Consider the following 430000-nt stretch of genomic DNA (forward strand, 5'->3'; position numbering starts at 1 on the left):
TTAAATCCAGTGACAGAACTTGCAAGCTGTTCCACTTCATCAAGTCCAGGATAATGAAAATCAACTATCTTCCCGCAGCTTTCACAAATGACATGATAATGCTGTGTTGTAACAAAGTCAAAACGACTAGATGAATCACCGTAGGTCAATTCCTTCACGAGACCAACCTCACGAAATACTCTCAGATTATTATAAACTGTTGCTACACTCATATTAGGGAATTTTCCTTCTAAGGCTTTGTAAATATCATCTGCTGTTGGGTGTGACATTGAGTTTATTAAATATTCGAGTATCGCATGACGTTGTGGTGTTATACGAACTCGCGTTTCCTTTAAGGTATCAAGCGCTTCCTTTAATTGATTGTGTTCCACCGTCATACACCTCTTTTCAAAAATATTATTAGTTTATAATTGTTATAATTAGTGTACAAATTTTTAGTACTTTTGTCAATATAACTACCCTATTAACATAGTTTAATAACATTTTCTTATTATTTTTTATGAATATAAGTACTTTATCACTAAAGCTCTTATATATTACTTCTTTATTACTCACTTGTCAGTATCGTTCTCTATAATAAAATGAAATTGTCACATTTACTTTTGGTATGTATATATATAATATGTTCAAAATTTGAAAATGATATCAGTCATTCTTTCCTAAATCCATTCATCCAGTTTAACTATATCTACCTGCTACTGTTCTTAAAGAGAGGTCTTTCAGACAAAAAAACAGGCTGAATGCTTCAGCCTGTTAACACTATATGAGGAGGTATGCCCTAATATAAAGATATTCAATTGAAGAATAAATGAATGGACAATCGCCTTATCCAAGAAAAATAGGCTATAAATATTTTCCTTATACTAGGTTTTGTTGAATAAATTGGTAGACCTCGTTTGTATGCTCTTTCACTTTTACTTTACGCCATTCCTTAACTATTTTCCCTTCTGAGTCAATAATAAAGGTGCTGCGCTCAATTCCCATATATTCCTTACCGAAATTTTTCTTCAGCTTCCAAACATCAAATGCCTTGGCTAACTCCTGATTTTCATCTGATAGCAAGACAAAAGGCAATCCATGCTTCTCAATGAATTTTTCATGCCTTGACATCGGATCAGGGCTGACACCTAGGATCACCGTATTTATTTTTGAAAACTCCTCATGACGATCACGAAAATCACATGCCTCTGTTGTACAGCCTGGTGTCATATCTTTTGGATAGAAATATAGTACAACATTCTTTCCTTGGAAATCAGACAACTGAATGGTTTGTCCGCTGCTTGCAGGTAAAGCAATATCTGGTGCAACTTGTCCTGTCAGTGTTGACATTCAACATTCCTCCTATCTGTACAAATTAAGTACATATTTTATCACAGTAATACGTGCGAATTTTTGCACTACTAACAGATTATCTTATTCCTAACTTCAAGACAACTAATAACTCATTTTTGCTCACGTCCATATACGGCTTTTGCAACAAAGGCTGCTGGAATCGTATAGCCAATCAGAGCTTCAACCATTGCAATGAGACGCCCAATCCCAATAGGGGCAATATCCCCGTAGCCAACTGAAAATAGCGTTACAGCGCTAAAATAAAGATACGTACCAAACCGTTCCACAAAATTCTCAGTCGGCATTGGATACTGTTCAATCATAATTTGATAGCCCTTAGTCTCAAGCAAAATATAAACCAGCCCAAAGCCAATCAAAATCGTAATATACACAAAGGTTAGATAAATGAAATTTTCAACTGAAACAATTTTCCCTTTAATAGTATTTGGAATAAATATTGTACGCAAACTCATCACGATACAATAAATCGTGAAGGCAAGTGTAACGAAATAGATCATGCTTACCCTCTTTTCCTGCCCGCTCCGAAAATGAATGTAAAGGCTTGTATCTAAATATATGCAGGTGTTTACCTCTAAACAACCGAATTAGTTATCATAACAATGAATAAAAAAAGGATTGAAGTTATTGTCAAAATATTTAGTTAAACGAATATACTTTTCAATAGTGTTAAAATGTAGAAGTAGACAAATTAGGAGGTTTTAAGCCATGCATTTTACAAATTCAGAACGATTACATACTGAAGCACTTGAACATATTGTTGGCGGAGTCAATAGCCCCTCTCGTTCCTATAAAGCGGTTGGAGGCGGTTCTCCTGTCGTTATGGAAAGAGGACAAGGAGCCTATTTCTTCGATGTTGACGGTAACCAATACATCGACTATTTAGCCGCATATGGACCAATTATTACCGGCCATGCTCACCCACATATTACAGAAGCGATAAAAAAAGCAGCCGAAACTGGGGTCTTATTTGGTACTCCTACACCACATGAAGTCACTTTTGCTAAAATGCTGAAGGAAGCTATGCCGGCATTAGAAAAGGTACGTTTCGTCAATTCAGGTACAGAAGCAGTTATGACCACCATTCGTGTAGCTCGAGCCTATACTGGAAGAGATAAAATCATTAAATTCGCCGGGTGTTACCACGGACATTCAGATCTTGTCCTTGTTGCAGCGGGTTCTGGACCTTCCACTCTCGGCACCCCTGATTCAGCAGGAGTTCCAAAGAGCATTGCTCAAGAAGTCATTACTGTTCCTTTTAATGAGATTGAACCGCTTAGACAAGCATTGGAAAAATGGGGCGATGAAATTGCAGCCGTATTAGTGGAACCAATTGTCGGTAACTTTGGTATCGTCGAACCAAACCCAGGCTTTCTCGAAAAAGTGAATGAGTTAACTCACGAAGCAGGGGCTCTTGTCATCTATGATGAAGTCATTACAGCTTTTCGCTTTACATATGGTGGAGCGCAGGATTTGCTTGGAGTGACTCCTGATTTAACAGCAATGGGCAAAATTATCGGTGGTGGTCTTCCAATAGGCGCTTACGGTGGCAAAGAAGAAATAATGGAGCATGTAGCACCATTGGGTCCAGCCTATCAAGCCGGGACAATGGCCGGTAATCCCGCGTCTATTTTAGCGGGAATTGCCTGTCTTGAAGTATTGAAACAGCCTGGTGTCTATGACTACTTAGATCAATTAGGCGAGAAGCTTGAAGCAGGAATTTTACAGGCCGCAAAAGAGCACAATATTCCCATAAGCATTAACCGTTTAAAAGGTGCACTGACTGTTTACTTTACTGACGAAAAAGTAGAAAATTATGAGCAGGCCGAGAACACTGATGGAGAAATGTTCGCTAAGTTTTTCAAACTAATGTTAAAGCAAGGTATTCATCTTGCTCCTTCAAAATACGAAGCATGGTTTTTAACCATCGCCCATACTGAAGAAGATATCGACGCAACCATTTTTGCAGTTGAAAATGCATTCTCTGAACTCGCTACAGAAGGAACACGCTAATCCGTCTGTAGCGCAAAAACCGTTCGTACATGTACGAACGGTTTTTAAATTGAAGGAACTTTTTTACCCATAAGTCTATGGCGCAGTGAAATTAAGTTTCCATGCAAGTCACAAGCGTTTTAGTACACGATAATGTTAAGGAAAAATCTCAAAAACTCCACATTTACCGATTGTTTCAAGGTCAGCAACATGATTTAATAAGTAAGTATCCCATCATCACCTTTAGAAAGGAAATTATCATCTATGAAGTTAGGCGCCCGCATATTAAAAACGGGAATCGCAATAATCCTATCATTACTTGTCGCTCGGCTGATTGAGCTACCGTCACCAGTCTTTGCCGGTATTGCCGCTATCTTTGCCGTACAGCCGACCATTTACCGTTCCTATTTATCCATTCTGGAACAAATACAAGGCAATACAATCGGTGCGTTAATGGCGGTCATTTTTGTTTTATTATTTGGCAACCACATCTTTATCATTGGGCTTGCTGCCGTCATTGTCATTATCATCTCCTTAAAGCTAAAGCTTGAAAATGCTATCGGACTTTCCTTAGTAACCTTAGTGGCTATTATGGAGACACCGGGAGATACCTTTATCGAATTTGCCTTGATCCGCTTCTTAACTATTATGCTCGGCGTTTTATCCGCTTTTTTAGTAAATCTGATATTCTTACCTCCTAAATATGAAACAAAGCTATATACCCAAATATCAAATTCAACGACGGAAATCACAAAGTGGATTCGACTTAATATCAGAGGTGCCTCAGACCATAAATTACTCAAAAATGACATTGATAAATTGAAAGAATCTATGATTAAAACCGAACAGTTATACCTAATGTATAAAGAAGAACGTAGTTTCAAGAAAAATAATGTACTCAAAACAAGAAAACTAGTTATTTATCGTCAAATGATTAATACGCTGAAACGTGCATTAGATACGTTAAAGAGACTACACCGCTTTGAAAATGAAATCTCCAGTCTGCCTGATGATTTGCAAAATATGATTCAACAGCAACTAGACTGTCTCATTCACCAGCACGAACATGTAATGCTGAAGTTTATCAGCAAGGTACGGCCTCATGTTGTTTTTGATGAAGGGGACATCTGCTTAAACCGGAAGGAACTGTTTCATATTTTTCTAACCTACCAGCTGCAGGCATCACAGGAAAGTGAAGATACAAACTACCATCTCATGCAAATTATCACTGCAATAGTTGACTATGATGAATATATCGAGCATCTTGATTTATTAATTACAAGCTTTCAATCCTATCACAAAGAAGAAAATGGATTATCCTTATCGGATGATAAAATATAAAAAAGCAGCTGGTTATGTTCAGCTGCTTTTTTACACTCTAAGTACTAGCATCTTACTGCTCCAGCTGCTGTACTTGAAAGAGCTTATAATAATGACCCTGCAATGTCATTAGTTCTTCATGACTGCCAATCTCAACAATTTCCCCATGTTCAATTAGAACAATCCGATCTGCATGAGTAATCGTTGAAAGACGGTGAGCAACAACGAAGGTCGTACGGTCTTTAGCTAACTTATCAAGCGTTTCCTGAATTTGATGCTCGCTTTCTAAATCAAGCGCAGATGTTGCTTCATCAAGTACTAGAATAGGAGGGTTCTTCAAAAATACCCTTGCAATGGCCACTCGCTGCTTCTGTCCTCCAGATAATTTAACGCCCCGTTCGCCAACCTTTGTATCATAGCCTTCCGGCAAATTCATAATAAATTCATGTGCATTGGCCGCTTTCGCCGCAGCTATTACCTCTTCATCCGACGCCAAAGGATTCCCAAGCAGAATATTATCCTTTACCGATTCACTAAACAAAATGTTATCCTGATGTACCATCCCTATTTTATCCCGTAACGAGCGAACTTTGAAGGAACGAATATCAACTCCATCAAGGAGAATTCTCCCACCTGTCACATCATAAAAACGGGGAATCAGACTGACAAGCGACGACTTTCCGCCACCACTCATACCAACAAAGGCGATTGTCTCACCCTTTTGAACATCTAAGCTAATATCCTTTAATACAGCTTCATCCTCCTGATTATCACTATATGAAAAATGAACATGATCAAACACAATATGACCTTTTACATTTTTACATTCAATTGAATCTGACTGGTCCTCAATATCATATTTTTCATCCATGAATTCAAAGACTCGGTCCATCGAAGCGAATGATTGTGTCAGGGTAGTAGAGGAATTAACAAGACGTCGCAGTGGGTTATACAGCCTGTCTATGTAAGCAATAAAAGCAACCATCGAACCAACAGACAGACTCCCATTAATAACCTGGTAGCCTGAAACACCAATGACAAGAAGCGGAGCAATATCTGTAATTGTATTGACAACTGCAAAAGCTTTAGCATTCCATTTTGTATGGTCAATTGCTTTCTCTAAAAAGTTGCTATTCTGTTCATTAAACTTTGTTTGCTCAAAATCTTCAATGGCAAAGCTTTTAATAACAGGCATCCCTGAAACTCGTTCATGCAAATAGCTTTGCACCTCTGCCAATGCTTGCGAACGCTTCCTAGTTAGGGCACGCAAATTCCCAAAGAAATACTTAACTGAAAAAGCATAGAATGGGAATAAAACAATCGATACAAGCGTCAGAGTGACATCCATCGTAAACATAATTGCCATGGCAATGATAATAGTGGCTAAATCCAGCCATAAATTCATAAGCCCTGTCACAACAAAGGTTTTCGTTTGTTCTACGTCATTAATGACCCTTGAGATGATTTCACCCGTTCTAGTATTTGAGTAATACTTAAAACTAAGCTTTTGAATATGAGTATAAAGACGATCACGAATATCATAGAGAATTTTACTCGATGTCCATTGAGCAAAATATTGTCGATAATATTCTATTGGCGGACGAAGGATGACAAAAATGACAATCATAATCGCCATGATAATTATTAAGTGATCAAGCTTGTCGCCCTTAGACATTGCTTCGTTAGCAACAATATCGTCCAATACATACTTTATAAGCAATGGAATCATTAATGGAATGGCAAATTTTAAAATCCCAATAAGGATCGTTGCTATAATTTGGAGGCTATAAGGTTTTACAAAGTGTAGATAACGTCGTATACTGTCCAAGTCTCCCCCACCTTATTTGTTCTCAAATGTTAATTATACTATCTCTCTATTACACAGTATCAGAACTCTGGTTATCTTCATAGTTAGCACAGACTTTCACATAAAAACCTGCTGATTTAATCAACAGGTGATTTTCGCCTATATTTTCCGTACATATTTGCGTCTGTGCCATATGTTTAACCTCGATATGTTAAATAACGCTCATACCATGTATCTATAAAATCTGCAGAAAATGGGCCCTTTCGCTGACGAATCCACTGAATCAATGTCTCAACATTGGCTTTTAAGATTTGATCGATTACATCTGGGTAATTCATTTCTTTCCGATGCCGCTCATATTCATCTTCATCAAGTAAATGAAAGGTCATATCAGGAAATACTTTAATATCTAAGTCATAATCGATGTATTTAATTGCCTCCCCATCATAGATAAACGGAGAGCTCAAATTACAATAGTAGTAAATTCCATCTTCCCGCAGCATTCCAATGATATTAAACCAATGCTGTGAATGAAAGTATGTAATGGCAGGTTCCCTTGTTACCCAGGTTCTTCCATCTGATTCTGTCACTATTGTACGATCGTTTCCACCAATAACCAAGTTATGCGATCCCTTTAACACAGTCGTTTCGTCCCATATGCGATGGATGTGCCCATTATGCTTAAAGCTATGAATTTGTACTGGTTCTCCTTCTATGGGTACGCCCATTATTTCCCCTACTTTCGTTACCGAACGCTTTGCAACCTTTCAATTGTTTTTTACATATATAACTTTTTTAAACGGTACTGTAGTTATACTTTTTTATAATTAAATGTACAGGTAACAAAGAACAATTCCTATTTTCTACTATTATAACGGTTTACTAAAGAATTTAAAACAAAACAGCCATTGAATTTCATCAATGACTGCTTATTTTTTCATAAAATACTGTTTTTATTCTTTATTTATTACATATCTATCCTGCCGTTACATTTATTTCCTGATAGGATCGTATGACTTCTTCTGTCTGTTTTTCAAAGATATGTTGAATTTCCTTTAATTCTTCCTTCTTTTTTTTAATTTCAATTTGCACACTCTCAAGCTTTGTACCCTGCTGGATTTCTTTTAATTGATCTTCAATTTCTTGGCATCGTTCCAGCTCACTTTGTAAAAATAATAGCCGGTCCATAGTTTTCATTTGCTCTGTTACTAAACGGTTGAATTCTTTCACGCTTACCACCCGCCTATTTAATTTCCACTAGAACGAAGGATTCTGTGGGTCTTTTTCTTCTTTCTTATGTATTCGTTCTCTTTTGCTTCATTCCTTTGACTAGTTGTGCTGAATGGAAAGTATTTTTGTCGAAACAAATATGCTGTAAAACGATAAGAAAAATGAAAACAAATGGAAATACTTTTATTTTTATTATATACAATAATGACAACATATGCTTATATGATATCTGTTAATTATTTGAACATGAAAAGACACTCCTTCCGATGTAAGAGTGTCTTTTCATCTTAAATTGCGTGATTAGCTGTTCTGACCGCCAAATTGGCTTGAGTTTTTAGCTTTATTTGCTTCAGCTTGAGCATTTTGCTGTCTTACTTCTTGAACATTCGTTTCACTTGCAAATTCAGTACCGAATTGGCCTTGACTTTGTCCTTGAGCGGACTGTGCATTTTGTTGTCTCACTTGCTGAATATTAGTTCCAGCTTGAGATTGATTTGGTCTGTTTGCCATCTTAATCACCTCCACGCTCTTTAATGTAACCAAGCATGGAGAAAACTATCCACTAAAAATAATTAATCTACACTAGCAGTGATATACCGCCATCAACAATAATGGTTTGTCCGCGAATCATACTAGATTGGTCAGATAATAAAAACATAATGGCATTGACCATATCATCAATCTCAACCATTCTTCCTGCAGGTGTTTTTTCCTTCGCTTCATTAAGAAGCTCTTCACGGTTTGGAAAGGATTTTAATGCTTCTGTATCAACCGCTCCGCCGGAAACAGCATTAACGATAATATTTTTATCTGCCAGTTCAACAGCCAAATAACGAGTCAATGCCTCAAGTGCTGCTTTAGAAACTCCTACTACAGTATAATTTTTCAAATATCGAATCGAACCAAGCGAGCTGATACTGACTATTTTTCCACCCTCATCCATAAGCTTAGCTGCTTCCTGAGCACAAAATAATAATGCTTTACTGTTGATGTTCATCGTCCAATCCCAATGTGATTCCTCAAGCTCCATTAAAGGCCGTTGCACACCTGAAGCTGCATTATTGACAAATACGTCTAAGCGTCCAAATTCATTTTTAATCGTTTCAAACAATAATTTAATTTTTGCTACATCTCCTACATTAGCTTTTACTACTAATGCTTTTCTTCCTAATGCCTCAATTTCTGCGGCGGTTTCAAGGGCACCTGATTTGCTGCGGGCATAATTGATTACAAGATCATACCCTTCCTTTGCCAGCCTGATGGCTGTGGCCTTTCCTATTCCTCGGCTGCTACCTGTTACTAGTGCTACTTTTTGTGTCATTTTCTTGTCCTTTCTTTCCTGAGATTCTATGTATGTATCCTTGGCTGCTCAATTCGAGAAATATGCTTTAAGCTCTTCTGATTTACAAATATATGTATACAATTGTTTATTAATCTTAATTTCCTTTATTTTAGCCTTTTCATGTATAGTTGGCAATCAGGTTAAGGACAATAGGGTTAGAAATAAAATAAAAAGAGGAAGAAAGGAAGAAACTGAATGTATGTTGGCAGGGATATGACAGAGCTTTCTATGATGGCAAAATCTGAATGGAAAGACAGTGAACTAGCCTTTTTCCACCAATCGTTCCAGCAAATCCTACCTTATTTAAACGTAGAAGGCCAGGCCATTTACCGTGAAATCATTGAAGAAATGTATGACCGAAACAGCTTCAAACGCAATGAAGCAGACTATACACATGGTACAAGTATCACTTTTGATTAAAAAGTGCCAGGCACCGCTAAAGGACAATGATGGTTATCCTGTCCATTTGCGGTGCCTGGCACCTTTTTTGAGACTTATGAATAGAATTGTTTGATGATTTTTTGATGCGAGACAGGGAAAGGATAGCTTTCGATCTGCTCGGGAGTAACCAATTTTAAATCGGGCTTCTCCTCTGTTAATGCTGTTAAACTGCCTTCATAGACGTGGATCGTCCATGTTAAGTGGGAAAACACATGTTCAATCTTTCCAACCATCTCCCCGAGCACAGCGTCTGCTCCGTACTCTGATTGCAAAGCTTGTTTTACCTGATCTTTTTCTGTTTTAAATGGTAGATGAATTTCAATGTTTGGAAACTCCCATAGGTTTGCCAGCAAACCCTTTTCAGCTCTTTTATGAATGAGCGTCCGTCCGCTGTCATCCTTTAAGACAGCAGCAGCTAAGTGAACTTCACGCTGCTTTTTATTTTTTGTTTTTACTGGTAATTCTCCCTGCACACCTTCATGAAATGCTACACAATGCTCACGAACCGGACATAATAAACAGGAAGGTGAGGTTGGTGTACATACAATCGCACCAAGCTCCATTAAAGCTTGATTAAAATAGGATGGATTTTCATGGGAAATTAATTCACGTACAGCCTTTTCAAATATTTTCCGTGACGATGGTTTCGCAATATCATCTTCAATGAATAATATACGGGATAGTACGCGCATTACATTTCCATCGACTGCAGGCTCAGGAATTCCATAGGCAATGCTTAAAATAGCACCTGCTGTATAGGGACCTACTCCTTTTAAAGAGGATATTTCCTTTGGATTATCAGGAACCTTCCCTTCATATTTTACTTGAACCTCTTTAACTGCAGAATGCAAATTTCTCGCTCTTGAATAGTAACCAAGACCTTCCCATGCTTTTAAAACCCTCTCCTCTTCTGCCTCCGATAAGGCTTCAATCGTAGGGAATTGCTCCATAAAGCGGTTAAAATAGGGTATGACTGTATCCACTCTTGTCTGCTGAAGCATGATTTCCGAAACCCATACCTTATAAGGATCCTGATCCTTCCGCCAAGGGAGGTCCCTCATTTCCTCTGTAAACCAGCCTATTAAGTCCTGGCAAAATGCTGTCTTATCCACAGCTTCTAAGTTTTTCAAACTATTTTTTTTCACTTTTGTTCCTCCAGGATGTTAAAGCCATTAAATTGGGCAATATTATTAGTGCAGATTATTTTTTTATTAAGATAATCCCAAAAACTTAAATTAATCAATTATTATCGGAAAAAATACATATTTTAAACTGTCATGGTAAAAATATTCTGATACACTAAGTATATGGAAAGTAATATTTCCCGAAAAAAATCATACAAGCGAGCAGGAGGTTTTTTTCGGAAAATTGCTGTTTTGACATATGCTGTTGAGTCCCAACGGATTACCGATTAAGGAGGTTTCTTCCTTGGATACAGGTACACATGTTGTAATGGGGTTAGCCCTAGGCGGCCTGGCAACACTTGATCCCGTTGTTGCTAGCAGTTCAGCGACAGCAACAAGTGTGTTCATTTCAGTGATGGTCGGCTCACAGGCACCTGATATAGATACCGTATTAAAGCTTCGAAACAACGCAATTTATATTAGAAATCATCGTGGAATTACACACTCGATACCAGCGATTCTTCTATGGCCAATTGGAATTATGGCAGTCGTTTACCCTTTTTTCCCTACTGCTGATTTACTGCATCTTTGGCTCTGGACATTTTTAGCCGTTTTCCTCCATGTTTTCGTTGATATTTTTAACGCATACGGCACACAAGCATTGCGACCTTTTTCATCAAAATGGGTAGCACTTGGGGTTATCAATACTTTTGATCCTTTTATTTTCGGTATCCATGTACTGGGTATTATTTTGTGGCTGTTCGGTGCAAATCCTGGGTATATCTTTGCTGCAATTTATGCCATTTTAGTTATTTATTACATTGTCCGCTGCTTCGTAAGACAAAATGTATATCGAAAGGTTTTACTAAGAATTCCTGATGCAACTGAAATTATCATAGCTCCTACCATGAGATTTCACCAATGGAAAATTGCGGTCATGAATAAACATCAATTTTTTGTTGGACGATCCGTTAATCGACAGGTTCAGATTCTTGATCAGTTCAATCGTGTTGAGGTTCCTGAAACACCTGTGCTAGAGGCAGCAAAGAAGGATGAAAATCTAGCAGCCTTTCTATCCTTCTCACCTGTTTACCGCTGGGAAGTTGATGAATATGATGACCATTATGAGGTTCGGTTTATTGACTTACGCTATCGAAGCAAGGATTATTACCCCTTCGTAGCAGTTGTCCATTTAGACCTTGATTTGAACATCCTCACATCCTATACCGGCTGGATCTTCAGTGAAGAAAAACTCAGAAAAAAACTGGATATTATACCAAGCTAAAGCGATGTCGTGTTCGAACATCGCTTTTTTGCGTTGATTATTAGCTTAACATGCTCCATTTCATTTCCAATAATTTAACATCACAAAACGTGATAGCTCCTGTAAAAATGCACAAACTAGTTGTAAGTGGTCATTAAGATTTGATGATCACGGTTCTTATCCCGCATTTAGGAGGTCATCACATGCGTAACAAAGAAAAAGGTTTCCCCAATTTAAATAATAATAAATTAGAGGGAGAACCTCGTGCTAAAGCGGAATATGCCTCTAAAAGAGCAGATGGAACCATCAACACACATCCGCAGGAAAGAATGCGTGCATCTTCCCATAGAGACATCGATACATCCAATTTGTTTTAATTTAAGGTAAATCTCATTGAATTCCACCAGCTTGCTTCAGTAAGGAGTCGCATCCTTACTGAAGTTTAACAAGCATTGAGATTGGCAGCGCTTCTTCCTCCTGTCCATTTCGCAGTCGATGCCCCCACGCAAACACGCCATTTAAATAGTCTATTTTAAAATAAGCACCCGGGTCTCCCTCAATCTGGTATATTTCCCCAGGAATAAAATCTTCTGGATTTAATAGATAAGCTTTTGCCATAACTGCCTTTCTTTCCAAAACAGCAAACTCATTTACCATTCCCATTTGCTCGGCTTTTCTCGCCTTTTCATGTAATTTAGCAATTTCCTGATGTAACTCATATTCCGATAGCTGACTGTATCTCTTTTCCTGCTGCTCCATAATACCATCCCCTTTATCCTCTTTCGGACTCTTGTCTATCATTTAGTATAATGAAAAAATATTTAATAGGAAAGAAAAGCGTATTACCTAATCATTCCATTCCTGCTGGTTGAAGTAAGCTTCAATTTGTTCGAGTGAAAAACCTTTTCGATAAAGGGCACTTTTCATTTTTTGCTCGTAAGCATACCCGGTTTCAGCCGCAAATTTTCGCTTCAGCTTCCCCGCCTGGTAACTTAAGGCTTCCATTCCATCATCATTTCTTTGCAGATTTGTCCCTTCAATTGCCTCAGCGATAATATCAAAGCCAAAGCCTTTACGAATTAATTTTTGTTCCAGCTTTGCCCGAAGGACTCTTTCAGAATCCTTTTGATTTTTCTGTGCACTTTTTTCACAAAGGACTTTCGCTTTATCAAGCTGTGCCTCATAGGGATATTCCTTAAGAGCATCGTTGATAAATTTATCGCTGATTCCTTTTTCCTTTAGCTCATTTCGGATTAAGACAGTGCCTTTATCGGTTGTATTCATTTGCGTTCTGACATAAGCAATTGCGTATTGCTCATCATTTAGGAATTGGTATTCATACAGCTTGATAATGACCTCTTGAATGATTGGCTCATCTACCTCTTTTTCTGCTAAATAAGTACGAACCTCTGACTCTGATCTAATTCTGCGTGTTAAATACTGAAGGGCTCGATTATAGGCCTTACGGATATCGTCATCATAATGAATCTCAGTAATCAAAAAGTCATCTAATTCCATGCCTTTTTTCAACTGATACTTTACTAATACCCCTTCATCGACACTAAAAGCATATTTTTCCCCATTTCCGTCATCAAGAAATAGATTATAACGCTCTTTATTTTTTTGCTGTGTTGTAATTTTTGTAATGATCGGCATCAACTTCACCTCACCTTAAATGTAGCATATCCAACCGTCCTATTTGAATAGAACAATTCCATATGGGAAGATAAGCCACAAAGTAATTTCATTATTTTTACTATTTCAACCTGAGTATGAATCATTTTTATTAAGGGGAAAATGTGGAAGATACTTTCATGAAAGGAAGGATTCAAATGGCGAAAAAAACAGACAAGGAAAAAAGTGCTTTATCAAGTATGCAGGCCGTAACTTATCAACGTGAATTCAAAATGGCAGATCGTGCCGGCGGTTTTATGGACCGAAAAGGAAGAAAGTAATAAGTGACTAGCTCCTGTGACTAGTCCTCAAATTAACGTTAAGCTTGTAACAACTTACCTTTCATAGTCAGTTAATACGGGAGCATAATAAAGTATGGAGCTACGCTTCATACTTTATTTATTGAAGGGAGTTTTGTCGATGGGTCGAGCACAAGGGCATAAAACACGTGACAGAAATAAAAGCTCGTTGCCTCAAGTTCCAAAAAATATGAAATACGATCGCATGAGCGAGGAATATGCTCAAGAATTAAATAATCAAATCAGCAGAGAAGAACAAGCATTATCAAATGCTGCAAACCAAAGAAATCAAGGAAATAAAGGCTGATTATAGTAGGTAAGGATCTATTACAAGAAAAAGGGGTTTTGGCATAATGGCTAGAAAAAATCAATTTCAAAATAATTTAAAATCCGATGGCATTGATGAAGAATTCTCCCGAGAATTAGCGGACCAAGAAGATTTAGAGGCTCAAGCACGAGCAGAAGCAGCCAATCAACGAGTAAAGCGAAAGAATAAATGAACCAATCTGTGGATATAGTTATCCACAATATTGTTAACAATGTTAGTAACTTAACCGATCATGATAATATCAATCCCTAAGCAAACCATTAATTGTGTATAAATTTCCTTAAATACAGTAAATTTTCTGTGGATTATGTGGGTAAAGTTGTGGAAACAATGCTGTATAACACTTTACCCTGTTGATAACTTTATCCACATTCCATACCTTAAGTAAAAGCCGGGAATTTTCCCGGCTTTTTATTCTGCCCTCATGCAACGTGTACCACTAGATACAGTCGTCAAACTTACAAGTACATAGGTAACAAGCGAAAGTAAAACAGGTAAAACAACCGTATGCATGCCAAAAGCACTAGGAAAGACACGATCAATTAGAATATAGGAACCCATACCAATAATCATAGAAGAAATCGCTCCGTATTTATTTCCTTTTCCCCAGTAAAGACCCAATACAATTGGCCATAAAAAGACAGATTCAAGTCCGCCGAATGCAAAGAGATTCAGCCACGCCAATAGCTCAGGTGGATTTAAAGCAAATAAAATCACCGTTGCCCCGATAACGGTCGTTACCCAAAGACTTGTTTGCTTAATTTGCTTTTCTGTCGCATCGGGTTTTATAAAATTCAAGAATATATCCTTCACAATAGTTGAGCTGACGAGAATTAATAATGAAGAGATGGTCGACATAATGGCAGCCATTGGAGCTGAAAGAACCAAGCCTGCCAAAAAAGGAGACAATACTTTTAATGTAAGCATCGGCATGACCTTATCGCCAATTTCAATTCCCGGCAAGACTGCCCGGGCTAATACACCTATTAAATGCATGCCAAACATAATCGTCCCAATCACAATGGTGCCAATGATGATGGCTTGGTGCATGGACTTAGAGTCTTTATAGGACATCGCTCGAACTGCCATCTGTGGAAGACCGATTACCCCTACTCCAATCAAAATCCAAAAAGTGGAGACATATAGCGACGTTAACTGCCGGTCGGCCCCATATGGGGAGATAAAATCTGGGTTTTCTGCAGCTAAGCTGGACATGATTGCCGGTAAGCCACCACCTACAACAATGGTCGCTATCAGCAGGATAATCGTTCCGACCAGCATAACAATTCCTTGGACAGTATCAGTCAGTACAACGGCTCTAAAGCCTCCGATAAGCACATACAAAAGCACGGTGAAAGCAAAAATCAAGAGTGAGGCTTGATATGATAATCCTGTTAAAGACTCAATTAACCTCCCACCACCGACCCATTGTGCAATCATAGATGAAAATAAAAAGATAATGATACTTAAGGCAGAGACAAGAACAATGATATTGCTTTTATAGCGGTCTTTTAAAAAATCAATCACCGTTATGTAATTATTTTTTCTTGCCATGATGGCAAACTTTTTTCCCAATACCATTAAGACAAAGTAGCCAGCAGGCAGTTGCGCCATTGACAGCAGCACCCAGCCTAAACCGGTTGTATAGGCAACACCAGGTCCGCCGATAAAGCTACTGGCACTTCCGTATGTAGCAATCAGTGTCATAGCCAGCACAAATCCGCCCAATTCTCTGCCACCAAGAAAATATTCCTGAAGAAAATTCGTGGACGTTTTTACAAACCGATTGGCCCAAACACCAATCAAAAAATAGAGAATCAGAAAAAAGGATAATGGGATAATAACAGCTGTATTCATTTTCTATTCCCCTCTTCCTCTTCAAACGGTACCTCTTTAAAAAAGAATTTTACACATAGAGAAACGATAATGAACATGATAATCGTTCCAACTACGCAGCTATAAAAGAACCATTCAGGTAGCCCCAAAATATAATTGTATTTTCGCGGGTCCCCTGATCCCAATCCATATGCAAAACCATACCAGCAAAGAAAATTAATAATGACTAAGATAACGCCGATAACAGCTTCCTTATGGGCGATTTTAAACCTTTTATCCTCCAATTTTACCCACCTCTCTTTTACGGATTAGCTTGCCCGGAAAATAAATAAGCTATCATTGAATTTTTCTAGTTTTCACAGCAAAAAACTCCAGGCAGCGATTGCCTCTGGAGCTTATTCAACACTATTATCGGTTACATATTCAAAAGCTTTAGTTTTATACAGGTCTTTTTTCAGCTATCAGTCTCTAATTGCTCCTCTGGTCTTGCCCCACTTTGTAGGGCTGCAATTGTAAGACCAAAATCCATTTGAAGATGTGGGTAATCCTTAAACCGAGCCCAATCTCCACCCCATTCAAATCCAAGACCCTTTGCAAGAGCAACCACTTCCGTCCAATCCGGAGTGCTGTTTCCATTCCCATCATACTTCATATCCCAAATAACATCACCAGAGGGAATCTTTAATGCAAAATCGACTGCGAGTCCAAAGTTATGATAGGACTCGCCTCCCTTTGCATAAGTGACAATTGAGCCCTCTGTTGAACGACCTTTTTCATATAATTGATCCTGATCCTCTGCACTTCTGAAATCATCCGTTATAGCAACCTCAATCCCTTTTTCAGCAGCCTGTTGTATCAGCTGATTTGTCTTTTCCTCTACTACCGGATGAAGCCCCTCCGGCATGGTTGTACTATGGTTAATCTCAACATCCCCATCCGGCTGGATTAAATATTGGAAATATAAAATTACAACAATAAACACAAGAATAAATGTAACGAAAGAACTACCCATCCATTTCCTTTTCAACATGCCTAATCCCTTCCTAATTGAACTAACTCTATTATACGAAAAATACAAGATGATAGTTTCATAATACAAAAGAAATCACCTAAGACTTTAGTGCTTATTTTCGCAGTTAATAATGTGTAATTTCACTCAATAAAGACGCAAATACCGGCAATGATTATGGTATTATTTACTCATAACCAATGCTGGGCTGGAGGGATTCTGGTGTTTTTTACAAAACAAAAGCAAGAGAAACAGACATGGGAGCCAATAAGAGGAGCAGGGAAAATTGTTATATCTAATGAAAGCGTTATAAAAAGGCAACTGGAAATGATTAGTCTTACAATCGAAGACCTTGATATCATTCATGCATTACAGCCATTTATAAAAGAAAAATTGGATATGATTGCTAATCAATATTATCGGGACCTTGAACTAGAACCATCATTAGTAAAGGTTATTAAGGATAATAGCTCCATAGACCGTTTAAAAGGGACTCTTAAGCAGCATCTCCTTGAAATGTTTACAGGGATAATTGATGAAAGTTTTATTGATAAACGAATTAGGATTGCACAAATGCATGTGAAGATTGGACTTCCAACTAAATGGTATATGGCTGCCTTTCAAAATCTACTACTTGCTATTATCTCCATTATTATCGACAAGCTCAACCAATCAAATGACCGTCTTGTTGCCATTCAAGCTGTCACAAAAATCTTAAATCTTGAACAGCAATTGGTGCTAGAAGCTTACGAGGCTGAAGTTAACCGAATGAATATCGAAGCTGAAGAGGAGAAAAAATCAATACGTGAAGCAGTTGCGAATGCCTCAGTAAATCTAGCGGCCATTTCTGAAGAAACAGATGCTTCGTTTCAGCATTTATGTACGCAATCCAATGATATTACAGCTATTGCAAATAAGGGGTCTGAGTTATCCACTTTAGCAGAAGAACGAGCGCTTAAAGGAAAGGATCAGCTCCATAAACAGACGGTAAATCTAGCTAATATTCATCGGTCGGTGAATGATATATCGAGTGATGTCCAGGTTCTGTTAAATATCTCTAAACAAACGCAAGAAATTGTTGAAATTGTAACGGGTATTGCAGACCAAACCAATTTACTATCCCTAAATGCCGCCATTGAAGCTGCCAGAGCCGGCGAACATGGACGAGGTTTTTCTATTGTTGCAGATGAAGTAAGAAAGTTATCCGAGGAAACGAAGAAATCTGTTACAAATGTTTCCTCTCTTACCTTAAACACCAACACACAAATTGAAAAGCTAAAGCAATCACTTGAAATGATTAAAGCAGCCGTAAATGAAGAAAACAAAACGATGGAAGAAACGGAACATTACTTTCAACAAATATTAGTCGCCCTAGATGAAACAAAAGTCCAAAATCATAAAATCGAACAGGAGCTCCATGCATTTGTTAACAGAACAAATGAATTAGGTGCTGCCTTTAAAGAAGTGGCAGTGTCTGCTACGGATTTGACAATGATTTCTCAGGACATTCATTAATAAATGTAAGAAAATGGAGAGGGTGGTTGCGCGATATTCTACCCTCTCTTTTATACTTTATAATTCAATGCCAAAGCCACCCAAAATATAGATTTTGTCAATATCCTTACAAATACTTCGTAAACGTTCGAACTATTTGTGAACAATTGAACAAAATATAGACAGACTCTATTAGAATACGGTAAATTTTGATTGTATTATACATTAACAATCCAACAAATAGCTAAACAAAACATTAATCTTTTTTTGAAAGCCGGTGATTACTATGAATTTTAATCAACTCCAGTACTTTTGTGTTTTAGCTGAAACCGAGCATTATACAAAGGCAGCCAAACTACTAGCAATCACCCAACCAAGCTTAACGCATTCTATAAAGGAATTAGAAAAGGATTTGGGCGTTTGCCTGTTCAATAAGCAAGGCCGTAACGTTAAAATAAATCAATATGGCTATTTTCTGTACGAGCATGTCCGTCCTATTCTATCTAATTTGGAAAAAACGAGGAATGAATTACAAATCTTAATTGACCCCAGAAAAGGAACGATTAACCTTTCCTTTGTACACACTCTGTCTCAGCATTTCATCCCTAAATTAATTCATGATTTTCTACAAGTAGAGGAAAATAATCAAATTCAATTTGCATTAAATCAAGGGACTACGGAGGAAATAAAAGAGGGGCTTAGATCGAACAAAATTGATATCGCATTTACTTCCAAAATAGCAGACGAAGGTATTACTTCCGTTCCTATCATGAAGCAGGAGCTTATGTTAATCACTCCAAATGAACATCCTTTAGCAGGAAAGCAGGAAATTGATTTAGTTGATGCCGCTAAATATCCTTTTATTTACTATAATCAAGAATGTGGATTGCGCCCGACTCTTGATGAGTTGTTTAACTGCATCCATGTAAAGCCGCATATTGCTTATGAGGTAGATGATGATAGCACAGTTTGCGGCTTCGTGGCAGCTAACCTAGGAATTGCGGTTGTACCAAATATTTATCGCCTTGACCGTTTCCCTGTCAAAGCACTTAAAATTATCAATCCTCCTTATGAACCATACATCTACTTAAGCTATTGCACATATAAATTTATGTCGCCACCTGTAACCAAATTGAAAGACTATGTTTTATCTACATTTTAGGTGTCAGGCACCGCAAAAAAGACATTTGCTATGCATTTGTCCATTTACGGTGCCGGCGCCTTTATTTTATTTTTTTCACAAAAACTACTTTCAAGTAATTACCTTCGTCAAATTCTTTAATGGTTTTAAAATCTGCGGGAAGTCCGTACTCCTCGAGGATTTTATATTTTCCATTGCTGTCTCGAAAAGCTTTATCAATAAATCCCTTGAACTTTTTCATATCAAAGGAAGCACTATTGGTAGAGGCAACAATGACCCCGTCATCTGCTGTAATAGAAATAGCCTGCTTCAACAGATGAGTATAATCCTTTGCTGCACTAAAAGTTACCTTCTTCGACCTAGCAAAGCTTGGTGGGTCTAGGATGACTAAATCAAATGTCAGCTGTTTTTTTACTGCATATTTAAAATAATGAAAGACATCCTCCACAATGATATCCTGTGCTTCATAGTCAATCCCGTTAACACTGAATTGCTCAATGGTTTTACTGCGACTCCGATTGGCTAAATCGACGCTCGTCGTCTTGACGGCTCCTCCTAAAGCAGCAAAAACGGAAAAGGCACCAGTATAGGAAAAGGTATTCAATACATACTTTCCTGCTGCATAACGATCACGAATCGCTTTTCTTACTTCTCTCTGATCTAGAAATACACCAACCATAGCACCTTCGTTTAAATAAACAGCAAAGCTGGCTCCGTTCTCTTTTACAATAAGAGGGAACTGACCTCGCTCTCCGGCAACAAAGTCATCTTCCTCAACATACTTCCCATCTTCAGCAAAGCGTTTTTTCTGATAAATGCCTCTATAGGAAACAAGCTTTGATAAAGCTTCAACAATCATATCTTTGAATTGAAAAATCCCTAGACTGTACCAGCTGATGACATAATAGCCATCATAGTAATCAATCGTTAAACCGCCAATTCCGTCACCCTCGCCATTAAAAACACGAAAGGCCGTGGTTTCGCTATCTTGAAAAAAAGACTTTCTATACTGAATTGCCTTGAGTAGTTTATTATGAAAAAACTCACTATTGATCTGCTCATTTTCTTTTCTTGTCAGAATCCATCCATAGCCTTTATTCTGCCGTCCGTAATATCCTTTTCCGATAAAACGATTTTGTTCATCGACAAGTCTGATTATCATACCCTCGGTTTCTAAATGGTCATTGTTCACAATGCTATCCTTCAATATAATTGGATTCCCATTTTTCATTTTGTTACTGAATGACGCTTTAATTCTCACAACCGTTTCCGTCACAATTACACCTCTTCTATTTTCACTGCTTCAGTTACACTTATTTTATTCTTCTAATTCACCATCTTACCATCTTTTCCCTACCAATCCAATTGTACTCATTAGAATTGACCCACCACCCGCTTTTTATTAATGGCAAAAAGAAAGAGGCGAACGAAGCCGAACCTAGCTTCCTTCACCTCCTTCTGCTTTGGTCATTTCATTAGAGAGTATCGATTATGATTTGATAAAGAACACTTTGTATAGTTGACTAACGATTAACGGCATAAGGGCCAAACCATAAATCGAAGCAAACTGTGTGCCTGTTAATGGAGCCACTTCAAATATGCCACTAAGCTGCGGCAGCAACAAGACCATTTGTAATAAAATGATACCACCGATAATGGAAAACCAGAGATATTTATTCGTGAACACGCCAATATGAAAAACAGATTGCTTCGCTCTTACATTAAAGCCGTGAAATAATCTTGCTAAACATAAGGTGGCGAATGCCATTGTGCTGGCAACCACTTCATCGCCCGTTTTTAAGCCAATATGGAAGGCGGTTATAGTGGATATAGCAATTAACAGACCACCGATGCCAACTAAGGTGGCAAATCGCTTATTTAGTAATGGTTCATGAATATCTCTTGGCTTTTCCTTCATAATATTTTTATTATGCGGTTCAAGTCCAAGAGCAATGGCAGGCAGACTGTCTGTTAAAAGGTTGATAAATAAAAGATGTACAGGCGCAAATGGTACCGGTAACGCCAATAATGATGCGTACAGCACGGAAAGAATCCCTGCTGTATTGCCTGCAAGTAAAAACCGAATCGAATTATTAATATTGGCGTAAATACTTCTTCCGTTTGAGACGGCTTTTACAATGGTGGAAAAGTTATCATCGGTAAGAATCATAGCCGATGCATCCTTTGCAACCTCGGTACCGGTGATACCCATGGCAATACCGATATCAGCTTGCTTTAAAGCAGGACCGTCATTTACCCCGTCACCAGTCATAGCCACGAGATTCCCCTTCTCCTGCCAGGCTTTAACAATTCGAATTTTATGCTCTGGTGAAACCCGCGCATATACAGAGAGGTCACTGACTTTATGTTTTAATTCCTCATCCGTTAGCTTTTCAATCTCAACGCCTTCAATCGCTTCTTTGTCGTCCTTTAGAATCCCAATTTGTTTAGCAATGGCTGAAGCTGTTATTTTATGGTCCCCAGTGATCATCACCGGTTTAATGCCAGCAGAAATACAATTCTCTACTGCCGTTTTTGATTCAGGTCTTGGCGGGTCCATCATCGCGGTTAAGCCGACAAAAATTAAATCTTTTTCATCATTAAACCCGACCGTCTGTCCCTCTGACACTTCTTTATAGGCAAAGCCAAGAACACGTAGGCCCTGCTTAGAAAAACTACTATTAATTTCTTCAATTTTCTTACGGTGCTGGTCCGTAAAATCAGCTATTCCGGCAGAAGTTTCAATTTTCTTCATCCGTGATAACAGAACGTCCAATGCACCTTTTGTAATCATGAGATATTTATCATCAATTTTATTAACGGTACTCATAAGCTTACGGTCTGAATCAAAGGGGATTTCTTCCACCCTTTTATATTGTTCTCTGACCACAAGTTCATCTAGACCATATTCTTCACCTAAATTCGTTAAAGCGACTTCAGTAGGGTCCCCAATCTCCTTCTTATCCATCGTCACGGAATCATTACATAATAACGCCATTAACAAAAGGTTCTTTTCTATTGGCTTTTCCTGATTTAATTGGTCATGCGGAATGACCTTTTGATCGACATATACCTGCTGGACAGTCATCTTATTTTGCGTTAGCGTCCCAGTTTTATCAGAACAGATAACTGAAATACTACCAAGACTTTCTACAGCATGTAGCTTCCGCATAATGGCATTTTCCTTGGCCATCTTCTGGGTTCCAAAGGCTAAAACAATAGTCACAATAGAGCTTAAAGCTTCAGGTATTGCTGCAACAGCAAGTGACACAGCAAACATGAACGAATCACCTATCTCACGACCCCTAAAAATATCAAGTCCAAAGATCATAAGAGCGATGATAATAATAATGACCGCTAGCCTTTTTCCAAAATGGTCTAAAGTGATCTGTAGAGGTGTCTTCTTCTCTTGAGCTGATTCTAATAAATTGGCGATTTTCCCAATTTCAGTCTTCATCCCAATATCTGTGACAACGACGACACCACGTCCATTTGTGACAAAGCTTCCGGAAAATACCATATTCTTTTTATCACCGATTGGGACATCCTCTTGATCAATCGGGTCCATCTCTTTTACCACCGCTAGTGACTCGCCTGTCAGTGAGCTTTCATTAACCTGCAAACTGTAATTCTCAATGATTCTACCGTCTGCAGGGACGAAATCACCGGCATCTAGGGTGAGAATATCACCGACCATCACTTCTCTTGAAGCTATTTCAAGCTTTTGCCCATTTCTTAATACCTTTGCAGTTGGAGAAGACAAAGCCTTTAAGCTGTTAAGGGACTGCTCTGCCTTCACATGCTGGACAGTTCCAAGAATAGCATTTAAAATGACAACAACCATGATTACAATCGTACTTTCCACTTCACCTAAAAAGGCGGAAATGATGGCAGCGACTAGCAGGATAATAACGAGAAAGTCCTTAAATTGTTCGAGAAATACTTGAAAAGCACTTTTTCTTTTACCTTCCTGCAATTCGTTATATCCATACTCTTCTCTCTTTTTATCAACTTCAGCTGTGGTTAAGCCTTTATCGGTTACCCCTAAAGCCTTCAATACTTCTTCAGCTGTTTTACGATAGTAATTGCTCATTGTTTTCTCCCTTCTTGAAAAAAGATCATATTCGCCCGTCGAATTTGCGTCCGGATTACCTGAGCTCGCTCGATAAACTACCTTTAAAAAAATCCGAGACATCCGCCGGAGGCTAAACTTCATTCAGCCGGGGTTCGAACCCCCACTTGTGGAAGTGGAGGACTTCTGTACCGGTCGCAAGCTTTCGGTACAGAAAGCATTTGCTGAATGAAGTTAAAGTGTACTGGAGGTTTATTTCCTTATTTTCATTGAATAGAGTCATTTTTATCCTAATAAAAAGACTCTTTAGCCAGAAAACTTCCCAGCTATAGAGTCTCACTTAACTATAAATTGTTTTCAAAGCCGGGATGTAATCCGGTTTGACGACTTTGAACCCTGTACAGACAGGCAGTTATTCCCTGTATGTATTATATGAAGTTTGTATATATTTTAACATAAATAGGAAATTTTTTCAATAATCGCTTACGTTTATCCCAAGAAGATATAGATTTATCACAATATTATTTCCGTTTTTATAGAAAGCAAACTGAAATTGTTACCTTTTTCACATATATATCAAAACTTTTTTATTTTAGACACTCTATTATTTGTCTAAGAATGGTAATATTTAGTTATAGTATAGTTGTTTATTTAATTCATATCTTCAATTAATAGCCTTTTAACACTGATTTACCTTGTCTTCATCTTCATCATTCAAACAGTTAATCGTCATAATTTTCTTCTAAATATGAAAGGACGTGGTATGAATGAATTTGAAACAGCTTCATTATTTTCGGGTACTAGCAGGATATGAACATTTTACAAAGGCTGCTGAACAGCTATCCATTACCCAGCCAAGCTTGAGCCATGCAATCTCAGAACTAGAAAAGGAGTTGGGTACGTATTTATTTGAAAAGCACGGAAGAAATATACGCCTAACAAAGTACGGTCGCTTTTTTCTCCAATATGTTGAGCGTGCTTTGGATGAATTAGAAAAAGGAGAAAAGAAATTACATGATATTACTTGTCCTTCAAGAGGGGTCATCGATGTAGCTTTCATGTACCATCTAGGTCCGCATTTTGTTCCAAATATGATACAGGCCTTCTCACAAAAGGATGAGTATAAAAATGTAAGATTTACGTTAAGTCAAGGTTCCAATCATAAAATCTTTTCAGATTTAAAAGCGGGAAAAGTAGATATAGCCTTTACTTTATTGGATGAGAGCGAATCGGAAATTGCGTTTACACCTTTATTTGAACAGGAAATGGTTGCTGTCGTACCTTATAATCATCCGCTTGCACGCTATGACAGGATTGATTTGGAGGATACTGCATCATATCCATTTGTCATGTTTAAACAGAATAGTGATATTAGAACTATTATAGACAGACTATTTGAAAGTGTTGGAGTTATCCCTCAAATCGCTTGTGAGATGGATGAAACAGACGTAATAGCTGGACTGGTATCTGTAAATTTTGGTATGGCTATTATGCCTCGCTCTCTTTCCCTTGCGAACCATAATGTAAAGCTGTTATCAATTAACCATCCTTTAGCCAGTCATGAAATCTATATGGCCTGTATAAAAAATCGTTATCTATGTCCTGCAACAGAGGCTTTCCAACAATTTTCGCTTAATTATATTAAAGAATCTGTATTGCAGCCACATTAAATGCCAAATCAAATTCGCCCGTCGAATTTGCGTCCGGATTTTTATCGAGCTTGCTCGATAAGCTACCTTTAAAAAATCCGAGACATCCGCCGGAGGCATAACTTCATTCAGCCGGGGTTTGAACCCCCACTGAATCGAAGAACTATTTGCATTCATCCCCCACTTGTAGAAGTGGAGGACTTCTACTGAATGAAGTTAAAAAAGGCGCCTTCTACAGGCGTCTTTTTTAGAATTTTTTATTTATTTTGACGAACCTGTACATTCCTCATATGCCCTAGTAAATCTTTAAGATGTATACCAATACCCTTTGTTCTCTCTCTGACCAAAGAAACAGCAATCGAACTTCCCAACCATAATACAAGTCCTAAAAAAATACTGAACAGCCAATTATTGCTGATGGTCAGCGTAATCCAGACAGTTGCGACACATACAACGCCCCCAATCATCCCGTATACCGATCCATTAGCGACCTTTGCAGCATTTTTTGACCCTGATACAATTCCCATCATTAAAACAGCTGTAATCATAACCGCTGGAAAAGCAGCAAAAATGCCGGCTAGTATTTTCCAGGGTGAAATAACCGTAACAAGATAACTTAACATAACTGCTGCTCCGCCTAAAAGAAATCGAATGAATAAATCTTTACTTTTCATATATACACACCTTTTCTTTGATGCTCGAATTTTTTATTGAATTCGTTCTTCATCACCCTTAATAGGATGTTATAACTACGACAACCATCGAGATGATAAACCAGCAGCCGACCGCTTGAGATAAACCTCTCTTCCAGCCTTTTCTTGGTAAAAGATATCCCGCAATAATAGCTATAACAATATTGATTGCCATACCTACAATCGCACCCTTTGATAATAATATAGAATAGGAAACAAGTTCGTTGCCGCTGAAATCCAAGCTGGCAGTCAATAATGCGGCTAAATAAACCGCTGGGAATGCAGCAAAGATTCCTCCAGCCTTTTCCCCCAATTTCCTAGCAACTAGCGTGGATACAACTACAGCCAAGCCTCCCAATATGAATCGTATAAGTAATGCACCGATAGATAGTTCAGCCATTTCTGTCACCTTTCCTATTTCATTCGAATGAAACCTTCCAGCTACACCCTTAAAAATGAAAATTTTGTCTATTTGTATGATATTTCACAATAATAACGAACACCTTCATTGTAGCCTATTTTTGTCCCTTTCCCTGTGAACATTTCTTAAACGTTTATGAAGCGTTTTCACTCAATCAATAGAATGCTTTAATGTACAGGATTACAAGCCGTTAATGAAGAATCATCAATGATTGGAATATGATTAGTGTGTTGTTACATACTAGAAATGAACTTTCTGAGGATGTTCTATGTGCTTAGGAAAATCATGGGAACTAACTGGATACATAGAAAAAAGTAATTCATAGACAGCTCGTCTAGCTAAGATAGGAGTTTACTGAAGATGAAAAAACTAACGTCGGTATTTATTTACTCAGCCGCCATTCTATTGCTACTAGTGATGATTGGGATTGTTGCACCCGATACACTTGAAAATGTAACGGCCAACATGCAAGCCTTCATCTCAACAGCATTTGGCTGGTATTATTTAATTATTGTTACCATATTCCTGTTGGTTTGTTTGTATTTATTTATCACCCCTGTTGGCCGTATAAAATTAGGAAAACAGGATGATAAACCTGAATTCACACGGGCAACGTGGATTGCTATGCTTTTTAGTGCAGGGATGGGAATCGGCCTTGTCTTTTATGGTTCAGCAGAGCCTCTTAGTCACTATGCAGTGAGTTCTCCTACGGGTGAAACCGGGACCGCGCAAGCCATTAAGGATTCTTTACGTTTTACCTTTTTTCATTGGGGTCTGCATGCTTGGGCTATTTATGGAATAGTCGCCTTAATTCTAGCTTATTTCAACTTTCGTAAAGGTGAACCAGGATTAATCAGTGCCACCTTAAAGCCAATTATTGGGGAGCGGGCAAATGGAAAAACAGGTCAGCTTATTGATATCCTCGCCATTCTCTCTACCGTTTTTGGTGTAGCCACTACCCTTGGCTTCGGGGCAGCACAAATTAATGGAGGGCTTACCAATCTATTTGACATCCCAGCAAATTTCTTTACTCAGTTCATCATTATAGTGATTGTAACCGTACTGTTTATTACATCTGCCCTTTCTGGCCTTGGCAAAGGCATTAAAATTCTAAGTAATACAAATATGGCGCTAGCCTTTCTTTTACTGCTGATTATGTTTATTGTTGGACCTTCTCTATTCATCCTAAATATCTTTACAGATACAATTGGAGAGTATTTACAAAACCTTCCTCGGATGAGCTTTAGACTTGCTCCTCTTAACGAAGAAAATAGGGCTTGGATTAATGCCTGGACGATATTTTATTGGGCTTGGTGGATTGCCTGGTCCCCTTTTGTCGGAATTTTTATCGCTAGGGTTTCTAAAGGAAGAAGCATACGAGAGTTTGTATTTTGCGTCCTATTAATTCCCTCTATCATCGGCTTTTTTTGGTTTGCAACATTTGGGGGTTCCGCCATTAGACTCGAAGATACAGGAATCGCATCCATTTCTGGATTAGCATTAGAGGAGTCATTATTTGGAGTTTTTTCCAATTATCCATTAGGTACATTAATGTCAATTGTTGCTATAACGCTAGTGGTAACCTTCTTTATTACATCGGCAGATTCAGGTACTTATGTACTTGCCATGATGTCATCAAATGGGTCGCAGACTCCCTCGAACAGAATAAAAATTATCTGGGGATTACTACTCCCTGCTACTGCCTTAGTTCTATTATATTCCGGGGGTCTACTAGCACTTCAAAATACGATGATTATTGCTGCGCTGCCATTTTCGGTCATTATGATTCTTATGACCATAAGCCTGCTCAAATCATTAAATAATGAAGTAAAGGAGATGGCCCTGCTTCATCCAAAACATAGAAAATAACGCCATTCCATCAGAATGGCGTTTCTTTTTTAGATTTTATAGGCTAAACAATCTCAAAATTGGATTTCTTTGCTTATTTTTATCAACGATTTTCAGTTTATCCATTGATAACTTTTCTTGATTCTCCGATACCCACTGATCCAATTCTTGTTTACTGCTAAAATGAGTGTAGTAGGTTTCTCCGCCTTTTCCTACTGCATTTACAACAAATCTACATGTATTTCCCATCACGTTCTCCTTAACAAGGAATAATATACATGAATTATAACAAGAAAAAATTAAAATTCAATTGTTTTTTTGTTAAGGTTTATTTATTTTCAGAAAAATCTATATTTTATTCGTATCAGTGTTTTCTAAATAAACAACAAGACTATCTGTGGAAGAAAGGTTACAAGCAATAGAATGATGATCATAGAAGCGATATATGGGAGAACGGCCCTTGATAAGGGTCCCATTGATACACCCGATATACTAGACCCTACAAACAGGTTAACTCCTACAGGAGGAGTAAAATATCCGACTGCCAGGTTAATGATCATCAAAACACCAAAATGAACAGGATCGTAGCCAACTTGTACAACGATTGGCAATAGAATAGGTGTTAAAATAATTATAGCTGCAAGAGGGTCCATAAACATTCCTACCACTAATAACAATGCCATAATGAGCAAAATAATAACGGTTGGGTTACTCGAGATACCAATTAACCAACTAGCAATTTTATTAGGAATCTGTTCAATGGTTAACAGCCTTCCGAATGCATTTGCCGTACCAACAATTATCAAAACAGTAGACGTTGTAAGTGCTGATTCATACATCACTTTAGGTAATTCTCTTAACGGCAGCTCACGGTAGATAACGACCGCGACAAAGAGTCCGTAGACAACAGCAACGACAGCTGCTTCTGTTGGTGTGAAGAAACCGCCGTAGATTCCACCTAAAATAATAATGGGAATTAATAAGGCCCATTTCGCATCCCAAATCGATTTACCGATATTTTTGAATGACGTTTTTTCCTCTAGTCCTTTGTAACCCATCTTCTTCGAAAAGTACCAAGCCCATACCATCATCCCAAGTCCAACCAAAATACCCGGAATAATCCCAGAAATAAACAAGTCTCCTACTGAAACACTTGCCGTTATCCCGAACATAACCATTGGAATACTTGGTGGAATAATAATACCAATCGAACCTGCAGCTGCTACAGTCGCTGTTGCAAACCGTCTGTCATAGCCCTGCTGAACCATAGCAGGAATCATCACGCCTCCAATGGCCGCGACCGTTGCAGGACCGGAACCGGAAATCGCGGCAAAGAACATACAAGTAATAATGGTGGCAATGGCAAATCCCCCTGTTTTGTTACCTACCAATGCACCCGCAACCCCAAATAATCTTTGCGAAATACCACCTTTTCCCATAATTTCCCCTGCAAGTATGAAAAAGGGAACGGCCATTAACGGAAATGAATCCGCAGATGTTACTAATTCTTTAGCTAAAAACTCTAGCGGCAGACTGCCAGAATAGATAATGGTAATTAGCGTAGCTAAACCTAAGGCAATACCAATTGGCACGCTTATAAGTAAAAGAATGGCAAAGCTGCCAAACAAGACGGCAGTTGCAGTCATATCCGTAACCCCCTAACCTAATTTAAAATATTATTTTCTTTACCTTTATTGAATAAAGACTTGATTAAATCAATTTGGTTTTGGATCAAACGTATCAGGGTCAATCCCATTCCAATTGGAGTCGCCATATAAACAAGCCCCATTGGAATTTGATTTGCAGGTGACTTTTGTCCAAATTGAAGTAATTGATTGGCCACCTCATAGCCATATAAAATAACAAAGATTGCAAATAACATAAAAAAAAGATTGGAGATAATGGTTAATGAAATTTGCCCTTTATCCTTTAGTAAAAATAAGAGTGCATCTATCTTCACATGTTTTTGCTGTTTGACTCCAAAGCTGATTCCAATGTAAATCAACCAAATAAAACAATAGCGTGCCAATTCCTCTGACCATGAGAGGGATCCGCCAAATTGCCTCATCACCACTTGTAAAAAGATAACAGCTACCATGATGATGGAGAAAAACACTAGTATGACTTTTTCGATATTCTCATCGAGCCAACGAATAGCCTTCATCTTTACCCCTCATTTCTAAAATAAGTTGTGAAATCGTCATTTAGTAAGCTATGAAAAAAAGACCTTGAGGAATGATCCTCTCCTCAAAGTCTTCCATTGCTTTTATAAAAATTTATTTGACAGCTTGAATTCTTTCAACAAAATCTCCATACTTTTCAGCGTGCTTTTCATAGACCGGTTGAACGGCCTTACGGAATGACTCCATATCAATGTCCTTCTCAGGAATAATTTCTACTCCCTTTTCAACTAAGTTCTTTTTGTAGTCCTCCATTAAATCTTGATTAATTTGACGTTCCTTCTCTGCATACTCTTTTCCAAGATCAACCATTACTTTTTGAATGTCCTCAGGTAATGAAGCAAAAAGCTCCTGATTCATTACTAAAGTCGCAGAAGCATAATAAAGTCCTACTTCAGAGAAATACTTAGATTGCTCGTATACATTTGTTGTATAGTAAACACCTGTTGAGAAATCTGATCCATCTATTACTCCCTGTTGCAATCCGCCATACACCTCAGGGAAAGCCATAGGTGTTGCATTCGTTCCCATTTCACTATACGTATCAATTAAAAGTTCACTTTCCATAACACGCATTTTTAACCCTTTTAAATCTGAAACAGCTTTGATAGGCTTCTTACTATTGGCTAAATGGCGCTGACCATTTTCCCAGAATGCCAACCCTTTTAAATTGGATTCAGACATTTTATCTAGTAACTCTTGTCCTACTTCACCATCTAACGTTTTGTAAGCATGGTCCAAATCTCTAAATAAAAATGGGAATTCAATAACTGCGACTTCTGGTACAAAGCCTGTCACAACACTTGTTGTGATCAAACTCATATCTAACGTCCCCAGTTGGACGCCCTCTAGCAGCTCACGTTCACCGCCTAAAGCTCCATTACCGAAAATCTCGAATTTTACCTTTCCATCTGTCGCTTCTTCGACTGCCTTTGCATATTCTGCAAATCCAATTGCATAGGCTTGTCCATCTGGAGAAATATGCCCTACTTTAATCTTAATAACGTCTCCATCCTTACCGCCGTTAGCTTTATCGGTTGCAGTTTCCTTTGCTCCACCGCCGCAAGCCGACAGCACCAATAAACTGATAACTGTTGCAATCATTAAAAATAACTTCATGCTCTTCAAGATAGATTACCCCTTTTTAATATAATCTTATTATCTGTTACTTTAACGCTTAAAAGCATATAAGTAATAAAGTTATAGATTATTATAAGATAAAACTAGTTAAATTGCATTAATATTTTGTTATTTCTATAAAACTTTTTCACTTTTACCAAATCCGTAAACTTACAAAAGGCCTAGTTAAGGACTACGTTTTATTTATAGGATAAAAAAAGCCGAGAAGTTCTCTCGGCGTGTTTCGAAATATCAATTAATCCTTGACTATTTTAAAAGTAATTTCGTGACCGCTTCAACATGGGGCGAGTTGATGGAATTGATGTTATTTGTTATTGCCCGTTCTCGAAAACATATCCACTGCGTTTTTGGCACTATCGGTAGGCGGGAACATATCGACTCTTAACTATCACACCATTAAATACATTTAGTTAATAATTTCGCCTTTATTTTTAGCTGATTTTTCACGCCATTCTCGCCGCTCAGTAGTTGTCAGTTTCGTCCACTCTTTTTCTTCACCAATAATTCTTAAAGGTTCTTTCGATCGATAAGAACGTGTTAAGTTACCAGGGAATTTTTTGTCAGTAACATTTGGGTCGTTTTCAAATTCACCTGTTGGTTCTATTATATAAATGCGTTCCCTTCCTTCTCCTTTTGCTAATGTTGCTGCAAGTCCTGCACCATTGACATTAGCAGTGAAATAAATGTGGTTCATTTTAAGTTCGGGTTTGTAATTTGAAATTCCACCCGCTGTCAGTAAATCACCAACTTTCAAATCTGCCTTTGTCCCATGGTAAAATGGACCTACATCAGTAGGTGCACCCTTAGCTGAATTTGACAATTCATAATTTCTTTTTGCATTCGCAGAATCACCCAACTCCTCATAACATTTGGCAATGTTTAAATATAACGTTGAGTATGCACTTTTAACATTATCATCATTTATCTTTAGGGCACACTGTAGAGATGTCTCCATCCATTTTAATTTGTCTGTAATACTCTTTTGTATACGAGCTAAATGATAAGATGCGATAAATCTTTCATAGTCATCTGTTGCTTCGTGCCATGCTTTATGAAACATCGTGATTGCATCCTCACTGTTTCCACTGTCCTCCAATCCCATCCCACTCATGCAGAGCTTAATAATAGCGTTATTTGGATCAAATTTTATATTCATTTAATCTTACCTCCAAAATTAATTAATTGTTATATACCTCAGGCACGCAAAGCATCATCAAGTTTCTTAAACAATATATCTAGTCGTGTTTTCTTGATGGGCTGCGGTGAGAAATTCCGAATAACTGTATGAACTTCAGTTGGCGCCTCTTTAATTGCACGATCAATCATGTCGTCGCTTGCAACCTTTGAAGTCTTTGATAACTCAAGTGCATAAGCTGCGTAAACAATTGGTCCTAGTACATGACGTGCTTGTCTCCATCCCTGGTCGCCGTTTTGTAAATCCGTATGGGTATATGGAACAGCAGAAATTGCAGATGCTGCTTTTGTAACATATTTTGCAGGTTCATCTACTTCTTTACCAATTTTAAAAACTGCCATTGACACTCTCCGAAGCTCTTGTCCTCGCTTTTCGCCTTGGACGTATTTTGTTGCTACTTCTAAAGATTGCCGAGGTCTTAAATCATCCGGGTAATTCTCTTCAAAAATAGGTAATACTTCCGCCACAAAAGGAATACTCCAAAGTGTAGCCGGTCTTAATAGATACTGATCATCTGTCGAATTCGTAAGTTTATTGCCATTAGATTTAGACATAAATTTTTCTCCTATCAAATTCCTATTTGTCTACATGCTTTATAAAAGAACGATTTATTTCATTAATATCTCTAGCCCTTCCTCGGATGTTAACATCTCAAGATTGTTAAATATCTCCTCTTCGCTCCAATTCCACCATTGAAGCTTTAGCAAGAATTCAATCTTTTCGTCACTAAAGCGTTTTTTGATAAACTTAGCTGGATTCCCACCATATATTGTATATGGATCAACACTTTTCACTACTGTTGAATTAGCGGCAATAATCGCACCATCACCAATTTTAATACCCGGCATAATGGTAACATTTTGACCTATCCATACATCATTGCCAATCACTGTATCTCCCTTAAAAGGAAGTTGTTCAATTGTAGGAGTCACCTTTTCCCATCCTTGGCCAAAGATATTAAAGGGATAGGTTGTAGCTCCATCCATTCTATGATTTGCACCATTCATAATAAACTTAACACCCTCTGCAATTGCACAGAACTTGCCTATTATCAGTTTATCCCCTAGAAATTCGTAGTGGTGCTCTATATTTTCGTAAAATTTCTCTGGAGACTTTTTATTATCGCTATAATAGGTATATTCACCAATCTCAACATTTGGTCTTTTAGGTAGATTACTTATATAGCAAACCGTCTTTATATTTTCATTCGGATAAAGCTTTTTCTTATCTGGCCCCGTCATTGAATATTGGCTCCTTTCAGGTATTCAACCTCATTTACTAGTCTTTGAAGAATCTCTATTCCTTTTTTTGTGCAATCTACATCAGTTGATATTAAGGAAATAACCTTATCGACCCTTTCCTTGTAATCGCTTGGCTTAATCTTAAAATCTTCAATCATCTTAACAGCCTTTTTTTCATTTACACAGTATTCTTTATTTATTGCAAACAAGACTTGATTAAGGGAAGATATGCTTCGAAAGCAATGTCCGCAAACATAAGATACATCGTATTTATCAATATTGTTCTCAGCAAACATTAAAGAGAAACCTGCCTCAAACATAAAAAATTCAGTTAATCCCTTCTGCAAAGCGTTTGGATAACATTCTGCTTGCTTTTTAAACTCATAAAATTTTTCATCATTAGCATATAGTATCTTGCTGATTGCCAATTCTCCACGATACATAGCACTTATATATCCATGGGGATGCCCGGTCTGATAATTGGCAGTAACAATTCCTTGCTCCGTATCTTTGATTATTTGTTCCACCCGTTTTATATCACGTAAAATCAAGTCAACATGATACCCATTTATAACTAACCATCCGCCGCCATTAATCCAATCACCCCACGCTCCGGGAGGTACAACAAGGTTGTTTCTATTCTCATCATCCAGCTCTGTAGCAATTTGGTTAATCGCTGTCAGGTCAAATGATTCTGATTTGTAATAGATTCCGATATCTATATCAGAATCCTCTGTATGGGTACCTCTTGCTCGGGAACCCCCTAATACGATGCCTTTTATATAAGGCAAAGAGGATAATTTTTCTGTCACTGATTGAATAATATTATCTATCATACGAACACACTCCTTTATTTTATTTTGCATCTAATTTTCTAATCTCAGTCATCATGGGGCAAGCTATGGCAATGCCAATAATTAAAATACCTGATAGTAAAAACCAATGATTTACACCGATCCTATCAGCAAAGAACCCAGAAAGAATTAACCCAATTGGCATAGCAAGAGACATGATACTTCCGGTCAAAGAAAATACACGTCCTAAATATTCAGGCTTAATTTTCTCCTGAAAAAGAGCTGTTTGCACACCGCTATAAAATGGCACCGAAAGCCCCATTATTGCACAGCAGACTACAAATATGAAAAATCCACTTTGAGGAAGTAATCCTGAAATGGTTAAGCTTATCCCCATCATAAAAATTGATGCCGTTATTAATAAGATTCGCTTTTGGTAATTCCCAAATAACCCTAATAATAGACCCCCTATCAACATACCAGAGGCATAAGCAATCTCCGTAATAGAAATATGCATCGGTGTACCATTAAAATATTCCATAGTGATTAAAGGATATAATGCATTTATGGGCATATAAACAAACATATATAATGTTCCAACGAGTAATAAAGCAAATAATCCTTTATTTTGCCGTAGTACAGCCATTCCTTCTTTCATTTCTCTTATGAAATTTGGTTTCAAACTTTGCACTTGATCACCCAGCTTAGGTATACGTACAATTGCTACCGTAATAGATGCAATCACAGCACCCAATACATCGATGGCAATAATAGCATTTAGTTCCCAAACGGAGTATAAGAGTGCTGCAACTGCCGGACTAACAATATAGCTTATAGACTGCAAAGACTGACTATAGCCTGCGCATTTCGTTAGGTGTTCTTCTGGTACTAAAAGTGGTGTAACCGCATTGAGTGCTGGGGTATGAAAAGCTGTTCCAATGCTACGGATAAACAATACTACCATAACCATCCAGATAGGTAACTCCATATAGAATGCAACAATAGCAAGCACTGCCCCAGCTGATGCGATAATTAAATCAGAACCAATCATTATCTTCTTCCTATCATGTCGATCCACTAGCACACCAATGGCAGGTCCAAAGATCGCATAGGGTAAAAAACCTACTAGTGAAGCCATAGACAAGACCATCGCAGATCCTGTTTTCTCTGTAAGGTAAAAAATGATCGCCATTTGCAGGATGGCACTAGTGATTAATGATACTGCCTGCCCTGCCCATATTGTATAAAACTTAAGTTTCCAATTGTTGTATTTTCCCATTTATTTTTCTCCTGCATATTATTTTGCTTGAATTTTTATTTTGAATAGCATTCTAGGCAATAAAAAATGCAGGCCTAAATCCACAATGTGGCTTTTGGTCTGCATACATACAATTTGGAAACATTCATATTAAAGACATAGTTAAATAAAGGTATAGTTAAACAACCTATATCCTAACCGTAACTAATGAATGCTCAATATCGTATAAATAAGCACAACAAAAAAGCCTATCATCGGGGATAGATTCTGCTTTTTTTATTGCCAGCTTATCTTAAACGTATTGAGGCTGTCATAGTTTCGGTTCCTCCTAAATTCCTATTTGAATCAACGGATATTTTAACACAATAAGTCGCTTTTAGCAACTTTTAAAAAAACCATCCATTTTTAACAGGATAGTTGGGCACCTAACAATAATGAACTAACAATCAAGAAACTTTTTATACAGTTAGACATTTTAAACGCCTCGTCAATCCAAAAGCCTTACACAATTTTAGATATTTAATATAATCAAGATATTCGATGTATTTTATTACATCTGTCCTATCTCCTCAACCCTACAAAATCATCCATTCTATCTCCTCAAACTTCTGCCGATTTACTCGGTTGATATGTTTCCTCAATAAATAAAAATAAGGATTTTCAAGGTTAAAAGGTACTGCCAGAAATCAGGCAGGAAATCCTCCAACCTTAAAAATCCTTTATTTATCAAAGTAGCCTCGGTTATTCCAATGTACCCGTCGGTAAATATCGCCGCAATGACCGCAGTAAACAATACTCGATAAAGCATACTTATCCGATTGTTTTTCGGAATTTGAGTATGTAAAATAGATTTAAAAGTTGATTCAGTAATTTTCTACTTTAACAAACAGACTAGATTGATAAACAAGAAATGGTAACGTAAACAGTAATAGGCCTATAGAACTGGAGCTAATAGGAAAAGAGAAAAACAGTCATTTTGGTATCATATTTTATCTATGACCTGGATGAGTAAGGTTGGTAGAGCCTGAGGAGAATCAATTAAAATAAAAAATACAGAGCGAGAAATTCTCACTCTGTATTTTTTATTTTTGCATCGTTCACTTATCGCTTTTACTTGATGTTATTTTACGAGTGGCTAAAGCTATGATCCCACCAACTGCAATAAATACAATGTCCAAAACGATTTCCAACCCTTGAAACGCATCAATATAATTTACTAAAAACCAACTTTTTCCTCCATTAGTCAAATGATTGATTAATCCGCCTACTCCCTGAATAATAAAAAGTAGACTGAGTCCACTGATAATTTCTTTCATAATGAACACCTCTTTAATATTTTTTCTAATTTAATATGCCTCTAAGACCGATATTAAAAAAAACTGCACCTATGACTCCTGTCGCTACCAAGAGTGAAGAGATTGGAGCTTCATTTAATTTTGACCTCATTTTAACAAGAAATTGTTGCAATCTTTCTTTAAATATAATATTAACCCCTAACAGTAATATAGAAGGAAGCACCATTACTAGATTGTATCCAATAATCATTAAGATAGCAGGTGTAGTCTCAATTGTTTGATGATTCATTAAAAAGATTGAATAAAAGTAAGGCAATGCCGTTACAAATTCAATTAGGAAAACAATGATTCCTAGTATAATCATCCCTTTAATTGTTGTATTTTTGGGGATAAATGAAATTAAACGTTTTTTTGTAGTCTCTTTTGGTTTACTGAAGCTTATTAGAACAAGAACTGCTCCAAGTAGGATATAAAACCAATTGATAAAGTCAAACTGAGACAATTGTTCTATTCTCTTCAATAATGAATTTCCACCAAAGTAGAGTAATAAGCCCGTGATGAAATAGCCTAACTGCGTGATGAATAAAAACACAAATAAACGAGAAGATAACTGATTCGGTTGTGTCAGTAATAAATAGGCTGTTACAGTCAGTACACCGGGACTTAAAATATCAATTAAAGCACACAAAGAAATAATCATTAATGCTGAAGAAATGTCTAATGATGAAGAAGGCATCAATGCTTCAATAGTTTCGATCAAACAAACTAGTCCTCCTTTAAATATTGTGGTATTATCTATTTAACACATCGTGCTATAAAAAGATAATAACACACTGTGCTAAATAAAGGAAGTGATTTTTATAATGCCAAAAATTGTTGATCATGATGAAAAGCGCAAACAAATTGCTGAGGCTGCATGGAATATTATTAGGAAAGAAGGGGTTGAGAAAGCGTCTATACGAAGAGTTGCAGCTGAGGCAGGGATGTCTTCTGGTGCGTTAAGACATTATTTTTCAACTCAAGATGAAATGTTATTATTTATTATGAATTACTACTTAGAAGAAGGGAAAAAACGTTCTCAAAATAAAGAATGGTCAGAAAACCCAGTGCAGGCAGTAGAAGAAGTTTTATTAGAGCTAGTACCAATAGATGAAGAAAAGAAAATTGAAACGAGCGTTTGGTGGATTCTTGCATTACGTTCACTTACAAGTGATACAATAAAGGACAAAAAAGATGAAATGACGGACGGTACATATGAATTAGCAAATTCAATGATTGAAATCTTAGCTCTAAAAGGCGTATTATCAGATTCAATGAATGCAGAATTAGAAAAGAGTAGGTTAACGGCATTAATAGAGGGATTGTCAATTCATGCTTTATTAAGACCTGATGTATACTCTCCAGAAAAGGTGAAGGAAGTTATTCGTTATCATTTAGAGACACTCTGCAATAAAATCAATTAAGCTAATCGGTCGATGTATCAATTATTGTCCCATGTGTTTTTAATAGATTTAGTCTTACCCCTTGATTTATTATTAACTTTATAGAGAGAGGAGTCAAAATCGGTTCTTTCACTATATTTCTTCAAGATTCGAATTTTAACCCTTTATTCCACAAAAATGGAGCGTTTATTAAACAAACAAGATAGCACGTACCGGTCATAAAATAAGTGCTATCCTGTTTTCATTATTTAAAAATTGAAGGTCTTTTAACCTCCTCCCACACGATTATCCGATTACCAATTAATTTAATCTTTTTGATAAAACTGACACTCATAACCATCAGCACTAAGCAACAGGCCATTTGCCCATGTTGGCATCTTAGCCATCTGTTCACAGATAGCGGAAAGTGACGTCCCCATATCTGCCTCGATGATAATTTCATCGTGTACATGAGCCACAATGGAACAATTCTTTAATGTCTGCATGGCATGACACAAGATGTCACGACTGATTGCTTGAACAATATTCTCTACAAATTTGGGACCGTAGCTTTCGATTCTTTCCCATTTCTTCGTTCCACCGACACCTTCATAAGTAACTGACTCACCGCCAAACATATTCTCTCCCATACGAGGTTTCACATAGGCAAGCCGTCTACCAGAAGGAAGAACGATAAAGAGCATCCCACTTTGATAGAGCTTGTACAAATCCTTGACTAAGTCCACCCGCCCCTGAAAATAAATCAATTACTGTATATCTCTTACTCATCTAAAATCACCTTGTCTTCTATAAATTCAACAATATCTCCTATTTCACAATCCAAAGCTCGACAGATACGTTCTAAAGCCTCGAGTGAAACTCCTTGGTTTTTACTTAATCTAGCTAATGTAGCAGATGTAATCCCTGAACAGTCTCGGAGTTGTGTTTTATTTATTTTTTTGTCTATAATTAACTTCCATAATTTATCATATGATACAGACATGTCACTCTTCCTTTTTTCTCTATAAATAGAAAAAAATTCTATATATATAGAATTAATGCTAGGATAATACTACCACACTCATTTCATTTCGTAAACTAAAACTCTTTACCATTGCTCATTCATTTTTAACAGAATAATTGGGCACCTAACAATAATGAACTAACAATCTATTTATAAAGTTAGACATTTTAAACGCCTCGTAAATCCAAACACCTTACATTATTTTAAATACTTAATATAATCAAGACATTCAATGTATTCCATTACATCTGTCCTGTCTCCTCAACCCTACAAAATCATCCATTCTATCTCCTCAACCTTCCGCTGATTTTTTTAGTTGATATGTTTCCTCAATAAATAAAAATAAGGATTTTCAAGGTTAAAAGGTGCTACCAGACATCGGCAGAAAGTCCTCCAACCTTGAAAACCCTTTATTTATCAGTGTTTTGAATAACCCTATTTCTCCACCCTTGACATCAAGACAACACACTCAACGTGACTTGTCTGTGGAAACATATCAACCGGTTGAATATACTCAACCTTGTACTTAGCTGTCAGGACATGGATATCCTTCGCTAATGTGGACGGATTACAGGAAACGTAAATCAGCTTCTTCGGTTTGATCGTTAGAATCGTCTTTAGAAGCTCGTGGTCAAGTCCTGTTCTTGGCGGGTCCACGATGATGACATCCGGCTTCCAGCCTTCCTTCGCCCATTTTGGCAAAATAACCTCTGCCTTGCCCGTCACATATTTGGCATGCTTGATTCCATGGCGGGCAGCGTTTTTCTTCGCATCTTCGATCGATTCTGGTATCACATCCATCCCGCGGATTTCAGCTGCCTTATCGGCAACCCAGAGTCCAATTGTCCCAACGCCGCAATAGGCGTCCACTACTTTTTCCGTACCAGTAAGCTCTGCAGCCTTCTTCACTTCATTATAGAGATTTACTGTTTGCTCTGGATTCAGCTGAAAGAACGTCCTTGCCGACAATTCGAAGTTTAAATCGCCTAATGTTTCCTGGATAAATTCCTTCCCCTCAAGATTCACGGTCTTTTCACCAAAAATAAGAGAGGTCTTTTGACCATTAATATTCTGCATGATGGATTTTACATTTGGGAGCCTTTTCTTTATTTCTTCAATTAGTTGTTCCTTCTTTGGCAGCTCTGATTTTGCGGTAATCAATACTATTTGCAGCTCGCCTGTTTGAATCCCTACTCGGGCAACAATGGTTCGCACAACACCTTTGCCTGTTCTTTCGTTATAGATTGGAATTTCTAACTTTTGCAGAACCTTTCTTACCGTTCCAATTGCTTTATTTGTTTTGGGATGCTGTACTGTACATTGATCGATATGGATAAGGCTATGAGAATTCATGCCATACAAGCCGGCAAGAACCTTTCCGTCTTTATTGGCAACCTGAAATTGACTTTTATTGCGATAATTCCAGGGATTTTCCATTCCTAATGTCTCTTTAATATCTATTTGCTCCATTTGCAGCTTTGCATGTCTTTCAAATGACTGTATGACAATATCACGTTTTTCCTTTAGCTGTTGATCATATCGAAGATGCTGAAGCTGGCAGCCTCCGCATTCCTCATATACAGGGCATAATGGCTCAACACGAAATTCAGATTTTTTGCGGATGCTTTTGATTTTGGCTTCTGTAAATTTTGGATGCACCTTAATTGCTTCCACCACAACCTCTTCCCCAGGAAGTGCTCCTGGAACAAAGACCACCTTTCGCTTAAAATAGCCTACTCCTTCTCCATTAATACCGATTCGTTTGATTGTCAAAGGAAAGGTTTGATTTAGTTCTATTTTAACATCTTGTGCTTTTTGCATTTTTGCTCACTCCATTATTCGGAAAGATATATCGGTTATATGTAATGTATGGTTGATTAGATTGTCATCCCTTTTGGCGGGAAGACTAATCGGCATATTAATTTTGCTAATTCCATATAATCTGTTTTCTGACCGACCTCTTTTTCTTTTTTCGGTACGTTCTCTAGTATAACCAAAATAGACCAGGCCACCATTTCTAGCTCCAAATCTGGCCATGTCCGCCCCTTTTTCTTTGCTAACTGCAGTCCGGCAAGGATTCGCTTATGCCAATTTTTCCTTGATTGGATTAATACTTCTGCTAGTTCAGGGTCCCTGATGATTAGTTCAGGCAATACCTGATGCAGTCCTATCTGCTCAAGCTGTTTATAATGATTTTCCAGAATAGCTGCTAGAAGCTCCTCTGGGTTCGTCCTGATCCAATTAGGCTCAGGGGGCAGCATTTTATCTAATTGGTCCTGTAATAATGCCATTAGTAATTGTCGTTTATCGGAAAAATAACGGTAAAAGGTGCCAATCGCTACCCCTGCATGCGTAGCAATCTCCTTCGCTGTTGTGGGCTCATATCCATTCTTGATAAATAATTCTCGGCCGCTTTCGAGTAATGAATTCCTTTTTTGCTGGGCCCTTTCCTGCTTCGGTACAAATGGAAAATCTCCCACCAGCTGAAGGTCCTCATGCTCAGACATACAATCACCTCAGTCCTAATAGTACCATACAATAAAAGCTGAACCAAAGTTCATTTTTTCTTTGACAGTGATTAAAAAAATTGTATACTTGAACTACGGTTCATGTTTTTTCAATTACTAATTTCACCCCTTGGAGCTAATTGATTAATACATGAACCGGTCTTTAATGCGGTAAAGTGCTGGGGGACTGTCCCCCAGCACTTTACCGCATTAAAGCTATTTTTTCTTTTTCTTTTTTTTCTGTTGTTTTTTCTCTTGATGATTTTTGTTAGTTAGGTCGTCGAGGCTTTTAAATTTGTAGCCTTGCTTTTTTAAATCCTTTATTACACTTTCTAGTGCATCCGCGTTATCCTTTGAAACCGTGTGGAGCAGAATAATCGCACCCGGGTGAATCTGGTTCATAATATTATCATAGGAATATTGAGCACCTTTTTGCTGATCGGTCAGCCAATCCTTAAACGCTAAGGACCAAAAAACATGTGTGTAGCCCTCTTCATTCGCTAAAGCCATCGTTCTTTCACTGAATATCCCTCGCGGCGGGCGGAGGTAATGCATCTTTTTGACACCTGTTAGTTCTTCAGTTTTTTCTTTTACTTTTTCGAGCTCTTCCTTGAACCGCTCATCACTGACCTGGGATAGATCCGGATGATGCCAGGAATGATTACCAACAATATGACCTTCCTTTACCATTCTTTTCACTAGCCCTGAAGCAGATTCTAAATAATGACCTGTCACAAAAAAGGTTGCCGGTACTTTTTCTTTTTTAAGAATATCTAAAATTTGCGCCGTATAACCGTTTTCATAGCCATTATCAAAGGTTAAATAAATATCCATTTGAGTCGGGTCGCCTTTGTAATACGCCTCATGTTTCTTTAGCAACTCGTCCCATTCCTGCCCTGCTTCAGCCTGCCTTCCCTCTGATGCTTTTTTAAAGCCCCAATGAATTGGACGATTTGGATAACTTTCCGCCGATGCACTTGAAACAAAAACAAAGAATAATACACTTATCATCATTAGCTGTTTGATTAATCTCTTCATGTACACGTCTCCTTATCGGATATTTCTTGTTGTTTTTATTGTTTCTGAGTAAGGCAGAATCATGCGGGATTTACTTTTCCAAAAAAAAGAAAAAGGATAAACCTTAACGGTTTACCCTTTTTCAGAGGAAATATTCTTATTTAAATACCGGTTCTTTAAATTGTGCTAATTTCTCAAGTGAAGACTGGTCAACATCTTTGTGAAGACTGTTTCCATGAGAATCCATTGTTACAACAGCAGTAAAGCCTTCAACCTGCAGATGCCACATTGCTTCTGGAATACCGAATTCTGTTAAATCAACACCGTCTACAGACTTAATACAATCTGCATAATACTGTGCCGCTCCACCGATTGCATTTAAATACACACCTCCATGCTCCTGAAGGGCTGACAAGGTTTTTGGTCCCATTCCACCTTTACCAATGACAGCGCGAATGCCAAAACGTTTCATAATATCTCCCTGGTAAGGCTCCTCGCGAATACTGGTTGTCGGTCCAGCTGCCTTCACATGCCATTTTCCATCCTCATCCTTTAACATAACTGGACCACAGTGATAAATAATTTGTCCATTTAAATCTACCGGTGAATCATTGTCAGATAGATATTTATGAATCGCGTCACGGCCTGTGTACATTCTTCCATTAATACGAACAACATCCCCTACTTTTAATTGGCGAATTTGTTCCTCTGTAATAGGCGCTTGTAGCTCAACAACATTCACAGTGCTTTCTGAAGCTGCAGCCGTTTCTTTTTCAGCCTCTGCCGCCCCAAAGTCAATTTTCTCGCCTTCCTGGTAGCTCCAATCGCTAATTTCTCCACTTTCAGGATTAACGGTCACACCTAGGCGACGGAATGCCCAACAGTTATAAGCAACAGACACAAAGAAGCTAGCTGGAATACGGTTCATAACACCAACCTTACAGCCTAACAGAGTTGTTTCACCGCCAAAGCCCATTGTACCGATTCCTAATTTATTTGCATTATCCATAATATATTCTTCAAGCTGACGCAGCTCTTCAATTGGATTCACATCATCATTTGAACGGAAAAGTTGTTCCTTTGCTAAATCATAGCCACTGGAGCGGTCGCCTCCGATGCCAACTCCGATAAATCCAGCGCTACAGCCCTGTCCTTGCGCCTGGTAGACAGAATGAAGAATACATTTACGAATTCCATCAAGGTCGCGGCCTGCTCTTCCTAGACCCTCTAACTCACATGGAAGGCTGTACTGAATATTTTTATTTTCACAGCCACCCCCCTTTAGGATTAAGCGAACATCAATTGTATCCTTCTCCCATTGTTCAAACTTGATAACCGGTGTACCACCGCCCAGATTATCGCCGCTGTTTTTACCGGTTAAAGAATCAACAGAATTTGGACGTAGCTTTCCATCCTTTGTTGCCTCTGCAATGGCATGGTAGATGGCCTGCTTCATTTCGATTTGATTGGCGCCAACCGGCGTTTTGATTTTAAAGGTTGGCAGACCTGTATCCTGACAAATTGGCGAAACATTATCGTCAGCCATTTTGATATTATTGGAAATCGTTCCAAGAGCCATTGCCGACCTTGTACCGGCATTTTCTTTATCCTTTGCGGCCTTGATGGCACGGCGGACATCCTTTGGAAGCTGAGTTGAAGTTTCAACTATCAGCTTGTACATACTCTCCTGAAATTTTTCAATATTCATGAACGTATTCTCCTTCCCATATATGAAACTCTATTTTTGGATAATTTCGACACCTTCAATTATACTCGTATATAGTCGAATAAAAAAGAAAAAAGAGTCAATTAAATTGACTCTTTTATAAATCACGATGTTTAAATTCACGGCATTTTGATTCTAAATCATCAATCATTTCAATTAAACGATCAATATCGTCGACATCGGTATCCTCAGGATCAATCGCATCTAATACATCAAGAAACATATTAAGACGTTGTTTTAAAAAGGAAACCTGTATATTTTTGTCATGTATCGGACTACCCAAAAAACTCGCTCCTTTCACTATCGTTTCCATCCTATCGAATATTTCTGCTTAAGGCAATACCGGAAAGTAACATAATCAAATTCGCCCGTCGAATTTGCGTCCGGATTACCTGAGCTCGCTCGGGTAAACTACCTTTAAAAAATCGCAAGACTAGCCGGAGGCTTAACTTCATTCAGCCGGAGTTTGACCCTCACTGAATCGAAGAACCATTTGCATTCATCCCCCACTTGTAGAAGAGGAGGACTTCTGTACCTGTCGCAAGCTTTCGGTACAAAAGGCATTTGCTGAATGAAGTTGAAAAATACTATTTTTAGTATCTCCTATCACCATTTGATTACACATTAGGATAATTAACTCATGAAAGCTTAATTTTTTCATATGAATCAGTATTGACACACTTTAGATTAAAATAAATAATGACAATGGTAATAATATCTACTGGAAAATATAGAATGTGGGGAAGGAGAAAAAAATGCTCTCTGAAAAACAAAAATTAACACCCGACTACGATCCTTGGGAAGCTTATATGGATATGACAGAGCATGGGAAGCTGACACTCTCAAATATTGAATTCACGACAACAAACCTATGTAATATGCGCTGTGAGCATTGTGCAGTTGGATATACGCTGCAGACGAAGGATGATGAGGGGCTGCCTATAGAGCTATTATTGAGACGACTTGATGAAATTCCTCATTTACGCTCTCTGAGTATAACAGGAGGAGAGCCGGTTCTTTCACGAAAATCAGTTGAACACTATGTTGTTCCGCTGTTAAAATACGCCTCTGAACGTGGGGTGTACACACAGATTAATTCGAATCTGACTCTTGAGCTTGAACGCTATGCTCCCATTATTCCTTATTTAGATGTCCTGCATATTTCTCATAATTGGGGTACTGAGGAAGACTTTATCGAGGGCGGTTTTGCCAGAATGGACCGCAAGCCAACGAAGGAACAACGAAAAAAGTTGTTTTCTAGAATGATTGAAAACAGCCGGAGTTTAGCAGAAAGCGGTGTAATGGTTTCAGCAGAAACGATGTTGAACAAAAGAACACTACCGCATTTAGAGCATATTCACCAGCAAATTGTTCATGAAATGAAGTGCCAGCGTCATGAGATTCATCCGATGTATCCATCTGATTTTGCTTCTTCGTTGGAAACCTTAAGCCTTGAGGAAATACGGGATAGTATTCACCATCTTCTTGATATTCGTGATAAGGATATTTGGATGCTGTTTGGGACACTTCCCTTCTATAATTGCATGAATAATAAGGTGGATTTACAGCTATTACAAAGACTGTCTTCCGAGAAAAACGTTACGGTTCGAAACGATCCTGATGGCCGCTCCCGCCTGAATATTAATATCTTCACCGGCGATATCATCGTGACAGATTTTGGTGATACCCCGCCACTCGGAAATATTCAAAAAGATCGTCTCAATGATGTATATGACAGCTGGCTACATACCAAACTGGCCGCTTCCCTAAACTGCCATTGTCCTGAAGTTCGCTGTCTCGGGCCGAATGTACTCGTCAAAAACAGCTACTATAAGAATATTGACTTTCAAAGTATGTGAAAAAGTGTCAGGCACCCTATATGGACATTAAACGTCAATTTGTCCTTTTGTGGTGCCTGACACCTTTTCTGCTTAACGTGGCTGCTCGCTCGCGATAAATTGGAAGGATACATGGTCCTGAATTGGAATCCAGGCACTGATTCCCTGCGAAGTTACATTTTTGATTACAATCATTTTCTTTCCACCCTTTAGCATTAAATAGACTTCACCATAGGTGACTTTCCCCTTCTCATTAACAGCGGGTGCATAGCCATGTAAATAGCCAAGCATTTTTGGTGGCACATTGTAGATTTGATCTTTTTTCGTTCCGCCACCTATAACAGTTTCAAAGGATAAGGGCAGGCCAGACTTTTGCATAGCTTTCATCATCATCATATTTTTAACTTCATCAGTATTTGCTACCTTTGCCGTTAAACCTCCGCGGACAATTTTTTGCGCCTCCTGTACATAATGAATCTGATACGGAGAAGTTCCTCCTCGGTTATCATAATAGTTTGTATTGATTTTTTGATATTCCCAATTCGGAGCCGTTTCCACTGAATCATAATTTAACGGCCATTGTCCAAGGTAGACAATCGCACGATAGCCAAGGGCAAATGGCGTACTGTTCACCGTGGTTTCGTTCAACATACGAATGAGATGCGGATTTTCAATTTTTACTTTAGATGATTCAATAAGTTCTTTCGTCAAGTCACTAGGTTCTAATCTCGGCATATCAACTGTAGGGTTTGGATATGTATTATCTTTTGTAATATTCAAAACTGAACTTGGCACCGATATGGACTGTTTTGGTGGCTTTTCTACTTTTTCCTGTTGCTTTTCCGCTTGAGCAAAAGGAAGGAAGGAGAGCATCACAACCAATCCAATAACTGCATAAATCAGTTTTTTCTTCACAATCAAGAACTCCTTTCAATATATCAGGCTGTATTTCACATAGTATATTGTTTTCGGAGTGATAGAAGATTATCCATGTGAAGATGATAATTTTAAATCAAATTTCAAGTTAAATTACATTTTTACAAAAGATAAAATCCAATTCCCATAATTAAATAGGCTGCCAAAAGGGTCGCACCTTCAAACCAGTTCGTTTCACCATCATTTGATATTACCACCGTCAATAGCACAGCGGCTGCCATCGAAATCAGCTCAGGTAATGTAAACACAAGCGGCATCTTAACTGGAAAGAATAAGGATATGAGCACAAGAACCGGTGCCACAAACATAGCCACCTGCAGCGTCGAACCAATGGCAATTTCCACTGCAATATCCATTTTATTCTTAAAGGCCATGACAATAGCTGACGCATGTTCCGCAGCATTTCCAACAATCGCGACAATGATAACCCCAATAAATAATTCGGTCCAACCAAATGATTCCGCAACCGCTTCAAATGTATGGACAAGGTTTTCTGATACATAGGCAACCGCAACCGTTGCAGCAGCAAGAATGGTAATAGCTTTTCCTCTACCCCACTCAGGCTCTTCCGCGTGATCCTCTACCCCATTTTCTTCCTTATGCTGATACACTCCACGGTGTGTGACCAGTTTAAAAAATAGAGCGGCCAAATAAAGGGCAATTAAGATAATGGAAATTCCCACACTCAACGCAATCGTTTTCCCCTCATTCATCGTCATAGAAAATACTTCTGGAATCATAAACGCAACAATCACAGCAAACATCAGGAGACCTGAATTATGCCTTGCATCATAGACATCAAACTGCTGTCGTTTAAACTTAACTCCGCCGATGAAAAAGGATAGACCGGCAACAAGCAGCAGGTTCCCTAAAACCGAACCTGTTAACGAAGCCAGTACCACTCCAACAAGTCCCGCCTTTAAGGAAAAGATGGAAATGATTAACTCTACTGCATTTCCAAAGGTTGCATTTAAAAGCCCTCCAATTCGTGGACCAGCTACTACCGCCAGGCTCTCTGTTGCTCTACCCATATAGCTTGCTAACGCAATAATGGTTAAACAATAAATCACAAATAAAAGAATACTAGGCCAATTCATCAATGAACCGATAATGGACAACGGGACACCAATGAAGGTTAAGAGCATAAAGATTTTATTTACCATGTTCATTTTCAATCCTTTCACTTTTTATTTTGCTCCGAATCTTAATCAAATTCCCCCATCGAATTTGCGTCCGGATTACCTGAGATCGCTCGGGTAAACTACCTTTAAAAAATCGCATGACTCGCCGGAGGCTTAACTTCATTCAGCCGGGGTTTGAACCCCCACTGAATCGAAGGACCATTTGCATTCATCCCCCACTTGTAGAAGTGGGGGACTTCTGTACCTGTCGCAAGCTTTCGGTACAAAAGGCATTTGCTGAATGAAGGTAAAAAAATTCCTCCTTGTTTTGAAAGATTGTTGGAATGATACGACCATACACAACCATATTATGGTATATAAATCCATATTATGGTACTTAAATTTTTCCAGTTTAAATTATAATGCATGTTTCTTTTCTAAAACAGCCGTTATATGATAAAGTTAAAATAATATAAATAAACGTTTTTTTGCTGTCACCAGTCTGGTGGCAGCTTTCGTGTTTTTTAAGGGTATTGATTCTGATTATTTTTCTCAATTAGGAGTTATTAACTATGCTAACAGTAAAAAGGGGGAGCGTAATGGAAACGAAGGCCGAGGTCCTTAATAGGAATGAAACCTTAACACATGAGAGTGTTTGGGAAAAAGTTAAAATCAATGGGGAATTACTAGCAGCCCTCATTTGCGGGTTTTTCATTGTGATTGGCTGGCTTCTTGATCACAATGGATATAATACTCTATCTGTCATCACATATATCACATCATTTATTATCGGAGGTTTTGCAAAGGCAAAGGAAGGAATCGAAGCAACGATTGAGAATAAAGAGCTTAATGTTGAGATGCTTATGATTTTGGCTGCTATTGGCTCAGCTGTTATCGGCTATTGGACAGAAGGCTGTATCTTAATCTTTATTTTCGCTCTAAGCGGTGCATTAGAGACCTATACAATGAACAAAAGCCATAAAGAAATTTCCTCTTTGATGGAGCTGCAGCCCGAAGAAGCCTTGCGTATCACAAATGGACTCGAAGAGCGGGTCAGTGTAGCTGAGTTAAACAAGGGTGACTATATTCTCATTAAGCCAGGAGAAAGGGTACCTTCCGATGGAACAATCACGAGAGGAACAACGACTATTGATGAAGCAGCTATTACAGGTGAATCCATACCAGTAACGAAACAAATTCAGGATACGGTTTTTGCAGGTACTGTGAATTTAAACGGCTCTATTACAGTCGAGATTACGAAACAGGCAAATGAAACACTCTTTCAAAAGATCATTGAATTAGTACAATCAGCTCAAAGTGAAAAGTCTCCTTCACAGTTATTTATTGAACGCTTTGAAGGAAATTATGTAAAAATTGTCCTTGTGACAGTCCTAATCATGATGTTTCTTCCACATTTCTTACTTGGCTGGAGCTGGAACGAGACCTTTTACAGGGCAATGGTTTTGCTTGTTGTCGCTTCACCATGTGCACTTGTCTCCTCTATTATGCCTGCGACTCTATCAGCCATCTCAAACGGAGCTAAACATGGGATTTTATTTAAAGGCGGTGTTCACCTCGAAAATTTAAATCACATCAAGGCAATCGCCTTCGATAAAACAGGGACCTTGACGAAAGGACAGCCAGTAGTAACCGATATTATTGTTCAAAATGGATTAGACGAGAAGGAAGTCCTGCATATTGTCGCTTCAATTGAAAGTCATTCCAATCATCCACTTGCGAATGCCATTGTAAAGCATGCTAAGGAGACTCTTAACATAGAGCTCATTCATCCTGATGGTATCGAGGATGTACCTGGCTTTGGTGTGAAAGCGGTCATTAATCAGGTGGAGTGGAAAATCGGTAAAGCTGGCTATATTGACCTTATAGATGATGCTCAACAAACTAAGGAAATTAAAAAGCTGGAATCAGAAGGAAAAACGGTTGTCTATGTCCAAAGAGGTAAACAGCTAGCTGCCGTGATTGCCTTAAAGGATGTTGTTCGTGAAGAAACGAAAAAGGCTATTGACCAATTAAAGGCGCAGGGAATCTATACGATTATGTTAACCGGTGACAGTTCAAGTACTGCACAGGCTATTTCCGCTGAATGCCATGTGGATGAATATATCGCTGGATGTCTGCCTGAAAATAAGGTGGAGCATGTCAAAAAACTAAAAGAGAAATATGGTAATGTTGCGATGGTCGGTGATGGAATTAATGATGCTCCTGCTTTAGCCACAGCTAGCGTAGGCATCGCGATGGGGGGCGGAACCGATGTTGCTCTTGAGACAGCAGATGTCGTCCTTATGAAAAATGATTTACCTCGAATATCAGAGGCGATTCGTCTTTCCCAGCGAATGAACAAAATCGTTAAACAAAATGTTATCTTTTCCATTACTGTCATTATTCTGTTGATTTCATCTAACTTTTTACAGGCAGTTGACTTGCCATTAGGTGTTATCGGTCATGAAGGAAGTACAATCCTAGTAATTTTAAACGGCTTGCGTTTATTGAGGTCATGATGGTTAAAAGGTCTGGGAAACCCAGACCTTTTACTTTTTAATGGTATCCGTTTGAACCATTAGCAGAGCTAGATGATTTCTTGCTTGATGGATTTTTACTTTTTTGCTGCTTTGTACCGCCGTCTTTCTTTGTATGCTTAGTCACGTGAATGCCCTCCTACAAATAGTTTGGGTTCTTTTCAGCCCTGTCTTATTTTTCACAGTAATAAAAGAAATAACAGAGGTAATTAGAGGTAGCTCAGCAATCCGAATCGGAGCTGAAATAGGCATTAACCTCTCCCCCGATAATAATAATAATTCCCGATATATATAACCATACCATCAAAACAATAATGGCACCTATACTACCGTATGTAGCAGAATAATTCCCGAAATTACTCACGTAAAAGGAAAAGGCAAAGGAAGTCAAAATCCAGCCGATTGTAGCAAATGCAGCTCCTGGTATCGCAGTGCGGCAAGCAACTTTTTTATTAGGAGCAAGCCAATAGAGACCAATAAAAATAACAAAGATGATGACTGAGCTGACAAGCCAGCGTAAAGCATTCCAAACAGCGATAAATTGAGCGGATAGCTCAAACTGAGCAAAAAGAAACATACCAATATGCTTGCCAAATACAGGAAGAATTAAAGCCACTAAAATAACCACAATCATAGCAAATGTTAGGAAAATGGACATAAATCTTGTTCTAAGAAACGAACGTTCCTCTTTTACCCCATAGGCTTTATTTAACGCCTTCACAATCGCATTTAAACCATTTGAAGCAGACCATATTGTACCGATAACTCCAAAGGATAAAAGGGCGCCATTTTTTTTGGACACTTGTTCTAAATGGTTTTCAATCAATTCAATCGTCCCTAGAGGTGCAAAATCACGAACCAAATTGAGCAGGTCTTCCTGATTTATTGGCAAATAGGGAAATAAAGTCATTAAAAAAATAAGTAGAGGGAATAGCGAAAGCAGGAAAAAATAAGATAGCTGTGCTGCAATACCAAAAACATCATCATCTAGGAAGTTCTTCCATAAATGCTTTAATAATTTCATTATATTTCCAGACCTCCTTCCCCTTTTCTCTCAAATCTTTTCCTTCTTAGACTGCTTATGTTATTCAAAAAATATTTATTATAGAATCAATCAACCATGTTTTTTCAATAAAAAAGAAAGGAAAGACAGCAACCGCCTATCTTTCCTTTTCTAATTCAGCCTCATGGTCGAATACTTCTTTAGTGTCCTTTACAATATCGACCACTTGAGGTGTTATTTCTTTTAATTCTTCAATTTTTTCTGCAATAAAGGATACCTCATCCCCTACTCCTTCAATGGTGGTACGTATTCTAGCGGTAGATTCCTTAACAAAATCCACGGCCTCCTGCGGATGCTTCACATAATGTGTTACCTTTCCGGTCGTATTCCGACAGCTCTCCATGACTGAATTTCTTGTGGAACGATCGAATAAACTTATTACCCCTCCAGCAACAGCACCGATTATGACACCTTTCCAAAACTTAGAGCTGCTCATTCTATTTCTCCTTTGGCTTTTAAATTATTTTTTATTTCCTCCAGAAGCTTTTCCGTACCTTCTTTTACAAGCTCATAAACTTCTTCGAAATTCCCACTATAGTATGGATCAGGAACATTCTTTTCCTGCTTGTCTTCTACAAAATCCAGTAAACGTTTGACCTTGACATGTGATGGTATGCTGCCAACCTTTTTTATATTTTTAATATTCTCTACGTCCATACCAATAATATAATCATAGCTCAAATCATCACTAGTTACCTTTCTAGCCTTTAACCCCTTATAAGAAATTTGATTTTTCTTTAGAATTTCCCGCGTTCCTTCATGCGGTGGATGACCAATATGCCAATCACCCGTTCCTGCAGAATCCATTTTTATTACAGCCTCCAGCCCTTCCTTTCTAACGAGATCACGGAACATAGCTTCTGCCATTGGCGAACGACAGATGTTTCCAAGGCATATAAATAATACTCGAACCATTTTTATACCTCCTCCTTTTTTCTTATTTTCTATTATTCAGTACTTTCCTGCAATAGCCATGCTAAAACATTATGATTATTGTATATTTCCATTTTTTTAATATTATTGACATTTTTAATTGAACGTGGAAAGATGAAATGAAAGAATATTATTGTTGCTGCTTCTAACAGTAGCGTCTGTATATCGTCTTTTAATACGACAAGGATAAAACGAGAGGATGAGAACGATTGAACCTAGCTGAAAAATCAGTTGAAAATGTGGAGTATATGATTGAGAAAATAAAAGAAAAATTAAATGTATTAAATTTCGGTGCTATTAAACCATCTCATTTTGATGAAAATATGTATGAAGAGCTAAAAGATATTTATGATTTAGTTATGAAGAAAAGCTCCTTTAGTCCAAATGAAATGCAGGCCATTGTGGAAGAGCTTGGCAACTTAAGAAAGCAATAAAATGATCATGAGGCTGTCACGAATTTTAGGATGCCATACACCTAAAAAGACAGCCTCATTAAAATTATGCTTCCTCTTGGTCCGTTATAATGATTGGACCATTTTTTGTAATGGCAATGGTATGCTCATATTGAGCAGAATTCTTACCATCCTCTGTTCTTGATGTCCATCCATTATTATCCATCTTCATTCGGTAGGTACCGACATTCACCATTGGCTCGATCGTAAAGACCATACCTTCTTTAATACGGGGGCCTTTCCCCGGTAAGCCATAATGAGGAACGTCTGGTTTTTCATGAATCGCATTTCCGATTCCATGGCCAATAAAATCACGAACAACCGAGAAGCCTTCTCCTTCTACATAGGTTTGAATCGCATGACCAATATCACCGATACGATTACCAACCTTTGCCTGTTCAATTCCAACATAAAGTGCTTTTTTCGTAACATCCAGCAGTCTTTGATTTTCCTCAGATACTTCCCCAACTGCATAAGACCAAGCTGAATCGGCAAGTGCACCATTGTAATTAACCACCATATCAATGGTTACAATATCCCCTGTTTTTAATGGTTCCTTTCTCGGAAATCCGTGGCAGATTTCATCATTAATACTGGCACAAGTCGCATATTGATATCCTCGATAACCTTTTTGCTCCGGTGTTGCACCTTGTTTTTTTAGATATTTATCTACGAATTCTTCAATTTCCCATGTCGTCACACCTGGTTTAATCATTTTTGCCAACTGCTTATGGACAGAAGCAAGGATTTCACCAGCCTTTTTCATTTTTTCAATTTCCCTCTCTGATTTCAAAATAATCATCTGTACAGCCTCTCTTCCATTCGGTAAACTACTCATTATTCTACATTCATTGTATGAATTTTCAAGGTGTCTTGCAAAAACTAATCCATTCTTCAACATAGTTAAAAAGCACTAAACCCAACTAAAACAAGTATTTTCAATACATTATTGCATCCAAATAAAAAAACTTCTGAATTTAGACTACTATTTATCGTAAAAATGTGGCAAAATGTGTATGAATAGTGAAAAGTGAAATAATTAAATAATGTAACCCGTTCTATATATGGAACCTATTTTCTATTTTTGTTATTATATTAATATATATAGCAGAAAAGTACGGGGGCTTGCTCATCCTTTTGCATAGATTAGACTCATGAAAAAGGTACTAATAGGGGTGTTTGCAGTCGAGCTGGACAATAATAAAAAGTGAGTGAATTGAATGATTGGTGATCGTGTAAAAAAAATTCGACAAGAAAAAAAGATATCATTATCGGAACTCGCTCTCAAAGCAGGAGTAGCAAAGTCCTACTTGAGTTCTCTGGAAAGAAATTTACAAACAAACCCTTCTATCCAATTTTTAGAAAAAATTTCATCTGTCCTTGGAGTACCAGTAGACAGTTTAATAATGGAACAACCTAATAAAGATGAATTAGATTCGGAATGGATGAAGCTGGTACAGGAAGCCATGGAGTCAGGTGTTTCAAAAGAACAATTCCGTGAGTTTCTCGAATTCAGCAAATGGAGAGAACAGCAGAAGAAATAACTACTGCTAACTAGGAACGCATATGTAAAAGAACTTTAAGATAAGGATAAACTCCTGCATGGATTTTCCTATTTCCCCAAAAGAAAACGAGCATGAAGGAGTTTATTTTACCTTTAAGAGAAAAACAAAAAAGCATTCCTCTTATGAGAAACACTTATTTGATTCTATTCATATGTAAAGTCATATGTAAAGCGGATACCCTAATAATTCCTTAGCGATTTACCTATGTGCTTGATTGTTCAAGAAAGCTCTAATCTCTTCGATTTCAATGCCTAGATTTTTTGCTTCTGTTATTAGCTGGAGCCACTCGATGTCATATTCTATACTCTGTTCCTTCCCCTCACTCACATTAGTATCCTCCCAAACACCTATTCTCAATATTCTAAACCCTAACCATTAATCATCATATATTAATCCTCAAATTCGTCTTTTGTATCTCTTTATTTTAACCTATTAAAGCAATAAAACCTGTCGCTTTTTGTCATTCATCACTCATTCTATTCCTAATTTTACAAAAAATCAATATATTGTACGCAATCTGAACCTTTACTCCTAGGGTCGTGTTTCACATAGAGTAACTTACTAATTTTTTACCCAATAAGTAATGCTACTTTTATAATAGTTCAATGTATTGTTATTTAAATCGCTATTGTTATTTATCATTTCAAGGGATAGTCCCAAGGGATTATTTTGCAATATTCGAAAATTACCTCTAAATACAAGTTTTCTGTCCTTATTGCACCATTTTCCTCTCATATCCTCATTAAATCATATTTTTTAATGAACAGTTTGTTCATTATAATGTATATAACTCTTATATTTATTGGATTAGGAGAAATATACATGATGCAAAATCGAATTAAGAAGTTAAGACAATTAAGAGGGTATTCGATTAATGAGCTTTCAATAAAAGCAGGTATTTCCAAATCCTACTTAAGCTATATTGAAAGAGGCATTCAAAAGAATCCTTCCCTTTATATTCTTTCTAAACTAGCTAGCTCTTTAGGAACTACTGTAGAGGACCTGCTTGAAGAAAATCAAGCTTCTGAAGCAAATGTAAATCATTTGGATGAAGAATGGATGGCTCTTTTTTCAGAAGCTATTAAACACGGGGTTACGAAGAAGGATTTCTCACTTTATATAGATTTCGTTAAATTTACTAAGCTTCGTTGAGGATTTTCAATACACTATTCTGAATAAACATAAAAAGAGGGTACAGGACCCTCTTTAATATTAACGTAACGTTTCATCATCTCTTGGTAGAATTAAGATCTCAACTCTTCTATTTTGCGCCCTGCCTTCTACCGTATCATTTGAAGCAATCGGCTGAAACTCTCCATATCCTTTTGCACTGAAGCGTTCTGGGTTTAAATTGTGATTCTCCAGCAGGAATTTCATAAAATTCACTGCGCGCATTACACTGAGCTCCCAGTTCGAGTCAAAGCGTGCATTTTTAATCGGAACATTATCTGTATGTCCACTGACGATGACACTTCTAGGTATATCCATTTCTAGCAACTTTGATATTTCATAGGCAATATTGATATTCTCCACTCGAACTTCTGCAACTCCTGAGTCAAACAATACATTGTCCCTTATTCTGACAGATAAGCCTTCAATCGTTAAAGAGGTATCTAACTGATCTTCCAGTCCATTTTCTTCAACATAGGAATTGACCCGACCTTGAATTTCCTCTAGACGCTTTTGTTCCGCTTGTTGTTCCTCTGTTAGTTCAGGCGGATTTTCTTCAGTATTATTGCCTTTTTCCTCATCCTGTTTTTGTTCCTTTTCAATCCCATCAGAGGAACCGCTATTTCCTCCTGGGACCGGACCTGGATATTCAAAAAAGCCTGTTCCACCTGTCATTAATTCATTGCTGAACGCATTTGATAAAGAATAAAATTTTTGAATATCAACTGAGCTTCCAGCAAAAAGAACAATAAATAATGCTACAAGCAGGGTTAATAAATCTGAATATGGGAGAAGCCATGATTCATTAATATGCTCTTCACCTTTTTTCTTTTTTTTACGCCTGCTCATTCTTCGTCACACCTTCAAGAAATTTACTTCTTTCGCTCGCTGGAAGATAGGAGGCGAGCTTTTGTTCAATGATTCTTGGTGCTTCCCCTTCCAAAATGGATAAGATTCCTTCAATCATCATATACTTTTGCTGTGACTCAATTTTTGATTTGCGTCTTAGTTTATTGGAGAACGGATGCCATAGCACATAGCCTGTAAATATCCCTAGCATCGTAGCAATAAATGCAGCTGCAATGGCATGACCTAAAGCATCTGTATCATTCATATTCCCAAGCGCAGCAATTAAACCAATTACAGCACCTAAAACGCCAAGTGTTGGGGCATATGTTCCTGCCTGTGAAAATATTAAGGCTCCTGATTCATGTCTTTCTTCCATCGCTTCTATTTCCTCTGTTAGAACATCACGTATATAATCAGCAGATTGCCCATCAACCGCCAGCGTCAAACCGTTTCTAAGGAAAGGGTCTTCAACCTCGTTTATCTTTACTTCAAGGGCAAGCAGACCTTCCTTTCTTGCTAGCTGTGCTAAATCGGAAAATGATTTAATTAACTCGGTGTAGCTCGTTGTTTTTTTCTCAGTAAATAAAATACCAAACAGCTTAGGAACTCTTTTTAACTCTGACATTGGAAATGCAACTGTAACAGATGCAACCGTCCCCATAATAATAATTAGGAAAGCTGCCGGATTCGCCAACGAAGATACAGCTACCCCTTTTAATACCATTCCGACCCCGACCGCAATAACCCCTAGTAGAATCCCAATTATTGTAGCTAAATCCATTTATATCACCCTGTCTTATCCAAATCTCGTTATGTTTAATATCGGCAGAACCTGAAGTTTCTTTAGCTGCTTTGTGGGATAAATCATATAAGTCTTGGGGATTGCTTTATAGACAGATAAAAAAAATAATGCTCCTGGGGTAAGAGCATCATCTTAGGGTTGTCCTATTTTACTATTAATTAGGGGAGGGGCCCAAACATTTGTCATGTGAATGTTTGAACAAGTTTATTATAGTATGATTTTCTTAGAAAAACTATGGATATTTTGTGAAATCATTCACAGAATGTCATTTCCAAATATCTCATAAAGCAAAAAAAATAATGCTCCCTGGGGTAAGAGCATCATCTTAGGGTTGTCCTCTATTAACTATTAATTAGGGGAGGGGCTCAAACATTTGTCATGTGAATGTTTGAACAAGTTTATTATAAGATGATTCAATAAATAAATCTATGGATATTTTGTGAATGATTTCACGTTTATGACGCTGTTATTATCTCTGTTCCTTCATTCAACTACCCTATTTTAACTTCATTCAGCAAATGCTTTTTTGTACCGAAAGCTTGCGACAGGTACAGAAGTCCTCTACTTCTACAAGTGGGATGAATGCAAATGGTACTTCGACTCTGTGGGGTTCAAGCCCCGGCTGAATGAAGTTAAGCCTCCGGCGGATGTCACGGATTTTTTAAAGGTAGTTTACCCGAGCGAGCTCAGGTAACCCGGACACAAATTCGACGGGCGAATTTGATTCCGCTCGCTTCTTTATCACTGGAATAATAATTGTTTTACCAACAGAAACTATCTATGCATCAGAAAGGAGTGAGCAAAAATGGGACGTGGCAAGAGTTTTGATCACAAAAAGAAAAATCACCCTGGAAAATTTCCTGAACACCTGGTTGAAAGACATACAACTGAAGCTCAAGAGGATGAAGAACTCATTGTAACTCAGGAGGCCTTTAAGAACCGGGTGGATCCAGAGGAAATGGATTAGAAAAAAGCTTGGAATCATCAATTGGAAAAAGGGAGAGTCCTGCACCAACATCCATTAGAGCAGGACTTTCCCTTTTATCTATAGTTAATCAAACTTCAGACCCTTTAAGGCCTCTGCTAAAGCATTATTTATAGGTTCCGCTTCTTTATCTTGGTTTTTCAAATACTTCTGAACGGTGCGTTTGTCTACTTTGCCAGCAGATTCCTTTTTACGCCGCTCCTGAAAAACAGATAGCTTTTCACGGTGCCCACATTTACATACAAAAATTTGTCCTTCTCCCTCACCACGAAGCTCCAATTTTTTACGGCATTGTGGGCAACGTGCGTTTGTTACACGCGAGACGTTTTTGCGGTGTCCACATTCACGATCCTGACAGACAAGCATTTTACCTTTTTTTCCGTTTACCTCAAGCATTGGTTTTCCACAGTCAGGACAGCTTTTTGTAGAAATATTATCATGCTTATATTTTTTATTACTATCTTTAATTTCAGCAACTATTTCTTTTGTATAGTTAATCATTTGCCCGATAAATACATCTTTTTTCAGCTTACCGTGAGCGATTTGGTCAAGCTTTTGTTCCCATTCTGCCGTTAAAGCAGGTGATTTTAGCTCCTCAGGTACTAAATCAAGCAGCTGACGCCCCTTAGAGGTCAGATGAATATCTTTACCACGCTTTTCAATTAAGAACGAATTGAAAAGCTTGTCAATGATATCTGCACGTGTTGCAACAGTACCCAGCCCTCCCGTTGATTTTAACGTGTCAACAAGCTGTTTGTTTTTTGTATCCATATATTTCACAGGGTTTTCCATTGCCGATAGTAATGTTGCCTCATTAAAACGTGCTGGCGGCTTTGTCTGCCCTGATGTTTGCATGATTAGTTTGACATTTAATGTATCACCTTTTTCAATCCGTGGCAGCACCTGTTCCTTTAAATCGTCTCCTGCTTCATCCTCTTCAAAGCGATTTCCGTATACTTCCTTCCAGCCCAGCGATAGTATCGTTTTTCCTTTAGCAACAAAGTTTTCATCATCGATCCTTGCACGAAGGGTTAGTTGCTCGTATTCAAAAGCCGGGAACAATACGGCTAGGAAGCGTTTGATTACTAGGTCATAGATTTTACGTTCTTTATCCGTGAAGGCTGAGTAGTTTACGTATTCTTCAGTTGGAATAATGGCATGGTGGTCCGACACCTTGCTATCATCTACAAACGATTTAGAGACCTTAATGGGCTTTCTTAACACCTTAGTTGTTAGTGTACGGAATTCCCCAATCCCACAAGCCTTCAGACGCTCCTGAAGTGTTGGAACGATATCTGAAGAAATAAAGCGTGAGTCCGTCCGCGGATACGTTAAAACTTTATGCTGTTCGTATAGCTTTTGCATAATATTCAGCGTTTCTTTAGCAGAGTAGCCAAATATTTTATTAGCATCACGCTGCAATTCGGTTAAGTCATAAAGCCCCGGTGAGAACGACTTCTTTGGCTTTTTCTCTACTTCCGTTACCTGCGCATTTTTTTTGCCTAGTTTGTTCACGATTCCCTCTATTTTTTCTTTATCAAAGCTGCGGCTATTCCCTTTTGTATCCTGCCAGGTCAGCTTTAATGCTTCCGTTGTCTGGGCTTCAATTCCATAATAGGTTTGAGATTTGAAGTTTTTGATTTCGTCCTCACGTGCTGCAATCATTGCAACCGTTGGTGTTTGGACACGACCGCAGTTTAGCTGAGCATTGAATTTCGTTGTTAATGCACGTGTTGCATTAAGGCCGATATACCAATCAGCTTCAGAGCGTGCGACAGCTGAAGCATATAAATTGTCATAGGCTTTACCAGGCTTTAGGTTTGCAAAGCCGTCTTTGATCGCTTTATCTGTAACAGATGAAATCCAGAGACGTTTAATCGGTTTATTGACTTTTACTTTATCAATAATCCAGCGGGCAACTAGCTCTCCCTCTCTTCCGGCATCTGTCGCCACTATGATTTCATTGACATCCTTTCGAAGCAACTGACTTTTCACTGCATTGAATTGCTTGCCTGTCTGCTTAATGACAGTCAATTTCAAGCGTTCAGGTAGCATCGGCAGATCTTCCAATTTCCATGATTTAAATTTCACATCATAGCTTTCCGGATCCGCAAGTGTGACCAGGTGCCCAAGGGCCCACGTAACAATGTATTTATTGCCTTCAAGATATCCATTTCCTTTTTGATTACAATTTAATACACGAGCGATATCCCGTGCAACAGATGGCTTTTCAGCAATCACAACACTTTTTGCCATAATATTACATCCTTTCGAATTTCCATAGGTAACAGTATAACATACGTCCACGATAGATTCAGTACAGTGAAATAACAGACCATTCAAGGTCTTCCGCCTTTTTTTTAGTTTGGATAGCCTTCTTATTTTATTTTACAAATAAGAAAAGCTACAATGAAGATAATCCATAATTTTATAATAAAGGAGCTGGATTTAGTGAGTGAATTCCAACAGAAATTAGAAAAATATGCAGAGCTGGCCGTTAAGGTTGGGGTCAATATCCAAAAAGGACAGACACTTGTCGTCAATGCCAATTTAGATTCCCGTGAGTTTGTACGTCTAATTGTGAAAAAGGCATACGAAACCGGAGCCAAGGATGTCATTGTCAATTGGAGCGATGATGTAGTATCGAGATTAAAATACGACATGGCACCTGATGAGGTTTTCTTAGAATATCCTGAGTGGCGGGCAAAGGAACAGACGTCTCTGGCGGAGAATGGAGCTGCCTTCATGTCCATCCTTTCTTCCAGCCCTGCCTTATTAAAAGGTGTTAATCCGGAAAGAATCGCTAATTACCAAAAGGCAGCTGGTACTGCATTACAGCAATACCGCAAGTATGTTCAATCCGATAAAATTAGCTGGACCGTTATTGCCGCACCGTCTCAAGGCTGGGCAGATATGGTATTTCCTAATGAACCAGAGGAAACAAGAGTAGAGAAGCTTTGGGATGCCATCTTTACAACAGTGAGAGTCGAGACAGAGGACCCGATTGCTGCGTGGAAGCAGCATGATGAAACCTTACATAAAAAAGTAGACTATTTAAATGCCAAGAAATATAAGAAGCTCCACTATACTGCTCCTGGAACCGATTTAACCATCGAGCTCCCAAACAAGCATATCTGGTGTGGAGCAGGCAGCATTAATGAAAAGGGCTTTGAATTCATGGCCAATATGCCGACAGAAGAGGTATTTACCGTACCCGTCAAAACAGGAGTAAATGGAACGGTTTCAAGTACAAAACCATTAAGCTATGGCGGTAACATCATTGATGAATTTATGTTAACTTTTGAAAATGGAAAAATCATTGATGTTAAGGCGAAGGAAGGCGAGGATATTTTAAAGCAACTTGTTGCTACAGATGAAGGATCTCATTATTTAGGTGAAGTAGCACTTGTGCCTTATCACTCACCTATTTCAGAATCAAATATCCTGTTTTTCAACACATTATTTGATGAAAATGCTTCTAACCACTTGGCTATCGGAAGCGCTTATGCTTTTTGTATTGAAGGCGGCAAAACGATGTCACAGGACGAATTGCAAGAAAACGGCTTAAATCAAAGTATTACACATGTAGACTTTATGATTGGCTCAGACAAAATGGACATTGACGGAATTACAGAGGACGGGAAGGTTGAACCTGTATTTAGAAACGGTAACTGGGCTTTTTAAAGAAGATAACTTTCCTCAAGTAAAAAAGCAGTTTGTATATTGCATCACATGCCGATTTATGGGAGGATAGGAGTAAGAGCGCAAAAGTTAACCGGAGGGGTAAGAATGATCCAGTTGCATATTATTGTATCTGGAAAAGTACAGGGCGTAGGCTATCGTTACTTTTCACAAATGAAAGCTGTCCAATATGGAGTAACAGGTTGGGCAAAAAACTTAGCTGATGATTCAGTAGAAATTATAGCTGTAGGGAGTAAGGACCAGCTTGATCCATTCGTAGAGGAACTTCGTATTGGCAACCCCTTTTCAAAAATTACTGATATGGAAATAACAGAAAGCGAAGTCACTGAGAACTTTCATTCATTTACTATTAAATATTAATCGAAAGAAATGGGATTTAAAATAACCGTATAACTATAAGGAAGTCTGTGATATCTTTTTTCATAAATATCACAGGCTTTTTTAATGAATATTAATACTAGCTAAAAATAAAAGGAGTGGAAATTCGAGATGTGGTCTGAATTCAAAAAATTTGCCTTAAAGGGAAATGTATTAGATTTAGCCGTCGGCGTTATCATTGGTGGTGCCTTTGGAAAAATAGTCTCCTCTCTTGTCGAGGACTTAATCATGCCGCTTGTGGGGATTTTACTTGGAGGTGTAGATTTCTCAAAGCTCGAATATACCTTCATTGACGTCAATATAAAATATGGAGCCTTTCTGCAAACTGTAGTTGATTTTTTCATTATCTCTCTCTCGATTTTTCTCTTTATTCGCTTTCTGAGCCGCTTCAAGAAAAAGGAAGAAGCTACCGAGGCTGCACCTGTCATTGACAAAACAGAGGAATTATTAGCTGAAATTCGAGACTTACTTAAGGAGAACCAAGCGATAATATCCCGAACAGACGAAAAACATGAATCATAATAAAAAGAGCATTAAGGTGACTGTACTACAGTCTCTTTAATGCTCTTTTTATTATTCAGCTCTGTTTGACCACGGATAGGTCGTTCCAAATCGTTTAGCTCGTTCTTCACTATCTTTTCTTCTCTTTTTACGTATTTCCAGTCTTTCCTTTGCGGTTTCGTGTAAATGCTTTTCTTCCTCTGTCTGAGGAATAACCTGAGGGACCTCAGACGGTTTACCAGCTTCATCAAGTGCAACAAAGGTTAGAAAGGAAACGGCACATACATGTCTCTCACCACTCACAATATTTTCAGAAACAACCTTTACGAATACCTCCATAGATGTTCTGCCTGTATAAGTTACGTATGCTTCTAGACAAACTGAATTTCCTTCGTGAATAGGATAGAGAAAATCAACTGAATCACTCGATGCAGTCACAACCGGCTTACGAGCATGACGCATTGCTGCAATAGCAGAAATATCATCAATGTATGCCATCAGCTTTCCACCAAACATCGTTCCGTGTATGTTTGTATCAGGAGGTGAAACAAGACTCGTTTTTACTGCTAATGATTCGCAACAATATTTACCATTTTCCATATTAAGTGCTCCTTTTAGTTCGTATGTATTTCTTTCAATCATACCAAACTCTATCGGAATACAAAATATGGGGAAATACCTAGTCTAAAATTTATTTGCATAATAACATATAATTCCAGTCTTAACTCAATAAAATGACCTTTTTACGCAATTGATCTTTTGCACGTTTCATCCTGGTTTTCACCGTTGATAAGGGAAGCCTTTTCTGGTCACTAATCTCAGCCAGTGACCAGCCGCAAAAGTAATATAAAAACAGCGGCTCCTGATATCTTTCCGGCAGCTCACGAATTGCCTTAACTAGTATCTCCTTAACATATTTATGAAAAAATCTTTCTTCAGGTGCATGTGGCTGATGATGCTCTTGCTGATAATACAAATGAACCTTTTCTTCCCAAAATGCTTTTATTGATATTTCCTTCCGCCAATAATCACGACATTTGTTTATCGCGATTTTACAAAGCCAGCTTTTAACCTTTGCTGTATTTTTTAATGAAGAAAAGCCTACATATGCTGATAGCATCACTTCTTGATAAAGATCCTCTGCTAATTCCCTCTGTCCAACTATTGAGTAAAGATATCTAAAAACGCCTACTCCATAATCTCGAACGATTTCTTCAAACTCCATCTTCCTACCAGCATCGACAACAGGCAGTGTCAGCATTGGATTCAACCTTCCGCCTCCTCGTATAGATTCATTCCTATTTGCGTTTCTCTATCGAATAAAATTAGTTATTCTCATTAATTAGACGTAAATTATCCTGTTCCTTCCTAAAAAGAAAAATATTTCAGGAAGACTTTACTCGACTAAGCGGTAGCATGAAAACAGAGACACCGATTTTTTTACATACCGCAACGTAATGCAGCAAGGTTAATAATATCGCTTCTGTATTAATGCCAATAATCACTCCGTCCATCTGAAAGCTTGCCTTCGAGCCAAGGAAATAGATGATGAGAAAGGCTGTAATGGTTGCCCAAACGGCATGTAAAAAGGCTTCCTTCATTAATCCAAGACCTATTAGGTAAGCCTGAAGGGGCAAGACAAAAAAACGGAAAAGAAAGCATGGCCATAATAGCTGCAAATAACGAGCAGCACCTGTAGAGTGAAAGAAGGTTGTGGTTAATGGTTCAGCAAAGAAATAGCATACGAGGACAGCCGGTATTCCATAAGCAAAGGTTCCCAGCATCACCTGCTTAAGCAGCTTTTGCAGGTAGGCTGTATTCCTTTCTGCATTTGCTTTTGATATCGTCGGTATCAGCATAATCAATAAGGAATGTGAAATAAAAGTTGGAAAGGAACCAATCACCATCGCGATTCCTGCTACCATACCAAACTGCTCTGTCGCGATATCCTTGCTGACACCTGCATAAAACAGCGCCCCTGTAATTAAGAATGGCTCTAATGCAGAAGTAAAGGCATGAAAAACCCTTAGAGCTGTTGTTGGGACAGATACTTCCATTAAATTTTTCATAACCACTTTACTATGAAGCCTTTTGGACGGTTGTTTTTTCATATAGTGGTACTGAACCATGAATACATGGAATAAATAGACAAAAACAACAAGGTCGCTACCAATAAGCGTACAAAAGGCAATTAGCACTGCGGCTTTAATCTCAAAATCAAAAAGATGGAATAAGTAAACCAGTAAGAGAAGCTGCACTAATTTCCGCAGAAAGTTAGAAAGAGCAATTTTTCCCATATCTGATTTCCCCATAAAATAACCTCTGGCAATTGAGGTGAAGGAGACAATCGGTATGAGAATCAGAACCAACCACCTGAAGATAGGGTGGTACTGATCAAATGCAGGGACGAATGGTAGAATGATAGATACTACTACCATTAAGATGGCAGTCATCATTATGGTCCATTTTAGAACATGACTTAACATGCTTTGATGAATTCTTTTGTCCCGTTCCGCAATAAACTTTGAAATGGAGACAGGCATCTCAAAGCTGGCAAGAAGGACAATTAAAAAGACGGTCGGCAGGATGGCCATATACATACCGAGTCCTTTTTCACCCAGCTCCCTGGCCAAAACCATATTAATAATAAATTCCACGACTTCTCCAATACAGGCTGCAGCAATAAGTAAAAGAGTTCCTTTAAAAAATGAATTCATACGCCTCTCCTTTATTCTAATTCCAATATTGGAATATCCCACACCTGTTTTAGGAAACTGATATTCTATACAGCATATGAGACAAGTCCTCAGGATATTAATAAGAAGCGAAGGAGAATAAAATAATTGCTGAAACACAAAAAGACTCGCATACGAGAATCTTTCCTATGCGAGTCCATATGTTTACTGCTTTTTATACTACTCGTTGAAGCTTAAGGAGCTCCATAACTACTTCTTCCTTCGATGTAAGCTCTGTCAGCTGCTCCATGACTTTTCCAGCCTTCATAAAGAGGATACGGTCAGCTGTTTCAGCGGCGACATCCATCATATGGGTTGAAAAAATGACGATTGTTCCACTATTTTTAATGGCTTTGATATGCTGTACAAAGGCATTTACCCAATAGGGATCAAGTCCATTTGTCGGCTCATCGAGGAGAAGTAGTGCTGGCTTACCCAACCAGGCCTGACCAAACAGGAGACGCTGGCGCATCCCTTTTGACAATCCTGTTATTCGGTAATTGCGCTGCTCTTCTAAGCCTACTAACGCAAGTACCTCCTCAACTCTTTTTTTATTGATTTTTCGTAACGATGCATAAAACAAAAGGAACTCTCTTACTGTCATGGTAGGATCTGCGAGAAAATCATCCGGCATGTAGCCGATTTGCTCTACATACGACCTTCGATGGCTCTCTAGGCTGATGCCATTTAACGACACAGTCCCACTCGACGGCGCTAATATCCCAGCAATAATAGAAAGAAGCGTACTTTTCCCAGCTCCGTTTCCACCACTTAACACAATACATTCGCCTTTATTAGCCGTCAGCGATAACGGTTCTAGCACCTGTTTCTTCTTATAGTTCTTAGATATATTCTGCAATTCAAGCTGATTCATAAAGCCTTTCTCCTTTCCAGTCGCCACGCTGAAAGGAAGAGCAATAGTCCCGAAAATAATAATAAATAGAGAATAAGGATCGGAACAGCCATATCCTTTTTCAAAAATGTGACAAGCATATCATAGGCCTGACCGAAAACAGAGCCTCCGTCCATTTGGACAACAAAAACGACACGAAGCAATTCAGCCGGATTCACCCATAATAACCCGTGCATAACCGGTGAAATCATCGTATAGGGAACAAGATTCAGCACGCTGATTAACGCTGTCGGCCAAATCATAATCAAGACAAACCAAATGGCGACTGAACCTGCAAGAGCCTGCCATCTGCTTTTTGAAAAAGAGCCCATTACAACACCTATTACTAAAAAAACTGCAAGTAATAGAAGTGCAAATACATAAACGGCCAGTATCCATTTCAGACCGATACTAATTTGAAAAACTAGTGCTAGTGTAAGACTAATGCCAAAGCTTAATGTAAAGATAATAGTTTGTGCCATTAATTGCCCAAGCGTCTTGCCAACTAGAAAAGAAAACGATGAGATAGGATAAGTGGTTAATAGCTTCCATTGTCCGTTTTCCTTTTCGGAGGCCACCGCGAATGAGCCGATAATCAGCATAAACAACGGCAGCAAATAGAGCAGTAGATTAACAGCTGCACCGGTAATATTTGTATAGCTTGTAACGGCAGGCGAATTTTTAACCAACATAAAGATCAAAAGCAGTACGAAGGTCCATAAAAAAAGAAATACATAAGAGGTTTTTTGACGTAGTGTCATTCTCCATTCAAATCTCCCAATTGTCCACATACCATACCCTCATTTCAACAAAGAGTTCCAGGCATTCTCATCCCCTTAGTGGTGAGAGTGCTCCATTCATTCACTATCATGATGAGATTCTTCAGCTTCCCCATGATCATGAGAATGCTCAGAAGCTCCTGCTCCCATTTCCTCTTTTATCTTCATCATCATGTCATTATTCATGTCCCATTGGTGATTGTCGAGTTCAGCACTTGTCATCACCTGCGCATTAATTTCACTAGCAAAATCCGTAGCTTTTTGTTCATTTGCAAAGGAAATGACGTTATAAGCCATTGGTGTTTTGATGGACTCATCATAAACATAATAAGCGTCTTCTAAAAGAATCCATTCTTTTGTTTCATAATCACGGACAAATTGTGCAGCTACTTTCTGGTCTTTATTTTCCTTCACCCATAAAGCCATACAGCCAATATCATCAAAGGTATGGGTTTTTCCATTTTCTAGCGTTAACTGTGTCGCAAATTGATCATCTACGACAGACATATGACATTGGATACATTTATCATTTTTTTCATCAATTGCTCTCGGCTCTATCTCCTTAGACCCGCACCCTGAAATAATGAATAATAGCACTCCTGACAAACATATGAGCAATAATTTTTTCACAAAGCCTTCCTCCCCCATAAGAAATAAAACAAACTGACTAATAGCATCGTCAGACTCACTAGCCACAACCACCCAACCGACACCGCTTCCGGCTCTAACGCTTTGGTAGCAGTCATTTTTGGTGAATCATCTCGCAATAAAGCTTCCTCCTGACTTTTCAACAGCTTTTGCAGCACAAGCATTCCCGGTGCATGAAAAAACAGTTGAAATTCAGGGGCAGAGTTTGTAATCGATAAAAAGTAAGGATCTGAGGTGTATGGGATCATGCTTACTCCATTTCCCTCTGCATCTAACTTCATCGAGGAGTCCCAATAGTTCTCATAAATATGATTATCCTGACTGTTAACAGCTTGTGAGTCATATACATTTCCAATCATACTGTTATCTCTTATTTCATTTTCATGGAACTCCCTTAATTGCATCCCGATAAAGTTTTGAGCAACTAGATTGTTTTCAAGCAGATTTTGATTAGAGGTATCTAAGAATAATCCGACCCGGTTATAGCTGATATTATTATTTCTAATTACGGCATTGTAAGTATCGTATAACAGCAGTCCCTGAGCGTGAACATTTTCATTATTGGAAACCAATTGATTATCCTCTACCACCGTATCCTTTGTACTCATAATCATGGCTCCAGTCGTGTTTTCACTGGAATGATTCCCCTTCAGGACATTGCCGTTAGAAAACATAAGATGGTACCCATAACGTGCATGTGTAGCCTTATTTTCAATCAATTGATTGCCATGGCTGTTCTCAAGATAGATTCCATCATAGACTTTATCAATGGTAGTATTGGTTATCAGATTATCTGAGGATTTCCAAAGGTCAATCCCATTTTCATTTCCTTGCCCCTTAATCACTACACTGGAAATGGACGTTGCAAACGCTTCATCCAATTTAATTCCAAATTGTACGGTGTTAATTCGAATATTATCTAAAGTATGATCCGCCCCTTTTATAAAAATAGCTGCTGCTCCCCCAGTAGCATTGCAGCTTTCAACCTGTAGATTCTTAAGTGTAACTCCATTCCCGTTCATTGTGATAACCGCTTCATCTGTACAGTTTGAAATGATGGTCCTAGCTGTCCCTTCAATTGTGATTGGCTTCGTTAACAACAGAGACTCTTCATATACGCCATCATCCAACACAAGCTTCCCGCCACTTGGTGTTGCATCAATTTGTTCCTGCAGACCTTCTGCCGACGCCGCAACTGCGGGAACTGATAGAAAAGTCAGCAAAAGCATACCAAAAAACAAGAGGTTCCATCTCGTCACTAGCTCATCCCCTTAAGAAATGTTAACCAGTATAACTGTATCAACTACTTGTGTGAAAATTGTGAAATATGTATGCAAATTTATCTACTAAACGTAAAACAAATAAAAACCCGGTGCCTGACACCCTAAAAAGACAGAAGCGCTTTAGGGTGTCAGGCACCGGGTTTATGATTTCAGATACTTAGATAGCAATTCTTGGAAGTCATTTTCTCGATTGATACTATTTAAGAAATTGTCCTCCGTAATGGCTGTTAATAGCTGCTGCTTTATTTTTGCATCGGTTACTTCTCGAAGAATCCATTTCCGGCTATCATACAGGAAATCAAGATATTCCTTATAATCCGCACCATACTTCTTCGAAAGTTTATGCTTAATCTTTTTCGCCAGAATAGGGCTCGCACCGGATGTTGAAACCGTTATGCTCAGCCTTCCTTGTTTGAATGATGATGGAAGAATAAAGTTCGATTCCTCGGGACGGTCGGCAAGGTTGATTAACTGGTTAGGTCCTGCTGCCTTTTTCACTGCCAAGCTGACCTCAGGATGATTCACCGCCGAAATGATTAGAAAAGCTTCTGTAATGTCATCAGAGGAAAAGCTTTTTTCCTTCCATTTAATTGTACCCAGCTGTTGATAATGGTACAGTCCCTCAGTCAGCTTAGGGCTGATAACGGTAATATCCGCTTTTGCCTCTAAAAGCCCGCGGACCTTTCTTTCCGCTACCTTCCCGCCGCCAATAACAACTGTCTTTTTGCCTTCCAAATTCAAATTAATTGGGTAATATTCCATCCATTATCACCTTCATCCATTAACCATGCTGTTCGATCTTTTTGATTGCCTCGATTAAGGCCTCTCTTGTTGGTGCTTCTGCCGTTGCAGCTGGGTCTACGCCGTAAAATTGCGCTGCCATTGTCGACCGCTCCCCCATACAAATGACCTTGACTCCCTGAAGAAATTCTTCTGGGAAAAGGTCCACAACTAATTCCTCCTCAAAGAACATTTTGACCGATTGTGCACTTGGAAAAATAATACTATCCGGCTTTGCATCGGTAAGAATTCTTTTTAGAATCGGTAAATACGTTTCATCAACAACCTTTTCGCTCGTGATTAATAGGTTACAATTTCTATATTTATGTGCAATACGGCTGTCTCCTACAACCAGGAGGGTTTCATTTTGAAAGAGATGGTCAGTAACATCAGCTAGCAAGCCCCTTTCCTTCAAGGCGTTGACCGTCTTCTTGGATAATCCATATAACTCAGCAGATAGACTGCGTATATCAATCTGTTCTTTCATTAAGAGCTGGAAAAACTCTTCCACACTTTCAACAGAGGTAAACAGGATTTCTTCATAGAAAGAAAGGTGATGTAACACATCGTAATTAACCGGAACCTCAGCATTTTTCCATTTTGGAAATTCAATCACATCTGCCCCTTGCTCTGTCAATGACTGAGATAGCCCACTTGAATGGATACCTGTTCTTGCCAATAGGATTTGACGTCCAACTAATGGTTTTTTCTCAAACCAGCTAATCTTTTCACGCAATGAAACAATATCTCCAACAAGAGTAATGGCGGGATTACTGAATTGCACTGCCGATGCTCGTTCCGCAATCGTTGACAGCGTCCCCTCCAATGTCTTCTGTCGGCTAAAGGTACCCCATTGAATCAAAATCACAGGGGTATCTGGTGATTTGCCATTCTCCATCAAGCTTTGGCAAATATACGGAAGGTTTTTGACCCCCATATAAAAGGCAATCGTATCAATCCCGCTCGCAAGTGCCTTCCAATCAAGGACCGGCTTTCCTTCCTTCGATTGGTCATGTGCCGTCACAACGGCAAATGTCTCGCCAAATTGTCTATGAGTTACCGGTATACCTGCATAAAGTGGAGCGGCAATGCCAGAGGAAATCCCTGGTATCATCTCATATTGGATACCTGCGGCCGCTAACGCTTCAGCTTCTTCACCAACACGGCCAAAAACACCCGGGTCGCCACCCTTCAAGCGAACAACTCGTTTTCCTTCCAATGCTTTATCCACTAATAGACTATTAATCCCATCCTGCCTAAGTGTATGCCGATCAGGCAGCTTCCCGCAATAAATCAGTTCACAGCCGAAAGGTGCAAAATCAAGTAATTTAGGATTTGCCAAACGGTCATATAAAATAACTTCCGCCTGCTTAATCGCCTCGAGCCCCTTGACGGTAATTAAGCCAATATCTCCCGGTCCTGCGCCAACTAAAAACACTTTTCCCTTGTTCATATATGGTCATCCTTCCAAAAATACAAATATACAAAGGAGGGTGTCCATTATGACACCCTCTACATGTTTTTCTCTTTTTACATTATACAATAATATAGACTTTGTCATCGGAAACTTCTAGAGGGAATATCTTTACCTGACCAGTGTCCGGTGCCTGAACCTGTCCATCCGTCAGCGAGATTTTCCAGTCATAAACTGGACAGAATACATATTCACCACTGATAAGACCGTCTGCCAATGTACCTCCCTTTGGATGCGGACTGCGATTTTCAATCGCACGTACATCTCCATTTGTTAACCGAAACAAAACAATTTCCTGCCCTTCAATCGTAAATACTTGACCGGTTCTTTCCGGAAGAGTGGAATAGTTTGCTAGTTCTATTCTACTTGTCATAGTCTTTTATCCACCTATCATTTCTATTTTTTCATTTTCATTAAAAATCTATTTTACTGGAACCCTAACTTCCTGTTTTTGATAATACTTATCTCTAATGTCCTTATTTTGAATGGCTTCCTGCCATGGCTCACGATAGCGATCAAGCGTTTTATCCATACGCTCATTTAACACCTGTCTTGTTTCCCCATCCGCCAGCACTTCTTTGATATGGTCAAGACCTACACGCTCAAGCCACTTGGATGTACGTTCTAAATATTCTGCTGTTTCACGATAATATTGAAGATAAGCACCTGTCAGCTCCATAGCTTCTGCTTCTGTTTCTACCTGACCGAGTAAATCCCCGGCACGAAGGTCTGTACCGCCGTTACCACCGACATAAATTTCCCAGCCTCCGTCTACACCAACAAAGCCGATATCCTTAATGCCTGCCTCTGCACAGTTGCGCGGACAGCCTGATACGCCCATTTTTACTTTATGAGGTGTGTCTAGACGCTCAAACTTCTTTTCTAGTTCAATTCCGAGCCCCATTGAGTCCTGCGTGCCATAACGGCAATATTTCGCCCCTACACATGTTTTGACGGTTCTTAAGGTCTTACCGTATGCGTAGCCTGACGGCATGCCTAGATCTTCCCATACACTTGGTAAATCTTCCTTTTTCAAGCCAAATAATCCGATTCGCTGACCTCCTGTTAATTTAACTAACGGAACATCATACTTTTCCGCTACTTCAGCGATGGTTTTCAAATCCTTTGCGTTTGTTACACCGCCATACATTCTTGGAACAACCGTATAGGTGCCGTCCTTTTGAATATTGGCATGCATCTTTTCATTAACAAGACGTGAATCACGGTCATCTTGGTAGTCTTCAATGTTAATCATGCCTAGATAATAGTTGATGGCTGGGCGACATTTAGAGCAGCCTTCCTCATTTCTCCAGCCCAACACATTCATGACTTCCTTGACACTTGTTAAACCTTTTTCTTTTATTTCTGTCACCACTTCATCTCTGCTTAATTGGGTACAGCTACAAATGCCGGCTTTCTTAGCAGATTGATCATATTCATCACCGAGCGTATAAGCTAAAAGGTCTGAAATAAGCGATTTACAGCGTCCGCAGGAACGTCCTGCATTTGTACAGCTTCCGACTTCATCTACCGTTGTTAGATTATTAGCTTGAATAGCACCGACAATTGTTCCCTTTGTAACCCCGTTACAGCCACAGACAAGGTCATCGTCAGCCATGGCTGCAACATCATTTGAAGCATGGGCATCACAGCCTGATGAAAGAATAGAAACACTTGTTAATCCGCTAATGTCCTCTTTTTTATTCAGCATTCTGAATAATCGCGTACTGTCTTGCGTATCACCGTAGAGAACCACTCCGGTAACATGATGATCACGAATTAATACTTTTTTATAGACACCGTCAAATTCATTATGGACTTTAATGGCTTTTGTTGACGGGTCGTCCATGATTTCACCGGCGGAAAATAAATCAACACCGGATACCTTTAATTGAGTCCCAAAGACAGAACCTTGATAGGGGTCAGGCATTTTACCAGCCAAAAATTCAGCAAGGACCTTTCCCTGCTCATACAATGGAGCCACTAATCCGTAAACTATTTCTCGGTGCTCTGCACATTCACCGACTGCATACACATTAGCGATGCTGGTTTCCATATAATCATTAACTACAATACCACGGTTAACCTCTATGCCACTTTCCATTGCAAGTTTTACATTCGGCTTAATTCCCACCGCCATCACAACAAGATCGGCCGCAATAGTCGACCCATCCTTAAAGCGAAGCCCTGTTACTCTTTCCTCCCCAAGGATTTCTGCGGTTTCTTTTTCCATTAAGAAGTTCATGCCTTGTGCCTCGAGTTCTTTTTCCAGCATTTTAGAAGCAGTTGGGTCAAGCTGTCTTTCCATTAAATACGGCATCAAATGAACAACATCCACCTCCATGCCAAGGTTTAGCAGTCCTCGTGCAGCTTCAAGTCCTAATAAGCCTCCGCCAATGACAACGGCTTTCTTATATGTGCTGGCTGCTTTAATCATGGTTTCACAGTCCTTAATATCACGAAAACCGGTAACTCCCTGTTTGTCTGCACCCGGGATTGGCAATATAAATGAATTGGAGCCAGTAGCCATAATTAATTCATCATATTCCATTACTCGTCCAAGGTTAGATACTACCTGTTTATTTTTTGTATCAATGGTAACAATCTCTTCGTCTGTGTATAGTGTAATACCGTTTTCACTGTACCAGGTCCAATCATTCATAATTATATCGTTAATCGTTGTATCTCCCTGAAGAACCGTAGATAATTGGATTCGGTTATAATTTGGGTGTGGTTCCTTTCCGAAAACTGTTATATCAAACATATTGGGAGCCAGTTTCAATAGTTCCTCTAACGTTCTAATTCCCGCCATCCCGTTACCAATCATCACTAATTTCCTGTTATTCAATGTTACAACCTCCTAATTCGCTTGTGTTTGCTCAATATTTCACAAATACTATTATTTACTGTTCTACACTTATATTAGGTTTCTGTCACGGGTTGGATTGTGATACAAATCACATTTTTGGAAACATGTTCACAACTTCACAATAACGCCAAATACTTTTCATAAAAAAGACAAAATCTATAGATTTGTTCAATAAAAAAGACTGCCAAAATGGCAGCCTTTTATTGAACAAGAGAATGTTTAAATGCATAGATAACAGCTTGTGTTCGGTCCTGTACCTGCAATTTACTAAGAATATTACTCACATGTGTCTTAACCGTTTTGAGAGCGATAAAAAGCTCATCAGCGATTTCCTGATTGCTTTTCCCTTCCGCCATTAGAAGCAGAATTTCCATTTCCCTGCTCGTTAAATCCTCATGCAGCTCATAGTGCTGCTTCTGTCTCATTTTCATCATCATTTTACCGGTTACTTCTGGTTCTAATATCGATTGACCGCTATATGTAGAGCGGACAGCATCAGCAATTTCACTAGCCTTGGATGTTTTCAGCATATAGCTGGTCGCACCAGCCTCAAGAGCAGGATAAACCTTCTCATCATCTAAAAAGCTTGTGACAATGATAATTTTTGCTTCCGGCCATTTGGCAATAATCTGTCTTGTTGCTTCGATTCCGTCCATTTCCTTCATGACTAAATCCATTAAAATGATGTCTGGTCTTAAGCTGAGCGCTAAATCTATCGCTGTTTTCCCGTTATCCGCTTCACCAACCACTTCGATATCCGGCTGAGCAGCTAAATAAGACGAAACACCAATTCTTACCATTTCATGGTCATCAACAAAAATTACTCTAATCATGATTCTCACCTTCAATTACGGGAATTTTTACTTCAAGCCGGGTGCCTTTATTTTTCAATGAAACAATTTTTAAATTGCCACCAATTTCAACGGCTCGGTCATGCATATTCTGCATACCGTAGGACCCGGCTTTGTCTTCATCAACATCAAACCCAATCCCATCATCAGACACTCTTAAAATAATAAAGCCATCTCTTTTAATCAGCAGTACTTCTAAGAGACTTGCTTTCGCATGACGAAGCGTGTTGGATACAGATTCTTGTAGGATACGAAATAAGTGATCCTCGACGCCCTTTTCAACTGGGAACTCCTCTATTTTCCATTTTATGTTCATTGTAACCTTTTGAGTTAGTTCTATTAGTAATTCTTCGATTCCTTCCTGAAGTGATTTTCCTTTTAATGCAACAGGTCTTAAATGAAGCAGCAAAGCCCGCATCTCGAGCTGTGATTGATGAATCATTTCTTCTACAATCTTCAACTGCTTTGTTTCGCGATCATCTGAAGCCTGCTTAGTTTCATTGATTGCTGACATCAGCATCGAAGCACCAAATAGCTGCTGGCTGACCGAATCATGCAGCTCACGAGCAAGACGGTTTCGTTCCTGTGAAATGATTTCCTGGATTCGGTTTTCCTGTTCTTCAGCAGCCTCAGTTGCTAACCGCTGCGACACCTTTGCCTGCTCGGCGATTTGCTTTTGGATCTTGTTCATTCTTTTTGAAATCGATTCAATTTCAGCAAGCGAAGTACCATCACTCTCTAACGGTCTTCCCTCTTCGATTTGGTGCAGCTTATCATCGATCATTTGAAGCTGCTTCCGCCAATAATGCCCTGAAAAAAAACCAAATACAGTTCCAATGACAATACTGAAACTCGGAACAAATAAAATATAAGGGATATCGAGTACTTCCCTTTCCCATAGGTCACTCCAGCTTAGCAATGGAAAAATAAAAAACGTTTCACCCGCCACAAAGATGAAGATTAGAAGGGATAAGGCGACTCCAATGAGAATCTGGCGCATAATTATACTCATACGCGCTTCACCTCAATATCACCTATCATCATTGAAGTGAATATCTTCACCTTTTGATTCGCTTGCTCATATTGAGAAGTTTCTACTTTAATGATTCGATTGACTAAAGAAGTTTCGTAGAAATCCAATATTCTTGCAGAGCCAAAAAGGACTGAATGTTGTACACTCACCTCAACATCATACGGAATCAAAACCGTGACCTTCCCCATTATATTACGTATAAAGATATCGGACTCTCCCTTTGGTAAAACCGTGTTACTTAGATCTATGAGACTGTCCCCTACACCACATTGAATGTTCACATCATTCCATTCATAGACATGGTCTGGTGTTTGTTGATTGCCAAAGAAGCGGTTTTGAAACAGCGGCTGCTCCTTTATCATTGTTTCCCCGCGATAACCAGCTTCATCAGTTTGTTCATTCATGATAGGGAGAATCGTATTGGTCTTTTGTTTCCTGTTCATATATTGAAAAATAAGAAAGCATAGCAGTGCTAGCAGAAAAAATTTAACAGCCATCATATTGATAACATTGATAAAAAGGAGAAACAAGCCAGCCCAAAACAGTAGCTTTCCTGTTTTCCTAGGCATCCGTTTTCTCCCCAGATACACCATTCCTATCGCAACGATAAGGGAGAAAATCAAGCCACGGTTAAAAAAGAACACATCTAACAACACAAAGAATGCACCAATTAAGACAATCCAGCTGAGATAGTCACTTTTTAATTTTTGCAACAAACCGTATTCCTCCCTTCTAGTTATGATAGGAAAATCTTCACTATCTCGAGTTCCAAATGTTTCTAAAAAGGCGTAGTAATCCACGCCTTTTTAGAATAACAGTTTCTTTTATGAAATTGAACTTGTTTCTTCTTTATCCAGCTTCAATGTTGGAGTTTGTTTTTCTAGCTGGGCAATTCTTTCATCAATTGTGTTTTGATAATAAGAGCGGTTCACATCTTGCTCTAAACGGTCAAGATATGTTTCAATCTCTTGAAAACGAGAGTATGAGCCATTTGAGTACGCTTGGTTATCAAGAACCTGATTCATTTTGTGCTTCGCCCGGGTCACATTTTCTCTTCCCATTAATTCCAAGCGGCGGATATTCATATCCTTCAGCTTATGCTTCATTTGCTCATATTTTTGCTCTAAATCTGTAAGCTGTGCATTTGCCTGATTCATCAATTCATTGATATGGGCAGCACGCTCTTCGAAATGTTGCTGTTCATTGGCTGCAAATTGATAAAGCTCCATTTCACCTGCTTGAGAAGCTACTTCGGCTTGATGTTTACGTTTAGCTGCCATTTCAACAGCATTTTGATATTCACGAGTAAATTCATCCTTCAATTGATACTGGCGTTCTACAAGCTTACGGACCTTTTCTGTTTCTAGCTCGCATTGTCGTAAATAATGATTTAGCAATGCGATTGGATTTTTTTTCTCCTTATGATCTATCGCCTGATGTAAATCTGCCATTACAGTATCTTTAATGCGGGTAAATAAATTTGCCATTTGATATTCTCTCCTTTTATTATAGGTATTTTTAATGTAGTAAGAAACCATATTCTCTTTTAGTATTTATTTAGCTGAGACCATTGCTTTTCAAAATTCACGAATGGATCATCAGATTCTTCGATAATGTTTTTTGGTTTATTCCAATTTTTATATACAACATATAGAACGTATGCAGCGGCAATTCCTAATACAGCCGGTATATTCGATGCTGATGCCATTAAAGCAACGAAACCAATGAACCCCCAGCCGATTTTCATTAAAATGGAATCTGTCTTTAAAAATTGTTTGACGACAAAGTAGAAAATCGCTAAACTGATCACCAATCCTACCATCGGTCCAATATTATGCAGTAACACTATTGCTGCGATACCTCCAGCTAAAAGCAACCCAAATTTTTTCATGTTTTGTTGCCTCCTTTCTTGATTACATCTTACCTTTTTCACGGAATTCCTATAACGAACCTAAAATGTATTTTCGAGTAGGTCTTGAGGTGTAGACGGGTTCAGACCTTCTTCTAATAAAAAAAAGCTAAGGAAATTTCCTTAGCCTTTTAAGAAGTATAGGTGGTTTTAAGCATTCTCTAATGCCTGGGTAAATACATTAATGATATCTTCTTCCGCTTCAATGCCTACTGAGATCCGAACAAGACCCATTGTGATACCAAGCTCTTCTTGTGCTTTCTTCGGTAGTGCACGGTGCGAAGTGGTTAAAGGGTGAGTCACAATGGTTTGAACTCCTGCAAGGGTTGGAGCAATTTTCACCCATGAAAGCTGGCGGAAAAATCCATTGATATCCACGGTTTCCTGAAGTTCAATGGTTACGATGGCACCATAGCCATCTTCCCCATGCTCAAATGGATAATACACCTGTTTGATGAATGAATGTTCACGCAATGCCTCGGCAAGCTTTCGGGCATTTGCGGATTGCGCCTTCATTCTTAAGGCCAATGTTTTGATTCCCCTGCAGGTCAGCCAGGCTTCAAATGGGCTGAGATTGGTACCAAGATTCACAATTTTAGCGGTCGCTTTTTCAATCAAGGCTTCGTTACCCACCAATACACCTGCCGTAACATCACTGTGACCGCCGATATATTTGGTTGCACTATGTACGACTAAATCAATCCCTTTCGTATATGGCTTACAATGATATGGGGTTGCAAATGTGTTATCAACTAACGTTGTCAGGCTATATTTCCTCGCTAAATGGACTACTGCCTCTAAATTTTCCACCCGCAATGTCGGGTTCGTAATGGACTCTGTATAAAGCAGCTTTGTATGCTTCTGAATAGCTGCTTCTACTTTTTCCAAATCGGAAAAAGGCACAACCGTGACTTCAACACCCAAATCTGCTAGCTCCCCGGTTATTAAATGAAAGCTGCCGCCGTATAAATCATCAGCAGCCACAATATGATCACCACTTTTTACAACAGCCAAAATCCCGGCAAGAATCGCTGACAAGCCTGAGGATGAGGCAACCCCTGCAGGTGCTTCTTCTAATCTGGCAACTGCTTCACCGAGCTCATCTGTATTCGGATTTCCTACCCGTGAATATAGGTAATTCCCATTTCCCTGGTAATAACCTTCAAGTTCGTCTAAATCATTGAAGGTAAAAGCTGTAGTTTGATAGATAGGGGTAATTTTACTTTTAATTGTACGTGTTTGCTTGTTTGTTTGATGCAAAATTCTGGTTTCAAATTTCATGTCTTTTCATACGACCTTCCATGTAATATTGTCGAATCATCCATCTTTCTTATCATATCACCTTTTTCTAAAAGGTTCTCTATCAGTATGACAACAATGAAAAAAGGGCATCATGCCGATGCCCTTTTCATTTTGTACCCTCTCTTTCTAGGAGACCTTTGGACAATAACCCTGATCTTCTTAATTTCACATCTACCGTGACATCAATTTTACTTTCCTGAAAGACCTCATCCCAATTTTCTTGAAGCTTTTTATATGCCTTCGGATTTTCCCGTTCAATTACCTCACCGAAACCGAAAATATCCACTCCGTATTCCTTTTGAACAAGGTGAATCATTTTTTCGATTCTCTCTTTTAGATATTCCTCTGACAGCTTTTCAAATTTCAAGTATGTGCTAACTTCATTTAATGGATCCTTGCATTGATTACTATTCACGAGGCCTTCTATTCTAATATGCAGTTGAATATGCGGACGTCCATTTTGAACAAACCCTTTTACCATTGTCCGTGAATGTGTTGCCCTGACAGCCATGTACATATCCTCCTCGCACGGAACGCTGAATATGGTTGTTTTCACCTTATCTTGCGTCCAAAGGTAATCCCTTGTTTCCTCAACCGGTAGCGTGCCGACGTATTTTTCGCCGCGGAACATGGCGAGCGAATCGATTTCAACCATTGCGTCAGGATCGGATTTTTGCATATTTTCAACACTTGAGCCTTTTTTAGGGTCTCCATTGATGCGGACAGCAGCCATAACTGGCTGACGTCCGGAGGAGGTAAATGCATTAACAAAATCTGTTAATCGAATATCAGGGTCAGATCCCCAGAGCTTTGCCGATTTTAATTGCCTAGTCAGCTTTAACGAGGAGGATTTTTGAAGCGTATATAAAACCTTTAAAACATTTGCTGCTTTCCCATCTACCAAGATGAAATTAAAGTCATCTCTGATTTCCCTATTTCGATCGAGAAAATCCAAAAATTCCAACATGCCCTTTTCAGCAAGTGTTTTACTTATGACAACCGTTTTCATATGAGAGAAAACTAATATTTTCGAAAAGCCGATATTCATTTTATGTGAAAGCTCAGCCAATGTATTTCCTTCTAAAGAAAACGTCACGGTCGGAGAATTTCCGCTTGCTGTCTGTTCATTTAATTCGGCCGCATTAATCGCTTCGATGGTTAATTTGTATTTTCCGTTATCCCCGATATCTACCGCCATACCTATGGCCAGCGATATCGTTGCCAGATCTCTCTGATCCCAGCAACCTGCTAACAGCAGGATATTCAATATAAGAACAATGGATATGCGTTTCTTTTTCATCCATCATTTCTCCTTTGCATATCTGGAGGCGAATTGGAGCCGGTTCGCTCCTGTTTAGCTGGTTTTTCTGTCCTTAAATAGCTTGGCCTTCTATTCATGCCCCAAAAAGGAAACCGGATAAAGACATCCTTTTGGTCCTTAAGACTGAAGGGTGCTACGGGCGCTAAATAAGGAACACCGAATGAGCGCAAGGAGCTTAAGTGTGCCACCATGACAACTAAACCTAAGAGTACCCCATAAAGTCCTAAAAACCCGGCGATAGGAATTAAGAGGAGCCTTAGAATTCTCGTTGCTGCAGATAAACTGTAAACGGGAGCTACAAAATTAGCTGTGGCGGTAATTGCCACAATGATAACCATAATATTGGAAATAAGTCCTGCTTCCGCGGCAGCCTGACCAATAACAAGTGCCCCAACAATCGAAACCGTCTGCCCAACCGCCCTTGGCATACGTATTCCAGCCTCCCTCAGGATTTCAAATGTTAATTCCATAATCAGAACTTCGACTACAGCAGGAAACGGTACGCCTTCACGTTGAGCCATAATATTAATCAGCAAGGGGGTAGGCACCAGCTCCTGATGGAAGGTCAAAATTCCCACATATGCAGACGGAACAATCAAAACAATCATAAAGGAAATATAACGAATAATTCTGAGGAAGGTTGAAATGGTGTAATGGTGATAATAATCCTCAGAGGAAATAAAGAAATCAGTAAACACAACCGGAATCAACAGGGTAAACGGTGTTCCATCAACAATAATACATATTTTACCTTCCATCAGCTGCCCTGCCACTGTATCTGGACGTTCTGTATTAAAAGCCAAAGGAAAGACCGTAAATGTTTTATCCTCGATGAGCTCTTCAATATTACCCGATTCAAAAATGGCGGCAACCCTTACTTTGTTCAACCTACTACGGACCTCTTCAACGATTTTATCATTAGCAATGCCATGCATATAGCCAATAAACACCTTTGTTTTTGTTTCACTTCCCAGGGTGAACTCTTCAAAGCGCAGATTGGAATTTCGAATTCTGCGCCGCACTAAGGTCATATTAATTGAAGCAATTTCCACAAAGCTGTCTTTTGGTCCTCTAATCACCGTCTGCGAGGTTGGCTCGGCCACTTGGCGAATATTCGAATTGGGCATTGATATCGTTATATAGGAAGGAAAGGTTTTGAGGGCCATGATGATGCTTCCATTTAACATTTCGTCGCTGACTTCCTCAAGGCTTTGAACCAATTTAAATCCGCTGCCTGCAAACAGTTGCTCACAAAATTCTGCTATACCCTCCTCTGTTGTTAAATCAAAGGAGGTTCGCTGATAGGTATGCTTGTTCATGATTGTATTTTGCAATTGGCTATTGTCCACAGCGGTCGAAAGATAAAACAGCATGCCATCGTTTTCTGCTATCTTCATCGGCTCTATCATTAAATCCGCTGTTTGGCCAAAAGAGCTGAGGATATATTCTTTTAGCCTTCCAATATACTTACAATCTTCCTGCTGTCTTATTTCTTTTATTTCCTGGTTCATGGAGGGTTTTTTTGTCTCTTTTTTTCTCCGTCGAATCCTGACAAGCGGTTTATCCTGAGTCAACACCTCACCCCCATCTCAATCTTCTGTTAAGGCTTAGCCGGCCGGCTTATTTACTGCAGATTGTTTTCGTTTATTTTTCCAAACAATGGAGCCAAATAAAAAAAGCGGAATCACAAACTGCATCGGTGGATGCAGATATTTTGTTACAAATATGATTCCTTCTTCCAGATGCTCAGCAAAGTTTTCCGCCACCCAGATGGAAAAGCATGAAACCGTCATGCCAATTGGAAAAGTAAAATTACGATATGGAATGCGAAAAATATACTCAAGTCCTTTCAATCCAGCATAAAAGAAAAGGGAACTTTTTACTAAAATCCCTAACATCATGATAAAAACTACAAAGGCGTCTGTTCGTTCAATAAAATTGGCAACAGAAATCTTTCTTGCCGCAGACAGCAAAGGAAATTGTGAATACTGCATCGTGTCTGCTCCTAAAGCAAGAAGCACAATAAATGAGGCAAAGGCCAGAAAAAGACCGGCCATGATAACCGCCATAAGTGTTGCCTTTTTTGCCTTTTGAAAATGGGTTATACTTGACAAAACTACTGTAAAGACAATCAATTCACCAAACGGAAAGGTTATAAGACCTGGAAATATGCCTTTAATGACCGGTATTATTCCATTACCGAGTATGGGCCGTGCATTTTGAAAGTGGATTCTGCCGCTGGCAAACAGAAAAATAATAATCAAAAACAAAAAGCCGATTAAATAAGGGAAGAAAACTTCCGATACCCTTGCCAGCACCTCAATTCCAAGATAGATAATATAGACAATAACAAGCATGACAGTCAGGACGATGATTTCAATCGGTGTAAGGGGCAAAACCGAGGTACTAATAAGTTCTGCAAAATCCCTGTTTAGTCGTGAAGAAATATAAAGAAAATAAATGATATATAAAATAGTGAAAAATACGGCAACAGGTCTGGAAAATCCGAACTCCATTAGTTCATATAGATTATGGTTTGGAAGCATATGATTCAAGGTGTAATAAAAATACATAAGTCCTGTACCTAACCCAGTCGCGATAACAATTGCTACCCAGGCACTTTGTCTAAGCTCCACTCCAACCCCCATGATCATGGCACTTCCTAGTAAAAAAATAAAGATTAGGGCTACTAATTGGGAGAGTGATAAATTTTCCTTTTGCATGCAAACACATCCTCTATTAAAGAAAGCACTCGAATATATGATGACGAACAGCCAGTTAGGGGTTAAGGATTCTTCGGATGCCCTTTCTTGCGTTTAATTCGAACATCGACTACTATCGCCCATACGAGGCCGCTTAAACAAGTCGAGTAGAGAATGATTCTATCTTGAAGAAGCTGATATCGAAATAACTGATAAAATACCTCTAAAAAGGTATAGTCGAATAAAACTGTATCAATACAAGTAATCAAGCTTCCTAACAAAATAAACACAGCTAAGTATGATATGGTAACCATCTTCCACCTCTCAAATCAAAAAGCCTTCCTTCATCACCCCTTATCATGTCAAACAAAAAGAAATTTTATCCAAAAAAACCAAAACTTAAAAGACTCATAAAAAACCAAGCATCAGCGCTTTAACGTATTACCCGAGCGGGGGTCAGGCCCCCAGTGCTTTAACGCATTACCTGGGCGGGGGACTGTCCCCCAGCGCTTTAACGCATTACCTGGGCGGGGGACTGTCCCCCAGCGCTTTAACGCAATGTATATATCTGCGGTTGGTTGGGGAAATTACCTTTATATGTTATGACAGGAGGGGTTTCCCATGAATGATTCATCCTATTCGCTGCCTCAATTTCCTGAACCGTATTGGCAGGAGGTTTCTCTACCGACATCGGAGCCATTGACAAAGGATATATCCGTTGATGTCGTTATTGTTGGCGGAGGGATTACTGGAATTACAGCGGGATATCTTTTAAAGCAGGAAGGCTTAAACGTTGCCATCCTAGAAGCAGGAAAGATTTTAAACGGCACCACCGGCCATACGACGGCAAAGGTAACGGCTCAGCATGGTCTAATCTACGATGAACTCATTTCACATTTTGGTGAAGAAAAAGCAAAGCTTTATTATCAATCAGCTGAAAGCTCATTGAACTTCATTCAGAATCTTATCAAGGAGAAAAATATCGATTGTGATTTCAGCCAGGAGGATGCTTATCTTTACGCGACAACCGATGAGTACGCCGGTAAACTTAATAAGGAAGCAGAGGCCTACAAAAAACTCGGAATTAACGGCGAACTCCATGATACCATTCCGTTTGACATCCCAATCAAGAAGGCACTTTCCATGAAGGAACAGGCACAATTTCATCCATTGAAATACTTAAAGCAGCTTGCCCTTGAATTTCTTGAAGCTGGAGGACATATCTTCGAACAAACCACCGCGACAGATATAGAAGAGGAAAATGATATACCCAAAGTTATAACGAGGGATGGTTATATGGTATCCTGCAAGCAGGTAATCATCGCCTCCCACTTCCCTTTCTTTGACAAAGAAGGATTATACTTTACAAAAATGTACCCTGAACGATCCTATGTCATCGCTGTAAAGGCTGGCAAGGAATTCCCCGGCGGAATGTATGTAAGTGTTGACAACCCGATCCGCTCCTTACGCTATACACCGGTTAAGGGAGAACCGCTCATTTTAATCGGAGGAGAAAATCATCAGACAGGCCAGGGCCCTGATACACTGCAGCATTATCAGGCTTTGGAAGCCTTTGCTGAAAAAACATTGGGAATCAAAGAATATGCATATCGTTGGAGTACACAGGATCTGATTACACTTGATAAGCTTCCATTTATTGGCCATATTACAGAGCAAAAACCAAATATTCTCGTCGCAACCGGCTACCGAAAATGGGGAATGACAAACGGTACAACTGCAGCCATACTATTAACTGATATGATTCTTAATCGGCAAAACCCATACCAAGACCTATTTTCACCTACACGGCATAAAAAAGCGGATCCATCTATCAAAAAGTTTATCAGCATTAATGCAGATGTTGCCGGTCATTTATTAAAAGGAAAGCTTCAGTATTTACCGACGAATCCAAGTGATTTAGTTCATGATGAAGGTGCACCCATCATGTATAACGGCGAGCGTGCAGGAGCTTATCGTGATATCAATGGCCATCTTCATATCGTTGATACCACCTGCACACATCTCGGCTGTGAATGTGAATGGAACCACGGTGATCGGACATGGGATTGCCCATGCCACGGCTCCCGGTTTTCCTATGACGGCGAAGTAGTTGAAGGCCCCGCCAATAAACCGCTACGACGTATTCAATAAAAGCCTGCTTTTTTTACCCTATAAAGAACATCAAAAAAAACAAGGTCTTCCCAAGTGGAAGCCTTGTTTTTTCATCTTTCCATGTTAATCCAACGTTGGTCTTGCGCCTCTTTCTTTCGTAACTGTTTGAAACTCGACTAATTCTTCACTTGTACGATTTGCCTCTTTTTTATTCTTATTTCGCTGGGCGTTTGCATTACCGCGTTTCGTTCTTCCCATACTAACTACCACTCCTTTAAAGTCAGCTTACAGTGGTAGTATGACTCGTTTTTAGGAGTTTATTCTAGGTAAGCTCTAAATCAAATTCGCCCGTCGGAATAGCGTCCGAATTCTTATAATCTTAACGTTTAATCGGAGAACGAGATTTGCCCTCAACAATATCCTCGCCGTGGAATCTCTTCATTGTCGGTTGGACACCTATTTCTTTTGCGAATTTCTTCAAATCACGCTCTTCCCTTTCTGTCACTAGTGATACAACCGTCCCGGCTGCACCAAACCTTCCTGTCCTTCCAGAACGGTGAACATACTGATTTATATCCTTTGGAAAATCATAATGGACAACATGGGTAATCCCTTCAATATCAAGACCCCTTGCAGCTACATCGGTTGCAATCAGCATCGATGTTTTACCATCGCGAAAAGAACGTAATGCTTTTTGCCGTTCCATTTTATTCAGATCACTGTGAAGAATACTGACATTTATTTTCTTGAATTGCAGCTTTTCAGCGAGAACGTTTAAATTCCCAATATCCTTGACAAATACCAGTGCTTTTAGCGCTTTCAAACGAGATATTTTCTCAAGCAACTTAATCTTTTCCCTCTGTTCACTGATAAAATAAATATGGTTCACCTTTTCTGCATGAATGGTGGCATCCTTTTTCACTGTAATGATTTCTGCCTCATTCGTAAGCTCCTTTGCTAGCCCTACGATTGAATCAGGCAAGGTCGCTGAGAACAGAACAACTTGTCTATCACTTAGAGTCGATTTCACGATCTGTTGGACTGTACCGGTATGTTCCGGTACAAGCAGCTGATCACCTTCATCAAGGACAACCATTTTCACCTCATGCATCTTCAGCTTCTTTTGTTTAATTAATTCAAGTACACGGCCTGGTGTGCCGACCGCGATATGCGGATGCTTTTTTAGCTTTTCTAACTGTCTCTTTACATTCGCCCCACCGATAAAGGAAGCACCTCTAATACCACTGCCTTCCGACCATTTTTGGATTTCGTTAAGAATTTGCATGACGAGCTCCTGTGACGACGCTAGAATGACTGCCTGCACAGCCTTTTTCTCTGGATCAATCATGTTTAGTACTGGCAGCAAATAGGCTAAAGTCTTTCCGGTACCTGTCGGTGATTGAGCTATGACATCCTTTTTTTCCAAGATGTGCGGAATAGCATAAGATTGAATGGACGTTGGCTGCGCAAAGCCTGCATTCTCCCACATCTGCTGAATAGACCCTTTAAAGCTTTTAATTAGTTGTTGATTTTCCCTCATCCTAATCTCCTTTATTAATAAATAGAGTTTCGTCAAGTTACTGTTCGCTTCATTATACTATTACTGCTTTTAAGATAAAAGCACACTCAAATAGTCCTACTTTAATACCAGACACAGTACACTTCTGTCCCAAACGAAATGTCAGCTGCTAATAAAAGCCAACACCGATGCCTTCCCATAAAAAAACAGTGTAATAGGAATGACCTATTACACTGTTCAGACGCTTATCATTTAGCTAATTAATTTATTTTCTTTCATTGTTTCAGTCAGTGCATTAATTACTTCTTGTTCATCTGCACCTGACGCAGTTACTGTTACCTCTGCACCTTTAGAAACACCTAGTGACATTACACCCATAATGGATTTTAAGTTAACGCTCTTCCCATTATATACAAGGCTTACATCTGAACTAAATTTGTTCGCTGTATTTACTAAAATGGTTGCAGGACGAGCATGAATTCCCGCCTCATCTGTAATAATAAATGTTTTTTCTGCCATGATTTCTAACCCCTTTTCCAGTTTATAGGTTAAAATTATTTTATTTTTAACCATAATTGCAATGTGCATTATGCCTATTGCACATTTCTCCTCTATTACAAAGGATAATGGTCAATATCTATTTTCTCCCTCGTAATGTATGGCTATTCCATACTTCTTATAAAAGAAATTTTTTGTACAAAAGGCTGCCGACATATATATTACCATACTCAAAAATATATTTCTTCTTTTTTTATCGTTTTTTAAAAATTATTTCTTTTCGTCATACGATATTCTATTTTCTAATTATTAATTAATTTTATCTGCTAAATTTTTAAAGGTATGAACCACATGTTCTACCGTAAATCCGTATTCCTGCATTAATTTATCCGCAGGAGCTGATGCTCCAAAATGATTAATCGTTATTTTCTCTCCATATTCACCGATATATTCTCTCCAGCCAAATGAAGAGCCTAATTCAATCGCAACTCTTGCAATCAGGTTCTTTGGAATGACGCTTTCTTTGTATTCCTTCGACTGGCTTTCGAATCGATCCCAGCTAGGCATACTAACTACAGAAACATATATCCCTTCTTTTTCAAGTGCTTTTTGAGCCTCTATTGCTAAGGAAACCTCAGAACCGGTTGCTAGTAGCAATCCTTCTGCATCTTCTGCAGCCTCTGAGATGACATAGGCTCCCTTCTTCACTCCTTCGTATGCCTTTTCATTACTAACATCAAGTGTCGGTAAATCCTGGCGAGTCAATACTAATGCCGTCGGCTGATCATTACTTTCAAGAGCTAAGCTCCAAGCAGCCACCGTTTCATTGGCATCAGCTGGTCTAATAACAGAAAGATCTGGCATCGCACGTAATGCTGCAAGGTGTTCGATTGGCTGATGTGTAGGACCGTCTTCGCCAACGGCAATACTGTCATGAGTAAATACATAGGTTACCGGTAGCTTCATTAATGATGCCAGACGAATAGCCGGACGAAGATAATCAGAAAATACAAAGAAGGTAGATCCAAATACCTTCACACCGCCGTGAAGCGCCATACCGTTTAATGCCGCTCCCATGGCAAACTCACGGACACCAAACCAAATATTACGTGCCGCATAACCATCAAGCGCGAAGTTCTTTTCGAAGGTCAGAAGGGTTTTGTTCGATCCCGCTAGGTCAGCAGATCCCCCGATTAGTTGAGGAATAGCCTTGGCAGCGGCATTGAGAATTTTACCAGATGAAGCTCTTGTTGCTAATTTGTCCCCGGCTGTAAACCCTGGTAATTCTGCCTTCCAGTTCTCGGGAAGCTCTCCCTTTATTGCCAGCTCTAATCTTCCGGCCAGTTCTGGATAGGCTGTTTGATACTCATTGAAAAGCTGATTCCAAGCGGCTTCTTTTTGCATGCCATCTTCCGCAATCAGTTTGAAATGGTCAGTCAATCCTTCAGGAACAAAGAACGGTGTCTCTGATTCCCAGTCATAGAATGCTTTTGTCAGCTTTGTTTCATCTGAACCAAGCGGCGCACCATGGGATGCAGCTTTTCCAGATTTATTTGGAGAACCAAAACCAATCGTCGTCTTAATTTCAATAAGCGTTGGACGCTCTAGGTCTAACTTAGCTTCTTGAATCGCCTTTTGAATCGCATCTAAATCATTTCCATCTTCTACACGGATGACCTGCCAACCATATGCTTCAAAGCGGTCTTCAACACTTTCAGAGAAGGAAAGCTTTAAATCACCATCTAATGAAATATCATTTGAATCATACATAACTATCAAGCGTCCAAGCTTTAAATGACCGGCAAGCGAGGCTGCTTCAGCTGATACACCCTCCATTAAATCACCGTCACCGCAAAGGCTATATGTGTAATGATCAATTAATGGATATTCTTCTGTATTATAGGTCTCAGCAAGATGACGTTCAGCCATTGCCATACCGACTGCCATCGCAATTCCCTGACCTAATGGTCCTGTTGTTGCATCAACTCCCGGAGTATGACCAAATTCCGGGTGACCTGGTGTTTTACTGCCCCATTGGCGGAAATTCTTCAAGTCATCCATTGTCACATCATAATTAAATAGATGTAATAGACTGTATAGAAGGGCAGAGCCGTGTCCTGCCGAGAGAATAAAACGATCTCGGTTAAACCAATTAGGATTCTTTGGATTATGGTTCATTTCCTTTGCCCACAATGTATAAGCCATTGGAGCTGCTCCCATTGTTATTCCTGGATGACCTGAGTTTGCTTTTTCAATTGCGTCTATTGATAAAACTCTAATCGTATTGACTGCCAGTTGATCTGTGCTTTGTTTTGTAATCGTTGTCACCATATTTTACACTCCTTAAGTTTGGATGATTGAAGTTATATTTTGTAAGCCTATATAGAAAGACTTTTAGCTAGATTATATACACACATATCGATAGCATGTTTATCTTTAGCAGCTTCTGCAAAGGGTAAATGAATTAATTGATTATTCTTCAATCCAATCATTACGCCTTTTTCGCCTTCTAGTAATAAATCCACCGCTTTTGCTCCCATTTGACTGCCCATCATTCGATCATACGAAGAAGGTGATCCCCCGCGTTGAAGGTATCCAAGAACAATGACTCTGGTCTTAAGTCCTGTTCTTTCTCTAATGGTTTGACTGATTACTTCTCCTTTACAAACACCCTCAGCTACGACAATAATGCTGTGCATTTTCCCGCGATTTTTTCCTTGCTGAATACGTACGATAATATCGTCAACATCATATTCAGCTTCTGGAATAATAATCGACTCTGCACCGGCACACACGCCTGCCCATAAGGCAATGTCGCCTGCATCACGTCCCATAACCTCAATGATGGTGGTACTCTCATGAGAGAAGGCAGTATCACGGATTTTATCTATCGCTTCAACTGCTGTGTTTACAGCCGTATCAAACCCAATCGTATAATCAGTCCCTGCGATATCATTGTCAATAGTTCCGGGAATTCCAATCGTTGGGAATCCACGGTCGGTTACTTTACCCGCCCCTTGGAAAGAGCCATCCCCACCGATCACAATCAAACCATCAATACCGGCTTCTTTTAAACTGGAGACAGCAAGCTGCAGACCTTCTTCTGTCTTGAACCTTTCACTGCGTGCCGTTCGAAGTATGGTTCCTCCGCGGTGGATAATATCACCTACACTACCAAGATTCATTTCTACAAAATCCCCTGCCATTAAACCTTTATATCCATTCCTTACTCCGTATACATTAATACCCTTAAAGATTCCTCTTCTAACAACCGCACGAATGGCAGCATTCATCCCTGGTGCATCTCCACCACTGGTTAAGATGGCTATCTTTTTCACCCTTTACCTCTCCTTATGTCATAATCAAATTCGCCTTTTCTCAAACAGCTCTCTTATTTCGTTGACCTTTTGTTCATATGTACCCTTTTGATGGTTAAAAAGAGCAGATGTACCTAGTACAAATACATTAGCACCCCTATCAATTAAGGCAGGTACCGTTGTTACATTGATATTACCGTCCACTTCAATAAGAGGCTTATTTTCCATTGTTTCAATCAACTTAGAGAGCACTACTAATTTTTCTAGTACGTGATGATTAAACCTTTGACCGGCAAAGCCTGGATTAACCGTCATGATTAGCAGCATTGGAACCATTGATAAATAGGGTTTAATCATTTCAATCGGACTCTCAGGATTTACAGCTAAGACAGGCTCAATCCCATAACCTTTAATTTTCTCAATATCCTTCTCAATTTGCTCACATACCTCAACGTGAAAAGAGATATACTTTGGCTGAAGGGGGGCAAACATATCAATATATTTTGATGGCTGTTCCGTTGCTAAATGAATATCAAGCGGAATACTCGTTCGTTCCTTAATTTGTTCAAGTACATATGGACCCATTGCCAAATTATTTACAAAGCTACCGTCCATAACATCACAATGAAGTAGATCAACTGCTGCTTCTTCTAACTTTCGAAGCTCCTGTCCAAGGTTAAGTTGATCACCGCACATAATAGATGCTGCGATGGAATGCATGCTTTCGCCTCCTTTTAGGAGAATGATAAGATTGATATGTTAATAAGGTGATTTACCCATTAAAGCCCTTTCACAATACAATAGTATCATTCGAAACATCTAAATTGGATGCGGTTTCATCCCATAAAATGTCCCAGGGACTGTATCTGACTGTGATGAAAAATGCAGCGTACGAAGGCCTAGTTCATAAATAATATAAAAAACCCGCTGACATGAAATCAGCGAGCTCCCATTAAGATGATGTCATTCTACTAGATTAAGACTCTACTAATACTTTAATTTCATTCCCTGCCATTACCGCATCAAAACCTTCACGCCAATCTTCAAGTGGAACGACCTTTGTCACCATTTTATCAACAGCAATCTTGTTTTCTTTTAATAGGTCTAAGGCAAGTAACCAAGAGCTTGGTTTCTGCGAACGGCTTCCAATATAAGTAATTTCTCTTTGGATAATTGAATCTTGATTTTGCTGGTTTAATTTTTCGGCAAAAAGACCAACCTGCACAAAGGTTCCTTTTTTCTTCACTAATGGTAAACCTTGATTTAACGCAGGAACGGCTCCAGAGCACTCAAATACTTTATCGACGCCATATCCATTTGTATGCTTTAAAACAACCTCTTCTAGATTTTCCTTAAGGCTGTCGACAATCACATCTATTCCCATTGATTGGGCTAATTCTAAACGAGGCATATCTTTCGTAATACCGGATAGAATAACAAATGCTCCTTGCGCCTTTACCACTTGGGCTAATAATAAACCAATGGGTCCTGGACCAAAGATAAGTACTTTATCATTTTGATTCACGGTCGTTTTTTCTAACGCAGCATGAACACAGCATGCAAGTGGTTCAGTTAATGAAGCGGCCATCAAACTAATTTCCTCTGGTAATACATGGACACTTTCTTCACGTGATATAACATATTCAGCAAAGCTTCCATTAATTTGCGTACCCAGTCCTTTACGGTTTGAGCATAGATTATAGTCTTTTTCTAAACAATATTCACATTCTCCACATGTAGTAAACGTAGTTTGACTTGTTACCCGGTCCCCGACCTTCACATTCTTAACATCTGTACCAACTTCAACTACAACACCAGAAAACTCATGTCCCAGTACAACCGGTAGCGTAGGATTAGCATATTCGCCCTTGAAGGTATGAATATCAGAACCACATATACCTGTATAAGCAACTTTTATTTTTACTTTATCATCCTTTGCTGCTGGTTCTGGAATATCTACTAATGACATATTGTCATATCCAACTTCATTTTTCATAACTGCTTTCATTCCAATTACCCCGCTTTCACTTATTTCTCATTTGGTTTAATCATTACTTTGCCATACGGCTCTTCACGATTGATCATCATATTAAATGCTCTTTGTGTATCTTCAAGCTTAAATCGATGTGAAATCAATTCCTTAAGATTGATTTTTCCTTTATTAATAAAGTCAATACTTGTTATCCATTCTTCACCAGGAAACGGTGCGGAATAAGAATTCCAAAAGCCCTTAAGAGTTAATTCTCTTCTGAAGATATTTTCAAATGCTTTCTCTGAAAGATGAACATCTGAATAGGCAATGCCTAAATACCCTACTTTACCCTTCTTTCTAGTAATCAGAAGACATTGTTCTTGGGTTATTTTTGAGCCGGCACATTCTAAAGCAATATCCACCCCAAGGCCATTTGTATATTCGTTTATTTTTTCAAGTAAGTCTTCCTTAACAGGATTGATTGATTTGTCACAGCCTCGATTCACGGCCTCCTGCAGCTTTTCGTCAGAAATATCAATTGCAATGATTTTTTTGATTCCTGCTATTTTCAACCATTCTATCGCTAGCATGCCGATTGTCCCTGCTCCAAAAACAGCTGCTATATCACCAATCCGCGGTTCAATTCCTAATACACCATGAAGGGCAACTGCAAGCGGTTCTACCATCGCTGCTTCTTCATAATCCATATCACCGATTGGAAGTACATTTGAAGCTTTGACATTGACGTATTCTGCAAATGCACCAAAGGATTTTGAACCAATCATTCCATAATTTTCACAGAGAGAAAATTGTCCTCTTAAGCAATACTCACATTTATGACAAGGCTCAAACGGAACACCTAGAACGCGGTCACCAATTTGGTAATTTGTCACATCAGATCCTTTTTCAACAATATAGCCTGAAAACTCATGACCCATAATGGCCGGTAATGCATACTTCCATTGACTGGTCATTTTATGAGTATCTGAACCACAAATGCCAACAGCCATAACCTTGATTTTCACTTCATCTGCTTTACAAGCATCTATTTCAATATCTTGATATACAATTTTGTTTTCAGAATATAACACTGCTGCTTTCATCCTTTTACCTCCTTACAACCTATCTAGATACTGCCCTAAAACTCATAAGACAAAATGTCTTTTGAACATTTTGTCTTATCGAGTGAAATGAATATATAAACCAATTGAATATTAGTGTTAATGATTAAAAAATTGCATGCCATGCCTGAGATAATTTTAGGATTAACCAGTTTAACAAGTTACCGCCAAGGTCTAAGCTTGAAATTTCAGTAGCACCGCCAGGAGCAGTAAATTGAGCACCTTCCATTAAGAGCGTGTGTACTTCAGCAAAGTTTGTTGCCATCCATAGCGATAAAGCAACCATGACCGAGCCTGCAATGACTGAATGAATAATGTTTCCTCTTAGGAAAGCAACTACGAATGCAATATAGAATGGAATCGTTGCCAAATCACCAAATGGCAATACTTTGTTTCCTGGTAAAATAATCGCGATGAAGATTGTGATAGGTACTAAAATTAATGCTGTTGCGATAACAGACGGATGACCTACTGATAAGGCTGCATCTAAACCGATATATACTTCACGATCTCCATAACGCTTTTGCAGGAAGTTACGTGCTGCTTCAGAGATTGGAATTAAACCCTCCATTAGGATTTTCACCATACGAGGCATTAAAAACATAACAGCTGCCATTGAAATCGCAATTTGTGTTACGCCGCCAACATCATAACCTGCTAATAAACCAATAACTGCACCGAGAATTAATCCCATCATCATTGGTTCACCGAAGATACCGAAGCGCTTTTGAATGGATTCTGGGTCTGCATGTAATTTACCAAGACCAGGGACTTTTGTGATTAACCAACCAACTAGAATACCAATAGGACCAAACGCTGCTGTTGAACCTGTTGGAAGAGAGATTCCTTCAAGCCCAAAATACTTTTGAATTAAAGGAGCAGTCCAGTCAGCAATTTTTAATACTAAAATTTCATAAATAATTGCCATTATGATTGCTACTACCCAGCTATTTGTAACGATATATCCTGTCGCACCTGCTGCAATAAAGTGCCAGTAGTTCCAAATATCAATATCCAATGTTTTTGTCCATTTAAGCATTAGCAATACAATATTTACTATTAAACAAATTGGAATTAAAATAGCTGCTACCGGTGAAGCCCAAGAAGCTGCTGCTGCTGCTGGCCACCCAGCATCAATAACAGTTAGGTTTAAACCAAAGCGTTCAACCATCTGTTGAGCAGCTGGTCCTAAGTTCCCTGTTAATACGCCAATAACTAAGTTAATACCCACGAACCCAATACCAATCGTAATACCTGATTTGAATGATGTTTTGAATCCAGTGCCGAAGAGTAATCCGATAATTAAAATAGCGATAGGCAAGATGACAGTTGGACCCAAATTTAACACGTATTGGACGCCTGCTAATAAACTTTCCATATGTTAACCCCCACATTTCTATAAGAGATATAATTCTATGAAGCAAGGAGGAGAATTGATTTGCATCAATTCTCATGTAAATCTATCTTATTTAAGTTGATCAAGAATCTTTTTATCTAATGCTTCCATGCCAATTCCAGTAATATAAGCTGTCGCAATGATAGCTGGTATATCATATGTTGTTGGTAAAATGGTAGTAGAAACGATCAAATCAGCACCAGCTTGACGGGATTTTACCTCTGCGATTTTACATTGCACAACTTCTGCATTCACATTATTTTCCTTTAATAGATTTTCTACTTTATTACAAACAACTGTTGACGTTGCAATACCTGCTCCACATGCTACAAGAACTGTTTTTTTCATGATTTATTCCTCCAATAATTTGATGTTTTTTATTTTAGTAGCTTATTACTTTTATTTATAAAATCATTCTTATGAATGAAATTACCGTTATGATAGAAAATCATATATCAATTGAAGCTATTTCAAAATAGCTCGAACCTCTTCACTGCTCTTTGCTGCTAACAGAGCTTCGACATTACTTTGCTCTTGAATAATCGCGATTAGCTGCTGTAGGGTTTCAATCTGGCTATGAGGCTGATTTAAACCGAGCATCATCACGACCTTTACATCTGTAACCTGACTAGCATCATCCATTAAATGAAAGCTGATTGGATTTTCTAAGGTAGCTACAGCAATGAATTGTTCCTTTACAAATTCTGGATCGGTGTGTGGGATTGCTACACTATAGTCACCAATCTTTAAACCTGTTGGAAAAATAGCTTCACGTTCTTTAATCTTGGTTAAGAACATATCATCCACATACCCATATTTTTTTGCTTCGTTAAACATAACTTCAAAGAAGTTATCCTGGTTAGAACATGATAACTGAAGCTTTATCAGTTCATCTTTTATAAATTGTTCAAGGGCCAAGGGGATCCTCTCCATTCTTCTATTCAGCTTTATTTCGAATACGTTTTTATCATTTCATATATCTCTTCACCATTCATGGTAACCATGCTGTTAACAGCCTCGTCAGAGCTTGCCAATTTCATTAGTTGCAACAATGCATTTAAATGCTGGTTCTTATCCACAGCAGCAATCACCACAACAAAATGAAATTTCTTTCCATCTTCAAGTGTTAATCCATCCTGAATTTTCAGCAGGCTCATCCCAACTTTATTGACCCCGTCCTCAGGACTTGCATGTGGAATCGCAATATTTCTACCGAGAACAATATGTGGTAAAGCGGTTGGATATAAACCTTTCATGACATCCACATAACCTTCTGTGATTACTCCGCTGTCTAAAAGAGGCTTTGAGCTAATTTCAATAGCCTGCTGCCAGCTCTCAACATGGTCAATAGTAATCATCGTTTCTTGATTAATGAAATCTGACAATGAATAGCTTGTCTTTTGCTCATGCTCTCCAGTACGTTTACAAGTAAAAAACTCTTGCAGGTCTTTTGCTAATGCCTGTTTATCTTTAATTTTGGCATTTTTCTCAATCACTGTGATTAATTGCTCCACATTAATGACATTAGTGTTAAGTCCGAATATTTCCCTCATAACCCTTTGACGCAGCTGTAGTTTTTCAAATTCAGTCATTAATCCACTGACAATATATAGCTTTTTATCCGTCTGAATCGGCACCGGTGAAAACACAATATCTGTTTCTAGCTTTTGCTGCTGATACTCTCGGATTGAAAATGCATCATAAAAGTAGAATTCAGGAAATAAATCTCGCAGTGTATTTTCCATTAGCTTTGAAATAGATACACCATTCGGGCAAACAACCACTGCTTTCTTTTTAATATGAATGGTTTCACCGCTATTAATTAAATGTCCACCAATCATAATAGTAATGAAAGCCATTTCAATTTCCGGTATGTCACATTTAATATAATCTTCTACCGGTTTCATTGAGTCTTTCACGATATAGTGAATGGCTTCAAACTCTTCACTAACCTTTTCAAGCATGGAATAATTTGTTGTCAGATGATATTTAATCCGGTAGTATGCCGGTTTCATATGCAGCATTAATTTATCCAGAAAAGCTTCCTTATCCTTCAATTGCACAATAGCTTTTCTCTCGAATTCCTCGAGACTTTCCTTTAATGCCTGCCTAAACTGCGGTAATTCTCTGTTTGTTAAAAATTGCTTTGACAATACATTTGAAGTAAGCAACTGCAAGGTGATAAAAAGCCGTTCTGCTTTTGGTATTTCACCTAGTTCCTCCACTAATACTTCAACAGCCTCAAATTCCTTCGTATCCGACAATGCTTCATAATCAATATGATAAAAGTCGTCAATCAATTTACCTCTTGTAATCCGTCTAAATAAAATAGCTATCATGTATTTCAACAGCTTAATTCTTTCATCACTGAACTTTAGATTCAGGCGTGATTCTACTTTTTCATTTAGAACTCTAAGTTTTTCAACCTCTTCCGAAGAAATTTCTAATAATTTTTGGAGATACCATTCACTGTTATAGGTACTGAAAGTCTCTTGTAATAAATCGACTAATAGTTTTCTTTTATGCCACTCGCTTCCTGAGATGTCATATCCGTATAATCTAGAATAAATAATTTCCAAGTGATACTCTCGAATGATTGATTGCGCATATTTTAAATCTCTGAGAATGGTATTCTTACTTACATCAAGTGCACTTGTAAAATGAACTAATGATAATTCCTCTGCACTGCCTAGCAACATTAATAAGATGTAGGTTGCACGTTCCTTTTCAGAAGGAATATAGCTTTTTTTTCTTAATGTAGAATCCATACTATCCTGAAATAAATCAAGAATTGTTGGATTAATAATCATTTTCCCTGTATTCGTTCGCTTGATAATTGGATAGTTATTAGCCTCTAGCCAATCATTGATTTTTTGGAAACTATAATTAATTTGTCTTCTTGATAGCTGAAATTTTTCTTCTAATTGCCCATTTGATATTTCAGGGTTACCAAGAACTTCTTTTAGTAGCAGGTTACTCCTTTCATCCAAGTACATCAGTGCATCCCTCCTTACTGACTTTAGTTTATCAAGGTTTCATTGAAATTTGAATGCGGTTTCATAACCAAGTATTGTTTGTGAATTGTATCACATGATGATGTGGACACAAAGTCTAATATCAGTATTTTCTCTAAATTATTAGATAGCTATACAAAACCTTTATATATAGATAAAAAAGAGGCCCGTCTATATAACGAGTCCTCTTAAAGTAAGGATTACAGCGTTTCTTAAAATCCAGTAATCGCAATTACACCTGGTCTTGGCATTGTGTCACCTTTTCGGTGCGGCCACATACTAGTTGGATTATTAGCATCCTTTGTCCCTTCACCCGGATGTTGGATCGCTAGAAATAAGGTCGTTTCATCAGGAGTAAAGCATGGTCCGGTCATTTCCGCATCTACAGGACCTGAAGCAAATTGATAGGCTTCACCCACTTCTTCCTCTTTCACGTTCTTATAAGCTACAGTTGGGATGACAAACAAGCCGTTATTTTTGAAGTGCTTATGGATCCCTTTATTTAAGCTGCTTGAAGAAATATCTGTTACCGTCCAAAGGTTTGCTTGGCTGTCAAAGGTTAGGTTATCTGGTGCACTGAAGCCGCTTTGCTTTCCACCAGCTGCAAAAATTTCAAAATCGAAGGTTAATGAGCCAAGATTATTATTGTCTTCAATAAATCTTGTAATATGTCCATGGAAATTCCCATGTTTATCGTTATTTGTATGAGCAATAAAGATGGTTTGATCAAACGGAGAAATCTCAACGTCCTCTGGACGGTCTGTTGGTGTTCCTCCAATTATTTTAGATGCTTCATCCGCATATACTAAAACATCCGCTTGTGTATGATATTTAGCCTCAAGCTCTGCATTTCCTTTAATTGCTTCCCTTACATTTTCAAGAGTCATGGCTACCCATTGTCCTTTTTTCATATTAGCAACATATAGGGTTCCAACTTCAAGCAGTTTAGAATTCTCTCTTCCAGCTGATTTCTCATACTTACCATGACTAATATACTTATAAACACATGCATCTTTAACATCGTCACCCATGTATACGGCAATGCGGCCATCATTTGTTAGACCCATTGCCGCATTTTCATGGTGGAAGCGTCCTAATGCCGTATGCTTACGGACTTGGAAATCGGGATCGAACGGATCGACTTCAACAATCCAGCCATAATGCCTTTCATCAAGGTTAGCCGCTTCGCATGTATCTTCATAGTTTTCTTCAGCTGAAAGGACTGTATTCCATAGCGTTTTACCGCCAGAACAGTTGGCAAATGTACCTTTTACTTCCTTAGCTAAACTTGATGCTGGTCCTGTTAAAGTAAAAGGAGTCAAACCAGATACTCGACGGGCAATGGTTGAATCTGAAACCATTTTCCAGCCGCCTTTTCTATCACCCTTCACCTCGATGATCGATCCACCTTGAACATAAAGCATCTGTTCAATTTGCTTTGCTGAGTATTTACCATTTGAGTCCGGTTTACCTTGAACAAAGATATCACTTGAATATTCATGATTTACCCAAAGTAAGCCATGGTTATTCGATCCATTGATTGGAAAATATTGAGTGAAATCACTGTTAAAGCCAAATGTATCATCATTTTTATTGATGACGTCTCCGTAAGCAGCCACTACTTCATATTTATATCCCTTTGGGAGAATAACATCATCTGCATCAGACGGTTCAATTGGTTTGAAGGTTAAACCAGATACTTTTTTATTGAATCCAAAGAGATTGTTTGCAGCATCCCTGCCTTTTGCCTCTACTTTTGGTGCTAGCCCACCTAGACCAGTTGATGCTACCGTTAAGGCCGCTGCCCCTGTCCCTACATATGTTAAAAATTTACGACGGTTAATTTCTGTCACGTTAGTACCCTCTTTTCAATGATTTATTACTCTTTCTTTAATAAAATGGTAATAGATAATTGTTAAGAGAATAGTAAGGACAAATTAAGAGATTCTAAATATTTGTATATTTTTTTACAGTACTGTAAATCTAGTTTAATCTGCTAGAACTCCGACCTTTATATAGGTATTTATTGATTGGACGGCCAATCCCGCCATAATAGATATCCAGCTCTACTTTCCCACATTTCTCGAGGAAATCTAAATATCTTCTGACAGTCACTCTTGCCAGCCCTACTCCTTCCGCAACCTCTTCTGCTGATAGCAGTTGGGAGCAGCTGGATAAATATTCCGTAATCTTATCCAATGTCAATTGATTTAATCCCTTTGGCAGTGTTTCATTGTCCTCATGACCACCCGATTTGGCAGTCTCTAGCTTCAAAAAGATCACATCTAATTCCGCTTGTGAAACATTTTCCTTTTCTAAGAGCTGTATTCGAAACGCCCGATAGTTTTCAAGTGATTTTTTGATTCTCTCAAACTTAAATGGCTTTACAATATAATCATATGCTCCATTTTGAATAAAGGAGCGAACGGTTTCCCTATCACTTGCCGCTGTAACCGCAATAATATCAACCTTATGGGCTTCTGTTCTTATTTTAGTCAGGGTCTCCAATCCATCTAAATCAGGCATGTACACATCCACCAAGGCAAGGTCGGGCTTTAATTCTCTTATCATTTCTAGTCCCTGCGCTCCATTATTGGCTGTGCCAATTACCTGAAAGCCGTTCACTTGATCGACAAACTGCCGATTCACTTCCTGTACCATGAGATCATCCTCTATTAAGACGACTTTAATCATTCTCCATCACCCATTTCAAATGTTATCGAAAAAGTCGTTCCTTCATCTAACCTTGATTCGACATGGATTACGCCGTTCCCCTTTTCAACGATTTGTTTTATTAAATAAAGACCAATACCCCGGCCTGTCGTGGAGATTTTTGACGTATATCCTTCTTTAAAAATTAGCGGTAGCTTGTCCTTTTCAATGCCGCAGCCGTTATCCTCTACCAATATATTTAACAGCTTATCATTTTCCTGGATACTGACATAAATTTGTTTACTGTCTTCCGGACTGTTTTTAAAAGAATCAAAGGCATTTTCAATCAAATTACCAAGAATAAGAACAAAATCATGCTGGTCCATCAGCTTCGGAAACCTTGTTAGGATACTATGACGATCAATTTCCACATGAATCCCAAGTTCTCTCCCACGACTGACCTTTCCAATCAACAAGCCTACCAGACTATCATCTCCGATTTTACTGCTGAGAAATCGGGTAAGCTCTCCTTGTTCTTCTGTTGCCTCAAATACATACTCTAACGCTTTATCATTTTTTCCAAGCTGGATTAAACCCGCTATCGTATGAAGCTTATTCATATGCTCATGATTTTGGGCCCGCAGTGCGCCTACGAAAGCCTTTACGCCGGTTAACTCTTCAGCGAGTTTTTTCACCTCGGTGCGGTCTTGAAAAACAGCTATAGCCCCAACTGTGTTCCCATTTACCTTAATCGGTATGCGATTACTGACAATAGCAAGATTTCGGATATGTAAATCCTTATTATAGACAGGCTTATTAATCTCTAAGATTTCTGGAAGATAGGAATCAGGTAAAACAGAAGTCACTTCCCTGCCAATGACCTCACCTTCCACACCCAGCATTTTCTTGGCCTTTTCATTAAAAATGGTGATGACTTGATTATTGTCAATTGCAATTATACCTTCCTGCATCGCATTAAAGGACTCGGTCCTTTCCACGAGAATACGGGCTATCTCCTCAGGCTCAAGCTTAAACATCTGCCTTTTGATATGTCTTGCTAAAATCCAAGCACCCCATGCACTAAATGCTAACGTAATACCTGCTGTTAGAAATAACTGCATCTTTAATGAAGAAAGCATGGCAAGAATTCCAGGCAACTTGTACCCGACGATCACGACACCGATTTGCTGATGAGCGTTGTTCATTATGGGCACAAACGCCCTAATTACAGTGCCGATTTCTCCCTTCGCTTTAGAGGTGTAGCTGTGCTCTGTAAAGGAAGGACCTTCATCTGCACTAGTGGAAGGCGTTCCGATAAGCTCAGCATTCGGGTGTGTTAGGCGGATGCGCTCCATATTCAAAATGACAATATAATCGGCATTATTAATAATCCTGAGTCTCTCAATTATTCTGGAAATATTTGAATCCGCATCAGGCTGCTCTCCCAAATGATCAATCATATTTGGCAGTTCTGCAACGGTTCTTGCTGTCAGTAATGAACGTTCTTTTACCTCATATTCCTGCTCCCGTAGAAACTGTCCTATCAGGATAACCCCTAAAAGAACTAATGAAAACCATACAATATAAATTATTAGACTAGTCATTTTCCATTGAATGGATGAACGAAGCTTCATAAGGTAACCCTTTCAGTTAATAGCATTCTATATTTATAATATCATGCAACCAAGTCACTACAGAAAGAAAAATGATATGATTAGATTACTGATTGTCTCTATTTACAGAGCTTCAATTAAATTGTTTAAAAGAGGGAATAAACGATGAAGCACTTTATCATAGCCAGTTTGCTTACAATCCTTGGATTAATTGTCTTTATACTAGTTGATACAGAAACCATCTTCCCTCAGGAAAAAATGACCGTTGATGAAGAGCAGCATGGATTAAAAGAGCAAATCCACATTGTGTTTAGTCATGTTGTAGCCGAAAATACCCCAAAGGGGCTGGCTGCGCAAAAGTTCGCTGAACTTGTCTACGAAAAAACAGGCGGCCGGGTAAAAGTCGAGGTCTATCCAAATGGAATTCTTTATTCAGATACTGAGGAACTCAAGGCACTAAACGCTGGGGAAATACAGATGATTGCACCAAGCTATAGTAATATGACAGAGGTCGTACCAGAGTGGAGGATACTGGACCTTCCTTTCCTATTTCGTGATTATGACCATGCAAAGGCTGTTTTTACAGGAGAAACAGGCAAAGAGCTGCTTCAGTTTCTTGATAACAATAATATGAAGGGATTAGCTTTCTGGAGTAACGGCTTTAAACAAATGACAAGCAGCGTACACCCCTTACGTGAACCCGTAGATTTCAAAAATCTAACCTTCCGGGTTATGTCTGGCGATATACTAAAAAGACAATTCCAATTACTTGGAGCAAAGCCAGTTACAGCTTCCTTTACAGATGTATACAGTTCACTTGAAAACCATCAATTTGACGGTCAGGAAAATACCATCTCGAATATCTATTCAAAGGGACTTTATCAATTCCAGCCTCATTTAACGTTAAGCAACCATGGTTACCTAGGTTATAGTGTTATTATTAATAGTGAATTTTGGAACAGTATCCCTGCGGTTATCCAAAAACAGATTATAGAGGCGATGCATGAAACCACATTATGGAATATGGAAGAATCGAAAAAAATGAACGAAGCTCAATTAGAGAAAATGAAGGAACAAGCTGATATCTCCATATATGAACTATCAAATGATTCCAAAGCACGGTGGATGACTAAGTTTCAACCTCTTTATCAAGAGGTTGAGAGATATATGTCACAGGAACTACTAAATCAGATTAGAAAATCAACCTATTAGAATTTTATTACTTTAAACGGTTCGCAAGCGAACTGTTTTTTGTTATATAACACAAATAGAATAAACCGCTTTCATTTCCCGTTCCTAAAAATACACCTCGAAAAATAATTGAAAATACGATACTCTCCCCTGTTGCATAACAACTTAAGACCAAAAAGAACAAAAAGAACAATATTACCATAATATTAGGTTGATACAATAGTCTGATAATATAGAAAACAGTTACAAAACGTTCACAAATAAGGATAGTAGAAAACAAAGGGAATAATAAATAAAAGGGGGATATGCATTTGAAAAAGCTGTTGAACAATTTAACAGTTCGGGTAGTGATTGGGATTTTATTAGGGATAGCTATTGGTTTTATTTTCCCTGAGTTTGGAGCCAAGCTGAAAGTGCTTGCTGATATTTTCATTAAATTAATTAAAATGGTGATTGCACCTATTATTTTCTTCACAGTGGTCATTGGAATAGGAAGCATGGGCGATCTTAAAAAAGTAGGAAGAATTGGCGGAAAAGCCCTGCTCTACTTTGAAGTGATTAGTACATTTGCTCTTGCCATTGGGCTTTTAGTTGTTAGTTTGCTTCAACCAGGAAAAGGCTTTAACATCAGTGCAGTAGCGGGCGGCGATGTCTCGCAATACACTTCACAAGCTGCTGAATCTGAACATGGATTTATGTCCTTTATTATGAGCATCATCCCAGAAAATGCAGTTGCAGCCTTAGCCGGTGGCGAACTGCTTCCAATATTATTCTTTGCCATATTATTTGGAATTTCAATGGCTGCGATGGGCGAAAAAGCAGCACCGGTTGTTTCGTTTTTTGAAAAAATCTCTGAAGTCTTCTTCGGTATTGTCAACATCATCATGAAATTTTCTCCAATCGCTGCTTTTGGTGCCATGGCTTACACCATCGGTAACTTTGGTCTTGGGTCACTTGTTTCACTCGGAAAACTGATGGGTTCCGTTTATATTACGATGTTTCTGTTTGTTGTCTTCATTTTAGGTGCAGTAGCTAAGTTTTATAAATTTAATATTTTTAAATTTATTGCCTATATTAAAGAGGAAATTCTACTTGTATTAGGAACCTCATCATCTGAGTCAGCACTTCCAAAGATGATGGAGCGTTTAGAAAAGTACGGTTGTTCAAAATCAGTTGTCGGCCTAGTAGTTCCAACAGGATATTCTTTTAATTTGGACGGGACGGCCATTTATCTGTCAATGGCGGCTATCTTTATCGCACAGGCTTACGGAGTCGACCTTACAATATGGCAGGAAATTACTTTATTAGGAATCCTCATGTTAACCTCAAAGGGTGCTGCAGGGGTAACTGGTTCAGGCTTTATCACACTTGCCGCCACTCTAGCTGCTTTCCCAATGATTCCAGTAGAAGGAATCGCCCTATTGTTAGGTGTTGACCGTTTCATGTCTGAAGCCAGAGCGATCACTAATCTAATTGGTAACGGCGTTGCCACTGTTGTTGTTTCAAAGATGGAAAATGAATTCCAGGTACCTGCAGAGGAAAACGTAACAGAAGCTGAAAGAAGTCTGTCAAGAAGAGAGGAACAGGCAGTTATCTAAAACCAAAGAAAGCACCAGCTTTTTACAAGCCGGTGCTTTCCTTTATACGGAAGCTCCCTTTGATTCATTTTGCTGAGCAATTTCCTCTGCCCTAATCCTTCTGAATTCCTTCGTTTGAGCGACCACCACACCCGATAATGCAACGAGTCCAATTAAGTTTGGAATCGCCATTAAGGCATTAAAGATATCTGCAATTGTCCAGACTAAACCTAAATTCATGCCTGCACCGACTAAAACTGATAATATATACACAACTCGGTAGGCTGTAATAGATTGATCACCAAATAAATACTCAAAGCATTTCTCACCATAATAGGCCCAACCTAAAACAGTAGAATAAGCAAAAAAGATAATACCAATTGTAACAATCCAACCTCCGCCAGGAAGCAAGGCAGCAAAAGACTCTGTTGTTAAGGCAGCTCCGGTTAAATCACCGTTACCAATATATAACCCACCCATAACCAAGGTGATTCCAGTAATGGAACATACAACAATCGTATCTAGAAATGTACCTGTCATCGAGATAAGCGCTTGACGACCCGGATGGTCCGTTTTTGCAGCCGCTGCCGCAATCGGCGCTGAACCCATACCTGCTTCATTGGAGAATACACCACGTGCTACCCCCCAGCGAATAACCGCTCCAATAGCCCCCCCGGCAACCGCCTGTCCTGTAAACGCATCTGTAAAAATAAGTCCCAAAGCAGAAGGCAACAAATTGACATTTAATAAGATGATAACTAGTCCACCAGCAACATATAATACGGCCATGATTGGAACAAAAAATGAGGTTACTTTACCAATACTTTTAATTCCCCCTAGTATAACAAGGGCAGTGAATATCGTTAAAATAATTCCAGTAATCCAAGGATTTAATCCAAAGCTAGACTCTACAGCCGCAGCGACAGAGTTTGATTGTACAGAGCTTCCAATTCCAAAGGCAGCAATGGAACCAAACAGAGCAAATAGTACGGCCAACCACTTCCAACCCAGTCCTTTTTCAATAAAATACATCGGTCCGCCGGCCATTTGACCATTCTTTCCTACGACACGATATTTCACTGCAAGAATGGCCTCAGAGTATTTGGTCGCCATTCCTACAAGTGCTGTCACCCACATCCAGAAAACCGCTCCCGGTCCTCCAAGAACTACAGCGGTCGCAACCCCGGCTATATTTCCGGTACCAATCGTAGCAGCCAATGCAGTCATCAAGGATTGAAAATGAGAAATATCCCCTTCAGAGGTACGATCTTGTTTTTTAGTAAAAGCCAGCTTTAGTGCATAAGGCAAACTACTGAACTGATAAAACCCTAGACGGAAGGTAAGAAACAGCCCTGTTCCAACAATTAGAATAAGCGTCGGAGGACCCCAAACAATATCACTCAACTTGGTTAAAAACTCTGTCATTCTTTCCACCAACCTCTCATTTTTATTCAACTATCTGTGTAGTCAAAGCTGTTATTCTAAGTATGGAAAAACAATCTAACGACTTAATTGATGAATCACCACCCTTTTATTTAATTTTCTGAATTTTAAATCTACTACAATTATATTTAAACTTTCTATTAATAACAATAAATATATGCAATAATTAATATTATTGTTATATAACAGTTTAAATCATTTAAAATAAATATATAACACAAGTTATATTCAGTCAATTAATATATTATAAAATTTTTAAACAATATAAAAAAACGAGTAATAAATCACTCGTTTTTACGTCAAAGACTTGATTTGTTTCCAAGTCTACTAGTTTATAAGATCAACTTCATCACGAATTCTTTTCATTTTTTCATCTAAATCATGTGCCGCCTCTGCTGCCATTTTTAATTCCTGTCGCAGCTCATCAGGTATTTCTTTATCAAATTTATAGTAAATCTTATGTTCTAAACTAGCCCAAAAATCCATGGCAATGGTTCGAATCTGAATTTCTACTTTCACCTTTTTCACATGATTAGATAGAAAGACAGGTATTTCAACGATTAAATGGAGGCTTTTATAACCATTGGCTTTTGGCTGTTTTATATAATCCTTGACTCGTATGACTTCGATATCATCCTGTCTGCTAATCGCCTCGAATAGAGTATAAATATCGGAAATAAAAGAACAGGTAATTCGGACACCCGCAATATCATGAATATGCTCAAGTGCATGACCAATTGTAATGTCCAATCCCTTTCGCTTTAGCTTCTTGACAATACTTGCCGGACTTTTAATTCTAGATTTCATATGCTCAATCGGATTATGGTTATGAATATGCTGATATTCTTCATTTAGTATATTTAGCTTCGTATTGATTTCATCAAGGGCAAACTTGTAAACAAAAAGCTGTTCTTTCCATTCAGTCAGATTGGATTGCAGATTCTCAGCTTCAAATATTTTCTTCTTCAGTAATCCCATTTCTTCTGTTGGTATCATCAAGGTTGATAGGTCTCCTTTGGTTTCCTGTATACTTTTTCAGCATTAACACCAAGCTGTCTTAATACCTCTATAATTTGATCAATCGTTTTCAAATTACTCTCCATCCCTTATGAACGTCTTCCATTTCAGTATATAATAATATGACCAGTCAGTCAAAAGGAAAAAGGAAGACTGATAATAAGGCCTCCTTTTTCCTTAATAATTAACCTTGACCATGCAGTCTATAGTAAAATCCTTTTCTTTCCAGTAGTTCCTCATGTGAGCCACGCTCCAAGATTTCTCCTTCTGATAAAACAAGGATTTGATCAGCCCTTCTGATGGTATTAAGTCGATGAGCCACAACAAAACTTGTCCTTCCCCTCATGAGGCGTCCCATAGCTTCTTGAATCCGCCATTCTGTGACAGTATCAATGCTACTTGTCGCTTCATCTAGAATCAATATAACGGGATCGGCTAGCACTGCTCTAGCAATCGATAAAAGCTGTTTCTGACCTTGACTGATTCCTCCTCCATCCTGCTTCAAAATAGTATCATATTGGTTCGGAAGCTTCATGATAAAGGAGTGGGCATTGGCGGCCTGTGCTGCTTCAATAACCTCTTCGTCAGTTGCATTCAGGCGGCCAAAGCGAATATTTTCCCGTATAGTCCCTTCAAATAGATAGGAGTCCTGAAGTACAAACGCCATTGATCTTCGCAGACTTTCCCTTGTCACACTTTTAATCTCATGACCATCAATCAAAATATTGCCGCTCTCTGCGTCGTAAAAACGCGAGAGTAAATTAATTATCGTTGATTTTCCCGCTCCGGTAGGACCAACTAGAGCAATTGTTTCACCCTTTGAAGCCGTAAAGGTCACATTTCGAATCGTTTGACTTCCCTCTTTATAGGAAAAAGTTACGTTACAAAATTCAATTTCTCCCTGGACATTCGTAAGGGATACTGCCTTCCCTTCATCAACTGACTCCACTTCTTGCTCGAGAATTTCAAACACACGTTCTGCACCCGCTACGGCGGATAATAAGGTATTAAACTGATTGGCCAGGTCATTTAGAGGCCTAGTGAATTGTCTTGCATATTCGGTAAAAATCACTATCGTCCCAATCGTGACATCCCCTCTTATCGCCAGAACTCCCCCGACTGCTGCAACCACTGCAAAGCTAAGATTATTTAAGACGTTCATCAGCTTTGGAATGAATCCTGAATAGGCCTGTGACCAGTAGCCTGTAGACTTTAGCTGTTCACTTTTTTCAGCAAAATCCTCCAGTACACGTTGCTCCTGTGAGAAGGCTTTGACAATTTTCTGTCCGGAAATCGATTCTTCAATAAAACCGTTTAATTCACCAAGATGTCGTTGTTGCTCCTTGAACAGCCTGCCGGTACGGTTCGTAATCCACTTCATTCCGATATACATTAATGGCACTATAATCAATGTCACCATTGTTAACATTGGACTTAGAAAAAGCATGACAAGAATGGTACCTGTCAATGTTAGGATACTTGATAGAATTTGGATAAAAGAGCTGTTCAACGTAGAACTAACATTTTCAAGATCATTGGTAACCCTGCTCATTAATTCTCCATGCTTCTTACTATCGAAAAAAGAAATCGGCAGCTTATGTAAGTGCATAAAAAGCTCTGTTCTCATAGTCAAGACTGTTTTTTGCGCTATCCCAATCATCCAATAATTTTGCAGCCATAGAGAAAGGGAATGCATGGCGTAAATAAACAAGAGAAAGGCTATTACGGTAAGAAGTCCAGCCAGACTGCTTGAAACAATATATTCGTCGATTGCCCTTCCTAATAGAAAAGGACCGAAGAGGCCAAGAGATGAACTAAGTATGACCATAAAGATAACGAGCAGTAATAGACTCTTATGGACGATAAGATAGTCCCATAACTTCTTCAATGTACCCTGCCAGTCATTTATAGAAGCCGTTCTTTTTCTTGTCTTTTTTCTTTTCTCCAAATTCAATTCTATTTTTTTATACTGAAATGGTTTACTGAGCTCCTTGAACATCCTTTAACCTCCCTTCCTCTAATTGTGTTTGATAAATATTTTGATATAGAGGAGATGATGCTAATAAGGATTCATGGCTTCCCTTTGCAAGCAGCCTGCCATCCTCAAGCAGTAATACCATATCAGCATTAAGAGCTGTACTAATTTTTTGCGTAACAATTAAAGTCGTACAATCATATGATTCAATAGCCTCTAACAGCTTCCTTTCCGTTTGAAGGTCTAATGCACTTGTACTATCATCAAGCAATAATATTCTCGGTTTTCTGATAAGAGCTCTGGCAATGGAAAGACGCTGCTTTTGACCTCCGGATAGATTGACACCTTTTTGTCCAAGCATTGTCTCATACTTGTCAGGCAGTTGACTTATGGTCTCATGAATTTGGGCATTTTTCGCAGCTAATACCATTTCTTCCATGCTAGCATCTTTTTTTCCCCATAATAAATTTTCCTTAATCGTTCCCGTAAAAAGCAGAGATTCCTGAGGGACATAGCCAATCTGCATCCGGAGCTGCTTCATGCTATATTCAGATATATTTCTGTCATCAATTAGCACCTCCCCTTCATCAGCATCATATAGCCTCGGAATCAGCTGGAATAATGAGGTTTTTCCAGAGCCTGTCGCTCCCAAAACTGCAACGGTTTGCTTTGGCTTTACCACAAAGGAGAGATTTTCAATGACCGGTACAGCTTTATCGTAACGAAATGAAACAGAGCGAAATTCAATTTTTCCTTTCAGTAGGTCAAGCCCTTCTATCCGGCTTTCATCGTTTTGATCATGTCGTTCATTTAATACCTCTGAAACCCTGTCTGCCGATGCCCTAAAACGAGAAAAAGCAGTTATGATAAAGGATAGAACCGATAACGATGAGGTAATCCTTAAGGCATAATTGATAACAGCTACAACCTCTCCGATTTTGGCTCCGCCTTGGTTTATTTCAGCCCTGCCAAACCATAACAGCCCCAAAATACTAACGTTCATGACAAATAAAAGAACAGGCATAATTGTTTCCATAAATCTTAAAGCCTTGGATGTTTTCTCCATCAATTGTGAGCTTTGCTGATTAAAACGTTTGGATTCATGTTTATGGCGAATAAATGCTTTAATTAATCTCATTGCTGTTAAATTCTCTCGCATTACCCCATTTACTTTATCAAGCTTCTTCTGAACTTCAGCAAACTGTTTTCTTCCTTTATGTAATATAAAGACAAGAAACAAAAACACAAATGGAACAGTTAGAATGAGAATGAGAGCTAGCCTTGCATTGACAACAAACGCCATAATCATCGCTCCCATTATCAGTAATGGTGCCCTCATCATGATTCGTAGCCCCATAAAAACGGTATGCTGAAGCTGTGTCACATCATTTGTTAATCGAGTTATAAGAGAAGAGGTCGCGAATTGATTCAAATTAGAAAATGAAAACCGCTGAATCTTTTCGTACAATTCGCTACGAATATCATATCCATAGCTTTGGCTGACATGAGACGCAAAAAAGGAGTTTGTAACCCCTGCTGTAAAGGAAAGAAGCGAAATCCCAATCATGATACCTCCCCAAACTAATACAACAGAAAGCTCCCCCTTTAATATTCCTTCATCTATAACCTTTGCCATTAAAAAGGGCTGTAGCAGCTCTACAGTCAGTTCAATCAGCATTAAAAATAAAGCGGCAGCTGCCGGAATACGATAGGGCTTTAAAAATGATAAAACACTTGCCATGATAAGCCTCCTAAAAATGATACTACTTTACATTCTTTGAACCGTAGCAATAATATTTATTTTGATGATACACGTTTTCTGAATATTATTAAAACATTTTATCCTACGGGAATGTTAATTCCTTCATTTTTTCTACTAAATGAACTATCATATTAAATATATATTTAGCTTTACGAAATATTCGAGGAAAGAAGTGTTTATAGAATGCTAGAGGAAAAGCAAGCTATCCGTAATCTGAGGATTATGTGGTTTGCAAACTTTTTTGTTGGTGCAAGTATGACGATGGTACTCCCTTTTCTTTCATTATTAATTGAAACCTTTGGAGATCACTCTTCAACCTATGTACAGCATTGGGCAGGATGGACATTTGCTGTTACATTTGTCACGGCATTTATCTTTGCACCCATTTGGGGAAGAATTGGGGATCAATACGGTCGCAAGAAAATCCTTATTTTCTCTGGCTTGGGACTAGCAGCCTCCCTTTTTCTAATGGGTTTCGTTTCATCCGTTTGGGAATTATTTATCCTGAGATTTTTTACCGGTATTTTCACCGGTTTTATCCCCATGTCACAGGCTTATATTTCAACACAAACACCTAAAGAAAAAGCTGGGAAGGTGCTTGGTACCTTACAAACTGGTAACATTACAGGGAGCTTAATGGGACCACTACTGGGGGGAGTGCTTGCAGATTCTATCGGCTTTGCAGCAACCTTTCAAACAACCTCCTTCAGTATTATTATTTCTGTCATTCTGGTATTGACAACAAAGGAATTTAAATTAAAAGCAAAGTCCGATGAAAAGAAGAGTTATTCAAGCAAGGAAGTCTTAAGCCATATTATTCATAATCCAGTTATGATTACCGTTTTGCTTTTATCCACTCTAATTCAGGTCGCAAATTTTAGTATTCAGCCGATTCTCTCCTTATTTGTCAATGAATTACATGGTGCCGCTAACTTAGCCTTTTTCTCTGGTTTGGCTTTTTCCTTAACCGGACTAGGAAATTTATTGATGGCACGAAAATGGGGAAGTATTGGCGACCAATTTGGACATCTCAAACTGTTGGTTATTCTTTTATTTGTGACTGGTCTCATTTATTTGCCTGGAGCCTTTATTACTGAATATTGGCAGCTTCTGATTATTCGTTTTGTGCTTGGAGCTGCAATGGGCGGTCTGATTCCATTAAGGGTTGCCTATATTCGCCGAGAAGCCCCCATTGCTATGCAGGGTGAAGTACTTGGTTATAATACAAGTTTGCAATTCCTTGGGAATATGATTGGACCTGCTATAGGTGGAATTATTTCAGGCTATTTTGGATTTTCGTCCGTCTTTATCACGACAAGTGTACTATTGATAATATGTGGATTCATTTTATTAACCTCTATCCGCAGACAAATGAAGGCCATGAACCCATCGGTTAGAGTAAGCTAAGTTCATAGATAATAACATTGAGGGACTAATGTGGAATGCTCCTAAATTAGTTCCTCTTTTCTATGAATTTCTATCAAACTATTGATACTGTGATATATGTTACTTTTTCCTCTTTATTATTCATTATTTATCCATGAGATTTTGTAAGCGATTTCATTTATAATTAGGACTGTACCAAAGAATAGAAATCTTCAGAAAAGCATCCATTAATTAGGGGGTTTTGTCATGGCTATCAAAGAAAAAGAGTTAACAAAAGAAAAAGCAGTTAACAAAATGATTGACACATTAGTATCAAACGCCCAAGAAGCTTTAAAACAGTTTAAAGGTTTCAACCAAGAGCAAATTGACACCATCGTGCACGAAATGGCACTTGCAGGTATTGATGCCCACATGCCATTAGCTAAGCTTGCAGTTGAGGAAACAAAACGTGGTGTGTATGAAGATAAGATTATTAAAAATATTTTTGGTACTGAGTACATATGGAATACAATTAAGCATTATAAAACAGTGGGAGTAATCAACGAGGACGATCAAGCAGGTGTTGTAGAAATTGCAGAGCCTGTTGGTGTTATTTGTGCCATGACTCCTGTTACAAATCCAACTTCTACAACCATGTTTAAAGCATTAATCTCAATTAAAGCACGTAACCCGATTATTTTCGCGTTCCATCCATCTGCACAAAAGTGCTCTAGTGAGTCTGCTCGAATTTTAAGAGATGCAGCAGTTAAAGCAGGAGCACCTGAAAACTGTATCCAATGGATTGAAAGCCCATCTTTAGATGCAACAACTCAGTTAATGCATCATCCAGGGGTTGCTTTAATTCTTGCAACAGGCGGAGGCGGAATGGTTAAATCCGCTTATAGCTCTGGCAAGCCTGCACTTGGCGTAGGCCCCGGAAACGTTCCTGCTTACATTGAGAAAACAGCTAATATTAAACGTGCTGTCAATGACGTCGTTCTATCGAAAACTTTTGACAACGGAATGATCTGCGCGTCAGAGCAAGGCATCATTGTTGATAAAGAAATATATGATCAGGTAAAACAAGAATTACTTATTCATAACTGTCATTTCTTAACGGCTGACGAAAAAGCAAAGGTTGAGAAATTAGTTATTAATGAAAATACATGTGCTGTAAATCCATTTATTGTAGGACAATCTGCTGTTGATATCGCTAAAATGGCTGGAGTGAAGGTTGCAGACAACACTAGAGCCTTAATTGCAGAATTAACAGGTGTTGGACCAGACCACCCGCTTTCACGTGAAAAATTAAGCCCTGTCTTAGCTTGTATTAAAGCAAACTCAACTGAAGAAGGTTTAACACGTGCAGAGGAAATGCTTAATTTCGGCGGACTTGGACACACAGCCGTTATTCACTCTAATAATCAAGATGTGATTAATGAATTTGGAAAAAGAATGAAGGCCGGACGTCTGGTGGTTAACCAACCATCTTCACAGGGGGCAATCGGTGACCTTTATAATGCATTAGTACCTTCATTAACCCTTGGATGTGGATCCTTTGGAGGTAACTCTGTTTCAGCTAACGTAACGACTACACATTTAATTAACGTCAAGCGCATGGCAAGGAGAAACAAGAATATGCAATGGTTTAAGGTTCCACCAAAGATTTATTTCTATAAAAACTCCATCCAATATTTAGCCGTTATGGAAGGCATTCAAAAGGTTGCCATCATCACTGACCCTGCCATGGTTCAGTTTGGTTATGTAGATAAGGTCATTCATTATTTAGAGCAGCATCCAAATAATGTTCACTATCGAATCTTCTCTGAGGTTGAGCCAGATCCTTCGATTGAGACCGTCATGAAGGGTACAGAAATGATGAGAAACTTTGAGCCGGATGTTATCATCGCATTAGGCGGAGGCTCTGCAATGGACGCTGCTAAAGGCATGTGGCTGTTCTATGAGCACCCTGAAACAGACTTCTTTGGCTTAAAGCAAAAATTCTTGGATATCAGAAAACGTATTGTTAAGTACCCACACCTTGGTAAAAAGGCTAAAATGGTTGCGATTCCAACTACTTCCGGCACTGGTTCAGAAATGACATCTTTTGCGGTTATTTCTGATAAAGCTAATAATATGAAATACCCATTAGCAGACTATGAGTTAACACCAGATGTAGCTATCATTGATCCACAATTCGTTATGACATTGCCAAAAGGCGTGACAGCAGATACTGGAATGGACGTACTAACACATGCGATTGAAGCATATGTATCCGTTATGTCCAATGATTTCACAGATGGTCTTGCTATGAAAGCGATTCAGTTAGTATTTGAATATCTGCCAAAAGCCTATGCAAATCCAAGTGACGAAGAATCACGTGAAAAAATGCATAACGCATCTGCGATTGCAGGTATGGCATTCACGAACGCATTCCTTGGCATTAACCACTCATTAGCGCATAAGCTTGGAGCTGAGTTCCATGTTCCTCACGGACGCGCAAATGCCATTTTAATGCCTCATGTTATCCGTTACAATGCAACAAGACCAACTAAGCTGGCTGCATTCCCTAAATACGAGCACTTTATCGCTGACCAGCGCTATGCTGAAATTGCAAGATTCCTAGGTCTTCCTGCTCGCACAACAGAAGAAGGTGTAGAAAGTCTTGTACAAGCAATCATTAACCTAGCTAAGAGCATGAATGTTCCTATGAGCATTGAATCACAGGGCATTGACAAGAAGGAATTCGAGAGTAAGCTTGATCTATTATCAGACCGCGCCTTCGAAGACCAATGTACAACAGCTAACCCTAAGCTTCCGCTTGTAACTGAGCTGGCTGAAATTTATCGTAAAGCCTATAAGGGCGTGTAATAACCATCAAGGTTTCAATGTAACATAATACAACTACTAAAGCCGGTGGGATGCCTCATTACATCTCATCGGCTTTTTTGGATAAAACAACGGTGTCAGGAACCGCAGATGGACAAAGAACAGTATTTGTCTTTTTGCGATGCCTGACACCATTTTACCTATCACTATTTAGGCTAGTACTGAAGCAAAAAACTCATTGTATAATGCCTGTACCGCTCTTTTCTCGTCGTGAGCCTTCACGCCGAACATCATACTTACCTCAGAAGATCCTTGGTTAATCATATCAATATTAATACCTGCATCAGCAAGTGCCTTTGCAGCTCTGGATGTCGTACCAACGTTATGACGCATGCCTTCTCCAACAACCATAATTAATGCTAAATGGTGCTCAATCTCTACCTCATCTGCATGAAGCTCAATTTGGATTCGCTTGATGACTTCCTTTTCTGTCACTTCGTCCATTTGGTCCTCACGAAGAATGACCGTAATATCATCAATACCTGACGGAACATGCTCATAGCTCAAGTTAAATTCCTCAAGAATTTGAAGAAGCTTGCGACCGAAGCCGATTTCTCTGTTCATTAGATATTTTCCAACGTAGATGGAACAGAAGCCATCATCACTTGCGATTCCAATCACAGGTCCATTTGTATTTGCACGCTTATTCACAATTTTTGTCCCAGGTGCGGAAGGATTATTGGTATTTTTCACCTGTACAGGAATACCTGCACGGAAGGCCGGGATTAAGGCTTCGTCATGGAAGACAGAAAATCCTGCATAGGAGAGCTCTCGCATTTCACGATATGTTAATTCACGAATTTCCTTTGGATTTTGGACAATGGAAGGATTCACCGTATAAACAGCATCCACATCCGTAAAGTTTTCATAAAGGTCTGCTTTCGCACCATTAGCTAAAATCGAACCAGTGATGTCAGAGCCGCTACGTGAAAACGTTAAGACATCTCCTTCTTTACTATAGCCAAAGAATCCAGGCACAATGAGAGTTCCTGACCGCTCACGTAAACGATATAAATTATCATAGGATTCTGGTAGAACTTGAGCATTGCCCGGTTCGTTTGTTACATAAAGTCCTGCTTCTTTTGGACTGACATAATAGGCTTCTACCCCTTTTGATTGAAAATAGGCAGCAATCAACTTGGCATTATTGTCTTCTCCGCTTGCTTTCATGGCTTCTATGAATAGCTCTGGATTCTTTTTATCCTGATTCATGAGCGCTAAAAGGCTTTGTTCAATTTCGTCAATGATGGCGGTAGAGATTTCCAATTCCTCTGCAATGAGTGCATATCTTTTTAAAACGGCCTTTAATTCCTCATCAACCGCTTTACCTGCTAAACAGGCTTCACCTAATGAAATTAATTGATCTGTCACTTTAATATCATCACTATACCGTTTACCGGGTGCTGATACGACAACAATTTTTCGTTCAGGATCAGACAAAACGATATTAAACACTTTTTCAACCTGAGTCCCTGATGCTAATGAGCTTCCACCAAATTTTACTACCTTCATTTCGTCATCTCCCATATTATAATTTTCAGTCAAATTTATTTCCCTATTATCCACCCTTTTTAAAAAAATTGCAATAGTTTTATCTTCCCCACAAATACATTTGTACTCCTATTAGAGACATTCGACATTTTTTCCTTTATTAAAAGAAATTCCTTATAAAAATCCAGTCAGTATTCGTTATAAAACTACAAATCCTGCGGCCTGTGATCAAGAAAATTTTGATAGGCAAATCCTTTTACATCCTCTTCCTTAAAGTATCGTAAAAGCTTCTCAATTAAGTTTGGATGCTTAGATGCGTCTTCTAAATGATGAACGAAAGTAGATATTCCATCGAAATCAGAGCCAAGTCCAATCTGTTTTCTTCCTCCTAAGGAGCAAAAGTGATCAATGTGAGCAATGATATCGTCAATTGTTGCCGGGGCCCCCTCTTCTCTAATAAAATCAGGATAATATACTACATGTATCATACCTCCGCTTTTAAACATCGCTCTTGCCTGCTCATCAGTTAAATTACGGGGATGATTACAAAGCTTGCGGGAATTTGAGTGGCTAGCAATCGGATATTCCGCTAGCTGCATCACATCCCAAAAGGATTGCTCACATAAATGGGAGACATCGGTTAATACACGATGCTCATTATTCCATCTGACAATCTCCTTCCCAAATGCAGTCAAGCCTCCACCTCTAGGCTCTAACGCACCGTCAGCAGCTAGATTGGCATGATTCCACGTTAAACCTACAGAACGAACACCAAGCTGATAGAGGATATGAAGCTTTGAGAGGTCATTTCCAATCGCCTCTACTCCCTCAAGGGTCAACATCGCACCGATTTCATTGTCCAGTAGCCGGTCAAAATCAGACCATTTTGTTATCTGCTTCATATCTGGATTCTTTGCCAATACATCACGATAGAAATAGTCAATTTGTTCAAGCGCAGCTTGAAATTGCTGGTCTGATGGCATTTCCGGCTCAATAAAGATGGCAAAGCATTGCACCTTAACATTTCCTTTTTTTAACTTTTCCTTATTTGTATTTAAATTAGCACCGTCAGCGAAGGATAATGTCCCTCTAGCATCCCTTAGCTTCATTAATGCATCACAATGAAGGTCAATAATATTCATCTTTACTCCTTTAAGTCTGCAACAAGTTGCTGCAGTTTATTATAAAGCTTCCTTGATACTTCTCCCGGACGTCCAGTGCCTATCATATGCCCTTCCACTTCAACGATGGGGACAATTTCTGAGGTTGTATTGGTAATAAATACTTCATCGGCCTTTGTGAGCACCTCTTTTGAAAAAGACTGTTCTATGAATGAAATACTCTCTGCTTCACATATATTCTTAACAGCCACTCGAGTTATACCAGCAAGAATATACCTTGATAGTGGTGCTGTATACACCTTACCTTGTTTCACAATAAAAACATTGGAGCTTGTTCCCTCTGTTACCATTCCGTCCCGAACCAATATCGCTTCAACGCAATTCTGCTCATAGGCGGTTTGTCTTGCTAAAACATTTGGTAGTAAGTTTAATGATTTGATATAACAATTAGCCCAGCGTTCATCGTCATGGAAAATAGCTGATGCTCCGTTCTCACGAATCGATTTTGCCAAAGGAATAATCGGTTTGACAGTCATCGAAATAGAAATAGGTACGTCTGGAAAAAGGTGATTTCTTGCTGATATTCCCCGCGTTATTTGTAAGTAGACACAGCTGTCTGTTAACCCTGATTGAACGATGGCTTCGTTAATTAAGCTTCGAAAGTCCTCGATTTTCTGTTTAATTGGGAGTTTAATGGCATTTCCGCTTTTTATTAGTCTTTCCAAGTGCTCCTGTAACATAAAGGCTTTACCATTGTATACACGAATAACTTCATAAATGCCATCCCCAAATTGTTGTCCTCTCTCCTCAATAGGGACAGCCTTTTCATTCAATCCAATGTAATTACCATTTATATAGCCAATCTCCACGGAAAATCCCCCTAACGAATTTTCGGCATTGTCCTGAACGTTCATAAAAGAATCACTGTGTTAGTAATGTCTATTCGTGTAAAGCAAAAAGAATCTCATATTTTGAGACTCTTTTTTAAATAAACTTTATTAAACAGGTATTTTACTTTCTTTTTGGTCCAGCCACTCATTTTGTCGAAGCTTGAGCTCAAAGAAGGTTAGTGGATCCTGATACCATTCAGGATTTTCCCGCATCTTGCTTAACGCTTCTTTATTAACAGCAATTTCTATTCGAGATTCCTCAACGGTTTGATTTAAGACTGCCAATGGATTCCGGAAGAACATTTTGATATCACGTTCAATAGACCTTTCAAACAGTTCAAACGGCTGTAGAAATTTATTTGCAATTAAAGTGGCTGCTTCATGATAATCCTCAGTTTCCACATATTGTTTATACTTGTTGTATAGCATAGATTTATTTTGCGATAGACTGCCAAGCAATTTCCCCGCACTCTTTAATAAAAACTGAGATGGGGTGAATCGGAGAAGAATATTCATTTTTTCCCAGTGAATCCCGGTTGTTAAACGATCCGCATCACGATTCCAATCATCGAGCACCTTAAAATCACAGTCAAGCTGCAGCTTTTCCTCATCATACAAAGCATTGAAGCTTTCGCACATCTCATTCATCGATAACTGAACTTCATTAAACTCTGCCGTACTGTCCTGAATCCAGCTTTGGATATATTGGTAATAGGTAGGCAGAGCATTTTCGACTAAGTAATGCTCGACACGCTTATTCATCTCTTCGTTTAACTCTAGATGTAATTTCCCGAAATCACTATTTTCCTTAATATACTCTGAGCTGCCTCTTAAAATTTGTGGGATTTTTTCGACTAACTCTGTTTTCATTTTATCCTTAATGGACTGATAGCCCTTTGATATTACCCGTACCTTTTCTAGCTCTTTGTCGCCGATTTGATGGATGGCGCCATTTAATTTTGACACCATTTCTTCATTCCACTTGATTGAGTCAACGAGGGAATTTTCTTTTTCAATTCGTTTATTCAATAAATACATGATGAGTCTTCTGACAAAATAAAGCAGGTTCGTTGTCCGTCCAGCAATTAGACTTTTTTGCTTATAATGGGTAGCAAAGAATTTTCCAAAATCACTTGCTTGGCTGTTGTCATCATAATGTGGAGAAAAGGCAAATACACCGGCATTTGGCATACTGCTTTTCACTCTTGTCTTTGTCTCAACGATTGTCTTATCACGTTCATCATAGACTGCATCCATTTTATTTAAAAGGAAGTGTATGTCTATATTTGGCATTTCCTCTCTTAATTGCTTAAGTGTCTCCTGCTCTCTTTCTGTAAAAGGATTATTTGCATTCAAGACAAACAACACACCATCGGCTGCATGTAAACAGGAGAGGACTTCATCACTATCGTTGATACTAGGTGTGTCCATGAGGGCAATCTCATGCTTCTGCATGAAAGGACTCTTCAGCTTTGCATGATAAGAGCGCTGATAACGAAATGATGGCTGCTCTTCAATTTGTTCTACCTCAATAATTTCAGAGTCAGCAATTTCTTTGATTCCAGGCACCTCATGATAATCTAGCAGCACCAACGCTTTGTTATCTTCAGGAAGAATATCATAACCAACCATTGAATTAATGACAGTAGATTTTCCACTTTCATCTGTCCCAACTACTAGAAGCTTATACGATTCTTGATTCTTGATGGCATTCATAATCCATGTCAACGATTTAGTGACATGCAAATCCTGCTTTGTCGCCCAATGTAATACTTCATTTGACAGCCTGACTGCTTCCTCATAGCCACTCGTTTGCTTTTCCAGCTCCAACAGTTGATTTTCTGCCTCATAGACAATCGGAGGCTCTAGCGTTCTAGGAAACATTTCATTCCAGGAAATCACTGCTGTAGCTGCCTTCAATGCATGACCTGACACACATATCTTCATCCAGTTTGTTAATAGGTTAGGTATTGTGGCTCCGACTTCTCGAATTAAGTGCGTCCCATTAATTAAACGCAAATAAGACTCCTCGTATAAACTTGAAAGTATGCTCCAGGAACCGATGTTTTCCGGAGTTATTCTTGATATGACACGGTCCATGACAACCACCCAGGATAGGTGGGCTTCACTTTTTTTAAAATTATTCCATAGTGCAGACGCCAGTTTTTCAAAACGTTCGCTGTTCACTGTTGCTAAAATATACAGGCCCTCTTCGAAGAAGACCGGCTCCTTCATTTGCGTGACCCCTTTTTGTGCATAGCCAATCATCACATCATACCATTCCAGTGATTCAAGCCTGATTGCTTCATCCCAAGCAAGGTCAATGGCGCTTGCCCAGTCCTGGTGTTCTTCAAAAAAGGAGCGCGCCAGCACTGTGACATTTTCATAATCCGGATTTTGCGCAACCGTTTCCTTGATTACCAGGCTAGCAGAATCGGAATTTTTCTGTTTTATATATAAAGAGAATAATTGTAGAGCGACTTCAGTCTGCAATATTCGATCCTCTGTATCAATCGCTTTGTAGATTTCTTCTGCAGTTGGCAAGAGTCCCAATTCAAAATAGGCATCAGCCATATTTTTCTTCGCCCATGGCTCCCATTCATTTTGGATATTCTCCCATTTAAAAATCGCTGCTTCGTAATCCTTATGATGAAAATATATTTCTCCTTGAGCAAATCGGATGGCTGATAAATCTGGAATATCCTTCTTCTGCTCTTCCATATATGCTTCTCCGAGAACTTGGATTGGAGCCAGGTTCGGATCACCCTTCAGAAAGGTTTCATAATACATTTTTTCTATCAACTGTTTTTCTGTTGTCACTTTTTTCTCGCCCCCCAAGTAAAATTCACTCATTAACTATATGTAAAGATTACTCTGTCAATCACATCATACCCTATCCTTGTATTCTACCAAACATCCAGGTGCAAAGAATGTCATTTACCTTAAATTTTTGTAACATTTTAACACATCACCGTAACGGGGGACAGTCCCCCGGCGCGTTAAAGCGATGGGGGACTGTCCCCCACTGCTTTAACGCATTGCTCGATTGTTGTCGATAAAATATGGTTATAATAAGAAAATATCACAAATTCATTTAAGGGTTGCTTTTTTATTTGCTATAATAGTGTAAATATAAACCTAGGAAAGGCTGATTTAGGTTGGAAAATAACTCATCAAATTTTATTAAGAGTATTATAAAGGAAGATATTGAGTCAGGAAAACATAAAGAGATTATTACTCGTTTTCCTCCTGAGCCAAACGGCTACTTACATATTGGTCATGCCAAGTCTATTGTGATCAATTTTGGGCTTGCGGATGACTTTAACGGAAAAACCAATTTACGGTTTGACGACACAAACCCAACGAAGGAAGACCAAGAATTCGTTGACTCCATAAAAGAAGATGTTTCTTGGCTTGGATTTGAGTGGGATGGTCTTTTCTACGCTTCAAACTATTTCGATGAAATGTATGAGCGTGCCGTTCTTCTCATCAAAAAAGGCAAGGCCTATGTTGATGATTTAACAGCAGAGCAAATACGTGAATACCGCGGTACCTTAACAGAGCCTGGAAAAATGAGCCCATATCGTGACCGTTCCATCGAGGAGAACCTTGACCTGTTTAATCGCATGAAAAAGGGCGAATTTGAAAACGGATCAAAGGTACTGAGAGCAAAAATCGATATGTCCTCGCCAAATTTAAATATGCGTGATCCTGTTCTTTACCGTGTTGCCCATGCAACACACCATAACACAGGCAATAAATGGTGCATTTATCCGATGTATGATTTTGCCCACCCGCTTGAGGATGCGATTGAAGGTGTGACTCATTCCATTTGTACAACTGAATTTGAGGACCACCGTCCGCTTTATGATTGGGTTGTCGCAGAATGTGAAATGGAAAGCAAGCCTCATCAATACGAGTTTGGACGCTTGAATATTACCAATACAGTAATGAGTAAACGTAAGCTGAAACAGCTGGTTGATGAAGGATATGTTGATGGCTGGGACGATCCACGTATGCCAACGATTTCCGGTCTACGCAGAAGAGGCTACACACCGGAAGCCATTCGTGAATTTGTAAAAGAAACTGGTGTATCCAAAAATGCCGGTACAGTTGACTCAGCAATGCTTGAGCACTTTGTCAGAGAGGATTTAAAGCTAAAGGCACCGCGTACAATGGGTATCCTGCGGCCGCTAAAAGTAGTCATAACAAACTATCCTGAGGGACAGGTTGAAATGCTCGATGCTGAAATTAATCCAGAAAATCCAGAAATGGGCTCAAGACAAATTCCATTCTCCCGTGAAATCTACATTGAGCAGGATGACTTCATCGAGAATCCGCCAAAGAAATATTTCCGTCTTTTCCCTGGTAATGAAGTTCGTTTGAAGCATGCTTACTTCATCAAATGTGAAGAAGTCATTAAAGATGAAAATGGGAATGTTATTGAGCTTCGTTGTACGTACGACCCAGAAACAAAAAGTGGAACTGGATTTACTGGCCGCAAGGTGAAAGGAACTCTTCATTGGGTAGAAGCAACGCAGGCTATTCCCGCTGAATTCCGTTTATATGAGCCGTTGATTTTAGACGAAGAATTAAATGAAGCTGCACAATCCGGAGAAGAAACAACCTTCCTTGACCATGTGAACAAGAATTCCCTTCAGACGGTTCAAGGCTTTATTGAACCAAATATGAAGGAAGTCAAGCCGCAGGATAAATTTCAATTTTTCCGTCATGGCTATTTCAATGTCGATCCAAAGCATTCTACAGCGGACAAATCAGTCTTTAATATGATTGTGTCTTTAAAGAGTTCATTTAAATTGTAATATAGAAGGTAGGCCTGTTTCTTTGAAACAGGCCTTTTAATACTGCAGGAATTCCACCGGAGTTACACCAGCCTCACCTATCCAGAAATCAATGTATATTTATACCCTAATCCTCATACATTGAAATGGAGGTGAAACCTGATTGAAGAGACTTTTATTGACTCCGGGGTTATTTTTAACTTCGATTCTTTCCAGTTGCTATCGGGACTCTATGCGCGAGGAGATACACAGTTATTTACAGGAAGAGCTGGCGGAAATTTCCCACTTAGAGAAGGAGGCGATAGCTGCATTTGAACGCGTTACAGGGGACCATTATACAACAGACCAGGAGCTTTACAATACTTTGATTTATGAAGTTATTCCTGTTTATGAAATATTTTTACAACAGCTTGAGCGCGTTGAACTAACATCGTTTAGGTTACAGAAAATCCATGAAGACTGTCTAAACGGAGTCAATCTTCAATACCAAGCTTTTGCAAGCATTGCAGGAGCCTTGGAAGACCTGGATAAAGGCAAAATGGTAAAGGCAAATTCTCTCCTGACTGATGCTTGCAAGCTCATCGTATGCCCCTATGTTTATATTTAAATTGATATGAATGAATGGACACTATATATCATGCAGTATTTGAACGAGCACGCTAGAAAGGCTTAGATGGTAATAAATCTAAGCTTTTTTTTGTTCCTAACCATAAATTTCTATCCTAACTTTGTTGTTCCATCAAACTATTGCTCTTTACTTTTTTAAAAATAGGAATAAAATAGACTGGTATTGTACTATAATTTAAGATAGTAAAGGAGCAAACAAAGAATTTGAATGAACATAAGGACAGCTATAAAGAACAAACTCTTTTTCAAATAACTTGGCCTCTCTTTATTGAAATAGCATTGCATATGAGTATGGGGATTATTGCTACCTTTATGCTTGGTCATTACTCAGACTCTGCTGCAGCAGGAGTTGGGGTTGCAAACCAACTGCTGAATATTTTTATTCTGGTTTTCAACGTAACCTCCGTAGGTGCTACCATACTAATTGGTCAAAAAATAGGGGCAGGACAGCTACCGCAAGCCAGACAGATGGCCCGCTCTGCCTTTGGAATAAATTTTTGGTTTGGAATCATCGTTGCTCTCATCGTCTATATTTTTGGCGAACACTTCCTTACATTATTTGATGTTGAAGGAAAAATATTTGAGTATGGATTAATTTTCATCAAGATTTGCGGGCTTTCACTGTTTCTCGAATCCCTCTCACTTGCACTTAGTGCCGTACTTAGAAGCTATGGCTACACAAAGGAATCCATGTTTGTCACTGTACTGATGAACCTGATAAGTATAGGGGGTAATATTCTTGCCCTCTCTGGAATATTTGGTCTACCAATAACTGGGGTAATCGGTGTTTCATGGGCGATTGTCGTAGCAAGGGCCATATCGGTTATCGTACTCCTTTATGTGATTTATAAAAAGCTATCATTCTCATTGAAATTACAAGACCTATTTAGAATTAAACTGGAGGATTTCCGAGGACTTCTTTCCATTGGCATCCCGTCTGCTGGTGAAAGTCTGTCCTATCAATTCTCACAATTAATCATTACGGGTATTGTCGTTTCTCTTGGTGCTTCATCCCTTGCAGCCCGTGTTTATATTCTCAACATTTCCATGGTCTGTTTTATGTTCACGATGGCCATTGCCATGGGGACACAGCTTTTAGTTGCTCGTTATATTGGTGGCAAACAATATGAACGTGCTTTTCGACGCGGAATGCGTACATTGAAAATTTCCATGGTAGCCTCTCTCGCTGTTTCATTACTGATTGCATTTATTGGTTCACCTGTTCTAAGTATATTTACAGATGATGTAAATATACTAACTGTCGGTATACCTGTGCTATGGGCTATAGTATTCATTGAACCTGGAAGAGCGATGAACATCGTATTAATGAACTCTTTAAAATCAACCGGTGATGCACGTTTTCCACTTATTACAGGTATCATCTTCATGTGGGGAATAGCCGTAGTTTTCAGCTATATATTGGGTGTTCATTTTGGGTTAGGGCTACTCGGTGTTTGGATTGCCCAAGGAATGGATGAATGGATCAGAGGTCTCCTCGCACTGAAACGCTGGAATAGCAGACCATGGGAAAGAAAAATAACAGTAAGTCATTTACGGACAAAAAAAGCTTAGGCAAATCAATCTGTCTAAGCTTTTTTCTAATCCTCATCCTTAATATCTCGATCCTCAGGAATCGGTTCATTATAATATTCTTCGACCAATTCCTTATACTTCTCCAGCTGTTTAAAATGGGTAGTAAATTGATTCTTACTGATGAGATACTGCTCTCCATCATGTATCGCTCGAATCCGTCTTTCCTGAATAAGCCTTTCAATTACAGGCTCCGCCACAGCCAAATATTCAGCTGTTTCTTTAATAGTTAAATACAATTCTCCTGCCCCCCAATAGAATCTCTATTCCTTAATCGTCTTTATTTTAGTCATAAAATAATAGTATTTATAAGCAATCACAAGCAACAAAATAATTTTTACAAAAATTTTGTCAGTAAGGAAAAAGGCAATTAAAATCATGACATCTGCAAACAGTAGAATAGTCCACTTTTGCTTACGCGTCATTGATTTATCCCTAACAAAGTCCTCTAAATATTTCCTATATAAATCAGTTCCTTTAAACCAGCGATCAAATTTCTTAGACCCTTTAACAAAGCAAAAAGCCGCTAGAAGGAATAACGGCGTTGTGGGTATTAACGGCAAAATAATTCCTATCATTCCTAAGCCAAGAGATAAAAATCCTGCTATGATGAAAAGTACGTTGACAATCGTTTTAATGATATTTATCTCCCTTCCATTAGGCATTCTTTATTTCCATATAAAAAAAGTATAGCTTATCTTTATGTAGTTGACAAAAAAATTATGATGCAAATCAAAAAAGGAGATTCAACTATTAATATAGAAGAATCTCCTTTTATGTTAGAATTTATTATTTAGAAGCTACTGTTTTTGCTTTAGCTAGCTCTGCAGCAACATCAATGATCATATCTTCTTGTCCACCGACAACTTGACGTTTACCTAATTCGATTAGGATATCACGAGCGTCGATGCCAAATTTTTCACCTGCACGTTTTGCATGGTAAGCGAATGTAGAGTATACACCTGCATAGCCAAGTGTGATCGCTTCTCTTGTAATCGTTGGTGTTACTGGTAGAAGTGGTGCAACAATTTCTTCTGCAACATCTTCGATTTTATATAAATCAATACCAGTTTTGATTCCCATACGCTCACAAACAGCTACAAGTGCTTCTGTTTGTGTGTTACCTGCACCTGCACCGAAGCAGCGAACACTTCCGTCAATACGAGTTGCACCAGCTTTAATCGCTGCAACCGTGTTTGCCATTGCCATAGATAGGTTGTTATGGCCGTGGAAACCAATTTCACATTGTAGCTCTTGTCTTAGAGCATTAATGCGTTCTGTTACTTGCTCAGGAAGTAAATAACCAGCAGAGTCAGTTACATAAACAATGTCTGCTCCATAGCTTTCCATTAATTTAGCCTGCTCAACTAATTTTTCAATTGGAGCCATATGAGCCATCATAAGGAACCCAACAGCTTCCATTCCTAATTCTTTACCAAGAGCAATATGCTGTGGTGCTACGTCAGCTTCTGTTACGTGTGTTGCAACACGAACCATTTTTGCACCAAGGTTTGCAGCTTCTCTTAATTCAGTAAGTGTTCCGATACCTGGTAATAATAGAACGGCAACCTTAGAATCGCCTGCAACAGATGCTGCTGCTTCAATTAATTCCATTTCATTTACTTTAGATAAGCCGTATTGTAATGAAGATCCTGCTAATCCGTCACCATGTGTTACTTCGATATAAGGTACATTTGCATCAGCTAATCCTTTTGTTACAGCAACTACTTGGTCTACTGTGTATTGGTGTCTAACAGCGTGGCTTCCATCACGTAGGGCTACTTCAGTTATTAATATATCTCTTTCGATTGTCATTATTTTTTATCCCCTTTCTCCAGCTTAAACTGTTTCTTTCTTAACATTTTTTGCAAACTCTTCTGCAACACGTACTGCAGCAGATGTCATAATATCAAGGTTACCAGAATACTTAGGTAAGTAGTCTCCAGCACCTTCTACTTCAATAAGAACAGTCACTTGATTGCCTTCAAAAATTGGTTCTGCACGCAGCTTATAACCAGGAACATAAGATTGAACAACCTTTTCCATTTCTGCAATAGAATCACGGATACCTTGCTCATCCATTTTTCCTTCTTCAACAAGTGCATAAACTGTGTTACGCATCATGATTGGAGGTTCAGCTGGGTTTAGGATGATAATTGCTTTCCCTTTGTCAGCCCCGCCAACGACTTCAATTGCTTTAGAAGTTGTTTCAGTAAACTCATCGATATTGGCACGAGTACCAGGGCCTGCAGATTTACTTGAAATCGTTGCAACGATTTCACCATAGACAACATTAGATACACGGTTAATCGCATGTACCATTGGAATCGTCGCTTGTCCACCACAAGTGATCATATTGATATTGCTTTTATCTAAGTGTTCACTAATGTTAACTGCAGGAGATACATATGGTCCAACTGCAGCCGGTGTTAAGTCAATCATTTTAATTCCGCGCTCTTGACATAATTTATCGTTATAAAGGTGAGCTTTCGCACTAGTAGCATCAAACATAACGTCTGCTTCTAAATTAGGGTCTGCAAAAAAACCATCGATTCCAGTATCAACTGCTGCATAACCAGCTTCTTTTGCACGGCGTAAACCGTCTGAGTTAGGGTCAATTCCGATAACCGCAGTTAATTCTAAATACTCTGATCTTCCTAATTTGACCATAAGGTCTGTTCCAATATTACCTGAACCGATAATAGCTGCTTTTAATTTTGCCAAAATAATTCTCCTCCTATATTTAAAAGTTTATATAATAATCTGTTCTCACTTTTTGAAATGAGAAACATCTTTGTAGCCTAGACATCTTGAAATATCTGCCGCAGCTTTTTTAATCCCCTCAATAACGACAGGAAGTCTGTCTTCTGTTAGCCTCATTTTCGGTGAAGCACAGCTGATGGAAGCGATCGCCTTCCCGTTGTGATCAAATATCGGGGCCGCAACACATTTGAGTCCTAATTCAATTTCTTCATCATCCATCGAATAACCATGGTCTTTTGTAAATTCGAGCTGATTTTTAATTTCATTGATATCGGTTACAGTATATTCCGTAAACGATTTCAATTCGGTAGAAGTTAAAATACGGTCCACTTCTTTTTCATCCAAATTGGCTAGAATGGCTTTCCCCAAGCCAGTACAGTGAATTGGTGCCGTTTTTCCCACATGGGAGGAAATTCTTAACTGATGCGGCCCTTCCACTTTTTCAACATAAATTAATTCATCCTGCTGTCTAACCACAAGGTGAACCGTTTCTTTTAATTTTTCTACTGTTTCCTTGATGATTGGCTGTGCAATTTTGACAATATCCAATTGATTACCAATGAAAGAACCTAGTTCAAATAGCTTTAAACCAAGCCTATACTTTAAATCCTCGGAATTTTGCTGGAGGTATCCTCTATGCTCTAGGGTTTTGATCAGCCCGTGAACAGTGCTTTTCGACAAGCCTAGTTGTTCACTAATTTCTTTGATACTTAATTCAGGCTTTGAAGTCATGAACAATTCAAGGATATCTGCCGCTCTTTCAACTGATTGAATAAAACGTTCTGCCACGACTGTCCTCCTAAGCTTTGTTCGACATTATCGAATGCCGTTCGTAATTATTTGTTGCACTCTTATCATAACGGTCATTATTTGTTTCGTCAATATTTTTTTACTAATCAAATGTTTCTTATTTTTAGAATTATGTACTTAATGTGACCAATTCATTGAGCATCTATCGATATCATCCAAACGAAAAATATACAGAAAAAACAGGACAGCCACTTGCTATCCTGTTTCGTTTAGTTATAGGGATGAAATAATCTTATGAGCCGTTCTTTGTCCATTCTCTATACAATCAGGAATTCCGACACCATAATAGGAGCATCCAGCAATGAAAACACCCGGATAGTCTGATGCCAATTTCCCTTCAATGGCTTGTACCGTTTTCGGATGAGAAATAGAATAATTTGGCATCGTGCCAGACCAGTCAGTGACTATACTTACTGCCGGCTCCGCTTCAATACCAAGACTTTGTTGCAAATCAGACATTGCAAACTTTAGTAGCTCGGACTCAGACATGGTCTGCAGCTTTGCAAAGGCTGGGTTACTGCTTTTATAAAAAAGTCTTACAAGAAGATTCCCGCTCTTTGATGTATGCCTCCATTTTCGGCTTGTCCATGTACAGGCATCACAGGAAATTTCTTGACTATCGGCAGTAATAAATCCAGTTCCTTCTAAAGGAAGCACTTCATCCTTTATTGAAAAGCCCATGTATACACTTATTAGTGAGCTATTCTTTAACTGGCTGAACTGTTTAGCCAGCACTTGATCCGAAATTAACCTTTCTGCCTCTGAGTGCGGAATACAGAGCATGATTTGGTCGACTTCCATTACTTCCTGATGGTTAAAAGAAACCTGATAATGACTACCTGTTTTCTTAATACTGGTTACCTTTGTATTTTTCATCATTTCTACATCTTCAAGCTTCTGTTCATATGTATCAATTAGTGAGCCTAAGCCATTTTTAAAGGATATAAATTTTCGCTCACCACTTTGGAATTGCTCCTTATTAGCCGCAAAGCCCTTGATAACACTTCCATACTTCTCCTTGTATTCCAATAAATAAGGGAGCGTTGAAGAGATTGTTAAATCGCTTAACTTCCCAGAATATACCCCTGACAGAACCGGAGCAATTTGCTTTTCTACCAACTCTCTGCCGAAGCAATATTCTAAAAAATCACCGACAGAATCATCTTTTGTAAAGCTTTGATTCTTTGTATAAAAGTCTTTTAAGGCCTCTACCTTACCCTCAGCAGATACAAGTGTACTTTTCGCTAATGACTCAATACTGACTGGGATTCCAAATACAGATTCCTTCGGTATGGGTTTTAATTCGCCCCCAGTAAAAATATAGGAAATTCCGGTGTCATTATACACAACGTCACCCTCCAAGCCGAGATCCTGAATAAACGACATAGCGTTCGCTTTTCTAGCCACCATCGAGTCCGCACCCGATTCCATAATGAAATCATTCGTTTTCACTGTTCGAATCTTCCCACCAAGCTTGTCCGATGACTCAGCAAGCACAAGCCGCACTTCCTTCTGATGTTCCTTTTTCCACTTTTGTAACTCATACATTGCTGACAGGCCGGTAACCCCGCCTCCAATAACCAATACAGTTTTCATCATCCACACCTCTATTTAGGTTCCTTCCTATAAAGTGTATCATTTTTCTGTGGTGCCTGACACCGGATAGTGAACCCATTATGATTAGTAGTTCGACAAAAAATGTGGTAAATTATATAAAACTATACAGTGAAAGGATGTTACTGAAATGAATCATACTGAAGAAAACAATGCATTACCACCAAAAACCTGTTCCATTGAGCGACTTGTGACAGTGGAGGCTGATGTCCAAAAGGTACTTGATGGTAAAAAAACAGCTACCCGCAGAAATGGACGATATGCAGATGTAGGAGAAGTCATGGAGTTAAAGGGTAAAAAGTTTGTTGTAGAAAAGGTTTATTCGCAGGCACTTGGGGAATTAACAGATGAGCACGCCATTCAAGAAGGCTATCAAAATGTTGAAGAATATAAAGAATCTATACTATCCTTTCATCCGGGAATGCCATGGCTTCCGCAAATGCGGGTATGGGTACATGAGTTCAGACCCGTTAATGAGTAACGTCTAAGAAAAGTGGATTCTCTATATCGAATAATCATTTATTTACACGTGAGCAGTTCTATTGTCTCGATTGGACCGTTCTTTATTCTCATTCCAGTTTTAAGAAAGCTTCGCCAGACAAACGAGCAAAATAAAGAGGAAGCCTATTTACAAATGTTTCTCATGGTCGTCAGGCTGACAAAGCATGCCGGCCACGTCTTGATTATCACAGGCATTCTGCTCATATGGCTTGGTCCATGGACCTGGGGTACGCCTTGGGTTATCATGACGCTTGTGATTTTGTTTTCCTCCATATTTTTTCTGGCGCGAGCCTTTACACCAAAACTGAAAAAATTCCATGAAAATGATGCTGAAAAAGGGAAATTAGTGAACCAACTGACTCGTTCGCTCTGGATGTACATTCTCCTCCTCATGCTAATGCTTTGGTTTATGGTTGTAAAACCGTCCTTTTAATAAGCTATGTCAGGGCACCGCAAAAGACAAATATACCTTATTTGTCTTTTAGCGGTGCCCTGACATCTTATTTTTTAATCAATTATTTTATCTATTTTATCAATAAACATTTGAAATACTTTCTTTCTTTCCTCCAAATCCTTAATTGCCTCTTTCAATTGGTTAAATCGCTGTTCGAAGGGCTTATGATACATTTCACGGATACTCCTAATGATGTCTTCATTAACTGTTGATTGTACAACCTGCTTTGTAATACTAAATTTATAGGAATATAGTTGAAGTTCATTTTTTGTTTTTTCATATTCCTCATCTATTTCCTGCAATCGGTCATTAATTTCCTTTTTCCATTCTACTAGCGACTGCTTCACATGAGTTTCCATTAGAATTCCTCTTCTCCATTAATTTTAATCGTTCAAAATCGTTTCCTATCATTTTAACAAGGCTTCTTTTCAGTTTCTTTGCTCTAATATTACAAGAATTGTAATTATATTAAATTCAAAGGACAAAACAAAAACCAGCCTTTGTGATTAGCTGGTTTTTGAAGGTTAATTATTATTTTTTACATAATCGACTCGATTTTGAAGAAATTGCTGGATTCTTTCAGCCGCCTCCGCTAGCTTCTCAGAGGACTGTACAAGAGCCATTCTCACATATCCCTCGCCTATTTTACCAAACGCATCGCCCGGCACAACTGCTACACCCGCTTTTTCAATTAATTCAAATGCAAACTCACGGGAGCTCCAGCCGGAAGGAATCCTTGCCCAAATAAACATGGTCGCAGGAGATTTGGCTACGTGCCAACCAGCCTTTGCTAAGCCCGCGGCAAGAACATTTCGCCGTTTCTCATACTCTTTTACCTGGTCGCTAAGAGCAGAGTAATCTGATGTAAGAGCTGTGACTGCTGCCATTTGAATCGGATAAAAAATCCCATAATCAATATGGGACTTCAAGGCAGCTAGAATCTTAATGGCCTCCGTATTCCCTACAGCATATCCAATGCGACAGCCTGCCAAATTAAAGGTCTTTGACAACGAATTAAATTCAATCCCTACCTCTTTAGCCCCTGGAACCGACAGGAAGCTTATCTGTGGATGATGGTCGAAAATTAATTCAGAATAGGCAAAGTCATGAACGACAAGAATATTATGTTTCTTCGCAAACCGTACAACCTCTTCAAAAAAGGTTGCGTTCGCCAAGGCTGTTACCGGATTTCCAGGATAACTGATAATCATCATCTTTGTTTTACGTAATATCTCTGACGGAATTTCATCGAGCTTTGGCAGATATTGATTTTCCTCGAGCAATGGCATCGGATAAATATGTCCTCCTGCTAGCGTCACACTTGCTTCATAAATAGGGTAACCTGGGTCAGGCACCAAAACATATTCACCAGGATTAACCATGGCGGTAGCCAAATGGGAAAGTCCATCCTGAGATCCCATCAACTGCAGCACTTCATTCTCAGGATTAAGGTCCACACCATACCTTTTATTGTAAAAAAAAGTAACTGCCTCTTGAAACTCATCAATTCCCTTTAATGTATATCCATACTTTGAAATATCCTTACTATGCTCTATCAGAGCCTCTACCACACTAGCTGCAGGAGTCATGTCAGGACTCCCAACACTTAAATCAATAACATCTATTCCTCTTTTAAGGGCCTCCTGTTTTTTATTAGCCAGCTCTGTAAAAATTCCGGTTGTTAGCTTTTTTAATCTCTCTGAAGCAACAATATTCATTTTTCCATTCCCCTTCTCAATTTTTCCAATCTGCTGAAGATTCTATTTAAATGTTATCATATTTATATAATGATATAAATTCAGAAAAGGTAAAATTATTCAATTGACATCCTAGTAAAATAACCTTTATAATTTATCTTGAATTAAAGATTTTTTATTTAAAAGTATTTTCCTAAAAATATCATAAGCTACGTCAGATAATTGATTAATAATAAAAGGAATTGAAGGAGATAGTCATGTTAAGAAAAATAGATCATCAAAAAATGGGCAGAAGTAACCTAGGCTGGCTGCAAAGTATCTTTCATTTCTCATTTGCAGAGTATTATAACCCAGCTAATATAAATTTCGGGGCACTGCGGGTAATTAATGACGACTTAATTGCACCACAGACAGGCTTCAGTACACATCCACACCGGGATATGGAGATTATTTCGTATGTCGTACAGGGGAACCTAACACATGCTGATAGTATGGGAAATCAGAAAACCATAACAAGAGGCGAGGTACAATATATGAGTGCAGGGACAGGCGTCCTGCACAGCGAGCATAATTATAGAGATCATACATTAAGAATGCTGCAAATCTGGATTTTTCCAGATGAACGAGGTTATAAGCCTAATTATGGTGATTACCGCTTTAAATGGGATGACCGTCATAATAAATGGCTTCATATGGTATCCAGTAAAGAAGGGACCGCACCAATTAAAATTAATCAAGATGTCAACTTATACTCATTAGAGCTTTCACAAGATAATGAAATACATTTTCCTGTCAAAGAGGGACGACAAGCCTATTTAATACAAATAGAAGGAGCCTCCACCATTAACGAAACTACTTTAACGGCTAGAGATGCTCTGGAAATTGTTGAAGAGGATATTACGATTCAAGCTTCTGAAGCCTCTCACTTTTTAGTCATTGAAATGTCCAAGACAGTAGATTAATGAATATAGTAGAAAAGAGCGAACACGCATGTTCGCTCTTTTCTATATCAAGCTTTTGGCTTCTTCAATAAACTTATTTGATGCAACGGATTGTGTACGATTAATATTGTACACAAGATAGAAAAATCTTTCATGATAAAAATCTTCAATATCGTACAAACGAATACGTTCACTACCGCTATATTCTCTTGCCGCAATCTCAGACATAATGGAAATCCCTATTCCTTCTTTTACAAATTGCATGAGGCTTTGACTGCTGTCTGTGTAGGCAATGATATTCAGTTGATCATGTGTAATGCCATTTTCTTTTAAGAACCGTTCAAGAAGTGCATTCGTTCCGGAATCAGAATGACGCATGACAAAAGGATATTTTACCAGCTCATGAATATTAACAGGGCTAGAGAAATCCATCCCAGCAGATGAAATCAATACCAGCTTTTCTTTTAACAGCGGAATGTAACGAAGCCTGTCATGCTCATATTTTTCACCGATTATGCCAAAATCAACAGACCCATTTATGACCTTTTCAGCAGCATTTTTCGAAGTGGATTGATTAATATGAAAGACAATATGCTGATAATCTCTTCTAAATTGCTTGACCATCTTTGGAATTAAGAATTGTCCAGGTACGGAACTGGCGGCTATCCGGATATTTCCCTTTAACTCCGTCATATCCTGACTTAAATCAAGCAAAGCCTGGTCCTTTAATTCCAAGAGTTTTAGTGCCCATTCATACAGCTTTTCCCCATGTGGAGTGAGGACACTCTCCCTTCCAACTCGGTCAAAAAGTGTGACATTAAACATTTTTTCCAATGAATGAATATGAGAGCTGACTGTCGATTGACTTAAAAAAACATGCTCTGCTGCCTTTGAAAAGCTTCTATGCTCGACCACTTTTGTAAAAATATATAATTGATGCAAATCCATGAATACACCTCACTTCAAGCAGAAACAGAAAATCAATCTGAATATTAGGTTGTTGTTATTATTATAACGTTATATTCCATTATAATGAAAATTCCTTCCACCATCATGAAAACTTTTCGACTTTTCACGTATCGCAGTCCTGTTCCGCTACATATTATATATGTGATATTCAAATCAATCGTTAGAGGTGAGGTCATGCACTTTCCCCAAGGATTCCAGTACCATCAACCACGTTCATATAATAGAAGCTACTATCCTTTTACTATGATAATTGAAGGAGAAGGCAAATTAAAAGCTAAACCCGACCAAGCAATCATCACATTAGGGGTAGTAACTGAAAATTCCGATGTGCAAATTGCCCAGGATGAAAATACAAGTATTTCAAATTCAGTAATACAGAAGTTATTACAATTAGGAATTGATGACAATGAAATTAGAACAACCATTTATTCCGTGAATCCTCGTTATGATTATATTGAAGGAAAAACAATTCTTAGAGGCTATGAAGTAGAGCACCAATTTGAAGTAACAGTGAAGGATTTAAAATCCATCGGAATCATTTATGATACAGCCATAAAAAATGGGATCAATCGCAGCGGGATGCTTCAGTTTATTATATCTCAGCAGGATGCCCTTTATCGGAGGGCATTAAAAAAGGCCGTACAAAACGCAAAGGAAAAGGCCGATGAAATAGCTAAAGCAATAGGTGCATCGCTAAGTCCTATGCCTATAAAAATAACAGAGCAGCGGATTCAGGCAATTAGACCGTTTCCCACTTTTTCTGCTGAAGCAGCATCTGTCACCAAAAGCGAAGCTCCGCCGATTCAATCTGGTCAATATACAATCGATGCGATTGTAAAAATAGTCTATGCTTATCAAGGCTAAGCTTTTTTTCTCCTCATTCTTTCCTATAGGTACTATTCATAGGCGGTAATATTCTCCAACATGAATCTTTTCGTATTAATTATACGTAAATACAAATACTACACAACTTCTAAAGGAGGAACCTATGGGTAATATATTTCTTTTTTCGTTAATCATCGGATTAGCAGCTGCACTTGTTCTTATTCCCTTCTCCAAAACAGAAAAAACAACAAAAAAGGAAGGAAAGCAACAAAAGTCTGGTCTTTTAATAGCTGCCCTCATTATCTTAATAGCTGGAGTTTTTACATTCTACTACTTCACTAATCTTGATCGAAATTATTCCTCTTTATGGATATTTGCCATCATTATTACAGCTGCCGGTGCATTGCTGTCAACTGGAAAGGAAAGAGTCATTAAAGCGATTCTCTTCTTAGGCAGTCTTATCGTTGGCGTGTATATACTGACTGCTTTCCTTTTTAATGCAGACGAAAAATATAGATCAGCCAGTATGGAAGAAAAAATTGAAATTGAGACTTTTGATGAGAAAGAAACGCCTGCAAGTGTGCCGCCTCAATTTGCCCGGAATAAAATGAAGAAGGCGTTTGGCCAAGTGCCTAATACCAGTTATTACGAGCTTGGGAACCTCCAAATTCAAAAGGTAAATGGAGAGTATGTATATATCGCCCCTGTAGAGTTTTCCGGCTTCTTCAAATGGTTAAATGGGGATGTAACACCAGGTTATTTTACCGTTAGTGCAACCGATTCTTCTGCTAACCCTAAATTCATCAAGGCAGAAATGGTTTACACACCATCATCATTTTTTAATAAAAATATTGAACGCCATATTCGCATGCAATATCCAGAGCTTATCTTTTACGGAGATGTTCAACTAGAAATAGATGATGAAGGGAACCCTCATTATATCCGTTCTTTTGGAGAGTTTATCACTGCACGTAATGGATTTAGTGTGAAGGGTATTGTTATGGTGGAACCTAAGTCTGGTGTGACTCAAATCTATCATTTAAAGGATGCACCTGAATATATAGATGGTTCCGTATCTCCTGAAGTTGTAAGCTTACAGAATAGCTACTTCGGAAATTACATTCATGGTTTTTGGAACAGCCTATTTGGAAAATCTGATGTAAAGCTCCCATCTGATGAGGGGACAGAAGCCAATGTCAGCCCTATTTTTGATGAAAATGGAGTGATGTATTATTTCACGGATTTCACTAGTCCAAAGGAAGGTGTAGACTCGATGCTTGGGTATTCACTAACCAATTCAAGAACAGGTGAAGCCACCTACTATACCGGCAATCTAGAAGAATCCTATATGGATTCACAGGGAGCACTACAGATAATTGAAAAGAAATTTATCGAAAAAAAATGGAACGGAGAAATGCCGATTCTCTATAACTTTTACGGTGAAGCAAGCTGGCTGACACCGGTATTGGATGCAAATGGATTCCTGCAAAACTACTTTATCGTCTCTGCTGCAAATCCTGAAATATCCGTCTATGGAGACACTCCAAATGAAGCATTAAAGCTATATAAAACTGCCTTGCAGCGTGGAGGCAGCTCTGTCGATGGAAGCTCAGAAGCAGAAGAAAAACAAATTAGCGGCACTGTAGTGAGAGTATATAAGGAAAAATCAGGTGAAAATACGATAGTTACTTTCTTATTAGACAACAGCAAGAACTATACCGTATCATCAGCAAACTCGCCATTGGCTATTTATCTAGAGCCAGGTGACCAAGTATCAGTGATATATATGGAGACAGGCGAAGAATTCTTACCAGCCAAGCAAATCAAAATTGAAGGCCTGCAATAATATCCAAATTCCAAAGGATGAAATCTTACGTCGAGATTTCATCCTTTTTATTAGGATCGACTCTCGTTGCACGGTGAAGACTAATGGAGTTTTTTGGGAACAAATCTTCCATAGTCCGGTATCGCAATCTGATCAAATTCTTTCACTAGTTTTTGTAAGCTGTCAGCTAATAATGAACCGGACATTGGCATTCCATGACCTGTAACCGCAACAGAAGGGTTTAACCCCGCTAATGTTTCAACAGATTCACGAGCAGCCTCCCAGTCGGTCGTTAAATATCTCGGAGGCCCGCTTATTTCCTGCTCCTGCGTTAAAACCTTATAGAGATATTCCTGCTTAACTGTCACAAATGCATCACCTACAATGAGTGCCCGATCTTCTTCTCTAAATAAAGAAATATGCCCTGGCGAATGACCAGGAGTGTGGATCCACCGAAACGATGGCATATGTGGAACACTACCATCGGAGGGAAGGACTTCTACATGTTGTCCTAAGTTTATTGGCTCATTGGGAAACATGGGAGACATTTTCGCTACCATCCCCCCTTCAACAGTAGAATCTGGTTCAGGATATCTCTCTTTTCCTGTCAAATAAGGCATTTCAAGTTCGTGTGCATAAACAGGAATCTTCCAATGTTTTACAAGCTCAATAATGGCCCCGACATGGTCAAAATGACCATGTGTTAAAATGATTGCTTTTGGTCGATTATTTTGACCAAATCTCTCCTCCGATAATGAAATAATTTCATTTGCGGACCCTGGCATACCCGCGTCCACTAAAACAAAATCATTTGAATTTGGCATACCTATAAGACAAATATTGACAATTTGAATGGTATGGCAGTATAAATCGGGCAAAACCGCCAGACCCATTCCACTCCCGATTGACGTTGCTGGAATAAATTTATAATCTTCACCGTAGGACATTTGTTCATTCATCTATAAACCCCCTCCTTAGCATCAATATCAAAGATAGCTTCTCTCTAGAATGGTCGTTTATGCCTGATGGAATTTTATACCAATAGCATAAGATAGACCCCCACTGAATCGAAGTACCATTTGCATTCATCCCCCACTTGTAGAAGTGGAGGACTTCTGCTGAATGAAGTTAAGGCAGCCTTTCCCAAACGGCTGCCTTATCATTCACTTTTTGTTACATTAATATGATTCCTCATATACTCCCAATTTTGTGGGGCAGACAGACCGATATGCCAAAATGTCGTTCCATTTAGCTCATATTGATCTATTAGGTTATATTTCGCTATAAAGCTTCTGATGTCTTCAAACCACACGACATGTTCTTCATTTCCCTTCCAATAACGATACCACGGTGCTTGTGCCACAGCGTCGTACTGAATCGGTGCTCCGACCATAAGCGCTAAATTTTGGGCATCTTTTACTGACATGGCAGTAGTCTTATTACTTGGGACCGCTTTATCATACCCATACAATGGAATGGATATTTGTAGTTTCCGTGGATTGATATGTGTGATAGCATACTGAATGACTTGGTTAATCCAATTTATTGGAGCAACTGGTTCAGGCGGTCCTGTCGGATAACCATAGTCAATTGTCATGACAGCCACTAAATCTGAAACATCCCCAATTGCCTTATAATCATACCCACCGACTATCGGGTTAAGGGGCATATCCTCTGCTTTCGCATGCACATTTACATGTAAAAGCAACTCACCTAATTGTGACTTTAAATCCCTTAAAAAAAGAATAAAGTCATTTCTACGTTCTGGAGGAATAAATTCAAAATCAATACTTACCCCACCATAACCTCTTTGTCTGGATAACAGCACAATGCTCCTAATTAAATTATTCCTGGATAATGGATTTCCAAGTACAGTACCAATTAATTCTGGACTAAAATCATCAGCTAGATTTCGAATCATTAATAAGGGGATCACATTAAGCTGCCTGCTTCTTTCAACCAGACCGCTATCATTTAATCTCATATAAGCATATCCATCATTTGTTACCGCATAGGCTGTTATAGCTAGGTATGTCAGATGATTAGCAACAGACTCCAGGCTTTGTATAGAAGCTTCTAGCGAAAACGGCAAAACAAAACCTAACGTGGTAATACTTAGTTTAAATGGCGAAGGAATACGTAATATTTGCCCAATCGATACTATATTAAGAGCTTGCAAATCAGGATTTTCATTTATGATTGCAGGAATGGACGTATTGTAGCGCTGTGCTATACTCCAAAGCGAATCACCTGCTTTAACCTGATAAGATCGAATGGGTAAACGACCACTTTCGGGAATATAAAGGGCAAATCCAGGTACGATCGTATTTTCAGTTGTTATTCCGTTGATTGTCATAATTGAGGAAACAGTAACACCATAATAGCTGGCAATGGTCCATAAGCTTTCATTGTTTTTTACCACGTGAACAGCCATTCTTTTTCCCTCCTTTCTTACCATTTTATTTTTTCAAAAGTTTTATATTCGGTATTTTCAAAACAACAAGAGCACAAAAAAAGTAACTTTAATCAAAAAGTTACTTTAGCAGTTATATTATGACAAAGGCCTTATCATCCATGGCGGTGTGTTACTTTTTCCTGCCAGATATGCTTTACAGCCAACACCGGATGATAAACTAGCATCCATGGACCGGAAAAAATCATGACATCCTTAATTTTTTGACGATAGTCTGGTTTATAGCAATGGACAGGACAATACGAGCAAAAGCTTTTATCCTCACCAAATTGACAGAAGGATAATCTTTTCATAGCGTATTCCTGTAAGTCCTGGCACTCTTCACAGAGTTCATGGCGATGATGATGATTTTTCCGACAATAGACCTCAATCATTTTGGTGACCGTCTCTTTTTCTTTTTGAATCCTTGGTCCGTTATTGAGTACTTTTTTTTGTCTTACCGCCATCGTTCACACCCTCACTTCTTAATGTATTAACTATAATTAGATTAGAATTCATCCTAACCATAACATATCAATAAACTTAAGGGGTTGATATAAATCACAGTTCAAAAAGGCTGACCCTAAAAATGGAGTCAGCCTTTTAACTATTTGGTTGTTATCACATTTTCTTGTACGTCTTTTTGCCGAGGTTTACTAATAAAAAATAGAAGTACTAACATAGCAAATACGAAGATAAGCCCTATGATTGAGCTGCCCGTGAGACCAAATACAATGTAGCCAAGCACAGCAATACCAGCGCTAGTGAGACTATAAGGTAATTGTGTCATCACATGGTCAAGGTGATTAGATCCTGCTCCTGTTGAAGACAGAATCGTCGTATCAGAAATTGGTGAACAGTGGTCGCCAAATACTGCACCAGCTAGCACGGCAGCCATCGCAGGAAGTAAAATATTGATGTCAACAGAAGCTGCAATATCTCCTGCAATTGGTAAAAGAATACCAAATGATCCCCATGAAGTTCCTGTTGAGAATGCCATAATCCCAGCCACAATAAATAATACTAATGGTAGGTAGGAAATATCGAAATTTGATTTTTCAACAACACTAGCTAGATAGGCTCCTGTTTCTAATCTACCAATTAAATCAACAAGTGCCCAAGCAAACAACAGGATGTAAATAGCCGGGAGCATTGACTTAATACCTTCTACAATACCTCTTGTAAATATCTTTCCAGGCACTCCGCGTAACACCATTGACTGTCTGACAAACATAACCAAAGTAACGATAAGCCCAAATGTGCCGCCTAATAATAACGATTTTGTTACATCCGTATTTTCAAAGATTTTTAGAATCGAGGTAGTTTCTGCAGCCTGATATCCCGTCCAAATCATAGCTCCTACTGTACCAATTACTAACGCAATAATAGGCCAAATGAGATCCCCGACTGTACCTGTACTACTTGTTGGAAGTGGATTCTTTAATTCTCCTGGAATTGTTTTATTAGGATCGTAGAGCTTCCCTTCCTTTTGTGCCCTTTGTTCATGAAGCTTCATCGGTCCGATGTCCATGTTTCGGAAGGCAACTAAAAAAACAATAAAAATCGTCGGCCACACGTAATAATTCATCGGAGCCATTTGCATAAAAGCAGATAGTGCGCTATATTCTGTCATTCCGTGAGCCGCTAAAATCGTACTGATTAAGGCAATAATATAGGCTCCCCAGCTCGAAATAGGAGATACAACACAGATTGGTGCAGAAGTTGAATCGATGATATAGGCAAGCTTTGCTCTAGATACTCTATGTCTATCTGTAATCGGGCGTGTTACTTGACCAACTGCAAGCGCATTGAAGTAGTCATCAATGAAAATGATAATGCCTAAAACTGCCCCAACTACCTGTGCACCAGCACGTGTTTTTACTCGTTTCATTGCCCAATCACCAAACGCCCTGCTTCCTCCAGAAATTGAAATAAAGGCAGTAATGATTCCTAATAGTAGTAAAAAGATAATGATGTATACATTCCATGTATTTAATGCTCCATCAGAAATGAAGATTGCTTTGACTGCATCCCCTATGATAGCAATTGTTTCCCCCATATTGAATTGTGCCAGTAGTAATGCAGAAGCAACAATACCCGTTGCCAGTGATATAAGCACCTTTCTTGTAGCTACTACCATCACAATCGCTAACAAAGGTGGCAGTATTGAGTATATTGTGTTTTCCATTCCTGTTTCCTCCTCCTGATTATTGAGGGGTGAACTTGACATGGGAAGAAAAGCAGTTTATTTTCAGCTTGCATTTGCAAGAAAATAAAAAGAGCAGCAATAGAGAAATGTCTATTGCTGCCCTTTATAAGCAACTGTTTTCTCCACCACGATCTGTAGCTCTTCATTAAAAGGATTTCCTTCATAATGACAGTGTTACTCTTATTCAGAGCAACCCCAGCATACTAAAACTTGACAGATTTAGTAGCTTCGGCGATTTTTCCTTTCAACTGTGGTCATAGTTGTCATCCTCACACAGCCTACTCTTAAATACCGCGCCTCTACCCCAACGGAATGATTAGGTATTATTTATTTTTCTAGAATAGTATAACAAATTATTACTTTTTTGTCACTATCGTACTTCCCGTTAAACTTTTGGTAAAAAACTCCTACTGACCTGCTAATTTTGTTACAAGACTAGTATGCCTCGGTTTTTCTTCTATTGGGTCCTCTGCAGGTACTGCTCGTTTAATAAAGAAAGCTAAAACAAAGGCGAGTGCAATAATTATCGTACTAACAAAGAAGGTAAAATTAATTCCATCTAATGTAGCTGTTAGGAGAATTTGCTGCTGGACTTCTGCTGTCGGCTCACCCCCAACTTGATGGATAGCATCCCTCATCATCCTGGTTACGACGTTTTCTGTCCGAATTGACATAAGAGTAACCAATAGTGCCGTTCCAATCGCTCCAGATACCTGATTTAACGTGTTATTCATCGCAGTGCCATGGGGGTACAATCTTCTAGGTAATTGATTTAACCCATTTGTTGAAACGGGCATCATGACGAGCGACAAGCCAAGCATTCTGATTGCATGAATGATGACTAAGAACATATAGGTGGTTTCAAATGTCAATTGACTGAATAAATACGTTGCTATGCCCGTAATAGCTAATCCAATAATCGCTAAGATTTTGCCACCGAAGCTATCAAATAACCTTCCTGTTATAGGTGACATGGCGGCATTGAGCAGAGCTCCCGGTAATAGCATTAAGCCAGCATCCATTGGTGATATTCCCCGAATGGTTTGAACATAGATAGGTAATAGCAGGAAACCGGAAAACATCGCCATGTTCATAATCATGGTTATGACGGATGATAAAGCAAACATCGGATATTTATATACTCCAAAGTTTAGCATTGGGTCGGCAAGCCTCGCCTGACGGATGATAAAATAAGTTAATGAAATAACACCTATACCAATTGTTACAAAAACCTGCGGGTTATCCCACCCTTTATTCCCTGCAGAACTGAATCCATACAATAATCCGCCAAATCCAATACTTGAAAGAAGCACCGAGAAGGAATCAAGCTTAATATCAACTATTTCCTTCTTATCCTTTAGCATGAAAAAGCCAAGCAAAAGAATGATGACAGCGATTGGAGCAATAAAATAGAACAGGGCGCGCCAATTGTAATGTTCTACAATCCAGCCTGATAACGTGGGACCAATTGCCGGCGCGAACATTAAGATTAAACCAAAGACCCCCATTGCCGTTCCTCGCTTGTGAATCGGAAAGCTTACTAACATCACATTCATTAATAAAGGCATCATGATAGCTGCTCCGGCAGCTTGAACCATCCGCCCTAATAATAAGGTAATAAAGATATGAGAAATCCCGGCAATAAACGTTCCTACAGTAAATAAACTCATTGCTGTTAAAAAGAGGTTTCTTACTGAATACTTGCGTATTAAAAAAGCTGTTGTTGGAATCATGACTCCGCTCACGAGCATAAAACCAGTCGTTAGCCACTGAACCGTAGCAGTCTCAACCTGTAAATCCGTCATGATAGAAGGCAAAGCTATGTTTAATAATGTATTATTTAAAAATGTAATAAATGCACCAATCAGCAAAACGGCTATCAATCCGTAAGGTGGTCGATCAGTGTTGATCGATTGATCCATTTTGATTCCCCCTAGATAAAATATGTACACATCATAAACTATTATTGATGATAAGAATCAATCATCTCATAAGGGTAGTTTGGATTTCGCACGATAAAATATCCATATTACTTATACAAAATTCTTCTGTCTGTGGTCATATAAAAAGCTACTTTCACTGTGAAAGTAGCTTTTTATATTTAGCGCAAATTATTCCTCTCCAAAAACGTCATGCCATTCCTTTCTCTTTGCCAGCATTTCACTTGCGAGCTCCTTGGCTCCCTCAAGACTATGACTTGCCGCCCACCCACATTGAACCTCGTTACATGCAGGCACTTCATCGGCTTCCAGTACATCCTTTAAGGTGCTCTCCAAAATATCCAAAATTTCCTCGTGATTATCGTGGTTAATCATAGTTAGATAAAAACCAGTCTGACAGCCCATAGGACTGACATCGACAACCTGATCTGTATGATTTCGAATATTTTCAGCCATTAAATGCTCAAGAGAATGTAAGGACGGCATTTCCATATGTTCCTTGTTTGGCTGCTTTAGACGAACGTCATACTTATGGATGACATCACCATTCTTCCCTGTCTTAACCCCCGCAAGACGTACATAGGGAGCCCGTACTTTTGTATGATCAAGATTGAAGCTTTCAACATTCATTTTTTTCACCATCATCTTCACTCCTATATAATATAAACTATTTCATATTAGCCAAGCCCAATATATTGTTCACCTGAAGGAACATCTCGATTATATCATACACCAATCCCTCGTACTTATAGCTGAATGAGCGGATAGAGCCAGGGAAGAATCAGAGACGTAAGGATGGCAGCACACCCCATTGCCATGCTTGAAACCGCACCTTGTAAAGGTCCTTCTTTTACGGCCTGACTCGTACCAATAACATGTGAGACTGTCCCAATTCCTAATCCGCGAGAAAAAGGATCAGAAATTTTCAAGATAGTTAAGATGGTTGGAGCAAATATTGCCCCAAACAGACCAGCAATAATAACAAAGGCTGCAGCAAGGGCAGGGTCTCCCCCAACAAGCAAAACAGCTTCAATGGCTACTGGAGTTGTGACCGCTTTAACCGCCGAAGTAGCTTGAATTGTTTCCGATAAACCAAGCACTTTCGATAACCATACAGCAGAAATAATCGTTGAGATTGTACCAACAATTAAGCCAAATAATGCAGGAAATAACTTGTCCATAATCACTTTCCGATTGTTGTACATAGGTACTGCTAAGGCGACTGTTGCTGGCCCCAATAAATATGTCATATATTCCTTTGCAGGTGTGTATTGCTCATAAGAAATACCCATAATATGTAAAACAATAATAATCACAATCGTTGCGGTTAATATCGGTGTTGTCATCGGTGATACCACTCGAAGGGATAACCATTTCGCGCCGAGATAGATGACGATAGTCAAGCCTATACTAATGAGAGTCAGACTGTTCACGTTTAGACACCGCCCTTCTTGCAAGATACTGTGTCAGACCTGATGTCACGAGTAATCCAAAAGCCGAACTTACTATAATCATAATCAGCAATTGAATGCCGCTGGTCTTGACAAGTCCTCCGTAATTCATTAATCCGACTGCAAAAGGAATGAAAAAAAAGGCAAGATGTTTATTTAATAAGGTTGTTGCCTTATCAATATACTGTACTTTTACTATTCCGCTCACTAACAGGACAAATAACAAAACCATGCCAAAAACACTGGCTGGAATTGGCCACCCTAGCAGCGTTACAATAAAATCTGACGCTATGTAAATAAACCAAATAAGAAATAGCTGAAGGATAAATTTCATTTCCTTTTCACTCCTACATAAGACTAGCCACAACTATAATAAGATATTAATATGAAATCTGTTTTTCTTAGAAAAAAGAGCCTAATTTTGCAATAAAATTAGGCTTTTTCTATTATATCATACTGAATCCCTCGTATTCTCAAAATATATTTTTAAGAGTGGAGGATAGAGAATGAGTGAATTATTTTCCAGTGTAAATAGAAGCAGCGTACTGAAAAAAATGGAACAGGATAGGTTTGACGTATTAATTATTGGTGGAGGAATTACTGGAGCAGGGATTGCTTTAGATGCGGCAAGCCGGGGTATGAAAACCGCACTTATAGAAATGCAGGACTTTGCTGCCGGTACCTCTTCCCGCTCAACTAAATTGATACATGGGGGCCTTCGTTATTTAAAAAATTTAGAACTGATGCTCGTAGCTGAGGTTGGGCGAGAAAGGAAAGTGGTCTTTGAGAATGGACCCCACGTTACCACACCCTTAAAGATGCTGATACCGGTGTACAAAAATACAGGTTTCGGAATGTTCACTACTTCAATGGGGTTACGTCTATATGATTTTCTCGCACGAGTAGAAAAAAACGAACGATATCTGATGCTAAGTAAGGAAGAAATTGTTCAGCTTGAGCCTAAGCTGAACAAGGATGGGTTATTAGGCGGAGGTATGTTCGTTGAATACCGCTCAGATGATGCCAGATTAACAATCGAAGTGCTTAAGGAAGCAGTCAATCAAGGTGCCACAATCATTAACTATGCGAAGGTTACCGATTTTATTTACCAAAATGGGATATTGGCAGGTGCTAGTATACAGGACCAATTGGATGGGCACCGATTTGAGATACAGGCCAAAAAGACGGTTAACGCTGCCGGTCCATGGGTGGATTCCTTAAGAGAAAAAGACCATTCTTTGCTTGATAAACAAATGTATTTAACTAAAGGAATTCACCTTGTATTTGATCAATCTGTGTTTCCTCTGCAACCGGCTATCTATTTTGACACACCAGACGGACGTATGGTTTTAATGATTCCAAGAAATGGAAAGACATATGTCGGTACGACTGACACACCGTATAAGGGTGATTTAATTCAGCCGCAAATGACAGTCAAAGACCGAGATTATCTCTTAGATACGATTCACTATATTTTTCCAGACTTAAACCTACAAAAGTGTGATGTTGAATCAAGCTGGGCGGGAGTAAGACCTTTAATTCATGAAGCTAACAAAGGTCCCTCTGATATTTCGCGGAAGGATGAAATATGGACCTCCGCCTCTGGTTTAGTCTCCATAGCAGGCGGCAAGCTTACCGGCTATCGAAAAATGGCAGAAAAGGTTGTCGATATGCTTGCCCATTCCTTTCAAAAGGAAGCGGGAGTGATGTTTCTACCCTGCCAAACAAAGCAGCTGCCCATTTCAGGAGGAGAAGTTGGAGGCTCCCAGCAATTCCCTGCTTTTATAGAGGGAAAAATCGACCTTGGGTTAAAGCTGGGATTAAATAAGAACACTGCTTATTCACTTATTAGACAGTACGGTTCAAACATTGATGATCTTTATGAGATAATAGAAAGGAACCACTCAGCCTCTAACACATTTGGACTTCCGCTTGGACTGTATGCACAGGTAATCTATAGCATAACAAAGGAGTGTACCTGTACACCTGTTGATTTTTTTCTGCGGCGGACAGGTGCCCTTCTTTTTCATATCGAATCGGTAAAGAAATGGCAGGAATCTGTAATTGATTTAATGAGTTACAAGCTTGGCTGGGATTCAGAGATAACAGAATCCTATCGTTTCGAGCTACAAAAACAACTACAGATACAAACAACAGCATTAGAAACTGATTGATCAAATTCGCCCTTCGAATTTGCTTCCGGATTACTGATAACAAATCAGTCAAAATTATGTTTAGGAGTGTCAGTGACACTCTCATTCTTTGCTAAGAATAGGACAAGGAGGGAACTCTTGATGAAAAAAATCGTGGTAGTGGGTGCAGGGATTCTTGGCGCCTCAACTGCCTATCAATTGGCGAAAGAAGGTGCACAGGTTATAATTGTAGACCGAAAAGACAAAGGGCAAGCAACAGATGCAGCAGCAGGAATTGTCTGTCCATGGTTAAGTCAGAGGCGCAATAAAGCCTGGTATGAGCTGGCAAAAGCAGGAGCACGATTTTATCCCGGCTTAATTGATGATTTAGAAAAGGATGGAGAAAAGAGCACTGGTTATTCAAGAGTTGGTGCCATCTGCTTACATACAGATGAAAAAAAGCTGGAGAAAATGGCTGAGCGGGCTTATAACCGAAGACAGGATGCACCTGAAATCGGTGACATTCTTCTGCAAAGCTCACAGGAAACAAAGCGTTTATTTCCTCTGCTTGATGATTATCGTTCCTTGTATGTCAGCGGCGGTGCACGCGTTGACGGTCGGGCACTTAGAGACTCCCTGCTCCGCGCGGCTCAAAGGCACGGTGCCGTTCTCATTTATGATGAAGCAAAGCTTCTGTTTGATGGAACTCGTGTTCATGGTGTTGAAACAAGTCAAGAAAAAATCACGGCTGATACAGTTATAGTATGTACGGGAGCTTGGGCCCCACAATTGCTTGCTCCTCTCGGTGTAAACATGAAGGTTAGATTCCAAAAGGCGCAAATTGCCCATTTAAAAACTCATGAAAATAATGCCGGCACATGGCCGGTTGTCATGCCACCGGGTACTTTATATCTGCTAGCATTTGATGATAATAGAATTGTCGCCGGTTCGACACATGAAGACACAGCGCTTTTCGATACAAGAGTCACAGCAGGCGGTCTGTCAGAGATTTTTACAAAGGCATTGGAAACGGCTCCTGGTTTGTCAGAGACTACGTTACTAGAAGCACGGGTAGGATTTCGCCCCTTTACGCCAGGATTCCTGCCAGTGATTGGGCCGCTGCCAGGCTGGAAGGGTATTTTATTTGCAAATGGATTAGGCTCATCAGGCCTAACCGTTGGTCCTTTTTTAGGCTCAGAATTGGCTAAGCTTGCACTTGGACGCCAACTGGAAATAGATATAGAACAATACTCAGTAGAAGGGGCACTAGCGGAATAACTCCCATTAGCGGAAAATAAAGGTAGATTCATCTGCAGCCGAACCTGTCAATTACATTATTATTGAGTTTTTTCTTACAAGTTTAATATCTGTACAATTGTAAAAAATAACAATAATAGGTTGCTTTCATACTCTTTATAGGTCACACTTAAGAAATTACTTTTACAAATAAACTGAACAGGTGATGAACTATGATTGAAATAAAGACCTCGAAGCTAAGTGATGGAGAATTAAATAGGGGAGTATTTGCCACACAGGATATTGCAAAAGGTACACTAATCCATGAGGCCCCCGTTCTTCCCTATCCAAATGATGAACATGTCCATATCGAAAAAACACTACTAGCCGATTATGCATTTGAATATGGAATAAACCACTCGTGTATTCTTTTGGGCTATGGCATGTTATTCAATCACTCCTATGAGCCAAACGCTACATATGATATTAATTTCCCGAATCATACCTTTGATTTCTTTGCCTATAAGGACATTAAAGCCGGAGAAGAAATACTAATCAATTACAATGGAGAAGTGGATGACATGGACCCGCTCTGGTTTAATAAAGAGGAACCAGAAAAGCAATGATTTAAGAATGGTATGTAGTGAAGCTTAAGTATCCAATCTAGTTTATTGGATACTTTTTTTCTTCTTTCAAACAGATTTTAAGAGCCGAACTATAGATTGACATTGAATATTGGCATTCATTCTTATAATAGGATTGTCTTAACAAAACCTTAACATTTACCTGACAGCTTCTGGATAGTTGTACAGTATGATGAAGGTGAAAGGTTAGGAAGGAGATGAAAAGAGATGAAATGGAAAACTATGATTCTTAGCGGAGCCTTTATTGGAGTCTTTACCCTCGGGGCCATGTTCTCTCCTGTCAGCAAGTCTATTGCTACAAACAACAATAAAGCAGTTCCTGTAGAGGATACTGCTTTATTTAAACAAACAAGCAGCTACAACTGCCCTATTACCAATGCACCAATGGGAAGAAGAAATGGTACAAGTGAATATTTTTCATCTTCCATGTTCGAGTTGATTGCTGAAAAGCTTGGTATGACTGATGAGGAATTTCGAACTGAACATTACGCAGGGAAATCCATTGCAGAAATCGCTGAAGAACAAGGGAAAACAGTGGACGAGCTTGTCAATCAGGTGCTTGAAGCAAGAAAAAAAGCCTTAGATCAGTTTATAGAAAATGATGTAATCACAGAAGAGCAACGGGAAATCATGCTAGCAAATTTCGAAACCAGAGTTCGCACAATGGTTGAGAAAGATAATTTTGAACCAATGCAAAAACGCGGTGGAATGGGTATGGGACATCACCGTGCTATATGAGCAACACAATAAATTAAGCTCTGAAGCTACACTTCAGAGTTTTTTTCTATTCCTATATAATGATAAAAGACCGGTTAGGAGGGAAAGCGTTGGCGAAAGTAATTGCAGTTGTAGATGATGAAATAAAAATAAGAGGAACCATTAAATCCTACTTAAAAAATGAAGGCTTTGATATCATTGAAGCGGAGGATGGCGATAGTGCAGTCCAAATTGCTAACCAACATGCAGCAGACCTTATTCTGCTAGACGTTATGATGCCGAATAAGGACGGTTTGCAGGCCTTACGCGAAATAAGGACCCTTAGCTCTAAAATGCCTATCATTATGTTAACAGCAAAATCCGAGGAAATTGACAAGCTGCTTGGGCTTGAAATGGGTGCAGATGATTATATTACAAAGCCGTTTAGCATGCGAGAGCTTACGGCAAGAATTAAAACAGTATTGCGAAGAGCAGCTCCAGAAGATATCCATGCAGAGCAGGATGTCGTGTTGATTAGAGGGGATATTGAAATCAATGAGAGTACCTATGAAGTAACGGTGCGTAATGAAAGAATCAATCTTACTCCTACTGAATACAAAATCCTTGTCACACTCGCACAAAAACCGGGGCGTGTATACAGCCGGCTTCAGCTGATGGAACACGCTATGGGTGAAGCCTTTAGTCAATATGAACGTTCGATTGATACTCATGTCAGTAATTTACGCAAAAAAATCGAAAAGGATCATACACACCCTGAGTATATTTACACAGTCTATGGTATAGGCTACCGCTTCGGTGATAAACAATGAAGCTGCAAACAAAATTTATTTTAGGGTTCATCTCCATTATTCTATTCATGGGTATCCTTCAGTCCCTTTTCATACAAGCAAGAATTCAAGCTACTTTTCAAACCTACATTGAACATTACAACATTGGTTATTTGGAGAGGATGAAACAAGCTCTCGAGCTTTATTATATTGAAAATGGATCATGGGAGAATGTTCAAGAAAAAATTACCAGTTCTAACCAGTTTTCCCGTGGTAAGGGAATGATGATGCATGGGATGAGAATGAATATGCCCTTATCCAGTACAGACCTGCTCCTCATTGATTTAGAGGGAAAGGTTATTGCCGATTCAACCAATAAAAAAATCGGACAATTCATAGAAGCATCAGGAAAGAAAGAGGATTTGTTTGCTAATAAAGAGAAAATAGGTACATTGATCCTAATACCCAATAAACTTCAAAGCTTAGAGAAGGAATTCATAGACTCTTCCAATCAGGCCATTTTAGTAAGCGGCATTGTCGCTGCTCTCCTAGCTGTTTTATTCAGTATCTGGTTTACAAGAAAAATAACAAATCCTCTAGAGTATTTAGTTTCCGGAACGAAAAAACTTGCTAGCGGTCAAAAATGGGAAAGAATCAGCATTCCTACGAAAGATGAATTACATGATCTTGGTGAAGCATTTAATGACATGTCTTATAAAATATCACAAAATGAAGAAATCAGACAGACATTAGTGGCAGATGTTGCCCATGAGCTTCGAACTCCTTTAACGATTTTGCAAGGCAGACTCGAATCCATACAGGAAGGTGCTATTCAACCAACAGAGAAAGTCATACTAGAGCTGACTGATGAAGTCTACCGTCTAAAAAGACTAGTCAATGATTTACAGCAGCTCAGTCTTGCAGAAGCCGGACAGCTTCCCCTTAATAAGAAGTCAATTCAAATGAAACAGCTGATAGGTCGAATAGGCAGTCAATTTCATTGGCTTGCTGAAGAGAAAAAGATTCAATTACTTTATGATAATATTCCGGAAGAAACCCAGTTATTATTAGATAATGACCGAATGACACAGGTTATTGTTAATTTGCTTGGAAATGCATTAAGGCATACCTCTGATGGAGGTGTCGTAGAAATTTCAGGTAAAGAGACAGTTGATTCACTATTAATTAAAATCTCTGATAATGGTCCTGGAATACCAAAGGAAGCAATTCCCTATATTTTTGAACGTTTCTATAAAAGAGATCCGTCTAGGTCACGCTCAGAGGGTGGCAGCGGTCTTGGTCTTTCGATTGCGAAGGGCTTCGTAGAAGCTCATGGAGGTAAAATAGCCGTTGAGAGCGAAGTGGGTAAAGGAACGAAATTTACGATTATCCTTCCATTAAAGTAAGCAAATTCTCCCATCGAATTTGTTTCCGGAATTGTGAAGCTAACTAAAATGGCCCCTGTACTCAACAGCAGGGACCTTTTTTATAATGCTTCATAAATCATAAGCATAGCTTCAGAAGTTCATGCGTGACTGTCCTCCGTCCACGTTAATACTTGCTCCGACAATCCATGATGCCTTCTCAGACGCAAGGAATACAGCAACATTTGCAACTTCTTCAACCGTTCCAAAACGTCCCGCGGGAATTTCCTGTTTTACAAAGGCCTTGATTCCATCAGGATCCTCCTCAAGCCGTCTTTTCCAATTTCCTGTTTCATGCAGAATACTTCCAGGCGCAATGCTGTTTACACGAATACCGTCAGAAATCACTTCATCAGCAAGAGACTTTGTAAAGCTGATGAGGGCAGATTTAGAATTATTATAGGTCACTTTTCCGCCACTCTCTCTTCCAAATATCGATGTGATATTAATAATAGATCCGCTATTGACCTTTTTCATATAGGGAATAATCAATTTACTGAGATGAACCGCAGAGAAGTAATTCAGTTCCATGGCTTCATAAAACAACTCCATGCTTGTTTCGGCAGTCTTTCCTCCATTGCTTCCTCCAGCGTTATTAATCAAAACATCTATACTACCCTTATCTTCCATATAGGTACGAATAAGTTTTTCTCTATCATCACGATTAGTCAAATCCGCCTGATAAAGAGATACACCACTGCCTAATTCCTCCTTTGCTCTCTCCATATATTCTCTATTGCGAGCCGCAATGGAGACATCCGCTCCCTCTGAGAGAAAGGCAGCTGCTATTGCTTTTCCTATCCCTTTTGAACCACCTGTTACAAGTACGTGTTTTCCCTTTAAATCTAGCTCCATTTTTAACTCTCCTATGTATGTCATATTGGATACTTCATTAATATTTCGCTTTTGTGCCTGAATATCCCTTGTCATACAGTAAAAATCAGATTGCCTCTAGCGTTTTAAATTATACTGTCAGCTTCTGTCTAAAAAGGCTAAAAAATTAGACAGTTTATGCCGTTAAAATTTGTTGATTTTTCAGATAAAATAGTAATGAAAGTGCTTACATTTTTTTCGAGATTGGGGAATTTCGAATTCAAAGTAATTAGGGGGAATGTAAAATGCCAATTATGCGTTTAGGTCATGTTCAATTAAGAGTACCTAATTGGGAAGCTAGTGTTGATTACTACAAAAATGTTCTAGGCTTAATTGAGACTGCAAGAGATGAAAAACATGTATATCTTAAAGCATGGGATGAATATGATCATCACAGTGTCATTTTAGAAAAAGCGGATTCAGCTGGCTTAGAGCATCTTGCCTTTAAAGTTAGATATAAAGAAGATTTAGATATGTATGAGCAAAAATTACAGGACTATGGTGTGGTAACAGAACGAATTGCTGCCGGTACAAGAATTGCAGAGGGAGAAGCTGTTCGATTCCAATTACCTACAAAACAATACGTGGAACTATATCATGAAATTGAACAAATCGGAAATGGACTTCCACGTGAAAATCCAGCTCCATGGCCGGATGGATTAAAAGGAATGGCACCTCCTCGCCTTGACCATCTATTAATTTCTGGTGAAGATGTGGAAGGTACAACTAAATTAATGATGGAAGTATTTGATTTCTGTATGGCGGAACGCGCAATGATGGATGAGGAAAATGTGCTGGCAACATGGCTGTTTGTCACAAACACACCTCATGACCTCGCTATCATCAAAGGACCTGATGCTGGGGTACACCATATTGGTTTCTACCTAGATAACTGGAATGACGTTCTTAAAGCAGCTGATATTATCGGTAAAAACAATGTTCCACTAGATAAAGGACCCGTTCGTCACGGTATCACTCGTGGTACAACGATTTACTTCTTTGACCCTTCAGGTAACAGAAATGAAGTATATGCAAATGGCTACATTACTTATCCTGATTTCCCTACCATCACATGGACAGCCGAAAAAGTCGGCGAAGGAATTTCCTTCTTCGATAAAGATGCCGGCGAAAGATTTACAACTGTATTTTCTTAATTCTGGATAACAGTGGTGATCCTATGAATAATTATCTAATAAAAGTTCAACCTGATGACCGTACCATGACAGGGAAAGCAGACGAATCCATCCTAAACACAGCTATTCGCAGTAAAGTCGATATAAAAGTTGGCTGTAAGGGCGGAGGCTGCGGTGTCTGCAAAATAAAAGTTATTGAAGGTGAAGTTGAAACAGGAGTTTGTTCCCGGTCCGTTCTTCCTCTAAGTGAAGAACAAGAAGGCTACACACTTGCCTGTAGAGCAAAGCCGAAGAGTGACCTTGTCATTGAAAATCATTCAAGCTACAACGTTAAAAGAAATATTCAAAAACCTGTTAACGTATAATTTATTACGTTTTCGACTGATTATATAAAAGAAAACCTCGTTGCGACAACGAGGTTTTCTTATTAGAGAAAGTTATATAATATCCATCCATATTTTTATTGTGGTTGCCAATATCATAAAAGAAAGTATGACCTGAAGAACCTTTGTATTCACCTTTTTACCAGCATTGGCTCCTAACGGTGAAGCAATCAGGCTGGCAATAATCATGATGATAGCAGGGAAATAATCTACCTGTCCGGTAGTAATTTTACCAACCGCAGATCCAATTGAAGAAATAAAGGTAATAGCTAAGGATGATGCAATGGTCATTCTTGTAGGTATTTTTAACACAACCAGCATGATTGGTACTAATAAAAACGCTCCTGCAGCCCCGACAATCCCTGCCCCAACACCAACGATTAGAGACAGAATTGCCGCCAGCCATTTATTGAATTTCACCTGGTCAAGTGGGATGTCATCAAGACCTTTTTTAGGAACAAACATCATGATAGCAGCAATTAGTGCTAAAACACCATATATAATATTAATAGAGCCCTCTGACATAAGCTTTGAACCATATCCACCGACAAAGCTCCCGATTAAGATACTAACACCCATATAACCAATTAATGTTTTGTTTAGGTATCCATCTTTACGATAAGCCCATACACCGCCAATCGTTGCGAATAACACCTGTACTGCACTAATTCCAGATACCTCATGGGCAGTAAAGGCAGTTAAGCCAAATAATGGTGGCAAATACAACAGCATCGGATATTTAATGATTGATCCGCCAATTCCCAGCATTCCTGAAATATATGAGCCAACAAAACCTATTAGGAAAATGGTTATGATAAAGGCATAATCCATTTTTCTCCCTCCTTTATAGAAAAGCGAATGCCCTTCTCAGCAAAAGATCAAATTCCCCCGTCGAATTTGCGTCCGGATTACCTGAGCTCGCTCGGGTAAACTACCTTTAAAAAATCCGTGACATCCGCCGGAGGCTTCACTTCATTCAGCCGGGGTTTGAATCCCCACTAAATCGAAGTACCATTTGCATTCATCCCTCACTTGTGGAAGTGGAGAACTTCTGTACCTGTCGCAAGCTTTCGGTACAAAAAACATTTGCTGAATGAAGTTAAAGACCTATCAAGGAAAGCATCCTTGATAGGCTCTTACCCTTTTTACTTATCAGTATGGTGAACCGCACAGCGATTTGGCCCAATTTCCAGCTCCTGCATATGCTCATTATCAGCTGATTGTACTCCGCGGTTAATAAAGACAATTTCTTCGAAGTTTGGTGGTTTTACTGAGCTAGCCGACTTTTCTACCTGCTCGAGGAAATCTGCTTCGGTGGTATTAAACATTTTTTCATTTCGTTTGCGAATATCACCAAGTGTCGCACCCACATAACCGCCAGCATTTAGTTCTTCATCAAGGCTTGCATAGTGACCTGGAAGAACAATAACATCGTCTGCAATCTCTGATACCTTCGAATAGACAGTGTTATACAAATCCCTTGCCCATTCACTTACTTTATTTCCAAGGTCCGGCCGACCTAAGCCGCTGACAAAAATCGTATCTCCTGAGAATAATAGCTTGTTGTTCACAAAGAAGGATACACTTCCAGGTGTATGCCCTGGTGTTTTAACAGCTAATACTTCAAGATGAACCTTTTTGAAGCTGATTTTGTCATGCTGCTCCAAGGCATGAAAGTTAAACACAGCTCCTTCACTTTTCATTAGGTAATAATCCGCACCTGTTTTTTCGGCAAGCAGCTTGCCACCAGAGATATGGTCGGCATGAAGATGCGAATCAACAATATGCATAATCTTTGCACCAGACACATTTGCCTCTTCTTCATATTTTTCTACGAATCGTGAAGGGTCCACGATTAGTGCCTCTCCATCAGAAACTACCATATATGAAAGGCAGCCTTTACCAACACGAATAAACTGATAAACGGTAACCTCATCATCCTTATATACCTTTGATTTGTGTAGATGTTCACTCCAGGACTTCATGCCACCCTCTAAGTAAGAGACGGTAAGACCCGCATCGGAAATCATCTCGGCCACCATGACAGAAGACCCTTCCTTTGCACAGACAACTAAAATCTCTTTATCTGAAGGAAGCTGGTCAAGAATCTCTTCAACTCCATCTAGTAGTTCAAAGTAAGGAATGTTTAAATACTCGAAATTCTCTCCTTCAATTTTCCAATCATTAAAGTCACTTTGATTACGAACATCTAAAATAAATAATGCTTCTTTATTTAAAACCTTTTCAGTTACTTTTTTTGCTGACCACCCGATTACCGCCATTCCAAATACCCCCAATAGTATATTTTTCCCTAAAAAAATAGTATTAGAAAGTTAACGTAATATCTGCATCCTTCGCATAATCCAAGAATGTAACGGCTCCACCTACTTCAATACCATCGATAAACGCTTCTTTACCTAGCCCCATAAGATCCATTGTCATTTGACAGCCGATAAAGGTAACCCCTAGTTCCTTCGCCATTTCAACCAGCTCCGGTATTGCAGGAACATTCGCATTTGTAAAGGCTTCGGCCATTCCTTCCTTACCTTCTGGAAGCGGAAGCTGTTTGTGTGCCTCTTTATGAATTAAGTTAAGACCTTCAAATGTAAAGAAAATAGCTACCTCAAAGTCAGTTGCCGCAGCGGCTGTTGCAATGTTATATACCTTATATGCATCAAATACTCCACCATTACTCGCAATAATTGCTACTTTTTTACTCATAACTCCATCAATCTCCTTTATTAGTTATTTATTAAAATGGTTTCTCCAGACCACTGGCTCATGCCTGGTACAACATTCATTACATTTGTAAAGCCATGCTCAGTTAACTTCTGAGCTGCCAGGTCACTGCGGTTCCCGGTACGGCAGATTACATAGATGTTACTATCCTTATTTAATTCATTGATTCGTTCTTCTAATTCACCTAACGGAATAGATGCTGCCCCAGGTATGTGATTGAATACATACTCTGCTGCTTCCCTAACATCAAGAACCATTATGCTTTTATCTTCTTTAAGCTTTTGCTCCAATTCTTCATTGCTGACTACATGAGGATGCTTTCTTTCAATAGCTTCATCATTTGAAGACTTTCTTAAATAGTGCTTAAGCACATCCCCATCTTCAACCGTACCTAAATACTGGTGTCCTGTACTATCTGCCCAAGCTTTAATATCCGCCTTAGAACCTTTATCTGTAGCCTGAACCTCTAGTACTTGACCCGCATCTAGATTGGTCATTGCTTTTTTTGTTCTCACAATTGGCATAGGGCAAGCGAGCCCTTTTGCATCTACAATTTCATGCGCTTTAATTGGTTCCATTCTAATCCTCCATTTATTTTATACCCTAATGGGTATTCATGTGATTGGATTTCCCCCCAGAATTTTTATCGAGCTCGATAAGTGAAGCTCAATTACTGCCTTTTACCTTTCCACGCAAGCATTCCTCCAGCCATGTTTTTAACCTTGTAGCCATAGCTTTCAAGAAATAGGGTTGCGTGCCCGCTTCTTGCACCTGAACGACATACCATTATATATTCTTTCGATTTATCTAGTTCATTCATCCGAAACTCAAGTAACCCTAATGGAATGTTCACAACACCTGGAATTTTCGCGGCCTCTACTTCATATACTTCACGTACATCAATCAAATTTAATTTCTCGCCTTCTTCAAGAAGAAGCTCAACTTCCTTAGCTGTAATTTCCTTCATCTTCCTACCACCTTTTACTTTATTGCTACTCAAAATACCTAATGGGGTATTATAAGTTTCAAAAAAATTTGTAGCTATCGTTACTATCGTTACCCCTATGGGTATATTATAAAAAATCAGAACAAAAGTCAATATAAATATAGATTATTTTTTACACTTTTTACCTTAACTAAATTGTTAATCCCTTTTTCTTAGCATTTGCATCCATTGAAGACCCTAAAATGACGCCAAAAAGCAAACCGATTGAGGATCCCATAATATAATCATTAAATATGAAGAAGCCAATCGCATAACCTAGGGCAAGACCAAATATCATATATGTTCCAACATAAAAGCCTTCTGTTATCAATTTGTGTTTTTTTTGCAAATGACTAATCACCTGATTAACCAAGCGTTGATGCTCCCTGATGTCCTGCTTCTCAAGCCGGCCATGCTTGGACTTAAGGTACTCAAGGTTCGTGTTCATTTCAGAAAGATGGTTTTGACATTCCTGACAATCTTCGAAAGATACCAGTCTTTTAATAATCCGATCTAGTCTTGTCATACTTAGACGCTTTGCTTTTTTCTCTCCTAAATCTATTTTTAATTTCTCAAGATTAAGAATGAGCTGATCAATTAATTTTATATTCATTATTTTTCTCCTTCTTTCCTATATGGATTCATCACTAGAAACCAGAGGCAGCTATGAAGGAAAAATAATATATTGTGAATACCTCTTCAATATTATTTTACTACAAATTTTTCCAATCGTTTATGAACAATATCTTAAAAAGAAAAAGCCTAATCGACAAGGATTAGACTTTTTGAAATTTGTATGAAAATTTATTTAATAAGTGTTAAGTGTCTGATTCTTCTTTTTTTCCCAAGTTCCTGGTAGATAGCACCTACCATGGAGACAATGGTTAGAATAAAGAAAACGAATGCAATAACGGGCGAAAGATTGAATAGAGTCAGAAGATAAAAAGATGACAAAAATAGTAGAGACGTTAATAATAAACCGTTCAAGATAGACACCCCTTTGAAATATTTTTTTGAAATTTTTATTTAAATTGTGACAAATTGTTGAATTAATTTTGACATTTATTTGTCTATAATTTTAAGTCTGAATTAACAGAAAGTAAAGGTATTTTCGAACTAGATACATTTAAATTTTTGAATTTTTCTAGACATTATGAAATACTAGAGAATGAAAATTTAGCACATTAAAGTGGTGGGGGACTGTCCCCCACCACTTTAATGTGCTAAACTATTTCAATTTCAAATTTGAATTTCTTCTCTATTTTTAGGTTTAGTTGTTTTTTTGCGCGGATGAGCTGTGTTTTTCTTTAAGTTCTTTTTTATCTATTTTTCCTACATGGGTTTTCGGCAGCTGCTTGAGGAAGAATACTTTTTTGGGAACTTTGTATTTTCCAAGCTTACGAGCACAATGTGCTTTGATTTCTTCTGTTGTTACTTGTACATTATCCTTTAATACAATGAAGGCAGCAACAAGCTCTCCCCATTTGGGGTCAGGTAATCCCAACACGGCAGCCTCGGCTACTTGGGGAAGCTCGGCAATCCAATGCTCTACCTCAAGCGGATAAACATTTTCTCCACCCGTTATTATCATCTCTTTTTTCCGGCCCACGATATAGTAGTATCCGTCATGATCCTTTTTTGCCAGGTCACCTGTATGAAGCCAGCCAGAGGATAATGCCTCCTTGGTCGCTTCCTGGTTATTCCAGTAGTTTAAAAACACATGCTTGCCTTTAATCACTAGCTCTCCTACTTCATTAGGTCCGGCTGCTTGCCCGTCCTCTTTTATAATGTTAATAACATTAAACAGCATCGGTTTCCCCACGGAGCCCAGCTTTTCATCCACTACGTTGGGGTCAATATAGAAGTTGTTAGGACCTGCTTCTGTTAGACCATAGCCTTCTTTAAATAAAAAGCCTCTGCATCGAAAAGCCTTATAAATTTCTAGCGCACATGGCGCTCCTCCGGATAGGAATATTTTTACCGTCGGAAAACAACTCTTTTTAAATTCATCTGTATTTATCAGCATGTGATACATCGTCGGAACTAACAAAACAATCGTACATTGATATCGATTTAAGTAGTCGATCGCTTCAACAGGATGATAATCGCTAGCAAGCACTACCTTGCCCCCGACCATCAGCAATGGAATAGATAAAGCGTTTAACCCTCCAGTATGAAATAAGGGCATGTATGTTAAAGTCGTGTCTTCATTTGATAAATTCCAGCTCAATACAGTATTTAAACCATTCCAAATAATGGATTGATGAGAAAGTACAACGCCTTTAGGCTTCCCAGTTGTCCCACCTGTATATAGAATGGCTAGTGGGTCCTCTGCTGTAACATTTACCTCATAATCCAACGAAGGCACCTTGTCTAAATAACCCTCGTAATCTATTTCAAACGTAATCGGTGCAAGCTTTAGATAATCCAGCTTAGCTATTAGCCCCGAAAAGCTTGAATGAAAGCCCATGAGCTTTGGTGTGCAATCCTGAAGTATATAGTCCATTTCATCTGAGGCTAAGCGCCAATTGATGGGGACAAAGATGGCGCCCAATTTGATACAGGCAAAAAGTAAATCAAAATAGACAATATGGTTCGGAGCCAAGAGTGCTATCCGGTCTCCTTTGCCAATTCCCTGTTTTTTCAGCCAGCTTGCTGCAGCATTAGACCGTTGGTTCACCTCAGAAAAGGTCCAGTTCATTCCATCTTCTGCATGGACAATGGCTACTGAATATGGTGATAATCTTGCTCTATTCGCGATCCAATCAAACTCCCACTCCAACCTTGATCTCACCTTCCCTTCCTTTTTCGCTTCTTTCGCACCCCTTATTCTTCTAAAAATTCCGTTATCACTTGCAGCAGCTGCTCCAAATCGTCCACTAATGGTGAATGACCACAATCCTTTAACTCTACAAACCTAGCATTACTACCAAGGTCCTCTAGTATTTCCTCCACCATCACCTCTGAAATGACGTAATCACGATCACCGCGAAGCACCAATACCGGTAGCTGAATCCTATTAGCCAGACCGTTTCCCGCCACTAAACCATTATGCAGTTCACTAATGTTGAATATGTTTAAGGCCTGATATACTTCTGCAAGATTTCTTTGTGTCAGCATATCATGGATGTATTCTTTATATTTATCTTCATTTGGCTGCTTTTTCGTATAGATAACCGCGTTCCAGACTGCTTTTAGAAATTCATGATCCTTCGTATCATAGGCATTCTGGGTAGGGATTGTTTTCGTGGTGTCATTTTTTACTTGTTCATAGGTTGAGAGACGTACGGGTGTGTCAGTCTGACCATTCTCATTAGCCCCGTAAAAAGGATAGCCTCTTGTTGATGCGGATGCCAGCAGCACCAGCTTTGAACAGTATCCAGGATTATCCGCCACAAACTGCATCCCAACAGCCCCTCCAGTAGACCAGCCAATGATGGAAAAATCCCTTAATCCTACCGCATCTACAAAATGCTTGATATCATCGGAAAAATCCTTAATACTTTCTATCGGGTTATGATAGCTAGATTCGCCAAATCCCCGCATATCAATCGCATAAATTTTATAGGTAGGGTCCATGCTTTCAAGAACAAGATCCCAGTGCTTTGAGGAAATCATATTTCCATGAATCAACAGTACCTTTTTCTGTCCGCCTTCTCTTTCCTGATAGGCAATGGTTTCCCCATTGGCTAATGTGACTCGTTTGTATATAACATTGGCTAAGGTCATTTATCCGCTTCCTTTCCCCACCTTATTGTTGTCGCACCCCAGGCATAACCAATCCCTGCACTGACCAGAACAACTATATCACCATTTTTCAGCTTCCCATTCTGTTCGGCAAGTTCTAATGATAGAATCTGATCCATTTGCCCAATATGTCCATACTCCTCCAAGTAAATAGACTGTTCCGCAGATAAACCTAATTCTTTTAAAACAAATTCATGTGCAGACCTTTTCATATGAAGCAAACCAAGATAAGAAATATCCTTCTCTGAATACCCACTGCTAGTAAGAGAATTGCGAATGACCTGCAAAAAATTCTTCATCGATTTTTCTTCTAATCTGGCCTTCATCCCTTTCAAATCCTGTACATCGAGTATATGCTGTGATAGATTTTCTTCCGTCAGCGGATGCCTAGTGCCACCCGCAACCACTACAACGTCCTCTGAGAAGGACCCATCTGTTATTAGCTTTGATTCTAGAAGAACATTTCTGTTATGCCCTTTCTTTAATAGAATCGCTCCTCCGCCAGCTCCAAGATTAAACATAAATTGCGTTCGCTTGTTTTGATAATCGATGAAATCTCCGTTACGGTAGCCACCCGCTAGCAGAACGGTGTTGATTGAAGCATCAGCCATCATCATATTCTTGGCAACCTTCAAAGCCATAATCGTCGTACCGCATCTTAATGCGACATCAAAAGCCCAGGCGTTAAATGCTCCAATCTCCTCCTGTAGCTTAATCCCGGCGGTCCACAAAGGATATTCCTTATGTTCTTCACCAATATAAATGATTAAGTCAATATCCAGTGGGTCGATACTAGCCTTACTAATGGCTTTCTTTGCCGCAAGAACACCCATCGCACAGGTGTGGTCATCCGGTCCCGGGATTGTTTTTTTCTTTATCCCCATTTTGTTTTCCACGACCTCTTTTGGAATTCCTGCCATTTTGGCAATTTTCTCACCAGTTATGTTCTTTTCTGGAAGGTATATTCCAGTACTGACGATGCCGATATCCATTTCCATCACCTCTTCAAGCTGCTACAACTGATTCCAACTCATTCATTGCCCCATTCTATAACTATAAGGATTTCCGTCTATTTTTTCCTAAATCTTAAATTTTTCAATGTCCCGACAATGCCCTGTGGAAAAAACATGACAGCCAATATATAGATAATGCCAAAGAAAATAATCCACCTTTCAAAAATCCAATGGATTTTTGCCATTTCTGTTAACCAGTGATGAGCGAATTCAATAATCCCTGATCCAATTACTGCACCAATCAATGTTCCAACACCGCCGATGATTGTCATTAAAAGAGCATCCAACGTAATATCGATCGAGAAGACACTAGTATTGACGAATCTTAGTGAAACAGAATACAGCATCCCTGCAACACCCGCAATAACCCCCGAAACCACACTAGCAATGATTTTATAATGAAGGACACTATATCCAAGTGACTCTGTTCTCTGTTCATTTTCTCTAATAGCCTGTATCACACGTCCTAGCGGTGAATGGATAAATCTCCTTAACACAAGAAAGACGAGCAGCATCAGAACGAGACTAATCAGATAAAAATCCGTTCGATCCTTTAACACATCCGGTACTCTAAAGGTAAATCCATCATTCCCATAGGTCAAGCTTCTCCATTTCTCTGCAAGGACAAGAAATAAGCCTGAAAAAGCAAGCGTAAGCATAGCGTAGAAATGGCTCTTTAGCCTTAAGGTAAGCATCCCGATAAAAAAGCTGATGATACCTGTTAGAAGAACCGTAACCAACAGGGCCAAGAGTAAATAAACGATGGACGGTTCAAAGTTCTTCATAAATATTCCAATGGTATAAGCTCCTATTCCAAAAAACATCGCATGACCGAATGAAACAATACCTGTATAACCGAGAATAAGATCATAGCTCATGGCAAACATGGCGAATATAAACACCTGTGTAAGTAGAATAAGCATTGTTCTAGATTCATAAACGAATGGAAAAATAAGGAGGAGAAGGGCTATAAGCAGATAGAGGTAGGTCCGTGATTTTTTAATCGTTAACATATTCTCACCCCTTTAACCCGAACAGACCCTGTGGTCTAAAAATGAGGACAACAGCCATTAACAGCATATTGACGGCCAAACTTAAATCGGGTACATAATAAGCCATAAAGGACCCAGACACCCCAACTAAAATGGCAGCTAATATCGAGCCTGAGAAGCTGCCCATTCCGCCTATGACTACGACAATAAAGGCCAAAATGGCAAATTCCATCCCCATACCAGCATGGATGACACCCGAATAAGGTCCTAATAACACACCACCAAGGGCAGCCATACCAGCTCCAGCCATAAATACAAACATAAACACTCTTTGAATATTAATGCCTAAGGATTGCACCATTTCTTTATTCATAACACCGGCTCGAACCACTAAACCAATTTTGGTCTTTTTCAGGATGTACTGCACGAGGAAGAACATAAGGAGACCAATAGCGATGATAAATACACGATACTTAATAATGACGATTCCAGCTATTTCCCAGCTGCCCTTCAGAGCATCAGGGGGTGAAGCTGAAATCTGATTGGGACCCCAAAATACCTTTAATAGCTCCGATAGTACAAGCATAAGACCCAATGTTATCAAAATTTGCTGTACATGATTGCCATATACTGGCTTGATTATCCATTTTTCTGTGAGCCAGCCTAGAACAAAGCCTGTTGCAACGGCTCCAATCATGCCAATGAAAAAGCTGCCTGATAATGAATAAATCCAAATCCCGCTATAGGCTCCCCAGGCAAATAACCCGCCATGGGCAAAATTCAGTACATCCATTAGACCAAAGATTAAGGTCAATCCGGCAGCTAGGAGAAAGATTAGCATTCCGGTTGCCAAGCCATTCAACGATAAATTGAAAAATACATCCATTCCAGTCCCGCCTCTCTTATGCTATCCCCAAATACTTCCGGCGCAAGTCTTCATCCTCCCGTAATAAATCCATCGCTCCATTGTGTACCGTTTTGCCGTCATCAATAATATAGAAGTAATCTCCAATCGTGCTGGCCATCATAAAGTTTTGCTCCACCAGTACAATCGTTGTCTTCTCCTTCATTTGTATAATGGACTCCATCACCTTCTCCACCACAATCGGCGCCAGCCCCTTACTAGGTTCATCGATCAAAAGGAGCTCGTTATCATTGATAAAAGCACGAGCAATCGATAACATCTGTTTTTGTCCGCCGCTTAGTAAGCCCCCCTGCCGTTTCCAGAACTTTTTTAAATCAGGAAATAAACGAAGGATATATTCGAGTCTTTCCTGTGTTGCTGTATTATCCTGCTTCATCGCAACCTTCATATTTTCTTCTACCGTCAACTGAGCAAAAATCCCTTGGTCCTCCGGCACATAGCCAATTCCTTTTTGCGCAATGGTATAGGTTGGATACTTTTGAATCTCCTCTCCGTTAAATTCGACAAAACCCTTTGAAGCCGGATTTAATCCCATTATTGTTCTCAGTGTCGTCGTTTTCCCAGCTCCATTCCGCCCTAATAAAACGGTAACCTCTCCTTTATTCACCTCAAAAGAAATCCCCTGCAGAATATGATATTGACCAATATAGGTTTCAATCTCATGTAGTCGAAGATGAACGCTCATCGAAATGACCTCCTAAATAAGCAGACTGCACGGTTTCATTTTTCATAATTTCCTCTGGAGTTCCATCTGCTAACAATCTTCCGTTATATAGCACCATCACGGAATCCGATAAATCCAAAATCATATCCATCTTGTGCTCAATCAAGAGGATGGTACGGTTTCCTTTTTCCTTAATCCTTTTGATAACGTCTAAAATAGCTGGCACCTCTTCTAATGACATGCCAGCTGTTGGTTCATCTAACAGTAGTACCTCTGTGTTTAACGCCAACAGCATGGCAATTTCCAACTTACGCTTTTCTCCGTGTGCCAGATTTTTAGCCAATGTAGCTTTTTTACCAGCAAGCATGACCGTCTCCAGCCATTCTTCCGACTTACTTTCAAGCTCCTTATATTTTTGAAAGTGACGTAGCATTTGGTAACGGATTCCTGCCTGCGACTGGACTGCCAGTCTGACATTTTCAAGCACCGTTAGGTTAGGAAATACATTTGTAATTTGAAAGGAGCGACCAATTCCTTTTCTCGTTCTTTTTATAGAAGAAAGATTGGTAATATTTTCACCCTTATAAATTATTTCACCTCTAGTTGGCGTCAGCTGGCCGCTTAATAGATTAAATAGAGTGGTTTTTCCTGCCCCATTCGGACCGATAATCGATTTAAAGTGATTCTTCGGTACAGAAAGATTAACAGAATCAACGGCTAGATGACCGCCAAACGATATCGTAAGATTACGAGTTTCCATGATACTATCGATTCTAAACACCACCTTATGCGAGAATGATAGAGGCCGGTCTATCAGATTCCCGGCCTCCATTAAATAGAGCCTAGCAGTCTTTGAGATTATTTATTTCGAATAGGTGGTGCGGTCTCATCCGGTGCTAATTCACGGATTAAGACTGGAACTGGATACGGAACTCCCGCTTTTTTCTCCAGCTTAATCGCATACAGGGTTTGCAGAGCCTGATGGTCCTCTTCACGGAAGGTCATTTCACCTTTTGGTGTATCGAAGCTCATTCCCTCCATCGTTTCAATCAGAGTTTCTGTATCTGTATTACCATCTGTTTTCTTGAGCGCTTCCACAATTGCTATCGCTGCACTCATACCTCCAGGTGTAAAGAGATCCGGAACATCGCCACCAAAGCGTTTCTTATGCTCCTCAACGAGCCAATCATTGATTTCATTTTGCGGCAGCTCATGGTAATAAACAGTAAAGCCCTCCATCCCCACTAACGGCTCCATTGTAGTAAGCGCAGGTATATCAGGTGCACCTGTAGAGATTTTAATGCCCTTTTCCTGTACCTTCATATCCGCAATCTGCGTCCAAGGGGTATTGGCACCAGCCCAAATGACGAATAAATAATCAGGCTTTGCATCGACTACCTTTTGAACATTCGAGGTAAAGTCGGTTGCAGAAGGGTCGGCAAATTCCTCATGGACAATTTCAGCTCCGAGCTTTTTTGCACTTTCTGTAAAAGCAGCCACACCGTCACGACCGAAGGAGTTATCCGGTGCGAGTGTGGCAATTTTCACCCCTTCACCCGCAATGGCTGCTGCACCGGCAACGGCATCCTGCGAGGAATTACGGGCCGTGCGGAATATATACGGGTTAAACTCTGAACCTGTTATACTATCAGCTACGGCAGGCTCAACGACCATAATTTTTTCATATTCCTCGGCAAGTGGTAAGACGGCTAATGTATCTCCTGAGCTTGAAGACCCCACTAAGAAATCCACCCCATCCTCCTCGAGCAGCTTTGTCGCTTTCTGGACAGCTACCTCAGGCTTTGTTTCAGTATCCTCCACAACAAATTCTATTTTCTGTCCGGCAACTTCTCTTGTACCATCTGTTGCATAATCTAAGCCAAGCTCAAATCCACGTACTGTTTGCTTCCCATAGGACTCTAAGGCCCCGGTCTGTGAGGCAAGCACACCAATTTTAATCGGAGTGTCCTTGTCCTCGTTCGATGTTTCCTCTTTGTCCGAATTACACGCACTGGCGAAAATCATGACAAAGATGAGCAAACACAGTACAGCTATCCTGCCTTTCCAATTCTTCATTTCCCTTCCCCCTTATTCAATACGAAATAGAAAAATCACTGCTACTTCTCATCTTATTAATGGAAGGACAAGAGTATACCGTAATTTTGAAGCTCTAGATTTTTGAAGCTTCCCGCTATAAAAAAGGTGTAAGGCACCACAAAAAGACAAATGTCTACCATTTGTCTTTTTGCGGTGCCTTACACCTTATTCACATGCTGAATGAAGTTAAACAGATACCGTTTGATCCTGCAATACTGTATCAACTGGGATATAGGTATATCCATGTGCCTCAGCAACCGCTTTATATGTCACTTTGCCATCGATGATATTAATACCTTTCGCCAAAGCTTTATTGTCTAATGCAGCTTGTTTATATCCTTTATTTGCTATTTGTACACCATATGGAATCGTCACATTTGTTAATGCGAGTGTTGATGTGCGCGCCACTGCTCCTGGCATATTCGCTACCGCGTAGTGGAGTACACCATGCTTCTCATACGTTGGTTCATTATGTGTGGTAATTCGGTCAATTGTTTCTATTGATCCACCTTGATCGACAGCGACATCCACGATGACTGAGCCTGGACTCATGTTTTTCACCATTTCTTCTGTCACTAATCGAGGAGCACGTGCACCTGGAATAAGGACCGCACCAACTAATAAATCTGCATTTTTTACTGCCTCAGCAATATTAAGGCTGTTAGACATCAAGGTCTTAATGCGTCCTTGGAATTGGTCATCTAATTGACGAAGACGATCCGCATTAATATCCAATAGTGTGACTCTTGCACCTAATCCAAGGGCCATTTTCGCCGCATTTGTTCCAACAATTCCACCGCCTACAATCACCACTTCTCCCGGTGAAACACCCGGTACGCCACCTAATAGAACTCCCTTACCACCTTTAGATTTCTCTAAGAATTGTGCGCCGATTTGAATGGACATTCTGCCCGCTACCTCACTCATAGGAGTTAACAGCGGAAGTGACCCGTTGTCTAATTGGATGGTTTCATAGGCAATGGCATTGACCTTATTTTCAATTAATGCCTTCGTTAACTCAGGCTCTGGAGCAAGGTGTAGATACGTATAAAGAATTAAACCTTCTCGGAAATAACCGTACTCTTCAGGTAGTGGTTCTTTGACTTTAATCACCATCTCAGCAGACCATGCTTCCTTTGCCGAAGAGACAATTTTGGCACCTGCTTCAGTAAAATCATGATCTGTAAAACCGCTCCCTAAACCAGCACCTGTTTCCATCCATACGTCATGTCCATTATTTTTAAATGTCGTTACTCCAGCCGGAGTAATAGCTACACGGTTTTCGTTATTTTTAATCTCTTTCGGTACTCCAATAATCATCTTAAAAACTCCTTTTTCCATTCGATTTTTTGTGACAAGGGACCTGTCCCTCTGTCCCTGCTAGATTACATAATTAGATAGCTTTCCAATCCCCTCTACTTCTACCGTTACAACGTCGCCTGACTTCATTGGACAACTACCGGAAGGCGATCCAGTAGCCAAAATATCACCCGGTTCGAGAGTCATAATTTGTGAAATCCAACTGATCAGGAATGGAATGGAAAGAGACATCTGATTCGTATTGCCTTTCTGAACCACTTTTTCATTTAAAGTTGTCATGATTTGTAAATTGGTTGGATCAATCCCTTTTACAATCCATGGACCCAACGGACCAAACGTGTCAAAGCCTTTACCGCGTGTGAACTGAGGATCCTTTTTTGTCAGATCTCTTGCCGTTACATCATTAAAAATCGTACAGCCAAAAACATAATCCATGGCCTCTTCTTCACTTATATTTTTTCCGCGTTTCCCAATAACAATGGCCACTTCCCCTTCCATTTCTACCTGGTTCGTTAATTCACTGGAAGGAAGGATGACCTCTCCCTCATTTGGAATCAAGGAGGTTGTTGGCTTTAAAAACAGAAAGGGTTCCTTAAGATTCGCCTTTCCCCCAGTCTCCCTTGCATGTTCAGCATAGGTCCAGCCGAAATTAATTACTTTTGAAGGGGATACAGGCACCAAAATTTTCACATCACTATATTTAAGTCTTACACCATCAAACTTTAATTCATTGTTTACAATTTCAGAAAAATCACTATGCAACTGTAAAATTTCATCATCCTCAACAATGCCGTAATATATTTCTCCGGTATGATTCTGATAACGAACAATTGTCTGCATTTTTTGTAGTACCTGTGTTACCATACACACCCACTCCATCTATAGTTTATAACTCTGACCAAAGCTACTTTCAATCTGTATCTAACAGTGCTGCCCCCGAGATTCCAGGCTTTGTCATCTCGTATGGATTCAAAATTAACTCAAGCTCTTCCTCAGTTAATACATCATATTGCAAACACAGCTCTCTTACGGGTTTTCCTTTCAAGATAGCCTCTCTTGCAATACGTGCCGCTACTTCATATCCAATATGCGGATTGACGGCTGTAATAATCCCAACACTCTTTTCGACGTACTCTTTTAAACGATCTACATTCGCTTCAATGCCTTTTAAGCAATGCTCAGTAAACACATCGAAGGCATTATTCATGATGCTAATTGACTGCAGCAAATTAAAGACGAGAACAGGCTCCATCACATTGAGTTCAAGCTGACCTGCTTCTGATGCCATACATATAGTATGGTCGTTACCAATTACTTGAAAAGCCACTTGATTAATCATTTCAGGCATGACTGGGTTGACCTTTCCAGGCATAATCGATGAGCCTGGCTGGCGAGCTGGTAATATCAGCTCAGCTAATCCTGCACGAGGTCCAGAAGCCATTAAGCGAATATCATTAGCAATTTTAGACATATTAATCATACAAACCTTTAAGCTAGCAGAAACCTCCGTATAAGCGTCCGTATTTTGGGTACCATCAACCAAGTGATCCGCACTTTGCAATGGAAGCTGACTGTTCTGTGCTAGGTAACTAACAACCTTTTCAATATAACGAGGGTCTGCATTTAATCCTGTTCCTACTGCTGTTGCTCCCATATTGACTTGATATAAATGCTTCCGTGATTGCTTAATACGGCGAATGTCCCGCTCAATCACACGACGATAGGCTTCAAACTCTTGACCAAGTCTAATAGGGACAGCATCCTGTAGATGGGTTCGTCCCATTTTGATAATATGGTCAAATGCTTGGGCTTTTTCCTGAAACACGTCTTGCATACGGCTCATTGTTTTTAATAGTTTTTCTAATAAATGGAGCGTTGCGATATGAATAGCCGTTGGGAATACATCATTAGTTGATTGGGACATATTGACATGATTGTTTGGACTTAGATGCCTATAGGACCCTTTTTCATGCCCAAGCAGTTCAAGTGCCCGGTTCGCAATGATTTCATTAATATTCATGTTCATGGATGTTCCCGCTCCACCTTGGATAGGGTCAACAAGAAATTCATCCATTCTTTTTCCTTCAATTATTTCATCCGCGGCTTGGACGATGGCCTTTCCTAACCCTTCATATAAATGCTTTACATCCATATTCGCAAGAGCCGCCGCTTTTTTCACAATAGCTAATGCTTTAATCAGTTCTTCATGAACCTTATATCCTGTAATTGGGAAGTTTTCAACGGCACGTAATGTCTGGATTCCGTAATATGCTTCCTTTGGAACTTCCTTTGTTCCTAAAAAGTCTTTTTCCAATCGTACCTCTATTTTTTCAATGGTATTTACCACAACACTACCCACCTTATTTATCAATCACCCCGCCCAAATGCACTTGGACGAACCTCAGAGTACCAATCCTGCCTTTAGTGTTAAAGGCAGGACCCGGTATTTTATTTGATAATTCAGATTATTAAAGATATATCTTCATTCTATTAGAGTCTTTTTTTAACGGCTGTTAAGGAAGTATCAATAATTGAAATGATTTTTTCTACTTCATCCTTTGTGATACAGAATGGCGGTGCAAAAGCAATCGTATCTTGACCCTCATAAACAATCGCACGGCCGATCATATCATGTTTAAGAGCTTCCTCTACTACCTTTAATGATACCGGTTCATCGAAGGTTGTTTTTGTTTCTCTATCTTTAAAGATTTCAATCGCTCCAAGCAAACCAATTTGACGAATGTTTCCAATTTCCTCATGAGTCTGCTCTAAATATTGGAATCCTTTTAGCAGCTCTGCACCCATTAGGTTTACATTTTCATTTAATTTTTCTTGTTCGATTATTTCTAAGTTTTTAAGAGCAACAGCGCAGGCTGTATTATGACCACTGTACGTATATCCGTGGTAGAAGTTACCTTCTGTGAGTTCTGTTAACTCATTCTTCAGTCTATCAGTAAAGACTACCCCTCCAAGCGGAGCGTAACCGCTCGTAATCCCCTTCGCAATCGCCATCATATCTGGTACCACATCAAAGTTATCGATTCCAAAGTTTTTACCTGTTCTGTAGAATCCATTGATTACCTCATCTGCAATGAACAAGATATCGTTCTGATCGCAAATCTCACGAACCTCTTTAAAGAAGTTCTGGGACGGTGGTAGGTTTACGCCACCAGAGCCTTGAACTGGTTCTGAAATGATGGCTGCAATCGTTTCTGCTCCTTCACGCTCGATCATTTCCTTCAGTGCCTCAATCGATGAATCGACATATAGGTGATCCTGAGATAATCCTGGGAAGTCTCTGAATGGGAACAAGCCTGTCGCAGGTGAAGCACCAATGGATACACCATGATAAGATTTACCGCGAGAAATGATTTTTGTTTTATTTTTATAACCCTTCATCTTCCAGTAGTAGCGTGCTGTTTTGAAGGCTGTATCATTTGATTCAGAACCGCCGCATGTGAAGAACGTATAATTCAAATCTCCAGGTGCCATTTCAGCAATCTTAGCTGCTAATCGAATCACTGGTTCATGGCTGTTCGTTGCAAACGTTGAGCTGTAAGCTAGCTTTTTCATCTGCTCCATCGCTGCAACGGCAAGTTCTTCTCTACCGTGGCCGATATTTACATTCCATAGTGAAGATAAACTATCAATGACTTCTCTTCCTCTGATATCCTTTAAATAGATTCCTTTTCCTTCTGTAAAAATAAACCCAGGTCCATCTGCTTTTTGCTGTCTAAATGATGTAGACGGATGAAAGAAATGCTTCTTATCTAGTTCAGCTAATTCCTCATATTTTTTTTGCGCGCTTTCAGTCACTTCTAATAACATCGTAATTTCCCCTTCCAGTTTTAAATTTTATTAGTTTTTCATCTATTAAGTTTCAGTCTAGTAAAAGGCTGTTTAGCCTTACCATTACACCGATTTTTTATAGTTCAGCTTAAAGCTAACGACCTTTGGCTCTGTCATCTCCTGAATCGCGAACTTCACACCTTCTCTTCCAAGTCCAGATCCCTTCACACCGCCAAATGGCATCCCGTCAATCCGATAATCACTGCTGTCATTAATCATAATGCCGCCAACATTCATTTTTTCGATGGCTTCAAATGCCTTTTCAATGTCTCGTGTAAAAATTCCGGCCTGCAATCCATAGTCCACAGCGTTGGATTTTTCAATGGCAGAGGAAAAATCATTCACAGGATACAGTAAAACAACTGGGCCAAATATCTCCTGCTGTGCGATGGTGCAATCTGCCGGTACATCTGTTAGGACGGTCGGAGAGTAAAAGGCACCTTCACGCTTGCCTCCAATGAGAAGAGTTGCCCCTTTTTCAACAGCTTCATTCACCCACTTCTCTACCCTTATCGCTTCCTTTTCATTAATCAGCGGACCCATGTCTGTTGTTTCCAGCATCTTATCGCCCACTCGATATTCGCTAACCCGAGCAACGAACTCTGAGCAGAATTCATCGTAAATATCCTGTTCAATATATACGCGTTGGACTCCAAGACAATTTTGTCCCACTGCATAGAATGCTCCTGAAACGGTTGCTTCAACAGCCTCTTGGAAATCGGCATCCTTCAAAACAATGACAGGTGAATTGGATCCAAGCTCCATGCTAATCTTTTTCAAACCTGCTTTATGGGCAATTTTTTCTCCCGTTTCGAGTCCGCCTGTAAAGGAAACCATTCGAATCGCAGGATGTGTAATTAATAGATCCCCTATTTCACCGCCATGCCCTGTGATAACAGAAAGCACTTTAGGAGGCAGTCCAGCAGCTTCAAAGGCTTCTGCTAAAAGAAGAGCACTCAGAGGCGTAACGGTTGCCGGCTTCACGATAATAGCATTTCCTGATGCTATGGCTGGACCGACTTTATGTGCAACTAGGTTAAGCGGGTCATTAAAAGGTGTAATGGCGGCAATGATTCCAATGGGAAAACGGTAATAATAACCAAGGCGATCCTCACTACCTTCTCTTTGATCGAAAGGAATCGTTTCTCCCTGTATACGTCTTGCTTCTTCAGCTGATATTTGCAGGGTTTGGATACAGCGTTTCACTTCGGCTCTTGCTTGATTAATCGTTTTACTACCTTCTAGGGCAATCGTTTCAGCATATTTTTCACTATTTTTATTTATATAATTGGCCGCTTTGTTTAAGATGCTAATCCTTTGGTGAACAGGCATTGAAGCAGCCTTTTGAGCGCCTTCTTTCGCTTGTTCTATGGCAAATAACATATCTTCTGCTGATGCTGCAGGAACATTTGTAATCAATGTATCGTCTTGAGGGTTTAATACGGCAATCGTTTCCTCTTTACTAATCCATTCACCCGCAAGGAACATTTTCGTGCCAAGTACTTCCGTTTTCATAAACATCACACCTTCCTGAGAAGTTATAAAAAGATTATTGCTTTAATAGTTTAAGAGCAGCTTCTGTAAGAATTGATACGCCCATTGGCAGACAGCCTTCATCAATATCAAAAATATTCGTATGCAAGTCACGTGATATTCCATCCGGCAAGGCACATCCAAGGAAGAACATCGCTCCTGGAATCTCTCTTGTCATATATCCGAAATCTTCTCCACCAAGTCCAAATGGTTTCTGTACGATTTTTATCTCTGGATATAATTCTTTTGCTGCTTCCTTAATCATTTCATTTACTTTAGGATCATTATTTAAGGCAGGCTCCCCTCGTTCTACTTCGAATGAATACGATCCGCCGAATGCTTCAACCACTTTAAAGGCTTGCTCCACCTCTTTCGCCAGCTGATCTCTGACTTCAGGTGAATAGGTCCTTAATGTACCTGTTATCGATACTTCTTCTGGAATGATATTGCTGGCCGTGCCTGTCTCGATTTGACCAATGCTGGCAACGGCTGTATCCAGGGCAGATATCTTCCGCGAGATAATCCCATAAAAGGCTTGCAGGAAGGAGCCTAGTATCCAAATAGGATCCGTACCTAAATGCGGATAGCCCCCGTGCCCGCCTGTTGCTCTAATTTTCCCATGGAAAACATCAACATTTGCCATACTATAGCCATCATTCACTTGTATGGTTCCGACAGTCTCCCATGGACACATATGAAGGGCAATAACGGACTCTACCTGTTCCAATATTCCCTCCTGCATCATGTGCGGTGCCCCTGATAAGCCTTCCTGATCTGTCGCTTCCTCCGCAGGCTGAAAAATGAGCTTTACCGTTCCTTGAAAAGAACCTTCTTTTGCTTTTTTGGCAAGAATTTTGGCGACACCAAGTAAAATGGTTGTATGGGCATCATGACCGCAAGCATGCATAACACCTGGATTATTTGATTGAAAGCCATGTTCGTTTTTTTCCATTATCGGCAAGGCATCCATGTCAGCCCGGACTGCCACCGTTTTTCCTTCCCCAGAGGAAATGGTTGCGACAACTCCTGTGTTAGCAATATTGGTTTGAATGGAGACTCCTTCGATCTCCTTCAAGGTTTCAGCTACAAATCGAGCTGTTTGAAATTCTTGAAAACTTAATTCCGGGTTTTGATGAAGATGTCTCCTCCAGCCTACAAGCTGTTGTTCGATTGCCTTGGCCTCATTAATAAGGTCTTTCGTTACGATCATGAATTATTTACCTCCTTGTCTACAAGCTCTTATATCACTGTCAGTTGTTTCTGATTATCAACCGTCATACCAATGTTTTTAGCGGATTCTAGCATTTGATAAGCATATAAAGCGATGGCTGTATCCTGCACTCCTGTGCCTGTTAAATCACAGACAGTTACTTCATGTTCATTGGTTCTTCCTGAAGCTTTTCCAGCAATGATGTCGCCAAGCTCGGTTATATGGTTCTCCTTATTCATTTTGCCTTCTCTTAACGCATGATGAAGCTCACCCAAACGGATACACTGCGACTTAGAATCACACACATATTTGTCTGCTTTGGCAATAACCGCTCCGTCCAATTCTTGTTTATCCTCAGCATCCGATCCCATTGCCGTAATATGAAGCCCAGGATGAAGCCATTCAGATTGAATGATTGGACTTTTCGCAGGTGTGGTTGTTACAACCATTTCACTGCCTCTTACAACTTGTTCAGGAGAGGATGCTGGAATGACTGTGATATTCAAAGCCGCCTCCATCTCCTCTTTAAATTTCTGGACATTCGCTTCCGATCGGCCGTATACTAGTATTTCTTTATAATCGCGAACAAGTTTAAGCGCCTTCATTTGGTATCTTGCTTGTGCACCCGTCCCAATCACTCCGACAGTCTTAACCTCTTCTTTAGCTAGATATTTCGCTGCGATCGCACCTGCTGCAGCCGTTCGGACTTCTGTTAGATAACCATTATCTAGTAAAAAAGCTTTGGGCTCGCCCGTTTTCGTACTAATGAGCATCATCCATCCATTTGCACTTGGTAGACCAAGTTTATAATTATCAAAGAAACCGGAGGAAACCTTTATCGCGAAAAAGTCCTTATTAGGTATATACGCTGATTTCACGTCTACTTCTCCGTTGTTCTCTTTCACATCAATTCGCATAATCGGTGGCATCACCACTTGGTTTGTCACTAATTGCATAAAGGCATCTTCAATGATAGGAATCACTTCTTTATTTAACTTTATAAAAGAGCGAATATCCTTTTCTGCATATATTTTCAAATGACTCACTCCTTGTAAGACCTATTAAACTTGAAGATTATAATTTTCGTTTACAAACAACTGTCTTGGAAAATTCGTGAGCACCTCACAGCCGGTTTCTGTCACTCTGAATGATTCACTTATCTCAATCCCGTAATCATCAAACCATAATCCTGGTATTAAGTGGAAAGTCATGTTCGGCTGTAATACGGTAAGGTCTCCTCTACGAATACTAGCAGTATGCTCGCCCCAATCAGGTGGATAATTTAATCCCATGGAATAACCAATTCTTGAATCTTTGACAATTCCATGCTTGGAAATAACCTTTGACCAAGCGATTTCAAGATCCTCACACATAGCACCTGGCTTGACTGCATCAAGTGCCGCATTTAATCCCTCCACGACTATTTTAGATACGTCCATTGCTTCTTGACTTGGCTTTCCAAGTGATACGGTACGTGCCATTGGAGCATGGTAGCGCTGGTAGCATCCTGCGATTTCAATAATAACCATTTGATTATTTGTATATTTCTTATCTGTCCACGTTATATGTGGGGTGGATGTATTTTCTCCCGCAGGCAGCATCGGTACGATTGCCGGGTAATCCCCTCCAAATTCACTAGTCCCACGGATTAAATCTCCGTATATATTGGCAACTGCATCACATTCTCTAACGCCTTCTTGGATTGAATTAACAGCCGTTTGCATGCCGATATCTACAATTTTTGCTGCTCTTTTAATGAATTCAATCTCCTGCTCTGATTTAACAATACGGACATAGTTGACTAGCAAACTAGCATCAGAGAAGATTGCATTTGGTAGATTTTTCTTCAAGCATTCGTAGGATTGTGCTGAAAAATAATAACTATCCATTTCAAGTCCAATTCGGCGATTAGATTGGCCAATTTGGGTTAAAATTTGTGCAGCAAACTCACTAGGATGCTTTATTTTTGAATGGACATAGTCTTCTGGATAAGGGATTATATTTTCGTGATATAGCCATGTAGTAGCCTTTGCTGCATTCGCATCCATTTTTCTGCCTATCCATATCGGCTGATCCTCATCGACAATTACAATTAGCATTTGGTCAACATAAAATGACCAGCTATTATATCCAGAAAGATAATTCATATTGGCTGGATTCGTCACAATTAACACTTCAATTCCTTTTTCCAGCATACTTTTCTTTGTTTGAGCCAATCGGTTTTTATACTCTTTTAAACTAAATGGCAACATCATAATCCCTCTCTTTACCTCTTCAATATTGTGTTTTAAAAGTTATGACCTTTTGTTATCTTCATTATAGGGGGAATGTCGTCGTAAAACATTCGCTAATATGTATGAATTTTCAGAAATTATTTTTATACAATTTGAAGCATACGGTAGACAGTTTTTCTTTTTCGCTGCGTTTTTAGTTGAAAAGTACATAAAAAAGGGAGTTTGCCACAGATACTCTGTACCAAACTCCTTTTTTTATAGTCCATTGATATTGGAGAGATTTGTATCGATTTGTTCTCTCTTTATGACCCCTGTTGACCAAACTCGCACACTAAAATCCAATAGGAAAAGATCATCTGGATTAACAAGTGATAGTCCTGTTAATGATTCTATTTTTCTTAACCGGTATAAAAGTGATTGTCGATGAAGATTTAGTTCACGCGCTGTTTGACTTACATTTCCACTATTTCTGTTATAAGCTTTGAACGTATTAATTAAATCCATATCCCGTTTTTCGTCATACTCAACTAATGGCAAGATAGGGGCAGCTATGATTTCTTGGACTTCTTCATTGATTGCCAAATTGAGTAATAACTGGTTCATACGCATTTCATCAAAATTGACCCGTTTGCCAATTCCAATCTGAGTCCTTCCCATATCTAATGCGGCTTTCGCTTTTTTGAAGCTTTTGGAAAAATCTCCTCTCCCTTCCTTATGTTTTCCGATTCCCCATGAAAATGTCAAACTAGGAAATAAGTGATGTACTCTTCGTTCAAACAAGTCTAAAAAGTGATTAACAGAGTCCGTATTTGATTCCTTCGTTACTTCTAAAAAAATAATAACTAAATCACCATCATAGGCAAATAACATTTGATGTTTAACTGCTTCTGCTGCAAATAACAATTCTTCTTTTATGTAAATAATCATTCTTTCAAGCCCGTTATTATTTTTGGTGTGCCTTTTGTGATTTTTTTCAATGAAGGCTTCAAAATTTTCTGGATACCCAATAATACATTCATATGGAATAGTCAAATTGTATTGAAACTGCTCCGCTTTTGCCATTTTATATTCCTCGGACAGATTCTCACCCTTAACCAGCCTTAATAGAAAGTCATTTTGCAAGCGCATCTCTGCTTTTGTCACGACGCTATTTCGCGAAAACCATAGGGCACAAGCCATCATCGCATGTTCCATAATATGAATCTCTTGCTGATTCAATTGATACTGTATATCAGAAATAACACATATTTCCCCTTCGTGTACTCCATTCGTTTGGATGGGGAGATGATAAAGATTTGCTTCATCATCCGATATTTTTCTTATTTTAGAATGTAAAGGATGGTTGGATGCTTCCTGTTTTTTTTGTTTTTTCAATAATTGATTTCTAATACTAAAGACCTTTGATTGCTTAGCGCTGCCTGCTACCGGATTTCCTTTATTATTTAATATTAAGATAGGAAGGTTAAGCTCTTCTTCTACATAATTTGAAATTTGCTCTAAGTTTTTTCCATCTAAAATCATTTGAATTAACGCTTGATGAATTCCTTTTGAACGCTTTAAATCCTGCTGTTGAATAAGATTTAATTCTCTCATCACTTCATGGATGATATCAGCGAAACGAATCTCCCATGGAATTTCTATTAAAATAAAATCTCTTTCCTCTGCAAATTGGATGATTTCCTCAGGAATTTCAAATATGTAGCGACCTGTAGCAATGGCTAAGGCAGATGCCCCCGAATTATATACATCTTTAACAAATTCTAATAAAATATCAGTATCCTCATGACAGCCAATTCCTGTACTAAGGACAAATTCATTTTCTCTGACAAAGTTTTCAACCGGGCTCTCAATCACCGAAACCCATTCAATGAACCGATTACCTAAAACGGCTTTACCTGATTTTATTTTGGAGGTTTTTAATAAGGGAAACTCGAGAATATTACTAACATACAGCATATTCACCATCTCCTTTCATATGTCATCATTTAGTAGCAATTCAACCTTAATAGTTAATTGTTACTATCTATTTTTTTGCAAATAATTTTGAAGGACATGAGTGACAACGGATAAATCAACATTACACCCAGTAACAATCGTACCAACTTTCCTATAAGTTTTTGATAATTTCTTATTTAAAACAGCAGCGATACCAACTGCAGCAGCTCCTTCAACAACCATTCTGTGGCCATCCATCATGAATCCCATACCTTCAGCAATTTCCTCTTCAGAAACGAGAATAAAATCATCAACATTTTCTTTGATAATCTTAAAAGTATATTCATTATCTAATCCTATTCCGCCTAGTAAGCTATCAGCCAATGTAGACTGCTCTCTCAAAACGACAGGTTCCCCTGCTTTAATGCTCTCATACATGACTGGTGACCTGTCCATTGAGACACCAATCACTTGAATCGATGGGTTAATCGATTTTAACGCAAGAGCTGTACCTGCTAATAAACCCCCACCAGATAGCGGCACAAGCATTGCCTCAAGATCAGGAATTTCTTCGAGAATCTCCAACCCGATTGTTCCTTGACCAGCAATAACATCAGGATCATCAAATGGCTTAACAACAGTCATACCGAATTTTTCTTCGAGTTCATAGCAATATTTCTCTGCATCATCCTGACTGTCCCCGATCATTTCAATTTGTGCACCGGATTTTTGTAGTGCCTCCACTTTTGCCTTTGGAACACGGTTAGAAATACAAATGGTAGATTGTATACCTAGTTTTTGTGCAATATAAGCGACCGCCAAACCATGATTCCCTGTTGAAAAGGTTGTGACCCCACATTTTTTTTCTTCCTCTGACAAATGTATAATTTTATTAGCCGCTCCACGAACCTTAAAAGAGCCAATATTCTGAAGATTCTCTAGCTTAAGATAGACATTCGAGTCTAATTTTTCAGAGAGCGATAAAGAGTGAAGCAATGGGGTTGACGAAATGAATGGTTTAATTTGTTTTCTTGCTTCCCATATTTTTTGAATGAGCTGACCATTTTGTAATCTTTCATATACCTTTTTCAATGAATTCACCCCTGTATCCTTCTATCTAATAATATATTAGTTGTCGTTTTATTACAATAATTTAGAATACATAATATTATTACAACGATAATATTTTTTTCGTGATTTCTAATTTTGTTGTTATAAAGTCAATAGTCTCCATTTAGTTCAGCATGCATGTTACTTTTTTACAATAAATTATTCTTTCGAAATGCTTTATGCTTCAACAATGTAAAACACCTCATAAATAAGTCTTTTACAAGGTGTTTTACTTTATTTATTCTCAAGTTATTTTGCCGTTACGCTAGGATTATACTTACCTTCTACCGTTTCTTCCAACGGCATTTCCTCTTCCCACCAGAGAGCTTTATCTGGATCTTTCAATATCTCATCAATTTCACTCGGATCATCTACCGTTGGTGCAGATCCGCGTAACGACTTGCCGGCAGTTTCTTTTACAAAAAAGCCAACGACTACAAGTCCGATGATACAAACGGCCATCAGGTAATAAGCCGGAACCATACTGTTCTTCGTCAAACTCACGAGCCAAGCAATCACTAATGGAGTTGTGCCACCAAATAAAGAGGTAGAAATATTATACGTGATTGCAAGTGATCCGTAGCGTACCTTTGTAAAAAATAGGGACGGCAATGTTGCAGGAAGTGCACCTTGAAAAGCAGCGAGCGTAATGCCAAGGATTAACAATCCAGCAAAAACAACAAGGTTACTGTTTGAACTAATCATGATAAAGGCTGGTACACTAAGTACAATTGTAGCAATGAGAGCTCCTTTAACAATCTTATTGCGGCCAATGCGATCGCTCCAATAACCCATGCATAAAATAATCGGAATCAGCAAAATCATCACAAGAAGATTAAAAACTAACCCTTTTGTTTCACTGTAGCCAAGCTCTTGAGTTAAATAAGATGGCATATACGTGAGAACCATATAGAGCGATGTGTTATAAAAGAACACAATTCCTAGGCAAATGAGGAGTGGCTTCCAATGATTTGTCAAAATATCTTTCAAAGATGCACGATGACGATCTTCTTCCTTTGCTTCCTCCATTGCCATGAATGCAGGTGTTTCCTCTAAGCGAGAACGCAAATAAAATCCAATAATCCCCATAGGTCCAGCAATCAAAAATGGAATTCTCCAGCCCCATTCAACCATTCTGTCAGGACCGATAATGTATGTCAAAAAAGTGACTAATGCGGCACTGGCACAAAACCCTACGGCGGTTCCAACCTCTAAACCACTTGTTAGAAACCCACGCTTTTTATCCGATGTTGATTCAGCTATATAAGTCATGGCGCCAGCATACTCGCCTCCAGTTGAAAATCCTTGGACTAGCCTGGCAATCAATAGCAAGATTGGAGCAGCAACACCGATAGTGGAATAGCTTGGAATAAGGCCGATGAACAACGTAGAAGCGGCCATCATGATGAGTGTAAGAGAGAGGACTTTCTTTCGACCCACTCGATCTCCCAGCATCCCAAAAACTAAGCCACCCAGTGGACGCGCGATAAAGGCGATCGCAAAAGTGGCAAATGCATATATCAATTGATGGGCAGGGTCAATCTCAGGAAAAAACACTTTACCAATCGTAACTGCTAAATATGCATAGAGACCAAAGTCAAACCATTCCATGGCATTACCAAGTGAAGTAACCACAACCGTTTGCTTAGCAACCTTCTTATCTACAACAATAATATCCTCTTTTTTCAAATTACCCATATTATTCCTCCATCTTCATTACAGTCTAAATTGGTTGAAGACTTTTATATTGAATGTTAATCTTTAAAGACAGATATTCTTTTCTTTCATCTTTTGCTATAGCAAGGAAAACGTTTTCAATATTAATAGAATGGATTCAAGCCTGATAGGATTAACAGGATCCGTACTAATTGCACAGCAATTCCTATATCTGCATTTCTATCTTAGTAATCCTCTAAGGAAACTCAGTTTCTATACATAACACTGAACTATCACTACCTTTCCAACCTTCTTATCTCATATTTTTAAAGAAAGTTCTGACTTTTCTGTATATTTGTTAGATTAACAAGAAAAAAAAACCTAAACAATACACAAATTGTATGAAGATTTTTTTCAGCTTTTTAGACAAAATAACTACAAGGTCTAAATCAAATTCGCCCGTCGAATTTGCGTCTAACTCACTCGGATAAATAGACAAAAAAAGTGTCAGCACCGTAAAAAGACAAAATGTGTGAATTTGTCTTTTTATAGTACTGACACCCTGGTCCACTAGGCAGTTTTATTTAAATCAGCTGATTCCACCTTAGGTTTGGAGGAAATAAGCGCCAGTAGCACAAGCCCTAGCATCATACTCATTGTGAAAAAGAGGTTAATTCCTTCAACATATTGCATCATGAATCCACCAACAAATGGACCGCTTATACTTCCGATACTGAACAGAATACTGCACATAATATTTCCGGCTGTTAGAAGGTGTTTGGGAACTAAGTCAACCATGAACGAAACACCAAGTGAGAAGGTCGAGCCGACAAGCATACCAGCAATGAAGAAGCAAACTGCTAATCCCATAACCGATTCCTTCATCAGTCCTGCCGCTGTAAACGATGTCAAGCCAATAATTAAAGCTACCATCAGAATGCTTTTTCTTCCATAATGGTCACTTAGCATCCCTAAAGGCAACTGAAAGACAATGCTTCCAAGAGCAAAGGCTGGTAAGATAAAGGCCACATTTTGAGCATCGATACCAATTCTTAATGCATAAATCGGAAAGCTCCCATTCAATGAAGCCTCTAAAAACCCGTAGCAGAATGGGAATAAAAACGCGATCCAACCATATTTCCATGCCTTACCGAACCGACTGAAGGTATCAAAAAATGAGCTCTTTTCTTCACTTTTTTCCGGAAATTCATTCCTAAGAAGCCATAATGGCAGCCATACTAACAAGCTTAGACCTGCTGAGAGCATAAATGGCAATGCTTCATTTACCTCGAGAAGGCGGGCCATCATTGGTCCCCCCGCAAAGCCTAGACCAAAAAATAAACCATAGAGAGAGATATTTCGCCCTCTTTTATGTTCCGGAGAAAAAGAGGTAATCCAGGTTTGACTCCCAAAGTGCAGCATATTGTCACCAATACCAACTAATAGTCGCAGGATAAACCAAAACCAGATCGATTTCCATACTGGAAATAAGACAAGAGCGGTGATGACGATAATGCCACCCGTCATAATCATTGGCTTATATCCGAATTTTCGAATCGGCGTTTCCATAAACGGTGCGGCAAGAAGCATCCCAATATAAATCGATGTTGCATGAAGTCCATTTACAGACGAAGGGATTCCATCCTGCTCAAAAATAATGGCGATTAAAGGTGTCAGCATTCCCTGAGAAAAACCAGACACGGCTACTGTAACAACCAAGGTCCAAAACCGAAACCGATTAGATACTACACCATACATATTTCATTCTCCCTATCGTTCAGCTCACAAAAAACCGAATTTTTTACCAAAAAAGGCAAAAAAACGGCTTTGTAACTACTTGTTTGTCAACACTCATCCTAATATTATATCAATATAAGACGATTTCCTTCTACCATTTTTATAGTTAGTGATAATCAATCACTTACTTTTCTATTCAGTTGGGAAATTTTCAATAACAAACGACTTAAATCTTTTGGCAACAGGAGAAAGCATTATATCCGATAAAGTCGATAGAGCAATCCTTCTTTGGCAAGGGTAGTCGTTAATTTCTAAAAAACAAAGGTTATCAAACATAATATCGCTAATTTTTGGCAGAATCGCTATTCCCATTCCCTTCATGACAAAGCCAGCGACAGTTGCTGCCTCTTCTCCTTCAAAGGTTATGAGTGGGTTTACATGTAAGCTAGAACACATTTCATCAAAGATATATCGGAGTCCAAATCCTTTTTTAAAGCAAATAAATTCTTCATCCTTTAAGCTACTAAACGAAACAGAAGTATCCCCTGCAAGCCGATGCTCCTTTGGCACTACAACATAAAGCGTCTCTGTACGTAGGATGGTCGATTGTATTCGGTCATTCTTAGTAGGCGGAACCGATAAACACATATCCGCAATTCCCTTTTCCACCTGACCTAGTATGTAATCATTTGCCCCCTGATAGAGCTGAAAGCTGATATTGGGATATAACTTTTTGTAGCTCGCTATTAGGTTGGGAATCTGATGTGGTCCGAGTGTATGGAGAAATGCTACAGAAATTTCCCCTGTATCAACAGAGATTTTCTCCTGTATTTCCTCCATTCCTTCCTCAATAGAAGCCTTAGCCTGCTGTGCTTTCTTTAAAAAAATCTCACCATACCTGGTTAGCGCCACTGATTTTCCATCGCGAAAGAATAAGGGCACCCCTAACTCCTGCTCTAATTTGATGATGGACCGACTTAAAGCTGGCTGTGATATCAATTGATGCTGTGCTGCCCTTGTAAAATGCTTATATTTTGCCACTGCAATAAAATTCTCTAATTGATGCCATTCCAACTCCTTTTCCCCCTTTATCATAACTAAAACGCATGGTACTTATGACTATTATAAATTAGACACATAAGATATCACAGCGTATAGTAAAGAATCATATGAAAAGATTGGAAATGAGGGAAATTAGAATGGATTCAATTCAATCAGGTTCAAAGGAATTTAAAAGGGCAAAGCTTGCCTTTCTTATTGCGGGACTCGTAACATTTGCCGCTATCTATACAGTTCAGCCAACAATGCCGCTATTTGCAAACGATTTTCATATATCAGCGCCGGCTGCCAGTCTCACGTTATCAGTTACAACTGGTTTACTCGCCTTTTCAATGTTAGCAGCAGCCACGCTCTCGGATAAAATCAGTATGAAAAATATCATGGTATTCTCAATGATTCTCACCTCGATGCTTGGCATCCTAACAGCCTTGAGCTCCAGCTATATGATGCTTTTACTCTTTAGAGCCATGCTAGGTATTTTTGTCGCAGGTATACCCTCTATTGCCATGGCCTTTATTGGGAAAGAATTTACACCTAGAGACAGTGTCATGATCATGGGCTTCTATATTTCCGGTTCAAGCATTGGGGGTATGACTGGAAGGCTTTTTACAGGCTTATTGACAGACCTTTTTTCATGGAGGCTTGCCTTTGCAGTAATCGGAGTGATTTCACTATTATTAAGTCTTTTCTTTTGGTACACTCTTCCGACACCCTCCACTCCTGTTAGAAAGAATATTGATTGGAAATCAATCTGGCCGTCTTATAAAATGCATTTGTTCAATAAAAATATCAACTTTCTGTTTGTACTTGGATTTCTATTAATGGGCAGCTTCGTAACGATGTACAATTACATCGGCTTCTTATTAATAAAGCCCCCCTATAATTTAAGTCAAACCGTTATCGGTCTTATTTTTATCGTGTATTTATTTGGTACCTTTAGTTCCATTTATATGGGGAAGAAAGCAAAGCAATATGGAACGAGTATGATATTAAAATGGTCTTTTTTGATTACGATTATTGGTGCAGTAATCACACTGTTTCCAAATTTACTCGCAAAAATCATTGGTATCTCCATTTTTACCTTTGGCTTTTTTGCAGCCCATTCGATTGTCAGTGCCTTAGTAACGGAGCGTGCCAAACAAAATAAAGCCCAGGCGTCTTCCCTTTATTTACTATTTTATTATTTAGGTTCTTCATTTGTTGGATCATTTGGAGGTTTCTTTTGGGATCACTTCTCCTGGGGTGGTGTCATCTCCTTCCTGTTAGGACTTCTTACCACTGGATTAATCCTAATTATCAAGTGCACACAGGCCAAGACTGCCTCAATCATGATTCAGAAGAAAGCTCTATAACAAATAAGAATCCCCTGCTTGCTCCAGATTATAGCCTCGGTGGAGTAAACAGGGGATTTCTATGATTATTTCCTAATAACCTTAATAGTAAGGATATCCAGCATATGGATTATATTGTGTTGGATATGGATATGGGGCCGGATAAGGATATGGCGCAGGGTAAGGATAGCCTCCATAACCCGGTGACGCCAACGCACCAAGCGTTAAGCCACCTAGTAAGCCGCCAATGAACGGTGCCCCGGAGCCATGGTGCTGTCCATGATGGTACCCGCCATGGTGCTGTCCGCCATGATGTCCTCCATGGTGGTGTCCCCCATGATGCCCGCTGTGATGTCCGCCATAATGTCTTGGATCCATCATAATCGTACCCTCTCCCTTTTTCTTTTTATTAGCTTACCTACTTTAGAATATGCGGGAGAGTTGTCCAATGAGTGGGCAAGTCAGCCTGTTCAGTTTGATGAATTCTTGTTATTCAACTCATTCCCTTTATCAAGGTATCCCTTCATTTCATCCTGTGGTACCATACTACCTCCTGTCGCCCAAATAATATGTGTTGAATTTTTCATAATTTGCTGACCAAAGCGGTTATAATAGTCTAGATTTTGCTGGGTTAAAAAAAAGCCTGGGAATCCTGCTGCAGCGGATGGTTCAATTTCAATACTTTCTTCCTTTGCTAATAGCGAAAGAAGTTGAAACAGCCGGTTATCGATAACGGTAAAAAGTCCATCCAGCTGGTTTCCAACCACCTCGCCAACAAAGCCTGATGCTCTGCCAACCGCCAAGCCATCTGCTGCTGTCTGTCCTGATAATCCAATATCCTGTACAGAAATTTTATTTTGCAGCCCAGTCATAACTCCTAACAGCATACATGGTGCTTGAACAGGTTCAGCGAAAAAACAATGGACGTGTTCACCATATATTTGCTTCAGTCCATATGCCACGCCCCCCGGTCCGCCGCCAACACCGCAAGGAAGATAGACAAATAGCGGATGCTCTGCATCTACTGTTATCCCTTGTTTCTTTAGCTGATGCTCAACACGCTTAGCTGCAACCGCATAGCCTAAAAATAGAGTTTGTGAGTTTTCATCATCGATAAAATGGCAGTTTGGATCCTGATTGGCTTGCTTCCTGCCTTCCTCCACTGCCTTTTCATAATCAGCTTCATACTCAATAACCGTGACGCCTTTTTTTCGCAGCAAATCCTTTTTCCATTGCCTAGCATCAGCTGACATATGAACAGTGACCTTAAAGCCTAGCTTTGCACTCATGATGCCAATACTTAAACCAAGGTTTCCAGTAGAGCCTACTGATACAGAGTAATGGGAGAATAGCTGCTTGTATTTTTCACTTGCAAGAACAGAGTAGTCATCTGCCATGGTTAAGCCGCCAGACTCTAGGGCAATTTTTTCGGCGAAATACAATACTTCATAGATGCCGCCTCTTGCCTTAATCGAACCAGAAATCGGTAAATGACTGTCACATTTTAGGAGAAGCCTGCCCTCCAGTTCTTTCTGATAGTAATCTTCCAAAGCTGCCTTCATCCTCGGAATGTGCTTTAAAGGTGATTCAATCATTCCCTGATTCCCTGCCGTTTCAGGAAATACCTTCTCAATGTATGGTGCAAAGCGTTCGAGCCTTTGACGTGCATCCTCAATGTCTGCGGCAGTAAGTGTGGAGGCTTGGGGAGGCTTAATATTTGGATTAAACCAGATCACCTCCAGACCCTCTTGCATGTCTGGAATAATTGGATATTTATCTGCTAACTCTGACATACACTTCCCTACTTTATCGTTTATTTTTTTATCTATTTAAAATGTACCACAACCACTCATTTACAAAAACCTCCCCGATAATGATGCTCAAAAACAGATTCTGACTTTTGCAGAGATAAAAAAACCTAATAAACGAGTTGACATTGACGTTACGTAAAGGTGTATCGTGTAGTTACAGGGAGGTTTGAGATGATGGAATACACCGTGCAAAAACTGGCAAAGCTGGCAGGAGTCAGCACCCGAACACTCCGCTACTATGATGAAATTGGAATTCTAAAGCCGGCAAGAATCAATTCATCAGGCTATCGGATTTACGGTCAGGCTGAGGTAGATACACTACAGCAAATTCTTTTCTTTAGAGAATTAGGTTTAGAGTTAAATAACATAAAAGAAGTCGTGACAGATCCAAACTTTGATGGCACGAAAGCGCTTCGGGATCATCTGCAAAAGCTCCTTGAAAAAAGAAAACAGCTCGATTTGTTAATTGAAAATGTCAATAAAACAATCGCCTCAAAGGAAGGGAGAATAACAATGGCTAACAAAGAAAAGTTTGAAGGCTTTAAGAAAAAAATGATTGAAGAAAACGAAAAGAAATATGGTGAAGAAATCCGCCAAAAGTATGGTGAAAAAACGGTTAATAAATCAAATGAAAAATTTATGAACATGTCACAGGAAGAATACGAAAAAGTAACTACATTAGAGAAGCAGCTACACGAAACATTAGCAGAGGCTTTTGCGACAGATGACCCAGCCGGAGAATTGGCACAAAAGGCAGCTGACCTCCACAAGCAATGGCTTTGCTTCTATTGGCATGAATATAATAAAGAAGCCCATGCAGGCTTGGCACAAATGTATGTTGACGACAAACGCTTCAAAGCCTATTACGATAAGAACCAACCAGGTATCGCTGAATTCCTCAGAGATGCCATCAACATCTACACAAGTAAATAATGGTTATGGGATAGCTAAAACAACACCGTTAGCCATGTCGGAAAACGATAAAGCTTGCCAATAGTAGAAAAACACCTCTTCAAAAGGTTGACATCCTGCACCATGTCAAGCTTTAAAGAGGTCATATTCATGAAAACTATTATTATTTTTTTATATCAAAAGGGTTCTCCATTGTATTCTGCTTCATCTTTTCTAATTCAAGCCTCATTTTCTCTGTTTCTAATAAATAGTTTTCATGCTTAAGCTTTTCTAGCTCTATTTCATCCTTCAGCATACCTCGCTTGATTTTCAATTGCTTTTGAAAATGGGCTGTAATAATCGCTATGATGGGTATCGAAAAAATCATAATAACAGTGATAGTACCTGTCATGACTTCACCTCGTTTTGGTATATTCTTGTACCTTATAACTTAATTATATAATAGTTAATAAAGGACAAAAAGGATGACATCTTATCTAAAGCGAAAAGAAAGGGGATGGTTATTCTCGCTTATGCTGAAGCAAGAGAACCATCCCCTGTTATTTATGAGAATCTCAGATTTATATTGTGGTTTAGTTATTTGTTCCTGTAGGAATTACAAATGGAGCATCCTCCTTTGTTTTAGAAAATAGCTTCTTGTTTAATCTAAGCAATACTTGCATGGTTTTGAGCTGTACAAGGACAAATGGAGCCAGCATGACATAGTGAACAATGGAAAATGGTGTAATCACTCCTGTTTTTACAAAACCCCAATGAACAAAGAACATTCCGAGAACCATGAACGCTACACCTGGACAGATTAAGGAAAAGCTTCCAGGGCTTTTTCCCTTACCTTTAGTCATCTCATTAAAATAACCATTTTTACTAAGGACAGTATAACCGATTAATCCAAACATTACTTGAATAGAAACAAAGATGGTTAAGACAACAAATAATGGAATCGCAGACGGCTCTTGAATGTGAAGAAGATTATGGTTTATGCCACTGTATAGACGGACAAATGTAATACCTAATAGAGTTAAAATAGGAATCGCCATCCAAATGCTCGGACTGCCTGCTTTATCAATCCCCTGCTTGAAAATAGACTTAAAACCTAGAGTCATCTTCAAGAACATTAACAGAAATGCAATACTACCAAAGAAAATGGACATCACCGTTCCAATTACAGATATGGCAAGTGTATGACTCATGGCCGCAGGTGCTGCAAAACCAACTGCAATCATCGCAAAGGCAAACACCGTTAGCATATGACTTAAATTATTATTTTGGACAAAATCTAAATCCCCATTAAGAATGAAGCGAGTAAAATAATTCTTGAAAAGGACCATTGCATAAACACCAATGGCAAAAAATCCAAGCAATGCAAATGGGAACATATACTCCACATAATTCCATAGATTTGGCACAAAAACGCCAGCTAAGATAAATAGGACATTAATCGTCATCCCTAGGGTTAACGGAATCGCCATTAATGTTACTTCTGCATTTGAGCTTTTCAGCTTTTGATAGGCTGCCGTTCTTTTAAAAATCCTATACTCTCTAACATTCCATGCAAGTAGTCGGAAATGCTTATAAGCAAAGATTAGTATTAATAGAAGAGCTGCTCCTGTTAAAATACTGACTAATAGATTGTCTCCAGTTAAAACGGGAAAGATATGTTCAAAATTAGCCATTGGTCTGCCCGGATGTTTAATTAAAAACATGAAATACATGAAAAAAGAAACTCCTAGCCCCCCGCTTCCTAATGCAGCTAGAAAATAAAGCGGATTATAGCTTTCTCCTAAATTTTTCTTCAAACGTAATCATCCTTTCTTTTTATACCCTGCTCGGTATTGGTGAACCCATTTTATACTGGATTTCTTTAAATGTTCAATACTTTTACCACTTAACGAACTCAATTAGGGGTAATCCCCTATTTGCTTATAAATATGGTTTTTATTCTTTTTGTAACGATGTAAAACATGGTATCTTTTAACTACAAAAAGGAATTAACTAAAATTTTTCATCATTTTTATACCCTAGTTAGTATTAAAAACAAGGAGGATTTCATATGTCGCATGTAGTTGTGATAGGAGCCGGATTTTCTGGTCAAACAGCTGCTTTATATTTAAGAAAGAAATTGGGTAAGGAGCACGATGTAACTGTTATTAATCCTTGGCCACGCTTTACGTACATTCCTTCATTAGTATGGGTTGGAATTGGACAAATGGCTCCGGAAAAAACAATGTTTGAATTAGCGCCTGTCTTCAAAAAACACAATATTCATTTTGTTCAGGCTTTTGCAAAAGAGATACACCCTGATGATCAGTTTGTTTTAGTGGAGACAAAGGATGGACAGCAGCAAAAAATAAGATATGACTATCTAATAAATGCAACTGGACCGCATTTGAATTTTGAAGGCACAGAAGGATTAGGACCTGATCATGATACATCACATTCCATTTGTAATATTCATCATGCCAAAATGGCACGTGATGCCTATCTTGAACAGGTAAAAAGAATGGAGAAGGGTGAAAAGGTAAAGCTTCTTATTGGAACCGGGCATGGTCAGGCTACCTGTCAGGGTGCTGCTCTAGAATACATTACAAATATGCATAATGATCTTGTTAAAAGAGGATTAAGAGATAAAGCAACCATTATGTGGATGTCAAACGAACCACACTTAGGAGACCTTGGGGTTGGCGGTGTACACGCTTCCAAGCACGGCTATATTATGAAGTCAGAATCATTTATGAAATCTCTATTCTCTGAGCAAAACATCTACTATCAGGTTCAAACAGCCGTTACAAAGGTAGAAAAGGGAAAGGTCTACTGGGAAAACTATCAAGGCGAATTTGGCGAAACAGAATATGATTTTGCGATGCTGATTCCGCAATTCAAGGGAACGAAAATTAAATATATCGACCAAGATGGAAACGATATTTCAGCAAAACTAACAAACCCTGCCGGTTTCATGCTGGTCGATGGAGGGTACGGAAAGAAATGGGAGGAGCTTAAGGCAACAGATTGGCCTTCCACCTATCAATCTCCGTTCTATCCAAATATATTTGCAGCTGGAATTGCCTTCGCACCACCAGGATCTGTTTCAAAGCCACATATCACGAAGAATGGAACGGTTATCACGGCCACTGTTCCTCGTACGGGGATGGCATCAGGAATAATTGGTAAGATTGCTGCACTCAATATTGTCGATATGATACATGGTAAGCAGCCTTCCCACCATGAATCGATGACAGAAATGCCTGGTGCATGTATTGCTTCCATTGGCAAATCGACATGGAATGGTTCAGCAGCATCCATCGTCATGTATCCAGTGACACCTGATTATGAAAAATATCCTGATTATGGAAGAGATCTAAAAATAACAGATATGGAGATTGGGCTTGCTGGTGCCTGGATGAAACGGTCTTTACACACAATGTTTATGTATAAAATGAAAGGAAATCTTGGCTGGAGTTTGATTCCAGAATAAGAGAGGAGAATGAATATGCAATTAAGTAATGAAATGAAGCCAACAAAGAGAACATTTTTCATTAGACAATGTAAAATTTACCAATTAGTTAGACTTAGTTCCTTAGGAATTAGAATACTAAAGGTCGCCTTATTCCCGCCTGGACATTCAAAGCAATAAAACCGATTTGTCGTGTCACATAAATCAACCATATATTAGGTAAAAGTAAACACTAGACTCCATTATACCCCTTGGGGTATAATGGAGTCATTAAATTTACCATAAGGAAGTGCTGTTGCATGCGAAAGCTTTATGTTTTTCCACAAAAACACCTGCTTTTGAGTGTCCCGTTAACATTAATACTCGGATTCATTATTGGTACTGCTATTGATACCAGCTTTTTGCAGCCTACAATATTAATTGGAACCATTATTATGATATATGCCACAATGGTTGGATTTAAGGTAAAAGAACTAACATCGATTAAAGGATCAAAGGTATTAGGTTATTCTCTACTATTAAACTTTGTCATTATTCCCGTTATCGCGTTTTTATTAGGAAAACTGCTGTTACATAACCATCCTGTTATGTTTGCCGGGTTGGCGCTTTCAGCTCTTTTACCTACCAGTGGGATGACCATTTCATGGACGGCTATTCAAAAAGGAAATGTACCGGCAGCTGTTAAATTAACCGTTTTCGGTTTAACTCTTGGCTCGCTTTTGACACCATGGTATTTACTGGCCATGGTAGGGAAATATGTGGATGTTAATATTCTCGAAACGATGAAAACCATCTTATTAGTGGTATTTGTACCAATGCTATTAGGGCATATTACCTTTAAGCTATTACTGAAAAAATATACATTAGAGCAATTCCAAAAGAAAATCAAACCAAATCTTGCTCCCTTAAGCAACTGGGGGATGCTTTATGTCGTGTTTGTTAGTATTAGTATGAAGGCCCCTATTATTCTCTCTAACCTGCAGCTGATTGCCCTTGCTTTTGTTGTATTAGTGGTCTTTTACGCAATCAACTATTTGATTAGTACCTTTACGGCTAAAAAATTTCTGGATAGGGAAAATGGAATTGCTTTAGTTAACGGGACAGTACTTAGAAACCTGTCGATTGCGATAGGATTAGCTGCAACCTCCTTTGGAGCAGAAGCAGCTCTAATCGTTACCATTGCCTTTATCGTACAGCAGCAAAGTATTGCATATTACGGAAAAGCTGCTAATAAATACTGGTTTAAGCCTCAAAAGACCAAGCCAGCTGCCGCTGTAAACTAATTATGCCAAAGCCTACTCTTCATCCGAACAATGATTGAGTGGGCTTTTTTGTTATGCGAGATTTCATCTAGTTTTCACAATTTCCCCTTACTTTCTGTGTATATTTATAGTGATAAGGTATCTCTTTCTATTGGTGGTGGTGAAATGATGAAGGACAAGGATTTTAAAAAGCTAGTATCAGAGTTGTCTGAAGGAATTGTTATCATGGATTCAAATAGAAGGATTATTTACATTAACGAACAGTCTCTTCGAATTACAGGCTGGCAGGTTGGCGAGTCAGTACCCTATTGCAGCTATTGTCAGCTACGTCAGGTAGATGAAGATGAAGAACGCTGTATTCTAGCAAACGAAAATCCATTAGCAAGCTTTCGTTCGCATATGCCAAATTACGTTAATACTGAAACAGACTTTGAAATGTCTATGAAAAAACACGAATTAGATGGTCAAGTCTATCAGGTTTTGATGATTAAAAATCCGAGTCATAATAATCATGATGAAACCGTGAAAATGCAGGAGCTCCTTATTCAGGAAACCATGCTTGCCCAGGAAAGCGAACGCAAAAGAATTGCTATGGAGCTTCATGACCATATCGGCCAAAGTGTCTACAGCATATATTTAGGATTAGATGGAATTAAACGCCATGTTCAGGATCCGGAATACCACGAAAAGCTTGAAAAAATGAATGTCATGATGGAACAAACTCTCCACTGTTTAAAACGCCTCACAAAAGAATTACGTCCCCGTTTATTTGATAACCTAGGATTTGAGACTGCTTTACGATCCGCTGTTGAGGATTGGCAGCACCTGTATAAAGCCGATTTCTCATTGACAATGAACATTCCTCATGACCTAAAGCTCGAGAAAGAGGAAGGTCTTCATATTTTTAGAATTATTCAGGAGGCCGTCAATAACGCCATCCGACACGGAAAAGCAACAAAGATAAAAATTGAAATCTACACCATTGATCAGGTCCTTTATTTCCAAATAAGTGATAATGGACTGGGATTTGATCTAGATAGTATAAATGGCAATGGTGTCGGCTTAAAGCATATGAAGGAACGAGTAAAAATGTTTAATGGCGATATTAAGTGGATTAGCCAAAATGGACAGTCCACAAGGATAGAAGGCTATATCACCATTGAGAAGGGGGAAGAACATTGAATACCTTAATTGTTGATGACCATGAAATTGTTCGTGATGGACTGGCTATGCTGTTAAAGGATTCTTTTCCCATTACTTCTATCTTATTTGCTTCAGACGGACGTGAAGCACTGCAAAAGGCAACGAATTACAAAATCGATCTAGTCTTAATGGATCTTTCTATGCCCGGAGGATTAGATGGACTCCATGCCTTAAGAGAAATGCGAAAGCTGCTGCCAAAGGGGAAGATAATTATCTTCTCCATGTATGATGAAATAGATTATCAACAGAAAGCCTTCGAATATGGCGCTGATGGCTACCTGGTTAAACAGCTGAAAAGTGATTCGATCATCAGATCAATAGAACAAATCTTAAAGGGGAAGAAAATAGCTAATGAAAAAGTAATCGATGCTAATATCCAGGATGACGTCTGGAAAAGTCCCTTCTCGCCGAGAGAACAAGAAGTTTTTATTTTAACCATCAAGGGTTATACTCAAGTGGACATTGCCAAAACAATGAATATCAGCATTAAAACCGTTGAAAACCATAGAAGAAATATAAGCAAAAAACTTGGAACAACTAACAAACGAAATTGGCTTGAATTTGCTCAGCAGCATAAGATGCTAGAAATGTACTAAAATCGGTGTCAGGCACCACAAAAAGACGAATTACCTAAAACTGTCCATTTGTGGTGCCTGACACCTTTGCTTTATTTTGCTTTATGCACCTTTAATCGCTTGCCTTTGACAGTCTTATCCTTCATAGCTTGTAGGACAGCCTGACCCTTTCCGTTCAAGATTTCAACAAAGGAAGCATTTTCTTCAATGGTGATGATGCCAATATCATCAGCTGTCACGCCATCTAATTTGGCAATAGTTCCAACAAAATCAACGGCTCTCAGCTTCTTTTTCTTGCCGCCGTTAAAATATAGCTTCATAATATCTTGATTTAATTTTGCTCCTTTATCCTCCTTCAAAACCGGGGCAGCATTTATTTTTGCAGCAAACAAAGTCCTTTTGTTTTCTACCTCCTCCTTTGAAGGTGGTTCCACTACCGGAATCGCAAATCCAATATATCGCTCAATTTCCTCTACATACTTTTGTTCATAAGGGGTCACAAAGGTAACCGCCTTCCCTTCTTTTCCTGCTCTCCCTGTTCTTCCCGTACGGTGAACATAGCTTTCCTTTTCCACTGGAATATCGTAATTCACCACCAGATTAATATTCTCCACATCAATACCTCTTGCTGCTACATCGGTAGCCACCAGATAGGGAAATTCTCCTCTTTTAAAATCGTCCATGACAGCGAACCTGTCTTCCTGGTACATCCCTCCATGCAGCTTATCACATGGATAACCTGCACGATCCAACCCCTCCATCACATCATCGACTCGTTCCTGAGTACGGCAGAAAATCATGCAGCTGTCAGGATTCTCAACCATCGTCAAATCCTTTAGAAGGGAGAATTTTTCATCTTCCTTTATATCAATAAGACTGTGAGAAATTCTATCTGTCGTAATTCCAGAAGCTTCTATTGTAATTTCAACAGGTTTCCTCATATAGGTATGAACGAGTTGTTTAATACTCTCCGGCATTGTTGCTGAAAATACAGAGGTCACCCGCTCTGCAGGGAGCTTTTGAATGATACTCTCAACCTGTTCAATAAATCCCATATTCAGCATTTCATCTGCTTCATCAATAACAAGATACTTTAATTTTTCAACCGGCAGGGTTCCTTTCTCTAGATGATCTAATACCCTACCAGGTGTGCCGACAACAACATGAGTTTTTTGCTTGAGCTCAAGCTTTTGCTTCGCAAAGGATTGCTTACCGTAAATAGCCGTAGCTTTTATCCTTTTATACCTGCCAATATTGGTGATATCCTCCTTTATCTGAGCAGCGAGCTCTCGGGTAGGTGTCAAAATCAGACATTGCGGTTTATTCTCAACCCATTCAACCATTTCACATACCGGTATTCCAAAGGCAGCAGTCTTTCCACTTCCTGTTTGTGACATAACCACCAAATCCTTTTTTTCTAATGCCATCGGAATCACCTTAAGCTGAACCTCTGTTGGATTTACGTAATTCATATCCGTAAGTGCCCTAATAATTTCGTCACTTATATGATAATTTTTAAAGAATTCGCCCATTAACTAACCTCATTTTATTTATTTTTTATCTTTCGACAAATATTAACAGATATTGAATCATCCTCATAGATTATTTTTACCAAAACAGCACAAATATACCTGATAACAAGTACATACTCTGCTTCTTAAAAATGAAAGGACGGATTTTCTGCGACCTTTTTTGGAAGCAGAAAATCCGTCCTTATGTTTATTAATAATGAACTGCATTACCTGTACCACCTGTTAGAGACAGCACTTCGCCACTCATGGAGACGGATAATGGTGATGCCAGGAAGGTGATTACATTTGCCACATCCTGAGCATTGACCAGACGACCGATGGAGTTCGAGCTTGCAAGCTTAGCCCGGTCCGCTTCATTTGGAATTCGTTCATGAATGGTTTCTGTTTCTGTAAATCCAGGATAGACAGCATTCACATTTATACCATATTTACCTAATTCTATCGATGAAGTTTTCGTTAAATGCACAACCGATACATTTCTTGCCCCCGCACTAACACTTCCGGCCATTCTAGCTGCCAAGCCACTCACATTAATAATCCTGCCCCAATTATTTTCCTTCATATAAGGCGCAACCGCTCTTGTACAACGGAAATAGCCGAGAAATTTCTCTTCAAAGTCCTTTAGGATCAATTCTTCACTTATTTCATTAAATCCTTCCGGTTCCTTTCCGCTTACGCGGGCTCCGTTATTCACTAAAATATCGATACCGCCTAATAAATCTGCAGCGGATTTCACTAGATTTTGAATAGAATCCTTATTTCCCAAGTCCGCAGTGACTGGGTATACATTACGGCCGGTTTCCTCGCTAATTTCCTTAGCTGCGACTTTTAATGCTTCTTCATTTCTAGAACATATGACACAATCAACCCCTTCTAGTGCCAATTGACGTGCAACTGCCTTCCCAATTCCGCGACTGCCTCCTGTAATTAACGCTTTTTTTCCGGCTAACTGTAAATCCATTATATTACCTCCTAATCATTTGCAGGATGATTTCCTTTTATGTAAAATGACATTAATTCTCTCATTTATTATTTCATTATTTTGAAAAAAGAAGCAACTATTAAACTCTAAGGATGATTTATATGCTGGAAACCATTCAAATACTCGATACAACAAAAGCTGCCTATAAGGCTGGTAAAAAAATTCTTGAAATATATCACACCGATTTCCAAGTAGAAGAAAAAGCGGATGCCTCACCACTCACATTAGCTGACCGTAAATCACATGAGATTATTGTTGAACATTTAAGCAGGGGATATCCCTCCATTCCAATCCTAAGTGAAGAAGGGCTACATTTACCTTACGAGGAACGAAAAAAATGGAATACTCTTTGGATTGTGGATCCATTGGATGGAACGAAGGAGTTTGTGAACCGCAACGGACAGTTTACTGTGAATATTGCACTTGTTCAACAGCAAAAACCAGTCCTAGGTGTTATATATGTTCCTGTAAAAGATGTGATGTATTATTCCAACCACCTCGGTGCCTTTAAGGTAAATCAGTACAGCACCCACCAGTTTACATCAGAGCAGGATTTATTAGCGGTTTCTGTTAAAATCTCGGTTGGACACGAGGGGACATATAAAGTAGTTGCCAGTCGCTCCCATTTATCACCTGAAACAGAAGCCTTTGTCGAGAAACTAAAAAATGAATATGGAGAGATTGAGCTCATTTCGGCTGGAAGTTCATTGAAATTCTGTTTAGTGGCAGAAGGCAAGGCCAATGTCTATCCACGCTTTGCCCCTACAATGGAATGGGATACCGCAGCAGGCCAGGCTATCGTCGAAGCAGCAGGTGGAGCGGTGATAGATTCTGAAACCAAGCAACCGTTGCAATATAATAAAGAACAGTTAACAAACAGCTGGTTCATTGTTCGATAATATACTGAAAAGAGCCGCTACATCAAATCGGCTCTTTTTTGCAAGCTTGACCAACTTTACTCTTCATTCATTTCATTTAGCTCATCGATTAACTGCTTTGTCCGTTTCGCATTCCCCTGCGCAAAATTCTCAAGGCGTTCCTTTAGCTCATCGTCGCCTTCAACTCTCTCAGCACTGATTAGATATGTACGCATTAAATCCTCTTCCATTTCGATTGAGTCTTTCAGTACTTTCTCAAGCCTAGCTTTATCATCACTCACATACATCCCTCCTTTGCATTCTTCTATATCGTTTACAAATACATTTTTGAATATCCATATGTGCTCCAAATGAAAACCTGCCAATTAAAGAAAATTGCTGTCAGCTTTACTGACAGCTCGAATTTCTCAGACTTCCTAATACTAAAGGTTTGGTTCATTCTACATCGGTACTTCCAAAACGATTCTTGTTCCCTTCTCTTTAACCGAATGGATAGATAGAAGGCCACCGACTGCTCTTGCTCTTTCTTCCATACTAAAGAGACCAACACCACGGGAAACCTCTTCAAGATTAAAGCCTTTTCCAAAATCCTCTATTACGACCCTTATTTCGTCATCTATTTCACGAATGATCACGTTGGCTTCATCCGTTTGAGCATATTTTCGAATATTCGTTAATGCTTCTTGAATAATGCGGTAAATCGTAATTTCTTTATTTGAACTTAATCTTGTTTGCAGATAGCAGTCAAAATGAACATTAATTTGACTGTATTCAGAATAGCGAACTAGATAGGAGCGAATGGCTGGAATTAAGCCAAGGTCATCTAATACAGATGGACGCAGTGCCCATGAAAGATCACGAAGCTCTTCTATAATCGCGGTTGCCTCCCCAAGCATCTGATCAATTAGTGGATGACTTATTTCTGATTGGAGTCGGTTAATCGTTATTAAATGACTATATAGATTTTGTCCGATACCGTCGTGAAGTTCGCGGGATATTCGCTTCCGCTCTTCCTCCTGGACATCAATGATTTTCGTCATCATGTTCTGGAGCTCTTCCTCTGCAGTTTTTCGCTTCGTAATTTCATGACGTATGGCGAGATACTGATAGGGTCTCCCCTTTCCATCAAGAAACGGAACAATTGTTGTATCCACCCAATAATAGCTGCCATCCTTAGCCCGATTTTTAACTTCTCCTCTCCACACTCTTCCCTTTGCAATGGTCTGCCACAGTTCTGCAAAAAACTCCTTCGAATGATAGCCTGAATTGATGAGACGATGATCATTCCCAATCAACTCATCCTTTGTATATTGAGAGACCCGACAAAACTGTTTATTCACATACGTAATAATGCCTCTTCGGTCTGTTTTAGCTACAATGGAAGAAGCATCCAGTGCAAATTCCAAATCCATCAGCTCATGGATGGATTTTTTCAGCTCCTCAACCACCCGTTTATAATCCGTAATTTCCTTGCGAATGGCCAAGTACTTATAAGGCCTTCCTGTCTCATCAAGAAAAGGGACAATCGTCGTATCTACCCAATAAAACGAACCATCTTTTGCTTTATTTTTTATTTCCCCTTGCCAAACCCTTCCATCTGAAATCGTGCGCCAAAGCTCCTTCATAAACTCCTTTGAATGGAACCCAGAATTGATGATTCGATGGTCTTTTCCAATCAACTCCTCTTGTGAGAATTTAGAAACCTCACAAAACTTTTTATTCACGTAAGTAATTTTCCCTTTACTGTCTGTGAAGGCAACAATCGTCGATTCATTGAGAGCATAGAATAAATCAACTAACTCATATAAAGGATACGATTGTTGTTTGTTAAGTCTTGACCGATCTTTCACTACCTGAAAAGCTATTAAATAATAATGCTCTTCACTAAGAAAAAAGGAATTTACTCGAGTGAATAAAGAAATCGAACGACCATCCCGATGCTGACCATACTGATGAATGATCATCCCCTCTTTTGTATTCTCAAGATCAGCTTCTGGTATAAGTTGACAAATCTCTATCCCGTTTAGTTCATGGTCTTGATAGCCAAAATAGACACAGGCCTGTGAATTCGCATATGCAATGACACCAGAGTCATTTACAAGAATGGTAGCATCACTTGAACTAGAATCGTTCTTATTTTCCTTATTTAAAGGATTATTCCGGTCCATGTTATTTCCTCCTGTTGCTGTTTAACGTTTCCTCCAACCCCTTTGCGGCCAGTAATACTACTCGGTGTTCCTCCTCCGAAAAGGTTCTCTTTGTTCGATTCCCTACTAACAAAACACCTTTTGGAATTCCCTTTATCTGAATCGGAACAGCATAAGCAGATAGAAGCCTCTCAGCAAGCATAATGGGATATTCAAGTGGCTTACCTATAATATGATTAGGAAAATCCTCTACGGTCATTGACCTTCCAGTAGATATGACTTTGCCGGCTATCCCTTTTCCGTAACGGACCGTAATTCTCATGTATTTATCATTACTGTTTCCAGCAGCGTAATGCCATTTAACATCCGGTCCATCGCTATTTTGGATGGCCACGCCAACAAAGTCACAGTTCAATGCAGCCAATACCTTTTCACAGCATGACTCGATATACCGGCATGTACCGCCCTGATTGCACTCTTTATAATCCATAGCCTAATAACCCCTTTTTTAAAGCGAATGCCACAAGCTCTGGTCTTGTTTTCATTTGGAGCTTTTCCATTAGGTTCCCTTTGTGGGTTTCAACTGTCTTGACGCTGATAAACAACTGTTCAGCAATTTCTTTATTCGAAAATCCCTTAGCGATCAAGGTAAGAACCTCTTTCTCTCGATCGGAAAGAAGATTAAACGTATCATTATTTCCTTGCTTCACACTTCCTAAATACTCCTCCATTAACCGTTTCGTTGCGTTAGGATGTAAATACGCATTACCTACTGATACAGAGCGAATGGCATGCAAAAGCTCCTCCTGTGGTGCACTTTTTAAAATACAGCCCGAAGCTCCAGCCTGAATGGCTCTGAATAAATATTCCTCATCGTCATGCATGGTTAGAATTAAGATAGCCATATCAGGTAGCAATTTTTTGAGCTCGGAAGTAGCCGATAAGCCGTCTTTCCCATGAGGCATGCTTAAGTCCATTACCACTACATCCGGTTTTAGTTCAAGCGCCTGCTGGATTCCCTCATTACCTTCTGATGCTTCCCCGACAACTTCCATATCATCATGATTATTTAACAGCATTTTCAGGCCCATTCTGACAACAGCATGATCATCGCATAATAAAATTTTAATCAAGCCCAATTCCCCCTCATTTAGATTACCAATCTAAATACAACAAGGGGATTGCGTTACGCAAGCCCCTTTTTTCATTATTCTACTATAACGGTAGGGAAAACTCTATAGCAGTCCCGTCCTTGACTTTAGATGATATGGAACAGCTTCCACCTATCAAATCCATTCTCTCAATCATGGATGCAAGGCCTGTGGACTGCTTCATAGCTGTTTCCACTTCAAACCCCTTGCCGAAATCGTGAATGGAAATAAATAATCCTTCTGTTTTCCAAGCAAATGTGATGCTTGCCTGAGTCGTATCAGCATGCATCGCAATATTATTCAATGCCTCCTGACAGACTCGAAAAAGAGTGATTCTTTCTTTTTCCGGGAGATCCACTTCATCTCCTGAGACGTTAAATTCCACTTCAATACCGTAGGTTGACGTATACAGCTTTAAATAGGTTTTCATAGCTGAAAGCAGCCCAAGTGTCGTGAGAGTAGGAGGATGTAATTCAACAGCCAAAAGTCTTACTTCTTGAATGGTCTTTTCCATCAATTGAGTCATATCCTCCATATACCCTTTCATAGACTGGTCAACTGTTGTTTCAATTAGCTGCATACCTGTATAAAGACTATATAGAGTTTGACCCACTCCTTCATGAAGCTCAAGAGCAATTCGTTTAAGCTCCTGTTCCTGTGCTTGAATAATGTAGGAACTTACGGTATTCTTTGCCGGCTGTGGTTTCATTCCATCCCTCCTTTCTCTAGCTACCTTCTATTCCAATAAAGCGGCATCATGTCTAGGCTCTTTTTACTCTATTATTAAGCACGTTTAATCTAGATTCTTTAGCTGAACTGTGCATTCCCTTTTTTGTTATAGCTATTTTTTCCTGGTAATACATCCAGATTACAAGTATTAAGCTAGCAAGCGCAACCTCTGATAAGGCCATAAAGCCAATTGCATAGTGGCCCGTTATATTAAATAATACTGACAATAGGATTGGCGGGAAAAAGCCTCCTAATCCACCCATCATGGAAACAATTCCATTCGCAATACCTGCTTGCTTTTGAAAATACATTGGCATTAATTTAAATATAACACCATTCCCTACTCCAGCACAAAAAGCGATGGTCAAGCAGCCTACAGTATACCATGCAATGGATGGAGCCAATGATAGGATAATAGCTGAAATGGTATAGACCCCAAATGTGAACATGAGCAAAATTAATGAATGGAAACGGTCTGCCAGCCAGCCGCCCACTGGACGCATAACAGTAGCCACTGCAATAAATACAGCTGTTCTAATCCCCGCATCTACCTTTTCTAATTCAAAATTCGTAACAAGGAAGTTTGGTAAATAAACGGTAAAGGCAACGAAGGAACCGAATGTGATAAAGTAAAATAAGCTTAAAAGCCATAGCTTTTCATTTTTATAAATGCCTTTAATTTGTTCAACAAGTGAAGTTTTTACCTTTGGCTCCTTCCTATCCCCTAAGAAGAAGTTAGCTGCAATGAAGATTGCCAGAAGAACTAAGTAGAATTGTACGGTAGTAGTCCAGCCAAATTTCTCAGCAAGCATAGGTGCCGCAAATGTCGAGATAGCCGTTCCTATATTACCAGCACCATAAATACCGTTTACTAACCCTAGACGTTCCTTTGGGTAATATTTCGGTAAAGATGTTACTCCGACAGAGAAAACTGCCCCTGCAATCCCAAGGAATAGTCCACCAATTAGGAGATCTGTCAGGGAGTCGGCAGCACTAATATAATAAACAGGAAATAATAGGAGGATAAAGCTGAGTAAGAACATTACTCTAGCCCCAACCTGGTTCGCATAGAACCCTAAAGGAACCCTCAGTACAGAACCTAATACGACAGGCAAAGCCGTGACAAGGGCAAGCTTACTTTCGGGAATCGCAATATCTTCTTTAATAAACGGCATTAATGAGGATAATAAAACCCAAATCATAAATCCGGCGATTAAGTTCATCGTTTGTAATGGAAGCTGGATTTTCTTAATCATTTTGTTCACGCTCTTTCTTTATTACATAATATAATTCAGATTGTTGATCATAGGCAGTCCAGGCGTTATCAGCTAGTGAAACATTAGCTGTTAATGGAACCGCGAAAAATTGTCGAAGGTCAAAATAAATACGTAAATGAGTTTGATCCGGACATATTTCAAGCCTTTGAATTTCCTTCGGCACAAATGGAGCCTGCTCTTCACCCTCTTTATCCAGGATGGCAACTATAACCTTTTTTGAAATGAACGATTGTAAATCTTCCATCTTAATATGTTCCACAGCTGCCGCATCCTCTCTTCGCAGGATATACATTCATCTGATAGCCCTGCAAATACTGCCAGAATTCTTCATCTGCGTGCTCTTCAATAAACTCAATGGTTTCCTCTTCTGACTGCCATCTGCTCATACCTTTTACTTCAGCGACGACAATTTCAATTCCATCTTCTGTTTTTTCATCTAAGTACCAATTCAGACGAATATCTTTAAAAAGTTCTGTAAGCAATCGATCAATTTCAACTGCGAAATCTCCTGCTTTCTCTCTTACAAAACAAAAATCAAGGTATGTTTCACTGTTCATAGGATTCACGCCTTTGCATTTATCGTTTTTTTGTATACAAATATTGCAGTCGGGAAAAGAAAAATGTTTAATCCCCCAAAGATTAATGTATTAATATAGTTTTCATAATAATATTGATGAACCATGTACTGAGTAAAAATGACATTCAGCATCAAAATGATGCATAGTACGGCTACACCCAAAACCCTAAGCTTCATAACGTTTCACCCTCACCGCATAAACTGCTCCATTTTCAACCTTTAACTGAATCTCAGGAAGAGGACGACGCGGAGGTCCTGCAATCGGAACGCCTGTCTCAACATCAAATTTACCATGGTGACAAGGACACAACATGACATTCTGTTCCTTTTTCCAAAACACTGGACAGCGAAGATGTGTACAGGCATTTTGATAGGCAACATATTTATTCTCTGCCAATCTGACTAATAGGGCATCATCATGTTCACCAGGGAAAGCAAACTCGACTGCTTCACCAACAGGAATGTCACTGATATCTGTAATCTTTTGATGCGGATATTCCTTATCGCCAAGCCCCATCAATTCCTTGGCAGCTACAGCTCCCCATGGAAGGGAGGAAACAGCAAATGCACCCGCTGCCCCCACTAGGGTTTTCATAAATCCGCGTCTATCTAGCTTTCTTTCATTATTCCGCTCAATATTATGTGTATAATTATCCTCATTAAAGGGAATTTTATTATTTTTATCCGATGGCATCTGATTACCTCCTAGAACAGCTTTGTTGTACCCTGTAAAATACCAGGCAAATTGACTTTTACATTCGTTTCGCCTTCAAGATATGGCAGGCTTGTCACCCACATATCATTATCCAGGTTGAATTGTTGTTTCTTATTCTCAATCTCTTCATCTGTCAGCCATTGAAGCGTGTTGGTTGGGCAGACACTCGCACACATTGGCGGGATATTATCCTTTGTCCGGTCAATACATAAATCACATTTATACATTAGGTTTTGCTCGGTATCGAACTTCGGTATGCCGTATGGACAGGCAATCGTACAGTTTTGACAGCCAATACATTTTTCCACTAATGCGGATAGAACGGCACCTGTTTCGTGAATTTGGATTGCCTGGGCCGGACAGCTCCTTGCACATGCCGGGTTTACACAATGAAGGCACATAAGCGGCATCGTCTGTCGGTCCTTAAGAGGATTTACATCATATACATAGTTTCGATTCCGCTCTTCATGTCCACCGCACTGTGTACAGGCGGCTAGACAAGAACGACAGCCGATACAATTTTCTAATTCGATATATAGCCTTTTTTGCACTTATAGCACCTTCTTTACTTCAACTTTTTCCAATTGAGCTGCACAAGCCTTAAACTCCGGCATCCGTGACATCGGGTCAAGCGCTGCAATGGTTAATAGATTAATAGATTGTTCGTGACCAAAATGATACGGAACAAAAACAGTATCTTTTCTAATTGCTTCTGTTATTTTCACTTTATAAATAGCCTCGCCTCTTCTTGTAAACAAGCGGACCCTTTCTTCATGTTCCATATTATATTTTGCTGCTGTTTCAGGATGCACCTCGACATATGGCTCCGGGCACATATCACGTAAGAACTGAATACGTCTTGTCTGATTCCCTGATAAATAATGATAAACAACACGACCTGTCGTTAAGCGAAGCGGATATTCCTCACAAGGCTCCTCTGCCGGCGGACGGTAAGGCAAAGCACAAATTTTCGCTTTTCCATCGGGATGGTAGAATTTTTTATCTAAGAACATATGAGGTGTTCCTTGATCATTTTCATCCTTACATGGCCAAAATACTCCATCTTGTTTATCGATTTTGTCCCAAGTAGCACCATAGTAATCCGCATAGCCGCCTTTACTGGCTAATCTGAATTCATCAGCTACATCCTTTGCTGTTTTCAAGTGAGAGAAGTATTTTCCTCTTCCTAGACGTTCGGCAAGCTCTACCTGCATTTGCCAATCCGGCTTTGATTCGCCGATTGGTTCCTGTGCTTTGTTAATTTTAATGATACGACCTTCTAAGTTTGTCACGGTTCCTTCGTCTTCTGACCAAGTAACAGATGGCAGGATGACATCGGCAAACTCTGCTGATTCCGATAAATAGAAGTCAGCACATACCATGAAATCCAAGCCTTTTAGTGCTTTTCGAACAAAGTTTAGATTTGGCGCAGATACGGCTGGATTTGAACATAACAGATACAAGCCGCGGATGGTTTTTTGTTCCATCAACTCAAACATCTCATAAGCTGATACCCCTGGCTGCGGCATTTCCTCTGGTGTTATGCCCCATACCTCACATACCTCTTCTACATGTTTTGGATTGGTAAGTTTACGATAGCCTGGTAATAGGTCTGACTTTTGACCATGTTCTCGTCCGCCCTGTCCATTTCCTTGACCAGTAAAAGTCGCAACACCCGCTTTTGGACGTCCGATTTTACCAGTTACTAAAGCCATATTCGTATAGGCAGAAACATTATCAACACCCTTATGCTGCTGTTCAATACCGCGGGCAAACATCACGACAGCATTCGGAGCTTTTCCGTAAATCTCTGCTGCACGGATGATTTTTTCCGGAGCAACGCCTGTAAGCTGACTCGTATATTCTGGAGTAAACTCTTTTACAAGCTCTTTTGTTTCTTCAAATCCGTTTGTATGGTTCGCAACAAACGCTTCGTCCGCATAACCATTTTGGATTAATAGATTTAAAATACCGTTCGCAAGTGCAAGATCTGTTCCCGGACGCAAATCAAGGTGTACATCGGCTCTTCTTGCTAGCGCTGTTTCGCGGGGATCTGCAACAATGAGGTAGCCCCCTCTTTCCTGTACATGCCACACACGGAACATGGAAGTTGGATGACATTCTGCTGTGTTACTACCAGCAATGAATAAGCAATCTGTTTCATGAATATCTGTCCATGGTAATGTGGAACCTCTGTCCACACCAAATGAACGAAGGAAGCCGCCGGCCGCACTTGACATACAGAATCGTCCATTATAATCGATATAACGTGTACCAAGTGCCACTCGGGCAAACTTGCCTGTTAAATAACATTTTTCATTTGTCATTGATACACCGCTGAAAACAGACAGTGTATCTTTTCCATAGTTGTTTTGCAGCTCGGTAAACTTCTTCGCAATTAAATCATATGCTTCTTCCCAGCTTGCTTCACGAAAGCCCTCTTTCGTTCCTTTCAGCGAAGCATCATCACGAATAAGCGGTTTTAAAATACGATCATCATGGTTTGTCTGCTGGTAGGCTGTAACCCCTTTAGGACACATCTTTCCATGTGTTACAGGCCAGTCATAACGAGGTTCAACCCCGATAATTTTATTCGTTTTTGTATTTACTCTTAAGTTCATCCCGCATTGCATCCCGCAATAGGAGCAATGCGTTTTGATTAAGGTTTCATTTGGATGTCTGACATTCTCTATTTCTCTAAAAAACTTATCCCTTTGCATTCTGGTTTGCCTCCTTCACTTTTACTTCATGGGTAGGGAAACCGGAGAATTGCGCAATCCGGTACTTTCTTCGACATGGAAGACACAGCTCTGCAAGATGGTGGCCTTCCTTCGTTTTAAACTCGATATCGTTCACTCCTAGAACATCAACAACGTCTTTTGACTGTTCTACAGAAACAAATTCATCACCGCACACCTTACATTCTTTCATGGATTGCTCTCCGTAGTGTTCACGGTAGTTTCTTGCCAAGACACTCATAGGACGGAATGGAATATGCGCTAGCTTTCCAAATGGAAGATAAATTAAGGTAATAATAACCGACCATTGATGGATTAAAGACATCGCAGGCTGTCCTGCACCGTGTAAAAACATATTCATAAAGGTTAGGGCTAAACCTGTATAACTTACTAATAACAGCAAATATAATGGAACAAAGTCGTATAAAAACTTTTGCTCTGCTCGTGCCTGCATATTTTTCAAGCGGCGGTATAGAGCCATCGTTACCCCAGTAATAACCATGACAGCTGAGATGTTTAATGCGTTATAAGATAACGTAGCAAGCAGGCCAGTAGCCTCTACAGTTAAGACTTTTACACCCATAACAATAATGTTGTAGTAGCCATTATCATTCATCGTGAAGTACATCCAACCGAACACAAGCGGGAAGGTGACTAAAATAGCAAGAACACAGCCCCAACCAATCAAAGCATGCTGGGTCCATCGGTAAATTCCCCTATTCCAGATAAATCTGTATGTAGCCAGGTGCTCTACAGATGTTTGTGGTGTTGATTTTCTAAACAGCAGCTTAAGACCCTTTTTGATGATGATTTTTGTCGGCGGTCTTTCACCCCAGGCAATAAATCGATAGAAGAAACCTCCAATAAATACGAGTGTTCCCACCATATAGCCATATAGATTTAAATCAATATGAGTAAACATTCTAGTACCAATAAACGTTAAGATTGCTAGTCCACAAACGGCTAGAAACATAGATTTAGCAAAATGCGAGGCAAAAGCATTGTTAATTGATTTTCCATTTTCCTTTTTTACCTTTGCCTTAGCATTTGCTTCAATATTTGTCTGCATGGTAAATCCTCCTTATTCCCAACAATTCCTTAACCTTATTGTAAGAAACTGAACAAACTTTCTACATCGGGGAATTTCCCCATTAGGTCACAGAAACTCCCCTATTCTTGCAAATTTCGACATACAAGGGGTTATAAACATCAAAAACAGATAAGCAAATTAATAAGTTTTACCCATAATAAAAAGCCCAACCATATGGTTGAGCTTTTTACACAAGGTCTTAGAAGTTTACTACTTTTTCCTCTTTCTCTCTTTCTTCCATTTTCCTCGTTGTTTGCTTTCTTACAGTATTTTTATTTCTCACATTATATTTCCACGCTTGATCCTCGTCCATCATTTTTTTAGCGGCATAAATGGTTAAGAACTGAATCAAGATTATCGGTATCCCCATAAGACCTGAAAGAACCTCCAGTGGGGCGAGACCGCCAATTCTCATTAATATTAAGGCAAAAATGGTCACAATAGCGGCAACTATCACTCTTAATGTTTTAGAAGGATCCTCTTTACTCATATTTTTTGTACTTGTATAAGCTGCAATCGTATACGTTGTCGAGTCTAGTGTCGTAGTTAGGAAAATCGTTGCTACGATGATAAAAACTGTAATAGCAATGGCAGGGAGAGGTAATGTTGCCAACAATTCCGGTATCGCTGCCATTGGGTCCTTCTTGACAATATCTAAGACAGGAACACTTCCTGTTAGATATCGATGAACGCCAAGCCCTCCGAGTACACCGGTTGCTAACCAAGAAATGAGTGTCGGGGCTAATAAATAGGTTAAAATCATTTCTTTAATCGTCCTGCCCTTGGATATTTTAGCGGCAAAAATACTGTGGAGCATTGCCCATGTTGCACTATATGCGAACCAGAACACTGTGTTTCGCTCCATATACGTGGATCCCTCTAAATCTAGTGAATTTGTATAAAGGGAAATATCAATATAATGTGAGAATAAAAAGCCGATGGTATCCGTGAAATAATTTAATATAAAGATACCCGGTCCTGCTATCATAATAAATAAGGCAAATGCACCTGCCATATACATATTAAAGGTACTTAACCTTTTTATTCCTTTATCAATACCTAAATAGGCACTGATCGTAAATAGGATGACCCAAATAATCGTGACAATCATCGTTAGTCCAAACGTGACCTCAATATCGAAAAGCTTACTTAAATTATATGTAATAATTGGTGCTCCCAGTCCTAAGGTAACGGCTGCTCCCGATAAGATACTAATTAAGAAAATAACATCCAGTAATTTTCCGCCAATGCCATCAGTAAATTTATTTCCCAGGATTGCACGACAGGCTTCCGAGATTCTCATTAATGGCTTCTTTCTGACATGTAAAACATATCCGATTGCCGGTGCGGCCATAACAAAAATCGCAAACACCTGAAAGCTCCATAAAAACATGCTGTATGAGCTTCCCCATAACAACGCTTCGGCTGATTGTGCTTCGGCACTATAGGGCGGATCAATCGCAACCTTTGTCCAGCCAATCATCCCTGTTCTCATAATAGTAGAACCCAGACCCATAGCAATGAGAATGGATGCATACTCAAATAAAGTATATTTCGGCTTTTCTGTAGGATTTCCTAAAACGATATTTCCATATTTTGAAAACGATAAAAATAGACCTGCTGCAACTAATATTATCGCATACCAGATATACCCCCACGTAAACGTTTCCACAATTACATCAAAGACCCGATTTAATATAGAAAGAGATTCTGTCTCATACATGGAGAAAAGTACACTGACTGCCATCATGATGAGGATAGATGGTATAAAAATTTTCTTGTCAATTAATCCTTTCCTATTCGCTCCTTCACCTTTAGTATTCAATTTAATGACCTCCCATTATAGTTTCACTTTTTCTGACGGTAGACATCTACTACCGTATAGCTCATTCAATATTGCCTGCACAACAAAAATGGCATTGAACGGCTATCAAAGGGCAGCACCTCCATATAAAATGATTCTGCTCAAAAAAAGCAGGGGCGACTGCTAGAAAAAAAACTAAATAGGGGAAAATATGATTCGTCATGAGTTCAAGGAAGGATATAAACCGAAATGCTGAAGCTAGTGATGAATATCACATAAATAGACAAGCCAGAAATTTATGAGGATATATTAAAAGGTCAAACAAATAAGGAAAACTACCTATAGTCAAAAACCAATTCGACAGTAAAATTGCTACTATTTTTTCATCCATAAACTACAGTACCGCAGAGTATCCTTAGCTTATCCATTTCCAAAGCTTGTCTTACTGCTTCATAACCATATTTATCAGGAATCAATCTATTAGTGCTTTTCTTAACAGTCTTTATTGCTATTGTAACATAAGTATTCAGAAAATATTTATAAAATCACAAAAGTAATAGATTAATCTGTGATTGACTACAAGATAACATTTTTATATAATTTAAATAATTATTAATAATACGAAGCACAAAATGGGGAGCACCACCGAAAGGGTGTTACCCTTTTTGTGCTTTTTTTTATGGAATTCTGGAGAGGAAGTGGAAAAATGAAGGTAAATGGGATATCTATCGCATTAGAGAAGGAGCAATCTTTGTATGATTTTTTAACTTTAAAAGACTATGATTTAACGAAAATTGCCGTTGAATGCAATGGAAATATTGTTCCTAAAGCAGAATACAAGAATGTCATTTTGAAAGAAGAAGATACTTTAGAAATCGTTAAATTTGTAGGCGGAGGTTGATCAGCATGAAAATTATCCTCAATGGAAAAGAACAGGAAACAACTTATCAAACGGCATTCCAAGTAAGAGAAGGGATTGGAAGTCCAGATGATATTGTGATCTTAAATGGATTTCAAATCGATCAAGATTCACCCTTAACTGAAAATGATATTGTTTCTATTATTCGCAAAGGCGTCATGCCTATGGAAGAGGAATTAGAAAGCTTGATGATGGCGAGGCATACGCCATATGTCCATCAAAGAGTTAAAAAAGCAAAGGTTGCCATCGCTGGCTTAGGAGGTCTTGGATCGAATATCGCTATTATGCTGGCGAGAATTGGAGTTGGACATCTGTTTCTAGTTGATTTTGATATTGTTGAGCCTAGTAATCTTAACAGGCAAAGCTATTACATCAGACACCTGGGAATGCCCAAGACAGCCGCCCTTAAAGAGCAAATAGAAGAGATTAATCCATTTATTACCATCGAGACTAAAATCGTTAGAATTTCAGAGAACAATGTGAAAGAGCTCTTTGAGGGCTACGATGTCATCTGTGAGGCCTTTGACAAACCAAATGCCAAAGCGATGCTGGTAAATACGGCATTGGAGCAGCTCCCTGATTGTAAAATTGTCTCCGGATCAGGGATGGCAGGTTATGACAGCTCTAATTTAATCCAAACAAGAAGACCGATAAAACAATTATACCTATGTGGAGATTTAGAAAATGAAGCAAGGGTCGGTAGAGGTCTAATGGCACCAAGAGTGCAAATTTGTGCCGGCCACCAGGCTAATATGATTCTGCGCTTATTATTAGGACAAGAGGAAGTATAAGGAGGATTTTTTCATGAAAGAGACTTTAAAAAAAGATACATTAACAATCGGTGGACATGAGTTTCAATCTCGTTTTATTCTAGGGTCAGGTAAATTTTCCCTCGATATCATGAAGGCCGTTATCGAATTTGGTGAGGCTGAAATCGTCACTTTAGCCTTAAGAAGAGCGAATACAGGTAGTGCGGAGAATATCGTTGACTATATTCCGAAAAACATTACCTTGCTTCCGAATACCTCCGGTGCAAGAAATGCAGAGGAAGCCGTAAGAATCGCCCGTCTTTCAAGAGAACTTGGCTGTGGGGACTTTATTAAATTAGAGGTTATTTCCGATTCAAAATACTTACTGCCTGATAACCAAGAAACAGTGAGAGCTACCGAATTGCTGGCAAAGGAGGGATTTATTGTCATGCCTTATATGTACCCAGATTTATATACAGCCAGAGACCTTGTCAATGCGGGAGCTAGTGCTGTTATGCCTCTAGGTTCACCGATTGGAAGTAATAAAGGTCTGTGTACAAAGGAATTCATTCAAATTTTAGTGGATGAAATCGACTTACCAATTATTGTTGATGCTGGAATCGGCCGCCCATCGCAGGCCTGTGAAGCAATGGAAATGGGTGCAGCTGCCGTCATGTGTAATACAGCCGTTGCAACAGCAAGCGATGTGTCCATGATGGCAAGCGCTTTTAACCGAGCAATAAAGGCAGGACGCGAAGCCTATTTAGCCGGTTTAGGAAGAGTGCTCGATTTTAAAGCAGAAGCCTCAAGTCCATTAACAGGATTTTTGGAGGATGAAGGCAAATGAGTAGAAAAAAAGTTGATCATATGCAGTACCAGGAAGGCATGGAGATTATAGAATCTGATTTAATGGACCAGGTGTTAAAAACAGTAGAAAAGTATGATTATAGCCTTTATACAGGACGTGATGTTGAGAGAGTTCTAGCCAAAGACCAGTTATCATTGGAGGACTTTGGAGTGCTTCTCTCCCCTGCTGCATTAGAGTATTTAGAAGAAATGGCTCAAAAGGGAATGGCGGAAACAAAGAAGCATTTCGGGAATAGCGTAACCCTTTTTACACCTTTATATATAGCAAATTATTGTGAGAACGAATGTGTCTATTGTGGGTTTAAAGCGACAAATAAAATTCAACGGGCCGTCCTTAACCCAAATGAAGCAGAGGATGAATTGAGAGCGATTGCCGCTACAGGTTTAGAAGAAATTTTACTCCTTACTGGTGAATCTCGCTACAAATCAGATGTTGAATATATCGGGAAAATCATTAAGCTAGCAGCAAAATATTTTAAAACAGTCGGCATTGAAATCTATCCTTTAAATGTTGATGAATACGCATATATACGTGAATGCGGTGCGGATTTTGTGTCTGTTTATCAGGAAACCTATAACCCTGATAAATATGAACAGGTTCATTTATGGGGATCGAAGCGAATTTTCCCCTACCGTTTTTATGCTCAGGAACGGGCAATATTAGGCGGCATGCGCGGTGTTTCCTTCGGGGCGCTGCTTGGATTAGATGATTTTCGTAAGGATGCCTTTGCCGCTGGTTTGCATGCAAAATTAATCCAACAAAAGTACCCGCATGCTGAAATTGGCTTCTCCGTCCCACGGATACGTCCATATATTAACAATGCGGATAATAATTCAAAGGATGTACACGAAAAGCAGCTTTTACAGGTGATGATGGCTTACCGCTTGTTTATGCCATTTGCCGGTGTTACGATTTCTACTCGCGAAAGAGAAGGGTTTCGTGATCATGTTGCTGGTATGGTGGCAACGAAAATGTCAGCAGGTGTAAATGTCGGTGTCGGCGGCCATGAGGAAGAACAAAAGGGTGATCAGCAGTTTGAGATTTCTGATGAACGAAGTGTTGAAGAAGTCCACGACATGCTTGTCCAAAAAAGTCTGCAGCCGGTCTATTCCGACTACATCAGAGTCTAGGTGGCAATCTTTTATGCTGATTTATGTGACCAATCGGAACCTCTGTAAACAGGACTTTTTAGTACAAGTCAATCAATTAGCTAAAGGGAAGCCGCATGCCATTATGCTTCGAGAGAAAGACTTGGCACTTGATGAATATGAAGCATTAGCATGTCAGGTGAAAGACATATGTGCACATCACAATGTTCCGCTCATCATTAATCAAAACATTTCTGTCGCTGCTAAGCTGGAATTAGACCATATTCAATTATCTATGGAGAATTTGAGGAAATATCAAAGCAAGTTACATCCATTTAGCGTAATAGGAGCCTCTGTTCATTCAGTACAAGAAGCTAAAGAGGCAGTAGCATTAGGGGCTACTTACTTAATTGCTGGACATATTTATTCAACAGATAGTAAAAAGGGAGTTCCTCCAAGAGGACTCTCCTTTCTCAAAGATGTATGTGATACGGTTAGTATCCCGGTATTTGCCATAGGTGGAATCAAAAAAGATCATGTTAAAGACCTTATCGCAACGGGCGCGAAGGGATTTTGTATCATGTCTGAGTCCATGACCTGTCTACATCCGGTTGAATTAGCGCGACAATTTAGAGGTTGACGTAGGGCTATCAATACACTTTGACAGAAAAGACCAAAGAACGTATGGAGTTCCTTGGTCTTTTTACTAAAAAGCTCTTAGTAATCTAATTGCTTTAAGTATAATAAAATTTCATTTTCATTTACCTTTTTAAATTTATACTTTCGGACTTGGCTTTCAATTTTCTTTAGGTCATCATCTTTATTACTGAAAATATCTACTACTTTCAAAATTAATTCTGCCATAACAGCTAGTATACCAGCAGAGCCTAATTCTATACCTAATGTTTCTGTATCCGTAAGCTGTGACTTTGCGATTTCTACCATTTCTTTTTTATATTCGCCCTTAATTAGAATGTATTCTTCCTTATTTTTTAATGCTAATAGTAAATCTTCAGCATTAAAAACTTCAAAGTATGCATTCTCGTCCTCTAATTGTAATAATTCATCGAGAACCGTTCCTTCACTTTTCTCTACTGTTTTAGCCATTGCTTCGATGAGTTTGATCGAATAACCGCTGACACTTTTATGGTTTGCGCTAGAGAACAAATGATAACTAATTCCAGTTTTTTCAAATACATCGTACCGTGTTTTTCCGTTCTTTTGTAAATAAATATCTAATAAGCTCATTTTCAAACATTCCTTCCTTTGAAAATAGAGTTAATGATCCCGATTCACAATATAGTTTAATAGATGCTTCAAAAAGCTGGTGTTACGCGGTACTTCCTGCAAAGCGTCCGAGGCAAGGCAGTAATGCTCCCACATGTTTTTCTTGGCACAATCGACTCCTAGGACAGTGACAAAGGTTGAACGATGATTTTCAACATCCTTCCCAACAGGTTTTCCAATTATCGCCTGGTCACCTTCTGCATCCAGAAGGTCATCCTTGATTTGAAATGCAATGCCTGCATGATAGGCGAATTCTTTCAAGGCTGCTATTTCTGTTTCACTAGCCTTGGCAAGCAGGGCAGGCATAATCAAGGAAGCTTCAAATGCAATACCGGTTTTATAAAAGGACATAATCGTCAGCTCCTCTAATGTCAGTGGACTGCCGATGGAACTTAAGTCCATTGCCTGTCCCTCACACATCTCTTCAACCTTTTGAGCCGAATAGTGTATCAGTGAAAGGACTATTTTTGCATCAAATTGGTCAAGTGAAGCCTGTTCCTCCACCGCCTTCTGTGTCAGAAAAAGACCTGTTAGCTCAGCTGTTGCCATATTATACACTTGATGTAATGTGGGCCGTCCCCTGCGAATTGGCGCATTGTCCTGTGAAGGGAGGTCGTCAAAGATTAAGGAGGATGTATGCATATACTCCAATGATTTTAGAAGCGGCATGATGTCTGACTCCTTTAATCCATATCCCCTAACACCCATCACCCATGTAATAATCGGTCGCAGTCGCTTCCCATCACCTGAAAGACTATAGTTGGCGGCATCCACAATCCCCTCCTTTATAAATGCTGAAATTTGATTTTTAGGTAAAGGCAGATACTTATTGATTTGATGGCGTACGGCTTCAATTGTATCCCTAAATTCCTGCTGCTCCTTTTGTTCTTCTTTGAGAATGGTAATCATGTGATCACGAAGCAGTTTATCAAAGAAATCAACATCATCTGCTTTATCTACCATTTTTTGAATAACACGATTGAATTTCGGAATCCCCGCTGTGAAAATCGTCATGATTTCATGATATTTTTCACTACCCACCCGCGCCTTAAAGCGTTTCAGGCTGTTAATTGCTCTGTCTAGCATTACTTCACAGGTCTTGGAGTCTGAATGATAAACATGATGGATTAAGTGAAAAATGACGGTCCAATATAATTCAAATGGGTTTATCAAATCTCGACGCTTTTCATGATATTTCAAATAATACGTATAGGGAGTAACCGCTCCTGCCTCCAGATCAGCAAACATATCTGTAAAATCATCGGCAAGCTGATTATAGATTCCATAATAAAAGGTCCGGCTGTCAAAGCCCTCATCCTCCGGTGCACTAATGATCGTACGAATAATCAATCGGGCTGAGGCTGCTTTTAAAATGACCGGCAAAAACAGCTCTTTATTACTGTAATGTTGGTTCGATAAATCCTTATTGCGGTCCTCCTCCTGCGAGCGAAAAAATACATAGGCCTGCTCGAAAAAACGAGTTCTCGTTTCCTTACGCTGGTTGACCTTCATATATTCAAAGGCTTCACGCAGCTCCGCGTGAATGAAGCGAATATATGCCGCATTTTCTCCTTCCCACTCACCTAATTCTGGTACTGTTCCTGTTGTCAGGGTGCTCCGTATCAAATCAGAATATCGCCTCCTCTCAGCAGCAGATAAGATATTTGCATCGAGGAGATCATCGATAAAGGGATAAGTTAGACCGTAGCAATAACCCAGCCGTATGGCCCTATCCAAATTACGGGTTCGTTCCTCAGGAGACTCCTGACCGCTCCTCTCCTCCAGCTCTAGCATGATGACCCCAGCGATGATTTTGATTAGCTTTCGCTGGGCTTGCTCTGCATCAAGCCCTTTCGGGATATTTTCAGATACCGTTTTCAGCTTTTGAACCAGCCAGATCATAGCTAATTCGACGCCTTCCTTCTCAGCCATCCGATAAAGACTTGCCATGCTGTATGTATCAGTAGAAGCTTCCTCATCCTTAGTCTCTGTGAGATGTTCTTTTAGATTTTCCACCACATCCCGAATTCTTCTCTTTGTCTCATCTGACTTAAGATCTTTTCCTAAATCTCTCAGGTAAATATAAGATATACTGCGATCCAGGTAATCATCCAGCTTTCCTGTGTAGTCAAGCCACTGAATATAGTGATAATATCCCTGTGAAGTCTCTTTTTTCTTTCGACGCGATAACAGAGATAGAAAGGAACGTTGAATATGCTTCTGCTTCCAGGCTTGTAAATCTTTAGTCAGGACGGGAACATAAGTCTGCTGCACCACTTGCTCAGTTAATGTATAAAAATAACTAGCAGCCTTCTGCTTAGCCAACTTATAACAAGTATCTGTATCTATTAATAGCTCCTTATTCATATGACACATTCCTTCTATAAATAATATACATTCTCCTCATATATTTTTTTGAGATATATGGAACAATTACTTCAGCTCATATCTACTACATATCTTCTCTAATCTCACCCTAACATCCTTCATATTGAGTTAGAAAGTAATAAATTTTTAACTTCATTCAGCAAATGATTTTTGTACCGAAAGCTTGCGACAGGTACAGAAGTCCTCCACTTATTTGATAGAGGTTAATAAAAAAAAGCTCAACTATTCGCGAGCTTCTTTTCACCTTTTAGTTTTTTTGCTAGTTACCTATTTTTTTATTGCGCAATAGTACCTGTTTCTATGTTATTTTCATTTGAGAGATTAGTCATTTTTCTTTTTCTTAATGAATAAACGATAAATAATAGGATAAACCATACTGGCGTCAATAGTAGCGCTAGTCGTGTTGCTTCAGCGAGTAACATAATGACTAAAATAAATACAAAAAGCAAAAGTACCACATAATTGATAAATGGTGTCAACGGTGCCTTGAAACTAGACTTTTCCCGTAAATCTGGACGTGTTCTTTGATATTTTATATGAGAAATTAATATAATGCTCCATACCCAGATAAAACAAATAGCACTAATCGTTGTGACAATACTAAATGCTTGTTCCGGAACTAGCTTACTCAATAAAGCACCAATCGATAGAACAAACGCCGAGGTAAACAATGCGTTGCTTGGTACATGATTTTTATTTAACATTGAAAATTTTGCAGGTCCCTGTTTATGACTGCTTAAATTATAGAGAATTCGGCTCGTTGAAAATAATCCACTGTTACATGCTGAAGCTGCGGATGTTAAGACAACAAAATTTATGATTCCAGCTGCAACTGGAATACCTACTAAACTAAACACCTGTACAAAAGGGCTGCTCGAAGCATTCAATTGTTCCCATGGATTAATACTTAATATAATAATAAGTGCTCCTATATAGAAAAACAGAATTCTCAATGGAATTTTATTGATGGCAGATGGGATATTTTTCTTCGGATCTGACGTTTCAGCAGCGGATACACCAACTAGTTCAACACCAACGAAAGCAAATACAACCATTTGAAATGATAGAAGGAAACCTGAAATCCCATTTGGAAATAGACCGCCAAATTCCCATAAATTTTTAGCTGAAACAGTTCCTGTTTCCGTTTGAAATCCAACGAATAGCAAGATGACTCCGATAAGAATTAATGCAAGAATCGTAATTACCTTAATAATGGCAAACCAAAATTCTAGCTCTCCAAATAGCTTAACAGTTAATAAATTCAGTCCTAATAATAGGATTAAACAGCCTAATGCCGGCATCCATTGCGGAATATCGAACCAATACTGTACATATAACCCTACTGCGATGATATCTGCCATTGCTGTCATAATCCAACAAAACCAATAGGTCCAACCAGTTACATAGCCTGCCCATGGTCCAATATAATCAGCGGCAAAGTCGGTAAATGATTGATACCCTGCATCTGATAAAAGCAGTTCCCCTAATGCCCTCATAACAAAAAACAAGGCAATTCCTACGATTAAATAAGCCAATATGATAGATGGGCCTGCTAATTGTATGGCCCTACCGGAACCTAAAAATAAACCTGTACCAATCGTACCGCCAATGGCAATAAGCTGTACATGTCGATTTTTCAGTCCCCTTTTTAATTCCTGCTTTTCCACGTTACATTCCTCCAACTATTATTCTTGATTAATGGCAACAGTTTTCTCCATGTGAAGATATGAACAAAAGGAAAGCAAAAAAAGAGATTGGTAGCTTCCCAATCTCTTTACACGTCAGAATAACAAATAAAAGTTTATTTATTACTCTTCTGTCCTTTTGCCTGAGATTGTGAACCCTTCGGCGTCGCATATCATTGCGATCTCTCCAGAAGCCGCTCATGCCATAGTACTACCCATAGCAATCATAGCCTGCTTATATATTACATTCGTTATTGTACAATAATTAGAAATTTTATCAGTATATGTGAATTTGTCAATAACATCTGTAGAATTTTTGATTTATTTCACAAAAAACTCATAATATCCTTAAAAATAACATTCATCCGCCAATCAAATATTATTAATATTTGTTTCATAATATAATCTTTTATTCATAAGCTAATTGTATTAAAGTATTACTTACAGATATAACCATTCTTAGTTTTCTAACGTATAGAGGAGCAGCATGATATGATTAAGTCACATTCAACATGGATAAAAAATATTATTTTAGTCCTTTTGGGAAATACGCTTTATGCGTTGGCAGTCACTACCTTTATTCTTCCAAATGGTTTAATTACAGGAGGTACTGCCGGATTAGCACTCGTTTTCTATCATCAATTTGGGGTTCCCGTATCCGCTTTTGTACTCGCTTTTAACATTGCTATGTTTATTGTGGGAGCCATCATACTCGGCAGATCATTTGCGCTTACGACCTTAATCAGCACCTTTTACTTCCCATTTATTCTCGGTATTTTTGAAAATATTACGATGCTGCAGAATATTACGGATGATCGGCTTCTTTCGGCCATCTATACAGGCATCATCATCGGTGTCAGTATTGGAATCGTCATTAAAGCAGGAGCATCAACCGGAGGTATGGATATTCCCCCGCTTGTATTAAACAAAAAGCTTGGAATCTCAGTTTCAGTATCCTTGTATGTATTTGATTCCCTGATACTACTGTCCCAAATGCTTTTCGCGAACAAAGAACAGGTTCTATACGGGATTCTGCTCGTAATGATTTATACAGTCATCCTGGATAAGGTATTGATATTTGGAAAATCACGAATGCAGGTAAAGATTATCAGTGATAAATACGATGAAATCAACCAAAGTATTTTACAGCATTTGGATAGAGGCTCCACATTGATTCATTCCGAAACGGGTTATCGTCATGATAAAAGACTGGTTGTCCTAACCATTGTGTCAAATCGGGAACTCCCTAAGCTTAATAATCTTGTGCTTTCTATTGATCCTCAGGCTTTCATGATTATTAACCAGGTGAACGAAGTGAAAGGTCGCGGCTTTACAATGGAGAAATCATATGAATAACAAACAGAGGTGCCATAATATGGCACCTTTTTTGTCTGTATGATCATAGAATTATTATAATGCAAAAATATCTTCCATAAATTTTCATTTTTATCATATAACTTCCAATTAGTTTCATTTCACCTTAAATTTTTTACAAATTATATGAATATCATTCACTCAAAAGAAAAATATCCATATTTTGATATAATTAAATGTTTCACAATTAATAATATTCATGTTAAACTAGGTGATACATAGAATTCCACCACAGCGGTACAACTGTACACTGTTGGTAGACTCGGCTAATCAACGGAGGGAAAACAAATGAAAAATCTAATACTCAAGTGGAACCAGGTCAGCCTGGTTAAACGAATTCTTGTAGGTTTAGTTGTCGGTATACTCTTAGCCTTAACCATTCCAGAAAATGTAAAATGGGTTTCCGTTTTTGGCTCTTTATTCGTAGGTGCATTAAAGGCAGTTGCACCCATATTAGTTCTATTCTTAGTAATGAACGCGATCTCCGGACATAAAAAAGGTCAGAAAACCAATATGAGATCGATTGTTGGCTTATATGCTATTGGTACATTCCTAGCTGGCTTTGTAGCGGTAGTTGCTAGCTTCCTATTCCCGGTCACATTAAAACTAACTACTGGTGCTGAGGATTTAACACCTCCTGGCGGTATTGTAGAAGTATTACAAACTCTACTATTTAACATTGTTGACAATCCAGTGCATGCTCTCATGAATGCCAATTACATTGGGATTCTGGCTTGGGCTCTGCTTCTTGGTTTTGTCTTAAGGAACGCGGCTGATTCAACTAAAAATATGCTTTCAAATTTTTCTGATGCGATCTCGCAAATTGTGAAATGGGTCATTAACCTTGCCCCAATCGGAATCATGGGTCTTGTGTTTGATGCCATTTCTACAAATGGACTTTCAGCTCTAGTAGACTACGGACAATTACTACTCGTATTACTAGGATGTATGTTTTTTATTGCTTTAGTTGTCAATCCAATTATCGTATTCGCTTATACTCGTAAAAATCCATATCCACTTGTGATTAAAACAATCAGCGAAAGCGGGATGACAGCGTTCTTTACTCGAAGCTCTGCTGCCAACATCCCCGTTAATATGAACTTATGTAAAAAGCTAGATTTGGATGAGGATACTTATTCCGTTTCCATCCCATTAGGCGCAACGATTAATATGGCTGGTGCTGCAGTGACAATTGCCGTATTAACCCTTGCAGCAGCTCATACACTAGGTATTGAGGTTGATTTTGGAACTGCTCTCATTCTTTCGGTCCTATCAGCAGTTTCTGCTGCAGGTGCATCAGGTGTTGCCGGCGGGTCTCTTTTACTTATTCCACTAGCCTGTAGCTTATTTGGAATATCGAATGATATTGCTATGCAGGTTGTTGGAGTCGGCTTCATCATCGGCGTGCTACAGGATTCATGCGAAACGGCTCTGAACTCCTCTTCTGACGTTCTTTTTACAGCTACAGCTGAATATGCAAAAAAACGTAAGGAAGGTCAGGCTTTTACTATTACAACAAAGCAGGTTGGCTAAGCCTATCGCAATATATGACCTCCCTATTGTCACAAAACTACCAAAGGCAACGCTTAATTGCTCGACAAATATCTTTTCCAATTGGGCGGTTGCAGAGGAAATCAAACGTCTTGTGGAGCTTCAAACCGTCATTGAAATAGAACCAGAATACACTTTTCATAAAGATGATTGTAAGTTTGATGGAACAACTCCTTTCACCAAAAAATCCTATTTTTATAAAAGAGGAAAAAGTAAAAGTAATTCACAAAAATATCAATGCAAGGAATGTAAAAAATACACCAATGTGTTACCGATTAAAAGAGAATCAACTACCTATCATCAAAAACGAAACGATATACTCCCTCTCTTTTCCAAGTTATTGCTAAATAAAACTTCGGTAAGAAGAACCTGTGATATGTTGGAAATCGGCATGAAAACCTATTACACTAAATTGGAATGGCTCTATCGCTGTTGCTTGGAATTTTTAGATAAAAATGAAACAAAAGGTTTTCAGATTAAAGCCTTTAATGAAATATGGTTGAATACAGATAAGATGCAATACAATCTAAACAACATTCGGAGAAAGGGCAAAGGCAGTTTTGATACCTCCCTCTATAAATGTTGATTTATCAACGGTTTGACCCGTTGGTGGAGTGTCAAAAAAAAAATTTTCGACACGCTTCCTAACAATATTTTTATATTATGTGAAACTATTCCATCATATGGGTACGCTACGCGGTCACTACTGGATAATTGTGGTAAGTAGTGTCAGAGAATTATGTGATGCACAATGGATCTCTGCGTAACTTATGATGACGTACCCTCCCATATCTCTGGGCATCTGTGTGCCTACATTCCTTCGTTCGGTCTAGTCATAAGGCAGAGGCTAGCGAAGCTCCTTTAGGGACTCTAGGTCGAATGGTGAATATAATGCCAGCTTCTCCGTGTCATCCTGTTGTCTAGGTCTGTAAAGGGGGATGTAGAAATCTATATAGTCTCTGCGAGACTCGGAATATCCTTCATCATTCGCTGCGCATCAAATGCTTTGTGCTTCGTGCTGATTCCATGTAACACTTTTAATAGTTTTCCGCATAGAACCACGATGGACTGCTTCTTACGTAATGGATTAACCTGACGATTTGTATAATATTCGTGCAGTTTTCTAAAAGCTTCATTATGGCGAATCATCGGCATCATGACTCTAAATAGGAGGGCACGCAGCTTTCTTCTGCCACGTTTGGAGATGCGCTTTTGCCCTTTGTGCTGTCCGGAAGAACTCTCTCGTAATGTCAACCCCGCGAGTTTGATTAGTTGGCGTGGGTCTTCATAGTATGAAAAGCTTCCGATTTCAGCTAATAAATCAACTATCGTTGTATCTCCTAGTCCTGGTACCGTTGATAGCCACTCGTACTCTACAGAAGTTTTTACAAGCTCAACTAAGTGCCCCGTAATCCTCTCGATATCTTGTTCCAGCTGATGGTAACGGCGAACGAGCGTGGCGATTTCAATACGGGCCATCTCACGTCCTTCTGTTACTCCAATGGAATAAGCAGCGACTTCAATGAGGCGCACTGCTTTTGGTCGTTGGGGAGATTTGAGCCCCTCGATCTTTCGATAAAGGGATAAAACCTCATCAGCTTGTTTCTGATGGAGATCACTCGGAAATGGGGTACATTCTAGTACAGCCATTGCCATCTTTCCAAATGACGGAAAGACCTGAGTAAACTCAGGAAAATAGCGATCTAACCAGCGTATAATCATGTTTTTGACAGCACTAAGTTCCTCTGTCAATTTCCCTCTAAACGTTGATCCAACACGAAGTTCAGCCTCCATGTCTTTCAAGATACGTGGATAACTGAAGCGTCCATCTTTAATAAGACGAGCGATTACTAGCGCATCTTTACGGTCATGTTTTGTTGGTAAATTGTCATCCAATTCCTTTGACTTTTTAACGTGCAAAGGGTTGGTCATGACCAGGGGAATACCCCGTTCTTCAAGGAAATAGGCTAAATTTAGCCAGTAATGGCCTGTTGGTTCAATCCCAACAATGACCTCCGTTTTTTCGTATTCTTTCATTGCAGTCAAAATACGTTGATAAAACCACTGGAAGCCATCACTAGACTGTAATACTGGGAAAGATTTTTGGAGCACCCGACCACGGTCATCTACAAAGCAAGCAAAATGTTTTCGCTTGGCAATGTCAATTCCGACTACGAGTGTATTCTCGGTGACTTGATTTATTTTCTGATTTTCGTTAAAATCCACTTTGGAGTCCTCCTTGGTTAACTAAGTTAGGGGTCATTTCGCCACACGATTTGACACCCCGTATCATACCAAGAGGGCTCTTTTTTGTTCAAGTCCCCGAAAATTCTTCTAACAGGAATGCTCCTTTACGGATGATTCTGCTTTACAAACTCATGTCGTCATTACGGCTGACATTCATTCCAGATATGTGTTTCGTAGTGATGTCGCCTATGATTGGGACTTTCCCATAGAACAGTTGGAGGAAGATACCCTTCTATATCGTGAAGACCATCTGGATTCATTTTGTCGGAAAAATGACCGTTTCCGATTATCCTACTATCCACAAGAACCAACGAAAGAGGATGACCAGACCTACCCTGAATATGTAGAGGAACTAACAAAAATTAAGAACCGAAGTAAGCTGATTAAGGGGATGCATATTAATTCCACCTATACGTCATTTGCTCATTTTTGGTTGATAAAACAATTGGTACAGGCAAAAGAATGGCGATTTGTCACAGATGATGATTCTTCCCTTGCAACTGCCATCTATCGTGTGTTCTCGGATGATATACGTCTGTATAATGCCCATCATTTTGTAAGCAAGATGGATAAGACCAAATCAACCAAGCAAAAGTATGAGGACTATTTAGAAGCAAAACGATTATTAACAGATTGGGGAGCTTTTCATGGGTATTCAACGAAATCGCTTTATACGTTAGCGGAACTGTATTTACAAGAAAAGCTACAAACCCATAACTTCTGTAAAGAGGTTGATTTCACCCATAAAAAGGCTACTGTATGGCTGAACAACCCATTAGAACATCCATTGTGTCCGAGGGATAAAGGAAGCCATACAGTAGATTGTCGAACGGATGTAAGTGGTTTGGATACTCATGGATTAGCGTCTGCCATCATGAATGTGAATGACCATGCCACGAACAGCTTCATTCAACAGATACGCAGACGAATTTCCATACTGGAACGACCTTTGGTAACAGCCACAGGACAAGGGAAAAGCTACATTTATGCGAACTTCAATCCTAAGTATGCACAATATGCTTTAACGATTTTAAGAACGTATTACAACTTTTGCCTTCCGTTCGGCAGAGGGGATAAAAAAGAAACTCCTGCACAACGAATTGGTTTAACTGATAAAGTCTTTGATATGAAAGATATTATCTATATGAAATAAAAAGTGCAATGGACTTTATGATGTCCTTTGCACTTTATAAGTAAAAACAATTCACTTTTTAAAATGAATTTTGATAGCCTAAAACTATCATATGTGTCAGTCATTTCAGATACCAATACAAATGATGTTAATCGAAATTATTTTAAATGTTGATTGGTGCTTTCGTTACTACGACTATCAACAAATTCATTACACATTATAGTTATCATATTTATATATAGCAGAAATAGGCTCGTCATCTCTAAAATGGTCTCTTAAATACTCCCTTATATCTTCCGCAAAAAACATAACGCCCAATAATAACAATATTATTAAAAGCAAGATACCACCGAATATAAAAGAGAATGCTTTGCCAACTTTTTTATCATTCATCGTAATTCCTCCAATGCTCTGCCATTGGTTAATTTTACCACAATGAGAGAAATCTAAAACTCTTTAATAAATGCATTCAGTATAATAACTATAATTCCTAATACAACACAAATACTTACAACGATTTTACCGATTTTGTTATCACCCGAATCATCCATACCACTGTAATCATACATATAGTCCGTATTTTCCCTACGCTGTTGTTTTGTCTTTCTATATAATCCTTGAATCTTTTTTTGCTTTTGTTTTTTATCTTGTTCATTTTGGCTCATTGATTTCTCCCCCTTTTTTTATAATCAATGGTTATATGCCTTGAACAGCAAATCTTCTAATTTAAACTATCGTTGTAAAACTGTATCCACCGTTTTCGCTTTGAAAATAAGATAGCAAATAATACAATTTCTCCAACGATTAACAAGCCTACGCCTAATGCTAATCCTCCAAAGAACAAAAATTCATTGACACTCCAAGAGAAGAAGAACCATCCCAATATTCCAATTACACCTAAACCTAAGTTGATTATTCCTGCGACAAGAGATTGTGGAAGGAATAATCCTGTTTTTCTAATCATAATCGAGCCATATTTGAAACTTACAAAAGTTGCTATAATCATAAAAATAACGTAAATTGTCATACCAATATCCATCTCGTTCAAGCAATCAACTCCTTTATATAAATTTTATCATATCAATCCCTGTTTTTGATTAAAGAATAGTGATTGTTTAATAGAATAATCATTTCTTCCTCAATCTCATTGTTAAATGATACTTCAAATTCTATTTGAATATTCTATTGGTATGCGTGTTTCACAAGGAAGATTAAAAAAGCATGGTAATTCATTTAGAATCATCATGCCATCTCGAACAGGGCATTATTTAACTAATCTGAAATCCGTTGGGTGCGAAACCACAAATAATGGTTTGGGTGCGTATTAAAGAAGAAATAAAAAATAGCATGGTTGAATTCGTAGGTGAATTACCATGCTATTTTGTGTATTATTTGCTATTCTCTTTTACATTTTGTGATTCAAAAGGGAACGTCTTACTCATTTGTGCCAGAATCCTAATATGGAGTGGAAATCAATTATTTAACAATCATAACTGGGCATGCAGCCTTTTGTACGACGTAATGGCTTACACTCCCCAGAAAGGCACCCTTCAAACCGCCGAGTCCCCGACAACCCATGACAATGAGATCTGCGTCATTTTTCTTTACAAATTCCAAAATCATCTGACCTGGATTCCCTTCTACTAAAAAGGTTCTCGTTTTATTTCGCAGGTCTGCTAATCTTTCCTTTAATTCAAATATCATCGCCTCACCAATTTCACGTTGGATCTCCTGTAATTGTTCCAAATTATAAATAGGGCTTTCATTGTAAAAAATAATCGGATTGACTACATGAAGCACGTCCAATTCAATTTTCTCATCCTGTTTTGCAAGTAGAATGGCCTTTTCCAAGGCCTTTCTACTTAATTCGGAGTCATCATAAGGCACCACAATTCGTGAACATAATGAAAGCATCCTTTCCACCTCCTTATTTTTTGACTATCCTCCCCCTTCATTATACACCCGCAAAGTTTGACACTGATGGAATATACTTAAGAATCAGTAAACACAAAAGGGACCATACTCTAAAAAAAAGAACCCAATAATGTTGGGCTCTTCATATTAGAAGGGATTTGTAGCCAAGAAACTCGCTGTTTTTACATAGATTCTTGGATGTAGCTTTAATTGAGCTACAACAAATTCAGCAATATCTTCCGGCTGCATATATTTTTTATCATTGTTTTCGTCGATTAAGTTCGTTTTAATTGCAAGCTCTGTTGCAACTGTGCTCGGAGTTAAGGCTGTTACACGGATATTATTTCGGCGGACCTCCTGTGCTAAGGATTCCGTCAATCCAATAACACCAAATTTTGAGGCACTGTATGCACTGGATGTCGCTGCCCCGTTTAACCCGTTTGTGGACGATATATTTATGATATCCCCCTGATTTTTATCCATTAATTGAGGAAGCACTGTACGAGTTACATAGTAAAGGCCCATCAAATTAACATCAATAATCCTCTTCCACTCATCCGGGTCCATTTCTAGGAGCGTAGCAAACTTCCCGATTCCTGCATTATTAATGAGAATATCAATCGTTCCTAACTCGTCAGATATTTGCTGTACTACTCGTTCTACATCCTCCAGAGAAGAAACGTCAACTGCTGCATAAGCAGCTTTTCCTCCTAGAGCTTCTACCTCACTTACAACGGCCTTTAAGTCGTGCTCGGTTCTTGCGAGCAAACCAACTCTTACCCCTTCACTTGCTAAAGCAAGTGCAATGGCCTTTCCAATCCCTTTCCCAGCACCTGTTATAATGGCTACTTTTCCTTTTAATGATTGAACCAACTTCAACATCTCCTTCCATGACCTTCTAATCTTATTGTGGAAGAAAACCGCTTAATTATGCTGGTAGATATCATTTATCGCTTGGAAACAGCGATTACTTTGGGCAACTGTTGCTTTTCCTTCATGGTTAAGACCCCAACCAAACCCAACAGCGAAAAAATCACCGGAATGATAAAACCATAGTGGTACCCTTCAGTTAAACTCCCTGACAGTTGAAAAAAATCCAATACTTTTCCAAAGAGACTTGGTAGGAGTACTGCACTAAGAAAGCCTCCGGTATTCGCAAAACCAGAAGCAATGCCTGCCTCCATAACCGGAAAGGTTTGACGAACGGCGGCAAAGGTTAAGGCATTGGCTCCGTATGCCAGCCCAATAATAAAAAAAAGGAGAGGCAGTAAGGATAACGGAGGATGTCCCTTAGATAGAAATATGCTGGACCAGCTTAACACAATAATGATATGGACAACAATATAAGGTCGTTTAATCATTTCTAACCGACTTGAAATCCAACTGGCTAAAGGAGCACCAATAAGTGCACCAATTAGACCAATTAGAATGAGCTGACTGGCATCTATCCGTGTCATTCCATACATACTCATTCCATAGGGCACTGCCCACGAACCGATAAATCCAACATATGTTCCAACAATCCCAAAATGACAAAGGAATAAAGACCAGGCTTGACGATTCATACATATTCGTCGCAGTAAAACACTAGTTTTCTCACGTTCTATTTTAGGTTCTAAATCGGTTCTTTCATCGATGAAGAGTTGTTTTGGTTTTTTGATAAGTACAACAAAGAGGAGAATTCCGCAGAGACACAGTAGGGTTCCCGTAGATAAAAATGCTGCCCTCCAGCCAAGCAGGTCAATCAATATGGAGAAGGGGACTGTCGCTAGAAGAAAACCAAGACTGCCAGTCATCGCCGTCACACCGATTAAATGGGTGAATTCCTTAGGCTTAAACCACTGGCTTAAAATTAACACCATATTGACCCAAATCGTTGCATCCCCTAACCCCGTTATGATTCGAGCCAATAATAGAACAAATTCATGTGTACTAAGACTATACATAATCGTGCCTAAACCGGTTAGAATCGCTCCGATTATCAGAAAAAAATTAGGGCCAAAACGATCGGCCAAGAGCCCCATTGGAATTTGCAACCCCGTATAGACAAAAAATTGCATGCTTGCCAGCAGTCCAATGGTTGCAGCTGATACATGAAAATCATTCATCAATTGATCCGTAATCAAACCCGGTGCAGTGCGCTGGCTTGACATGAGCAAATAAGTAAACAGGACAGAAGCAAACACGACCCATCGAAAAATGCTATTTTGTTTCTCCACTGGTTTCTACTCCCGTATGTTTTACTTATATATATATGGGTTTTTATTATTATTGTTAATTAGACCAAAAAAAGGTTATTCCCCCATCACATAAATCATGAAGCCAAAAGGGAATGTGAAAAGACCCTTGATTTCGCTAAAAGCTTTTTAACGAAATCAAGGGTAGAATGAGTATATTATTTATTATTTTTCAATTTCATTGCCTTCAGGCTTTTCTTCCATTCCATTTTGCTGAGGAATCGAAACAACATTCTGCTGATTGTTGTTATCTATCGTTTTCCTAGAAGCATAGGACTTAATCAGCTCCGCCACATCAATCCCTGTCATTTCTTTCAGAGGCTCCTGCATATCGACCATTGTTTTTGTAATGCTTTTCCCAAAGGAAGGAACTCCTTGACCATTACCGGAATCAATGATTTTAACAGAGTCAATATTATTAAGCGGCTGTGCAATCTTTTCTGCGAAGACAGGCAGCATTTCGATAAGCTTTTCAGTAATAATCACTTCACCATGTTTTTCCATAGCCTCAGCAAGCAGCTTTCTGGCTTCTGCTTCTGCCTTACCGCGTTCACGGATGACATCTGCTTCCGCCGAACCCTCTTCTCTGCGAATTTTTGCTTTTGCTTCACCGTCAATTTCAGCTTTACGCGCTTCTGCTTCCGCTTTACGGGTAGTTTCGTAATAATCAGCATCCGCCTTCGCCTTACGAACCTTACTTTCCTCTTCTTCCAGCTTAACGGCACGTTCACGTTCTAAAAATTGTAATGTTAACTCTTCTTCTTTTACTTCCTTTGCCAGCTTTGCCTTTTCTAACTCATAAGATTGTTCAGACTTCGCACGTGCCCGTTCAGTCTCTTCTTTAAAGGCTGCATCCTTTAAATCCTTCTCTTTTTTGGATTCAGCAATCGTAATCTGGCGTTTATACTCTTCTTCTTTTGCTTCTTGATCCATCTTCGCTCGGTGAATTCGAGTATCTCTTTCACTATCCGCCTCAGCGATTTCTGCTAACTTCCGAACCTCTGCAATTCGTGGCCGTCCCAGGTTTTCTAAGTACCCATTTTCCTCATCTGCGTCACGTATATCAGTTAACCCTAAAGCAGTAATTTTAAAGCCCATTAAATCTAGCTGCTTTTGAGCAATCTCAGATACATCCTGATTGAATTTTTCCCTGTCATTATTAATTTCTTCCACTGTCATTTTTGAAAGAATCGCACGCAAATTACTTCCCAGGACCTCAATAATTTCCTCTTCAATTTCCTTCTGAGCCTTCCCGAGGAATTGTTCTGCATAATTAGCAATACCATTTAATGTATCGGCAACCTTTACCATTGCAACTGCATCTGCAACAATAGGAACACCACCATTTGTATAAACCCTTGGTGTTGACAATTTCAGCTGAAATGAAGTCAAATTTACTGGCGTTGACGTCTGGAAACGTCTGAGCAGATAGCCGCCACCTCGGATAATTTTCATCGAGCGTCCCTCTGAATCTGTGAAAATATTACTTTCCTTTTCCGGGTCCCCTAATCTCGGCCCCGTTATTATTAATGCTTCATTCGACTTCGCGGTTCGATAACGAACCTTAACCCAAAAGAAATAACCAATACCTACAAGTGCAGCAATAATAATAATCGGAATTAAGAACATTAATACTCCAACGAATTCAATCACAACTTCGCCCTCCTTCTTTGATTGTTATTTTAGCCTACTTTTTTATACGGTTAAGATCAAATAAAGTTCCCGAAAATTCGTTTTTTTAAAACAATAAACTGTTAAAAAATATCCATTGATTATGTTATTAAATTTATGTTTAATTATTCACATAGTCTATATTTGCTGTTAATAAACTCAAATATTTGAATGAATACTGTTTTTATATGTGAAATTCATAACAAAATTAGGAGATGGAAATATGACATTCTCAAAAGATTACTGTGTTAAATTGGGAAAGGATTTATGGATTGCCCTAAGACCCTTTTCTCTCACACTTGCTATTGCATCAATCACCTTGGGTCTCCTCGTTACTCATTTAGAGGGGAAACTATTTTCAGGGGATCTATCCTTGGATATCCTTAAGATGGTATTGATTTATGTAGGATCCATTCTCAGTCAAAGCTGTGCGAACATGATTAATGATTTTTATGAAGGTTCCTTCAAATATCATCGTTCAGGTGAAAAAACCTACAAATTTCTAGGCTATCAAAGGACTGCATTTGATTTATTAGTTTTCACCCTCAGTATGTTATGTTTAGTTGGCTTTTTCATTATTGGTGCCATACTGATTCAATACAGCACAATCAATCTACTTTATATCGGAATTGCCGGAATGATTGGGTCCTACGCCTATACAGGAGAACCATTTGTATATAAGCGCAAAGGATTAGGTGCTATATTATCTTTTATTTTGATGGGTCCCCTGATGATACTTGGAACGTATATGGTTTTTACAGGTGAATTCTCATTAAGGCCTATTATTCTTACCATTCCTGCAGGATTGATGATTCCATTGCTCATGATGTCTAACGAAATAAGAGATTATGAAAGAGATAAAAACCTTGGAATCCGCACTCTTACAGTTATTCTGGGAGAAAAAGCTGGACGGGCCATTTTTATCTCATTATTGGTGATTGCTTACGCTATGACAACTATTTTAGTCATAACTGGAGATTTACCGAAGCTAACTCTCTTAGTTTACTTAACACTGCCTGTCGCCATTAGAGCTTATAACAAAGTTGCTATGCCTAAAACAAGTGGAATTCGAATCACTAATTGGCTTCATATCGCTTTTAATACAGCTACTATCTTAGCTTTAATTTTAGGATCATAATAGATTTAGAAATATAACAAAGGCACTCTGACTTGGTCAAAGTGCCTTTTCATGTAACAGATACCTATCAATATTTTATTTCCCAATTTTTATCCAGCCACACAACCTGGCTTCCATTACATCAATTAGTTTAAAAATAACAAATCCCATAATACTTAACGCTAAGATTCCACTAAACATTTCCACATAATTTACTTTAATCCAGCTGTCCATAATGAAATAGCCAATCCCATAAGTGGTAGCGAAATTCTCTCCATAGAACAAAACAGAAATACTGACTCCAACACTAATTCGAATAGCTGTAATGATCTTGGGTAGGACGGCAGGCACAATTAAATGCCGGTATATTTCCAGCCGACTTAATCCCAGTGACATAACAGAATAGAATAATTCCTTCGGTATTTCCTTTACCCCATCTCTTACGGCAACAATGATTTGGAACACCACGATGGTAATAATGAGAACAATTTTCGGCGTATTGCCAAGACCAAATAAAATCATAAGAATGGGCAGGAAGGCTATTTTCGGTAACGGATAAAGGATATAAACAATCGGTGAAACAAGCTCATCTGCCTTTTTACTCATGCCTATCCAAAGTCCGATGATGCTTCCTGCAACTAACGATATCAAAATGGCAGCTGTTATTCTGAGAAAACTGACAGATAGATGGATACTTAATTCGCCAGGGAAAATCTCGATAAAGTTAATGATGGTCTGAAAGGGGGAAGGAATAGCGGATGAAGCTACAGCTAAGTGTAGTATATACCAAAACAATAATACAACCAGGAAGCCATATAATGTTTTAAATTGATTAATCCATTTCAACTTCATCATCTAACCATTTCCTTACTTCTAGACAGATTTTATAAAATTCAAGCTGATTCCGTAAATCCACGGCACCAAAATGAGGATTTTCGATGATATGTCTAATTTTCCCTTTACTCATAACAATGATATTTTGCCCTAGAAAAACAGCTTCTTCTATATTATGTGTTACCATAACAAGCGTAATTTCCCGCTGTTTATACGTATTTAAAATCAGATTTTGAATATGCTCCTTGGTCATTGCATCTAAAGCAGATGAAGCTTCATCCATGAGAAGCAGATCCGGTTCTAATGCTAGGGTCCTTGCAATGGCAACCCGTTGCTTTTGTCCTCCGCTCAGTTCACCGGGCAGCTTTTTCCCAAACGGCAGCATCCCTAAGCTATCTAGGATGGATGTGACCTTTGCTTGGATTTCACTTTTGTGTAATCCTCGTGTTTTGAGAGGAAAGGCAATATTATCCCAGACCGTCTTCCAGGGAAGTAGACCATAATCCTGCAGGATTAATCCTGTATTTTTTCGAATTCCAGCCAGTTTTTCTTTGTTAACGAAAATGGACCCTGAGGCAGGAGTAATCAATCCTGCCAGGGTATATAATAAGGTTGTCTTTCCGCAGCCTGATGGACCAATGATGGCATAGGTCGTGTTTTTCTTCATTGTTAATGAAATGTTGTCTAGAGCCTTTTCTTCTCCATATCGTACATCAAGTTGCTCTACCTTAATCATTACTTCACGAAGCTCCCGTCCACTAATTGCTCATAGCTCACATTTACCTTTTTTCCAATAACCTTTTCATTCCAGTCCATAACTCCATTTAAATATTCTTCACTTGGAATTCTGGCATGGTGATATTCAGGCATTAAAATATTAGCTTTAATTTCCGGCTTCAGATCTAATCTCTTAATCAGTATATCTCTCGCTTCTTCATCGTCAGCTAATATTTCATCAACGGCTTTATTATAGGCCTGGTGGAAAAGACTTAGAGCTTCTTTCTTATTCTCGATCGTATCTCCTGAGAATACCATCACGTCTGGTGAGAAGCTGTCGTTATTTTCGATTAACTCCTTTTTCAATCCACTTAATTCACCCTGTGAAGCCATTGGTTCTGGAATAACCGCCATATCTAAATTTCCCTGGTTAATCATTTCAAGCCTTGCAGGGATTTCATTAATATACACCTTTTCCACATTATATTTTCCTTCTAAGCTTCTGTCGGCTAAATAATTGGAAACACTAACCTCCATCATGCCTACTTTAATGTCTTTTTTATTTTGTTCAAATTCTTTATTAATTAAAAATGGAAACGAACCATCTGTACTTGTCGTCACTTTAATGTCAAAACCATTTTCTACATTATTGACTAACGCAATGACATCCGTCATCGCTCCATCAAGCTCACCGCTTTGCAGGGCACTTTGACGGTTCATCGCATTTGTGTATACTTGGATTTCCGCATCTAAGCCCAATTCTTCAAAATATCCTTTTTCCTCCGCTAGAAAAATGGGTGCTGAGTCAACGGCAGGCATGACGCCGACCTTTAAGGTTAAATTTTCATCTGCTTTAACTGAAGAGATAGAATCATCTTTTTCTTTACTATCTGCTCCACAGCCAGTTACAATCGCCATCAAACCCACTAATAATATTGCAAAAAAGTATTTCGTTCCTTTCATATGTACATTTCTCCTTCGTGAAAATATTAACATTATACATTATAGGAGTTATTTCCAATAAAATCAAAAGGACTTTTTGTTATTTGAATATAATGAATAGCAGACGACGATAGCTTAGAAAAAAAGATGAGATGGGCTTAGCGGCTGTCATATTTCGATGACTCGATGACAAAGCCTTTGAATTAGCTTGGCTTCATGGCTGACAACAAGAATAGCCATCTTGCGAGACCTAGCGATTTCCAACACCGCATGCCAAATTTGTGCTTGGGTGATGGCATCGAGCATCGCTGTCATTTCATCAGCTATAAGAAAGCGGGTATTGGGTCCCATTGCCCTCGCCACACAAAAACGCTGCAGCTCTCCTCCTGAAAGCTCATTCGGCCAGCGTGATAGCCATTCCTGTTCAATCCCCAGTGATTGCAGCACAGTATTGTCTGGCCGCCATCCTTCATTCAGGACTTTTTCCATTTTCCAGCGGGGATTAACTACTTTTTCCGGATGCTGAAAAACGAGTTGTACTGGATGATATCCTTTATTGGGAATATCTGCTCCTCCAATTGTCACCGCCCCTTCAATTGGAGCTTCATAGCCTGCTAAGATTTTACATAAAGTAGTTTTCCCACGACCGCTCGCACCGATGAGACCTACAATTTCACCTGGCTCAAGAGTAAAATTAACATCCTTTAGAACCCATGGTCCATTCCTGCCATACCGAAATCCAATGTCTCTAGCCTCAAGCCTCCCATTGAATCCCTGCTGAAGGGTAGAATATATAGGAGTATTTACCGTTTCATTTTGCATGGATACACTTCACCATCCCATTCCGAAGCTCACGCATCTCCGGCTCTGCCTTCTCACATTCATAGGTGCCGTTCTCGCATCGCGGTGCAAACAAGCACCCTTTTGGTAACGCACTGGAATGCGGCTGTGAGCCAGGTATCGGAATAAAACCATTTTGCGGCAATGCTTGCCATAATGCTTTACTATATGGATGCCTTAATGCCTCACCAAGACCCACAAAGTCCTTAACCGGAGCAATTTCGACCGTGGTTCCCGCATAAAAAACAGCAATATAGTCTGCAATCTGTAATGCAGCATCGATATCGTGAGTAATCATCATGACAGCACAGCCATTGTCTGCCAGCTCGCGAAAGTTCTGTAAAGCCTCGTTCACGACAACCGAGTCAAGCCCAGGTGTTGGTTCATCCGCAATGATTACCTTAGCGCCGCTGACCATAGCCGTTGCCAATAGCGCTCGTCTCGCCATACCGCCCGATAGCTGAAAGGGATACATATCCTCAACATTCTGGTTCAGTCGGTATCTCTCAAACACATTCCTCTGCACAACAGACGCATCCCCATCCTTCACAGAAGCGCGAACCTGTCTGCCAATACGCATAAGCGGATCAAGATAATTGACTGATTGCGGAACTAGGGCAATTTCCTTTCCCCGCAATGCCTTCAAGGCTTTATCACTCATCTCTTCACCTGCATATTTTATCATTCCACTAACCTTTGCATTGCTTGGTAAAATACCTAGGATTGCATGGGCAAGTAAGCTTTTGCCGGAACCGCTGGCTCCAACAACTGCAAGGATTTCTCCTTCTCTAAGCTGGACATTTAAACCGGAAATCACTTTATTATTTCCCTGTTTCAAGCCACCTGCTGTATATTGTTTAAATGAAATGGATAAATTTTCCACCTCTAGAATAGGCATAAGACACCCCCCTGCATAAAAGATAATTTCAATACACGTCTATGAAACATGAGATATCTACAGTATGTACTCCTTTACTCATGCGCTCGTACCGGGTCAATCAGCAGCCTGAGATTTTCACCTATTACATCAAATAAACGGACAACAACCAATAAGCAAATCCCTGGGAAAAACGCCAGCCACCATAGACCCGAAGACAAATACTTCATCGATTCAGACAATATTATGCCGATTGCCGGCTCGTGCGGTGAAAGTCCCAATCCAAGAAATGTAACGGCTGCTTCATGTAAGATGGCATGCGGAAATAACAGCATAAAACCAACAAGAATTTGCGGTAATAAATGGGGAAGAAAGTGATTGCGGGCAATCCACCACCTGGTTTTCCCCATTCTCTTAGAGACGTGGACATAATCTGCGGAACGGATTTGCAGTACTTCTGCCCGAATGACACGTGCAAGACTAGGCCAGTGCGTTAGGGCAATCCCAATGACAATACCTTTAAACCCCCCGCCTAGAGTAAAGGAAATAAGAATAAGAGTTACTAGGTGCGGAACACTGAGAAATAGGTCAATACACCAGGAGACAATCCGATCTGCCGTTTTCCCCATCGTTGCTGCCATAAGACCCATAATAAGAGCGATAGAAGTACTCCCAATCGCCCCAATCAATCCTACTCCAATACTCAAAGTTAATCCCTTCATCGATCTTGTAAACATATCCCTGCCCAACCAATCCGTTCCGAACAGATTCACTAAATTCGGTGGGATATTTCGCTCATCAAGATGGGTATCGATCCTTGCTTCATCTAGAAGCAGTCCCATAAAAATAACTGCTGCTAAAAGAATAATCGCGAAGGCTATTGTTACAATCGTTCGCTGCCGACGATTAATAAGATACAAGGAAGCTTGTTTTTGCTTATGAACTTTAAAGCTCATGATGTTCAATCCTCCCTCATTCGTGGATCCAAAAGGAAATAGAGTAAATCGGCAATTAAATTTCCAACAAAAACAAAAATTGCACTAAAAATGACTAATCCCAATAATAGTGGAATATCTCCTCTTAAACCTGCCTCAACCGTTGCTTGTCCAAGACCGGGATAGGCAAAAACCTGCTCAGCAAGGATTGCACCACCAAACAATTCACTAAATGCTGCAAACTGTACGGTAATCGCCGGCAATGCAACATTCCGTAAACCATGCCGCCAAAATAAAAGAAAACCATATTCTCCCCGTGCTCTGGCGAACAATACATACTCACTGGCAAGGACATCAATCAGCTTCTGACGTGTATGCAACGCGACATTTGCGACTCCAACAATACTAAGAGTAAGAGCCGGAAGTATTAAATGGTGCACGCGGTCTGCAATGGTTACCTCCTCTGCTAGTACACCAACCGGGACTCCCAATCCCACCGGAAACCAACCTAACCATACAGCAAAAATCATTAACATGAGAAGCCCCATCCAAAAGGGAGGGGTAGAAGCTAACGTATAGCAATACCATTTAATCCCCCTGTCCACCCATGTATCCTTCTTCATCGCGGAAACCACTCCCATAACAAACCCAATCACTCCTGATAAAATCCAGGCAGCTGCCATGAGTGCCAGTGAATGGATAAAGCGCTCCCCGATTACTTCCGAAACAGGGCGCCGATAGATCATGGAGGTTCCCAAATCACCGGTAAGAACTGCCTTTCCCCAATTCAAAAACTGTATCAACAGCGGTTGATTCAAGCCCCAATATTCTGCGATTTTTTCCCGCTGCTCCGGTCCAACCTTGACCATATCTGCACCAATGTAGGCTTGAATGGGATCAATGGGGGAATTTTTTACTAATAGAAAGGAAATAAAGCAAATGGCCGTTAACAATGCTGCCATTCTAATACTTTTCAATAGAAGAAATCTTCCAAGCCTGTTAGGTTTGCTTTTATACACCCTACTCATTCCATTTCCATTCTTCTAAATTATTTGTCACTGGCCAGCCATGACCATGCGGATGGATTCTTTGCACACCAATGTCAAGTCCGTTCTTCACTAAATATAAATGATCAATATTCACTAACCATGCCCAAGGTGCATCACCTTTGGCACTTAGACCTGTCATCCCATCCCACTGCGCAAGCTTCCAATACTTATTGGCTTCCGCCTCATCAAGAGCAGTCATTGCTTTTTCAAAGTATTCATCGACTACCGTATTTTGATAGTAACCAGTGTTGTAGTACTCCACACCGGCATAAGAGCTGCTATAGACGTTGTATAGCTCATGAGGGTCCTGGCTCCCCCAGCCCATGAGAACTGCGTTGGAATACATGTGCTTCTCAATTGTATCCCAGCTTTCTCCTTCTACCTTGATGTTAATACCAAGCGGTTTAATCATGTCTGCAACTGTGATTGAAAGGGATTGGCGAATATTATCACCGGCTGGATAATATAAAGTGAACTCTGCCTTCAAATCCCCTTTATCGAGAATGCCATCATGGTTTGTATCCTTCCAGCCTGCTTCTTTTAGAAGCTTCTGCGCTCCATCCATGTCCCCGTCCTTCAACACAGTTTCAGCATTCCACCATGGTAAACCATCAACAGATGTATAGGCTGGAGTGCCGTAGCCTTCCAACACACCATCTATCAAAGCAGCGCGGGAAACTCCCAGATTAATAGCCTGACGAATGGCTGCATCTGCCGTCACATCATTCCCAATCGGCCGGCCATCCTCTGTTTTCCCACCTGATTTTACATAGGGAAATACAATACCACGATTATCCACTGTTTTCACAGCTTTTAGATTCATGCCTGACACAGGCTGTTTACTAAATGCTGCCGGAATGGCAGCCACATCCACATTGCCAGCCTTAGCAGCTGCAAAAGCTGCATCCTCACTTAGAAAAAGAAACGTCACCTTTTGGAAATTAGGCTTCTTATCATAATATTCCGGATTGGCTTTGACAATCAGCTGCTGTCCCTTGTCCCACTGAACTAAAACATATGGACCAGAACCAATTGGATGTTCTGAATAGTCCTCGCCATAGGCATGCTGTGGGACAATTCCAGTGGAAACTAAATGATTAATAAAGGTTGATTGTGGTTTTGTCAGAAAAAATTTTAATGTATAATCATCGCTAGCTTCTATTTTTTCTAAATTAGTTAAATCAATAGCAGATCCATTATTTAATGCTGTTTCAAAGGTAAACTGAACATCTGCAGAGGTTAATGGTTTACCGTCTGAAAATTTTACATCTTTTCGAAGTGAAACGGTCCAAACCTTTCCATCCTCACTTACCTCGTAGCCCAATGCTGCATCATTTACAATATTCAACTGGTCGTCCCGTTTAAGAAGCGTGCTTTGAAACAACGGAGAGCCGTATCGTCCCCAGCCTGTCGTCGGATCAAAGCCTGCATCCGGCTCTCCCCCTACTGCCAGCACAAGCTCTTCCTGCTTATTCTTTTGTACAGCTTGATTAGAATCCGTTTTCCCGCAGCCTGATAAAATAATGATGATGCTTAAAGCAATAATGAGCAGACGTCCCAAAATTTTCTTCCTTCGCATATGTATCCCCTCTCTCATGAAAGACTGGTACTAAATAAACCTTGACTGCACTATATTTGTTTTACTGGAGCAACCGTGAATTTTCCATATTCAACACCCTTTAAACTAGTTATCTTATGGCTTAGCTGTTGAATATCTTTCACTTTTCCTTTTACCACTATCAATTCTAGACAGCTGTCATGGTTCAGATGAAAATGGGTGGTAGCCAGAATATAATCGTGCATTTCATGCTGAATTTTCATCATTTCATCCTGTAGATTCCGTTGATGGTGGTTATAAAAAAGCAATATACTACCCGCAACTGTTTCCTCACTATTTTCCCAGGATTCTTGAATAAGGGCATCACGAACAAGGTCCCGAACCGCTTCGGAGCGATTTTCATAGCCTCTAAGTTGGATTAATTGGTCGAATTTTTTTAATAGACTCCCTTCCATTGATACACCAAACCGCTTTAATGTCGAATCAGTCATCCCTTAACCTCCCGATAAAAATTTCACTGAAGTCGTGCTACGATTTTAATAATTCGTAGCACCATAATGCAGATATAGTCAAAAAATAGTTTATATTCATATATTTTAGTTTACCACTGTATAAAGCTATTGCGATTCCCAAAATGTGACACCTTTTTGTCTTGGATAAAAGGATTCTGTACTGCGACCCGTTCCATAGAGAGCCTTTTTTTAAAACTTTCAATCCAACATCGATATTTCATTAGTATAATAGGTACCCATTACTATATTATAAAAGTGAACGGTGTTATCATTCGAAAGGAAGAACAGCATGCAAAAACAACAAAACAACAAATTTACCCTTGCAATATTATTAAATATTATTTTCCTTACTTTTTTAGGAATCAGTCTTGTCATTCCCGTTATGCCTACAATTATGAATGAATTATATATTTCCGGTACAGTTGTCGGGTATTTAGTGGCCGCTTTTGCCTTAGCACAGCTACTCGTTTCCCCAATAGCTGGACGTTGGGTAGATCAATTTGGCCGTAAAATCATGATAATCATCGGTCTTCTCTTCTTTAGTCTTTCGGAGTATTTATTTGGGATTGGCAAAGTTGTCGAGGTTTTATTTTTTTCACGTATACTTGGCGGAATTAGCGCTGCCTTTATTATGCCGGCAGTCACTGCCTATATTGCTGATATTACAACCATACAAAAGCGTCCGAAAGCATTAGGTTATATGTCTGCCGCCATATCAACTGGATTCATCGCCGGTCCGGGGATTGGGGGTTTCTTAGGAGAAATAAGTGTTCGCTTACCTTTTTTCTGCGCAGCAGGATTTGCCTTATTTGCAGCTATCCTATCCGTTATTACACTACGCGAGCCTGAAAGAAATCCTGAAAATATCGGGATTGACGAACAAAAAACTGGGGTATTGAGAATTTTTGCTCCAATGTATTTTATTTCTTTTATGATCATCTTAATTTTTTCATTTGGTCTAGCATCGTTTGAGTCCCTTTTTTCTTTATTTGCAGACCATAAATTTGGATTCACCCCCAAAGATATCGCCATTATGATAATGGGTGGCGCCATTGTTGGTGCGATTACACAAATTGCCTTGTTTGACCGTTTAACCATGTGGTTAGGCGACATTCGGTTTATCCGATATTGCTTAATTCTATCCACAGCATTGGTCTTTTTGATGACCCTTGTTACCTCTTACGCCGCCATCCTCCTGGTTACTTTTACGGTGTTTGTTGGCTTCGATATGGTACGCCCGGCAGTTACGAACTATTTATCTAAAATTGCCGGAAATGAACAGGGCTTTGTCGGCGGGATGAATTCGATGTTTACCAGTCTAGGAAATGTTTTCGGTCCTATTGTCGGTGGAATTTTATTTGATATTGATCTAAACTATCCATTTTATTTTTCTACAATTGTGTTAAGCATTGGTATTGGGCTGACACTTGTATGGAAAATGCCTGGGCAAAGGAAAGTCAAGGTTTCCGGTCTATAAAAAATTAACTATAAATGTAAAAACCAACAAATGAACTGTATAATGAAAATAGAGAAGGGTATTGGTTAGAATGATGGATTATTCTATTGCCTTTTATATGACAGGAGCGGGGGAAAATGAGGAAACTGTTATTGATTTTACCAGTAATTGTATTATTGCTCATTACAGCTTGCGGAGATCGTACGGAAAATAAGGTAAGTCAACCGTCTACAACCAAAGAATACACCAAATTAGAGAAGGTTCAGATATTATTAGCAACAAAAAGTACTGCTATGTTCTATGCATTTGTTGCTCGTGAGAAAGGTTTTTTTGAAGACGAAGGTCTTGATGTAGAATTGGTTTCAAATAATGGTGGGGCTTCAGTAGTTGAACAGCTTGGATCCGAAACCGCTGATATCGGCATCGTAGCAGTGGCATCGCTTTTTCAAGCCTGGAATAATGGTATGGATATTCAGGTTGTCTATCAAATAAATTCAACTAATTTGTTTGATTTCCTAGTTCCGAAGCATTCTAATATAACGGATATTAGTCAGTTAAACGGCAAAGCGGTAGGTGTAACTGATCCTGGTGGCGCTGAAGTACCCATGGTGCGGGCAATCCTTTCAGGTGCAGGATTAGAGGCGGATCAAGATGTGATGATTCGTGCAATAGGAAATGATGCAGAGACCATTTCAGCTGCATTTGAAAACGGGGAAATCGATGCCTTTAGCGGTGGTGCACACGACTTAATTGCATTGAAAGCAACCGATTTCAAATCCAAGTCACTGCTACCAAGAGAATATAAAACTCTACCTTCGACGGCCATTATTGCTAATGGGAAAATCATAAAAGAAAGGCCTGAGCTTATTGAAAGAATCTCTCGTGCTGTTGCACGAGGAGTTGACTACTCCATTAATAATCGACATGTAGCCTACGATATTATGAGCACAGCCTTTCCTGAGGAATACACAGTTGAGCATGTCGGTAAAATGACTCTAGATACATTTATCAATTTATCTACTCCTATTGAATCAGAAAAGGGCTATGGCTATATTTATCACGAATCATGGGAGAAGCTGATTGAGCAATTTAGCATCGGGGAAAACCCGGTTGTCACCAATAATATCGACCTAAATAAATACCTGAACAGCAGTTTTCTAGAAAAAGCCAATCAATTTGAATAAGTGCCAGGCACCTTCCAGTAGTCTGGAAGGTGCCTGGCACTTTATATCCTTAAATTTCCTTATACATAAAATAATCAAAGTCAGCTGGTTTGTCCATGCCGCTTACATCTTGACAATGCATTCCTACGAATGCTCCTGTAAAGAATCCGCCACCACGAATGTAATCATCAGATAGTTTGTAGGAATGGAATTTCACAGGAAGATCATTCCACTCCTTTCCATCGAAGGAATATGAGAATTGATAGAAATGCTCACGAACCATCACTTTAAAATGTACATTTTCAACAGCTTCAGGCACTTCAATTTCTGAACCTTGAATCGGATGCGAAAAGGCAAAATTATCGCTACGAACAATGTCAATGATTCGACCCTTCTCTTCATGCCAAGTGACTTGAATAGATGTCCAATTCTCAGTATTGTAATAGCATACTAATCCTGCAGCCTGCTGGAACGTGTCAGGTCTGAACGATACACTTGTACCTGCATCAAAGTTGTAGGCTTGCCAGCGTCTTGCCACTAATGCCTGTGTAAAGGTTGATGTTAAAGACTCTTTTCCATAAAGACGTAAATGTCCTGGACGATCTGTTAATGACATGATATCGTCTGTTAATGGAATTCGTAAGGACTGGAAGTGAATATTTAAACTTGGATTGTCAAAATGATCGAACTCTTCATAATTACGCTCCCACTTCACTTCTTCCATTTGAGGCCCTTCAACCTCTAGCGAACCCTCTCTTCCACCCACTACATACGGCCAGCCATCTCTCCATTCCAATTTTTGAATCGCCGTTTCTCTTCCTAATGGACAATAGCCTCTATTATCACGTACTGGCTGTCCTTCATGCGGCAGTGGTCTGCCTGTTAAGTGAGCGATATACCATTCATCCGTATGCGTTTGAACAATGGAAGCATGGCCGCATTTCTGTAATGGATTTCTTGGATCATGCCATGATGAGAGAATCGGATTTTCCGGATGAAGCTCATATGGACCTTCAATATTCTTTGATCTTGCTAAAGTAGAAGCATGCTCATATCGAGTGCCCCCCTCTGCAGTTAATAAATAATAATAATCTCCGATATGGTACAAGTGCGGTGCTTCAGTTAGCATAATGTCTGTACCTTTAAAAATGACTTGTGGTTTACCAATTAAACGTTTTTCTTCATGAGAATACTCCTGCATAACAATCCCAGCAAATGGATGGTTATAGCTTCTTGGGTCCCACAGCATATTCACTAAATATTTTCTTCCATCAGTGTCATGGAATAAGGAAGCATCAAACCCAGAGCCATTTAATCGTATCGGCTCGCTCCAGTCTCCATCCACTGTGTCACAAGTCACTAAATAGTTATGACAGTCCTTCCAAGCACCATCTGTTACTTTAACATCTGTGTAAATAAGCCAAAACTTTCCGTCTGCATAACTTAAAGCGGGAGCCCAAATTCCGCCCGAATTTGGATTTCCCTTCATATTTAACTGTGATACGCGATTTAATGGGCGTGCCACAAGCTGCCAATTGACCAAGTCCTTAGAGTGATGAATTAATACACCTGGAAACCATTCGAAGGTAGAAACGGCAATATAGTAATCATCCCCTGCACGGCACATACTTGGATCAGGATTAAAACCTCTTAAGACTGGATTTTGAATTTTTGTCATATCTATCATCCTCTCGCTCTTAATTCAGCTACTATTCTGCTGTGTTCTTTTTCATCTAATTTGTAGAGATTAATTTAACTTTCATATCCCATTATCAAATTGCTTACATTTTATTTATTGTGAAGCAGCATTTCCTTATATCATTTATTTGTATGCGTTTTCATATTTCGAATAAAACAGAAATGAAATACTGCATCAATGCACTTCCTCTTAATACTAAACTTATAACTATATTTCTAGTCAGTTAGTTAGTTAGTTTGTTTATTGAACCAACTAATTAAACTTTATCTAATTTCTTATAATAAATCAACTGTATTCTTTCAAATTATTTTTCTAATTGGAATGTCACAAGGACAATCAAGAGACCATGGTGTTAAACCCATGGCCTTGTTTCATTATTTCATGTCTTTCCAAACCCAGTTCTCTACTTCTGGTAAATCAGTGCCTTCCTCACGGATGAATTGATTGTGTTTTTCAACCATATTCTCCATTTCAGTGACAATATGTGAGTACTTATCGGCATTTGGTAAGTTTAGAGCGGCTTCCTTGACAAGATCAAATCGGTCCATTTGATTTAGAACACGCATATCAAACGGTGTAGTAATATCTCCGTTTTCACGATAACCATGTACGTGTAAGTTATGGTTGCGGCGTTCAAAGAATAAATCTTTGATAAGACCTTCATAACCATGGAAAGCAAAGATAACTGGCTTGTCCTTTGTAAAGAATCCATCAAACTCCTCATCTGATAAACCGCGTGGGTCTAGCTTTTGACTTCTCAATCTTAATAGGTCAAGAACGTTAATATAACGTATCTTTAGTTCAGGCAGCTTTTCGTGCAGGATAGAGATGGCCGCTAAGCTTTCGATGGTTGGTTCAGTACCTGCTGAAGCGAAGACAATGTCTGGTTCACCATCATGGTCCGTGCTTGCCCAGTCAATAATCTTCAGGCCTTTATCCACCAATTCCTGTGCTTCATCAGCAGAGAACCATTGTGGACGTGGATGTTTAGATGACACAATCAAATTAATCTTTTGACGGTCATTAAGCACCTTGTCAAACACAGCCAGCAATGAGTTTGCATCAGCTGGTAAATATTCACGGATGAATTCTGGTTTTTTATCAGCTAAGTGACCTAATAAACCTGGATCCTGGTGTGTATAGCCATTATGATCCTGTTGGAAAACAGTTGAAGTGGCTACTACATTTAGTGATGGAATGTCTGTACGCCATGCTTGCTCTGTTGCTTTTCTTAACCACTTAAAGTGCTGTGTCAGCATAGAATCAACTACGCGTAAGAATGCCTCATAGCTGGCAAAGAAACCATGGCGACCCGTTAATACATAACCCTCTAGCATTCCTTCTGCTTGATGCTCAGATAGTTGGGAATCAATGACACGACCATAAGGAGCTAAGAACTCATCATATGGTTCTATCGTCTTCTCTACCCACTGGCGTTTTGTCACTTCAAAAACGGGTCCTAAACGGTTGGACATCGTTTCATCAGGGCCAAAAATTCTAAAGTTACGATTTTCTTCATTTATAAGAATAACATCTCTCATATATTTACCTAATACAGCCATATCCTGGGCGATTACTTTTCCACGCTCAGAATTATCCAGTGCATATTCACGGAAATCCGGTAACCGTAGGTCCTTAATCAGACTTCCAGCGTTTGTTACAGGATTCATAGCCATCCGCTTGTTGCCCTTTGGAGTGATTTCTGCTATTTCAGGCTTTAGACGGCCGTTCTCTTCAAATAATTCCTCTGGCTTGTAACTCATTAACCATTCAACTAACGCGTCGATATGCTCCATATGATTTTGGTCAACTGGTACTGGAACCTGATGAGCACGGAATGAATCTTCAACAGGAACACCAGCCCATTCCTTAGGACCTGTCCAGCCCTTTGGCTGACGGAAGATTAGCATTGGCCATACTGGGCGAGTCGAATCGTTGTTTTCACGAGCATTATTTTTAATAGCGGTAATTCTTTCGATGATTGCATCCATTGCTTTTGCCATTTCTACGTGCATTGCTTCAGGTTGATCACCTTCAACAAAGAATGGCTCCCAGCCCATTCCCTCAAAATATAAGGTTAATTCTGCATTCGTTTGACGAGATAGGATCGTTGGATTACTGATTTTAAATCCATTTAAATCTAAGATTGGCAATACTACACCGTCAGTAATCGGGTTAATAAACCGATTTATAAACCATGATGCTGCTAATGGACCTGTTTCTGCCTCTCCATCTCCAATAACGGTTGCCGCAATTAAATCTGGATTATCAAGAACAGCCCCAGCTGCATGTGATAAAGAATAACCTAATTCTCCACCTTCATGGATAGATCCAGGTGTTTCAGGTGCTGCATGGGAAGCAACTCCTCCAGGGAATGAGAATTGTTTGTATAATTTCTTCATCCCCTCAATATCCTGACTAATATTCGGGTAAATTTCACTATAGCTTCCATCAAGATACGAATTTGAAACCATAACCTGCCCGCCATGTCCAGGACCTTCTATGTAGAACATATTCAAATCATATTTATTAATTACGCGGTTTAAATGAGCATAAATAAAGTTTTGACCAGAGATTGTGCCCCAATGTCCAATTGGTTTTACCTTTACGTCTGATGCCTTAATTGGTTCTCTTAATAATGGATTGTCCTTTAAATATAATTGACCAACCGAGATAAAGTTTGTTGCACGCCAATAAGCATCAAGCTTTTCTAAATATGTTTTAGACGAGTAATCAACCTGCTTTGTCATCACTTTCATTACTTTCAGCTCCCTAAGTCACTTTAGTTTTTATAAGTTATGTTTACAAAACAATCATACCAATTATTTTTTTATAGTCAATTACTTTTATAATTGGTACGTACCAAAATTGCTCAATTATGAACATACTATGAACGAATGAATAGTGTTCTTCTTTCCTTTCATCGTTTCCTTCTCAATACAAACCGTTCGGGATCGAATGATAAATCCAATTCGCCCGTCGAATTTGCGTCCGGATTACCTGAGCTCGCTCGGGTAAATTACCCCTAAAAAATCCGTGACATCCGCCGGAGGCTTAACTTCATTCAGCCGGGGTTTGAACCCCCACTGAATCGAGGTACTATTTGCATTCATCCCCCACTTGTAGAAGTGGAGGACTTCTGCTGAATGAAGGTAAAAAACAGGACTCGGAATCATTCCGGTCCTGTTCGTTTAATCGACAGATACAATTGTATTGAATTTCATATACTTATAGTGGAATCGCATTTGCGAAAATTCAAATGGTGTTCCGTTATCAAGAAAAAAGATACCCTCCATAATTCCAACAGGCTCATGTTCTTTTAAATGCAGTAGCTCCTGGTCATTTTCAGTAGAAGGCTCTGCATAGATTGATAAAAATGATTTCGTTACAGCCATATTATGAGCCTCTTCAAGGTAATGAAATATGGATCCCTCAATAATTTTTTGATTTAAATTTTGGACAATCTTTATAGGAATATAGCCGGTTTCAATCATGAATGGTTCTTCTTCAAACAGTCGTAAACGAACGATTTTATAGACAAAATCATAAGGCTGAAGAAATAAATCACGTTGTAACTCTTCTGTAGGCGGTATCACTTCAAATTTCAAAACTCTAATCTTTGGGCTCTTTCCATTCATATGGAAATTATCAGTGATCCCTAAATTTGTACCTTCATAGCTGAAAATGGATTCATTTTTCAAGTATAAAGGATTAATAAACGTTCCTGACCCTCGTTTTTTGAAAACAATACCGTCATTAGCCATTTTTGTTAAGGCTCGTTTAATGGAACTTCGGCTTACCTGATATAATTCACTTAGGCTGCGTTCATCCGGCAATTTCAAATCTGAAAATTTTCCTGCAAAAATTTTCTCTTTTAGGTCATCAATAACCTGCTTATAAACTAAATCTGCCATTCAATTCCCCTCTATCTTTTCATCTTCGACTCCCACTAGATATTCATATTATTTATCAATGTAACCGTTTTAGCAAATTTTTTTATGTAAGTGCCAGGCACCTTCCAGATATTTGGAAGATGCCTGGCACTTATTTCTATCATAGTAACCTTAATAATGGAACATATTACATTTAAAGTGATGCCGATGACAGGAATTAAAAACAGGGTAAAAAGGAGTTCAAAAATGACTAAAATGGTAATACCGAACGAGCCTTTAGTAGATCATATCTATACAGCAGATCCCTCTGCGCATGTATTTGAAGGTAAAATATATGTTTATCCTTCCCATGATCTTGAACACGATGAACCATCTAATGATAATGGTGACCAATATAAAATGGAGGATTATCATATTTTGTCTCTCGACAATTTCAATTCTCCATGTGTTGACCATGGCGAAGCCCTTCATGTAAAAGATGTTCCTTGGGCAAGTACACAAATGTGGGCACCGGACTGCGCTTACAGTAATAATAAATACTATTTATATTTTCCAGCAAGAGATTATGATGGAATCTTCAGGATTGGTGTCGCAACTAGTAAAAGTCCCTCCGGACCTTTTAAGCCGGAGGAAAATTACATTCCGGGTAGCTATAGCATTGACCCTGCCGTATTCATAGATGACGATGGAAAAGCTTATATGTATTTTGGAGGGCTTTGGGGAGGACAGCTGGAAAAATGGCAAACAGGTACGTTTGTTTCTGATGCAGAAGGTCCTGCTGCAGACGAACCAGCTCTAGGGCCACTGGCAGCTGAATTAAATGACGATATGATGACATTTAAAGATCACCCTAAGGAGATATCCATCCTTGATGAAAATGGCAAGCCCCTTCTTGCCGGCGATGAGGAGAGAAGGTTTTTTGAGGCTGCTTGGGTTCATAAATATAACGGAAAGTATTACTTTTCTTACTCTACTGGATCAACCCATTTTATTGTCTATGCAGTAGGTGATAGTCCAACAGGTCCATTTGTTTACAAAGGTAAAGTTTTAGAACCAGTTATTGGCTGGACAAACCATCATTCCATTGTTCAATTTGAGGACAAATGGTATTTATTTTATCATGATTGCTCCTTATCCGGAGGGATTGATCATAAGCGCAGTGTAAAATTTACAGAACTTAAACATAACGAGGATGGAACCATTCAAACAATTGATCCATATCGAGATTCGAATAACAAATAATATCTGATTATGAATAAAGCGAGGGTACCTAATAGCTCCACACTAGGAACACCCTCTTAAACAAGCAACCAAGGATCATTTAAATTGCTAGATTACTTTATAGTAATCCAACGATTTTGTCTTTATCCACGGTACACATTTACCAAGTATTGATTTAATATCGCTCTCAGATTCTCTTGTCTACCAGATTTATTTTCAATTTTATCGAGCTTTAATGCATGCTCTGAAAGCTTATGGAAGTCTGCTTTTCCTTCTACAATATCAAGACCAATACCCTCTCTGTAGGTGCTGTAACGATCGGCAATAAAGTTATCTAGAACTCCATCATCGAATAAGTTTTGAGCAACCTTTGCTCCTACGGCAAAGCTATCCATACCTGCAATGTGAGCTAAAAATAAATCTTCAGGATCAAATGAACCTCTTCGTACCTTAGCGTCGAAGTTTAAACCACCTGAGCCGAGGCTATCATTCTTTAAAATCTCATACATTCCTAAGATTGTCGAGTATAAATCGGTTGGGAATTCATCTGTATCCCATCCAAGCAGAGGGTCACCTTGGTTCGCATCAACCGAGCCCAGCATTCCATGAATTCGAGCCGCATGTAATTCATGCTCAAACGTATGCCCTGCAAGAATGGCATGGTTTGCCTCAATATTAAATTTAAATTTATCATCTAATCAAATTCCTTACATTACTTCTTCTGTAAAAGAGATATTCTCCTTTTAAGTAATCAAGATTAGTATTCTAATATAGAATTTTCCCTCATTATCTATTCTAATACCGCAACTGTGATTGCGTAAAACCGCCATCGTTTTTGCGGTTAAATTTATGTAATAATACCTCTTGTTAATACTATCAAATAACATAGGGGGTTATTGCCTAGCAATAAGCAAATTATTCCTGGGTGCCTAACACTCTTTTTAGGGGTTTCCCCCTATTTTTGTTGTCAAAATCCTATTTATTTTATTGGCTTCAAAAAACATGTTACCTTTATTATAGGAATATTTGGTATTTTACTATTTTCTAAATTTAATTTATCTGTTATGAATAGAGAGAAAATAAATATGGAGGGAAACCTATTATGGAATTCATTGTGAGTAGCCTGGCTTTAGAAACAATTAAAAAAATATTAGAAAAAGACAATAGCAAAAAGGGAATCTATGTATACTTAGCTGGTGTAGGCTGTGGGGCTGGAGGCTCAGCAAGTTATTCCCTCGCACCTGTAGAACAGGAAGAAGGAGAAAATGTCGTAATTATCGAGGAAATTCCGTTTATTTATGACAATCTGATGTTAAAGCATACCGATAAAATATCGATAGATTATAAGCCTTCCAAATATGACAAAGAAATCTGGTTGCAACAATTTATTGTAAAGGCTGTCTAAGAAATAAAAAGGGAGACCCTCTAAAAACTGAGTTCTTCCTTCTTTATTTTAAGGATAAAAATCGGAATGCACGACTTATAACAGGAGGAACAGTGGATGCATGATTTTCATCCCGACCTTCATTAAAGTCTATGCTGTTGGTGAACGGCTTTAGGGTATGGTATATCTCTTTTGCATCATCCACCATAAGGCCTTCATGTTCACCTGCTGGAAAAAACTCACTAATTAAATTCTCCCGTCGAATTTGCGTCCGGATTTTTATCGAGCTCGCTCGATAAACTACCTTTTAAAAAATCCGTGACATCCGCCGGAGGCTTAACTTCATTCAGCCGGGGTTTGAACCCTCACTGAATCGAAGTACAGTTTGCATTCCTCCCTCTCTTGTAGAAGGGGAGGACTTCTGTACCTGTCGCAAGCTTTCGGTACAAAAAGCATTTGCTGAATGAAGTTAAAATTGGAAATCTTATTTTATCTTTCATCTGGAAGACACCTTGCTGCTTGCTTTATCGATTTGATATAATCAAAACTATTTTCCTATAACTACATTTTCCTTCATTTGATTGTCGATGAGCTGGCGATTCCGTTTATGAAAAATCTCATTATGAGAAGAAACCATTCCTTTTTCTTCTGCATCTGGTTGTATATACCGCTTCGCCTTATTAACGGCATTCACCGCATCCTGGAAAGCGCCTGCAATTAAATGGACTTTTCCCTCGTAGTCAATTACATCACCTGCCGCATACAAGCCTGGTACACTTGTTTCGCAATAAGCATTTCCCTTAATATAGTGATTCTCTACCATTTCAATCTGTAAATCACTTTCTTCAAGGAGTGCCTTTTCTCTGACATAACCATGGTTCACCACCACTTCATCTACAGTCATATAAGTAACTTCACCTGTACGATTATTAGTCAGCTCGACCATATCAATTGATGTACCCTTAGTATCGGGCAGCAGCTTCGTAATTTCTGTATGAAAGAAACACTCAACAGAGCTATTTAATAGCTGAGATACCTGGGCCTCGTGTCCATTTAACGCATCCTTTCGATAGGTAAGATACACTTTTTTAGCAATAGGCTCGAGTTCATTAGCCCAATCAACTGCTGTATGACCACCACCAGAAATTACAACAATCTTATCCTTGAATTTTTTTAATGATTTAATCGTGTAATTTAGATTTGAACTATAAAAGGTTTCAGCTCCATCAACCTCAAGCTTCTGCGGATTAATAATCCCTCCACCAATTGTCACAATCACTGCTTTAGATAGATGTACCTGTCCTGATTCTGTCTCTAATAAAAACAGTCCGTCTTTGTTTTTTACGATTTTATTAACTTTTTCCCCTAAGACGACGGTAGGTTGAAAGGTTAGTGCCTGCCCAATCATCTGCTGGATTAATTTCTCTCCTAAAATAGGTGTCATCGCGCCAACATCCCATATCATTTTTTCAGGATAGACATGTACCTTTCCACCTAACTGGCTTTGATATTCAATAACCTTTGTTTTCATTTCACGCAAACCGCTATAAAAGGTTGAGAATAGCCCTGCTGGCCCCCCACCAATAATTGTCACATCAAAAATTTCTGCCTCTATCATTACATATCCCCCTATAAATATTATGCAAACTCCTCATTAATTGAAAACGATTATCATTATCATAATATGATTTTAGCAAAGTCTGAATACTTTTTGAATGGATAATTTAAAAAAATTAAAAAATCAGGCAACTCCCCACAATGGTTAGTTGCCTGATTTTTATATTCTTTTCTCCACAAACATGTATATTTTATTGATTAACTTCCTTCTTGTCCAAAGTGATCCAGCAATGCACGCACTTCATCTGTTGATTTCGTGTTCATCAATCGATTTCTTAGTTCAGCAGCTCCAGGGAATCCTTTGACATAAATTTTGAAAAAGCGATGAAGCCCAGTCATTGAACGTGGCAGTACTTCCGCATATTGATCCTGAAGATCAAGCTGTAGTCTTAAAAGATCAAGATGTTCTTTACTACTATGCTCTTTTGGCTCTTTTTCAAAAGCGAAAGGATTTTTAAAGATACCTCGCCCAATCATCACACCATCAATACCATATTGTTCAGCAAGCTGAAGCCCCGTTTGACGGTCAGGAATGTCTCCATTGATTGTTAGTAGTGTATCTGGTGCAATCCGGTCACGTAATTTTTTAATTTCTGGGATTAACTCCCAGTGCGCATCTACTTGGCTCATTTCCTCTCTTGTACGTAAATGAATAGAAAGATTGGCAATATCCTGTTTGAGGATATGTGTTAGCCACTCCTCCCATTCCTGAACCTCCTTATAGCCAAGTCTTGTTTTCACGCTGACAGGCAATCCTCCTGCTTTTGCTGCTTGAATTAAATCGGCTGCAACGTCTGGTCGAAGAATAAGACCGCTACCTTTCCCTCTCGATGCTACATTCGGTACAGGACAGCCCATATTAATATCGATGCCTTTAAATCCTAGCTCTGCCATACCTATACTCATTTGACGGAAATAATCGGGATTATCTCCCCAAATATGTGCCACAATCGGCTGCTCATCTTCTGTAAACATCAAACGACCACGCACACTTTTTATTCCATCTGGATGACAATAGCTATCAGAGTTTGTAAACTCTGTGAAAAATACATCCGGTCGTCCGGCTGCACTCACTACATGACGAAAAACAACATCTGTTACGTCTTCCATTGGTGCAAGCACAAAAAATGGTCGTGGTAAATCACGCCAAAAATTATCCTTCATTTATATTCAAATCCTCTCATTATGGACATGTAAGACAAAATATGGTCCTCAAAATAAGTATCAAATTCGCCCGTCGAATTTGGGTCCGGATTTTTATCGAGCTCGCTCGATAAATTACCCCTAAAAAATCCGTGACATCCGCCGGAGGCTTAACTTCATTCAGCCGGGGTTTAAACCCCCACTGGATCGAAGTACTATTTGCATTCATCCCCCACTTGTAGAAGTGGAGAACTTCTGTACCTGTCGCAAGCTTTCGGTACAAAAAGCATTTGCTGAATGAAGTTAAAGATTTCCCGACTACTTTAACAGTTATACCATAATTCAATCCATTTTATTAAACTGTAGAAGTATTCATTTTATATATTTTTCACAAGAAAAAACTTCAAGTAGAAAAGGCAGTCAAAATCTAGTAAGATATCCACATGTGACATTAGATAAGGGGTTAAAAAAATGAGCGTATTAAACGTACAAAATTTAAGTCACGGTTTCGGTGATCGTGCGATTTTTAATGATGTGTCCTTCCGACTTTTAAAAGGAGAGCACGTTGGACTAGTTGGAGCAAACGGTGAGGGTAAGTCTACCTTCATGAATATTGTTACGGGGAAGCTGCAGCCCGACGAGGGGAAAGTTCAGTGGTCAAGAAAGGTTCGTGTTGGTTATTTAGATCAGCATGCTGTCCTTGAAAAAGGTACGACGATGCGCGAAGCTTTGAGTACTGCTTTTCAATACCTTTTCGATGCTGAAGCAGAAATCAATGAACTTTATGCCAAAATGGGTGATGAAGGCGCTGATATCGACGCATTACTTGAAGAAGTTGGAGAGCTACAAGAAACGTTAGATAGTAATGACTTTTATCAAATTAATGCAAAAGTGGAAGAAGTTGCTCGTGGTCTAGGCTTAGACGATGTGGGACTCGATCGAGATGTAGATGACCTTAGCGGTGGGCAGCGTACGAAGGTTCTGCTTGCTAAGCTTTTGCTAGAAAAGCCTGAAATCCTATTACTGGACGAGCCTACGAACTATTTAGATGAACAGCATATCGAATGGCTGAAGCGCTATTTACAGGAATACGAGAATGCATTTATCTTGATTTCACATGATATTCCATTCTTGAACAGTGTGGTTAACTTGATTTATCACATGGAAAATCAAGAGTTAAATCGCTATGCTGGTGACTATGATAGCTTCTTAAAGGTATATGAAATGAAAAAGCAGCAGCTAGAATCTGCTTACAAGCGTCAACAACAGGAAATTGCTGATTTGAAGGATTTCGTTGCTCGTAACAAGGCAAGTGTGGCGACTCGTAATATGGCGATGTCTCGTCAGAAGAAGCTCGACAAAATGGACATTATTGAATTAGGGAAAGAGAAGCCGAAACCAGAGTTTAATTTCAAAGAAGCTCGTTCATCTAGCCGTTGGATCTTCGAGACAGAAGATCTGGTTATTGGTTACAATGAACCACTTTCTCGCCCACTGAATTTGAAAATGGAACGCGGACAAAAAATTGCATTCGTCGGTGCAAATGGTATTGGTAAGTCTACTCTATTAAAAAGTATTCTAGGGTTAATTAATCCCATTTCGGGTAAAGTGGAGCGCGGTGACTATCAATACATCGGTTACTTCGAACAGGAAGTGAAACAGTCTAATTACAATACTTGTATTGAAGAGATTTGGAACGAGTTCCCAAGCATGAATCAAGCCGAAGTCCGTGCTGCACTTGCAAAGTGCGGGTTAACGACGAAGCATATTGAGAGTAAAATCGAAGTCCTTTCTGGTGGCGAAAAGGCTAAGGTTCGATTATGTAAAATTATTAACACTGAAACGAACTTATTAATTCTAGACGAGCCTACCAATCACTTAGATGTGGACGCAAAGGAAGAATTGAAGCGTGCTTTAAAGGCCTATCGCGGAAGTATCCTGATGGTATCCCACGAACCTGATTTCTATCGTGAAATTGCGACCGATATTTGGAATTGTGAGGATTGGACGACGAAGGTGTTTTAATGAAAGATGAAGGGGTACACAGTGAAATCACTTGTGTACCCCATTTTTATATAACATTGAAAGAAGCTCATCCCAAACTTTCATTCTATTGAAAAAATAAAAGCACAAACCATTAGCTTTGGTCTGTGCTTTTACTATTTTATGACTCCCAAAAATATTATGAAGCTTTTCTAACTACCTCTACTTCTTCAACAGGAGGATTGAATTGACCTTCCCATTTCGCTACAACAATCGCTGCTAGCGAGTTTCCTACTACGTTAACTGCGGTACGTCCCATATCAAGAATACGGTCAATACCAGCAATAAATGCTAGCCCCTCCGCAGGTAATCCAATCGTACTAAATGTAGCGAGTAACACGACAAAGGATACACCTGGTACTCCTGCCATTCCTTTAGATGTCACCATCAAAACTAACATTAACGTAATTTGTTGCCCAATGCTTAGTTCGATACCAAACATTTGTGCAATAAAGAGCGATGCGATGGCTTGATATAAAACAGAACCATCTAAGTTGAAGGAGTAACCTGTTGGAATAACGAAAGAAGCAATATGCTTCGGGCTTCCTGCTTGCTCCATTTTATCCATTATTCTCGGTAGCACGGTTTCCGAACTTGAGGTTGAGAATGCTAAAATCAATTCTTCTTTAATCATCTTTAATAATTTAAAGATATTAAATCCAACAATTTTCGCCATTAAACCTAACACAACGATCACAAAGAAAATCATGGTTCCATAAACAGTAATAGCCAGCTTTCCTAAAGGAATGAGTGATGAGAAACCATACTTAGAAATCGTTACACCCAGTAAGGCAAAGACACCTATTGGTGCATACTTCATAAAAAGGTTTGTCACATAGAACATGGCTTTTGCCGTACCTTCAAAGAACCGTAGTACTGGTTTTCCTGTATCTCCAATTGCCGCAATTCCAAGACCAAACACAACCGCAAAGAAGATTATGGCTAACATATCACCTTCTACCATCGCTTGTATTGGGTTTGTTGGTACTATATGCAAAAGGGTATCGGCGATTGTCTTGCTTTCTTGCTCTTCCGATGTTTGGACATAACCCGAGATATCACTTTGCTGTAGGCTGTCCATATTTAGTCCAGCGCCAGGCTGAAAGATATTAGCGGAAACGAGGCCAACCGCAATGGCAACCATCGTCATACCAATAAAATAAGCCAATGATTTACCGCCAAGCTTACCAACCGATTTGATATCACCAACACCAGCAATGGCAACGATAATCGTTGATAAAACAATTGGGACAACAATCATTTTAATTAAACGGATAAATAGATCGCCCATTGGTTGTAAAACACTTTGTGCCGTTTCATTACCGTAGAAAATTCCACCCACAATTATACCTAAAATAAGGCCAATAAAAATTTGATTAGCCAAACTTAATTTAAACTTTTTCATCCATTACCCCACCTTCTTGTTGTTAAATATATACTTAGGCAAGGGAAACAAAGGTGATTTAACTTCCAAGGAATGAAGTTAAGCCTCCGGCGGATGCCTCGAATGTGATATAAATGAAAATTGACCAACAAAAAAAGACACAGGTTGTGTCAATTCGCACGATTATATCCTTTATTCACTTGTTCCCTTTAAACGCTTACGAGGTTAGCTTTCGGGTTGGGACTATGGAAACAGTAAGCCCCTCCAATAGATAGGATTCACCCCACGCAGAGATTCTACGAAAAAATTGGGTCCCCCGCTCTTAAATAAGATTAAGCGAAATAATATAAATTATTTCTATGAATTACAATGTTATTATACTAATAAAACTTTATTTAGTAAATGGTAGGCAATTCCCATCTGAATTAGAAATTCTAAAATAAATCTTCTGATAGTTTTAAAGGCAACCCCCAATGGAATAGTTGCCTGATATAAGGTGAGCTCTACATGATTTTATTGCTATTTCAGAATATCTAACTATGTGATTATTACTTATCTTCAATCGCCATTATCGCTTCTGCACATTTTATGCCGTCAACAGCACTAGACGTGATTCCTCCGGCATATCCTGCACCTTCTCCACAAGGATATAACCCTTTGATGTTTGACTCAAAGGTCCGCGGATTTCGTTTAATGGTCACTGGTGATGAGCTTCGACTTTCTACCGCTGATAAAACGGCATCATGTCTGATAAAGCCTGCAAGTTTTTTATCCATTGCCCTTAAACCCTCTTTTAAACTATCGACGATAAAATCATCAAGACATTCTCTTAAATCTGTTGGTGTAACACCTGGGTTATAGGTTGGGATAATATCACCAAGCTGTTTACTACCTTTGTTTTCCAGGAAATCCCCGACCAATTGTACCGGTGCAAAATAATTGCTGCCACCAAGTTCAAATGCCTTTCTCTCAAGCTTTCTTTGAAACTCGATAGCTGCCAAAACCTCTCCATTAAAATCCTTTGGTGTGATAGAAACAAGCAAGGCACTATTAGCATTTTCACCACTTCTTGCGCTATAGCTCATACCATTTGTTACGACTGAATTTTTTTCTGATGCGGCAGCCACAACATGACCCCCAGGACACATACAAAACGTGTATACACCTCGACCATTGGCAAGATGTGCATTCAATTTGTATTCAGATGCACCAAGTAATGGATGATTGGCAAAGCTGCCGAATTGCTGTAAATCGATATCTTTTTGGTGGTGTTCAATTCGTACTCCTACAGCAAAGGGCTTCGGTATCATCTCTACACCTAAATCCTTTAACATATAAAACGTATCTCGAGCACTATGCCCTATCGCTAATATGACAGCATCGGTCTCTATGGCATCTGACACTCCTTGTCTATCTAACAGCACTCCTTTCACTTTATCATTTTCGATTATCAGTTCCTTCATTTTCGTTTCAAATCGTACTTCCCCACCTAGTGATTCAATTTTCTTACGAATATTTCTCACTACATCGATTAAAATGTCCGTGCCAATATGGGGCTTTGACAAATATGCTATCTCTCCTGGAGCACCGGCTTCTACAAGTTCCTTTAACACTTTCGGAATTCTAATATTTTTTATACCTGTTGTTAATTTACCATCTGAAAATGTTCCTGCTCCACCTTCACCAAATTGGACATTGCTATTCGGTTCAAGCACACCATCTTTCCAAAATTTTTCAACGGCCATTTTTCTTCGGTCGACGTCCATTCCCTGCTCTATCATAATCGGGTTTAATCCATGTTCGGCTAATATCAAGGCACTGAATAGTCCAGCAGGTCCACTGCCGACTACGACTGGACGAGTTGTTTTTTGGGTTTTCTTGATTGTATATTCCATTGGTTCGTAGGAAGAAACATCCTTTATTCCTAAATACACTTTCTCGTTTTCCATTTCCACATCAACAGAATAAACAAGCCGTACATTATGTTTTTCCCTTGCGTCAATTGACTTCTTAGAAATACGAAAAGACAATATTTTGTCGAGTTTAACCCTTAAGATTTTCTGGATTTTCTGAGCTAAAAGTTCATTTTCCTTACTTGGTTCAAAATCAGCACGAAGCTTTATATTACTTATTCTTAACATGTTAATTTCCATCCCATATTATATTTTGCTGCTTTTTTAATATACGTCACCTCGTTAAATACTGCTGTGATAACAGTTACTCTTTTATATATATTTGTTTTATATTGGATAAAAAAGGAAGTGCCGCAGAGGTAGAAACTCTGTAGCACTTCCTTTTTTATCTCATTTGGTTTGTCATTAGCACCAAAATCTTCCTGAATAGTTATACTATATTGATTACAATATTTCGATATACCCTTCTGTTCCATGCACCCGAATTCGTTGCCCATCTTTTATCCGTTTATTGGCATTTTCCACTCCGACAACCGCTGGTAAGCCATATTCACGAGCTATAACGGCTCCATGGGTCATCAGTCCCCCAACCTCTGTCACTAGGCCGTTTATAGATACAAACAGCGGTGTCCAGCTAGGGTCTGTATAAGCGGTCACTAATATATCTCCAGACTCTAAATCTGCATCTTCTATGTCTAAAATGACACGTGCTCTTCCTTCTACAACCCCAGAAGAAACAGGTAGACCAATAATAGCATCGGCTGGGATATTTTCTCGCTTGTACTCACCCATAATGATTTCTCCATCAGACGTCATCACACGTGGCGGAGTTAGTTTTTCATATAATTTATATTCGTTCTTTCGATTGCTAACAATCTGGTAATCCAGTTTTTTTGTACGAACGACTTCGCTAAGTTCTTCTATGGTGAGATAGTATATATCTTTTTTATCATGAATCACTCCCTCTTGTACCAATTTTTCAGCTTCTTTCAGTAAAGCCTGTTTATAGACAAAGTAGCGACTAATCATGCCATATTTGGGATATTCCCTAAACCCACTGAAATTGCGGATTAGATCGATCCTTTGTTTTGTTTCTTTCACTTTTTGTTCACCATCTGGTAATTGCTTCAATCGTTCTAATAACTCTTGTTCTTTTTCCATAGCCTTCATGCGTCCCTGCTCAAATTTCAGCTTGCTAGCAGCAGGCTCAAAGTTTTTGATGTTATTAAGAATGATTGGGACAAGTGTACTTGGTTTTTCGCTCCAGCGTGTTTTAGTCATATCAATTTCCCCAACACATCGCATACCGTATTTGTTAAGATATGTTAAGATGGCTTCCCGAGCTTTATGTCCACCATCAAGCTTTTCGAGGTCGTCCAAAAAGTTATCATCTTTGACATGTTGTAGATACTCAATGACTTCAGGATAAGGACGAATTACATCTGCGACATCCAAAAGCTCTAGACCCATTTCCGAAGTTATATTATTTGGTACCGATTGAGAAAGGATATCTGCTACGTTTTTTTCACCTAACCACTTGCTCATTTTTTGATTTATCCATGTTGAAGCTGCCATAGCATCCATAATCACACCCATACGAGGGTCAAATAAATACTTCTTTAATTGCGGGATATCATCTTTAATAAAATCAATTAAATCTGAGCCCGATTTCGTTTGGATATTTTGTTTTAACTCTTCTATCGACTCTTGACTACTCTTTATTGATTCAAAAACAACTTTGAGGGTGTGTTCAATTTGTACTTGAATATCCGTAGACGACATCCCCTCATTACTTTTATCCGGACTCGGTCCCTCATTATAATTGGGTAACGATTTAATATAATCTCCTCGCTCTACTATGGTCATAAGTGCGTCTTTTATAAGTGGATCGGACTGCCCCAAGGCATCTATTATGTTATCTCTACTCTCAGATGAAGCCAACATAGGTGTTACATCAACAAACAATCTTCCGCCAGCTTTACACATAGGTGCAGGAGTTGTTAACAGAAAAATAGACAATCCTAATGGTTTCATAGGATCTGTCATCATTTGTTGATGACCAACAGATACATAAACATGATTTTCTTCATCGTTAGCTTCCGGAATCGGGTATAAAGTCGTAATAGGACGACTTTGGACAATATAAAAGGTATCATCAACCAAACACCATTCGATATCCTGCGGCTGACCAAAATGGGATTCGATTTTTCTTCCTATACGTGCTAATTGTAAAATCTGCCCGTCTGTAAGAGTTTGGGTCTTTTGCCGATTCGGATCAATCTGTCGTGCCTCTGTCCCACCCTCCTTTAATCCATAGATTGCCAATTTCTTGGTTGCTATCATTTTATCAACGATTTGATCTTCCTGTACTTTATAACAATCGGCAGAAACCAAGCCAGAAACCAGTGCTTCTCCAAGCCCAAAACTAGCATCAATTGATAGGAGCTTTCGGTTTGAGGTAATCGGGTCAGCGGTAAATAGAATCCCGGAAGCCTGTGGGAAAACCATCCTTTGAATGATAACTGATAAATAGACTTGAGCGTGGTCAAATCCATTTTGCATACGGTAGATGACCGCTCGATCCGTAAATAAAGAAGCCCAGCATTTACTAATATGCTGCAAGATAGAATCGACGCCAATAATATTTAAATAGGTGTCTTGTTGACCAGCAAAAGAAGCATAGGGCAAATCCTCAGCAGTTGCACTAGAACGAACGGCATAAGCCTGCTCTTCTCCATACTTGGAAAGGAAATCAGCAACGGCATTCACGACATCGGAAGGAATTTCTACTTCCATAATCATTTGTCGAATCTTTTTGCTGACTTCACCAATTTGATCTCGATTTTCTATTTTGAGCTCGGTTAGTTGCTCCAATAATTCTTGATACATATCGTTTTGTTCAAGGGCTTTTCGAAATCCCACTGTTGTAATACAAAATCCTTCTGGTACTTGTACACCTTGTATTTTTGATAATTCCCCTAAATTAGACCCTTTTCCGCCAACAAGCAAAAATTGTGGTTTCTCTATTTCCTGAAAGTTCAATACCAATGAACTCATTCGACACTCTCCTATCCATTCATGTTTTATTGATTTTATCAGTAGTAAACAGGAATATGCAGTCTATATTTACTATGTTTCAAATGCTATAATTAATGTAGGAAGAGTTCTATTTTGAAAAAAATAATTCAATTTACATGAGGATTTATCTCACTGAGGATGACTATTAAAAAAAAGAAACCATTCAGGTTTGGCTGACCTTTATATTGATTGACTTTATCACTTCACACAAAAAACCGACTGTACTTTTTACAGTCGGTTTTCTAAATAACGTCATAAAGTGCTGCCTTTTAAAACTGTTTTCTAAACTAAAGTTGTATAGTACCTTATTCTGAAAAATCCCAAGCTGGATTCCAGACGACTTCCCATAAATGTCCGTCTGGGTCTTGGAAATATCCAGAATATCCACCCCAAAAGGTATCATGTGCTGGAACGGTAATTACCGCACCAGCTTCCCTTGCTTGATCCAATACCTTATCAACCTCTTCTTTACTCTCAACATTATGACCAATCGTAAATTCAGTTGGACTCATCGGCGTTTGGTTTAGACTTGTGTCATGTGCGATATCTTTCCGCTTCCAAATGGCTAGTTTCAATCCAGAATGTAAATCAAAAAACGCAACAGCGCCATGCTCAAATTCTTGTCCTACGATTCCTTCTGTCGGTAGACCGAGTCCCTCCTGGTAAAATTTCAAAGACCTCTCCAGGTCATCTACACCTATTGTTATTACAGAAATTCTTGGTTTCATTTCAAACCTCCTCACGAATTTATTCTTAACATACCATATAACATAAAGCCATTTGAAGTTTTGCTCACTTAAGAGTGCCTGTCACGACCCGTTTGGTACAAAAAGCATTTGCTGTATGAAGTTAAAAATCATTGGATTAGTGATGAATAATTACCTTTTTTCGATACCCTTTCCACGCTGTTAGTAAAAGATAGCTTATCCCGGAAAGAAGAATTATCGATGCCCCTGAAGGAACGTTTAACTTATAGGAAATCCAAAGTCCTGTTAGTGAGAAGAAAAGACTGATACTCGATGTAAGTATCATCATTGTTTTTAAGTTATTGGTAAAATACTTTGAAATTGCAGTAGGTGCTGATAGTAGAGCAATAACAAGAATAAATCCGACGACACGAATAAGAATAACTACCGTTAAGGCAATTAAGAAGAAAAGTAAATATTCAAGCCACTGTGTTTTTACCCCTTGTACCCTCGCAAACGTATCATCAAATAAATATGCTTTATACAAATTAAATAAGGCTGAAATAAAGAATACGACAATCGCATCTAATGCTAGCATCATCCATAAATCACTTTTGCTTACTGTTAAAATATCACCGAATAAATATGTTGACATATCTGGTGGATACCCAGGCGTAAACGCAATAAATATAATTCCTGCAGCCATTCCGATAGACCAAAAAAGTGCTATAAGTATATCAGCGTTCGTTTGTTGTCTGCGCTGAATGGTTGCAATTCCAAATGAAGCAGCCACAGCAAATAAAAGTGCACCAAGCATTGGAGTAATACCTAAAAAATAGCCAAGTCCAATACCGCCAAATGCAGTGTGTGCGATCCCACCAGACATCATGACCATTTTTTTCTCCATGATGATGGTCCCAATAATTCCACTAACAATGCTTATTAAGATTGCACTCCATACCGCGTGTTGTAGAAATTCATATTCCAATAAATCGTGAATCATTTTTCTCCCTCCAGATGGTGTGCTAACACTCGATGAGGAATACCGTGTGCAATAAGTTCAACAGGACATCCATACATTTTTTCTAGAACTTTAGATGTCATATTTGGTTTTCCATGATAATGAAGCTGCTTATTTAAGCACGCTATTGACTCTGAATATGAGGCAATAACATTCGTGTCATGTGTAACAAGGACTATTGTTTTTTCATTATTTAATTCCTTCAATAATTCATAAATCATCGTTTTTGATTCCGAATCCACACTGGCTGTTGGTTCATCGAGTATTAGAATTTCAGGATTACCAGCCAGCGCCCTTGCCAGCATGACACGTTGAAGCTGTCCACCGGATAACTGACCAATCTGGCGGTTTTTTAAATCAAATAAATCAAGCTTGAGAAGGATATTGTTTGCAACGTTCAAATCTTCTTGACTAAACTTGTGAAAAAAACCACTTTTTTTTGTTAAACGACCCATTAGAACGACTTCTACTACACTGATAGGAAAGCTACGATCAAATTGAGAAAACTGAGGGATATAACCAATCACCCCATCTTCCTTGCTACCTGTAGTTCCTTTAATATTGATTCTCCCGGAAGTGGGCTCTATAATCCCAAGGATAACTTTCAAGAGAGTACTTTTTCCGCCACCATTGGGGCCTATTATGGTTAAAAAATCTCCTTTATTAACCGTTAAAGATATATTATCAAGAGCAAGAACATCATCGTAATAAACGGTTAAATCACTTATTTCGATCACTGTTTCCATTTCCTATCACAGCTCCTGTGCTTCTTTAAATGTCTGTGCCATTAGCTTTAAATTTTCTACATAATCCGGTGCTAGCGGTACTATCTGAACAGTTCTACCATTTATCTCTTCAGCAGTAGCTTTTGACTGAGAGCTATCTATCTCAGCTTGATAAAAAATAACACGGATCCCCTCTTTTTTGGCTATATTAACAATCTCCTTTCTTCTTTGAGGGGTTGCTTCTTTTCCATTCTCTTCAATAGCTATCATCTCTAGGCCATAATCTTCAGCAAAGTATCCAAATGCTGGATGATACACGATGAATTTCTTTGAATCTAACTTCGATAAGATTGTCCTAATTTCTTTATCAGCATTAGAAATTTGTTCGATGTAGTCAGCAGCATTATTTTGGAATTGATCTTTCTGATTCGGGTATTTTTCTGAAAGTTCATCCGCTATTTCCTGAACGATAACCTCTGCCCTTTTTGGTGACAACCATATATGTTGATCTCTCATTCCAGATTCAAACTGCCTTTCTGGATATTTTTCTGCTACACTTTTTTCAAGGTGAACAATGGTCATTTTAGGATTAATGTCTTTTGCCTTTGATAAAACATTTACCTTTTCAGTTGGAACACCTATGCCAAAATAAACATCTGCATCACTAAATTGTTGTAACTCTTTAGGTGACGGTGCATAGTTTGCTGGATTTTTTCCAGGCGGGATCATCACCACTACCTTAGCAAAATCACCTACCACTGCTTCCACCCAAGTTTTTTGCGGTACAATGGAAACTGCAATCATTGGCTTTTTATCTGTTTCCCCTCCTGATGTCTCATTAGAATCACTAAGGCCTTCTGAGCAGGAAGTTAATAGTGTGGTTAAAAAGAAGAATAAAAATGCCCCAAATATTTTTTTCATTTTCATTATCCTCCAAGCTAAATATTTTAAATAGAATTATTTATTCATAACTTTTAGTAAAGTTATTTCATGGAACATTAATCAAATTCGCCCGTCGAATTTGCGTTCGGATTTTTATCGAACTCGCTCGATAAACTATCTTTAATAAAATCCGTGACATCCGCCGGAGGCTTAACTTCATTCAACCGGGTTTTAACCCCCATTGAATCGAAGAACCATTTGCATTCATCCCCCACTTGTAAATGTGGAGGACTTCTGCTGAATGAAGGTAAATTACATTATTTCGTTCTTTACTAGAACCACGTTATTGTTAATCGTAATCATTACGATTAATGAATTATAAATACTCAATCAGTCTGTAGCCTCCTTACTATCTCATCAAAATATACGTACAGTTATTCAGTTTAATAGTGCACATAATAACCTTTGCACAAAAAAAGATAACATTTTTTTCATATAAACAAAATCAATATATCTTACTTAAAATAAAAATGAGGGATTACCCCTAATAGTGCCTGTCACGACCCGTTTTTTGTTGAACTTTGTCGAAGGATTATTAGATTTATCCGATATCGTGTTTCTTGTTTTCAATACAGAAAAGAGCCGTTCCACGTGTATAAAGTGTTGGTCACTGCATTTCTTCCTTAGTAAGAAGAGGTAAATAAAATTTATATATCTTTTAATCCTTCTTTAATAAATCTTTGAATTTCCATCTACACTTATCTTGTGTTTAAAGATCATTTAGGAGGATTTTTTATGGACGAAATTTCAATTATGTTTACGACTGAATCTTGGTATGTTTTATTACCTCTATTTATTGGTGTGCTTATAGGATTCATTTTTTGGATAAATAAACGAATCGTAGAGATGATCAGGAAATTGCTGAATTAATGCAGATTTATTTAGAAAATGAAGGCTATAACATAATAAAAGCAACAGATGGGATAGAAGGCTTTGAAATTCTTGAAGACCAACCCCAACCCGTCGATCTCATCATCTTAGATATTATGATGCCAAGAATGGATGGATTGGAGTTCTGCAAAAAGGCTCGGCAACATAGTCAGGTTCCAATCCTGATGGTGAGTGCTAAGGCTGGAGATATAGACAAGATTAATCGTACCAGCCCTCACAGATATTTTCAGCCATTCTTGGCCAGGTGTTACCGCCAGCATTGTCATAGGCATCAATTAACTTATTCAGTCCCGCTTTCCCAAAAAGTAGTTGGTGCGACAAGAAATCTACAGACACATCACCGATCCCCACCTCTGTCCAATCAATTAAGCCCATGACACGATTGTTTGTATCAATAAGGATATGACCTGGGTGCACATCTCCATACTTTACCCCAACTTGAGAAGGCCAATAGGTTTCATCTGCTAACCATGCTTGCCAGCGGTTCCATAAATTGGGGTTAACCTGATATTTTTCTTTCACACGTTCCATCCGCTGTTTCATAGAGGCTCTTATCTCACTTGAACTAAGAATTTCAACACCGATATTTTTGAATTCCTGTTGAGGAAGTGAGTGTAACTCTGCTTGTAGGCCATATTCACGAGTGCAGGCGGTAACCAATATTCTCCATCTTCTAGATTAGCGTCTTATGGTGAAAAAATTCAAATTATGTCATTAAAGGCTGCTTCTCTTTACTGACTTTTTTTAGGTATAAAATTTCGAACAAATTTGTATTTTTTCTGGTCATGGTATGCGTATAGATAGCCGAGCACACTGAAGACAATAGCACCAAGCAGGTTTACAAATAAATCCTTCATTGTATCAATAATACCAATATCAAGATACCCGTCATCAATAACGGTTTCAATCATATCTCCCGAATCGTTTTCACTTTCAATAACTGTGCGTTGAATATCCTCAATATGATAAACGATATTATTCTCATCACCAATACTTACACTGTTTATTTGCTGAACAATTCGGTCTTTCTGCATATCGAGATTCATCCAGCGGTCTGCGTAGTATTCAAGAAATTCCCACATAACACCAACGGTCATCGAAAAACTGAAAGTGACGATAGCAAGAAATAATGGACTCAAATTTATACCCTCAGCATTCTTATTTAACAGATAGACAAGTGAGAAACCGACACCAGCTGCTAAAAAGCCATTGAGTGTATGAAGTGCTGTATCCCAAATTTTGAAATAACCGTAAAAATCGCTCAGTTCTCCCAGAATAGTCGAACTAAAAATAAACGAGATGATAATCAGTTCCAACATGTTGGGAATTTCAATTTTAAACACTCGTTCCACAATTTGAGGGATAGCAAATAAAGCAAGCGTCAGAACAAGAAGAAAAGCATCCCCCCATCTTTGCATAGGTATCTGATTGATAAGCATAAAAACTGCAATTGCACGAAATATAACATACACGACAACAATCTTCTTGTTGGCTGTTGTCGTACTACTAGTAAAGAATCTTTTTATGATATTCATGAGTAACAACCTCCAATTAATTAGGATATTCAATTCTTGTTATTATAAACGTTAGTTACCCAAAGTACGCCCGTTTCTACAATTCTCCCACTCACAAAACATTGACCTTTTCATAAAGGGACTCTATAACTTTCACTGTACTTTTAAATACTAAGGAGGATTATTAAAAAATGACAGCTTCAATGAGACTTCGTTTCCCAACTTTGAACCAGTAATTGAATATGGTCAAAGACTCTGTTTGGATAAACAGAGTAAACGGGATAAGTCTGTCCTTTTTTAAAACCTTCATTTTAATACATTTATGTATTCTGAAGAAAGGCAGCAACTTTAGCCTTTCTTTAATTTTGTCTAATTTCCGACTCGCAAGTAGATTTATAGGGTGATAAACTACCTTATACTTCCTACTCTAGAAGGCTAGATTCTTATTCCCCTTTACTCTAAACTCACAGGCAGATTGTCTGTGAGTTTTTTTATTTCAATAACGTCGATGGAGGAATTTTATATGTGCATGTTACTTTTCTATTGATACGAGGTTTTGTTTATTTATCTCGTATCGGTGAGAATCGATACGCAAATTCTAGGAGGTATCGATAAAAATGGAAAATCATCATTGGAAACGAAAATTATTAGCAATATATACAGGTCAGTTCTTTTCATTACTGAGTAGTGCTGCCGTTCAATTTAGTATTATTTGGTGGTTAACGGATACAACAGGTGGCTCACCACTGGTGTTATCGCTAGCTGTTTGGCCGGTTTCTTGCCACAAGCATTGGTTGGCCCATTTGCAGGGACATTTACCGATCGTTATTCACGAAAAATGATAATGATTGTGGCAGATATGACAGTTGCTCTTTGAAGTTTATTGCTTTTTACATCCATATATTTTAGTGAACCGAGTATCGTATTTGTCTTAGTCGTTTTAGTCGTTCGTTCACTTACAACTGCCTTTCATATGCCAGCTATGCAAGCTTCTATCCCACAACTTGCACCGGAAGAACATCTTACAAAGGTTGCCGGATGGGAGCAGACGGTAAGCTCTATTTCAAATATTGCTGGACCAGCAGTGGGCCTGTCTTTACTAGCAGTGAGGTCACTTGAATGGGTATTGTTGTTAGATGTTTTCGGGGCTCTTACTGCAAGTGGTATTTTACTATTTATTCACATTCCAAAAGTACCAAGAACAGAAGAAAAGGGTTCTAGCAGCTTCATGACAGAAATGAAAGAAGGCTATGATGCAATTGTTATGCATCTAGTCCTATTGAAACTAACATTTGTCACGACGATTGTAGCCCTACTTTATTTAAAATTATTATTAGGTGAAATTCAGCCAACAAAAGGAAACGCACATCAGTTTGTCGAGTGCGGTTATGTTGAGCAACTTGAAGCTCCCTCTGCCAGTGAGGCGGATCCAGCATTGCTTGGAAAATTAGCTGTACCAAAGGATTCGGATCAGTTAAGCGGCGGGGAAGCAAACAAGGATGAAACTCGCCCAATTATTCACAAATTATTACGAAGCATTACTAATCGATGAACCGACCAATTTTTTAGATATCCATGCAATTGAAGCGTTAGAGCGATTTATCTCTGCCTATAAAGGAACAATCATATTTGTGTAACATGATAAGAATTTCATAAAGAATGTAGCAGATTTACAATTTAAAATTTCAGATAAAAAGTTCATTCAAAAGTGATTTAAAGTTATAATCAGTAAAACTAGTAAGATAATAATGTTCTTCTTCACGGAATACCTTAGTGGAGGAATCAATTGAGGCTTGGAGCTATTTCCAAGCCCTTTTCTTATTTATCTATTTGGCATTCAACTTCTATGCCCTCCAGCAAAATCACAATCAACTATACCATTCAATCTGTATTACTTAGGTTTTTTGTTATATCCATTATCATCGTAGGGTTGAATTTTCTCCAGCCATGCATTTTCTAATTGCTTCGGTGCCCATTTACGATCCGTATCTTCTGTTAACTCCTTTTGTTCGAGTACCTCATAGTGAAAAGCTTCAGCTCCAAGCTCATTCCACTCTTGCTGTAATGCCGCATTCGCAAAGCGATTCATATCAAGCTGTCCCCGCAATGTTAGCCATTTATTTTTTAAATTGGGACAACTGCCAATATAGACTTTTCCATTTACTGTATTCGTAATTTTATAGACACCCATATAGGTTTTAACTTGTTTATATTGTTCGAGTAATTGTTTTCGTTTATTTCGATCCATAAGAATGTTCCTTTCTATCTAATATAGCGTGCAATCATTCGTACTAATTGTACAGGAAAATGTTGTAAATTTGTCATGTCGAGAAAACGTTCAGCTCCATAAATATGTTGAATAATCTCCTTATCTTGTCCAATCGCAGCTGCTAAAAATGTAATGCCTTTTCGTTCATAATAAGTTATCGTATTTTGCATATCAGCTGTTGCTTTGTTTCCGGTGTAATCTGGCATTGCTTTTGGTTGGCCATCGCTAATACTAATAATTAGCTTTGTTTGCTGTGGACATGCGACTAATCGTTCACTAAGTACGCGAAGTGCCATACCGTCACGATTATTACTCCTCGCTTGGATATTCATCAAACGATAAGCATCTTCAGGTGATGATTGTTCAAAATCCGTATAGGCATAAATTGACATTTGCTCTAGCTTAGAAACGTCTGCTGTATCTCCGTAAATTAGTAATGGAATGTCTAGCAACCGACAAAATTCATAGACAGCCAATACTGCAAGTTTCGCAGCCTCTAACCTGCCAAATGCAGCCATAGAAGCCGATTCATCGACACGTAGTGCGACTACGAGTGAAGGAGCTTCAGTAGGTGGATTCTTTCGAGCAAAATATCTAAAATCTCGAAAAGCTACAGTATCTGCTTGGAATTTTGTACCGTAATATTTTCGCTTAGCATTGGTTATGGACTCCTCATGCTTCAATAATGGTGCTGTTTTTCGAGCAATTTCATGTACAATCGGTTTCACTTCTATCCTCAATTGTTCGTACTCTCTAATCTGGTCATTCGTATAATCTGGTCGATGCACAATTTGTTTGATATGCTGATGAATGGAGTCTGACACTGCTTGTCTCGCTTGTTGATTTAATTGCTTACGCAAAGCACGGCGAGCATCCACTGCTTTTTTCTCGCTTTCTGGATGATAGAAAGGCAGAGCGTTCTCTCCCATATCAGTGCTTTCCCTTATTGAGCCTTCTTCCGAAACATCTGTAGACTGTTGTTCACTATCTGCTGACTTTTTTAAAGAAATGGCATTGTCAGAAGGGATGTGTGGTTCGTCAGTCTTCCCATCAATCTCTCCTTCTGTTTTGATTTCAACACCATTTATTGCTGCTTTTTTACGACCGTCTCTACCTCCTCTAACTGCTCAAGCATGCCATGACCACATAATGCCTCTTCTAATAGGCGAATTTCTTCTTCATCAGTTGTCATTTTATAAATCACTTTATGATACATGGCATTCTTTGCAGGTATACCTGCTGCTACTGCATCAATCCAGTAAAGATAAGATCGCATCCCTGCAACCCCTTTAATGGCATTAGCACGTGCCGTTTGATCGAGTATGATAATACAGTCTGCCAACACGCTCAGCACCTCTTGTTTAGAAAAAAGCGTTTTTGCTATTGCTCGTTCAATCATTACCTCTTTAGAAGGTAAATCCATCTTTTCAACATGCTGGACTCGATCACGTAACGCTTCATTAAGAGGTTTTGAGCCATGATAATCGCGATTTGTTGTCAGTACAGCGATAAAATCTGGATGGCGATGAATGACTTTGGTTGGTAAATTAATACTCCCATCTAATTCTAAGGCAGAATTCAGTGCCATCAAAACTGCTGCATCCCGAATAACAGTCGGTTCTTGAATTTCAAGTAGATATCCATGTTCATAGGCACTTACAATTTCTGAAGGATAAAAGCGATACTCCACTGCATCTTCCTTCAAATCGCTCGATACCTTTTTCATCAGATCCTTAAGGTGACTCGTCGCTTGATTTTCTGTCATTTGAAGTGCCTCCATTAAAATAGTTTGGGCACTTTGAAATCCATCGCTTTCATATAAAGCCTTTAATACCTTTTGGTCCCTAGCATCCATTCGATGTAAATGTTCATCTGAAATGACTGGTAAAATAGCACCAATAATATCTGACTTATCCATATCTGAAAAACAGGTCACCTTCGTATACGGTAGCCCAAAATCAGCTGATAAAGCCTTTGCAAGTTGTGTCTTGCCAGATCCTGCATCACCTTCTAACAATATATTGGCGATTTTCATTTCCTCACGCGCCCAATTGCGTTTTACTTCCTTACAAATACGTAATTCTTCTTCGCTTACCTTGTGGGAAATTGGCTTTTTCCAAATTAGTTCTTTTTCCACATCCGTTAGAGGCCTTTTAGGTGATAAATAGTATTCTTTTTGGATGTAGGCATTCCCACCTTCTGCTTTATTCATATCATTTCTCCTTTTCGGACCTTTCTAGTATCCCATTTCTTTTAACAATCGAGATAAAACTCTAAGTCGTTCTCCTATCATTTCCCCATCAGCACTAAGGGCCTGAGAAAATAATTTAATATCATCATCAATCATCGGATTATCCGTGCAAATCGATACATTCATGGCATCTCCTTGAAGTCCAATACGATCAATTTTTGGATTATCAGGATCATATAATTTCGGTAAACGATAAGCATCCTGAAAATATAGACTACTTCTACATAGCAAAATAGCAAGATCTATTACACGATGGAATGGTAATTCCTCGGACTTATTAAACCACTCTTCTCCAGAGTGACTCCATACTTTTGCTGAAATACCCTCCTTTCCTTGTTCATCTTTTTGAGATAACCCTAATGAAAGAATTTTCACATCGGTATGATAGGCATTTCTCCCATCAATCTGTTCATAATTATCAGATACAATAATCGACTTATTTGTTAAAGCAGTTGGATTTTTCATTGTTTAACCTCCAAAAATTTTAGATATTGTTCCAGTCAATTATTTTGAAACTGTACGAATTTATACTCATTCATGTGATACGCAAGAGTCAAAAGTTATTATGTGTCTTATTGACGGAACACAAACATTATATTATTATGTTTGGAGTAACGCAAACTAAATAACATGATGTTTGAAAATGATTAAACTTCGATTGGATGTGTTTAAATGAATCAATTAAATTATGAAAATCATACTTTACAAATAACTAAATCCATGTTTGCTTTTCTCATTCCTGTAATTTTGGCAAATGTATTGCAATCATTAGGTCAAGTATTTGGAATTGTCATCGTTGGGCAAAAACTTGGAGTGGATTCACTGGCAGCCATTTCGGCCTTTTTTCCATTATTCTTTTTCCTTATCTCTTTTTCGATTGGAATTGGTTCTGGAAGTTCAATCCTTGTTGGGCAATCTTATGGGGCAGGGAATATCAAAAAAATGAAGGAAGTAGTCGGAGTCACGCTTGCTTTTACAATGATTATTTCTGTCGCTATCGCCCTAATTGGAAGTTTCTTTTCAGAAAGTATTCTTAGGTTGATGGGAACACCTGAGAATATCCTATTTGAAAGTGCAGCTTATGCTCGTATATTATTTGTTACATTACCTATTACCTTCTTAAACATGGTATATACAACCTTTATGAGAGGGGTGGGAGATTCTAAAACACCATTTTATTTTTTAGTCATTAGTGTTCTATTAAATATCGCTTTGCTTCCGATTCTAATTTTCGGTTGGTTTGGAATACCTGAATTGGGACTAAACGGTGCAGCTTATGCTGCAGTATTATCTAGCTTCATAACATTTGTGCTTCTTTTAGCATACTTGCATAAAAAAAATCATGTACTCAAATTAGACCTCAGTATATTCAAACATTTTCACTTAAAAGGTTCGGTATTGAAAGCCTTACTGAAATTAGCCATTCCTTCAAGTATTAGTATGGTTGCCATTTCCCTGTCAGAGATTGCCGTTATTACTTTTGTCAATGATTATGGTTCAAATGCAACCGCAGCATACGGAATCGTTAATCAAATTGCTAGTTATGTTCAAATACCTGCAATGAGCATTTCAATCGCCATTTCAGTTTTTGTTGCTCAAGCTGTTGGATCGGGGAATATTATTAATATTAAACAAATAGCAAAAATAGGGATTACACTGAATTATCTACTTGGAGGTTTTCTAATACTTCTAGTTTACTTGCTACCAAACCCTATTTTAAGAATCTTTTTAGATAACACGGGTACAATTGATATCGCGAAAAGTCTCATTTTCATCTCATTTTGGAGTTATGTTATTTTGGGTCACACTCAATCCATCTCAGCAACTATGCGAGCAACAGGAACTGTTTTATGGCCAACTTTTTTTACAATCGCAAGTATTTGGATTATCGAAGTACCGGTAGCTTACCTTTTGACACATTTCACTAAACTAGGGATAAATGGTGTGTGGCTAGCCTATCCAATTGCCTTCTTAGTAAATTTCTTAGCTCAAAATATTTATCACCATTTCGTCTGGAAAAAGAAATCCCTAAAAGCACTATTAGATTAATCTGATGAAGCTGTTTGTTTCTCTTTAACAAATAGCTTTATTTACTCCGCTGAGAGATTTAAGTAGACGGTATATGTGCTTTTTTGTTGTGATTCTTGAGGAGGTCAAACACGATCGTAATCCCATCAAACTTTATCAAAAGCATGCATAGAGCGCCTTCCGTAGTGCGATCTCTCTCGGATCACCGATAATGTAATTTTGGAAATAATTAGGAACATAACTCACACCTATCCCAAGCACAGGATCCGCGAACCCATTGGATCCACCCCCGCCAAAGGAGCCAAAGGCTGAGTCGTCCGTACCAAAGCGCACGCCGCCATTAGGTTTGACAAAACCTAGTGAGAACATACTTTCCAAGCCGGTCAGACGATCAAAACGTGATTTGGCTGGCGGACAGGGTGGCTGCTTCAGAAGTTCAAGTGTTTCCGGCGCTATAAAGCCTTCACCACCGGCAGTTGCCATGCAATCGTAAATTTGGGCGACAGCCCTCGCCGTACCAACACCATTGCCCGCGGGCATCTCGACCTGTAGGAACGCTGGATCCATCATATCACTGAAGGAGCGGACTTTGTGCGACCACGCTACACGACCTGCATATGTAAACGGGATGAGATAACTGAATAGCATTTTCCATTCATTACCAGTTATATGTCGGAAATACCGCATCGTATCGTAAAAGCCTGGCTGCGAAATCTGAGCGATGTCGCGCACGGGATCAACATTGTCTGGCAGGCCGATGTAAAACCCACCGCCCAACGGACCAATCATCTCTTCTTCCAGGAAGCGGCCGATTGAACGTCTCCCAGGATCAACGCGGCGCAACAGTTCGTTTGAGTACAGTCCGAACGTGAACGTATGATACCCCTGGTAGTCGCCGGGCTTCCAAAAAGGCTTTTGGCGGGCGAGTCGCACCGCGAGCGTTTCTAAATCCGCAAGATCTGATGTCCTGATACCGCCGTCAAGCGTTATCAAACCAGCCTGATGCGCAAGAAGCTGCCGGACTGTGACGCCACTCTTGCCGTTCTGTGCAAATTCCGGCCAATACGTGGAGACTTTCTCATCGTAGTCAAGCCAACCTCTCGAATTAGCAATCGCCAATGCACATGCCATAATGCCCTTCGTTGTCGAGGATACTAGCGCCGGCGTGTTCTCCTTCCACGGTAGTCGGCGCGACTTGTCGCGAAAGCCCCCCCACAGGTCCACTAGTTTCTCACCACGTCGATAGACCGCGAACGAAGCACCGACTTCTTTACGAAGACGGAAGTTCTCCTCGAATACTTCACGCACACGTTCGAACCCTGGTGCGATGTATCCATTAATCGCAGGTGTTTCCGATTGCAATATTACATTGGCATAAGTTCTACTCATACTGGTCCCTCCTTGAATTTTTTTCAATTCCTCCTGTTTGATTGGCTTCTTCTGCGATTTTTTCTAATGACAATTTTGAATAACCATGCTTAGCAATTGCGGTATATAATCCTAAAAAGATTTTGCCTACTCCCTTAATAAGTAATTATTTATTTACTAACATATATATAAAAATTCGAAAGTCAAACATTTCATATCAAATTCGCCCGTCGAATTTGCGTCAGGATTTTTATCGAGCTCGCTCGATATCTTTGTCCTTCATGGATCTTTTGTATTTTTTGTATCTTGCAATGGCAAGGGGTAAATGTACTACCCCAAGAACAAAACAAGATAAAATGGGTATCCATTGTAGTATGTATTGTCAGATGATTTGGTTTGCCACTCCCTATTGGTCCTGTTTTAGGTTGATGGCTTTCCCACAAACAAACATAAGACCAACAACAGATAAATTTGCCGATTCGATAAGCTCATCACCGAAGCAGTATTGAGGCAACAACACTAATTCACAAATAAACTTTTATTGCATTATCGGAGGCGACGACCGCATCTGCGATTCTGTACTCACCGCAGGGGCCTTTCCTTGCTATTCACTTAGTTTGATGCCAGCCCAGTTTCGAAGGTGGCGAGATATCCCCAATTCTTCTTCAAATCTTCGGAGCTCTGAGTCCAGCAGATTAATTCCGGAGACCATATCCTCCAACTTGAGAGCAAGATCCAATTCACCCATGGCAACAGCTATCTCTGCACGAGCTGCCAGCAATCTGGCACGCCCTATGCCGGTTTCGTCCTTCGTTTTTTCCAAGGCCCGGTCGAGTGTTTGGGCTGCTGCACGGTCATTGGCGTAAATATCGCGCAGGAACCATGCTTGGTTAAGTATTTCTTCCGTACGATCTTGGGCTTCAAGATAAAGGGGCGGCTCGTAGTGTTTGTCCATGTAAACGAGCATGTTGCCGAACGGGTCAAATACACGAAACTGACTTCCATCCCGCGAGCGGCGCGTAAGACGGGGGAAACCGCTAAGCGGTACAGTCCCAAGGTTGTTCATGAGATTTTCCGCAAAACGATCATGGAGTTTTCCCAATTCCGCCACTTTAACGATAAGGGCACCGAACGCTTTTTTGCCCCCGAATTGGGCATAGTTCGATGTCATAATCCAAAGCTCCCCATCCCGAAATTCCGCGAATCGGTATGGAAACGTTTCGTCCCTGATAATTTCAAAGCCAAGCGCCCTATAAAAAGCGACGCTTTCATCAATGTTATCGCTGGGTAGCATAGGTTCTATGCTTATTGAGGATTGTTCCATCCCCCGTATTCCTCCTTTTCGGTCATATTCAATTAAAAATGACTGCACCATTACGAGATTTGCAGCACAAACCGCAATTGAACAAAAAACACTGATCTGGTACAATGCTGGTCAATTGAATAGTCATCCTCGACTTCAATCGTTTGGTTATCCAAATTAATTTTTAATTTGCTTTGCTTAATATTCATCTTCGTCAAGATGGAACGAAGTTCATTAACCGTTTTTTATCCATCTTTTTGGGCAAGGACATGGTTTAAACACTCATTTCGTGTTACCAACATCGGATAAAGGTTTTACTTATCTGGTCCTTTCATTAGATATCCGCTCCTTTGGCGCCCCCATTTGATTTAGTGAATCTTTAGACAGCTCCCTTATAGCTATTGCGGGCATAGCAATCCAATAAGGTTAATCAATGAATCGGTAACGGCTTCTGGGTCTACTAGCATATGAAAGTGCCCAGCATCAAATTCATCATATTCCCAACCATATTTCCGAGCTTTTTCAGCGGGTACTGTATATGCTTGACTAAATTTGATGTATCCACAAGGAATCTCAGGCCAATTAGGATAGTAAGGCATAGTTTCCTCAAAATAGGGAAGACCCATTGGTCGTATATCTGCGAGCACTCCTTGACGAACTCCTTCTGGAACGATTTCAGACAAGTCCTTATCGGTCCATTCCGGGTAAAGTCCCCCTGCTTTTAAGTAACTACTCAGTGAGGATAGTAACACAGGCGAGTTTGCTTCAATCTCTTCAAGCTGACTCCTCCCACCGTGCGGCAGACTGGCATCTACAAAAACATAAGCTGCGACAGGATGAGGACTGGACGCACCAATCGCAGGCAGTAACGGACCAGCTCCACTATGTCCAACTAGTACAATTGGTTGATAGTTTGGAATGGACTCTAACCTCCGTGCAACTGCTTGAGCGTGTTGTGCCCAGATTGGAGTGCTCATATCTATGATGCTAGGCAGGGTTGGCACAATAGTTCTGATTTCTCGCCCTCGTAGTTCGCGTGAGACCGGAGCCCAGGTGCTGGGTCCGACTATAGGGCTGTGTACAAGTACAATATTTAATTCCATTAAATATTACCTCCAATTATCGTGTTTAATAAAACGCATTGCCATAGTCAGATGATGCCTTAAAAGAATCAAGAATAATCTTTCGATAAAAAGCTTTTTATAACCTTGGAAAATTCATCTGGTCTCTCTTTTTGAGGCCAATGTTTGCATCCTTCCATCAAATAAATTTCAGATCCTTGTATACCATCATGTGCTTGTTTCGCATATTTAACTGGGACACTTGAATCATCTGTACCATGTACTATTAATGTAGAATTTTTTATTTCAGAAAATCTGCCCGCTAAATTCGTACGAAGACCTGTCTTTGTAATTTCACTTCTCTGAAATGAAATAAATGCTTTACCCGCATCGGGAGCCTTTAGAACCTCCTGTACTTCATCCACAAGTTCTTCTGATAACTGGTTCGGATCTCCAAACAAGCTATTTAACAATGTCCATTTCACAAACGTCCTGCTTTTACTAGATAATTTATAAGATAGTTCATTGAAGAAGGTTTTGGTATACCAATAGGATAGACGGTGGTATGGCAGTTTGTTAAAAATTCCCCACGCGTCTACTAATATTAATTTTTCTACTCGTGTTGGATATTCCAACGCAAACTTGAGAGATATTCCTCCGCCAAGCGACAAACCAATCAAACTAGCTCAATCAAAATTCAGGGTATGCATGAATTGTTTCAAAAATCCCATATAAAATGAAAGGGAATATTCTATATCAGGTTTGTCACTCTTTCCATACCCAGGTAAGTCCGGGGCAAATACACGATTTGTTTCAGATAAAGGCTCTATTATTTCACCCCAAGAAATACGGGCGGAATCTACGCCTGCCCCATGTAAAAGAATAACAGGCGGGCCTGTATCACCAGCTATATAACATTAAACGTTGAAATTATTTATATTTAAGCGTATCGTATTTATTTTTGAATTACCTTGCATCTTCTTCGGCTCCTTCATCTCTATAATTTATCCCAATAATCTGATCAATACAGAGTTCAGTAAGTTTCTTTAACGATTGATCTTGTTTGTGAAGCCAGAGCATCACTATTCCTAGAACGGAGGCTTGCAATAAATAGGATGTATCTTTCACATTCATTTTCGCAATCTCCCCTTTGGCCATACTAGCTTGAAGTATCCTTTGTACCTCGTTATCAATTAGTAAATTTCTTTCCTGCGAAATAGCATGCAATTCTTGATCCTGTACACCTTCTAAATAAATAGCTAGCATACTTATTAAGGAAGTAGCATCGCCATTTTCAGCAGACCAATATGTCAAAAAATTTCGTAACGTATTTATATTGGGCTCTTTTAACTGATTCTTTTCAACAACTACTCTTGTTTTTTCTAGTGCATACCGAAAAAAACTAAGTATTAAGCCTTTTTTTGAACCAAACCGCTTTGACAAAATTGCTGTTGAGACATTGGCTTCTTTTGCGATTTTTTCTAATGACAATTTTGAATAACCATGCTTAGCAATTGCGGTATATAATCCTAAAAAGATTTGTTCATCACTGTATTTAATTGGGCGCATTTTGCCTCCTCCTTTAGTAAGTAATTACTCATTTACTAACATATATATATATATATTCGAAAGTCAAACATTCCATATCAAATTCGCCCGTCGAATTTGCGTCCGGATTACCTGAGCTCGCTCGATAAGCTACCTTTAAAAAATCGCAAGACTCGCCGGAGGCTTAACTTCACTAATAATAATTTAAATCATATACTTATTCTGAATCCTATATTGTCAGGTGTAAAGAATGTTACATCCATTCTATCTCCTAAACCCTACTAAATTATCTATTCTGTCAACTCAACCCTACCTAATTTAAGACCCTAATTTAACCCAAAAAGCACCCTCGATATGTTCCCATGAACTCATATCAAGGGCTTAGGTTGATTGGACAGATTTACTTTAATTTTATGAAACCCAGTAATTTGAAGGCTTACCGGACTTTATTTTTTAGACATCAAGACAACACACTCGACATGTGTCGTCTGCGGGAACATATCCACCGGCTGAACCTCTAAGGTCTTATAACCACCATCCTCCAGAATCCTCAAATCACGTGCAAGGGTTGCTGGATTACAGGAAACATACACAACTTTTTTCGGCTTCATTTCAATAATGGTTTGCAACAGTGCTTCATCACAGCCTTTGCGCGGTGGGTCGACGACAAGAACATCTGCAACATTTCCTTCTTCATACCATTTCGGTATCACAACTTCTGCTTCTCCAGCTGCAAATTCTGCATTCGAGATACCATTTAGCGTAGCATTCCGCTTTGCGTCTTCAATGGCCTCGGGAACGACCTCCACACCAAAGACTTTTTTAGCCTTTTGAGCTAAAAACAACGAAATGGTACCGATTCCGCAATACGCATCAATGACCGTTTCTTCTCCACTTAACTCCGCATATTCGAGAGCTTTATTATAAAGCACCTTTGTCTGGTCAGGATTCACTTGGTAAAAAGATAAGGCGGAGATGGCAAACTTCACATCACCTATATAGTCATAGATGACCTCCGATCCCCAAAGCACCCTTGTCTTCTCACCCAGAATGACATTCGTACGCTTGGAATTCACATTGTGAACAATTGATTTCACTTTTGGCAGACGGGCAACAATTTCCTCCACCAGCTTATTTTTCTGCGGAATATCCACTGTTTTCGTTACTAAGACAACCATTAGCTCCCCGGTTTGCTTACCGTAGCGTGCCATAATATGACGCAGCACCCCCCGATGTGTCTCTTCATGATATGCAGGAACTTTAAGTTCATTACATATTTCCTTCACCGCCTGCACGGCCTCATTTATTTCCGGCAGCTGAATCAGACTTTTATTTGTGTCAACGATTTCATGACTTCTTGGCTTGAAAAAGCCAGCAATTAGCTTTCCATCCTTTTCACCAACAGGAACCTGTGCTTTGTTTCGGTAATGCCAAGGATGATCCATACCTAGAATTGGATGAACCTTCACACCCTCTAACTTCCCGATACGAGTTAGAACCTGCCGTACCTGATTTTCCTTATACTTCAATTGGCCTTCATAGCTGATATGTTCAAGCTGACAGCCGCCATATTTATGCAGCTCACTTTTCGGAATCTCTACTCGATCCGGACTTTGTTCATAAGTTTCTATGAGCCGTCCAAAGCCGTAACCTTTATTGACTTTAATCACTTTAATCTTCGCCTTTTCACCAGGCAGTCCATTCGGGACAAATATCGGATAGCCTTCTACTTTAGCAACGCCTGCCCCGTCATGGGTTAAATCCTCAAACATGACATCTATGTACTCGTTCTTTTGAACAGGTAATGTTCTACTCATTAGATTCTTCCTTTACATATATACTTAAACCGCCTCGACTAGCAAAATTGTATCACAAATCGGGATGTATAAGGAAATTTCATCGTAAAAGGTGCCTGACACCGAAAGTTTACTGTTTACATACAATTTGCAAACATATGTGATGTTCGTCACAAAGAAATGTTGAGAATCTATTCTTTACAGAGCTGTGAACATGAAACCCCTTACTTGTAGTAAGAGAAATTACCTATTAGACACCAAATTAGATTGCTCACTTTTGAACAATTGATGACATCAACCTATGACCAATTGATATAATCTATATAAATTATATAATTTGTTTGTAAGTATTCATAAATACTTTTTAAAACAAAAGGAGAGGTCATCATGAAGAAATTTATAACATTAGCACTAGCTTTAGGTCTTGTAGGAGTTTTCACTGCCTGTTCAAACGACGAGGCTGCAGAAAAAGAAACAGAAACTGCAGTTGCTGCTGAATCAACTGGAGAACTTACACTTGGACGCGTAAATAATTCTCCACACGGAGACAAATCTTTCGCAACTACTGTTGTTGTAATGGATGGCGATAAAATTGCATTAGCATCTATTGATGAATTCCAATTTTTAGCTGACGATGCTAAAGGAGTACCAAACTCTGATGGTCCTTTCGGTGAAAGCTACCCAGAAGGTAAAGTATTAGGTTCTAAAATGGACAACGCTGAATACTACAGCAAAATGATGGCTGAAAAAGGCGGCTCTACTGTTTCAATTGATGCAAATGTTGAAGCTATCCAAAATTATGTTGTTGGAAAAACGATTGCAGAATTAGAAGCAGAGCTTAAAGCAAACGAAGCAACTCCTGAAAAAATGGTTGACGTTGTAAGTGGAGCTACACTAGCTGATACTTATGGATATGTAAAAGCATTTGTTGAAGCAGCTAAAGCTGCAAAATAATATTATTGAGCACAAGGTAATTCTGATAACTATACTATAACAAAAGGACTAGGAGAATATCTCACTAGTCCTTTTGTTATACAAACTTAATCCCTAAAAAGGCAGCCTTGTACAAAAATAGCTGCCTTTTTACTTTTATTATTTACCTATTGCTGCATTTTGACCGGCAATTCTACCAAATGTGTTTACATCTGCCAATGCATTACCGCCAAGTCGGTTTGTTCCGTGGATACCGCCCGTTACTTCGCCAGCAGCATATAATCCCTTAATGACTTGACCCTCTTTGTTTAATACCTGTGCATCTGTGTTGATTTGAAGACCGCCCATTGTGTGGTGGACTGTCGGCACCCTTGCACCGGCATAGAATGGGGCTGTATCAAGCTTTTGATCAAATAAGGTTCTGCCAAATTCATCTGTACCAGCATCAACAGCATTATTAAATCCTTCAACAGCCTTTACAAAGCTGGCTGAATCAACACCTATTTGCTTCGCAAGGTCCTCTAAAGTATCAGCTTTATAGGCTCTACCAGCGGCTACTAAATCATCGATTGATTCATTAAAGTTATTTTTCGTATCACCTGTAGGATAAGAATGCTTATCAACAATGACCCACATCGTCTGGTCTGATTGCTCCATTAGGGCCTTTGTCATGACATCCCGTCTAGCACCCTCATCTACAAACCGATTACCATCCTTGTTTACAAATATTCTATTCTCTACACCTTGTTCAATATTTCCACTTAAGCTTCCTGTCTCCGGGTCTCCCATTGGCAATAACTGAATGTATTCCATGCCAACAAGGTTTGCCTCCACTTGTTCTCCCATAGCAATACCATCACCAGTAGCTCCTGGATGGTTGGTTGTTTTCAGATTAGTTAAATCTGGCCACAAGCTGTTATATTCATTTCTCATATCAACATTTGCACCAAAACCACCAGCTGCCATGACAACACTTTTGGCATTAACAACAACATTGCCATTTTTCCCTTCAGCTTTGACGCCAACTACGACATCATTTTCAACAATTAATTCTTTAGCTTCTGTGTTAACTAATACCTGGATTTCATCATTTGATTTCTCAATGTAGCTCATATAGGTTTCAATATAGCCTGTTCCTAATGGTTTTACAGGCTTATGAGCTCTTGGCCATAAGCCGCCTAGAACGGTAAATACCTCATCCGTGAATTCCATGCCTAAGCCTTCGAGCCATTGAAGTGTCGGATATGCATTTTCGACCAGTGTTCTAACAAGCTCAGGGTCACCTTTCATATCTCCGCCTTCATACGTTTGAGTATAATGCTTATCAACAGAGTCTTCTATTCCCTGTTTGCTTTGACGTACAGGGTCTACAGCATTATAAGCAGCTCCGGATATAATGGTATTTCCGCCTGGCTGCGGCATTTTTTCTAACACTATGACCTTCGCGCCATTTTCATGGGCGGACACAGCTGCAGCTAGACCTGCGCCACCGGCTCCAATAACAACCACATCTGTTGTATACTCCTTATCTTCCCTAGCTGTCTCATTGGTCGCCTTGTTCTTGCTCAATTCATTAATATCTCCACCAGCGGCCTTTAAGGCCTCTGTAATAGCCTCTATCAAACCATTTGAGGAATTGGTAGCACCTGACACTGTATCAACAGCTAATGTCTGTCCCTCAATCACTGTATTAGGAATTTCGTCAAAAGCAGCATCAGATAGTCCCTTTGTTTCATTATGTTCTAAAACATTAATTGCTAGAATAGAATCATCGTCTACTTCAACCTCTACCTTGATGTCACCGTTATTTCCCTTTCCAACCCCCGTATAGGTTCCAGCTTTAAAAGTCGATTCAGTCTTCGTTGAGGTTCCGGAAGATTCTGAATCATCCTTATCCTTCTGACCACAGCCTATTAAAGAAACTAGTAAAAACATAATTAACATAACACTAAATAGGGCTCTAAGCTTTCTTTTTCTCATCATGATTAGCTAACTCCTTTCAGATAGTAACATCTTAAATGGTAGTTATTACAGGTTCTATGTAGAATTAACATTCATCACCTAATTCCTCCTTGTCGGACCTTAATAATTAACTATAAATTCGATTTATTGTTACACCCTAATATTACCATGTTGTTATATTAGAAAAATTTTATCTTTTTACAATTGGGTGAATATAGTTAGTAATTTTATTGAACTGATGTGCTTAAAATTACAGGTTTAGTTATGAAAAAATAACTCAAAGATACAAAAAAACCCGCTCTATTAGAACGAGTTTTTCTTCTTACTACTGCTTATTAACGTTATATCACTTTACTAAATCAGGTGGACGATCCTCATCTCTAATTTGATCAAGCGGTACAAATACCTCTAAATGTCGATAGAGATTAACGAATTCAGCCGGCAACATGCCACCATATTCACCGTCTAAATTTAATTGCACGGTTTCTTCAGATAGGACCTTGATTCGATTTGCTTGCGTATAAATCACTTTAGGGTCATTGATATGCTCACCGCGAAGGGCAAGAGTGGCGATCCGGATAAAATCTGCGAGATTGGTCTTTTTCAAAATAAGCAGAGAGAACAAGCCATCATTAATTGATGAATTAGGTGCCAGCTTTTCAAAGCCGCCAACAGAGTTCGTTAAGCCAACAAGAAAAAGCATGACCTCTCCCTCAAATAACTTCCCATCATATTCAATGCTGACATGTGTAGCCTTTAGGGATGGCAGCATTTCCATGCCTTTTAGATAATATGCCAATTGTCCAAGCATCGTCTTTAGCTTACTTGGAACATCATAGGTAAGCTCCGTTAAACGGCCGCCACCGCCAATATTTATAAAGTATTTGTCGTCCATCCGGCCAATATCTACAGGGATTGTCTCACCCTTAGCAATAATTTCAGCCGCTCCCACAATATCACGAGGAATTTGTAATGCCCTCGCAAAGTCATTGGTCGTACCCACTGGAATAATACCTAGCTTTGGACGGTACTCCTGCTCCGCCAGACCGTTTACAACTTCATTAATGGTTCCATCTCCTCCAGCAGCCACTACAAGATCATAGCGACGTTCAACAGCAATCCGCGCTGCATTTACAGCATCCCCTGGACCGGTTGTTGCATGGGTTGATGTCTCATATCCAGCCTTTTCGAGCGTTTCTAATACATCAGGCAAATGTTTACGAAATGCCTCACGCCCTGAGGTTGGATTATAAATAATTCTTGCTCTTTTCATACCCCATCATCCTAATATCATACTTAATACAAGTTTTCCAATTATCATCATAACGAAAAGACACAAACTTATCAATATTTACCAACTATACCTACTTGATTTGAGCCTTTATCTACTGAATCCCTTACCTTTATTCACAAAAGAGAGCTCCGAAATTGGAAGCTCCCTTTACTCTTTTACTGTTTCGTTATTACGGTCATATCTCTTGCATCAGACAGTAACAGATCCTCGTCTATAGTAATGATTACCTGTTCGATACGATTCTCCGTTACATCCGTCACTTCAAATCGTAAATTTTGATAGTTAATCACTGGCCGTTCATCAATGGATGGAATATATCCAATTTGACTAATGAGAAATCCATTTAGTGTATCAAAGCTATCCGTTGGTAACTCAGTCTGGAGCAATTTGGCAAGTTTAGTTAGATTTGTAACGCCTTCAACAGAATACTTATTGTCAGCTAGCTGTTGGATCTCATTCTCCTCTGCTCCATCCATTTCACTGGAGATTTCCCCGACAATTTCTTCAATTACATCTTCAATCGAAACTAACCCTTCTGTACCACCATATTCATCAAGCACAATGGCAATATGAACATTATTTTTCTTCATGTCTGCAAATAGAGTATCAATCCTCTGTGTTTCCAAAACAAAATAGGGTTTTCTGATTAACTTTCTTAAGTCAAATTTTTGCTCATTTCCCTGGTTCATAAATTGAAATAGATATTTCACATGAAAAATACCAATAATCTTATCAAAATCTCCTTCATAAACAGGAAATCTTGTATATCTCTCCAAATTGACTAATTCAACGGTTTCTTGCAGGCTTGCATCCACCGGGAGGGCAACCATATCTGTGCGATGCGTAACAATGTCGGATACCATTTTATCGTTAAATTCAAAGATGTTATTAATCATTAATTTTTCAACTTCTTGGATGGTTCCTCGTTCACTTCCAACATCCACCATCATTCTAATTTCTTCTTCCGTTGCTTCGTTGTTTTTGGCATTAGGATCAACACCAAACAAGCGAATGACATTATTGGTAGTAAAGGTTAAGAGTTTTACTATTGGAAGACACAGCTTGAAAAGAAAGGATAATGGTCTAACTACAAAATTCGCAATCGGCTCTGCCTTCTGTAAAGCCAGCTGCTTTGGCACAAGTTCCCCAAATACTAACGTTATAAAGGAAAGAAGGATAGTAATTACTATAACTGAAGCTGTTTCAAGTACGCTTAACTCCACTGGTAGTCCTGCATCATATAATAGATTGGCTAATGGGCCTGCGAAAAAGTCTGCCGCAAAAGCACTTGCTAAAAAACCAGCCAGTGTAATTCCAATTTGAATAGTGCTCAAAAATCTACTTGGTTCAGAGATGAGATTTAGCAGCATCTTTGCCTTTTTATCACCATCTTCAGCCATCCGTTTAATTTTATTATCATTTAACCCAACCAAGGCCATTTCTGATGCAGCAAAAAAGGCATTCATTAAAATCAATATGATAAGTGTGATAATTGCGACCGTCAATAAATAGACCCCCATCTCTAAAACCATACTGTAATCAGCTACTTTGTAATGAATTATACAAACAAATGGGTTCTTAATCAACGAACTTCATTTCTATAAAATGGAGTTCGTTTTTTTTTAACACAGAAAAGAGACCTGTAATCAGATCCCTTTTTTGTCATGAATTATATTTTCCTATTAATTATTGATAAATTTCTCAAACACATACCCAAAATCTTTTATTTTATATTTTTTCCTGCTTTCCATTAGCCAAGTGAAGGCTACATCATTTATTTGCTTAAAATTATCGACAAGATGTTCACCCTCAACAGCTGTTCGCCCTAAAGTATTGGAGGCCAGATTTAAGCTTTGCTCCGCATACTGCATAGACAGTTCATTTTCACGGCAGGTTTCGGCGATAGAAATCAATGCTTTATACAAATCCTTCAGCTCTTCAATGAACTTCTTATGTACATCGATCGAGAAGGATACCGAACCAATGGTGAATTTAATTTCTACATCGAGGTCTTTAGTAAACTATCTGTCTACCATTAATATAATCGTAGACAGCTTCTATTTATATCCTATTTTATTGTGGATTAATAGTATACAAATAATTTTATATGTACACTTTACAAAATATTCATAACATTATATGATATCTGTAAAGTTNGAGGTCTTTAGTAAACTATCTGTCTACCATTAATATAATCGTAGACAGCTTCTATTTATATCCTATTTTATTGTGGATTAATAGTATACAAATAATTTTATATGTACACTTTACAAAATATTCATAACATTATATGATATCTGTAAAGTTTAGAGGCAAAAATAGTATTTCGAGGGCATATTTGTATTTTTATTGGAGGGCAAATTCCCGCAGCGGGTAGCGGAAGCTCTAAATAAAAGTAATAGTAAATATAAGGATTAAAATAAAAAATAAAGAGAAACATTACTAGATAGAATTACTATTAAAGAAAGGGGGAGAATTCAATTAGAATGACTAGTAATAAAAAAAGAGAAACATATGGTTTAGTGGTTGAAAAGGGTCTAAAACATATTCCTAATACTGGTGAAACAAGAATACAATATTACATTACTGAAGATGATCTACCCCTTTATGAAATTAATAGATGGTTAGAAATTGTGAGTTTAGGTAGCTATAAAACCGGTGAAAGCTATGCTAACAAATTAGTTATATTTCTTAGGTATTTAAAAGTTAAATATCAAATGCATTATAGAGATGTTCAATCAAAGGCCATTATAGAAGAGTATATTAAATATCTTTTATATGGCGATGAGGTAATGGTAAAAATGGAGGGAAAACGATCACTAAGTTCGATTGAACAATATATTAGCGTTTTAAAGGGGTTTTACGAATGGTTAGAAGATCAAAAGGAAATAGAACAAAACCCTATAAAATATGGAGTAAAAAGGAATAAGAAAACTGGTAATAGACATCTAAAAAAGAGGTTTCTATACGGACAAATATATAATTTCGAAATAAATGAAAACAACATTACAGGTAAACTCAGATATAAAGAAAGACGTAGCCATTTAAAATGGTATAGCGAATCCCAAACTGAAAGAATAATTGATTCCCTTCCATCCAGACGGGATAAAATAATTTTTAAAATCTTACTAGAAACTGGAATGAGGATTGGAGAATGTCTTGGACTCCACTTAAAACATCATGATTTTCATGAAGGAATTTTGAGTTTAGAAAAAAATTATGATAACCAAAATGAAGCTACTGTTAAGTCAAAAGAACGTGAATTATACATTAGCGATTCGTTAAACGATGAAATTCTTGATTATATCCGGTCAGATAGACATGAGGTGGACAATAAATTATCCGAGTTCCTATTCCTAAACCATAAAGGTCCAACAACAGGAAATCCTGTAGAACGAAGAAACTATTTAAAAATTTTAAAAGAGGCTGCAGAAAGAGCAGGTTTTGATCCAAAAAAGATTATAACACATGCCGGAAGAAGTACTCATGCACAATACCTTTTAGATTTACTTGAAGAAGGTAAAATAACAGAAGGTTTTATCAAAGAACAGATGGGTTGGAATTCCATTGATACTCTTAAAAACTATGTAAAAGTGTTCGATTCAAGAAAAAGAGCTGAGATTGCAAAGGATATTGTCGAAAGGAAAGCTAAAAAGCGTACAAAATCTAGAAAGGAAAATTCAATTGTACACGATTAGTATTTTAGACAAACACATTACTAACGGCCTGATATGTTTCAAAATAAACGAATATGAATTTCAGATAAGAAGAACAGTTAATTTTATAGAAAATGAGCTTTTAAAAATACTGACAAAGCTAAAAAAACGTCTCGCTGATAAAGATACTGCAGGTATCGCCAAGATATTAGACGATAATAAAAACATTAATACAACATTATTTCGTTTTATGGAATTTTTGTGTCCTACTGAATTTGAAAACTATTGTTCATACCTCTGCCATTATTTTTTCGACGATTTAAAGGAACCAAAAATTAGTTATAGAACTATTTTTAGATTTATGAAAACTAATGATGTAAAAGAAGCCTTAAATGGCATATTGACAATGAGAACCGATTTTATCAACGAGATAAAAACACCAAAAAGAGTAATTCAGAGACACTTAGATGAAAGATTTAACAAATTTATTGTTGCCTGTAAAAATGATGATATTGAATCAATCCGAAAACTCTCCCCTCCGCTTGGTGATAAGTCTTTAATTAAAAGGATTTATTCAACTAATGAATACATTAAAGTCTTTGAATCATTTGTCCGAAGAATTGGAGATAGATTAATAAAAGAAGATCAACCATTATCAAAGATTGAAGTCGCAAGGTATATTTTTAAAAATACCACCAAAAAGAGTGAGGTTGGGGATGCACTTACTCAAATTGGAAGATTAAATATTTTTAACGAGGTTGCCTCCCATGTTTATAGTACATTGAGTAGTAAGCCATCATCATATAGGTATGAAGACGATATATGGATTATTAGAGAAAAAAATTTGCAAGGCTTCGGAAATCATACATTAGATTTTTCACCCCTTTCAGATATTGATAAAAAGCATTTAAAAGCCCATATTCATGAATTAATAAAAAAAACTGCTATCAAAGAAAGGGCATTATATACGCGTGTGTATGCCGTAACAACCATTTATAACAGGTTTACTGAACTCCCTTATAAAGACGTTTATTCTATTTTCGATATAAATTACTATCACCTTCTTCACCTATTAGACTATTTACAACAAATCAAAAAGGTTGATGGTCAAGATTACTACAATTTAACAAGTATTTATAATCTATTCCAACAGACTAGATTATTTTTTGACTGGTATATTGAAAATATAGATTCAGAGCAGAACAATTCATTCAGAGAAATTGAAATGCATAATATAAAGTCGTTTAGTGAAAGCACAGATTATATGCCAGAGGAAGTAATTGGAAAACTAGAAGAAGTAATACATGAATTACCGGAAATGTACCAGAATGCTTGGACCATTATGATGAATACTGGATTACGCTTTTCAGACATTCAAGAACTCAGTTCTGAATGCATTACCTACGATGAAGAGAGTCAGTCCTATTTATTTACATATTTAAATGTAAAAATGGAAAACCAAAGAGTTCAAAGCGGGGAGTCAAAATATCATACAATACCTGTTTCCCATGTCGTTGTCGAAGCTGTAGAAAAACAAAAAGAATTAACTGCTGATTTAAGAATCGTAGCGGATACCGATAGAATATTTATCACCCTTAATAAACATTCAAAGGTTGTAGAATTTGTCGGAAGACCCCTAGCGAGAGCTATCAATAGGTTGATTAAAAAACATAATATACGAGACGGAAACAACGAACTCTTCCATTATACTAATCACCAGTGTAGAAAGACTATCATCGTGGACTTATTATCGAAGGGACATTCTTTAAGAAAAGTTGCTGATTACATTAATCACTCGGAGGAAACATCAGCACGTTATTACAGGGATCTTGAATTAAAAAAGATAGCTGAATTAGACAGTAAGCTTTTCCAGCAATTATTTGAAGAAACGATTGATAAGGAAATCAAGAATCAATACACCGAAGAGGAAAAAAAGGCCCTATTTAGAGAAATAAAACTCGGTGCTAGAGAAACACCAGAAGGACACGGAACCTGTGTAAAGCATGTATCTTTTGGTCCCTGTCATAAGAAAAAATGCGTTGGCTGTAAAATGCTTATATCTGGCCCACAAAAGTTACCCAAATGGTATGACTTATATAGAGAGCAACAAGATTTTCTTAAAGAGTTAGAAGTGGAATATAAAAATTCTGGAATTGACAATTATCAAGAACACCGTGTATATCAACAAGAATTACATTTGCTTAAAGTCTATTCTGAAACAATTAAGAAAATGGAGAGTTTTGCTAAAGAGAGAGGAATTTCTATTGAACAATATAAAAAATAAGCTAAGTGAGACGCCTGTAATTAATACCGGTTTAGAAACATTTAAACAACAGCTAAAGTTGAAAGTACACCAATATGGAGACTTTCAATTTGAAGATGATTCATGGTATTACAGTAAAAAACATAGAACTACTGCCGAGAAAGCTGCTTACACAATAAACTTTAGTACAATTCCACAAGAATTTAAAGTTTTGATAAAATACTTCGCTCTCATGCTAGATTATGGTGTACCAGTAATCAAAGGAAAAATTAGTCGTATAAATCTCTTTTTAGAATTTTTTCGAAATGAATTTCCTTCCATGCCTCTTTCAAAAATCAATCGGAAAATTATCGACTACTACGAAAAGTATTTAAGAGAAAAAGATGACCTTTCAGACAATATAAGGAATAGACGCTATGGGGTACTACAAGATTTCTTTTCAAAGATGAGTGCATTTCCAGAATTTCCAAATAAAGTATCAATCAAAAGTAAAAATCCCTTCCAAGTAGAATCAAAGACAGACCCTAACAAATATATTCCTACTGAAGTGGTTAAACAATTTGATGAAATAATGAAGAATGAAAATCATGAAATTCCAGATGCCTTTAGACTTGCTTATTGGTTGCAACGCTCTTTTCCAAATAGAATCACAGAGGTCACTTCTATACCATTTAATTGCCTTAAACCGCTTTACAATATGTATGTAATTAATATTCCAACTCCCAAACAGAGTGGCGGATACATTACAGCAGAAATTAAAACTATACCAGTGTTAAATTCAGGTCACGGTAAATTTATAGTTGAATTAATAAAAAAGGTTCAAAAACAAACAAAAGAGTTATTAAAAAAATATTCAGTTGATGACAAAGATAAAAATTTCCTCTTACTATCATTGAGGTTTAATTTGACTAGTAACAATGGAAAGATCGTTTCTTATTCATCCGGTGAAACATATCATAAGTTACTAGAATTTCGAAAAAAATACCCTAACGATACCAATAAACAATTATCTGCAAAACTAAATTTGGCGGGGTACTCTATTCCCAAATATACAGTTAGAGATAGATTAAGAATGGGAATAAGCGAAGAATATATTACATTAGAGCCTTATACAAGTCCAAGATTTAACAACACATTAAATAGAATAGCAGAATTGTGTAATGTTACAGATAGTAACGGCAAAATTTACAAAATTTCAAGTCATCAATTTAGGCATAATGCAACAACTGACAGACTTTATATTGGCGGGTACACAATGGATCAGGTAATGGCAATCAGGAATGATAAAGGTACAACGATGCCAATGCATTATGTCCACCAACAAAAAGAAATGCATAAACAGATGTGGATGGAGTCAACAGGATTAAAAAGCCCCACAGAAGCTCCCGTTGAGTTTAAAGGGCGAATATTCAACCTAGATGACCCAAAAGTGATAGAACGCCTCTCCAAAGATCTAAGAATGTACCTTACATGGGAAGCCAACAGTAAAAAAGGGGTTGGTTTGTGTAGTATGATTTCAAGTTGCAAACCAGATGGAACTTCAATTCATTTTGAGTGCTATGAATGTAATTGGTTTGTTCCTAAAGCTCAATATTACGAGGATTATAAAATTGAACTATCATATTGGCAGGATATTATGAATAATACTGCCGGTCAACCAAAACGTGCAGCTACTTTTGAGAACGCAACAAGAAATGTGAATTGCTTAGAGAGAATTATTCAAATATGTGAAAATGGTATTGAAAGGCATACAGAAGAAATTAGACAAAAGGTAAATACCGGAGTGATACAGTAAAATGATAAAAATTAATAAAGGTATTGAAAAGCATCAAAATGAACAAAGGCAAAAAACAATCGAAACAATTAATCAAGCCATACAAGATATAAAAGATATGGAAGGTGAAAATTGCTTTATTACTGCAAGGAAACTTCAAGAATATACTAACCTATCTCGTTCTGCACTTTATAAAGAACATGCCCTGAAAATATGGAATAAAAAGTTATGGGAAGAAAGATATGTAGAAAAATCAAGAATTGAAAAGAAATTAGAAGTTAAATTTTCACAGGAATACGAAGTACTTCAAAAACAAATTGAAGGTTTAAACAATCAACTTATTAAATATCAAAAAAGAATTAGCAAATTAGAAGCTGATTTGGACCTTGAAAAGAAGCGAAGAGAAGTAAAAGAAGTAGAGCTTGATGAATCTAAAGAAAAAAATATGAAACTCTTAGCTGAATGCCAAAGATTAGAGAATATAATTCATGTGCGTAGCTAAGTAAGGAAGCTTTATTTCGGAATTGGTAAAAGTATTTGAGAGATTTTGACATTCCTTACCTTCAACATTTGGATATTTTGGTGGCTAACACTTCATAAATACCCATAAAAAAATCACTTTCCTCTATTAAAATAATATGATGTAAAGCGTAAAGTTTCCAATCGAAAATTTTATGCTTTACATCATATTATCTCATGTTTTGTTGAATAAAACTTGTATGGATTATTTTGACTTGTAATTCTTTGTTCTTTCTTCAGTTAATTGACGTTGCAGTTCTTCAATTTTTTTCTCGTATGATTGACGTTGTTTATCCATGTTCTCGTAAAATTCTTTGAGCTTGTTGCTATACTCATTATTAGCGTTCGCAAGAGCCTTCTGGTGGTCTCTTTCAAGAGCTAACAGAACTTTCTCCTGCTCGACATCCTTACGCTCTTCAAAACGCTCTAAGGCCGTTTTATGAGCCTCTATGAGCCTGTCCGTTTGCTGTTCAAGCTCTTTGATAATAGATGCCTTTTCATCGTTCTGATGGCCTAAATCAGCAACCTGCGATTGATGCGAGCTTCGCTCATTTGCCAATATTTCTTTAAGCTGTTCATTTTCTTTGGCATAACCTTCATATTTGGCAACCAACCCTGTGAGTGTGTCGTTTTTTATTTTGTATTCACTGATTAATAGCTTGTTTGTCTCCAAGATTTCACGGAGTTCCTCTAATTGCTTTTCGAGATCAACCTGTACTTTTTGTGATTCTTCAAGTTTTACGCTTGCTTGTTCTTTTTGCTCGGTCATTTCGTGGAGTTTTGACTGAAAGCTTGCAGTGATTTCACGTTGTTGTTCCAACAATTTCTCTAAGTCTCCAACAGCTTTATCCCTTAAATAGATACTTTTTTGAACCATGTTTGACATCAATTCAAAAATTCTCGTTGTATGTACTTCCATTTCACTTAAATCTGATGCGTAATCCGATGCTCCTTCTTTAACCGACTGCAATTCAGCTGTTGCAACAGCTTTCTGGAACCATTCTTTTGCCGTCATTCCTGAAGCCTTGATTAAATTTTGAGCCTTTTCTCTCAATTCATCTTCAACTTTGAACGAAATCGTTGTGTCAGCCACATTTACCATCTCCTAATAGTTTACCTTTTGCTCCTTGATATATAAGGGGTTTACCTAGTTTCTCCAAGTTTACCTATATTTTACCATTTTGCTCGATTTGAAACTATTACTTTATCAAAATTTAAAATACGAAAATTTGATAGTTGAACAATGTTGCGTAGATATGGAATATATCAAAGAGAGCATTAAAGAGACGGAATAAAATTCGGCTCTTTGTTATACTAGCGTATCTGTTAAATAAGGTAAAAGAGGCATGATTTGGCTATGAGAATGGACCACATATTTCGTGTTTTTGACTATCATTTGACACAGAATTTACCACCTATTGCCAAAGCGTTTACCAACAAAGTAATGCCAAGAAAAATAGATGTGTCATAGAATTTTGGGAAATAAAATAAGTCTAATTCCTCTCCATTTTTACCGAGGAATTAGACGAATGATACACAACAATCGCGCCCTTTAATTGAGTATATACAGGTTAGGTTAGTTCTTTGATATAGCTTGTAACATTTGCCAAGCAACAACTACCTTGAGGGTTATTCACATCACAACCACATCGGTTTTCCTTTATGTTCTCTCGAATATGTTCTACTGGATTAGGAGTAAGGCCTTTTTCTACGTATTCCTTTATTTTCTCTTTTGTCCAATCAAAACAATAACAAATTGGTGTAGTTACTGAGGCATCTTTTTGATGAACGACCACCTTTATGTCAGATAAAAGGTACTCTTTATTATTCGTATCAAAATAGACTACATCACAATCTTTGGTTGAACAAAAATAGTGATTTTCTTTAGCATTTAATGTTTCTAATGCAGATGGTTTAAGCATTGATTTTAATGTTATCAACTTTACATTTTTAGATCTATTTTTACAAGATGGACACTTTACAACATTTTCATTTTTAATTTCTTTAGTGTTATTACAACAATCTGACATCATTCTCCCACCTTATTATGATACATATTTTGTGCTATCTTTTCTAATTCATCAAAGTTTCAATAATAGGACATTCATGTAGAGATTTTTCATCAGGACAACAATCTTTTAAATTAATTAGCATGTGTTCGATTCTTTTTAAATCCTTAATTTTCTTTTGAACTTCATCAATTTTATGAACAACAAAATCATACATATCCTTACATCGTTCGTCGTCTTTATCAACAACTCCAAGTAGTTTATCGATCTCGGCTAAAGAAAAACCTAAATCTTGCATTCGTTTAATAAATTGTAGGCGATCCACAGACTCTTCTGGATACATCCTATATCCAGCTTTTGTCCGAGAAGGTTCCGAAAGGAGACCCAATCTTTCGTAATATCTTATAGTTTCTTTATTGACCCCACACCTTTCTGCAAGTTCACTAATGCGATAATTCATTTCATTCACCTCAGATAAATTATAAACCCTGTACCATAGTACAGGGTAAAGAGTAAAAGGTAATTTTGAAATTTTTAATTTGCTCAAACATAATCAACTAACTTTACTAATTATTATTTTTCTGTACATTCCATTCATCATTACATTTTTATCTTCGTTTATCATTAGATTTATACTATTTCTACGGTACAGATCTTCAAAATTCAATCCAATATCTGTTCCTAATACTTTTATTAGTGGTCTAAGAAGCTTTTTTGAAAAAGATAATTTATGTTCTTCAGATACGAATTTGTCAAAAATAATTATTTTGCCTCCTTTTCTTAAAACCCTCGTCATTTCTGTTAAACACTTATCTGCATCAGGCACTACAGAAAGAATTAGACTAGCAACTACATAATCAAATGTTTCATTATCAAACTCCATATTTTGAGCATCCATTTCTATGAATTTAATAGGTGAATTTTTAAATTTCGCACTTGCCTTTTTAAGCATATCAGGTGAAAAATCAATTGCCTTTATATCTAAATCAGATTGAGTTATTAACTCTAAATCAGCACCTGTTCCTACACCAACAAAAAGTACCTTTTGATTACTATGAAAGGGGATATCTAGAAATATTTGTCTGCGTGCATTTAAAAAAACACCCGAATTAAAAATCTTATCATAAATTGGAGACCAAATTTTATAAATCACTCGATTCCAAGAATTATTCATTATCTTCACTTCCGAATGACTGAATTTAAATATCCTTTAAGAGTATCCCTTTTTTAAAAACAAGAAGGGCGAAAAATCACATTGAAGCATCATACCTTTTCATTCAGTAAGAAATCATATAAAGGGATAATAAAACCATTATCCCTTTATATGAAACAGTATTTTATTCTTTAACTTTTAATAATCGTAAGCTGTTTAAAGTTACAAGCAATGTTGCCCCCATATCGGCAAATATAGCTATCCATAACGTTAACCAACCCGGTACAACTAAAAGTAAAGCAATAGCTTTAACTACTAGAGAGAAGGTAATATTTTGCTTAATGGTTCTCAATGCTTTTCGACTTAGTTTCATCGTAAACGGTAATTTACTTAAATCATCTGACATTAAAGCAATATCGGCTGTTTCAAGTGCTGTATCCGTTCCAGCTCCACCCATTGCAACCCCAACTGTTGATGCCGCAAGAGCTGGAGCATCATTTACTCCATCTCCAACCATCGCCACACTATGATACTTTTCGCGAAGTTGTTTAATATAGTTCAATTTATCTTCTGGAAGGAGATCGGCCTTAATATCAGATACACCAACCTCTTTACCAATTGCTTCTGCTGTACGTTGGTTATCACCAGTAAGCATAACAGTTTTTTCAATTCCTAGTTGATGAAGTTTTTGAATAACTTCTTTAGATGTTTTTCTTACTTGATCAGCCACAGCAATTAAACAGAGAATTGCGTTGACGGTTCCAAGAATCATGACCGTTTTTCCTTGTGTTTGTAGGGTTGAAATTTGTTCAGAAATGGTTTTATCTATACCATTTGGAAGAATTTCCTCAAACATACTAGGACTTCCTACATAATACATCTCGTCCTTAACTTTTGCTTTTATACCCTTACCAGTTATAGATTGAAAATCTTCAACAGATACTTCATTATAATTTAATCCGTTTGCTTCTGCTTTTTTCATAATTGCTGAAGCAAGTGGATGTTGTGATCCTTTTTCCAACGCTGCTGTGATGGTCAATAACTCATTTTCATTTCCGCCAAATGTTACGATTTCTGTTACTGCTGGAACCCCTTTTGTTAATGTTCCTGTTTTATCAAAAGCAATAACCTTCAATGCACCGGCTTCTTCTAGGTGGATTCCACCTTTGATTAAAACACCATTTCTTGCTGCGTTTCCTATTGCGGTCACAACAGAAACAGGCGTAGAAACAACTAATGCACAAGGACAACCAACGACTAGTACGGATAACCCTTGATATATCCATTCGCTCCAATCTCCGCCAAATAATGGTGGGACAATAGCGATTAAAAAGGCTAATACAACAATTGCCGGAGTATAATATTTGGCAAATTTATCAACAAATGCTTGAGAAGGAGCGCGTTCTGCCTGAGCTTCTTCTACTAAATGAATTATTTTCGAAAGAGTAGTATCTTCCACTAATTTAGTTACTTTTACTTCTAATAATCCTTCTTCGTTCAAAGTACCAGCGAATACTTCATCATCAATGGTCTTTGTCACCGGGACAGATTCACCTGTAATCGCAGCTTGGTTTAAGGTAGATGTCCCTTTTACAACGATTCCATCCATAGCCAACTTTTGACCCGGTTTCACGATCATAATGTCGCCTACTTGAATGTCATCAACGCTAATCATTAACTCTTGATTTCCACGTCGTATTAAAGCTTCCTTTGGAGCTATATCCATCAAGGACTCAATGGATTGACGAGCTTTGTCCATAGAATAGCGTTCTAAAGCTTCACTAATGGCAAAGAGAATAACAACTGTTGCTCCTTCTCCCCATTCACCAATTAATGCAGCCCCAATAATAGCGATTGTCATAAGAGTATTCATATCAAACTTAAATCTGCTTAGATTTTTAAAGCCTTTAATAAATAAGGAGTAGCCACCAATTAATATAGATGCCGCATATCCGATTGTTGGTACAATATGACCTTCTCCGAGTTGTTCTCCTAATAACCAACTAACGATTAATAATAGGGCTGAAATATACACTTTAACGTTTTCTTTTTGCTTCCAAAAAGGTTCACGTTCTACTTTTTGTGCTTTTTCATCTCGTAATTTTAAGTTATCAAAAGCTCCTGCTTTTTCAAGCGCTTCAACCGTTGTATTTCCTACAACTGTTATTTTAGCAGCACCAAAATTAACTTGTGCATCCAAAACGCCATCCAGACGTTTCACGTTCTCTTCGAACGTTTTTGAACAGTCTGCTCAGGTGAGTCCTTGAACTCTGTAAGTTTTAGCTTCTTGGTTGTTTATTTTAGCTTGTTCAGACATTGACTTTCATCTCCTTTTTATGAGTTAATGCAATAACCATTAACTGTCTAATATGTTCATCATCAAGCGAATAAAAGGCTAGTTTGCCTTCTTTTCGGTATTTTACAATCCCTTGTTTATGAAGGGTCCTTAAATGGTGAGATGTCGTTGCAACAGTAGCCCCAATGATATTAGCTACATCACACACACAAAGTTCATCATCTTGACATAATGCATAGGAAATTTTTGCCCTATTTTCATCTGCAAGTGCTTTAAATAATTGGGAAACACTAGATATATCTTCTTTTTGCATCTCACCTTGTATTCGTTTGACTTTTGCTTCGTCATAACAATAAATATCACAAGTATCTTTCTTACTCATTACTCATTATCCCTCCTTTTATTCAAGTGTATGTTTGAATATATTATATATTATTACCCTAACATTATTCAAATGATTATTTGAATAATGGATAAAAAATTAAATAACTCAATAAATTCCATATCCAAACCTACTTATATTAGCAAATGATCATAACGATCAAAACTGTTACATTATTTGAATAGATTTATCAAAGAAGTAAATAGTTCATTTTCTAGCATGATATATATTCCCAATCCTATAAATACAATTGGAATAATCCATCGCCCGTATTTCTCAAGTGTTTCAGAAACAAATCTGAATCTCGCAAGACGGTAACCCAGTAAACACCAAATTGCAACCATTATAAAGAATGTAACTACAGTAATAATTAATTGATTTGTTTCTAACGTTGAAAAAATCGGAACATAAATTCCAATATTGTCTCCACCATTAGCAAAAGTGATAAAGGCTACACTTAAATAAAACTTATTAAATTTGTTTAACCTAGAAAGAATATTATCATCATCATCATCTTCACCTTTGATGAACAGTCTAACTCCTAAATACATTGGAATTAGGCCAAGTAAACCAACCCATTGATCAGCAAGAAGTGTTATCCCAAAGGTTGCTAAAAGACTGATTAAAACTAGAAGTGCAAAACCTAGATATTGACCAATTACTATATCTCTTGAGTTAATACGTTTCGAAACCTTGTTAACCGTTTGACCATTACTTGTTTTAGATTGTGACCTTGCCATAGAGAATAACATCATCAAGACAAAAATATCATCAATATTGGTTACAATAAAAGCACCAAGAGCAGAGATGATTATTAAAATTAAATCCACCTGATTCAACCCCTTTATTTTTTATTAATAATTTAATACTCATTAACATTCAAATATTTATTTGAATGTTAAATTTCATTTTCTATTTTACGTTTACATAAACAAATAGTCAAATGGATATTTGAATAAAGAATAAATCGACATGAAATTAGCACTTTGAAACTAAAAAAGGATGATTACTTTTCTATTAGGTAATCATCCTTTTTGGTTATCCAACCATTATTTATTATGAACTGTTACTGTAAATACCATGTAACCCTCTGGACTGTCAGGATCATAAGAGTCGATTTTTATTGCTTCTTTCTGAGTATCCGGACCATCTATTCTGGGGATTTTTGGTATTGTTTATATCTAATTGGGAACGTTCCGTTAGGTTTGGTTTGGGTGTACAACAATTATCAGTCATAATTTCTCCTATATTTCACAATAACATTGTTAATTAACTTACTATGTATTATCAATAACTTTCTTTATAGGTGTTACTCAATTATATGGCCCGATTGTAGAACAAGAAAAAACCCTACATATCAATATACAGGATTTATGATCAAAATTTATACAAATTATAAAACCTTATTATAAATGGTCAGACTTTTTATAATTAATTAAGGAATTCCCAAAGAAACAATTATGAAACTAGTTAGCATTTATATATAAAAAACTCTAGGATTTAATTTCGACATACCTTAAAAAAATTTTCTAATTGAAAAGCGAATAAATTGATTATTGAGACTGAACAAGAAACGACTGACTCTTTTCTAAATCATAATTTCTATTTTAACAAAGTTGTGAAAGAATTTACTATTTAATAGTGTACATTAATCGTGTACAGAGTATAGTTAACTAAATAGGTCAACCGTTCCCGCTGTTTCTAGAACAACATTTGCTATACTATGCTCAGCGTAGCTATATCGTCGTAAAGATCTTTTTTTGCTAACAGCACTAGTTCCGTCTAAATGAACAACAGCCTTATTTGTAAAGCAATACTCATCCGTTTTCGATTTAATTAAGAAGAAAATTTTTTCATTTTCTTCATGCATCACATAATCATCCGCATCTACTTTATCGTAATCTACAGGTTTAATGACACTTCCAATATCACTTAAACCAAGTACATCAGATGCAACCTTTTTAAACATGAGCCCCAACTCCTTATCATTTCTTTAATCATGTACAGTTCCATATTCATTATAGTGTATTAAACACACAAGGCATTTACATACTCTTTACTATTTTATGAAAAAAGCGAAAAAAATAACTTCTATTTTTCATATCTTTTTATTACATTTGAATATATAGATTAGCTACCAAAGGATGATCTCATGACATTATTTATTTCTATACTGGCTTATGCGTTAGGTTCCATTCCAACTGCCTTAATCGTGGGTAAAGTGTTCTTTCATATTGATATACGTGAGCACGGAAGTAATAATCCGGGTGCCACTAATACCCTTAGAGTTCTTGGCAAAAAAGCAGCTATACTCGTCTTGCTGATAGATGTTGGAAAAGGAGCGTTAGCAGCCTTAATGCCTGATCTTTTACAGGTTGATATTGCCCCACTTCATTCCGGACTATTAGCGGTCATTGGCCATTGCTTTCCTATCTTTGCTGGCTTTCGAGGTGGAAAAGCCATCGCTACTACAGCAGGGGCGCTGGTTGTCGCAAATATTGGGCTATTTTTTATTACATATATCACTTTTTTTTCTTGTTATCTTTATTACAAAATATGTATTCTTCGGTTCGATTTCAGTAGGAATTGTCTTACTTCTGTATTCACTAATGGAGAATGGCTCTGAAAATGACATCCTTTTTATTGTTTTCCTATTATTGCTCATTTTTCTCCATCGGACAAACATTCGTAACTTTATCACTCATCAGGAACCTAAAATTAACGACAAGAACTTAGCAAAAGACCGGATTAAATAGAGTGTCAGGCACTGCAAAAAGACAAAATAGACCATTTTGTCTTTTTGCAATGAACACCATTTAGTTATTTACGCTTAGTTAATACCGATATAATACTATCTGCAACGGTATGCCAGATTTCTTCCTCTCGCATATATCTTTCTCTTAAGTGCTTATACATTTCCATTTGTTTATCTTGAAAATCCGGGCTCTCTTGGTCAGGAAGCTTATTGCGTTCACTAATGACAAGTTCCTGGAGCTTTTCTGCCCGTGGACCCCAGACCGCCTTCTCCTGACCATTATCATTAATAAAAATAAAAATCGGTATGGATCTGGCTGTTCCATTTGTTAAATATTGATCCATTAATTCAAGATTTTGGTCACGTAATATAAATCGAACTTCCATCCCAGCTTCTTCGGCTAACCTAAGTAGAATAGGGTTATTTAACATGGCATCACCGCACCAATCCTCTGTTAGGACAATCACCTTTAGCCCTTTGTTTTTTATCGTTTGTATTTGTTCCCTTTCTACCTGATTCAATGAATACTCCGAGTAAATCTTATTCATCTCATCCTTATTTACCTTCATCCCAGCTACATACTCTTCGAATGTTAGACCCTTCTGATACCAATTTAATAAATTCATTGCCAACCCACCTTTTTCCCTTTTTAAAAGAATTATTTTATCATTTTACCCATACTTTCACTGTGCTTATCAAATGTTTTGACTCAAGTTACTAAAAATACTCTCATTATATATTTCAAACTAAAATTATAACTTTATCTATTACTCTTAACAAATCCATAAATATTATTAATTATCTCAAGCTTATCTATTGTGAATACTTGTACTATGCGCAAAATATAAACTATTATAGGAATAGATAGAATACAATATCAATATAATAATACTTTAAAGGAGAATTTTTATGTCAAACGAAACCTATCAGCTCATTGCTATTGTGTTATATATGGCAGTTATGTTGTGGATTGGTTGGTATGCCTATAAAAGGACAGCTAATTTAACGGATTATATGCTAGGAGGTCGTTCGTTAGGACCCGCAGTCACTGCATTAAGTGCCGGTGCAGCAGACATGAGTGGATGGCTTTTAATGGGATTACCTGGGGGCATCTATGTTTCAGGTCTAGCAGATGCTTGGATTGCTATCGGATTAACGATAGGAGCCTATTGTAATTGGTTTTTTGTAGCACCTCGTTTGCGCTCCTATACACAAATTGCAAATGACTCGATTACCATTCCTAGTTATTTAGAGAACCGATTTCATGATTCCACAAAACTATTGAGAATTATTTCCGGTTTAGTGATCCTCGTTTTTTTCACCTTCTATGTGTCCTCTGGAATGGTTGCCGGCGGCGTTTTCTTTGAAAACACCTTTAATGTCAGCTATCATACTGGACTCTTAATCGTCAGTGGCGTTGTTGTAGCCTATACATTATTTGGCGGATTTCTAGCAGTTAGCTATACTGATTTCCTTCAAGGACTTATGATGCTATTTGCTTTAATACTTGTTCCTGCTCTTGCGGTCTTTCATACAGGCGGTCCAGCAGAGACGATCAATACCATTCGTACAATCGATCCTACTCTTCTTAACCTTTTTAGAGGTACGACCTTCCTCGGAATTATATCAGCACTAGCTTGGGGGTTAGGCTATTTCGGACAGCCCCATATCATTGTTCGCTTTATGGCCATTACTAGTGTAAAAGAAATTAAGAATGCCCGCCGAATTGGAATTGGCTGGATGATTTTTTCCTTAATTGGCACTATGTTAACCGCATTTATTGGAATTGCCTTTTTTGCCAAACATACAGAATATACATTAAACAATCCTGAGGCAGTGTTCCTTACTTTAGGTCAAATTCTTTTTCACCCGCTTTTTGCCGGATTCCTATTAGCCGCTGTTTTGGCAGCCATTATGAGTACTATTTCTTCACAATTAATCGTTACATCAAGTGCACTTGTTGAGGATTTATACAAGGTACTGCTTCGCCAGGATGCTAGTGATAAAGAATATGTCTTCTTAGGAAGAATGGCTGTACTAGCGGTGGCAATTGTTGCTGCGTTTATGGCATTTGAGCAGGACAATACCATTTTAAATCTGGTCGCATATGCTTGGGCTGGTTTTGGTGGGGCTTTCGGTCCAATAATACTTTTAAGTCTATTCTGGAGGAAAATGACCAGCTGGGGAGCATTTGCCGGAATGGTATCCGGTGCTGTTACTGTTATTCTATGGGCCAATTTTACAAAGGCAGGAATAATCCCATTTCAGCTGTACGAGATTGTTCCAGGGTTTATCATAAATCTCATCTTTTCTATTGTAGTTAGCTTATTCACCTTCAAATCTAACAAAGGAATTGAGAAAGCATTTGATGAAACGATAGCTATGACGAAAAACAACCAATAATAAGCATGAAAAGGTCATAGCTGCAGCCGTTCTTTTTTGTCATATTCCATCCTTTCCCGGGAAATTATCAATATATTTGTCAATTTTCCTTTGGTATTCTTAATCATTTATATGTGCAATCAAAAAAGCTGATGGAATAGCCATCAGCTTTTTCATATTACCGTTTTTGCAATTCTTCCATTAATAGCTTATTAACCATTTGCGGATTGGCTTGTCCTTTTGATGCTTTCATGACTTGACCAACAAGAGAACCAATTGCCTTTCCTTTTCCGTTTTTAAAGTCTTCCACTGACTTCGGATTTGCATCAATTGCTTCTGTTACCCATTTTAAAAGGGCACCTTCATCAGAAACCTGCACAAGCCCTTTCTCTTTTACCACCTTTTCTGCATCGCCGCCGTTTTCAATTAACTCTTTAAAAACCGTTTTGGCAATTTTGGATGAGATGGTTCCATCTTGAATTAATTTAATCATACCTGCAAGAGATTCTGGTGCAAGCGCTACTTCATGTAATTCCTTTTGCTCTGCATTTAAGTAGGCTGATACATCGCCCATCATCCAGTTGGAAGCAAGCTTTGCATCTGCACCGGCTTGAACAGTCGCTTCAAAGAAATCAGACATTTCCTTTGTTACCGTTAAAACTGCTGCATCGTATGCTGGAAGCCCTAGCTCCTCCACATAACGTTTTTTGCGTTCATCCGGTAGCTCAGGAATCTCTGCACGAACACGAGCCTTCCAATCTTCATCGATATAAATATCTAATAGGTCCGGCTCTGGGAAATAACGATAATCGTCAGATCCCTCTTTTACACGCATCAGGCTAGTTGTATTCGTTACATCGTCATAACGGCGTGTTTCCTGTTCAATCACACCGCCTGAACGCAATACCTGTGCTTGCCTTTTCTCTTCATACTCAAGTCCTTTGCGGACAAAGTTAAAGGAGTTTAAGTTCTTTAACTCCGTCTTCGTACCAAACTCCTTTTGTCCGACGGGACGAAGTGAGATATTGGCATCACAACGAAGGGAACCTTCTTCCATTTTACAATCAGATACACCCGTGTATTGGATGATAGACTTTAGCTTTTCCAAATATGCATAGGCTTCATTCGGCGTACGGATATCAGGCTCCGAAACAATTTCAATTAACGGTGTTCCTTGGCGGTTATAATCACAAAGTGAATAACCAGGACCGTGATTCAATTTGCCGGCATCCTCTTCTAAATGGATACGAGTAATGCCAATTTTCTTTTTATAGCCGTCAACCTCAATTTCAATCCAGCCATGCTCGCCAATCGGCTTGTCAAATTGTGATATCTGATATGCCTTTGGATTATCTGGATAAAAGTAGTTCTTACGGTCAAATTTGGTTTCTGTCGCTACTTCACAGTTTAACGCCATACAAGCCTTCATTCCGTAATCGACTACCTTTTTATTTAGTACAGGCAGTACACCAGGGTAACCTAGCTCAATAACGGATGTGTTTGTATTAGGCTCTGCCCCAAATTTATTTGGGCTGGCAGAGAATATTTTTGATTCTGTTTTTAACTCAACATGGACTTCTAGTCCAATAATCGTTTCAAATTCCAATGTTCTCCCCCCTTACAATGCAGGCTTTTGCTTATGATAATCTGTTGCCTGCTCATACGCATGGGCAACACGGTAAACAGTGCTCTCATCAAAGTGCTTTCCAATAATCTGTAATCCCAATGGCATACCATTACAGAAACCGCAAGGAACAGATATTCCCGGCACACCTGCCAGATTTACTGGTATCGTTAAAATATCATTGACATACATAGTTAACGGATCAAGAATCTTTTCACCAATTGTGAAAGCAGGTGTCGGAGTAGTCGGTCCAATAATGACATCATATTTGGCAAATACATCATCGAAATCCTTTTTAATCAGTGTACGTACCTTCTGTGCTTTCTTATAATAAGCATCGTAATAACCAGAGCTTAAGGCAAAGGTACCAAGCATAATACGTCGCTTCACCTCATCGCCAAAACCTTCTGATCTTGAATTCTTGTATAGATCGATTAATGTTTCAGAGTTTGGTGAACGATAGCCGTAACGAACACCATCAAAGCGTGCCAGGTTGGCAGATGCTTCTGAGGATGAAAGTAAATAATACGTCGCTAACGCATATTTAGAATGTGGCAGCGATACTTCTTCCCAAACAGCCCCAAGACTCTCTAACACCTTCAAGGCATCTAAAACAGATTGACGTACCTCTTCATTTACACCCTCGCCTAAATATTCCTTTGGCACAGCAATCTTCAAGCCCTTTACATCTCCTGTTAAAGCTTGGACAAAATTAGGCACTTCAACCGGTGCTGAAGTCGAATCCATTGGGTCAAGCCCTGAAATAGCCTGCAGCAGGTATGCGTTATCTTCAACATTCCTCGTAATCGGACCAATTTGATCTAATGAAGAGGCGAATGCTACGAGACCGAAACGTGAAACACGGCCATAGGTCGGCTTTAAGCCTACTACACCACAGAAAGAAGCCGGCTGTCTAATCGAGCCGCCTGTGTCAGAACCTAATGAGAAAGGTACCTCTCCCGCAGCTACAGCAGCAGCCGAGCCGCCTGAAGAACCACCTGGAACCTTTTCTAAATTCCATGGGTTATAGGTTTTTTGAAACCCTGAGTTCTCATTCGAAGAACCCATTGCGAATTCATCCATATTTAATTTACCAATGGTAATGGTCTCTGCTTTATGTAAGTGATCAACAACCGTTGCATTATAAATAGGATCAAAGTTCTCAAGTATTTTACTTGCGCAAGTTGTACGTAAATCCTTCGTGACAATATTATCCTTTACACCGATTGGCATACCGAACAGAAGACCTTTCGATTCGTCAGTCCCGATTTTCCCATCTAGCTTTTTCGCAGTTTCCCTTGCTCTTTCCTCATCTAACGTTAAAAATGCCTGTACCTTGTCATCTACCTCTTGAATTCGTTTATACGATTCATCGACAAGATCAGACACTGTAATCTCTTTTTTATGTAACAGCTCATGAAGATCTGATACTTTATGATCAAACAAACTCACAGGGTCTCTCCTCCTTACTCAATAATAGCTGGTACTTTTATTTGTCCGTATTCATGCGCTGGTGCATTTTTTAGTACGTCTTCAACCGGAATTCCAGGCTTCGCTACATCATCCCGCATGACGTTCTTCATATCTAAAACGTGTGATGTAGGCTCTACATTCTCTGTATCTAGCTCATCCAACAGCTCAGCAAATGTAATAATGGCACCTAATTGCTGGGCAAACTTTTCAGCCTCCTCCTCCGTAATCGCCAGTCGAGCCAGGTTTGCCACGTGCTTCACTTCATCCATTGTAATTTTTGTCATTATTGGTCACCTCCTAAGGAATTCGAACAATTACACAATAATTTGATAATATCAAACTTTAGTATGCTAAACAAGAGTGTCAGGCTTGCATATTAGACAATACCTGACACTTTTTTCATCATGGAATTAGTTTTTTAAAAAAGGAAAATACCCCTTTTTTCTCCTCCTGGACCTCAGGCACAGCCGGTTTTCTTGTGACAAAAATATTTTCCTTATCTACAGCATTAGAATGGGCAAGAATTAAGCCAATATCAGTCTGATGCTCCTTGTTCGTGACAATGGTGAATTCTATTTTATATTGATTAGCCTTTTGAATATATTTAGATAAAAAACGATAATCAATCTGTCCATTTAAATAAAGGTGTGTTTGCGGGTGCTCCTTCATTTCCTGCTCCACATCGCTGTATATCTCTTCCTCCATTACTTGCCCTTGTGTCAAAGCAACCTCGATTCTTTCCCGTAAAGTCCCTAGATACTTTCTTCTTTCATCGGGGTTCGTCTCTTTTGGACCATGAATACCTTGCTGAAGATACTCTTCAACCTTTGATTTCTCCATGTGCCACACCTCCATGACTATTGAACCTACTACTATGTATGTTTGCCGACCTATACAAGTGAATAATATCAGCTTTTCCATCCTCATACCAAAAAATTCCCTCTTTATAATGAAAGAGGGAATTTTTCGAATGCATATTTGATTTACATTATTTAGAGTTAAACTGCTCTGCTTCTGTTGATCCTTTCAGGGCTGTTGTGGAAGACTGTCCGCCGGTAACTACCATTGACACTTGATCGAAATAGCCTGTTCCAACTTCTCTTTGATGCCTTGTTGCTGTATAGCCATATTGCTCGCTGCCAAACTCTGCCTGCTGCAACTCTGAGTATGCTGCCATACCGCGATCACGGTAGCCTCTTGCCAGTTCAAACATACTGTGATTTAAGGCATGGAAGCCTGCCAGCGTAACAAACTGGAATTTATACCCCATTTTGCCGAGCTCTCTTTGGAACTCTGCAATGGTTTGCTTATCAAGCTTCTGCTCCCAGTTAAAGGAAGGTGAGCAATTATAGGCTAACGGTTTCCCTGGGTATTTCTCGTGAATAGCTGAAGCAAATCTTCTTGCTTCTTCAAGATTTGGCTCTGATGTTTCACACCAAACTAAATCTGCATACGGTGCATAGGCAAGCCCGCGTGCAATAGCCTGATCCAAGCCGGCTCTAGTACGGAAGAAGCCTTCAGATGTCCTCTCACCTGTAATGAATGGCGCATCGTATGGATCTACATCACTTGTAATTAAATCAGCTGCATTCGCATCTGTACGGGCAACTAGGATTGTCGGAACCCCCATAACATCCGCCGCAAGCCTAGCAGCAACTAAATTACGCACAGCCGTTTGAGTTGGAAGTAGAACCTTACCACCGAGGTGTCCGCATTTCTTTTCAGATGAGAGCTGATCCTCAAAGTGAACCCCTGATGCACCTGCTTCAATCATGCTTTTCATGAGCTCAAAACAATTCAACTGCCCGCCAAAGCCTGCTTCGGCATCGGCCATGATTGGGGCAAACCAATCAACTCTTCTATCGCCCTCTATATGATGAATTTGATCTGCACGCTGGAGAGCTTGGTTAATACGTTTCACCACATTTGGTACACTGTTTGCCGGATATAAGCTTTGGTCTGGATACATTTGACCGGCAAGATTAGCATCTGCTGCAACCTGCCAACCGCTTAAATAAATCGCCTTGAGACCTGCCTTTACCTGCTGAACGGCTTGGTTACCAGTCAGGGCGCCGAGTGCGGCAACATAGTCCTCTTCATTTATCATTTTCCAAAGCTTTTCTGAACCTCTTTTAGCCAATGTATATTCAATATCGATTGAACCTCTAAGTTTAATAACTTCCTCAGCCGAATATGGTCTTTTAATGCCTTTCCATCTTGCTTCATTTCTCCAGCTTTCTTTTAATTGTTGGATTCGATTTTGTACCATTTACAAACATCTCCTTTGTTCGTACAGAATGAGTTCAAAATTCACCTCTAAGAGAACGATGAGTATGTTTCCTATCAATCTATCTATCCTTATCCACCATACATACTTTTTTAAAGAACAAATTAACAATAAGTATTGTATTATAACGAACGCTCAGTCTACAGAAAACCTATTCTAATATTCCATAGCCTGGTAAGGTTAGAAAATCTACGAATTCATCGTTTAGAATCAGCCTGTCAAATAACTGAATCGCATCATGAAAGCGCCCATTTTGATAGGCTTCTAAGCCGATTTCCTGCTTGATTATCTCCATCTCTTCCCTTTTAAATCTTTCATACATCTCTCGTGTTACTTTTCTTCCATCATCCAGAACTCCCTTTGGATGACGAATCCATTGCCAAAGCTGAGCTCGGCTGATTTCCGCTGTTGCTGCATCCTCCATTAAATGATAGAGCGGCGCTGCTCCTCTTCCGCATAGCCAGGAAGCCACATATTGAATACCTACTTTAATATTCATACGGACTCCGTCTTCGGTAATCGTCCCCTTTGGTACGGCTAGAAGATGACTGGCATTCACTTTAATCGATTGCTGCTTTGATGAATCGATTTGATTGGCTTCCGGCATTTCACGATTGAACACTTCCATCGCTACCGGTACTAAACCAGGATGCGCTACCCATGTTCCATCATGTCCATCACGAGCTTCCCGTTCTTTATCTGCACGAACCTTGGCAAATGCCTCCTCATTCGCTTTTGGATTCCCGCTTACCGGAATTTGCGCGGCCATACCCCCAATTGCCGGTGCCTTTCTTCGATGACAGGTTTGAATGGTTAATAGGGAATAGGATCTCATGAACGGAACAGTCATTGTCACCTGGGATCGATCAGGTAAAATAACATGATCCTGGTTGCGCAGCTTCTTCAGATAACTGAAAATGTAATCCCAGCGACCGCAATTCAAGCCTGCTGAGTGGTCCCTCAGTTCATAAAGAATCTCGTTCATTTCAAAGGCTGCCATAATGGTTTCAATTAGAACGGTTGCCTTAATCGTACCTTGAGGGATATTAAGATAATCCTGTGAAAAGACAAAGACATCATTCCACAGTCTTGCTTCAAGATGGCTTTCAAGCTTTGGCAGATAAAAGTAAGGCCCTGTCCCTCGCTCAATCAGCTGCTTCGCATTATGGAAGAAATACAAACCAAAATCAAGCAAGCTGCCAGAAATTGTCTGTCCGTCTAAGAGGATATTTTTTTCTTCTAAATGGAATCCTCTTGGGCGTACAAGAAGTACGGCGGTTTCATCCTTTAATTTGTATTCTTTCCCAGCAGGATTATGAAAGGAAATCGTTCTTCTAACGGCATCTCTTAAGTTAATTTGCCCTTCAATCATATTTCTCCAATTCGGTGCCGTTGCATCTTCGCAATCCGCCATGAACACCTTAGCACCGGAATTAAGAGCATTGATAATCATTTTTCGATCAGTCGGTCCGGTAATTTCCACACGTCGGTCTTGAAGATCCTTCGGAAGCGGTCGAATGGTCCAATCAGCTTTTCGAATATGAGCCGTTTCAGGCAGGAAATCCGGCAGCTTTCCTTGGTCAATCTCTTTTTGCCTAATTTGTCTTCTCTTAAGTAACTCTTTGCGCCGTTCGCCAAACCGTTCTTCTAACTGCTCGATAAAACTTAATGCTTCTGGAGTTAAGATTGTCTCATAGCCCGGCAATAATTTTCCGATAATTTGAATGCCAACCTTTTGTGTGGACATATTATTAAATCCCCTCCCTGTTATAAAACATTCATCGTCCTCATGTAAAGTATTATATAACAGAATTTTCAAAAGTGTATAACTTTTTTAAATTTTCACTAATATACTTTTCGACAAACTCTAATACTAGAGGACGGTGATTGCTACCGCTGAACGCTGACTCACTTTTTCCACCAAATAAGTAATGCATGCGCCTGATCAAGCTATAGTCTGCATAAGACGCACCTAAATAGAAGGCGTTCCTGCCTTCCATTAAGATGCGGCTGGGCTGACACTGGGCGCTGGAGCTAAACAAAAAAAAGATAGAGAAACGCATGTCTCTCTATCCTATTACGGATTAATGATAAATATGAACAAATGGTTCTTTTTGATCGACCTCTTTCACAATTAGCGCTTCAGGCCCATTTACAGAGGATATATTCACTTGAACGGAAATATAATTCGGAAAATGCTCCATTACTTTACCGGTTACAAATTGTGTAAAGCCGATTCCCTCTGTTTTCCCATAAAATTGAATTGGAATATCAATATTTAGATCTTGAAGATGACCTCCTGCATAAAAAGCCCGTCCAACGACACCATTAAAGTTAGGAAAATACTTTTCAACATCCTGTTTGAAGTTAGAGAAGGACGTTGCATCATCTCTGTGCTTTTCTGTAGCTTCACCAGACGGAAATAGAACATATTTCTCATCAATTGTCTTCCAGTCTCCTAGTTGAGAGCTTCCTTTACCAATATTGGTATAAGTAAAAAAGCTACCAGGCACGACAGAGGTCCTGCTCTCCTGATGGAACAAGGCTATGGTGATCGGGATATCCTTCAATCCGTCAATATTCCGTAATCGTTTGACGATTTCTTCCGCCATTGCCTTTCCTTCCTTTTCTATTGTTTCAGGTGGAATTTTGGTTTCAAACGTTGCACCGTATTCTTCCTTTTGATAATAATGGATTGAATTCATGGCTAATCCAATGACAACACCACCAAGACTTACCTTGCCATTATCCCCTTTTACTAGGTAATTGTGCTCTAATATATGGGCTAGATAAATCGGACTCTTTTCATTCCTTTCTTCTATTGTCCCCTTCTCATCATCGAGCGGGTTCAAGCCGAGATTTTCTGATTCCTTCATGTCTCTTGCTTCTAGCTGCTCGGGAGTAAACTTACGATTCAACCATGATTTTACCGTTTTTGCCTTTAAGTATTGGCCTTCCTGAAACAAATACTGATCAGCATCAAATGTATTCTGTGCTACTCTCATCAATCCCATCTCAAACTCATTCAGATCATATCTTGAATTCAAATTATTAACGACTAACCCACGCGCCTCTGATGGTTTAAAGGGTAAAATAGTCCGATAATAGTCATCAGAAATATTATATTTAGGAATAATCGCTTTTTCATCTGATTTCTTCTGATCCTGTACAACCTCTTCTTGTTTTTGGAAGTTTGGTGCACAGCCTGACATCAATAAGACTGAACAGAGAGCTATACTTAAGATTTTCCTCACGTACAACACCTCTTATTCCGATAATTCTTCAACCAGTCTCTCCTCATTCCACACCATAATGCCTAAGTCTTCCGCCTTCTTTAGCTTGGAACCGGCATCTTCACCTGCGATAACCAAATCTGTCTTTTTACTCACACTTCCAGCGACATTTCCACCAAGTGCTTCAATTTTTTCTTTCGCTTCATTTCTAGTCATTTCAACTAATTTACCCGTTAAAACAATAGTCTTACCAAAGAAAAAGGAATCCGATTGCTCTATAGCAGCAGGCTTTGCACCCGTATACTTCATATTTATTTCTAATTCCTTTAACTCCTGAAGAAGCTCTTGAACCTCTTCCTGTTCAAAAAATGTAACAATCGAATCGGCCATCTTTTCGCCGATTTCATTAATGGCGGTTAATTCTTCAAGGGTAGCTTGCGAAAGCTTGTCCATCTCTTCAAACTGCTGTGCCAGCGTTTTCGCTGCCTTCGCTCCAACATGGCGAATGCCTAATCCAAATAAAAGCTTCTCAAGTGAGTTGGATTTAGATGCCTCAATGGCCGACAATAAATTGGTTACAGACTTTTCTCCCATCCGCTCTAGACCAAGTAATTGCTCACGCGTAAGCTTATAGAGGTCTGCAACATCTTCAATCAGTTTTTCAGCAAATAGCTGACTGATGACTCTTTCTCCAAGACCGTCAATATTCATCGCATTTCGAGAGACAAAGTGGATTAAACCTTCACGAATTTGTGCCGGGCATTTAGGATTGATACAACGTAGTGCCACTTCGCCCTCGATACGAACAAGCTCACTGTTACACTCTGGGCAATGCGTCGGCATGTAAAATTCCTTTTCCTCGCCTGTTCTTCTTTCCGGCAGCACATTCACCACTTCCGGTATAATATCTCCAGCCTTTTTCACTACGACTTGATCCCCAAGCCTAATATCCTTTTCCCGGATTAGATCCTCGTTATGAAGGGATGCTCTCTGTACTGTTGTACCCGCAACCTTTACAGGACTTAGAATCGCGGTTGGTGTAATCACGCCCGTCCGGCCGACGTTTAGTTCAATATCCAGCAAAGTCGTGACAACTTCCTCAGCTGGAAACTTATAGGCGATTGCCCAACGCGGGCTCTTCGCCGTGGTCCCTAGCTCCTTCTGCTGGGATAGAGAATCCACCTTAATAACTATGCCATCAATTTCGTAAGGGAGATGAGGACGTTTCTCCGCCCAGCCCTCAATATATTTCAATACTTCCTCAATATTGAAGCATGTTTTTCTTTCCTTATTGGTTTTAAATCCAAGCTGTTCAAGCCAATCAAGACCCTCGCTATGGGCGGTGACTCTTGAATCTCCCATATTGGCAATGGAATATAAGAAGATGTCTAGGTTACGGGAAGCGGCAATTTTCGGGTCCAGCTGACGTAATGAACCTGCTGCAGCATTTCTAGGGTTTGCAAATGGTTCTTCACCGTTTTCCTCTTTCAGCTCATTCAGCCTTAAGAAACTGCGCTTTGGCATGAAGGCCTCACCACGCACTTCCAATGTCATCGGCTCTTTAAGACGAAGCGGAATCGAGCGGATCGTTTTTAAATTAGCCGTAATATCTTCTCCTACCGTTCCATCACCACGGGTGGCCCCTTGAACAAAAAGTCCCTCTTCATACTTTAGGGATATTGCTAGGCCGTCAATCTTCAGCTCACAAACATATGAAAATTGATCTCCGACAGCCTGGCGGACTTTACGATCAAATTCCCGTAAATCATCTTCATTAAAGGCATTCCCAAGACTTAACATTGGGCTATCATGGGTTACTTTATGAAACATGTCCAAAACCTGCCCACCAACACGCTGCGTTGGCGAGTCAGGGGTCACAAGCTCTGGAAATTGCTCTTCAAGCTTTCCTAATTCCTGCAATAATTGATCATATTCCGCATCCGGAACAGTTGGTTTATCCAGAACATAATATTCGTAGTTATACTGATTTAACTGCTTTCGCAAATCAATTATTTTCTTTTCAGCTGTTTGAAGATCCATATATACTTTCATTCCTCCAAACGTAAATATTCTTAATCCTTTTTCTTAATAGGCGCAAATTGGGCCAGTAACCGTTTGATACCGGTTGGGCTCGGAAAGGCAATATCAAGCTCTGTCCCATCTCCGCTTCCTTTCACACTAACGACGGTTCCAACTCCCCATTTTCCGTGCTCCGCTCTATCTCCAACCTTCCATTGGACGCCATCACTGCCAGTATTCGTCACGGCAGGTCTCATAACAGCCTTACGCTGCTGAAGTCTTGTGCTTGACTGTGCTGCTCGAAATGAAGTGTTTTTCTTTGCCGGCTCTAATCCTTCTAATAACTCCGCAGGAATTTCCTTAATAAAACGAGAAGGAGCATTTATGTTTGTTCGACCAAATAAGGTTCTCATTTTCGCATTTGTGATAAATAATTGCTCTTCTGCTCTGGTGATCCCGAATAGTGATAGGTAAACCTTTGAAATTATCTCCAGCTTTTCCCCCACTCCACACCGTGCGTGCGACTTTCACCGCACACGGCGTTCCATCTAATATACTAGTTATAATAATGCACTATAATGGCATCGCCTTCTTTTCCTCTAGGGATAGCGATTAACCTGTATACTAGACTAGGGGCCTTCTCTCCACTCTTTATTATCAGAGTTTCACAGATACTACACCCCAACTGCCATCCCTATTCATAACTCTTTCACAGTATTTGGATTACTGTTCCCCAAGTTATTACTCATTCGTTAGGGACTTCTGACGTTCCGAAACTGTTAGGTATATAACTATACTTAGGTCTTGCCTTTATCCCGATTATCCCTCTATAAGAGTGAAACAACCCTTTAGCTTCATCCATCATAGACTCTACGATACCTATTTTGGAGAATAATTAATTCGCCTTCATTTCTAAAGACGGCTATACGAGACGTACATTCGGCAATTCGTCATTGATTTAATCAAATTCTGACCATATATAGCTCCCTGTCCGCATCACTTTCACAGTATGTTTAACCTTTCCTCAGCTTAACCTGTTAGGGCTACTCGATGCGACTTCACCCCGCTTCACACGCATTCGTTACCAAACACGCATGGGGGAGTATTAACAGCCATCTAGTCGTGGGATTTATTTGGGTATCCCACCGTGGTCTCACAGTTTCAGTTGTTACTAACAAATTGTTAGTCCAGACAATCCTTCGAGTAAACTCGATTTCTGTCTAACGTCACGCACCATAGGCCAAGCGCCTCTCCTCTTCCATTTCAACCTCTTCCATTAATGAGCGGCTGTGTGGGAACACGCCTTCTTCCAGTCCGATTAAAAAGACAACTGGAAATTCCAAGCCTTTTGCCGAGTGCAGGGTCATGAGAATAACGGCGTCTGACTGTTCTCCATCATCATCAAGCTTATCAATATCGGCAACTAATGCAAGATCTGTCAAAAAGCCAATTAAGCTTTTATCATCATTATTATCCTCAAAGTTTTTCGTAACAGACAGAAATTCATCAATATTTTCCAGCCTGCTTTGGGCTTCGATCGATTTCTCTGCTTGTAGCATTTCCCGGTAGCCTATTTTGTCTAATACCTCTTCTACCAGTTCTGTAACAGATAAATACTCCTGCATATTAGTAAGGTTGTTAATTAAATCTCTGAATTGTGCTGCTGACTTGGTAATTTTCGGGCTTAACCCCATTAGTTCAACAGAATCAAGGGCTTTGAAAATAGAAATATCATAATTGCCGGCAAAGTTAGCCATTTTGTCAAAGGAACTTGAACCAATGCCCCTTTTGGGAACATTGATAACCCTTTGTAGACTGATATCATCATCAGGGTTGGCAATTAAGCGAAGATATGCAAGAATATCTTTAATTTCCTTCCGATCATAGAACTTTGTTCCGCCTACAATCGAATACTCGATATTTGATTTGAGTAATGCTTCCTCCATGACACGTGATTGCGCATTTGTTCGGTAAAGAATCGCGATGTCAGACCACTTGCGATTTTGCTTTTGGACAATTTCTTTCATTTTACCAACAACAAATTGTGCTTCTCCTTGTTCACTATCTGCACGATAGTAGTGGATTTTATTCCCCTCAGGATTATCCGTCCAAAGATTCTTTTCCTTTCGATTCATATTATTGGCAATTACCTTATTGGCCGCTTCTAAAATACTCTTTGTCGAGCGATAGTTTTGTTCAAGCAGAATAACCGTGGCATTAGGATAATCCTTTTCAAAGGAAAGGATATTCGTGATATCCGCTCCGCGCCATCGATAGATAGATTGATCCGAATCGCCGACTACACATAAATTTTTAAATCGTGAAGCCAATAATTTCACTAACAAATATTGGGATTTATTGGGTGGCGATAGGTAAGGTATTGATGTTATCTCTTCCTTTTCCCCCGCTTAACACCGTGCGCGAGAGTTTCCTACTCACACGGCGTCCCATCAACTCCTAACTCTTCACATTAAATTATACAGTTACCAACTTGTTTACGAAGATTGTTAATTTTTCTCAATTGAATCTCATCCGGTTTAATTTTTATTAAGTATTTGTCTATGATTTCATCTTTCACCGCATGTCTTATTCCCAAATACCACATTTGCTTTAAAAAGCTTACCGTGGTTTACGTTATCGAAGAACCCCTTTATATCCACATCGACGACATAATGAAGCTTATTTTTGTTTGCTAGTGTCACTGCTCTTGAATATGCGTGTATTGTTCCACGATTAGGTCTAAAACCATAGCTGTGTTTGTGGAATTTTGCTTCACATATTGGTTCTAATATTTGCAAAAGACACTGTTGTATAAGTCTGTCTTCAATTGTTGGGATACCTAGAGGTCTTATTCCTCCGTTTTTCTTGATATTTCTAAAAGCCAATTTTATATTTTGAGGACTAATAACTAAATCGTAAAGATTTTACCTTTTTGACTTTGGTCATATAACATATCAAACATTTCTTGTGTGTTGTAATATTCGTTATTTCTCAGCTTTTGCTTCTTTAACTTCTTCGATTGTAAGTTAGAATCAGTCAAGTACTCACTTCTTTCACGAACTATAGTTCATGATTTCAGCTTTCTTTTCTTTTAGTCATACCGGAACCTGATTTTCTGTATTTTAAAGTTAGTTTTCTAAGAGTTGACTAGTGGCTATCCCTCCGCTGCTTGTTATCACAGCTTCATCGGTACTGTGCCACCACCTTCACCAACATAAAAGGAGTTATATAAGAGCCTTTTCAGGTATTCTTACTTTCCTCACTACCGTTTCTCAGGGTGTATGCCCTCCACGTTGTTGGCTTACCACGTTCCGAGAATCTTATCTGTACATATATCCTTAGGTGTTCCCTCTAACCCTGTTAGCTTGATGATGCCTGTAACATCATAGGGTATTTCATAAAGACAAGTCTTACTTTACCCCACTAACCCTTAACTTGTAAGGACTGACCTTTCGACCAGTTATACCTCTAGAGCCGTACATTCGGGAATTCGTCAACAGATGGTTGTTTCATCTGATTTCTCACCATAGATATTTTATAGAACCCATACCTATCAGGTATACCCTCTGCCTCCAGAGAGATTTCCTCGTCTTTCTCGTTAGGATACCTTTCAGCAGTTCTTCACCGAGCTTAGAACCCTCACTATCATACAATAGTGAACGCACTTCGGAGCCTTAGGCGAGCCTTTCAGGGCGTTACCCCGTCATTCGACTCTTCAGATTCTCAGTTCTCCTAGCTGTTTGCCAGTGGCTAATCTTTTCAATTAGCAACGTGTCGCACTATCCTGATACTCATCGACGTGAATATATTGAAATTTCCTTTGGTAATTTTCAAGCACCTCAGGGACTCTGCGGAATAAATTAATTGTCATCATGATGAATGGTGATAGGTAACAATTTGATGTTATCTCCATGTTTTCCCCCACCCCACACCGTACGTGCACCTTTCAGCGCATACGGCGTTCCAACAATGCTAATCTATTTCAATTTCACTTTTTCCTTAATTGAAATTTACTTTAGATATTTGCACTGTCTAAGGGCTATCCCTCCACTACTTGTTATCATAGCTTCTCAGGTACTGTGCCCTCGCTCTCACAGACATTAAACCCACTTCGTTTCCTTATAGGGTTAGATACAACCTGGTAAAAGTTATACGTATCTTGTCTGCTTTCCACGTTCCGAATTTACTAGCTGTACATATAGCCTTAGGTCTCTGCTTTAAGCCTGCAACATATATATCTTTTTGGTGATATCCCGAATTTCTTAACGACCACTCATACTTTTCGGTATGCTGCACTCCATTTTAAGGAGCTAAGAAGTTTCCCTCTTATCTTCGTCTAGACCCGTACATTCGCAGATTCGTCAGTCTACATTTAGACATTCTAACCATAGCTATTTTATAGCGCCCCACGCTATCACAACCATATCCTAAGGACTTAGGTTATTTCACGTGACTTCATCCCGCTTTATACCTTGCAGAAATACCACTCTGCAACGCATAGGGAAGTATTAGGCTGTATGTTTCATAAGACCATAACTTATTTCATTCCATACATCGTAAATTCAGTTGTAACTAAGTTTACTTAGTCCTCACCTTTACCGCATTTAACAAATGCTTAGGGTGAAACGTGTCGCACGGTCGTCGAAATCTAGTGCTTGGTTTTTCTGCAGGCGTTTTTGATATTCGGTGTATACATCACTTACTATCTTTTCAATATAGTCTCCAACATTCTTTGCATATGTTTCCGGATCAATCAATTCATTCTTTGCTGAACTAATTGAACCTAAAATAGCTCGAGGGTCATGCTTTTTCGGGTCGAGGTTTTTATCCTTTAGGATTTGTTTAATAACGGACAACTGATCCCCTGAATCTAGGATGGTAAAATTCCGGTTAAAGCCGATGCGATCAATATCTCTTCTTAATATCCTTACACACATGGAGTGAAAGGTAGAAATCCACACCTCATCTGCTGCCCCGCCCATCAATCGATATATTCTCTCCCTCATTTCGCGAGCCGCCTTGTTCGTGAAAGTGATCGCTAGAATGTTATAAGGGTTCACTTGCTTTTCTACCATTAAATAGGCAATTCGATGGGTCAGTACTCTTGTCTTTCCACTTCCCGCTCCTGCCATAATTAATAATGGACCATCTGTCGTTTTTACCGCTCCCTGCTGCTGCGGATTAAGACCGTTTAACAGTTTATCTGTTAAAAAATTCATTATTATTCTTCACCGCCATTCAAACATATGTTCTGTTATAATTTTACACTTCATACTACAATCATTCAATCATTTTCCCTTTACTGCCTTAACAGTCTTTAAAGCTTCTTCTATATCTTCATAAAGACTGTTTCCTACTACAATTACATCGGCAAGTGCGGCCATTTCTCCTGCTTGTTCACGGTTAGAGATACCTCCACCATAGAATAGCAGTGTGTTTTCTAACGAATTCTTTGCTTCCTTAACCACTTCAGGGTCACCATATGTGCCACTATATTCTAAATAAAAGACTGGTAGATGAAACATCCGTTCAGCCATCGACGCATAGGCAGCTACATCCGCTTTAGATAACTCAGTATTTGCCTCCGTCAGTTGCGCTGCTTTACAGTCCTTATTTAAAATGCAATAACCAAGGAAGGAAAATTCCTCCCAATTCATGATATCCCCATATTCTTTGATTGCCTCTTGGTGAAGACCTGTAATCCATTTAGGATTACGGCTGTTTAACACAGTTGGGATAAAATATAAGTCAAATCCCGGTGTAATTGTTTCAATTGAAGAAATTTCCAATACACAAGGTACTGTGTACCGGCGCACTCTGGCCATCAAGTCTAACACATTTTCGATTGTGACTCCATCGGTCCCGCCAACAATGATGGCATCTGTGCCAGATTCACATATCCTTTCCAGTTGCTCATCTGAAAGTGATTTGTTCGGATCAAGTTTAAAAACATGCCTCCACTCACATACATCATACATGCAAACTTCCTCCATTCCATGTTTACATTAAACCATTATAGCATTAGAGAATTTAAATGAAAAAAGAAATTAGGCTGTTGTATTTGCAGGCTTTCCAAGTTAAAAAACCTCAACTTAGATGACTTTTTTACATAAAAAAACCGATGGGTCATTCCATCGGTTTTTTGTCAATTATTCTTCTACAGCAGCTGGTTGATCTTCTTCTTTGATACGCTCCAGTGCCATTTCGTATGCATCATTCCCATAATTTAAACAGCGCTTTACACGTGAAATAGTGGCTGTACTTGCCCCTGTCTCTGTCTCGATTGTATGATAAGTTTTGCCTTCACGAAGCATTCTCGCAACCTCTAAGCGCTGCGCTAATGACTGAATTTCGTTGACCGTACAAAGATCATCAAAAAATCGATAACATTCTTCTAAATCATTCAATGAAAGAATGGCATTAAATAACTGATCTAGTTCTTTTCCTCTTAATTTTTCAATCTGCATGAAGACTACTCCTTTATATTCACTACAAATGACCATTTACTCGAATGAGATTAGCTGCTCAAGGCCAGGGTCAGACGGAATTACATTAATCCATGTCTTTCCTGGTACAAATCCTACCTCTTTACCATCTGCAAAAGGTAAAATTCTACCGTCAACATTTCTCCATTCCACTTCAATCATCTGACCTTTTTGTAATAGGTAAGCTCTTCCACCACTTGTTAAATCAATGTCACGCAAACCTGCATTGTCATCAATAATCCAATGCTTCATCTCCACAATAAATACATTATCAACTACTACTGGATCCTTTGTTTGCTGATCAACCGTCTGCTCTCCATTTGAAGCACGCTTATATTTTTCTAATTTTTGGTCATACTCAAAGGATGAACTAAAGGTTTTGTCATAGTAGGAGATAGATACTGTTTCGGCTTTTTCACCTGCCAAATCATCTGCTTCAGCCTCTGTTAAGAATACAAGTGATTCAGGTGCTTCCTCCATCTCAAAATGGTTTTGGTCAGCCCCTTTTAAAATATTCTTAAAAGAGATATATGAATTATGCGGTGCTTGACGGAAGTTCACTCGTTCAAATAAGCTTCCATCATAGTATAGACCATTTAAATGGTCTATATATCCGCTATCTAGTAATTCTTTGGCACCCACACTATTTCCGTGAGCAATATAAAGACTATCATAGCCATTTGCGAGCTCGATATAGTATTCACGGGCACTTCTCACAGAACCAATAATTTCAGGTTGTTCACTCTGGAAAATGGCAAGAAATCTTGTCACATTTCCCTCTGCCAGAATTTCGTAAACGATATCCGCTTTATAGAGTCCTGATTGCGGCCTGGCTTTAGGATGATTATTCACCATCACTGCAACTGCTCTGCCATCCACTTCATCAGCACTTCCCAGACCTGTTAGCGGATAATGAAATGGCAGCTCACTTTCCTGCGGATCTGATTTCTCGTTAACCCCTTCTTGATTTGGCTCTGACACTTCTCCATTCTCTGTTACTGCCTCTTCTTTCGAATTACAGCCGGCAAGAAGGAAGAAGGTAACAGTTGTCAAGGTTAGCCATTTCTTCCACATATAGAACACACCTCATTTATTGTCCTATTTTTCCACTTCTCCATTTTAACGCATTATAGTCGGAAAGAGTACCATTTTCTTTTTGACCTCATACATTCCTACTGGTGTAATTCGTATATATGGAAGATGGGTAGCTGAGAAAAATAATAAAGTTTGAAAGGGATCTGTATAGCGATAGCCCTTTTCCTGCATATAAGCAACAAATTCCTTTTGCTCAGCAATTAATTCCTCAACCGGCTTCTTAGATACCAACCCTCTTATTGGCAGTGAAATTTCTTTTACAATGACACCATCTTCAGCAATGACGATGCCACCACCAATTTCTTTCATATGTTCAAAAGCCTTCAGCATATCCTTTTTATTTTTCCCAATTAAAATAATATCGCCGGTATGGGTAAAGCTACTAGCCAATCCCGAAAGATTTTTGGCAAAGCCTTTTAGTATCGTATTGATTCTCCAATTTCCCTGCCGGTCAACAAACATAAAGAAGCATTCATCCATGCTATTCCTTAGTTGATCACGGGATACATCAATGGACAGCGAATACGGCTTTGTTATGACGGCATTTTCCATAGCAATTCCTACAGGCATAGAAAACTGCAGGTCCTCTGGCGACAAATCCCAATCTAATTGCAGTGGGGTCATATCAAATTCATCAGCAGATGACAACCTATACCCATCTTTGATTACCACTCCATCACGCTTAACCCATTGCCCTTTAGCTAATACTGATATTGGTGTTGGATTATTTTCATCTGTTAACAGATTAATATTAGCAATCCGACCTGTGGCGATATTTCCATGTAAATATTCAATGTTATAGTGGCGAGCCACATTGATTGTTGCCATATTATAGGCATCAACAACCGGAACTCCCTTTTCTATTGCAATCCTAATCATGTTGTCAATAATTCCCTGCTCATAAAAATCAGCAGATGAACCATCTGTAGTAAGCATAAATTTATCATATACATCAATGCCCAGTTCATGAATTTCATCTAAAAGCTTTGGCAAATCTGGGCGGGTACTAGAATACCTTAATGAAACGGTATATCCCTGCATGAGTCTGTTATATACTTCTTCCCCATTAATCGCTTCGTGATCACTGTCAGCCCCGAGTAAGGTCATTTTCGCCAACGTTTTTTCAGACGCTCCTGGGAAATGACCCTCAATTTTCTTTCTCATCCGTTTGGCTTCTTGAATCCAATGAAGCATCATATCATCACCATCAAGCAGCTTTGGCCATCCGGTTAATTCTCCTCCCTGCAGGACTGCATCATGCTCTAGCCAGGATTTTACATGACTATGAGAAAATGTAACCTCTTCATCCTTTATTTCAGTTTCAGGATCAAAACGGCTCCACCAATACATCGTAGAAGGAATTTGTCTCATTTCTCTCAGGAAGGTAAACGCTTTCTTTTTATCGAGCTGTAAAAATAACCATAGGTTATCATTGATCATCGTCGTTGTACCAAACTGGGATGCATATGCGGCCAGTGTTAGGGGATTATATAAACGAAATGGATGTGCATGTGGCTCAATATATCCTGGAACGAGTGTTAATTTGGTACAATCAACCACTTCGCAGCCTTTCGTGTTTTGTGGCAAACTATTTCCAACATAAACAATTCGATCATCATAAATCCAAATGTTTGCTGTCATCCATTTTCGAAATGTCTGGTTTAAATAACGAGCATTTTTTAACAGTATGGTCGGGGCAATTTTACCATCCATGACAGCAACATGTTCTCGTAAATGTTTATTTTTCCAACGGTAGCGTTGTTCAAGCATGTTACGCCCCTCCTTTATTTAATAAAATGTAAACCCTTACAAGGTTTTTCACTATCAATACTAACATATTTCACGGTTTAGCGCACTAAAGTTTAGCGTAAATTTATTGTAAATTTCTACTTAGAAAGGATTGGTAACATGATAAAAGTAGAAAAAAATATTGGGAAGACATGAAGCTTAAAGATTAGAGGCTGCTATTTAAATAGCAGCCTCTAATCTTTAAGCTGTTTCTATACACATCGTAAAAATCTCTATTTTTTTGCAATAATAAAAGGATTATATACGTTGATCATTCAAGAAATTCACTTGCAAGTGATTTTCTTCATTATATACGCCGAACTCATATCCCTGTTCCTTATAAAATTGAATAATATCGGGAAGTGCTTGTAGTGTTTGTGATTTTTCATGCATTAAGATCACTTCTACTTTTTCAGTCGTTTGGTTTTTTATATTTGTTATAATCTGATCTGGATGGTCTTTCAGTTTCCAATCATACGAATCGATGGTCCAATCCCAAACTTTAATACCCGCATCTACAATTTGATTACGAATTTCTTCAGGCTCTAACCCTGGTACAGAACCATAGGGTGGACGAACTAATTTTGATTTACTACCTGTAATATGATAAATAAGGGCTAACGTTTCTTTCATCTCAGGTACAAATTGTTTATTTTGATACAGCTCATTACTATTATGTGTCATACTATGCGCGCCAATATAATGCCCCTCTTTAACTGCTCGTTTTACAATCTCCTGATAACATGTATTTAGCAAATTACTTCCCTGCATGAAGAATGTGGCTTTAATATTATGTTCCTTCAATACGTCTAAAAATTGACCTGTTAATGCACTAGGACCATCATCAAATGTTAAATAAACAACCTTTCCATCTGTTTTTTCATCTGGTCTTTTATGACTTTCCGGTGATATTTTATTTTTATGTTGCGGTGTATTAAGTGGTTTCCTACTATCTTCTACTATTTCCTTCGCAGGCGTAGAATGATATTTTCCTAGTAAAAAAAACATGATAAAAGATGTAGTAAGAAGAACTACTATGAATATTACCGCTTTAGTTAGGGCTTTTTTCCTTCTGGTTAATTGTTTCATTATCTCTCTATCCCATTTCTGCTGATTTATTATATTTTTAACAGAGTTGACTTCTCATTGAGTGGATTCATACGATTCAACCGATGCTTACAATAAATAATAGGTAGATTAATAGAGAAAGATAGAAGATTTAATTTCCACTAATCTTAAAATAGTGAATAATCCCATCAACAATCCCCTTCTTTGACTTTTCTTGGAATTCCTCTGAATTCATCCGTTTTTCATCGCTTTCATTAGACGTAAAGCCCAGCTCTATTAAAACTGCAGGCGAAGAATTTTCTCTTAATACATGAAAATCACTCTCTTGTATACCTCTATTTCGAGTATCGATATTTTGATCAAAAATAGCCTTTTGTATGATTCTGGCTAACTGTTTATCTTTTCTTTTATTGGCTCCAAAATGAGTTGTGATTCCTTTCACATTCACATCCTCAAATGCATCATGGTGAATGCTGATATATAAATCAGCCTCATGGTCTTTTGCTACCTTTACACGTGCTTGTAATTCTTCTTTCTGATTCGTCCCAGGCAGTAAGCTACTATCAGATTCACGTGTTAATATAACTTTTGCATCCGTTCTTTCTTCTAACTCTTTTTTTATATTTTTAGCTATCTTTAAATTTAGGTCTTTTTCAATTGTTCCAAGTACCTTTCCCTTTGTCCCTCGATCCTCACCACCATGCCCTGGATCAATTACAATGGTTTTCCTGCTCAAGCCTTCAGCTTCCTTCGATTCATTTTTTTGACCTAAAGCATCAATTAACGGTTTATCCTCTCTTAATATATTTTTTTCTCCTTTGGTATTAATTAAACTAAAGATTGCACCCATAATTAATATAATAAATAATAGTAATATCACTCTTTTTTTCATTATATCTTAATCTCCTTATCAGCTTTTAATAGTTTCTAATCAAATATTAATGAATGCTGATAAAGATAAAATGCAGATAAGGTCAAGTTTGTTTAAAACTTGGTATTATGTTAGAGTACATTTTCACTAATATAGTCTAAAAAAAGAGTAGAAAAAAATTCTACTCGCTTTTTTTTAAATGGCTGTGTTAAAGTCCATTGTTGATTTTTAATAGGTTGATTGTAGCGGAAGGCACGAAGATTCCCGCGGTCGCCCGCAGGAAAGCGAAGTGCCTGGAACGAAAATCAACACTCATGTTTAACATAGCCTTTTAGATAGAAGTAAAATAATACTCCATATTCAGTATTCGATACACCATATGGTACATCATGTAATTCTAAAATATTCTTTGAAATTGCGAGGCCTAAACCAGTTCCGCCTTTGGAGCGTTGACGAGACGTCTCTCCCCGATAAAAGCGATCCCATATTTTCTCTATATGTTCTGGCGCAATATGTGTCCCTTTATTTTCAACACATACTTTCACGTAATCGTTTTCTTCTATAACCGAAACAATGATCCTTTCATGCTCTGGTGTGTAACGAATTGCATTCGTAATAAAGTTTGTCATCACTTGTTCAATTCGAAGTTGATTGGCAACTACCATTAATTTAGAAAGCTGTTTATGAACATGCAGCTTCTTCCTAGTTATTTCTGAAGCAAGTTGGTCACATATATATTCAATCATCTCATCAATATAGAAAACTTCCATTTTCATTTTATATGTGCCCGATTCGAATTTAGCTAACTCCAGCATATCAATGATAAGTCGATCCATTTTATCTACTTCTTTTGCCATAGCTTTAAAATAGTAATCCTTTTTATTTGCAGCAACACCGTCTTCTAAGATGGAAATACAGCTCTTCATAATACTTAAAGGAGTCTTTAATTCATGTGAAACACCTGAGATAAATTCTTTTCGCGTCTCTTCTAATCTTTTTTCTTTCTCTATATCCTGCTGCAATTGATTAATATATGAATGTAGAGTTTTCGAGAGTGTATTTATATTTTGAGATAGATCCCCAATTTCATCCTTTGTCGTAATTGGAATCATCTCTGAGAAGTCTAATTCTGCAATCTTTTTTGTCGTACTATTTATTCGTAGCAGTGGTTTAGCGATTTTTTTAGAGTAATAAAACGATGCCAATATAATAAGAATCAATACAAATATAATTAAGTATACATAATAATCCTGTATCATCCTTACAGCCTCATCAACAGGCTGTAAGGATGTCATAGCAAAAATATAATTTGTTTGACCACTTACATCTTTTATTGGTTTAATTAATATTTTATATTTAATATCATTTTGTTCATAATCCAATATCTCTGTAGAAGCTATATCATTAGGTTCCTGACTTAGGATTAAATTGACTTGAAATTGCTTTACCCTATCAATAAATACCCGATTCGAATAATTTAGCCCTCTAGAGCTGTCTGGCCATTGTACGTTGTTAATGGTTCCTGTTAAATATAACTGTGAACTCGGATTTGGTGATGGTTCAGGAATTGCCCTTTTACTATCTGACGGCAGTTGACTTACCCCATATAACCTTTCTGTTATTTCTTTTTTTTCATATAGGATTCCTGATTGTTCCTTGTTTCCATATAATTTCTCAGATAAAAGTTTATTCTCTAATAGAAGATTCGCATCTACTATCGTTAAAATCGCAGGAATCACCGTTTCGCCCTTTTGTACTCCATCAATGATAATTCGGTTTCCCTGTTCAAAACGAAACTGCATCCTTTGTATATTTTCTAAGTCGACAAGACTATACAAAGGAATTTGAATAACACGGTTAGAAAAAGCAGTGTTTGGATTACGATCTAATTGAATCTCTAAAGAAAAATCATTTGCATTTTTCATATTCCCAAAACTATCTAAAGTAGTAATCCAGGCCGTATTCTCTTGGTAAAACTTTTGCTCCATTGCATGAATCTTTTCAGGGTTTCCTTCGGATTTTCCATATTCTTCTTCAAAGGCTTGAATGTTCATTTGAATATCATTGAGTTTTTGATTAGCATAATATTGCTTAAAAAAGAGGGTTTGTCCAATAAAAATAATCGCTAAAATAAGGGTGCATAACGCAGTTGTTAATAAAAAGAGCTTTAATACAATCCCCCTTTTCATATCTGCTCCTCAAATTTATAACCAGCTCGAACAACGGTTACAATACATGTTGCACATTTTCCTAATTTATGACGTAAATTACGGATATGGCTATTAACGGTTCGATCATCTCCAGCGAATTCGTAGCCCCAAATTTTCGTGATTAGTTGTTCTCTCGAAATGATAATCCCTTGATTTTGCATTAAATATGTTAATATTTCAAATTCTGTATGTGTCAAACTGATTGCTTCTCCACACACAGTTACTGTGCGGGAGGGAATATGTACATGGACGCTTCTACTCAATAATGTATCCTCATATGGATGATTCTCCTGCGTTGAATATCGACTTTCGATTAATCGTTTAGCCCTCGCTAACAAAATAGCCGGACTGTATGGTTTTGTAACATAATCATCTGCACCTAGTTCGAATCCAAGTATTGTATCATCCTCATCTACTCGAGCCGTTAACATAATGATTGGCACATTCGATTTCTTACGTATTCGTCGACAAACTGTCCAGCCATCTAATTCAGGTAACATAATATCGAGAATAATTAATTGTATCTCCTCTTCTTCAAACCTAGCTAATGCCTCTTTGCCATCAGCTGCCTCTAATACCCTATATCCAGCGTTTAAGAGATAATCCTTCATAATTTCACGTAAAATATCCTCATCTTCTACAATTAAAATGGTTCTCTGCATGCTCTATCTTCTCCACAATTATTTCTCAAGTAGTGATTCTATTATAGCTTAACCAATTATAAGGCTTTCACCATTCCATCCTAGGACTTGCTTAATATGAAAAGAATAGCATGCTAATATAAAGATGAAATGCAGAGAAACACCTGACGATAAATATTTTATAGTAGAAATGTATTATTAATCATTACAAAATAAAAAGGATGATCAGCCACACGGCCTCCCATCCTTTTTATTTGAGTAGATCATTTTCACTTTACTTATTCAGTAATGCAATGGCTCTATAGCCTATATCCTTACGGTAAAATACTCCATCACATTGAAGCTGCTCCAAACCTTTATAGACAGCCTCCTGTGCTTCCTTTAGTGAACCCGCTTTTGTTCCTGCTAATAAAACACGACCGCCATTTGTTTCAAAATCACCTGTTTCCCCAAGCTTTGTACCGGCATGAAAAACAAATAAATCCTTACTTACAGTGTCTAATCCGTGCAGAACAGCACCCTTTTCATATTGCTCAGGGTATCCGTTTGATGCCACAACCACGCCCAGCATAGCTTGATCATCCCAGCTGATTTGTACTTCTTCACCGTCAATTACCTTCTCGAGTACTTCAACGAGATCAGAGGTCATGCGCGGAAGGACAACCTGTGTTTCTGGATCGCCAAAGCGGGCATTAAATTCAATGACCTTTGGACCGTTCTCTGTTTTAATCAAACCTGCATAAAGCACACCGCAGAAGCTACGTCCTTCTTTTACCATGGCTTGCGCTGCTGGCTTTAATACTGTTTCTATGGCAATATTGACTGTATCTTGTCCAATATGCTCAACAGGAGAATAAGCTCCCATACCACCAGTATTAGGACCCTGATCCCCATCATAGGCACGTTTATGGTCCTGGGCAATTTCAAGCGGTGTCACCTTCTCACCATTCACTAGCGCCATAAGTGAAAATTCCTCGCCGCTTAAGAACTCCTCAATAACAACCGTTGCAGAAGCATTCCCAAACTTTGCATCCACCATCATTTCTTTGAGGCTTGCTAAAGCCTCATCCAAGGTTAAAGCAACAGTAACGCCTTTACCGGCTGCAAGACCGTCAGCCTTAATCACGATTGGGGCTCCTTTTTCCTTCAGATAAGCGACCGCCTTCTCGTAATCTGTGAATACAGCATACTCTGCTGTCGGGATATTATATTTTTGCATTAATTCCTTGGCAAAGGATTTACTTCCTTCTATTTCAGCCGCTTTTTGTTTTGGACCAAAAACCTTTAGGCCCGCTTCTTCAAAGCGATCTGCCAGACCCTCTAAAAGAGGCACCTCAGGTCCGATAACGGTAAGTCCAACTTCATTTGCCAATGCGAATTCAACCAGCTCCTCCTGGCTGCCTTCATCGATGTGCACCAATTCCGCCACATCGGTCATTCCTGCATTTCCCGGTGCGACAAATACTGTATCCACTTTTGGACTTTCTTTCACTTTACGGCAAATAGCATGCTCACGACCACCACGGCCGATAACTAATATATTCATTCCGTTCAGCTCCCCGTAATTTTAATAGAATGGATTAATGTTTAAAATGGCGAACAGCTGTAAATACCATGGCTATTCCATACTCATTTGCTTTTTTGATAGAATCCTCATCACGGATGGATCCACCTGGTTGAATAATAGCCGTAATTCCGGCCTTTGCTGCTGCTTCTACCGTATCGTCCATAGGGAAGAATGCATCAGATGCCAATGCCGCTCCTTTTGCCTTTTCTCCAGCTTGCTCTAGAGCAATTTTTGCTGAGCCGACTCGATTCATTTGTCCTGCTCCAACTCCAAGTGTCATCTGTGCGTCAGAAACAACAATAGCATTTGACTTAACATGCTTCACAACTTTCCAGCCAAGCTTTAATGCCTCCCACTCTTCGTCAGTAGGCTTACGGTCTGTCGGAATGGTAATAGTCGCATTATCTAGCGAGTAAGAATCTTGATCCTGAGTAAGCAAACCGCCTTCAACAGAGGTTAACGTCATTTCATTTGTTCCCTTCTGGTCAAATGGAATGGTTAATAAACGAAGGTTTTTCTTAGCAGTCAAAACAGCGAGTGCTTCCTCTGTAAAAGAAGGTGCAATGATAATTTCAAGGAAAATCTCATGAAGCTTTTCCGCTAACGGTTTGTCTACTTCTCGATTTAAGGCAATAATTCCGCCAAAAATAGAAACTGGATCTGCTTCAAATGCTTTTTCAAATGCAGTGAAAATATCACTTCCTGTTCCAACGCCGCATGGATTCATATGCTTCACCGCTACAGCTGCCGGGTCAGAGAATTCTTTAACGATTTGTAATGCCGCATCAGCATCATGAATATTATTATAAGATAGCTCTTTTCCATGTAATTGCTCAGCATAGGCAATTGAAAACTTAGAACCTAGTGGCTTACTGTAGAAAGCTGCCTTTTGATGTGGATTTTCACCATAGCGTAGTCCTTGTTTTAATTCATAAGTAAAGGTTAGTTTTTCAGGTGTTTCAAGACCTGTAAGTTCTGTCATATAGTTAGCAATAATCGCATCATATGCTGCTGTATGACGGAATACCTTTGCTGCAAGAGCACGGCGTGTTTCAAATTTAACCTCTCCTGTATCCTTCAAATCATTGATTACTTTTACATAGTCAGATGGGTCAACAACTACCGCAACATATTGATGGTTTTTTGCAGCAGAGCGCAGCATTGTAGGACCGCCAATATCAATGTTCTCAATGGCATCGTCTACGGTTACATCAGGCTTTTCAATTGTCTGCTGGAAAGGATAGAGGTTAACACAGACAATTTGAATCGGATCAATTTGATGTTCATCCATCTGCGCCTTATGACCTTCATCGTCAAATTTCGCCAATAGCCCCCCATGAATAAGTGGATTTAATGTTTTTACACGACCATCTAGAATTTCTGGAAAACCCGTTACATCACTAACACCGATAACTGGAATTCCCGCCTCTTGTATCGCTTTTTTTGTTCCGCCCGTTGAAATTAGCTCGAAGCCTAGCTCTACCAATTGCTTGGCAAACTCGGTTACGCCTGTTTTATCTGAAACACTTAATAATGCTCGTTTTTTCAAAATAAGTCCCCCCTCGGTGATGGTAATATACTCAATAAATGGTTTTGCTGCACTTCTAAAGCTGCTGCTGTGTTTTTCCCTCAATCACAGCTTCAGAGTGAAATAATTTTTGTAAAACAGCAGGGTATAATTGATGTTCAATGGCATGGATTTTCTCTTCCAGCATTTCCTTTGTGTCACCTTTATCAATCACAACTTCAACCTGGTCGATTACCGGTCCTGTATCCATTCCTTCATCAATATAGTGAACGGTTACTCCAGTCTTTACCGCCTTTGCCGCTAAAGCCTGACCAATCGCATCTTTTCCTTGAAAAGCAGGAAGAAGTGAAGGGTGGATATTCACAATTCTTCCTTGAAAGGCACTCAATAAAGAAGGTCCGATTAATCTCATATAACCGGCCAACACAATAAACTCAATCTCTTGTTCCCGCAGCTTCTGAAGGATTACTTCTTCATAAGAGGCTTTATCTCTATACTCCTTCGCTGTAAAAACAAATGCTGGAATGTTTTCCGTTTCCGCTCTCTTGATACACATGGCACCTTTCCGATCACATACCAGCAGGTTAATTTGTGCCTCTAGTTTTCCATCCTTAATCGCATCATTGATTGCTTGAAAATTTGTGCCGCTCCCGGATGCAAACACTGCTATCTTTTTCATGAATTTTCCTCCGTTTTTCCGAATGAACGGCTGTTTCTGCCGTGGAATTACTTTAGCTTAATGTCAATTCCCGGCTCATTTGTGACAATTCCGATAGGGTATGCTTTTTCACCAGCTTGATTGAAAAACTCTAACACATCAGCAGCATCGTCTTCCCCTACGGCTATAACCATTCCGGTCCCCATATTAAAAATATTGTACATTTCCTTCCTGTCCAGCTCACCAATTGCCTCCATTAATGAGAACACAGGTGGAACCTGCCAGTTTTCTTCCTTTAACTCCGCGCCAAGATTCTCAGGAAGCATTCGTGGAATATTCTCGATGAATCCACCGCCTGTAATATGGGCAAGACCTTTTATGTTAAATTTCTTTAAGGCAGATAGGATTGGTTTTACATAGATTTTTGTCGGGCGAAGCAGCTCTTCTCCTAGCGTGCAGCCCAGCTCCTCGACATAATCGGTTAAAGCCATTCCAGCCTTCTGTAAAAACAGCTTACGGACAAGGGAATAGCCATTACTATGGATTCCACTCGAGGCTAAGCCAATTAAAATATCACCTTGCTTGATTTCTTGACCAGTAATAATCTTGCTTTTTTCACATGCACCCACTGCAAATCCAGCAAGGTCATATTCCTCTTCACTGTACATGCCAGGCATTTCTGCTGTTTCTCCGCCAACAAGTGCGCAGCCTGCTTGTTCACAGCCATCAGCAATTCCTTTTACAATGGCTTCGATTTTTTCTGGCTCTGCTTTTCCACAAGCAATATAGTCAAGGAAGTAAATCGGTTCTGCTCCTTGAACCACGATATCGTTCACACACATTGCAACAGCATCAATACCAATAGTGTCATGACGATTCATCATGAAGGCAAGCATTAGCTTTGTCCCGACACCGTCCGTACCTGATACTAATACAGGCTCCTGTAAATTTAATGTGGATAAATCGAACATTCCACCAAATCCACCTAACCCGCCAAGTACGCCGGGTCTCATTGTTTTTTGCACGTGCTTTTTCATTCTGGAAACAGCCTCATATCCCGCTTCGATATTGACACCTGCTTCTTTGTACGCTTTTGCCATATTCATGATCCCCCATTCAATTTAAGCGCTAGCGCCTATAGCCACGAGATTACCGTAAGTCAAGCCTATAGAGAAGGATTCATTCATCTTCCATGAAGTGTTGACTTAGTACTCGGGAGGCTGGACGCTGGAGCTAGATAGTGACAAATGCATAAAGGCACCCTTAACCTCCCTCGAAATGGATTTCTAGAGAGGGCAGGCGCCTTTTGCAGTCATATGCATTCGATTAATGATTATTTTGAACAAGCTCTTCTTCGCTCATATAATTTGATTTAGCAGGATAAATTTCGGTCGGATATTTTCCTGTGAAACAGGCTAGACAATGTCCACGGGTTTCTCCTCCGTCTACCTTCCCCACAGAATCTAACATTCCTTCTAGGCTGAGAAATGTTAATGTATCTGCTTCAATGATTTTTCTAATTTCTTCTATCGATTTATCTGACGCAATCAATTCTTCCTTTGTTGACGTATCAATTCCATAGAAGCAAGGATTTTTTATTGGCGGTGAACTTATCACCACATGTACCTCTGTCGCACCAGCTTCACGAAGCATACGAACAATCCTTTTACTCGTTGTTCCACGTACAATTGAATCATCAACCATGATGACTCTTTTCCCTTCCACAACACCACGAACAGGTGAAAGCTTCATTTTCACACCTTGTTCTCTAAGTGATTGGGAAGGCTGAATAAATGTACGTCCAACATAACGATTTTTGATTAATCCTAACTCATAAGGAATACCAGATGCTTCTGCATATCCAATCGCAGCAGAAATACTGGAGTCTGGTACTCCCGTCACTACATCTGCCTCAATTTTCACTTCCTCCGCAAGCTTCATTCCAAAACGCTTACGAGCTGAGTGTACATTAATTCCGTTTATATTACTGTCAGGTCGGGAAAAATAAACATACTCCATCATACACATGGCTTGATTGGACGCATGGGCAAACATTTCAGAGCGGAAACCATTATCGTCAATAATTAACAGCTCACCTGGTAAAATATCGCGGATAAACTCTGCCCCCACTACATCAAATGCACATGTTTCCGATGCCACAACGTATGCATCACCAAGCTTCGCTAAGGATAACGGACGCATCCCATTTGGATCAAGGGCTACCATTAGCTGAGACTCATTCATGATGAGAAAAGCATAAGCACCCTTCACCATACTCAATGCATTTTTCACACGGTCCTTGTAAGGTGAAAAACCGCCTCGTCTAATTAAATGGGCTAACACTTCTGTATCTGAACTAGTTTGAAAAATACTACCTTGACCCTCGAGCTGACCTTTTAGCTGGTCAGCGTTCACTAAATTCCCATTATGACAAAGGGCAAGACTGCCTGTTTGAAAGTGAAATACAAGCGGCTGCACATTTTCATAGCCACTGCCACCTGCTGTCGAATAGCGGACATGTCCGATTGCCGCTTTACTATTACTTAATTCCTTCATGGCATCAGTGTGATAAATTTCGGTTACAAGACCCTCACCTTTAACCCCTTTTATCGTTTTACCATCTGTTACAGCTATCCCTGTTCCTTCCTGGCCGCGGTGCTGCAGACTATGAAGCCCGTAATACGTAATTTGAGCAGCATCATTATGACCCCAAATACCAAAGACTCCACATTCTTCATTTAACCCCTTTAATTCAGCAAGCATGGAATAGCTCCTCTCCAAGCAGATTCTAATTTTTCAACTGGAGTATTGATGACAGTTTCACCATTGTGGACAAATTGCAACATCGGCTCTGCCGCTACTTCTCCAATTAAAACAGCACCTGTTACTTTTTCAAATTCAGCTTGATTTTCCTTCTTTACTGATAGCAGGAAGCGTGACTGTGATTCACTGAATAACGCTGATACAGCATTGCCTTCTGTCTTAATTTTCGCTCCTAAACCATTAGAGCCAATAACACTCTCGGCCACTGCGACAGAAAGACCACCCTCTGCCAGGTCATGCGCAGACGCAACCAGACCTGCTTCAATTGCCTCAAGGATTACTTTTTGATAATTCTTTTCAACCTCTAAATCAATTGTTGGAGATTGCCCAAATATCTTACCGTTTAATAACTTCTGTAATTCACTACCACCAAACTCATCCTTCGTCTCACCAAGAAGATAAATAAGATCTCCAGCTTCTTTAAAGGATTGCGTCGTAATATGATCAACATCCTTTACAAGCCCCACCATACCAACAACCGGTGTTGGGTAAACAGCTTCCCCGTTTGTTTCATTATAAAGAGAAACGTTTCCACCGATTACAGGTGTATTGAGAGCAGAACATGCTTCACTCATGCCGTCTGTAGATTTTTCGATCTGCCAGAAAATTTCAGGTTTTTCGGGATTCCCAAAATTCAGACAGTCAGTAATCGCAAGTGGCTGAGCTCCAGAGCATACGATATTTCTCGCTGCTTCAGCAACAGCAATTTTACCGCCTGTTTCTGGATCTAAGTATAAGTAACGGGAATTACAATCTGTTGTCATTGCCAATGCTTTTCTTGTTCCACGAACACGAACAACCGCTGCATCAGAACCCGGTGAAACCACTGTATTGGTTCGAACCATATAGTCATACTGATCATAGACCCATTCTTTGCTAGCAATCGTTGGCTGTTGTAACAATCTAATTAGGGTTTCTTCAAGATTTTCTACTTGAGGAACTTCAGCATCCATTGCTTGGAACTCACGATAATAAGCCGGTTCAGTAGATGGTTTATGATATACCGGTGCATCCTCAGCAAGGGCATCAGCAGGTACATTCGCTACTACTTCTCCTTTATGAACTAGGCGGAGCATTTTATCGTCTGTTACCTTACCAATTGCCACAGCCTCAAGATCATATTTATCGAAAATATCCTGAATTTCCTGTTCGCGACCTGTTTTTACTACTAACAGCATCCGCTCTTGTGATTCAGAAAGCATCATTTCATATGCAGTCATACCTGTTTCACGCTGTGGTACTAAATCCAGGTTCATTTCAATACCAGAACCAGCTTTACTCGCCATTTCTGCAGAAGAACTTGTCAAACCAGCAGCGCCCATATCTTGAATTCCAACAAGAGCATCCGATTTTACGACTTCAAGACAAGCTTCCAATAATAGTTTCTCCATAAATGGATCACCAACTTGAACAGCAGGACGCTTTTCCTCTGATTGCTCAGTTAGTTCCTCTGAAGCAAAGGTTGCCCCATGAATACCATCACGGCCTGTTTTAGCCCCTACGTACATGACGGTATTGCCAACACCACGTGCCTGGCCTTTTTGTATATCCTTATGATCAATTAGCCCTACACACATTGCATTAACTAATGGATTTCCGTCATAGGAAGGTTCAAATTGAATCTCTCCTCCAACGGTCGGAATTCCAATACAATTTCCATAACCGGCAATCCCGGCGACAATTTCTTTAAATAAATAACGGACACGGGCAGACGAGTCAAGCTCACCAAAACGCAATGAATTTAGGACAGCAATCGGTCTAGCACCCATAGAGAATACATCACGGATAATACCACCGACTCCTGTTGCTGCGCCTTGATATGGCTCAATCGCAGATGGGTGGTTGTGACTTTCGATTTTAAACGCAACAGCCTGACCATCACCAATATCAACAATACCAGCACCTTCTCCAGGACCCTGCAGTACTTGTTCACCTGTTGTCGGAAACTTTCTTAAGACTGGCTTGGAATTTTTGTAGCTGCAGTGCTCTGACCACATAACGGAAAAGAGTCCCAGTTCAGTATAGTTAGGCAGACGTCCAAGGATATTCTCAACCATCGCAAACTCTTCAGTGGTCAAGCCCATCGTTTTATAGATTTCTTCTTGTTTGATTTGCTGCGGACTTGGTTCAAGCATTAACGACATGTGATTCCCTCCATTGTTTGACGATTGATTGGAATAATTTCAGACCATCAGCACCACCGAGCAATTCATCGACCGCTCTTTCCGGGTGTGGCATCATGCCTAACACATTCCCTTTTTCATTCATAATTCCTGCAATATTTTCAAGGCTTCCGTTCGGATTTGTGCCTTCATACGTGAACACAATTTGATTATTATGCTTTAGCGTTGCAAGGGTTTCCTCATCACAATAATAGTTGCCTTCACCATGTGCAATCGGAATCGTGATGACTTCATCCTGTTCATACACATTTGTAAACATGGTTTCATTGTTTTCTACCTTTAACTTTACCGGACGGCAAATAAATTTAAGGCTTTCATTTCGCTTCATAGCACCCGGAAGCAGACCGGCTTCAAGGAGAATTTGAAATCCGTTACATACGCCGAGAATCGGCTTTCCAGCCTCTGCTGCTTTTTTCACTTCCTTCATCACATTGCTGAAACGGGCAATCGCTCCTGTACGCAGATAATCTCCATACGAGAATCCTCCAGGCAGTAGGATACCGTCATATTGATCAAGACTTTCTTCCGTGTGCCACACGTACTCAACTTCTTCACCTAACTCATCCTTAATCGCATGAAACATATCTATATCACAATTGGACCCTGGAAAAACGATGACTGCAAACTTCACTGAGCAACAGCCTCCTCAATTTCAAATCGATAGTCTTCAATAACAGGATTGGCAAGCAGACGGTCACAGACTTCCTTTACTACTTCCTCTACAGGACGGTCTGACTTCTCTATCATTAGTTCCATATATTTACCAATACGCACATCAGTAATTTCGTTATAGTTCATTGCATGCAAGGAATGCATCACCGCTGTACCTTGTGGATCTAATACACTTTCTCTTAACGTTACATATACTTTTACTTTAAACATGCTGCCCGCCTCCTAGTTTAGTTAAAATAATCTCATATACTTCTATTAAACTTCCAAGATCTCTGCGAAAAACATCCTTATCCAACCGAGCATTTGTAACTGCATCCCAGAGTCGGCAGGTATCAGGGGAGATTTCATCGGCTAATACGATATTGCCTGAAGCATCCTTACCAAATTCAAGCTTAAAATCAATCAGACGGATACCTAAGTCAGCAAATAGCTCTAACAAGGCTTTATTCACTTTTAAGGCTTTTGCTTTAATTTCCTCACGCTCAGCTTCACTTGCTAGTTGAAGCTCTTCAATATGAGCATCTGTAATGAGTGGATCACCAAGTGCATCATCTTTATAATAGAACTCAACGATCGGCTTTCTTAAAGGCGTTCCCTCTTCAATTCCTAGTCTTGATGCAAAGCTGCCTGCTGCAATATTCCGAACAACTGTCTCAAGTGGTATGATGGTAACCCTTTTGACAAGCTGCTCTGTTTCAGAAAGTCGTTTTACAAAATGAGTTTCAATTCCCTTTTCTTTTAATCTTGCAAAAATTAAACTTGTAATCTCATTATTCAAACGGCCTTTGCCGCTGATTTCTGCTTTTTTCTCTCCGTTGAAAGCCGTTGCGGAGTCCTTGTATTCGATCCATACAATTTGCTCATCATTCGTTGCATAGACTCTTTTCGCTTTACCTTCGTAGAGCAGTGCACCCTTCTCCATTCGAGTCTCCCCTTTATAGGCGAGACTGACTACTATGATCCCCGTCAGTCCCGCTATTTTTTAAACTCTTACAGACCTAAACGTTCAAAAATAACATCTACATTTTTAAGATGGTAATTATAATCAAAGCAATCTGCTATTTCTTCAGGAGAGAGCTTTGAAGTGATTTTTTCATCTGCTTCAATTAATGTTCGGAAATGGACTTGAGTTTCCCAGGCTTCCATTGCCTTAGGCTGTACCGTATCGTATGCTTCTTCCCTTACTAGACCTTTATCAATGAGGGCAAGAAGGACACGCTGAGAATAGATTAATCCTAGAGTACGATCCATATTGCGCTTCATATTTTCAGGGAAAACCGTTAAGTTTTTCACGATATTTCCAAAACGGTTCAGCATATAGTTCAGTGCAATCGTTGCATCCGGAATGATAATTCTCTCAGCGGATGAATGGGAAATATCACGCTCATGCCAAAGTGGAACATTCTCATAGGCTGTCATCATATAACCACGGATAACTCGGGCCATCCCAGTCATGTTTTCTGAACCAATTGGATTACGCTTATGTGGCATTGCAGATGAACCTTTTTGACCCTTTGCAAAGGCTTCTTCTACTTCACGTATTTCACTTTTTTGCAGGCCGCGAATTTCAACCGCAAATTTCTCAATGGAGGTCGCAATCAATGCGATGGTTGACATATAATGCGCATGACGGTCACGCTGTAATGTTTGAGTCGAAATCGGTGCTGGCTTCGTACCAAGCTTTTCACATACATATTTTTCAACAAATGGATCGATATTTGCATAAGTTCCAACCGCTCCGGAAATTTTACCATACTCGATACCCTCTGCTGCTTGCTTAAATCTCTCTAGATTACGTTTCATTTCTTCATACCAGAGTGCCAGCTTCAAGCCAAATGTTGTTGGTTCAGCATGGACTCCATGTGTACGCCCCATCATAACTGTATATTTATGTTCCTGGGCTTTATTCTTTATAATTTCAATGAAATTTTCAATGTCTTTTAAAAGAATATCATTAGCCTGTTTAATCAAATATGACCAAGCTGTATCGACAACGTCTGTTGACGTTAATCCATAATGGACCCATTTTCTTTCTTCACCTAATGTCTCAGATACAGCACGGGTAAAGGCAACAACATCATGCCTTGTTTCCTGTTCGATTTCATAAATTCGATTCATATCAAAAGAGGCATTTTCACGAATTTTTGCTACATCCTCCTTAGGAATGACACCCAGCTCAGCCCATGCTTCATCTGCTAAGATTTCAACCTCAAGCCACGCCTTAAATTTGTTCTCTTCTGTCCAAATAGCACCCATTTCTGGTCTTGTATAACGATCAATCATGTTGTTTTATCCTCCGATCTTTTCTGCAGTATTCTGCCAGATTCCACTATCATCAATTTCGGTTAGTGCAGCTTCGATGGAATGACGTAGAATCGTCACGTGACCCATCTTTCTCTTATATTTTACCTCTTTTTTACCATATAAGTGGAGTTTCCAATCTATTACCTCTGGAATTTTTTCAATTACAGCTGTTTGATGCTCACCTAGGATATTGACCATTACGGCCGGTTTTAATAACTCTGTATTTCCAAGCGGCCAATTACAAACAGCAAGTATATGCTGTTCAAATTGGGAGGTTTCACATGCCTCTATTGAGTAATGGCCAGAATTATGTGGTCTTGGTGCTAACTCGTTCACATAAATAGCATCAGCAGTTAAAAACATTTCTACCGCCAGTGTTCCCACAAGCTGAAAGCTTTCAGCAAGCTGGATAGCTTTTTGCAGGGCTGATTCCTTAGCCTGATCATTGATTCGGGCTGGTACGATTGTCTCATGCAGAATATTATCACGGTGAATATTCTCTCCGACCGGGAAAACCGCATGCTGTCCATTTTCATTTCGACAGATAATGACAGATATTTCTCTTTCAAATGGAATCCATTTTTCCAACACACAGGTGCCTGCCTTTAAGAGTGCTGCTGCCTCCTTCACCTGCTCCTCGCTGTTAATAACGAACTGTCCCTTTCCATCATAACCGCCTCTCGCTGTTTTTAATACAGCTGGCAGTCCTAACCCCTTTAGATGTGCAACTAGATCCGCTTCTGTTTCAACCACTCTATAAGGAGCAACCTCAACACCTGCCTGTTGAATGGCTGCTTTTTCTTGCACACGATCTTGAGTAATTTCCAACAGTCGTACACCTTGTGGAACATAGGCATGCTCATTCAACCATTGTAAACATTCCGCATCAATATTCTCAAACTCATAAGTGATGACATCACTCACATCAGCTAATTTTTTAATTGCGGCCAAATCCCCATATTCTCCAATTATGCTGATATCTGCAACCTGAGCACATGGACAATCCTCGGTTGGGTCGAGAACCGCAATTCGGAATCCCTTTGCTTTTGCTGCAAGTGCCATCATTCTTCCTAACTGTCCGCCGCCGATTATACCAATTGTCTGACCAGGTAAAATCATCTTATTAGACAAGCTGATCACTACTTTCTATGGCTGCAGCCTTCATTTCCAATCTGTATGCCTCCAGCTTTTCAGCTAATCTATTATCAAACGCCGAAAGTATTTGCGTTGCGAGCAATCCTGCGTTTTTTGCGCCTGCTGTGCCAATTGCTACCGTCGCGACAGGGATACCTCCAGGCATTTGTACAATCGATAATAGAGAATCAAGACCATTTAATGCCCTAGACTGAACAGGTATACCAATGACGGGTAAAGTGGTTTTTGCTGCTACCATACCGGGTAAGTGTGCAGCTCCACCTGCTCCAGCAATTATTACCTTGATTCCTCGCTCTCTTGCACCTTCTGCATATTCAAACATCAAATCCGGAGTTCGATGTGCCGATACCACTTTCTTTTCATAAGAAACTTCAAATTCTTCAAGTATCTCGCAGGCATGTTTCATTGTTTCCCAATCTGACTTACTTCCCATTATGACCCCTACTTGAGCCTTCATCGTACCCCTCCATTGACTTCATTTTATTTATTTGTATTCATCAACATCCGGTTCTAAATAACACAAACTCTATTATTCTAATACATTATAAAAAAGCCCGGACAGAAGCCTCCCTATGGGAAAGCAATCTGTCCGGGCTACAAAGTTAGTATGCTGACATAAACGAAAGGACCAAAAAAGTCTTTTCCTATTGTTGCCGGGCAATTTACTTTCCCCCATAGTCCAATTATTTCCGGTAATTGGGTAGAGACTCATAGGCCATATTCCTATTATTATACGAGGGCTAGATATTAAATTTTTCGCTACTCCCATTTAACAATGAATTTCGACAATTGTCAACAGAAAACACCGAACAATTTATCTATATTAATTTCCATTGTTCGGATTTATTGCGATTCAACTTTTCTAACCTCAAAAATAATTTTCCTGCCTGTCGGCTCATACGTTACTTCCTTCCCAGCTATTTTTTCTGAAAAGATCGGTACCTCCGTTCTTCTAACAGGTGTATAACCATCCTGTTGAATCCGATTCAGGCAATCAGCAACGGTTTCGTTTTCCTGTACTTCATATGTTACTTTTTTCTGCTTTTTCATTATGTACTGTCCCTTTCTCCAAATAATAACGTTTGGTCATTCACAATTGCGCACACAACTGAAGGATTACCTTCATTATTTGCTATCTTATATATATTACATACATGGCTTTTTTAGCATGTTCCTAGTAATTTATTCCCATATTATTGTTGTTCTTTACACCATCCTATTCCCATTTTAACATGAATAAGCCTAAATTCTGAAATTTAATAAAGTTGCTTCCACTGCATTTAGTCAGATATTTATTCGATAGTTCCAAACGGTCACTTAATAAAAACGAGGACACACTCTTTAGAGTATGTCCTCGTTTCTTCATTAATATATAATGTTATTTTGAAACAGAAATAATATTTTCTTCTTTAAGATCTACATTACCCTGTTTTTTAATAACCACCTGTTCATCCTGCGCAAGGTTTGTAAATACGACTGGAGTAATAATAGAAGGAACCTGTCCTTTGATATACTCTAAATCAACCTTTAGTAAAGGCTGTCCAGCTTCCACCTGGTCATTTTCAGCGATTAACGCTTCAAACCCTTTACCTTTTAAGTTTACAGTATCAATACCAACATGAATTAAAATTTCACGTCCTGCATCGGACACTATTCCGATTGCATGCTTTGTTGGGAATAGATTCACTATTTTTCCTTTTACAGGTGAAACGATTGTACCGTCTGTTGGAAGAATCGCAAAGCCATCTCCCATCATTTTTCCAGAAAATACAGCATCAGGCACTTCTGTAATTGACTTAATTTCACCTTTCATTGGCGAAATAAAAGTTTCATCGATCATTTCATTTCGTAATACATCTGGTGTTACTTCTTCAATTTGTTGTTCTACACCTTTTTCAGGGGCTTTCATGACTGCCGCAGGTCTTTTTCCGCTTATAATGTCCTTCATTTGTCCTTTAATTGTTTCAGAACGCGGACCAAAGATAGCCTGAATATTATTACCAACTTCCAAGACTCCAGCAGCACCTAATCTTTTCAATTCTTCTTTATCTACATTTTTTATATCATTTACAGAAACACGAAGGCGTGTAATACATGCATCTAAGTGAGCAATATTCTCTTTACCGCCCATTGCTTCAAGAATATTGTAAGGTAAATCACTGCCTTTAGATTTAGTGCTTTCCCCTTCATCTGACTCAACTTCACGACCTGGTGTTTTTAAATTGAACTTACGGATGGCAAATCGGAAACCAAAGTAATAGATAACCGCAAAAACTAATCCAACTGGGATGATAAGCCAGGCATTCGTTTGCGGATTGATTAATCCAAATAAGATATAGTCAATTAAACCACCTGAGAATGTCATACCGACTTTAACATTTAACAAATGCATCGTCATGAAAGATAACCCTGCGAAGATCGCATGGATCCCAAATAATACAGGTGCAACAAACAAGAAAGAAAACTCAAGCGGCTCTGTAATACCTGTTAAAAACGATGTTAATGCAGCTGAAACCATAAGTCCGCCAACCAATTTCTTTTTCTCTGGTCGCGCTTCTTGATAAATAGCTAATGCTGCGGCAGGTAAACCGAACATCATGAACGGGAATTTACCAGTCATAAATGTACCAGCTGTTAAGTTTTGTACATTATCTGTAATTTGCGCCATAAAGATACGCTGGTCACCACGAACAACTTCTCCTGCCGCTGTTACATATTGACCGAACTCGTACCAGAATGGAGAGTAGAAAATATGATGTAATCCAAATGGAATTAATGAACGTTCAATAACACCGAAAATGAATGCAGATAAGGTTAAGTTTGCATGTACCATGTTTTGTGAGAATGCGTTAAGCGCATTCTGAATCGGCGGCCAGATTACTATCATAAGAAGACCTAGGATAATCGCAGTAGCAGCCGTAATAATTGGAACAAAACGTTTTCCAGCAAAGAATCCTAAATAAGATGGCAGCTCAATCTCAAAGAACTTGTTATACATAGCTGCAGCCAAAATACCAACAATAATACCGCCAAACACACCGGTTTGTAGCGTAGGAATACCAAGAATACTAGCATAATTTAAACCATTTACATCTTCCGCTGTAATCCCTAAAACCGTTCCCATTGTTACATTCATAATTAAGTAACCAATGATAGCAGCAAGACCTGCAGTTCCTTCTCCGCCCGCTAATCCTATCGCTACACCGACAGCAAATAGCAACGGCAGGTTACCAAAAACGATGTTACCCGCATCCTGCATAACAGCAGCAATAAGGTGTACGGTACTGTTATCTAGAAAGGGTGCAATTTCTAATAAGGTTGGATTTAGAAGCGCAGCACCCAACGCAAGTAAAATACCTGCAGCTGGCAACAAGGCAACTGGGAGCATTAAGGCTTTACCAACTTTTTGTAAAACACCAAAAGCTTTTTTAAACATATCAAAACCTCCAAATTTTTAATATTTTGGCAAACTCATTAGGGTTTTCAGAAGTAAAAAGAACGCAAAAAGGCATGAGTAAAAGGAAAAAATCGAAAGATGAATCGGTATTAGGTATACTATTCCCTAAAATCATCATTTCAATTATCTTCTTTTACTCATGCCTGATCGAATCAGTAACACGTATAAGAATGATAGCAATATTAAATTAAATTTTCTTCTTTTGTAACCGTTGCAGATGCATAGTGAGATAAATAGCCTCAGCATCATAAACAGGCTTCTGAAGATACTTCTGCATAACTTTTATGAGCTTCCATGAGAGATTATAGCATATCGGATACTCCGCTTTCAAGAAGGAATTTATATTTCCATTCTCCTCTACTGTTTCTCCGGCATTGATTCTTTCAATTGTAAATCTTAAATGGCGAACAAGGCGTAAATAATCAATGCTTTCCTTATCTATTTTCAATTCTAATTGTTCTTCTATTAACTCAACCAAAGAGGTTATTAACTGAGAGTGGCGATTCACATCAGAAAGATTTTTATTCATAATCGCACTATGAATATGCAAAGCGATGAAACCGATTTCATCTTCTGGTAGGTAGATTTCGGTCTTTTTCTCAATTAACTTAACGACTTCCTTTGCCGTTTCATACTCTAATGGATACAATGCTTTTGTTTCCATTAGAAATGGATTTCTCATTTCTAATCCATTTGATAATCGTTTAATCGCAAACATTAGGTGGTCAGTAAGCCCCACATGGATATGCTCATTTAGTTCTGCCCCCGTTCTTTCTTTAATATGATGGATGGCAGTAATGATTGTTTCCAGGAGATCAGTTTCAATAAAGGGTAACAACTTGAGATAGTTTTCCTGTTCCCTCTCATTTTTCAATACAAACATTTTCTCTGCAAAATGTTGATCGATAATATCTCCCATTTTACGATTAAACCCGATACCCTTACCAATTAACACAACTTCGCCATAGGAAGTGTGGTCTCCAATTAACACATTATTATTTAATACTTTCTGAACGATAAGATCAGCCATAGTTTCTCCTCAGTATAAAATGACTTTCACTATTCCTATATTATAGAAAGATAGCGTTTTAAGTCAATCCTTTATTAATTCTTTTTATTGAAACATATAAATCATCAACACCTCTATAGTAAAAGGCTGGCCAATTAAATAGCCAGCCTTGCATTTTCGTTATTTAAAAATAAAATATAAAACAAAGATGACAAAGAATAGATACATAATTGGATTAATTTCTTTTGCCCGACCTGATACTATCATTGTAATAGGATAGAATATAAATCCAACTGCAATACCTGTTGCAATACTATAAGAAAGCGGCATTGTCACCATAGTTAAAAAGGCTGGAACTGCCACTTCAAATTTAGTCCACTCAATTTTCCCAAGCGACGAAACCATGAGTACACCTACAATAATTAGTGCCGGGGCCGTGACAGCTGATGTAACAACTGATAACAGTGGGAAAAAGAAAAGTGACAATAAGAAACATGCTGCAGTTACCAGCGATGCAAAGCCTGTTCTTGCGCCTGCTGCAACCCCTGCAGACGATTCCACGTAGGATGTAACCGTTGAGGTTCCAAGAATAGACCCTGTAACAGATGCAATCGAGTCAGCTAGTAAGGCCTGTCCCGCACGAGGCAGTTTGTTATCTTTCACAAAACCAGCCTGGTTTGCTACCGCAACTAATGTACCTGCATTATCAAAGAAATCAACAAATAAGAATGTTAACACAATTCCAAGCATGGACGCTGTATAAAATGACGGGTCACTGAATGATGAAAATAACGCACCAAATGTCGGCTCAAGGCTAGGCACTTTATCAACTACCTTATCAGGTGTTTCAATTAAACCGAAGATCATACCAGCGATAATGGAGATGATCATTCCATAGAAAACTCCACCTTTTACTCCTCTAACCATAAGAATTACAGTCACTAAAATACCAAAAATAGTAAGCAATGTATTCGGTGCTGATAAATCACCAATTCCAACAAGAGTTGCATCGTTATTAACAATAATCCCTGATGTTTGCAAACCAATAAATGTAATAAACAAACCAATACCTGCACCAACTGCATGTTTTAATTCAATCGGAATGGCATTAATTAATTTTTCGCGAAGACCTGTTAATGTCAAAATTAAAAAGAACACACTTGAAATAAAAACTGCACCTAACGCATGCTGCCACGGTATTCCACTTGCAAGTACGACAGTATAAGCAAAGAACGCATTTAAGCCCAATCCTGGTGCAAGTGCCAGCGGGTATCTACCCAAAAGCCCCATTATGATACTTCCTATTGCAGCAGACAAAGCAGTCGCTACAAAGACGGCTCCGTAGTCCATACGCAATGCATCAGGCAAATCTGGAATATCGGCTAAAGTTAGTGTAATAGGATTTACTACGAGTATATACGCCATCGCAAGAAAGGTTGTTAAACCGCCAATGATTTCACGACGATAATTAGTGCCAAGCTCTTCAAACTGAAAATACTTTTTCATGGTGTTCCTCCTCTTATATATAGTCCCTTCAAAAGCGGTTTTTGACCCATCTTCATGCAAGAAATCAGCAGTTAATTATTTTTGCATACTGATAGATTGCACATAATAATTTGAGGCAAATCCAAATAGCACTTCCATTAAGAACAGAAGTGCTTGACTACAAATAATGACAATAAAAGGAGATTATACAATTTATTATCACCTCGTAGTCAAGCTATTTACGGTAGCTTGGTAGAAACTTCTGGGCCATATCCCCAAGATTATACGACGTATTTGATTATCGCTTTACGAAAACATTATATCAACATAGAGTAAACGCGTCAACAAAAAACGAACAATAGCATAATTGTATTTTTTATTATTCGTGTTTGATGTATAACAAACAGTAGTTCTCTACACGTTTGGTCATTTTATTTCTATCAAGACATTCTAAAATAATCATATGGACATTTGATCAAATTTGCCCGTCGAATTTGCGTCCGGATTACCTGAGCTCGCTCGGGTAATCTACCTTAAAAAATCGCAAGACTCGCCGGAGGCTTAACTTCATTCTGCCGGGGTTTGTACCCCACTGAATCGAAGTACCTTCAATCAGTGTACCTGTTACAATTGTACCAAATCCCTTAACGGAACGTTTCTGGTTATTAAACCTTGTAGATAGAATAAGGAAGACAGCATAGCCGCCTTCCCTGATTCTATTAATAAAAACTTATTTATACATGAATACTATTAAGCTCCCTTTTGATAGGATTGCACTTCAGGAGCAACTGCCGGTTTAAAGCCTGATCTTAACATTGAAACGGAAGTATATAAGACTACAGCGATAATTAACCATGTTAATAGAGTTAAATCTAAACTAGTTACAAATGTAACTGCAATAGCTACACCTAAGATACCGCCAATAGTTAAACCGATTGCACCTTTTTTAGAATAACGACTAAATTTAACGAACTCATAGCTTGCTACAGGCATTAACGCTGAACAAGATGTCATCATAATTGGGAAAGCTACAAGCGGGTTTAATCCAAGCATATACACTAAAGCCATACATGGTGCATATAGGCCAATTCCTGCAGTCATTAACGCACCTAAAATAAAGTTTCCTACGATACCAATCATAAGCGGTATACCGCTTAGCCCCATCGCTTCATTACCTTGACCTAGCATATCAAGAACAGACAGCTGTTTAAGAGCCATCAGGATGGCTGTAAGAGCTAATGCAATACCCATAACCTTTTGAATCATTTTCTCCGGTAGCTTTGATACCGTTCTTGCTCCTACCCAAGAGCCTACCATTGCTGCAATAACCATAGAAACAAGAGTTAATGCTTCAACCTTAACAACAGTAGTAAAGATAATTGCTTCTATGATAACTGGAATTGTATGACCGACATTTAATGTTCCAGGCAACAATTCATCATTCTTTAAAAATTTTGTAATTTTAAAACCAAGTGTTGTAGTCGCAAATGAACCGATTCCAAGAGTATCAAGAAAATCTGTAATAAGACCTACAATAAATGCTGTTAACGTTTTTTCCGGACCCAGGTTCGCTTTGTGTTTGATTAAATCTTTGATGAGAAAGAATGAAAACCAAACTCCCAAAGCAACAAGCAGTGTTATTATTGCTGCAACCATATTTATCAACCTTTCTTATTTTGAATAACATTTCGACTTTCCATAAATAATCACACCCAAATGGCCTGTAGAGTACGCATGTCTAACAAGCGATTCATCTTAATCAATGAATATCCACGTACACCACAGACCATTTAACAATCTTTATATCAAATTCGCCCGTCGAATTTGCGTCCGGATTACCTGAGGTCGCTCGATAAATTACCCCTAAAAAATCCGTGTCATCCGCCGGAGGCTTAACTTCATTGTTCTGAGAGCGATTTAGTTATTGCGCTAGCTTATTTCAATGTAAAGCCATATTTAAGCGGATCTTCAGGGTCAATCAAGAAAGTATTATATCCTGTAATGTAAGCAGACCCCGTTACCTCCGGAATGATTGCAGCTTGTCCACCAATCATGGTTTCCTCCACAATACGGCCTTTAAATAAAGTACCCAGGATACTTTCGTATACAAATGGTTCATCAATATCTAATTCTCCACGCGCATGAAGAGTGGCTAGCTTTGCACTAGTTCCAGTACCGCAAGGAGAACGGTCTACCTGTCCTTGTCCAAAAACAACTACATTTTTGTAGGTTGCTTCAGGATGTGTTGGATCATCGAAAATTTCAATTAAATCAGCTTTATTAATATGCGCTAAGGTTGGATGTTGAATTTCGATTGTTTCATTCACCCTATTAAGAACCTTCATACCAATATCAGATAGCTTTGATGCATTTTCCGGCACTACCTTTAAGCCTAATTCCTTTGCAGAGATAATGACAAAAAAGCTGCCGCCAAATGAGATATCAAAGGTTACTTCTCTATCTAATTCAGGGATAAATAGCTTTTGATTCCTTTTATATAGGAAGGAAGGTACGTTTTTAAATGATACTTCTTTTACTTTATTGCCGCCCTTTATGTAAGCGGTTGCTTGGACAAGTCCAGCTGCCGTGTCAAGAACAACCTGTGCCGTTCTTTGATCAGCAAAGGTTTCAACCATTCCTGTTTCAATCGCTGCAGTAACAGCGGCAATGGTATTATGTCCGCACATATTTAAATAACCGCCACCATCCATAAATATGATTCCAAAATCAGCTTCTGGATGTACCGGAGGAGTTAAAAATGCACCAAACATTTCATTATGACCACGCGGCTCATGCATTAACGCTGTACGCAAATGATCCTGATGATCAATTAAATATTGTCTTTTATCAGCCATTGTCATTCCAGGTATATTAGGAAGACCACCGGTAACGATACGCGCAGCTTCACCCGCAGTATGAGAGTCAATCGCCGTGACCATTCTTGTTACGCCTGTTCTTCTTTCACGAGACGTCTCCTCGGTAATTAAGTCTTCTCTATCAATAACTGGAATTAAATCTGATACTGTCATTGCGATAACCTCCAAGTTTGAAAGCTCAATGATCTGGGCTTTAACTCAATTATTATTGTTTATCCCGTCTTATTTTCAACTTCAACAACGCCAGTGCTTTTCTTGCGTCCATCTCAACCACGTTGTTTTCGCCTACAACCTCAGTTTCAATACCTTCTACTGATTTATTAAAGTCGACAACTAAATCAGTGAATTCATTTGTCACCACAAACTTTGCCATAGTTCCGATAAACTTTAACCCGACAATACTTATGTTTCGTTTCCCGATTTCTTCCATTGTATTGGCGAAGTCAACATCACTATTTCCCCAGCCATCTGCTGAAATAATAGCGCCTTCTACACGCATCGCTTCAAGCCATGAGGCTGTTCGCTTTCCAACCAAATGTTTGTTATAATTATCCTGGGGTGTTCCGACAATTACGATACCCGCTAAGTCAACATCCTGATCAGAGCTCACCACAGCAGTCAATGGATCTCTAAAATGGTGTAACGATGTTTCTTTTGTAGAGGGTCCAATTCCCATTCATTATCACCAGCCTTCCAAGATTGTTACAAATATCACATTCTAGCTGAAAAATTTTTAAGTTAGTGATCGAAGTGCTCCATCACGATATTCATTTGGCGTTAGGACAACAGGCATATTTCCAATGTCAATGATGGATACTCCACCTTCAATCCCACTTGGTTCCTTCATGTACAATAGATTATCATACATGGCTCCCTGTCCAGCCACTTGCTTTACAATCGCAATCCTTGTTTTATCCCTTTTCACTCGATCATGATACACATGTTTTTCATCTGCATCTTTTCCATTTTTCATTTTTAGAATGTCTCGAATCGGCTGAATAATTGAATCACAAATCTGAAACATCGAAAATGCCAGACTTCTTGTGAAAGAAAGACCTGGTTTTAAGGTTACATCGACGTGTATAATATAGTCATCCTCATTTGGAGTTCCGGCTTTTCCAAGCTTTAACTTCTCTTGTAAAATCCCTTCAGAAGAACCAAATTCATGCATTTGATTTCCTTCTTCATCCCTACCTGTCAGCATGACATAAACACCCGTTAAGGTATGGGTTATCCCTTCACCCAGCTCTCCAAGGACTTTAGCAGAAATAGGCATGATGTCCATAATGGTATTAATCTCAACATTATGTTGTTTTGGTTCAATAATTGATACTGTAAGCTTTGATACTTTATCGAAGCTGCTTTCCAACTTATCATATTGATTAGGAAGGGTTAGGATCCTATTCGATAGATTTACTTTCTGACCGAATACTACCTTCTCTACATGAAAACATTTAATCGTTAAGCTTCTAAGTACATCCTCCATATCTCTCACCCTATATGTTCAAATTCTATTACTCACAAATAACAAAGTTATTTGTGAGTAATAGTTGCCAGTACATGGCATAAAAACATATTTCTATTAGATATGAGCGATATACTCGTAAGGTAAAGGTACAATAGTACCAGCAGTTTGAATGGTCTCAAGCTGTGCTAATGTATCTCTTAATATACCTATTTGCATTTCAATATTATGTGGCTCACCTGCATTTGCACCCATTGGAATTAGTGGTGCTACCGCACGAGGTGTACCATTTTGACGCACTACTGGCGGTAATGCGGCAATTAGAATAGTAGGAATTCCTGCTTGTTCAATAGCTCTCTGCACGATCACGGCAGTTCTGTGACAAGTACCTCAGCCAGCTGTGAGAACAACGGCGTCTACTTGTTCAGCTAATAATTTTGCAGCGATTTCAGGACCTGTTTTATCAGTAAATACTTCCTGATTTCCGCCGCCGCCCATAAATCCAAAGTGCATCGGAGCAACTTCCTTAAATACTCCTTCAGCCTGCAGTTCACGTAAGCGGTCAATCGGGAACATACAGTTGATATCTTTGTTCACATCGGCATTATCATAGCCTCCGTGAGATACCATTAGCTGATCGCTTGGAGAATCTCCAGGAACCTCTCTATAGGTTGTATCCCCTGCTAAATTAAATCTCTTATCAGACTTTAAGTGAACACCTGCCGCTGTAGCTAGAGCAATGCGCATTTCACTTACTGGTTTTGTTACTGGAGTAAATACTGGTTTTGGTGTTACTGGAACGTAAATCTCTGATTGTAAACCTTTAACTACGGTAACCATTTCTCCGACTCCCTTCTTACACGTTTTGTTTTTTTGCTTCTATTTCTTTTCTACGGCGATTTGATTCATTAATTGCATAGACATATTTTTCATCAGGCTCTTCATCAAGTACTTCTGGATAACTCATCATAAAGCCAACCTCTTGACCCATTTGAACATCATACTGAGAAATTAGCATTCTACGAGGAATTTTCAGTTGACCTAAACGGCCTTTTAAATCAATCGTTACACTAGCATCTGTTACTTCAACGATGATTCCTTCATACATTCTTTCAGTTGAAATGTACTTTAATTCATTTAATCTATCCATAAAATCACCCTTAGTTTAACACTGGTTCTTGTTCAGGCTCGTAAATCTCCATACGTTTCTTACTCTTTGGAAGTACTTGTTCATTGTCGACTAATTCTATTTTTCTACCAGTAGCTGTTTCAATGGCTTCAATATTATTTAATTTAACATTTGAATTCCATTTTCTTTCTGCCGGTTTCACTTTTTCTCCGCCAAGAACAGTTTTTAACATAGCAAGCGCACGAATCGCATCCTCTTCACAAAGTGTGTTGTTACCTAGGATTTCGTTTTCAATACCTTGCATGGACTTATTGTTATCAACCATGTTGTTCATATATTTATTACCAACAACAAGTGCTCCCTGAACAGCTGAGTAAGTCATACCAACTACTTCAATACCACGTTTACCGATTTCCTCGATATGGGAAGCAAAATCAATATGGTTATTACCAAAGCCTTCTGTAGTAACGATAGCTCCATCAATATCCATAGCTTCCACCATCATGCCAAGACGTTTTGAAACATAGAATTTTTCAGAGTTAGCTTGTGGTGAACCAACAAACACAACACCTACTAAATCAATTTCTTCGTCTGCCATTGCAGCTTCAACTAATGGTTCTCTGAAATAATGGCGTGAACATTCTTTTGATGCAGGTCCGATACATGTAAGAGCATGGATTCCCCCATCAAGTACTTCAGTTGGTGCTAACATAACAGGTAAGTTACCTAAGTCTACGTTTGGCTTAGCACCTAAAGTACCAACTGGCTCAACAGGCATGATTAAGTTGTCGTGCATAGCTCCTTGACCCATGATTTCTTTAACAATTAATACCTTCTTATTTCCTGGGCGGCGGTACTGCACAATCTCTTCTGTAAATACTGCCAATGAATCGTCAGCTTCTTTTAGAGCCTTACGGATTTCTTCTGTAATAAAGTCTGCTGCTTTATGAGCTGCTAAAGGACCGCTGCGTTCCATGTTTGTACCAGCTTTAATGGTTACCTGTGCTTTAATAAAGATTTCGCCTTTATCAGGAGCACCCGGACGTCCCCACATGATATTTCTGTTAAGTTCACCTTCAGATGATCCAAATTCACCAATTTGTACTCCGTTTGCGTCTGTACCAGTTAAGACCATAACGGCACCATCGATTACTCGTGTAATACCATGACCAAGTTCGCCTTCCTCTTTCGTGGCAATTGGTTGAACATCCATGATGGTTTCGCTATATGTGTCATACATATCAGGTGTAATAATTTCCAATTTCATGTCTTCGACAAGCTCTTCTAAATTCACTGCATCCTTGCAGATTTCTTCTGCATGACGAAGATATAATGTTTTACCTTCAATTTTTGTTGTCTCAGCAAATACTACCTTCTCAATTGGGAAGTATCTCTTTTGTAGACTGCGCATTTTCTTTGCTTCTGCTTGCTTTTCTTCAACTGCTTTAACAGCAGCTTGCTCAGCAGTAGCGCTAACTGTCTCAACTTGTTGAGTTGGGACTATTCTATTAACTCCCTCAACTGTAAGAGGAATTTCGAGACTAATTCCTTTACCTTCTGCAATCGTTAATTTAAGTGTTTGGCCAAATCCTGTTGCTTGTACAGGACTTACCGGTGTAGCTTCTGCTACAGTTACTGGTTCTTCTTTTACTTCTTCTTCTGCTGCTTCTTTTATTTCTTTCACACCATCTAACACATCTGGTGTTAATGGAATAAGAGCATCCAACGTTTTTGTTAATTTTGCTCCAATTGCTTGTTCAATTGTGATATAATTTTCTGGCATTGTTAATAATCCGCTATCTTCAAGATCCGGAAAAAGGGCTGGATCTTCTAGATTATCGGGTTGAATAATGGTTCCTGCTTCTGTTCTACAGCATAGCACTGCAGGGTCTTTGGCATGGTCTTTAGCTGTTTCTACAGTAATGGACATGTTTGTAAGCCTCCTAATAAATAATTTCTTGCTTCATATAGGTAAAGGGTAAAAGTCGATGCAAATTATTTAACGGTGGCTAATTTCCTGTATAGCTTATGACCTGCCGCACGTAATACGTGATCTGTACTATGATAAACCGGAACTCCTAACCTAGGAGCTACACCCATAACGGTGTTCGTTCAATCCTGGCATGTTCCAGTAAGTACAACCTCTGCCCCTGCTTTTTTCATACTAAGGACTTTCTCAGCTTGTCCCGGACAAACTCCCGGCAAACTACATCTATACCTTCCATTAACCTCTACCATTCGTTTGCATCTTTCGGCTGCCACAACTTCTGCACCCATCCCAGTTGCAATTTCTGTCAATCTTTCTTCACTGCCGCCACACTCACACATCAGAATACCTACTTTACGGTTTTCTTGTGGAAATGGCATAGCAACAAGAATCCCACCTGATGTTTTTGTGATTGCTGTGTTTTCTTCTCCATGTCGACCAGTGAACGGTCCGCCAATCACGATTTCACCATGTGGATGAACGTATCCTCCACACTGTTCAATATAATATTTAACTGGCATACCAATAGGTTGATTTAAAAATACCTTTGAACCTGATTGTACACGGCCGGACACGGTTAAATCCTTTTCAATAAACGGCTTGCGCAATTCAATAGCTTCAACCGCATGCTTAATGGTTTCAACGTTTGAAACAATCGCATTCGCAGCAATTGGCAGCTGTCCCGGCTCCAGCGTAACACCTAATAATTCCCTGATAATAACCCGCTCATCACCTGATGGGTACATATCTGGTAAAAACTTCAGTTCAACATCTGGTTCATTTTTGCATGCCTTGCCTAAGGCTATCATTGCCTTTTGATATTTTGTCTTAATGGCGATATAAGCCTTTTTCGCTTTTGTCATTTCCATTAAGTACTTTAAACCCCGAACAATTAACTCAGGATGTTCTTCCATCAATAAAACGTTATGGCCAAGCAATGGTTCACATTCCGCAGCATTTGCGATAATGTAGCCATTATCAACGGTTGTGTTGTATTTCACATGCATCGGGAAACCTGCTCCTCCTGCACCAACAATTCCCGCTTCTTTAATGGCTTCTAAGTAATTATCAGTTTCAGGAATTGGAACAAACTCCTTTGGCTGATTCGGTGCCATTTCAATGACGATTTCATTGTCAGTTATTTCTAAAACTGCTCCTGAAACGCTGGCATGAATATTTGCACCTAATCCCTGTGGAATGGCTATTTTTTGTCCACGTTTTACGATTTCACCGGCATTAATAATCGGCTGACAAGGAGCACCAACATGTTGTTTTAATAGAATATGCACTACTGTCATTTCTTCACCTCCTGACAGCTTCATAATATCACCCGTATCACAAAAAAAATATATAGATTTCGCTGAATTAGTAAGGTTTCACCAATCATTCAATTTTTGGTAATTATTTTGTCACTAAGAAATTGGGGAAACGTTTATAAATAACGGGTTTGCGATAGGTACCCTTCATTAGACAAAATTCGCCTTTATTTGCACTTGTGATGTTATTCACACACCTACATAATTTAGTCAACCATAGGAGTATTCAATGCTTTTCAGCGGATTAATAAATTAATTTTATCAAATAAATTCGCACCCATAAAAAAGACTCGGGGAAGACGACGTAGCCGTCTTCCCCGAGTCTTTTTTATGAAATCTTATCAACTAGTTGTAACAGAATTGGAAAGTTGACAATCCATTAGCCAGCATAAAACTAAATGATATTATGCTCCTTTGTGATACTCAGTTGGTGATGGTGCAACAGGTGTAGCAGCTGGCTTCGCACTTTGCAAAATCATTGTAACAGAAGTATACAATACGACTGCGATGATCAACCAAGTTAATAAAGTTAAATCTAAGCTAGTTACTAAAGTTACAGCAGCAATAACCCCAAGAATACCTCCGATTGTTAAACCAATTGCACCTTTTTTTGAATAACGACTGTATTTAACGAACTCAAAGCTAGCAACTGGCATTAAAGCAGCACATGAAGTCATCATGATTGGGAACGCTACAAGTGGATTTAGACCAAGCATGTAAACTAATGCCATACATGGAGCATATAAGCCAATTCCCGCAGTCATTAGGGCACCAAGAATAAAGTTTCCGATAATAGCTACAACAAGGAGGATACCGCTAAGTCCCATCGCTTCATTACCACGGCCAAGAATATCAAGTACTTTTAATGACTGTAGAGCCATTAGGATTGCAGTAACTGCAAGTGCAATACCCATAACTCTTTGAACCTTTCGTTCAGAAAGCTTTGATACCCATTTCGCACCCAACCACGAACCTAACATGGCTGCTACTACCATTGATATAAGCGTTAGTGCTTCTACTTCAACAACGGTAATAAAGATAACTGCCTCTAAGATAACCGGGATTGTGTGACCAACATTTAATGTACCAGGAAGTAATTCATCATTCTTTAAAAATTTTGTGATTTTAAATCCTAGTGTTGTTGTTGCAAAAGAACCTATACCAAGCGTATCAAGAAAATCTGTCACAAGACCAATTGGATAGGCAATCCAGCCTTTTTCTGGACCAAGGTTCGCCTTATGAGCGAGGAGGTCACGAATAAAGAAAAACCCATACCATAATGCCAAACCAACAAGCACTGTCAAAATCGCTGCAACCACAATAACCATTCCTTTCTATTATAAGATTAACTAATTACCAATTCATAGCGCTCTTTAAACTTTACGGGCAGATGAGCCCCACCACTTTTATAAACTTTGATTCGTAGGATGGGGTCAAACTGTCCGTAATAGGTAGAATATCTATAACTTTCTATGCCTAAGCCTTATGATTTTCTTACTTCAAAGTAAAACCATATTTTAGTGGGTCATCAGGATCAATTAAGAACGTATTATATCCGGTAATATAAGCAGACCCAGTTACTTCTGGAATAATAGCGGCTTGTTCGCCGATTATGGTCTCTTCTACCACACGACCTTTGAATAAAGTACCTAGGATACTTTCGTAGACGAACGGCTCATCAATAGCTAATTCTCCGCGAGCATGTAGGGTTGCCATCTTTGCACTTGTTCCAGTACCACAAGGAGAACGGTCTACTTGACCTTGTCCAAAAATAACCACATTTTTATAAGTTGCCTCAGGATGTGTTGGATCATCAAAGATTTCAATTAAATCTGCGGTTTTAATATGTTCTAAAGTTGGATGCTGAATTTCGATACTGTCATTTACTCGTTGCAGGATATTCATACCAAGCTCAGTTAGTTTTGATGCATTTTCCGGAACAACCCCTAAGCCAAGCTCCTTGGCAGAAATAATGACGAAGAAGCTGCCGCCGAAAGAGATATCGAAGGTTATTTCTCTATCTAATTCCGGAATCCATAATTTTTGATCTCTCTTATATAAGAAAGAAGGGACATTTTTAAAGGATACTTCTTTTACTTTATTGCCGCCCTTGATATAAGCAGTAGCACGAACAAGACCTGCAGCCGTATCAAGTACAACCTGCGCTGTTCTTTGATCAGCAGAAGTTTCTACCATTCCCGTTTCAATGGCTGCAGTAACAGCCGCAATGGTATTATGTCCGCACATATTTAAATAGCCACCGCCGTCCATGAAAATAATTCCAAAATCAGCTTCTGGATGTACCGGAGGAGTTAGGAAGGCTCCAAACATTTCATTGTGACCACGCGGCTCATGCATTAACGCTGTACGCAAATGATCCTGATAATCTATTAAATATTGTCTTTTATCAGCCATTGTTGCCCCAGGAATGTTAGGAAGACCGCCAGTAACAATACGTGCTGCTTCACCTGCTGTATGTGAGTCAATCGCAGTAACCATTCTTGTAACGCCAGTTCTTCTTTCACGAGCTGTCTCAGTAGTAAGCTGATCTTCTCTGTCTATTACTGGAATTAAATCTGAAATTGTCATGGTTATTCCTCCAATTTTGAGAATCTATGATTTAGACCGTGAGCTTTATAATTGCTTATCCCGTCTGATTTTCAGTTTTAACAATGCTAGTGCTTTTCGCGCATCCATTTCATCCACGTTGTTTTCGCCTACAACCTCGGTTTCAATACCTTCTTCTGATTTATTAAAATCAACCACTAAATCAGTAAATTCATTTGTTACCACAAATTTTGCCTGGGTGCCAATAAACTTTAACCCGACAATGCTGATGTTACGTTTACCGATTTCCTCCATTGTGTTGGCGAAGTCCACATCGCTATTTCCCCAGCCATCTGCTGAAATAATAGCTCCTTCTACACGCATCGCTTCAAGCCATGAGGCTGTTCGCTTCCCAACTAGATGCTTGTTATAATTATCTTGGGGTGTTCCGACTATCACGATGCCTGCTAGGTCAACATCCTGATCGGAGCTTACTACCCGGGTCAAGGGATCTCGGAAATGATGCAACGATGTTTCTTTCGTAGATGGTCCAATTCCCATCAATTTTCACCAACCTTTCAAGATTGTTCAGACTATCACATTTAAAATGAAAAATTTTTATGTTAGTGAACGAAGTGCTCCATCACGATATTCATTTGGTGTCAAGACAACAGGCATATTTCCAATGTCGATAATTGATACTCCACCCTCAATTCCGCTTGGTTCTTTCATGTACAGTAGATTATCGTACATAGCTCCCTGTCCAGCCACTTGCTTTACGATCGCAACTCTGGTTTTATCCTTATTCACTCGGTCATGATACACATGCTTTTCATCTGCATCTTTTCCATTTTTCATTTTTAACATGTCTCGAATCGGTTGGATAATTAAATCACAAATTTGAAACATTGAGAATGCTAGACTTCTAGTGAAAGAAAGACCTGGTTTTAAAGTGACATCTACATGAATAATATAGTCTTCTTCATTTGGAGTTCCCGCTTTTCCAAGCTTTAATTTCTCCTTTAAAATTCCCTCAGAAGAACCAAATTCATGCATTTGATTTCCTTCTTCATCGCCGCCTGTCAGCATGACATAAACACCTGTTAAAGTATGTGTAATGCCTTCACCCAGCTCTCCTAAAACCTTAGCGGAAATAGGCATGATATCCATAATTGTATTAATCTCAATATCGTGTTTTTTCGGTTCAATAATCGAGACTGTTAGCTTAGCTACTTTATCAAACTTATTCGAAAATTCAGCATCCACGTCCGGAATTGTCAGCGTTCCATTCGTTAGATTTACTTTCTTTCCAAAGGCAACATTCGTTACATGGAAACATCTAATAGTTAAACTTCTAAGTACATCTTCCATATCTGTCTATCACCCTATATGTTTAAATTTCTGTTAGACTGTCCCAAAAGGCCTCAGGCATTCACATTCACTAACGCATAGTAATACTAACTACAATATTGTGAAGCCTGACACCTTGTCTTTTGGGGACCATTCTACTAGTTAGCAGTTTCTAGGCCTGCAAACACATTTTGATTAGATATGAGCGATATACTCGTAAGGTAGTGGTACAATCGTACCAGCTGTTTGAATGATTTCAAGCTGTGCTAATGAATCTCTTAAAATACCTGTCTGCATTTCAATATTATGCGGTTCACCAGCATTCGCACCCATTGGGATAAGTGGTGCTACAGCACGAGGTGTACCATTTTGACGCACTACCGGTGGTAATGCGGCAATTAGAATAGTTGGAATACCTGCTTCTTCAATAGCTCTCTGCACGATCACGGCAGTTCTGTGGCAAGTACCTCAGCCAGCTGTAAGAAGAACGGCATCTACTTCTTCTGCTTTTAATTTCGCAGCAATTTCTGGACCTGTTTTTGTCGTGAAAACCTCCTGATTTCCACCACCGCCCATAAAACCATAATGTACAGGTGCAACTTCCTTAAAATAACCCGTTGCCTGCAATTCATTTAAGCGATCGATAGGGAACATACAGTTGATATCTTTGTTCACGTCGGCATTATCATAACCACCATGTGATACCATTAATTCATCACTTGGAGTTTCATTAGGGATTTCCCTAAAAGTTGTATCCCCTGCTAAATTAAAGCGCTTATCTGATTTTAAATGAACGCCTGCTGCTGTAGCTAGAGCAATACGCATTTCACTTAATGGCTTAGTTACTGGAGTAAATACTGGCTTAGGCGTTACTGGAACGTAAATCTCTGATTGTAAACCTTTAACTACGGTTACCATTTTGTCGACTCCCTTCCTATACTGTTGTCTATTAGTACTGGATCTTTTGTATAGCATGATAAGCTTTTGCTTAGTTTAATACTGGTTCTTGTTCTGGCTCATAAATTTCTAGACGCTTTTTGCTCTTAGGCAGTACCTGTTCATTATCAACAAGCTCAATTTTTCTGCCTGTAGCGGCTTCGATGGCTTCAATGTTGTTTAGTTTCACATTTGGATTCCACTTTCTTTCAGCCGGTTTTACTTTTTCCCCGCCAAGAACGGTTTTTAGCATCGCAAGAGCACGGATGGCATCTTCTTCGCAAAGGGTGTTATTGCCAAGAATTTCGTTTTCAATTCCCTGCATTGACTTATTATTGTCAACCATATGGTTCATGTATTTATTTCCAACAACAAGTGCTCCTTGAACAGCAGAATAGGATACGCCAACTACCTCAACACCGCGTTTTCCGACTTCCTCAATATGGGAAGCAAAATCTACGTGATTGTTTCCAAATCCTTCTGTTGTCACGATTGCTCCATCAATATCCATCGCTTCAACCATCATACCTAAGCGCTTGGACACATAGAATTTATCTGAGTTTGCTTGTGGTGAGCCGACAAATACCACACCCACTAGGTCAATTTCTTCATCTGCCATTGCCGCTTCAACTAATGGCTCTCTGAAGTAATGACGTGAACATTCTTTTGATGCAGGTCCAATACATGTAAGTGCATGGATTCCACCATCAAGCACCTCTGTTGGCGCTAACATAACCGGTAAGTTACCTAAGTCAACGTTTGGCTTCGCACCAAGTGTACCTACAGGCTCAACAGGCATGATTAAGTTATCGTGCATCGCCCCTTGTCCCATGATTTCCTTCACAATTAGGACCTTCTTGTTTCCTGGACGGCGGTATTGCACGATTTCCTCAGATAGAATCGCAAGAGAACTATCTGCTTGTTTAAGCGCTTTCCTGATCTCGTCTGTGATGTAATCAGCTGCTTTATGAGCAGAAAGAGGACCGCTACGCTCCATGTTTGTACCCGCTTTAATGGTAACTTGCGTTTTAATGAAGATTTCACCTTTTTCAGGACAGCTTGGACGTCCCCACATAATGTTTTTATTTAATTCACCTTCAGAGGATCCAAATTCACCAATTTGTACCCCGTTTGCATCTGTACCAGTTAATACCATAACAACGCCATCAATTACACGAGTAATTCCGTGGCCAAGTTCGCCCTCTTCCTTCGTTGCAATAGGCTGAACGTCCATAATGGTTTCACTGTATGTGTCATACATATCCGGTGTAATAATTTCCAATTTAATATCTTCCACTAGCTCTTCTAGTTTCACAGCTTCCATACAAATCTCTTCAGGATGACGCAAAACTAATGTAGTACCATCAATTTTTGTTTCATCACCAAAGACTACTTTATTGATTGGGAAGTATGTCTTTTGCAGGCTACGAATTCTTCTTGCTTTAGCTTGCTTATCTTCAGCTTGAACTGCTGGTTGTTCTACAGGTGTTGCAGCACTGACAGCCTCCACTTGTTGAGTCTGAACGACTTGCTTAACACCTTCCACTGTGAGAGGAATTTCCAGACTAATTCCTTTACCTTCTGCAATCGTTAATTTAATTGTTTGGCCAACTCCTGTTGCTTGTACAGGAGCGACTGGAGCAGCTTCTGTTACAGCTACTGCTTCCACTTTTTCTTCTACAACTTCTTCGTTGGCAGCTTCTTTCACACCATCTAACACATCTGGTGTTAGCGGAATAAGTGCATCCAACGTTTTTGTTAATTTCGCTCCAATTGCTTGTTCAATTGTGATATAATTATCGGGCATTGTTAGTAACCCACTATCTTCAAGATCCGGAAAAAGGGCTGGATCTTCTAGATTATCGGGTTGAATAATGGTTCCTGCTTCTGTTCTACAGCATAACACTGCAGGGTCTTTGGCATGGTCTTTAGCTGTTTCTACAGTAATGGACATATAATAAACCTCCTAATAAATAATTGTTTGCTTCATTTAAGTAAAGGGTAAAAGTTGATGCAAATTATTTAACGGTGGCTAATTTCCTGTATAGCTTATGACCTGCCGCACGTAATACGTGATCTGTACTATGATAAACCGGAACTCCTAACCTAGGAGCTACACCCATAACGGTGTTTGTTCAATCCTGGCACGTTCCTGTAAGTACAACTTCTGCCCCTGCTTTTTTCATGCTAAGGACTTTTTCAGCTTGTCCCGGGCATACTCCCGGCAAACTACATCTATACCTTCCGTTAACCTCAACCATTCGTTTGCATCTTTCGGCTGCCACGACTTCTGCACCCATCCCAGTTGCAATTTCAGTCAATCTTTCTTCACTGCCGCCACATTCACACATCAGAATACCAACTTTGCGGCTTTCCTGAGGGAAGGGCATGGCAACAAGAATTCCACCAGATGTTTTGGTAATTGGTGTTTTTTCTTCTCCCTGTCGACCTGTAAACGGTCCACCAATCACGATTTCTCCATGTGGTTCTATGTATCCATCGCACTGTTCAATATAGTATTTAACCGGCATACCAATAGGTTGATTTAAAAATACCTTTGTACCTGATTGTATCCGGCCAGACACGGTTAAATCTTTTTCAATAAACGGCTTGCGTAATTCAATAGCTTCAACCGCATGCTTAATGGTTTCAACGTTCGAAACAATCGCATTCGCAGCAATTGGCAGCTGCCCTGGTTCCAGCGTAACGCCTAATAATTCCCTGATAATAACCCGCTCATCACCTGATGGATACATATCGGGTAAATACTTCAGTTCAACATCTGGCTCGTCTTTACATGCTTTTCCTAACGCAACCATCGCTTTTTGATACTTTGTCTTAATGGCAATATAAGCCTTTTTCGCTTTTGTTATTCCCATTAAATATTTTAAGCCTCGAACAATCAGTTCTGGTTGGTCTTCCATTAATTTGACATTATGGCTTAATAATGGTTCGCATTCCGCTGCATTTGCAATGATGTATCCATCCTCAACAATTGAGTTATATTTCACATGCATTGGGAAGCCTGCCCCTCCTGCACCAACAATTCCTGCTTCTTTGATCGCTTCTAAATGATTATCAGTTTGTGGGATTGGGACGAAGTCTTTAGGCTGATTCGGTGCCATTTCGATTACAATTTCACTATCTGCAATCTCTAGTACAGCTCCTGACACACTGGAATGAATATTCGCTCCCAAGCCATCGGGAATGGCAATCAACTGTCCTCTCTGAACGATTTCACCAGCATTGACAATTGGCTGACAAGGAGCACCAACATGTTGTTTTAATAAAATATGAATGATCGTCATCCTATCACCTCCTTACTACGGATTCATCATATCACCAGAATTAGGAAAAAAGTATAGGGTTTATCACGATTATTATAGATTTCATCAATCATTCAAATTTTGGTAAATGTTTTGTCACTAGGAAGTGGGGAAATGTTGATAAATCAAGGGTTTGAGGGGTTATTTATAAATAACAGGAGGTGTTCTTAATAAAGAATGTGATATTATACACAAACCATCACAATGTATTCAACCATAGTTATCTCATAGGTATTTTCGACGGATTTATACAGATTAATTTATTATTTAGATATTTCTATATAACGCACAACGGATTATTCTAAAGGGCAGTATCCCTTTACTAGCTGACTTCTGCCCTTTAGAGTTTCCGCGGTCATTATTTAATATCATTTTTATTCAAACGCTTAGTACGCTCTTGCCCAATGAACAATTTTAGTAGCTGGCTTTCCACAGTGTGGACAAACCTTATCTTTCACTGGTTCACTATTGTATTCAAAAGACATACATCTTGCGGTAGCTGTTGTATCTTCTTTTACCTTTTCTTCACATGTACCATCTTCACACCATGGTGTTACAGCAAATCCACCTTGTTTAATTCGAGCTTCAAACACTTCTCTGTCTTCTGTGTACTCTGTTTTTGCATCTGCTCGCTTTTTAGCACTTTCAAATAAGTTAGTTTGAATATCTTCTAGTAACGCTGAAATTTTCGCATCTAGATTATCTAGTGATAAGGTGATCTTCTCGCCTGTATCACGTCGAACAGCGATTATTTGATTTTGACTGATATCTCGTGGTCCTACCTCAATTCGAATTGGAATTCCCTTCATCTCAGACTCATTAAACTTCCAGCCAGGCTGTTTATCACTGTCATCCAGTTTGATACGGAAATCCGCTTCCTTTAGCTGATCGTGAAGCTGGTATGCAAAATCCATTACACCTGGTTTATTTTGTGCAATTGGTACAATAATTAATTGAGTAGGTGCTACTCTTGGAGGAAGCACAAGACCTCGGTCATCACTGTGGACCATGATAAGCCCGCCAATCGTACGTGTTGTCATACCCCAGGATGTTTGATATACATGCTGTAGTTCACCGTTTCTATCAGTAAACCTGATATCAAAGGCTTTAGCGAAATTATTTCCTAGGTTATGAGATGTAGCAATCTGCAATGCTTTTCCATCATACATTAATGTTTCTAGCGTATAAGTATTAGCAGCCCCTGCAAAACGTTCATTTGCAGTTTTTACACCGCGAACAACCGGAATCGCCAGCAGCTGTTCACACGCTTCTGCATAGATTTCTAGCATTTGCCTTGTCTCTACCTCTGCATCCTCGATGGTTTCATGGCAAGTATGACCCTCCTGCCACAAGAACTCGGTTGTACGTAGAAACGGACGAGTTGTTTTTTCCCAGCGGACAACGTTAACCCACTGATTATAGAGCTTCGGAAGATCACGATAGGATTGAATAATGTTTTTATAATGTTCTGCAAATAAAACTTCTGAAGTTGGGCGAATGGCCAGCCTTTCTGCTAATTGATTTTGTCCACCCTGTGTTACCCAGGCCACTTCCGGAGCAAAGCCTTCAACGTGCTCAGCTTCTCTCATCAGTAAGCTTTCTGGAATTAGAAGCGGCATACATACATTTTCATGACCTGTTTCTTTAAACCTATTATCAAGAAAGCGTTGGATATTTTCCCAAAGTGCATATCCTGTGGGACGGATAATCATACATCCTTTAACGCTTGAATAATCAGCTAATTCAGCTTTCCTAACGACATCTGTATACCATTGAGCAAAATCCACATCACGCTTAGTAATATCTTTAACAAAATCCTGGCTCACATTTTTCACCTCAAAGATAGTTTTTATTATACAAAAAAAGCATTTACTTTTTAACAGGGACCATTACTGGCGGTACCACCCTGTTTTAAAGCAATGCTTTACACTCATCATGATAATGGTTCTTAACCATGCGCTATTAAACGCAGAACTCCAAGGCAGGTTCAAGGGATCATTCACGTGAAAATCTTTCAGCTAATGATTTTCTCTCTATCTTTGTAAATGATTGAATCTCTACTAGTCCTTTTCATCGTTCGATATTGATATTTGAAAATAGTATATCAATCTAATTTCCTTACTGTCAACGAGCAAATATCCGATTGGGAAATTTTGCACGTATATCTATTGAATTATTATTATCAATAAACTTTCTCTATATTTTTACCAGCAAGCTAAATAAAAAGCATCACTGTTTCCCCAAAATCGGAGACACAGTAATGCCGTTTTACATGTTTTTATTCCCACTCAATGGTTGCAGGTGGCTTACTTGTTATATCATAAACAACCCGGTTGACGTGGGCTACTTCGTTGACAATTCGTGTTGAAATGGTTTCAAGTACATCCCAAGGAATACGGGCCCAATCCGATGTCATTCCGTCAATTGATGTAACGGCACGAATACCAATTGTGTAGTCATACGTACGGGCATCTCCCATAACACCTACACTACGGATATCAGGCAGAACTGTGAAGTATTGCCAAATTTCGCGTTCCAGGCCAGCCTTCCTAATTTCTTCACGTAAAATATAATCTGATTCACGAACAATTTCCAGCTTATCCTCCGAAATAGCACCTAACACTCGAATACCAAGCCCTGGACCAGGGAATGGCTGCCTCCAGACAATCTCATCCGGTATGCCAAGCTCTGTTCCTAAAGCACGAACTTCGTCCTTAAATAATGTATTTAATGGCTCGATTAGCTTAAACTGCATGTCCTCAGGCAGTCCACCAACATTATGATGCGATTTAATCGTTTGCGCAGTTGCTGTACCACTCTCAATAATATCAGTATATAAGGTTCCCTGAGCCAGAAAATCAATTCCCTCAAGCTTTGTGGCTTCATCATCGAACACATATATGAACTCATTTCCGATAATTTTGCGTTTTTTCTCTGGATCGCTCACGCCCTCTAATTTAGACAGAAAACGCTCTTTTGCCTCTACTTTAATAACATTCATATTAAAACCATCCGCAAAGGTCTTCATAACACTATCCGCTTCGCCTTTACGTAAAAGACCATGATCGACAAAAATACACGTTAATTGGTCACCAATTGCCTTATGAATTAAAACGGCTACTACTGAAGAATCCACACCACCGCTAAGCGCACATAACACTTTTTTATTGCCAACTGTCTGGCGAATTTTCTCCAATTCAATTTCGATAAAGTTTTCCATCGACCAATCGCCTTTACAGCCACAGACAGAGAAAACGAAATTCTTTAGAATTTCAGAGCCATAGACAGAATGCTGTACTTCAGGATGGAATTGTACAGCGTATAAATTACGCTGTTCATCACTCATTGAGGTAATCGGACATGAAGGGCTTGTTGCATCAATTCTAAAGCCTTCAGGCGCCTCAACCACTAGGTCACCATGGCTCATCCAGACAACCTGCTCTGTAGGAAGATCCCCGAACAGCTTTGATTGATTTTGCACCAATATATTGGCTTTTCCATATTCACGTTGCTTTGCTGGTTCAACCTTGCCATTAAAATGCTTCGTCATTAACTGCATACCATAGCAAATCCCCAAAATTGGCAGACCAAGCTCAAAAATCGCTTCGTCACAGCCAAAGGCATTCGCATCATACACACTATTAGGACCACCAGAGAAAATAATCCCCTTCGGATTCATTTGTTTAATTTCCTCTGCGGTAATCGTATGCGGATGAAGTTCACTGTACACCCCGAACTCCCTGATTCTTCTTGTAATTAGCTGATTATATTGACTTCCAAAGTCAAGTACGATAACCATTTCCTGATTATCAAGCAATGCTTTCCCCATCAGTCTTTTCACCTCATTATTTATTGTCATACTGTTAGTCTTCTCTATTAACTATATATCCCCACATCAAAAATAAAAATAAATATTATTCTAATATGAAATCTTTCTTTCACATAAGGCTGTGTTAAACTTGGATGTTGATTTTCGTTCCAGGCACTTCGCTTTCTGCAGGAGTCTTCGTGCCTTCCACTACAATCAACCTGCAAAAAACAACACTCTACTTGAACAGAGCTTTACATAAAAAAGGAATTCCCCTCCCATACATAGAAGGCAGAATTCCTAAAAGATCTAGTTCCCTGTCTTCATAGTCAAATCATTTACGGTGATCTGGTAGAAACTCTCGAACCATATTATCGAATTTATATGAAGTATCAAATTATTAGTATGAATGTTATTGTACCAACAGGTTATTTTTTAGGTCAAGACATTGTCCTTTTAATTAAATTTTCCCACAATTCTTTCATTTCACTCCAAGTCCCTTTTGGAAGGTGTTTTCCATAAAGATATTGTTCATACCGCTCCGTTAATGTGCCCATCTCAACGGATTCATATCGTTCATCAATCATCTTTGCATAGTCTCTTAATGTCTGCCCCGTCCTTCTGGCCATACCGCACCGTCGCAGCTGCCTTAATAAGATAGCATAGGCAGTGATAAAGTCAGCATCGTCCTCTTTTGACTTATATTTTCGAATATAATAGATAGGCAACCACCGAGAACGAGTATGATAAACGTAAAATACGATTAACAGGAGCAACAAAGCCAAAAGTATCAGCCACATTATATTAGCCGTCAGGGCTTCCTCCACATTATTCCTGGCAGTAGATATTGAACCAACTTTGTCTTCCTTTTTCTTTTGCACCTTCTCTTCCGGCTCGTTTGCATCCTGCTGAACCTGCTCCTCCTGTTGTTCTGGCTGTATAGTCGTTTCGCTAGGTTCTATTTCTTCCTCTTCTACTGATTGGTCAGTAGAATGAGTAAATCCCGGTGTTGGTTCAAATGGTACCCAGCCTACCTGTGGAAAAAACACTTCAACCCAGGAATGAGCATTATTATTCGTGATTTCATATTTATATAAATCACCCTCCATGCCCTTATATCTGCCTTCTGTGTATCCTTTCACCCATCTTGCTGGAATATCAATTGACCGTAATAACACCACCATTGAAGTAGAGAAATTATCACAGTATCCCTGCATCGTATCAAATAAAAATTGATCGACATAATCCATGTCTTCACCAGGTATTGCTACATCCTGTAAGGAATATGAATAATCACTTGTTTTTAAGTATTTCTCAACTGCTTTAACTTTATCGTAGAAGCCTGTCTCAGCCTTCGTAATTTTCTCAGCCAGTTCCTTCACCCGTTTGGGAAGTTGGTCTGGAAGCTGTGTATAGCGAGCTATTAAGTTAGGACTTATATTTGTGTGATGATACTGTATAGACTGCAGTAGCTTTTCATTGTAATTCCCAGTTACATATGTGACTGTGTAGCTGTCCAATGGAACGGTCTGCGACCCAATAACAGAATATATTTTCTCAATCGTTGGGTCTATTTCATATGAATAATTGCCCATTGTTTGAACGTTTTTGAGACCAAGCGGATACACAACATGATCATACTCTTTTACCTGCATGACTTTGCTTGTCTGAACATCTGCTTCATCCTCGATATTTACAAACGATGTAATCGGGATATCATTGTTCTTCCAAAGCCTAATGCGTCTGTTACCCTCCTCCGATTGAATCCAGCCTTTACCGGTGTACACATCCTTTGTCTCCACCTTCCAATAATGCGGAGCTTCAACGATTGTTTGGTAAACAACTGAAGAGTCACCTGTAATCGAGCCACCTAATTGTGTGTCATCCTCACCATAGCCGACCGTTTTTGCTGTTCCGAGTCCATTGAATACCTTAAGATACGGAATGGGATCAGGCCAAATCGGACCGAACTTTGGAAGAGAAAAACCGAGGAATGCACTGAATAATACCATAATAGATAACCATAATGCCCATTTACGAATAACAGTCCTTTCTATTCTCAGCCTTTCCTTGCTAGAATAACGCTGAAAGGTAAGGATTCCTACCATTAAAAATCCAATTAATATAATACGTACAATGGCACCGCTGGCATCATAGGGTGTAAATGTATCAAGAAAAGTGATATAGACAAGTGTCATAAAGAAAAAGATAAAAATTTGTTTTCTTTTAAAAAGCCAATATTCCAGTAGATAGACCATCATCCACAATAATATAAAAAAGGCTAAGCTTCTATAGAGGTGTGATAATTCCAGCCAATTCCCATTGAATACATCTAGAGTATTTGTTTTGATCTCTTCGATAAAAATGGGAATCCACCTGAATTGCAGGATGCTTTCTTCAAAATAAAGCGAATGAAGCAGGTAGATCATAACCGCTATTTTTAACAAAATACTAGCAAAAAGAGGTGTCTGTAGAATGAACAGCAGTAAACAGACAAGAATAAACAAAATAAAGACTCCGACTGCAGCTGTTTCCGACAAAGCATTAATCGGCCAAATCCATTCCAGCAACATTAAAAAGCCTAAAGAATAAAGTAATATTGAGGTTATGTCCTTCCATTTGCTCACCCTCTGCTCACCTCCAGCGGGCCGGCAGAAAAGCGCTCCTTGTAGACAAATGTGACTTTGATGCCATATTTATGTGCTGTTAATTTAGTAGCCTGTTCGAAGGCCGTAATAGCCTCTCCTGTATCTTTAATGATAAAAATGGATACGGGACACCTTCTTGCGGTTAACCTACTCGCTGCCTCTATAAGCTGGCTAGTTAACTGAGCCGTCACCAGTACATAGCTAACCTTATGCTGCAGTAAAAAGCTGTCAGTACTTAGTACTCTATCAAATGCAACAGGGGCATCATCCTTAACTTTGGCCAGAGAGTAGAACAAAAGCTGTCTGCAGACTGCCCCGCCTTGAATGGGAATAACTCTCCTATCGTTGTCTATAGCTAAAAAACCGATATGAGAGCCTGTCTGGAGTACCGCTTGCCCCAGAGAAGCTGTAAATGACACAATCATTTCAAAGTGAGGATCCTTTATACAGTCCATAACGATAACCATATCGTCAGACTGAAGCTGTTCAAACTCCTTTGTTACCATCCCTTCACGCTTGGCGGATGCCTTCCAGTTTATCCAAGAAAGTCGATCACCCGGTTGATATTCACGGATGCCCCCAACCATTGATACCTCTGTTGGGGTTACATTATTCGAGGATCTAATCCCCTGCTCATAGTTATATCCCGACTCAAAGATTAATTTTTCATAGGCTGGGTGTACTAAAATCATTTCACTTAACTCAAACCGCTTCTCTTTTTCTATTAATCCAAGAAAATCGCTCGTGAAAATCCTTACAGCCTGTAGATGATGCTCTCCTCTTGGGAGCTTTGAAATCTTATACTCATATATCCATTCTTTTTTAAATCCCGGGAAAAGAATTACTTTATATTTATTTTCCTGCACAGCCTTTCCAAGCGCCTCACTCAAGCAATCTTCTATGATGATAAATAAGAGCGGAAAAGCTCGATCTCTTTTTAAGGTTATTTTTACTATAAGCGCTTCATTTGCATAGTATTCCCATCGCGTCAGGCTTCTTTCAATCGAAAAATCCTCTAAGGAGTAAAAGGTAAGAAATATAGCATAGAAGAAAAAAGGGAGAAAGCTGTATAATAAAAACCAACTGACAAACCCGCCTTGAAACATGGCGTAAGAAAATGCGATGATCATTAACATTAGCAAAACGAAGAGCTTCCAGACATATTTTATCCACTGGAAGGTACCACCCATTTCAGACCACCCTCTGAACGGGAACTGGAATTTTCTCGATGATATCCTTTAAAATATCCTCCCTCGAGACTCCCATGAACGTCGCTTCAGACAAGAGAATTATTCTGTGTGTAAATACAGCACTCACTAAGTATTGAATATCATCAGGAATCACATAATCACGTCCATACATAAACGCATAGACCTGAGCAGCTTTCATTAAAGCAATTGAGCCACGCGGGCTAACCCCCATATATACCCGATCGTGGTTTCTAGTTTGATTGGCAATCTCAACAATATAGCGCTTCATTGTTTCATCGACATGGACACGTTTAATTTGGTTCTGCAGCTCCCGTAATTCCTGTAATCCAATGACCGGCTTGATGTCCTCTATCGGCGGCTTCTGCTGAACCCGGTTTAATACCTCAATCTCTTCGTCCTGATCAGGGTAGCCCATTCGCATTTTCAATAGAAAACGGTCCAGCTGGGCTTCTGGAAGCGGATAGGTGCCTTCATAATCGGTGGGATTCTGCGTAGCCATCACAAAGAATGGCTTCTCTAACCGATGCGTTACCCCGTCTATTGTAATGCTCGCCTCCTCCATTGCTTCCAAGAGGGCAGATTGCGTTTTCGGTGAAGTTCGATTAATTTCATCAGCCAAAATGATATTCGCCATGAGAGGGCCTGGAATGAATTGAAACTCCATTTCCTTTGGGTTATAGATGGAAACCCCTGTCACATCCGATGGCAGCAAATCAGGTGTAAATTGTATTCGTTTAAAGTTTGCCCCTACTGACTTTGCCAAGGCCCTTACCATCATTGTTTTACCGACACCAGGTACGTCCTCCAGCAGCACATGACCCTCTGCCAGTAACGCAACTAAACTTAATTCAGCAACATTTCGCTTCCCAATCATTACTTTTTCAATATTATACAAGATCCTCTCTACAATTGGGTTCATGACAACGTTTGTCATGCTCTCCCCTCCCACCCTTGTCTAGATAAAGTAACCCTAATAGGTTAATGCTTTACAATAAATTCGCTCTATTCTGTAAATTGTATCTACTCACAGTTTAATATTTTTGTAAAATAATTGCAAAAGATTGAGATACAGGCTTTTTCGTACTAAAAAAAGGCTTGAATCACAACATTGCTTCGTAATGTGATTCAAGCCTTTTACTCTATTAATCTAAGATGATTACTTTTACTGTTTTTCTTCCCCATACCATGCATTCTGCATTAGTTGGCATCAGTACATCTATTTTATGCCCTTTGATTGCTCCACCGGTATCACCGGCAATCGCCTCACCGTAGCCTTCGACCCATACTCGTGAGCCTAATGGAATAACAGCCGGATCAACTGCGATTAATTTCATATTAGGGTTCTGTCTAATATTAATTCCGGTCGCTGTCAGGCCTGTAGCCGACCCTTCATGACTATAAGCAGTCGCAGTTACATACATCTCTTTACCGTTATTTGTTGCAACATTATTATTTACTGGAGTTGTTTCAGTTTGCTTTGCAATATTATTTGTTCTTGTAAGCGCTTCCTGCTGATCGTTAGCCAAGCTAGTCTGAGCTTTACTTAATTGAGCTTGAATGGCTGCGTTCTCTTCTTCGGCAAGTGTGATAGCATTTACAACCGACTGATACTTTTCCTGTGCAGAGGCTAAAACATCCTGTCTTTTTTGCAGGTTTTCCTCTAAAAGAGTCTGATTTGTAGCAAGTGCTACATACTGTTCCTGCAACAGCTGCTCTTGTTCAGCTATATTTGCCTTCTCATTTTCTATCATTTTTAAGTCACTTTGCTGCTGTTCAAGCAGACTTTTATCTGCACTTAAGATGGTTGAAACGGCCGTCGCCCGCTGAACAAACTCTGACAATGACTGAGAGTTTATTAATATCTCAATGACTAAGCTGGCTTGGTCATTATGCTGCAATGAAACGAGTCGTTCCTGCATAACCCCTTTTCTCGCTAGCACTTTATCCTCTAAAACAACAATTTCTTCTTTCTTCTGTTCAATGATTTGCTTTGTTTCAGAAACTTTTTGTTCTATATTGGTCATTTCTTCCTTATTGCTTGTAATCTCATCCTCTAGTGCTTGTAATTCACCTTGAAGATTATTAACCTCTTGTAAAAGGCTCTCTTTCTCAGCTTGTTTTTGCTTGATTAACTCAGCATTTTGCTGTATTTGAGCCTCGCTATGTACTTGACTTGTTTCTGCATTTGCCATAATCGTTGTCGAAAGTAAAATAATACTTGTTAATGATGCGGCAACGATTTTTTTAAAGAAACGCATAAGACAACCCCTTTCTCACTATTATTTATAACATACGGAAAGGGGTCTTTTGATTACAGGAGTATTACATTATCGAGTCAATTCTTTAAAATATCAGGAAATTAGAGGAAAAAACCTAGTAATTTTACCAAATTTATGTCGTTTTTTGTATTAATTGTATATTTTTTCCAAATATTCCAGTGTTGGTCCGTAACCGATTTGTGGTATATCACTTAATAAAGAGGACATAAAGCTTTCATCTGAAATTGACTCAAATAGGACGGCTGATTTTACCTCAATACGCCAATGCTCTCTGGAAAGACTCAATTCTGTCCTTTCTGCTCTGGCTTGATTATCCGTAATAACTGACATTACAGCCGGCGAGAAAAGGTATACAGTATCAGAGCTCGATAGTCCGAGGCTTTGCTTTAGCTCTTTTTTTAAGAAAGGATGGCCTTCGATTCTTTCAGGAAGAACCTTATTTACGGCCATTATATACGAGTCTCCTTCGTCCAACCCTCGTGCAAGGAATTTTCCCATTTCTTGTTGTATTAATTCCTCTATACTTTTACCAGAATCTGTTATTCTTTGAACCTCTCTATCTGCCAAATATAACGGATCTATCGTCGGCCTTGTATCAAACCTATTCACTGCTTCTTTTGTTTTATCCAGCAGTACAGCAGTACCAGCAAGCGCCGCCTGTTCAACGGCGAGATTCGCCTGTTCCTTAACTACATAGACCTTTACAATATTAACTGTGAGGATAAATATGACCGCCACAATTCCCAAAAGCCAGAGCATAAAAATAGCTGCATTCCCGTTTTCGTTTTTGAGATGCTTCATGGCAAAAGCAGCACCTTGCCATGTGCTTCCTGCTCGATATCTATCGCAGCCTTTTGCTTCCATTTATCCGGAAGAAAGGTTAAATAGTGATCCGTATATAGTACTAATGTGAAATCACCATTGGCAGCATACTGCGGGACTAGATTTCTATATTTAATCACTGAGCTGCTGCCTAATGTCTCTTTCGCCGCTTCAATCGAATCATCTAAATCATTCGTTGCGGCAAACGTTTTGGCAGCATCATTGACAGCTGTTTTGGCCGTAAAAATCGCATATCCTGTCCCGACAACCTGCCAAAGCAGGAGAAAAAACATGAAAAAGAAAGGCAAAATCCCAAGGAATTCAAAGCTGATTGCACCTTTTTCACTATGCAAGTGCTTTCTTAAGCTTAACATCCTGCCCGTCATTCCTGCTCCCCTCCAATCGATTCATTTTAAATTGAAGGTACCAAATATGAAAAAGAACCAATAACCAAGAACTAAACACCGCATCCTCGTACCTGTCTTGTAGGATGTCCTTCATTCTAAACACAGAGTAATACAGCAAGCCAAGAAAATAGAAGGACATAATCATGTCAAACGAAGATAACAAAGCAAGACCATAAGACGTTAACAAGATTGGTCCGATAAAATGATAGATAAAAGAAAGACCAAGAAGAATCGTAAATAGCCACCATAATTTAATCGGAATGTGGCTTCCTTTTTCGATTTTCTTTAAGGTGCTTCGTTCTTTTAAAAACCAATACCCAAGGTAAACCCCTAACGTTACAATAGTTAAAAGGATAACAACTGCTACATGTACTTGTTTAAACCTTCGTTCCATTACCTTACTTTCCATACACTTCACCCAAATCATCTCGATATTTAATCGTTAAATAAAAATAAATAAGTGGAAAAAATAGCGCGTTTAATAATACCCGTACGGTAATATAAACTAAACTATTATTCTCAAAGTTTGCTAATAAATAAAGCGATCCTGACCACACTAAAAGATTTAATGACAGCACAATAAAAATATCTAGCAGAATGGAAATATGCTCCTTTTTCACGACCCGCCAAATTCCTTTAAAGGCTTCGAGAATAGTATGTTTGTCACAAAATAATGGTATGAGAAAAATGACCATGATGGATAATATGGTTGGAATAAATAGAAAGAATGAACCAAGCGCACCAATCATAAAAAAGAGGATGGTAATAAAGGACATATAGCCAAAATTCCGAAAGAACACCTTTACCATATCGATTAAATGACACGGTTGATCCTGCAAATCCCGTGAGGCCAGGTAGAAAAAAGGCGGAAATAATGCTGTAAAATTAATTATGATTAAAAAAAGTGCAATTAGGTTAACCATTTCTACTGTATCAATCACATAAAAATATTGAATGGCTGTAAAAATAAAAAAACTAATAGGAATGACCAATACAAGATTGAATAATAATATTGTCACTATATTTCTATTTAAAATATCACTTATATCCCTAATCATGTTCTTTCCCCTGTTTCCATTTCACAATTTTCACCCATAGGAACGTTACAGAAAGCGACACTAGTGTATTTCGCACGAGTCCCTGGTTAATATCCATCGGGTCAGCAAACACCATAATATCCAGTACAGTCACGGCAAAGAATAAATTCAATACCGTTAATGTCAGGCTGGAAAGATAGCTTGCTATATATGGAGTTTCAGGGTTCCATATTGGTGACAAAACTCCCGTAAGAATATAACAAACTGCATATAAGACCGTTATGGTAAAGGCGACATTATTTATATTGGAAAATCCCAATAAGAAGGAAGCAGCAATAAACGTAAAGATGACTACTCCCATCGTTTTTAATAACCCCATTAATCGAAACATGTTTTCCCCCGCTATCTCTTTATTTTATATCTTCTGGCTTTTTTAGAAGCGCAAACGAAAGAAACGACAAAAATAATCCACCAAGATACATAAGGAACGTAAAAAAGAATACACCTTCTTGATCATCTAACAATTGCATAAGAATTAATTCCTGTCCATTTCGAAAGGAAAAAGCACTGATGATGATTAGGACGATGATAAAAAGATACGAGCCAAAGGCAATTTTAGACTTTCCAGGCCTATGAAAAGCCTGGAAAATCATTTCTCTTTTATACAATGAATAGCCAATGACCAATAAATACATCAATATAAACGGCCAGAATACCATCGTGCCAAAAGACAGTCGAAGGATGGGTTCGGCAACAAAAAATCCCATTGTCATCAGCATGATAAAGCTCGTTAAGGAATTATATCTAACTGTATTTTCCACCGTTTGATACCAGTATCTGGCTAGTCCGACCGAAAAAATCGTAATAAGCATGTTAAATATAAAGATACGAAAGGACCAATTTGGAATTGTGCAGCCGAGAACACCAAATAAAAACGGACCCATTAAAACAGCAAGTCCGTTGCCTTCGAAAAACTTAAACCTTTGTTCACCTTCCAAAAAGCTCTCCTACCTTTCCAAAGCCCTTGCCAATTTTGCTGTAGACAAATTTGAATCCACTCTTTATCCCTTTCTTAATACCTTTTCCAAGACTTGTCCGATTTATAAACACAGCTGTGCCTATACCGGCTAACAATCCAGCCGCAGCACCGGCAACGGTTCCTAATCCAGGTACAACCGAACCGGCTAATGCTCCAGTTGTAACACTTGATGCGATACTTCCTATAGCTGTTGACCCGACGCCAATCGCAACCTCTGTCGATAAATCTGTAAAAAAGTCTGATGAAGCATATCCCTGTTTGCTATTATTCCCTATTGGACTATAATCCCAAAGCGTACCGGCTGCAGCCAGTGCATAATTAAGCGGACCATTCATCTTGATCATATTGCTTTTTGAAACAAATGCCTTGTTAAATGCACTGCCATCCTTCCAGCTACTTAAGGATGTGAAAGCTTTTTTCGTGAGCGGACTCCAGCCATCAATGATACCTGACTTAACAGAGTTAGCCATAAAGGTTGATAGTTTCATATTTTTCGGTATTAGCTCTTTGCTTTGTAAAAATGCATTGAAGGTTTTTTCTTTAATGCGTTTTGTATGGATTCCAAGGGATCGGTCACTGCCATTCACATCATAGCCCTTATATCGTTGATAAAGACTATCAAATATTTTCAAGTTCTTCTGACCAGATACACGATAGCCATCTTTTGTCCCGGCTATTTTTTCTATTTTAAATCCTGCCATCATAGACAATGCGGCACCGGCAACATCTCGATTGAGAAAACCAAGGCCATAGGTTTTAAAGTCATCAAAAAAACCTGTGACATGGCTGAACCAACCTCGTTCTCCGTCCGTCGTTTTGACAAGCGTATTGAGAAGAGATGGTGTATTTCCCCCTCCGTCGTTGCCATCGTCGCCACCATCTGTTGCCTTGCCACCATCTGGTCCTTCGCCAGACTCTGCTGCTTGGCCGCCGTTTAGACCTTTTCCAGCTTCTGCTGCTTGGCCACTATTTGGGCCTTCACCGCTTGGATAACCATTTCCTCCGTTAACCGGACCACCACCTTGCACAGCATTGCCCGATTCCAGACCATCCATGTGCCATAATACGGAACCTGGCGGAGGTACCGTGGCGTTTGGAATGATGAATATTCCACTGCTTAATGGTGAATTCGGAAGAATGGGCTGACCAGAAACAGCAGCCTTTCCCTTATTATAGGCATCACCAGGTTCGTATACCTGACCCGGAGCTATGAACTGCCCACCTTGTATCGCTTGACCTGGTGCATAGCTTTCACCGGGAGTAAGGGCTTTTCCTGGTTTTATAAATGTGCCTGCCGCATACGTAACGACAGGGAACACATTCCACATAAGTAAAATAGCAATCATTGTTAATGCTGCTATTCTATTCCATATACGTTGACACAATGGCTTCGCTCACCTCGCTTACTGAGTATTTTGCTGATACTTTTCCTCTAATGCTTTTATTGCATCAGCATAACTGCTATTATTGAGAGACTTTAATTCCGCTTCAAACTTCTCAACTTCTGAATTAATCCAATCATGATACTCATCATTGACTTCCTCTAAATAACGGTAAGAATCCTTATCGATTTTTCCACTTTCTTTAAAAATAAATAGGATTAAATCAATCTCAGACCCTTCAAATGTGGCATTTGCCCCTTCCTCTGTTGTGTAAACAAATATATCAAGATCATTTTGGATTTTTTTTCCTTCAAGTGCCTGTGTATTCTTATCCTTCCAATCTTTCCAGGTTTCAGCTAGATCTGAAATTTTCGCAAACTCCTTCTTTAATTCACTTTCATCATTAACCTTTTGATAGATCCCATCTACTGCATCTGCAATCTCAATCAGCTCATTTTGTCCCTCTGCATTGACATCAAAGCCAATTACATTCACAATCGGTGAAATATTAGAGCCATATAGCTCCTTTGCAGCCTGAACCGGATCATCGTTACAGGTCGAAACTCCATCACTGACAAGATAGACAATATTTGTATTCATTTGCCCGTCATATAGCTCTAAATCCTTTTTTGCTTCTCGAAGAGCCAGTCCTGTCGGAGTCCAACCAGTTGGCTGCACCGAATCAAGAGCGGTTTGAAATTGTGCCCCCTCCATCGGTAGGATGGAATAGACAAGGTCACTACCGTTACAGGATAATTCCATATCTCTATCTGCGTTGCTTCCCGTATGTCCATAGACACGAAGCCCAACCCTCGCGCCCTCAGGTAACTGACTGACAAATTTGGTTATTGTTTCCTTTGCAATTTCCATTTTGGTCTTACCGTCAATCGATTGAGCCATACTTCCAGATGCATCTAAAATAATTTCAACATTGAGATTTTCCTTGAATTGATATCGAGAATCCCCCATCTCAGGGCTTCCAATTGCTTGGAATCGCATTTGCTTTATCAAGGCCTCAGGTCCCTTGAACTCATCCTGTACAAGCTTTAATAATTCTCGGTAAAAATAATCTAATTCCTTTTGTGAAGGAGTTGATGAAATATCAGGCAGATTCTTGAATGCTTCCAGTGTCGTTTCTGGATTGGCTGTATCTGGGTTGAAATCCACAAGCTTGCCTACTGGAAGAGCAGCTAATTCCTCATAGGTGGTTGGAAGAGGCTCTACTTTAATGCTAACTACCTCAGCCTCCTTTTTTGCTTCCTTTTCGATGTCCTTCTGTTTTGTTTGCTCAGCTGTCTGCTCATTTTCTTTCTCGTTAACAGGCTCTTCATTCATAGAGCATGCCGTAATGAACAGAAACATACATATTAGCAGCAATAGCTTTAAATATTTCATTCGCTCACCCTCCTTATGAAAAAAGGGCATAATGCCCTTTTTATACTTACCCAACCATTCCAGTTATCTTAGCAATGATATTTTTAATAATGTTACCAATTCCTTCACTTTGTCCTTCTACCGCAGTTGAAATGATCCCTAACACTAGAATTAAGAGCGCTGCTAAACCAAGCCATTCCAAAGACTGAGCTCCCTTTTCGTTTTGTACCGGCTGCGTCATTTTCATCCATGCTTTGATAAATATAGATTTCATGATTTTCTCTCCCTTTGTTTTTTATTTAAATAAATCAAATAACCCACTGTTGTCTTTGAACATGTTAATCGCCATTAAGCCTCCGATTAGAAGAAGAGCAGATGGCATCACGATAAAGGTGGTAATTAACGTAACCTTGGGTGAGGCCTTTGCTGCCTGCTCTTTGATTTTTTCCTTTTTGATTTTTCTCATCTCTTCAGCCTGAAGCTTAAAGGTTCGCGAAATCGGCACACCTAAGCGCTCCCCTTGGATAAGTGATTTAATCAGCATTTGAAATTCTTTACTCTCATTACGGTCCAAAAGGGATTGATAGGCATTTCCTCTCGGAACCCCAACATCTGTTTCATGAATAAACCGGCCAAATTCATCCTTAATCGGTCCTTCAAAATATGGGACAATATCCCGTAAAGCTTGATCTAGTCCTACACCCGCCTGTAAAGTCACACTCATCGTGTCCAGAAAATCAGGCAGTTGGAACGACAATGACTCTTGACGCTGCTTTGCCTTTTTATTCAGCCATAAAACGGCTCCCATATAGCCAGCAACCGGATAAAGAATGAGTGCTGCTTCTGCATATGGAAATCTTAATAGGAGTGAAATTCCCCCAATGATTAACCCCATTACTAAAAGGAACATTTTTAAGCCTTGAAATCTTTCCAGCGTTAAATTGTAAGGAAATCCTGCCTGCATTAACTTTTTCTGAATCTCATGATTTTCACTAAAAAAATTAATGCGCTGTCCTATAACTGAAAAATCATCAGCATATTCCAATATCTTCGAGATGGCTTTTTCTCTTCTTGTTTCTTTTTTTTCAAACGCATTATAGATATAGACCTTTTCTTTTACCTCTTCCTTCAATTCCAGCTTTAAAATGAAATATTTATAATAGCTTCTAAGTGATAGGGCTATAAATAGAAGAAATAAGCAAACAACAATTACAACCATTCCATCCATCTCTTCACACCCTTATATTTGTTACCTTTCTAACAAGAATAAAGGTCAATACTGTCCCAGCGAGGAACAGAATGAGAAGAATCATTCCCAATCCTGAAAATAAGGGATCTAAAAAGCCATCTATCACGTTATTCATCATTAAGACAAGAAAAATAGGAATCACCGGTACAATATAAGCTACATACCTTTGCTCAGCAGTCATGGTTTTAATCTCCTGCTGCAATATCTTCCTTTCTTCTAACGTTTGACTCATTTCATCCAGCACGGAATAGAGATTCCCACCTGCCTTTTTTTGAATCACCAGCGTGGCTACAAATAATTGGAATTCCTTACTCGTTATTCTATTTTCCATTGATTTTAAGGCAGCATTAAAGTCAATCCCTAATGCAATCTCCTGCGCAAGCCTTTTGAATTCTCCCCTTGCCGGTTCATTCACTTCCTGTGCGACTAAGTGGATGCCTTGCGTCAACGTCATACCCGATCGGGTTGCATTTGCCAACAACCGGCAGACTACAGGCAGCTGTTCAATCATTCGTTGCTTCATCAAGTTCTTTCGTAAAAGGAAAATCAACCTCCTGCCTCCCTCTAAAACAAGTCCGGCAATCAGTAGATTAATTGGATACTGGATATTAAAAAAGTTTTGCAAAAAAATAATAATCCCCATATAAGAAACAAACAGGGCACCCATATACTCTGACGGTGTAAATGGGATGTTTGCAGACTGTAATTTTTCATAAATAGGAGAAGCATATTCTGTACGATCAAACCGATCCCCAAGCAGCACAATGACGCTTTTTCGTTTTTTTCCATCATGATAAAAATCATAGAGTTCTTTTCGCCATTCCCGCTTTTCTTTACGAAAATCCAATAGATAATAAATTGATAGAATCATAGAGAAGAAGGCTAACGTTGAAACGAATAATATTATCATTGGTAGACCTCCTCTAACACAGGGGTGAATACATAATCGGGGAAGGAAATCCCAAACACCTTTAATTTTTCAAGACATTTCGGAATGTACCCCGTAGGAGTAAAATAGCCAGTAACGATTCCATCCGCATTCATGGACGTTCTCTTATAATGAAAAATCTCCATTACGTCATGCGAGCCGTCATCCCTTTTAACCACCTCTGATATTGAAACAATTTTTCTTGTCCCATCTGTCAATCGGGTGGCCTGAATAATAATATCTAATGCACCGACAATATACTCTCTCACGATATGACTAGGGAGCTCCATTCCAGCCATGACAACCATTGCCTCAACACGACGTAAGGCATCATCCGGTGAATTAGCATGGACGGTTGTTAATGACCCTTCATGCCCAGTATTCATGGCCTGAAGCATATCAAAGGCTTCTCCGCTGCGGACCTCTCCGACAATGATTCGATCCGGTCTCATCCGTAAGGAATTTTTGACAAGCTGCCTAATCGATACTTCCCCGCTACCTTCAACGTTGGCCGGTCTTGCTTCAAGCCCTGCCACATTCGGACGATTGAGCCTCAGCTCTGCCGAGTCTTCTATCGTTACTACTCGTTCACCATGAGGAATGGAGGCAGCCAAAACATTCAGAATCGTCGTTTTTCCGCTCCCCGTTCCGCCCGAAATAAGGGTATTCATTTTCGCTTTTACAATCCCGTCAAGGAATTCACCCATAACCGTGTTTAACGAATCGAACTGAATCAGGTCCTCCATTGTAAACGGATCTTTCCTGAATTTCCGAATGGACAGTAGCGTTCCCTTTAGGCTGATTGGTGGTATAACTGCGTTGACACGACTACCATCAGGTAAGCGTGCATCAACCATTGGAGAGCTTTCATCGATTCTACGGCCAAGCGGCGCCACAATTCGATCGACGATATGTCTAACGTGGTCATCATCCCGGAAAGATATATCAGCTAATTCTAATTTTCCATAACGCTCAACATACACTTCATTAAAACCATTCACCAACACCTCTGTGATTGACGGATCATTGATTAATGGCTCAAGCGGTCCGTAGCCGACTGATTCATCCAAAATACGGGTAATTAATATCTCTTTATCATGACGTGAGATAATCACTTTTTCCTCAGCCATGAATTGGCTGACATACTGTTCAATACTCAGCCTCATTTCACCTTGGGATAGCTTCGTTAACGCCTCTAAATTGGTATCCCTTAAGAGCCTTGCCTTATAATGCTCCACCAAATCATCGACAAGACGGTTTTCATATTGATAGGATTGCAGCTTTGATGTGCTAACTCTTTCTTTTCGTTTATCAAATAAGGATGTCATATGTTAATCCCCCTTATTCAGTACAGAATGGCTCCATTTTTTCACATCCTTTGCGAATGGAATCAGCCTTCTTTCCTTTGCTGTTTTACGTACAGGTTCCCCTTTGTTGATATACGGCTGTAATCCTTTATGGTCCAAGCGTACCGTTGCGGCAATTGGGAATCTCATGACATGCTTTATATCCTTTTCTTGAATTTCATTTTCCTTACCTATTTTGTTCAAGATAATCGATGTCCTAGAAGGTAATTCTATTCCAAGTCTGACGGCAAGCTCTTCCAATTGCTTTAACACCCTTAGAGAAGGTGTATCTGGTGTGAGAACATAGAAAATACGGTCTGATTCCTCTAAAGCAGTCACCACATGGTGATTGATATAAGCTGGTAGGTCGACAATCACAAAGTCAAAGCTTCTTCTGCAGGTTCGTAACAGCTTCGCGATAAATTCTTCTGTGATGGTTTCTGCTACTTCAGCATCACAAGGACTGATAAGCACATCCAGTTTCGATGAATCAAGCTTCTGTGCTACATTTCTGATATGACCTTCATTTAATTCATTAATGACAGGTGCTAAATCCGCAATCGAACGATTGGATTCTATTGATAAAATCGTTTCAATCCCGCCAAATTGAAGATTAAAATCGATTAGGATCACTTCAGCCATAGTTTCTAGTTTTATTGTTTGGGCAAATGCTGCCGCAAGACTTGATTTTCCACTGCCTCCATTTCCGCTGAAAAGTGAGAAAATTTGCCCCCTACCTTTTGTAAAGCTTTGAAATGACTTATCCTTTTTCAATTTATTATTTTCATAGTTTTGAAAGATAGCAGGCACTCTGCTGATAAACAAGGAATGCTCATCTGGATAAACAAAAAACTCAGAGGCCCCTGCTTTTGTTATATTTCTAAGCTGAGTAAAATCGGAGCCCTTTGCGATAAAAATGATTAGTGTTCCAGGACTGACTGATTTAATGTATTGAATACTTTCAACGGCCACATCATGATCAGGCTGAACAAAGATCACAATATCCTGGATATCCCGATTGACTTCACGAACAATATCACCCGTATGAATGAGCTGAACGGAATAGTTTTCTGAAATACTATTTAAAATTTGATTGTGTATGACTTCATCGTCACTGACTAATAAGATTTTTAGATTCGACTCCATAGTATCCCTCTTCATCATGATGTTAGAAGATTATTATCTCTTTGCCTGCCCTATTGAACAGCTGCTTCCCCTGGACTTGCAGGTATATTAGGAGATTCAGCAGGAGCTGATAGTTGTTCAGATACAGCTGGCTGTTGTTGTTCTTCGACTGGATTAACCGGTTCTTCTTTTCCGACATTTGCCTTTAAGATTCTGACCTTATCAGCATAGTTTTGTACATGGATCAATTGAGCTGCGGCTTCAAGACTTACTTCAAGAGCAGCACCTGTGAAATCCTCAGGCTTATCGCCATCAGAAAAGGCAACCGGAACATCTCTCATGAATATTTCAGTCTGCGGCTGTCCGTTCACTTCGGTAGATACAATAATATCCACTCTATCTAGTTCTGTTACAACTTGATCATATTGGACTTTTTCTGATGGATATAAAGCAACTAAACGATTATTTTCATTACGAAGATTTGAAAATGGCTTTACCATATTCTTAGTAATAATCTCTCCCGCTGCTAACGGAACAACAGAAACATTATTAATGAGTTCATTTTTATTTGTAATATGTGCCTTATTGACAAATTTGTTAGGGATTTCTATCGTCATGACTTGATTTTCCTGTATAAGTGCCCTTACGGGAATATCTCCCTTTGCTACGTAAATCTTCGTCATTCCGCCTAATTCGGCATTCAGGTCCTTTACTTTTTGAAAAACTAAAAACCCTGCAGCTAACGCCAAAAGGAAGGCAAGAATGAAAAATATGGCCGCTCTTCTCTTAGACTCCAACATCCTGTATGCTCTCTCCTACGGTAGTAATTTAATGTGTAAAAATGCTCGCTTATATATATTCAACACTATCAATATAGCAAAATATGTTTTTACTATATTGATAGTGTTAACTTATTTATATCTACCACCTGTAAAGAGGGTTCGTCAAATCAGCTTAACAAAAGCCTCAAATCGAAGCATTACTATTGACTCACAAAGTCTTTAAATCAAGATATTTTTCTAGGTAATAAGTATGGTATCGATATAGGAATATACTATTTTATTTAAGAATTATCTTAATATTCTCGGTGGGATTATTTTCCTTATTGAAAATTTATAGTAAATAATCACTGTTTTAGGGGAGAAGTTATTTTAGCGAGGATTTTAATTGATTCTTTTGGATCGTTCGGGAAATCAAATTCGCCCGTCGAATTTGCGTCCGGATTACGTGAGCTCGCTCGATAAATTACCCCTAAAAAATCCGTGACATCCGCCGGAGGCTTAACTTCATTCAGCTGGGATTTGAACCCCCACTGAATCGAAGTACTATTTGCATTCATCCCCCACTTGTAGAAGTGGAGGATGAATGCTGAATGAAGTTAAATCCCAAAATAAAAATACCACCATCCAGGTGATATTTTATAGTTTTAGCTTTTCGGTTATCTCATGTCCGTCAAAGGTTCTTTCAGAAACATATTCGCCAAATACAATCAGTCTTTTCTTATCCGAATTTTTTGGATGGCAGGTAATTAGGGTGACAAGTGATTGACCCTTAACAGGCTTTACGACCTCTACATCAGTTGGCTCAACGATTTCTTTGGAGACAACTTTATACGTATATTCCTTATTTCCTATATAAATAATAACCTTATTATTTTCTTTCAATTCATCTAAACGGTTAAAGTATTTACCGTAAATATAGGAACGATGACCAGCAATAGCAAAATTATGATTTTTCTCTCCCAAATCTTTCATAGATCCGCTCGAAGGAAGGTGCCCAACGGCAAATTTAATATTACTTAAGTCCGCCCCCTCGACAATCGGTGTTTCTAAACCTATCTCAGGTATATGTAGAATTCCAATTGTATCACCTTTTTTAGAGGATTGAAGGGTTAGCTTATCCTCCTCATTAGATTGTTGGGAAAAGGCAAGAGAAGTGTATTCCTCCATTAGCTTTTTTTGCTCCATATAGGTTTGTACCTTTGAATAAACAACAAATATCAATAAGGCCATTCCGATTAGGATAAAAATATTGCCTAGCTTTTTCATGACTATCACACTTCCTTTATTTCAAAAAAAGGAGGGGTTAGAACCCTCCTCCAAAATAACAACTATGCACGATTAAATTTTCTGATAAACAAACCAGCTGCCATCACCATCAGTGAAGCAATAAGTAGAATAGTTGAATCCATTGCAGAACCTGTTTTAGGTAGTGCACCTACAGAAGTATCTGTTTTTGAATTTCCATTTCCATCGTTGTTTCCATTATTTGAGCCTGGTGTTGTTGAATTGTTTTTATCATCGTTATTATTGTCATCATCGTTGTTTTTTCCATCATCGTTGCTATCGTCATCATCATTGTTTTTTCCATCATCGTTGCTATCGTCGTCATCGTTGTTTTTTCCATCGTCGTTGCTATCGTCGTCATCGTTGTTTTTTCCATCATCGTTGTTATCGTCGTCATCGTTGTTTTTTCCATCGTCGTTATTATTGTCATCATCGTTACCAGGGTTGTTCCCTTTGTTACTTGCTACATATTCTTCATCCTCTAAAACACCTGCATGAAGATCGCCAACAATTGGAGTATTATCGGTGTCCACAATCACTACACCGCTATGTGTCCAAGTGTACTCATCTGTTACAACAGATTCCTTTTCAATTACACCTGCATGCGCATCGCCAACGATTGATTTATCGATATCTACATTTACTACACCACTGTAATCATACTCGTAATCTTCAGCAGATATTTGTTTTGTTTCTAGAACACCAGCATGTGTATCTCCAAGAAGCTGAGAATCATCTAAGTCAGCTATAACTAACCCTTTTTGTTTCACTGTTCCATCTTCTGTAACAACGTTTTTATCACCAAGAACATCTACATTCACATCACCAGTAATCGGTTTTAGAAGATCGCTTTTTAGACTTAAATTTATTAGAGAAGATTTTTCTTCGCTAATAATTCCATCGCCCTTAGCTTTAGGAGTTCCTGTTACAACAGGTGGTTCTTCTGGAATAATAGCACTTGCTGCTGTTACTTCAGTAGAAGCTGCGCTAGTTAATAATGGCGCAACTGGTGCAAGCACCTCTCCTGGAACTACAGATGTTACAACAGAAGTAACAGTCCCTACAGGTTCAATGGATGTAACAGTAGAAACAATATCCCCAACCGGCAAGACACTGCCTACAGTTGCCACTACATCACCAACTGGTAATGCTGATGTAACGGTTCCAACTAAAGAAGTAGCTCCTGCTAATGGTGTTGCTGCAGTCGTTTCCTCAGCACCCGCTGCACCTGCTCCAAATGCAAGACCTGCTGCCACAACTCCAGTAACTAAAATAGATTTTAATGATTTAACAATAACTTTTTTATTCATTTTTATAATCTCCTTCTTCTTATTATTCTTTATCTATGCGTATAAGAAGAAGGATACTTTGGGTGGATCGGTTGGTGGAGATTTACTCCATTGATCTGATAATTCAACTAATCGATTTGACACCTGACTGCAGAGCGCAACTTCACTCAAGTATTCAGAGCCTAAAAATGCTGCTATTCCAAGACTACTGTTTACATTCGAAGCACCTGCAGATCCAGAGCTGGATCCGGCCGTGTTCATAGATCCTGTAGGAGAAACCTGCTGTCTGTCGATATCCTTCAATTTATGAATGATAATTTCCATTTGCTCCAGATCTTCAGCAGAATACTGTACTTGTGCAATAGATGGAAAGCTTTCTACTGCATCATTTCCTTCTAAGAAATCAGCCTTAGCAAAGGTTTCATCTAAATCTATAGGCAACTCACGATTAACTGTATCCAGCAAAGGATCGATATCATCATGATTTTCTGTTGTTGATAACGACGGCTTAACAGACTCAGTCATATCCTTTTGTTCAGCTTGATTTTCAATCTGAGCAGGCATTGACGACTGCTCGCTTGGCAGATCAGAATCAACCGGCTGTGAAGTATCACTTTCCAAAACAGGCTCATCCGCTGGAGCTTCATCAGGTGTTTTTTCTACCTTTCCACTGTTACCGATACCAATATGTAGGTCAACTAATGAAGATGTAGCATCAATCGACACCAATCCCCCTGACAAATTTTTATCAGCTTGTGTTTCACTAGTCAGAACCCCTACTTTTACATCCCCTAGCACTTTAGAATCTGAGACTTCCAATTCTAGTAATCCGCTAGAATTAGCTGTTTGTTTAGAATTGGAATCACCTTTCTCACTTGTAAGAAGCCCGAGATTTACTTTGCCAACAATCGGCAAATTCAACTCAACTCCCAGAAGACTCTTTCTTTCTGATTCATTAGCCGGTTGGCTGGCAGACGTTACTAAATTGGAAACGCTTTCCATACTGCTGATTCCTTCTGCAGCCTCCTTAGATTCATTTTTAACTGCAACTGGTTTAACTACTCCTGTTAATTTATCAAGCGTTTCAGTTAATCCCAATGAATCTAATGGACTTTCAATCTCTGAAGCTAAGGAAATCGAAGGTGCCATGATTAAGAGGATAAGAAGCATTAAAGAGGTGAACCCCTTTTTCATTTCTCTCACCTCCTCCCATATATGTAATTGATTACCACTATATATTGACAAAATACACCAAAAAAATCAATGGATTCTAAATATTTAACAATATTGTAATATTTAGAATTAGCTAAAAAGTACTAATGCTTGACCTTACATCCTATATCATTTTTACTAAAATAGTCATTTAATCCCCTTTTTTCAAAACAAAAAAAGACCTCTCAACCTGCTCTTCGAACACTTGAGAAGCCTTTTTTTCACTTTACCTACTTAAACCTATAGAAAGTATCTATACTATTATTCTCTTGGTAATTCAAATGTAACTGTGTAGCCCTTTGCCAGATCCTGGTTATCCATGCTACGAAGCGGTCCAAATTCAAGATCAAATTTCTTATAGATACCAAACTCATCCTTACGAAGTAAAAAGACGATCATTTTTTCGCCTTTTTCACCAGGCTTAATCTCATCTACTCCCTCCGGCTCCAACTGACCTGTAGATAGATAAGTTGCCCTTGTATCATCAACAATTAATTTTCCTGATGTCCAGTAGGCACTTAAAGGCTCCTGTGATGTATTATCGATAATAAAGTTCATCGTAATAGCTACAATACCGCTATCTCCAAAATCAACAAATGCCTCTTTATAGGCTTCGGTCGGAATCACTTCTGTATATTGAATTCCATCGAGCGTGATATTAACATCACCAAGCACCTGTGTTTGACCAATATCCATTTTCTCAAATATCATTTTTTTCTCAGCCATATCACGTAGCAACAATTCATCCTGATAAAAAGCAGGCTGGCTTGCTAATTGATCCTTCTGTTCATCACTATAGATAAAATCAAAGGTTGCATCCCCTCTAAAGGAACCCTTGAATGAATCATTATCTGCAGCTCCACCCTCAATCACTAATTTGGGATTAACGGTTGCTAATGACTGATACTCTTCATTTGTCAGTGCAAACGTAACAAAGCCGGTTACTTTTTCACCTGCTGCATACTTGCCTGGATCACTTTCTTTTTTAGAAAAAAGCGTATTTTCGTCTTCCACAAAAAGTCTTGATTGAGATGGGAAGATTTCAAATTCATTTGCTACTTCAATATTAATCATAGGAGTATAATACATTGGCTTATCTAATGTATTTTCAAGTGTAACCTTAGCCGTTATGATATAGCCCTCCGATTGATCATCAAATACATATGTGTAATCTTTATGGATATCTTTTAAACTTACAATCTGATACTCGTCGACTGCTACTTTAAAGCCGTTCATATCATGGGAATAATTAGGCTCATTATTCGTGTATACGACTTCAATATTTCCTTCTGACTCCTCGGCAATAAATGGATTCAATACTCCACCACTACCCTTAGCCGTTTCATTTTTCTCAGATTTGTCTTTTTCGTTACTCTTTTCTGATTTTTCATTCTTATTATTTTCCTCAGTTTTGGTTGATTCCTCTTCGTTTGTTGAAGCTTTTTCATCATTTCCACCACATGCCGATAAAAGCAGCGATGCTGCTATCATGACAGTCCAAAGCATATTCTTCCTTTTCAACAAATTCTACGCCTCCCCTTTTTTAATGTTTGTCCTCATAGTGTTAAATAAGGAATATGAACCAATTCCCCCTGAAAAAATCCCCCACTACATAATGACAAAACTCGTCAAATAAATCAATCGAGTCAAAATCGTACAAAAACATAAAATCACATAAAATTTAGTTGAAAAGTCACTGGTATTCAGAAATACTCAGGAAATTAAATAGGGCTTGAGTCCTTAACTTTAATAAATAACCCATATTTTACTGGCTCTCTTATAGGTCATTTTCATTATTTATTGATGCTTACTAAAATCACCTAAAAGATATGACATACGGCCTTAGCTCCCAAACTAGGCTCCTTGCTTTTTAAGCATATTAATTTTATAGTATACGGTAAGTTTCACATTATAAAACGAGGGATTTACATGCTAAAAAAACTACAGACCTACTTTCCAACAGCAATCACTACGAGTGTTCCACCTACAATAGAAGGTAAGGAGTTTTATTGGTTTAAGGAAGAAAGAAATGATTCCTTCTGGCTTGGAGTTCCAAAGTTGGATATAAATCAAAGCGAACTTGAGCTATTGAGCACTCTTTATGAAAGGGTCTCTCTTGAGCAATCAGTAAATTTAGCCGGTTCAGCAAAAGAGTGGTTTTCTTTCCTATTCAACAAAGAGAATTTACCTGTTCATGAAAATTCGCAAATCCGTTTTATCCAGTTTCAAATTAATTCCATGGATCAAGGAATCAAAAATACTGAAATGGCTATCAAGGAATTCTTCCATAAATGTTTGGCCTTCATCTGGCTTGATGAATTCAATGGAGTCATTATTGAAGAAAAAAATGAGCTTGCTTACAGCGGAGATGATTTCCAGTCCATCTCTATCACGCTTGAAAGTGACTTTTATATTAAGTCCCGTTTTTATATAGGGAAATTCCGAAACGGAACAAAGAAGTTGAGAGATTCCTTCTTCCTTGAAAGGGAGATTTTTTTTGAGGCGTTAAATCATTCTACTAAAGAACGGATTTTTACCTTTGAAAATATTTTTCCTACACTATTAGCCGTTAATCTACCAAGCGCATCAAGTATACTTCTTCATAACGATGTTATACAAACTTTAAAGGATGATTCTGAACTAAGAGAGACCATGGAGGTCTTTCTCGAAAGTCATTCAAATACATCCCTTGCAGCCAAGAAGCTATACGTCCATCGAAATACCTTGCAATATCGGCTGAATCGTTTTTCTGAAAAAACAACCATCGATTTAAAAAATATTAATAGTATACTAACCGTCTATATTGCCTGTTTGTTAGCCAAAAATTTAGAGTAATGTCCAATCTGCATAAAAAATGTAGCGATGATTTTGTGCAGATTGCCCACGCTTAAAAATCTCCTACCTGTTAAATTGTTATTGTAAACCCTTACATCTAGGAGGTTAAAAAAATGGCAGAATTAAAATTAGAACATATATATAAAATCTATGACAACAAAGTTACAGCTGTAAATGACTTTAATCTTCATATTCAAGATAAAGAATTCATCGTCTTTGTTGGACCATCTGGTTGCGGAAAATCTACTACTCTCCGAATGGTTGCCGGACTTGAGGAAATTTCAAAAGGCGACTTCTACATTGATAATCAAAGAGTGAACGATTTAGCTCCTAAGGATCGCGACATTGCAATGGTATTCCAGAACTATGCCCTTTATCCGCATATGTCAGTTTATGACAACATGGCTTTTGGCCTGAAACTGCGTAATTTTCCAAAGGATGAAATTGACCGTCGTGTAAAAGAAGCAGCAAAAATATTGGGGCTAGAGGAATACCTAAAGCGTAAACCAAAAGCTCTTTCAGGTGGTCAACGTCAGCGTGTAGCATTAGGCCGTGCCATTGTACGTGATGCTAAGGTTTTCTTGATGGACGAGCCATTATCCAACCTTGATGCTAAACTCCGTGTACAAATGCGTACAGAAATTATCAAACTTCACCGCCGTTTAAACACAACCACTATTTACGTTACTCATGACCAAACAGAGGCCATGACAATGGCTACTCGTCTTGTTGTGATGAAGGATGGAATTATCCAGCAAGTAGGTTCTCCGAAAGAAGTCTATGAGAAGCCAGAAAATATTTTTGTTGGTGGCTTTATCGGCTCCCCTGCGATGAACTTCTTTAATGGAAAAATTGCGGATGGCAAGTTTGTGATTGGAGAAACTTCTATCGGGATTCCAGAAGGAAAGATGAAGGTATTACGCGAGGAAGGATATGTAGGAAAAGAGATTGTCCTAGGAATTCGTCCAGAAGATTTCCATGATGAACAAATTTTTATCGATACCTATAAGGATACAACGATTAAGATCAACGTAGAGGTATCTGAGCTAACAGGGGCGGAAACAATGATTTATTCTTCTTTAGAAGGTCAAGCACTTGTGGCACGTATCGATTCGCGCTCGCATATCGCAGCAGGAACTAGTATCGAGCTTGCCCTTGATATGAACAAGCTGCATTTCTTTGATAAAGACACAGAAAAGAGAATTCATACAGAGAGTGAGTAAAATGCTCATGTCATAGCTTCATAAACCCCGAATAACAGGTACGTTCACTCGTGCCTGTTATTCGGGGTTTTTTCATTGTATTTTTGGAAAAATTATTAAATCTTAAAGAAACAATGTATAATGATTAAACAAAGTACTCTTAGACTTGAGAGAGGCGAGCCATGAATGCTGAATCAACTAAAAAAATGGAATACACTGCGTAACCAAATTTTGTTTATCTTTTTAATCGTTATGATCATTGTTCTCTTAATTGTCAGTCTACTTACGCTAAGACAAGTCTCAACATTATTAAAAAATAATGCAGAAAAACAAATACAGCAAGTAGCTCTTGAAGCAAATGGACGAATAGATACCCTTTATGAACAAATTAATATTTCCTCTAGACTTGTGACAACGGACGAGGCAGTCCAGCAAAAATTAACAGATGTTTATGATGGAAATGACATAACCTTTAGTGACCGACAGCAATTAATGGGACATGTGAATAGAATAATGGGAAATACAGAAGGTATTTTTTCTATTCAGCTCTATTCCAATAATCACAAACGTATTCTTCCCTTGGGTGAAGGATCGTTAATGAGTCGTGTAGATGATAAATGGATAGACGAAGCGAATAAAGCAAAAGGACGAATGGTTTGGATTGGCGCTGACCCTAACGATAAAAACAACTTCCTTGCCATTCGCAGCGTTAGTCTACTAGAGAGGCAGTTTAAGAATGGCGGATATCTTCTCATCAGTATTGACAAAAATTACTTTTATATGGGAAAAGAACTTTACGAGAACAATCAATTCGTTCTAATAGACCAGGATCAAAATCCAATCATTCAAAACTATATCGGTAACATTAAGAGTGTCATTAACAACAATGAAAACATCGTCCAACTAAATCAGCAGGATTATTTAATTATTAAAGAAGACTCAAAATTAACCAATTGGACTGCTATTATTTTAACTCCTGTAAGCTCACTAACAGAGGGTATAACAGGTATTCGGACAGGCATTATCTTATCAGGAATTGCAGGAGGATTAATTTTTACGATTTGCTCCATTTTCCTATCAACTATTATAACAAGACCTATTTTGCAACTTACAAAAACGATGCAGCAGGCTTGTGAAGGTTCGTTAACCATGAATCCCATGGTCCCTTCTGTCAATGAAATTAATAAATTAAACAGAACGTATAATCAGCTCGTGCAGGAAACAAACCACTTAATCCAAATGGTTTATCAAAAAGAAATCCTGAGGAGTCAAAGCGAATTGAAGGCTCTGCAGGCACAAATTAACCCTCACTTTCTTTTTAATACATTAGATGCACTGCATTGGTCACTTGAAGAAAAAGACGAGGAAGAATTATCAGAGCTTGTTGTTGCTATGTCAGATTTGTTTCGCTATACCATCACAAAAGAAACGGATGATGACTGGGTTTACTTAAAGGATGAAATTCAGCATATCGACAACTATATGGAAATTATGAAAATGCGTTTTGGTGACAGATTGCATTGGCATGTCTCTGTTCCGCTAGAATATAAGCATGTAAGAATACCTAAACTTATCATTCAACCTTTAGTGGAGAATGCTATCGTCCATGGAGCAGGCAATAAAGCTGGAGACAGTCATATTTCTGTAACAGTTATACCTGTTTCACAGGATAACATAGAGAGGATTAACATTACGGTTCAAGATGATGGTTCCGGCATGAGTCAAGAGCGGCTTGAGTGGGTCATTCAATCTATGAAAACTGGCGGGACCTCCCAATCAAGCGGGAAAGGCATGGCTATTTCGAATGTCTATAAGCGTCTGCAATTGTATTATAAAGGATTCTCAGAGTCAGAGCTAAAGATTGACAGTCAATTGAATATAGGTTCAAGAGTATCTTTTGAAATACCGGTTGATGGAGGGGAAGATAGTGCTTACTAAAAATATCGTAGTCGTTGATGATGAACCAACAACACGGCAAGGCTTACAAAGAACCTTAGAGCGCTGGAATAATGGTGAATTTACAATCCACACTGCGACAAGCGGAAAAGAGGTCCTTCAGCTTGCGAAGGAGAAAAGAATCCATATTTTGCTTTCCGATATTCGAATGCCCGAGATGACCGGCCTACAGCTATTAAAGAATATTAAGGAAATGGGAATCAATCCTGTGGTCATTGTCATTTCAGCCTATTCCGAATTTGAATATGCCCAGGAAGCTATAAGGCTTGGTGTCGTTAATTATCTTCTAAAACCGGTAGGTAAAAAGAAACTGATTGATGCCGTTGAAGACGCTGTGCAAGTCTTGGAAAAGCAGCTGCGTGTTGGAGTCATTGAGAAAGTTGTGGATGAAAAAATTGCCGATGCCAACACGAAAATTGATTCTACGAAAGACACAATTCGCGCGGCTATTGCCTATATTGATCAACACCTAAAGCATGAAATAAATCAAAAGGATGTAGCTGGTCATATTCACTTAAATCCTAGTTATTTCAGCGTACTGTTTAAGGAACAGGTCAAGCTCACCTTCAGTGAATATGTAACAAGACGAAGAATTCAGCGCGCTAAAGAATTAATGATTTCAACCAATCTCCCTATTAATGAAATTGCTGAGGAAGTCGGCTATAAAACCTCAAAATACTTTATAAAACTATTCAAAGAAAATGAAGGAGTGACACCAAGCGCCTACCGAAAAACACACAATGAAAGGGCTTTCTAAAAATAGTAGTATTTTTCCCAATCATCGTTACCTATATCAAAAGTCCTCCTAATGGTAAACTAATTCTTGTAAGAGAGAAGAATAAACACTAGGGGGTTTTGATAGTGAAGAAAAAGAAAGCGTTTACCGCGCTAATGTCTATGGCAATAGCTGGCGGCTTAATATTAGGAGGCTGCTCATCCTCAGATGATTCAAGTAAGGAAAGCAGTAATAGTAGTGATAAAACAGTTGTTAAAATGATGCATTTATGGCCTGAGGGCAGTTCAAATGCTCAGTTTACCATTGTTGATGACATTATCAAATCTTACGAAAAAGAAAACCCTGATGTAGATATCCAAACAGAAATTCTTGGAAATGAGCAATACAAGGAAAAAATCAAAGTATTATCAGCTTCAAACGAACTTCCTGATGTAGGGATTACGTGGGCAGCTGGTTATATGAAACCATTCGTTGACGGAGAAATGTTCGCTCCTTTAGATGATATTGTAGAGCAGGATAAATTCGTCGCAGGTACGCTTGATGCTTTCTCGGTTGACGAAAAGCCATACGCCGTACCACTTGAGTTAAATATCACTCCTGTGTACTACAACAAAGAAATCTTTAAAAAATATAATCTAGAGGCGCCAAAAACATATGACGAGTTCTTAAATGTTGTTAAAACACTCTCTGATAACGGCGTAACTCCAATCACACTAGGAAACAAAGACCGCTGGACAGGCTCTATGTGGTATATGTACCTTGCAGATCGTATCGGTGGTCCTGAAGTATTAAATAATGCTATCGACCGTACTGGAAGCTTTGAAGACCCAGCTTTAGTAAAAGCCGCTGAGGAAGTCAAGAAACTAGTTGATATGGGAGCATTTGTTAAAGGATATAACGGTCTATCAAATGATGAAGCAAAAGGCTACTTCATGAATGAACAAGCTGCTATGTACTTAATGGCAACTTGGGAGCTACCAAACTATACAACAACTCCAGATGTATCACAAGAATTCAAGGACAAAGTAGGTTATTTCAAGTTCCCAGCTTATGAAGGCGGAAAAGGGGATATTGATAGTTATGTAGGTGGCCCTGGTGTTGGTCTATTCGTATCTGATCAATCTAAAGTGAAAGACGAAGCAAAAGCATTTGTTTCTTATCTAGTTGAAGAGTGGGGCAAGCGCTCTGTTGTTGATGCTGGTGTGATCCCTGCAACTTTCGTTGACACATCTAACGGTGACCTTCACCCAATGTACATTGACATTCTTAAAGATTTAGAAAATGCTACTAACCTTACACTTTATGCGGATGTTCAAATGTCAGCTAAAGTAGCAGATGTTCACTTAAATCAGATTCAATCATTATTCGGTGGACAGTCGACTCCAAAAGACTTTACAAAAGCACAGGAAGACGCTCTTGCTGCTGAGAAATAATTATTACTTAGAAAGAGGGCATATTGAATTAAATATGTCCTCTTCTTTATCGAAAGGAAGGGGACAAGACCAACATGAAGAAGGTAATGTCAAATAAATTTGTAATCGCCCTTTATACACTCCCTGCTTTATTTCTCGTTCTAGCCCTTATTTATATTCCAATTGCATTATCAGGCTATTACGGTCTCATGGATTGGGACGGTATTGGCAAAATGACATTTATTGGTCTAGATAACTACGTTACCTTGATTCAGGATAAAGTATTCTGGACGAGTACATGGCACTCATTATTACTAGCGATTTTCTCCACAGCGAGTTTATTACTTTACTTAGCTATTTCTCTAGTATTAGCAAGTAAAATTAAAGGTTCAGACTTATTACGCAAAATTTATTTAATTCCAATGCTATTATCATCTGTTGCCATTGCACAGTTATGGATGAAGATTTTCGACCCTACTAACGGTATGGCCAATAGATTACTTGAAATGTTCGGTGTAGAAAATACACCTGTTTGGCTAGCAGATCCAGCCATTGCTCTTTATGCTATTTTCATCCCCGTTATTTGGCAATACGCAGGTTTTTATATTCTTATTTATTATGCAGCGTTAAAAAATGTTCCAGATGAAGTAATCGAGGCGGCGAAAATTGACGGTGCCAACCCTTTACAAATTGCTTTCAAAATTAAATTACCACTAATTTCTGGCGTTTTTAAAGTAACCGTAATGCTTGCAGTTGTTGGTTCATTAAAATATTTTGACTTAATTTACGTTATGACCGGTGGCGGTCCAAACGGAGCAAGTGAAGTAATGGCCTCCTATATGTATAAGGAAGCTTTTAAATTGAATAACTTCGGTTATGGTAGTGCGATTGGTTTTGGACTATTAGTCATCTGTCTTGTTATGACTTTAATAACTTCGAAATTAACGAAATCTAAAGAGGATGTTCAATAATAAGGGGGAGTGAAATAAAATGAGTAAGGTTAGTTCACAACAATCAGCAGCACTGGATCTTCCCGTTCCCAATAATGCAAAGAAATCTTACTTGAACAAAATCGGCTTTGGATTTCTTTATCTTATATTAGGAATATTTGCTGTTATTCAGATTTACCCATTAGTTTGGCTGCTTTTCTTTTCATTAAAAACAAATCAAGAAGTATTTGGGATGTCTCCTTTTGCGTTACCGCAGGATCCCCAATGGGCAAACTATACAAAAGCTTGGACATCTGGAAATATTGGACTCTATTTCTTCAATAGTGTCTGGATTACAGTATTATCAGTTGCCCTAACAATCATTCTTGCTAGTTTCGTAACGTTTGCAGTTACACGGATGCACTGGAAGTTTAGCGGTCTTGTCCTTGGATTATTCTTAGTCGCTTACATGATTCCACTGCACTCTACGTTAATTCCTTTGTTCAATATGTATAACAGCATGAACTTAATTGACAGCCCAATTTCCATTGTTTTATCTTATACGGCTTTTAACTTACCGTTGACCATTATGATATTACTCGGTTTTTATCAAACATTCCCGCGTGAAATCGAAGAAGCTGCCGTAATGGATGGTTGTTCGATTCACCGTATTTTCTTCCAGATTACCCTGCCGATGACGGTACCGGTACTATCAACAACAGGAATCATTAACATGATATACAACTGGAATGAGTTCGTATTTGTTAACACGTTCATTAGCTCTGATAAGTGGAAGACATTAACAGTTGGGATCAATAACTTCGTAGGTCAATACCTAACAGACTGGGGCGCTATTGGTGCTACTCTTGTCATCAGTATTGTACCTATTCTACTAGCCTTCCTATTCCTAAGTGATAAAATCGTTGAAGGAATGGCAGCAGGCTCTGTAAAAGGTTAAATGGTTAATAGAAAAAGACAGCTGGAAAGATTCTCTTTTACAGGAAGCTTTCCAAGCTGTCTTTTCATTTGTATTTGATCAAATTCGACCGTCGAATTTGCGTCCGGATTACCTGCGCTCACTCGGTAAACTATCTTTAAGAAATCGCAAGACATTCACCGGAGGCTTCACTTCATTCAGCCTAGGTTTGCCCCCCACTGAATCGTAGAACCACTTACATTCATCCCCCACTTGCAGAAGTGGAGGACTTCTGTACCTGTCGCAAACTTTTGGTACAAAAAGCATTTGCTGAATGAAGTTAAGTTATTTGCTTCTTTTTATCCATCTTTTTAAAAACTAAAAAGCAGGTGGCCATCATAAGCGCTGCGGTGAGACTTCCACCAAAGAAAAAGCCTAATCCCGGGAGGAATCGAAACACAAAGTACATCGATACAATTCCAGCAATCATAACGATATTTTCAATGGGGTTAATTAGCATCATTAAAAATGAATTTTTGATGATTTGGGTAAGCTTTAACTCATAATGAACATAAACCGGGAACAAATATAATATAGTCAGAACGACCGCAAACATAAAGATATACAGGGGAATTTGAATGATACTCATAAAACTGCTCCCTGCATTCCTCATGAAAAATAAATCAAGAAAAATAAGTCCACCGACAATCACAAGGATGAGTCCTAATCCATTGCTTCTAAAAAACTCAGCTTTATAATATTCCCAAAAGGTTCGAAAAACAGGAATATCCGTTTCACCCATAAGCCATTTACGAATAACCGCAAACATCGAAATTGTAGCCGGAAAAAATCCAAAGACGACCAGTCCTAGCAGTGTAAAACCTATCCATAATAAATTAATATAAGCAAATCTAGTTATCCATTCTGTGGCAGCATATGCACGATTAGCCGCATTATTCATATAATCCCTCCAAACACAAAGTTCCACATTGCTTCTATAATATTATCACCGAGTTAGCTTTAAACGAAACGAGACTATCCATTGACAGTCTCGTTTTTCTATAGGCAGTGATATATAAAGGATCAACTCTACTATTAATAAGGTCCTCTGATAAAATCCTTTACCTTCTCATTGTAAAAGCGTTGGATATTTTGTTTTTCTTCATCAGAGAATGGCTTTGTATTCAGTGCAACCAGATTATCCTCTACCTGTTTCAAATTTTTAAAACCAGGAATCACGGCAGTAATCTCTTTCTGGTCCAAAATCCAGCGCAGTGCTGCACTTGCCATCGTTGGACGGCCCTCTCCAATCCACTTTAACTGATCTGCTAATTCGACACCCTTTTGGAATCCAAGACCAGCAAAGGTTTCACCGACATTAAAAGCCTCTCCATTTTCATTAAAACGACGGTGGTCGTCTTTTTCAAATTCATGATCTGCAGTAAACTTCCCAGTTAAGAGACCGCTAGCAAGCGGTAATCTAACCAACAGCCCCACCCCTTTTTGAGAAGCTTCCGGGATTAACTTTTCCAAAGGCTTTTGGCGGAACATATTAAAAATAATCTGCAAGCTCTTAACATTTGGATTCTCCAAACAAATTAACCCTTCCTCCACCGTTTCTACACTAACACCATAGTGGCGGATTTTCCCTTCGCTCTGCAAACGGTCAAGCACTTCAAATACACTGCCGTCTTTCAAAATTTCAGTTGCTGGGCAATGAATTTGATATAAGTCTATGGCCTCCCGATTCAAACGGCGGAGACTATCTTCACAATAAGCACTCACTTTTTCATAGCTGTAGTTCTTCGGATCAAAAATATCGCCTTGTCGGCAGAATTTTGTCGCAATGTAAATTTGATTTTCCTTCCCCTTTGTCGCTTTAGCTAATAACCTTTCGCTATGACCGTTCCCATATACATCTGCTGTATCAAAAAAGTTAACACCCTTATCCATTGCAAACTCTAAGGATTTAAGTGCTTCTGTATCATTCGTTTGACCCCATGAGCCACCGATTGCCCAGGTTCCAAAGCTCACTTCACTAATCTTGATTCCTGTATTCCCCAACTCACGGTATTTCATTTTTCCATCTCCCTTTCTTCATATTATATCCTTACCAAGCCTCTACACCAATCAGTCTATTTTATCCTCTATTAATCCAAACTTATACTTTGTATGTGTTGCATACTGCTGACCTTTGTCAAGCACGATGGATGGAAAATGAGGATGGTGAATGGCGTCAGGTAATGCCTGTGTTTCCAGACATATACCTAAGTACTTTCTGGAAGGAACCTCCCGAAAAGCTCCTTCTGGTGCTAAAGAGTTGCCAGAGTATACAATAACAGCTGGTTCATCGGTTTCAACCGTTAGAGCTCTCCCGCTTTCAGGGTCCTGTAAAACTATTTCATTTTCATGATTTGCATTCAACAGGAACGGATGGTCATACCCATTTCCCACTAATATATTTTGCGGATGTTCCGATTCAGCCCCCGTTTTTATAGCCCTTTCACTGGTAAAATCGAATGGTGTGTTTTCAACATCTGCCATATGCCCAGTTGGGATAAAACCTTGATCAAGCTCCAAATATTGATTACTTTTCAGGGTTAACGTATGATTTAATACGTCCCTTTTAAGATTTCCGCTTAAGTTAAAATAAGAGTGGTTCGTAACGGTTAATAAAGTTTTCTGATCAGTTTGCGCACTATAATGGATCAATAGCTCATGATCGTTCGTTAGTCTATAAATAACTTCAACAGAAAGATTTCCTGGATAACCCTCTTCCCCATCCTTGCTTAAATATGTAAAACGAACTCCATCATTCATTAATTCTGCATCCCAAATTACTTTATTAAATCCTTTAATCCCACCATGCAGATGATTGGGATGATTATTCTGCGCTAAGGTATATGTAGTTCCATCCAGTTCAAAGGAACCACCTTTTATTCGTCCTGCCACACGTCCTACAACCGCACCGAGAAAACTGGAGTCCTCGATATATTCCTTTAGCGTGTCATGACCAAGAACAACGTTTTCAACCTGACCGCTTTTATCCGGAACCATTATTTTCGTAATGATGCAACCGTAATTAATCGCTGTTACTTCAAAGCCATCATCATTTTTCAACGTATATGAAAAAACAGACTGGTTATTAATTTGACCTAAGTTCTCTTGTATAACCTTCATTTCATTCTTCCTTCCCTTTAATTGTTCTGTTCAACCTATTTGATGATCCGTTCATAAATGAAAATAGGGTGAATGAAAAGAAAGCCCCACGGAGGTGGGGTTTTTTTGATATTTAGCTCATCAAAACTCTAAGCTTTTCTGGACATCTTTGTGGCTGATCATTTGATCATTACTTTCTAAACTCTCTCAGCTGCTCATTCAAAGTTTGGGTTTGAGTGTACACCTGCTGATAAATGGAGAAAAGCTTCTTATAGTTTTCCACATTTTCCGGAACTGGATGATAGGTTTTTGAAGTTTGAATAAAGACTTCCGCACATTCTTTTAAGGAAGCAAACCAGCCACAGCCATAAGCCGCTAACATAGCTGCTCCCATTCCAGGACCTTGCTCGCTTGTCAGCTTTTCAATTTTTGCGTTAAAAATATCTGCCTGCATCTGCAGCCATGTTTCATTTTTAGCACCGCCACCGATGGAAATAATTGTATCAATTGTTTTTCCACTACTTCTGAAGATCTCTATCGATTCATGTAAGGAGAAGGTAATTCCTTCTAGTACAGCACGGGCAAAATGCTTCCGTTCGTGTGCCGCATCAATTCCGATAAAGCTTCCACGAATAGTTGAATCTGCATGTGGTGTTCTCTCTCCTACAATATAAGGAGTAAACAGCAAGCCGTTGCTGCCAGCTGGCACCTGGTCGACACCTTCTAAAAATTGCTCAAATGCTTCCTGTTTCGCAAATGTATCCTTAAACCAGCTTAAGCTGTAGCCTGCAGCCAAAGTCACACCCATTGTATAAAACGTATTTTCTTCTCCATGGTTAAAATAGTGAACCTTACCTTCAAAGTCAAGGTCACTTCTCTCCTCATAAGAAAGGACAACACCAGATGTTCCAATACTGCATAAGGTCTTTCCTTCTGATAAAATTCCTGAACCAATGGCACCGCAGGCATTATCCGCACCGCCTGCAAACACCTTTGTAGCTTCTGATAATCCCGTAACTTGGGCAAATTCTGCACTCACGGTACCAACAAAGTCATGAGATTCTACTAATGGTGGGCAAAACTCAGGAGAAAGATTAAAATGAGTTAATATTTCTTGACTCCATTCTCGCTTAGCTACATTTAACAATAACGTCCCTGCAGCATCACTGTATTCCATATGAACATTTCCGGTAATGCGATAACGCAAATAATCCTTTGGAAGCATAAATACGCTTGCACGTTCAAAAATTTCAGGCTCATTCTCTTGTACCCATAGAATTTTCGGTAATGTAAACCCTTCCAAAGCAGGGTTCTTTGTGATTTCCAAAAGCTGCTGTTTTCCAACAACCTCATAGATTTTTTCACATTGCTTTGTTGTTCTTGTATCGTTCCATAAAATAGAATTTCTTAAAACCTGGTTTTCTGCATCTAATAAAACAAGCCCATGCATTTGTCCGGAGAAACTAATGCCCTCGATGTCATTTACATCTCCATCAAATTGCTCGATTAATTCAGCCAGCCCTGCAGTGGTTTTTTCAACCCACTCCTCCGGGTTTTGTTCGCTATATCCAGATTTTTCAATAATAAGCGGATAAGATTTTGAGGTTTCTTTATAAACCTCTCCCTTTTGATTGACAAGCAATATCTTTACCGCACTTGTACCGAGATCAACACCAATTACGTATTTCATAAAGTATCATCCCTTTCTATAAAAATGTGCTGGAGCAAAATACTTCCAGCACATTTTCATGATTCTTATTTAGAAATTGTTTCTAGTAGATATTGATTAATTAAGGCCTTTAAGCGCTCTGTTTTACCTGATTTATTCTTAATCTCAGTTAGTCCAAGAGCATATGCTTCTAGTTCACGGAAGTTTGTTCTACCTTCCACAATATCTAACCCGATTCCATTTGTATAACTGCTATAACGATCTTCTACAAAACTATCAAGCACTTTGTCTTCAATTAGTTTGTTTGCCACTTTTAGTCCTACAGCAAATGCATCCATACCAGCAATATGTGCTTCGAAAAGATCTTCTGGCTCAAATGATCCTCTTCTTACTTTTGCATCAAAGTTTAAGCCACCTTTACCTAAACCGCCATTTTTCAAGATTTCATACATTGCTAATGTGTTTGAATATAAGTCTGTTGGGAATTCATCTGTATCCCAGCCAAGAAGTGTGTCACCTTGGTTTGCATCAACAGATCCAAGCATTCCGTTGATACGTGCAACATGTAGCTCATGCTCAAATGTATGACCTGCAAGTGTAGCGTGGTTAGCTTCGATATTAAACTTGAAGTAATCTGTTAAATCATATTTTTGTAAGAAGGCAATTCCAGTAGCCACATCGAAATCATATTGATGCTTTGTAGGTTCTTTTGGTTTTGGCTCGATTAGGAATGGAACGTTTAGACCAATTTCCTTTGCATAGTCAACTGCCATATGGAAGAAACGCGCTAGGTTGTCCTGCTCTAGCTTCATATCTGTATTTAGTAGTGTTTCATAGCCTTCACGGCCGCCCCAGAATACATAGTTTTCTGCGCCTAGTTCTTTTGCTACTTCCAAGCCTTTTTTAACTTTTGCAGCAGAATAAGCGAAAACATCTGCATTCGGTGAAGTCGCTGCACCATGAGTATATCTTGGATTTGAGAACATATTAGCTGTGTTCCAAAGTAATTTTGTTTTACTTGTCTTCATGTAATCCTTGATCATGGATACAATCACGTCTAGATTTTCATTTGTTTCCTTTAGTGTGCTTCCTTCTGGAGCGATATCCACATCATGGAAAGCAAAGAAAGGTGCATTTAATTTTTCAAAAAGTTCAAATGCTGCTTCAACGCGTGCTTTTGCAAGGTCTAAGCCTTGAAGATGATTCCATGGACGGATAGCCGTACCTACACCAAATGGATCAGAACCATCAGCATTAAATGTATGCCAGTATGCTACTGAGAAGCGAAGAAGTTCTTCCATTGATTTTCCATTAATTTTTTCTTCTGGATTATAATATTTAAAAGCTAGAGGATTAGTAGATGAAGCGCCTTCATATTTAATTTTGTTAACTGATTCGAAATAAGCCATGTCGTTACTCCTCCTAGAAGTATTATGATTCATTCATTTTTTTATATGCTTATAAAGGGTTAAAAGATTGTTATCTGACCCTCGATAATCAGATTATAGCACCGGCCACTTAGTTTGTCTACTCAATAAACTAAGAGATTATAAATGTTCTTAAGTCTGTCACAATTCTTAAGCAGTCACTTCACTACTATAATGAAACAACCCGCTTTTCTTCTATTGAACGATAACAAGCATCAATTACGCGCATATTTTGCAGAGTTTTTATTCCTGAATAGGAAGGTTCTGAATCCTCTAAAATGACTTTGGAAAAATGTTCGATTTGCACCTTATATGAATCACCAGCTATCCTCTCAGTCCGGTCCCCTATACGAATAACAGCATCTTGCTCCATCACATCAGGCCGATAGGCGTACGGTACAGTGAGCCTGTCTTTTGTCCCAACAATTTCATATTCATTTCTAAATGCCATGTCAAAACTAGAATCAAACACACATCTGATACCATTTTCCAACTCCATATGAACAATCGCTGCAAGATCAATATTAGTTTGAGGGTCAATTTCCGCAAAGGCCTTAATAGTGACAGGTTCAGATTCTAATAGATACCGAATGGAATGAATACAATAACAGCCGATATCATAAATACTACCTCCACCCATCTCCTTTTTCATGCGGATATTTGATTGTCTATCTTCAAGAAAATAAGAAAAGCCTGCCCGCATAAATTTAATCTCACCAAGTTCACCCGAGGCCAAGATTTCACGAACACGTTCATGTTGAGGATGGAATTGATACATAAAGGCTTCCATAAATTTCACATTTTCCTTACGACAATATTCAATCATTTCTTCTGCTTCCTCAGCTGTTAATGCAGCAGGTTTCTCAACAAGGACATGCTTGCCAGCCTTTGCTGCTTCAATCACCCAATTCTTATGTAAATGATTTGGAAGCGGTATGTAAACGGCATCAATTTCTGGATTTGCTAACAGCTTTTCATAGGAATCATAGGCAAACGGTACCGTGAGGTTCTCTGCAATTTCTTTGGCTTTGCTACCTCTGCTGGCAATACCAACTAGCTCTGCATTCTCTGATCGTAATATGGCAGGAATGACCTGTGTTTGGGCAATCTCTGCTGTACTGATAACACCCCAACGAACTCTCTTCAATTTAGATCGTTCCTTTCTTGTTTAAATACGTATAAGTTAACCTATTCATGGTTCATTATAGCACTATGGAAAAAGTTTGTATATCCAATAAACTAAGTTTGTGGTAAAATAAAAGTACTACGTAATAAGGAGATTTTATAAGTGGAAACGATAACATGGAACCAACAAGTTGTGAAAAAAAATAATAAAGCACTTGTGCTACAAATCATTATGGAAAAGGACTCCATTTCTAGAGCAGATATCGCTCAAGTGTCTGGTTTACACAAGGCCACCGTTTCTTCACTTGTAAATGAATTACTAGAGGAAGAGCTTATTTTTGAATCAGGTCCAGGTGAATCTAGCGGCGGACGTCGTCCTGTTATCCTTCACTTCAATAAAGATGCTGGATACGCAATCGGTGTTGATATTGGGGTCAATTATGTCCTATGTATTTTGACCGATTTATTGGGAAATATCCTGATTGAAAAGAATCAAACAGTCCATCAAACCCCTTATACGACAACCATAAGCATTGTTCAACAAATGATAATGTCTATCATGGAGGAGATGCCGCAGAGTAGATATGGCGTAATAGGGATAGGTGTAGGCGTGCCGGGAATGGTCAACAAAGAAGGTACTATTATCCTTGCTCCAAATTTAGGCTGGAAAAATGTTCAGCTAAAGGAGAAGCTTGAAGCTTTATTTCACGTACCGGTCACAGTTGAAAACGAGGCGAATGCAGGAGCTGTTGGTGAACAAAGGTTTGGCGCAGGTCAGGATTATATGGATATCATTTATATCAGTGCCGGAATTGGGATTGGTGCAGGGATTATAGTTAATAAGGAACTATATCAAGGTAAAAATGGATTTTCCGGAGAAATGGGACATATGATTATTGATATGAACGGAAAACGTTGTAATTGCGGAAGCAGAGGATGTTGGGAAGCGTACGCCTCTGAGCATGCTTTACTTGAGATGGCAGACCCAAACATTGATTCTCTTGAGACATTAATCGAACAAGCTGAAAAGGGAGACCAAATTGCCCAAAACCTGTTTAAAAAAATCGGTAATTACCTTGGATATGGAATTAATAACATTATAAATACCTTTAATCCTGACCAGGTCATCATTGGGAATCGTTTGGCATTAGCGAAGGAATGGATTGAAGGACCTATTCAAACGACCATTGAACACCATACACTTGGATATCATCAAAAGGAAATGGATTTAGAATTCTCTAAATTGAATAAGTATTCAACAGCACTAGGTGTTTCAGCCTTTGTCGTTGATCGCTTTATTAAAGAAGAAGCAAAACCCTCATAGATTTTCTATGAGGGTTTTTGCGGCTCATTATTTGATCAATTGGTTTGACACCTAATTATCCCCAAACCTTTATCTTATTTTTTCCTGCTTTTAATATTTCAATTGGGCCGATTACACTCTTTTCTTTCCGTTGCTCTCCTAAAAGGTCAGTATTTAGAACAACTTCGCTTCCATCTGGACTTTCAAACTCTGCATCTACAATGCGGACTCTTTCTAAGGTATTCGTAGATTGAATCTCCCCAAGGAATGTCTCGAAATCTTCAGGGAGCTCAAGAGAAAGATATACTTCATTTCCATCCTCTATTATTTTCAGATTCGGATTAAAGTGGCTACCTTCCATCTTCTCCTTTTCTCTTTCAAAAGACTCCGCACCCTTGAAGTATGCATTATGGTTAATATAAACTGGCTGTTCTACTTGATTAAACGCTTCATGATCACCTTCCACTTGATGGACGGTTTCAATATATTCTTCGAGAGAACCAGGGTATCCGTTATAATGGGCAGTACCAACCTTTTCTAAATTCTCATCACCGATAAATATATTATTTAAAAAGCGGTCATCTCCACCATAAGTAACAGCGAACCCTGCTACCTCCGTGCTATGTGGCACATGATAGGGTGTTGCGCGATCAAGCATTTTCCGATGAACCATTTTCCCACGGATTAAATTATTTACGTAGGCTCCACCCTGAGCATGATTATCCAAAGCATAGTCTGCTGTTAAAATGTTATGATCCACGAGATAAGGACCACTGCTCACTTCCACAAATAAGTCACGACTGTTTCGGTAATACAGATTTTTGCTGACTCTTGTTCCTTGTGTCTGCCAATCTAACCATGTTCCTAAGGAGCAGTCATGGATCCGATTATGATGTATTTGCACATCAATAGCTGCATGTAGCTTGATACCAGCAATCTCATGTCCGTAAAACTCGCGCTTTATAGCTATATTATAAATATGATTATGATAGATTTCGCTAAATACACAGCCTAAATGCCCTACAATACCATTTTGGCCACAGTCATAGATGATATTGTTTCTAATAATATGTGAACCGATTTTTTCCTTGCTCCACCCAGCTTGTTTGGCGAGAAAAACGGATTCTAACTGATATTGATAGCCGGGCTTATCTTTTCTTTTTGTACGATAATTATCTCCTGTTGATGCTTCTTTTCCTATACTAATCGCACTACACTTGGAGTCATGAATCACATTGTCCTCAATAATCCAGCCTTTACTCCAGTGAGGCCCAATTAACCCAGGCTGATCTGCCGTTGGAGGAGTCCACGGAGTTGCTGCATGGCACATTTCAAAGCCTCTCACCGTAATAAAATTGATGCCATTTTGATCCGGATAAAAGCAAGCTTTTCGTACATTAATTTCTACTAATTCATCATTAGGATTGAATTCATGAAAATTAGCGTAAATGGTTGTATTTTTTTCATCCACTTCGGAAAACCAAAGATATTTCGTTTGCTCTGGGTTAAGAACTGGGACAATCGTTTCTGTCCAGTGATCTAACACTTCCTTTTTCACTACAGGGTTCTGTATTTTCTCCAGGTTTTCAGCTTCATAAAAGGACATACCATTTAGATAGACATCGCCCAGGTGTCTTCCTGGATTATACACAACCCAATCCCCAAAAATTTCTTCCACGTACGGGTTATAGTCGCCAAAAAAGCTATTGGGTAATACTGATTTCCAGACAGTTCCCTCTACTTGTTCCCACTCTTGAATCTGCTCGGAACCTTTAATTACTACCTTCTCGCCATTGGCAGCTTGATAGGTAATTCTTCTATATTCACTTAATCCTGCATTCTTCGGCTTAACCCACTCGCGATAGATTCCCTCATGGACAATAATCGTATCACCTGCTACTGCAACAGAGGCAGCCTTATTTATAGTTAAGAATGGATTTTGTACTGTTCCCTGTGCATCATCTGAACCATTTTTTGCTACATGATATTCAAAAGCCATTATCCTTCCTCCTATATATCTCCAACATACGTACATTATAGTTGGAAAAAACATCATACTTCTATTCAAAAAATAGTATAATTTAAGACAATATTAGTGTTTATACCTATTTTAAGGGGGAGCAGCCTGTGGCTTTTTTTGAACATCATGGAGTTGAAGAGAAAGACGCCTTTCACACTTCTTCACTATGTAATTTTAACTTTCCGCTTCATTTTCACCATGCTTACGAATTGATTATTGTAAATGAAGGAAAATTGTTCGTAACGATTGATCAAAAAGAGTATATGCTGCATAAAAATGACGTCGCCTTTGTTTTTAATAACCAGATGCATGAATTTAAAACCTTGAATCATTCCGATATATCTATCGTCATTTTTTCACCAGAAATAATCGGGCACTTTTTTAATAATTATAAGGGATACGTACCTGAGAATAACATCATTCACCTCAACAAGGCTCCCAACTTAACTGGATTAGATTCTATTTATCAGCAAAAAAGCTTCCTTTATCATATTTGTGCGATCTTGGTTGAGAATACGGAATTTATTCCAGTTGCATACTCATCAAAAACAAAAGTACTACATAAAATTCTGCTTTATGTTGATAAGAATTATAGTGAGGATTGCACCTTAAAAGTAATCGCTAAGCAGCTTCAATATGATTATGCCTATTTATCAAAGCTATTTGTTCACATGACCAATATGACCTTTACCGACTATCTTAATCATTATCGAACTTCCCAGGCCTGTTATCTATTGAAAAACAGTGAACAGTCGATTAGCGAGATAGCCATTCATTGTGGGTATAATAATCTCAGGTCGTTCAACCGTAATTTCAAGAGAATTACGAACTATTCACCTAGAAGATATAGAGAGGATACTCGAGACAAACCTACCACTATTAAAAATTAATTCAAAAGAAAAAGGCCTTCTATCAGTCAAGTAAACTGATGAAAGGCCTTTTTATTATTATCATTAAGAGAATCAAACTTTGATAGAATGATTAGTTTGTTACTTGTAAGCTATCAGATTTTTCTAGTGTAAGTACACCGTCTGCCATGCGATACACCTTGTCACAATAGGAAAGCATCCGCTCATCATGGGTTACCATGACAGCTGCTTTATTACGCTCTTTAACTTCTTTAGAGATAAGCTGTACCACTTCAAAGGCACGATTTGAATCCAAGCTTGCTGTTGGTTCGTCCGCAAGAATAATATCAGGATTGTTAATAAAAGCACGCGCAATCGCAACCCGCTGGCGTTCTCCACCGGATAATTGTTTAGGTAGCTTTTTGAATTTGCCGCCAAGACCCAACTCTTGCAGAAGCTGCTTAGCATTATCCTTTTGCTTTGCAGTTAATCTACCAGCCATCTTACTTACCAATTCTATTTGCTCCAATACATTTAAATAAGGAATTAAGTTTGAGGTTTGCAAAATAAATCCGACTTTATTTAAGCGAAAATCTGATAATGCCTTTTCAGCCATCGAGGATAGGTTCGTTCCATTCACAAGCACTTCACCTGATGTGGCCTGTAATAAAGCACCCGCAATTGTCAGAAGCGTACTTTTACCGGAGCCTGAGGGTCCGATGATAGCGACAAACTCACCAGGTTTTACATCCATCGAGACACTATTTAGGGCAGTCACAGTTGTTTCGCCTTCTTTATATTGCTTTGTCACATTAATAAGCTGTAAGCCTTCCATTATTCAACCCTCCCAAGCGCCGTTAATGGATCCACTTTCGAAATACGACGAACACAGACAAGTGATCCTAGCACACTGACAATAAGCAGTGCGATTGCATAAATCATTACCATTCCAAAGTTTAAGCTAAACGGCATACCTTCTGGGAATATAAGGGCCGTCAAATAGGTTAATATAATTCCAATGATTATACTAGTAAGTGAGATAACAAATACCTGTGCAATTATGGAGCGTGCTACAAAATGATTCGATGCACCAATAGCTTTCATGACACCGAATTGCTGAGTTTTTTGAATCGTTAATACATAGAAGAAGACGCCGATGACAACAGCTGAAATAACAATCAGAAAGGCAAGCATCATATAAATGGTACCCATTTCTGCTTTATAGCCCGGCATACCTAATAGTGCTTGAGACTTTGTTACCGTTTCTATCCCTTCCATTTTACCATCGATTGCTGCCGGATCCATTTCTTCTCCTTGTAAGGCAATGGCATTCACGACATTTGGCAAGCCATTATCAGAGCCCGGTGCAGCATAGCTATAGGATCTCCATTGTTCAACCGTACTGAATATGGACGGTAGGTGGTTAAAGGATTCCCCCTTCACAAAGCCTATGATCTTCAATGTAATGAGAGAGCCGTCGACAACGATCTCATCACCGAGCTTATAGCCTTCATTCTTTAATTTCTCATCTGCTATGACGCCATTCTCTACATCTGGGTCAAGTTGGACTCCTTCGATGACAGCTGGTTCGATAAATGAACCTGGCTCAATTCCTAAGATAACAGCGTCTGTTTTTTCCTCAGAATTATCCGTTTCTCCCTTTGAAATGGCCACTGTAGCTTGACCAAATAAAGCTGCATCGTCTACTCCATCCGCAGCAAGCAAGTCCTCCTTTATGTCACCGGAAATACTTGATTTCATAAAAGAAGCACCTGCTCCTTTTTCATATACCACATAATCTGTATCCATATTTTTCATCGATGCCGCACTAATCGTTCCCAGTCCATTCCCGAGACCGGAAAGAATGAAGACAAGCCATGCAATAAGGACAATAATGGCCCCTATCATCGTAAAACGAAGCTTTGAATTTTTTATTTCCTTTAAGGCTAAGTACATATCTAATCCCTTCCTCTATATAGTCAAAGTGACAGAAATGTCACTTTGCTCTTTAATTTCTTATTCGAAAATTATTATATACCAAGGTGACAGAAATGTCACTTATTCGACATAAAATAAACCTGTGACAAATCATACCAGTTTAATGAAAAAAACCACTTCCTATTTATAGAAAGTGGTTTTTTGATAGTGTTTTTTATAAATTACAGGCTGCTTTAGAGCCGGCAGATTACATCATGCCGCCCATTCCGCCCATTCCGCCCATGTCAGGCATTCCGCCGCCGTGACCTTCTGGCTCTGGCTTGTCAGCAACTACTGCTTCTGTTGTTAAGAACATCGCAGCAACGCTTCCTGCGTTTTGAAGTGCAGAGCGAGTAACTTTAGTTGGGTCAACGATACCAGCGTCAACCATGTTTACCCATTCGCCAGTAGCAGCGTTGAAACCAACACCTACTTGCTCATGCTTTAAGCGCTCAACGATAACAGAGCCTTCAAGTCCTGCGTTGTGAGCGATTTGACGTACTGGCTCTTCAATCGCACGTAATACGATGTTAATACCAGTTTGCTCGTCGCCATCTGCTTGAATAGAAGCTACTTTATTGTAGATATTGACTAATGCAGTACCACCACCGGCTACGATACCTTCTTCAACAGCAGCGCGAGTAGAGTTTAATGCATCTTCAATACGTAATTTACGCTCTTTTAATTCTGTTTCAGTAGCAGCACCAACTTTGATTACCGCTACACCGCCAGCTAATTTAGCTAGACGCTCTTGTAGCTTTTCACGGTCAAAATCAGAAGTCGTTTCTTCTAATTGAGTACGAATTTGGTTCACACGGCCAGCGATTTGTGCGCTGTCCCCTGCGCCTTCAACAATTGTAGTTGTTTCTTTTGTTACGACAACCTTCACCGCACGACCTAATTGATCGATTTGGGCAGATTTAAGATCAAGTCCAAGATCTTCTGTAATTACTTGACCGCCAGTTAGGATAGCGATATCTTCAAGCATAGCTTTACGACGATCACCGAAGCCAGGAGCTTTAACAGCTACTGCATTGAATGTTCCACGAAGCTTGTTAAGAACGATTGTTGCAAGTGCTTCGCCTTCAACATCTTCAGCAATCAATAATAATGGCTTGCCTTGTTGTACAACCTGCTCAAGAACAGGAAGGATTTCTTGAATGCTAGTGATCTTTTTATCTGTGATTAAGATATATGGATTGTCAAGAACAGCTTCCATCTTATCCGAGTTTGTTACCATGTATGGTGAAGCATATCCGCGGTCAAATTGCATACCTTCAACTACATCTAGCTCAGTTGAGAATCCTTTTGACTCTTCAATTGTGATAACACCATCGTTACCAACGCGTTCCATTGCTTCTGCAATTAATTGACCTACTTCTTCGTCAGCAGAAGAAATCGCAGCAACCTGTGCAATAGACTCTTTTCCTTCGATTGGTTTTGAGATCGCTTTTAATTCTTCTAGAGCTGTTTGAATTGCTTTATCCATACCTTTGCGGATTCCCATTGGGTTCGCTCCGGCAGTTACGTTTTTAAGCCCTTCACGAATCATCGCTTGAGCAAGAACTGTTGCAGTCGTAGTACCGTCACCAGCAATATCATTTGTTTTGCTTGCTACTTCTGCTACTAATTTCGCACCCATGTTTTCAAATGCGTCTTCAAGCTCGATTTCTTTTGCAATGGTTACACCATCATTTGTAATTAGAGGTGAACCGAATTTTTTCTCAAGAACCACGTTACGTCCTTTTGGTCCAAGAGTTACTTTAACTGCATTTGCAAGAGCATCAACCCCACGCAGCATTCCACGGCGGGCTTCTTCGCTGAACTTAATTTCTTTTGCCATTATGAATTACCTCCTTAATATTGTCCATACTATGAAAAAAAATCAAATCTATAGGGCGTCAGCCTAGCTGGCGCCTGAAAATCATTATTATCCAATTACAGCAAGGATATCATTTTCACGAACGATTAAATAATCTGTACCTTCATATTTCACTTCAGTACCAGCGTATTTTGAGAAGATAATGCGATCGCCAACAGATACTTCAAGAGCGACACGCTCACCATTTTCAAGAACGCGACCAGTACCTACAGCGACTACCTTACCTTCCTGTGGTTTTTCCTTTGCAGTGTCCGGTAACACGATACCGCTTGCAGTTTTTTCCTCTGATGCAACAGGTTCAATGATAATGCGATCACCTAGTGGCTTTAACAATTGAAACAACCTCCTCAAATAATATGTCAATTTTTGTTTTTATTTATTAGCACTCATCTCTATCGAGTGCTAACACATCTATAATATTAATAAATTTGATTTCCTTTTGCAAGTCACAACATGTAAATTTTTATTAAAAAGTTTAACAGTTCGGTAAATGATAAAATAACTAAACGGCTCACAAATATTATTTATCGCCATGTTTACTTAAGCTTATACCATGTGAAATATTAGGTGTTATAATTTGAGGGTTTTAGAGGATTACTGATAAAATGAAATAGATATGCTTTATACAGGATATATGTTAAAGGAGAACTTCACTTTGAAGAAAGAATATTGGTTTATTTTGATTGCATATACATTCATGCACCTTTCCGGGATTTTAGGGGTACCTCTTGTCACTTATTTTGGTAGTTTATTAGGAAAGAGCCCTCAGGAAATGGCGGAACTATCTGTTTCCTTATGGATAATGATTAGCTTTTCTGTTACTCTCATCATCATTCTTTTTCTCCTACGAAGGGAATGGACAAACCCTGTTCGCAATGAAAGGGCTTTGTCACCTCGAGACTCCATGTATTGGGCCGTTGGAGGAATTTTTTTGGCCTTCTTTGCCCAAATTACAGCAGCAAATATTGAATATTTGCTTGGTATTGAAATAGGATCAGATAACACAGAGCAAATCGTTAATCTCATTAAGACAGCTCCTATGGTCATCCTTGTCACTTCCATTATTGGACCCATTCTAGAAGAAATTGTGTTCCGTAAAATTCTATTCGGGGCTCTTTACACCCGATTGAATTTCTTTCTAGCCGGTCTTATCAGTTCACTTATTTTTGCCTTTGCACATGGGGAGCCAGAACACGTACTCCTATACTCAGCAATGGGCTTTACGTTTGCTTTTTTGTATGTCAAAACAAAACGGATACTGGTCCCGATTTTCGCTCATGTATCAATGAATACCATTGTCGTGATTATGCAGCTATATCCGGATTTGTTCCAACCATTATAAATCTTAATTCATGGAGGATTATGCTTTGAGACAATCACCGCTTTTTTCGGGTATCATTTATATATTTCTTGGTACATTATTTACCTTCTTCGCGATTCAAAATATTAACGAGGATGGCGGCTGGGGATTTTTCACCATCTTGCTTATTATCCTTGCCACCTTTGACTTTGGTTCAGGAATTCGAATGATTCTGTTTCACTTTCAGCTAAAAAAGCAGCAGACAAAAAAATGACCCTATAAGGGCCATTTTTTTATTCATCTGTTGCTTCTTCTTCTATTGAATAGTGCTTTAAGAAGTATACAAGTGATTGAAGCTCTACTGCTAGATCTATATGGTGTACGCGTACATGTGCAGGCACTGTTAAACGAGCAGGTGTAAAGTTTAATATTCCCCTTATATTAGCCTTCAACAGCCGGTCTGTCACAAATTGGGCTACCGGTGCCGGAATGGTTAGTATGGCAACCTCAATTCCCTGTTCCTCTATAACCTTTTCAAGATTATCCATATGATAGACAGGTACATTCCCAATCTTATGGTCGACTTTATCTGCCTGTACGTCAAAAGCGACTGCAATTTTGGTGTTATTATTTTTTAAGAAATTATAATTTAAAAAGGCCGTTCCAAGATTTCCGACTCCAATTAAAGCCACCTTTGTCAGTTCATCCTGGTCCAAAGTTTTACGGAAAAAGGATAGCAAATACTGAACATTATATCCATAACCTTTTTTACCCAATGCACCAAAATAAGAAAAATCTCTCCGGATTGTTGCTGAATCTACCTTCACTGCTTCACTAAGCTCAGCTGAAGATACTCTTTGTTTTCCAGACGCGTGTAAATTTGTTAAAAATCGATAATATAAAGGCAATCTCTTTGCTGTTGCTTGCGGTATCTTGGTCGTTTCATTTGCCATTCGAATCCCCCTTTTCCCTTCCTTATTCCTTTTTCACTTTGTGTACGGGCCATTAATGACTAAACACCTGTCTGTAAACACTTTCATTTTTACATCCTTTTAAAGTCCCCGTTTTTGCCACCTGTTTTCTCTACTAAATATGTCTCTCCTATCACCATTCCTTTATCGATTGCTTTACACATATCATAGACTGTTAAAGCGCACACAGACGCGGCAGTGAGGGCTTCCATTTCTACTCCAGTGCTCCCTTTCGTTTTAACAAAAACTTTAATAAACAATTCATAATCTTCATTCTTTGATTCCCATGAAAATGAGATATCAACACCAGTTAATGAAAGCGGATGACACATGGGAATAATATCCGATGTCTTTTTTGCTGCCATTATTCCTGCAACCTGGGCAACCGCTAAAACGTCTCCCTTTTTCATTTGGTTATTCGTTATTTTATCATATATTTCCTGACTCACAATAATACTTGATATTGCAGCCGCAGTTCGAAAGGACTCAGCTTTCTCACTGACATCTACCATCTTTGCTCTGCCTTGCTCATTAAAATGAGTAAACTCAGCCATATAAAAACCCCTCTTTATAAATGATACACTATTTTATAGGTATTTGTCTTTACTTTGTATTCTCCTTCACAAATAGTGTTTCCTATTTTAATAAAATATACAATTACTATTGAATCTATCTATAACCGCTCAATTCCCTATGTATTGCTGTCAACCTCTTTATCGGTTAATCTAGTAGTATAGAGGTGAACAATCATGATTTTATTACAAATCAATCAATTATGTAAATACTATGGAGCAGATATTATTTTATCAAATATAAAATTAGAGGTACAAACGCGAGACCGCATCGCTTTAGTTGGAAGAAACGGTGCAGGAAAATCTACCTTATTAAAAATAATCGCTGGGCATCTATCCTATGACTCAGGCGATATTATTAAGCCAAAAGAAGTGAAAATTGGCTACCTTGCTCAGGATACAGGTCTTGAATCAAATGTATCTATTTGGGAGGAAATGCTATCCGTTTTTGCTGATCTAAGACAGCAGGAACAAAAGCTGCGAAGCTTGGAAAATCAAATGTCTGACCCAGCCACTCTTCAAAATGAGGCCAGTTACGAAAAGGTACTAAAGGAATATGATGTCCTGCAGGTGGAATTTAAGGAAAAAGGTGGCTATCAGTATGAAGCTGACATTCGCTCTGTACTGCATGGACTGAATTTTCAATCCTTTGATTATCATACTAAAATTTCATCCTTAAGCGGCGGGCAAAAGACACGTCTAGCACTTGGTAAATTACTGCTATCAAAGCCCGAGATACTAATTCTCGATGAGCCGACAAACCACCTTGATATTGATACATTATCCTGGCTTGAACAATATCTACAGGGCTATGAAGGTGCTATCCTGATTGTATCCCATGACCGTTATTTCCTCGATAAGGTTGTGAATCAGGTCTATGAAATATCTCGGCAGCAAATCACTAAATATGTAGGAAACTATAGCTCTTACTTAGATAAAAAAGCTGAGAATTATGAACGGGAAATGAAGCAATATGAAAAACAGCAAGAGGAGGTCAATAAGCTGCAGGATTTTATCCAGCGTAATCTTGCCCGAGCCTCTACAACGAAACGGGCTCAGAGTCGACGTAAAAAGCTGGAAAGAATGGAGTTAATGGATCGTCCATTAGGAAATGAAAAATCAGCTTCCTTCTCCTTTGATATAGAAAAACAATCTGGAAATGAAGTTTTACAGGTTAGATCTCTGTCTATTGGTTATACCGAAGAAGCTGTCTCTCAGGATATAAATATACGTCTGACAAGAGGAGAAAGCATTGCCCTTGTCGGACCAAACGGGATTGGTAAATCAACATTATTAAAAACAATTATGAAAAAGCTCGAACCACAAGAAGGTGATATTCAATATGGTACAAATGTATCGATTGGTTACTATGATCAGGAACAAGCTGAACTCACCTCAAACAAAAAGGTACTCAATGAGCTTTGGGACGATTATCCTTTAAAAAGTGAAAAAGAAATCCGTACGATTCTCGGAAACTTTTTATTCTCAGGTGATGATGTATTAAAAATTGTATCTACCTTGAGCGGCGGTGAAAAGGCCCGTTTGGCACTTGCGAAGCTGATGATGCAGAAAGCAAACCTTTTAATATTAGACGAGCCGACCAACCATCTTGATTTAGATAGTAAAGAAATACTGGAAAATTCCCTAGTCGATTATCCGGGCACCATTCTATTCGTTTCCCACGACCGGTACTTTATCAACCGTATTGCTTCTAAAGTGGTTGAGCTTAGCAAATACGGCTCTACTGAGTATTTGGGTGATTATGATTATTATGTGGAAAAGAAACTTGAGCAGGAAGAGTTAAAGGAGCTGGAGGAACAAAAAAAGGAAGCCGGTCAACCGATAAAGCAGGAAAAGACGAGTTATCAACAGGACAAAGAAGCTAAGAAGCTGGAAAGACAGCGCCTTAGAAGAATTGAAGAGCTAGAAGGGATTATTGAAGAGCTCGAACAAAAAATTGAAGCAAATGAACAGCTTCTCTGTGATCCAGAAATATTTCAAGACCACGAAAAATCACTTCACATTCATGAGGAAGTAGAAAAACAGAAACAAGAGCTAGAACAGTTTGTGGAGGAATGGACCTTATTGGCGGATGAATAGTAATCATCCACAAAATAATAATGAGCTTGTTCATAACCTAGCCTTACAAAAAACGAAGCATCGTCAGCTATGCTTCGTTTTTCCACATTTTTAACCACAGCCCAATAGCCTTTATTACAACTTTCCACACACTTTTCCACATTATCCACAATTCTACCCCTGGTTTATCCACATTGTTAACAGTATCCACAGACTTATCCACATTTTAGGGAATTTTCAGACTTTTATCGTCTCTTTTCCAATCAACGATTGTGAATATCTACTTTTTTTACCAACAGACTACTACCTTATCAACAGAAAAAGACTCCTGACTAATCAGAAGTCTTTTCCTTCATTGTGGATAGTTATATCAAGACCTGGATTTGCATTTAATGCCAAGCCTGCCCGTTGCCCTTTTTCATACATTACACTTCCTGCCGCGGCAATCATAGCCGCATTATCTGTGCATAACTTTAACGGTGGAATAACCAGCTCAACCTCCGCTAATTCGTTAAAGGCTTCCGTCAACACAGCCCGTAAGCCTTTATTGGCTGCTACACCGCCGGCCAGTAATACTTGTTTTACTCCATATTCCTTTACTGCCTTCACTGTCTTAGTTACCAATACATCTATTACACTCGCCTGAAAGCTGGCTGCAAGATCCTCTGGCTTAATAGGTTCCCCACGCTGCTCTGCATTGTGGACAGTGTTAATAACTGCCGATTTCAGGCCACTAAAGCTAAAATCATAGGAGCCATCTTCTAGCCAGGCTCTCGGCAAATCAATGACTGCTTCCCCTTCGTGAGCAAGACGGTCGATTTGCGGTCCACCCGGATATGGTAGATGAAGCGTCCTAGCCACTTTATCATATGCCTCTCCTGCAGCATCATCTCTGGTCTCACCAATGACCTCAAAATGTCCATGCTCCTTCATATAGACTAGTTCCGTATGACCTCCCGAGACAACTAACGCTAACAATGGGAAGGTCATCTCCGTAACCAGACGGTTAGCATAGATATGACCGGCAATATGATGAACCGAAACAAGTGGAATCCCATGTGCAAATGCAACAGCCTTTGCTGCATTGACACCAATCAATAAAGCTCCAACTAGACCTGGTCCTTCAGTTACTGAAATCGCATCGATATCCTCATAGGATACATTTGCTTCCTTTAGAGCCTCCTCGAGTACAAGCGTGATTTGCTCAACATGATGGCGCGAGGCAATCTCCGGTACAACTCCACCAAAACGTTTATGGCTGTCAATTTGCGATGCCACAATATTAGTCACGATTTCTCTGCCATTTTTCACAATAGAAACTGCCGTCTCATCACAGCTAGTTTCAATCCCCATTACCAATAAATCCTTTTTCATAAGTTCACCCACATCACTAACGCATCCTCTTGATTATCTGTATAATAATTCTTACGAATGGCTCCCCCTTGAAAACCAAATTTCCGATAAAGGGATTGAGCAATCGTATTCGACACTCTCACTTCAAGGGTCATCGTTATGGCCCCGTGTTCCTTTGCTGCTTCTATCATCTTTCCCATTAAAGCTTCCCCTAGCTTCATTCCTCGATACTTAGGTAGAATGGCTATATTCGTTACATGTGCCTCGTCTACGACAATCCATACGCCGCAATAACCGACAATTCTATCATCAACTTCTATTACATGGTAATTAGCAAACTGATTTTGTGTTAGCTCATTGTAAAAAGCCTCTCTGCTCCAGGGAAGTGTAAACGATTGATGCTCAATCTCCATGATTTGGTCAATATCCTCAATATTCATCATGCGAAAAGAATATGTACTTTCCATTTTGACAACTTCCTATCCTTCTTCTATCTTCAATTCCTTTTGGGCTTCTAGCCATTTTGCCTCTGCTTCCGCTAATCGTATATAATTAGGAACAAAGGAATGTATGTCCTCTCCCGGTTTCTCATAACCTAATAATGCTAATTCAGACGGACGAGGATTGTGCTCTGTGATTTCTGCGAGGATGGCTTTTCCTCCCAATTCCTGCTCGAACACCTCACGATGGAGCGCTATATCCGATCCAATAAACAAAACCTTTTCATCCTGTTGTCCTAATTCAACTGCCCAATTTTTCGATAATACCAGCTGATCCTGTATTCGTGATACGAGCTTTCCATCTTGATACTGATAAAGACCTGTATAGATTTGTCCTCTTCTTGCATCAAATAGTGGAGAGATACAGCCATTAAAATAACGTCCTGCACCTGCAGCTAATACTTCTAGACTCGATACCCCAACGAGTGGAATCGAAAGGGTCCATGCCAGTGTTTTAGCGATTGTTACCCCGATTCGAACGCCTGTGTAGGAACCAGGTCCCTTTGCTACAACAATTTTATCTAAATCAGCTGGCTTCATTTCACAATCAATTAATAGCTTTTCGATGGCAGGCATCACCCGAATCGAGTGATTTTTTTTCATATTGGTAATGTACTCGCCAATTACCTGTTTTTCATCCATAAGTGCAATGCCTAATGCATAATTTGATGTATCAATTGCTAATACGTTCATGAAAAAATCTCCTTACATAAATGCTCATATCGCTCACCAACTGGTTTGATTACCAATCTTCGGGTATCATTTCCTTGATGATAGATATAAATATCCAAACGTTCATGTGGCAGCTGCTCTTCAATCAAATGAGCCCATTCTACAACCGTTACCCCATCTCCGCTGAAATACTCTTCAAAACCCAAATCCTCATAGGCGTCCTCCAAACGGTATACATCCATATGATATAAGGGCATGGTTCCATGATATTCTTTAATAATGGTAAAAGTAGGACTGTTCACGTTTCTTTTTATTCCTAAGCCAACCGCCAATCCTTTTGTAAACGCGGTCTTCCCAGCTCCTAAATCGCCCTCAAGCGTTATCACATCTCCTGGCTGTAGAAAAGAAGCAAGGCGTTTAGAAAAATCCTGTGTATCCTCTAATTTAGTTGAAATAACTTCATATTCATTCATATAATCACCCTACTGTTTACCTGTGTCCTCTACTCATTCGGGAACACAAGCAAACATTCCATTTATTCCTATTATCATTTAACAGTTTACATGATTTTACCCATAAGAGCAAAAGCATGTAATGGTATTCAGCATTAACAAAGATAAAGAAAAACAAACGAGAGAGTGCCTCGTTTGTTTAGGTTACACTGAAATTATTTTATTTTAATAAAGATAAATAATACGGCATTATTATATATTTCATGATCTTTTTGAATATTAATTTGCTGTACGACAAATGTCATTTTAGCCTTGTCGTTTTCCTCTGTGAAGGTTGCTTCATCAGGTGTTAAGGTATACTTACTTGATTGGTAGCCATAAAACCTTTTAAAAATTTCATTTGCATCTATACTTATTAATTCTTCACTATTTTCATCCAAAAGAATCATATTTACCTTGTCATGATTCTCTTCCGTAACAAGTGAATAGTCCTTCGCTTCCTTTACAAAAGCAGTAACCTTTTCATTATGGTCTTGTTCCATGTTCAGGTGGTAGTGTATAAACGTATCATACTCCGTGATATCTACTGTACCATTTTCTTGTAGAGAAAGGAAAATGTACATATCCTTGTTATCCCCAGGCTCATAATACTCATAAAAACCAAATGTAGGATAAAAATCATCATAATTGTAATCATTAGGCAACCATTCAATGTCCTTGTGATAGTTCATCATAACGAGGTAATTCATTGACTTAGTAATAGCTTCTTTATCCTGATCAGAAATGGATGCATTAGGCTTAACGCTATTGCCTTCAAGCATTTTATTCTTCCATAATACTTCTTCTAATATATTTGTCTGGCTATTGCGGCTAACCGTAAAGGCATCCACCGGCGGCACAATGGATACAAGCGCAAAAATAATTAATATCGGTGCAATAAGCCCATTTTTACGTACAGAAAGGAAGCTAATCAATACTCCAGTCACTGCCGCAAAAATACCGAATAATATCACATAATAGCGGGTATGCACAATTCCTGTGTCAGAAATGCTCATAATCGAAGCAGCAATCTGGAAAAACACAATAGGTACCAGTACTTTTGGAAAAATCCTCCTAAACCAGAATGTAAATTTATTTTCAATTTCACTTACAAGGATATAAACAATAATCACAGTAATGGAATAAGAAACAAGCATTGGCTCTAATAGATTATCTGTCCAAAATTCACCAGTTAGATTTCTGAGGATATAAGTAAGCAGGATAATCGTAAATACAGCAATGAGCGGGATAATAATATAGGATAAAAGCACAACTAAAAATTTCGGACAAGCAGCTGCATTCTCAATGCCTCTCTCCTGTTCATCAATATTCTCGTTTTGGTTTGCTGTAACGGGATAAACAGGAATTAGCGATAGAAAATACATT

Annotated in this window: 387 protein-coding genes, 12 pseudogenes, 6 riboswitches and 1 other annotated feature (2 of these 406 running past the window's edge); of the genes and pseudogenes, 91 read left to right on the forward strand and 308 right to left on the reverse strand. The window is 38.9% G+C overall.

The window, feature by feature from the left end; translation table 11 throughout:
• The 3 genes from perR to BQ5321_RS19680 form a co-directional block, all read right to left on the reverse strand.
• A protein-coding gene (gene perR, locus BQ5321_RS19670; RefSeq protein WP_071396094.1) for a peroxide-responsive transcriptional repressor PerR crosses the window boundary here: on the reverse strand, positions 1-377 show its 5' portion. 67 nt of this gene lie to the left of the window's left edge; 377 of the gene's 444 nt are visible here — the first part of the coding sequence; it begins with the start codon at positions 375-377; its stop codon lies beyond the left edge, outside the window.
• 481 nt (positions 378-858) lie between these two features.
• Positions 859-1329, reverse strand: a complete 471-nt coding sequence (bcp, locus tag BQ5321_RS19675) for a thioredoxin-dependent thiol peroxidase (protein WP_071396095.1) — start codon at positions 1327-1329, stop codon at positions 859-861.
• 113 nt (positions 1330-1442) lie between these two features.
• Positions 1443-1850: a potassium channel family protein gene (locus BQ5321_RS19680; RefSeq protein ID WP_071396096.1), complete on the reverse strand. Its 408-nt coding sequence runs from the start codon at positions 1848-1850 to the stop codon at positions 1443-1445.
• A 208-nt stretch (positions 1851-2058) separates the two neighbouring features.
• Between BQ5321_RS19680 and BQ5321_RS19685 the strand changes: the two genes are divergently transcribed.
• A complete protein-coding gene (locus tag BQ5321_RS19685; RefSeq protein WP_071396097.1) occupies positions 2059-3363 on the forward strand; it encodes a glutamate-1-semialdehyde 2,1-aminomutase in 1305 nt (434 codons plus the stop codon).
• A gap of 243 nt (positions 3364-3606) precedes the next feature.
• Entirely contained in the window at positions 3607-4683 is a 1077-nt protein-coding gene (locus tag BQ5321_RS19690; protein ID WP_071396098.1) for an FUSC family protein, read from the forward strand.
• A gap of 52 nt (positions 4684-4735) precedes the next feature.
• Here the strand turns inward: BQ5321_RS19690 and BQ5321_RS19695 are convergent, their stop codons facing one another.
• The 5 genes and pseudogenes from BQ5321_RS19695 to fabL all read right to left on the reverse strand — a co-directional run bounded on the left by BQ5321_RS19695 (position 4736) and on the right by fabL (position 9020).
• Entirely contained in the window at positions 4736-6490 is a 1755-nt protein-coding gene (locus BQ5321_RS19695) for an ABC transporter ATP-binding protein (RefSeq protein WP_071396099.1), read from the reverse strand.
• A gap of 176 nt (positions 6491-6666) precedes the next feature.
• On the reverse strand, positions 6667-7197 hold the full coding sequence (gene ntdP, locus BQ5321_RS19700) for a nucleoside tri-diphosphate phosphatase (RefSeq protein ID WP_071396100.1): 531 nt from the start codon (positions 7195-7197) through the stop codon (positions 6667-6669).
• Between the two features lie 247 nt (positions 7198-7444).
• The gene (locus BQ5321_RS19705) at positions 7445-7699 is read right to left on the reverse strand and encodes a YgaB family protein (RefSeq protein ID WP_071396101.1); all 255 of its coding nucleotides are present in this window, start codon (positions 7697-7699) and stop codon (positions 7445-7447) included.
• Positions 7700-7999: 300 nt separating this feature from the next.
• Positions 8000-8176 (reverse strand): annotated as a pseudogene (locus tag BQ5321_RS19710) (gamma-type small acid-soluble spore protein); the annotation flags it as partial.
• A gap of 100 nt (positions 8177-8276) precedes the next feature.
• On the reverse strand, positions 8277-9020 hold the full coding sequence (fabL, locus tag BQ5321_RS19715; RefSeq protein ID WP_071396103.1) for an enoyl-[acyl-carrier-protein] reductase FabL: 744 nt from the start codon (positions 9018-9020) through the stop codon (positions 8277-8279).
• A 216-nt stretch (positions 9021-9236) separates the two neighbouring features.
• On the opposite strand from fabL, the gene BQ5321_RS19720 reads away from it, so the two are divergent.
• Positions 9237-9461: a hypothetical protein gene (locus BQ5321_RS19720; protein WP_071396104.1), complete on the forward strand. Its 225-nt coding sequence runs from the start codon at positions 9237-9239 to the stop codon at positions 9459-9461.
• 74 nt (positions 9462-9535) lie between these two features.
• Here BQ5321_RS19720 and mutY read toward each other — a convergent pair whose 3' ends face one another.
• Entirely contained in the window at positions 9536-10627 is a 1092-nt protein-coding gene (mutY, locus tag BQ5321_RS19725) for an A/G-specific adenine glycosylase (protein ID WP_071396105.1), read from the reverse strand.
• 283 nt (positions 10628-10910) lie between these two features.
• On the opposite strand from mutY, the gene BQ5321_RS19730 reads away from it, so the two are divergent.
• Complete coding sequence (locus tag BQ5321_RS19730) at positions 10911-11891, forward strand: metal-dependent hydrolase (RefSeq protein WP_071396106.1); 981 nt, start codon at positions 10911-10913, stop codon at positions 11889-11891.
• A 182-nt stretch (positions 11892-12073) separates the two neighbouring features.
• Entirely contained in the window at positions 12074-12247 is a 174-nt protein-coding gene (locus BQ5321_RS19735) for a small, acid-soluble spore protein K (RefSeq protein ID WP_071396107.1), read from the forward strand.
• A 55-nt stretch (positions 12248-12302) separates the two neighbouring features.
• Here BQ5321_RS19735 and BQ5321_RS19740 read toward each other — a convergent pair whose 3' ends face one another.
• Together BQ5321_RS19740 and recX are read right to left on the reverse strand one after the other, a co-directional pair.
• Complete coding sequence (locus tag BQ5321_RS19740; protein WP_071396108.1) at positions 12303-12629, reverse strand: YfhH family protein; 327 nt, start codon at positions 12627-12629, stop codon at positions 12303-12305.
• Positions 12630-12716: 87 nt separating this feature from the next.
• Entirely contained in the window at positions 12717-13526 is an 810-nt protein-coding gene (recX, locus tag BQ5321_RS19745; RefSeq protein WP_071396109.1) for a recombination regulator RecX, read from the reverse strand.
• A 176-nt stretch (positions 13527-13702) separates the two neighbouring features.
• On the opposite strand from recX, the gene BQ5321_RS23835 reads away from it, so the two are divergent.
• The 3 genes from BQ5321_RS23835 to BQ5321_RS19755 all read left to right on the forward strand — a co-directional run bounded on the left by BQ5321_RS23835 (position 13703) and on the right by BQ5321_RS19755 (position 14343).
• Complete coding sequence (locus tag BQ5321_RS23835) at positions 13703-13825, forward strand: YfhE family protein (RefSeq protein ID WP_084786958.1); 123 nt, start codon at positions 13703-13705, stop codon at positions 13823-13825.
• 139 nt (positions 13826-13964) lie between these two features.
• Entirely contained in the window at positions 13965-14150 is a 186-nt protein-coding gene (locus tag BQ5321_RS19750; protein WP_071396110.1) for a YfhD family protein, read from the forward strand.
• Positions 14151-14196: 46 nt separating this feature from the next.
• Positions 14197-14343, forward strand: coding sequence for a YfhD family protein (locus tag BQ5321_RS19755; RefSeq protein ID WP_071396111.1), 147 nt, complete (start codon positions 14197-14199; stop codon positions 14341-14343).
• Between the two features lie 239 nt (positions 14344-14582).
• On the opposite strand, the gene panF is transcribed toward BQ5321_RS19755, so the two are convergent.
• From panF to BQ5321_RS19770, 3 genes are all read right to left on the reverse strand, one after another.
• On the reverse strand, positions 14583-16028 hold the full coding sequence (panF, locus tag BQ5321_RS19760; RefSeq protein WP_071396112.1) for a sodium/pantothenate symporter: 1446 nt from the start codon (positions 16026-16028) through the stop codon (positions 14583-14585).
• The gene (locus BQ5321_RS19765) at positions 16025-16291 is read right to left on the reverse strand and encodes a YhdT family protein (protein WP_071396113.1); all 267 of its coding nucleotides are present in this window, start codon (positions 16289-16291) and stop codon (positions 16025-16027) included. Before BQ5321_RS19765 ends, panF begins: the two co-directional genes overlap by 4 nt.
• Positions 16292-16461: 170 nt before the next feature.
• Positions 16462-17037 carry a M15 family metallopeptidase gene (locus BQ5321_RS19770; RefSeq protein WP_071396114.1) on the reverse strand — a complete coding sequence of 192 codons (576 nt, stop codon included), beginning with the start codon at positions 17035-17037 and terminating at the stop codon, positions 16462-16464.
• 156 nt (positions 17038-17193) lie between these two features.
• On the opposite strand from BQ5321_RS19770, the pseudogene BQ5321_RS25130 reads away from it, so the two are divergent.
• The 3 genes and pseudogenes from BQ5321_RS25130 to BQ5321_RS19780 all read left to right on the forward strand — a co-directional run.
• Positions 17194-17763, forward strand: a pseudogene (locus tag BQ5321_RS25130) (protoglobin domain-containing protein); the annotation flags it as partial.
• Positions 17764-17997: 234 nt separating this feature from the next.
• Positions 17998-18531 (forward strand): annotated as a pseudogene (locus BQ5321_RS25135) (methyl-accepting chemotaxis protein); the annotation flags it as partial.
• A 265-nt stretch (positions 18532-18796) separates the two neighbouring features.
• A complete protein-coding gene (locus BQ5321_RS19780; RefSeq protein WP_071396116.1) occupies positions 18797-19672 on the forward strand; it encodes a LysR family transcriptional regulator in 876 nt (291 codons plus the stop codon).
• 61 nt (positions 19673-19733) lie between these two features.
• On the opposite strand, the gene BQ5321_RS19785 is transcribed toward BQ5321_RS19780, so the two are convergent.
• Together BQ5321_RS19785 and BQ5321_RS19790 are read right to left on the reverse strand one after the other, a co-directional pair.
• Positions 19734-20930 (reverse strand): class I SAM-dependent rRNA methyltransferase, encoded by a 1197-nt coding sequence (locus tag BQ5321_RS19785; protein WP_071396117.1) that lies wholly within the window; start codon positions 20928-20930, stop codon positions 19734-19736.
• A gap of 210 nt (positions 20931-21140) precedes the next feature.
• The gene (locus tag BQ5321_RS19790) at positions 21141-23744 is read right to left on the reverse strand and encodes a calcium-translocating P-type ATPase, PMCA-type (RefSeq protein ID WP_071396118.1); all 2604 of its coding nucleotides are present in this window, start codon (positions 23742-23744) and stop codon (positions 21141-21143) included.
• Between the two features lie 746 nt (positions 23745-24490).
• On the opposite strand from BQ5321_RS19790, the gene BQ5321_RS19795 reads away from it, so the two are divergent.
• Positions 24491-25393 carry a LysR family transcriptional regulator gene (locus tag BQ5321_RS19795; protein ID WP_071396119.1) on the forward strand — a complete coding sequence of 301 codons (903 nt, stop codon included), beginning with the start codon at positions 24491-24493 and terminating at the stop codon, positions 25391-25393.
• A 236-nt stretch (positions 25394-25629) separates the two neighbouring features.
• Here the strand turns inward: BQ5321_RS19795 and BQ5321_RS19800 are convergent, their stop codons facing one another.
• Complete coding sequence (locus BQ5321_RS19800) at positions 25630-26046, reverse strand: DUF3147 family protein (RefSeq protein ID WP_071396120.1); 417 nt, start codon at positions 26044-26046, stop codon at positions 25630-25632.
• A gap of 58 nt (positions 26047-26104) precedes the next feature.
• Positions 26105-26464, reverse strand: coding sequence for a DUF3147 family protein (locus BQ5321_RS19805; protein ID WP_071396121.1), 360 nt, complete (start codon positions 26462-26464; stop codon positions 26105-26107).
• Between the two features lie 381 nt (positions 26465-26845).
• Here BQ5321_RS19805 and BQ5321_RS19810 point away from each other — a divergent pair, with 381 nt between their 5' ends.
• Positions 26846-28354 carry a glycine betaine uptake BCCT transporter gene (locus BQ5321_RS19810; RefSeq protein ID WP_071396122.1) on the forward strand — a complete coding sequence of 503 codons (1509 nt, stop codon included), beginning with the start codon at positions 26846-26848 and terminating at the stop codon, positions 28352-28354.
• A gap of 36 nt (positions 28355-28390) precedes the next feature.
• Here BQ5321_RS19810 and BQ5321_RS19815 read toward each other — a convergent pair whose 3' ends face one another.
• The 12 genes from BQ5321_RS19815 to BQ5321_RS19865 all read right to left on the reverse strand — a co-directional run bounded on the left by BQ5321_RS19815 (position 28391) and on the right by BQ5321_RS19865 (position 38196).
• Entirely contained in the window at positions 28391-28582 is a 192-nt protein-coding gene (locus BQ5321_RS19815; RefSeq protein ID WP_071396123.1) for a hypothetical protein, read from the reverse strand.
• Positions 28583-28707: 125 nt separating this feature from the next.
• On the reverse strand, positions 28708-29979 hold the full coding sequence (locus tag BQ5321_RS19820; protein WP_071396124.1) for a TRAP transporter large permease: 1272 nt from the start codon (positions 29977-29979) through the stop codon (positions 28708-28710).
• Positions 29980-29996: 17 nt separating this feature from the next.
• Entirely contained in the window at positions 29997-30497 is a 501-nt protein-coding gene (locus BQ5321_RS19825) for a TRAP transporter small permease (RefSeq protein ID WP_071396125.1), read from the reverse strand.
• 112 nt (positions 30498-30609) lie between these two features.
• On the reverse strand, positions 30610-31632 hold the full coding sequence (gene dctP, locus BQ5321_RS19830) for a TRAP transporter substrate-binding protein DctP (protein ID WP_071396990.1): 1023 nt from the start codon (positions 31630-31632) through the stop codon (positions 30610-30612).
• A gap of 427 nt (positions 31633-32059) precedes the next feature.
• Entirely contained in the window at positions 32060-32473 is a 414-nt protein-coding gene (arr, locus tag BQ5321_RS24750; RefSeq protein ID WP_261798761.1) for an NAD(+)--rifampin ADP-ribosyltransferase, read from the reverse strand.
• A gap of 374 nt (positions 32474-32847) precedes the next feature.
• On the reverse strand, positions 32848-33402 hold the full coding sequence (locus BQ5321_RS19840; protein WP_071396127.1) for a putative immunity protein: 555 nt from the start codon (positions 33400-33402) through the stop codon (positions 32848-32850).
• A 54-nt stretch (positions 33403-33456) separates the two neighbouring features.
• Complete coding sequence (locus BQ5321_RS19845; protein ID WP_071396128.1) at positions 33457-34089, reverse strand: Vat family streptogramin A O-acetyltransferase; 633 nt, start codon at positions 34087-34089, stop codon at positions 33457-33459.
• Positions 34086-34925 carry a nucleotidyltransferase domain-containing protein gene (locus tag BQ5321_RS19850; RefSeq protein ID WP_071396129.1) on the reverse strand — a complete coding sequence of 280 codons (840 nt, stop codon included), beginning with the start codon at positions 34923-34925 and terminating at the stop codon, positions 34086-34088. Before BQ5321_RS19850 ends, BQ5321_RS19845 begins: the two co-directional genes overlap by 4 nt.
• A 19-nt stretch (positions 34926-34944) precedes the next feature.
• Positions 34945-36162 carry a macrolide efflux MFS transporter Mef(A) gene (gene mef(A), locus BQ5321_RS19855; RefSeq protein ID WP_071396130.1) on the reverse strand — a complete coding sequence of 406 codons (1218 nt, stop codon included), beginning with the start codon at positions 36160-36162 and terminating at the stop codon, positions 34945-34947.
• 698 nt (positions 36163-36860) lie between these two features.
• A complete protein-coding gene (locus BQ5321_RS25140; RefSeq protein ID WP_390622194.1) occupies positions 36861-36992 on the reverse strand; it encodes a recombinase zinc ribbon domain-containing protein in 132 nt (43 codons plus the stop codon).
• A gap of 246 nt (positions 36993-37238) precedes the next feature.
• A complete protein-coding gene (locus BQ5321_RS19860; protein WP_039236448.1) occupies positions 37239-37457 on the reverse strand; it encodes a hypothetical protein in 219 nt (72 codons plus the stop codon).
• A 25-nt stretch (positions 37458-37482) separates the two neighbouring features.
• A complete protein-coding gene (locus BQ5321_RS19865) occupies positions 37483-38196 on the reverse strand; it encodes a GAP family protein (RefSeq protein ID WP_071396131.1) in 714 nt (237 codons plus the stop codon).
• 103 nt (positions 38197-38299) lie between these two features.
• Here BQ5321_RS19865 and BQ5321_RS19870 point away from each other — a divergent pair, with 103 nt between their 5' ends.
• The gene (locus BQ5321_RS19870; protein ID WP_015926218.1) at positions 38300-38899 is read left to right on the forward strand and encodes a TetR/AcrR family transcriptional regulator; all 600 of its coding nucleotides are present in this window, start codon (positions 38300-38302) and stop codon (positions 38897-38899) included.
• Positions 38900-39183: 284 nt separating this feature from the next.
• Here the strand turns inward: BQ5321_RS19870 and BQ5321_RS19875 are convergent, their stop codons facing one another.
• The 7 genes from BQ5321_RS19875 to BQ5321_RS19905 form a co-directional block, all read right to left on the reverse strand.
• Complete coding sequence (locus BQ5321_RS19875) at positions 39184-39624, reverse strand: DNA polymerase family A protein (protein WP_234978429.1); 441 nt, start codon at positions 39622-39624, stop codon at positions 39184-39186.
• A gap of 14 nt (positions 39625-39638) precedes the next feature.
• The gene (locus BQ5321_RS19880; RefSeq protein ID WP_053995397.1) at positions 39639-39860 is read right to left on the reverse strand and encodes a helix-turn-helix domain-containing protein; all 222 of its coding nucleotides are present in this window, start codon (positions 39858-39860) and stop codon (positions 39639-39641) included.
• 456 nt (positions 39861-40316) lie between these two features.
• Positions 40317-41702: a 23S rRNA (uracil(1939)-C(5))-methyltransferase RlmD gene (gene rlmD / locus BQ5321_RS19885; RefSeq protein WP_071396132.1), complete on the reverse strand. Its 1386-nt coding sequence runs from the start codon at positions 41700-41702 to the stop codon at positions 40317-40319.
• A 56-nt stretch (positions 41703-41758) separates the two neighbouring features.
• Positions 41759-42388 carry a TetR/AcrR family transcriptional regulator gene (locus BQ5321_RS19890; protein ID WP_071396133.1) on the reverse strand — a complete coding sequence of 210 codons (630 nt, stop codon included), beginning with the start codon at positions 42386-42388 and terminating at the stop codon, positions 41759-41761.
• Between the two features lie 216 nt (positions 42389-42604).
• The gene (gene pdaA, locus BQ5321_RS19895; RefSeq protein ID WP_071396134.1) at positions 42605-43426 is read right to left on the reverse strand and encodes a delta-lactam-biosynthetic de-N-acetylase; all 822 of its coding nucleotides are present in this window, start codon (positions 43424-43426) and stop codon (positions 42605-42607) included.
• Positions 43427-43562: 136 nt separating this feature from the next.
• Positions 43563-45113: a fumarate hydratase gene (locus tag BQ5321_RS19900; protein ID WP_071396135.1), complete on the reverse strand. Its 1551-nt coding sequence runs from the start codon at positions 45111-45113 to the stop codon at positions 43563-43565.
• 115 nt (positions 45114-45228) lie between these two features.
• Positions 45229-45414: an SE1561 family protein gene (locus BQ5321_RS19905; protein ID WP_071396136.1), complete on the reverse strand. Its 186-nt coding sequence runs from the start codon at positions 45412-45414 to the stop codon at positions 45229-45231.
• 472 nt (positions 45415-45886) lie between these two features.
• Between BQ5321_RS19905 and yfkAB the strand changes: the two genes are divergently transcribed.
• Positions 45887-46990, forward strand: a complete 1104-nt coding sequence (gene yfkAB, locus BQ5321_RS19910) for a radical SAM/CxCxxxxC motif protein YfkAB (RefSeq protein WP_071396137.1) — start codon at positions 45887-45889, stop codon at positions 46988-46990.
• A 72-nt stretch (positions 46991-47062) separates the two neighbouring features.
• On the opposite strand, the gene BQ5321_RS19915 is transcribed toward yfkAB, so the two are convergent.
• On the reverse strand, positions 47063-47842 hold the full coding sequence (locus BQ5321_RS19915; RefSeq protein WP_139187939.1) for a YfkD famly protein: 780 nt from the start codon (positions 47840-47842) through the stop codon (positions 47063-47065).
• 164 nt (positions 47843-48006) lie between these two features.
• A complete protein-coding gene (gene cax / locus BQ5321_RS19920) occupies positions 48007-49068 on the reverse strand; it encodes a calcium/proton exchanger (protein ID WP_071396991.1) in 1062 nt (353 codons plus the stop codon).
• A gap of 557 nt (positions 49069-49625) precedes the next feature.
• Between cax and BQ5321_RS19925 the strand changes: the two genes are divergently transcribed.
• Positions 49626-51545 carry a heavy metal translocating P-type ATPase gene (locus BQ5321_RS19925; RefSeq protein WP_071396139.1) on the forward strand — a complete coding sequence of 640 codons (1920 nt, stop codon included), beginning with the start codon at positions 49626-49628 and terminating at the stop codon, positions 51543-51545.
• Between the two features lie 238 nt (positions 51546-51783).
• On the opposite strand, the gene BQ5321_RS19930 is transcribed toward BQ5321_RS19925, so the two are convergent.
• From BQ5321_RS19930 to BQ5321_RS19940, 3 genes are all read right to left on the reverse strand, one after another.
• Complete coding sequence (locus BQ5321_RS19930; protein ID WP_071396140.1) at positions 51784-52587, reverse strand: YihY/virulence factor BrkB family protein; 804 nt, start codon at positions 52585-52587, stop codon at positions 51784-51786.
• Between the two features lie 136 nt (positions 52588-52723).
• A complete protein-coding gene (locus BQ5321_RS19935) occupies positions 52724-53062 on the reverse strand; it encodes a hypothetical protein (RefSeq protein ID WP_071396141.1) in 339 nt (112 codons plus the stop codon).
• Positions 53059-53541, reverse strand: coding sequence for a low molecular weight protein-tyrosine-phosphatase (locus BQ5321_RS19940; RefSeq protein WP_071396142.1), 483 nt, complete (start codon positions 53539-53541; stop codon positions 53059-53061). The genes BQ5321_RS19935 and BQ5321_RS19940 overlap by 4 nt, the downstream gene beginning before the upstream one ends.
• A gap of 227 nt (positions 53542-53768) precedes the next feature.
• Between BQ5321_RS19940 and BQ5321_RS19945 the strand changes: the two genes are divergently transcribed.
• Positions 53769-53993 carry a DUF1128 domain-containing protein gene (locus BQ5321_RS19945; protein WP_071396143.1) on the forward strand — a complete coding sequence of 75 codons (225 nt, stop codon included), beginning with the start codon at positions 53769-53771 and terminating at the stop codon, positions 53991-53993.
• 64 nt (positions 53994-54057) lie between these two features.
• On the opposite strand, the gene map is transcribed toward BQ5321_RS19945, so the two are convergent.
• Entirely contained in the window at positions 54058-54813 is a 756-nt protein-coding gene (gene map / locus BQ5321_RS19950) for a type I methionyl aminopeptidase (RefSeq protein WP_071396144.1), read from the reverse strand.
• A gap of 418 nt (positions 54814-55231) precedes the next feature.
• Between map and BQ5321_RS19955 the strand changes: the two genes are divergently transcribed.
• Entirely contained in the window at positions 55232-55555 is a 324-nt protein-coding gene (locus BQ5321_RS19955) for a helix-turn-helix domain-containing protein (protein WP_071396145.1), read from the forward strand.
• A gap of 219 nt (positions 55556-55774) precedes the next feature.
• Here BQ5321_RS19955 and BQ5321_RS24120 read toward each other — a convergent pair whose 3' ends face one another.
• Complete coding sequence (locus BQ5321_RS24120) at positions 55775-55903, reverse strand: anti-repressor SinI family protein (protein WP_234978430.1); 129 nt, start codon at positions 55901-55903, stop codon at positions 55775-55777.
• 495 nt (positions 55904-56398) lie between these two features.
• Between BQ5321_RS24120 and BQ5321_RS19960 the strand changes: the two genes are divergently transcribed.
• The gene (locus tag BQ5321_RS19960) at positions 56399-56728 is read left to right on the forward strand and encodes a helix-turn-helix domain-containing protein (protein WP_071396146.1); all 330 of its coding nucleotides are present in this window, start codon (positions 56399-56401) and stop codon (positions 56726-56728) included.
• Positions 56729-56788: 60 nt separating this feature from the next.
• Here the strand turns inward: BQ5321_RS19960 and motB are convergent, their stop codons facing one another.
• Both motB and motA read right to left on the reverse strand, forming a co-directional pair.
• Entirely contained in the window at positions 56789-57595 is an 807-nt protein-coding gene (gene motB / locus BQ5321_RS19965) for a flagellar motor protein MotB (RefSeq protein ID WP_071396147.1), read from the reverse strand.
• Positions 57582-58376, reverse strand: a complete 795-nt coding sequence (gene motA, locus BQ5321_RS19970) for a flagellar motor stator protein MotA (protein WP_071396148.1) — start codon at positions 58374-58376, stop codon at positions 57582-57584. Before motA ends, motB begins: the two co-directional genes overlap by 14 nt.
• 826 nt (positions 58377-59202) lie before the next feature.
• On the opposite strand from motA, the gene BQ5321_RS24510 reads away from it, so the two are divergent.
• Positions 59203-59364, forward strand: a complete 162-nt coding sequence (locus BQ5321_RS24510) for a hypothetical protein (protein ID WP_187143765.1) — start codon at positions 59203-59205, stop codon at positions 59362-59364.
• Positions 59365-59448: 84 nt separating this feature from the next.
• Here BQ5321_RS24510 and BQ5321_RS19975 read toward each other — a convergent pair whose 3' ends face one another.
• A complete protein-coding gene (locus BQ5321_RS19975; protein ID WP_071396149.1) occupies positions 59449-61638 on the reverse strand; it encodes a DNA topoisomerase III in 2190 nt (729 codons plus the stop codon).
• Positions 61639-61833: 195 nt separating this feature from the next.
• Here BQ5321_RS19975 and BQ5321_RS19980 point away from each other — a divergent pair, with 195 nt between their 5' ends.
• The 3 genes from BQ5321_RS19980 to mscL all read left to right on the forward strand — a co-directional run bounded on the left by BQ5321_RS19980 (position 61834) and on the right by mscL (position 63984).
• Entirely contained in the window at positions 61834-63066 is a 1233-nt protein-coding gene (locus BQ5321_RS19980; RefSeq protein WP_071396150.1) for an aminopeptidase, read from the forward strand.
• A gap of 105 nt (positions 63067-63171) precedes the next feature.
• The gene (locus BQ5321_RS19985; RefSeq protein ID WP_071396151.1) at positions 63172-63444 is read left to right on the forward strand and encodes an acylphosphatase; all 273 of its coding nucleotides are present in this window, start codon (positions 63172-63174) and stop codon (positions 63442-63444) included.
• Positions 63445-63573: 129 nt separating this feature from the next.
• Positions 63574-63984 (forward strand): large conductance mechanosensitive channel protein MscL, encoded by a 411-nt coding sequence (gene mscL, locus BQ5321_RS19990; protein ID WP_071396152.1) that lies wholly within the window; start codon positions 63574-63576, stop codon positions 63982-63984.
• A 51-nt stretch (positions 63985-64035) separates the two neighbouring features.
• Here the strand turns inward: mscL and BQ5321_RS19995 are convergent, their stop codons facing one another.
• The 21 genes from BQ5321_RS19995 to BQ5321_RS24125 all read right to left on the reverse strand — a co-directional run bounded on the left by BQ5321_RS19995 (position 64036) and on the right by BQ5321_RS24125 (position 84855).
• A complete protein-coding gene (locus BQ5321_RS19995; protein ID WP_071396153.1) occupies positions 64036-64563 on the reverse strand; it encodes an acyl-CoA thioesterase in 528 nt (175 codons plus the stop codon).
• A 121-nt stretch (positions 64564-64684) separates the two neighbouring features.
• Positions 64685-65224, reverse strand: coding sequence for an RNA polymerase sigma factor (locus BQ5321_RS20000; protein WP_071396992.1), 540 nt, complete (start codon positions 65222-65224; stop codon positions 64685-64687).
• A gap of 124 nt (positions 65225-65348) precedes the next feature.
• On the reverse strand, positions 65349-66680 hold the full coding sequence (locus BQ5321_RS20005) for an oligosaccharide flippase family protein (protein ID WP_071396154.1): 1332 nt from the start codon (positions 66678-66680) through the stop codon (positions 65349-65351).
• Between the two features lie 193 nt (positions 66681-66873).
• Positions 66874-67572 (reverse strand): ABC transporter ATP-binding protein, encoded by a 699-nt coding sequence (locus tag BQ5321_RS20010; protein ID WP_071396155.1) that lies wholly within the window; start codon positions 67570-67572, stop codon positions 66874-66876.
• Entirely contained in the window at positions 67569-68381 is an 813-nt protein-coding gene (locus tag BQ5321_RS20015) for an ABC transporter permease (protein ID WP_071396156.1), read from the reverse strand. Before BQ5321_RS20015 ends, BQ5321_RS20010 begins: the two co-directional genes overlap by 4 nt.
• 66 nt (positions 68382-68447) lie before the next feature.
• The gene (locus BQ5321_RS20020) at positions 68448-68999 is read right to left on the reverse strand and encodes a nitrous oxide reductase accessory protein NosL (RefSeq protein ID WP_234978431.1); all 552 of its coding nucleotides are present in this window, start codon (positions 68997-68999) and stop codon (positions 68448-68450) included.
• Entirely contained in the window at positions 68996-70276 is a 1281-nt protein-coding gene (locus BQ5321_RS20025) for a right-handed parallel beta-helix repeat-containing protein (protein ID WP_084786868.1), read from the reverse strand. Before BQ5321_RS20025 ends, BQ5321_RS20020 begins: the two co-directional genes overlap by 4 nt.
• Positions 70277-70441: 165 nt before the next feature.
• A complete protein-coding gene (locus BQ5321_RS20030) occupies positions 70442-71062 on the reverse strand; it encodes a precorrin-2 dehydrogenase/sirohydrochlorin ferrochelatase family protein (protein ID WP_071396158.1) in 621 nt (206 codons plus the stop codon).
• Between the two features lie 19 nt (positions 71063-71081).
• Positions 71082-72533 (reverse strand): uroporphyrinogen-III C-methyltransferase, encoded by a 1452-nt coding sequence (cobA, locus tag BQ5321_RS20035; protein ID WP_071396159.1) that lies wholly within the window; start codon positions 72531-72533, stop codon positions 71082-71084.
• Positions 72534-72615: 82 nt separating this feature from the next.
• Positions 72616-72927 (reverse strand): nitrite reductase small subunit NirD, encoded by a 312-nt coding sequence (gene nirD / locus BQ5321_RS20040; protein WP_071396160.1) that lies wholly within the window; start codon positions 72925-72927, stop codon positions 72616-72618.
• A gap of 48 nt (positions 72928-72975) precedes the next feature.
• Positions 72976-75402, reverse strand: coding sequence for a nitrite reductase large subunit NirB (gene nirB, locus BQ5321_RS20045; protein WP_234978432.1), 2427 nt, complete (start codon positions 75400-75402; stop codon positions 72976-72978).
• A 221-nt stretch (positions 75403-75623) separates the two neighbouring features.
• On the reverse strand, positions 75624-76256 hold the full coding sequence (locus tag BQ5321_RS20050; protein WP_071396161.1) for a response regulator transcription factor: 633 nt from the start codon (positions 76254-76256) through the stop codon (positions 75624-75626).
• Complete coding sequence (locus BQ5321_RS20055) at positions 76249-77286, reverse strand: sensor histidine kinase (protein ID WP_071396162.1); 1038 nt, start codon at positions 77284-77286, stop codon at positions 76249-76251. The genes BQ5321_RS20050 and BQ5321_RS20055 overlap by 8 nt, the downstream gene beginning before the upstream one ends.
• A complete protein-coding gene (gene liaF / locus BQ5321_RS20060) occupies positions 77283-78023 on the reverse strand; it encodes a cell wall-active antibiotics response protein LiaF (protein ID WP_071396163.1) in 741 nt (246 codons plus the stop codon). Before liaF ends, BQ5321_RS20055 begins: the two co-directional genes overlap by 4 nt.
• Positions 78024-78131: 108 nt before the next feature.
• Positions 78132-78794: a PspA/IM30 family protein gene (locus tag BQ5321_RS20065; protein WP_071396164.1), complete on the reverse strand. Its 663-nt coding sequence runs from the start codon at positions 78792-78794 to the stop codon at positions 78132-78134.
• 59 nt (positions 78795-78853) lie between these two features.
• Complete coding sequence (locus BQ5321_RS20070; RefSeq protein ID WP_071396165.1) at positions 78854-79198, reverse strand: lmo0954 family membrane protein; 345 nt, start codon at positions 79196-79198, stop codon at positions 78854-78856.
• Between the two features lie 168 nt (positions 79199-79366).
• The gene (locus BQ5321_RS20075; RefSeq protein ID WP_071396166.1) at positions 79367-80497 is read right to left on the reverse strand and encodes a trans-sulfuration enzyme family protein; all 1131 of its coding nucleotides are present in this window, start codon (positions 80495-80497) and stop codon (positions 79367-79369) included.
• A gap of 127 nt (positions 80498-80624) precedes the next feature.
• Complete coding sequence (locus tag BQ5321_RS20080; protein WP_071396167.1) at positions 80625-81818, reverse strand: Ger(x)C family spore germination protein; 1194 nt, start codon at positions 81816-81818, stop codon at positions 80625-80627.
• Positions 81815-83416 carry a spore germination protein gene (locus tag BQ5321_RS20085; RefSeq protein WP_071396168.1) on the reverse strand — a complete coding sequence of 534 codons (1602 nt, stop codon included), beginning with the start codon at positions 83414-83416 and terminating at the stop codon, positions 81815-81817. The genes BQ5321_RS20080 and BQ5321_RS20085 overlap by 4 nt, the downstream gene beginning before the upstream one ends.
• 30 nt (positions 83417-83446) lie before the next feature.
• The gene (locus BQ5321_RS20090) at positions 83447-84562 is read right to left on the reverse strand and encodes a GerAB/ArcD/ProY family transporter (protein ID WP_071396169.1); all 1116 of its coding nucleotides are present in this window, start codon (positions 84560-84562) and stop codon (positions 83447-83449) included.
• Positions 84563-84624: 62 nt separating this feature from the next.
• Positions 84625-84855 (reverse strand): hypothetical protein, encoded by a 231-nt coding sequence (locus BQ5321_RS24125; protein ID WP_139187836.1) that lies wholly within the window; start codon positions 84853-84855, stop codon positions 84625-84627.
• A gap of 307 nt (positions 84856-85162) precedes the next feature.
• Here BQ5321_RS24125 and BQ5321_RS20095 point away from each other — a divergent pair, with 307 nt between their 5' ends.
• A complete protein-coding gene (locus tag BQ5321_RS20095; protein WP_071396170.1) occupies positions 85163-86692 on the forward strand; it encodes an FAD-dependent oxidoreductase in 1530 nt (509 codons plus the stop codon).
• A gap of 84 nt (positions 86693-86776) precedes the next feature.
• On the opposite strand, the gene BQ5321_RS24870 is transcribed toward BQ5321_RS20095, so the two are convergent.
• The 15 genes from BQ5321_RS24870 to BQ5321_RS20165 all read right to left on the reverse strand — a co-directional run bounded on the left by BQ5321_RS24870 (position 86777) and on the right by BQ5321_RS20165 (position 103776).
• Entirely contained in the window at positions 86777-86911 is a 135-nt protein-coding gene (locus tag BQ5321_RS24870) for a hypothetical protein (protein ID WP_261798746.1), read from the reverse strand.
• A gap of 121 nt (positions 86912-87032) precedes the next feature.
• Positions 87033-88193, reverse strand: a complete 1161-nt coding sequence (locus BQ5321_RS20100; RefSeq protein ID WP_071396171.1) for a DEAD/DEAH box helicase — start codon at positions 88191-88193, stop codon at positions 87033-87035.
• A 231-nt stretch (positions 88194-88424) separates the two neighbouring features.
• Positions 88425-88691: a phosphocarrier protein HPr gene (locus tag BQ5321_RS20105; RefSeq protein ID WP_071396995.1), complete on the reverse strand. Its 267-nt coding sequence runs from the start codon at positions 88689-88691 to the stop codon at positions 88425-88427.
• A gap of 288 nt (positions 88692-88979) precedes the next feature.
• Complete coding sequence (tkt, locus tag BQ5321_RS20110; protein WP_071396172.1) at positions 88980-91001, reverse strand: transketolase; 2022 nt, start codon at positions 90999-91001, stop codon at positions 88980-88982.
• A gap of 47 nt (positions 91002-91048) precedes the next feature.
• Positions 91049-92008 (reverse strand): 6-phosphofructokinase, encoded by a 960-nt coding sequence (gene pfkA, locus BQ5321_RS20115; RefSeq protein ID WP_071396173.1) that lies wholly within the window; start codon positions 92006-92008, stop codon positions 91049-91051.
• 24 nt (positions 92009-92032) lie between these two features.
• Entirely contained in the window at positions 92033-92707 is a 675-nt protein-coding gene (locus BQ5321_RS20120) for a ribulose-phosphate 3-epimerase (RefSeq protein ID WP_071396174.1), read from the reverse strand.
• A gap of 256 nt (positions 92708-92963) precedes the next feature.
• Positions 92964-93995 carry a zinc-binding dehydrogenase gene (locus BQ5321_RS20125; RefSeq protein WP_071396175.1) on the reverse strand — a complete coding sequence of 344 codons (1032 nt, stop codon included), beginning with the start codon at positions 93993-93995 and terminating at the stop codon, positions 92964-92966.
• A gap of 20 nt (positions 93996-94015) precedes the next feature.
• Positions 94016-95062 carry a galactitol-1-phosphate 5-dehydrogenase gene (locus tag BQ5321_RS20130; protein ID WP_071396176.1) on the reverse strand — a complete coding sequence of 349 codons (1047 nt, stop codon included), beginning with the start codon at positions 95060-95062 and terminating at the stop codon, positions 94016-94018.
• Positions 95063-95186: 124 nt separating this feature from the next.
• Positions 95187-96458 (reverse strand): PTS galactitol transporter subunit IIC, encoded by a 1272-nt coding sequence (locus BQ5321_RS20135; protein WP_071396177.1) that lies wholly within the window; start codon positions 96456-96458, stop codon positions 95187-95189.
• Between the two features lie 87 nt (positions 96459-96545).
• A complete protein-coding gene (locus BQ5321_RS20140) occupies positions 96546-96824 on the reverse strand; it encodes a PTS sugar transporter subunit IIB (protein ID WP_071396178.1) in 279 nt (92 codons plus the stop codon).
• Between the two features lie 117 nt (positions 96825-96941).
• Positions 96942-97394, reverse strand: a complete 453-nt coding sequence (locus tag BQ5321_RS20145; protein WP_071396179.1) for a PTS sugar transporter subunit IIA — start codon at positions 97392-97394, stop codon at positions 96942-96944.
• Positions 97395-97423: 29 nt separating this feature from the next.
• Positions 97424-99472 carry a BglG family transcription antiterminator gene (locus BQ5321_RS20150; protein WP_071396180.1) on the reverse strand — a complete coding sequence of 683 codons (2049 nt, stop codon included), beginning with the start codon at positions 99470-99472 and terminating at the stop codon, positions 97424-97426.
• Between the two features lie 230 nt (positions 99473-99702).
• Positions 99703-101343, reverse strand: coding sequence for a PhoX family protein (locus tag BQ5321_RS20155; RefSeq protein WP_084786869.1), 1641 nt, complete (start codon positions 101341-101343; stop codon positions 99703-99705).
• Between the two features lie 130 nt (positions 101344-101473).
• Positions 101474-102184, reverse strand: a complete 711-nt coding sequence (locus BQ5321_RS20160; protein ID WP_071396181.1) for a response regulator transcription factor — start codon at positions 102182-102184, stop codon at positions 101474-101476.
• Positions 102181-103776 carry an ATP-binding protein gene (locus BQ5321_RS20165; RefSeq protein WP_071396182.1) on the reverse strand — a complete coding sequence of 532 codons (1596 nt, stop codon included), beginning with the start codon at positions 103774-103776 and terminating at the stop codon, positions 102181-102183. Before BQ5321_RS20165 ends, BQ5321_RS20160 begins: the two co-directional genes overlap by 4 nt.
• 144 nt (positions 103777-103920) lie before the next feature.
• On the opposite strand from BQ5321_RS20165, the gene BQ5321_RS20170 reads away from it, so the two are divergent.
• Positions 103921-104967, forward strand: a complete 1047-nt coding sequence (locus BQ5321_RS20170) for a DctP family TRAP transporter solute-binding subunit (protein ID WP_071396183.1) — start codon at positions 103921-103923, stop codon at positions 104965-104967.
• Between the two features lie 290 nt (positions 104968-105257).
• Complete coding sequence (locus BQ5321_RS20175) at positions 105258-106544, forward strand: dicarboxylate/amino acid:cation symporter (RefSeq protein WP_234978433.1); 1287 nt, start codon at positions 105258-105260, stop codon at positions 106542-106544.
• 42 nt (positions 106545-106586) lie between these two features.
• On the opposite strand, the gene BQ5321_RS20180 is transcribed toward BQ5321_RS20175, so the two are convergent.
• The 4 genes from BQ5321_RS20180 to BQ5321_RS20195 all read right to left on the reverse strand — a co-directional run bounded on the left by BQ5321_RS20180 (position 106587) and on the right by BQ5321_RS20195 (position 112699).
• Positions 106587-107948 (reverse strand): alanine/glycine:cation symporter family protein, encoded by a 1362-nt coding sequence (locus BQ5321_RS20180; RefSeq protein ID WP_071396185.1) that lies wholly within the window; start codon positions 107946-107948, stop codon positions 106587-106589.
• 345 nt (positions 107949-108293) lie between these two features.
• A complete protein-coding gene (locus BQ5321_RS20185) occupies positions 108294-108962 on the reverse strand; it encodes a GTP pyrophosphokinase (protein WP_071396997.1) in 669 nt (222 codons plus the stop codon).
• 205 nt (positions 108963-109167) lie between these two features.
• Positions 109168-110982 (reverse strand): ABC transporter ATP-binding protein, encoded by a 1815-nt coding sequence (locus BQ5321_RS20190; protein WP_071396186.1) that lies wholly within the window; start codon positions 110980-110982, stop codon positions 109168-109170.
• Positions 110963-112699: an ABC transporter ATP-binding protein gene (locus tag BQ5321_RS20195; protein WP_071396187.1), complete on the reverse strand. Its 1737-nt coding sequence runs from the start codon at positions 112697-112699 to the stop codon at positions 110963-110965. The genes BQ5321_RS20190 and BQ5321_RS20195 overlap by 20 nt, the downstream gene beginning before the upstream one ends.
• Positions 112700-112903: 204 nt before the next feature.
• Here BQ5321_RS20195 and BQ5321_RS20200 point away from each other — a divergent pair, with 204 nt between their 5' ends.
• Positions 112904-114127 (forward strand): MFS transporter, encoded by a 1224-nt coding sequence (locus BQ5321_RS20200; protein WP_071396188.1) that lies wholly within the window; start codon positions 112904-112906, stop codon positions 114125-114127.
• A 225-nt stretch (positions 114128-114352) separates the two neighbouring features.
• A complete protein-coding gene (adhE, locus tag BQ5321_RS20205) occupies positions 114353-116956 on the forward strand; it encodes a bifunctional acetaldehyde-CoA/alcohol dehydrogenase (protein ID WP_071396189.1) in 2604 nt (867 codons plus the stop codon).
• 168 nt (positions 116957-117124) lie between these two features.
• Here adhE and BQ5321_RS20210 read toward each other — a convergent pair whose 3' ends face one another.
• The 4 genes from BQ5321_RS20210 to BQ5321_RS20225 form a co-directional block, all read right to left on the reverse strand.
• Positions 117125-118486, reverse strand: coding sequence for an aspartate kinase (locus BQ5321_RS20210; RefSeq protein WP_071396190.1), 1362 nt, complete (start codon positions 118484-118486; stop codon positions 117125-117127).
• A 185-nt stretch (positions 118487-118671) separates the two neighbouring features.
• Positions 118672-119607 (reverse strand): dipeptidase, encoded by a 936-nt coding sequence (locus BQ5321_RS20215; RefSeq protein ID WP_071396191.1) that lies wholly within the window; start codon positions 119605-119607, stop codon positions 118672-118674.
• A 2-nt stretch (positions 119608-119609) separates the two neighbouring features.
• Positions 119610-120455 carry a D-amino-acid transaminase gene (dat, locus tag BQ5321_RS20220; protein WP_071396192.1) on the reverse strand — a complete coding sequence of 282 codons (846 nt, stop codon included), beginning with the start codon at positions 120453-120455 and terminating at the stop codon, positions 119610-119612.
• 129 nt (positions 120456-120584) lie between these two features.
• Positions 120585-123296 carry a dynamin family protein gene (locus BQ5321_RS20225; protein ID WP_071396193.1) on the reverse strand — a complete coding sequence of 904 codons (2712 nt, stop codon included), beginning with the start codon at positions 123294-123296 and terminating at the stop codon, positions 120585-120587.
• Between the two features lie 338 nt (positions 123297-123634).
• Here BQ5321_RS20225 and BQ5321_RS20230 point away from each other — a divergent pair, with 338 nt between their 5' ends.
• From BQ5321_RS20230 to BQ5321_RS20240, 3 genes are all read left to right on the forward strand, one after another.
• Positions 123635-125299, forward strand: coding sequence for a glutamine--tRNA ligase/YqeY domain fusion protein (locus BQ5321_RS20230; protein ID WP_071396194.1), 1665 nt, complete (start codon positions 123635-123637; stop codon positions 125297-125299).
• A gap of 142 nt (positions 125300-125441) precedes the next feature.
• Complete coding sequence (locus BQ5321_RS20235; protein ID WP_071396195.1) at positions 125442-125885, forward strand: hypothetical protein; 444 nt, start codon at positions 125442-125444, stop codon at positions 125883-125885.
• 224 nt (positions 125886-126109) lie between these two features.
• Entirely contained in the window at positions 126110-127477 is a 1368-nt protein-coding gene (locus BQ5321_RS20240) for an MATE family efflux transporter (protein WP_071396196.1), read from the forward strand.
• A 26-nt stretch (positions 127478-127503) separates the two neighbouring features.
• On the opposite strand, the gene BQ5321_RS20245 is transcribed toward BQ5321_RS20240, so the two are convergent.
• From BQ5321_RS20245 to hemG, 6 genes are all read right to left on the reverse strand, one after another.
• Entirely contained in the window at positions 127504-127734 is a 231-nt protein-coding gene (locus tag BQ5321_RS20245; RefSeq protein WP_071396197.1) for an excisionase family DNA-binding protein, read from the reverse strand.
• Between the two features lie 24 nt (positions 127735-127758).
• A complete protein-coding gene (locus BQ5321_RS20250; RefSeq protein WP_071396198.1) occupies positions 127759-128160 on the reverse strand; it encodes a YbaN family protein in 402 nt (133 codons plus the stop codon).
• A 124-nt stretch (positions 128161-128284) separates the two neighbouring features.
• Positions 128285-129310 (reverse strand): 4-hydroxy-2-oxovalerate aldolase, encoded by a 1026-nt coding sequence (gene dmpG, locus BQ5321_RS20255; protein WP_071396199.1) that lies wholly within the window; start codon positions 129308-129310, stop codon positions 128285-128287.
• A 24-nt stretch (positions 129311-129334) separates the two neighbouring features.
• The gene (locus BQ5321_RS20260; RefSeq protein WP_071396200.1) at positions 129335-130219 is read right to left on the reverse strand and encodes an acetaldehyde dehydrogenase (acetylating); all 885 of its coding nucleotides are present in this window, start codon (positions 130217-130219) and stop codon (positions 129335-129337) included.
• Positions 130220-130264: 45 nt separating this feature from the next.
• Complete coding sequence (locus BQ5321_RS20265) at positions 130265-131047, reverse strand: IclR family transcriptional regulator (protein ID WP_071396201.1); 783 nt, start codon at positions 131045-131047, stop codon at positions 130265-130267.
• A 234-nt stretch (positions 131048-131281) separates the two neighbouring features.
• Positions 131282-132664: a protoporphyrinogen oxidase gene (hemG, locus tag BQ5321_RS20270; protein WP_071396202.1), complete on the reverse strand. Its 1383-nt coding sequence runs from the start codon at positions 132662-132664 to the stop codon at positions 131282-131284.
• Between the two features lie 148 nt (positions 132665-132812).
• Here hemG and BQ5321_RS20275 point away from each other — a divergent pair, with 148 nt between their 5' ends.
• Positions 132813-133163 carry an ASCH domain-containing protein gene (locus tag BQ5321_RS20275; RefSeq protein WP_071396203.1) on the forward strand — a complete coding sequence of 117 codons (351 nt, stop codon included), beginning with the start codon at positions 132813-132815 and terminating at the stop codon, positions 133161-133163.
• Between the two features lie 12 nt (positions 133164-133175).
• Positions 133176-133616 carry a DUF2269 family protein gene (locus BQ5321_RS20280; RefSeq protein ID WP_071396204.1) on the forward strand — a complete coding sequence of 147 codons (441 nt, stop codon included), beginning with the start codon at positions 133176-133178 and terminating at the stop codon, positions 133614-133616.
• A gap of 74 nt (positions 133617-133690) precedes the next feature.
• On the opposite strand, the gene BQ5321_RS20285 is transcribed toward BQ5321_RS20280, so the two are convergent.
• Positions 133691-133996, reverse strand: a complete 306-nt coding sequence (locus tag BQ5321_RS20285; RefSeq protein WP_071396205.1) for a hypothetical protein — start codon at positions 133994-133996, stop codon at positions 133691-133693.
• A gap of 165 nt (positions 133997-134161) precedes the next feature.
• Complete coding sequence (locus tag BQ5321_RS20290; RefSeq protein WP_071396206.1) at positions 134162-135355, reverse strand: LL-diaminopimelate aminotransferase; 1194 nt, start codon at positions 135353-135355, stop codon at positions 134162-134164.
• A gap of 236 nt (positions 135356-135591) precedes the next feature.
• Between BQ5321_RS20290 and BQ5321_RS20295 the strand changes: the two genes are divergently transcribed.
• Positions 135592-136296: a pirin family protein gene (locus BQ5321_RS20295; protein WP_071396207.1), complete on the forward strand. Its 705-nt coding sequence runs from the start codon at positions 135592-135594 to the stop codon at positions 136294-136296.
• A 42-nt stretch (positions 136297-136338) separates the two neighbouring features.
• Here the strand turns inward: BQ5321_RS20295 and BQ5321_RS20300 are convergent, their stop codons facing one another.
• Complete coding sequence (locus BQ5321_RS20300) at positions 136339-137223, reverse strand: selenium metabolism-associated LysR family transcriptional regulator (protein ID WP_071396208.1); 885 nt, start codon at positions 137221-137223, stop codon at positions 136339-136341.
• Positions 137224-137418: 195 nt separating this feature from the next.
• Between BQ5321_RS20300 and BQ5321_RS20305 the strand changes: the two genes are divergently transcribed.
• Both BQ5321_RS20305 and BQ5321_RS20310 read left to right on the forward strand, forming a co-directional pair.
• A complete protein-coding gene (locus BQ5321_RS20305; RefSeq protein ID WP_071396209.1) occupies positions 137419-138108 on the forward strand; it encodes an SIMPL domain-containing protein in 690 nt (229 codons plus the stop codon).
• Positions 138109-138232: 124 nt separating this feature from the next.
• Positions 138233-139915 carry a hypothetical protein gene (locus BQ5321_RS20310; RefSeq protein ID WP_071396210.1) on the forward strand — a complete coding sequence of 561 codons (1683 nt, stop codon included), beginning with the start codon at positions 138233-138235 and terminating at the stop codon, positions 139913-139915.
• An 80-nt stretch (positions 139916-139995) separates the two neighbouring features.
• On the opposite strand, the gene BQ5321_RS20315 is transcribed toward BQ5321_RS20310, so the two are convergent.
• From BQ5321_RS20315 to BQ5321_RS20350, 8 genes are all read right to left on the reverse strand, one after another.
• Positions 139996-140853, reverse strand: a complete 858-nt coding sequence (locus BQ5321_RS20315; protein WP_071396211.1) for an MBL fold metallo-hydrolase — start codon at positions 140851-140853, stop codon at positions 139996-139998.
• Positions 140854-141053: 200 nt separating this feature from the next.
• The gene (locus BQ5321_RS20320; RefSeq protein ID WP_071396212.1) at positions 141054-142328 is read right to left on the reverse strand and encodes a LysM peptidoglycan-binding domain-containing protein; all 1275 of its coding nucleotides are present in this window, start codon (positions 142326-142328) and stop codon (positions 141054-141056) included.
• A gap of 134 nt (positions 142329-142462) precedes the next feature.
• Positions 142463-142813, reverse strand: coding sequence for a nitrous oxide-stimulated promoter family protein (locus BQ5321_RS20325; RefSeq protein ID WP_071396213.1), 351 nt, complete (start codon positions 142811-142813; stop codon positions 142463-142465).
• Positions 142814-142953: 140 nt separating this feature from the next.
• On the reverse strand, positions 142954-144534 hold the full coding sequence (locus tag BQ5321_RS20330) for a Na+/H+ antiporter NhaC family protein (protein ID WP_071396214.1): 1581 nt from the start codon (positions 144532-144534) through the stop codon (positions 142954-142956).
• Between the two features lie 148 nt (positions 144535-144682).
• Positions 144683-144865: riboswitch (Lysine riboswitch) on the reverse strand.
• A 97-nt stretch (positions 144866-144962) separates the two neighbouring features.
• Complete coding sequence (locus tag BQ5321_RS20335) at positions 144963-146477, reverse strand: DHA2 family efflux MFS transporter permease subunit (protein WP_071396215.1); 1515 nt, start codon at positions 146475-146477, stop codon at positions 144963-144965.
• A gap of 189 nt (positions 146478-146666) precedes the next feature.
• Positions 146667-147134, reverse strand: coding sequence for an S-ribosylhomocysteine lyase (locus BQ5321_RS20340; RefSeq protein WP_071396998.1), 468 nt, complete (start codon positions 147132-147134; stop codon positions 146667-146669).
• A gap of 107 nt (positions 147135-147241) precedes the next feature.
• A complete protein-coding gene (locus BQ5321_RS20345; RefSeq protein ID WP_071396216.1) occupies positions 147242-147928 on the reverse strand; it encodes an LrgB family protein in 687 nt (228 codons plus the stop codon).
• Positions 147906-148280, reverse strand: a complete 375-nt coding sequence (locus tag BQ5321_RS20350; RefSeq protein WP_071396217.1) for a CidA/LrgA family protein — start codon at positions 148278-148280, stop codon at positions 147906-147908. Before BQ5321_RS20350 ends, BQ5321_RS20345 begins: the two co-directional genes overlap by 23 nt.
• Before the next feature lie 172 nt (positions 148281-148452).
• Between BQ5321_RS20350 and BQ5321_RS20355 the strand changes: the two genes are divergently transcribed.
• The 6 genes from BQ5321_RS20355 to BQ5321_RS20380 all read left to right on the forward strand — a co-directional run bounded on the left by BQ5321_RS20355 (position 148453) and on the right by BQ5321_RS20380 (position 154848).
• The gene (locus BQ5321_RS20355) at positions 148453-150120 is read left to right on the forward strand and encodes a glycerol-3-phosphate dehydrogenase/oxidase (RefSeq protein WP_071396218.1); all 1668 of its coding nucleotides are present in this window, start codon (positions 148453-148455) and stop codon (positions 150118-150120) included.
• A gap of 120 nt (positions 150121-150240) precedes the next feature.
• Entirely contained in the window at positions 150241-151356 is a 1116-nt protein-coding gene (locus BQ5321_RS20360; RefSeq protein ID WP_071396219.1) for an NAD(P)/FAD-dependent oxidoreductase, read from the forward strand.
• A 191-nt stretch (positions 151357-151547) separates the two neighbouring features.
• Positions 151548-151940, forward strand: coding sequence for an SET domain-containing protein (locus tag BQ5321_RS20365; protein ID WP_071396220.1), 393 nt, complete (start codon positions 151548-151550; stop codon positions 151938-151940).
• A 225-nt stretch (positions 151941-152165) separates the two neighbouring features.
• Positions 152166-152696: a DUF2680 domain-containing protein gene (locus tag BQ5321_RS20370; RefSeq protein WP_071396221.1), complete on the forward strand. Its 531-nt coding sequence runs from the start codon at positions 152166-152168 to the stop codon at positions 152694-152696.
• Between the two features lie 89 nt (positions 152697-152785).
• Positions 152786-153484: a response regulator transcription factor gene (locus tag BQ5321_RS20375; protein ID WP_071396222.1), complete on the forward strand. Its 699-nt coding sequence runs from the start codon at positions 152786-152788 to the stop codon at positions 153482-153484.
• Positions 153481-154848: a sensor histidine kinase gene (locus BQ5321_RS20380; RefSeq protein ID WP_071396223.1), complete on the forward strand. Its 1368-nt coding sequence runs from the start codon at positions 153481-153483 to the stop codon at positions 154846-154848. Before BQ5321_RS20375 ends, BQ5321_RS20380 begins: the two co-directional genes overlap by 4 nt.
• Positions 154849-154959: 111 nt before the next feature.
• Here BQ5321_RS20380 and BQ5321_RS20385 read toward each other — a convergent pair whose 3' ends face one another.
• Positions 154960-155721, reverse strand: coding sequence for an SDR family NAD(P)-dependent oxidoreductase (locus tag BQ5321_RS20385; protein WP_071396224.1), 762 nt, complete (start codon positions 155719-155721; stop codon positions 154960-154962).
• 263 nt (positions 155722-155984) lie between these two features.
• On the opposite strand from BQ5321_RS20385, the gene BQ5321_RS20390 reads away from it, so the two are divergent.
• Positions 155985-156893 carry a catechol 2,3-dioxygenase gene (locus tag BQ5321_RS20390; protein WP_071396225.1) on the forward strand — a complete coding sequence of 303 codons (909 nt, stop codon included), beginning with the start codon at positions 155985-155987 and terminating at the stop codon, positions 156891-156893.
• A gap of 23 nt (positions 156894-156916) precedes the next feature.
• Positions 156917-157237, forward strand: coding sequence for a 2Fe-2S iron-sulfur cluster-binding protein (locus tag BQ5321_RS20395; RefSeq protein ID WP_071396226.1), 321 nt, complete (start codon positions 156917-156919; stop codon positions 157235-157237).
• Positions 157238-157309: 72 nt separating this feature from the next.
• On the opposite strand, the gene BQ5321_RS20400 is transcribed toward BQ5321_RS20395, so the two are convergent.
• From BQ5321_RS20400 to BQ5321_RS20530, 27 genes are all read right to left on the reverse strand, one after another.
• Complete coding sequence (locus BQ5321_RS20400; protein ID WP_071396227.1) at positions 157310-158086, reverse strand: sulfite exporter TauE/SafE family protein; 777 nt, start codon at positions 158084-158086, stop codon at positions 157310-157312.
• 314 nt (positions 158087-158400) lie between these two features.
• Complete coding sequence (locus BQ5321_RS20405) at positions 158401-159537, reverse strand: MBL fold metallo-hydrolase (protein ID WP_071396228.1); 1137 nt, start codon at positions 159535-159537, stop codon at positions 158401-158403.
• A gap of 43 nt (positions 159538-159580) precedes the next feature.
• Entirely contained in the window at positions 159581-159976 is a 396-nt protein-coding gene (locus tag BQ5321_RS20410; protein WP_071396229.1) for a DsrE/DsrF/DrsH-like family protein, read from the reverse strand.
• Between the two features lie 20 nt (positions 159977-159996).
• Positions 159997-160572 (reverse strand): sulfurtransferase TusA family protein, encoded by a 576-nt coding sequence (locus BQ5321_RS20415; protein ID WP_071396230.1) that lies wholly within the window; start codon positions 160570-160572, stop codon positions 159997-159999.
• Between the two features lie 92 nt (positions 160573-160664).
• Positions 160665-160961 carry a rhodanese-like domain-containing protein gene (locus tag BQ5321_RS20420; protein WP_071396231.1) on the reverse strand — a complete coding sequence of 99 codons (297 nt, stop codon included), beginning with the start codon at positions 160959-160961 and terminating at the stop codon, positions 160665-160667.
• Positions 160962-161130: 169 nt separating this feature from the next.
• Positions 161131-161592: a hypothetical protein gene (locus tag BQ5321_RS20425; protein WP_071396232.1), complete on the reverse strand. Its 462-nt coding sequence runs from the start codon at positions 161590-161592 to the stop codon at positions 161131-161133.
• A gap of 657 nt (positions 161593-162249) precedes the next feature.
• Entirely contained in the window at positions 162250-163878 is a 1629-nt protein-coding gene (locus tag BQ5321_RS20430) for an acyl-CoA synthetase (protein WP_315970110.1), read from the reverse strand.
• Positions 163806-164708 (reverse strand): intracellular short-chain-length polyhydroxyalkanoate depolymerase, encoded by a 903-nt coding sequence (phaZ, locus tag BQ5321_RS20435; protein WP_071396234.1) that lies wholly within the window; start codon positions 164706-164708, stop codon positions 163806-163808. The genes BQ5321_RS20430 and phaZ overlap by 73 nt, the downstream gene beginning before the upstream one ends.
• Complete coding sequence (locus BQ5321_RS20440) at positions 164705-165718, reverse strand: 3-oxoacyl-ACP synthase (RefSeq protein ID WP_139187838.1); 1014 nt, start codon at positions 165716-165718, stop codon at positions 164705-164707. Before BQ5321_RS20440 ends, phaZ begins: the two co-directional genes overlap by 4 nt.
• 77 nt (positions 165719-165795) lie before the next feature.
• Positions 165796-166752 carry a branched-chain amino acid ABC transporter permease gene (locus BQ5321_RS20445; RefSeq protein WP_071396236.1) on the reverse strand — a complete coding sequence of 319 codons (957 nt, stop codon included), beginning with the start codon at positions 166750-166752 and terminating at the stop codon, positions 165796-165798.
• A gap of 4 nt (positions 166753-166756) precedes the next feature.
• Positions 166757-167617 carry a branched-chain amino acid ABC transporter permease gene (locus tag BQ5321_RS20450; protein WP_071396237.1) on the reverse strand — a complete coding sequence of 287 codons (861 nt, stop codon included), beginning with the start codon at positions 167615-167617 and terminating at the stop codon, positions 166757-166759.
• Between the two features lie 16 nt (positions 167618-167633).
• Positions 167634-168341 carry an ABC transporter ATP-binding protein gene (locus BQ5321_RS20455; protein WP_071396238.1) on the reverse strand — a complete coding sequence of 236 codons (708 nt, stop codon included), beginning with the start codon at positions 168339-168341 and terminating at the stop codon, positions 167634-167636.
• Positions 168316-169092 carry an ABC transporter ATP-binding protein gene (locus tag BQ5321_RS20460; RefSeq protein WP_071396999.1) on the reverse strand — a complete coding sequence of 259 codons (777 nt, stop codon included), beginning with the start codon at positions 169090-169092 and terminating at the stop codon, positions 168316-168318. Before BQ5321_RS20460 ends, BQ5321_RS20455 begins: the two co-directional genes overlap by 26 nt.
• 86 nt (positions 169093-169178) lie before the next feature.
• Complete coding sequence (locus BQ5321_RS20465) at positions 169179-170396, reverse strand: substrate-binding domain-containing protein (protein WP_071396239.1); 1218 nt, start codon at positions 170394-170396, stop codon at positions 169179-169181.
• A 207-nt stretch (positions 170397-170603) separates the two neighbouring features.
• Positions 170604-171737: an alanine dehydrogenase gene (gene ald / locus BQ5321_RS20470; RefSeq protein WP_071396240.1), complete on the reverse strand. Its 1134-nt coding sequence runs from the start codon at positions 171735-171737 to the stop codon at positions 170604-170606.
• Between the two features lie 60 nt (positions 171738-171797).
• Positions 171798-172601 (reverse strand): fumarylacetoacetate hydrolase family protein, encoded by an 804-nt coding sequence (locus BQ5321_RS20475; RefSeq protein ID WP_084786872.1) that lies wholly within the window; start codon positions 172599-172601, stop codon positions 171798-171800.
• Positions 172602-172647: 46 nt separating this feature from the next.
• Positions 172648-174072, reverse strand: a complete 1425-nt coding sequence (gene aspA / locus BQ5321_RS20480) for an aspartate ammonia-lyase (protein ID WP_390622195.1) — start codon at positions 174070-174072, stop codon at positions 172648-172650.
• Positions 174073-174227: 155 nt separating this feature from the next.
• Positions 174228-175565 (reverse strand): aminotransferase family protein, encoded by a 1338-nt coding sequence (locus BQ5321_RS20485; RefSeq protein WP_071396242.1) that lies wholly within the window; start codon positions 175563-175565, stop codon positions 174228-174230.
• Between the two features lie 84 nt (positions 175566-175649).
• Entirely contained in the window at positions 175650-177107 is a 1458-nt protein-coding gene (locus tag BQ5321_RS20490; protein WP_390622175.1) for an aldehyde dehydrogenase family protein, read from the reverse strand.
• Between the two features lie 28 nt (positions 177108-177135).
• Positions 177136-178329, reverse strand: a complete 1194-nt coding sequence (locus BQ5321_RS20495) for a M20 metallopeptidase family protein (protein WP_071396243.1) — start codon at positions 178327-178329, stop codon at positions 177136-177138.
• Positions 178330-178358: 29 nt separating this feature from the next.
• Entirely contained in the window at positions 178359-179366 is a 1008-nt protein-coding gene (locus tag BQ5321_RS20500) for a cyclodeaminase (protein ID WP_071396244.1), read from the reverse strand.
• A gap of 24 nt (positions 179367-179390) precedes the next feature.
• Positions 179391-180581 carry a M24 family metallopeptidase gene (locus BQ5321_RS20505; RefSeq protein ID WP_071396245.1) on the reverse strand — a complete coding sequence of 397 codons (1191 nt, stop codon included), beginning with the start codon at positions 180579-180581 and terminating at the stop codon, positions 179391-179393.
• A gap of 237 nt (positions 180582-180818) precedes the next feature.
• Entirely contained in the window at positions 180819-182519 is a 1701-nt protein-coding gene (locus tag BQ5321_RS20510; protein ID WP_071396246.1) for a PucR family transcriptional regulator, read from the reverse strand.
• A 63-nt stretch (positions 182520-182582) separates the two neighbouring features.
• Positions 182583-183599, reverse strand: a complete 1017-nt coding sequence (eutB, locus tag BQ5321_RS20515; protein ID WP_071396247.1) for a hydroxyectoine utilization dehydratase EutB — start codon at positions 183597-183599, stop codon at positions 182583-182585.
• 258 nt (positions 183600-183857) lie between these two features.
• Positions 183858-185306 carry an MFS transporter gene (locus tag BQ5321_RS20520; RefSeq protein ID WP_071396248.1) on the reverse strand — a complete coding sequence of 483 codons (1449 nt, stop codon included), beginning with the start codon at positions 185304-185306 and terminating at the stop codon, positions 183858-183860.
• Positions 185307-185834: 528 nt separating this feature from the next.
• Positions 185835-187022 carry an MFS transporter gene (locus tag BQ5321_RS20525; RefSeq protein ID WP_071396249.1) on the reverse strand — a complete coding sequence of 396 codons (1188 nt, stop codon included), beginning with the start codon at positions 187020-187022 and terminating at the stop codon, positions 185835-185837.
• 171 nt (positions 187023-187193) lie between these two features.
• Entirely contained in the window at positions 187194-188075 is an 882-nt protein-coding gene (locus BQ5321_RS20530) for a LysR family transcriptional regulator (protein WP_071396250.1), read from the reverse strand.
• A gap of 125 nt (positions 188076-188200) precedes the next feature.
• On the opposite strand from BQ5321_RS20530, the gene BQ5321_RS20535 reads away from it, so the two are divergent.
• Complete coding sequence (locus tag BQ5321_RS20535; protein ID WP_071396251.1) at positions 188201-189412, forward strand: MFS transporter; 1212 nt, start codon at positions 188201-188203, stop codon at positions 189410-189412.
• Positions 189413-189493: 81 nt separating this feature from the next.
• Here the strand turns inward: BQ5321_RS20535 and BQ5321_RS20540 are convergent, their stop codons facing one another.
• Both BQ5321_RS20540 and BQ5321_RS20545 read right to left on the reverse strand, forming a co-directional pair.
• Positions 189494-189772, reverse strand: a complete 279-nt coding sequence (locus BQ5321_RS20540; RefSeq protein WP_071396252.1) for a hypothetical protein — start codon at positions 189770-189772, stop codon at positions 189494-189496.
• 89 nt (positions 189773-189861) lie between these two features.
• Complete coding sequence (locus BQ5321_RS20545; protein ID WP_071396253.1) at positions 189862-191184, reverse strand: D-serine ammonia-lyase; 1323 nt, start codon at positions 191182-191184, stop codon at positions 189862-189864.
• 192 nt (positions 191185-191376) lie between these two features.
• On the opposite strand from BQ5321_RS20545, the gene BQ5321_RS20550 reads away from it, so the two are divergent.
• A complete protein-coding gene (locus BQ5321_RS20550) occupies positions 191377-192135 on the forward strand; it encodes a MerR family transcriptional regulator (protein WP_071396254.1) in 759 nt (252 codons plus the stop codon).
• A 142-nt stretch (positions 192136-192277) separates the two neighbouring features.
• Here the strand turns inward: BQ5321_RS20550 and BQ5321_RS20555 are convergent, their stop codons facing one another.
• Positions 192278-192505, reverse strand: a complete 228-nt coding sequence (locus BQ5321_RS20555; RefSeq protein WP_071396255.1) for a hypothetical protein — start codon at positions 192503-192505, stop codon at positions 192278-192280.
• A 181-nt stretch (positions 192506-192686) separates the two neighbouring features.
• Positions 192687-193910 carry a TsoY family (seleno)protein gene (locus tag BQ5321_RS20560; protein WP_071396256.1) on the reverse strand — a complete coding sequence of 408 codons (1224 nt, stop codon included), beginning with the start codon at positions 193908-193910 and terminating at the stop codon, positions 192687-192689.
• Positions 193911-194164: 254 nt separating this feature from the next.
• On the opposite strand from BQ5321_RS20560, the gene BQ5321_RS20565 reads away from it, so the two are divergent.
• From BQ5321_RS20565 to BQ5321_RS20580, 4 genes are all read left to right on the forward strand, one after another.
• Positions 194165-195586, forward strand: a complete 1422-nt coding sequence (locus BQ5321_RS20565) for an NAD(P)/FAD-dependent oxidoreductase (protein ID WP_071396257.1) — start codon at positions 194165-194167, stop codon at positions 195584-195586.
• Between the two features lie 278 nt (positions 195587-195864).
• Entirely contained in the window at positions 195865-196848 is a 984-nt protein-coding gene (locus tag BQ5321_RS20570) for an arsenic resistance protein (protein WP_071396258.1), read from the forward strand.
• Positions 196849-196992: 144 nt separating this feature from the next.
• Positions 196993-198009 carry a sensor histidine kinase gene (locus BQ5321_RS20575; RefSeq protein WP_071396259.1) on the forward strand — a complete coding sequence of 339 codons (1017 nt, stop codon included), beginning with the start codon at positions 196993-196995 and terminating at the stop codon, positions 198007-198009.
• Positions 198006-198626, forward strand: coding sequence for a response regulator transcription factor (locus BQ5321_RS20580; protein ID WP_071396260.1), 621 nt, complete (start codon positions 198006-198008; stop codon positions 198624-198626). Before BQ5321_RS20575 ends, BQ5321_RS20580 begins: the two co-directional genes overlap by 4 nt.
• A 71-nt stretch (positions 198627-198697) precedes the next feature.
• Here the strand turns inward: BQ5321_RS20580 and BQ5321_RS20585 are convergent, their stop codons facing one another.
• Both BQ5321_RS20585 and BQ5321_RS20590 read right to left on the reverse strand, forming a co-directional pair.
• Positions 198698-200137 carry a DEAD/DEAH box helicase gene (locus BQ5321_RS20585; protein ID WP_071396261.1) on the reverse strand — a complete coding sequence of 480 codons (1440 nt, stop codon included), beginning with the start codon at positions 200135-200137 and terminating at the stop codon, positions 198698-198700.
• A gap of 190 nt (positions 200138-200327) precedes the next feature.
• Positions 200328-201098 carry an SDR family NAD(P)-dependent oxidoreductase gene (locus BQ5321_RS20590; RefSeq protein ID WP_071396262.1) on the reverse strand — a complete coding sequence of 257 codons (771 nt, stop codon included), beginning with the start codon at positions 201096-201098 and terminating at the stop codon, positions 200328-200330.
• Positions 201099-201220: 122 nt separating this feature from the next.
• On the opposite strand from BQ5321_RS20590, the gene cysQ reads away from it, so the two are divergent.
• Positions 201221-202018, forward strand: coding sequence for a 3'(2'),5'-bisphosphate nucleotidase CysQ (cysQ, locus tag BQ5321_RS20595; protein ID WP_200798715.1), 798 nt, complete (start codon positions 201221-201223; stop codon positions 202016-202018).
• A 56-nt stretch (positions 202019-202074) separates the two neighbouring features.
• Here cysQ and BQ5321_RS20600 read toward each other — a convergent pair whose 3' ends face one another.
• The 14 genes from BQ5321_RS20600 to BQ5321_RS20665 form a co-directional block, all read right to left on the reverse strand.
• Complete coding sequence (locus BQ5321_RS20600; protein WP_234978434.1) at positions 202075-202278, reverse strand: hypothetical protein; 204 nt, start codon at positions 202276-202278, stop codon at positions 202075-202077.
• Between the two features lie 159 nt (positions 202279-202437).
• Positions 202438-204165, reverse strand: coding sequence for a PAS domain-containing sensor histidine kinase (locus BQ5321_RS20605; protein ID WP_071396264.1), 1728 nt, complete (start codon positions 204163-204165; stop codon positions 202438-202440).
• 1 nt (position 204166) lies between these two features.
• Positions 204167-204634 carry a GAF domain-containing protein gene (locus BQ5321_RS20610; RefSeq protein WP_071396265.1) on the reverse strand — a complete coding sequence of 156 codons (468 nt, stop codon included), beginning with the start codon at positions 204632-204634 and terminating at the stop codon, positions 204167-204169.
• Positions 204624-205277, reverse strand: coding sequence for a response regulator (locus BQ5321_RS20615; protein WP_071396266.1), 654 nt, complete (start codon positions 205275-205277; stop codon positions 204624-204626). The genes BQ5321_RS20610 and BQ5321_RS20615 overlap by 11 nt, the downstream gene beginning before the upstream one ends.
• Positions 205278-205359: 82 nt before the next feature.
• Positions 205360-206004 (reverse strand): sensor histidine kinase, encoded by a 645-nt coding sequence (locus BQ5321_RS20620; protein WP_071396267.1) that lies wholly within the window; start codon positions 206002-206004, stop codon positions 205360-205362.
• Between the two features lie 52 nt (positions 206005-206056).
• Positions 206057-207280 carry a nitrate/nitrite transporter gene (locus BQ5321_RS20625; RefSeq protein ID WP_084786874.1) on the reverse strand — a complete coding sequence of 408 codons (1224 nt, stop codon included), beginning with the start codon at positions 207278-207280 and terminating at the stop codon, positions 206057-206059.
• Complete coding sequence (locus BQ5321_RS20630; RefSeq protein WP_071396268.1) at positions 207273-207560, reverse strand: hypothetical protein; 288 nt, start codon at positions 207558-207560, stop codon at positions 207273-207275. Before BQ5321_RS20630 ends, BQ5321_RS20625 begins: the two co-directional genes overlap by 8 nt.
• Positions 207547-207858 (reverse strand): hypothetical protein, encoded by a 312-nt coding sequence (locus BQ5321_RS20635; RefSeq protein WP_071396269.1) that lies wholly within the window; start codon positions 207856-207858, stop codon positions 207547-207549. The genes BQ5321_RS20630 and BQ5321_RS20635 overlap by 14 nt, the downstream gene beginning before the upstream one ends.
• Before the next feature lie 5 nt (positions 207859-207863).
• Positions 207864-208055, reverse strand: coding sequence for a hypothetical protein (locus BQ5321_RS20640; protein ID WP_071396270.1), 192 nt, complete (start codon positions 208053-208055; stop codon positions 207864-207866).
• Positions 208045-208572, reverse strand: coding sequence for a QcrA and Rieske domain-containing protein (locus BQ5321_RS20645; protein WP_071396271.1), 528 nt, complete (start codon positions 208570-208572; stop codon positions 208045-208047). The genes BQ5321_RS20640 and BQ5321_RS20645 overlap by 11 nt, the downstream gene beginning before the upstream one ends.
• Before the next feature lie 11 nt (positions 208573-208583).
• Positions 208584-209144 (reverse strand): 4Fe-4S dicluster domain-containing protein, encoded by a 561-nt coding sequence (locus BQ5321_RS20650; protein ID WP_071396272.1) that lies wholly within the window; start codon positions 209142-209144, stop codon positions 208584-208586.
• Entirely contained in the window at positions 209145-211313 is a 2169-nt protein-coding gene (locus BQ5321_RS20655) for a molybdopterin oxidoreductase family protein (RefSeq protein WP_071396273.1), read from the reverse strand.
• The gene (locus BQ5321_RS20660; RefSeq protein WP_071397003.1) at positions 211300-212340 is read right to left on the reverse strand and encodes a hypothetical protein; all 1041 of its coding nucleotides are present in this window, start codon (positions 212338-212340) and stop codon (positions 211300-211302) included. Before BQ5321_RS20660 ends, BQ5321_RS20655 begins: the two co-directional genes overlap by 14 nt.
• A gap of 280 nt (positions 212341-212620) precedes the next feature.
• Complete coding sequence (locus BQ5321_RS20665; RefSeq protein ID WP_071396274.1) at positions 212621-214246, reverse strand: BCCT family transporter; 1626 nt, start codon at positions 214244-214246, stop codon at positions 212621-212623.
• A gap of 685 nt (positions 214247-214931) precedes the next feature.
• On the opposite strand from BQ5321_RS20665, the gene thiS reads away from it, so the two are divergent.
• Genes thiS through BQ5321_RS20690 form a run of 5 tightly spaced genes read left to right on the forward strand, consistent with a single transcriptional unit; the run spans position 214932 to position 218489 of the window.
• Positions 214932-215126 (forward strand): sulfur carrier protein ThiS, encoded by a 195-nt coding sequence (gene thiS, locus BQ5321_RS20670; RefSeq protein ID WP_071396275.1) that lies wholly within the window; start codon positions 214932-214934, stop codon positions 215124-215126.
• 5 nt (positions 215127-215131) lie between these two features.
• On the forward strand, positions 215132-215935 hold the full coding sequence (gene thiF, locus BQ5321_RS20675) for a sulfur carrier protein ThiS adenylyltransferase ThiF (protein ID WP_071396276.1): 804 nt from the start codon (positions 215132-215134) through the stop codon (positions 215933-215935).
• A 13-nt stretch (positions 215936-215948) separates the two neighbouring features.
• Positions 215949-216740: a thiazole synthase gene (locus tag BQ5321_RS20680; RefSeq protein WP_071396277.1), complete on the forward strand. Its 792-nt coding sequence runs from the start codon at positions 215949-215951 to the stop codon at positions 216738-216740.
• The gene (gene thiH / locus BQ5321_RS20685; RefSeq protein WP_071396278.1) at positions 216737-217891 is read left to right on the forward strand and encodes a 2-iminoacetate synthase ThiH; all 1155 of its coding nucleotides are present in this window, start codon (positions 216737-216739) and stop codon (positions 217889-217891) included. Before BQ5321_RS20680 ends, thiH begins: the two co-directional genes overlap by 4 nt.
• A 13-nt stretch (positions 217892-217904) precedes the next feature.
• Positions 217905-218489, forward strand: a complete 585-nt coding sequence (locus BQ5321_RS20690) for a thiamine phosphate synthase (protein WP_071396279.1) — start codon at positions 217905-217907, stop codon at positions 218487-218489.
• Positions 218490-218566: 77 nt separating this feature from the next.
• On the opposite strand, the gene BQ5321_RS24515 is transcribed toward BQ5321_RS20690, so the two are convergent.
• The 3 genes from BQ5321_RS24515 to BQ5321_RS20705 all read right to left on the reverse strand — a co-directional run bounded on the left by BQ5321_RS24515 (position 218567) and on the right by BQ5321_RS20705 (position 223191).
• Positions 218567-219097: a hypothetical protein gene (locus BQ5321_RS24515; protein WP_071397004.1), complete on the reverse strand. Its 531-nt coding sequence runs from the start codon at positions 219095-219097 to the stop codon at positions 218567-218569.
• A 30-nt stretch (positions 219098-219127) separates the two neighbouring features.
• Positions 219128-221512 (reverse strand): polyprenyl synthetase family protein, encoded by a 2385-nt coding sequence (locus BQ5321_RS20700; RefSeq protein ID WP_200798716.1) that lies wholly within the window; start codon positions 221510-221512, stop codon positions 219128-219130.
• A 287-nt stretch (positions 221513-221799) separates the two neighbouring features.
• The gene (locus BQ5321_RS20705; RefSeq protein WP_071396281.1) at positions 221800-223191 is read right to left on the reverse strand and encodes an amino acid permease; all 1392 of its coding nucleotides are present in this window, start codon (positions 223189-223191) and stop codon (positions 221800-221802) included.
• Positions 223192-223330: 139 nt separating this feature from the next.
• Positions 223331-223410, reverse strand: a riboswitch (glycine riboswitch).
• Between the two features lie 291 nt (positions 223411-223701).
• On the opposite strand from BQ5321_RS20705, the gene BQ5321_RS20710 reads away from it, so the two are divergent.
• The 3 genes from BQ5321_RS20710 to BQ5321_RS20720 all read left to right on the forward strand — a co-directional run bounded on the left by BQ5321_RS20710 (position 223702) and on the right by BQ5321_RS20720 (position 226720).
• Positions 223702-224565: a YitT family protein gene (locus BQ5321_RS20710; protein ID WP_187143766.1), complete on the forward strand. Its 864-nt coding sequence runs from the start codon at positions 223702-223704 to the stop codon at positions 224563-224565.
• A gap of 306 nt (positions 224566-224871) precedes the next feature.
• The gene (gene sstT, locus BQ5321_RS20715; RefSeq protein WP_071396282.1) at positions 224872-226116 is read left to right on the forward strand and encodes a serine/threonine transporter SstT; all 1245 of its coding nucleotides are present in this window, start codon (positions 224872-224874) and stop codon (positions 226114-226116) included.
• Positions 226117-226228: 112 nt separating this feature from the next.
• A complete protein-coding gene (locus tag BQ5321_RS20720; RefSeq protein ID WP_139187842.1) occupies positions 226229-226720 on the forward strand; it encodes a hypothetical protein in 492 nt (163 codons plus the stop codon).
• A 362-nt stretch (positions 226721-227082) separates the two neighbouring features.
• On the opposite strand, the gene BQ5321_RS20725 is transcribed toward BQ5321_RS20720, so the two are convergent.
• Complete coding sequence (locus BQ5321_RS20725; RefSeq protein WP_071393895.1) at positions 227083-228360, reverse strand: IS110 family RNA-guided transposase; 1278 nt, start codon at positions 228358-228360, stop codon at positions 227083-227085.
• A gap of 235 nt (positions 228361-228595) precedes the next feature.
• Between BQ5321_RS20725 and BQ5321_RS20730 the strand changes: the two genes are divergently transcribed.
• On the forward strand, positions 228596-229534 hold the full coding sequence (locus BQ5321_RS20730) for a hypothetical protein (protein ID WP_071396284.1): 939 nt from the start codon (positions 228596-228598) through the stop codon (positions 229532-229534).
• Positions 229535-229723: 189 nt separating this feature from the next.
• Here the strand turns inward: BQ5321_RS20730 and BQ5321_RS20735 are convergent, their stop codons facing one another.
• The 7 genes from BQ5321_RS20735 to BQ5321_RS20765 form a co-directional block, all read right to left on the reverse strand.
• Positions 229724-229906 (reverse strand): hypothetical protein, encoded by a 183-nt coding sequence (locus tag BQ5321_RS20735; protein WP_071396285.1) that lies wholly within the window; start codon positions 229904-229906, stop codon positions 229724-229726.
• 53 nt (positions 229907-229959) lie between these two features.
• Positions 229960-230178, reverse strand: coding sequence for a hypothetical protein (locus BQ5321_RS20740; RefSeq protein ID WP_071396286.1), 219 nt, complete (start codon positions 230176-230178; stop codon positions 229960-229962).
• Positions 230179-230234: 56 nt separating this feature from the next.
• Positions 230235-230552, reverse strand: a complete 318-nt coding sequence (locus BQ5321_RS20745; protein ID WP_234978484.1) for a hypothetical protein — start codon at positions 230550-230552, stop codon at positions 230235-230237.
• 437 nt (positions 230553-230989) lie between these two features.
• On the reverse strand, positions 230990-231427 hold the full coding sequence (locus tag BQ5321_RS20750) for a universal stress protein (protein ID WP_071396288.1): 438 nt from the start codon (positions 231425-231427) through the stop codon (positions 230990-230992).
• A gap of 147 nt (positions 231428-231574) precedes the next feature.
• Positions 231575-232300 carry a 3-ketoacyl-ACP reductase gene (locus BQ5321_RS20755; protein WP_071396289.1) on the reverse strand — a complete coding sequence of 242 codons (726 nt, stop codon included), beginning with the start codon at positions 232298-232300 and terminating at the stop codon, positions 231575-231577.
• A 74-nt stretch (positions 232301-232374) separates the two neighbouring features.
• Positions 232375-233646 (reverse strand): MFS transporter, encoded by a 1272-nt coding sequence (locus BQ5321_RS20760; RefSeq protein ID WP_071396290.1) that lies wholly within the window; start codon positions 233644-233646, stop codon positions 232375-232377.
• Between the two features lie 183 nt (positions 233647-233829).
• Positions 233830-235293 carry a flotillin family protein gene (locus BQ5321_RS20765; RefSeq protein ID WP_390622196.1) on the reverse strand — a complete coding sequence of 488 codons (1464 nt, stop codon included), beginning with the start codon at positions 235291-235293 and terminating at the stop codon, positions 233830-233832.
• 265 nt (positions 235294-235558) lie between these two features.
• Here BQ5321_RS20765 and BQ5321_RS20770 point away from each other — a divergent pair, with 265 nt between their 5' ends.
• Positions 235559-236473, forward strand: a complete 915-nt coding sequence (locus tag BQ5321_RS20770) for a prenyltransferase (protein ID WP_071396291.1) — start codon at positions 235559-235561, stop codon at positions 236471-236473.
• A gap of 75 nt (positions 236474-236548) precedes the next feature.
• Here the strand turns inward: BQ5321_RS20770 and BQ5321_RS20775 are convergent, their stop codons facing one another.
• The 9 genes from BQ5321_RS20775 to nikR form a co-directional block, all read right to left on the reverse strand.
• Positions 236549-237307, reverse strand: coding sequence for an ABC transporter permease (locus BQ5321_RS20775; RefSeq protein ID WP_084786876.1), 759 nt, complete (start codon positions 237305-237307; stop codon positions 236549-236551).
• The gene (locus tag BQ5321_RS20780) at positions 237285-238022 is read right to left on the reverse strand and encodes an ABC transporter ATP-binding protein (protein WP_071396292.1); all 738 of its coding nucleotides are present in this window, start codon (positions 238020-238022) and stop codon (positions 237285-237287) included. Before BQ5321_RS20780 ends, BQ5321_RS20775 begins: the two co-directional genes overlap by 23 nt.
• Entirely contained in the window at positions 238022-238966 is a 945-nt protein-coding gene (locus BQ5321_RS20785; protein WP_071396293.1) for an ABC transporter substrate-binding protein, read from the reverse strand. The genes BQ5321_RS20780 and BQ5321_RS20785 overlap by 1 nt, the downstream gene beginning before the upstream one ends.
• A 147-nt stretch (positions 238967-239113) precedes the next feature.
• Positions 239114-239767 (reverse strand): ABC transporter ATP-binding protein, encoded by a 654-nt coding sequence (locus BQ5321_RS20790; RefSeq protein ID WP_071396294.1) that lies wholly within the window; start codon positions 239765-239767, stop codon positions 239114-239116.
• Positions 239757-240683, reverse strand: coding sequence for an ABC transporter ATP-binding protein (locus tag BQ5321_RS20795; RefSeq protein WP_071396295.1), 927 nt, complete (start codon positions 240681-240683; stop codon positions 239757-239759). The genes BQ5321_RS20790 and BQ5321_RS20795 overlap by 11 nt, the downstream gene beginning before the upstream one ends.
• 74 nt (positions 240684-240757) lie before the next feature.
• Complete coding sequence (locus tag BQ5321_RS20800) at positions 240758-241618, reverse strand: ABC transporter permease (RefSeq protein ID WP_071396296.1); 861 nt, start codon at positions 241616-241618, stop codon at positions 240758-240760.
• Between the two features lie 5 nt (positions 241619-241623).
• The gene (locus tag BQ5321_RS20805; RefSeq protein ID WP_084786877.1) at positions 241624-242625 is read right to left on the reverse strand and encodes an ABC transporter permease; all 1002 of its coding nucleotides are present in this window, start codon (positions 242623-242625) and stop codon (positions 241624-241626) included.
• Positions 242618-244225, reverse strand: coding sequence for an ABC transporter substrate-binding protein (locus BQ5321_RS20810; protein ID WP_071396297.1), 1608 nt, complete (start codon positions 244223-244225; stop codon positions 242618-242620). The genes BQ5321_RS20805 and BQ5321_RS20810 overlap by 8 nt, the downstream gene beginning before the upstream one ends.
• A gap of 50 nt (positions 244226-244275) precedes the next feature.
• Positions 244276-244695, reverse strand: a complete 420-nt coding sequence (gene nikR / locus BQ5321_RS20815; RefSeq protein ID WP_071396298.1) for a nickel-responsive transcriptional regulator NikR — start codon at positions 244693-244695, stop codon at positions 244276-244278.
• Positions 244696-245005: 310 nt separating this feature from the next.
• Here nikR and BQ5321_RS20820 point away from each other — a divergent pair, with 310 nt between their 5' ends.
• Together BQ5321_RS20820 and BQ5321_RS20825 are read left to right on the forward strand one after the other, a co-directional pair.
• On the forward strand, positions 245006-246193 hold the full coding sequence (locus BQ5321_RS20820) for an MFS transporter (RefSeq protein WP_071396299.1): 1188 nt from the start codon (positions 245006-245008) through the stop codon (positions 246191-246193).
• Positions 246194-246309: 116 nt separating this feature from the next.
• Entirely contained in the window at positions 246310-247356 is a 1047-nt protein-coding gene (locus BQ5321_RS20825) for an ABC transporter substrate-binding protein (RefSeq protein ID WP_071396300.1), read from the forward strand.
• Positions 247357-247405: 49 nt separating this feature from the next.
• Here BQ5321_RS20825 and BQ5321_RS20830 read toward each other — a convergent pair whose 3' ends face one another.
• From BQ5321_RS20830 to BQ5321_RS20840, 3 genes are all read right to left on the reverse strand, one after another.
• On the reverse strand, positions 247406-249013 hold the full coding sequence (locus BQ5321_RS20830; protein WP_071396301.1) for a glycoside hydrolase family 43 protein: 1608 nt from the start codon (positions 249011-249013) through the stop codon (positions 247406-247408).
• Between the two features lie 395 nt (positions 249014-249408).
• Positions 249409-251793 (reverse strand): phosphoketolase family protein, encoded by a 2385-nt coding sequence (locus BQ5321_RS20835; protein ID WP_200798717.1) that lies wholly within the window; start codon positions 251791-251793, stop codon positions 249409-249411.
• A gap of 432 nt (positions 251794-252225) precedes the next feature.
• Positions 252226-252948, reverse strand: a complete 723-nt coding sequence (locus tag BQ5321_RS20840; RefSeq protein WP_071396302.1) for a GntR family transcriptional regulator — start codon at positions 252946-252948, stop codon at positions 252226-252228.
• A gap of 225 nt (positions 252949-253173) precedes the next feature.
• Between BQ5321_RS20840 and BQ5321_RS20845 the strand changes: the two genes are divergently transcribed.
• Positions 253174-254169 carry a glycoside hydrolase family 43 protein gene (locus BQ5321_RS20845; RefSeq protein WP_071396303.1) on the forward strand — a complete coding sequence of 332 codons (996 nt, stop codon included), beginning with the start codon at positions 253174-253176 and terminating at the stop codon, positions 254167-254169.
• Positions 254170-254291: 122 nt separating this feature from the next.
• On the opposite strand, the pseudogene BQ5321_RS20850 reads toward BQ5321_RS20845, so the two are convergent.
• Positions 254292-254846, reverse strand: a pseudogene (locus BQ5321_RS20850) (xylose isomerase); the annotation flags it as partial.
• 404 nt (positions 254847-255250) lie between these two features.
• Between BQ5321_RS20850 and BQ5321_RS20860 the strand changes: the two are divergent.
• Entirely contained in the window at positions 255251-255553 is a 303-nt protein-coding gene (locus tag BQ5321_RS20860; RefSeq protein ID WP_071396305.1) for a hypothetical protein, read from the forward strand.
• Between the two features lie 526 nt (positions 255554-256079).
• Here BQ5321_RS20860 and BQ5321_RS20865 read toward each other — a convergent pair.
• Positions 256080-257150, reverse strand: a complete 1071-nt coding sequence (locus BQ5321_RS20865; RefSeq protein WP_071396306.1) for an NAD(P)/FAD-dependent oxidoreductase — start codon at positions 257148-257150, stop codon at positions 256080-256082.
• Positions 257151-257347: 197 nt separating this feature from the next.
• The gene (locus BQ5321_RS20870; protein ID WP_071396307.1) at positions 257348-258313 is read right to left on the reverse strand and encodes a tRNA dihydrouridine synthase; all 966 of its coding nucleotides are present in this window, start codon (positions 258311-258313) and stop codon (positions 257348-257350) included.
• Positions 258314-258763: 450 nt separating this feature from the next.
• Here BQ5321_RS20870 and BQ5321_RS20875 point away from each other — a divergent pair, with 450 nt between their 5' ends.
• Positions 258764-260317: an ABC-F family ATP-binding cassette domain-containing protein gene (locus tag BQ5321_RS20875; RefSeq protein WP_071396308.1), complete on the forward strand. Its 1554-nt coding sequence runs from the start codon at positions 258764-258766 to the stop codon at positions 260315-260317.
• Between the two features lie 157 nt (positions 260318-260474).
• Here BQ5321_RS20875 and BQ5321_RS20880 read toward each other — a convergent pair whose 3' ends face one another.
• From BQ5321_RS20880 to BQ5321_RS20915, 7 genes are all read right to left on the reverse strand, one after another.
• Positions 260475-261740, reverse strand: coding sequence for a cation:dicarboxylate symporter family transporter (locus BQ5321_RS20880; RefSeq protein WP_071396309.1), 1266 nt, complete (start codon positions 261738-261740; stop codon positions 260475-260477).
• 177 nt (positions 261741-261917) lie between these two features.
• Positions 261918-262068, reverse strand: a riboswitch (cyclic di-AMP (ydaO/yuaA leader).
• 199 nt (positions 262069-262267) lie between these two features.
• The gene (locus BQ5321_RS20885) at positions 262268-263860 is read right to left on the reverse strand and encodes an NAD(P)/FAD-dependent oxidoreductase (RefSeq protein ID WP_071396310.1); all 1593 of its coding nucleotides are present in this window, start codon (positions 263858-263860) and stop codon (positions 262268-262270) included.
• A 216-nt stretch (positions 263861-264076) separates the two neighbouring features.
• The gene (ppsA, locus tag BQ5321_RS20895; protein ID WP_071396312.1) at positions 264077-266689 is read right to left on the reverse strand and encodes a phosphoenolpyruvate synthase; all 2613 of its coding nucleotides are present in this window, start codon (positions 266687-266689) and stop codon (positions 264077-264079) included.
• A gap of 326 nt (positions 266690-267015) precedes the next feature.
• Positions 267016-267438, reverse strand: coding sequence for a VOC family protein (locus BQ5321_RS20900; protein ID WP_071396313.1), 423 nt, complete (start codon positions 267436-267438; stop codon positions 267016-267018).
• 136 nt (positions 267439-267574) lie between these two features.
• Entirely contained in the window at positions 267575-268399 is an 825-nt protein-coding gene (locus BQ5321_RS20905; protein WP_071396314.1) for a metal ABC transporter permease, read from the reverse strand.
• Positions 268396-269163: a metal ABC transporter ATP-binding protein gene (locus BQ5321_RS20910; RefSeq protein WP_071396315.1), complete on the reverse strand. Its 768-nt coding sequence runs from the start codon at positions 269161-269163 to the stop codon at positions 268396-268398. The genes BQ5321_RS20905 and BQ5321_RS20910 overlap by 4 nt, the downstream gene beginning before the upstream one ends.
• A 6-nt stretch (positions 269164-269169) precedes the next feature.
• Positions 269170-270063 carry a metal ABC transporter solute-binding protein, Zn/Mn family gene (locus tag BQ5321_RS20915; RefSeq protein ID WP_084786878.1) on the reverse strand — a complete coding sequence of 298 codons (894 nt, stop codon included), beginning with the start codon at positions 270061-270063 and terminating at the stop codon, positions 269170-269172.
• Positions 270064-270941: 878 nt separating this feature from the next.
• On the opposite strand from BQ5321_RS20915, the pseudogene BQ5321_RS23850 reads away from it, so the two are divergent.
• Positions 270942-271157, forward strand: a pseudogene (locus BQ5321_RS23850) (response regulator); the annotation flags it as partial.
• Positions 271158-271188: 31 nt separating this feature from the next.
• On the opposite strand, the pseudogene BQ5321_RS20920 reads toward BQ5321_RS23850, so the two are convergent.
• Positions 271189-271599 (reverse strand): annotated as a pseudogene (locus BQ5321_RS20920) (phosphotransferase); the annotation flags it as partial.
• Between the two features lie 107 nt (positions 271600-271706).
• Positions 271707-272510, reverse strand: a complete 804-nt coding sequence (locus tag BQ5321_RS20925; RefSeq protein ID WP_071396317.1) for a DUF2238 domain-containing protein — start codon at positions 272508-272510, stop codon at positions 271707-271709.
• Positions 272511-272680: 170 nt separating this feature from the next.
• Between BQ5321_RS20925 and BQ5321_RS25145 the strand changes: the two genes are divergently transcribed.
• The 3 genes from BQ5321_RS25145 (at position 272681) to BQ5321_RS24970 (ending at position 274041) form a co-directional block, all read left to right on the forward strand.
• A complete protein-coding gene (locus BQ5321_RS25145) occupies positions 272681-272725 on the forward strand; it encodes an erythromycin resistance leader peptide (RefSeq protein WP_139187945.1) in 45 nt (14 codons plus the stop codon).
• A gap of 381 nt (positions 272726-273106) precedes the next feature.
• The gene (locus tag BQ5321_RS24965) at positions 273107-273331 is read left to right on the forward strand and encodes a hypothetical protein (protein WP_139187844.1); all 225 of its coding nucleotides are present in this window, start codon (positions 273107-273109) and stop codon (positions 273329-273331) included.
• Positions 273332-273372: 41 nt separating this feature from the next.
• On the forward strand, positions 273373-274041 hold the full coding sequence (locus BQ5321_RS24970) for an MFS transporter (protein ID WP_315970111.1): 669 nt from the start codon (positions 273373-273375) through the stop codon (positions 274039-274041).
• Positions 274042-274380: 339 nt separating this feature from the next.
• Here the strand turns inward: BQ5321_RS24970 and BQ5321_RS20935 are convergent, their stop codons facing one another.
• The 4 genes from BQ5321_RS20935 to BQ5321_RS20950 all read right to left on the reverse strand — a co-directional run bounded on the left by BQ5321_RS20935 (position 274381) and on the right by BQ5321_RS20950 (position 277474).
• On the reverse strand, positions 274381-274737 hold the full coding sequence (locus tag BQ5321_RS20935; protein ID WP_071396318.1) for a GIY-YIG nuclease family protein: 357 nt from the start codon (positions 274735-274737) through the stop codon (positions 274381-274383).
• A 14-nt stretch (positions 274738-274751) separates the two neighbouring features.
• The gene (locus BQ5321_RS20940) at positions 274752-275687 is read right to left on the reverse strand and encodes a vWA domain-containing protein (RefSeq protein ID WP_234978435.1); all 936 of its coding nucleotides are present in this window, start codon (positions 275685-275687) and stop codon (positions 274752-274754) included.
• Positions 275688-275842: 155 nt separating this feature from the next.
• Positions 275843-276970 (reverse strand): AAA family ATPase, encoded by a 1128-nt coding sequence (locus BQ5321_RS20945; RefSeq protein WP_071396320.1) that lies wholly within the window; start codon positions 276968-276970, stop codon positions 275843-275845.
• Positions 276971-276994: 24 nt separating this feature from the next.
• Complete coding sequence (locus BQ5321_RS20950) at positions 276995-277474, reverse strand: DUF6530 family protein (protein WP_071396321.1); 480 nt, start codon at positions 277472-277474, stop codon at positions 276995-276997.
• Positions 277475-277681: 207 nt separating this feature from the next.
• On the opposite strand from BQ5321_RS20950, the gene BQ5321_RS20955 reads away from it, so the two are divergent.
• Complete coding sequence (locus BQ5321_RS20955) at positions 277682-279058, forward strand: MATE family efflux transporter (protein ID WP_071396322.1); 1377 nt, start codon at positions 277682-277684, stop codon at positions 279056-279058.
• A gap of 135 nt (positions 279059-279193) precedes the next feature.
• On the opposite strand, the gene BQ5321_RS20960 is transcribed toward BQ5321_RS20955, so the two are convergent.
• The 6 genes and pseudogenes from BQ5321_RS20960 to rlmD (BQ5321_RS20985) form a co-directional block, all read right to left on the reverse strand.
• Complete coding sequence (locus BQ5321_RS20960; RefSeq protein WP_071396323.1) at positions 279194-280426, reverse strand: serine hydrolase domain-containing protein; 1233 nt, start codon at positions 280424-280426, stop codon at positions 279194-279196.
• 583 nt (positions 280427-281009) lie between these two features.
• The gene (locus BQ5321_RS20965) at positions 281010-281729 is read right to left on the reverse strand and encodes a VOC family protein (protein WP_071396324.1); all 720 of its coding nucleotides are present in this window, start codon (positions 281727-281729) and stop codon (positions 281010-281012) included.
• 377 nt (positions 281730-282106) lie between these two features.
• Complete coding sequence (locus BQ5321_RS20970; protein WP_071396325.1) at positions 282107-282811, reverse strand: alpha/beta hydrolase; 705 nt, start codon at positions 282809-282811, stop codon at positions 282107-282109.
• A 68-nt stretch (positions 282812-282879) separates the two neighbouring features.
• Positions 282880-283680: pseudogene (locus BQ5321_RS20975) on the reverse strand (alpha/beta fold hydrolase).
• Positions 283681-283735: 55 nt separating this feature from the next.
• A complete protein-coding gene (locus BQ5321_RS20980; RefSeq protein ID WP_071396326.1) occupies positions 283736-284338 on the reverse strand; it encodes a TetR/AcrR family transcriptional regulator in 603 nt (200 codons plus the stop codon).
• 425 nt (positions 284339-284763) lie between these two features.
• Complete coding sequence (rlmD, locus tag BQ5321_RS20985) at positions 284764-286134, reverse strand: 23S rRNA (uracil(1939)-C(5))-methyltransferase RlmD (RefSeq protein ID WP_071396327.1); 1371 nt, start codon at positions 286132-286134, stop codon at positions 284764-284766.
• A 366-nt stretch (positions 286135-286500) separates the two neighbouring features.
• On the opposite strand from rlmD (BQ5321_RS20985), the gene BQ5321_RS20990 reads away from it, so the two are divergent.
• Complete coding sequence (locus BQ5321_RS20990; protein ID WP_071396328.1) at positions 286501-287067, forward strand: hypothetical protein; 567 nt, start codon at positions 286501-286503, stop codon at positions 287065-287067.
• 138 nt (positions 287068-287205) lie between these two features.
• On the opposite strand, the gene BQ5321_RS20995 is transcribed toward BQ5321_RS20990, so the two are convergent.
• The 4 genes from BQ5321_RS20995 to BQ5321_RS21010 all read right to left on the reverse strand — a co-directional run bounded on the left by BQ5321_RS20995 (position 287206) and on the right by BQ5321_RS21010 (position 292227).
• A complete protein-coding gene (locus BQ5321_RS20995) occupies positions 287206-289029 on the reverse strand; it encodes a flavocytochrome c (RefSeq protein WP_071396329.1) in 1824 nt (607 codons plus the stop codon).
• Between the two features lie 325 nt (positions 289030-289354).
• A complete protein-coding gene (locus tag BQ5321_RS21000) occupies positions 289355-290281 on the reverse strand; it encodes a diacylglycerol kinase (protein WP_071396330.1) in 927 nt (308 codons plus the stop codon).
• A 176-nt stretch (positions 290282-290457) separates the two neighbouring features.
• The gene (locus BQ5321_RS21005; protein WP_071396331.1) at positions 290458-291807 is read right to left on the reverse strand and encodes a hemolysin family protein; all 1350 of its coding nucleotides are present in this window, start codon (positions 291805-291807) and stop codon (positions 290458-290460) included.
• Positions 291808-291984: 177 nt separating this feature from the next.
• Positions 291985-292227 (reverse strand): YvbH-like oligomerization domain-containing protein, encoded by a 243-nt coding sequence (locus BQ5321_RS21010; RefSeq protein ID WP_071396332.1) that lies wholly within the window; start codon positions 292225-292227, stop codon positions 291985-291987.
• A gap of 561 nt (positions 292228-292788) precedes the next feature.
• Here BQ5321_RS21010 and BQ5321_RS21015 point away from each other — a divergent pair.
• The 4 genes from BQ5321_RS21015 to BQ5321_RS21030 are packed head-to-tail and all read left to right on the forward strand — an operon-like array spanning position 292789 to position 298497.
• The gene (locus BQ5321_RS21015) at positions 292789-294000 is read left to right on the forward strand and encodes a tyrosine-type recombinase/integrase (protein WP_019381814.1); all 1212 of its coding nucleotides are present in this window, start codon (positions 292789-292791) and stop codon (positions 293998-294000) included.
• Positions 293987-296242, forward strand: a complete 2256-nt coding sequence (locus BQ5321_RS23855; protein WP_019381813.1) for a site-specific integrase — start codon at positions 293987-293989, stop codon at positions 296240-296242. Before BQ5321_RS21015 ends, BQ5321_RS23855 begins: the two co-directional genes overlap by 14 nt.
• Entirely contained in the window at positions 296223-298016 is a 1794-nt protein-coding gene (locus tag BQ5321_RS21025; RefSeq protein ID WP_071396333.1) for a site-specific integrase, read from the forward strand. Before BQ5321_RS23855 ends, BQ5321_RS21025 begins: the two co-directional genes overlap by 20 nt.
• A 1-nt stretch (position 298017) precedes the next feature.
• Positions 298018-298497, forward strand: a complete 480-nt coding sequence (locus BQ5321_RS21030) for a DUF6262 family protein (RefSeq protein ID WP_019381811.1) — start codon at positions 298018-298020, stop codon at positions 298495-298497.
• A 222-nt stretch (positions 298498-298719) separates the two neighbouring features.
• Here the strand turns inward: BQ5321_RS21030 and BQ5321_RS21035 are convergent, their stop codons facing one another.
• From BQ5321_RS21035 to BQ5321_RS21070, 8 genes and pseudogenes are all read right to left on the reverse strand, one after another.
• Positions 298720-299607 (reverse strand): hypothetical protein, encoded by an 888-nt coding sequence (locus BQ5321_RS21035; RefSeq protein WP_019381810.1) that lies wholly within the window; start codon positions 299605-299607, stop codon positions 298720-298722.
• A 478-nt stretch (positions 299608-300085) separates the two neighbouring features.
• Entirely contained in the window at positions 300086-300544 is a 459-nt protein-coding gene (locus BQ5321_RS21040; RefSeq protein ID WP_019381809.1) for a putative iron-sulfur cluster-binding metallochaperone, read from the reverse strand.
• A 43-nt stretch (positions 300545-300587) separates the two neighbouring features.
• Positions 300588-300983, reverse strand: coding sequence for an Hg(II)-responsive transcriptional regulator (merR, locus tag BQ5321_RS21045; protein WP_019381808.1), 396 nt, complete (start codon positions 300981-300983; stop codon positions 300588-300590).
• 93 nt (positions 300984-301076) lie between these two features.
• Positions 301077-301697, reverse strand: a complete 621-nt coding sequence (locus tag BQ5321_RS21050; protein ID WP_019381807.1) for a class I SAM-dependent methyltransferase — start codon at positions 301695-301697, stop codon at positions 301077-301079.
• A gap of 163 nt (positions 301698-301860) precedes the next feature.
• On the reverse strand, positions 301861-303993 hold the full coding sequence (locus BQ5321_RS21055) for a heavy metal translocating P-type ATPase (protein ID WP_081836702.1): 2133 nt from the start codon (positions 303991-303993) through the stop codon (positions 301861-301863).
• Positions 303986-304354 (reverse strand): ArsR/SmtB family transcription factor, encoded by a 369-nt coding sequence (locus tag BQ5321_RS21060; RefSeq protein ID WP_019381805.1) that lies wholly within the window; start codon positions 304352-304354, stop codon positions 303986-303988. The genes BQ5321_RS21055 and BQ5321_RS21060 overlap by 8 nt, the downstream gene beginning before the upstream one ends.
• A gap of 173 nt (positions 304355-304527) precedes the next feature.
• Entirely contained in the window at positions 304528-305184 is a 657-nt protein-coding gene (locus tag BQ5321_RS21065; RefSeq protein ID WP_019381804.1) for a CadD family cadmium resistance transporter, read from the reverse strand.
• 848 nt (positions 305185-306032) lie between these two features.
• Positions 306033-306323, reverse strand: a pseudogene (locus tag BQ5321_RS21070) (PH domain-containing protein); the annotation flags it as partial.
• A gap of 183 nt (positions 306324-306506) precedes the next feature.
• On the opposite strand from BQ5321_RS21070, the gene plsY reads away from it, so the two are divergent.
• Together plsY and BQ5321_RS24975 are read left to right on the forward strand one after the other, a co-directional pair.
• On the forward strand, positions 306507-306980 hold the full coding sequence (gene plsY, locus BQ5321_RS21075) for a glycerol-3-phosphate 1-O-acyltransferase PlsY (protein WP_315970112.1): 474 nt from the start codon (positions 306507-306509) through the stop codon (positions 306978-306980).
• Entirely contained in the window at positions 306901-307110 is a 210-nt protein-coding gene (locus BQ5321_RS24975; RefSeq protein ID WP_327021772.1) for a hypothetical protein, read from the forward strand. The genes plsY and BQ5321_RS24975 overlap by 80 nt, the downstream gene beginning before the upstream one ends.
• Before the next feature lie 64 nt (positions 307111-307174).
• On the opposite strand, the gene BQ5321_RS21080 is transcribed toward BQ5321_RS24975, so the two are convergent.
• On the reverse strand, positions 307175-307735 hold the full coding sequence (locus BQ5321_RS21080; RefSeq protein WP_071396334.1) for a thioredoxin family protein: 561 nt from the start codon (positions 307733-307735) through the stop codon (positions 307175-307177).
• Positions 307736-308018: 283 nt separating this feature from the next.
• Between BQ5321_RS21080 and putP the strand changes: the two genes are divergently transcribed.
• The gene (gene putP / locus BQ5321_RS21085) at positions 308019-309512 is read left to right on the forward strand and encodes a sodium/proline symporter PutP (protein WP_071396335.1); all 1494 of its coding nucleotides are present in this window, start codon (positions 308019-308021) and stop codon (positions 309510-309512) included.
• A gap of 157 nt (positions 309513-309669) precedes the next feature.
• Here putP and gatB read toward each other — a convergent pair whose 3' ends face one another.
• The 76 genes and pseudogenes from gatB to BQ5321_RS21470 form a co-directional block, all read right to left on the reverse strand.
• Entirely contained in the window at positions 309670-311097 is a 1428-nt protein-coding gene (gene gatB, locus BQ5321_RS21090) for an Asp-tRNA(Asn)/Glu-tRNA(Gln) amidotransferase subunit GatB (protein ID WP_071396336.1), read from the reverse strand.
• Positions 311098-311109: 12 nt separating this feature from the next.
• Complete coding sequence (gene gatA, locus BQ5321_RS21095) at positions 311110-312567, reverse strand: Asp-tRNA(Asn)/Glu-tRNA(Gln) amidotransferase subunit GatA (protein WP_071396337.1); 1458 nt, start codon at positions 312565-312567, stop codon at positions 311110-311112.
• A 14-nt stretch (positions 312568-312581) separates the two neighbouring features.
• Positions 312582-312872 carry an Asp-tRNA(Asn)/Glu-tRNA(Gln) amidotransferase subunit GatC gene (gene gatC / locus BQ5321_RS21100; protein WP_071396338.1) on the reverse strand — a complete coding sequence of 97 codons (291 nt, stop codon included), beginning with the start codon at positions 312870-312872 and terminating at the stop codon, positions 312582-312584.
• Positions 312873-312990: 118 nt separating this feature from the next.
• Positions 312991-313428 (reverse strand): YueI family protein, encoded by a 438-nt coding sequence (locus tag BQ5321_RS21105; protein ID WP_071396339.1) that lies wholly within the window; start codon positions 313426-313428, stop codon positions 312991-312993.
• A gap of 148 nt (positions 313429-313576) precedes the next feature.
• Complete coding sequence (aceA, locus tag BQ5321_RS21110; protein ID WP_071396340.1) at positions 313577-314857, reverse strand: isocitrate lyase; 1281 nt, start codon at positions 314855-314857, stop codon at positions 313577-313579.
• A 169-nt stretch (positions 314858-315026) separates the two neighbouring features.
• Positions 315027-316622 carry a malate synthase A gene (gene aceB, locus BQ5321_RS21115; RefSeq protein WP_071396341.1) on the reverse strand — a complete coding sequence of 532 codons (1596 nt, stop codon included), beginning with the start codon at positions 316620-316622 and terminating at the stop codon, positions 315027-315029.
• A 337-nt stretch (positions 316623-316959) separates the two neighbouring features.
• Positions 316960-318129 carry a CamS family sex pheromone protein gene (locus tag BQ5321_RS21120; RefSeq protein WP_071396342.1) on the reverse strand — a complete coding sequence of 390 codons (1170 nt, stop codon included), beginning with the start codon at positions 318127-318129 and terminating at the stop codon, positions 316960-316962.
• Positions 318130-318141: 12 nt separating this feature from the next.
• Complete coding sequence (gene ligA / locus BQ5321_RS21125) at positions 318142-320148, reverse strand: NAD-dependent DNA ligase LigA (protein ID WP_071396343.1); 2007 nt, start codon at positions 320146-320148, stop codon at positions 318142-318144.
• A gap of 32 nt (positions 320149-320180) precedes the next feature.
• Positions 320181-320627: pseudogene (locus BQ5321_RS24310) on the reverse strand (ATP-dependent DNA helicase PcrA); the annotation flags it as partial.
• 735 nt (positions 320628-321362) lie between these two features.
• Positions 321363-322487, reverse strand: a pseudogene (locus BQ5321_RS21135) (3'-5' exonuclease); the annotation flags it as partial.
• A gap of 188 nt (positions 322488-322675) precedes the next feature.
• Positions 322676-323080 (reverse strand): annotated as a pseudogene (locus BQ5321_RS23860) (reverse transcriptase domain-containing protein); the annotation flags it as partial.
• An 825-nt stretch (positions 323081-323905) separates the two neighbouring features.
• A pseudogene (locus tag BQ5321_RS23865) lies at positions 323906-324040 on the reverse strand (UvrD-helicase domain-containing protein); the annotation flags it as partial.
• A gap of 691 nt (positions 324041-324731) precedes the next feature.
• Positions 324732-325346, reverse strand: coding sequence for a UvrD-helicase domain-containing protein (locus tag BQ5321_RS21140; protein WP_071396345.1), 615 nt, complete (start codon positions 325344-325346; stop codon positions 324732-324734).
• A gap of 69 nt (positions 325347-325415) precedes the next feature.
• Positions 325416-326105: a heptaprenylglyceryl phosphate synthase gene (gene pcrB / locus BQ5321_RS21145; protein WP_071396346.1), complete on the reverse strand. Its 690-nt coding sequence runs from the start codon at positions 326103-326105 to the stop codon at positions 325416-325418.
• A gap of 171 nt (positions 326106-326276) precedes the next feature.
• The gene (locus tag BQ5321_RS21150) at positions 326277-326594 is read right to left on the reverse strand and encodes a YerC/YecD family TrpR-related protein (RefSeq protein WP_071396347.1); all 318 of its coding nucleotides are present in this window, start codon (positions 326592-326594) and stop codon (positions 326277-326279) included.
• A gap of 36 nt (positions 326595-326630) precedes the next feature.
• Entirely contained in the window at positions 326631-327686 is a 1056-nt protein-coding gene (locus tag BQ5321_RS21155; protein ID WP_071396348.1) for a DUF3048 domain-containing protein, read from the reverse strand.
• Positions 327687-327731: 45 nt separating this feature from the next.
• Entirely contained in the window at positions 327732-329477 is a 1746-nt protein-coding gene (locus tag BQ5321_RS21160) for an adenine deaminase C-terminal domain-containing protein (RefSeq protein ID WP_071396349.1), read from the reverse strand.
• Between the two features lie 276 nt (positions 329478-329753).
• Positions 329754-330584, reverse strand: a complete 831-nt coding sequence (locus tag BQ5321_RS21165; RefSeq protein WP_071396350.1) for a polysaccharide deacetylase family protein — start codon at positions 330582-330584, stop codon at positions 329754-329756.
• A gap of 130 nt (positions 330585-330714) precedes the next feature.
• Positions 330715-331455, reverse strand: coding sequence for an N-acetylmuramoyl-L-alanine amidase family protein (locus BQ5321_RS21170; protein WP_071396351.1), 741 nt, complete (start codon positions 331453-331455; stop codon positions 330715-330717).
• A 284-nt stretch (positions 331456-331739) separates the two neighbouring features.
• Complete coding sequence (locus BQ5321_RS21175; RefSeq protein WP_071396352.1) at positions 331740-333623, reverse strand: sensor histidine kinase; 1884 nt, start codon at positions 333621-333623, stop codon at positions 331740-331742.
• On the reverse strand, positions 333620-334306 hold the full coding sequence (locus tag BQ5321_RS21180; protein ID WP_071396353.1) for a response regulator transcription factor: 687 nt from the start codon (positions 334304-334306) through the stop codon (positions 333620-333622). Before BQ5321_RS21180 ends, BQ5321_RS21175 begins: the two co-directional genes overlap by 4 nt.
• Before the next feature lie 253 nt (positions 334307-334559).
• A complete protein-coding gene (gene purD, locus BQ5321_RS21185; RefSeq protein ID WP_071396354.1) occupies positions 334560-335831 on the reverse strand; it encodes a phosphoribosylamine--glycine ligase in 1272 nt (423 codons plus the stop codon).
• 34 nt (positions 335832-335865) lie between these two features.
• Entirely contained in the window at positions 335866-337401 is a 1536-nt protein-coding gene (gene purH, locus BQ5321_RS21190; RefSeq protein ID WP_071396355.1) for a bifunctional phosphoribosylaminoimidazolecarboxamide formyltransferase/IMP cyclohydrolase, read from the reverse strand.
• Between the two features lie 55 nt (positions 337402-337456).
• A complete protein-coding gene (gene purN / locus BQ5321_RS21195; protein WP_071396356.1) occupies positions 337457-338059 on the reverse strand; it encodes a phosphoribosylglycinamide formyltransferase in 603 nt (200 codons plus the stop codon).
• A 47-nt stretch (positions 338060-338106) separates the two neighbouring features.
• Positions 338107-339138 carry a phosphoribosylformylglycinamidine cyclo-ligase gene (gene purM, locus BQ5321_RS21200; protein WP_071396357.1) on the reverse strand — a complete coding sequence of 344 codons (1032 nt, stop codon included), beginning with the start codon at positions 339136-339138 and terminating at the stop codon, positions 338107-338109.
• 226 nt (positions 339139-339364) lie between these two features.
• Positions 339365-340801, reverse strand: a complete 1437-nt coding sequence (purF, locus tag BQ5321_RS21205) for an amidophosphoribosyltransferase (protein WP_071396358.1) — start codon at positions 340799-340801, stop codon at positions 339365-339367.
• Positions 340786-343005 (reverse strand): phosphoribosylformylglycinamidine synthase subunit PurL, encoded by a 2220-nt coding sequence (gene purL / locus BQ5321_RS21210; protein WP_071396359.1) that lies wholly within the window; start codon positions 343003-343005, stop codon positions 340786-340788. Before purL ends, purF begins: the two co-directional genes overlap by 16 nt.
• Positions 342989-343675, reverse strand: coding sequence for a phosphoribosylformylglycinamidine synthase subunit PurQ (gene purQ / locus BQ5321_RS21215; protein WP_071396360.1), 687 nt, complete (start codon positions 343673-343675; stop codon positions 342989-342991). Before purQ ends, purL begins: the two co-directional genes overlap by 17 nt.
• Complete coding sequence (gene purS, locus BQ5321_RS21220) at positions 343672-343926, reverse strand: phosphoribosylformylglycinamidine synthase subunit PurS (protein WP_071396361.1); 255 nt, start codon at positions 343924-343926, stop codon at positions 343672-343674. Before purS ends, purQ begins: the two co-directional genes overlap by 4 nt.
• Positions 343919-344638 carry a phosphoribosylaminoimidazolesuccinocarboxamide synthase gene (gene purC, locus BQ5321_RS21225; protein ID WP_071396362.1) on the reverse strand — a complete coding sequence of 240 codons (720 nt, stop codon included), beginning with the start codon at positions 344636-344638 and terminating at the stop codon, positions 343919-343921. Before purC ends, purS begins: the two co-directional genes overlap by 8 nt.
• A 68-nt stretch (positions 344639-344706) precedes the next feature.
• Entirely contained in the window at positions 344707-345999 is a 1293-nt protein-coding gene (gene purB / locus BQ5321_RS21230; RefSeq protein ID WP_071396363.1) for an adenylosuccinate lyase, read from the reverse strand.
• Positions 346000-346005: 6 nt separating this feature from the next.
• The gene (purK, locus tag BQ5321_RS21235) at positions 346006-347151 is read right to left on the reverse strand and encodes a 5-(carboxyamino)imidazole ribonucleotide synthase (RefSeq protein ID WP_071396364.1); all 1146 of its coding nucleotides are present in this window, start codon (positions 347149-347151) and stop codon (positions 346006-346008) included.
• Entirely contained in the window at positions 347144-347632 is a 489-nt protein-coding gene (gene purE / locus BQ5321_RS21240) for a 5-(carboxyamino)imidazole ribonucleotide mutase (protein WP_071396365.1), read from the reverse strand. The genes purK and purE overlap by 8 nt, the downstream gene beginning before the upstream one ends.
• Before the next feature lie 198 nt (positions 347633-347830).
• Positions 347831-347932: riboswitch (purine riboswitch) on the reverse strand.
• An 86-nt stretch (positions 347933-348018) separates the two neighbouring features.
• The gene (locus BQ5321_RS21245; protein ID WP_390622176.1) at positions 348019-348225 is read right to left on the reverse strand and encodes an NETI motif-containing protein; all 207 of its coding nucleotides are present in this window, start codon (positions 348223-348225) and stop codon (positions 348019-348021) included.
• A gap of 328 nt (positions 348226-348553) precedes the next feature.
• The gene (ptsG, locus tag BQ5321_RS21250) at positions 348554-350611 is read right to left on the reverse strand and encodes a glucose-specific PTS transporter subunit IIBC (RefSeq protein ID WP_071396367.1); all 2058 of its coding nucleotides are present in this window, start codon (positions 350609-350611) and stop codon (positions 348554-348556) included.
• Positions 350612-350819: 208 nt separating this feature from the next.
• Positions 350820-351662, reverse strand: coding sequence for a glucose PTS transporter transcription antiterminator GlcT (glcT, locus tag BQ5321_RS21255; RefSeq protein ID WP_071396368.1), 843 nt, complete (start codon positions 351660-351662; stop codon positions 350820-350822).
• A gap of 159 nt (positions 351663-351821) precedes the next feature.
• Positions 351822-353147, reverse strand: coding sequence for an NCS2 family permease (locus tag BQ5321_RS21260; RefSeq protein ID WP_071396369.1), 1326 nt, complete (start codon positions 353145-353147; stop codon positions 351822-351824).
• 186 nt (positions 353148-353333) lie between these two features.
• Positions 353334-353435: riboswitch (purine riboswitch) on the reverse strand.
• A gap of 441 nt (positions 353436-353876) precedes the next feature.
• The gene (locus tag BQ5321_RS21265; RefSeq protein ID WP_071396370.1) at positions 353877-354782 is read right to left on the reverse strand and encodes a TSUP family transporter; all 906 of its coding nucleotides are present in this window, start codon (positions 354780-354782) and stop codon (positions 353877-353879) included.
• Positions 354783-355060: 278 nt separating this feature from the next.
• Entirely contained in the window at positions 355061-356155 is a 1095-nt protein-coding gene (locus BQ5321_RS21270; RefSeq protein ID WP_084786883.1) for a proline racemase family protein, read from the reverse strand.
• Between the two features lie 52 nt (positions 356156-356207).
• The gene (locus tag BQ5321_RS21275) at positions 356208-356678 is read right to left on the reverse strand and encodes a glycine/sarcosine/betaine reductase component B subunit (protein WP_071396371.1); all 471 of its coding nucleotides are present in this window, start codon (positions 356676-356678) and stop codon (positions 356208-356210) included.
• Between the two features lie 57 nt (positions 356679-356735).
• Positions 356736-357488 (reverse strand): proline reductase cluster protein PrdD, encoded by a 753-nt coding sequence (gene prdD / locus BQ5321_RS21280; RefSeq protein ID WP_071396372.1) that lies wholly within the window; start codon positions 357486-357488, stop codon positions 356736-356738.
• A 96-nt stretch (positions 357489-357584) separates the two neighbouring features.
• Entirely contained in the window at positions 357585-358307 is a 723-nt protein-coding gene (gene prdB / locus BQ5321_RS24875; RefSeq protein ID WP_084786884.1) for a D-proline reductase (dithiol) protein PrdB, read from the reverse strand.
• A gap of 16 nt (positions 358308-358323) precedes the next feature.
• The gene (locus BQ5321_RS21295; protein WP_071396375.1) at positions 358324-358617 is read right to left on the reverse strand and encodes a CBO2463/CBO2479 domain-containing protein; all 294 of its coding nucleotides are present in this window, start codon (positions 358615-358617) and stop codon (positions 358324-358326) included.
• Between the two features lie 10 nt (positions 358618-358627).
• Complete coding sequence (gene prdA / locus BQ5321_RS21300; RefSeq protein WP_071396376.1) at positions 358628-360526, reverse strand: D-proline reductase (dithiol) proprotein PrdA; 1899 nt, start codon at positions 360524-360526, stop codon at positions 358628-358630.
• A 65-nt stretch (positions 360527-360591) separates the two neighbouring features.
• Entirely contained in the window at positions 360592-361881 is a 1290-nt protein-coding gene (gene prdC, locus BQ5321_RS21305) for a proline reductase-associated electron transfer protein PrdC (RefSeq protein WP_187143767.1), read from the reverse strand.
• A gap of 422 nt (positions 361882-362303) precedes the next feature.
• Positions 362304-363227: a sulfite exporter TauE/SafE family protein gene (locus BQ5321_RS21310; protein WP_200798720.1), complete on the reverse strand. Its 924-nt coding sequence runs from the start codon at positions 363225-363227 to the stop codon at positions 362304-362306.
• A gap of 166 nt (positions 363228-363393) precedes the next feature.
• On the reverse strand, positions 363394-364488 hold the full coding sequence (locus tag BQ5321_RS21315; protein ID WP_084786885.1) for a proline racemase family protein: 1095 nt from the start codon (positions 364486-364488) through the stop codon (positions 363394-363396).
• A gap of 45 nt (positions 364489-364533) precedes the next feature.
• The gene (locus tag BQ5321_RS21320; protein ID WP_071396379.1) at positions 364534-365007 is read right to left on the reverse strand and encodes a glycine/sarcosine/betaine reductase component B subunit; all 474 of its coding nucleotides are present in this window, start codon (positions 365005-365007) and stop codon (positions 364534-364536) included.
• A gap of 57 nt (positions 365008-365064) precedes the next feature.
• Positions 365065-365817, reverse strand: coding sequence for a proline reductase cluster protein PrdD (gene prdD, locus BQ5321_RS21325; RefSeq protein WP_071396380.1), 753 nt, complete (start codon positions 365815-365817; stop codon positions 365065-365067).
• Positions 365818-365991: 174 nt separating this feature from the next.
• The gene (gene prdB / locus BQ5321_RS24880; protein WP_084786886.1) at positions 365992-366771 is read right to left on the reverse strand and encodes a D-proline reductase (dithiol) protein PrdB; all 780 of its coding nucleotides are present in this window, start codon (positions 366769-366771) and stop codon (positions 365992-365994) included.
• 13 nt (positions 366772-366784) lie between these two features.
• Positions 366785-368686 (reverse strand): D-proline reductase (dithiol) proprotein PrdA, encoded by a 1902-nt coding sequence (gene prdA, locus BQ5321_RS21340; protein WP_071396383.1) that lies wholly within the window; start codon positions 368684-368686, stop codon positions 366785-366787.
• A gap of 64 nt (positions 368687-368750) precedes the next feature.
• On the reverse strand, positions 368751-370040 hold the full coding sequence (gene prdC, locus BQ5321_RS21345) for a proline reductase-associated electron transfer protein PrdC (protein WP_187143768.1): 1290 nt from the start codon (positions 370038-370040) through the stop codon (positions 368751-368753).
• A gap of 404 nt (positions 370041-370444) precedes the next feature.
• Positions 370445-371884 carry a proline--tRNA ligase gene (proS, locus tag BQ5321_RS21350; RefSeq protein WP_071396385.1) on the reverse strand — a complete coding sequence of 480 codons (1440 nt, stop codon included), beginning with the start codon at positions 371882-371884 and terminating at the stop codon, positions 370445-370447.
• 52 nt (positions 371885-371936) lie between these two features.
• Positions 371937-372141: a binding site (T-box leader), on the reverse strand.
• A 195-nt stretch (positions 372142-372336) separates the two neighbouring features.
• The gene (gene guaA / locus BQ5321_RS21355; protein WP_187143803.1) at positions 372337-373887 is read right to left on the reverse strand and encodes a glutamine-hydrolyzing GMP synthase; all 1551 of its coding nucleotides are present in this window, start codon (positions 373885-373887) and stop codon (positions 372337-372339) included.
• 285 nt (positions 373888-374172) lie between these two features.
• Positions 374173-374274, reverse strand: a riboswitch (purine riboswitch).
• A gap of 32 nt (positions 374275-374306) precedes the next feature.
• A complete protein-coding gene (locus BQ5321_RS21360) occupies positions 374307-376493 on the reverse strand; it encodes a transglutaminase TgpA family protein (RefSeq protein WP_071396386.1) in 2187 nt (728 codons plus the stop codon).
• Complete coding sequence (locus BQ5321_RS21365) at positions 376490-377704, reverse strand: DUF58 domain-containing protein (RefSeq protein WP_071396387.1); 1215 nt, start codon at positions 377702-377704, stop codon at positions 376490-376492. The genes BQ5321_RS21360 and BQ5321_RS21365 overlap by 4 nt, the downstream gene beginning before the upstream one ends.
• A gap of 1 nt (position 377705) precedes the next feature.
• A complete protein-coding gene (locus BQ5321_RS21370; protein WP_071396388.1) occupies positions 377706-378659 on the reverse strand; it encodes an AAA family ATPase in 954 nt (317 codons plus the stop codon).
• A 208-nt stretch (positions 378660-378867) separates the two neighbouring features.
• Positions 378868-379983, reverse strand: coding sequence for a 3D domain-containing protein (locus tag BQ5321_RS24980; protein WP_071396389.1), 1116 nt, complete (start codon positions 379981-379983; stop codon positions 378868-378870).
• Between the two features lie 150 nt (positions 379984-380133).
• Positions 380134-380805, reverse strand: coding sequence for a Tad domain-containing protein (locus tag BQ5321_RS21380; protein ID WP_071396390.1), 672 nt, complete (start codon positions 380803-380805; stop codon positions 380134-380136).
• The gene (locus BQ5321_RS21385) at positions 380802-381212 is read right to left on the reverse strand and encodes a pilus assembly protein (RefSeq protein ID WP_234978436.1); all 411 of its coding nucleotides are present in this window, start codon (positions 381210-381212) and stop codon (positions 380802-380804) included. Before BQ5321_RS21385 ends, BQ5321_RS21380 begins: the two co-directional genes overlap by 4 nt.
• Positions 381172-381642, reverse strand: a complete 471-nt coding sequence (locus BQ5321_RS21390; protein ID WP_071396391.1) for a DUF4234 domain-containing protein — start codon at positions 381640-381642, stop codon at positions 381172-381174. Before BQ5321_RS21390 ends, BQ5321_RS21385 begins: the two co-directional genes overlap by 41 nt.
• Entirely contained in the window at positions 381632-382291 is a 660-nt protein-coding gene (locus tag BQ5321_RS21395) for a hypothetical protein (RefSeq protein ID WP_071396392.1), read from the reverse strand. Before BQ5321_RS21395 ends, BQ5321_RS21390 begins: the two co-directional genes overlap by 11 nt.
• Positions 382284-382661 carry a hypothetical protein gene (locus BQ5321_RS21400; RefSeq protein WP_071396393.1) on the reverse strand — a complete coding sequence of 126 codons (378 nt, stop codon included), beginning with the start codon at positions 382659-382661 and terminating at the stop codon, positions 382284-382286. Before BQ5321_RS21400 ends, BQ5321_RS21395 begins: the two co-directional genes overlap by 8 nt.
• 19 nt (positions 382662-382680) lie before the next feature.
• On the reverse strand, positions 382681-383268 hold the full coding sequence (locus BQ5321_RS21405) for a hypothetical protein (protein ID WP_071396394.1): 588 nt from the start codon (positions 383266-383268) through the stop codon (positions 382681-382683).
• Positions 383258-384694, reverse strand: coding sequence for a hypothetical protein (locus BQ5321_RS21410; RefSeq protein ID WP_071396395.1), 1437 nt, complete (start codon positions 384692-384694; stop codon positions 383258-383260). The genes BQ5321_RS21405 and BQ5321_RS21410 overlap by 11 nt, the downstream gene beginning before the upstream one ends.
• Before the next feature lie 18 nt (positions 384695-384712).
• Positions 384713-386086 (reverse strand): vWA domain-containing protein, encoded by a 1374-nt coding sequence (locus BQ5321_RS21415; protein ID WP_071396396.1) that lies wholly within the window; start codon positions 386084-386086, stop codon positions 384713-384715.
• A gap of 46 nt (positions 386087-386132) precedes the next feature.
• On the reverse strand, positions 386133-386339 hold the full coding sequence (locus BQ5321_RS21420) for a hypothetical protein (RefSeq protein ID WP_071396397.1): 207 nt from the start codon (positions 386337-386339) through the stop codon (positions 386133-386135).
• A gap of 21 nt (positions 386340-386360) precedes the next feature.
• Positions 386361-387293, reverse strand: a complete 933-nt coding sequence (locus BQ5321_RS21425) for a type II secretion system F family protein (protein WP_071396398.1) — start codon at positions 387291-387293, stop codon at positions 386361-386363.
• 4 nt (positions 387294-387297) lie between these two features.
• Complete coding sequence (locus BQ5321_RS21430) at positions 387298-388224, reverse strand: type II secretion system F family protein (RefSeq protein WP_071396399.1); 927 nt, start codon at positions 388222-388224, stop codon at positions 387298-387300.
• Positions 388221-389570, reverse strand: coding sequence for a TadA family conjugal transfer-associated ATPase (locus tag BQ5321_RS21435; RefSeq protein ID WP_071396400.1), 1350 nt, complete (start codon positions 389568-389570; stop codon positions 388221-388223). The genes BQ5321_RS21430 and BQ5321_RS21435 overlap by 4 nt, the downstream gene beginning before the upstream one ends.
• Positions 389571-389573: 3 nt before the next feature.
• Entirely contained in the window at positions 389574-390734 is a 1161-nt protein-coding gene (locus BQ5321_RS21440) for a CpaE/TadZ family protein (protein ID WP_071396401.1), read from the reverse strand.
• A gap of 50 nt (positions 390735-390784) precedes the next feature.
• Positions 390785-391513 carry an SAF domain-containing protein gene (locus BQ5321_RS21445; RefSeq protein WP_139187851.1) on the reverse strand — a complete coding sequence of 243 codons (729 nt, stop codon included), beginning with the start codon at positions 391511-391513 and terminating at the stop codon, positions 390785-390787.
• A 618-nt stretch (positions 391514-392131) separates the two neighbouring features.
• Positions 392132-392761: a class D sortase gene (locus BQ5321_RS21455; RefSeq protein ID WP_071396403.1), complete on the reverse strand. Its 630-nt coding sequence runs from the start codon at positions 392759-392761 to the stop codon at positions 392132-392134.
• 62 nt (positions 392762-392823) lie between these two features.
• Positions 392824-394089, reverse strand: a complete 1266-nt coding sequence (locus BQ5321_RS21460; protein WP_071396404.1) for an LPXTG cell wall anchor domain-containing protein — start codon at positions 394087-394089, stop codon at positions 392824-392826.
• Positions 394090-394122: 33 nt separating this feature from the next.
• Positions 394123-395262, reverse strand: coding sequence for a hypothetical protein (locus BQ5321_RS21465; protein WP_071396405.1), 1140 nt, complete (start codon positions 395260-395262; stop codon positions 394123-394125).
• 279 nt (positions 395263-395541) lie between these two features.
• Positions 395542-396804, reverse strand: coding sequence for a DUF5068 domain-containing protein (locus tag BQ5321_RS21470; RefSeq protein ID WP_139187853.1), 1263 nt, complete (start codon positions 396802-396804; stop codon positions 395542-395544).
• 405 nt (positions 396805-397209) lie between these two features.
• Between BQ5321_RS21470 and BQ5321_RS21475 the strand changes: the two genes are divergently transcribed.
• From BQ5321_RS21475 to BQ5321_RS21505, 7 genes are all read left to right on the forward strand, one after another.
• Positions 397210-398115 carry a PucR family transcriptional regulator gene (locus BQ5321_RS21475; protein WP_071396406.1) on the forward strand — a complete coding sequence of 302 codons (906 nt, stop codon included), beginning with the start codon at positions 397210-397212 and terminating at the stop codon, positions 398113-398115.
• Between the two features lie 113 nt (positions 398116-398228).
• A complete protein-coding gene (locus tag BQ5321_RS21480; protein WP_071396407.1) occupies positions 398229-399338 on the forward strand; it encodes an ABC transporter ATP-binding protein in 1110 nt (369 codons plus the stop codon).
• Between the two features lie 165 nt (positions 399339-399503).
• Positions 399504-401255: a sensor histidine kinase gene (locus tag BQ5321_RS21485; protein ID WP_071396408.1), complete on the forward strand. Its 1752-nt coding sequence runs from the start codon at positions 399504-399506 to the stop codon at positions 401253-401255.
• Positions 401245-402030: a response regulator transcription factor gene (locus BQ5321_RS21490; protein ID WP_139187854.1), complete on the forward strand. Its 786-nt coding sequence runs from the start codon at positions 401245-401247 to the stop codon at positions 402028-402030. Before BQ5321_RS21485 ends, BQ5321_RS21490 begins: the two co-directional genes overlap by 11 nt.
• 104 nt (positions 402031-402134) lie before the next feature.
• A complete protein-coding gene (locus tag BQ5321_RS21495) occupies positions 402135-403442 on the forward strand; it encodes an extracellular solute-binding protein (protein ID WP_234978437.1) in 1308 nt (435 codons plus the stop codon).
• A 74-nt stretch (positions 403443-403516) separates the two neighbouring features.
• Positions 403517-404392 (forward strand): carbohydrate ABC transporter permease, encoded by an 876-nt coding sequence (locus BQ5321_RS21500; protein WP_071396410.1) that lies wholly within the window; start codon positions 403517-403519, stop codon positions 404390-404392.
• 19 nt (positions 404393-404411) lie between these two features.
• On the forward strand, positions 404412-405308 hold the full coding sequence (locus BQ5321_RS21505; RefSeq protein ID WP_187143769.1) for a carbohydrate ABC transporter permease: 897 nt from the start codon (positions 404412-404414) through the stop codon (positions 405306-405308).
• Positions 405309-405606: 298 nt separating this feature from the next.
• Here BQ5321_RS21505 and BQ5321_RS21510 read toward each other — a convergent pair whose 3' ends face one another.
• The 6 genes from BQ5321_RS21510 to BQ5321_RS21535 form a co-directional block, all read right to left on the reverse strand.
• Positions 405607-406227, reverse strand: coding sequence for a YesL family protein (locus BQ5321_RS21510; RefSeq protein WP_071396411.1), 621 nt, complete (start codon positions 406225-406227; stop codon positions 405607-405609).
• Between the two features lie 134 nt (positions 406228-406361).
• Positions 406362-407345 (reverse strand): aldo/keto reductase, encoded by a 984-nt coding sequence (locus BQ5321_RS21515; protein ID WP_071396412.1) that lies wholly within the window; start codon positions 407343-407345, stop codon positions 406362-406364.
• 51 nt (positions 407346-407396) lie between these two features.
• Positions 407397-408446: an aldose epimerase family protein gene (locus BQ5321_RS21520; RefSeq protein WP_071396413.1), complete on the reverse strand. Its 1050-nt coding sequence runs from the start codon at positions 408444-408446 to the stop codon at positions 407397-407399.
• A gap of 169 nt (positions 408447-408615) precedes the next feature.
• Complete coding sequence (gene xylB, locus BQ5321_RS21525) at positions 408616-410115, reverse strand: xylulokinase (protein WP_071396414.1); 1500 nt, start codon at positions 410113-410115, stop codon at positions 408616-408618.
• A gap of 65 nt (positions 410116-410180) precedes the next feature.
• The gene (gene xylA / locus BQ5321_RS21530; protein ID WP_071396415.1) at positions 410181-411503 is read right to left on the reverse strand and encodes a xylose isomerase; all 1323 of its coding nucleotides are present in this window, start codon (positions 411501-411503) and stop codon (positions 410181-410183) included.
• Between the two features lie 187 nt (positions 411504-411690).
• Positions 411691-412668: a Gfo/Idh/MocA family protein gene (locus BQ5321_RS21535; protein ID WP_071396416.1), complete on the reverse strand. Its 978-nt coding sequence runs from the start codon at positions 412666-412668 to the stop codon at positions 411691-411693.
• Positions 412669-412809: 141 nt separating this feature from the next.
• On the opposite strand from BQ5321_RS21535, the gene BQ5321_RS21540 reads away from it, so the two are divergent.
• Entirely contained in the window at positions 412810-413970 is a 1161-nt protein-coding gene (locus tag BQ5321_RS21540; protein ID WP_084786887.1) for an ROK family protein, read from the forward strand.
• Between the two features lie 55 nt (positions 413971-414025).
• Here BQ5321_RS21540 and BQ5321_RS21545 read toward each other — a convergent pair whose 3' ends face one another.
• The gene (locus BQ5321_RS21545; RefSeq protein WP_071396417.1) at positions 414026-415948 is read right to left on the reverse strand and encodes a right-handed parallel beta-helix repeat-containing protein; all 1923 of its coding nucleotides are present in this window, start codon (positions 415946-415948) and stop codon (positions 414026-414028) included.
• A gap of 128 nt (positions 415949-416076) precedes the next feature.
• Here BQ5321_RS21545 and BQ5321_RS21550 point away from each other — a divergent pair, with 128 nt between their 5' ends.
• Positions 416077-416859, forward strand: coding sequence for a helix-turn-helix domain-containing protein (locus BQ5321_RS21550; RefSeq protein ID WP_071396418.1), 783 nt, complete (start codon positions 416077-416079; stop codon positions 416857-416859).
• A 91-nt stretch (positions 416860-416950) separates the two neighbouring features.
• Here the strand turns inward: BQ5321_RS21550 and BQ5321_RS21555 are convergent, their stop codons facing one another.
• The 4 genes from BQ5321_RS21555 to groES form a co-directional block, all read right to left on the reverse strand.
• A complete protein-coding gene (locus tag BQ5321_RS21555) occupies positions 416951-417652 on the reverse strand; it encodes an ABC transporter ATP-binding protein (protein WP_071396419.1) in 702 nt (233 codons plus the stop codon).
• Positions 417652-418773 carry an ABC transporter permease gene (locus BQ5321_RS21560; protein WP_071396420.1) on the reverse strand — a complete coding sequence of 374 codons (1122 nt, stop codon included), beginning with the start codon at positions 418771-418773 and terminating at the stop codon, positions 417652-417654. Before BQ5321_RS21560 ends, BQ5321_RS21555 begins: the two co-directional genes overlap by 1 nt.
• A 229-nt stretch (positions 418774-419002) precedes the next feature.
• A complete protein-coding gene (groL, locus tag BQ5321_RS21565; RefSeq protein WP_071396421.1) occupies positions 419003-420637 on the reverse strand; it encodes a chaperonin GroEL in 1635 nt (544 codons plus the stop codon).
• An 87-nt stretch (positions 420638-420724) separates the two neighbouring features.
• Complete coding sequence (gene groES / locus BQ5321_RS21570) at positions 420725-421009, reverse strand: co-chaperone GroES (RefSeq protein ID WP_071396422.1); 285 nt, start codon at positions 421007-421009, stop codon at positions 420725-420727.
• Between the two features lie 322 nt (positions 421010-421331).
• Between groES and BQ5321_RS21575 the strand changes: the two genes are divergently transcribed.
• Positions 421332-422018, forward strand: a complete 687-nt coding sequence (locus tag BQ5321_RS21575; protein WP_071396423.1) for a CPBP family intramembrane glutamic endopeptidase — start codon at positions 421332-421334, stop codon at positions 422016-422018.
• Positions 422019-422043: 25 nt separating this feature from the next.
• Entirely contained in the window at positions 422044-422250 is a 207-nt protein-coding gene (locus BQ5321_RS21580; protein WP_071396424.1) for a YdiK family protein, read from the forward strand.
• A 19-nt stretch (positions 422251-422269) separates the two neighbouring features.
• Here the strand turns inward: BQ5321_RS21580 and BQ5321_RS21585 are convergent, their stop codons facing one another.
• Together BQ5321_RS21585 and moaC are read right to left on the reverse strand one after the other, a co-directional pair.
• Positions 422270-422929, reverse strand: coding sequence for a redox-sensing transcriptional repressor Rex (locus BQ5321_RS21585; RefSeq protein WP_071396425.1), 660 nt, complete (start codon positions 422927-422929; stop codon positions 422270-422272).
• 89 nt (positions 422930-423018) lie between these two features.
• The gene (gene moaC / locus BQ5321_RS21590) at positions 423019-423501 is read right to left on the reverse strand and encodes a cyclic pyranopterin monophosphate synthase MoaC (protein WP_071396426.1); all 483 of its coding nucleotides are present in this window, start codon (positions 423499-423501) and stop codon (positions 423019-423021) included.
• A gap of 195 nt (positions 423502-423696) precedes the next feature.
• Here moaC and BQ5321_RS21595 point away from each other — a divergent pair, with 195 nt between their 5' ends.
• Positions 423697-425619 carry an ABC-F family ATP-binding cassette domain-containing protein gene (locus BQ5321_RS21595; protein ID WP_071396427.1) on the forward strand — a complete coding sequence of 641 codons (1923 nt, stop codon included), beginning with the start codon at positions 423697-423699 and terminating at the stop codon, positions 425617-425619.
• A 315-nt stretch (positions 425620-425934) separates the two neighbouring features.
• Here BQ5321_RS21595 and tsaD read toward each other — a convergent pair whose 3' ends face one another.
• The 5 genes from tsaD to BQ5321_RS21620 form a co-directional block, all read right to left on the reverse strand.
• Positions 425935-426972 carry a tRNA (adenosine(37)-N6)-threonylcarbamoyltransferase complex transferase subunit TsaD gene (gene tsaD / locus BQ5321_RS21600; protein WP_071397018.1) on the reverse strand — a complete coding sequence of 346 codons (1038 nt, stop codon included), beginning with the start codon at positions 426970-426972 and terminating at the stop codon, positions 425935-425937.
• Complete coding sequence (gene rimI, locus BQ5321_RS21605; RefSeq protein WP_071396428.1) at positions 426969-427418, reverse strand: ribosomal protein S18-alanine N-acetyltransferase; 450 nt, start codon at positions 427416-427418, stop codon at positions 426969-426971. Before rimI ends, tsaD begins: the two co-directional genes overlap by 4 nt.
• A gap of 12 nt (positions 427419-427430) precedes the next feature.
• On the reverse strand, positions 427431-428144 hold the full coding sequence (gene tsaB / locus BQ5321_RS21610) for a tRNA (adenosine(37)-N6)-threonylcarbamoyltransferase complex dimerization subunit type 1 TsaB (protein WP_071396429.1): 714 nt from the start codon (positions 428142-428144) through the stop codon (positions 427431-427433).
• Positions 428141-428596, reverse strand: a complete 456-nt coding sequence (gene tsaE, locus BQ5321_RS21615; protein WP_071396430.1) for a tRNA (adenosine(37)-N6)-threonylcarbamoyltransferase complex ATPase subunit type 1 TsaE — start codon at positions 428594-428596, stop codon at positions 428141-428143. The genes tsaB and tsaE overlap by 4 nt, the downstream gene beginning before the upstream one ends.
• Positions 428597-428790: 194 nt before the next feature.
• Positions 428791-430000: the 3' portion of a DUF4153 domain-containing protein gene (locus tag BQ5321_RS21620; RefSeq protein ID WP_084786888.1), read on the reverse strand. The gene runs 572 nt beyond the window's last position; 1210 of the gene's 1782 nt are visible here — the last part of the coding sequence; its start codon lies beyond the right edge, outside the window; its stop codon occupies positions 428791-428793.

Origin of the sequence: Bacillus tuaregi (assembly GCF_900104575.1) — a bacterium.
In the GTDB taxonomy this organism is placed as follows: Bacteria; Bacillota; Bacilli; order Bacillales; family Cytobacillaceae; genus Bacillus_BD; species Bacillus_BD tuaregi.

Bases quoted from the DNA above. Each gene is read 5' to 3' on its own strand.
- bcp (WP_071396095.1), bottom strand. From the start codon at position 1,329: ATGTCAACACTGACAGGACAAGTTGCACCAGATATTGCTTTACCTGCA.
- BQ5321_RS19680 (WP_071396096.1), bottom strand. From the start codon at position 1,850: ATGATCTATTTCGTTACACTTGCCTTCACGATTTATTGTATCGTGATG.
- BQ5321_RS19685 (WP_071396097.1), top strand. From the start codon at position 2,059: ATGCATTTTACAAATTCAGAACGATTACATACTGAAGCACTTGAACAT.
- BQ5321_RS19690 (WP_071396098.1), top strand. From the start codon at position 3,607: ATGAAGTTAGGCGCCCGCATATTAAAAACGGGAATCGCAATAATCCTA.
- ntdP (WP_071396100.1), bottom strand. From the start codon at position 7,197: ATGGGCGTACCCATAGAAGGAGAACCAGTACAAATTCATAGCTTTAAG.
- fabL (WP_071396103.1), bottom strand. From the start codon at position 9,020: ATGACACAAAAAGTAGCACTAGTAACAGGTAGCAGCCGAGGAATAGGA.
- BQ5321_RS19720 (WP_071396104.1), top strand. From the start codon at position 9,237: ATGTATGTTGGCAGGGATATGACAGAGCTTTCTATGATGGCAAAATCT.
- BQ5321_RS19735 (WP_071396107.1), top strand. From the start codon at position 12,074: ATGCGTAACAAAGAAAAAGGTTTCCCCAATTTAAATAATAATAAATTA.
- BQ5321_RS19740 (WP_071396108.1), bottom strand. From the start codon at position 12,629: ATGGAGCAGCAGGAAAAGAGATACAGTCAGCTATCGGAATATGAGTTA.
- recX (WP_071396109.1), bottom strand. From the start codon at position 13,526: ATGCCGATCATTACAAAAATTACAACACAGCAAAAAAATAAAGAGCGT.
- BQ5321_RS23835 (WP_084786958.1), top strand. From the start codon at position 13,703: ATGGCGAAAAAAACAGACAAGGAAAAAAGTGCTTTATCAAGTATGCAG.
- BQ5321_RS19750 (WP_071396110.1), top strand. From the start codon at position 13,965: ATGGGTCGAGCACAAGGGCATAAAACACGTGACAGAAATAAAAGCTCG.
- BQ5321_RS19755 (WP_071396111.1), top strand. From the start codon at position 14,197: ATGGCTAGAAAAAATCAATTTCAAAATAATTTAAAATCCGATGGCATT.
- panF (WP_071396112.1), bottom strand. From the start codon at position 16,028: ATGAATACAGCTGTTATTATCCCATTATCCTTTTTTCTGATTCTCTAT.
- BQ5321_RS19770 (WP_071396114.1), bottom strand. From the start codon at position 17,037: ATGTTGAAAAGGAAATGGATGGGTAGTTCTTTCGTTACATTTATTCTT.
- BQ5321_RS19780 (WP_071396116.1), top strand. From the start codon at position 18,797: ATGAATTTTAATCAACTCCAGTACTTTTGTGTTTTAGCTGAAACCGAG.
- BQ5321_RS19790 (WP_071396118.1), bottom strand. From the start codon at position 23,744: ATGAGCAATTACTATCGTAAAACAGCTGAAGAAGTATTGAAGGCTTTA.
- BQ5321_RS19795 (WP_071396119.1), top strand. From the start codon at position 24,491: ATGAATTTGAAACAGCTTCATTATTTTCGGGTACTAGCAGGATATGAA.
- BQ5321_RS19800 (WP_071396120.1), bottom strand. From the start codon at position 26,046: ATGAAAAGTAAAGATTTATTCATTCGATTTCTTTTAGGCGGAGCAGCA.
- BQ5321_RS19805 (WP_071396121.1), bottom strand. From the start codon at position 26,464: ATGGCTGAACTATCTATCGGTGCATTACTTATACGATTCATATTGGGA.
- BQ5321_RS19810 (WP_071396122.1), top strand. From the start codon at position 26,846: ATGAAAAAACTAACGTCGGTATTTATTTACTCAGCCGCCATTCTATTG.
- BQ5321_RS19815 (WP_071396123.1), bottom strand. From the start codon at position 28,582: ATGGGAAATACATGTAGATTTGTTGTAAATGCAGTAGGAAAAGGCGGA.
- BQ5321_RS19820 (WP_071396124.1), bottom strand. From the start codon at position 29,979: ATGACTGCAACTGCCGTCTTGTTTGGCAGCTTTGCCATTCTTTTACTT.
- BQ5321_RS19825 (WP_071396125.1), bottom strand. From the start codon at position 30,497: ATGAAGGCTATTCGTTGGCTCGATGAGAATATCGAAAAAGTCATACTA.
- dctP (WP_071396990.1), bottom strand. From the start codon at position 31,632: ATGAAGTTATTTTTAATGATTGCAACAGTTATCAGTTTATTGGTGCTG.
- BQ5321_RS19840 (WP_071396127.1), bottom strand. From the start codon at position 33,402: ATGTCTAAATCTAATGGCAATAAACTTACGAATTCGACAGATGATCAG.
- BQ5321_RS19845 (WP_071396128.1), bottom strand. From the start codon at position 34,089: ATGACGGGGCCAGATAAGAAAAAGCTTTATCCGAATGAAAATATAAAG.
- BQ5321_RS19850 (WP_071396129.1), bottom strand. From the start codon at position 34,925: ATGATAGATAATATTATTCAATCAGTGACAGAAAAATTATCCTCTTTG.
- BQ5321_RS19860 (WP_039236448.1), bottom strand. From the start codon at position 37,457: ATGAAAGAAATTATCAGTGGACTCAGTCTACTTTTTATTATTCAGGGA.
- BQ5321_RS19870 (WP_015926218.1), top strand. From the start codon at position 38,300: ATGCCAAAAATTGTTGATCATGATGAAAAGCGCAAACAAATTGCTGAG.
- BQ5321_RS19880 (WP_053995397.1), bottom strand. From the start codon at position 39,860: ATGTCTGTATCATATGATAAATTATGGAAGTTAATTATAGACAAAAAA.
- rlmD (WP_071396132.1), bottom strand. From the start codon at position 41,702: ATGCAAAAAGCACAAGATGTTAAAATAGAACTAAATCAAACCTTTCCT.
- BQ5321_RS19890 (WP_071396133.1), bottom strand. From the start codon at position 42,388: ATGTCTGAGCATGAGGACCTTCAGCTGGTGGGAGATTTTCCATTTGTA.
- pdaA (WP_071396134.1), bottom strand. From the start codon at position 43,426: ATGAAGAGATTAATCAAACAGCTAATGATGATAAGTGTATTATTCTTT.
- BQ5321_RS19900 (WP_071396135.1), bottom strand. From the start codon at position 45,113: ATGAATATTGAAAAATTTCAGGAGAGTATGTACAAGCTGATAGTTGAA.
- yfkAB (WP_071396137.1), top strand. From the start codon at position 45,887: ATGCTCTCTGAAAAACAAAAATTAACACCCGACTACGATCCTTGGGAA.
- BQ5321_RS19915 (WP_139187939.1), bottom strand. From the start codon at position 47,842: ATGCTCTCCTTCCTTCCTTTTGCTCAAGCGGAAAAGCAACAGGAAAAA.
- cax (WP_071396991.1), bottom strand. From the start codon at position 49,068: ATGGTAAATAAAATCTTTATGCTCTTAACCTTCATTGGTGTCCCGTTG.
- BQ5321_RS19925 (WP_071396139.1), top strand. From the start codon at position 49,626: ATGGAAACGAAGGCCGAGGTCCTTAATAGGAATGAAACCTTAACACAT.
- BQ5321_RS19930 (WP_071396140.1), bottom strand. From the start codon at position 52,587: ATGAAATTATTAAAGCATTTATGGAAGAACTTCCTAGATGATGATGTT.
- BQ5321_RS19935 (WP_071396141.1), bottom strand. From the start codon at position 53,062: ATGAGCAGCTCTAAGTTTTGGAAAGGTGTCATAATCGGTGCTGTTGCT.
- BQ5321_RS19940 (WP_071396142.1), bottom strand. From the start codon at position 53,541: ATGGTTCGAGTATTATTTATATGCCTTGGAAACATCTGTCGTTCGCCA.
- map (WP_071396144.1), bottom strand. From the start codon at position 54,813: ATGATTATTTTGAAATCAGAGAGGGAAATTGAAAAAATGAAAAAGGCT.
- BQ5321_RS19955 (WP_071396145.1), top strand. From the start codon at position 55,232: ATGATTGGTGATCGTGTAAAAAAAATTCGACAAGAAAAAAAGATATCA.
- BQ5321_RS19960 (WP_071396146.1), top strand. From the start codon at position 56,399: ATGATGCAAAATCGAATTAAGAAGTTAAGACAATTAAGAGGGTATTCG.
- motB (WP_071396147.1), bottom strand. From the start codon at position 57,595: ATGAGCAGGCGTAAAAAAAAGAAAAAAGGTGAAGAGCATATTAATGAA.
- motA (WP_071396148.1), bottom strand. From the start codon at position 58,376: ATGGATTTAGCTACAATAATTGGGATTCTACTAGGGGTTATTGCGGTC.
- BQ5321_RS24510 (WP_187143765.1), top strand. From the start codon at position 59,203: ATGGGACGTGGCAAGAGTTTTGATCACAAAAAGAAAAATCACCCTGGA.
- BQ5321_RS19975 (WP_071396149.1), bottom strand. From the start codon at position 61,638: ATGGCAAAAAGTGTTGTGATTGCTGAAAAGCCATCTGTTGCACGGGAT.
- BQ5321_RS19985 (WP_071396151.1), top strand. From the start codon at position 63,172: ATGATCCAGTTGCATATTATTGTATCTGGAAAAGTACAGGGCGTAGGC.
- mscL (WP_071396152.1), top strand. From the start codon at position 63,574: ATGTGGTCTGAATTCAAAAAATTTGCCTTAAAGGGAAATGTATTAGAT.
- BQ5321_RS19995 (WP_071396153.1), bottom strand. From the start codon at position 64,563: ATGGAAAATGGTAAATATTGTTGCGAATCATTAGCAGTAAAAACGAGT.
- BQ5321_RS20000 (WP_071396992.1), bottom strand. From the start codon at position 65,224: ATGCTGACACTGCCTGTTGTCGATGCTGGTAGGAAGATGGAGTTTGAA.
- BQ5321_RS20005 (WP_071396154.1), bottom strand. From the start codon at position 66,680: ATGAATTCATTTTTTAAAGGAACTCTTTTACTTATTGCTGCAGCCTGT.
- BQ5321_RS20010 (WP_071396155.1), bottom strand. From the start codon at position 67,572: ATGAATCAGCTTGAATTGCAGAATATATCTAAGAACTATAAGAAGAAA.
- BQ5321_RS20015 (WP_071396156.1), bottom strand. From the start codon at position 68,381: ATGTGGACAATTGGGAGATTTGAATGGAGAATGACACTACGTCAAAAA.
- BQ5321_RS20030 (WP_071396158.1), bottom strand. From the start codon at position 71,062: ATGGAATATTACCCAATTAATTTGAATTTGGAAGGCAAAAAGACAGTT.
- cobA (WP_071396159.1), bottom strand. From the start codon at position 72,533: ATGAACAAGGGAAAAGTGTTTTTAGTTGGCGCAGGACCGGGAGATATT.
- nirD (WP_071396160.1), bottom strand. From the start codon at position 72,927: ATGACAAGTAGAATAGAACTAGCAAACTATTCCACTCTTCCGGAAAGA.
- BQ5321_RS20050 (WP_071396161.1), bottom strand. From the start codon at position 76,256: ATGATTAGAGTAATTTTTGTTGATGACCATGAAATGGTAAGAATTGGT.
- BQ5321_RS20055 (WP_071396162.1), bottom strand. From the start codon at position 77,286: ATGAGTATAATTATGCGCCAGATTCTCATTGGAGTCGCCTTATCCCTT.
- BQ5321_RS20065 (WP_071396164.1), bottom strand. From the start codon at position 78,794: ATGGCAAATTTATTTACCCGCATTAAAGATACTGTAATGGCAGATTTA.
- BQ5321_RS20070 (WP_071396165.1), bottom strand. From the start codon at position 79,198: ATGAAAAAATTTGGGTTGCTTTTAGCTGGAGGTATCGCAGCAATAGTG.
- BQ5321_RS20075 (WP_071396166.1), bottom strand. From the start codon at position 80,497: ATGAAATTTGAAACCAGAATTTTGCATCAAACAAACAAGCAAACACGT.
- BQ5321_RS20080 (WP_071396167.1), bottom strand. From the start codon at position 81,818: ATGAAAAAGAAACGCATATCCATTGTTCTTATATTGAATATCCTGCTG.
- BQ5321_RS20090 (WP_071396169.1), bottom strand. From the start codon at position 84,562: ATGCAAAAGGAAAATTTATCACTCTCCCAATTAGTAGCCCTAATCTTT.
- BQ5321_RS24125 (WP_139187836.1), bottom strand. From the start codon at position 84,855: ATGGTTACCATATCATACTTAGCTGTGTTTATTTTGTTAGGAAGCTTG.
- BQ5321_RS20095 (WP_071396170.1), top strand. From the start codon at position 85,163: ATGAATGATTCATCCTATTCGCTGCCTCAATTTCCTGAACCGTATTGG.
- BQ5321_RS24870 (WP_261798746.1), bottom strand. From the start codon at position 86,911: ATGGGAAGAACGAAACGCGGTAATGCAAACGCCCAGCGAAATAAGAAT.
- BQ5321_RS20100 (WP_071396171.1), bottom strand. From the start codon at position 88,193: ATGAGGGAAAATCAACAACTAATTAAAAGCTTTAAAGGGTCTATTCAG.
- BQ5321_RS20105 (WP_071396995.1), bottom strand. From the start codon at position 88,691: ATGGCAGAAAAAACATTTATTATTACAGATGAGGCGGGAATTCATGCT.
- tkt (WP_071396172.1), bottom strand. From the start codon at position 91,001: ATGGTGACAACGATTACAAAACAAAGCACAGATCAACTGGCAGTCAAT.
- BQ5321_RS20120 (WP_071396174.1), bottom strand. From the start codon at position 92,707: ATGCATTCCATCGCAGCATCTATTATGTGCGGTGATCAACTTAACCTT.
- BQ5321_RS20125 (WP_071396175.1), bottom strand. From the start codon at position 93,995: ATGAAAGCAGTTATGAAAAATGAAGTTGGATATGACAATATGTCATTA.
- BQ5321_RS20130 (WP_071396176.1), bottom strand. From the start codon at position 95,062: ATGAAAGCAGCAGTGTTATATTCTGAAAACAAAATTGTATATCAAGAT.
- BQ5321_RS20135 (WP_071396177.1), bottom strand. From the start codon at position 96,458: ATGGAAAGTTTATTAGCAGGCGTCCAATACGTGTTAAATTTGGGTCCA.
- BQ5321_RS20140 (WP_071396178.1), bottom strand. From the start codon at position 96,824: ATGAAAAAAACAGTTCTTGTAGCATGTGGAGCAGGTATTGCAACGTCA.
- BQ5321_RS20150 (WP_071396180.1), bottom strand. From the start codon at position 99,472: ATGTACTTGGATGAAAGGAGTAACCTGCTACTAAAAGAAGTTCTTGGT.
- BQ5321_RS20160 (WP_071396181.1), bottom strand. From the start codon at position 102,184: ATGATTAAAGTCGTCTTAATAGAGGATGATCTCATGGTACAGGAAGTG.
- BQ5321_RS20165 (WP_071396182.1), bottom strand. From the start codon at position 103,776: ATGAAGCTTCGTTCATCCATTCAATGGAAAATGACTAGTCTAATAATT.
- BQ5321_RS20170 (WP_071396183.1), top strand. From the start codon at position 103,921: ATGAAGCACTTTATCATAGCCAGTTTGCTTACAATCCTTGGATTAATT.
- BQ5321_RS20180 (WP_071396185.1), bottom strand. From the start codon at position 107,948: ATGACAGAGTTTTTAACCAAGTTGAGTGATATTGTTTGGGGTCCTCCG.
- BQ5321_RS20185 (WP_071396997.1), bottom strand. From the start codon at position 108,962: ATGATACCAACAGAAGAAATGGGATTACTGAAGAAGAAAATATTTGAA.
- BQ5321_RS20190 (WP_071396186.1), bottom strand. From the start codon at position 110,982: ATGTTCAAGGAGCTCAGTAAACCATTTCAGTATAAAAAAATAGAATTG.
- BQ5321_RS20195 (WP_071396187.1), bottom strand. From the start codon at position 112,699: ATGGCAAGTGTTTTATCATTTTTAAAGCCCTATCGTATTCCGGCAGCT.
- BQ5321_RS20200 (WP_071396188.1), top strand. From the start codon at position 112,904: ATGCTAGAGGAAAAGCAAGCTATCCGTAATCTGAGGATTATGTGGTTT.
- adhE (WP_071396189.1), top strand. From the start codon at position 114,353: ATGGCTATCAAAGAAAAAGAGTTAACAAAAGAAAAAGCAGTTAACAAA.
- BQ5321_RS20210 (WP_071396190.1), bottom strand. From the start codon at position 118,486: ATGAAGGTAGTAAAATTTGGTGGAAGCTCATTAGCATCAGGGACTCAG.
- BQ5321_RS20215 (WP_071396191.1), bottom strand. From the start codon at position 119,607: ATGAATATTATTGACCTTCATTGTGATGCATTAATGAAGCTAAGGGAT.
- BQ5321_RS20250 (WP_071396198.1), bottom strand. From the start codon at position 128,160: ATGCCTAATGGAAGGGAGATAAATATCATTAAAACGATTGTCAACGTA.
- dmpG (WP_071396199.1), bottom strand. From the start codon at position 129,310: ATGACAATCGAAAGAGATATATTAATAACTGAAGTAGCCCTACGTGAT.
- hemG (WP_071396202.1), bottom strand. From the start codon at position 132,664: ATGAAAACTGTATTGGTTATTGGAGGCGGGGTTACCGGCCTGTCAGCA.
- BQ5321_RS20275 (WP_071396203.1), top strand. From the start codon at position 132,813: ATGAATCATACTGAAGAAAACAATGCATTACCACCAAAAACCTGTTCC.
- BQ5321_RS20285 (WP_071396205.1), bottom strand. From the start codon at position 133,996: ATGGAAACTCATGTGAAGCAGTCGCTAGTAGAATGGAAAAAGGAAATT.
- BQ5321_RS20290 (WP_071396206.1), bottom strand. From the start codon at position 135,355: ATGAATATTGTTGCTTCAGAGAGATTAAAAAAGCTAACAACCGGAATT.
- BQ5321_RS20295 (WP_071396207.1), top strand. From the start codon at position 135,592: ATGTTAAGAAAAATAGATCATCAAAAAATGGGCAGAAGTAACCTAGGC.
- BQ5321_RS20300 (WP_071396208.1), bottom strand. From the start codon at position 137,223: ATGGATTTGCATCAATTATATATTTTTACAAAAGTGGTCGAGCATAGA.
- BQ5321_RS20305 (WP_071396209.1), top strand. From the start codon at position 137,419: ATGCACTTTCCCCAAGGATTCCAGTACCATCAACCACGTTCATATAAT.
- BQ5321_RS20310 (WP_071396210.1), top strand. From the start codon at position 138,233: ATGGGTAATATATTTCTTTTTTCGTTAATCATCGGATTAGCAGCTGCA.
- BQ5321_RS20315 (WP_071396211.1), bottom strand. From the start codon at position 140,853: ATGAATGAACAAATGTCCTACGGTGAAGATTATAAATTTATTCCAGCA.
- BQ5321_RS20320 (WP_071396212.1), bottom strand. From the start codon at position 142,328: ATGGCTGTTCACGTGGTAAAAAACAATGAAAGCTTATGGACCATTGCC.
- BQ5321_RS20325 (WP_071396213.1), bottom strand. From the start codon at position 142,813: ATGGCGGTAAGACAAAAAAAAGTACTCAATAACGGACCAAGGATTCAA.
- BQ5321_RS20330 (WP_071396214.1), bottom strand. From the start codon at position 144,534: ATGGAAAACACAATATACTCAATACTGCCACCTTTGTTAGCGATTGTG.
- BQ5321_RS20335 (WP_071396215.1), bottom strand. From the start codon at position 146,477: ATGGATCAATCGATCAACACTGATCGACCACCTTACGGATTGATAGCC.
- BQ5321_RS20350 (WP_071396217.1), bottom strand. From the start codon at position 148,280: ATGAAATTTATCCTTCAGCTATTTCTTATTTGGTTTATTTACATAGCG.
- BQ5321_RS20355 (WP_071396218.1), top strand. From the start codon at position 148,453: ATGAGTGAATTATTTTCCAGTGTAAATAGAAGCAGCGTACTGAAAAAA.
- BQ5321_RS20360 (WP_071396219.1), top strand. From the start codon at position 150,241: ATGAAAAAAATCGTGGTAGTGGGTGCAGGGATTCTTGGCGCCTCAACT.
- BQ5321_RS20365 (WP_071396220.1), top strand. From the start codon at position 151,548: ATGATTGAAATAAAGACCTCGAAGCTAAGTGATGGAGAATTAAATAGG.
- BQ5321_RS20370 (WP_071396221.1), top strand. From the start codon at position 152,166: ATGAAATGGAAAACTATGATTCTTAGCGGAGCCTTTATTGGAGTCTTT.
- BQ5321_RS20380 (WP_071396223.1), top strand. From the start codon at position 153,481: ATGAAGCTGCAAACAAAATTTATTTTAGGGTTCATCTCCATTATTCTA.
- BQ5321_RS20385 (WP_071396224.1), bottom strand. From the start codon at position 155,721: ATGGAGCTAGATTTAAAGGGAAAACACGTACTTGTAACAGGTGGTTCA.
- BQ5321_RS20390 (WP_071396225.1), top strand. From the start codon at position 155,985: ATGCCAATTATGCGTTTAGGTCATGTTCAATTAAGAGTACCTAATTGG.
- BQ5321_RS20395 (WP_071396226.1), top strand. From the start codon at position 156,917: ATGAATAATTATCTAATAAAAGTTCAACCTGATGACCGTACCATGACA.
- BQ5321_RS20400 (WP_071396227.1), bottom strand. From the start codon at position 158,086: ATGGATTATGCCTTTATCATAACCATTTTCCTAATAGGTTTTGTTGGC.
- BQ5321_RS20405 (WP_071396228.1), bottom strand. From the start codon at position 159,537: ATGGCGGTAATCGGGTGGTCAGCAAAAAAAGTAACTGAAAAGGTTTTA.
- BQ5321_RS20410 (WP_071396229.1), bottom strand. From the start codon at position 159,976: ATGAGTAAAAAAGTAGCAATTATTGCGAGTAATGGTGGAGTATTTGAT.
- BQ5321_RS20415 (WP_071396230.1), bottom strand. From the start codon at position 160,572: ATGGAACCAATTAAAGCGCATGAAATTGTAGATGCAAAAGGGCTCGCT.
- BQ5321_RS20420 (WP_071396231.1), bottom strand. From the start codon at position 160,961: ATGAAGGAAATTACAGCTAAGGAAGTTGAGCTTCTTCTTGAAGAAGGC.
- BQ5321_RS20425 (WP_071396232.1), bottom strand. From the start codon at position 161,592: ATGAATATAAAATTAATTGATCAGCTCATTCTTAATCTTGAGAAATTA.
- phaZ (WP_071396234.1), bottom strand. From the start codon at position 164,708: ATGACCTTAGCCAATGTTATATACAAACGAGTCACATTAGCCAATGGG.
- BQ5321_RS20440 (WP_139187838.1), bottom strand. From the start codon at position 165,718: ATGGATATCGGCATCGTCAGTACTGGAATATACCTTCCAGAAAAGAAC.
- BQ5321_RS20445 (WP_071396236.1), bottom strand. From the start codon at position 166,752: ATGTTAACGATTAAAAAATCACGGACCTACCTCTATCTGCTTATAGCC.
- BQ5321_RS20450 (WP_071396237.1), bottom strand. From the start codon at position 167,617: ATGGATGTATTTTTCAATTTATCGTTGAATGGCTTGGCAACCGGAATG.
- BQ5321_RS20455 (WP_071396238.1), bottom strand. From the start codon at position 168,341: ATGAGCGTTCATCTTCGACTACATGAGATTGAAACCTATATTGGTCAA.
- BQ5321_RS20465 (WP_071396239.1), bottom strand. From the start codon at position 170,396: ATGAAGAATTGGAAAGGCAGGATAGCTGTACTGTGTTTGCTCATCTTT.
- ald (WP_071396240.1), bottom strand. From the start codon at position 171,737: ATGATTATTGGAGTACCGAAAGAGATTAAAAATAACGAAAACCGTGTA.
- BQ5321_RS20475 (WP_084786872.1), bottom strand. From the start codon at position 172,601: ATGGTAACACAGGTACTACAAAAAATGCAGACAATTGTTCGTTATCAG.
- BQ5321_RS20485 (WP_071396242.1), bottom strand. From the start codon at position 175,565: ATGTTATTAGAAGTGACTGAAAGCGCGCAAAAAAAATATGAGGAATTA.
- BQ5321_RS20490 (WP_390622175.1), bottom strand. From the start codon at position 177,107: ATGTTTATGAAAACGGAAGTACTTGGCACGAAAATGTTCCTTGCGGGT.
- BQ5321_RS20495 (WP_071396243.1), bottom strand. From the start codon at position 178,329: ATGATCGTAACGAAAGACCTTATTAATGAGGCCAAGGCAATCGAACAA.
- BQ5321_RS20505 (WP_071396245.1), bottom strand. From the start codon at position 180,581: ATGTTGCCATTTAGTTTAAAAGAGTATAAAAACCGATTGGCTCAAACA.
- BQ5321_RS20510 (WP_071396246.1), bottom strand. From the start codon at position 182,519: ATGCTGTATGTTAGTAATATTCTCGAGTTTCCCTTATTAAAAACCTCC.
- BQ5321_RS20520 (WP_071396248.1), bottom strand. From the start codon at position 185,306: ATGGGTAATTTGAAAAAAGAGGATATTATTGTTGTAGATAAGAAGGTT.
- BQ5321_RS20525 (WP_071396249.1), bottom strand. From the start codon at position 187,022: ATGTATGGTGTAGTATCTAATCGGTTTCGGTTTTGGACCTTGGTTGTT.
- BQ5321_RS20535 (WP_071396251.1), top strand. From the start codon at position 188,201: ATGGATTCAATTCAATCAGGTTCAAAGGAATTTAAAAGGGCAAAGCTT.
- BQ5321_RS20540 (WP_071396252.1), bottom strand. From the start codon at position 189,772: ATGATGGATCCAAGACATTATGGCGGACATCACAGCGGGCATCATGGG.
- BQ5321_RS20545 (WP_071396253.1), bottom strand. From the start codon at position 191,184: ATGTCAGAGTTAGCAGATAAATATCCAATTATTCCAGACATGCAAGAG.
- BQ5321_RS20550 (WP_071396254.1), top strand. From the start codon at position 191,377: ATGGAATACACCGTGCAAAAACTGGCAAAGCTGGCAGGAGTCAGCACC.
- BQ5321_RS20555 (WP_071396255.1), bottom strand. From the start codon at position 192,505: ATGACAGGTACTATCACTGTTATTATGATTTTTTCGATACCCATCATA.
- BQ5321_RS20565 (WP_071396257.1), top strand. From the start codon at position 194,165: ATGTCGCATGTAGTTGTGATAGGAGCCGGATTTTCTGGTCAAACAGCT.
- BQ5321_RS20570 (WP_071396258.1), top strand. From the start codon at position 195,865: ATGCGAAAGCTTTATGTTTTTCCACAAAAACACCTGCTTTTGAGTGTC.
- BQ5321_RS20575 (WP_071396259.1), top strand. From the start codon at position 196,993: ATGATGAAGGACAAGGATTTTAAAAAGCTAGTATCAGAGTTGTCTGAA.
- BQ5321_RS20585 (WP_071396261.1), bottom strand. From the start codon at position 200,137: ATGGGCGAATTCTTTAAAAATTATCATATAAGTGACGAAATTATTAGG.
- BQ5321_RS20590 (WP_071396262.1), bottom strand. From the start codon at position 201,098: ATGGATTTACAGTTAGCCGGAAAAAAAGCGTTAATTACAGGAGGCAGT.
- cysQ (WP_200798715.1), top strand. From the start codon at position 201,221: ATGCTGGAAACCATTCAAATACTCGATACAACAAAAGCTGCCTATAAG.
- BQ5321_RS20605 (WP_071396264.1), bottom strand. From the start codon at position 204,165: ATGGACCGGAATAATCCTTTAAATAAGGAAAATAAGAACGATTCTAGT.
- BQ5321_RS20610 (WP_071396265.1), bottom strand. From the start codon at position 204,634: ATGGATTATAAAGAGTGCAATCAGGGCGGTACATGCCGGTATATCGAG.
- BQ5321_RS20620 (WP_071396267.1), bottom strand. From the start codon at position 206,004: ATGAAACCACAGCCGGCAAAGAATACCGTAAGTTCCTACATTATTCAA.
- BQ5321_RS20625 (WP_084786874.1), bottom strand. From the start codon at position 207,280: ATGATTAAGAAAATCCAGCTTCCATTACAAACGATGAACTTAATCGCC.
- BQ5321_RS20635 (WP_071396269.1), bottom strand. From the start codon at position 207,858: ATGAACAGTGAAACATACCTTGATTTTTGTTTTGTAAGAGAGAAAGCA.
- BQ5321_RS20640 (WP_071396270.1), bottom strand. From the start codon at position 208,055: ATGAAGCTTAGGGTTTTGGGTGTAGCCGTACTATGCATCATTTTGATG.
- BQ5321_RS20645 (WP_071396271.1), bottom strand. From the start codon at position 208,572: ATGCCATCGGATAAAAATAATAAAATTCCCTTTAATGAGGATAATTAT.
- BQ5321_RS20655 (WP_071396273.1), bottom strand. From the start codon at position 211,313: ATGCAAAGGGATAAGTTTTTTAGAGAAATAGAGAATGTCAGACATCCA.
- thiS (WP_071396275.1), top strand. From the start codon at position 214,932: ATGAAGGTAAATGGGATATCTATCGCATTAGAGAAGGAGCAATCTTTG.
- thiF (WP_071396276.1), top strand. From the start codon at position 215,132: ATGAAAATTATCCTCAATGGAAAAGAACAGGAAACAACTTATCAAACG.
- BQ5321_RS20680 (WP_071396277.1), top strand. From the start codon at position 215,949: ATGAAAGAGACTTTAAAAAAAGATACATTAACAATCGGTGGACATGAG.
- thiH (WP_071396278.1), top strand. From the start codon at position 216,737: ATGAGTAGAAAAAAAGTTGATCATATGCAGTACCAGGAAGGCATGGAG.
- BQ5321_RS20690 (WP_071396279.1), top strand. From the start codon at position 217,905: ATGCTGATTTATGTGACCAATCGGAACCTCTGTAAACAGGACTTTTTA.
- BQ5321_RS24515 (WP_071397004.1), bottom strand. From the start codon at position 219,097: ATGAGCTTATTAGATATTTATTTACAAAAGAACGGAAAAACACGGTAC.
- BQ5321_RS20700 (WP_200798716.1), bottom strand. From the start codon at position 221,512: ATGTGTCATATGAATAAGGAGCTATTAATAGATACAGATACTTGTTAT.
- BQ5321_RS20710 (WP_187143766.1), top strand. From the start codon at position 223,702: ATGATTAAGTCACATTCAACATGGATAAAAAATATTATTTTAGTCCTT.
- sstT (WP_071396282.1), top strand. From the start codon at position 224,872: ATGAAAAATCTAATACTCAAGTGGAACCAGGTCAGCCTGGTTAAACGA.
- BQ5321_RS20735 (WP_071396285.1), bottom strand. From the start codon at position 229,906: ATGAATGATAAAAAAGTTGGCAAAGCATTCTCTTTTATATTCGGTGGT.
- BQ5321_RS20740 (WP_071396286.1), bottom strand. From the start codon at position 230,178: ATGAGCCAAAATGAACAAGATAAAAAACAAAAGCAAAAAAAGATTCAA.
- BQ5321_RS20745 (WP_234978484.1), bottom strand. From the start codon at position 230,552: ATGGATATTGGTATGACAATTTACGTTATTTTTATGATTATAGCAACT.
- BQ5321_RS20750 (WP_071396288.1), bottom strand. From the start codon at position 231,427: ATGCTTTCATTATGTTCACGAATTGTGGTGCCTTATGATGACTCCGAA.
- BQ5321_RS20765 (WP_390622196.1), bottom strand. From the start codon at position 235,293: ATGTTCTTAATTCCGATTATTATTATTGCTGCACTTGTAGGTATTGGT.
- BQ5321_RS20770 (WP_071396291.1), top strand. From the start codon at position 235,559: ATGACATTCTCAAAAGATTACTGTGTTAAATTGGGAAAGGATTTATGG.
- BQ5321_RS20775 (WP_084786876.1), bottom strand. From the start codon at position 237,307: ATGATGAAGTTGAAATGGATTAATCAATTTAAAACATTATATGGCTTC.
- BQ5321_RS20780 (WP_071396292.1), bottom strand. From the start codon at position 238,022: ATGATTAAGGTAGAGCAACTTGATGTACGATATGGAGAAGAAAAGGCT.
- BQ5321_RS20785 (WP_071396293.1), bottom strand. From the start codon at position 238,966: ATGAAAGGAACGAAATACTTTTTTGCAATATTATTAGTGGGTTTGATG.
- BQ5321_RS20790 (WP_071396294.1), bottom strand. From the start codon at position 239,767: ATGCAAAATGAAACGGTAAATACTCCTATATATTCTACCCTTCAGCAG.
- BQ5321_RS20795 (WP_071396295.1), bottom strand. From the start codon at position 240,683: ATGCCTATTCTAGAGGTGGAAAATTTATCCATTTCATTTAAACAATAT.
- BQ5321_RS20800 (WP_071396296.1), bottom strand. From the start codon at position 241,618: ATGAGCTTTAAAGTTCATAAGCAAAAACAAGCTTCCTTGTATCTTATT.
- BQ5321_RS20805 (WP_084786877.1), bottom strand. From the start codon at position 242,625: ATGAGTAGGGTGTATAAAAGCAAACCTAACAGGCTTGGAAGATTTCTT.
- BQ5321_RS20810 (WP_071396297.1), bottom strand. From the start codon at position 244,225: ATGCGAAGGAAGAAAATTTTGGGACGTCTGCTCATTATTGCTTTAAGC.
- nikR (WP_071396298.1), bottom strand. From the start codon at position 244,695: ATGACTGATTCGACATTAAAGCGGTTTGGTGTATCAATGGAAGGGAGT.
- BQ5321_RS20820 (WP_071396299.1), top strand. From the start codon at position 245,006: ATGCAAAAACAACAAAACAACAAATTTACCCTTGCAATATTATTAAAT.
- BQ5321_RS20825 (WP_071396300.1), top strand. From the start codon at position 246,310: ATGAGGAAACTGTTATTGATTTTACCAGTAATTGTATTATTGCTCATT.
- BQ5321_RS20830 (WP_071396301.1), bottom strand. From the start codon at position 249,013: ATGACAAAAATTCAAAATCCAGTCTTAAGAGGTTTTAATCCTGATCCA.
- BQ5321_RS20835 (WP_200798717.1), bottom strand. From the start codon at position 251,793: ATGAAAGTGATGACAAAGCAGGTTGATTACTCGTCTAAAACATATTTA.
- BQ5321_RS20840 (WP_071396302.1), bottom strand. From the start codon at position 252,948: ATGGCAGATTTAGTTTATAAGCAGGTTATTGATGACCTAAAAGAGAAA.
- BQ5321_RS20845 (WP_071396303.1), top strand. From the start codon at position 253,174: ATGACTAAAATGGTAATACCGAACGAGCCTTTAGTAGATCATATCTAT.
- BQ5321_RS20860 (WP_071396305.1), top strand. From the start codon at position 255,251: ATGGAATTCATTGTGAGTAGCCTGGCTTTAGAAACAATTAAAAAAATA.
- BQ5321_RS20865 (WP_071396306.1), bottom strand. From the start codon at position 257,150: ATGATAGAGGCAGAAATTTTTGATGTGACAATTATTGGTGGGGGGCCA.
- BQ5321_RS20870 (WP_071396307.1), bottom strand. From the start codon at position 258,313: ATGAAGGATAATTTTTGGCGTGATTTACCACGACCATTTTTTGTGCTT.
- BQ5321_RS20875 (WP_071396308.1), top strand. From the start codon at position 258,764: ATGAGCGTATTAAACGTACAAAATTTAAGTCACGGTTTCGGTGATCGT.
- BQ5321_RS20880 (WP_071396309.1), bottom strand. From the start codon at position 261,740: ATGAAAAAGTTTAAATTAAGTTTGGCTAATCAAATTTTTATTGGCCTT.
- BQ5321_RS20885 (WP_071396310.1), bottom strand. From the start codon at position 263,860: ATGTTAAGAATAAGTAATATAAAGCTTCGTGCTGATTTTGAACCAAGT.
- ppsA (WP_071396312.1), bottom strand. From the start codon at position 266,689: ATGAGTTCATTGGTATTGAACTTTCAGGAAATAGAGAAACCACAATTT.
- BQ5321_RS20900 (WP_071396313.1), bottom strand. From the start codon at position 267,438: ATGAAACCAAGAATTTCTGTAATAACAATAGGTGTAGATGACCTGGAG.
- BQ5321_RS20905 (WP_071396314.1), bottom strand. From the start codon at position 268,399: ATGATTCACGATTTATTGGAATATGAATTTCTACAACACGCGGTATGG.
- BQ5321_RS20910 (WP_071396315.1), bottom strand. From the start codon at position 269,163: ATGGAAACAGTGATCGAAATAAGTGATTTAACCGTTTATTACGATGAT.
- BQ5321_RS20915 (WP_084786878.1), bottom strand. From the start codon at position 270,063: ATGAAAAAAATATTTGGGGCATTTTTATTCTTCTTTTTAACCACACTA.
- BQ5321_RS20925 (WP_071396317.1), bottom strand. From the start codon at position 272,510: ATGAATATCATAAAAAGATTCTTTACTAGTAGTACGACAACAGCCAAC.
- BQ5321_RS24965 (WP_139187844.1), top strand. From the start codon at position 273,107: ATGGAAAATCATCATTGGAAACGAAAATTATTAGCAATATATACAGGT.
- BQ5321_RS20935 (WP_071396318.1), bottom strand. From the start codon at position 274,737: ATGGATCGAAATAAACGAAAACAATTACTCGAACAATATAAACAAGTT.
- BQ5321_RS20940 (WP_234978435.1), bottom strand. From the start codon at position 275,687: ATGGGAGAGAACGCTCTGCCTTTCTATCATCCAGAAAGCGAGAAAAAA.
- BQ5321_RS20945 (WP_071396320.1), bottom strand. From the start codon at position 276,970: ATGAATAAAGCAGAAGGTGGGAATGCCTACATCCAAAAAGAATACTAT.
- BQ5321_RS20950 (WP_071396321.1), bottom strand. From the start codon at position 277,474: ATGAAAAATCCAACTGCTTTAACAAATAAGTCGATTATTGTATCTGAT.
- BQ5321_RS20955 (WP_071396322.1), top strand. From the start codon at position 277,682: ATGAATCAATTAAATTATGAAAATCATACTTTACAAATAACTAAATCC.
- BQ5321_RS20960 (WP_071396323.1), bottom strand. From the start codon at position 280,426: ATGAGTAGAACTTATGCCAATGTAATATTGCAATCGGAAACACCTGCG.
- BQ5321_RS20965 (WP_071396324.1), bottom strand. From the start codon at position 281,729: ATGGAACAATCCTCAATAAGCATAGAACCTATGCTACCCAGCGATAAC.
- BQ5321_RS20970 (WP_071396325.1), bottom strand. From the start codon at position 282,811: ATGGAATTAAATATTGTACTTGTACACAGCCCTATAGTCGGACCCAGC.
- BQ5321_RS20980 (WP_071396326.1), bottom strand. From the start codon at position 284,338: ATGCGCCCAATTAAATACAGTGATGAACAAATCTTTTTAGGATTATAT.
- rlmD (WP_071396327.1), bottom strand. From the start codon at position 286,134: ATGAGTAGAACATTACCTGTTCAAAAGAACGAGTACATAGATGTCATG.
- BQ5321_RS20990 (WP_071396328.1), top strand. From the start codon at position 286,501: ATGAAGAAATTTATAACATTAGCACTAGCTTTAGGTCTTGTAGGAGTT.
- BQ5321_RS20995 (WP_071396329.1), bottom strand. From the start codon at position 289,029: ATGATGAGAAAAAGAAAGCTTAGAGCCCTATTTAGTGTTATGTTAATT.
- BQ5321_RS21000 (WP_071396330.1), bottom strand. From the start codon at position 290,281: ATGAAAAGAGCAAGAATTATTTATAATCCAACCTCAGGGCGTGAGGCA.
- BQ5321_RS21015 (WP_019381814.1), top strand. From the start codon at position 292,789: ATGACTAGTAATAAAAAAAGAGAAACATATGGTTTAGTGGTTGAAAAG.
- BQ5321_RS21030 (WP_019381811.1), top strand. From the start codon at position 298,018: ATGATAAAAATTAATAAAGGTATTGAAAAGCATCAAAATGAACAAAGG.
- BQ5321_RS21040 (WP_019381809.1), bottom strand. From the start codon at position 300,544: ATGTCAGATTGTTGTAATAACACTAAAGAAATTAAAAATGAAAATGTT.
- merR (WP_019381808.1), bottom strand. From the start codon at position 300,983: ATGAATTATCGCATTAGTGAACTTGCAGAAAGGTGTGGGGTCAATAAA.
- BQ5321_RS21050 (WP_019381807.1), bottom strand. From the start codon at position 301,697: ATGAATAATTCTTGGAATCGAGTGATTTATAAAATTTGGTCTCCAATT.
- BQ5321_RS21060 (WP_019381805.1), bottom strand. From the start codon at position 304,354: ATGAGTAAGAAAGATACTTGTGATATTTATTGTTATGACGAAGCAAAA.
- plsY (WP_315970112.1), top strand. From the start codon at position 306,507: ATGACATTATTTATTTCTATACTGGCTTATGCGTTAGGTTCCATTCCA.
- BQ5321_RS21080 (WP_071396334.1), bottom strand. From the start codon at position 307,735: ATGAATTTATTAAATTGGTATCAGAAGGGTCTAACATTCGAAGAGTAT.
- putP (WP_071396335.1), top strand. From the start codon at position 308,019: ATGTCAAACGAAACCTATCAGCTCATTGCTATTGTGTTATATATGGCA.
- gatC (WP_071396338.1), bottom strand. From the start codon at position 312,872: ATGACAAAAATTACAATGGATGAAGTGAAGCACGTGGCAAACCTGGCT.
- BQ5321_RS21105 (WP_071396339.1), bottom strand. From the start codon at position 313,428: ATGGAGAAATCAAAGGTTGAAGAGTATCTTCAGCAAGGTATTCATGGT.
- aceA (WP_071396340.1), bottom strand. From the start codon at position 314,857: ATGGTACAAAATCGAATCCAACAATTAAAAGAAAGCTGGAGAAATGAA.
- aceB (WP_071396341.1), bottom strand. From the start codon at position 316,622: ATGTCCACACAAAAGGTTGGCATTCAAATTATCGGAAAATTATTGCCG.
- ligA (WP_071396343.1), bottom strand. From the start codon at position 320,148: ATGGATCTTCAAACAGCTGAAAAGAAAATAATTGATTTGCGAAAGCAG.
- BQ5321_RS21140 (WP_071396345.1), bottom strand. From the start codon at position 325,346: ATGAATTTTTTAACAGATAAACTGTTAAACGGTCTTAATCCGCAGCAG.
- pcrB (WP_071396346.1), bottom strand. From the start codon at position 326,105: ATGTATGATGTATGTGAGTGGAGGCATGTTTTTAAACTTGATCCGAAC.
- BQ5321_RS21150 (WP_071396347.1), bottom strand. From the start codon at position 326,594: ATGCAGATTGAAAAATTAAGAGGAAAAGAACTAGATCAGTTATTTAAT.
- BQ5321_RS21155 (WP_071396348.1), bottom strand. From the start codon at position 327,686: ATGTGGAAGAAATGGCTAACCTTGACAACTGTTACCTTCTTCCTTCTT.
- BQ5321_RS21160 (WP_071396349.1), bottom strand. From the start codon at position 329,477: ATGCTTGAACAACGCTACCGTTGGAAAAATAAACATTTACGAGAACAT.
- BQ5321_RS21165 (WP_071396350.1), bottom strand. From the start codon at position 330,584: ATGAAACAATTAACCAGAAGGAAAAAAGCCCTAACTAAAGCGGTAATA.
- BQ5321_RS21170 (WP_071396351.1), bottom strand. From the start codon at position 331,455: ATGAAAAAAAGAGTGATATTACTATTATTTATTATATTAATTATGGGT.
- BQ5321_RS21175 (WP_071396352.1), bottom strand. From the start codon at position 333,623: ATGAAAAGGGGGATTGTATTAAAGCTCTTTTTATTAACAACTGCGTTA.
- BQ5321_RS21180 (WP_071396353.1), bottom strand. From the start codon at position 334,306: ATGCAGAGAACCATTTTAATTGTAGAAGATGAGGATATTTTACGTGAA.
- purD (WP_071396354.1), bottom strand. From the start codon at position 335,831: ATGAATATATTAGTTATCGGCCGTGGTGGTCGTGAGCATGCTATTTGC.
- purN (WP_071396356.1), bottom strand. From the start codon at position 338,059: ATGAAAAAGATAGCAGTGTTTGCATCCGGGAGCGGCACAAATTTTCAA.
- purM (WP_071396357.1), bottom strand. From the start codon at position 339,138: ATGGCAAAAGCGTACAAAGAAGCAGGTGTCAATATCGAAGCGGGATAT.
- purF (WP_071396358.1), bottom strand. From the start codon at position 340,801: ATGCTTGCTGAATTAAAGGGGTTAAATGAAGAATGTGGAGTCTTTGGT.
- purL (WP_071396359.1), bottom strand. From the start codon at position 343,005: ATGTCGTTAATGCTTGAACCAAGTCCGCAGCAAATCAAACAAGAAGAA.
- purS (WP_071396361.1), bottom strand. From the start codon at position 343,926: ATGTTTAAAGTAAAAGTATATGTAACGTTAAGAGAAAGTGTATTAGAT.
- purC (WP_071396362.1), bottom strand. From the start codon at position 344,638: ATGGAGAAGGGTGCACTGCTCTACGAAGGTAAAGCGAAAAGAGTCTAT.
- purB (WP_071396363.1), bottom strand. From the start codon at position 345,999: ATGATTGATCGTTATACAAGACCAGAAATGGGTGCTATTTGGACAGAA.
- purE (WP_071396365.1), bottom strand. From the start codon at position 347,632: ATGAAGGCTCAAGTAGGGGTCATAATGGGAAGTAAGTCAGATTGGGAA.
- BQ5321_RS21245 (WP_390622176.1), bottom strand. From the start codon at position 348,225: ATGAAAAAGCAGAAAAAAGTAACATATGAAGTACAGGAAAACGAAACC.
- ptsG (WP_071396367.1), bottom strand. From the start codon at position 350,611: ATGTTTAAAAAAGCTTTTGGTGTTTTACAAAAAGTTGGTAAAGCCTTA.
- glcT (WP_071396368.1), bottom strand. From the start codon at position 351,662: ATGGCTGATCTTATCGTTCAGAAAGTATTAAATAATAATGTGTTAATT.
- BQ5321_RS21260 (WP_071396369.1), bottom strand. From the start codon at position 353,147: ATGAAAAAGTATTTTCAGTTTGAAGAGCTTGGCACTAATTATCGTCGT.
- BQ5321_RS21265 (WP_071396370.1), bottom strand. From the start codon at position 354,782: ATGGTTGCAGCAATAATAACACTGCTTGTTGCTTTGGGAGTTTGGTTT.
- BQ5321_RS21270 (WP_084786883.1), bottom strand. From the start codon at position 356,155: ATGACAGTATCAGATTTAATTCCAGTTATTGATAGAGAAGACTTAATT.
- BQ5321_RS21275 (WP_071396371.1), bottom strand. From the start codon at position 356,678: ATGGGAATTGGACCCTCTACAAAAGAAACATCGTTACACCATTTTAGA.
- prdD (WP_071396372.1), bottom strand. From the start codon at position 357,488: ATGGAGGATGTACTTAGAAGCTTAACGATTAAATGTTTTCATGTAGAG.
- BQ5321_RS21295 (WP_071396375.1), bottom strand. From the start codon at position 358,617: ATGGATAGATTAAATGAATTAAAGTACATTTCAACTGAAAGAATGTAT.
- prdA (WP_071396376.1), bottom strand. From the start codon at position 360,526: ATGTCCATTACTGTAGAAACAGCTAAAGACCATGCCAAAGACCCTGCA.
- BQ5321_RS21310 (WP_200798720.1), bottom strand. From the start codon at position 363,227: ATGGTTATTGTGGTTGCAGCGATTTTGACAGTGCTTGTTGGTTTGGCA.
- BQ5321_RS21315 (WP_084786885.1), bottom strand. From the start codon at position 364,488: ATGACAATTTCAGATTTAATTCCAGTAATAGACAGAGAAGATCAGCTT.
- BQ5321_RS21320 (WP_071396379.1), bottom strand. From the start codon at position 365,007: ATGGGAATTGGACCATCTACGAAAGAAACATCGTTGCATCATTTCCGA.
- prdD (WP_071396380.1), bottom strand. From the start codon at position 365,817: ATGGAAGATGTACTTAGAAGTTTAACTATTAGATGTTTCCATGTAACG.
- prdA (WP_071396383.1), bottom strand. From the start codon at position 368,686: ATGTCCATTACTGTAGAAACAGCTAAAGACCATGCCAAAGACCCTGCA.
- guaA (WP_187143803.1), bottom strand. From the start codon at position 373,887: ATGGGGAAAGCATTGCTTGATAATCAGGAAATGGTTATCGTACTTGAC.
- BQ5321_RS21365 (WP_071396387.1), bottom strand. From the start codon at position 377,704: ATGGGTGGTACCTTCCAGTGGATAAAATATGTCTGGAAGCTCTTCGTT.
- BQ5321_RS21370 (WP_071396388.1), bottom strand. From the start codon at position 378,659: ATGACAAACGTTGTCATGAACCCAATTGTAGAGAGGATCTTGTATAAT.
- BQ5321_RS24980 (WP_071396389.1), bottom strand. From the start codon at position 379,983: ATGCGTTTCTTTAAAAAAATCGTTGCCGCATCATTAACAAGTATTATT.
- BQ5321_RS21380 (WP_071396390.1), bottom strand. From the start codon at position 380,805: ATGAAGCATCTCAAAAACGAAAACGGGAATGCAGCTATTTTTATGCTC.
- BQ5321_RS21385 (WP_234978436.1), bottom strand. From the start codon at position 381,212: ATGACGGGCAGGATGTTAAGCTTAAGAAAGCACTTGCATAGTGAAAAA.
- BQ5321_RS21390 (WP_071396391.1), bottom strand. From the start codon at position 381,642: ATGGAAAGTAAGGTAATGGAACGAAGGTTTAAACAAGTACATGTAGCA.
- BQ5321_RS21395 (WP_071396392.1), bottom strand. From the start codon at position 382,291: ATGATTAGGGATATAAGTGATATTTTAAATAGAAATATAGTGACAATA.
- BQ5321_RS21400 (WP_071396393.1), bottom strand. From the start codon at position 382,661: ATGTTTCGATTAATGGGGTTATTAAAAACGATGGGAGTAGTCATCTTT.
- BQ5321_RS21415 (WP_071396396.1), bottom strand. From the start codon at position 386,086: ATGAAATATTTAAAGCTATTGCTGCTAATATGTATGTTTCTGTTCATT.
- BQ5321_RS21420 (WP_071396397.1), bottom strand. From the start codon at position 386,339: ATGAAATCTATATTTATCAAAGCATGGATGAAAATGACGCAGCCGGTA.
- BQ5321_RS21425 (WP_071396398.1), bottom strand. From the start codon at position 387,293: ATGGATGGAATGGTTGTAATTGTTGTTTGCTTATTTCTTCTATTTATA.
- BQ5321_RS21430 (WP_071396399.1), bottom strand. From the start codon at position 388,224: ATGATAATATTATTCGTTTCAACGTTAGCCTTCTTCTCTATGATTCTA.
- BQ5321_RS21435 (WP_071396400.1), bottom strand. From the start codon at position 389,570: ATGACATCCTTATTTGATAAACGAAAAGAAAGAGTTAGCACATCAAAG.
- BQ5321_RS21440 (WP_071396401.1), bottom strand. From the start codon at position 390,734: ATGGAGTCGAATCTAAAAATCTTATTAGTCAGTGACGATGAAGTCATA.
- BQ5321_RS21445 (WP_139187851.1), bottom strand. From the start codon at position 391,513: ATGTTGGAGTCTAAGAGAAGAGCGGCCATATTTTTCATTCTTGCCTTC.
- BQ5321_RS21455 (WP_071396403.1), bottom strand. From the start codon at position 392,761: ATGAAAAAGCTAGGCAATATTTTTATCCTAATCGGAATGGCCTTATTG.
- BQ5321_RS21460 (WP_071396404.1), bottom strand. From the start codon at position 394,089: ATGAATAAAAAAGTTATTGTTAAATCATTAAAATCTATTTTAGTTACT.
- BQ5321_RS21465 (WP_071396405.1), bottom strand. From the start codon at position 395,262: ATGAAAAAGGGGTTCACCTCTTTAATGCTTCTTATCCTCTTAATCATG.
- BQ5321_RS21475 (WP_071396406.1), top strand. From the start codon at position 397,210: ATGCTAAAAAAACTACAGACCTACTTTCCAACAGCAATCACTACGAGT.
- BQ5321_RS21480 (WP_071396407.1), top strand. From the start codon at position 398,229: ATGGCAGAATTAAAATTAGAACATATATATAAAATCTATGACAACAAA.
- BQ5321_RS21485 (WP_071396408.1), top strand. From the start codon at position 399,504: ATGCTGAATCAACTAAAAAAATGGAATACACTGCGTAACCAAATTTTG.
- BQ5321_RS21500 (WP_071396410.1), top strand. From the start codon at position 403,517: ATGAAGAAGGTAATGTCAAATAAATTTGTAATCGCCCTTTATACACTC.
- BQ5321_RS21505 (WP_187143769.1), top strand. From the start codon at position 404,412: ATGAGTAAGGTTAGTTCACAACAATCAGCAGCACTGGATCTTCCCGTT.
- BQ5321_RS21510 (WP_071396411.1), bottom strand. From the start codon at position 406,227: ATGAATAATGCGGCTAATCGTGCATATGCTGCCACAGAATGGATAACT.
- BQ5321_RS21515 (WP_071396412.1), bottom strand. From the start codon at position 407,345: ATGAAATACCGTGAGTTGGGGAATACAGGAATCAAGATTAGTGAAGTG.
- BQ5321_RS21520 (WP_071396413.1), bottom strand. From the start codon at position 408,446: ATGAAGGTTATACAAGAGAACTTAGGTCAAATTAATAACCAGTCTGTT.
- xylB (WP_071396414.1), bottom strand. From the start codon at position 410,115: ATGAAATACGTAATTGGTGTTGATCTCGGTACAAGTGCGGTAAAGATA.
- xylA (WP_071396415.1), bottom strand. From the start codon at position 411,503: ATGGCTTATTTCGAATCAGTTAACAAAATTAAATATGAAGGCGCTTCA.
- BQ5321_RS21545 (WP_071396417.1), bottom strand. From the start codon at position 415,948: ATGGCTTTTGAATATCATGTAGCAAAAAATGGTTCAGATGATGCACAG.
- BQ5321_RS21555 (WP_071396419.1), bottom strand. From the start codon at position 417,652: ATGGAAGGCTTACAGCTTATTAATGTGACAAAGCAATATAAAGAAGGC.
- BQ5321_RS21560 (WP_071396420.1), bottom strand. From the start codon at position 418,773: ATGTACTTAGCCTTAAAGGAAATAAAAAATTCAAAGCTTCGTTTTACG.
- groL (WP_071396421.1), bottom strand. From the start codon at position 420,637: ATGGCAAAAGAAATTAAGTTCAGCGAAGAAGCCCGCCGTGGAATGCTG.
- BQ5321_RS21585 (WP_071396425.1), bottom strand. From the start codon at position 422,929: ATGGCAAATGAAACGACCAAGATACCGCAAGCAACAGCAAAGAGATTG.
- moaC (WP_071396426.1), bottom strand. From the start codon at position 423,501: ATGGCTGAGTTTACTCATTTTAATGAGCAAGGCAGAGCAAAGATGGTA.
- BQ5321_RS21595 (WP_071396427.1), top strand. From the start codon at position 423,697: ATGATTTTATTACAAATCAATCAATTATGTAAATACTATGGAGCAGAT.
- tsaD (WP_071397018.1), bottom strand. From the start codon at position 426,972: ATGAAAAAGGATTTATTGGTAATGGGGATTGAAACTAGCTGTGATGAG.
- rimI (WP_071396428.1), bottom strand. From the start codon at position 427,418: ATGGAAAGTACATATTCTTTTCGCATGATGAATATTGAGGATATTGAC.
- tsaB (WP_071396429.1), bottom strand. From the start codon at position 428,144: ATGAACGTATTAGCAATTGATACATCAAATTATGCATTAGGCATTGCA.
- tsaE (WP_071396430.1), bottom strand. From the start codon at position 428,596: ATGAATGAATATGAAGTTATTTCAACTAAATTAGAGGATACACAGGAT.